General features: G+C 66.5%; 399 protein-coding genes, 5 tRNA genes, 4 pseudogenes and 1 riboswitch (2 of these 409 running past the window's edge). Of the genes and pseudogenes, 241 read left to right on the top strand and 167 right to left on the bottom strand.

The features are described 5' to 3' along the window. From MNQ99_RS14710 to MNQ99_RS14700, 3 genes are all read left to right on the top strand, one after another. On the top strand, window positions 1-643 hold the 3' portion of the coding sequence (locus tag MNQ99_RS14710) for a substrate-binding periplasmic protein (RefSeq protein WP_241913450.1). 89 nt of this gene lie to the left of the window's left edge; 643 of the gene's 732 nt are visible here — the last part of the coding sequence; its start codon lies off the left edge, out of view; the stop codon is at window positions 641-643. Continuing rightward, window positions 640-1,377, top strand: a complete 738-nt coding sequence (locus tag MNQ99_RS14705; RefSeq protein ID WP_241913449.1) for a gamma-glutamyl-gamma-aminobutyrate hydrolase family protein — start codon at window positions 640-642, stop codon at window positions 1,375-1,377. The genes MNQ99_RS14710 and MNQ99_RS14705 overlap by 4 nt, the downstream gene beginning before the upstream one ends. 68 nt (window positions 1,378-1,445) lie before the next feature. After that, window positions 1,446-2,279 carry a gamma-glutamyl-gamma-aminobutyrate hydrolase family protein gene (locus tag MNQ99_RS14700; protein WP_241913448.1) on the top strand — a complete coding sequence of 278 codons (834 nt, stop codon included), beginning with the start codon at window positions 1,446-1,448 and terminating at the stop codon, window positions 2,277-2,279. Between the two features lie 14 nt (window positions 2,280-2,293). On the opposite strand, the gene MNQ99_RS14695 is transcribed toward MNQ99_RS14700, so the two are convergent. Beyond that, window positions 2,294-3,010 (bottom strand): cache domain-containing protein, encoded by a 717-nt coding sequence (locus MNQ99_RS14695; protein WP_241913447.1) that lies wholly within the window; start codon window positions 3,008-3,010, stop codon window positions 2,294-2,296. Then, on the bottom strand, window positions 3,007-3,768 hold the full coding sequence (locus tag MNQ99_RS14690; RefSeq protein ID WP_127512097.1) for a FadR/GntR family transcriptional regulator: 762 nt from the start codon (window positions 3,766-3,768) through the stop codon (window positions 3,007-3,009). Before MNQ99_RS14690 ends, MNQ99_RS14695 begins: the two co-directional genes overlap by 4 nt. A 177-nt stretch (window positions 3,769-3,945) precedes the next feature. Between MNQ99_RS14690 and MNQ99_RS14685 the strand changes: the two genes are divergently transcribed. Continuing rightward, the gene (locus MNQ99_RS14685; RefSeq protein WP_241913446.1) at window positions 3,946-5,322 is read left to right on the top strand and encodes an NAD-dependent succinate-semialdehyde dehydrogenase; all 1,377 of its coding nucleotides are present in this window, start codon (window positions 3,946-3,948) and stop codon (window positions 5,320-5,322) included. 213 nt (window positions 5,323-5,535) lie between these two features. Here the strand turns inward: MNQ99_RS14685 and MNQ99_RS14680 are convergent, their stop codons facing one another. After that, window positions 5,536-6,159: a LysE family translocator gene (locus MNQ99_RS14680; RefSeq protein ID WP_241913445.1), complete on the bottom strand. Its 624-nt coding sequence runs from the start codon at window positions 6,157-6,159 to the stop codon at window positions 5,536-5,538. 116 nt (window positions 6,160-6,275) lie between these two features. On the opposite strand from MNQ99_RS14680, the gene MNQ99_RS14675 reads away from it, so the two are divergent. Then, the gene (locus tag MNQ99_RS14675) at window positions 6,276-6,731 is read left to right on the top strand and encodes an Lrp/AsnC family transcriptional regulator (RefSeq protein ID WP_241913444.1); all 456 of its coding nucleotides are present in this window, start codon (window positions 6,276-6,278) and stop codon (window positions 6,729-6,731) included. Window positions 6,732-6,768: 37 nt separating this feature from the next. Here MNQ99_RS14675 and MNQ99_RS14670 read toward each other — a convergent pair whose 3' ends face one another. Further along, window positions 6,769-7,680 carry a cation diffusion facilitator family transporter gene (locus MNQ99_RS14670; RefSeq protein ID WP_127512093.1) on the bottom strand — a complete coding sequence of 304 codons (912 nt, stop codon included), beginning with the start codon at window positions 7,678-7,680 and terminating at the stop codon, window positions 6,769-6,771. Next, window positions 7,677-8,054, bottom strand: a complete 378-nt coding sequence (locus MNQ99_RS14665; RefSeq protein WP_241913443.1) for an ArsR/SmtB family transcription factor — start codon at window positions 8,052-8,054, stop codon at window positions 7,677-7,679. Before MNQ99_RS14665 ends, MNQ99_RS14670 begins: the two co-directional genes overlap by 4 nt. A gap of 182 nt (window positions 8,055-8,236) precedes the next feature. Here MNQ99_RS14665 and idi point away from each other — a divergent pair, with 182 nt between their 5' ends. Both idi and MNQ99_RS14655 read left to right on the top strand, forming a co-directional pair. Beyond that, window positions 8,237-8,764 (top strand): isopentenyl-diphosphate Delta-isomerase, encoded by a 528-nt coding sequence (gene idi, locus MNQ99_RS14660; RefSeq protein WP_241915388.1) that lies wholly within the window; start codon window positions 8,237-8,239, stop codon window positions 8,762-8,764. A gap of 54 nt (window positions 8,765-8,818) precedes the next feature. Then, a complete protein-coding gene (locus MNQ99_RS14655; RefSeq protein ID WP_241913442.1) occupies window positions 8,819-9,301 on the top strand; it encodes an iron chaperone in 483 nt (160 codons plus the stop codon). 32 nt (window positions 9,302-9,333) lie between these two features. Here the strand turns inward: MNQ99_RS14655 and MNQ99_RS14650 are convergent, their stop codons facing one another. The 5 genes and pseudogenes from MNQ99_RS14650 to MNQ99_RS14630 all read right to left on the bottom strand — a co-directional run bounded on the left by MNQ99_RS14650 (window position 9,334) and on the right by MNQ99_RS14630 (window position 14,205). Then, entirely contained in the window at window positions 9,334-11,646 is a 2,313-nt protein-coding gene (locus MNQ99_RS14650) for a putative bifunctional diguanylate cyclase/phosphodiesterase (RefSeq protein WP_241913441.1), read from the bottom strand. Between the two features lie 505 nt (window positions 11,647-12,151). Next, a pseudogene (locus MNQ99_RS14645) lies at window positions 12,152-12,679 on the bottom strand (hypothetical protein); the annotation flags it as partial. 70 nt (window positions 12,680-12,749) lie between these two features. Then, window positions 12,750-13,238: a pyridoxamine 5'-phosphate oxidase family protein gene (locus tag MNQ99_RS14640; RefSeq protein WP_241913439.1), complete on the bottom strand. Its 489-nt coding sequence runs from the start codon at window positions 13,236-13,238 to the stop codon at window positions 12,750-12,752. A gap of 182 nt (window positions 13,239-13,420) precedes the next feature. Continuing rightward, the gene (locus tag MNQ99_RS14635; protein ID WP_241913438.1) at window positions 13,421-13,906 is read right to left on the bottom strand and encodes an SRPBCC family protein; all 486 of its coding nucleotides are present in this window, start codon (window positions 13,904-13,906) and stop codon (window positions 13,421-13,423) included. Next, a complete protein-coding gene (locus MNQ99_RS14630) occupies window positions 13,903-14,205 on the bottom strand; it encodes an ArsR/SmtB family transcription factor (protein WP_127512170.1) in 303 nt (100 codons plus the stop codon). The genes MNQ99_RS14635 and MNQ99_RS14630 overlap by 4 nt, the downstream gene beginning before the upstream one ends. Before the next feature lie 768 nt (window positions 14,206-14,973). On the opposite strand from MNQ99_RS14630, the gene MNQ99_RS14625 reads away from it, so the two are divergent. Further along, window positions 14,974-16,185, top strand: a complete 1,212-nt coding sequence (locus MNQ99_RS14625; RefSeq protein ID WP_241913437.1) for an FAD-binding oxidoreductase — start codon at window positions 14,974-14,976, stop codon at window positions 16,183-16,185. A 48-nt stretch (window positions 16,186-16,233) separates the two neighbouring features. On the opposite strand, the gene MNQ99_RS14620 is transcribed toward MNQ99_RS14625, so the two are convergent. The 5 genes from MNQ99_RS14620 to MNQ99_RS14600 all read right to left on the bottom strand — a co-directional run bounded on the left by MNQ99_RS14620 (window position 16,234) and on the right by MNQ99_RS14600 (window position 21,787). Beyond that, window positions 16,234-17,871, bottom strand: a complete 1,638-nt coding sequence (locus tag MNQ99_RS14620) for an ABC-F family ATP-binding cassette domain-containing protein (protein WP_241913436.1) — start codon at window positions 17,869-17,871, stop codon at window positions 16,234-16,236. A 95-nt stretch (window positions 17,872-17,966) separates the two neighbouring features. Further along, window positions 17,967-19,673, bottom strand: coding sequence for an alkaline phosphatase D family protein (locus MNQ99_RS14615; RefSeq protein WP_241913435.1), 1,707 nt, complete (start codon window positions 19,671-19,673; stop codon window positions 17,967-17,969). Window positions 19,674-19,773: 100 nt separating this feature from the next. Beyond that, window positions 19,774-20,586, bottom strand: a complete 813-nt coding sequence (locus MNQ99_RS14610) for a hypothetical protein (protein WP_241913434.1) — start codon at window positions 20,584-20,586, stop codon at window positions 19,774-19,776. Further along, window positions 20,583-21,125, bottom strand: a complete 543-nt coding sequence (locus MNQ99_RS14605; RefSeq protein WP_241913433.1) for an RNA polymerase sigma factor — start codon at window positions 21,123-21,125, stop codon at window positions 20,583-20,585. The genes MNQ99_RS14610 and MNQ99_RS14605 overlap by 4 nt, the downstream gene beginning before the upstream one ends. Window positions 21,126-21,208: 83 nt before the next feature. Next, a complete protein-coding gene (locus MNQ99_RS14600) occupies window positions 21,209-21,787 on the bottom strand; it encodes a hypothetical protein (RefSeq protein ID WP_241913432.1) in 579 nt (192 codons plus the stop codon). Between the two features lie 590 nt (window positions 21,788-22,377). On the opposite strand from MNQ99_RS14600, the gene MNQ99_RS14595 reads away from it, so the two are divergent. Then, window positions 22,378-23,991 carry an HNH endonuclease gene (locus MNQ99_RS14595; protein ID WP_241913431.1) on the top strand — a complete coding sequence of 538 codons (1,614 nt, stop codon included), beginning with the start codon at window positions 22,378-22,380 and terminating at the stop codon, window positions 23,989-23,991. An 86-nt stretch (window positions 23,992-24,077) separates the two neighbouring features. Here MNQ99_RS14595 and MNQ99_RS14590 read toward each other — a convergent pair whose 3' ends face one another. Next, entirely contained in the window at window positions 24,078-25,760 is a 1,683-nt protein-coding gene (locus MNQ99_RS14590) for a thiamine pyrophosphate-dependent enzyme (RefSeq protein WP_127512081.1), read from the bottom strand. A gap of 550 nt (window positions 25,761-26,310) precedes the next feature. Continuing rightward, entirely contained in the window at window positions 26,311-26,589 is a 279-nt protein-coding gene (locus tag MNQ99_RS14585) for a DUF3040 domain-containing protein (RefSeq protein WP_241913430.1), read from the bottom strand. A gap of 293 nt (window positions 26,590-26,882) precedes the next feature. Between MNQ99_RS14585 and MNQ99_RS14580 the strand changes: the two genes are divergently transcribed. The 4 genes from MNQ99_RS14580 to MNQ99_RS14565 all read left to right on the top strand — a co-directional run bounded on the left by MNQ99_RS14580 (window position 26,883) and on the right by MNQ99_RS14565 (window position 30,898). After that, entirely contained in the window at window positions 26,883-27,413 is a 531-nt protein-coding gene (locus tag MNQ99_RS14580) for a gluconokinase (protein ID WP_127512079.1), read from the top strand. A 48-nt stretch (window positions 27,414-27,461) separates the two neighbouring features. Continuing rightward, window positions 27,462-28,868 carry a GntP family permease gene (locus MNQ99_RS14575; protein ID WP_127512078.1) on the top strand — a complete coding sequence of 469 codons (1,407 nt, stop codon included), beginning with the start codon at window positions 27,462-27,464 and terminating at the stop codon, window positions 28,866-28,868. A 62-nt stretch (window positions 28,869-28,930) separates the two neighbouring features. Continuing rightward, window positions 28,931-29,704, top strand: coding sequence for an SDR family oxidoreductase (locus MNQ99_RS14570; RefSeq protein WP_127512077.1), 774 nt, complete (start codon window positions 28,931-28,933; stop codon window positions 29,702-29,704). A gap of 138 nt (window positions 29,705-29,842) precedes the next feature. After that, window positions 29,843-30,898 (top strand): L-idonate 5-dehydrogenase, encoded by a 1,056-nt coding sequence (locus tag MNQ99_RS14565; protein WP_241913429.1) that lies wholly within the window; start codon window positions 29,843-29,845, stop codon window positions 30,896-30,898. Between the two features lie 116 nt (window positions 30,899-31,014). Here the strand turns inward: MNQ99_RS14565 and MNQ99_RS14560 are convergent, their stop codons facing one another. From MNQ99_RS14560 to MNQ99_RS14550, 3 genes are all read right to left on the bottom strand, one after another. Beyond that, the gene (locus MNQ99_RS14560) at window positions 31,015-31,740 is read right to left on the bottom strand and encodes a FadR/GntR family transcriptional regulator (RefSeq protein ID WP_241913428.1); all 726 of its coding nucleotides are present in this window, start codon (window positions 31,738-31,740) and stop codon (window positions 31,015-31,017) included. A gap of 129 nt (window positions 31,741-31,869) precedes the next feature. Further along, window positions 31,870-32,061 carry a hypothetical protein gene (locus tag MNQ99_RS14555; RefSeq protein ID WP_127512074.1) on the bottom strand — a complete coding sequence of 64 codons (192 nt, stop codon included), beginning with the start codon at window positions 32,059-32,061 and terminating at the stop codon, window positions 31,870-31,872. 86 nt (window positions 32,062-32,147) lie between these two features. Then, the gene (locus MNQ99_RS14550; RefSeq protein ID WP_241913427.1) at window positions 32,148-33,155 is read right to left on the bottom strand and encodes an NAD-dependent epimerase/dehydratase family protein; all 1,008 of its coding nucleotides are present in this window, start codon (window positions 33,153-33,155) and stop codon (window positions 32,148-32,150) included. A 143-nt stretch (window positions 33,156-33,298) separates the two neighbouring features. Between MNQ99_RS14550 and MNQ99_RS14545 the strand changes: the two genes are divergently transcribed. Together MNQ99_RS14545 and MNQ99_RS14540 are read left to right on the top strand one after the other, a co-directional pair. After that, the gene (locus MNQ99_RS14545) at window positions 33,299-33,958 is read left to right on the top strand and encodes a pentapeptide repeat-containing protein (RefSeq protein WP_241913426.1); all 660 of its coding nucleotides are present in this window, start codon (window positions 33,299-33,301) and stop codon (window positions 33,956-33,958) included. A gap of 113 nt (window positions 33,959-34,071) precedes the next feature. After that, window positions 34,072-34,986, top strand: coding sequence for a phosphodiesterase (locus MNQ99_RS14540; RefSeq protein ID WP_277883634.1), 915 nt, complete (start codon window positions 34,072-34,074; stop codon window positions 34,984-34,986). Here the strand turns inward: MNQ99_RS14540 and MNQ99_RS14535 are convergent. Continuing rightward, complete coding sequence (locus MNQ99_RS14535; RefSeq protein ID WP_241913424.1) at window positions 34,983-36,587, bottom strand: stealth conserved region 3 domain-containing protein; 1,605 nt, start codon at window positions 36,585-36,587, stop codon at window positions 34,983-34,985. The genes MNQ99_RS14540 and MNQ99_RS14535 overlap by 4 nt on opposite strands. A 378-nt stretch (window positions 36,588-36,965) precedes the next feature. Here MNQ99_RS14535 and MNQ99_RS14530 point away from each other — a divergent pair, with 378 nt between their 5' ends. After that, the gene (locus MNQ99_RS14530; RefSeq protein WP_241913423.1) at window positions 36,966-37,202 is read left to right on the top strand and encodes a hypothetical protein; all 237 of its coding nucleotides are present in this window, start codon (window positions 36,966-36,968) and stop codon (window positions 37,200-37,202) included. Window positions 37,203-37,225: 23 nt separating this feature from the next. Here the strand turns inward: MNQ99_RS14530 and MNQ99_RS14525 are convergent, their stop codons facing one another. Further along, the gene (locus MNQ99_RS14525; protein ID WP_241913422.1) at window positions 37,226-38,185 is read right to left on the bottom strand and encodes an NAD-dependent epimerase/dehydratase family protein; all 960 of its coding nucleotides are present in this window, start codon (window positions 38,183-38,185) and stop codon (window positions 37,226-37,228) included. 181 nt (window positions 38,186-38,366) lie between these two features. Between MNQ99_RS14525 and MNQ99_RS14520 the strand changes: the two genes are divergently transcribed. From MNQ99_RS14520 to MNQ99_RS14505, 4 genes are all read left to right on the top strand, one after another. Continuing rightward, window positions 38,367-39,122, top strand: coding sequence for a TetR/AcrR family transcriptional regulator (locus MNQ99_RS14520; protein ID WP_241913421.1), 756 nt, complete (start codon window positions 38,367-38,369; stop codon window positions 39,120-39,122). 186 nt (window positions 39,123-39,308) lie between these two features. Beyond that, entirely contained in the window at window positions 39,309-39,713 is a 405-nt protein-coding gene (locus MNQ99_RS14515) for a hypothetical protein (protein WP_241913420.1), read from the top strand. Between the two features lie 97 nt (window positions 39,714-39,810). Beyond that, complete coding sequence (gene nhaA / locus MNQ99_RS14510; RefSeq protein WP_241913419.1) at window positions 39,811-41,157, top strand: Na+/H+ antiporter NhaA; 1,347 nt, start codon at window positions 39,811-39,813, stop codon at window positions 41,155-41,157. Window positions 41,158-41,258: 101 nt separating this feature from the next. Continuing rightward, window positions 41,259-42,251: a universal stress protein gene (locus MNQ99_RS14505; protein WP_241913418.1), complete on the top strand. Its 993-nt coding sequence runs from the start codon at window positions 41,259-41,261 to the stop codon at window positions 42,249-42,251. On the opposite strand, the gene MNQ99_RS14500 is transcribed toward MNQ99_RS14505, so the two are convergent. Together MNQ99_RS14500 and MNQ99_RS14495 are read right to left on the bottom strand one after the other, a co-directional pair. After that, window positions 42,248-42,586 (bottom strand): GYD domain-containing protein, encoded by a 339-nt coding sequence (locus MNQ99_RS14500; RefSeq protein WP_127512064.1) that lies wholly within the window; start codon window positions 42,584-42,586, stop codon window positions 42,248-42,250. The genes MNQ99_RS14505 and MNQ99_RS14500 overlap by 4 nt on opposite strands. A 42-nt stretch (window positions 42,587-42,628) precedes the next feature. Next, window positions 42,629-44,203 carry an FAD-dependent monooxygenase gene (locus tag MNQ99_RS14495; protein ID WP_241913417.1) on the bottom strand — a complete coding sequence of 525 codons (1,575 nt, stop codon included), beginning with the start codon at window positions 44,201-44,203 and terminating at the stop codon, window positions 42,629-42,631. A 125-nt stretch (window positions 44,204-44,328) separates the two neighbouring features. On the opposite strand from MNQ99_RS14495, the gene MNQ99_RS14490 reads away from it, so the two are divergent. From MNQ99_RS14490 to galK, 5 genes are all read left to right on the top strand, one after another. Next, window positions 44,329-45,840 (top strand): SulP family inorganic anion transporter, encoded by a 1,512-nt coding sequence (locus tag MNQ99_RS14490; RefSeq protein WP_241913416.1) that lies wholly within the window; start codon window positions 44,329-44,331, stop codon window positions 45,838-45,840. Window positions 45,841-45,954: 114 nt separating this feature from the next. After that, window positions 45,955-46,329 (top strand): TraR/DksA family transcriptional regulator, encoded by a 375-nt coding sequence (locus MNQ99_RS14485; RefSeq protein WP_241913415.1) that lies wholly within the window; start codon window positions 45,955-45,957, stop codon window positions 46,327-46,329. Window positions 46,330-46,561: 232 nt separating this feature from the next. Continuing rightward, complete coding sequence (locus MNQ99_RS14480; RefSeq protein ID WP_241913414.1) at window positions 46,562-47,350, top strand: DeoR/GlpR family DNA-binding transcription regulator; 789 nt, start codon at window positions 46,562-46,564, stop codon at window positions 47,348-47,350. Beyond that, entirely contained in the window at window positions 47,347-48,528 is a 1,182-nt protein-coding gene (galT, locus tag MNQ99_RS14475; protein ID WP_241913413.1) for a galactose-1-phosphate uridylyltransferase, read from the top strand. Before MNQ99_RS14480 ends, galT begins: the two co-directional genes overlap by 4 nt. Further along, window positions 48,525-49,697: a galactokinase gene (gene galK, locus MNQ99_RS14470; protein ID WP_241913412.1), complete on the top strand. Its 1,173-nt coding sequence runs from the start codon at window positions 48,525-48,527 to the stop codon at window positions 49,695-49,697. The genes galT and galK overlap by 4 nt, the downstream gene beginning before the upstream one ends. A 176-nt stretch (window positions 49,698-49,873) precedes the next feature. Here the strand turns inward: galK and MNQ99_RS14465 are convergent, their stop codons facing one another. Beyond that, window positions 49,874-50,575: a TetR/AcrR family transcriptional regulator gene (locus tag MNQ99_RS14465; RefSeq protein WP_241913411.1), complete on the bottom strand. Its 702-nt coding sequence runs from the start codon at window positions 50,573-50,575 to the stop codon at window positions 49,874-49,876. Window positions 50,576-50,760: 185 nt separating this feature from the next. On the opposite strand from MNQ99_RS14465, the gene MNQ99_RS14460 reads away from it, so the two are divergent. Together MNQ99_RS14460 and MNQ99_RS14455 are read left to right on the top strand one after the other, a co-directional pair. Then, window positions 50,761-52,155: a flavin monoamine oxidase family protein gene (locus MNQ99_RS14460; protein ID WP_241913410.1), complete on the top strand. Its 1,395-nt coding sequence runs from the start codon at window positions 50,761-50,763 to the stop codon at window positions 52,153-52,155. Window positions 52,156-52,229: 74 nt separating this feature from the next. Next, entirely contained in the window at window positions 52,230-53,135 is a 906-nt protein-coding gene (locus tag MNQ99_RS14455) for a macrolide 2'-phosphotransferase (RefSeq protein ID WP_241913409.1), read from the top strand. 111 nt (window positions 53,136-53,246) lie between these two features. On the opposite strand, the gene MNQ99_RS14450 is transcribed toward MNQ99_RS14455, so the two are convergent. The 3 genes from MNQ99_RS14450 to MNQ99_RS14440 all read right to left on the bottom strand — a co-directional run bounded on the left by MNQ99_RS14450 (window position 53,247) and on the right by MNQ99_RS14440 (window position 55,319). Next, window positions 53,247-53,942, bottom strand: coding sequence for a hypothetical protein (locus MNQ99_RS14450; protein ID WP_241913408.1), 696 nt, complete (start codon window positions 53,940-53,942; stop codon window positions 53,247-53,249). Further along, window positions 53,923-54,444 carry a MarR family winged helix-turn-helix transcriptional regulator gene (locus MNQ99_RS14445; RefSeq protein ID WP_241913407.1) on the bottom strand — a complete coding sequence of 174 codons (522 nt, stop codon included), beginning with the start codon at window positions 54,442-54,444 and terminating at the stop codon, window positions 53,923-53,925. Before MNQ99_RS14445 ends, MNQ99_RS14450 begins: the two co-directional genes overlap by 20 nt. 113 nt (window positions 54,445-54,557) lie before the next feature. After that, complete coding sequence (locus MNQ99_RS14440) at window positions 54,558-55,319, bottom strand: DUF1353 domain-containing protein (protein ID WP_241913406.1); 762 nt, start codon at window positions 55,317-55,319, stop codon at window positions 54,558-54,560. Window positions 55,320-55,443: 124 nt separating this feature from the next. On the opposite strand from MNQ99_RS14440, the gene MNQ99_RS14435 reads away from it, so the two are divergent. Together MNQ99_RS14435 and MNQ99_RS14430 are read left to right on the top strand one after the other, a co-directional pair. Next, on the top strand, window positions 55,444-55,932 hold the full coding sequence (locus tag MNQ99_RS14435) for an NADPH-dependent FMN reductase (RefSeq protein ID WP_241913405.1): 489 nt from the start codon (window positions 55,444-55,446) through the stop codon (window positions 55,930-55,932). A gap of 56 nt (window positions 55,933-55,988) precedes the next feature. Next, on the top strand, window positions 55,989-57,227 hold the full coding sequence (locus tag MNQ99_RS14430; protein WP_241913404.1) for a hypothetical protein: 1,239 nt from the start codon (window positions 55,989-55,991) through the stop codon (window positions 57,225-57,227). 46 nt (window positions 57,228-57,273) lie between these two features. Here the strand turns inward: MNQ99_RS14430 and MNQ99_RS14425 are convergent, their stop codons facing one another. Then, window positions 57,274-57,831, bottom strand: coding sequence for a histidine phosphatase family protein (locus MNQ99_RS14425; protein WP_241913403.1), 558 nt, complete (start codon window positions 57,829-57,831; stop codon window positions 57,274-57,276). A gap of 165 nt (window positions 57,832-57,996) precedes the next feature. Between MNQ99_RS14425 and MNQ99_RS14420 the strand changes: the two genes are divergently transcribed. Beyond that, window positions 57,997-58,137, top strand: coding sequence for a hypothetical protein (locus MNQ99_RS14420; RefSeq protein ID WP_164745385.1), 141 nt, complete (start codon window positions 57,997-57,999; stop codon window positions 58,135-58,137). A gap of 68 nt (window positions 58,138-58,205) precedes the next feature. Here the strand turns inward: MNQ99_RS14420 and MNQ99_RS14415 are convergent, their stop codons facing one another. From MNQ99_RS14415 to MNQ99_RS14400, 4 genes are all read right to left on the bottom strand, one after another. Then, window positions 58,206-61,607 (bottom strand): DEAD/DEAH box helicase, encoded by a 3,402-nt coding sequence (locus MNQ99_RS14415; RefSeq protein WP_241913402.1) that lies wholly within the window; start codon window positions 61,605-61,607, stop codon window positions 58,206-58,208. Window positions 61,608-61,724: 117 nt separating this feature from the next. Next, window positions 61,725-62,153, bottom strand: coding sequence for a DoxX family membrane protein (locus MNQ99_RS14410; protein ID WP_241913401.1), 429 nt, complete (start codon window positions 62,151-62,153; stop codon window positions 61,725-61,727). Window positions 62,154-62,405: 252 nt separating this feature from the next. Next, on the bottom strand, window positions 62,406-62,795 hold the full coding sequence (locus MNQ99_RS14405) for a hypothetical protein (RefSeq protein ID WP_338423097.1): 390 nt from the start codon (window positions 62,793-62,795) through the stop codon (window positions 62,406-62,408). 59 nt (window positions 62,796-62,854) lie between these two features. Then, window positions 62,855-64,024, bottom strand: a complete 1,170-nt coding sequence (locus tag MNQ99_RS14400; RefSeq protein ID WP_241913400.1) for a glycosyltransferase family 4 protein — start codon at window positions 64,022-64,024, stop codon at window positions 62,855-62,857. Between the two features lie 101 nt (window positions 64,025-64,125). Here MNQ99_RS14400 and MNQ99_RS14395 point away from each other — a divergent pair, with 101 nt between their 5' ends. The 4 genes from MNQ99_RS14395 to MNQ99_RS14385 all read left to right on the top strand — a co-directional run bounded on the left by MNQ99_RS14395 (window position 64,126) and on the right by MNQ99_RS14385 (window position 68,286). Further along, a complete protein-coding gene (locus MNQ99_RS14395; protein WP_241915386.1) occupies window positions 64,126-64,872 on the top strand; it encodes a sulfite exporter TauE/SafE family protein in 747 nt (248 codons plus the stop codon). Window positions 64,873-64,979: 107 nt separating this feature from the next. Further along, complete coding sequence (locus tag MNQ99_RS19035) at window positions 64,980-65,108, top strand: hypothetical protein (RefSeq protein ID WP_277883555.1); 129 nt, start codon at window positions 64,980-64,982, stop codon at window positions 65,106-65,108. 395 nt (window positions 65,109-65,503) lie between these two features. Beyond that, window positions 65,504-66,835 (top strand): FAD-binding oxidoreductase, encoded by a 1,332-nt coding sequence (locus MNQ99_RS14390; RefSeq protein ID WP_241913399.1) that lies wholly within the window; start codon window positions 65,504-65,506, stop codon window positions 66,833-66,835. A 149-nt stretch (window positions 66,836-66,984) separates the two neighbouring features. Further along, window positions 66,985-68,286, top strand: a complete 1,302-nt coding sequence (locus MNQ99_RS14385; protein ID WP_241913398.1) for a cell division protein PerM — start codon at window positions 66,985-66,987, stop codon at window positions 68,284-68,286. A gap of 1 nt (window position 68,287) precedes the next feature. Here the strand turns inward: MNQ99_RS14385 and MNQ99_RS14380 are convergent, their stop codons facing one another. Further along, the gene (locus MNQ99_RS14380) at window positions 68,288-68,698 is read right to left on the bottom strand and encodes a hypothetical protein (RefSeq protein ID WP_127512040.1); all 411 of its coding nucleotides are present in this window, start codon (window positions 68,696-68,698) and stop codon (window positions 68,288-68,290) included. A gap of 40 nt (window positions 68,699-68,738) precedes the next feature. On the opposite strand from MNQ99_RS14380, the gene purN reads away from it, so the two are divergent. The 4 genes from purN (at window position 68,739) to MNQ99_RS14360 (ending at window position 71,823) form a co-directional block, all read left to right on the top strand. Then, complete coding sequence (gene purN / locus MNQ99_RS14375) at window positions 68,739-69,296, top strand: phosphoribosylglycinamide formyltransferase (protein WP_241913397.1); 558 nt, start codon at window positions 68,739-68,741, stop codon at window positions 69,294-69,296. Between the two features lie 213 nt (window positions 69,297-69,509). Further along, window positions 69,510-70,175, top strand: a complete 666-nt coding sequence (locus MNQ99_RS14370) for a DUF6318 family protein (protein ID WP_241913396.1) — start codon at window positions 69,510-69,512, stop codon at window positions 70,173-70,175. Between the two features lie 52 nt (window positions 70,176-70,227). Further along, entirely contained in the window at window positions 70,228-71,085 is an 858-nt protein-coding gene (locus MNQ99_RS14365) for a PKD domain-containing protein (protein WP_241913395.1), read from the top strand. A 144-nt stretch (window positions 71,086-71,229) separates the two neighbouring features. Continuing rightward, complete coding sequence (locus MNQ99_RS14360; RefSeq protein WP_241913394.1) at window positions 71,230-71,823, top strand: DUF6318 family protein; 594 nt, start codon at window positions 71,230-71,232, stop codon at window positions 71,821-71,823. Window positions 71,824-71,907: 84 nt separating this feature from the next. Here MNQ99_RS14360 and MNQ99_RS14355 read toward each other — a convergent pair whose 3' ends face one another. Then, the gene (locus MNQ99_RS14355) at window positions 71,908-73,260 is read right to left on the bottom strand and encodes an MFS transporter (protein WP_241913393.1); all 1,353 of its coding nucleotides are present in this window, start codon (window positions 73,258-73,260) and stop codon (window positions 71,908-71,910) included. A 145-nt stretch (window positions 73,261-73,405) separates the two neighbouring features. Here MNQ99_RS14355 and MNQ99_RS14350 point away from each other — a divergent pair, with 145 nt between their 5' ends. After that, entirely contained in the window at window positions 73,406-73,783 is a 378-nt protein-coding gene (locus tag MNQ99_RS14350; protein WP_241913392.1) for a hypothetical protein, read from the top strand. A 105-nt stretch (window positions 73,784-73,888) separates the two neighbouring features. On the opposite strand, the gene MNQ99_RS14345 is transcribed toward MNQ99_RS14350, so the two are convergent. From MNQ99_RS14345 to MNQ99_RS14315, 7 genes are all read right to left on the bottom strand, one after another. Next, entirely contained in the window at window positions 73,889-74,734 is an 846-nt protein-coding gene (locus MNQ99_RS14345) for a ComEA family DNA-binding protein (RefSeq protein WP_241913391.1), read from the bottom strand. Beyond that, window positions 74,734-75,564 carry a ComEA family DNA-binding protein gene (locus MNQ99_RS14340; RefSeq protein ID WP_127512033.1) on the bottom strand — a complete coding sequence of 277 codons (831 nt, stop codon included), beginning with the start codon at window positions 75,562-75,564 and terminating at the stop codon, window positions 74,734-74,736. The genes MNQ99_RS14345 and MNQ99_RS14340 overlap by 1 nt, the downstream gene beginning before the upstream one ends. Further along, complete coding sequence (locus MNQ99_RS14335; protein ID WP_241913390.1) at window positions 75,551-76,033, bottom strand: hypothetical protein; 483 nt, start codon at window positions 76,031-76,033, stop codon at window positions 75,551-75,553. Before MNQ99_RS14335 ends, MNQ99_RS14340 begins: the two co-directional genes overlap by 14 nt. Continuing rightward, a complete protein-coding gene (locus MNQ99_RS14330) occupies window positions 76,030-76,869 on the bottom strand; it encodes a 4Fe-4S single cluster domain-containing protein (protein ID WP_241913389.1) in 840 nt (279 codons plus the stop codon). The genes MNQ99_RS14335 and MNQ99_RS14330 overlap by 4 nt, the downstream gene beginning before the upstream one ends. Continuing rightward, window positions 76,853-77,062 carry a DUF2997 domain-containing protein gene (locus MNQ99_RS14325; protein ID WP_127512030.1) on the bottom strand — a complete coding sequence of 70 codons (210 nt, stop codon included), beginning with the start codon at window positions 77,060-77,062 and terminating at the stop codon, window positions 76,853-76,855. Before MNQ99_RS14325 ends, MNQ99_RS14330 begins: the two co-directional genes overlap by 17 nt. 27 nt (window positions 77,063-77,089) lie before the next feature. Then, complete coding sequence (locus MNQ99_RS14320) at window positions 77,090-78,739, bottom strand: AAA family ATPase (RefSeq protein WP_241913388.1); 1,650 nt, start codon at window positions 78,737-78,739, stop codon at window positions 77,090-77,092. 68 nt (window positions 78,740-78,807) lie between these two features. Next, window positions 78,808-79,674, bottom strand: coding sequence for a hypothetical protein (locus MNQ99_RS14315; protein WP_241913387.1), 867 nt, complete (start codon window positions 79,672-79,674; stop codon window positions 78,808-78,810). Between the two features lie 131 nt (window positions 79,675-79,805). Between MNQ99_RS14315 and purH the strand changes: the two genes are divergently transcribed. From purH to MNQ99_RS14300, 3 genes are all read left to right on the top strand, one after another. Continuing rightward, window positions 79,806-81,494 carry a bifunctional phosphoribosylaminoimidazolecarboxamide formyltransferase/IMP cyclohydrolase gene (purH, locus tag MNQ99_RS14310; RefSeq protein ID WP_241913386.1) on the top strand — a complete coding sequence of 563 codons (1,689 nt, stop codon included), beginning with the start codon at window positions 79,806-79,808 and terminating at the stop codon, window positions 81,492-81,494. 138 nt (window positions 81,495-81,632) lie between these two features. Then, a complete protein-coding gene (locus tag MNQ99_RS14305; RefSeq protein ID WP_241913385.1) occupies window positions 81,633-81,923 on the top strand; it encodes a hypothetical protein in 291 nt (96 codons plus the stop codon). Window positions 81,924-81,955: 32 nt separating this feature from the next. Then, window positions 81,956-84,181, top strand: a complete 2,226-nt coding sequence (locus tag MNQ99_RS14300) for an NADP-dependent isocitrate dehydrogenase (RefSeq protein WP_241913384.1) — start codon at window positions 81,956-81,958, stop codon at window positions 84,179-84,181. 98 nt (window positions 84,182-84,279) lie between these two features. Here the strand turns inward: MNQ99_RS14300 and MNQ99_RS14295 are convergent, their stop codons facing one another. Next, the gene (locus MNQ99_RS14295; protein ID WP_241913383.1) at window positions 84,280-85,371 is read right to left on the bottom strand and encodes a Gfo/Idh/MocA family protein; all 1,092 of its coding nucleotides are present in this window, start codon (window positions 85,369-85,371) and stop codon (window positions 84,280-84,282) included. A 172-nt stretch (window positions 85,372-85,543) separates the two neighbouring features. Here MNQ99_RS14295 and MNQ99_RS14290 point away from each other — a divergent pair, with 172 nt between their 5' ends. Further along, complete coding sequence (locus MNQ99_RS14290; protein ID WP_241913382.1) at window positions 85,544-86,194, top strand: hypothetical protein; 651 nt, start codon at window positions 85,544-85,546, stop codon at window positions 86,192-86,194. Here MNQ99_RS14290 and MNQ99_RS14285 read toward each other — a convergent pair. The 10 genes from MNQ99_RS14285 to MNQ99_RS14240 all read right to left on the bottom strand — a co-directional run bounded on the left by MNQ99_RS14285 (window position 86,191) and on the right by MNQ99_RS14240 (window position 95,750). After that, window positions 86,191-86,412 carry a hypothetical protein gene (locus MNQ99_RS14285; RefSeq protein WP_241913381.1) on the bottom strand — a complete coding sequence of 74 codons (222 nt, stop codon included), beginning with the start codon at window positions 86,410-86,412 and terminating at the stop codon, window positions 86,191-86,193. The genes MNQ99_RS14290 and MNQ99_RS14285 overlap by 4 nt on opposite strands. 45 nt (window positions 86,413-86,457) lie before the next feature. After that, entirely contained in the window at window positions 86,458-87,648 is a 1,191-nt protein-coding gene (locus MNQ99_RS14280; RefSeq protein WP_241913380.1) for a glycoside hydrolase family 26 protein, read from the bottom strand. Between the two features lie 70 nt (window positions 87,649-87,718). After that, complete coding sequence (locus MNQ99_RS14275; protein ID WP_241913379.1) at window positions 87,719-88,603, bottom strand: carbohydrate ABC transporter permease; 885 nt, start codon at window positions 88,601-88,603, stop codon at window positions 87,719-87,721. Continuing rightward, window positions 88,603-89,508, bottom strand: coding sequence for a carbohydrate ABC transporter permease (locus tag MNQ99_RS14270; protein WP_127512021.1), 906 nt, complete (start codon window positions 89,506-89,508; stop codon window positions 88,603-88,605). The genes MNQ99_RS14275 and MNQ99_RS14270 overlap by 1 nt, the downstream gene beginning before the upstream one ends. 94 nt (window positions 89,509-89,602) lie before the next feature. Beyond that, entirely contained in the window at window positions 89,603-90,883 is a 1,281-nt protein-coding gene (locus tag MNQ99_RS14265; RefSeq protein ID WP_241913378.1) for an ABC transporter substrate-binding protein, read from the bottom strand. 147 nt (window positions 90,884-91,030) lie between these two features. Then, a complete protein-coding gene (locus tag MNQ99_RS14260; protein WP_241913377.1) occupies window positions 91,031-92,251 on the bottom strand; it encodes an ROK family transcriptional regulator in 1,221 nt (406 codons plus the stop codon). Window positions 92,252-92,436: 185 nt separating this feature from the next. Next, a complete protein-coding gene (locus MNQ99_RS14255; RefSeq protein ID WP_241913376.1) occupies window positions 92,437-92,970 on the bottom strand; it encodes a gamma carbonic anhydrase family protein in 534 nt (177 codons plus the stop codon). A gap of 71 nt (window positions 92,971-93,041) precedes the next feature. After that, a complete protein-coding gene (locus MNQ99_RS14250) occupies window positions 93,042-93,653 on the bottom strand; it encodes a class I SAM-dependent methyltransferase (protein WP_241913375.1) in 612 nt (203 codons plus the stop codon). Window positions 93,654-93,777: 124 nt separating this feature from the next. Then, window positions 93,778-94,638: a formyltetrahydrofolate deformylase gene (gene purU, locus MNQ99_RS14245; protein WP_241913374.1), complete on the bottom strand. Its 861-nt coding sequence runs from the start codon at window positions 94,636-94,638 to the stop codon at window positions 93,778-93,780. A 5-nt stretch (window positions 94,639-94,643) separates the two neighbouring features. After that, window positions 94,644-95,750, bottom strand: coding sequence for an NAD(P)-binding domain-containing protein (locus tag MNQ99_RS14240; RefSeq protein WP_241913373.1), 1,107 nt, complete (start codon window positions 95,748-95,750; stop codon window positions 94,644-94,646). Between the two features lie 586 nt (window positions 95,751-96,336). Here MNQ99_RS14240 and glyA point away from each other — a divergent pair. From glyA to MNQ99_RS14220, 3 genes are all read left to right on the top strand, one after another. Further along, window positions 96,337-97,617, top strand: coding sequence for a serine hydroxymethyltransferase (glyA, locus tag MNQ99_RS14230; RefSeq protein WP_422387465.1), 1,281 nt, complete (start codon window positions 96,337-96,339; stop codon window positions 97,615-97,617). 1 nt (window position 97,618) lies between these two features. Continuing rightward, window positions 97,619-98,518 carry a bifunctional methylenetetrahydrofolate dehydrogenase/methenyltetrahydrofolate cyclohydrolase gene (locus MNQ99_RS14225; RefSeq protein WP_241913372.1) on the top strand — a complete coding sequence of 300 codons (900 nt, stop codon included), beginning with the start codon at window positions 97,619-97,621 and terminating at the stop codon, window positions 98,516-98,518. 448 nt (window positions 98,519-98,966) lie between these two features. Beyond that, complete coding sequence (locus MNQ99_RS14220; RefSeq protein WP_241913371.1) at window positions 98,967-99,812, top strand: hypothetical protein; 846 nt, start codon at window positions 98,967-98,969, stop codon at window positions 99,810-99,812. A 174-nt stretch (window positions 99,813-99,986) separates the two neighbouring features. On the opposite strand, the gene MNQ99_RS14215 is transcribed toward MNQ99_RS14220, so the two are convergent. Then, a complete protein-coding gene (locus MNQ99_RS14215) occupies window positions 99,987-101,381 on the bottom strand; it encodes an MFS transporter (protein ID WP_241913370.1) in 1,395 nt (464 codons plus the stop codon). Window positions 101,382-101,649: 268 nt separating this feature from the next. Between MNQ99_RS14215 and MNQ99_RS14210 the strand changes: the two genes are divergently transcribed. Beyond that, entirely contained in the window at window positions 101,650-102,561 is a 912-nt protein-coding gene (locus MNQ99_RS14210; protein ID WP_241913369.1) for a LysR family transcriptional regulator, read from the top strand. Window positions 102,562-102,592: 31 nt separating this feature from the next. On the opposite strand, the gene MNQ99_RS14205 is transcribed toward MNQ99_RS14210, so the two are convergent. The 4 genes from MNQ99_RS14205 to MNQ99_RS14190 all read right to left on the bottom strand — a co-directional run bounded on the left by MNQ99_RS14205 (window position 102,593) and on the right by MNQ99_RS14190 (window position 106,020). Continuing rightward, window positions 102,593-103,879: an NAD(P)/FAD-dependent oxidoreductase gene (locus MNQ99_RS14205; RefSeq protein ID WP_241913368.1), complete on the bottom strand. Its 1,287-nt coding sequence runs from the start codon at window positions 103,877-103,879 to the stop codon at window positions 102,593-102,595. Between the two features lie 57 nt (window positions 103,880-103,936). After that, window positions 103,937-104,263: a 2Fe-2S iron-sulfur cluster-binding protein gene (locus MNQ99_RS14200; protein WP_127512010.1), complete on the bottom strand. Its 327-nt coding sequence runs from the start codon at window positions 104,261-104,263 to the stop codon at window positions 103,937-103,939. A 167-nt stretch (window positions 104,264-104,430) separates the two neighbouring features. Continuing rightward, window positions 104,431-104,757, bottom strand: a complete 327-nt coding sequence (locus tag MNQ99_RS14195) for a 2Fe-2S iron-sulfur cluster-binding protein (protein WP_241913367.1) — start codon at window positions 104,755-104,757, stop codon at window positions 104,431-104,433. 69 nt (window positions 104,758-104,826) lie between these two features. Continuing rightward, window positions 104,827-106,020, bottom strand: a complete 1,194-nt coding sequence (locus MNQ99_RS14190) for a cytochrome P450 (protein WP_241913366.1) — start codon at window positions 106,018-106,020, stop codon at window positions 104,827-104,829. A 184-nt stretch (window positions 106,021-106,204) separates the two neighbouring features. Here MNQ99_RS14190 and MNQ99_RS14185 point away from each other — a divergent pair, with 184 nt between their 5' ends. After that, entirely contained in the window at window positions 106,205-107,125 is a 921-nt protein-coding gene (locus MNQ99_RS14185) for a LysR substrate-binding domain-containing protein (protein ID WP_241913365.1), read from the top strand. Here MNQ99_RS14185 and MNQ99_RS14180 read toward each other — a convergent pair. Genes MNQ99_RS14180 through MNQ99_RS14140 form a run of 9 tightly spaced genes read right to left on the bottom strand, consistent with a single transcriptional unit; the run spans window position 107,043 to window position 116,695 of the window. Beyond that, window positions 107,043-108,218, bottom strand: a complete 1,176-nt coding sequence (locus tag MNQ99_RS14180) for an XdhC family protein (RefSeq protein WP_241913364.1) — start codon at window positions 108,216-108,218, stop codon at window positions 107,043-107,045. The two genes, MNQ99_RS14185 and MNQ99_RS14180, sit on opposite strands and share 83 nt — an antisense overlap. Before the next feature lie 2 nt (window positions 108,219-108,220). Then, complete coding sequence (locus tag MNQ99_RS14175; RefSeq protein ID WP_241913363.1) at window positions 108,221-109,066, bottom strand: SRPBCC family protein; 846 nt, start codon at window positions 109,064-109,066, stop codon at window positions 108,221-108,223. Beyond that, on the bottom strand, window positions 109,066-110,349 hold the full coding sequence (locus MNQ99_RS14170) for a vWA domain-containing protein (protein WP_241913362.1): 1,284 nt from the start codon (window positions 110,347-110,349) through the stop codon (window positions 109,066-109,068). Before MNQ99_RS14170 ends, MNQ99_RS14175 begins: the two co-directional genes overlap by 1 nt. Then, window positions 110,342-111,274, bottom strand: coding sequence for an AAA family ATPase (locus MNQ99_RS14165; RefSeq protein ID WP_241913361.1), 933 nt, complete (start codon window positions 111,272-111,274; stop codon window positions 110,342-110,344). Before MNQ99_RS14165 ends, MNQ99_RS14170 begins: the two co-directional genes overlap by 8 nt. Beyond that, window positions 111,271-111,879: a nucleotidyltransferase family protein gene (locus MNQ99_RS14160; protein ID WP_241913360.1), complete on the bottom strand. Its 609-nt coding sequence runs from the start codon at window positions 111,877-111,879 to the stop codon at window positions 111,271-111,273. The genes MNQ99_RS14165 and MNQ99_RS14160 overlap by 4 nt, the downstream gene beginning before the upstream one ends. Further along, window positions 111,863-112,873 carry an XdhC family protein gene (locus MNQ99_RS14155; RefSeq protein ID WP_241913359.1) on the bottom strand — a complete coding sequence of 337 codons (1,011 nt, stop codon included), beginning with the start codon at window positions 112,871-112,873 and terminating at the stop codon, window positions 111,863-111,865. Before MNQ99_RS14155 ends, MNQ99_RS14160 begins: the two co-directional genes overlap by 17 nt. Window position 112,874: 1 nt before the next feature. Further along, on the bottom strand, window positions 112,875-115,298 hold the full coding sequence (locus MNQ99_RS14150) for an aerobic carbon-monoxide dehydrogenase large subunit (RefSeq protein WP_241913358.1): 2,424 nt from the start codon (window positions 115,296-115,298) through the stop codon (window positions 112,875-112,877). Beyond that, on the bottom strand, window positions 115,295-115,813 hold the full coding sequence (locus MNQ99_RS14145; protein ID WP_241913357.1) for a (2Fe-2S)-binding protein: 519 nt from the start codon (window positions 115,811-115,813) through the stop codon (window positions 115,295-115,297). Before MNQ99_RS14145 ends, MNQ99_RS14150 begins: the two co-directional genes overlap by 4 nt. A 3-nt stretch (window positions 115,814-115,816) precedes the next feature. Then, window positions 115,817-116,695 (bottom strand): FAD binding domain-containing protein, encoded by an 879-nt coding sequence (locus MNQ99_RS14140; protein ID WP_127512001.1) that lies wholly within the window; start codon window positions 116,693-116,695, stop codon window positions 115,817-115,819. A gap of 115 nt (window positions 116,696-116,810) precedes the next feature. On the opposite strand from MNQ99_RS14140, the gene MNQ99_RS14135 reads away from it, so the two are divergent. The 9 genes from MNQ99_RS14135 to MNQ99_RS14095 all read left to right on the top strand — a co-directional run bounded on the left by MNQ99_RS14135 (window position 116,811) and on the right by MNQ99_RS14095 (window position 124,997). Continuing rightward, on the top strand, window positions 116,811-117,779 hold the full coding sequence (locus MNQ99_RS14135) for a LysR family transcriptional regulator (RefSeq protein ID WP_241913356.1): 969 nt from the start codon (window positions 116,811-116,813) through the stop codon (window positions 117,777-117,779). A gap of 55 nt (window positions 117,780-117,834) precedes the next feature. Next, on the top strand, window positions 117,835-118,800 hold the full coding sequence (locus MNQ99_RS14130) for an ABC transporter ATP-binding protein (protein ID WP_241913355.1): 966 nt from the start codon (window positions 117,835-117,837) through the stop codon (window positions 118,798-118,800). Between the two features lie 148 nt (window positions 118,801-118,948). Further along, window positions 118,949-119,830, top strand: coding sequence for an ABC transporter permease (locus MNQ99_RS14125; protein WP_422387539.1), 882 nt, complete (start codon window positions 118,949-118,951; stop codon window positions 119,828-119,830). Continuing rightward, window positions 119,827-120,660 carry an ABC transporter permease gene (locus tag MNQ99_RS14120; RefSeq protein ID WP_241913354.1) on the top strand — a complete coding sequence of 278 codons (834 nt, stop codon included), beginning with the start codon at window positions 119,827-119,829 and terminating at the stop codon, window positions 120,658-120,660. The genes MNQ99_RS14125 and MNQ99_RS14120 overlap by 4 nt, the downstream gene beginning before the upstream one ends. 103 nt (window positions 120,661-120,763) lie before the next feature. Continuing rightward, window positions 120,764-121,294, top strand: coding sequence for a hypothetical protein (locus MNQ99_RS14115; protein ID WP_127511997.1), 531 nt, complete (start codon window positions 120,764-120,766; stop codon window positions 121,292-121,294). An 83-nt stretch (window positions 121,295-121,377) separates the two neighbouring features. Next, window positions 121,378-122,202 (top strand): exodeoxyribonuclease III, encoded by an 825-nt coding sequence (locus MNQ99_RS14110; protein WP_241915384.1) that lies wholly within the window; start codon window positions 121,378-121,380, stop codon window positions 122,200-122,202. Between the two features lie 11 nt (window positions 122,203-122,213). Next, window positions 122,214-123,296 (top strand): tryptophan--tRNA ligase, encoded by a 1,083-nt coding sequence (gene trpS / locus MNQ99_RS14105; RefSeq protein ID WP_127511996.1) that lies wholly within the window; start codon window positions 122,214-122,216, stop codon window positions 123,294-123,296. Window positions 123,297-123,298: 2 nt separating this feature from the next. Continuing rightward, a complete protein-coding gene (locus MNQ99_RS14100; protein WP_241913353.1) occupies window positions 123,299-123,898 on the top strand; it encodes a 2'-5' RNA ligase family protein in 600 nt (199 codons plus the stop codon). Beyond that, complete coding sequence (locus MNQ99_RS14095; RefSeq protein WP_241913352.1) at window positions 123,870-124,997, top strand: YihY/virulence factor BrkB family protein; 1,128 nt, start codon at window positions 123,870-123,872, stop codon at window positions 124,995-124,997. The genes MNQ99_RS14100 and MNQ99_RS14095 overlap by 29 nt, the downstream gene beginning before the upstream one ends. 140 nt (window positions 124,998-125,137) lie before the next feature. Here MNQ99_RS14095 and MNQ99_RS14090 read toward each other — a convergent pair whose 3' ends face one another. The 4 genes from MNQ99_RS14090 to sdhC form a co-directional block, all read right to left on the bottom strand. Continuing rightward, entirely contained in the window at window positions 125,138-125,926 is a 789-nt protein-coding gene (locus tag MNQ99_RS14090; protein WP_127511993.1) for a succinate dehydrogenase iron-sulfur subunit, read from the bottom strand. Beyond that, window positions 125,926-127,713 (bottom strand): succinate dehydrogenase flavoprotein subunit, encoded by a 1,788-nt coding sequence (gene sdhA / locus MNQ99_RS14085; protein ID WP_241913351.1) that lies wholly within the window; start codon window positions 127,711-127,713, stop codon window positions 125,926-125,928. The genes MNQ99_RS14090 and sdhA overlap by 1 nt, the downstream gene beginning before the upstream one ends. An 86-nt stretch (window positions 127,714-127,799) precedes the next feature. Beyond that, a complete protein-coding gene (locus tag MNQ99_RS14080) occupies window positions 127,800-128,270 on the bottom strand; it encodes a succinate dehydrogenase hydrophobic membrane anchor subunit (protein WP_127511991.1) in 471 nt (156 codons plus the stop codon). A gap of 3 nt (window positions 128,271-128,273) precedes the next feature. Beyond that, window positions 128,274-128,669 carry a succinate dehydrogenase, cytochrome b556 subunit gene (gene sdhC / locus MNQ99_RS14075; RefSeq protein ID WP_127511990.1) on the bottom strand — a complete coding sequence of 132 codons (396 nt, stop codon included), beginning with the start codon at window positions 128,667-128,669 and terminating at the stop codon, window positions 128,274-128,276. Between the two features lie 328 nt (window positions 128,670-128,997). Here sdhC and MNQ99_RS14070 point away from each other — a divergent pair, with 328 nt between their 5' ends. From MNQ99_RS14070 to MNQ99_RS13965, 21 genes and pseudogenes are all read left to right on the top strand, one after another. Next, the gene (locus MNQ99_RS14070; protein ID WP_241913350.1) at window positions 128,998-130,140 is read left to right on the top strand and encodes a mannose-1-phosphate guanylyltransferase; all 1,143 of its coding nucleotides are present in this window, start codon (window positions 128,998-129,000) and stop codon (window positions 130,138-130,140) included. A 99-nt stretch (window positions 130,141-130,239) separates the two neighbouring features. Next, window positions 130,240-131,469 (top strand): amidohydrolase, encoded by a 1,230-nt coding sequence (locus tag MNQ99_RS14065; protein WP_127511989.1) that lies wholly within the window; start codon window positions 130,240-130,242, stop codon window positions 131,467-131,469. 193 nt (window positions 131,470-131,662) lie between these two features. Continuing rightward, on the top strand, window positions 131,663-132,778 hold the full coding sequence (locus tag MNQ99_RS14060; protein WP_164745382.1) for a BMP family lipoprotein: 1,116 nt from the start codon (window positions 131,663-131,665) through the stop codon (window positions 132,776-132,778). Window positions 132,779-132,950: 172 nt separating this feature from the next. Then, window positions 132,951-134,516 carry an ABC transporter ATP-binding protein gene (locus MNQ99_RS14055; RefSeq protein WP_338423130.1) on the top strand — a complete coding sequence of 522 codons (1,566 nt, stop codon included), beginning with the start codon at window positions 132,951-132,953 and terminating at the stop codon, window positions 134,514-134,516. Continuing rightward, window positions 134,513-135,877 carry an ABC transporter permease gene (locus tag MNQ99_RS14050; protein ID WP_422387464.1) on the top strand — a complete coding sequence of 455 codons (1,365 nt, stop codon included), beginning with the start codon at window positions 134,513-134,515 and terminating at the stop codon, window positions 135,875-135,877. Before MNQ99_RS14055 ends, MNQ99_RS14050 begins: the two co-directional genes overlap by 4 nt. Continuing rightward, on the top strand, window positions 135,874-137,163 hold the full coding sequence (locus MNQ99_RS14045; RefSeq protein WP_127511987.1) for an ABC transporter permease: 1,290 nt from the start codon (window positions 135,874-135,876) through the stop codon (window positions 137,161-137,163). The genes MNQ99_RS14050 and MNQ99_RS14045 overlap by 4 nt, the downstream gene beginning before the upstream one ends. A gap of 3 nt (window positions 137,164-137,166) precedes the next feature. Beyond that, window positions 137,167-137,571 carry a cytidine deaminase gene (locus tag MNQ99_RS14040; protein ID WP_241913348.1) on the top strand — a complete coding sequence of 135 codons (405 nt, stop codon included), beginning with the start codon at window positions 137,167-137,169 and terminating at the stop codon, window positions 137,569-137,571. A gap of 32 nt (window positions 137,572-137,603) precedes the next feature. Further along, window positions 137,604-138,890 (top strand): thymidine phosphorylase, encoded by a 1,287-nt coding sequence (locus tag MNQ99_RS14035; RefSeq protein ID WP_241913347.1) that lies wholly within the window; start codon window positions 137,604-137,606, stop codon window positions 138,888-138,890. A 254-nt stretch (window positions 138,891-139,144) separates the two neighbouring features. Beyond that, window positions 139,145-139,999: a DedA family protein gene (locus MNQ99_RS14030; RefSeq protein WP_241913346.1), complete on the top strand. Its 855-nt coding sequence runs from the start codon at window positions 139,145-139,147 to the stop codon at window positions 139,997-139,999. A 131-nt stretch (window positions 140,000-140,130) separates the two neighbouring features. Then, a complete protein-coding gene (locus MNQ99_RS14025) occupies window positions 140,131-141,237 on the top strand; it encodes an adenosine deaminase (RefSeq protein ID WP_241915381.1) in 1,107 nt (368 codons plus the stop codon). 7 nt (window positions 141,238-141,244) lie between these two features. After that, window positions 141,245-142,024 carry a MazG nucleotide pyrophosphohydrolase domain-containing protein gene (locus tag MNQ99_RS14020; RefSeq protein ID WP_241913345.1) on the top strand — a complete coding sequence of 260 codons (780 nt, stop codon included), beginning with the start codon at window positions 141,245-141,247 and terminating at the stop codon, window positions 142,022-142,024. A 90-nt stretch (window positions 142,025-142,114) separates the two neighbouring features. Then, window positions 142,115-143,395, top strand: coding sequence for a phosphopyruvate hydratase (eno, locus tag MNQ99_RS14015; RefSeq protein ID WP_127511983.1), 1,281 nt, complete (start codon window positions 142,115-142,117; stop codon window positions 143,393-143,395). A 432-nt stretch (window positions 143,396-143,827) separates the two neighbouring features. Beyond that, window positions 143,828-144,241 (top strand): FtsB family cell division protein, encoded by a 414-nt coding sequence (locus tag MNQ99_RS19225; protein WP_422387538.1) that lies wholly within the window; start codon window positions 143,828-143,830, stop codon window positions 144,239-144,241. A gap of 74 nt (window positions 144,242-144,315) precedes the next feature. Next, on the top strand, window positions 144,316-145,035 hold the full coding sequence (locus MNQ99_RS14005) for a DUF501 domain-containing protein (RefSeq protein WP_241913344.1): 720 nt from the start codon (window positions 144,316-144,318) through the stop codon (window positions 145,033-145,035). After that, on the top strand, window positions 145,035-146,003 hold the full coding sequence (locus MNQ99_RS14000; protein WP_241913343.1) for a Ppx/GppA phosphatase family protein: 969 nt from the start codon (window positions 145,035-145,037) through the stop codon (window positions 146,001-146,003). The genes MNQ99_RS14005 and MNQ99_RS14000 overlap by 1 nt, the downstream gene beginning before the upstream one ends. 22 nt (window positions 146,004-146,025) lie before the next feature. Beyond that, window positions 146,026-147,450 carry a S8 family serine peptidase gene (locus MNQ99_RS13995; protein WP_241913342.1) on the top strand — a complete coding sequence of 475 codons (1,425 nt, stop codon included), beginning with the start codon at window positions 146,026-146,028 and terminating at the stop codon, window positions 147,448-147,450. Between the two features lie 56 nt (window positions 147,451-147,506). Beyond that, the gene (locus tag MNQ99_RS13990; RefSeq protein ID WP_241913341.1) at window positions 147,507-148,955 is read left to right on the top strand and encodes an NAD(P)/FAD-dependent oxidoreductase; all 1,449 of its coding nucleotides are present in this window, start codon (window positions 147,507-147,509) and stop codon (window positions 148,953-148,955) included. Between the two features lie 123 nt (window positions 148,956-149,078). Continuing rightward, window positions 149,079-149,549: pseudogene (locus MNQ99_RS13985) on the top strand (GNAT family N-acetyltransferase); the annotation flags it as partial. A 47-nt stretch (window positions 149,550-149,596) separates the two neighbouring features. Continuing rightward, window positions 149,597-149,669 (top strand) — tRNA-Leu (locus tag MNQ99_RS13980). A gap of 144 nt (window positions 149,670-149,813) precedes the next feature. Continuing rightward, window positions 149,814-151,205: an ABC transporter substrate-binding protein gene (locus MNQ99_RS13975; protein ID WP_241913339.1), complete on the top strand. Its 1,392-nt coding sequence runs from the start codon at window positions 149,814-149,816 to the stop codon at window positions 151,203-151,205. A 179-nt stretch (window positions 151,206-151,384) separates the two neighbouring features. Continuing rightward, a pseudogene (locus MNQ99_RS13965) lies at window positions 151,385-152,651 on the top strand (IS3 family transposase). A gap of 246 nt (window positions 152,652-152,897) precedes the next feature. Here MNQ99_RS13965 and MNQ99_RS13960 read toward each other — a convergent pair. The 5 genes from MNQ99_RS13960 to MNQ99_RS13940 all read right to left on the bottom strand — a co-directional run bounded on the left by MNQ99_RS13960 (window position 152,898) and on the right by MNQ99_RS13940 (window position 157,607). Beyond that, entirely contained in the window at window positions 152,898-153,668 is a 771-nt protein-coding gene (locus MNQ99_RS13960; RefSeq protein WP_127511975.1) for an ABC transporter ATP-binding protein, read from the bottom strand. Then, complete coding sequence (locus MNQ99_RS13955; protein ID WP_422387463.1) at window positions 153,665-154,735, bottom strand: ABC transporter ATP-binding protein; 1,071 nt, start codon at window positions 154,733-154,735, stop codon at window positions 153,665-153,667. Before MNQ99_RS13955 ends, MNQ99_RS13960 begins: the two co-directional genes overlap by 4 nt. Beyond that, window positions 154,732-155,712 (bottom strand): branched-chain amino acid ABC transporter permease, encoded by a 981-nt coding sequence (locus MNQ99_RS13950; protein ID WP_241913336.1) that lies wholly within the window; start codon window positions 155,710-155,712, stop codon window positions 154,732-154,734. The genes MNQ99_RS13955 and MNQ99_RS13950 overlap by 4 nt, the downstream gene beginning before the upstream one ends. A gap of 11 nt (window positions 155,713-155,723) precedes the next feature. Next, window positions 155,724-157,046, bottom strand: a complete 1,323-nt coding sequence (locus MNQ99_RS13945) for a branched-chain amino acid ABC transporter permease (protein ID WP_241913335.1) — start codon at window positions 157,044-157,046, stop codon at window positions 155,724-155,726. A 264-nt stretch (window positions 157,047-157,310) separates the two neighbouring features. After that, on the bottom strand, window positions 157,311-157,607 hold the full coding sequence (locus tag MNQ99_RS13940) for a GroES family chaperonin (protein WP_127512147.1): 297 nt from the start codon (window positions 157,605-157,607) through the stop codon (window positions 157,311-157,313). 224 nt (window positions 157,608-157,831) lie between these two features. Between MNQ99_RS13940 and MNQ99_RS13935 the strand changes: the two genes are divergently transcribed. The 5 genes from MNQ99_RS13935 to MNQ99_RS13915 all read left to right on the top strand — a co-directional run bounded on the left by MNQ99_RS13935 (window position 157,832) and on the right by MNQ99_RS13915 (window position 162,796). After that, on the top strand, window positions 157,832-158,662 hold the full coding sequence (locus MNQ99_RS13935; protein WP_127511971.1) for a Bax inhibitor-1/YccA family protein: 831 nt from the start codon (window positions 157,832-157,834) through the stop codon (window positions 158,660-158,662). A 78-nt stretch (window positions 158,663-158,740) separates the two neighbouring features. Continuing rightward, window positions 158,741-159,667, top strand: a complete 927-nt coding sequence (locus MNQ99_RS13930; protein WP_241913334.1) for an aldose 1-epimerase family protein — start codon at window positions 158,741-158,743, stop codon at window positions 159,665-159,667. A gap of 37 nt (window positions 159,668-159,704) precedes the next feature. Then, entirely contained in the window at window positions 159,705-160,982 is a 1,278-nt protein-coding gene (locus tag MNQ99_RS13925; protein WP_241913333.1) for an AI-2E family transporter, read from the top strand. Continuing rightward, on the top strand, window positions 160,979-162,217 hold the full coding sequence (gene ilvA, locus MNQ99_RS13920; RefSeq protein ID WP_127511968.1) for a threonine ammonia-lyase: 1,239 nt from the start codon (window positions 160,979-160,981) through the stop codon (window positions 162,215-162,217). The genes MNQ99_RS13925 and ilvA overlap by 4 nt, the downstream gene beginning before the upstream one ends. 3 nt (window positions 162,218-162,220) lie before the next feature. Beyond that, a complete protein-coding gene (locus MNQ99_RS13915) occupies window positions 162,221-162,796 on the top strand; it encodes a rhomboid family intramembrane serine protease (RefSeq protein WP_241913332.1) in 576 nt (191 codons plus the stop codon). 101 nt (window positions 162,797-162,897) lie between these two features. Here the strand turns inward: MNQ99_RS13915 and greA are convergent, their stop codons facing one another. Together greA and MNQ99_RS13905 are read right to left on the bottom strand one after the other, a co-directional pair. After that, the gene (gene greA, locus MNQ99_RS13910) at window positions 162,898-163,389 is read right to left on the bottom strand and encodes a transcription elongation factor GreA (protein WP_127511966.1); all 492 of its coding nucleotides are present in this window, start codon (window positions 163,387-163,389) and stop codon (window positions 162,898-162,900) included. Between the two features lie 303 nt (window positions 163,390-163,692). Next, on the bottom strand, window positions 163,693-164,139 hold the full coding sequence (locus MNQ99_RS13905; RefSeq protein ID WP_241913331.1) for a DUF4307 domain-containing protein: 447 nt from the start codon (window positions 164,137-164,139) through the stop codon (window positions 163,693-163,695). 50 nt (window positions 164,140-164,189) lie between these two features. On the opposite strand from MNQ99_RS13905, the gene mca reads away from it, so the two are divergent. The 3 genes from mca (at window position 164,190) to MNQ99_RS13890 (ending at window position 167,693) form a co-directional block, all read left to right on the top strand. Beyond that, window positions 164,190-165,104 carry a mycothiol conjugate amidase Mca gene (gene mca / locus MNQ99_RS13900; protein WP_241913330.1) on the top strand — a complete coding sequence of 305 codons (915 nt, stop codon included), beginning with the start codon at window positions 164,190-164,192 and terminating at the stop codon, window positions 165,102-165,104. Between the two features lie 61 nt (window positions 165,105-165,165). Beyond that, window positions 165,166-165,519, top strand: a complete 354-nt coding sequence (locus tag MNQ99_RS13895) for a hypothetical protein (protein WP_241913329.1) — start codon at window positions 165,166-165,168, stop codon at window positions 165,517-165,519. Window positions 165,520-165,521: 2 nt separating this feature from the next. Continuing rightward, the gene (locus MNQ99_RS13890; RefSeq protein WP_241913328.1) at window positions 165,522-167,693 is read left to right on the top strand and encodes a thioredoxin domain-containing protein; all 2,172 of its coding nucleotides are present in this window, start codon (window positions 165,522-165,524) and stop codon (window positions 167,691-167,693) included. A 35-nt stretch (window positions 167,694-167,728) separates the two neighbouring features. Here MNQ99_RS13890 and trhA read toward each other — a convergent pair whose 3' ends face one another. Further along, complete coding sequence (gene trhA / locus MNQ99_RS13885) at window positions 167,729-168,490, bottom strand: PAQR family membrane homeostasis protein TrhA (RefSeq protein ID WP_241913327.1); 762 nt, start codon at window positions 168,488-168,490, stop codon at window positions 167,729-167,731. 123 nt (window positions 168,491-168,613) lie between these two features. On the opposite strand from trhA, the gene MNQ99_RS13880 reads away from it, so the two are divergent. Both MNQ99_RS13880 and MNQ99_RS13875 read left to right on the top strand, forming a co-directional pair. Further along, a complete protein-coding gene (locus MNQ99_RS13880; RefSeq protein ID WP_127511962.1) occupies window positions 168,614-169,375 on the top strand; it encodes an isoprenyl transferase in 762 nt (253 codons plus the stop codon). Between the two features lie 267 nt (window positions 169,376-169,642). Then, a complete protein-coding gene (locus MNQ99_RS13875) occupies window positions 169,643-171,040 on the top strand; it encodes a PhoH family protein (RefSeq protein ID WP_241913326.1) in 1,398 nt (465 codons plus the stop codon). Between the two features lie 94 nt (window positions 171,041-171,134). On the opposite strand, the gene MNQ99_RS13870 is transcribed toward MNQ99_RS13875, so the two are convergent. The 4 genes from MNQ99_RS13870 to MNQ99_RS13855 form a co-directional block, all read right to left on the bottom strand. Continuing rightward, window positions 171,135-172,490: a sensor histidine kinase gene (locus tag MNQ99_RS13870; protein WP_127511960.1), complete on the bottom strand. Its 1,356-nt coding sequence runs from the start codon at window positions 172,488-172,490 to the stop codon at window positions 171,135-171,137. Continuing rightward, window positions 172,480-173,145 (bottom strand): response regulator transcription factor, encoded by a 666-nt coding sequence (locus MNQ99_RS13865; RefSeq protein ID WP_241913325.1) that lies wholly within the window; start codon window positions 173,143-173,145, stop codon window positions 172,480-172,482. Before MNQ99_RS13865 ends, MNQ99_RS13870 begins: the two co-directional genes overlap by 11 nt. 97 nt (window positions 173,146-173,242) lie before the next feature. Continuing rightward, a complete protein-coding gene (locus MNQ99_RS13860) occupies window positions 173,243-174,109 on the bottom strand; it encodes an AfsR/SARP family transcriptional regulator (RefSeq protein ID WP_241913324.1) in 867 nt (288 codons plus the stop codon). A gap of 375 nt (window positions 174,110-174,484) precedes the next feature. Beyond that, a complete protein-coding gene (locus MNQ99_RS13855) occupies window positions 174,485-175,273 on the bottom strand; it encodes a hypothetical protein (protein ID WP_241913323.1) in 789 nt (262 codons plus the stop codon). Between the two features lie 58 nt (window positions 175,274-175,331). Between MNQ99_RS13855 and MNQ99_RS13850 the strand changes: the two genes are divergently transcribed. Continuing rightward, window positions 175,332-175,838: a prepilin peptidase gene (locus MNQ99_RS13850; protein ID WP_127511957.1), complete on the top strand. Its 507-nt coding sequence runs from the start codon at window positions 175,332-175,334 to the stop codon at window positions 175,836-175,838. A gap of 17 nt (window positions 175,839-175,855) precedes the next feature. After that, window positions 175,856-176,326, top strand: a complete 471-nt coding sequence (locus MNQ99_RS13845) for an NUDIX hydrolase (RefSeq protein ID WP_241913322.1) — start codon at window positions 175,856-175,858, stop codon at window positions 176,324-176,326. Window positions 176,327-176,328: 2 nt separating this feature from the next. Here MNQ99_RS13845 and MNQ99_RS13840 read toward each other — a convergent pair whose 3' ends face one another. The 7 genes from MNQ99_RS13840 to MNQ99_RS13810 all read right to left on the bottom strand — a co-directional run bounded on the left by MNQ99_RS13840 (window position 176,329) and on the right by MNQ99_RS13810 (window position 183,615). Continuing rightward, window positions 176,329-176,559: a hypothetical protein gene (locus tag MNQ99_RS13840; RefSeq protein WP_127511955.1), complete on the bottom strand. Its 231-nt coding sequence runs from the start codon at window positions 176,557-176,559 to the stop codon at window positions 176,329-176,331. Window positions 176,560-176,601: 42 nt separating this feature from the next. After that, the gene (locus MNQ99_RS13835; RefSeq protein WP_241913321.1) at window positions 176,602-177,912 is read right to left on the bottom strand and encodes a S8 family serine peptidase; all 1,311 of its coding nucleotides are present in this window, start codon (window positions 177,910-177,912) and stop codon (window positions 176,602-176,604) included. 233 nt (window positions 177,913-178,145) lie between these two features. After that, window positions 178,146-179,858 (bottom strand): MDR family MFS transporter, encoded by a 1,713-nt coding sequence (locus MNQ99_RS13830; protein WP_241913320.1) that lies wholly within the window; start codon window positions 179,856-179,858, stop codon window positions 178,146-178,148. A gap of 93 nt (window positions 179,859-179,951) precedes the next feature. Continuing rightward, the gene (locus MNQ99_RS13825) at window positions 179,952-180,632 is read right to left on the bottom strand and encodes a TetR/AcrR family transcriptional regulator (protein ID WP_241913319.1); all 681 of its coding nucleotides are present in this window, start codon (window positions 180,630-180,632) and stop codon (window positions 179,952-179,954) included. Between the two features lie 161 nt (window positions 180,633-180,793). Further along, window positions 180,794-182,221 (bottom strand): class II fumarate hydratase, encoded by a 1,428-nt coding sequence (locus MNQ99_RS13820; RefSeq protein WP_241913318.1) that lies wholly within the window; start codon window positions 182,219-182,221, stop codon window positions 180,794-180,796. A gap of 104 nt (window positions 182,222-182,325) precedes the next feature. Continuing rightward, window positions 182,326-182,940, bottom strand: coding sequence for a carbonic anhydrase (locus tag MNQ99_RS13815; protein ID WP_127511950.1), 615 nt, complete (start codon window positions 182,938-182,940; stop codon window positions 182,326-182,328). 63 nt (window positions 182,941-183,003) lie between these two features. Then, entirely contained in the window at window positions 183,004-183,615 is a 612-nt protein-coding gene (locus MNQ99_RS13810) for a DUF4245 domain-containing protein (RefSeq protein ID WP_241913317.1), read from the bottom strand. 246 nt (window positions 183,616-183,861) lie between these two features. Here MNQ99_RS13810 and glpX point away from each other — a divergent pair, with 246 nt between their 5' ends. Further along, on the top strand, window positions 183,862-184,851 hold the full coding sequence (glpX, locus tag MNQ99_RS13805) for a class II fructose-bisphosphatase (protein ID WP_127512143.1): 990 nt from the start codon (window positions 183,862-183,864) through the stop codon (window positions 184,849-184,851). 125 nt (window positions 184,852-184,976) lie between these two features. Here glpX and MNQ99_RS13800 read toward each other — a convergent pair whose 3' ends face one another. From MNQ99_RS13800 to MNQ99_RS13780, 5 genes are all read right to left on the bottom strand, one after another. Beyond that, window positions 184,977-186,014 carry a lipid II:glycine glycyltransferase FemX gene (locus tag MNQ99_RS13800; RefSeq protein ID WP_241913316.1) on the bottom strand — a complete coding sequence of 346 codons (1,038 nt, stop codon included), beginning with the start codon at window positions 186,012-186,014 and terminating at the stop codon, window positions 184,977-184,979. Next, a complete protein-coding gene (manA, locus tag MNQ99_RS13795) occupies window positions 186,011-187,288 on the bottom strand; it encodes a mannose-6-phosphate isomerase, class I (RefSeq protein WP_241913315.1) in 1,278 nt (425 codons plus the stop codon). Before manA ends, MNQ99_RS13800 begins: the two co-directional genes overlap by 4 nt. Window positions 187,289-187,406: 118 nt before the next feature. Further along, window positions 187,407-188,972 carry an LCP family protein gene (locus tag MNQ99_RS13790; protein ID WP_241915378.1) on the bottom strand — a complete coding sequence of 522 codons (1,566 nt, stop codon included), beginning with the start codon at window positions 188,970-188,972 and terminating at the stop codon, window positions 187,407-187,409. A gap of 51 nt (window positions 188,973-189,023) precedes the next feature. Further along, the gene (gene purE, locus MNQ99_RS13785) at window positions 189,024-189,551 is read right to left on the bottom strand and encodes a 5-(carboxyamino)imidazole ribonucleotide mutase (protein ID WP_241913314.1); all 528 of its coding nucleotides are present in this window, start codon (window positions 189,549-189,551) and stop codon (window positions 189,024-189,026) included. Further along, window positions 189,548-190,672, bottom strand: a complete 1,125-nt coding sequence (locus MNQ99_RS13780; protein ID WP_241915377.1) for a 5-(carboxyamino)imidazole ribonucleotide synthase — start codon at window positions 190,670-190,672, stop codon at window positions 189,548-189,550. Before MNQ99_RS13780 ends, purE begins: the two co-directional genes overlap by 4 nt. 196 nt (window positions 190,673-190,868) lie before the next feature. On the opposite strand from MNQ99_RS13780, the gene MNQ99_RS13775 reads away from it, so the two are divergent. Continuing rightward, window positions 190,869-191,441 carry a GtrA family protein gene (locus MNQ99_RS13775; RefSeq protein WP_127511944.1) on the top strand — a complete coding sequence of 191 codons (573 nt, stop codon included), beginning with the start codon at window positions 190,869-190,871 and terminating at the stop codon, window positions 191,439-191,441. Between the two features lie 85 nt (window positions 191,442-191,526). Here MNQ99_RS13775 and MNQ99_RS13770 read toward each other — a convergent pair whose 3' ends face one another. Next, complete coding sequence (locus MNQ99_RS13770; RefSeq protein WP_127511943.1) at window positions 191,527-192,219, bottom strand: TIGR03089 family protein; 693 nt, start codon at window positions 192,217-192,219, stop codon at window positions 191,527-191,529. Window positions 192,220-192,504: 285 nt separating this feature from the next. On the opposite strand from MNQ99_RS13770, the gene MNQ99_RS13765 reads away from it, so the two are divergent. The 3 genes from MNQ99_RS13765 to MNQ99_RS13755 are packed head-to-tail and all read left to right on the top strand — an operon-like array spanning window position 192,505 to window position 198,508. Continuing rightward, window positions 192,505-193,050, top strand: a complete 546-nt coding sequence (locus MNQ99_RS13765; RefSeq protein ID WP_127511942.1) for a WhiB family transcriptional regulator — start codon at window positions 192,505-192,507, stop codon at window positions 193,048-193,050. Continuing rightward, the gene (locus MNQ99_RS13760; RefSeq protein ID WP_338423129.1) at window positions 192,996-196,463 is read left to right on the top strand and encodes a glycosyltransferase family 2 protein; all 3,468 of its coding nucleotides are present in this window, start codon (window positions 192,996-192,998) and stop codon (window positions 196,461-196,463) included. The genes MNQ99_RS13765 and MNQ99_RS13760 overlap by 55 nt, the downstream gene beginning before the upstream one ends. Then, window positions 196,460-198,508, top strand: coding sequence for a DUF5719 family protein (locus tag MNQ99_RS13755; protein WP_241913313.1), 2,049 nt, complete (start codon window positions 196,460-196,462; stop codon window positions 198,506-198,508). The genes MNQ99_RS13760 and MNQ99_RS13755 overlap by 4 nt, the downstream gene beginning before the upstream one ends. A gap of 15 nt (window positions 198,509-198,523) precedes the next feature. Here MNQ99_RS13755 and MNQ99_RS13750 read toward each other — a convergent pair whose 3' ends face one another. After that, entirely contained in the window at window positions 198,524-199,009 is a 486-nt protein-coding gene (locus MNQ99_RS13750; protein WP_127511939.1) for a metallopeptidase family protein, read from the bottom strand. Window positions 199,010-199,176: 167 nt separating this feature from the next. On the opposite strand from MNQ99_RS13750, the gene MNQ99_RS13745 reads away from it, so the two are divergent. The 4 genes from MNQ99_RS13745 to MNQ99_RS13730 all read left to right on the top strand — a co-directional run bounded on the left by MNQ99_RS13745 (window position 199,177) and on the right by MNQ99_RS13730 (window position 202,826). Next, entirely contained in the window at window positions 199,177-199,566 is a 390-nt protein-coding gene (locus MNQ99_RS13745; RefSeq protein WP_127511938.1) for a DUF3499 domain-containing protein, read from the top strand. Between the two features lie 127 nt (window positions 199,567-199,693). Beyond that, on the top strand, window positions 199,694-199,915 hold the full coding sequence (locus MNQ99_RS13740; protein ID WP_241913312.1) for a Trm112 family protein: 222 nt from the start codon (window positions 199,694-199,696) through the stop codon (window positions 199,913-199,915). A 10-nt stretch (window positions 199,916-199,925) separates the two neighbouring features. Then, window positions 199,926-201,419: an adenosylhomocysteinase gene (gene ahcY, locus MNQ99_RS13735; protein WP_241913311.1), complete on the top strand. Its 1,494-nt coding sequence runs from the start codon at window positions 199,926-199,928 to the stop codon at window positions 201,417-201,419. A 162-nt stretch (window positions 201,420-201,581) separates the two neighbouring features. Then, complete coding sequence (locus tag MNQ99_RS13730; protein ID WP_164745380.1) at window positions 201,582-202,826, top strand: L,D-transpeptidase; 1,245 nt, start codon at window positions 201,582-201,584, stop codon at window positions 202,824-202,826. Between the two features lie 320 nt (window positions 202,827-203,146). On the opposite strand, the gene MNQ99_RS13725 is transcribed toward MNQ99_RS13730, so the two are convergent. Next, the gene (locus MNQ99_RS13725) at window positions 203,147-203,950 is read right to left on the bottom strand and encodes an RDD family protein (protein WP_127511934.1); all 804 of its coding nucleotides are present in this window, start codon (window positions 203,948-203,950) and stop codon (window positions 203,147-203,149) included. A 112-nt stretch (window positions 203,951-204,062) separates the two neighbouring features. On the opposite strand from MNQ99_RS13725, the gene MNQ99_RS13720 reads away from it, so the two are divergent. Together MNQ99_RS13720 and MNQ99_RS13715 are read left to right on the top strand one after the other, a co-directional pair. Next, window positions 204,063-205,055, top strand: coding sequence for a stage II sporulation protein M (locus tag MNQ99_RS13720; protein ID WP_241913310.1), 993 nt, complete (start codon window positions 204,063-204,065; stop codon window positions 205,053-205,055). 250 nt (window positions 205,056-205,305) lie between these two features. Beyond that, entirely contained in the window at window positions 205,306-206,493 is a 1,188-nt protein-coding gene (locus tag MNQ99_RS13715) for a TIGR01906 family membrane protein (RefSeq protein ID WP_127511933.1), read from the top strand. Between the two features lie 26 nt (window positions 206,494-206,519). Here MNQ99_RS13715 and MNQ99_RS13710 read toward each other — a convergent pair whose 3' ends face one another. Next, on the bottom strand, window positions 206,520-208,331 hold the full coding sequence (locus tag MNQ99_RS13710) for an AMP-dependent synthetase/ligase (RefSeq protein ID WP_241913309.1): 1,812 nt from the start codon (window positions 208,329-208,331) through the stop codon (window positions 206,520-206,522). Between the two features lie 49 nt (window positions 208,332-208,380). Beyond that, window positions 208,381-210,024 carry a dolichyl-phosphate-mannose--protein mannosyltransferase gene (locus tag MNQ99_RS13705; RefSeq protein ID WP_241913308.1) on the bottom strand — a complete coding sequence of 548 codons (1,644 nt, stop codon included), beginning with the start codon at window positions 210,022-210,024 and terminating at the stop codon, window positions 208,381-208,383. A 248-nt stretch (window positions 210,025-210,272) separates the two neighbouring features. Here MNQ99_RS13705 and rsmI point away from each other — a divergent pair, with 248 nt between their 5' ends. Together rsmI and MNQ99_RS13695 are read left to right on the top strand one after the other, a co-directional pair. Beyond that, the gene (gene rsmI / locus MNQ99_RS13700; RefSeq protein WP_241913307.1) at window positions 210,273-211,157 is read left to right on the top strand and encodes a 16S rRNA (cytidine(1402)-2'-O)-methyltransferase; all 885 of its coding nucleotides are present in this window, start codon (window positions 210,273-210,275) and stop codon (window positions 211,155-211,157) included. 215 nt (window positions 211,158-211,372) lie between these two features. Then, window positions 211,373-212,854, top strand: a complete 1,482-nt coding sequence (locus MNQ99_RS13695; protein ID WP_241913306.1) for an NAD-dependent succinate-semialdehyde dehydrogenase — start codon at window positions 211,373-211,375, stop codon at window positions 212,852-212,854. On the opposite strand, the gene MNQ99_RS13690 is transcribed toward MNQ99_RS13695, so the two are convergent. From MNQ99_RS13690 to MNQ99_RS13680, 3 genes are read right to left on the bottom strand one after another with little or no spacing between them, the layout of a single operon-like run. Then, a complete protein-coding gene (locus MNQ99_RS13690) occupies window positions 212,842-215,217 on the bottom strand; it encodes a transglutaminase TgpA family protein (RefSeq protein WP_241915375.1) in 2,376 nt (791 codons plus the stop codon). The genes MNQ99_RS13695 and MNQ99_RS13690 overlap by 13 nt on opposite strands. Window positions 215,218-215,222: 5 nt before the next feature. Further along, window positions 215,223-216,596: a DUF58 domain-containing protein gene (locus tag MNQ99_RS13685; RefSeq protein WP_127511928.1), complete on the bottom strand. Its 1,374-nt coding sequence runs from the start codon at window positions 216,594-216,596 to the stop codon at window positions 215,223-215,225. 5 nt (window positions 216,597-216,601) lie between these two features. Further along, entirely contained in the window at window positions 216,602-217,657 is a 1,056-nt protein-coding gene (locus MNQ99_RS13680; RefSeq protein WP_241913305.1) for an AAA family ATPase, read from the bottom strand. Window positions 217,658-217,805: 148 nt separating this feature from the next. Here MNQ99_RS13680 and MNQ99_RS13675 point away from each other — a divergent pair, with 148 nt between their 5' ends. The 5 genes from MNQ99_RS13675 (at window position 217,806) to MNQ99_RS13650 (ending at window position 224,099) form a co-directional block, all read left to right on the top strand. Next, window positions 217,806-218,759 carry a TatD family hydrolase gene (locus tag MNQ99_RS13675; RefSeq protein ID WP_241913304.1) on the top strand — a complete coding sequence of 318 codons (954 nt, stop codon included), beginning with the start codon at window positions 217,806-217,808 and terminating at the stop codon, window positions 218,757-218,759. A 329-nt stretch (window positions 218,760-219,088) separates the two neighbouring features. Beyond that, entirely contained in the window at window positions 219,089-220,201 is a 1,113-nt protein-coding gene (locus tag MNQ99_RS19030) for a resuscitation-promoting factor (protein WP_277883553.1), read from the top strand. A 122-nt stretch (window positions 220,202-220,323) separates the two neighbouring features. After that, window positions 220,324-221,244, top strand: a complete 921-nt coding sequence (gene rsmA, locus MNQ99_RS13660) for a 16S rRNA (adenine(1518)-N(6)/adenine(1519)-N(6))-dimethyltransferase RsmA (RefSeq protein WP_127511926.1) — start codon at window positions 220,324-220,326, stop codon at window positions 221,242-221,244. A 15-nt stretch (window positions 221,245-221,259) separates the two neighbouring features. Continuing rightward, a complete protein-coding gene (locus MNQ99_RS13655) occupies window positions 221,260-222,195 on the top strand; it encodes a 4-(cytidine 5'-diphospho)-2-C-methyl-D-erythritol kinase (RefSeq protein ID WP_127511925.1) in 936 nt (311 codons plus the stop codon). 71 nt (window positions 222,196-222,266) lie between these two features. Next, entirely contained in the window at window positions 222,267-224,099 is a 1,833-nt protein-coding gene (locus tag MNQ99_RS13650; RefSeq protein ID WP_127511924.1) for an ABC-F family ATP-binding cassette domain-containing protein, read from the top strand. A 3-nt stretch (window positions 224,100-224,102) separates the two neighbouring features. Here MNQ99_RS13650 and MNQ99_RS13645 read toward each other — a convergent pair whose 3' ends face one another. After that, a complete protein-coding gene (locus MNQ99_RS13645) occupies window positions 224,103-224,594 on the bottom strand; it encodes a MarR family winged helix-turn-helix transcriptional regulator (protein WP_127511923.1) in 492 nt (163 codons plus the stop codon). A gap of 125 nt (window positions 224,595-224,719) precedes the next feature. Between MNQ99_RS13645 and MNQ99_RS13640 the strand changes: the two genes are divergently transcribed. Then, window positions 224,720-225,295: an NADPH-dependent FMN reductase gene (locus tag MNQ99_RS13640; protein ID WP_127511922.1), complete on the top strand. Its 576-nt coding sequence runs from the start codon at window positions 224,720-224,722 to the stop codon at window positions 225,293-225,295. Between the two features lie 169 nt (window positions 225,296-225,464). Further along, complete coding sequence (gene zapE, locus MNQ99_RS13635; protein ID WP_241913303.1) at window positions 225,465-226,613, top strand: cell division protein ZapE; 1,149 nt, start codon at window positions 225,465-225,467, stop codon at window positions 226,611-226,613. Here the strand turns inward: zapE and MNQ99_RS13630 are convergent. From MNQ99_RS13630 to MNQ99_RS13620, 3 genes are all read right to left on the bottom strand, one after another. Then, the gene (locus MNQ99_RS13630) at window positions 226,533-227,516 is read right to left on the bottom strand and encodes a DMT family transporter (RefSeq protein ID WP_241913302.1); all 984 of its coding nucleotides are present in this window, start codon (window positions 227,514-227,516) and stop codon (window positions 226,533-226,535) included. The two genes, zapE and MNQ99_RS13630, sit on opposite strands and share 81 nt — an antisense overlap. Before the next feature lie 127 nt (window positions 227,517-227,643). Beyond that, window positions 227,644-228,468, bottom strand: coding sequence for an ABC transporter permease (locus MNQ99_RS13625; protein ID WP_241913301.1), 825 nt, complete (start codon window positions 228,466-228,468; stop codon window positions 227,644-227,646). Beyond that, on the bottom strand, window positions 228,468-229,436 hold the full coding sequence (locus tag MNQ99_RS13620) for an ATP-binding cassette domain-containing protein (protein WP_241913300.1): 969 nt from the start codon (window positions 229,434-229,436) through the stop codon (window positions 228,468-228,470). The genes MNQ99_RS13625 and MNQ99_RS13620 overlap by 1 nt, the downstream gene beginning before the upstream one ends. A gap of 277 nt (window positions 229,437-229,713) precedes the next feature. Between MNQ99_RS13620 and MNQ99_RS13615 the strand changes: the two genes are divergently transcribed. Next, a complete protein-coding gene (locus MNQ99_RS13615; protein WP_277883552.1) occupies window positions 229,714-231,441 on the top strand; it encodes an ATP-binding protein in 1,728 nt (575 codons plus the stop codon). An 83-nt stretch (window positions 231,442-231,524) separates the two neighbouring features. On the opposite strand, the gene MNQ99_RS13610 is transcribed toward MNQ99_RS13615, so the two are convergent. Beyond that, the gene (locus tag MNQ99_RS13610; RefSeq protein ID WP_241913298.1) at window positions 231,525-231,689 is read right to left on the bottom strand and encodes a hypothetical protein; all 165 of its coding nucleotides are present in this window, start codon (window positions 231,687-231,689) and stop codon (window positions 231,525-231,527) included. A gap of 206 nt (window positions 231,690-231,895) precedes the next feature. Here MNQ99_RS13610 and MNQ99_RS13605 point away from each other — a divergent pair, with 206 nt between their 5' ends. From MNQ99_RS13605 to MNQ99_RS13505, 21 genes are all read left to right on the top strand, one after another. Further along, on the top strand, window positions 231,896-232,933 hold the full coding sequence (locus MNQ99_RS13605) for a hypothetical protein (RefSeq protein ID WP_241913297.1): 1,038 nt from the start codon (window positions 231,896-231,898) through the stop codon (window positions 232,931-232,933). A gap of 215 nt (window positions 232,934-233,148) precedes the next feature. After that, complete coding sequence (locus tag MNQ99_RS13600; protein ID WP_127511916.1) at window positions 233,149-233,535, top strand: SpoIIAA family protein; 387 nt, start codon at window positions 233,149-233,151, stop codon at window positions 233,533-233,535. Next, complete coding sequence (locus tag MNQ99_RS13595; RefSeq protein WP_127511915.1) at window positions 233,525-235,114, top strand: putative bifunctional diguanylate cyclase/phosphodiesterase; 1,590 nt, start codon at window positions 233,525-233,527, stop codon at window positions 235,112-235,114. The genes MNQ99_RS13600 and MNQ99_RS13595 overlap by 11 nt, the downstream gene beginning before the upstream one ends. A gap of 209 nt (window positions 235,115-235,323) precedes the next feature. Beyond that, window positions 235,324-235,395, top strand: a tRNA-Gln gene (locus tag MNQ99_RS13590). 56 nt (window positions 235,396-235,451) lie between these two features. Beyond that, window positions 235,452-236,990: a bifunctional UDP-N-acetylglucosamine diphosphorylase/glucosamine-1-phosphate N-acetyltransferase GlmU gene (glmU, locus tag MNQ99_RS13585; RefSeq protein ID WP_277883633.1), complete on the top strand. Its 1,539-nt coding sequence runs from the start codon at window positions 235,452-235,454 to the stop codon at window positions 236,988-236,990. Then, window positions 236,987-237,967, top strand: a complete 981-nt coding sequence (locus tag MNQ99_RS13580) for a ribose-phosphate diphosphokinase (protein ID WP_127511914.1) — start codon at window positions 236,987-236,989, stop codon at window positions 237,965-237,967. The genes glmU and MNQ99_RS13580 overlap by 4 nt, the downstream gene beginning before the upstream one ends. A gap of 364 nt (window positions 237,968-238,331) precedes the next feature. Then, the gene (locus MNQ99_RS13575; protein ID WP_127511913.1) at window positions 238,332-238,931 is read left to right on the top strand and encodes a 50S ribosomal protein L25/general stress protein Ctc; all 600 of its coding nucleotides are present in this window, start codon (window positions 238,332-238,334) and stop codon (window positions 238,929-238,931) included. Window positions 238,932-239,040: 109 nt separating this feature from the next. Beyond that, a complete protein-coding gene (gene pth, locus MNQ99_RS13570) occupies window positions 239,041-239,634 on the top strand; it encodes an aminoacyl-tRNA hydrolase (RefSeq protein WP_127511912.1) in 594 nt (197 codons plus the stop codon). Between the two features lie 457 nt (window positions 239,635-240,091). Next, a complete protein-coding gene (locus MNQ99_RS13565; RefSeq protein WP_241913296.1) occupies window positions 240,092-242,737 on the top strand; it encodes a helix-turn-helix domain-containing protein in 2,646 nt (881 codons plus the stop codon). After that, entirely contained in the window at window positions 242,734-245,406 is a 2,673-nt protein-coding gene (locus MNQ99_RS13560; protein WP_241913295.1) for a LuxR C-terminal-related transcriptional regulator, read from the top strand. Before MNQ99_RS13565 ends, MNQ99_RS13560 begins: the two co-directional genes overlap by 4 nt. 543 nt (window positions 245,407-245,949) lie before the next feature. Next, complete coding sequence (locus MNQ99_RS13555) at window positions 245,950-247,452, top strand: sugar transferase (RefSeq protein ID WP_241913294.1); 1,503 nt, start codon at window positions 245,950-245,952, stop codon at window positions 247,450-247,452. A 215-nt stretch (window positions 247,453-247,667) separates the two neighbouring features. After that, on the top strand, window positions 247,668-248,105 hold the full coding sequence (locus tag MNQ99_RS13550; protein ID WP_241913293.1) for a hypothetical protein: 438 nt from the start codon (window positions 247,668-247,670) through the stop codon (window positions 248,103-248,105). Continuing rightward, window positions 248,102-249,379 carry an MATE family efflux transporter gene (locus MNQ99_RS13545; RefSeq protein ID WP_241913292.1) on the top strand — a complete coding sequence of 426 codons (1,278 nt, stop codon included), beginning with the start codon at window positions 248,102-248,104 and terminating at the stop codon, window positions 249,377-249,379. Before MNQ99_RS13550 ends, MNQ99_RS13545 begins: the two co-directional genes overlap by 4 nt. Window positions 249,380-249,701: 322 nt before the next feature. Continuing rightward, window positions 249,702-254,339: a PKD domain-containing protein gene (locus tag MNQ99_RS13540; RefSeq protein WP_241913291.1), complete on the top strand. Its 4,638-nt coding sequence runs from the start codon at window positions 249,702-249,704 to the stop codon at window positions 254,337-254,339. Window positions 254,340-254,494: 155 nt separating this feature from the next. Beyond that, complete coding sequence (locus tag MNQ99_RS13535) at window positions 254,495-255,877, top strand: Wzz/FepE/Etk N-terminal domain-containing protein (protein WP_241913290.1); 1,383 nt, start codon at window positions 254,495-254,497, stop codon at window positions 255,875-255,877. Then, a complete protein-coding gene (locus tag MNQ99_RS13530; RefSeq protein WP_241913289.1) occupies window positions 255,870-257,087 on the top strand; it encodes an O-antigen ligase family protein in 1,218 nt (405 codons plus the stop codon). Before MNQ99_RS13535 ends, MNQ99_RS13530 begins: the two co-directional genes overlap by 8 nt. A gap of 318 nt (window positions 257,088-257,405) precedes the next feature. Beyond that, window positions 257,406-257,870, top strand: coding sequence for an FAD synthase family protein (locus MNQ99_RS13525; RefSeq protein ID WP_241913288.1), 465 nt, complete (start codon window positions 257,406-257,408; stop codon window positions 257,868-257,870). A 113-nt stretch (window positions 257,871-257,983) separates the two neighbouring features. Then, the gene (locus MNQ99_RS13520) at window positions 257,984-259,174 is read left to right on the top strand and encodes a DUF1972 domain-containing protein (RefSeq protein ID WP_241913287.1); all 1,191 of its coding nucleotides are present in this window, start codon (window positions 257,984-257,986) and stop codon (window positions 259,172-259,174) included. Next, window positions 259,171-259,980, top strand: coding sequence for a CDP-alcohol phosphatidyltransferase family protein (locus MNQ99_RS13515; RefSeq protein WP_241913286.1), 810 nt, complete (start codon window positions 259,171-259,173; stop codon window positions 259,978-259,980). The genes MNQ99_RS13520 and MNQ99_RS13515 overlap by 4 nt, the downstream gene beginning before the upstream one ends. Then, window positions 259,973-260,815 carry a hypothetical protein gene (locus MNQ99_RS13510; RefSeq protein ID WP_241913285.1) on the top strand — a complete coding sequence of 281 codons (843 nt, stop codon included), beginning with the start codon at window positions 259,973-259,975 and terminating at the stop codon, window positions 260,813-260,815. The genes MNQ99_RS13515 and MNQ99_RS13510 overlap by 8 nt, the downstream gene beginning before the upstream one ends. A 50-nt stretch (window positions 260,816-260,865) precedes the next feature. Next, window positions 260,866-264,096 (top strand): PKD domain-containing protein, encoded by a 3,231-nt coding sequence (locus MNQ99_RS13505; RefSeq protein ID WP_241913284.1) that lies wholly within the window; start codon window positions 260,866-260,868, stop codon window positions 264,094-264,096. Window positions 264,097-264,222: 126 nt separating this feature from the next. Here the strand turns inward: MNQ99_RS13505 and MNQ99_RS13500 are convergent, their stop codons facing one another. Further along, a complete protein-coding gene (locus tag MNQ99_RS13500) occupies window positions 264,223-266,022 on the bottom strand; it encodes a right-handed parallel beta-helix repeat-containing protein (RefSeq protein WP_241913283.1) in 1,800 nt (599 codons plus the stop codon). Window positions 266,023-266,212: 190 nt separating this feature from the next. On the opposite strand from MNQ99_RS13500, the gene MNQ99_RS13495 reads away from it, so the two are divergent. Further along, on the top strand, window positions 266,213-267,349 hold the full coding sequence (locus tag MNQ99_RS13495; RefSeq protein WP_241913282.1) for a GNAT family N-acetyltransferase: 1,137 nt from the start codon (window positions 266,213-266,215) through the stop codon (window positions 267,347-267,349). Window positions 267,350-267,411: 62 nt separating this feature from the next. Here MNQ99_RS13495 and MNQ99_RS13490 read toward each other — a convergent pair whose 3' ends face one another. The 7 genes from MNQ99_RS13490 to MNQ99_RS13460 form a co-directional block, all read right to left on the bottom strand. After that, window positions 267,412-269,235 carry a calcineurin-like phosphoesterase C-terminal domain-containing protein gene (locus tag MNQ99_RS13490; protein ID WP_241913281.1) on the bottom strand — a complete coding sequence of 608 codons (1,824 nt, stop codon included), beginning with the start codon at window positions 269,233-269,235 and terminating at the stop codon, window positions 267,412-267,414. Between the two features lie 230 nt (window positions 269,236-269,465). Beyond that, window positions 269,466-270,632: a glycosyltransferase gene (locus tag MNQ99_RS13485; protein ID WP_241913280.1), complete on the bottom strand. Its 1,167-nt coding sequence runs from the start codon at window positions 270,630-270,632 to the stop codon at window positions 269,466-269,468. Between the two features lie 49 nt (window positions 270,633-270,681). Beyond that, window positions 270,682-271,473: a PIG-L deacetylase family protein gene (locus MNQ99_RS13480; protein WP_241913279.1), complete on the bottom strand. Its 792-nt coding sequence runs from the start codon at window positions 271,471-271,473 to the stop codon at window positions 270,682-270,684. After that, window positions 271,470-272,927 (bottom strand): sugar nucleotide-binding protein, encoded by a 1,458-nt coding sequence (locus MNQ99_RS13475; protein WP_241913278.1) that lies wholly within the window; start codon window positions 272,925-272,927, stop codon window positions 271,470-271,472. Before MNQ99_RS13475 ends, MNQ99_RS13480 begins: the two co-directional genes overlap by 4 nt. After that, the gene (rfbB, locus tag MNQ99_RS13470; RefSeq protein WP_241913277.1) at window positions 272,924-273,922 is read right to left on the bottom strand and encodes a dTDP-glucose 4,6-dehydratase; all 999 of its coding nucleotides are present in this window, start codon (window positions 273,920-273,922) and stop codon (window positions 272,924-272,926) included. Before rfbB ends, MNQ99_RS13475 begins: the two co-directional genes overlap by 4 nt. 118 nt (window positions 273,923-274,040) lie before the next feature. Further along, a complete protein-coding gene (gene rfbA, locus MNQ99_RS13465) occupies window positions 274,041-274,919 on the bottom strand; it encodes a glucose-1-phosphate thymidylyltransferase RfbA (protein ID WP_241913276.1) in 879 nt (292 codons plus the stop codon). A 114-nt stretch (window positions 274,920-275,033) separates the two neighbouring features. Further along, on the bottom strand, window positions 275,034-276,692 hold the full coding sequence (locus tag MNQ99_RS13460; protein WP_241913275.1) for a RecQ family ATP-dependent DNA helicase: 1,659 nt from the start codon (window positions 276,690-276,692) through the stop codon (window positions 275,034-275,036). A gap of 291 nt (window positions 276,693-276,983) precedes the next feature. Between MNQ99_RS13460 and MNQ99_RS13455 the strand changes: the two genes are divergently transcribed. Beyond that, window positions 276,984-278,300 carry a cysteine desulfurase gene (locus tag MNQ99_RS13455; protein ID WP_277883551.1) on the top strand — a complete coding sequence of 439 codons (1,317 nt, stop codon included), beginning with the start codon at window positions 276,984-276,986 and terminating at the stop codon, window positions 278,298-278,300. Between the two features lies 1 nt (window position 278,301). Continuing rightward, complete coding sequence (sufU, locus tag MNQ99_RS13450) at window positions 278,302-278,763, top strand: Fe-S cluster assembly sulfur transfer protein SufU (RefSeq protein ID WP_241913274.1); 462 nt, start codon at window positions 278,302-278,304, stop codon at window positions 278,761-278,763. 63 nt (window positions 278,764-278,826) lie between these two features. Here sufU and MNQ99_RS13445 read toward each other — a convergent pair whose 3' ends face one another. Both MNQ99_RS13445 and MNQ99_RS13440 read right to left on the bottom strand, forming a co-directional pair. Then, a complete protein-coding gene (locus tag MNQ99_RS13445) occupies window positions 278,827-279,048 on the bottom strand; it encodes an SCO4848 family membrane protein (protein WP_127511889.1) in 222 nt (73 codons plus the stop codon). A gap of 16 nt (window positions 279,049-279,064) precedes the next feature. Continuing rightward, window positions 279,065-279,565, bottom strand: coding sequence for a DUF2505 domain-containing protein (locus tag MNQ99_RS13440; RefSeq protein ID WP_127511888.1), 501 nt, complete (start codon window positions 279,563-279,565; stop codon window positions 279,065-279,067). A 137-nt stretch (window positions 279,566-279,702) separates the two neighbouring features. Between MNQ99_RS13440 and mfd the strand changes: the two genes are divergently transcribed. Next, on the top strand, window positions 279,703-283,410 hold the full coding sequence (gene mfd / locus MNQ99_RS13435) for a transcription-repair coupling factor (protein ID WP_241913273.1): 3,708 nt from the start codon (window positions 279,703-279,705) through the stop codon (window positions 283,408-283,410). Between the two features lie 12 nt (window positions 283,411-283,422). On the opposite strand, the gene MNQ99_RS13430 is transcribed toward mfd, so the two are convergent. Next, on the bottom strand, window positions 283,423-285,204 hold the full coding sequence (locus MNQ99_RS13430) for an ABC transporter ATP-binding protein (RefSeq protein WP_241913272.1): 1,782 nt from the start codon (window positions 285,202-285,204) through the stop codon (window positions 283,423-283,425). A 189-nt stretch (window positions 285,205-285,393) separates the two neighbouring features. Here MNQ99_RS13430 and MNQ99_RS13425 point away from each other — a divergent pair, with 189 nt between their 5' ends. Then, window positions 285,394-285,738, top strand: a complete 345-nt coding sequence (locus MNQ99_RS13425; RefSeq protein ID WP_241913271.1) for a MarR family winged helix-turn-helix transcriptional regulator — start codon at window positions 285,394-285,396, stop codon at window positions 285,736-285,738. Window positions 285,739-285,741: 3 nt separating this feature from the next. On the opposite strand, the gene MNQ99_RS13420 is transcribed toward MNQ99_RS13425, so the two are convergent. Then, window positions 285,742-286,083, bottom strand: coding sequence for a hypothetical protein (locus tag MNQ99_RS13420; RefSeq protein WP_127511884.1), 342 nt, complete (start codon window positions 286,081-286,083; stop codon window positions 285,742-285,744). Window positions 286,084-286,453: 370 nt separating this feature from the next. Between MNQ99_RS13420 and MNQ99_RS13415 the strand changes: the two genes are divergently transcribed. After that, window positions 286,454-286,720 (top strand): SHOCT domain-containing protein, encoded by a 267-nt coding sequence (locus tag MNQ99_RS13415; RefSeq protein WP_127511883.1) that lies wholly within the window; start codon window positions 286,454-286,456, stop codon window positions 286,718-286,720. Between the two features lie 140 nt (window positions 286,721-286,860). Here the strand turns inward: MNQ99_RS13415 and MNQ99_RS13410 are convergent, their stop codons facing one another. The 3 genes from MNQ99_RS13410 to MNQ99_RS13400 all read right to left on the bottom strand — a co-directional run bounded on the left by MNQ99_RS13410 (window position 286,861) and on the right by MNQ99_RS13400 (window position 290,885). Next, window positions 286,861-288,894 carry a M1 family aminopeptidase gene (locus MNQ99_RS13410; RefSeq protein ID WP_241913270.1) on the bottom strand — a complete coding sequence of 678 codons (2,034 nt, stop codon included), beginning with the start codon at window positions 288,892-288,894 and terminating at the stop codon, window positions 286,861-286,863. A 183-nt stretch (window positions 288,895-289,077) separates the two neighbouring features. Beyond that, window positions 289,078-290,391 (bottom strand): UDP-glucose dehydrogenase family protein, encoded by a 1,314-nt coding sequence (locus MNQ99_RS13405; RefSeq protein WP_241913269.1) that lies wholly within the window; start codon window positions 290,389-290,391, stop codon window positions 289,078-289,080. A gap of 41 nt (window positions 290,392-290,432) precedes the next feature. Next, on the bottom strand, window positions 290,433-290,885 hold the full coding sequence (locus tag MNQ99_RS13400; protein ID WP_241913268.1) for a VanZ family protein: 453 nt from the start codon (window positions 290,883-290,885) through the stop codon (window positions 290,433-290,435). Between the two features lie 211 nt (window positions 290,886-291,096). Between MNQ99_RS13400 and MNQ99_RS13395 the strand changes: the two genes are divergently transcribed. Further along, window positions 291,097-292,617: a M20/M25/M40 family metallo-hydrolase gene (locus tag MNQ99_RS13395; RefSeq protein WP_127511879.1), complete on the top strand. Its 1,521-nt coding sequence runs from the start codon at window positions 291,097-291,099 to the stop codon at window positions 292,615-292,617. A 39-nt stretch (window positions 292,618-292,656) separates the two neighbouring features. Here the strand turns inward: MNQ99_RS13395 and MNQ99_RS13390 are convergent, their stop codons facing one another. The 7 genes from MNQ99_RS13390 to MNQ99_RS13360 all read right to left on the bottom strand — a co-directional run bounded on the left by MNQ99_RS13390 (window position 292,657) and on the right by MNQ99_RS13360 (window position 300,031). Beyond that, window positions 292,657-294,372 (bottom strand): sensor histidine kinase, encoded by a 1,716-nt coding sequence (locus tag MNQ99_RS13390; RefSeq protein ID WP_241913267.1) that lies wholly within the window; start codon window positions 294,370-294,372, stop codon window positions 292,657-292,659. Window positions 294,373-294,540: 168 nt separating this feature from the next. Further along, the gene (nhaA, locus tag MNQ99_RS13385; RefSeq protein WP_241913266.1) at window positions 294,541-295,890 is read right to left on the bottom strand and encodes a Na+/H+ antiporter NhaA; all 1,350 of its coding nucleotides are present in this window, start codon (window positions 295,888-295,890) and stop codon (window positions 294,541-294,543) included. A gap of 223 nt (window positions 295,891-296,113) precedes the next feature. Then, window positions 296,114-296,341 (bottom strand): hypothetical protein, encoded by a 228-nt coding sequence (locus tag MNQ99_RS13380; protein ID WP_127511876.1) that lies wholly within the window; start codon window positions 296,339-296,341, stop codon window positions 296,114-296,116. Window positions 296,342-296,373: 32 nt separating this feature from the next. Then, window positions 296,374-297,096 carry a deoxyribose-phosphate aldolase gene (deoC, locus tag MNQ99_RS13375; RefSeq protein ID WP_127511875.1) on the bottom strand — a complete coding sequence of 241 codons (723 nt, stop codon included), beginning with the start codon at window positions 297,094-297,096 and terminating at the stop codon, window positions 296,374-296,376. Between the two features lie 116 nt (window positions 297,097-297,212). Further along, a complete protein-coding gene (locus MNQ99_RS13370; RefSeq protein ID WP_127511874.1) occupies window positions 297,213-297,419 on the bottom strand; it encodes a hypothetical protein in 207 nt (68 codons plus the stop codon). Between the two features lie 39 nt (window positions 297,420-297,458). Continuing rightward, window positions 297,459-299,219 (bottom strand): phospho-sugar mutase, encoded by a 1,761-nt coding sequence (locus tag MNQ99_RS13365; protein ID WP_241913265.1) that lies wholly within the window; start codon window positions 299,217-299,219, stop codon window positions 297,459-297,461. 11 nt (window positions 299,220-299,230) lie between these two features. Beyond that, window positions 299,231-300,031 carry a purine-nucleoside phosphorylase gene (locus MNQ99_RS13360; protein ID WP_241913264.1) on the bottom strand — a complete coding sequence of 267 codons (801 nt, stop codon included), beginning with the start codon at window positions 300,029-300,031 and terminating at the stop codon, window positions 299,231-299,233. Window positions 300,032-300,202: 171 nt separating this feature from the next. Here MNQ99_RS13360 and MNQ99_RS13355 point away from each other — a divergent pair, with 171 nt between their 5' ends. Together MNQ99_RS13355 and MNQ99_RS13350 are read left to right on the top strand one after the other, a co-directional pair. Continuing rightward, the gene (locus MNQ99_RS13355) at window positions 300,203-301,606 is read left to right on the top strand and encodes an NAD(P)H-quinone dehydrogenase (RefSeq protein WP_127511871.1); all 1,404 of its coding nucleotides are present in this window, start codon (window positions 300,203-300,205) and stop codon (window positions 301,604-301,606) included. 121 nt (window positions 301,607-301,727) lie between these two features. Further along, a complete protein-coding gene (locus MNQ99_RS13350) occupies window positions 301,728-302,681 on the top strand; it encodes a response regulator transcription factor (RefSeq protein WP_127511870.1) in 954 nt (317 codons plus the stop codon). Window positions 302,682-302,685: 4 nt separating this feature from the next. Here MNQ99_RS13350 and MNQ99_RS13345 read toward each other — a convergent pair whose 3' ends face one another. The 3 genes from MNQ99_RS13345 to MNQ99_RS13335 form a co-directional block, all read right to left on the bottom strand. Next, a complete protein-coding gene (locus MNQ99_RS13345) occupies window positions 302,686-303,057 on the bottom strand; it encodes a hypothetical protein (protein WP_127511869.1) in 372 nt (123 codons plus the stop codon). Window positions 303,058-303,456: 399 nt separating this feature from the next. Beyond that, complete coding sequence (locus MNQ99_RS13340; RefSeq protein ID WP_241915371.1) at window positions 303,457-305,880, bottom strand: Tex family protein; 2,424 nt, start codon at window positions 305,878-305,880, stop codon at window positions 303,457-303,459. Window positions 305,881-305,955: 75 nt separating this feature from the next. Then, entirely contained in the window at window positions 305,956-306,261 is a 306-nt protein-coding gene (locus MNQ99_RS13335) for a hypothetical protein (protein ID WP_241913263.1), read from the bottom strand. 257 nt (window positions 306,262-306,518) lie between these two features. Here MNQ99_RS13335 and MNQ99_RS13330 point away from each other — a divergent pair, with 257 nt between their 5' ends. Next, window positions 306,519-307,922, top strand: coding sequence for an MFS transporter (locus MNQ99_RS13330; protein WP_127511866.1), 1,404 nt, complete (start codon window positions 306,519-306,521; stop codon window positions 307,920-307,922). Between the two features lie 332 nt (window positions 307,923-308,254). On the opposite strand, the gene MNQ99_RS13325 is transcribed toward MNQ99_RS13330, so the two are convergent. The 4 genes from MNQ99_RS13325 to MNQ99_RS13310 form a co-directional block, all read right to left on the bottom strand. Next, complete coding sequence (locus tag MNQ99_RS13325) at window positions 308,255-308,524, bottom strand: GlsB/YeaQ/YmgE family stress response membrane protein (RefSeq protein WP_127511865.1); 270 nt, start codon at window positions 308,522-308,524, stop codon at window positions 308,255-308,257. Window positions 308,525-308,701: 177 nt separating this feature from the next. Beyond that, the gene (locus tag MNQ99_RS13320; protein ID WP_241913262.1) at window positions 308,702-310,480 is read right to left on the bottom strand and encodes an acetyl/propionyl/methylcrotonyl-CoA carboxylase subunit alpha; all 1,779 of its coding nucleotides are present in this window, start codon (window positions 310,478-310,480) and stop codon (window positions 308,702-308,704) included. A 121-nt stretch (window positions 310,481-310,601) separates the two neighbouring features. Next, window positions 310,602-311,258: a Maf family protein gene (locus tag MNQ99_RS13315; RefSeq protein ID WP_241913261.1), complete on the bottom strand. Its 657-nt coding sequence runs from the start codon at window positions 311,256-311,258 to the stop codon at window positions 310,602-310,604. Window positions 311,259-311,513: 255 nt separating this feature from the next. After that, window positions 311,514-313,241, bottom strand: coding sequence for a DUF885 domain-containing protein (locus tag MNQ99_RS13310; protein ID WP_241913260.1), 1,728 nt, complete (start codon window positions 313,239-313,241; stop codon window positions 311,514-311,516). Window positions 313,242-313,407: 166 nt separating this feature from the next. Between MNQ99_RS13310 and MNQ99_RS13305 the strand changes: the two genes are divergently transcribed. Further along, window positions 313,408-314,667 (top strand): serpin family protein, encoded by a 1,260-nt coding sequence (locus MNQ99_RS13305; RefSeq protein ID WP_241913259.1) that lies wholly within the window; start codon window positions 313,408-313,410, stop codon window positions 314,665-314,667. A 34-nt stretch (window positions 314,668-314,701) separates the two neighbouring features. Beyond that, window positions 314,702-315,085: a VOC family protein gene (locus MNQ99_RS13300; protein ID WP_127511861.1), complete on the top strand. Its 384-nt coding sequence runs from the start codon at window positions 314,702-314,704 to the stop codon at window positions 315,083-315,085. 1 nt (window position 315,086) lies between these two features. Here the strand turns inward: MNQ99_RS13300 and MNQ99_RS13295 are convergent, their stop codons facing one another. Further along, a complete protein-coding gene (locus MNQ99_RS13295; RefSeq protein ID WP_127511860.1) occupies window positions 315,087-315,356 on the bottom strand; it encodes an acyl-CoA carboxylase epsilon subunit in 270 nt (89 codons plus the stop codon). After that, window positions 315,353-316,948, bottom strand: a complete 1,596-nt coding sequence (locus tag MNQ99_RS13290) for an acyl-CoA carboxylase subunit beta (RefSeq protein WP_127511859.1) — start codon at window positions 316,946-316,948, stop codon at window positions 315,353-315,355. The genes MNQ99_RS13295 and MNQ99_RS13290 overlap by 4 nt, the downstream gene beginning before the upstream one ends. Window positions 316,949-317,234: 286 nt before the next feature. Here MNQ99_RS13290 and MNQ99_RS13285 point away from each other — a divergent pair, with 286 nt between their 5' ends. From MNQ99_RS13285 to MNQ99_RS13275, 3 genes are all read left to right on the top strand, one after another. Beyond that, window positions 317,235-318,122: a biotin--[acetyl-CoA-carboxylase] ligase gene (locus MNQ99_RS13285; RefSeq protein ID WP_241913258.1), complete on the top strand. Its 888-nt coding sequence runs from the start codon at window positions 317,235-317,237 to the stop codon at window positions 318,120-318,122. A gap of 42 nt (window positions 318,123-318,164) precedes the next feature. Then, complete coding sequence (locus tag MNQ99_RS13280) at window positions 318,165-318,719, top strand: PH domain-containing protein (protein WP_241913257.1); 555 nt, start codon at window positions 318,165-318,167, stop codon at window positions 318,717-318,719. A gap of 255 nt (window positions 318,720-318,974) precedes the next feature. Beyond that, a complete protein-coding gene (locus tag MNQ99_RS13275) occupies window positions 318,975-320,057 on the top strand; it encodes an adenylate/guanylate cyclase domain-containing protein (protein WP_127512132.1) in 1,083 nt (360 codons plus the stop codon). On the opposite strand, the gene MNQ99_RS13270 is transcribed toward MNQ99_RS13275, so the two are convergent. Then, window positions 320,054-321,706 carry an HNH endonuclease gene (locus tag MNQ99_RS13270; RefSeq protein ID WP_241913256.1) on the bottom strand — a complete coding sequence of 551 codons (1,653 nt, stop codon included), beginning with the start codon at window positions 321,704-321,706 and terminating at the stop codon, window positions 320,054-320,056. The two genes, MNQ99_RS13275 and MNQ99_RS13270, sit on opposite strands and share 4 nt — an antisense overlap. A gap of 866 nt (window positions 321,707-322,572) precedes the next feature. Here MNQ99_RS13270 and MNQ99_RS13265 point away from each other — a divergent pair. The 13 genes from MNQ99_RS13265 (at window position 322,573) to MNQ99_RS13205 (ending at window position 343,846) form a co-directional block, all read left to right on the top strand. Next, a complete protein-coding gene (locus tag MNQ99_RS13265) occupies window positions 322,573-328,662 on the top strand; it encodes an Ig-like domain-containing protein (RefSeq protein WP_241913255.1) in 6,090 nt (2,029 codons plus the stop codon). A 98-nt stretch (window positions 328,663-328,760) separates the two neighbouring features. Continuing rightward, window positions 328,761-329,732 carry an AAA family ATPase gene (locus tag MNQ99_RS13260; protein ID WP_127511854.1) on the top strand — a complete coding sequence of 324 codons (972 nt, stop codon included), beginning with the start codon at window positions 328,761-328,763 and terminating at the stop codon, window positions 329,730-329,732. 39 nt (window positions 329,733-329,771) lie between these two features. After that, window positions 329,772-331,124: a DUF58 domain-containing protein gene (locus MNQ99_RS13255; RefSeq protein WP_241913254.1), complete on the top strand. Its 1,353-nt coding sequence runs from the start codon at window positions 329,772-329,774 to the stop codon at window positions 331,122-331,124. Then, window positions 331,121-333,655: a transglutaminase TgpA family protein gene (locus MNQ99_RS13250; RefSeq protein ID WP_241913253.1), complete on the top strand. Its 2,535-nt coding sequence runs from the start codon at window positions 331,121-331,123 to the stop codon at window positions 333,653-333,655. The genes MNQ99_RS13255 and MNQ99_RS13250 overlap by 4 nt, the downstream gene beginning before the upstream one ends. After that, window positions 333,640-334,881 (top strand): RDD family protein, encoded by a 1,242-nt coding sequence (locus MNQ99_RS13245; protein ID WP_241913252.1) that lies wholly within the window; start codon window positions 333,640-333,642, stop codon window positions 334,879-334,881. Before MNQ99_RS13250 ends, MNQ99_RS13245 begins: the two co-directional genes overlap by 16 nt. Next, a complete protein-coding gene (locus MNQ99_RS13240; protein WP_127511851.1) occupies window positions 334,878-335,717 on the top strand; it encodes a PP2C family protein-serine/threonine phosphatase in 840 nt (279 codons plus the stop codon). The genes MNQ99_RS13245 and MNQ99_RS13240 overlap by 4 nt, the downstream gene beginning before the upstream one ends. Continuing rightward, window positions 335,714-337,285, top strand: coding sequence for an FHA domain-containing protein (locus MNQ99_RS13235; RefSeq protein ID WP_241913251.1), 1,572 nt, complete (start codon window positions 335,714-335,716; stop codon window positions 337,283-337,285). Before MNQ99_RS13240 ends, MNQ99_RS13235 begins: the two co-directional genes overlap by 4 nt. Beyond that, the gene (locus MNQ99_RS13230; RefSeq protein WP_241913250.1) at window positions 337,282-338,796 is read left to right on the top strand and encodes a serine/threonine-protein kinase; all 1,515 of its coding nucleotides are present in this window, start codon (window positions 337,282-337,284) and stop codon (window positions 338,794-338,796) included. The genes MNQ99_RS13235 and MNQ99_RS13230 overlap by 4 nt, the downstream gene beginning before the upstream one ends. A 93-nt stretch (window positions 338,797-338,889) precedes the next feature. Then, a complete protein-coding gene (locus tag MNQ99_RS13225) occupies window positions 338,890-339,591 on the top strand; it encodes a hypothetical protein (protein WP_127511848.1) in 702 nt (233 codons plus the stop codon). A 70-nt stretch (window positions 339,592-339,661) separates the two neighbouring features. Next, complete coding sequence (ligA, locus tag MNQ99_RS13220) at window positions 339,662-341,896, top strand: NAD-dependent DNA ligase LigA (protein ID WP_338423096.1); 2,235 nt, start codon at window positions 339,662-339,664, stop codon at window positions 341,894-341,896. Continuing rightward, window positions 341,893-342,378: a DUF2087 domain-containing protein gene (locus MNQ99_RS13215; RefSeq protein WP_241913249.1), complete on the top strand. Its 486-nt coding sequence runs from the start codon at window positions 341,893-341,895 to the stop codon at window positions 342,376-342,378. The genes ligA and MNQ99_RS13215 overlap by 4 nt, the downstream gene beginning before the upstream one ends. An 86-nt stretch (window positions 342,379-342,464) precedes the next feature. Beyond that, on the top strand, window positions 342,465-343,241 hold the full coding sequence (locus tag MNQ99_RS13210; RefSeq protein WP_241913248.1) for a hypothetical protein: 777 nt from the start codon (window positions 342,465-342,467) through the stop codon (window positions 343,239-343,241). Window positions 343,242-343,348: 107 nt separating this feature from the next. Next, window positions 343,349-343,846, top strand: a complete 498-nt coding sequence (locus MNQ99_RS13205; RefSeq protein ID WP_127512130.1) for a GNAT family N-acetyltransferase — start codon at window positions 343,349-343,351, stop codon at window positions 343,844-343,846. Window positions 343,847-343,899: 53 nt separating this feature from the next. Here MNQ99_RS13205 and MNQ99_RS13200 read toward each other — a convergent pair whose 3' ends face one another. After that, on the bottom strand, window positions 343,900-344,988 hold the full coding sequence (locus tag MNQ99_RS13200) for a metallophosphoesterase (protein ID WP_241913247.1): 1,089 nt from the start codon (window positions 344,986-344,988) through the stop codon (window positions 343,900-343,902). A gap of 167 nt (window positions 344,989-345,155) precedes the next feature. On the opposite strand from MNQ99_RS13200, the gene gatC reads away from it, so the two are divergent. The 5 genes from gatC to MNQ99_RS13175 all read left to right on the top strand — a co-directional run bounded on the left by gatC (window position 345,156) and on the right by MNQ99_RS13175 (window position 350,166). Continuing rightward, window positions 345,156-345,452, top strand: a complete 297-nt coding sequence (gene gatC / locus MNQ99_RS13195) for an Asp-tRNA(Asn)/Glu-tRNA(Gln) amidotransferase subunit GatC (protein ID WP_127511844.1) — start codon at window positions 345,156-345,158, stop codon at window positions 345,450-345,452. A gap of 9 nt (window positions 345,453-345,461) precedes the next feature. Continuing rightward, the gene (gatA, locus tag MNQ99_RS13190; RefSeq protein WP_127511843.1) at window positions 345,462-346,964 is read left to right on the top strand and encodes an Asp-tRNA(Asn)/Glu-tRNA(Gln) amidotransferase subunit GatA; all 1,503 of its coding nucleotides are present in this window, start codon (window positions 345,462-345,464) and stop codon (window positions 346,962-346,964) included. Further along, a complete protein-coding gene (gene gatB / locus MNQ99_RS13185; protein WP_241913246.1) occupies window positions 346,965-348,476 on the top strand; it encodes an Asp-tRNA(Asn)/Glu-tRNA(Gln) amidotransferase subunit GatB in 1,512 nt (503 codons plus the stop codon). 357 nt (window positions 348,477-348,833) lie between these two features. Next, window positions 348,834-349,721, top strand: coding sequence for an aminoglycoside phosphotransferase family protein (locus tag MNQ99_RS13180; RefSeq protein ID WP_241913245.1), 888 nt, complete (start codon window positions 348,834-348,836; stop codon window positions 349,719-349,721). 67 nt (window positions 349,722-349,788) lie between these two features. Continuing rightward, window positions 349,789-350,166: a VOC family protein gene (locus tag MNQ99_RS13175; RefSeq protein WP_241913244.1), complete on the top strand. Its 378-nt coding sequence runs from the start codon at window positions 349,789-349,791 to the stop codon at window positions 350,164-350,166. Between the two features lie 58 nt (window positions 350,167-350,224). On the opposite strand, the gene MNQ99_RS13170 is transcribed toward MNQ99_RS13175, so the two are convergent. From MNQ99_RS13170 to MNQ99_RS13155, 4 genes are all read right to left on the bottom strand, one after another. Further along, a complete protein-coding gene (locus tag MNQ99_RS13170; protein ID WP_127511840.1) occupies window positions 350,225-350,668 on the bottom strand; it encodes a DUF779 domain-containing protein in 444 nt (147 codons plus the stop codon). Window positions 350,669-350,682: 14 nt separating this feature from the next. Beyond that, the gene (gene exaC, locus MNQ99_RS13165) at window positions 350,683-352,206 is read right to left on the bottom strand and encodes an acetaldehyde dehydrogenase ExaC (RefSeq protein WP_127511839.1); all 1,524 of its coding nucleotides are present in this window, start codon (window positions 352,204-352,206) and stop codon (window positions 350,683-350,685) included. 116 nt (window positions 352,207-352,322) lie between these two features. Then, the gene (locus MNQ99_RS13160; RefSeq protein WP_241913243.1) at window positions 352,323-353,579 is read right to left on the bottom strand and encodes a GAF domain-containing protein; all 1,257 of its coding nucleotides are present in this window, start codon (window positions 353,577-353,579) and stop codon (window positions 352,323-352,325) included. A gap of 124 nt (window positions 353,580-353,703) precedes the next feature. Beyond that, window positions 353,704-354,909: a cytochrome P450 gene (locus tag MNQ99_RS13155; protein ID WP_241913242.1), complete on the bottom strand. Its 1,206-nt coding sequence runs from the start codon at window positions 354,907-354,909 to the stop codon at window positions 353,704-353,706. A 189-nt stretch (window positions 354,910-355,098) separates the two neighbouring features. Here MNQ99_RS13155 and tdh point away from each other — a divergent pair, with 189 nt between their 5' ends. The 5 genes and pseudogenes from tdh to MNQ99_RS13130 all read left to right on the top strand — a co-directional run bounded on the left by tdh (window position 355,099) and on the right by MNQ99_RS13130 (window position 359,621). Continuing rightward, complete coding sequence (gene tdh, locus MNQ99_RS13150) at window positions 355,099-356,145, top strand: L-threonine 3-dehydrogenase (RefSeq protein ID WP_241913241.1); 1,047 nt, start codon at window positions 355,099-355,101, stop codon at window positions 356,143-356,145. 11 nt (window positions 356,146-356,156) lie between these two features. Then, complete coding sequence (locus MNQ99_RS13145) at window positions 356,157-357,374, top strand: glycine C-acetyltransferase (protein WP_241913240.1); 1,218 nt, start codon at window positions 356,157-356,159, stop codon at window positions 357,372-357,374. Continuing rightward, window positions 357,371-357,619 (top strand): annotated as a pseudogene (locus tag MNQ99_RS13140) (FAD-dependent oxidoreductase); the annotation flags it as partial. The gene MNQ99_RS13145 and the pseudogene MNQ99_RS13140, both read left to right, overlap by 4 nt. Window positions 357,620-357,971: 352 nt before the next feature. Further along, the gene (locus MNQ99_RS13135) at window positions 357,972-359,120 is read left to right on the top strand and encodes an RNA-guided endonuclease InsQ/TnpB family protein (RefSeq protein ID WP_241913239.1); all 1,149 of its coding nucleotides are present in this window, start codon (window positions 357,972-357,974) and stop codon (window positions 359,118-359,120) included. Between the two features lie 69 nt (window positions 359,121-359,189). Beyond that, window positions 359,190-359,621, top strand: coding sequence for an FAD-dependent oxidoreductase (locus tag MNQ99_RS13130; protein WP_422387537.1), 432 nt, complete (start codon window positions 359,190-359,192; stop codon window positions 359,619-359,621). A 20-nt stretch (window positions 359,622-359,641) separates the two neighbouring features. Here the strand turns inward: MNQ99_RS13130 and MNQ99_RS13125 are convergent, their stop codons facing one another. The 3 genes from MNQ99_RS13125 to MNQ99_RS13115 form a co-directional block, all read right to left on the bottom strand. Then, window positions 359,642-360,679: a sialate O-acetylesterase gene (locus MNQ99_RS13125; protein WP_241913238.1), complete on the bottom strand. Its 1,038-nt coding sequence runs from the start codon at window positions 360,677-360,679 to the stop codon at window positions 359,642-359,644. Window positions 360,680-360,787: 108 nt separating this feature from the next. Next, window positions 360,788-362,368, bottom strand: a complete 1,581-nt coding sequence (hutH, locus tag MNQ99_RS13120; protein WP_241913237.1) for a histidine ammonia-lyase — start codon at window positions 362,366-362,368, stop codon at window positions 360,788-360,790. 46 nt (window positions 362,369-362,414) lie between these two features. Beyond that, window positions 362,415-363,443: an ABC transporter substrate-binding protein gene (locus MNQ99_RS13115; RefSeq protein WP_241913236.1), complete on the bottom strand. Its 1,029-nt coding sequence runs from the start codon at window positions 363,441-363,443 to the stop codon at window positions 362,415-362,417. 182 nt (window positions 363,444-363,625) lie between these two features. Here MNQ99_RS13115 and MNQ99_RS13110 point away from each other — a divergent pair, with 182 nt between their 5' ends. The 5 genes from MNQ99_RS13110 to hutI all read left to right on the top strand — a co-directional run bounded on the left by MNQ99_RS13110 (window position 363,626) and on the right by hutI (window position 370,072). After that, a complete protein-coding gene (locus tag MNQ99_RS13110; protein WP_241913235.1) occupies window positions 363,626-364,294 on the top strand; it encodes an IclR family transcriptional regulator in 669 nt (222 codons plus the stop codon). Window positions 364,295-364,355: 61 nt separating this feature from the next. Continuing rightward, window positions 364,356-366,053: a urocanate hydratase gene (gene hutU, locus MNQ99_RS13105; RefSeq protein WP_241913234.1), complete on the top strand. Its 1,698-nt coding sequence runs from the start codon at window positions 364,356-364,358 to the stop codon at window positions 366,051-366,053. 181 nt (window positions 366,054-366,234) lie between these two features. Beyond that, window positions 366,235-367,434: an allantoate amidohydrolase gene (locus MNQ99_RS13100; protein ID WP_241913233.1), complete on the top strand. Its 1,200-nt coding sequence runs from the start codon at window positions 366,235-366,237 to the stop codon at window positions 367,432-367,434. Beyond that, a complete protein-coding gene (locus tag MNQ99_RS13095; RefSeq protein ID WP_241913232.1) occupies window positions 367,431-368,846 on the top strand; it encodes an amidohydrolase family protein in 1,416 nt (471 codons plus the stop codon). The genes MNQ99_RS13100 and MNQ99_RS13095 overlap by 4 nt, the downstream gene beginning before the upstream one ends. Further along, window positions 368,843-370,072: an imidazolonepropionase gene (gene hutI, locus MNQ99_RS13090; RefSeq protein WP_241913231.1), complete on the top strand. Its 1,230-nt coding sequence runs from the start codon at window positions 368,843-368,845 to the stop codon at window positions 370,070-370,072. The genes MNQ99_RS13095 and hutI overlap by 4 nt, the downstream gene beginning before the upstream one ends. Window positions 370,073-370,101: 29 nt before the next feature. On the opposite strand, the gene MNQ99_RS13085 is transcribed toward hutI, so the two are convergent. Continuing rightward, on the bottom strand, window positions 370,102-370,758 hold the full coding sequence (locus MNQ99_RS13085; protein ID WP_241913230.1) for a GntR family transcriptional regulator: 657 nt from the start codon (window positions 370,756-370,758) through the stop codon (window positions 370,102-370,104). Between the two features lie 154 nt (window positions 370,759-370,912). Here MNQ99_RS13085 and MNQ99_RS13080 point away from each other — a divergent pair, with 154 nt between their 5' ends. From MNQ99_RS13080 to MNQ99_RS13050, 7 genes are all read left to right on the top strand, one after another. After that, window positions 370,913-371,992, top strand: a complete 1,080-nt coding sequence (locus MNQ99_RS13080) for an aromatic ring-hydroxylating dioxygenase subunit alpha (RefSeq protein WP_241913229.1) — start codon at window positions 370,913-370,915, stop codon at window positions 371,990-371,992. 8 nt (window positions 371,993-372,000) lie between these two features. After that, on the top strand, window positions 372,001-372,450 hold the full coding sequence (locus MNQ99_RS13075; protein WP_127511825.1) for a hypothetical protein: 450 nt from the start codon (window positions 372,001-372,003) through the stop codon (window positions 372,448-372,450). Between the two features lie 151 nt (window positions 372,451-372,601). Next, entirely contained in the window at window positions 372,602-373,549 is a 948-nt protein-coding gene (locus MNQ99_RS13070) for an ABC transporter substrate-binding protein (RefSeq protein ID WP_127511824.1), read from the top strand. Window positions 373,550-373,567: 18 nt separating this feature from the next. Then, a complete protein-coding gene (locus MNQ99_RS13065; protein ID WP_241913228.1) occupies window positions 373,568-374,506 on the top strand; it encodes an amino acid ABC transporter permease in 939 nt (312 codons plus the stop codon). Next, a complete protein-coding gene (locus MNQ99_RS13060) occupies window positions 374,503-375,300 on the top strand; it encodes an amino acid ABC transporter ATP-binding protein (RefSeq protein ID WP_422387462.1) in 798 nt (265 codons plus the stop codon). Before MNQ99_RS13065 ends, MNQ99_RS13060 begins: the two co-directional genes overlap by 4 nt. A gap of 18 nt (window positions 375,301-375,318) precedes the next feature. Beyond that, window positions 375,319-376,275 carry a PDR/VanB family oxidoreductase gene (locus tag MNQ99_RS13055; protein ID WP_241913227.1) on the top strand — a complete coding sequence of 319 codons (957 nt, stop codon included), beginning with the start codon at window positions 375,319-375,321 and terminating at the stop codon, window positions 376,273-376,275. Between the two features lie 110 nt (window positions 376,276-376,385). Next, window positions 376,386-377,165, top strand: coding sequence for a CPBP family intramembrane glutamic endopeptidase (locus MNQ99_RS13050; RefSeq protein ID WP_241913226.1), 780 nt, complete (start codon window positions 376,386-376,388; stop codon window positions 377,163-377,165). A gap of 155 nt (window positions 377,166-377,320) precedes the next feature. Here MNQ99_RS13050 and MNQ99_RS13045 read toward each other — a convergent pair whose 3' ends face one another. Continuing rightward, window positions 377,321-377,962, bottom strand: coding sequence for a VOC family protein (locus MNQ99_RS13045; RefSeq protein ID WP_127511820.1), 642 nt, complete (start codon window positions 377,960-377,962; stop codon window positions 377,321-377,323). A 201-nt stretch (window positions 377,963-378,163) separates the two neighbouring features. After that, window positions 378,164-378,278, top strand: a riboswitch (SAM riboswitch). A 67-nt stretch (window positions 378,279-378,345) separates the two neighbouring features. Here MNQ99_RS13045 and MNQ99_RS13040 point away from each other — a divergent pair. The 6 genes from MNQ99_RS13040 to MNQ99_RS13015 all read left to right on the top strand — a co-directional run bounded on the left by MNQ99_RS13040 (window position 378,346) and on the right by MNQ99_RS13015 (window position 387,359). Then, window positions 378,346-379,671: a bifunctional o-acetylhomoserine/o-acetylserine sulfhydrylase gene (locus tag MNQ99_RS13040; RefSeq protein WP_241913225.1), complete on the top strand. Its 1,326-nt coding sequence runs from the start codon at window positions 378,346-378,348 to the stop codon at window positions 379,669-379,671. Window positions 379,672-379,751: 80 nt separating this feature from the next. After that, entirely contained in the window at window positions 379,752-380,822 is a 1,071-nt protein-coding gene (gene metX / locus MNQ99_RS13035; protein WP_241915370.1) for a homoserine O-acetyltransferase MetX, read from the top strand. Between the two features lie 207 nt (window positions 380,823-381,029). Beyond that, window positions 381,030-382,397 carry an extracellular solute-binding protein gene (locus MNQ99_RS13030; protein ID WP_241913224.1) on the top strand — a complete coding sequence of 456 codons (1,368 nt, stop codon included), beginning with the start codon at window positions 381,030-381,032 and terminating at the stop codon, window positions 382,395-382,397. A gap of 5 nt (window positions 382,398-382,402) precedes the next feature. Next, a complete protein-coding gene (locus MNQ99_RS13025; protein WP_422387461.1) occupies window positions 382,403-383,344 on the top strand; it encodes a carbohydrate ABC transporter permease in 942 nt (313 codons plus the stop codon). 4 nt (window positions 383,345-383,348) lie between these two features. Then, window positions 383,349-384,203, top strand: coding sequence for a carbohydrate ABC transporter permease (locus tag MNQ99_RS13020; protein ID WP_241913223.1), 855 nt, complete (start codon window positions 383,349-383,351; stop codon window positions 384,201-384,203). A 30-nt stretch (window positions 384,204-384,233) separates the two neighbouring features. Continuing rightward, the gene (locus MNQ99_RS13015) at window positions 384,234-387,359 is read left to right on the top strand and encodes an alpha-mannosidase (protein ID WP_241913222.1); all 3,126 of its coding nucleotides are present in this window, start codon (window positions 384,234-384,236) and stop codon (window positions 387,357-387,359) included. A 10-nt stretch (window positions 387,360-387,369) separates the two neighbouring features. On the opposite strand, the gene MNQ99_RS13010 is transcribed toward MNQ99_RS13015, so the two are convergent. Next, complete coding sequence (locus MNQ99_RS13010) at window positions 387,370-388,533, bottom strand: winged helix DNA-binding domain-containing protein (RefSeq protein ID WP_241913221.1); 1,164 nt, start codon at window positions 388,531-388,533, stop codon at window positions 387,370-387,372. Between the two features lie 11 nt (window positions 388,534-388,544). Continuing rightward, window positions 388,545-389,387 carry an SGNH/GDSL hydrolase family protein gene (locus tag MNQ99_RS13005; RefSeq protein ID WP_241913220.1) on the bottom strand — a complete coding sequence of 281 codons (843 nt, stop codon included), beginning with the start codon at window positions 389,385-389,387 and terminating at the stop codon, window positions 388,545-388,547. A 155-nt stretch (window positions 389,388-389,542) separates the two neighbouring features. Between MNQ99_RS13005 and MNQ99_RS13000 the strand changes: the two genes are divergently transcribed. Both MNQ99_RS13000 and MNQ99_RS12995 read left to right on the top strand, forming a co-directional pair. Beyond that, window positions 389,543-390,604: an alpha/beta fold hydrolase gene (locus MNQ99_RS13000; RefSeq protein WP_241913219.1), complete on the top strand. Its 1,062-nt coding sequence runs from the start codon at window positions 389,543-389,545 to the stop codon at window positions 390,602-390,604. A gap of 89 nt (window positions 390,605-390,693) precedes the next feature. Continuing rightward, window positions 390,694-391,344 (top strand): alpha/beta hydrolase, encoded by a 651-nt coding sequence (locus MNQ99_RS12995; protein WP_241913218.1) that lies wholly within the window; start codon window positions 390,694-390,696, stop codon window positions 391,342-391,344. 20 nt (window positions 391,345-391,364) lie between these two features. On the opposite strand, the gene MNQ99_RS12990 is transcribed toward MNQ99_RS12995, so the two are convergent. Continuing rightward, on the bottom strand, window positions 391,365-391,592 hold the full coding sequence (locus MNQ99_RS12990) for an RNA-binding S4 domain-containing protein (protein ID WP_127511794.1): 228 nt from the start codon (window positions 391,590-391,592) through the stop codon (window positions 391,365-391,367). A gap of 33 nt (window positions 391,593-391,625) precedes the next feature. Here MNQ99_RS12990 and MNQ99_RS12985 point away from each other — a divergent pair, with 33 nt between their 5' ends. The 10 genes from MNQ99_RS12985 (at window position 391,626) to MNQ99_RS12940 (ending at window position 402,135) form a co-directional block, all read left to right on the top strand. Continuing rightward, window positions 391,626-392,645 (top strand): DMT family transporter, encoded by a 1,020-nt coding sequence (locus MNQ99_RS12985; RefSeq protein WP_422387536.1) that lies wholly within the window; start codon window positions 391,626-391,628, stop codon window positions 392,643-392,645. Between the two features lie 10 nt (window positions 392,646-392,655). Next, a complete protein-coding gene (locus tag MNQ99_RS12980; RefSeq protein ID WP_241913216.1) occupies window positions 392,656-393,624 on the top strand; it encodes a DMT family transporter in 969 nt (322 codons plus the stop codon). 173 nt (window positions 393,625-393,797) lie between these two features. Next, the gene (locus MNQ99_RS12975; protein ID WP_127511791.1) at window positions 393,798-395,186 is read left to right on the top strand and encodes a glycine--tRNA ligase; all 1,389 of its coding nucleotides are present in this window, start codon (window positions 393,798-393,800) and stop codon (window positions 395,184-395,186) included. 78 nt (window positions 395,187-395,264) lie between these two features. Beyond that, the gene (locus MNQ99_RS12970) at window positions 395,265-396,173 is read left to right on the top strand and encodes a GNAT family N-acetyltransferase (RefSeq protein ID WP_127511790.1); all 909 of its coding nucleotides are present in this window, start codon (window positions 395,265-395,267) and stop codon (window positions 396,171-396,173) included. 22 nt (window positions 396,174-396,195) lie between these two features. Beyond that, complete coding sequence (locus MNQ99_RS12965; protein WP_241913215.1) at window positions 396,196-396,864, top strand: HAD family hydrolase; 669 nt, start codon at window positions 396,196-396,198, stop codon at window positions 396,862-396,864. 111 nt (window positions 396,865-396,975) lie between these two features. Further along, entirely contained in the window at window positions 396,976-398,157 is a 1,182-nt protein-coding gene (gene dusB, locus MNQ99_RS12960) for a tRNA dihydrouridine synthase DusB (protein ID WP_127511788.1), read from the top strand. Continuing rightward, window positions 398,141-399,445 (top strand): deoxyguanosinetriphosphate triphosphohydrolase, encoded by a 1,305-nt coding sequence (locus tag MNQ99_RS12955; RefSeq protein WP_241913214.1) that lies wholly within the window; start codon window positions 398,141-398,143, stop codon window positions 399,443-399,445. Before dusB ends, MNQ99_RS12955 begins: the two co-directional genes overlap by 17 nt. Window positions 399,446-399,553: 108 nt before the next feature. Then, window positions 399,554-401,665 (top strand): DNA primase, encoded by a 2,112-nt coding sequence (dnaG, locus tag MNQ99_RS12950; protein ID WP_241913213.1) that lies wholly within the window; start codon window positions 399,554-399,556, stop codon window positions 401,663-401,665. Between the two features lie 142 nt (window positions 401,666-401,807). Continuing rightward, a tRNA-Asn gene (locus tag MNQ99_RS12945) sits at window positions 401,808-401,880 on the top strand. Window positions 401,881-402,062: 182 nt separating this feature from the next. Then, a tRNA-Asn gene (locus tag MNQ99_RS12940) sits at window positions 402,063-402,135 on the top strand. Window positions 402,136-402,181: 46 nt separating this feature from the next. Here MNQ99_RS12940 and MNQ99_RS12935 read toward each other — a convergent pair. Further along, on the bottom strand, window positions 402,182-403,603 hold the full coding sequence (locus MNQ99_RS12935; RefSeq protein ID WP_241913212.1) for a GH1 family beta-glucosidase: 1,422 nt from the start codon (window positions 403,601-403,603) through the stop codon (window positions 402,182-402,184). Window positions 403,604-403,808: 205 nt separating this feature from the next. On the opposite strand from MNQ99_RS12935, the gene MNQ99_RS12930 reads away from it, so the two are divergent. The 6 genes from MNQ99_RS12930 to MNQ99_RS12905 all read left to right on the top strand — a co-directional run bounded on the left by MNQ99_RS12930 (window position 403,809) and on the right by MNQ99_RS12905 (window position 409,894). Beyond that, window positions 403,809-404,591, top strand: a complete 783-nt coding sequence (locus MNQ99_RS12930; RefSeq protein WP_241913211.1) for a phage holin family protein — start codon at window positions 403,809-403,811, stop codon at window positions 404,589-404,591. A gap of 91 nt (window positions 404,592-404,682) precedes the next feature. After that, window positions 404,683-405,312 (top strand): CDP-alcohol phosphatidyltransferase family protein, encoded by a 630-nt coding sequence (locus MNQ99_RS12925; protein WP_241913210.1) that lies wholly within the window; start codon window positions 404,683-404,685, stop codon window positions 405,310-405,312. A gap of 42 nt (window positions 405,313-405,354) precedes the next feature. Further along, complete coding sequence (locus MNQ99_RS12920) at window positions 405,355-406,269, top strand: DMT family transporter (RefSeq protein ID WP_127511783.1); 915 nt, start codon at window positions 405,355-405,357, stop codon at window positions 406,267-406,269. A gap of 55 nt (window positions 406,270-406,324) precedes the next feature. Further along, window positions 406,325-407,521, top strand: a complete 1,197-nt coding sequence (locus MNQ99_RS12915) for a glycosyltransferase (RefSeq protein WP_241913209.1) — start codon at window positions 406,325-406,327, stop codon at window positions 407,519-407,521. 64 nt (window positions 407,522-407,585) lie between these two features. Continuing rightward, window positions 407,586-407,659 (top strand) — tRNA-Ile (locus MNQ99_RS12910). 1,044 nt (window positions 407,660-408,703) lie between these two features. Then, window positions 408,704-409,894 (top strand): acyl-CoA dehydrogenase family protein, encoded by a 1,191-nt coding sequence (locus MNQ99_RS12905; RefSeq protein WP_241913208.1) that lies wholly within the window; start codon window positions 408,704-408,706, stop codon window positions 409,892-409,894. Here MNQ99_RS12905 and MNQ99_RS12900 read toward each other — a convergent pair. Continuing rightward, window positions 409,891-410,400: a M23 family metallopeptidase gene (locus MNQ99_RS12900; protein ID WP_422387460.1), complete on the bottom strand. Its 510-nt coding sequence runs from the start codon at window positions 410,398-410,400 to the stop codon at window positions 409,891-409,893. The genes MNQ99_RS12905 and MNQ99_RS12900 overlap by 4 nt on opposite strands. A gap of 377 nt (window positions 410,401-410,777) precedes the next feature. Between MNQ99_RS12900 and rpsB the strand changes: the two genes are divergently transcribed. From rpsB to MNQ99_RS12870, 6 genes are all read left to right on the top strand, one after another. Beyond that, entirely contained in the window at window positions 410,778-411,695 is a 918-nt protein-coding gene (gene rpsB / locus MNQ99_RS12895) for a 30S ribosomal protein S2 (RefSeq protein ID WP_241913207.1), read from the top strand. Between the two features lie 118 nt (window positions 411,696-411,813). After that, window positions 411,814-412,653 carry a translation elongation factor Ts gene (gene tsf, locus MNQ99_RS12890; protein WP_241913206.1) on the top strand — a complete coding sequence of 280 codons (840 nt, stop codon included), beginning with the start codon at window positions 411,814-411,816 and terminating at the stop codon, window positions 412,651-412,653. A gap of 168 nt (window positions 412,654-412,821) precedes the next feature. Then, window positions 412,822-413,562, top strand: a complete 741-nt coding sequence (pyrH, locus tag MNQ99_RS12885) for a UMP kinase (RefSeq protein WP_127511776.1) — start codon at window positions 412,822-412,824, stop codon at window positions 413,560-413,562. 94 nt (window positions 413,563-413,656) lie between these two features. Next, on the top strand, window positions 413,657-414,214 hold the full coding sequence (frr, locus tag MNQ99_RS12880; RefSeq protein WP_127511775.1) for a ribosome recycling factor: 558 nt from the start codon (window positions 413,657-413,659) through the stop codon (window positions 414,212-414,214). After that, complete coding sequence (locus MNQ99_RS12875; protein WP_127511774.1) at window positions 414,214-415,140, top strand: phosphatidate cytidylyltransferase; 927 nt, start codon at window positions 414,214-414,216, stop codon at window positions 415,138-415,140. Before frr ends, MNQ99_RS12875 begins: the two co-directional genes overlap by 1 nt. 96 nt (window positions 415,141-415,236) lie before the next feature. After that, complete coding sequence (locus MNQ99_RS12870) at window positions 415,237-415,827, top strand: DivIVA domain-containing protein (protein WP_241913204.1); 591 nt, start codon at window positions 415,237-415,239, stop codon at window positions 415,825-415,827. 35 nt (window positions 415,828-415,862) lie between these two features. On the opposite strand, the gene MNQ99_RS12865 is transcribed toward MNQ99_RS12870, so the two are convergent. From MNQ99_RS12865 to MNQ99_RS12850, 4 genes are read right to left on the bottom strand one after another with little or no spacing between them, the layout of a single operon-like run. Continuing rightward, entirely contained in the window at window positions 415,863-417,377 is a 1,515-nt protein-coding gene (locus MNQ99_RS12865; protein WP_127511772.1) for a sodium/solute symporter, read from the bottom strand. After that, entirely contained in the window at window positions 417,374-417,853 is a 480-nt protein-coding gene (locus tag MNQ99_RS12860; protein WP_338423095.1) for a hypothetical protein, read from the bottom strand. Before MNQ99_RS12860 ends, MNQ99_RS12865 begins: the two co-directional genes overlap by 4 nt. After that, the gene (locus MNQ99_RS12855; protein ID WP_127511771.1) at window positions 417,850-418,572 is read right to left on the bottom strand and encodes a LytR/AlgR family response regulator transcription factor; all 723 of its coding nucleotides are present in this window, start codon (window positions 418,570-418,572) and stop codon (window positions 417,850-417,852) included. Before MNQ99_RS12855 ends, MNQ99_RS12860 begins: the two co-directional genes overlap by 4 nt. Window positions 418,573-418,625: 53 nt before the next feature. Beyond that, entirely contained in the window at window positions 418,626-419,840 is a 1,215-nt protein-coding gene (locus tag MNQ99_RS12850; protein WP_241913203.1) for a sensor histidine kinase, read from the bottom strand. Window positions 419,841-420,019: 179 nt separating this feature from the next. Here MNQ99_RS12850 and MNQ99_RS12845 point away from each other — a divergent pair, with 179 nt between their 5' ends. Beyond that, a complete protein-coding gene (locus MNQ99_RS12845) occupies window positions 420,020-420,388 on the top strand; it encodes a DUF485 domain-containing protein (RefSeq protein ID WP_241913202.1) in 369 nt (122 codons plus the stop codon). Continuing rightward, complete coding sequence (locus tag MNQ99_RS12840; protein ID WP_241913201.1) at window positions 420,385-422,010, top strand: solute symporter family protein; 1,626 nt, start codon at window positions 420,385-420,387, stop codon at window positions 422,008-422,010. Before MNQ99_RS12845 ends, MNQ99_RS12840 begins: the two co-directional genes overlap by 4 nt. 95 nt (window positions 422,011-422,105) lie before the next feature. Here MNQ99_RS12840 and ald read toward each other — a convergent pair whose 3' ends face one another. Together ald and MNQ99_RS12830 are read right to left on the bottom strand one after the other, a co-directional pair. After that, entirely contained in the window at window positions 422,106-423,191 is a 1,086-nt protein-coding gene (gene ald / locus MNQ99_RS12835; RefSeq protein ID WP_241913200.1) for an alanine dehydrogenase, read from the bottom strand. A 113-nt stretch (window positions 423,192-423,304) separates the two neighbouring features. Continuing rightward, window positions 423,305-423,781, bottom strand: a complete 477-nt coding sequence (locus tag MNQ99_RS12830) for an Lrp/AsnC family transcriptional regulator (protein WP_241913199.1) — start codon at window positions 423,779-423,781, stop codon at window positions 423,305-423,307. Window positions 423,782-423,972: 191 nt separating this feature from the next. Here MNQ99_RS12830 and pdhA point away from each other — a divergent pair, with 191 nt between their 5' ends. The 4 genes from pdhA to mgtA all read left to right on the top strand — a co-directional run bounded on the left by pdhA (window position 423,973) and on the right by mgtA (window position 430,302). After that, complete coding sequence (gene pdhA, locus MNQ99_RS12825; RefSeq protein ID WP_338423094.1) at window positions 423,973-425,094, top strand: pyruvate dehydrogenase (acetyl-transferring) E1 component subunit alpha; 1,122 nt, start codon at window positions 423,973-423,975, stop codon at window positions 425,092-425,094. Continuing rightward, complete coding sequence (locus MNQ99_RS12820; protein WP_127511764.1) at window positions 425,094-426,101, top strand: alpha-ketoacid dehydrogenase subunit beta; 1,008 nt, start codon at window positions 425,094-425,096, stop codon at window positions 426,099-426,101. Before pdhA ends, MNQ99_RS12820 begins: the two co-directional genes overlap by 1 nt. Window positions 426,102-426,105: 4 nt before the next feature. Beyond that, complete coding sequence (locus MNQ99_RS12815) at window positions 426,106-427,521, top strand: dihydrolipoamide acetyltransferase family protein (RefSeq protein WP_241913197.1); 1,416 nt, start codon at window positions 426,106-426,108, stop codon at window positions 427,519-427,521. Window positions 427,522-427,641: 120 nt separating this feature from the next. Further along, window positions 427,642-430,302 carry a magnesium-translocating P-type ATPase gene (gene mgtA, locus MNQ99_RS12810; protein WP_241913196.1) on the top strand — a complete coding sequence of 887 codons (2,661 nt, stop codon included), beginning with the start codon at window positions 427,642-427,644 and terminating at the stop codon, window positions 430,300-430,302. Window positions 430,303-430,334: 32 nt separating this feature from the next. On the opposite strand, the gene MNQ99_RS12805 is transcribed toward mgtA, so the two are convergent. Both MNQ99_RS12805 and MNQ99_RS12800 read right to left on the bottom strand, forming a co-directional pair. Further along, the gene (locus tag MNQ99_RS12805) at window positions 430,335-430,802 is read right to left on the bottom strand and encodes a GNAT family N-acetyltransferase (RefSeq protein WP_241913195.1); all 468 of its coding nucleotides are present in this window, start codon (window positions 430,800-430,802) and stop codon (window positions 430,335-430,337) included. A gap of 35 nt (window positions 430,803-430,837) precedes the next feature. Beyond that, window positions 430,838-431,458, bottom strand: a complete 621-nt coding sequence (locus MNQ99_RS12800) for an SACE_7040 family transcriptional regulator (RefSeq protein WP_241913194.1) — start codon at window positions 431,456-431,458, stop codon at window positions 430,838-430,840. A gap of 165 nt (window positions 431,459-431,623) precedes the next feature. Here MNQ99_RS12800 and MNQ99_RS12795 point away from each other — a divergent pair, with 165 nt between their 5' ends. The 7 genes from MNQ99_RS12795 (at window position 431,624) to MNQ99_RS12765 (ending at window position 439,420) form a co-directional block, all read left to right on the top strand. Further along, entirely contained in the window at window positions 431,624-433,228 is a 1,605-nt protein-coding gene (locus tag MNQ99_RS12795; RefSeq protein WP_241913193.1) for a carboxyl transferase domain-containing protein, read from the top strand. Next, complete coding sequence (locus MNQ99_RS12790; protein WP_241913192.1) at window positions 433,225-435,294, top strand: acetyl/propionyl/methylcrotonyl-CoA carboxylase subunit alpha; 2,070 nt, start codon at window positions 433,225-433,227, stop codon at window positions 435,292-435,294. The genes MNQ99_RS12795 and MNQ99_RS12790 overlap by 4 nt, the downstream gene beginning before the upstream one ends. Window positions 435,295-435,296: 2 nt before the next feature. Continuing rightward, window positions 435,297-436,460: an acyl-CoA dehydrogenase family protein gene (locus tag MNQ99_RS12785; protein ID WP_241913191.1), complete on the top strand. Its 1,164-nt coding sequence runs from the start codon at window positions 435,297-435,299 to the stop codon at window positions 436,458-436,460. A gap of 111 nt (window positions 436,461-436,571) precedes the next feature. Beyond that, complete coding sequence (locus MNQ99_RS12780) at window positions 436,572-437,351, top strand: CoA transferase subunit A (RefSeq protein ID WP_127511756.1); 780 nt, start codon at window positions 436,572-436,574, stop codon at window positions 437,349-437,351. Window positions 437,352-437,361: 10 nt separating this feature from the next. Next, entirely contained in the window at window positions 437,362-438,015 is a 654-nt protein-coding gene (locus tag MNQ99_RS12775; protein WP_241913190.1) for a CoA transferase subunit B, read from the top strand. Beyond that, window positions 438,012-438,605 carry a MaoC family dehydratase gene (locus tag MNQ99_RS12770; RefSeq protein WP_127511754.1) on the top strand — a complete coding sequence of 198 codons (594 nt, stop codon included), beginning with the start codon at window positions 438,012-438,014 and terminating at the stop codon, window positions 438,603-438,605. Before MNQ99_RS12775 ends, MNQ99_RS12770 begins: the two co-directional genes overlap by 4 nt. Before the next feature lie 11 nt (window positions 438,606-438,616). Beyond that, on the top strand, window positions 438,617-439,420 hold the full coding sequence (locus tag MNQ99_RS12765; RefSeq protein ID WP_241915366.1) for an HpcH/HpaI aldolase/citrate lyase family protein: 804 nt from the start codon (window positions 438,617-438,619) through the stop codon (window positions 439,418-439,420). Here the strand turns inward: MNQ99_RS12765 and MNQ99_RS12760 are convergent. Next, on the bottom strand, window positions 439,417-440,133 hold the full coding sequence (locus tag MNQ99_RS12760) for a response regulator (protein ID WP_241913189.1): 717 nt from the start codon (window positions 440,131-440,133) through the stop codon (window positions 439,417-439,419). The two genes, MNQ99_RS12765 and MNQ99_RS12760, sit on opposite strands and share 4 nt — an antisense overlap. Continuing rightward, the gene (locus MNQ99_RS12755; RefSeq protein WP_241913188.1) at window positions 440,130-441,725 is read right to left on the bottom strand and encodes an ATP-binding protein; all 1,596 of its coding nucleotides are present in this window, start codon (window positions 441,723-441,725) and stop codon (window positions 440,130-440,132) included. Before MNQ99_RS12755 ends, MNQ99_RS12760 begins: the two co-directional genes overlap by 4 nt. Before the next feature lie 168 nt (window positions 441,726-441,893). On the opposite strand from MNQ99_RS12755, the gene MNQ99_RS12750 reads away from it, so the two are divergent. From MNQ99_RS12750 to MNQ99_RS12695, 12 genes are all read left to right on the top strand, one after another. Continuing rightward, entirely contained in the window at window positions 441,894-442,907 is a 1,014-nt protein-coding gene (locus MNQ99_RS12750; protein ID WP_127511751.1) for a Bug family tripartite tricarboxylate transporter substrate binding protein, read from the top strand. A 2-nt stretch (window positions 442,908-442,909) separates the two neighbouring features. After that, window positions 442,910-443,452: a tripartite tricarboxylate transporter TctB family protein gene (locus MNQ99_RS12745; protein ID WP_241913187.1), complete on the top strand. Its 543-nt coding sequence runs from the start codon at window positions 442,910-442,912 to the stop codon at window positions 443,450-443,452. Then, the gene (locus tag MNQ99_RS12740) at window positions 443,445-444,995 is read left to right on the top strand and encodes a tripartite tricarboxylate transporter permease (RefSeq protein WP_241913186.1); all 1,551 of its coding nucleotides are present in this window, start codon (window positions 443,445-443,447) and stop codon (window positions 444,993-444,995) included. The genes MNQ99_RS12745 and MNQ99_RS12740 overlap by 8 nt, the downstream gene beginning before the upstream one ends. Continuing rightward, window positions 444,992-445,387 (top strand): universal stress protein, encoded by a 396-nt coding sequence (locus MNQ99_RS12735; RefSeq protein ID WP_127511748.1) that lies wholly within the window; start codon window positions 444,992-444,994, stop codon window positions 445,385-445,387. The genes MNQ99_RS12740 and MNQ99_RS12735 overlap by 4 nt, the downstream gene beginning before the upstream one ends. 514 nt (window positions 445,388-445,901) lie before the next feature. After that, on the top strand, window positions 445,902-447,116 hold the full coding sequence (dxr, locus tag MNQ99_RS12730) for a 1-deoxy-D-xylulose-5-phosphate reductoisomerase (RefSeq protein WP_241913185.1): 1,215 nt from the start codon (window positions 445,902-445,904) through the stop codon (window positions 447,114-447,116). Next, complete coding sequence (locus MNQ99_RS12725; protein ID WP_241913184.1) at window positions 447,113-448,462, top strand: M50 family metallopeptidase; 1,350 nt, start codon at window positions 447,113-447,115, stop codon at window positions 448,460-448,462. The genes dxr and MNQ99_RS12725 overlap by 4 nt, the downstream gene beginning before the upstream one ends. A gap of 207 nt (window positions 448,463-448,669) precedes the next feature. After that, window positions 448,670-450,394, top strand: a complete 1,725-nt coding sequence (locus tag MNQ99_RS12720; RefSeq protein ID WP_241913183.1) for a hypothetical protein — start codon at window positions 448,670-448,672, stop codon at window positions 450,392-450,394. A 34-nt stretch (window positions 450,395-450,428) separates the two neighbouring features. Next, window positions 450,429-450,719 carry a YciI family protein gene (locus MNQ99_RS12715; protein WP_127511744.1) on the top strand — a complete coding sequence of 97 codons (291 nt, stop codon included), beginning with the start codon at window positions 450,429-450,431 and terminating at the stop codon, window positions 450,717-450,719. Between the two features lie 93 nt (window positions 450,720-450,812). After that, window positions 450,813-451,979: a flavodoxin-dependent (E)-4-hydroxy-3-methylbut-2-enyl-diphosphate synthase gene (gene ispG, locus MNQ99_RS12710; RefSeq protein ID WP_127511743.1), complete on the top strand. Its 1,167-nt coding sequence runs from the start codon at window positions 450,813-450,815 to the stop codon at window positions 451,977-451,979. Between the two features lie 28 nt (window positions 451,980-452,007). Then, window positions 452,008-452,856 carry a GNAT family N-acetyltransferase gene (locus MNQ99_RS12705; protein ID WP_338423093.1) on the top strand — a complete coding sequence of 283 codons (849 nt, stop codon included), beginning with the start codon at window positions 452,008-452,010 and terminating at the stop codon, window positions 452,854-452,856. A gap of 153 nt (window positions 452,857-453,009) precedes the next feature. Then, window positions 453,010-454,809 (top strand): proline--tRNA ligase, encoded by a 1,800-nt coding sequence (locus MNQ99_RS12700; RefSeq protein ID WP_241913182.1) that lies wholly within the window; start codon window positions 453,010-453,012, stop codon window positions 454,807-454,809. Further along, entirely contained in the window at window positions 454,806-455,606 is an 801-nt protein-coding gene (locus MNQ99_RS12695) for a sulfite exporter TauE/SafE family protein (RefSeq protein ID WP_241913181.1), read from the top strand. The genes MNQ99_RS12700 and MNQ99_RS12695 overlap by 4 nt, the downstream gene beginning before the upstream one ends. 18 nt (window positions 455,607-455,624) lie before the next feature. On the opposite strand, the gene MNQ99_RS12690 is transcribed toward MNQ99_RS12695, so the two are convergent. Further along, on the bottom strand, window positions 455,625-456,602 hold the full coding sequence (locus tag MNQ99_RS12690; protein WP_241913180.1) for an aminoglycoside phosphotransferase family protein: 978 nt from the start codon (window positions 456,600-456,602) through the stop codon (window positions 455,625-455,627). Beyond that, window positions 456,599-457,648: a DUF4439 domain-containing protein gene (locus MNQ99_RS12685; RefSeq protein WP_241913179.1), complete on the bottom strand. Its 1,050-nt coding sequence runs from the start codon at window positions 457,646-457,648 to the stop codon at window positions 456,599-456,601. The genes MNQ99_RS12690 and MNQ99_RS12685 overlap by 4 nt, the downstream gene beginning before the upstream one ends. A 128-nt stretch (window positions 457,649-457,776) precedes the next feature. Between MNQ99_RS12685 and rimP the strand changes: the two genes are divergently transcribed. The 4 genes from rimP to infB all read left to right on the top strand — a co-directional run. Beyond that, window positions 457,777-458,391, top strand: a complete 615-nt coding sequence (gene rimP, locus MNQ99_RS12680; protein WP_277883550.1) for a ribosome maturation factor RimP — start codon at window positions 457,777-457,779, stop codon at window positions 458,389-458,391. 1 nt (window position 458,392) lies between these two features. Then, complete coding sequence (gene nusA, locus MNQ99_RS12675; protein WP_241913178.1) at window positions 458,393-459,376, top strand: transcription termination factor NusA; 984 nt, start codon at window positions 458,393-458,395, stop codon at window positions 459,374-459,376. Between the two features lie 106 nt (window positions 459,377-459,482). Next, window positions 459,483-459,809, top strand: coding sequence for a YlxR family protein (locus MNQ99_RS12670; RefSeq protein ID WP_241913177.1), 327 nt, complete (start codon window positions 459,483-459,485; stop codon window positions 459,807-459,809). A 162-nt stretch (window positions 459,810-459,971) separates the two neighbouring features. Then, on the top strand, window positions 459,972-461,373 hold the 5' portion of the coding sequence (gene infB, locus MNQ99_RS12665) for a translation initiation factor IF-2 (protein ID WP_241913176.1). It continues 1,445 nt past the right edge of the window; only the first 1,402 of its 2,847 coding nucleotides appear in the window; its start codon is at window positions 459,972-459,974; its stop codon lies beyond the right edge, outside the window.

Raw genomic sequence — 461,373 nt, 5'->3', positions numbered from 1 at the left:
AGGCGGCACGCGCCGCGGATACGAACCGGCCGCCGCGGAACTGGTCGCCTCCGAGATGGGCCTGCGCGTCGAGTGGGCCTGCATGCCCTGGGACGACATGCTCCCGTCTGTGCGTGACCACAAGGTTGACGCCGTGTGGTGCGGGCAGGGCATCATCCCCGAGCGCCAGGCGGTGGTGGACTTCACCGAGCCGTACGCGGTGTTCGACGAGACCGTCCTGGTCCGGAAGGGAGACCCGGCGCGCTCGCCGAACGACCTGTCCGGCTATCGGGTCGCGGCCATCGAAGGAAGTGCCAATATGCGCCTGGCCTCCACTTTCCCCGGGATCGTCCCGGTGGCGTTTGGCGCCAGCGACGACGTCTTCGCTGACATGCTGGCGGCGCTGCGCAACGGCGAGGTTGATGCGATGGTGGACGACGACGTCGTGTGCGTCCCGTTGGGTGAGGATCCGGCCTACGATGTGGCCTTTACCGCCCGGACAGGCAACCGCTGGGGCATCGGCGTGGCGAAGGACAACCCGCAGTTGCTGGCCGAGCTCAACCTCGCTCTGGGCACTGTCGTCTCGGACGGCCGGCTGGAGTCCGTCTGGACCGAGTGGATGCCGCAGCTGCCGTTCCCGTTGACCACGGAGATCCCGGCATGACACGACCCCTGATCGGAGTGCCTGGCATGTGGTCCAGCTCGGTCCACGGCCTGCGCTACGACGGCGTCGCCGCGGCCGCCGCCGTGCTGCGCTGCATCGTCCGCGCCGGGGGTGAACCGGTGATTATGTTTCCGGGCACCGGCGGGAGCGCAGCGGAACAGCTCGCCCGGCTGGACGGCGTCGTGCTCCCGGGCGGGGCCGACGTATCGCCGTCGTTGTACGGAGCCGAGCCCGACGAGCACTATTGGCCCACCGATTATGACGGCCAGGACGCCTACGAGACTGCGATCATCGAAGGCTCCATTGCGGCCGACGTTCCGCTGCTGGCCATCTGCCGCGGGCTCCAGCTATTGAATGTCGGTCGCGGCGGAACCCTGATCCAGCACCTCGGACCCGGGGACGTGCAGCACAAGGGGACAATCCATCCGGTCGCGGTCACCGCGGGCTCGCTGCTGGCCGAGGTCATCGGCGGCGAGACGGCGGACGTCTCCTCCTACCACCATCAGGCGATCGGCGACCTGGGCGAGGGCCTGACCGTCACCGCTACGGCCGCGGACGGCGTAATGGAAGCGGTGGAAGTGCCGGGGGCGCCGCTGCTGGCTGTCCAGTGGCATCCGGAGGACACCGCGGAGACCAATCCCAGTGACCACGCCTTGTTCCGGTGGGTGGTCGAGGCGGCTGTAAGGCGCCGCGCCGTCACCGGTAGCGGTATGGCCGGGGCGGTTGCGCGGTGAGCGGCCGGTCGGGACGCTCCCGCAGTGTCGGCTCCGCCGCCACGGCGGGGCCCTCGCGTCCCGCCCTTATGCGGGTAGAGCCCGCGCGGGTGCTGCCGGCCGGTTTTGCCGAACTGCCGACGGAGGCCGCGCGCATCGCCGTCGTTGTTTCCCTGACGTTTCCGGGGATGACTGACCAGACGCTTGAACTCATGGAGCGGTTTACCCGCACGGCACTTGAGACGCTGTTGGCGTGCGGAGCCCGCGCCGAATTAGTGGACAGTGCGGCCACTGAACTGCTGCCGGCAGCGGAACTGGCCGGCTATGACGGTGTGCTCTTCCTGGGCGGCGGCGACGTGGATGGCGCGCTGTACGGCCATCACGATCCTGTGCCGAACTCCTACGGCGTGGACCGCCGGGCGGACGAGTACTGCCTGGGGCTGATCCAAGGGGTGCTGGACCGGGACCAACCGCTGTTGGCCATTTGCCGCGGCTCGCAGTTGCTGAATGTGGCCTGCGGCGGCAGCCTGATACCGGATCTGGACCCCTGGGACCTGCATCGCGGGGGACCGGGAAAGCCGATGTTCCTCGATGAGTCCATTCGGCTGCTGCCCGGCTCGAAGGTGGCCGCGATCATGGGCTGCGAACGGATTATCGTGCGGTCGGGCCATCATCAGGCAGTGAGGACGGTGGGCGCCGATTTAACGGTGACGGCGGTGGCCGATGATGGTGTTGTCGAGGGGACCGAACATCCGGGCAAGACCTGGGTGGTCGGCGTCCAGTGGCATCCGGAGGATTCGGACGGGAACGAGGCTGACAGGATGGCATTGTTTGCCGAGTTCGTCCGCTTCAGCCGAAGGCAACAGAGCAGGACAGGAGGCGCCTCCGACACGGTCCAACTGGCAGATTCCGTGCACGCCTGAGGGTCTGCCCGCGTCTACTCGGTCGGGCAGATCAACCGCAGGTTCAGGTTCGGCACGTCCAGCGGCAGGAAGGAGAACCCTTCGGGCTCGGACTTGATCCGTTCACCCACGATGAAGCGGCCCGAATTCCCCAGGATCACGCGGTTCTGGTCGTTCAGGATGGCGGCATCGCCCGGGATCCGTCGGACGATCGGGATCAACTTGTTCTCTAGGTCCTTTATCCGGATATCGCAGCCTGTGACGCCGATGAACGTGCCATGGACATAGGTGGGAACGGCACAGGTGACGATGTATTCGTCGAAGCCCAGGTAATCCACATACGGGCCGGCGATCGATTGCTGTCCCGTTTTCGCTGCTATGGAGAACCAGGGAAGCTTCTCATAATCGTAGAACCGGTCACCTTCCGGGGCTAAATCGAAACCGAACTTTTCGATATCGCCGAAATCATTCCGGATCCACCATTCCAAGACTCCTTCGGCATCCTTTATGGCGGAGAGCGAGAATATTTCACCGGCGCCAACGGCAGTGTCGTGGGAGTTCAAGAATGATTCAGCCATTTCGCCAATTCCCACAATGTCTGTGGGGGATATTTTGCTGCCTTGCGAAATTCTTTCTTCCAGCTGTTTTCCCACCTCCTTCGATGACGCGTGGAGGTCCTGGTACAGCCCATTGAGCCATGCCTCGATGGCGGCGGCGCTATCGGCGGCCGGTGAAGTTGCTGGCGCGGTCATGAAATCTCCTGTTCTTCGCCGGCATGCGTGAGAGTCAGCTTGGTATCGATCAAGTGATAAGTGTTGCGACGGATATGTTCCAGGACCAAGCGCTGCGCCCGGTCGGGGTCGTCCTCCCGTACAGCGGCCACGATGCCCAGGTGCTCACGCGCCGCGACCTGCTCGTCGAATACACCTGCCATCGGAGTCCACAGGAGTTGCCCGACTTCGGCTTGCAGCCTGATTTCCTGGCTGGTCAGCCGGGGCGATTGGGCGACCACCGCCAGTTCAATGTGGAAGCGGCTGTCGGCACGCGCTTGGGTCTCCGGCGTCGTGGCTTGTTCAAGCCCGCGGGCCAGTCGTTCCAGCCGGTCCAGGTCCTTGGGGTCAGCGCGGTCGCAGGCTAGACGGGCGGCGGCAGCGGCCACGGCTGTCTGTTCGTCGCCCAGATCGCGAAGGTCGGCAATCGATGTCTCGCGTAAGTACTGGCGCAGGTTCTCTTCCTGCGTCGGCGGGAACTTGACCACGAACGTGCCGCCGTTTCGCCCCCGGCGGGTCTCAACCACACCTTGGTCCCGCAGGGAGGCCAGGGCATCCCGAAGGGTCGCGCCGGCGACCCCAAACATCTCGGACAGCTCGGCCTCCACGGGGAGCCGTTCCCCGACCCTGAGCATCCCCAAAGAGATCGCCGTAGAAATCCGGCGGACGATGGCTTCCGAGCGTTCCATCTCAGGCAGCGATCGATAAATTTGGGACTGCAGCGCCAGCGGTGAAGCCACGAGTTGCTCTCCTAAGGATCCGGTCAAGATGCTAGGGTCCTTGGTCCTATCTCGACCACGGATATTCTACTCGCACGACTCTGGAAAACCATCAGTCCAAGCCAGTATTTGTGAACATTTGATGGCGCCGTCAGGATCGCTGGAAAACTGAACGGCTTGCTAGGTATCCTCAAACCTATGAGCTACTACAAGACCATTAATCCCGCTACGGACGAGACGTTATTCGAAATGCCGGCTGCCAGTGATGAGGATATTGCCGAGGCAGTAAAAAGGGCCCACACGGCCTCTGAATCATGGCGTCATACGGCCGTGCAGGAACGGGTCGGCGTCCTGAACCGCGTTGCGGAACTGTACCGGGAGCGCAAGGACGAGCTCGCACGGATTATCAGCCAGGAGATGGGTAAGCCGGTCAGCCAAGCACTCGGCGAAGTCGGCCTCGTTGCAGACATCTACGAGTACTACGCCACCGAAGGTCCCGGCTTCATGGCCGACGAACTGCTATCGGTCAAGGGCGGTGGCGAGGCTGTCGTTCGCTCCGCACCGATCGGCGCGCTGCTTGGCATCATGCCGTGGAACTACCCGTACTACCAAGTGGCCCGCTTTGCCGCCCCGAACCTGATGCTCGGCAACACCATCCTGCTTAAGCATGCCCGGCAATGCCCCCAGTCTGCACTGGCGATGGAACAGATCTTCCAGGACGCGGGACTGCTGGACGGCGGCTACGTGAACATCTTTGCCACCAATGAGCAGATCGCCGAGGTCATCGCAGATCCCCGCGTGCAGGGCGTCTCCCTCACCGGCAGCGAACGCGCCGGTGCCGCCGTAGCCGAAGTCGCCGGCCGAAACCTGAAGAAATACGTCCTTGAGCTGGGCGGAAGCGACCCCTTCATCGTCCTCGACGGCGATGATCTGGACGTGACGGTCAAAGCGGCCGTCGCCGGCCGGATGAGCAATGCCGGGCAGGCCTGCACAGCATCCAAGCGGTTCTTCATAGTAGAGGACCTTTACGACGACTTTGTGGAGAAATTTACCGCCCGCATGGCTCGGATCAAGCCCGGGGACCCGCTGCAGCCCGAGACCCGATTCGGACCCATGTCCTCCCAAGCTGCTGCCGACGAACTCATTGAGCAGGTCAAGGACGCGGTCTCCAAGGGAGCTACATTGCACCTCGGGGGCAAGCGTGTGGATGGGCCGGGTGCGTTCGTGGAGCCCACAGTCCTGACCGACGTGAAACCCGGCATGCGTGCCTATGTGGAGGAGCTCTTCGGCCCCGTGGCCGTCATCTACAAGGTCGCCGACGCCGAAGAAGCCATCGAACTGGCCAACAGCTCGCCCTACGGGCTCGGAGGCGCCGTCTTCAGCACGGACGTGGAGAAGGCAAAAGCAGTCGCCGACCGGCTGGACACCGGCATGGTGTTCATCAACTCGACACCCGATTCACAGGCCGACTTGCCTTTCGGCGGGGTAAAGCGCTCCGGCGTCGGCCGAGAGCTCGCCCGCTTCGGCATGGACGAATTCGTGAATAAGAAACTGATCCGGACACCACTTCAGTAGACGCGGGCCCCAGCGGTCCGGCCATTGGCTGCTGGCCGTAGGCGCACTGCGCGTACCCAGGCTAGTTGGGCTCCAGTTGGAAATTGGGATTCTCAACGCTGACCACAAAGTGCCCGGCAACTTCGGTGCTTGATTGCGGAAGGCGGGTAGCACCGCCGTCGTCCGTTGCCGCGCGAGGAGCCGCCTCCAGGCCGCCCCTTGGCTGAGCGGCCCTCAGAGCAGCTCGGCTGCCTTTTCCACCAAGATGCCCAGCCCGATCAGCACCATGATCACGCCGGAGGCCCGGGCGACGACGGCGCTGGCGCGGGGCTGGGAACGCAGGATGCGCCGGGCCAGCAGCGCGACGGCGAAGTAGATGTAGAGGCAGTTGACCACATGCAGTCCGCCCAGGAAGAGCATCTGCGCTGCCGACGGCCAACCGGCGGTCGAGGTGAACTGCGGCAGCAGCGCCAGCAGCAGGAGTAGTCCCTTGGGGTTGATCCCGCTGACGCCGGCGCCGCGGAAAAACTGGGCTGCCGGAGCATGCCCGAGGGGAGCGTCGCTGGCTGAAACCTGGCCGGCCTTGCTGACGAGAGTGTTCACGCCCAAATAGATCAAGTAGGCCGAGCCGGCGATAGTCAGCACAGTGAGCGACATCGGGTACTGGGTGACCAAGGCGCCTGCTCCAACGGCGATGATGCAGACTACCACCGCATAGCCGAATGCCATTCCCAGAACCGACGGGGCCACCGAGGGTGCGCGCAGGCCAGCACCAATGGCGTACGCCCAGTCCGCCCCCGGTGTGAGCGCTAACAGCAGCGCCACCACCCAGAACTGGAGGACCAGTGACATATCCATGGAGCTACTTCTTTCCGTGCGACCTTTCCTGACAGCCGTAAATGCTACGCCGAAACAGGTGAAATGTTCTGCGCTTCTCCTGCCGAATTGCCGGTTGCTGTGGAACAATTACCGGCGTGGATGCATTAAGCCGGGAGATTCTTTCACTGCTCCAAGAGGACGGGCGGATGAGTGCCACCGACCTCGCCAACCGGGTGGGGCTCAGCCTCTCCTCGTGCCATCGGAGACTGAAAGACCTTGAGCAGTCGGGAGCGATCGAACGCTACCGCGCCGTCGTTTCTCCGGAAGCCGTTGGGCTCCACTTTGAGGCGATTCTCTTCGTGACCTTGGGACGGACCGATCTGGAGACCATCGCCGCCTTCGAGGCGGCCGTCACCGCGGTGCCGAACATCGTCGATGCCCAACGGCTGTTCGGAGAGATCGACTACATGCTGAGGGTCCTGACCCGCGATCTGGCCGCCTACCAAGTGCTATACGACACCGCGCTCGGCGGCCTCCCTGGCGTCCAGCGGCTCACTTCGACCATGGTGATGAAGCGCTTCGGCCCGATCGGCACGGTGCCCATCCCGTAACCGGTAGTTGCGGGCGGTGCCTGGCAGCCGCGGGCTATCAGTCGTGGGCCGGGTGCTCATGCTCCAGATGCCCGGCAGGCTCCAGTTGGAACGTGGAGTGTTCCACGCTGACCACAAAGTGCTCGGCGACGCACTGCTGCAGTTGGTCCAGGACCTGAGGGGCGTGGCCGTCTACGAAACAGGAATCCTCGATCACCACATGGGCGCTGAGTACCGGGATGTTGGAGGAGATCCGCGACGCGTGCAGGTCATGCACGGCCAGCACGTGCGGCACTTCCAGGATGTGCTGGCGGACGTCCTCCAGATCGAGTCCCTTCGGCGCGGTTTCCAGCAGGATGCTGCCGGCTTCCCGCAGGATCTTGATGGTCCGGGGCACAATCAGCAGCGCAATCAGCATGGCGGCCAAGGCATCCGCCTGGGTCCACCCGGTGGCGGCGATGACGACGGCGCTGGCGATCACGGCCACCGAGCCGAGGGCATCATTTACCACTTCGAGGAACGCCGCCCGCAGGTTGAGATTGGCATTCCGGCCGGCGCTCAGTACCAGCATGGACGCGATGTTTCCCAGCAGGCCGATGATGCCGAAAATCAGCAGGCCTTCCGCGTTGACTTCGGGCGGAGCGAACAGCCGCTGGACTCCCTCGACCAGCGCGTAGATTCCCACCGCCAGCAGGATCGCGGCCTGCGCCCCAGCTGCCAGCACTTCCATCCGCAGGTAGCCCCAGGTCCGGCGCGGCGTGTGCGGCCGCATCATGAGCGACGCCGCCATCAAGGCAATCAGGAGGCCGCCGGCGTCGGTCAGCATGTGTCCGGCGTCCACCAGCAGTGCAAGGCTGCCGGTGACGAAGGCGCCGATCACTTCGGCAATCAGGATGGCAGCGGTGATGGCGAAGGCTATGGCCAGCCGGCCCCGGTGGGTCGGTCCGGCATGATGGTGATGACCGCTCATGCAGATGCCTCCGTGGCGGCCCGGCTTCCGCTGACCGTGGGGCACAGTTCGACGGCGTAGCCCGTCGCTTCAAGCAAACGCTCCGCCGCGGACAGCGCTGCCAGCAGTTCGGGCTCGGTGGTGAGCGAGTACAGCGAAGCCCGTCCCACCGGGCGCGAGGTGACCAGGCCGCAGTCGTTCAGGCACGCAAGATGTGCGCTGACCGTGGACTGGGCCAGGCCCAGATGCTCGGTCAGGTCGCGGACCCTGTGCTCACCGGTGGTCAGGTGCTGCAGGATGGTCAGCCGGGTGGGGTCCGAAAGGCTGTGGAACAGAACAGCCGCCGGCGCCAAGTCACCAGTCCGGCCGACAGTACGTTCCCGTTGCATCGTCATGTGACGATGATATCGGTCAACGACTGCTTTGTCTTGCGGGCGCTACGCGCAGCCAGGCACTGAGCGGCTGTTGTCATTGCTCTTTCGAGTATGTTGAATCTGCTCCGTAAGATGGCTGGTATGACGATGACTGACCGCTGTGCGCGCTCAAGGCAGCGGCCCGGATCCGGCGGGCCCGCATGATGGCTAATCAGACCGAACAGGTGGTACTGCTGGACGAGCACCTGAAGCCGTCCGGCGTGGCCGACAAGGCCGCAATCCACACGGGGGAGACGCCACTGCACCTGGCGTTCTCCTGCCACATTTCCGACGCCGAAGGCCGAGTGCTGGTCACCCGACGCGCCTTGAACAAATTGACCTGGCCGGGCGTGTGGACCAACTCCGCCTGCGGCCACCCGGCACCGGGGGAGGAGATGGCCGACGCCGTGCGGCGCCGCGTGCGCTACGAGCTGGGATTGGAGCTCGAAGACCTGAAGCTGGTGCTGCCGGACTTCCGCTACCGGGCCGTGGACGCTTCCGGAATCGTGGAAAACGAGTTCTGCCCGGTCTACACCGCGCTGGCGGTGGGTGAACCCGATCCGAAGGATGACGAAGTGGCCGAGTACCGCTGGGTTCGCCCGTCCGACCTGCAAGCCGCCGCGACTGCCGCGCCTTGGGCGTTCAGCCCGTGGATCGTGCTGCAACTCCAGGCCTTGGAGCAGCTGAGTTAAGCCCGTTCGCAACATGGCGTCCGCGCCTTAACAATTGGAAGAGGAAGCAACACGATGAGCCCTGATCCGACAGCCAGCGAAAAGAAGAACGACAGCGCGTCCTCTGCAGAGGGCTTCTCGCCAGAGGAACGCGCCGCCATGAAGGAGCGCGCCGCAGAGCTGAAAGCAGCCTCACGCCGCGGCAGTGGATCGAAAAAAGCCGCAGCTGATGAGGCGGCCGTGCTGGCGAAGATCGCGGAGATGCCGCTGCCGGACCGCGATATCGCGGAGCGCCTCCACAACATCGTGACCGCTGCAGCTCCAGAGCTGCTGCCCAAGCTGTGGTACGGCCAGCCCGCCTACGCCAGGTCCGGGAAAGTGGTGTGCTTCTTCCGGAGCGGGCAGGCGGACAAAGTCCGCTACTCGACCTTCGGCTTCAATGAGGAGGCCAATCTCGACGAGAACGATGGTCTGTGGCCGACGTCCTTCGCGCTGACGCATCTGAATGAGGCGGGAGCGGCGAGGGTTGCGGAGCTGGTCAAGCAGGCTGTGAGCTGAGCCGCAACAGCGGGAGGTGAGCTCCGCCGTCGTTATTCCGCCATGGCGGGGCTGGCATCCAGTACCGACGCCGGACGCGCTGCCTTGCCGGAGGTTTCCAGCCGGGCGATGAGCTCGTCCGGCCACATGGGCCGGCCGAAGTAGAAGCCCTGTACGTTCAGGTCCGGGCAGCCGGCCAGCCATTCCACGGCCTCTTCGGTCTCGATGCCCTCGATCACCACGTCCGCCTTCAGCGCGGTGAACATGGCGATCAGGTGGCTGACCACGATGTTCCGGGCACTGCCGTCCTGGCCGCTGACCAGCGAGCGGTCCACCTTGACGATGTCGAAGGCGAACTCGGTCAGCGAGTTCATGGACGAGTAGCCGGAGCCGAAGTCGTCCACGGCGATCTTAAAGCCCTCGCTGCGCAGCTGGGCCAGCATGAACCGGCACTCCTCGGTCAAGGTGTCCAGTGAGTTCTCGGTTAGCTCAATGATGATGTTCAGCTCCGGCCCTTCGGCGCGCATCCGGCGCAGCCGATCCACCACGGTGGAACCGGGGGTGAGCTGGCCCAGCTCCACGTTGACGGAGATGGAGCGCAGGTCGCTGATCTGGCACACGCGCTCCATCGCGGCGGCCGCACCGTCGATGACCTGAATGGTCAGCTCGTTGAGCAAGCCCAGCCGGTTCGCTTCCTCCACCAATTGGTCCGGCGGAATGTTGCCCAGTTCCTCGTCTTCGTAGCGGGCCAGCGTCTCGAAGCCCACGATCGCGTCCAGATCAAGGGCGATGATGGGTTGCAGCGCCACCCGCAGCCGGTGCCGCCGGATGCCGCGCTCCACGGCCACAGCCAGGCTGGTTCCGGAACCGGAGCGCCCGCTCTCACGCAGCCGCTGCTGCAGCCGCTTGGCCCCGTACATGCCGGCGTCAGCGTTCCGCAGCAGCTCCTCGATGTCCTTCGCCGGACGGCCGGAGTAGGCCACGCCGACGCTGGCTTGGACCTGCAGTGTGCTGCCGCGGGCGGTGAGCGGCCGGGCGATCGTTGCAGCAATGCGCTCGGCGGCCGCGCGGGCGTCCGCCTCGGTGCCAACGTCGCGGAGCACGACGACGAATTCGTCGCCGCCGATGCGCGCGGCCACGTCTTCCTCTCGGATCTCCGAGCGGATGCGCTGCGCGGTGGCGGTCAGCAGCAGGTCACCCACGTCGTGGCCGTGCTGGTCGTTGACGGCCTTGAACTCGTCCAGATCGAGATAGACCACGGCGATGGCCTCGCCGGGCCCGCGGCCGGTATTGATCTCGGCCAGCCGGTGCCAGAGCGTGCGCCGGTTGCCGAGGCCAGTCAAGGCGTCCGTGTCCGCCTGAAGCCGCAGCTCGTGCACCAGTTCATCGTGCCGGACCATAATGCTGCCCACGTGAGCCAGCGCGTCGAGCACCTGCTCGTCTTCTTCCGTGAACTGGGCGCCGCCGTTCCGGGTGGCAACCAGATAGTTGTCGCCGTCGTCCCAGCGCCGCATCCGAACGCCAATCTCCTTGTCCGACGGAGCCTCGGGCTGCAGCGCCACCTTGTCCGCCCGCACAGAGGCGCTGGCGGCGGCAAGCAGGGTCTTGTCGAGCCCATCCGGATTCCAGGGCAGCTCCAGCGAGGCGTCCACCAGGCCGGTGAGCCGGCGGCGCAGGTCCCGGTTGCGCAGCCAGCCGGTCACGGCCAGCGCCAAGACGGAAGCAAGGACCAGGAAGAACGCTTGGACGCCTTCGCGGTGGAACTGCATCGCGGCGTGCTGCCCGGCCAGGCAGAGGAGAAGGTTGATCGCCAGCGTGCCGAGCGCCGGCGGCCAGCCGATGCCGTTGCGGAACGTGCTGCGCCGTTTCGACGACGTGGTGAAGGCGCCCTCGACCGCAATCGCGGTGAGGAAGAAGGCAAGCCAGCCGGCCAGCAGCGCGACCGGCCAGAAAATGCCCGCAGCCTGGGCATCCTGAAACACCGCCACCAGGATGGCGGCGGCAAGCAGGCGGCTGATGAACCAATACAGGTCGGCCCACCGGAACCGCCGGAACACCACGCGGGTGGCCAGCAGTCCTACTCCCACCACCGCCACTGTCTGGTGCAGTGGCGCGGTGAGGTCGTTGCAGACGATGACGACGGCGGTCATCGCCGCAGTGGTCTGGCGCCGCATCAGGGGCGTATCCACGCGGAGGTGCCAGGCCAAGACCAGGACCCCCACGGAAACAGCGGTCACCAGGCTGAGGCGGGGCGGCGCGACGAACGAGGCGGCAACGACCTGCACCAGTACCAGCAGCCCCGCGGCGGAAATGCCGGCGATGGCCGTCCACGACAAAGCGACCGCCGCTTTGGTGGCGGCCGTCATGATACTGCCGGCATGCCGTTCCCCCACTTCTGCCGTCTGATACTTTCGTTTCACCAATGGTAGCTGTGATATGCGAGCTATCCGCGCTGACTCTCCGCGCTACGCTGATGATCGCGGGCCGTCCGGCGTGGCCGGCTCGCGAGCCAAACGTGTTGACCATCCACTGGCTGAAAATGGCTGTCACCCGGCCCCGGAAGCAGCCACTTTTCTCCACTCGATGCCCGGTGAAGATTATCTGCCGCCGCGTTGGGTTTCAGCAATGAAGGGCCGGCCGGGCCAGCAGGCGTGCCTAACTCAGCCGGATGTCGTGGCGGGTGAATCCTGCGCGGGGTGCACGCCGTCGTTGTCAACGACGGGCATGTTTTCCGACAGCACCAGGAACGATTCGCAGTGCCGCCGCTGCACCAGCGTGGCACAAATGGCGCCGAACCCCGAGTCCGGAGCCTAGGACGCCGGACCGGGAGCCAGTTCTGCTGCCTCGGGAGCCAGCCAGTTGGTGGTTCAGCATGCCCTCGATGAAGTTGGTGGGCCGCTGCATCTCACCGTGCTTGGCGCCCAGGACGATGACGGCGCCGGCGAAGGCGGGGATGGTCCACTGCAGGGCCTTGAGCTGCACCTGCGCGGATTTCAGCTCCGGCGACGCCGAGGGGGAGGGCTCGGTGGCGCCCTGGGCTCCCTCCTCGGACAGCCGTTCCACCTTCTTGCCCAGTACGCCTGCGTATAGGGTGACGGCCGCACCCGCCAAGGTAACGGCGCTCTTGATGACGGTGTACCGCATGACCCCTTCCTGCTTGAGCATCCTGCCCTTATTGCCCATCAGCAAGGGCACGCCGGAAGCAAGGTGTGCCGCGAAAGCAGCGGTCTGGACCGGCGCCCATTTCATCCATCCGGCGCTGGACAGTCGGGTGCGTTCGCGCGGGTCCTTGGCGGCAGCGGCCGCTCCGTTCAAGCCCACAGCTCCCATCAGTGAACCGCCGAACCAGGCGGCGGCAGTAAGGTCGTGCACAGAACGGGCCAAGAGATTTCCGGACATTGATGACTCCTCTAGTGTGTGTGCGTGGTGCGTGGTGCGTGGTGCGTGGTGCCGTGCGGCCGGAGCCGCACTAAAGGTCGACGACGTCGTTCTTGCCGATATCGCGGGCGTGCTTCCCGGTGACCATCCCCTTCGCGAGCTTGAACAGTGTGACCACCTTGGGGGAATCCGGCTTCCAGTATTCAGCGGTGTGCGCCTCGACCCGGATCAGGGCCACGGTCGGGTCGTCCTTGCCGTTTTCGAACCAGGGTTCCAGCATGGGGCCCCACAGATCGTCAATTTTCGCCTTGTCGCGGACGATCTGGGCCGTGCCCGAGATGGACAAATAACCGTCCGAGCCGCTGACCGAAACATTGACGTGCGGGTTGCCGCGGATTTCGTCGGCTTTGGGCGAGGGATCCTGCGTCACGAACCACAGGTCGCCGTCGAACTCGGCTTCCTGCAGCGCCAGCGGGCGGCTGAACAACTGGCCGCTGGCATTGACCGTGGTGAGGACGCAGATATCCGCGTCCTTCAGGATCTTGGCCACTTCCATGCGTCCTTCATCATCGTTGGCCATGGAACCACCTTCCGTCTCGGCTGCAGGGAATCCTCAGCATACTTTCTAATCTCGGGGACGCCAACGGCGGGGGCGGAAGACTGTCCGGCCGAAGGGCACGGTGTAGGGGGCGGCGAAGGGCGCGACAAGGGGGCCGGAGCCCGTGGCTCCGGCCCCTTCGCCGAATTGATTTTGTCGTGCTTTTACGCGGTTCGGACGCCGGCGAGCAGTTCGTCCAGCCGCTCGTAGCCCTCGCTCATGCCGCCTTCCATCCCGGATTGGGCCATGCCGTCGCGTGCCTCGAGCGTGGGGTAGACGGAGTGGCCGATCAGCTTGCAGCGCCCGTTGCCGAGGTCCTCGAACGTCATGAATTCGATGCTGACAACGTCCGGATATCCGCCAAACTCGAACGTCTGGATGGCGAACTCGTTTTCGCGGACTGTATGGAAGACGCCGGTGAAGGCGTATTGAACGCCGTCGGGGCCGGTGTGCAGGTAGCGATAGCTGCCGCCGGAGCGGAAATCGTAGTGGTCGATGTCCATCTTCATGCCGCGCGGGCCCAGCCATTGCTTGATTAGCTCGGGGTCCTTGTGCGCGCGGAAGACCTCGGCGACCGGATAGTCGAACTCTCGTTCGGTCTCGATGAACGGGACGCCGTCCGGGACGGTGACTTTGAGTGCGTTGCTCATGTTTTGTCCTTGGATAGGTGGTTGAGCACGGCATCCAGCCCGCGGTACTGCGCCTCGCGGACCAATCTGTACTGGTCGATCCACGCCGTGAGCGCTTCGAGCCGTGCGGCGTTCAGGTGGACGGGCCGGCGCTGGGCATCCCGGGTGCGGGTGACCAGTTCCGCCTGCTCGAGGACCTGGATGTGCTTCGAGACCGCCTGCTTGGTGATTTCGAAGGGCTCGGCCAGCTCGTTGACCGTTGCCGGTCCGCGGCTGAGCCGGGCGATGATGCGGCGGCGGGCCGGGTCGGCCAGGGCCATGAAGGCCCGGTCCAGGAGTGCCTCGTCGCTGCGATCTGTCACGGTATTCAACTCTTCCCTTGATCAACCTTTCGGTTGATTACAAATTACTCTTGGGTTGCCGGCGCGGTCAAGGGCGCCGGTCGCTACCGATCCGGCAAGAGAGGGTCCTAGCCGCACAGCCGAGGACCGGGCGCGACCTAGTTGCGAACGGCTGGAGCAAAATCGGCGGCGATCCTGCCCACCCGGCATCCCGAGGGCCTCAGCGCGGTCCCCGGGAATGACGTTTGGGAGCCCGGTGGGGCCTCGGTCCAGTGGGCCGCCGGGCTGCCCGCAGTCTCATCGGAGTTCCGGTTCCTGCACCGACACCCGGAGAAGGCGGAAGGAGTGAAACCCCCGCTATTTCCGGGGCTACCTTCTTTCTGGCCCGTCGGTAAGCTGCTAAGCCGGAAGTGTGGCGGCGGCGCGGTGCAATGGGTCTGTCGATCCGCCGCTTGGGGCCGAACACCAGCACCACAAAGGGGACGAAGGCGAGTACGACGTCGGTAACAAAAAGGGTGACTTCCATGGCCAGCTCCTACCCTTGGCATCAGGGTAGGCGCCGATTTGTCGGCACGCAATGGGGAATTTTCAGGGGCGGGAAGCCATCCGAAGGAGTACAGTCAGCCGGGCTGGTCAAGGGGTGGACGCCGCAAATTTCAGTAGGTGCAGAGGCCGCCGGGGGTGGCATTTTCTCCGCAGTCCGAGAAAGGTGGGACTTGTCGGGGACAACCGGAAGGAGCAGCGACGATGCTGTCAGATACGTCCACACCCATCGTCAAGGCAACCCTCCCTGTGGTAGGGGAGAACATTCAGGAGATTGCTCAGCGGTTCTACCGGCACATGTTTGAGGAACGGCCGGAACTGCTGGACGGCCTTTTCAACCGGGGCAACCAAGCCGACGGGAAGCAGCAGCAAGCGCTGGCCGGTTCCATCGCCGCATTCGCCACCACTCTGATTGAAAAGCCGGACGACCTGCCGGACCACCTGCTGTCGCGCATCGCGCATAAACACGTCTCGCTGGGCCTGCGGCCGGACCAGTACCAAATTGTTCACGATAATCTGATGTGGGCCATCGGCGACGTTCTGGGGGAGGCGGTGACTCCGCCGGTCGCGGCAGCCTGGGATGAAGTCTACTGGCTGATGGCGAACTTGCTGATCAACAAGGAACGCGGACTCTACGACGCCGTGCATCTGGGACCAGACGAAGTCTGGCGCACCTGGCGGGTGGCGGAACGGATCCAGGAAACGCCGGACGTGGTGACCTTTGTGGTGGCGCGGACCGACGCGCGGGACGTCAAGCCGTCGTTGCCGGGCCAGTACGTCACGCTGAAAGCAAGAATGTCCGACGGCGTTCACCAGCCCCGGCAGTACTCTCTGACGCGGGCCGATGATGGCCAGCATCGGCAGTTCTCGGTCAAACGCGTGCACGACGACAGCGGCAAGCCGGACGGGGAGGTCTCGACCTGGCTGCACCGCGACGCGCAGGTAGGAGACGAAGTAGTCCTTTCTGCTCCCTTCGGCGACGTGGTGTTGGAGTACTCGGACCGTCCGATCGTGTTCGCCAGTGCCGGCATCGGCATCACTCCCATGGCCGGAATGCTGTCGCACCTGGTCCAGTCCGAATCGCAGCGCACGGTGGTCCTGCTGCACGCGGACCACTCCGAAGAGACGTTTGCGCTGCGCGAACAGGTCAGGGCGGATTTGGCGAAACTGCCCTATGCCTCGATCGGCACCTGGTACGAGCAGCCTGGCGAACGGACCCAGCAGGTGGAAGGTGTACAGGTGGGTTTTATGGACCTGACCAACACCGAGCTGCCCACCGACGCCGAATTCTATCTCTGCGGCCCGCTGGTCTTCATGAAAGCCGTGCGGAGCGCCCTTATTGCCCGAGGGATTCCCGCCAAGGACATCCAGTACGAAGTGTTCGGCCCGGACCTCTGGCTGGCCGACTTCGAATAGCCGACAGCCCAAAACTGGGAATGCGCAGCGCTGCAAGGCCCCCGCCGGTCAGCTGATCGAAACCTGGCCGGCGTCGACGTCCCAGCGGGTGTCCAGCCGGACATTCTCCAGCAGGCGGCGGTCGTGGGAGACCAGCAGGAGGGTGCCGTCGTAGCCGTCCAGCGCCTGCTCCAGCTGTTCGATGGCGGGCAGGTCCAGGTGGTTGGTGGGTTCGTCGAGGACCAGCAGGTTCACACCCCGGGCCTGCAGCAGGGCGAGCGCCGCACGGGTACGCTCGCCGGGGGAGAGGGCGCCGACGGTGCTGGATACCTGGTCCGCCTTGAGACCGAACTTCGCGAGCAGGGTGCGGACCTCGGCCTGGCTGTAGTCCGGCACCAGCGCCTCGAAGGCGGTGCCCAGCGGCTGGTCCTCCGCGAGCTGGCCGCGCGCCTGGTCGATCTCGCCGATGGCGACGCTGGCACCCAAGGCGGCAGCGCCGTCGTCGGGCTCCTGATGTTCCAGCAGCAGGCGCAGCAGGGTGGACTTGCCCGCGCCGTTGGGGCCGGTGATGCCGATGCGCTCGCCGGCGTTGACCTGCAGCGAGACCGGGCCGAGCGTGAAACCGTCGCGGCGGACGGTGGCCTGGTTCAGGGTGGCGACCACGGAACTGGAACGCGGGGCGGCGCCGATGCTGAACTGCAGCTGCCACTCCTTGCGCGGCTCCTCTACCTCGTCCAGCCGGGCAATCCGGGACTCCATCTGGCGGACCTTCTGCGCCTGCTTCTCGGACGATTCCGTGCTGGCCCTGCGGCGGATCTTGTCATTGTCCGGGTTCTTCTTCATGGCGTTGCGGACGCCCTGCGAACTCCATTCGCGCTGGGTGCGCGCCCGCGCCACGAGGTCAGCCTTCTTGTCCGAGAACTCGTCGTAGGCCTCGCGGGCGTGCCGGCGGGCCACGGCACGCTCCTCCAGAAAGGCGTCGTAGCCGCCGTCGTACACCGCCACCTTATTCTGCGCCAGGTCCAGCTCCACCACGGTGGTCACGCAGCGGGCCAGGAATTCACGGTCGTGCGACACCAGCACCACGCCGCCGCGCAGGCCTTGCACGAAGGACTCCAGCCGGGCCAGCCCGGCCAGGTCCAGGTCATTGGTGGGCTCGTCCAGCAGCACCACGTCGAACCGGCTCAGCAGCAAGGCCGCCAGCGCGGCCCGCGCGGCCTGGCCGCCGGAGAGGCTGGTCATGGCCGCGTCCGGGCCTACATCCAGGCCAAGTTCGGCGAGCACGGGCGGAATCCGGTCCTCCAGATCCGCGGCGCCGCTGGCCATCCAATGGTCCAAGGCGGCGGCGTAGGCGTCGTCGGCGTGCTTGGAGCCCGAGCCCAGCGCTTCGGCGGCGGACTCCATGGCTTCGGTGGCCTCGGCCGCACCGGTGCGTCGGCCGATGTACGCGGCGATGGTCTCGCCGGGAATCCGCTCGTGTTCCTGCGGCAGCCAGCCGATAAACGCATCCGACGGCGCGGTGCTCACCGATCCGGCCAGCGGCGCATCCACGCCGGCCAGGATGCGCAGCAGCGTGGTTTTGCCGGCGCCATTGGCGCCGACCACACCCACCACGTCGCCGGGGGCGACGGTCAGGTTCAGGTTGGCGAACAGGGCGCGGTGGCCGTGGCCGCCCGAGAGGTCTTTGGCCACCAGCGTTGAAGTCATGCCTACCAGTCTAAGGAGCGACGGCGGTGGGTCGGGTTCGGCTGTGGGCTGCGTCGCTACGGGCTTCGGCGGCGGGTCAGTCGCTGCGGGGCCGGTCAACGCGTGGTGGTGCTGCGCGGGACGGTGCTTCGCGGGGCGATGGTCAGCGCAGCGACCTCTTTCAGCCGCGGGTGCAGATGGTCGCCGTCGTCCACCACACCCGTTTCCCACCGGATCCTCAGGCCATCGCCGGAATCCTCGAGGCTGGCCAGGTTGTTGTCGAACCAGGGCCGTTTGAGGCCCTTCCAATCGAACGGCGGTTTCGGGACTTTGGCGCCCCGGGCCACCAGGGCGCCGACCGGGGCGGCGACGCCGTAGGACATGACCGCGGTGAAGTAGCGCAGGAACCTCGGCAGCGGGTTGCGGACGGGGGAGCAGACGGCTTGGACGATCCGGCTGCCCGAGGACCGCTGGACCTCGGACACGTAGGAGAAGTGGACGTCGCCCGAGAGGAAGGTGACGGTCTCCGGCGCAGGCCCGCGTCCGCCGTCGGCCACCTCCTCAACGATTCCCGCCACCTTGCGGAAGCTCTGCTGGAAGGCCGCCCAATGCTCCAGGTCCACGGCCTGCCGCAGCCGTTCGCCGATGGCCGCCGGGAACTTGCCCCAGGCTCCCTCGCTCAGCGCCTCGTTCCAGGACTCAATATGGTGCAGGCCCTGGGGGAGCAGGAACGGCAGCGAAGTACCGATCAGCAGGTGCTTGAAACCGCCCTGCAGCTGGCCGTCCAGCCAGGCCATCTCGTCCTGGTCCAGCAACGAGCGCCGCTCCGGCTCCAGTTCCCGGGCCGCGCGCGAGTCCACGACCACCAGCCGGGTGCCGCCGATATCGCGCGTGAAGCTCCACCGGTAGGTTTCCGGGTCCTGGTCCGCGCGCTCGGCGAACGCCTCCAGCGCGTCGGTCAGGTCCAGCTCGCCGTCGCCGGAGTGGCTGGCCACCTGCTGCCACAGTTCGTCCTGGGCGCGCTGCTCCGGGGACAGGTTGCCCAGGTGCTGGTAGACCCAATAGGACGTCAGGCCGGAAACAATCCGGCCGTGCCACCAAGACGTTGCCTCCATCTGCCGCCGCCAGGCCAGCGAGGCGTTCCAGTCGTCGCGGATGTCATGGTCGTCGAAGATCATGGCGCTGGGCACGGTGGACAGCAGCCAGCGGTTGGCGCCGTCCGACCACGCGAGCATGTACAGGTGGGCGTACTCCTGATAGTCCTTGAGCTCCTCGCCCGGCGGTTCCTTGATATCGCGCCGGGACCGGATGAAATCCTGCATCGCCTCGGTGGTGGAGTCCGCATAGACCTGGTCGCCGAGGAAGAGGACCAGGTCCGGCCAGCCGGAGTTGTCCCCCGGGCCATTCGCGGCGCCGGAGGCCGCACGATGCAGTGCATACGCCCGCAGCGCGTCCACGCCATGCTTCCTGTTGCCCGCCGCGTCATGCTCTGTGCTGGTGCGGCAGGATCCGAACGCCAGACTGAGCGGGCGCCCCGGTGCGAGGGTGCGGATCATCGGAGCCGGGTACGGCGAATCCGGCTCCGGCCAGGCCTGCACGCCGTCGATCTCAAGCCGGTACGGCACGGCGCTCCCGGGCTCCAGCCCGTCGACCTCGACCAGCGCGTAGTGGTGGCCGTGGACGGCAAAGGTTCGTGCCTGCCAGGAATTGCCTGCAACAACGACGGCGATGCGGGCGGCTTCGACGGTTTCCACCCAGATGCTGGCCGTGGTCTGATCCACATAACGCAGCATCGGGCCGAGTACCAGCGGCTTTGAAGCCATGAGTCCTCCTGCCTGCTCCGACAGAAACGGTGTCCCCTTGGGCGACACTCTGCCATTATCCGCGGTGTGCCGGAAGAGCAGACCGCGGACGGCCGCCCGGTTAGCGTTGCGGTTCCGGCGCCACCGGCAGTTCGGGGATCCGGCCCGGATCGGGCGAGGGCAGGCTGCCGTCCTCCAGGGGCAAGCCCTTGCCGGGTTTGTCCTCTGGCGGGTCCGGCGTGGTCGGATCGGGCAGCGTGCCGTCAAGCGGCGGCGCACCCGGCAGGAGACCGCGGAACGGCGTGGCCGGATCGCGGTCCGCCCCGTTCGGATCACTCTTGACGGACCGGTTGCCGCCCGGCGTTTCGGGTTGCTGCCCGGGAGCCAGGGAATGTCCCGGGGGAGCCGGATGGGCTGCGTCCGTGGCGGGATCTGCTGCTGGGTCAACTGGACGGTCTGAATCCGAGCCGGTGCCGGTTTCGGGGCCGGAATCGTCGTTCGGCTGAATCCGGTCCGGCGCGGCGGGGATGCCGCCGGGAACGCCGTGCTCGGCTTGCTCGGCGCGCTCGGCTTTACCGGCCGCGGACGGCGCGAAAAAGCCGACGACGTTTTGAACGGCCTGGTCTGCGGCCGTCCGGAAATCGGGGTTGGCCGCGGCCACTCCGGAGACTCCAAGGCCGGTCCCGGCCAGTGCGGCCGCGACCATCAAGGCACCGCGAACGTTGCGGTGCCGCCGCAGCGGGACCACCGGCGCAGGTGCCGGCGTCGTCGTCATGAAGGCCATCAGCTCTCCAGACGGTTCGGGCGCCGAACTGGCTTTGCCGGCGGACCGGAGTGCCAGCAGGGAGGATTCAAGCTGTTCAGAAGGGGCCACTTCAGCTTCATCCAGCAACCGGCGGACCGCATCGTCGTCGGATATCTCAAGGTGTTTCACAGTAGGGCCTCCTTCCTTTCCACAACGGATTTCAGTTTCAACAGGGCACGCCGCTGCAATTGCTTGATAGAGCCGATGCTCCGGCCCATGATTTCGGCGACCTGTTCCAGCGTCAGATCCGCCACCACGCGAAGCAGCAGCACTTCCTGTTGATCGGGTTTCAGCTCTTTGAGGTGGCGGCCGATATCGCTCTCGCCCAGCGTCTCCAGCAGGGCGGTCTCGGCCGATGCCACCGCCCGCCGATCGGCGTCGGGATCATAGGGCGAGAGTTGCGGTTGTCTGGCACGGCGCCGGACGTCGTCCACATAGCGGGCGTGGGCGATGGAAAAGGCCAGCGTGCGCAGTCCTGTGAAGCCTCCCCGCACAGATCCGATCCGTGAGAAGAGGGCGAGGAAGACTTCCTGCACCGCGCCTTCGTGGTCCTCCAGGCCGCGCACTTTCAGGTACCCGTTGACCCCGGGCGCCAGCGCGGCGTAGATCTCGCTGAAGGCCTCGGCCTTTCCTGACCGCGCTGCAGAAACAACGTCGTCGGAGAGCATGCGAAGCAAACTAAGGTCCTTCAAACTGCGGGCGTCGGGTGCGGCGGCTTCAGTGTAGCCACCGCACCCGACACCGTGCGAAATTACTGTCCGGCGTCGATCTTGACCGTAGCTGCACCGCGGAGTTCGGTGCGGGCTTCTGCCGCCTCGGTGCGGGCGTCGATCTTGGCCTGGGCCTCGGCGTTGGCGGTTTCCGGCAGCTCCGGAACGGCCGGCACGGCGGGAACGGCCGGGATGGCGGGCTCGCCGTCGACTCCCGGAACGGCCGGGGTTGCCGGGACAGCCGGGGTCACCACGGCACCGGAGCGGAGCTCGGCGGCGGCGCCAGCCTCTTCGGTTCCGGCCTCGGCCTCCGCACTGGCCTCCGCATCAGCCTCGGTGCCATCTGCGCTCACGCCCGCGTCGGCGCCCGCCTCAACGTCTGCACCGGACTTGGCGCCCGGCACGGCGGGGGTGGCCGGGATAGCCGGCACGGCCTGCTCTGCGTCAACGGCGGGAACAGCGGGGGTGGCCGGCACGGCGGGAGTGGTGATGGCGCTCGCGGTATCCCCGGCAGTCAGCGCGGGTGCGGCAACGGCAGCGCCGGCTCCGCCAACGGCGATGATGGCGGCCAAAGCGGCTCCCTTGGCGGGCAGGCTCAGGGTACGGAAACGATTCGTCATGGATCTCCTCGATTGGTGCTTGGCGCACGGCTGGCGAAAGCCCGCCGCGCGCCCGTACACCTGTCTAATCGAACCAGGGAGGTGAAAGGTTACGGTTCCGTGATTATTTTTTGACGGGTTTCGCCGCGGTCTCGGCATGATGACGACGGCGGTGCCCACCTTTAGCACTGAGTCCGGCTCTGTTGGGGCGTCTCGCGGCGCAGGATCACGCGTCGGCCTCCGTGCGCCTGCCGCAGGCGCAGGACCGCGCGCCTGCCACAGGTACAGGACCGCGCGCCTGCCACAGGTGTCGAACTCAGCCCACGCCAACGCTATCCAGTCCTCCACAACCTGGGTAGAAGGGTGGTTTGGCCACATGCGAGAGCTCGCTTCGGTAACTAGCCGAAGCAATCCATAGGCTGTTGTTAATAGGAGTTCCGCTGGCTCCGAGACTGTCAGTGCCGGCGGATAGCCTGTTCTTAGTAGTAGTTCAGCACCATACGGTGGCCACCGGTTTTCGTGTTTCCTGGTGGCGTCTGTGGACTCGTGTTCCACGACCGCTCGTGTTCAATGTCGTGCCCTGTGGGCATGCTGACGAATGAGACGCTGAGATGTTGGATCCCGCAGCAACCGGAGTGTTTGAAGGGCCGCCCGCTGTTGGTGCGGCTGCGATCAATGCGTTTGCCGGTTTGCTGGCCGGCCCGGATGCTGATGCTGACGTATCGGATGCGGAACGGATTGACCGGATCACGGCCTTGGAGAACCTCAAGGACGCAGCTGCCGCCGCGCAAGCAAAGGCCTCGGCCGCGCTGGATGCCTCTATTCGTGTAGGGCGGGCCGCAGCCGGTGTGCCGAAAGACCGGTGCGGCCGCGGGATTGCGAAGCAGATCGGGTTGGCCAGGCGGCAATCTCCGCACCGCGGCGGGCTCCTGTTGGGCGTAGCCAAGGCCCTAGTCAACGAGATGCCGCACACGCTCAAAGCCTTGGAAACGGGACGTTTGAATGAGCGGCGCGCCTCGATCCTTGTCAGCGAAACCTTGTGCCTGAGGCGTGAGGACCGGGCACGAGTGGATGAAGAATTGGCAGGGAACCAGACACGCCTGAACGGACTGGGCGATAAAGCCCTGACGGCGGAGGCGAAGCGGATGGCGTACCGCCTGGACCCGCACTCGGTAGTTAATCGTGCCGCGAAGGCCGAAGCCGACCGACACGTTTCCGCTCGTCCCGAACCCGACACCATGGTCTCGGTTCGCACCTTGTTGCCCGTGGTCCAAGGGGTTGCCGTCATGGCGGCATTAAACCGGGAAGCGGACCGACTGCGAAACGCCGGGGATCCTAGGTCCCGAGGCCAGGCGATGGCGGACACGGTGTTTGAACGCCTCACCGGAGCCTCCACTGCAGATCCGGCGCGCACAGAAATACAGCTGGTGATGACAGACCGGGCGCTGCTGCAGGGCGACAGCGAACCAGTCTGGCTGACCGGGTACGGCATCGTCCCGGCCCAGTATGCCCGCGACCTCATCCGACTCCCGTACACCCCGCCGGCGAAAACCGGGCCGCCGGGCGCCGAACAGAAGGCGCCGCCAGCGGGAACTGAGCCGGGCTGGAAGACTGCGCGCGACGAAGCCCGTCAGGCGAGAATGAAAACACTCAGGGTCGGCGGAGTGGAGGATGTGTGGATTCGGCGCCTCTTCACGGCCCCGGGGACTGGACAGTTGCTGGGGATGGATTCGAAGGCGCGGAAGTTCCCGGATGGGCTGCGCCGGATGATCATGGCCCGGGATGCTTCCTGCACCGGCCCGTGGTGCGATGCGCCGATCCGGCATATTGACCACATCGTTGCGTGGTCGGAAGGCGGGGAGACCACGCTGAGCAATGGGCGCGGTCTCTGTGAAGAATGCAACTACGCCCATGAAGCCGAAGGCTGGTCCGCCAGAACCGTCGGGGGTCCCGCGCACAGCGTAGCGACTACCACCCCTACCGGCCACGTCTACACCTCCACCGCACCGCCCCTGCCCGGCGCATCCACTCCCGAGCCGGAATGGCATGAACGGACGCCATCGGATCAGCCCGAGCGCCAGACGCGGGAGGCTTGGGAAACGGGGGAGGCGGGAGTCGGGCACGTCGCCGGCCGCCTCACGGGCAAGATGGAAAGGCGAAGAGCCCAACGCCGCCGCCGGGCCCGACTGATGAGCCGGCCGCACACTTTGCAAGCCAGTGGATAACCTGAGCGAAACTGACCGGGGACAAAAAAGTGCCGGTGGCCGGGACAAAATGTCCCAGCCACCGGCTTGCGGTTATCCGCTCAGACTCAGTAGGCCTTGACCCGCTGCTCCACCACAAGGTGGATCAGTGCGAAGGTTTTGTCCTCATCAATGGCTTTCAGTGCAGCTTCGAGGGCGGCGGGCACGTCGGCATCGCGTTCCACCTTCACGCCGAAGCCGCCGAAGGCCTGTGCCATCAGGGCGAAGTCGGGGTTCTTCAGCTGGGTGCCGGAGATGCGCTCGGGGTACCAGCGTTCCTGGTGGGTGCGGATGGTGCCGTATTCCTGGTTGTCCATGACGATGACCAATGGGGTGGCGCCGTACTGGGCGGCGGTCGCCAGTTCCTGGCCGTTCATGAGGAACTCGCCGTCGCCGGCGATGGTCACTACGCGGCGTCCGGGATAGGCCAGCGATGCAGCGATGGCGGAGGGAACCGAGTAGCCCATCGACCCGTTCCGTGCGGAGAGCATGGAGGCGTAGTCATGGGTGGGGAAGTAGCGGTGCGCCCAGTTGGTGTGCTCGCCGGCGCCCAAGGTGATCATGGCGTCGCGCGGCAGGCCGCTGACCAGGTTGGCCATCATGGTGTCCATCCGGGCCGGCCCGTCGGTGGGCTCGGACGGCGGGAGGGCAGCGAACTTTTCCTGCTCGCCGCGCATGCGCTGGGTGAAGTCTTTCCACTCTTCCTTCAGCGGCAGGTCCATCATGACTAGGTCGCGGACAAAGACGTCGGGCTTGGCCACGATCTGGTAGGAGACGGGGCCCGAGCGTCCGCGCAGCGACGGGTCGATGGTGACCAGGAAGTTCTTCTTGGACCAGTCCTGGCGGACCAGGAAACCATCGGTGATGACGTCGCCCGGCACGGTGCCGACGAAGACCAGCAGGTCCGTTTCCTCGAGCAGGTCATAGGTGGGCTTCGGCCGGCCGTAACCGATCGGGCCGACGTAGGAGGGGGAATCGAAGGGGATGGTGCCCTCGCAGCGCCACTCGACGGCAGCCGCAATGTTGTGCTCTTCGAGCCAGGTGGTCAGCGCGCTGGAGCCTTCTTGGGTCCAGTCATTGCCGCCGACGACGAACAGGGGCTTTTCGGCTTCCTTCAGGGCAGCCTGCAGCGCCTTCCAGTCGGTGACCGTCATGCCGCCCTGGGCAACGGGAATGACCGGGTGCAGTGTGGCGTCAGTTTCTTCGCGGATGACATCTTCCGGAAGGCCGACGACGACGGGGCCCGGGCGGCCGCTGGTGGCCGCGAACATCGCTTCGGCGACGATTTCGGAGGCCCGTTCGGGGTGGTCCAGGACCATGACGCGCTTGGCGCCGGTGTCGAACCAGGACTTGATGTCGAATTCCTGGAACGCTTCACGGTCGCGGTGCTCGAAGGGGATCAGGCCCACGAACAGCACCATCGGGGTGGAATCCTGCCATGCGGTGTGCAGGCCGACGTGGGCGTTGGCGGCACCGGGCCCGCGGGTGACCATCGCGATGCCGGGCCGCTGGTTCATCTTTCCGTCCGCCTCGGCCATGTAGGCCGCGCCGCCTTCGTGGCGGCAGACGATGGTGTCGATGGTGGAATGGTGGAGGCCGTCCAACACTTCCAGGTAGCTCTCGCCGGGAACGACGTAGGTTCGTTCGACGCCGTGCGCAATCAGCGAATCGACAATGACATGTCCTGCCGACTTGCGGCCGGGCTGCTGCTCAGCTGCGACTGCGACCGCTTCCTTTTGAACCTGTGTCACAGGGAGACCTCTTTCACCTTTGAATCGAACTCAACCGCTGCATTCTTCTCGTGCGGGTGCACGGTCCACGACGAATGCGCTTGAGCAAAAGTACATGATGAAGTGTGTTATGCCACCGTCCCTGTGACACGGCGAGGTAACGAACGTGACGTGGTTCGCATTGGTGAATTCAGGTTTCCTGCTGGAAAGCTGGGCCCGCGCGTTGTGCCGGGGGACGGTGGGCGAGGGATGCGGCGCGGAAAGACGCGGGTCCAGCCCGTTTCAGCAGCGGTGAGTCACCATCAGATTGCGCTGTCACGGCCGATCCGCCAGATCCGGCCAGTGCCCGGCGCGCACCATGTGCAAGCTAAGCGGAACAACGAAGGCGTCCTGGGTGAGCTCATTGAAATAGCGACGGCGGCCTCGTCGCGCTCATCGGATTAGCGACGGCAGGCGTCCACGCTTGTCGGAACACCGAAGGCGTGCAGGGAACGCAGAGGCATGAGGTTCAGCCGTCGTACGGCGGACAGATTCTGACCCGGCGGGGACCTGGATGTAGATTCCGACCGTGTTAAAGGCGGCGGTGGCGGGACAGGAAGCCGGCGCCGCCGCGGATGGCGCCCGCCGCGAGGGCGATGAGTCCCAGCATGGCCAGCACCAGTGAATTTCCCGCGATGCCGATAAACAACAGGAGGGCGCCGGCAACGGCCCACAGGGTTCCGGCGCTAATGACGTGGCCGAAAACCATGACACCGCGAGCAGACAGGGAGCGGGCGAGGCGGGGATCGTCGTTCTCTAGTTGATGCCCCAGCTTGTCCAGGCGCTGCTGTTCTTCATCCGATAAGGACATTCCGACCTCCTCGGGCTCGGCGGCGCCGCAGATGGTGCCGCCGGAAACCACGTATAGACCAATCTAGTCCGGGTAGGGCTTCGGCGATATGGGGTCGCAGCAAGCGAGGGCTGATTTGTTATTGTCCGCCTGGTCCGAAGGGCAAGGCACGGCGCACTCCCGCCGTCGTCAGTGCTTTCTTGTTTTGCCGGACTCTGTCAGCCAGTGATACCTTGTGTCGGATAAATCTGATTTATTGGCGAGAGATTAGTCACCAAATCAGATGTAATGGTGCGTCTGAGGAGTTCTGTCCCATGTCTCTGCAATATCCCCCGCTGGTGGTCATGGGTGTCCAAGGATGCGGAAAATCCACGGTGGGCGCCGCCGTCGCACAGCATCTTGGTCTGGAATTCATCGACGGCGATGATCTGCACAGCGCCGCCAACAAGGAAAAGATGGCCTCCGGGCACCCCCTTACCGACGCCGACCGGCACCCGTGGCTGTCAGCAATCGGCCAGGTCATGGCCGACAAGCTGGCCGAAGGAACCACTGCAGTTGTTGCGTGCTCCTCCTTGAAGCGCAGCTACCGCGACCTCATCCGCTCCTTCGCACCCGGGACCAGGTTCATCCACCTCACCGGCAGCCGCGAGCTGATCGCCGCTCGGATCAGCGGGCGTGACCACGAATACATGCCGCCGACCTTGCTGGATTCGCAGTTCCAGACCCTGGAACCGCTCGGCGACGACGAGGCAGGGCTGGCTGTGCCTGTCACCGACTCGCCCGACGAGATCGCCGTGCGGGTGGAGAACTACCTGCAGGAAACAGCCGGCTCCACCGGCGCCTAAAGCTCAACCCACATCTAAACGGATAACCATCCGATACAACGAAGGACAATGATGACCGAACTCGAGCTCAACTGGACGTTGAGCACGCCCGGCCTCTTGCTTGTCGCCGTGGCAGCCATCGCGCTGCTGCTGGTGCTGATCATGCGGTTCCGGGTGCATGCTTTCCTGTCGCTGATTATTGTCAGCCTGCTCACTGCCGTGGCCACCGGCATTCCGGCCGGCGATATTATGCCGACGCTCTTGGGCGGTTTCGGCGGAACGCTGGCCAGCGTGGCCCTGCTGGTCGGCCTGGGCGCCATGCTCGGCCGCATGCTGGAGGTCTCGGGCGGCGCGGATGTGATGACCAAGGCGTTGATCAACAAGTTCGGCGAGAAGCGTGCGCCGCTGGCGCTGTCCGTGGCGTCGCTGCTGTTCGGCTTCCCGATCTTCTTCGACGCCGGCCTGGTAGTCATGCTGCCGATCATCTTCACCGTGGCACGCCGCCTTGGTGGATCGCTGCTGACCTATGCGTTCCCCGCAGCAACCGCCTTCTCGGTCATGCACATCTTTGTGCCGCCGCACCCGGGTCCCGTGGCCGCCACCGGCCTGCTGGGCGCCGACGTCGGACTGGTCCTTATCCTGGGCCTCGTCATCGCGATTCCCACCTGGTACGTGGTGGGCTACCTGTTCGGCCACTACCTGGGCCGCAAGTTCAACATTGCCGTGCCGGACATCCTCGACGCGCCGAAGGGCTCGGTCGAATCCGAATTCCGTTCCGCACCGAAGCTGGGCACCATCTTCTTCCTGCTGCTGCTGCCGTTGGTGCTGATCTTCATGAACACCGGCCTGAACATGCTGGCCACGGCTGAAGTTGTTTCGCTGGAGGACACCTGGGTGCAGATCCTGCGCATGCTGGGCGAGACCCCGGTGGCGCTGCTGATCACCGTTCTCATGGCGATGTGGCTGCTGGGCGAACGCCAGGGCAAGGAACGCAGCCTGGTTGAAACTGTTGTGGACAGCGCGCTGGGCCCGGTCTGCTCGATCATCCTGATCACCGGCGCCGGCGGCATGTTCGGCGGCGTGCTGCGTGCCAGTGGCATCGGCAATGCGATCGCCGAATCGCTGGACGCGATCGGCCTGCCGATCATTGTGGCCGGCTTCGTCATCGCAGCCGTGGTCCGCGTTGCACAGGGCTCCGCCACGGTGGCGCTGACCACTGCTGCCGCGCTGGTCCAGCCGGTAGTGATGGGCAACCCGGAATACAACCCGGTGGAACTGGCCGCCATTGTGCTGGCGCTGGCCGCCGGTTCGGTCTTCGCCGGCCATGTGAACGACTCGGGCTTCTGGCTGGTCAGCCGGTTCTTCCAGATGGACACTAAGACCACGCTGAAGACCTGGACCGTGGGCCAGGCACTGGTGGGCGTTGTCGGCTTCGTGCTGGCACTGGCCATCTTCCTGATCGCCTCGTCGTTCTAGCACTAACCTGATCACCATGGACGGGGCGGCTGCGGCCGTCCCGTCCGCATTTGGAGAGATAAATGACTGTGAACCTGTTCGACATTTCCTCCCGCGTAGCCCTGGTGACGGGCTCCAGCCGCGGCATCGGCAAGGCCATTGCCCGGGGACTGGCAGCGGCCGGCGCCGTCGTGGTGCTCAACGGGCTGGATGAGGAACGGCTGGAAGGCACCCGGGCGGAACTGGCGGCGGAGTTCGGGGCGGAGAAGATCTTCGCCCGCGCCTTTGACGTCACTGACGCGCAGGCAGCGGCCGACGGCGTGGCCTGGGTCGAGCGCGAAGTGGGACCTCTGTGGGTGCTGGTCAACAATGCCGGCGTCCAGCATCGGGTGCCGATGCTGGACCTGGCGGTGGAGGACTGGGAACGCGTGCTGCGCACCAACCTGACCAGCGCGTTCCTGGTGGGCCGCGAGGCAGCCCGGCACATGATCAAACGCGGCGCGGGCAAGATCATCAACATCGCTTCCGTGCAGACCGACTTGGCCCGTCCGACGATCGCTCCGTACACCGCTTCCAAGGGCGGCATCCGCAACCTGACCCGGGCGATGACCGCCGAGTGGGCGGCCGAGGGGCTGCAGATCAACGCGATCGCCCCGGGTTACATTCACACCGAGATGACGCAGAATCTGGTGGACGACGAGGCGTTCAACAGCTGGATCCTGGGCCGGACCCCCGCACACCGCTGGGGCACGGTGGAGGACATCGTGGGACCGGCCATCTGGCTGGCGTCCGACGCGTCCAACTTCGTGAACGGCCAGGTGGTCTTTATCGACGGCGGTATGACCACCGTCGTCTGAGCCGGAACGGTCCGGGCCGGTCCGGCGCGGGCCGGTCGAACCGGCCCGCGCCTGGAACGCGGCACCGAGGCCCGCAGGGCCCGGGCACCCAAGGCGGCGCACCGCCGTCGTACTTTTTCAGATTGAAAGGCAGTTCCCATGACAACCCTTCCCACGCAGTCCCTTGGCGTTGTGGCCCACGCGGCCGGAGACCTGCGGGTTGAACCGGTGGCGCTGGCGCCCGCCCGGCCGGACGAGGCAGTGGTGGAAATTGCGTACGGCGGGATCTGCGGCTCCGACCTGCACTACTGGCAGCACGGCGCAGCCGGCGAATCCATCCTGAAAGCGCCGATGCTTTTGGGCCATGAGGTGGTGGGCACCGTGGCGGCAGCCGCGGCCGACGGCAGCGGCCCGGCAGCGGGCACCGCGGTGGCCGTGCACCCGGCAACGCCCGGTCCGGGGGACGGCTCCAAGTACCCGTCCGACCGCCCCAACCTGTCCCCGGGCTGCACCTACCTGGGCAGCGCCGCGCGTTTCCCGCACACCGAGGGAGCGTTCGCGCGCTACATCAATTTGCCCACCCGGATGCTGCGCGAGCTGCCGGAAAGCCTGACGCTGCGCCGGGCCGCCTTGGTGGAGCCTGCCAGCGTGGCCTGGCATGCGGTCTCGCGGGCCGGAGACGTGGCCGGCAAGCGGGTGCTGGTGATCGGCTCCGGCCCGATCGGCGCGCTGATCATCGCCGTGCTGAAGCGGGCCGGTGCGGCCGAGATTGTTGCCGTCGACATGCACGAGAAGCCGCTGGAGATCGCCCGCGACGTCGGCGCGAGCCGGACGCTGATGGCCACCGACGCCGAGGCGATCGCCGCGGTCGAGGCGGACGTCTGCCTGGAGTCTTCCGGCAACCACTACGGACTGGCGTCGGCAGTGCGCGGCGCTGCCCGCGGCGGCCGTGTGGTGATGGTGGGGCTGCTGCCATCGGGGGAGCAGCCGGCGCTGATTTCGCTGGCCATCACCCGCGAGCTGGAGCTGGTGGGCTCCTTCCGCTTCAACGACGAGATCGACGAGGTCATCGCGGCACTGGCCGACGGGTCGCTCTATGCGGATCCGGTGATGACCCATGAATACGCCGCGGCCGACGCGCTGGAGGCGTTCGGGATGGCGCGCGATTCGTCGCAGAGCGGCAAGGTGCTGCTGCGCTTCAACGACGCAGAGTAGCCGCCGCGCCGGCCGGGAAACTGTGGCCGGATCCTGCCCGGGATCACTATTGAACAGGCGCCCTTTTCGCACGCGAGAAGGGCGCCTGTTGAATATTCGATGCAGGGAATGGAAGCCTACGCGTCGGCCTCTTCGAACAGCCGGGGCTCGTCCTCCCAGACGCTGCGGACCTCCTCGATGGTCCGGCGCATGATCTGGTCCATCGCCTGCCGGGCAGCTTCGGGCCGGCCGGACTGGATGGCGTTCGCGACGTCCACGTGCAGCTGCAGCGCTTCTTCGTGAGGGTGCGTGGGCATCAGCCCGTAATCGGTCCGGCCGCGCAGTACTTCGGCGATCATCGAGTGCATCTGCGCGAACATCTCGTTGCCGGAGGCCGCCAAGACCAGCGCGTGGTACTGGATGTCCAGCTCCAGGAAGTGCTGCAGATCGCCGGCCCGGCCCACCGCGCGCATCTTTGCGGCGATGGCCATGAGCTCTGCGGACATCTCCTCCGGGGAATGCTGTGCTGCGAGTTCGGCGGCAGCGGGTTCGACGGCGGAGCGCAGTTCCGTGAGCGAGCGCAACTGGACGCCCTTACCGTCGGCGGCCAGCCGCCAGCGGATGACCGACGGGTCGAACTTGTTCCACCGTTCGGGCGGCAGCACGCGGATTCCGATCCGCTTGACCGACTCCACCAAGCCCAGCGATTGTAGTACGCGCACGGCCTCGCGCATCACAGAGCGCGAGACCCCGAGCTCGGACTCGAAGTGCTCGGAATGCGTGGTGGCACCGGCCGTCAGTTCCCCCGAGACAATACGCTTGCCGAGCGTCTCGATGACGAGGCTGTGCAGGCGCGAACTCATGCGGCCCGAAAGGTAGCGGTCACCCGCTCATTCTATGGCGGTCCGCCGTTTGCGTCCCCGCTGTGTTGCCAGATGTCGCCGCGGGCAAGCAGCGCGGAGCCGGGGTTCTTCGGCGCGGCTGACCAAAGCCTAGGGCCCGCGCGGCGGAACCATCGGCCCGGGATCGGGGAAAGGGCCCGGCCCGGGGTCCGGCGGCGCAAAGGGATCCGGATTCGGCTCCGGCGGCGCCATCGGATCCGGGTTCGGTTCTGGCGGGAACGGCGGGTTGGGCCGGGGCTCGTTCGGGTCGGGCGTGGGATCCGGCGGCGGGGGAATCGTCACGGCAGCCTCCTTGGAAGCGGCGGGCCTGTCGGCCTGCTGTCCTGTCACGCTACAACCGCCGGCGCGACGTCTCAAGGGTCAGTCCCTCACGCGCGAGGGTGCGCGATGGTCAGCAGTCGGCGCTCCTCATCCGATGTCAGTCCGGCGTTGCGCGGGCGGTCGGGTCCGGTCGCCAGTTCCCAGGCCAGCGTGTCGGCCAGCGTCTCTGCCAGCGGACGCAGGGCCAAGCCGGCCGCTTTGGCGGCGGCGTTGCTGCGGGACATGAAGCCGGCGAAGTCGGGCAGCGGCAGCCAGAGCGGCAGGGACCGCTCGCCGGCCCAGGGGTTGACGTCGGCAGCGGCCAATTCTTGCTGGTCCAGCACGAAGACCGGACCGGTATGCCCCGCAACGCCGCGGGCGATCTCCAGATGCTCGGCCAACGCCAGTACGGCGCCCACGGCATTGAACTCGCCCGTCAGCCGCTGTTCCGCTGAGGTGATCAGCCAGGCAGCGAGGTCGCGGGCGTCGACGACCTGGGCGGCCAAGCCCGGGGCCTCGGGGACGAGGACGGCGCCGTCGTCGGCCGCGGGCCGGGCGAAACGCAGCGGCCAGTAGCCGGTGCGGTCGGTGCTGTCGCCGGGGCCGGCGATCAGGCCCGGCCGGACAATCAGGCAGCGGTCGGGTCCGAACGTGTTCCGGGCCGCGTTCTCGCACGCGACCTTGGCCGCGCCGTACACGTCCGGGGAGGTCATCACGTCGGACTCCAGGGGCGGCAGCAACCCGGCGGTTTCGTCCGCGCCCGGGCTTCCATGGTCGGCGTAGACGCTGCAGGAGGACACGAAGGTGAAATGCTCCGCCGTGCCGGCCAATGCAGCCACGGCCCGGCGGACCTGGCCTGGCTGACGGGAGACATCGAGCACGGCGTCCCAGTGCTGTTCCGCGACGGCACCCAGGCCGTCCGGGGTATCGCGGTCGGCACGGACCAGCCGCGCGCCGGCCGGAACCGACCCGGAGGTCCCGCGGGCCAGGCAGGTGACCTGGTGGCCGCGGCGCAGTGCTTCGGCGGCGATTTCATGTCCTAACCAGGCGGTACCGCCCAGGATGAGAATCTGCATGGTGCCCATCGAACACGGGTTTGGCGGTGAGCGCACCTGTTCTTCACCCAGCGCAGAGAAGAAGGGCGTGAATGCCGGCCGGCCGCCTCCGCCAATGTCCCGGCCAGCCTCCGGGTCAGCGGCTTCTCCGATATGCTCCGAAGATGGCTAGGCCCGCCGATTTCACACCGCGTATCGATGCCCCGGACCTGGGGCAGATGACCGACGGCGATGCGTCGGGCTTGGTGCCGGAGGGGCGAGTGGCAGGCCTGCGGTTTGTCGGCGATGAGCTGGACGGCCGGCGCCTGGCCGGTGTCTCGTTCAGGGAATGCACCTTCCACGATGTCTCGGTCGACGGAGCCGACCTGCGGTCCGCCGGCTTCGTGGACGTCGCCATCGAGCGGCTGAATGCCCCGGTGTTCAGTGCGCCCCGCTCGCAGTTCCGCCGGGTGGTGGTTGACGGGTCACGGTTCGGTTCAGCCGAGGTGTACGAGTCGGAGTGGGAATCGGTAGAGTTCCGCAACTGCAAACTGGGCTACGTGAACCTGCGCGGTGCCGAACTGCAGGACGTGCTTTTTACCGGCTGCATCCTGGACGAACTGGATCTCGGCGGCGCTGCTGCCCACCGGTTGGCCTTTGCCGACAGCCGGGTGCGTCGGCTGGACCTGACCGCGGCGAAGCTGAAGCATGTTGACCTGCGGGGCTTGGAGATGCGGGAACTGGCCGGGTTGGAAGGCCTGCGCGGGGCGGCCATGACGCCGTTCCAGATCGGCGAACTCGCTCCCTTGTTCGCGGCCCATTTTGGCATCGTGGAAAAAACTTAGCTCGAATATACGTAATTGCCGCGCCAAATTCACCCACAGTTCAGCGTTTTTCTGTTTGTATGGTTTGTAGTGGACCGGACAGCACACGTCCGGCGAGCAGCAGAAGGTAGATGATGGACCTCCGTCAGGCCGAGCATCCACGGCCCAACCACTTCCTACTCCACATCAGCGACACCCATTTGGTGGGCGGCGACGGCCGGCTCTACGGGGCGGTGGACAGCGAAGCAAGACTGGGGAAGATCTTCGAGGATCTGCAAGACTCCGGTTCCCGGCCCGAAGCCTTGGTATTTACCGGCGATCTGGCGGACAAGGGCGAGCCGGAGGCGTACGCCAGGCTGCGGAGAATCGTCGAACCGGCGGCGGTCAGCCTCGGCGCTCAAGTGATCTGGGCGATGGGCAACCACGACGACCGCTCGGGGCTGAAAACCATGCTGCTGGACGAGCCCGCCAGCACCGAACCGCTGGACCGGGTGTACGACGTCAACGGCCTGCGCGTGATGACGCTGGACTCGACCGTTCCGGGTGCCCATTACGGCCGGCTGGAGGACGAACAGCTACAGTGGCTGGCCAACGAACTGGCCGAACCCGCGCCGCACGGAACCATCCTGGCAATGCACCACCCGCCGGTGCCCAGCGTGCAGGACCTATCGGTGCTGGTGGAGCTGCGCGGCCAAGCCGAACTGGCCGAGGTGCTGCGCGGCAGCGACGTTAACGGGATCATCGCCGGCCACCTGCACTATTCCACCACCGCCACGTTCGCCGGCATCCCGGTGTCCGTCGCCTCGGCGACGTGTTACACCCAGGACCTGGCCGCCGACGCCGGCAGCACCCGCGGCCGCGATGCAGCGCAGGCCTACAACATGGTCCACGTCTACGAGGACACGGTGGTCCATTCCGTCGTTCCGGCCCGCGGAGGGCTGCCGGTCGGACGGCAGGTCACCGCAGCCCAGACCCGGCAGCGGTTGGAGGACGCCGGCGTCGTCATTCCCGACGCCGTGCGGCCGGGTAGGACCCCCGCCCACCTCTAGGCCGCCGGCGTTTTCTCCCACGGTGCGCGGAACGGGAAGTAGCGGGCCAGGAAGTCGGTGACCACGCGCTGGCGCTCCTCGGCGGGGACCTCCGGGAAGCTGCCGTCGTTGAGGCAGAAGAAGTCCCGGTTGCGCTTCTGCAGCAGCTTCTCCAGTTTCTTCAAGCCGGAGTACATGGTGGTGTCCACGTACAAGACCTCGGCTCCGGGATTCGTCACCGCCCGGCCGGTCAGCAGCGCGTAGTAGTGGTACAGCGAGTTGGTCACGGAGATGTTGTCTTTGGCGCGGAACCGGCTTGCCGCGGTGGACTTGAACTCGTCCGCGAATTCTTCTTCCATTTCCAGCAGCACGGATTTGCGCAGCGGCGCCGCGCAGTGCTCCAAGTGCCGGGTGGTGATCCGGCCGAAGCGGTCGTGCAGCAGCTTGCGGTTCACCCGGGCCGCGTTCTCGAAACCGGAGCGGTCCAGGTGGTTGTCGCCGAGACCAATTCGGGTGTCGGCCTCCACGAACTTGGTGATCCCGCCGGGGGAGAAGAACATGTCCGGGCCCACCGGCCGGCCAAAGAACATATCGTCGTTGGAGTAGAGGAAGTGCTCGCCCAGCCCCTCGATGTGCTGCAGCTGCGCCTCGATCGCCTGCGAGTTGAAGACCGGCAGCACGGCGGAGTCGCGGAAGTGCTCCTCGCTGCGCACCACCCGAATGTCCGGGTGCTCGGCGTCCAGCCAGTCCGGCAGCGGCGAGTCGGTGCAAATGAAGATGCGCCGGATCCACGGCGCGAACATGTAGACCGAGCGCAGCGCGTACCGCAGCTCGTCGATCTGGCGGAAGCGCGCATCGGCGTCGTCGCCCTCGCCCACCACCGCGTTCTCCATGAAGCTGTTCCGGTACTGCTGGTACTCGCGGTTGTTCCCGTCCACCCAGGAAAAGACAATGTCGATCTCGAAATCGATGTCCGTGGCATGGTCGGCGAACATGTTCTCGATGGTCGGCCAGCGGTGCCCGTAGCGCTCCACCTCGCCGCGGACGGCCTCCGCGGCCGGCAGCGTGCGCCGGGTCAGCGAGTTTTCGATCGGCAGGTGGATCAGCCCCTTGTCCCAGCGCCACAGCTCCACCTGGACACCGGTGCCCTGGCCGTACCGCAGCCCGCCGGTGGGCTCGATCCGCGGGCGGTACAGCCGGATCGCGCGCGTCTGGTCGCCGTCGGCGAGTTCACCGTCGGCCACCAGCCGGGCGGTCTTCTTCTTCGCGTCCATGGTCAGCGAATAGAACGGTTCGTCCGCGCAGGCTGCCACGAGGGCCGCCCGCAACTCGTCGCGCTGTTCCCAGTTCACCGCCATCACCGGCCGGGCGTCGTTGCCGCGCACCAGCAGGTAGGGAATCTTTGCTTGGTCAAGGACCCTGCGGACAAACAGCAGGTCCTCCACCATCGCCTGATGCGGCGTGAGCGAGGTGTTGACCAGTGCGTAAACGCCCTTGACCCTGGCCACATCGGGGCGCTCGGTGAGGCGCACGACGGCGGCGGGAGAGTTGATCTCGACGGCCGCCTCGGGTGCGAGGTCGGGCTCGGGCTCGGCGTAGAACGCGTCCTGTGGTGCAGGCATGCTGGTCATTTAACCTCCGGAAGGGGGCGGCGCCAGCCGGCTGTGGGGCTGGTGCCACCCGTGGTGGGACGTGGGTGGGCGGGCGTACAGGCGGTGCCGTGCGACGGCGGCGCCGCACTAGGAATCAGTAGGGGACCATACTGCGACGGTACAACGAGTTGCGCCTGCCCGCGGCATGGGATTGGCCCGATGCCGGCTGGCCGGACCGGGCCTCGCCGGGCAGCGGCAAAGTTCCGGTGAGGTCACGGCTCACGGGGGCGGAAACGGTGGGCATGGAATCACTTTCTCACCGGCATCGGCTGGCCACAAGGACCCATCCCGCCGTGATGGGGGTCTGCGGGCGGCCGGTGCGGAGCGGTAGATTTCCCGGAGGAAAAGGTGGAAGCGGTCAAGCAGCGGATGCATCGGCTCGGCACGGACCTGATGAGCGCTGCCGGAAGCAAGCACCCAAAGTCACGCAAGGCCGGCCGCGAGGTGCTGGTCACCGCCCAGACGATTGCCCTGAATGCCGCCCGTCAGGAAGTAGTGGCTGCCCGCAGCGAACCGGACATGGATCCCGAAGTCGTTGACCGGGTGCTGCGGCAACTGGACCTGCGGACCATCTCCATCCGCTGAAACCACGACGGCGGAGGGCCGGCTCAGGCGGCAGATTCGGCTTCCTGCCGGGACGCCAAGCGGTCCCGCCACCAGCTCACGGTCTCCGCTGCGGCCTTGTCCAGCGGAGTCGGCCGGAGCCCCAGCAGTTCTTCGCTCTGCGCCGAGGACATCACGAACGGTCGCTCGAACTGGTACGTCATCTCCGCCAGTTCGCGCATCCCCGCGGCGAAAGTGCCCAGGCCGCGCAGCAGCCAGCCCGGGATGATGCCAACCTTGGGAACCGGTGTCCCAGCGGCCCGGGCATAGGCCTCGACGATGCCGCGCTGCGTGGCGGCCGGAAGGGTGGGGGCATGCAGCACCGTATTCCATAACTTCCGGTTGCCGGCGGCGGCAATCATCGCCGCGGCCAGGTCCGGGACGTAGGTGAAGGAGTGCGGCAGGTCCGGCTTGCCCAGCACCCGGATGGTCTTGCCGGACAGCACCATCGGCACCATGCGCTCGCCGGCGTGCGCGTTGAGCACATGCGGGCCGAAGAAATCCGAGGCCACCACGCTCACGGTAGGCGTGGCCGACGCAGCCCGGCCGGCCAGCAGCGCCGTGCGCACGCCCCGCTTGCCGCCGTCGGCCCGGCGCGGGCTGTCTTCGGTCATCACCTGATCGGGCCGGTCATAGGAGTAGAGGCTCTCCGGGAAGACCACAACCGCTCCGGCCCGTCCGGCCGCGGCCAGGACATTCTGCTCGGCTGTCGGCAGTTCGGCCTCCCACGCGGCGGTACTGTAGGCGCTGCCGTGGATGCAGTGGAAGATCGCTGCGGCGCCGACGAAGAGCCCGTCCAGCTCCTCCGGCTGGGAAACATCCACGGACCGGCGCTCCACCAGCGGGTGGTCCGGCCCGCTGCCGGAACGGGTCAGGATCCGCACTCGGTGGCCCTGCCCGGCCAGTTGCTCGGCGATGGTGGTGCCAACCGGGCCGGCTCCGGTGACGATGTAGAGGTTGCTCATGGTGATCTTCCTGTTCAAATCCAAAGGTCGGGTTCGCCGCGGCGTCGAGGGGCAACTCCGCCGCTTCGCCGCTTCGAGAGCAGTGCTCTCGGCAACTACTGTGGACCTCGGGGTATCCATTTGTCAAGAGCGGTGCTCTCGAAAGTTGACACTGCTCTCTCCGGTGCGGCAGGATCGGGGCATGGCAGGCACCCCGCGCGAACGCGCCCGTGAGCAAACCATCAACGACATTGTCCGGATTGGCCGGGAACAGTTGAGCCAGGTCGGTGCCGCGGCGTTATCGCTGCGCGCCGTGGCCCGCGAACTTGGCGTGGTGTCCTCTGCGGTCTATCGCTACGTGGGCAGCCGGGACGAGTTGCTGACCCTGCTGGTGGTGGAGGCTTACAACGAACTGGGCGAGGCCGTGGAGCAAGCGGTCGCGGCTGCGGGAGACCGCAACCCCGGGGCCAGGTTCCGGGCCCTGTGCAGGGCGGTGCGGGAGTGGGGCCTGCGCGAACCGGCCCGCTACGCCCTGTTGTTCGGGTCGCCGGTACCCGGTTACCAGGCGCCGGCCGAGCGCACCACCGGTCCCGGCATCCGGGTGGTCTTCGCGCTGGTGAGGATTATCGACGACGCCTACCGGGCCGGTGCGCTCACGGCGGATCCGGAGGGTACCGGACAACAGCTGGTGCGGCAGGAGCCGCGGCCGCAAGGCTCCGCGCAGCATGGGGCAGCCCTGCCCGGACCGCTTCACCATGACCTCGCCGCCATTCGCACCGAGTTGGGTCTGGCGGCTCCGGACGCTCTGGTGGCCCGCGGCACGTTGGTCTGGACAGCGCTCTTCGGCGCGGTGAACTTCGAGGTGTTCGGCCAATACGGGCGGGAAACCTTCACCGATCCCGGGTCGCTGTTCGAGCACCATCTGGACGTGTTCGCCGGCATCCTCGGTTTGCCCTAGCGCACGCGGTGGTCGACCAAGCGAGCGCCAGCGTGTCCGGTGGTCGACCAAGCGAGCGCCAGCGAGCGCGTGGAGACCGGAGTGAAGACCGGGCGGCAGCACCGCCGTCGTTACTGCGGCTGAACGCCGTGCAATGTTCAGCAAAATTTTCCCCGGAGAATCCGCAGGGTGGCATACGATCTGTCCATGCCAGATCTTGCCACGTCCATCGGATTGGTGACCGAAGTGCTGACGTGGGCTGCCCTGGTTCCGGGCGTGCTGCTGCTGTTGGTGGCCGCGGTGTTGCGGTTGGCGGGGATCCGGTGGCACAGTGCCGACGGCGTGGCGTTCGACGACGGACGCCGCCGGGGCGTGCGCTGGTTCGACACCCGGCACGGGTTCCTGGAAGGTGTTTTTCCGGCCGGAACAAGCGCCGATGTGGCGGCCGGCTCGGACGTGCTGGTCTATTACGACGCTCGCCGGCCCGACCGGTGGCAGGTATCCGAACCGGAGCCGCCGGGCCGGATTGTGCTGCTGCTGGGCAAGATCCTTACTTCGGTTGGCGTGTTGTCGGCCGTGGTCGGGCTGCTCGCCATGGTGATGGCCGGTTAGCGTGCGGCTGGAGGTGTCTGACGGGTAGGGTGGTAAATCGGTGCGCCGGGAAGTCTGGTCGGCAAGTTCTGTTGTCGACCCGTTGTGAGGAGCCGTTATGGCGGCCAAGAGTCCTGAATCGTCCGCCTGGCCCAAGGTGTTGGGACGCGGAAGCTACGCCGAAGCGCTGCGAATTGGCGAAATCCTGCGAAAGGAAACGGTTGGTGGCGCCCTGTTGGTGGCTGCCGCCGTCGTGGCGCTGATCTGGGCCAACTCGCCCGCGGCGGACAGTTACTTCGCCCTGCGCGACTTCACCATCGGATACGAGCCCTGGCACTTGGAATTAAGCCTGGGAGCCTGGGCGGCCGACGGGTTGCTGGCGGTGTTCTTCTTCCTGGTGGGGTTGGAGCTCAAACGCGAATTCGTTACAGGGGATCTCCGCAGCCCTCGCAAGGCCATGGTGCCGGTTGCAGCCGCCGTCGGCGGAGTGGTTGTTCCCGCGCTCATCTACGCCGCCATCAACTGGGGCAGCCCCGAAACCCTGCGCGGCTGGGCCATTCCGACGGCAACGGACATCGCCTTCGCCGTGGCGGTCCTGGCAGTCATCGGCTCGCATCTGCCCAGCGCGCTACGCATCTTCCTGCTCACGCTCGCGGTGGTGGACGATCTGATCGCGATTGCCATTATCGCCTTCGTCTACACCGAGGAAATCCATACCACTGCGCTGCTGCTGGCGCTGATTCCGATCGCCCTCTACGCATTCCTGGTGCAGCGGTTCCGCCGCTTCTTCGGTCAGCACCATGTTGCCCTGTGGGTGGTTCTGTTGCCGATCGGGATCGTGGCTTGGGCGCTGGTCCATGCCTCCGGCATCCACGCCACCGTCGCCGGTGTGGTGCTCGGCTTCACCGTTCCGGTGGTGCGCAGCCAGGCCAGCGGTGGGCCGGAGGCGGGCCCGGGGCTCGCCGAGATTTTCGAACACCGAATCCGGCCGGTGTCCGCCGGTTTCGCGGTTCCGGTCTTCGCCTTCTTCTCCGCCGGCGTCGCTATCGGCGGGGTTGACGGTTTTGTGTCGGCCCTCGGAGATCCGGCGGCGGTCGGCATCATTGCCGGCTTGGTGCTCGGAAAACCTATCGGCATCGTCGGGACCACCTGGCTGATGAGCAAGCTGACGCGCGCGGAGCTCGACCGATCGATGAAGTGGGTGGACCTGTTGGGTATCTCCATCCTGGCCGGCATCGGCTTCACTGTCTCCCTGCTGGTGGCGGAGCTGAGCTTCGGACTGGGTACGCCGGAGAACGACCATGCCAAGGTCGCGATTCTCGCGGCGTCGCTGCTGGCAGCGTTGCTGGCCACCGTGGTGCTGCGCGCGCGCAACCGGCACTACCGGCGCATCGAGGCCGAAGAGAAGGTCGACGCCGACGGCGACGGCATTCCCGACGTCTACCAAGGGGAAGACACAGCTTAGGCACACGGGCTTCCTGCCGTCTACGTTGAGAACCGCCTCTCACCGTAGGCGCGGGTTTGCTGCACCTACTCATGGCTGTCGGCTTCCCCTAAGGTGGGGGCATGGAAGAGGTCGTCCTGGTGGGGTTCGACGGCTCGGAAACCAGTGGCCGGGCGCTTGACTGGGCGCTGTCCGAGGCACGTTCCCGGGGATGGTCGGTGCGGCTGGTCACCGTGATCTCGTCCGCCGGTGTTGACGATCCGCAGGTGGATCACCAGTACCTGGCGTCCGCTCGGCGCGGCGGGGAAGGCGTGCTGCAGACCGCGCTGGACCGCGCGGGAGCGTTGGGGCTGCGGGCGGAAGGGCACGTGGTCTCCGGCGATCCGAGCGAGGTGCTGGTGGACGAAACTGCATCGGCAGGGCTGGCCGTGGTGGGCAAACGCGGCCGCGGCGGTTTCGCAGGCCGGCTGTTGGGCAGTGTCTCCTCGGGGCTGGCGGCGCATGGGGAGTGTCCCACGGTGGTGGTGCCGGAGCGGTGGACGCCCGGGACGACGGCGGCTGAAGTCTCCGACGACGCCGCTGCGGCGCTGCCCGGCGGCCCGGTGCCGTGGCTGGTCCCGTCGCCGCAGGGCGGAACGGACCAGGGGTTGCATCCGCCGGACCCCTGCGAAAAGTTCAGCTACGCCGGACAGGTGGTGGTGGGCGTTGATGCTGCGGGCAGTTCCAATCCGGCCTTGTGGGCGGCCGCCGAAATAGCCGGCCGGCACGCCATCCCGCTGCGGATGCTGTCCGCCCGGGCACCGTTCTACCGCGATTCGCTCTGGCTGGACAATGTGGCAGGGGCGCAGCGGTTCCGCGAGGAAGTCACCGCCGAACTGGACGCTGCGCTGGGCGAGGTCCGGGGCCGGTTTCCGGAGCTGGATGCCAGCTGGAATTTTTATCTGGATAAACCTGCCCTGGTCCTGATCCACGCCACCCGCACCGCCGAATTGATGGTGCTGGGCACGCGCGGCCACGGCGGCTTTCCGGGCCTGTTGCTCGGCTCGGTGAGCCAGGCCGTGCTGCACCACGGAGTGTGCCCGATGATGGTGGTTCCCAAAGGCGTGGAGGTCTAGCCGGTGCCTCCGGTGCCGGGAGCCCGGTACCGGACTTCTCCGGCCATGCGTAAGGCATCGATGGTGTCGTCGACGGTCAGCAGCAGTGTGGTTTCGAAGGAGCTCATGGCGCCGCCTCCGCTGATGGCCAGCGCCACTGCGGCCATGGACACGTTGTTTGGGGCCTCCCAGACGGTGTAGCCGTCGTGCGCGCCGAAGGCGTACCAGAAGCCGTGAAGCTTCCCTCCGACGGATTCGATGTAGGCCTTGGCGGCCTTCCGCCGGTCCTCGGGGTTGTTGACCATTCTGGCCCAGGCCTCCGGGGTGTAGCTGAACTTCGATAGATAGAGCGCCATCTTCATTCCTTTCGACTGTTCGGCCCGCGGCGGGACTACGGATCAGACTTTGGCAGACCGGCGCCCGCGCCGCAGCGCCTGGGCGAACGTCGACACGGCGTAGCTGGGCGCCGCCTGGGCCGCAACAAATCCGTCCGGCCGCACCAAGTACAGTTGCTCCGGATCCAGCGTGGTGTTCCCGGCGCGAGGCAGCACGTGCATGGCCAGCCCCAGCGCTGACTGGACATGATTGACGACGGCGGGGCCCGGCTCACCGTATGAGTGCACCTGCCACTGCAGGCTGCGCAGCGTATCGAAGTTGCTGCCCGCGTATGGCAGCCGCCGCCCGACGACCTTGCCGCGCCGGCCTCCGGCCGCTTCCTTCGCGTCCGCGTCCATCCAGTAGTGGATCCGGGTCTGCGACACGTAGCCGAACATGCGGGAGGCACCCGAGGTCCGCGGCACTACGCGTGTGGCCACCGGGATGAGGAACTGCAGCACCCACTTCCGGGCGGCGATGGCCCAGGGCGCGGTTGACGTGACGAACCCGAACACCCGGTCCGTGGTCTGCAGCAGCCGCACCGCGACCGGCCGCCGTTCGGCCTGGTAGCGGTCCAGATAGGAGTCCGCGGCCCGGCCGCTCAGCACATCGGCGAACTTGAACGCCAGGTTGTGGGCGTCCTGCAGCCCGGTGTTCATGCCCTGCGCGCCCACGGGGGAGTGGACGTGCGCGGCGTCCCCGGCGAGGAATACCGGGCCGTCGCGGAACTGCCCGGCGATCCGGTGATGCACACGGTAGGTGGAGAACCAGTTCGAGCCGCCGTAGCCGACGTCGAATTTCCGGGCCAGACGCTCCCTTATGGCCTCCTCCGAAACGTCCGCACCGCCGTCGTTGTTCTGTCCCTGAATGGCGGCCGAGGCGTCGCTGACCACGCCGATGAGCCGCTCGTGGCCGGAACCCGTCATGGGGAAACCCAACAGGAATTCGTCGATGCCGGCGCGGATATTGACCGAGTCATGGGACAGGCCGTGGACGTCGGTGGCGTCGCAGACGAAGAAGGTGTGCGGGCTGGTGGAGCCTTCGAAGGCGATGCCGCGGCCGGCGCGCACGGTCGACGAGGCTCCGTCCGCCCCGACGCAGTAGCGGGCGCGGACCGAGGCCTCGCCGGCCGGGCCCGCCAGTTTGGCCCGGACGGGATGGTCCGGGTGCGCGCCGCCGTCCACCAGGTCCAGTTCGGCCAGCCGGCATTCCCAGAGCACTTCGCCGCCGAGTGCGTTCAGATTCCGCAGCAGCAACTGTTCGTTCTTGCTCTGTTCGTAGAACATGATGCCCGGGAACGGCGTGATGCCGCGGCCCATTCGGCCCAGCGGGATCCGGCCCCGGGGCCTCGGCCCGAATCCGATGATGATGGCCTCCGCCAGGTTTCCTTCGGCCACAACGGTCCCGGCGAGGTCCAGTTGGTCGTAGATTTCCATGCTGCGCGCTTGCACGCCCAAGGCCCGCGATTCCCGGGTGGGGCCCGATTTGCCGTCGGCGATGATGTGCTTGATGTCCAGCTTGGCCAGCCAATTGGCGAGCATGAGGCCGGTGGGGCCGGCCCCGATGATCAGCACGTCGGTCTGGAGTTCGGCTGCCATGGCGGTACCTCCTGCACCGAGCGTACCGCTGGCGGTGCGGCAGCGGCAGGGGGATGCATGCCCTGACCGCCGGGGGCCGCCGGTAGGATTGATCGGTCCCCCCGCAAGAAGATCGGAGCCCACTGGTGCCCACCACGACCGCCCAGCCGGAGTTGACGCCCGAGGAGCGACAGTCCGTCCTGCGGACGCTCAAATCGCCGCGGCTGCTGAAGACCGAAGTGCTCGGCGGACTGGTGGTTGCGCTGGCCCTGATCCCGGAGGCCATTGCGTTCTCCGTCATCGCCGGCGTGGACCCGCGCATCGGGTTGTTTGCCTCCTTCACCATGGCGGTGTCGATTGCCTTCCTGGGCGGCCGGCCGGCGATGATCTCCGCGGCCACCGGCGCGGTGGCGTTGGTGATCGCTCCGCTGGTGGACAGCCACGGCCTGGACTATCTGGTGGCCGCCGTGATCCTGGCCGGCGTGTTTCAGGTGTTGCTGGCGCTGCTCGGCGTGGCCAGGTTGATGCGGTTCATTCCACGGCAGGTGATGGTGGGTTTCGTCAATGCGCTGGCCATCCTGGTTTTCCTGGCGCAGGTGCCCGAGCTTTTGGGGGTTCCGTGGCTGGTGTACCCGCTGACCGCATTGGCGCTGGTGATTGTTTTCGGGCTGCCGAAATTGACCAGCGTGGTGCCCGCGCCTCTGGTGGCGATCGTGGTGCTGACGCTGATCACGGTGTTTGCGTCCGTCACCGTGCCCACGGTGGGGGACAAGGGCGAGCTGCCGGACAGCCTGCCCGCGCTGTTCTTTCCGCAGGTGCCGCTGACCTGGGACACCTTCGGGGTCATCTTCCCTTACGCCTTGGCGATGGCCTTCGTGGGGCTGCTCGAATCGCTGATGACGGCGAAGCTGGTGGACGACATCACCGACACCCGTTCGTCCAAGACCCGCGAGTCGTGGGGGCAGGGCGCGGCGAACATCATCACCGGCTTCTTCGGCGGCATGGGCGGCTGCGCCATGATCGGCCAGACCATGATCAACGTGCGGGCGTCGGGGAGCCGGACCCGAATCTCCACTTTCCTAGCCGGCGTGTTCCTGCTGATCCTGGTCGTGGCCCTGGGCGACGTGGTGGCGCTGATCCCGATGGCCGCGCTGGTGGCCGTGATGATCTTCGTGTGCTGGGCGACGTTCGACTGGCACAGCATCAAGCCCTCGACCTTGAAGATGATGCCCAAGAGCGAGACCGCCGTCATGCTCGTCACCGTCGTCGCAACGGTAGCGACCAACAACCTGGCCGTCGGCGTGGGTCTCGGCGTGCTGACCGCCACGGTGCTCTTCGCCAACCGGGTCTCGCATTTGGTGACGGTGGAGCGGACGGTGCTGGAGCTGAACGGCGAAGAAACGGCTACTTATGTGGTCGACGGCGAGCTGTTCTTCGCGTCCTCGAACGACCTGTACACCCAGTTCGACTACGCGCTGGACCCGGACCGGGTGGTCATCGACATGCACGCCTCCCACCTGTGGGACGCTTCCACCGTGGCAGCGCTCGATGCGATCACGGAGAAGTATCGCCAGCACGGCAAGAACGTGCAGATCATCGGGCTGAACTCCGCCAGCGTGGCCATGCGCGAGCGGATGGCCGGCAAACTGAACGGCTGAGCCCTTGCAGCGGGCCGATCTCCGCATCGATCATCCACACGACTGCGGGAACGGCGTATTCTAGGGGCATTCCGGTCCGGATACCGCCGGACTGCGCGACGACGGGAGGCCCGCATGAGCGGCCAGCTAACCCAGGACGATGTGGCGCACTTCGCTGCCCTGCTGGATGCGCGGGAGGCATCCGACCGCGCGCAAGCGGAACGCCTTACCGTGGACATCGCCGAAGTCACCGCCGCGGCCCGTGACATCCCGGCCGACGACGAGCACGACCCCGAAGGTTCGACGGCCACGCTGGAACGGGCCCGCGAAGTAGCGCTGCTGGTCAGCACGGAAAAGGCGCTGGCCAACATTGCCGCTGCACGCGAACGGCTGCAGGCCGGAACCTATGGCCGGTGTACTTCGTGCGGCAACCCGATTCCGCGCGAACGGCTGGAGATCAGGCCGGAAGCGCCGTACTGCGTCAGCTGCGCCGCGAAACACAGCAGCTGAACGGGGTGGCATCATTTAGCGGCTGAGGCGCTGCGGCCGCGGCACGCGATGCGGTGGCCCGGGCGCCCAGGATCCAGCGGACCGCCTAACCCGCCCGACCTGGCGCCATCACCCAGGACAGCACGACGCCGGTGCCCCGCCTTCGGCAGGCGGGCACCGGCGTCGTTGTGCTTTCCTGTGCTACTTTGAGGAGAGAAAGTGCGGATTTGATCGATCTGTTGGAGGCCCGTTCATGTTGGCACCGGAACGGCGGCGCTATCTGCTGCAGGAACTCAGCGTCCGCGAAACCGTGCGCGTCTCCGAAGTGGCGCACACGCTGATGGTTTCCGAGATGACGGTTCGCCGGGACATCGACGCGCTCGACGGCGAAGGAGTGCTGCGCAAGGTCCACGGCGGCGCCGCCAGGCTGCGCGGCACGCAGGAGGCGGAGCCGGGGTTCAGCGTGAATCTGGGCAGGCAGCGGCAGGCGAAGCTGGCCATCGGCCGGGCCGCCCGGGAACTGCTGCGGCCCGGGGCCACGATTGCCATTTCGGCCGGCACCACCACGTATTGCCTGGCCGGCCTGCTCACCGGGCTGGAGGGGCTGACGGTGGTCACGAACTCCCTCACCGGGGCGGACGTGGCCCGGCGCTCCACCGGCGGCGAGGCGACGGTGATCCTGACCGGTGGCGAGCGCACACCGTCGGAAGCGCTGGTGGGTCCCGTGGCCACCGCGGCGATCCGTTCGCTGCACGTGGACATCTGCTTCCTGGGCGTGCACGGCATCCACCCCGACGGCGGCCTGAGCACACCCAACCTGGCCGAGGCGGATACGAACGCCGCGCTCGCGGAGTCGGCCGACCGTTTGGTGGTGCTGGCCGACCACACCAAGTTCGGCATCCGCGCCTTGGCCCCGATCGTCCCGCTGGCCGCCGTGGACACGCTGATCACCGACGCGGGCATCCCGGATGAGGTCCGCTCAAGCTATGCCGAACTCGGCGTCAACCTGCTGGTGGCCTCCGGAACGGGGGAGCCGGCGTGACGGAACAAGACACGCCCACGGCGGGCACCGCCGTCGTTGTTCCCGAAGGTGCGCCGGTCACCGCGGTGACCAGTACCCGGCTGGCGGACGGCCGGGAACTGCTGTATTTCGACGACGGCGCGCAGCCGGTTCCGCGGGCTGCGCAGGACTCCCGGGACTTACCCGGGCGGCCCCCGGCCGGGGAATTGCGGTACGACGTGCTGACCGGGGAGTGGGTGGCGCTGGCCGCGCACCGGCAGACCCGCACCTATCTGCCGCCGGCCGACGCCTGCCCGCTGTGCCCGAGCACGCCCGAGTACGCCTCCGAGATCCCGGCTGCGGATTACCACGTGGCTGTGTTCGAAAACAGGTTCCCCTCGCTCGGTCCGGACCTGCTGGCGGTGCCGGAACACCCGGAGTGGGGCCGGGCCTACGCCGCCGGCGGGCGCTGCGAGGTGGTCTCCTTCACCTCGGCGCACACCGGCTCGTTCACCGAGCTGGAGTTCCGCCGCGTGCGGACGGTGATCGACGCGTGGGCGCATCGGACCGCGGCGCTGAGCACGCTGGACGGGACGGCGCAGGTGTTCTGCTTCGAGAACCGGGGCGCCCAAATCGGCGTGACGCTGCACCACCCGCACGGACAGATTTATGCCTATTCCTACCTGCCGCCGCGCGGGGCGGTGATGGCGGCAGCCGCGCAGCAGCACTTTACGGCTTCAGGCGGACGGGAGACATTGACCGGATCGGTGCTGGCCCAGGAGCGTTCCGACGGCTCGCGGATGGTGCTGGAGGGCGGGCACTTCAGCGCCTACGTGCCGTTCGCCGCGCGCTGGCCGTTGGAGGTGCACCTGGTGCCGCACCGGCAGGTGGCGGATCTGGCCGGGCTCACCGGGGTCGAGCGGGACGAGCTGGCGGAACTGTACCCGCAGCTGCTGGGGCGCTTCGACGCGCTCTACGACAGCCCCACTCCCTACATCGCCGCGTGGCACCAGGCGCCCGTGGATCCGGCGCTGCGCGATTCCGGCTACCTGCACCTGCAGCTGACCTCACCGCGCCGGGCGGCCGACAAGCTCAAGTACCTGGCCGGCTCCGAGGCCGCGATGGGTGCCTTCATCAACGACACGCTGCCCGAACAGGTCGCCGCGGCACTGCGCGATGCGGGCAGCGGGACTGGTGCCCCCGCCTGGAGCGGGCAATGAGCGCCGACGCCCTGGCCGCCCGCACCGCCGACGCCTTCGCCGCCCGCTTCGGCCGCACGCCCGCCGGCGTGTGGGCGGGACCCGGACGGGTGAACCTGATCGGCGAGCACACCGACTACAACGGCGGCTTTGTGTTGCCGTTTGCCATCGACAAAACAACGACGGCGGCGCTCGCTGTCCGTGGCGACCGCACGGTTCGGGTTGCCTCCGCCCTGGCCGGGACCGAGGCTGTGGAAGTGGACGTGGACGGCTTGCGCCCGGGCAGCGTGACCGGCTGGGCGGCCTATCCGCTGGGCGTGGCCTGGGCGCTGGAGCAGGCCGGAGTGCGGCTGCCCGGATTCGACCTGCTGGTGGACTCCGAGGTGCCGGTGGGCGCCGGATTGTCGTCGTCCGCCGCGCTGGAGTGCGCCGTGGCGGTGGGCCTGGCCGAACTGGCAGCGCTGGATGGCAGGGCCGGGCTGGACAGGCGCGCGCTGGCCGCCGTCGGACGCCGGGCCGAGAATGACATGGTCGGCGCCCCCACCGGCATCATGGACCAGTACGCCTCGCTGTTCGGTTCCGCCGGATCGGCCGTCTTCCTGGATTGCCGCAGCAAAGAGGTGCAACTGGTACCGCTGGTCCTGGACGCCGCCGGCCTGGTCTGCCTGGTCATGGATACCAAGGTGTCGCACGCCCACGCCACCGGCGACTATGCCAGACGCCGCGACTCCTGCACCCGGGCCGCGGAAGCCTTGGGTGTGCCGCTGCTGCGCGACGTGCCGCATGATCGGCTGGCGGAAGCGCAGCAGTTGCTCGACGATGAGACCTTCCGCCGCGCCCGGCATATCGTCACCGAGAACCAGCGGGTGGTGGATGCCGTCAGGACGCTCCGGATCGAGGGGCCCGCGGCCATCGGCCGGTTGCTCGACGCCAGCCACGTTTCCATGCGCGATGACTTCGAGATCTCCTGTCCCGAGCTGGACCTGGCCGTGGATGCCGCCCGGGAGGGCGGCGCCCTGGGTGCCCGGATGACCGGCGGGGGATTCGGCGGCTCAGCCATCGCCCTGGTCCCGGCGGCCGGCGTGGATGCGGTGCGGGACGCGGTCTGGCGGGCATTCGCTTCCCGCGGCTTCCGGCAGCCGGAGTTGTTCACCGTGCGTCCGGCCGACGGCGCCCGCCGGCTGCTGTAAGCCGCCGCGCCACCCACCAAGATCGACTATGCGGATAACGCCCCTTTTCGGGCCTGAAAAGGGCGTTATCCGCGTAGTAGATAAGACGAGGCAGGCGAAACGGGAGGTTTCCTGCGCCGGGGCGCGGGGGCAGGCCAGCCGCGCAGGGGCGCGGGGTCAGGCCTGCCGCGCAGGGGTCAGGCGGACTGGACGGCCTTGAGCCGTGCCTGCAAGCCGGCGATCAGAGCCTCGAGCCCCAGCTGGAAAGCGGCGTCGGCGGCCGATCCTGTGTCGGTCAGATCCTGCGACCTCACGGCGGAGGTGAAGACCGGGTTCGCCGCGGCGAGCTCGCCGGATTCGAAGATGTCGGCGGGCGCGGTCACATCGAAGGCCGAGCCGAAAATAAATGACTCCAGGGCCACGATCGCCGGCACCACCTGCGGCTCCGGCCAGCCCGCCCGCAGGAAGCCCGCCGCGACAGCCTCGTACATGGCCAGCGTGTGCGGAGCACCGGTCACGGGCAGCACCGCAATGACCGGAATCAGCGGGGCGTGATGGGTGAAGACGTCCCGGTATGACCAGGCCCAGCGGCGCACCGCGTCCGGCCACGGAAGTTCGGAGAAAGCAGCCACGTCGACGCGGGCCATCAGGTGGTCCTGGAGCAGCAGCAGCACGTCGTGCTTGGAGGCCACGTGGTTGTACAGCGCCGAGGGGGCAACGCCCAAGCTCCGGGCCAGGCCGGACATGGTGAGTCCCTCATAGCCGCGCGCTTCGATCAAGCCGAGAGCCGCCGTCGTCATGAGTTCCTTGGACAGCAGCTTCTCGGTGGGACGGCCGGCCGGCCTGTGTCCGTTCGGGGGAGGGGCAGGGGCGTCGTCGCGCGCCGAGCGTGTTGTCACGACAAACTCCTTCTTCCTTGTCCGCCCGGGGCTGCGGCGGTACAACCCGTGTAACCATCCTACGCAGCCCTTTCAGAATCCTGTGGCGCCGGTTACAGTTGTGAGTAAATGAATCCAGTTCATTTACTCGGAGGCCGGAACCAAGCCGGCAGTTCCATAGCAGTCCGAACGGGAGTTGAACGACAGTGAGCAAGTTGAAGCGGGACGTAGTGGTGATCGGCGCCGGACCTTCCGGACTGACCGCGGCACGGGATCTGAAGCGGGCAGGCTTGTCCGTAGCGGTGCTGGAGGCACGGGACCGCGTGGGCGGCCGCACCTGGACCGATGTGGTGGACGGCGCCATGCTCGAAATCGGCGGCCAATGGGTGTCGCCGGACCAGTCGGCCCTGCTGGAACTGCTCGGGGAGCTGGGCCTGGAGACCTACAGCCGCTACCGCGAGGGCCAGAGCATCTACCTGGATCCCGCCGGCGAGACAAAGCGCTACACCGGCGCCATCTTCCCGGTCAGCTCCGCCACCGAAACGGAAATGAACCGGCTGATCGGCCTGCTGGACGCACTGGCGGCCGAGGTCGGGGCGGAGGAGCCGTGGGCGCATCCGCGGGCGCGCGAGCTGGACACCATCTCCTTCCAGCACTGGCTGCGCCAGCAGTCTGCCGATGAGGAAGCATGCAACAACATCGGCCTGTTCGTGGCCGGCGGCATGCTGACCAAGCCCGCGCATTCGTTCTCCGTGCTGCAGGCGGTGCTGATGGCGGCGTCGGCGGGCTCGTTCAGCAACCTGGTGGACGACGACTTCATTCTGGACAAGCGCGTGGTGGGCGGCATGCAGGAAGTCTCCGTCCGGATGGCCGCCGAGCTGGGCGAGGATGTACGGCTGGGCGCCCCGGTGCGCACGCTGCGCTGGAACGACGACGGCGTGACCGCCGTCGCGGAGGACGTCACCGTTGAGGCGCGGTACGCCGTGATGGCGGTGCCGCCGAACCTATACTCCCGGGTATCCTTCGAGCCGCCGTTGCCGCGCCGGCAGCACCAGATGCACCAGCACCAGTCGCTGGGCCTGGTGATCAAGGTCCATGCGGTGTACAAGACCCCGTTCTGGCGGGCCGACGGCCTCTCCGGCACCTGCTTCGGTGCGGGCTCGGTAGTGCAGGAGGTCTACGACAACACCAACCACGGGGATTCCCGCGGCACCCTGGTCGGCTTCGTCAGCGATGAAAAAGCCGACGCCATGTTCGAGCTCAGCCCCCAGGAGCGCAAGGCCGCGATCCTCTCCGCCATCGCCGACTACCTCGGCCCGGCGGCACTGGATCCGGTGGTGTACAACGAGTCCGACTGGGGATCCGAAGAGTGGACCCGCGGCGCCTATGCCGCCAGCTACGATCTGGGCGGGCTCTCGCGTTACGGCAAGGACCAGCTGACGCCGGTGGGGACGATCTACTGGTCCAGCTCCGACCTGGCCGGTGCCGGCTACCAGCATGTGGACGGCGCCGTTCGGATGGGGCACGCAACGGCGGCCCGCATCCTTAGCGCTGCGTCGGGCCAGGGTGAGCTGGCCGGCGTCGCCGCTGGGAAGGGATAGGGCTAACCGGCCCAGGCCATGGCTCCGGCGTGGGCTCTTGGCTACAGTGGCACCAAGGCTCAAGGAAGGTGCCCATGATCACTGCGGACGAATTCACGCCGGACTACGTGGCCGATCTTGCTTCCCAGAACGGGATGACGATCCAGCCGAAGTCCGTGCGGTTCAACGAAGCCGGGCTGGACTACCTGGTCGCCTTCGCCACGGCCAAGGACGGCAAGAAGTGGGTGCTGCGGATTCCGCGGCGGCCCGACGTATCGGCCAAGATCTCGGATGAAGCCAAAATCCTGGACCTGGTCAAGAACAAGATCTCCCCCGCAGTACCCGACTGGCGGATCCGGAACCGCTCGTTGATTGCCTATCCCGAACTGCCCGGCGAGCTGGGCCTCACCGTGGAAGACGGCGAACCGCTCTGGCATTTCGACCGCGAGTCTCCCGCGTACTGCGCCTCGCTGGGGCGGCTGATCGCCCAGTTGCAACGGATCAGTGCGGCTGAAGCGCGAGCCAAGGGAGTGCCCGTATTGACCCCCGCCGAAGTGCGCGAAGAATGGCGCACGAACGTGGCCACGGTCAGCGAAGAGTTCCGGATTGCCGACGAGCTCATGGACCGCTGGAAGGCCTGGCTCGCCGACAACAGCTACTGGCCCGACTTCACGGCGTTTACCCACGGAGAGCTCTACCCCGCCCATTTGCTGCTGGACGACGAGAATGAAATCCGGTCGGTGCTGGATTGGACGACGGCGAGGGTAGGCGATCCGTCTGCGGATTTCAGCCTCCACCACATGATGTCCACGGCCGAGGCGTTCGACCAAACGATCAGGGCGTTTCGGGACGCGGGCGGACGCGTACCGCCCCGGCTCGAAGAGCACTGTGTGGAATTGGTAGCCGCCGGCCCCGTGGTCTACGCAATGTATGCCCTGCAAACAGGCCATCCCGATCACCAGGCCACGGCGGCCGCCCTGCTGGATCCGTCCGGCGCCTGACCCCGCGCGAAGAAGGCCCGGCGCACGGCGAAGGGCTCAGCCGGCGGGGCCGGGCAAGAAAATGACCGGCGCCCGTTCGCTGGCGCCGGTCATTGGTCTAGTGGGGGCTTGTTACTTCTTGCGGCCCTTGGCCTTCTGGAGGGGATTGGCCTTGGTGAGCGGCCGGGCCGGAGCATCCTCTACGCTGACTTCCGCTACGGAAGCCTCGGCTAGGAAAGGTTCCTCCACGATCGCCGTACTGGCCGGGGCTCCCGGTTCCGCAACGGTAGCGGGAGAAGACGTAGCCAGCGGGGCTGGTGCGGCGACGGCGAAAGCCGGCCGCGCGCCGTCGTCGTTCGGTGCCGCCTCCAGCTGGAGCCGGGCCGGAGCTGCGGGCAAGGCCGCAAAAATGAAGTCGGCTACCGGCGCCGGGGCAGCGGCAGTCTGGACCAGGCTACCGGCGGTGGACGGAACGGGGCCAATGTCATCGGAATGCTCGAAAAGAGCACCGGTGAACCTGTCCGCGTAGCCCAGCCGCTTGGCAATCAGCCAGAGGGACGCGCCAACAATGACCATGGTGGCTATCACCGCGATGCCGGTGCCGTAGATCCGCAGCAGCGCGTTGACCGGGGAGAGGGCGTGGACCGGCGTGGTGTCCAGCAGCCAGACGATGGACCAGAACGCCGCGGTGGCGGCCAGGGTCAGCAGGGGGAACAGCAGACCGGCGGTACGCACTTTCCTGGCCAGCATCTGCCGGGTGGCGGACAGCCGTGAAGAAAGCGAAAGCAGATCGTGTTTGCCACCTTGCTCAAGAGCCTTTGATGACATCGCCTGTCGTGTTCCTTTCCGAGTCGGTTCGTTGTGAGGGCTCGCCGCGCATGAGCTGCTCGGCGAAACGGGTAAAGAGTTGGGCAAAAGCTTCGCGGTCGTCGTCGGTCCAATCCGCGAGGATCTCATCGACAACGGCGGCACCGGCCTTGCCGATGTTCCGGTGCATCCGCCGGCCGGCCGTGGAGGCCGTCAGCAGGGTGGCCCGGCCGTCGTCCGGATCCGCCTGCTTGTCCACCAGCCCTTTGTCCTCAAGGCGGCGGACCTGCGGGGTCATGGTGGACTTGTCCACCCCTTGCTGCGTGGCCAGCTCCGAAACGCGGACCGGGCCCTTGTCATCGATGTACTCCAGCAGGGCGACATCGGTAGGCGTCAGCCCGGCTTCGCGCGGATCGAACAGCTGTTTCCGCGTGTCGGCATGGGAGGCCCAGCGCACCACCTGAGCCACGGCGTCACGGATCATGACGCCCGGATCGGGCTGCTTGCGGGGGTTGGGGGGCATGCCTCAATCATAGTCGATTCCGTTTGGTTGTGCCAATCAAACCAAATTGCCTTTTCGGGGGTGCGTTCCGGAGGGTCGATTCCGGCATTGCCGGGCCGGAAATGTGAGATGTATCATGGGTGGGGCGTCTCCGTTAAGGGGCCGACGACGGGTGGTGGGCTGGGGTGTTTGGTGAAGGGTTTGGTAACGGCCCACCAGCCGGTCTCGCAGAGCCACAGCAGCAGTGACCCGGCGGCCGCTGCCGCGAGCACTGGGGAGAACAGGGCGAAGGCCGGAACCAGGGCGGCGACCACCGGCCAGTCCCGGGTCCAGGCCAGGCACAGCACGGCGGTCAGCAGCACTGCTCCCGCCAGGGGCAACTGGCCGGCGCCGGTTGCGGCCAGCCAGATGGCGGCAACGAGCGCGAGCGCCGCCACCCCGACGGACGCCGCCAACAGCAGGCCGCGACCCCTCGAATGTTCAAGGTAGGCCTGGACCGACACGCCGGCCCACATCAGCCGGGCACGCAACGCGGCGACTCCGGTATCCAGCAGCGCGCGGCGGAACTCCTCGTCATAGATGCGGCGCCGCCGCAGCGCCTCCTCGGGCGGCAGCTCGGCGCACGTTGCCATGCGCAGGTCATGCAGCAGGGCCGGGGCCGTCTGCCGTCCGTAGCTGGCAATGAGCCCCCACATCCAGGTGGGCACCGAAGCCAGGTCGGTGGAGTTGTTCTTGAGCCCGGCGGAGAGATCGTGTGCTGCAATCCGGACGACGGCGGAAGCCGGATCCGCCTGGTAGTAGATCGGCTGCGCCAACTGGAAGCATCTCTTGGTGCGCTGGACCAGATGGATGGCCGCCAGGGGTTCGGTGGCGGCGGCGTCCTGGTAAAACGGCATGCGGCCAGTGTGACATCCGGGGCAGACGTTTCCTATGGGCAACATGGGGTAACACCGCGCCACGGGCCGCAATGACTGGGCCGGTGCTGGCGATCCGGCCTTCCGGCGCGGTAGCGTCCGAACCATGACCGTGACAGTTGTGGCAGGAAACCCCAAACCCGGCTCCCGGACGCTGGCCGCCGCCGGACAGTTGGCCGAACAGATTATCGGTGCGCCCGCGGACCATCTGGTGGATGTGGTGACGTTGGGCCCGGGCCTGCTGGGGTGGGGTGATGAGGGCGTGGCCGCTGCCGTCAAGACCGTGCAGGGCAGCGAACTGGTGATCGTGGCGTCGCCCACCTTCAAGGCCACCTACTCCGGCGTGCTGAAGCTGTTCCTCGACCAGTTCGCCACCGGTGACGGGCTGGCCGGTGTGGTGGCGGTGCCGCTGATGCTCGGCGCCGGACCGGCCCACGCGCTGGCGCCGGAGTTGCTGCTCAAACCTGTGCTGGTGGAACTGGGCGCCACTGTCCCGGTCCAGGGCCTGTACCTGAACCAGGAGTCCTGGCAGGACCCGGAAAGCAGCGCCGCCTGGCTGGAGAAATGGCGGCTGGTGATCCAGTCCCTGCGCTGACCGCCGGGCCCACCCCGACGGTTACCTTCGCGGCGAGGCCATGGCAGACTCGTTGCATGAGTCCTGTGAGTCGCAAGCGCAAGCCGAAAAAGATGAAGAACCGGCAGCCCGGCTCCGGCAGGCAGGCCGGGCCGGTCAGCGACCCGCTGCTGGAGCTGTACGTCGAGCTGGAACGTCCGTTTGCCGACACCTTGGAGACGGCCAGCCCGATCGAAGCCCATTCGCTGGGCGGCTACCTGCTGGATCTGTGGGATACACAGGACGACACCGGCCGGCAGCGCCGCAACGAACTGTTCTATGCGTTCTTGGACCTGGCCGAGGACCGCAACGGCCCCGGCGCGGTGCCGATGCTGCGCGCGCTGGCGTTCCTGATCGGCCGTCCGGATATGCGGCGCGACGCCGAAACGCTCGCGGACCGGATGGTGGCCGACGGCTTCACCGAGCCGGAGTGGGCCAAGCACCCGGTGACGGTGACGGCCCTGCACCGCTATGCGGACGCTTTCGGCGACGAAGCCAACATGCTCTTCGAGTTTACGGCCGGCAATGACAAAGTAGGCCTGCTGGTGCTGCTGGACGGCAACATTTTCGGCGGGACGGTGATGGAAACCGGGCTGGTGGACGACCCGGCCGCGGCGCTCAGGGACCTGAATCAAGACGCCCAGGAAGAAGGGCTGGTGCTCGACGCCGACGCCGACCTGACCGGCGCCGCGCTGGACGCGTGGGAAGGGCTGGACGCCTCGCTGGATTTGCCCGAACACATGGTGGATGAAGATTTCGGCGCCCGCCGCTGGGTGGCCCAGGCCTGGCTGCGCACCATCATCGAGTTGGCGGACGAGACGGAGGAGGAGAGTGAAGACTGGCTCTCCGACGAGGACTACGCAGAGCTTGATGACGCCGAGGCCGGTGCCACGCCCGGCGGAGCGCGGCGGGGCGGTGACACGGAAACGGCGGCCGGCAGCCTGGATGAGGAAATCGAGGCGCTCCGGCAGGAGGAAATCGACGAGCTGGCCACCCGCTATCTGCGGGAGACCGGACGCGAATCGGCCTCGGAACGCGGCATGGTGAACCTGATCCTTGGCTACAGCTGGGATTACGACGGCGGACGGCTCACCCGGGTGAGCCCGGTCAAGTTGGATTTGATCAGCGAGACGCTGATGGCAGAAGGCGGCATGGAGCCGGTTGACCCCGCCGAACTCACCGCGTTCCTGCACCGCTGGGTGGACTGGTGCGCCCCGCGCGAAGAACTGTCCGAGCACGCCGTGGCAACCCTGCATCAGCGTTTGGAGGGCGAGTAGCGCGAGGTCGGCCGGACCGTCCCGGGAACCGCACGCCCCGCCGTCGTCAGGAGCGGGTGGCAGCCAACTGGTCCGGATCCGGGCGGTAGCCGAGCACCACGTTAGGGTCCAGTTCCACTGCTTCACCATTGAGGATGTAGTCCCGCGGCGTTCCGTGCAGCGTATTCAGCGTGAGCCGCAGGATCGTCCCGTGTGCCACCGCGATGATGTTTTGTTCCGGGTAGGTGCGGAGCAATGCCTGCAGCCCGGCGATACCGCGGACGGCCACGTCCACCTCCGGTTCCGCCTGCCGCATCAGTTCGTCAATGTGCGGCCGGTCCATGCCGCGCAGCACGGTGCCTTCGATCCCGCCGTAATCGCGCTCAAGGAGCTCCGGAAGCGTTTCCGCCAGCTCCAGGCCCACCTGGCTGCCGATGATCTGCGCGGTTTCCACGGCGCGCACCAAAGGTGAGGACACCAAAACGTCCCAGCCGCCCGCGGATAGCGAGGCGCCGGCGTCGTACGCCTGCTGCCTGCCCAAGCTGTTGAGCGGCACATCGGTGTGTCCCTGCAGCCGGCCCGCTGCATTCCAATCGGTCTGTCCGTGGCGTACCAGTGCCAGCACCCTGCCCCCTTCGTCCGGTGGACGGGATGGCCCGCGGAGACGGACGATCCCGTCTATCACCTTAGCCCGGCGGCGGTCGGCGCTGGCCGTTCGCCCGGGCGGACGTGACCGGAACCATGGTCAAGGATGCCGCGGACTCGGCCGGGTCGGGGATACCTTTAGTCCGTGGTCAAAGTTGTGGGAATCATCCAGCCGGTCGAAACCAAGGAATTGTCGGCTGAAGGGGAGTCCTATGCCGACGCCCGGGCCGCCATCGAAGCGCAGGTCCCGGACGGCTGGCGCCTGCTGCAGGTCACCGTGCAGTAACACGCCGCCAGCCACCGGGCCCGCGCACCCGGCCGCATGTCGGGCGTAGGCCGTTCCCCAGGCGCAGGCTAGTCGCCGAACAGGCCGCGGATGTCGGTAGCGGTGAGCTTGGACGAGAACATGGCATCGTCTTCGAGCACCGACGAGATCAGCTTGGCCTTCCGCTCCTTCAAGGCCATCACCTTCTCTTCGATCGTCCCGCGGGCCACCATCCGGTAAACCATGACGTTCTTGGTCTGGCCGATCCGGTGCGTGCGGTCCACGGCCTGGGCCTCGGTCGCCGGATTCCACCAGGGATCCAGCAGGAAGCAGTAATCGGCCTCGGTCAGGTTGAGGCCGAAGCCGCCGGCCTTGAGGCTGATCAGGAACACCGGGGCATTGCCGCTCTTGAACTTCTCGATCACCTCGGCGCGGCGGCGGGTGGAACCGTCCAGGTAGCAGTACTCAATGCCGGCCGCGTCCAACTGCTGGGCGGCCATCTTCAGGTAGCTGGTGAACTGGCTGAAAATCAGCGCCCGGTGCCCCTCGCCGATGACGTCTTCAAGTTGCTCGAACAGGACGCCGAGCTTGCTGGACGGCACGGAGGCGTACTTTGGATCCACCAGCGAGGGATCCAGGCTCAACATCCGCAGCAGGGTCAGCGACTGGAAGATGGTGAACCGGTTCTTGTCCATGTCCTCGACCAGTCGCAGGACCTTTTGCCGCTCGCGCTGCAGGTGCGTGTCGTAGATCCGCCGGTGCTTGGGCGTCAGTTCCACCTCCAGGACCTGCTCCTGTTTCTCCGGCAAGTCCCGGGCCACCGCTTCCTTGCTGCGGCGCATCATCAGCGGCTTGATCCGACGGCGCAGTTTCTGCAGCAGTTCGGAGTCCTGGTTGCGTTCGATCGGCCGCTGGTACTGGTCAACAAACCGCACGGCGGACGGGAACAGCCCGGGCGCCACGATGGAGAAGATGGACCACAGCTCCATCAGGTTGTTTTCCATCGGCGTGCCGGTGATCGCAATCTTGAAGGGCGCACGCAGATCGCGGGCACACTGATGGACCTTGGTGGCGCGGTTCTTTACGAACTGCGCCTCGTCCAAGATCAGCCCGGCCCAGTCCGTCTCCTGGTACGTCTCGAAATCCAGCCGGAACAGCGTGTAGGAGGTGACCACGACGTCGGCTTCCGCAACGATCTCCGACAGCGGGCGGCGGCCGCGCACCTGCGTGTCGGTGATGCCCTCGATCTTCAGATCCGGGGCGAAGCGCTGGCTCTCCTGGACCCAGTTCGACACCACCGAGGTGGGCGCCACCACCAGGAACGGGCGGGCGAACGCCGGTTCGCCATGCTGCTTGGCATGCAGCAGCAGGGCCAAAGCCTGCAGCGTCTTGCCCAGCCCCATGTCGTCCGCCAGCACCCCGCCCAGCCGGTGCCGCCAGAGGAAGGCGAGCCAGTTGAAACCTTCGGCCTGGTACGGGCGGAGCTCGGCATCCAAACCGGCCGGCAGGGGAGTCTGTTCCACCGCCTCCAGCGCCAGCAGGCCCTGGACCGATTCGCGCCAGCTGCGGGCCTGGACGGTTTCGGTGGCGACTTCCTCCAGGTCTTCCCAGAGCGAGGCCTGGTAGCGGCTGATCTGCAGTTCGCCGGATTCCCGGTCCTGCATCTGCCGGGCTTCGTCCACCAGCTGGCGGAGACGGTCAAACACCGGCTGCTCCAGCGACAGGTAGGACTTGTCCACCAGCAGCAGCCGGGTCTGGCCGCGGGCCAGCGCCTTGAAGATGTTTCCGAACGGCACGGTGCGGCCGGCCACGCGGACCATGACGCCGAGGTCGAACCAGTCGCTCTCGTCCGTCTCCACCGTGCTGATGGTCAGTTCGGGTGCTTCGGTCAGCTCCTGATAGTCGGGCTTTTCGCCCACAATGTCCACGCGCACGCCGTCCAGCTGCTCCAGCGCTGGCATCGCGTAGCGGGTGAAATCCACGGTGGCCATGTCCCGCAAGGTGCGCGCCGCCGTCGTGCCCACGCCCGGCACGGCCGCGGCAGCCTCCAACAGGTCTTGCTCGGCGGGCAGGTCGCGGTAGTGGCCGGTGTCCGCATCGTCGTCGACGGGAAGCCGCAGCGGCTTGTCTCCGTGGCGGTACTCGATGTGCCAGCCGAGCTGCAGCACGTTGCCCTTGCGGTAGGAAGCGGTCAGGACCAGCGCCGGCGGAACGATCTCCGGGAAGCTGACTGATTCGTCGCTGCTGGCCACCGCGATGCGCTGGCTGAGCGCCGGGTAGTAGCGCTCCATGAACTGCTCGACGTCGGCGGCCGGAACCGTCAGCGGTGTGCCGGAGAGCAGCAGGTTCGCTTCCTGATCGGTGACGGTATGTGCGGTGGGGGCCAGGGTGATGACGGTCTGGCCTGCGACGCTGTAGTGGTAGACGCCGTGGGTGCCGACGATACCCGCAGTCTCCGTGGGGAGTTCCTGGCCGTCGATCCGCAGCGACGGTGTCAGGACCAGGTCGGCAGTGTCCGGGTGGCCTTCGGCGGCACCGTCGCGCGTTTCGGCGGCCGCCGGCGCTACGCCGTCGAGATGGGCGTCCAGGCCGATCACGGCTTGGTCCCGGATGTCGACGACCGTGTCCGCCTTGGTGCCGATCAGCGCAATGCCCAGCCGCTTGGCTTCGGCGAAGAGTTCCCAGAGCAGCGGGCTGCTGAATTCGTCCAGGAAGAGCCAGTCGTTGTCTTCGCCGAAGTAGGTCAGCCCGGTGGCCCGGTGCAGCGGCGCAAACTGGCTGAACCAGCGGTGCTGTTCGGTGTCCAGCGGCAGGCCGTAGGTCTTGTAGCTGATGGTGTTCCAGCGCAGTTTGCTGCGGATCCACCGGCCGGTCTCGTTTTGCAGCACCGGGCGGACGCCGACCCGCATCCGGTTTCCGGCCTTGCGGGTCCAGTTCGGGCCTGCTGCGGAGTTCTCCGGCAGGGAGAGGCCCGAAGGGCGGTACTGGCGGTCGTTCCGGCGGCCCGGCTCCGTCAGCTCGAACTGCAGTCCCAGCCCGGAGGTGCTTTTCACCTTGGTCTTCGCCGGTTTGGCTGCGCCGCCCTTGGCGCCGTCCGGTGTGCCACCGATCAGTCCTGCCAACGAATCCTGCCAGCCGGCCTGCACCGGTTCCGGCTCGCGCGCGAAGGCCTGGTTGGTGATCAGGTGCTTGCCGTTGCTGTTCAGGAGCACGGCGGCTACGTGCTTACAGTCGGAGCCCACCGGGCAGCTGCAGGACGCCGAAGCCGGACGCCACTGACCGCTCGTACCGGTTTCCAGGTAGATCCGGCAGCGGTACGGCAGTGCGGCGGTGCCGATGACTTTAGCGGTCAGGAGGCGGACGGACGGGTCCCAGTCGAGCTCGGCCACTGATCCGTCGGAGGCATAGATCTTGCCGCGGGCAAAGGCGGCGCCGCCCACCAGCCTGATGATTTCGCTGACGTCAACCAGCGGAAAAGTGTGTGCGGCCATGACCTCCATCATCTCACGGTGGAAGCGGCCGCCGGCACGGGCGGCTGAGGCTGTGGACGCGGGAGGACGACCGCCTGGTGAGGCCCCGGCGCCGCCGTCGTGCTCCGCTGGTTAGCGTCAGGTGGTGGGGATCGCCGTCGGTTTCTTGTTCTTGGGATCCAGGATCAGGGCCAGGGCGATGCCGAGCATCCAGACGTCCTTGGCGTAGGGGGTGCCCTCGGGGCTGGGGCGGACGTTGTCCTCGGCGGTCATGTGCGGCGTCTTGAAGTACATGGCCAGCAGCGAACCGGAGAACGCGGCGAGGCCCAGGCCGGCCAGCCTGCTGGGCACGAACGGCAGCAGCAGTGCAGCGCCCAAGGCGGTTTCGCCGTAGGCCAGCAGTTTGCCGAATTTCTCCGGATCCATCTGCCTCAATGAGGGAAACGCGCGGCTGCCCATCTCCTGCATGGCGGCAGCGGTGTCCTTATCCAGCTTCTGTTTGCCCAGCCCGGAATTGAGGATGAACGCGCCGGTGGAGAGGCGCAACGGAATATGGCTCAGTTTCATCGGGAGTCCTCGAATCTGTGTTGTCCGCTGTTACTTTTGAGCCTACGGTTCCGCCGTAACCTCCGCTAGTGCCCGCCGGTGATCGGCCAAGTGCCCGTCGGCGGTCGACCAAGTGAGCGCCAGTATCCGTGGGTGGTCGACCAAGTGAGCGCCAGTATCCGTGGGTGGTCGACCAAGTGAGCGCCAGTATCCGCCGGTGGTCGACCAAGTGAGCGCCAGCGAACGCGTGGAGGCCCCGGGTCCGCGAGCCGCCTATTTCTTGGCGGCGCGGACAACCCGGGCCACGGCCCGACCGGCGGTCCAGACCAGGGGAATCAGCACGGCCAGCAGCGCAACGGTGTTGGGCCGGAACGTTGCGGGCCCGTCGCCGCGCCCGGTGTAGGCGCCGAGCGGCAGGGCCAAACCGCCGCCACCACCGCCGGCGGCTCCATCGGCATCGCCGCCGCCGCCGAAACCGTACTGGACCAAGGCCACCGGAACCACGGTATCTCCGCCCACCTGCAGCGGTTCTCCAAAGGTCCGGGCAACGCCCAGCGACTTGAGCTGTTCGGCCAGCCGTTCCGGTACGGATGGGCCGGCCGACGGCCCCGGCCGGGATGAGGGAGCAGATTCGGGCGAGACGGATCCGGTTTCTGTGGGCATGGCCACATCCTAGTGGAACGAGACAAGGCGCTGAATAGCCGGAGTTCCGGCTGAAGCATTCACCCGGCCAGGAAACCCAGCACGCCCCTGGCTTCCAGGTTCAGCTCCCGGCGCTTGACCCTGACGGCAAGCCGGTAATAGTCCACCAGTTGTTCGCAGAGTACCGGCCACGTCCGGCCTTGTACCGAGCGATGAGCCGCCTCGCCCAGCGCCCGGCGCTTGGTGTCGTCGCCGGTTAGGTCCCGGACGTAGTCGCGCAGTTCATCCAGGTTCCCGGGCCGGTAGATCCAGCCGGTCCTCGAAGGGTCAACCAGGTCCAGCGGGCCGCCGCGGCCCACGGCCACGACGGGCACGCCGCTGGCCATGGCCTCCTGAATGGTCTGGCAGAAGGTTTCCGATTCGCCCGGGTGCACAAAGAGGTCGAACGAGGCGACACACCGTGCCAGTTCTTCGCCGGTCTGGAAGCCGGCAAAGTGCGCTCCGGGCAATTTGGCCTGCAGCTCCTCCTTCAGCGGACCGGAGCCCACTACCACCAGCCGGGTGCCGGGGAGATCTGCCAGCACGGCCAGATCCGCCACTTGCTTTTCCGCCGCCAGGCGGCCCACGTAGCCGATGATCCGTTCCCCGTTGGGTGCTACGGATGCCCGCCAATCGGCGTCGTACTTGTCCGGATGGAAGCGGCTGGTGTCCACTCCGCGGCGCCACAGGTGGACGCGGATGCCGCGGCTGCGCAGCTGTTCCATGGCGAACGACGACGGCGCCAGGGTCAGTGTGGACGCTTTGTGGATGCTCTCCACCCGCTGCCAGAGCAGTTCCTGCAGCCAGGGCGCACCGTAGCGGGCAGCATAGGCGGGCACTTCGGTCTGGTAAACGGAGACGGTGGGCAGGCCGAGTTGCTGGGCGGCCTGCACCGCGCGCCAGCCCAGGATGAAGGGGGAGGCCACATGGACCACGTCCGCCCGGAAGCTGGCCAGCACCCGCCGGATCCGTGCCACGGTTCCGGCCGCCACGCGCACATTCGGGTAGCCGCGCAGCGGGATGGACGGCAGCCGGTAGACCGGGTAGCCCTCCACCGTTGCCGGTGCGGTGTCCTCCAGCCACGACGACGTCGGTGCCACGACCAGCACGTCGTCTCCGCGGCGCCGCAGGTGGGCGATGACTTGCAGCAGTGAATGGGTGACCCCGTTCATGTGCGGCAGGAACGATTCGGCGACGATAGCTATCCTCACGCCACCCAGCCTGCCTGCGGCCGGCAACGAGCAGGCGAGCAGACGTGATCGTGTCGGTGAACGGCGGCCTAACTCCGCTCTGGCAGGGTGGTCGGGTGACCATGGGACTCCTGGCGCTGATCACCGGCGCGATCTTTTTCGGTTCGGTGGCCCAGCGCATCGCGGGCATCGGGTTCGCCCTGCTGGTGGCGCCGATCCTGGCCATCTTGCTGGGGCCGCATGAGGGCATCATGATGATCAACATCTGCGCAGTGGTCTCCTGCGGGCTGATTGTGCCCCGCGTGTGGCGGGAGATCGACTGGACCCTGCTGCTGTGGCTGTCCGCTCCCGCCGTCGTCGGTACGGTTGTCGGCTCCTGGCTTGCGGTCCAGGTCCCGCCCGCCGTGCTGTCCACCGTGGTGGGCGCGGTGGTGATGGCCGGACTGGCCGTCGCGGTGGTGCTGGGCCGTGCGCAGGTCACCGTGTCCGGGCAGCTGCCCAAGGCACTCGCCGGGCTCGGGTCGGGACTGACCAACGCGCTCGCCGGGGTGGGCGGTCCGACGGTGAGCGCCTACGCCATCCTGTCCCGCTGGCCGCCGCGACCGTTCGCAGCGACGCTGCAGCCGTTCTTCCTGCAACTGTGCCTCATCACCGTGGGTGTGAAGCTGGCGGTGGACCCGGGCAGCGTGCCGCACCTGAAATGGTGGATGTGGGCGGTCATTGCGCTGGCGATCATCGGGGGCATCTTCGCCGGCGAACGGCTCGGCCGGCGGCTGCGGGACGAACACGCCAGGGCCGCCGTGGTGGTGCTGGCCTTTCTGGGGGCGGCCGGTGCGTTGGCCAAAGGACTGGTGGATCTACTGGCCTGAGTGCCGCGCCTTTCCGTTTATTTAGGTCCACTAACGAGGGCTGGCTTTATTTTCTAAAGCAGGTATGGTCTGTAGCAAGACATCCCGCTTGAGAATGAGGAGCAAGAATGTCCGGAAAAACTCCTGCGCGCGAAAGCGCAAAGAAGCAAGGCCGAAGCATTAAAGAAAAGCGTGCCGAAAAGCGCGAAAAGGCGACCTTGGAGAGCGAAACCATTCCCAAGCGCCGGAAGCGTTAGCGCGCCGGAACCATTGCTGACCGTGGAAACGGCGGCCCAGTTGCGGGGCTGACGCGTCGAGGGGGCACGGAGGTATGGTGCCGGCGGAATCGTGGTCACGCGGTTCTTGCTGACTGGCGGAGCCACGGAAAGAGTCCGCGGAATTAGTTTTCCTGCGTTGACTTTCCGTTGAGCGAATATCCGCCTGCGGGGCGGCCGGATGATTTCAACATCATCCGGCCGCCCATTCCATGTATTGATTGGTGGTGTTCCTGCGGCGTACAGGAACGCGTTGCAGCTTTCGGAACGTGAATATCAACTGTTCCGTCTCAGGGGTCCAAACGTCTAGCGTGTCGCCGGCGAGCGGCGTACCGTTTTGCTTGCTGGGGGTCCGACACACGGGGAGGACCAACGCCATGGAATGGATCCGGCCGGACGACACCGGTTACGACGAGGCTCGGAAACTCTTTAACGCGATGATTGACCGGCGGCCGGCCGTCATTGCTCAGTGCGGCAACCCGAATGATGTGGGGGAGGCACTGCGCTACGCCCATGAGCACCGTCTAGACGTGGCAGTGCGGTCCGGAGGCCATTCAGTAGCGGGCATGTCCATGAACGATGGCGGACTGGTCATCGACGTCCGTCCGATGAAGACCGTGACGGTGGATGCCGCAGCCCAGACCGCGACAGTGGGCGGCGGCGTGACCTGGGGCGAGTTCGACCGAGCGGCCCAGCCCTACGGGCTTGCGGTCACCGGCGGCCGAGTCAGCACCACAGGCGTCGCCGGCTTCACGCTCGGCGGCGGCTCCGGGTGGATGGAACGGAGCTGGGGTCTGGCTTGCGACAACTTGGTCTCGGTGGATCTGGTCACGGCGGCCGGCGAACTGGTCACCGCGAGCGAACAAGAAAACCCGGACTTGTTCTGGGCACTGCACGGCGCCGGCGGAAATTTTGGTGTTGCGGTCTCCCTGACCTTTCGGATGTATCAGGTCGGTGAGCAGAGCTTGGCCGGCCTGATGTTGTGGCCTGCCGACGCTGCGCCCGATGTGGCCCGTGCGTACCGCGACTTTGCACCGGATGCACCCGCGGGCGTGGGAACCGCCTTGGCATCCGTGATCGCCCCTCCGGAGGAGTTCGTCCCGGCTGACCTGCAGAACAAACCCGCGCTCGGCGTGGTTTTTGTCCACGCCGGAGAGCCCGGAACCGGCGAGGCGGCGCTCGAGACCGTGCGCAGCTGGGGGCCCGCTGCTGACGTGGTGGCGCCGCGGCCGTATGCGGAGTTCCAATCAATGCTCGACGATCAACCGGACCAGTTTAATTATTGGTCCGCCGAATACCATGACGAGTTTCCGGACCCGGCGCTTGACGTTTTCCTCCGTTCCGGCGCCAAGTTGCCGCATCCGTCCTCACAGTTGCTGCTGATCCCGTGGGGTGGCGCTGTGGCCGAGGTCTACGGCACCAGCACGCCGATGGCCCGGCGCGACGCCACCTGGGTGAGCCACCCCTTCGCGCTGTGGCAGGATCCTGCCCAGACAGAGGCGGCCATCGCTTGGGCGAAGGGGTTCCGCCGGGATATTTCCGACTTCGCCACCGGCGGGGTGTATTTGAACTTCATCGGCCACGAGGGGCAGGACCGGATTAAGGCAGCGTTCGGGGAAGAGAACTACAACAGGCTGGCCCGGATCAAGCACCAGTACGATCCATTGAATGTCTTCCGAGGCAACCAGAACATCGAACCCGCTGCCTGAGACCCGATTACCGGACCCTAGAGCGTGAGCCGAGCCCCGCCGTCGTGCGCTGGGAAAGTACGACGACGGTGCGCGCCCGCCATGTGCCGATGGCCACGGCGCCGAGTCGCTAAGCGGGCGGGGGCAACCTGACTGGCACCATAGAAGCAATGAAACTCACGTCGCGACCGGGCGGTCAGGCCGGACTGCCGATGCCCCTCTGGCTGCAGGGTGCCTTCGAGTTCTTCCAGTGCGCCCTGCTCTCGGCCATCGTGGTGCTGCTGCCGCTGGTGGGCGTTTGGTTTGCCGACGGTTTTGACGACCGCAGCTTCGATTCGCTGGCCCGTCTCGGCGGCCAGGCCTGGCTGCTCATCCACGGCGTCCCGCTGGAACTGGCCATCCAAACCGGCGCCAGTTCGGCCGAAACACTGCGCGGAACGTTGTCGCTGGTGCCGCTGGGACTCACGCTCATCCCGTTCTTCCTGTCCTGGCGCGCCGGACGGCGGCTGGCCCGGGCCTCCTATACGGACCAGCTGTGGCAGGCACTGGCCGGCGCGCTCGGAACCTATGCTGCCGTGGGCGCAGCGACCGCATATCTGGTGAAGACCGATGAAGTGGAGATTTCCACTCTGGCCGGGGCTCTCATTCCGCTGCTGCCGGCTGGGGCTGGACTGATTGTGGGCGCGTACCGGGAGGCCGGGTCCTGGGCGCGGTTGATCGGCGTCGACGCGGCCGCATGGGTGGCCCGCACCAGCCAGCATTCTCGCTGGGCCGGATCCTACGTGTGGGCCGGCGTTCGTGCCGGGCTGCTGGCGGTGACCGCCGCCATGGCGCTCTCGGCCCTGCTGCTGGCAGTGGACCTGGGCCTGCACTGGGCCGAGGTCGTGGAAATCTATGAACAGCTCAGCCCCGGCATCATCGGCGGCGTCGTACTAACGGTGGCGCAGTTGGGGCTGGTACCCAACTTCGTCGTGTGGGCGCTGTCGTGGAGTTCGGGGGCCGGATTCGCCCTCGGCTCCGGCAGTTCCATTGGGCCGCTCGCCACCACAGTGGGACCCATGCCCGCCTTGCCCGTGTTGGGCGCCCTGCCGTCCGGCGAGCTGACCTACGGGCTGGCCGCCTTGGCCGTGCCGGTGGTCGCCGGCGTGCTGGCCGGCTGGTGGTTTCTGCGCGAGGGTGAGAATCATTTCGACGAGTGGCTCTCCATCAAGATCCGGGCCCGCTGGTTCACGGCCTCGGCGTCCACGCTGCTCCTGGGGCTGTTTATTGGTACCGTCGCCGGGGCAGCGGCCGCCGCGCTGGTGTGGCTGTCCAACGGTTCGCTGGGTATCGGCCGGCTGACGGAGATCGGGCCGGATCCGTTGTGGACCGCGCTGTGGGTCGCCGGCGAAGTAGCGCTCGGCACCATGATCGGCCACGCCGTCGCACCCTGGCTGGAGCGCGAACCGGCCCGGGCCCGCAGCCGGACGTGACCTACGGGTTCAACAGGTCGGTGAAGTTCAGCAGCTTGTCCTCGTAGTTGCCCAGGCATGCTTCGCGGGCCGACTGCGTGACTGCCAACTGATTGCAGTCCTCGAAGGCAGCGGTCAGGGGCCAGAACAGCACCTGCGCCAGCGTGGTCAGCAGGAAGAACGCACCGGCACCGACGCCCAGTACATAGGTGATCCGCAGCGAGCCCGGCAGCCCCGCGCGCACCGCTTTTACCAGGCCTATGACGGCCACCACGATGCTCGCCACGGCCAGCGCCGGAGCCACCGCCTTCCAAGGGAGCGGGAGGGCTGTTGCTAGGAAGGTGGAAGCCAACAACAGCAGCAGCACACGGACAAAGAGCCCCGCCGACTTGGTCTGTTCCTCGGTCGGCTCCGGGCGCGTGGTCTGCTGCATGGATTAAGCCTAGGCGAGAGGGACGCATAAAGTTGATTCCATGCGCATAGTGGTTCTCGTATCCGGCTCCGGCACCAACCTGCAGGCCGTCATCGACGCCGTCCGTGACGGCGGGCTTGATGCCGAGATCGCCGCGGTGGGCAGCGACGTTCCCGGCTGCCGCGGGCTGGAACGCGCCGTCGAGGCGGGTATCCGGACCTTTACGGTGGCCCCCGCCGACTTCGCCTCACGGCCCGAATGGAACCGTGCCCTGGAAGAAGCCGTGGCGGCCAACAGTCCGGACGTGGTGCTGCTGGCAGGCTTCATGCGCATCCTTGACGCCGAATTCGTCGCCCGCTTCGAGGGGCGCCTGGTCAACACCCACCCGGCCCTGCTGCCGTCCTTCCCGGGCGCCCACGGCGTGCGCGATGCCATGGACCACGGCGTCAAGGTCACCGGCGTGACCGTGCACCTGGTGGATTCCGGCGTCGACACCGGCCCGATCCTTGCCCAGGCGGCAGTTCCCGTGCTGGACGACGACACCGAAGAGTCGCTGCACGAACGGATCAAGGTCGAGGAACGCCGCCTCCTCGTGGAGACACTCGCCAAGCTCGCCTAGGTCCACTCGAACAACGACGCCGGTGCTCGCCAATCGGTGTAAGCGCGGTTCTCCCGCGCCAAGACACGCGATATTTACGTGCTGCTGTCAAGGGCGGCGCTTGCTTTCAACCCGCTGCAGACCAAACCTGTGGAAAACCTCCGCACCTGTCGATTCGTCTGGTTAGACTGGCTCGCACCAAGCGTCCAGCCCGTCCAGCACCCGGGGGTCTGAGTGAGCCAGCAGCCAACACTCATAGCTACAACGCGCGTCCGCATCACCATTTTCCTCATCTCCGCGGCAGCCCTTGCCCTCTCCGCCTGCACAGGACCAGCCGGCGCCGAGCCATCAGCCTCGCCCGCCCCCGTTGCATCGGAGTTGGCCATTGGGTCACCAACGCCAAGTCCAACGTCGTCAGCCACAGCAACATACAAGCCGGCATCCGAGGACGGACCAGCAGAGAACGTTCCCGTCCCTGAGCTCCCAGAAGCAGCAACAGAAAAGACTGAAGAAGGCCTAACGGAGTTCTCGGCATACTGGTTGGAAACGATGACTTATGCCTATGCAACAGGTGATCTTGAGCCAATGAAGGCCATCAGCGGCGCCAACTGCACAGCTTGTATTAACGCAGCGCAGACCATTGAAACTTCCTACAGTGATGGCGGATGGATGGTGGGAGGAGGACTCACGCCGGCCTCAAGTAAAACTAACTTTAAGCAGACGCCGGAAGGCGAGTATCAAATTGTTTTCCAGCACCGGCAAGAGGCACTGGATGTCTATCTGATGGACGGAACACACGAAATCAAATCTGATCCTGTTGATTCCTCAGTCATGATCATGATCGCCGCCTACGACGGCGGCCATTGGGTGGCGAAGAACGTTGAGACGATCGGAAAGTGAAGCTGGCAGTTCTGTTCGGTGGAAGCGATGCTGGCGAACGGTCTCATGCTGCTTGCTAATTTCCATTGGGTTTGTTTTCACGTCATCAATTTCCTTTGCAGCCCGTCAGGACGACATATCACTCGGTCAGGATGGAGTTCGTTCTGAAGCTTGGGTTCAGGATCCCGATACCGGGATGTGGCATCGAACGCTGGGGCGCCTTCCTCTGGATCCGAATGGATATCGGTTCGAGCCACTCTGTCTGGAGGACAAGAGCCACCAAAGCGCGCCTTGTGTGCAACAGATTGATCGCTGCACCGAAGGGGAAGGCGCGCGACTGGTGCAGTGGTATACAGGTCTCTCCGGGACGGATCGCTCGACTTGGGCGGCACTCGGGAATCCCGTGTGCATCTATTCCGAGGAGCCTGGCGATGTTCTAGATGAGATCGCCGGACAAATCCAACATCAATTTGAGCAGCGACCCGTAGCGGCTGGCGAGGTCTTACTTCAGCCGAACGAACATACTCTGAGAGGAGCTCACACCAACGTCTTTGCTGTGGCACAAGAGCAGGTTTTCGAACTCATTATGCTCGAGCAAGAAGTCGTTATCCGAGCGGAACCCGTGGGCTATGCATGGACTTATGGTGACGGGCATAGCTTTGGTCCAGTGACGGATCCGGGGGGTCCGGTGCCGCAGGACCGTTGGGGTGAGCAGACTGCGACAAGTCACATTTATCAAGAAACCGGCGACTATCGGATCGTTTTGACGACTACTTTTAAGGGTTACTACTCCGTCAATGGGGGCCAGGAGATTCCGATCCCCAACACTGCAGACTTTAGTTCCGCTCCGGTGGAGATCAGCGTCTGGCGGTCGGTGGTGAACAACTATGCAGACAATTGCCTCGAGAATCCGGAGGGCGCGGGGTGCTGAAGCGGAGGGGTGGTGATCTGCCACACCTGAAGCACTCTTTTCAGAGTTTCGCGTTCGTCCCGGCGATAGGGTATGTGACGGTGCTGACGCCGCCCAGATGCGAAGACGTCGGCTCCCTCTCATTCCGTTATCCCAGGGGAGACCATGAAGAAGTTGATGATGTCCGGCGCCGTGGTGACTGTGGCAGCTGTTGCGCTTGTGGGCTGTGGCAGTGAGGCCGGGCAGGACAAGGCTGCAGTAAGCAACAAGCCGGTGGCGGCTAGCACTGAAGCGCCGGCGCAGAACGTCCGGACGCCGGAGAAGAACGACCGGATGTCCGAAGACACAGACCAGGGCTTGGCGTCCTTCACGTACTACTACTTTGAAGCCAAGAATTATGCGATCCAGACCGGCGATGCAGACCTGATGCGCGAAGTCGCCGCTGACTGCAGCGGTTGCATGACCGAGGCGGACGCCATTGAGGCTGTATACGCCGACGGCGGCTGGATTGTCGGCGGACAGCCCAAGGCCCTGAACGTGGTGGCGTTGGATGAAGCCAAGGACGAGGAGGGTAACCTCAGCGCCATGGTTCCGTACATGGAAGACGCCCGCACCACCCTGGACAAGGACGGCAAGACCGTCGAGGCCAAGGAGTGGGATTCGGACGGAACCACGCTGACGGTAACTGCCAACTACGCCGACGGCGCGTGGGCGATGGTGTCGGTCGACGAGACGCCGAATGCCGGGTTGCCGGAGTAAACACAGATCCGCTAAACGTGCGCCCTTCCCCTGTTGGTGGAAGGGCGCATTTGGGTTCGGGAGCCGTGCAGGTGACTGCCCGAATTAGAGAAGTTCGGCGCCCTTGGTCTCGGGAGAGAAGCGCGCCATCCACAGCACCGCGATCAGCACCAGGACGCCGGCAATGGCGAACGACCATGCAAGGCCCAGATACGGCCACATGACTGACGCGAAGATGAGCGGGCCGAAGCCGGCTCCAACGCGGGAGAACGTCGAGGCCCAGCCGAAGCCGGACCCGCGCAGCTCGGTGGGGTAGAGCTCGGAGACATAGGTATACAGCACGGGAATAGCGATCTGCACAACCATCCCGTAGACCAGCAGCAGGGCCACCACAGCCCCGGGAACGTCGATGAGGAGTGCGACGACGACGAGCGCCAGCGCCGACAATGGACCGGTAATGGCGAGAATCCACTTCCGCCCGGTCTTCTCGACGAAGTACGCGGCGATGATGACGCCCACCAGACCGACGGCGGCCATGCCTGCCGTGGTGAGGAAGGCACGAGCTGCGGCGAATCCGGCGTCGATGAGGATGATCGGCATCCAGGTCAGGGCCAGGTAATAGACCAGCAGGATGCTGAAGAACAGGGCCCAGGCCGCCGTCGTAATCTTCCAGTTGAATTTCCAGACGGCTTTGAACTGCACCAGGACGTTTACGGCGGACAGGCGCGGTGCTTCGCTTGGGTCGGGCAGCCGCCATTCGCGGACGGTTCCGCCGGTCCGCTCAATCATGCCGTTGATGACTTGTTCGGCCTCCGCCGTGCGGCCGCGGCTGACCAGGTAGAGCGGGGATTCGGGCACCGACCTGCGGACCCAGAAGACCAGCAGGGCGGGCAGGACCATGATCAGCATGGTGAAGCGCCAGTCGGCCACGGTGGCCATGATGATGGCCGAGACAAAACCGCAGAGCGCGGCGCCGACCGGCCACCAGCCGTCCATCGCGGTCAGGACGCGGCCGCGCAGCCGGCGCGGGGTGAATTCGCCGACCAGCGCGTAGTCAACGGGGACGCAGCCGCCCAGGCCGAAACCGGCGATGAACCGGAAGACGCAGAACCAGACAATGTCCGGTGCGAAGGCCCCGCAGACAGTGAAGACCGAGAAGACCAGCAGCGTGGCGGTGAACGCCGTCTTGCGGCCGATGAGGTCGGCGATTGAGCCCCAGATGAAGGCACCGAGTGCCATGCCGATCAGATTCGCCGTCCCGATCCAAGCAGCTTGCGCCGGAACAAGGTCCCAATGATCGGACAGCAGCGGGATCAGGACGCCGTTGAGCGTGACGTCCCAGGCATCGAACATGAAGCCGAGTCCGCCGAGCAGAAAAATCTTGCCTTGGACCCGCCAGCGCCAGGGAAGTTCCTGCACGATCTGGTCGCCGGTGGGCAGGGAAGCGGTCTGCGTCATTCATGGCCTTCCAAAGGAGCATCTAGTCTCACTTTAGCCGCGTGGGGCAGATGAGAGGCTTCTCATTGAGTTCTCCTCAACGTCTCACGTTCGGTGTGCATTCTTGAGTCATCAGCACCTCGCAAAGCACCGTGAAAGGCAGAACATGAACAAGCGCACTCTGTGGATCGCAACCGGAACTCTCGGCGTGATGGCAATCGGCGCCGGATCCGCTGTCGCGGATTCGGCCTTCGAAAACGAGGATCTGGGACAGAGCATCGTCCAGGCAACGGAAGCACCGGCCCTCAGCCCGGTCATGGAAACCAGTGTGTCCCCGGCTGCGGTGAATCTGGACCAGCACGACGTGAAGACAGCTGTGTCGGCGGTGACTGCCCAGTCGGCGGCCAGCCCGGCCTCCGCCCAGAGCGCCCCGTCTCCGGTCTCGGCCCAGTCGGCGGCCAGCCCGGCCTCCGCCCAGAGCGCCCCGTCGCCGGTATCTGCCCAGTCCGCTGCTTCCGCCCCGAGTGCACAGAGCGCTGACTGACCGGCAGTCCAGAAAGCCCGCCAGGTCCCGGATGTCCCCCCATCGCATCGGGACCTGGCGTATTTAAGCCTCGAGGGCCGCACTGGGCGGGTGGGGAGGCACGCGTTAGTAGTCCACGATCCGCCCGAACGACGGCGGTGACTGCGGCGTGCGTCGGCAGACGATGCGGCCGCGCAGTCGCTGGAAGATGTGCGGCGCCAGATCCAGGGCCGCGGCGAAATCCTGTTCCGAGGTGAAGCCGCCGCGCTTCTCCCTGGTTTCGACCGCTTTCTTGGCGAGTGCCCGGGAGAATCCCGGCAGGGCTTCGAGCTCGCTGGCGGAGGCTGCATTAACGTCCACGGCTTCGGCCGCTGTGGCGGCCGAAGAGGGAACACTCGGATCGGTATGCAGCGCGGATGGGCTGCCGGCCGCGGCCCCGGCGCTGGCGGAGGTGGCCGGGAGGCGCTGCATCGCATGGGATGTTCCGGACGCTCCCGGTCTTGGTGCCTTGGCACCATTGCGGGAGCCGGCACGGCTACGCCGCGCGGGCTTGCCGTTCGCTCCGCGGGCCCGGTCACGCGGCTGGCGCCGGCTGTTTAGTTGGCTGCCGGAGCGCGCCCGGACGGTGCGCCCCGTGGTGCGGGACGGCTGGGCAGCGGCGCGGTCGCGGTCCCACTTGAAGCGCAGGTACTCGGGGTTGATGGCGACGGCGAAACTGCTGCCCGCCAGCCAGCAGGTCATGAGCAGCCAGGTGGCGATCTCCTCCTGAAAGCCGTCACCCTCGAGCAGGGCCATGGCAACACCGCTGAGCATGAGGTGGACCAGGCCGAGGATCCACCACAAGGGGCGCTTCGCCCGTGTACCAACCACCAGCAAGGCAGTAAAGCCAAGGAATCCAAAGGTCCCCACCGGCACCAGCAGCCAGAGGCTCTGGCGGACCTTCCATCCCAGCGTGGGCTGCGGGGCTGCCATCAGTAATCCACCGACCTTCCGAAGGACACCGGCTGGGCCGGCGGGAGCTTGCAGGCCAGGTGCGGACGCAACACCACCAGGTCGGGTTGGGAGATCCCAAGTGCGGTGCCGAAGTCTTCTACCGAGCGGAACGGTCCGCGTTCGTTGCGCAGCCGGACGGCCTTGCGTGCCTTGTGCCTGCTGATTCCGTTCAGTTTCTGCAACGCTGCCGCAGACGCGCTGTTGACGTCCACCGGATCGGCCGCAGGCCGCGAAGACCCGGCGGCTGGGGAAACGGTGGCGCGGGCGTAGTAGTTGCTGGCATCGAGCCCGGGATCGTTGAGGAACTCGGCCGTCCTGCCTGTCGGGCGCGGGGCCGGGGCTGTGCCGGAAGGGAACGCGGCAGCAGTGCGGGAACCGCGGCCGAAGATCGCCCGGGCGGTGGGACGCGCCGTCGTTGTTTCTGTCCCAACGTCCGCTGGTGTGCGGCGGATGAGGGCGGACCATGCAGTACCGGAGGAACGGGAGGCCAGCTCCCAGCGGTTGCGCAGCCAAGCCGGATTGATGCCCAGCGCATGCAGGGAGCTGATGGTCCACAGCAGGATGCGGGCGGTGCCGCCGGCTTCCGGGTTCATGGTCAGCGAGACCAGCAGCACCACCAGATACAGACCGGCGGCGGAGAGCCAGGCGGCACGGCGGGCCAACAGGCCGATGACCAGGAAGCCAGCCCAGCCCAAGAACCCGGCGCCGAGCAGCGCCAGCAGCAACCACAGGCTGCCGGCCACCAGCCAGAGGACCGGCGGCCTGCCTGTCCGGCCGGTGGTGGCGGGGTAGTGGTCAGCGGCGGACATTCAGGACCATGGTGACGCTTTGGTCTTCTTCAACGGTTTCCGATGCGAGTTCCAGACCAGCGGTGTGCGCCCGTTCGCGCAGCCTCCGGACCACCGCTTGCTGGACCCTCCGGGCGTAGGCGTCGTCGATGGCCTGGACGATTTCCGCCGCGCGCTGCCGGTCAACATCCTCACCGCTGAAGTGGACCTGCCAGATGCCTTCGGCGTCGCGATCGAACACGGCCGTCGCATCCGTCCAGGCGGCCTCGATGGAGTTTTCCGCGGCCTGGGTGACCTCCGCCTGCGTGTCCGCCAGGGCAGCCTGCAGCAGATCCAGGTCCTTCATGCGCGTCCGCACCTGGACCTGCGGCACCGATTCAACTTCATCGGCCTTATTCGTTTCGTGGTTCTTGGCCTTGTTGTCGATGGCGGCATTGACGGCGGCAACTGCGGCGATGGCGGCCGGGATGAGCAGCACGGAAACACTCATGGGGTTTCTCCTGATCGGGTGCCGGCCGGGACCGGGCGGGGTATGAATGTGGGGTCAAGAGCGTGGCGGGTGGCGGAGGCAACCGCGCCGGGGGCTTTAGGCCTGGCGCCGGGCCGGTCGGCACGGGTCCCCAAGTCGGCCAACAGGGCGTCCAATTGGTCATCGGAAGCCCAGCCGTTCAGCCCGACGGTGCCGTCGGTTGCAATCCGGATTTCGATCCGGTCCGGCTGCGCGCCGATGTCCTCCAACAGCTTCCGGTACCGGCCGGTCAGCGCGGTCAGGCCCTGATTGGTGGAGCCGATCCACGGCCGTTGCAGGTCGGGCCGGTCCTGAAGGTAGGGTCCGTCCGCCAGCAGGTCGGTGGCAGCGAGCAGGCCGGCGATGTCCTCCCGGTCCGCCGCCCAGCGCTGCAGGTCCTGATGCCGGTAGCCGGTGAAGGTCATCACCGACAGCCCGGCGTCCCGGAAGGAACGCGCGACGACGGCGCTGGCCGCCGCCTGCTCGAAGGGTTCGCCGCCCAGCAGGGTAAGTCCCTGGGACCCTGCAGTCACGGCCTGCTCAACCATGTCGGCAGCGAGTTCCGCGGTCGAAACGAGGTCTGCGCCGCGGTCCGCCCAGAGGTGGGGGTTGAAGCAGCCGGGGCACCGGATGGAGCAGCCTTGCAGCCAGAGCGCAGCCCGCCGGCCGGGTCCCTCCGCGTCGGTGGCCGGAAGGAACCGCGCATACCTGATGGATCCGGCGTCGGTCCGCGCCGGAACGGAGCCGTTGTTGATCCGGGATTCCGGTACCCGTCCGGCTAGCTGATCGGGCGCTCCGAGGCTAGTCTGCCGACTCATTGTGTACGTAGTCGCTGGCGGTGACCGCGGTGCGGGCGTAGTCCTCGGTGTAGGAGCTGGAGACGGTTTCCGCTTCCAGCAGGTCTTCCAGCACGGTGATGTAGTCCAGGCAGTCGGCGCCGAAGATGTTGCGGGTTTCGGCAGCCACGGCGCCGTCCGGTCCGACCGTGACAATGAGTTGTTGCTGGTCCATCGCTTCTCCTTCGGAGTCGGGTGCTGTCTAGAAGTCCACGGTGCGGCCGCCGCGGACCGGTTGGCCCGCCGCTACGGCCGGCCCGGTACCGGCGGCGGGTTGCTGCGGATCAGCCGCGCGCGGGGTACCGGTGTCAAGGTCCTCGCTGCCGGTGGCGCCGACAGCCCGTAACGCCGCCCATTGCCGGATGGCGCTGACTTCCTCCGCCTGGGTGATGGCCAGCGGGATCATGTTGGACACGGCGCGCTGCAGGTCGGCCAGCAGCACGTGGCGGTGTTCCGCGTACGCGTCGAAGAGCGCGGCGATCACGGCCTGCTCGATCTCCGCACCGGAGTAGTTCTCGGAAGCGCCGGCGAGGAGTTCGACGGCGGCTGGATCGTCGGCGATGGCGCCCAGTTGGTTGGCCGGCGTGCTCTGGCCAGCCATCTGGATCTGCCAGATCACCCGGCGTTCGGCGTCGCTGGGCAGGTCGACGAAGAAGATTTCGTCGAACCGGCCCTTGCGCATGAACTCCGGCGGCAGCCGGTCGATGTTGTTGGCGGTGGCGACGACGAACACCGGATGGCGTTTCTCCTGCATCCAGGTCAGGAAGGATGCGAAGACCCGGGCGGAGGTGCCCGAATCTCCTTCGCCGTTGGTGCCGGCGAAGCCCTTCTCAATCTCGTCGATCCACAGGATGGCGGGGGAAATGGCTTCGGCGGTGGCGATGGCGTTCCGCATGTTCTGCTCGCTGGAGCCGACCAGCCCGGAGAACACCCGGCCGATGTCCATGCGCAGCAGCGGCAGCCCCCAGCCCGAAGCCATTGCCTTGGCGGTCAGGGACTTCCCGCAGCCGGGGACGCCGGTGATCAGCACGCCCTTGGGGGAGGGGAGGCCGAAGTCCGCGGCGGCATCCAGCCAGGATCCCTGGCGCTTGGCCAGCCACCGCTTGAGGTTATTCAGGCCGCCGACCTCGTCCAGGCTGATCTTGACGTCCACATAATCCAGCAGCCCGGACTTACGGATGGTCTGGCGCTTTTCGTCCAGCACCACCTGGACGTCGTCGGCGGTCAACTCGCCGTCGTCGACCATGGCGCGGGCAAAGGCGTTCTCTGCTTCCGCCATGGTCAGGCCGAGCGCCGCCTGGACCATGTTCTCTTGGTCGGCTTCGCTGAGCGCGACCTTGATCCGTCCGCCGTCGGAATTTTGGCTGATCATGTGGGTGAGCATCGCCTGGATCTCGGCATGGCTGGGCAGTGGAAAGTCCACCAGCGTGACGGCTTTGTCCAGCTCGGGCGGAATCCGTAGCAGCGGGGCCACGATGATCAGCACCCGCCCGGCGTTGCCCTGCCGGAAGGCGGCGGAGACTTCGCGGACTTTTCGGACCACTTCGGGATCCGCCGGACGCTGGTCGGTGCCGAAGTAGGCGTGCAGGTCGAAGAAGATGAAAACGCCTGGGTCATGCGTGCCGAGCACCCGGTCCAGGGCCCGCGCCGGGGCGGTGGTGTTGGACTGCTGGCCGTCGCTGGGGGAGATCAGCCCGCTGCTGGCATTCCAGGTCCACACCGGCCGCGGCGTGCGCAGGGCGGCGGCGCACTTGAGCACTTCGGCGTGCACCCGTGACTCTTCGTGGCTCTCCACGTACAGCACGGGGATGCGGGCCTTGAACGCCTGGTCAAGCGTTTCGGCAAACGACATGGGTATCTCCCCTTGAAGGAACTGAATCGGGATCTGGCTCTACTTTAGGCACAGTTCAGGCGCAGCCCTCAGCGTCCCACGCGGAAGCTCCATTGGCCGTCGGTGGTGTCAACCAGGAAATACGTCACCGGGTACGGCTGCCAGGAAAACCTGGTCGAGCTGCTGCCGATCTTGTTGACCACCAAGTTCCGGCGTGATTCCTGCCAGGTGTAGACGGCGATGTTGGATTCCCCCTTGTAGGTGAATTCGGCCAGCACTTCCTCGCCCTCATAGCGCACCAGTGCCGGGCCGTAGCCGGAGACCGTGCCGCCTTCCAGCTCGGCGTAGGGGACCGGCCGGACCTCCAACTGCCAGTCGCCTTCAGCGTCGATGGTGAGGGTGAACTCGTCCCGGGCCGGGGCCAGCAGCGCGGTGGCTGGTTCGTTCCGGTCGGCAGAGTTGTAAAGGAAGTGGACCGGCCACTTCGGGTTGTCCGGGTCGTCCACCGCCACGCTGACATCGACGCCGCTGGTGACGACGACCTCGAACGGGCCGTCGTAGTCGGCCCGCCGCTGGTAGTCGATGGTGGCATCTCGGGAGCCCGAATAGCTGCCCGCCCCGTCGGACTTCACCGGGGTTTCGCCCTCCGACGCTGCCCCGGGGCTGCCGGCGCTCCCGGCAGCCCCGCCGCCCCCGGCCGCCCCGCCGTCCCCGTTGTCCCCGCTGGCCCCTTCGCCACCGGAGACGGGCGCGGAACCTGGGCCGGCCTCTGCCGCTGGTTCTGCCGCGGAATGTGCGGCGGAATCTTGGTTCCAGTCGGCGCTGAACAGATGCGGCAGCAGCCGTGGCGCGGCAAAGGCCAATGTTCCGCCGAGGATCAGCAGCCCGACCAGCCACACCGCCAGTGAAAAGCGGCCGATCCGCAGTGCCGCGTCCTCCGCCGCCGGTGCTGACATGTTCTTCTGTTCTCCTTCTGCTGCCTTCATGAGGTTACCCACACCGCGGACCGGCTTCACACTCGGGGCCGGGGAGGGGCCCGGCGCTAGACTTGAAGAATCCCCGAAGCCATCCATCCTTGGAGATTTGCGTGAGCTTGAAGCAGCTTGACCGTGTTCCCATCCGCCGTGCGTTGATCTCGGTGTACGACAAGACTGGGCTGGAGGAGCTGGCGCAGGGCCTGCACGCCGCCGGGGTCAGCATAGTGTCCACCGGCTCGACGGCGAAGAAGATTGCCGCCGCGGGCGTTCCGGTCACCGAGGTCTCCGAGGTCACCGGCTTCCCGGAATGCCTGGACGGCCGGGTCAAGACCCTGCACCCGCGCGTCCACGCCGGCATCCTGGCCGACCGCCGGCTGGACGACCACGTCCGGCAGCTCAAGGAGCTCGACGTCGAGCCGTTCGACCTGGTGGTGGTCAACCTCTACCCGTTCGTGCAGACCGTGAAATCCGGTGCCAGCCAGGACGACGTCGTCGAACAGATCGACATTGGCGGACCCACGATGGTGCGCGCCGCGGCGAAGAACCATCCGAGTGTGGCGGTGGTCGTTGATCCGGCCGGCTACGGTGACGTGGTGGAGGCTGCCGCGTCCGGTGGTTTCGACCTGAAGACCCGCCGCCGGCTGGCGTCCCTGGCGTTTGCGCACACCGCCGCGTATGACACCGCCGTGGCCAAGTGGACCGCCGAGCAGTTCGGCGACGACGCCGAGGCTGCCGAATCCGGCTCGGCCGAAGCGCCGAAGTTCCCGCCGTACGCGGGCCTGGCGCTGGAGCGTTCCGAGTCGCTGCGCTACGGCGAAAACCCGCACCAGGCCGCCGCACTGTATGTTGAGGCCGGCGCGGAGCCCGGCATCGCCCAGGCTGTGCAGCTGCACGGCAAGGCGATGAGCTTCAACAACTACGTCGACGCCGATGCCGCCGTGCGGGCAGCGTTCGATTTCGCCCAGCCGGCCGTTGCCGTGGTCAAGCACGCCAACCCGTGCGGCATCGCCGTTACCTCCCCGGGCGCCGCAGATCCGATCGCCGATGCGCATGCCAAAGCGCACGCGACCGACCCGGTGTCCGCGTTCGGCGGCGTCATCGCAGCAAACCGGACGGTGACCGCCGGCATGGCCAACACCGTCAAGGACATTTTCACCGAGGTGGTTGTGGCCCCGGGCTTCGAACCGGAAGCCGTGGAGATCCTGTCGAAGAAGAAAAACATCCGGCTGCTGGTCCTGCCCGAGGGCTTCGCCCGGGACACGGTCGAGTACAAGCAGGTCTCCGGCGGCATGCTGCTGCAGGCCTCGGACCGGATCGATGCCGACGGCGACGATCCCGCCACCTGGACGCTGGCCGCCGGCGCGGCCGCCGACGAGGCAACGCTGGCGGACCTGGCCTTCGCCTGGCACGCGGTGCGCGCGGCCAAGTCCAACGCCATTCTGGTCGCAGCCAATGGAGCGGCCGTGGGCATTGGGATGGGCCAGGTCAACCGGCTGGATTCCTGCCGGCTGGCCGTGGAACGGGCCAACACCCTTGGCGTGGCGGTCGGCGGCGGGGCCGACGCCGCCGGCGGAGCGGCCAATGTCCAGGACGCCGGAGCACCCGAGCGGGCCCGCGGCGCCGTAGCCGCTTCCGACGCCTTCTTCCCGTTCGCCGACGGACTGCAGATCCTCATCGACGCCGGCGTCCGCGCCGTGGTGCAGCCGGGCGGTTCCGTCCGCGACGAGGAAGTAGTGGCGGCGGCCCAGGCGGCCGGCATCACCATGTACTTCACCGGAGCACGCCACTTTTTCCACTAGCAGGCGCCGTCTCCGGCGGCTTTTGCTCAGGGAAAGTATCCGGGACCAGTAGGCGAAATGCTTACTGGTCCCAGTGCCGGGCACAGAGGTTCACGAGGAACCGGTGTGCCCGGCACCGGCTGTTAAGGGAGGCACGCCGTGCTGGCGTTGCAAACCACGGCGGTGGCGGGAACGGGCGACATCTGGCTGGGCGTGGTGATCGTGGCGGTGGCACCGGCCTATGAGGTAGGCCGCCTCCGGGAAGGCGGGGCGCCGCCGTCGTGCCGGGCGCCGTCGCCGTGCTGGGGGCGCGGCGGGGGAGCGGCCCTCAGCCGGGTGACGTGGACCGCACTGCGCCTGCCCGCGGCCGTTCTGCATGAAGGGTGCGCGTCTTCGACCGGGACCGATGCGGCCTCCTCGGGTAAATTGGAGGAGTTGAGTAAACACTGAAGACCCACTTTTTGCAGGGAGACGCCTCACCCATGGCCAAGATTATCTATACCCACACCGACGAAGCGCCGATGCTGGCCACGTATTCGTTCTTGCCGATCGTTGAGGCCTACGCCTCCACGGCGGGTGTGGAAGTGGAGACCCGCGACATCTCGCTCGCCGGCCGGATCATCGCCGTTTTCGGCGACTACCTCACCGCGGAGCAGCGGATCGGCGACGCCTTGGCCGAACTGGGCGAACTGGCCAAGCAGCCGGAAGCCAACATCATCAAGCTGCCGAACATCAGTGCCTCCGTGCCGCAGCTGAAGGCGGCCATCAAGGAACTGCAGGGCCACGGCTTCGCGTTGCCGGACTACCCGGACGATCCGTCCTCCGACGAGGAGAAGGATATCCGCGCCCGCTACGACAAGATCAAGGGCTCCGCGGTCAACCCGGTGCTGCGCGAGGGCAACTCGGACCGCCGAGCGCCGCTGTCGGTGAAGAACTACGCCCGCCAGAACCCGCACAGCATGGGTGCCTGGAGCGCGGATTCCAAGACCAACGTGGCCACCATGGACGCCGACGACTTCCGCGCCAACGAGAAGTCCGTGGTGATTCCGGCGGACGGCAAGATCAAGATCCAGCTGGTGGCCGAGGACGGCACCGTCACGGTGCTGAAGGACTCCTTCCCGGTGCTGGCCGGCGAGGTCATCGACGGCACCGTGATGCGCGCCGCCGCCCTGGACGAGTTCCTGGCCGCCCAGGTTGCCCGCGCCAAGGAAGAAGGCGTGCTCTTCTCCGCGCACCTGAAGGCCACCATGATGAAGGTCTCCGACCCGATCATCTTCGGCCACGTGGTCAAAGCCTACTTCTCCGAGCTGTTCGAGACCTACGGCGGCAAGCTGGCGGCGGCCGGCCTGAGCCCGAACAACGGCCTGGCCTCCATCCTGAACGGGCTGGATGCGCTGGATCCCGAGGATCGCAAGGGTGTCCAGGAGCTGATCAACAAGGGTCTGGACCAGGGCCCGGCCATCGCCATGGTGGACTCGGACAAGGGCATCACCAACCTGCACGTCCCCTCCGACGTGATTGTGGACGCGTCGATGCCGGCCATGATCCGCACCTCCGGCCACATGTGGGGACCGGACGGCCAGGAAGCCGACACGCTGGCCGTGCTGCCGGACAGCTCCTACGCCGGAATCTACCAAGTGGTGATCGACGACTGCCGCGCCAACGGCGCCTACGATCCCACCACCATGGGCACCGTTCCCAACGTGGGCCTGATGGCGCAGGCCGCCGAAGAATACGGCAGCCATGACAAGACGTTCGAGATCCAGGCCGCCGGCACCGTGCAGATTGTGGACGGGACCGGAACCGTGCTGATCGAGCACCAGGTGTCCGCGGGCGATATCTGGCGCGCCTGCCAGACCAAGGACCTGCCCATCCGCGACTGGGTGAAGCTGGCCGTGACCCGCGCCCGCGCCAGCCAGACTCCTGCCGTGTTCTGGCTGGACGAGACCCGTGCGCACGACGCCAACCTGATCGCCAAGGTGACCGAGTACCTCAAGGAGTACGACACCGAGGGCCTGCAGATCGAGATCATGTCCCCGGTGGATGCCACCGCCTTCACCGTGGAGCGCATCCGCAAGGGCGAGGACACCATCTCGGTCTCCGGCAACGTGCTCCGCGACTACCTGACCGACCTGTTCCCGATCCTGGAACTGGGCACCAGCGCCAAGATGCTCTCCATCGTGCCGCTGATCAACGGCGGCGGCCTGTTCGAGACCGGTGCCGGCGGCTCCGCTCCGAAGCACGTCCAGCAGCTGCTCTCCGAGAACCACCTGCGCTGGGATTCGCTGGGCGAATTCCTGGCCCTGGCGGTGTCCTTCGAGCACCTGGCCACCAGCACGGACAACGCCCGTGCCCAGATCCTGGCCGACACGCTGGACGCAGCCACCGGGACGTTCCTGCTGGAGAACAAGTCGCCCAAGCGCAAGGCCGGCGAGCTGGACAACCGCGGCAGCCACTTCTACCTGGCCCTGTACTGGGCACAGGAGCTGGCCAAGCAGACCGCCGACACTGAGCTGGCGGCGGCCTTCTCCGGCATTGCAGCCGAAATGGCCCAGAACGAAGAGGCCATCGTCGGCGAACTCAACGCCGTGCAGGGTTCCCCGGTGGACCTGGCCGGCTACTACCGGCCGGACGCGGCCAAGGCCGCCGAGGTCATGCGCCCGTCCGCCACGCTGAACCGCATTGTGGCCACGCTGACCGAAGCGTAGCCACCGGCGGATCCGCCCGGCTTCAGGCCCTGAATAACGACGGCGGCCGGCGCACCTTCACGCGGAAGGTGCGCCGGCCGCCGTCGTGCTTCCGCAGCTCAGTCCGTGACCGGGACGGCACGGTCGTTGGCGTAGCTCACGCCCAGTTGGGCGCGCACGCCGTCGAAGAGCCGCATGGTGTCCACGGTGTCGGCCCACGGCATGGTCGGGCTCTGCTGCAGGCCGGCCTGGATGCAGCGGGTCACTTCCCGCAGTTCAAAAACGTAGCCGTGGCCGACCGTCGGGAAGGTTTCCACCCGCGCCTCGCCCAAATGCGGCTCAACGGTCAGCTCGGTGGGGTGGTGCAGCGGCGCGTTGCTCCTCAGCCAGCCGCCGGTGCAGGCCACCGTTGCCGTGCGCGGCGAGGCCGCCTGCAGCGAACAGGCCAGCTGCGCCTGCGCGCCCGAGCCATAGCTGAGCGTCATGGCGTTCTGGGCGTCCACACCGTCATCGTTGACCAGGCCGGTGGCGGAAACCGTCTGCGGGAAGCCCAGCGTTCCCAGGGCCCAGGTCAGCGGATAGACGCCCAGGTCCAGCAGCGCACCGCCGCCGGCGGCGGGGTTCCAGAGCCGGGCTGCCGGATCGTAGACGGCAGGAAAACCGAGGTCGGCCTGCACCCAGCGGACCTCGCCGAGCTCGCCGGAGGCCAGGATCTCCCACGCGCGGTTGATGATGGGCAGGAACCGCGTCCAGACCGCTTCCATCAGGAACAGCCCGCGGTCGGCCGCCAGCTCGGTCAGCTCCAGCGCTTCCCGCGCATTGATGGTCAGCGACTTTTCACACAACACGTGCTTGCCGGCTTCCAAGGCACGCCGCGCGATCCCGTAATGCTGGCCGTGCGGTGTGGCCACATAGACCACGTCCACCTCCGGGTCGGCGAAGAGCTGGTCGTAGCCGGCACCGGCATCGCCGTCGAAATAGGCAGTGGCGAAGCCGAAGCGCCGCTGGAAGGCCACGGCGTTGGCATGGTTGCGCGAGCTGACCGCCTGCAGCACGGCATCCGCCAACCGGGCGAGGTCTTCGCTGACCAAGGTGGCGATGGCCCCTGTGGACACCACGCCCCAGCGCAGCGGCCGGCCGGTGGCCTGGAGCGGGCCGGGCGAACCGGGCGCGAGACAGGGCGGCGGCGCGATGCGGGGCAATGGTGTCATGGCTCCATCTTGGCCGCCTACCGGTTGGGACGTCCATGGGGACGGTCAACCTTTGTCCCATCGCTCCCGCGCGGAAGCTGTGCCCTACCGGTGCAGACCTATGGATGGTACAAAGTAAGCAGGCTCAGTATTTCCGACACTACGAGTCCGACACTACGAGGAGGAGCAGCACATGGATACCGGAATGATTGTCGGCATCATCGTCGCGATAGTTGTACTCCTGATCATCATCGGAGTCATCGTCTTCTTTGCTCGGAAGCGGAGCACGCAGCGCAAGCTCGAAGAGCAGGAAGAGCACCGCCGGCAGGCGGCGGAGATGCGGCAGGGCGCACAGGCGTCGTCGGTGGAGGCGCGGGAGCGTGAGGCAGACGCGATGCAGGCGCAGGCCGAGGCCCAGCGCGCGGACGCCGAGGCGGAGCGGGCCAAAATTGAAGCCGAGCGACTGCGCCAGGACGCCGAGCGGCGGCAGCAGGACGCGCAGGGAATCCGGCGCGAGAGTGAGGAGACGCTGCGCAAGGCCGATGACCTGGACCCGGACGTTAACACCAAGGACCGTGATAGCAGGTCAGACCGCAAACACGACGGCGGCGCCCAGCGCGGCGACGCCGGTACCGACCGTCGGGAAGACACTGATACCGGCCGCCCGGCCGACACGGATACGACCCGTGGCACGGGCCCGGGAGCGGACACCGCCCGCGAGGGCGATGCTGCTGCAGCACAAGGCGACGAGGCCGGCCGCCACATCGACGACACGCGGCAGGCCGACGACCCTCGGTATACCGATGACCCGCGCCGCGGCGAAGGCGGCAGTCACAGCATTTAGGCGGAAGCCGGCCCGTCCGCCGTCCGCCGGCCCGCCTTGCTGAGCATCGGCAGGATACTCAGCAGGCAGCAGGCAGCAGGCAGCAGGCAGCCGGCCGCGGCCGTCAGGATCAACAGCCGGCAGTCCACGAATCCGATCAGCGCGGCCGCGGCCAGTGCCGCCATCACCTGCGGCAGGTTCAACAAAAGGTTGGCTGCCGCGCCGGTCCGGCCCTGCAAGATTCCTTTAGCAATACCCGGGTTGCGGTTGGAGCGTCGACGCGTTCACGACCCGGGAGCACAGGGCTGCGGCTGGTCGGCGAATCGGAACCACTCCGGAAGGTCCGCGGTGAAAGCCTCGGCAATGGGGGACGTGCCGGCGGCGCGCCAGTCCACCACCGCGTCGACCTCTACCTCGTTCTTGTTCCATTCGAACCAATTGACCATCTTCAGCTGCGGGTAATCCTCCGGGATGCGCGGATCGAACAGCTGCTGCCACCAAGCCTGCTTGATCGCCAGCTCCTCGGCCCCGGCCCGGCCGGGGATGCTCAATGCCGCCGTTTCCGGAACGGCCACCGGCTTGCCGCGTTCGTTGCCGAACTCGGCATAAAAATCCGGGACGGCTAGATCATTGCCGCCGTCGCCGTTGTACGTGCCGGTCAACTGCTGCAGGAATTTCCCCTCTTCCGGCACAACGTTGGCACCCCAGGGGTAGGTGTTGCCCCAGTGATAGAGCGACATGCCCACCCAGTCGACGGCCTCGTCGCCCGGGTAGTACGGCGCGTAGGGATCGTCATCGCCGGTGATCCTCCCGTCCTTGTTCGTGTCCAGGTCCAGGAAATCCTGGGTTTGCGGCCTGGCCTGGTGCTGGCCGCCCGCTAACGGGTAGCCGCCACCATAGTTGGGCGCCCACATGGTGGCGCTGCCCGGGGCAATACGGTGGATCGACTCCGCCACCCGACGGAACGCCTTCTTGTACGCTGCCGGCTGCTGGCCCCATTCGTACCAAGAGCCGTTCATCTCGTGGGCGAAGCGTACGATGACGGGCACGCCGGCGCGGTTGTAACGGTCAAGAGTGGTTGCGAGATCATCCGAGACTCGGGAGGTCACCGCTGCCAGTCCTGCCCGCGGTTCGAGGGTCAGGAGCAGGATTCCGCCCTCCGTCCTGACCTGTTCAAACGCTGCTTCCAGGTTCGCCGCAGCATCGCTGCTCAACGGGAAGGAAGCGAAGCTGACGACCACAGCCGGCCTGCGGCCCAGGGCCTTGCCGTATTCCTGCAGGGTCTCCTGCTCCCAGTCCAGATTCACGCCGGAGAGAACTCCGGACGGCGGGGCCAGCGAGGACCCGTCCCGGGGAACGCACACGGCACCGGACGGTGCTGCGGAAGATGGTGCCGGATCCGCGGCGCAGGCGGAAAGCCCCAGAACCAGCACCACCGAAGAAACAACCGTCCGCCACACCCGATTTGCAGTCACGTCCCCCATTCTTCAGCAAGCACCGCCGCGGACCGTTTAGCCGCGGGCACGCGAGTCTGGGCCACTAAGGTCAGCCCTTCACCGAGCCGCTCATCAGTCCGCCGACGAAGTACTTGCCCAGGATGATGTAGACCAGCAGCGTGGGAAGGGAGGCGATCAGCGCGCCGGCCATCGATGCGGCGTAGTCGGTCAGCTGCCCGCCGGCCAGGAAGCTCAGCGCGATGGTGACCGGGCCGTTGGAACCGGAGGAGAAGAACGCCGCGAACAGGTAGTCGTTCCACGCCGAGGTGAACTGCCAGATCAGCACCACCACGAAGCCCGGGGTGGAGATCGGCAGGATCACCGAGGCGTAGGTGCGCAGCAGGCCCGCGCCGTCCATCCGCGCGGCCTCGATCAGCTCGCCCGGAACGGACTCGTAGTAGTTGCGGAAGATCAGCGTGCAGATGGGCAGGCCGTAGACGATGTGCAGCACCAGCAGCGAGGGGATGCCGTTGGGCACCCCGAGGCCCTGCATCAACTGGGTCAGCGGGATCATCACGGCCTGGTAAGGAATGAACATGCCGAACAGGATCAGCGTGAAGACGACGTTGGCGTACGGGAAGCGCCAGCGCGAGAGCACGAAGCCGTTCATCGAGCCAAGGAAAGCGGAGATTATCGACGCCGGAATGACCATCGCGAAGGTGCGGCCCAGCGCTGGGGCAAGGGTCTCCCAGGCCTTGGCCCAGCCTGCGGTTTCCCACGTGGTGGGCAAGAGCCAGGCGGTGGAGGGATCGGCGTCGGACGGGCCCTTGAAGCTGGTGATAAACAGGACGTACGCCGGAATCAGCACCACGAACACGAACAGCAGCAGGAGGGCGTATTTGAGCGTCCGGTTCATTTTCTGCCGGCCGGTGCGCGGTGCCGGCGGACGGGGCCTGGCGACCTCGACGGGCGGCGGGACGGTTGCGGTGGTCATCAGCGTTTCTCCTGCCGCGAGGTGTAGACGAGGTACGGCACAACCACCAGCGCCACGAGCACCAGCATGATGGTGCCGATGGCCGCCGAGTCGGCGTAGTCGCTGCCGATGTACTTGACCCACATCATGGTGGCCGGGACCTGGATGTCGTACGTGTTGGCATCCGGAACGATGGCGCGGATCAGGTCGAACAACTTCAACGACATGTGGCCGATGATGATCACAGCCGAGAGCATCACGGGGCTCAGCTGCGGGAAGATCACGTACCGGTAGAGCTTCCATTCGCTGCAGCCGTCGATCCGCGCCGCTTCGCGCAGTTCTTCCGGGATGCCGCGGAAGCCGGCCAGGAACAGGGCCATCACGTAGCCGGAGAGCTGCCAGATGGCCGGCACGGCGATGGCGGCAATGCCCCAGTTGGGGTCCGACCACCAGCTGTTCTGCAGGAAACCGAGCCCCACGCTGTCCAGCAGACGGTTCAGGCCGGTGGTGCGCTCACCGCCGGACTGGTCGGTCTGCAGGCTGGAGAGCAGCCAGCGCCACACCACGCCGGAGGCGATGAAGGAGACGGCCATCGGAAAGAGGTAGACCGAGCGGAAGAACCCCTCGCCAAAAGCGGGCCGCTCCAGGATCCAAGCCCAGAGGAAACCGAAGATCAGCGTGCCGGCCAGGAACACCACGGTGAGCAGGAGCAGGTTGCGCAGCGCGTGCTGGAAATCTGCGTCCCCGAACAGCCGGAAGTAGTTCTCCATGCCGACGAAGTCCGACGACGGCCGGGCGGTGTGCTGGTTGGTCATCGAGATGCGGACGTTCTCCGCAATCAGTGCATAGACGAAAACGGCCAGCAGGACGAGGGTGGGGGAGATCAGGGCCAGCGCCGGGCCCCAGGTCTTGACTTTCTTGAACATGGAATTCTCCTTGTGCCGCCGCCGGCACACCGGGTGGGACGTGGAAGGGCGGGCGCGGTGGTTCTGCCGCGCCCGCCCGTCCGGGGGTGTCCTGTTACTGCTGGAACTTCTCGGCGATGGACGCCGCGGAGTCCTGCAGCGCCGCCACGTCCTGCGGGCCGCCGAACTTGCTCACCGCGGTGCTCAGTTCGTTCAGCCAGGCCACGGGGACTGCGGCACCGTGGGCCAGCGAGGACACGATGGTGTCGGATGAGAAGTCCTCGATGGCGCTCTTCTGGTACTCGCCGAACTTGTCGGCAGGCACGTCCGTGCGGGCCGGGATGGAGCCCTTCGCCGCGTTGAAGGCCTGCTGGCCGTCAACACTGGAGATGGTGGTCAGCCAAGCCTTCGAACCGTCGGGGTTCGGAGCGCCCTTGGGCAGCGTGAACGAATCTGCCAGGAAGTCGAAGACGCCGTCGGTCCCGGGGGTCGGGAAGTAGACATAGTCCTCGCCGGGCTTCTTGCCGTCCTGGGAGAACTTGGCTTCGGCCCAGTCGCCCATCACGTTGTAGGCGGCTGCGCCGTCCTCCACCAGCTGCGTGGCCGGACCCCAGTCGCTGAGGGTGTCACGGTCGGAGTTGGTGTAGCTGAGCGCCTTCTTGTAGTTCTCGATGGCTTTGGTGACGTCCGCGCCGGCCCAATCGGTGGTGCCGTCCCAGAGTCCGTTGTAGCCTTCGGCGCCAAGGGTAGCCAGCAGGATGTTCTCGAACAGCTGTACCTGGGTCCACGTGCCGGCCACGGCCAGCGGGGTGGTCCCGGACTCCTTGATCTTGTCCATGTCCGCGAACCAGGCGTCCAGGTCGGCCGCCGGCTTGGCCGGGTCCAGGCCGGCTTTCTTGAGCACGTCCACGTTGGCCCACACCACGTTGGCCCGGTGGATGTTCGACGGAACGGAGTAGATCTTGCCGTCAACGGTCAGGCGGTCCAACAAGTCCTTCGGGAAGGCCTCGTTCAGCTTGGCATCCTCGTAGAACGAGGTGAGGTCCTCGAGCTGGTCGGCGGCGATGTAGTCCTGCAGCTCGGCGCCTGCGTGGGCCTGGAACGAGTCCGGTGGATTGCCCGACTTCAGGTTGGCGGCCAGGACGCTCTTGGCTTGGCTGCCGGCGCCGCCGGCGACGGCAAGGTTGTCGAACTTCAGGTCCGGGTACTGCTCGGAGAAGATGTCCACCAGTGCATCCAGCCCGACCTTCTCGGAACCGTCCGCCCACCAGGTGAAGACTCCCACCGAACCCGACGCCTCTGAGGGATTGGCATCCTCAACCGCGCTTCCACCGCCGCAAGCGGACAGGAGCAAACCTGCAGCCGCAACGCTGGCGAGCATAGCTATGCGTCGCATAACGCCTCCATCAATCAACAGTCTGTGGCCACGGGGTCTGCATGACCCGCACACGGATGTGTGGCTTGAAGGAAGTTAACTCCGTCACACACCTTGTCGTCAAGAGTTGAACGCAAAGCGTTACCCAACTGTCAGCCGGCGGCGTGCCTAGACGAACGGCAGTTCCGCCTGCTGGAGCACCAGCGTGGCGGCCCCCAACGCCTCTGCACGGCTGCCCAAGGTGGATATCGCCAGGTCGGTCGATTCGCCGACGACCGGAACCACATGGCGCAGCAGTCCGCGCCGCACCGGGTCCAACAGGATGCCGCCGAGGCCGGTGAGCGGGCCGCCGACCACGATGAATTCGGGGTTGAGCAGGTTGCAGACGTTGGCCAGAGCGCGCCCCACCGCCAGGCCCGCATCGTCGATCACCCGGAGGGCGGCGGGGTCGCCATCCAGGGCGATCCGGACAATATCCTCCGTGCCGATCGGGGCGTTGCGGCCGTGGCTGAGCAAATCGATCATGGTGGACGTGGACGCTACGGTCTCCAGACAGCCGCGGTTGCCGCAGCGGCAAATGACTCCGTGTTCGGCCACGGTGGCGTGGCCGATCTCGCCCGTGACCCCGATATGGCCGTAATACAGTTCGCCGTTGAGAACCAGGCCTGCACCGATGCCCGATCCAATTTTCAGAAACACCAGGTTCTGGGCGTGTTGGTATGGGCCCCAGCTCACTTGCGCGAGCGCGCCCAGGTTCGCGTCATTGTCCACGAACACGTCGGCACCGAACCGTTCCTGCAGCCGGGCCAGCAGATTGATGCCCACCCATTCGGGCAGAATGGCGCCGTGGATCACGGTGCCGGTCCGGCGATCAATCGGCCCGGGGATTCCGGCACCGACGCCGAGCACCGCACCGGGGGAGACCGATTGTTCATCCAGGAGCCGCTGGACCAGCCGAGCGGCGGTGTCGATGCCTTGCTCGGCGTCGTGGCCGAGGGGCAATTCGACGGCGTCCGCTGCGAGCACTCGGTGATCCAGGCTCACCAGCACCACCTGCACGTGCCTCCGGCCGAAATCCACTCCGACGGCGACGGCGCCGCGGCCGTCGATCCGGACCGACAGTGCCCGCCGGCCCGAACTGGTGGTCGGTGCGGTACTGATCAACCCGTCTTCGGCCATGGCCTTGACGATGTTGGACACGGTAGCCGTGGATAGCCCGGTCTGCCGGGACAACTCGGCCTGCGTCAGTGGACCGCGGGCCATTAGTGCCTGCAGGATCCGTTGGCTGTTCCGCCGCCGCAAGGCACCCTGGGAGCCGGGCCGGTGCTGGGTGCCCCGCGGAATGGACCGCGACGAGGCAGCGAGCGTGGACGGCGGATCGGCTGACATACTCAAAAGAGTGCGTCAGGCGCGGCTTGTAGTCAAGAAGTTAACGCAATCTCGTCCTGAATGCGACGCCGGGGGCCGGCCGGCCAAGGCCGGGCGCTGCCTTGGAGCCGGTGGGCCAGCGGGCCTGCCAGCAGCAGGCCACCGCCGCCGGCGAGCACTTCGGGGTAGCGACCGGGCGGGGGCTGCTACTGCTCGGTGGCGTCGTCGATCGCGTCGCGGTGCAGGGCAGCCAGCTCCACGTAGCGGGAGGCGTTGTCGAGGACGGATTGGTATTCTTCCTCGGTCAGCTCGCGGCGGACCTTCGCGGGGACGCCCGCAACGAGCGAGCGCGGCGGAATCTGCATGCCCTCCAGCACGACGGCGCCGGCTGCCACCAGCGAACCTTCGCCCACGACGGCACCGTTCATGATGGTGGCGCTCATGCCGATCAGGCAGTTGTCCTCGACGGTGCACCCGTGAATCACTGCGGCGTGGCCGACGCTGACGCCGGCGCCGACCGTGCAGGGGAAACCGGGGTCGGCGTGCAAGACCACGTTGTCCTGCAGGTTGCTGCGTTCGCCGACCCGGATCGGAGCGGTGTCACCGCGGACGCTCGCGCCATAGAATGCGCTGGAGTCGGCGGCCAGGGCCACGTCTCCGCAGAGCGTGGCCGTGGGGGCAACAAAAACAGACAGGTCGACGGCCGGCAGCATGCCGGCGATGGTGATGATGTGGGCCATGGCACCAGCCTAGCCAGTCGGCGGAGCTTCGGCGGGTTCGTGACGACCGTGCCGTCCTGGTATCTGTCGCGTCAGGGCTTGGTCACGATGAAGAACTGGTAGTGCCGACCAGTCCCCGGCCGGTCCCAGGTGGTGAAGCCGGAGACCAGTCCGTGTTCACCGAAGAGCCGGCGCACCGTTTCGTCGTGGCGGCGGCTGAAGAAGCGGTTCTGTTGGATCTCGTCGTCGACAACGATGACCTCCTCGTCGTCGCCGGACCAGAGCCCAACCGCCAGGGGAGCGCCCTCGGCCAGGACGCGCATCGTCTCGGCCAGGACATCCGGCAGGTCCCGATCGGGAATATGGAGCAGCGTGCTCATCGTCCAGCCGGCCGAAAACGTGCCGCTGGCGAACGGCAACTCGCGCACCGAGCCGACCACCGCGTCCAAATTCTTGGCACGGGTGATCCGGACGTTTTCCTCGGACAGGTCGATGCCGGTGTAGTGGATGCCCGCGGCCTTGAACGCTAGCCCGTCCGCGCCGGTGCCGCAGCCGATGTCCAACACGCTGTGCCGATGCGCGGCGACGAGCGAGCCGATGAACGCCTGCCTGGCCCCGTCCCTCTTCGGATCCCGCGGGCGCCGGTCGCGGGCGGGGGCTTGGCGGTCATAAAACGCCTTCAGCTCGGGCTCATGGTTGCCCATCCGTCGAGAGTACGCCTCGGGCGGGCCGCGGCACAGAGCCGGGCACCGCCGTCGTGATCAGGGGGTGTCGCCTCAGTGACCCTCCGCCCCGGCTGCAAGCGACCGGCCGCCCCCGGGGCAAAGGCTAATCGAAGACGACGGTGCGGTTTCCGTCCAGCAGCACACGGTGTTCGGCATGCCACTGCACCGCGCGGGCCAGCGCACGGGCTTCGACGTCGCGGCCCAGCGCCACGAACTGTTCGGCGGTGTGGGAGTGGCGGACCGGGATGACTTCCTGGTCAATGATCGGGCCCTCGTCCAGGTCCGCGGTGACATAGTGCGCTGTGGCGCCAATCAGCTTCACGCCGCGGGCATGCGCCTGGTGGTACGGTTTGGCGCCCTTGAAGCTGGGCAGGAAAGAATGGTGGATGTTGATCGCCTTGCCGGCCAGTTCGGTGCACAGTTCGTTGCTGAGCACCTGCATGTAGCGGGCCAGGACCACCAGTTCCACATCGTGCTCGGCGGCCAGGTCCAGCAGCGCCTGCTCGGCCTGCGGCTTGGTGTCCGGCGTGACGGGAATGTGGTGGAACAGGATCCCGTAGAACGAAGCGAGATCGGCCAGATCCGTGTGGTTGGAGACGATGGCGGGGATCTCGATCGGCAGGGTGCCGGAGCGCTGCAGGAACAACAGGTGGTTCAGGCAGTGTCCCGACTTCGACGCCATCAGCAGCGTGCGCATCTTGACGCCCTCGCGGCGCAGCTTCCAAGTCATGCCGAATTCCTGCGCCACCGGTTGCAACCGTTCGTGGAGCTCCGTGTAGGACTGGCCGGTGGCCACCGCTACCCGCATGAAGAAGCGTCCCGACTGGGGGCTCTCATACTGCTGCGATTCGGTGATGTTCCCTCCGGCCTGCACCAGGGCACCCGCAACGGCATGCACTATGCCGGGGCGGTCGGGGCAGGAGAGCGTGAGGGTGTAGGCGGTGGGAGCGGCAGCGTCAGTCACGAGTCCTAGGCTACCGGCTGGCGTTCGGCTTCGGCGGCAAGACGCTTGGTGGCCGAGATGGCGGCGGCGCGGCCGGCGCGGGTGGCACCGACCGTGGATGCGGACGCCCCGTATCCGACCAGGAAAAGGCGCGGTTCCTTCACCACGGAGACGCCGTCCTCGGCCATCATGATGCCGCCGCCGGGCTCGCGCAGCCGCAGCGGCACCAGATGGTCCAGCGACGGCCGGAAACCGGTGGCCCAGAGGATCACATCGACGTCTTCGGTGGACCCGTCGGCGAATTCGACGCCACGTTCCGTGACGCGGGCCAGCTTGCCCCGCGAGACAAGGACGCCGGCGTCAATGCCCTGTTGGTAGGTCTCGGTCAGCGGCAGGCCGGTGGCGGCAACCACACTGAGGGTGGGCAGCCCGGCACGGGTGCGCTCGTTGACTCTGCGTTCCACGTCGACGCCCCACTCCTTGTCGAACGGGGTGGCGGTGAAGTCGGGTGTGCGTCGGGTGGACCAGAGGGTGTCAGCCCCGGCGGCATCCAGTTGCAGCAGGAACTGTAGCGCCGAGGTGCCGCCGCCGACCACCAGTACGCGCTGCCCGCGGAACTCGTCGGCCGACCAGAAATCCCGGGTGTGCAACTGGCGGCCGCGGAAGGTTTCCTGCCCGGGGTAGTGCGGCCAGTACGGCTTGTCCCAAGTTCCGGTGCCACTGATCACCGTGCGTGCCAGCCACTCGCCGCCGGTGTCGCTGCGCACCCGCAGGAGGGCACCGTCGTCGTCGATTGAGGTGACGCGGACGGGGCGGTGCACGGGCAGCTGGAACAGCTGCTCATAGGCACCGTAGTAACGGCGGACGACGGCGGAGGACGGCTCATGCGGATCCGGAGTCCCCAGCGGCAGGCCGGGGAGGTCATGCAGTCCGTGCGCGGCGTCGAAGGTCAGCGAGGGCCAGCGGTGGCGCCAGGCGCCCCCCGGGCCGTCGTTGGCATCGAGTACCACGAAGTCGCGTTCCGGAACCAGTCCGCGGCGGGTCAGCTGGTAGGCGGCGCTCAACCCAGCTTGGCCTGCGCCGATCACCACGGTCTGCAGCTGATGGCCGCTGCCTGTTGCCTGGTCCGCCACGATGCTCCGTTCGATTTGTTGACACTTCAACTTCTATGGGCTGTAACGGCGCCGGGCGTCGGGGTATTCCGGGGCGGGCCGGGCGGGCGGGCCGCGATCAGCCCCGGCAACTCGGGCGGCGCCGTCGTCAATGCACAGGGCCAGCTGGTGGGCATTAGCGAGGCGTATATTCCGCCGGAGGCAGGCGCCGTGTCGCTGGGCTTCGCCATTCCCTCCGGTCGAGGACCTGCTGGCCGTCCTGAGGAAACATGATCCGGGCGATGTGGTCACCGTGGAAATCCGCCGCGGCAGCGACACCGGCCAGGTGAAGGTCACGCTTTCGGACCGGCCGACGGGGTGAGTGGCTGTTAGGATTGGCTCGCCGCGACTGGCGTTAGGTGGGACACCACCAGGAAGCGGCAGCAGGGACGGAGATCCTCGATTGCCGCTCCTGTAGATGCAGACCACGGATCGCACGCCTGGGACGTAAGGTCACGTTTGGGCCGGAGTGTGTCCGGGGCTGGTCATGCGTCATGCGTGCGGTACCTGCACCCGGTAATCTGGCCTGTAGCAGTGAGATAAACCCACCACCCAGGAGATTCTCCCCGTGACTTCCACGCCCTCTGTGACCGATCTGCCGTTGTCCCAGGTTGATCCCGAAATCGCCGCTGTGATCGACGCCGAACTCAGCCGCCAGCGCGACACCCTTGAAATGATCGCCTCTGAGAACTTCGCGCCGCGTTCGGTGCTCGAAGTCCAGGGCTCGGTCCTGACCAACAAATACGCCGAGGGTTACCCGGGACGCCGCTATTACGGAGGCTGCGAGCACGTAGACGTCGCGGAAAACTTGGCGATCGAGCGGGCCAAATCGCTCTTCGGCGCGGAATTCGCCAACGTCCAGCCGCACGCCGGCGCCCAGGCCAACGCTGCCGCCCTCTCCGCCCTCATCCAGCCGGGCGACAAGATGATGGGGTTGTCGCTGGCGCACGGCGGACACCTGACGCACGGCATGAAGCTGAACTTCTCCGGCAAGCTCTACCAGGTGGCCGCCTACGAAGTGGACCCGCAGACGTTCCGGGTGGACATGGACAAGGTCCGCGAGCAGGCACTGGCCGAGCGCCCGAACGTGATCGTGGCCGGCTGGTCCGCCTACCCTCGGCAGCTGGACTTCGAAGCCTTCCGGTCCATTGCCGATGAGGTCGGAGCCTACTTCTGGACCGACATGGCGCACTTCGCCGGGCTGGTCGCGGCCGGGCTGCATCCGAACCCGGTGCCGCACTCGGACCTCGTCACCTCCACCGTCCACAAGACCTTGGCCGGTCCGCGCTCCGGCGTGATCCTGGGCAAGGAAGCCTTCGCCAAGAAGGTCAACTCCGCGGTGTTCCCGGGCCAGCAGGGCGGCCCGCTGATGCATGTGGTAGCGGCCAAGGCCGTGGCTTTCAAGATTGCCGCCGGCGAGGAATTCAAGGTGCGCCAGGAACGCGTGCTGGAAGGCGCCCGGATCCTGGCCGAACGCCTGACCGCTGCCGATGTGGCCGAGGCCGGCGTCTCGGTGCTGACCGGCGGCACCGACGTGCACCTGGTCCTGGTGGACCTGCGCAACTCCGACTTGGACGGCAAGCAGGCCGAAGACCTGCTGCACGAGGCCGGCATCACGGTCAACCGCAACGCCGTGCCGTTCGATCCGCGCCCGCCGATGGTCACCTCCGGCCTGCGGATCGGTACCCCGGCGCTGGCCACCCGCGGCTTCGGCTCTACCGAATTCACCGAGGTCGCCGACATCATCGCCACCGCGCTCAAGGGCGGGGCAGACGTTGCCGCGCTGCGCGCCCGGGTAAAGAAACTGGCCGACGACTTCCCGCTCTACCCGGGCCACGAGGAGTGGTGATATGAACCTGTACTCAACCCCGCCGACGTCGCGCGTGCTGGACGGCAAAGCCACCGCTGCGCAGATCAAGAGCGAACTCACCGAGCGCGTCTCGGTACTCAAGGCCAAGGGCATCGTGCCCGGTCTGGGCACCGTGCTGGTCGGCGACGACCCGGGCAGCAAGTGGTATGTGGGTGGCAAGCACAAGGACTGCGCCGAAGTGGGCATCGAGTCCATCCGCCGCGACCTGCCGGACACCATCTCGCAGGAGGAATTGGAGGCGGTCCTCGACGAGCTGAACGCGGATCCGGCCTGCACCGGCTACATCGTGCAGCTGCCGCTGCCCAAGCACATCGATACCAACCGCATCCTGGAGAAGATCGATCCGGCCAAGGACGCCGACGGCCTGCACCCGATGAACCTGGGCCGGTTGGTGCTCAACGTGGGCGGGCCGCTGGACTCGCCGCTGCCGTGCACCCCGCACGGCTGCGTGGAGTTGCTGCTCCGTCACGACATCGAACTGGCCGGCAAGCGCGTGCTGGTGGTGGGCCGCGGCGTCACCGTGGGCCGTCCGCTGGGGCTGCTGCTGACCCGTAAGACGATCAACGCCACGGTGGTCCTGGCCCATACGGGAACGCTGGATCTGGCCGCGGAGCTGCGGGAGGCCGATGTCGTCATTGCCGCCGCAGGAATGCCGCACATGATCAAGGCAGCCGACCTCAAGCCCGGCGCCGTGGTGCTGGACGTGGGAGTGAGCCGGGTCGAGGACGAAGACGGCAAGGCCAGGGTGACCGGCGATGTGGAGCCCGAGGCCCGCAACGTGGCCAGCTGGCTCTCGCCCAACCCCGGCGGCGTCGGCCCGATGACCCGCGCCATGCTGCTGGCCAACGTGGTGGAAGCCGCCGAGCGCCAGGCGGGCTAAACAGCGCGCAGTCTCAGCACCAAGAAGGGCCGTACCCGCCAGAACTCGCGGGTGCGGCCCTTCTGCATGGCTGCCCGGCGCGTCCAGAGCCAGCGCTTTCGGATCGCCTACCATCCGCTGGAGAGAAAAGCGGATAAAAGGCTGTCGGTTATCTCGTTTTCTCTCCACTGGATGCCATCTGGATGCCATCTGGATGCCACCTGTGGAGAACGCCTGCGCCTCAAACATCCGTTGCAGATAATGCGGTATGTCCTACGAATCCAAAAGCCTCGGCCAAGAAGACCCGCCGATAGCCAGCGGAGCTGACGGAGATCAGGTCCGGAGAGCTGGTGAGACAACCCGGAAACTGCGCGGGCGGCCTCCTCGACTTCCATTACACCTGCAGCACTCAGCCTTCACCTTCGAGGACGCCTTCACAGCGGGGCTGACCCGGACTCAGCTTGACAGTATGACGCTGGTCCGGGTCAGCCGCGGTGTACGAATGCACCGGGAGGCAGAGCCCGATTTAGCGGCGCATGTCAGGCCCCTGACCCGGATTAGCGGCAGCTGCGCCGCATCCCATGACACGGCCGCGCGTCTCTGGAATTTCCCGGAACCTGAGCGCCGTCCGTTTGATCGGCGCATCCACATTTCGCGTCCAAGCGGCGGCGCGCGGATGCAGCGCCCCGGCGTGGTGGGTCACCGATCCCGGCTCTTGCCAGATGAAGTCGCTTATGTGGATGGGCTGTGCGTCACCACCCGCACGCGGACATGGTTGGACTTGGCGGAGGCGCTGGAGATAGATGATCTGGTGGTAATAGCGGACTATCTCCTCCGAATTCCACGGCCGGAGTTCGAAGGGCGGGCGGAGCCGTACGCCACCCGGGAAGAGCTTCTGGCAATGCTGCGACGCCACCCCGGTAAGCGGGGGCTTCTGAAGGCCAGAGAAGCCTTAGCCTTGGCCCGCCTCGGAGCCGACTCCCCGCCGGAGACCAGACTTCGGCTGGCCATGCTCAGCGCGGGGTTGCCCGAACCTGAGGTGAACAAGCCCATCAGGAACGACGACGGCGATACCCTGCACGCCCCGGACCTGTCGCTGCCTGAATACCGCATCGCAATTGAGTACGAGGGCGAAAGCCACGGCAACGCCGACCAAATCGTCCGTGACATTGAGCGGGAAGAACGTGCGCGGGCAGCTGACTGGGATGAAGTGCGGATCTCCAAGCGGCATATGGCCAACGGCGCCAGACGGGCGGTTGAGAAAATCGCGGTGGCGCTTCGTGCACGCGGATGGCGCCAGGAGGACGCCGCCTGACCTCGCACCAGATAACGGGGCGCTGATAACGGGCGCGCTGAGGGCAGCGCACAGACAAATGCAGACGCGGACAACAGGACGGACAGAAAAGCGGGTGCCTTGCCGGAATTGCTTCCGGCAGGGCACCCGCCTCATTCGTTGACTAGCAGCGCTGGGTCAGCGCAGCTCGTCTGCTCAGACGCCCACCTTGACGGCGTCGTCGGTGGAGATGCCGCGGCGCTTGTCGAAGACGGTGGCGCCGACTTCCTGCTCCGCCTGGTTGTTGATCGACAGGTCGATCCCCGGGCGGTCGCGCAGGATCAGCACGGCAATGATGGAGATGATGGTCATGCCGAACAGGTACATCGAGACCGAGCTGCTGGCGCCGGTGGAATTGATCAGTGCCTGCGCGATGGTCGGAGCGAACGCGCCGCCGAGAATCGCACCCAGGGCGTAGGCGATCGAGACGCCGGAGTAGCGTACCGAGGCCGGGAAGATCTCGCTGTACCAGGCAGCCTGCGGGCCGTAGCCCAGGCCGAGGCCAACACTGAACATGCCCAGCGCCAGGTAGAGCATGCCGAGTGAGCCGGTGTCGATCAGCATGAACAGCGGGAAGACGGTTAGCAACTGCGCACTGAATCCGATGAGGTAGGTGCGTTTGCGGCCGATTTTGTCCGACAGGATTCCGGCGATGGCGGTGAAGATGAACCACATGGCCGAGGCGAACGTGATGGCCAGCAGCACGTCGGTGCGCTCCATGCCCACGGCGTCGCTGGTGGCGTAGCTGGGGATGAACCCGCCGGTGGCCATGTAGCCAGCGGCGTTGTTGCCAGCGAAAACGAGGGCAGCCAGAATGACCAGCAGCCAGTGCTTGCGGAACAGTTCGACGACGGGAACCTTGGTCTGCTGCTTCTTCTCGGCGATCTCCTTGAACACCGGGGACTCGTCCACAGAGCGGCGGACCAGGTAGCCGACCAGGATCAGCACGACGCTCAGCAGGAACGGAATGCGCCAGCCCCATTCGAGGAAGGCATCGCCGGGAGCGATGACACCGGTCATCAGAGTGGTGACGCCGGAGGCCAGCAGCATGCCCAGCGGGACACCCAGCTGCGGGAAGGAACCGGCGCGGCCGCGGCGGTCGCGGGGGGAGTGCTCCACGGCCATCAGGACGGCGCCGCCCCATTCACCGCCGGCGGAGATGCCCTGCAGGATACGCAGCGACAGCAGCAGGACCGGTGCGAGGACGCCAACGGTCTCATAGGTGGGCAGCACGCCGATCAAGGTCGTGGAAATGCCCATCAGGATCAGGGTGATCACCAGCATGGCGCGGCGGCCGAGCTTGTCGCCATAGTGGCCGGCCAGGAAGGCGCCGAGCGGCCGGAACAGGAAGCTGATGCCGACGGACGCGAACGCGAGCAGAAGGCCGATGGATTCACCGGCCGGCTCGAAGAACAGGTGCGCGAAGACCAGTCCGGCGGCGGTGGCGTAGATGAAGAAGTCGTACCACTCGATGGTGGTGCCGATGATCGTGGCAAACGCGACGCGACGCTGATTCGCGGCAGTCGAGTGCCCTGATACTGCAGTGCTCATGGTTTCCTTCAGGAACGGTCACGCCGAGGAGTTCGGCATGGTGATGATGGTGCGAAGGCGGACAGGAACGACGACGCCGGTGGCTCGCCGCCGATCGTTTCCGTGCCCGGAACCGATCGTGAACGGTTTGGGTTGCGCCGGCGTAGACGGGATCCTCCATCTGTGACGAGCGCAACTATTGAACTTATCACTTATTGTGACACGCCTTACTTCTATCGGTAAACTTCAGAGAACAGGTGAACATCTTTGATTGGACTGAAGAAAAGTGGTGGACTTCACGCTGCGCCAACTGGAGCTCTTTGCGGCCCTGCCCGATCATTCGACGTTGAGCTCCGCGGCAGCGAGCTTGCACATCTCCGAATCCGCGCTGTCCCAGGCCATCACGGCGCTGGAGCGGGCTGCCGGCGAACAGCTATGTGTGCGGCGGAAAGCGCGTGGCCTGCAGCTGACCCCCTCGGGGCAGTTCTTTGCCCAGCGTGCCCGCCAGCTGCTGCGCGATGCCGACGCGCTCATCAACGACCTGAGCGGTGCCGCCGGCGAGCTCAAGGGGCCCGTACGGCTGGGCTGCTTCGCGAGCTTTGCCAGCACGGTCCTGCCCTCGGTGCTCGACCATCTGCCCGAGAAATATCCGGGGATCAGCGTGGACGTCACTGTCGGTTCCCATGACGAACTGCTCCCTGCGCTGGATGCCGGCCAGTTGGATTTGGCCATGGTCTACGACATGGAGCTTCCGGCCGGTTACCACCAGCGCACGATTTACCAGACCGAACTGCAGGCGGTTCTGCACCCTGAGCATCCGCTGGCCGCTCAGCCCACGGTGGATCTGGCAGATCTGGCCGACGAGCCACTGATCATGTACGAATCGAGCCCGAGTACCGCCAACACTTACCGGGTCTTCGCCGATCGAGGGCTCCGTCCACGCATCGTGTCGTCAATGCCGCAAGTGGTGCTGGTCCAGGCGCTGGTCGGCCGGGGGCTGGGCTATGCGCTGCTGATGTCACGGCCGGAAGCTCCGGCCGTGACCGTCGAAGGCAGGAGCGTGGCGGTCCGCCCGCTGTCGCCTCCGGTATCCCGAACCACGATGTGCGCCATTTGGCCAGACACCATGGTCCTCAGTCCGCGGGCGGAGGCGGTGCTGGGCCATACGGTGAGGGCGCTCGGTGGAAGTGCCGCCGGTTAAAGCACTCCCGCGTTACGCTCCCACGGCCGCGCTAGACCGTGGCGGGTTGTTGTTTGGAGTAGGCCTTGAGGTCGAAGTCTGGGTCGGCGGCCTGTTCGGGAGTGAGGGTGCGGCCGGCGGAGAGCAGGCGGCGGGCGGCCATGTGGTCGGCGGGCTGGTTGACGGATTCGACGGCGGTGAGGGTGTTGTTGCGGAAGCAGAATACGGAGAACTTCTCCTCCGCCGGGTTCCCGCGGAGCACGGTCTGGTCGCCGGGGGCTGACAGGCCGGCGATCTGCAGGCGCAGGTGGCCTTGGTTGGACCAGAACCAGGGCAGGTCGGCGTAGCCGCCGGTCTCGCCGCCGGGGCCGGAGCCGGGGCCGGCGCCGGGGCCGGCGCCGAGCATCGCGGCGGCGGCGTGGCGGGCCTGGTCGGTGGCGTTCTGCACTGATTCCAGGCGGGTGCGGGCTCCGGCGTGGACGTTGGGGAAGGACGCGCAGTCGCCCAGGGCGTAAATATCCGGGTCAGACGTGCGCAGGCTGCCGTCCACCACGATGCCGTTATCCACCTCCAGGCCGGCTGCCTGGGCGAGTTCGGTGCGCGGGGTGACGCCGACCCCGACGAGCACCAGGTCCGCCGGGTAGCGTTCCCCGGTGGTGCTGACCGCGGCGGTGACGTGCCCGGCGTCGTTGCCGTCGAAGGAGGCGATGCCTTCACCCAGGCGCAGGGTGACGCCGAGGCGTTGGTGGGCGTCGGCGAAGAAGCCGCTCGTCACCGGGGTCAGGGCGCGTCCCATCGGCCGGTCGGCGTATTCGAGCACGGTGACGTCCAGGCCGCGGGCGCGGGCGGCGGCGGCGAACTCCAGGCCGATGAAGCCGGCGCCGATGACGACGACGGAGCGCACCGCATCGAGGCGGGCGTGCAGGGCCTGGGCGTCGGTGAGGGTGCGCAGGCCGTGGATGCCGCCCAGATCGGCGCCGGGCACGGTGAGTTCGCGGTTGGCGGCGCCGGTGGCCAGCACCAGCTTCGTATAGGCCAGGGTGGTGCCGTCGTCGAGGGCGACGGTCTTGGCGTCGCGGTCGATGGAGGTGGCGTGCACGCCGAGGCGGGCATCGACGTCGTTGGTGGTGAAGAACTTTTCCGGCCGCAGCGGCAGCGGGACCGGGTCCTTGCCGGCTGCGAGGTAGTCCTTGGACAGCGGCGGGCGCTGGTACGGGTGGTGCGGCTCTTCGCCGAGCAGCGTGATGGGCCCGGTGTAGCCTTCCTTGCGCAGCGAATCCACCAGCTGGATGCCGGCCTGGCCGTTGCCAATAACAACCACGTTTTCGGGATCAGTCATCGCGTTCATGGAGGGCCTTTCGGTAGGGGACGGGCCGGCCGGCCGAGGGCGGCCGGTTCAGTCCTGTTCGTCGGGAAGGTCCACTTCGATGTCATCGAAGTGGTCTCCGGCCGTGAGCTGGCAGCCAAGACGGCTGCGGGCCGGATCGCGGGGAGAGGCGGTAGTTTCGAGCATTTCTTCTTCGGCGGCGCTGATGGCGGGCAGACCGTCGAGGTATTCGTCTCGGACGTAGACATGGCAGGTGGCGCAGATGGCCTGGCCGCCGCATTCGCCGATAATGCCGTCAACACCGTTGAGCACTGCGGTCATCATGAGCGTCATCCCGGCCTCGGCATCCAGGCTGTCGACGTTCCCGTCGGCGTGGTGGTAGGTGATTTTCGCCAAGATTCTTCTCCTTGTTCGGGCCTGAACCTTGATCGTAGGCCCGCACTACGGCACCCTGGCCGGGAGGAGCGGCGGCAGCTTCGGTCAGCTTAGATTGCGGTTCGCTCACGCTGGCCGCAGCCCATGCCCGCACTCCGTTGCCCGGGCCGCCGCCTCTCCGGGAAGGCTCAGATCTGGTCGTCGGGGACGTCCACTTCAATCTGTTCCAGGTCGGTGCCGACCGTGATCTGGCAGCCGAGCCGGCTGCGGGTCTCGTCCCGCGGGCCCGCGGTGCACTCGAGCATCTCTTCTTCGTCGTCGCCGATTTCCGGCAGCCCGTCGAGGTATTCGGGCCGCACGTAGACGTGGCAGGTGGCGCACATGGCCTGGCCGCCGCATTCGCCGACGATGCCGTCGACGCCGTTGGTGACGGCGGCCCGCATCAGCGAGGTGCCGGGGTCGACGTCCAGAACGTCAACGTTGCCGTCGGAGTGGTGGAAGCTGATCTTTGCCATGGGGAGCTGTCCTTGCTGTAGGCGTGGAGGTGGGGGAACGTGGGGAAGTAGGAGAGGGAGGCCCAGGGCTTAGCCCCAGAGCACCGGCATCTTGGTCATGCCGCGGAAGACCCAACCGGCGTCTACCGGCGCGTTGTCCGGGTCCAGACGGAGGTTCGGCAGTTCGCGGAAGACCTGCGGCATGGCGATCTGCGCCACCGAAGCCCGGGCCACCCAGGCGCCGGCACAGAAGTGGTTGCCACCGCCGAAGGCCAGATGCGGCTTCTTCTCCCGGTTGATGTTGAACGACTCCGGATCCTCGAAGACCGCCGGGTCGCGGTTCGCGGCGCCCACCACAATGCCCAGCCGGGCACCGGCCGGCAGTTGCACGCCTTCCAGTACGGTGTCGCCTGTAACCTCCCGCGGGTACATGCCGATGGGGGCCACCCAGCGCACGGATTCTTCGAACGCCCGGGCGTACAGCGCCTCGTCGGCCAGCACCTGGGCCAGCTGATCCGGGTTGTCCAGCAGCGCCCACACCGTGGTGCCCAGGACATCGCGCGGTTCGTTCAGCCCTCCGCCGATGGTCATCTTCATGTTCGCGCGGATGGCTTCGAGCGGGATCGGCATCGAGGTCATGCCGGAGAGAAGGCTGGAATCGGGGTTCTTGCGCAGGTAGGGCAGGATCTCGTCGATCGCATCGTCGACTTCGTTGTAGGACTGTTCCGACTTGGCCCAGACCTCGGGATCGTCGGCATAGTTGCCGGTGCCGTCGATCATGGTCTGCGACCAACGCTGCATGTCTTCCTGGCTGGCGTTGTGAAAGCCCATGATCAGGCGCAGGTTCTCCGCGGCGTAGGGAGCGGCATAATCCCAGACGAAGTCGGCGCCGGATCCGGCTGCCTTCAACTGCGCCAGGTACTTGTCGCTGTTGGCCTGGAAGATGGCGTTCCAATGTTCCTTGATCGCTTTGGGCCGCAGCACGTTGCCGTAGGACTTCCGGTCCACGTCGTGTTCCGGGTCGTCCTTGCGGAGCATCGAGTGTCCCATGGCCCGCTTCATCAGCGAGTTGGTCTCGTCGGCGGAAAAGCGCTCCTGGTCCTGTTCGATCACGTGGCAGGCCTGGTAGCTGGTGACCATGTACCGGTTGACGGCGGGCACCCAGTGCACGGGGGACTCGGCGCGCAGTTTTTGGTAGATCGGATACGGGTTCCGGTAGAGATCCGGGATGGTGACCCAATCCGCGGTGGGAACCGGGTGGGCTTCGGTAGCTGCGGTGGTCATGACTCGGTCTCCTGGGGGCGTAGCGGCCGGGACCTGCCATCCCGGTTTCGGCTTACCTCTCACCGTGCCGGCGTGAGGTGTGTCTCGAATGAGTGTGACAGCAGACATATCCGCCGGTAAAGTTCATATTTTGTGGAAATATCCACCGAAAAACTTTGGTTAGCTCTTGCATCAGGAGGTTTGCGTGGTCCGGTACACCCTGCGGCAGCTGGCGTACTTCGTCGCGGTGGCCGACGCCGGTACCATTGCCGCCGCTGCGGACGAACTGCATGTCTCGCAGACCGCCGTGGCTGCGGCGGTGAAAGAGCTGGAGCGGATCTTCGGCACGCAGTTGACCGTCCGGCGCAAGGCGCACGGAGTCAGCCTGACCCCGGCGGGGCGGCAGCTGCATGCGCGGGCGGCCGCTTTCCTGCGTGAAGCGGAGGAACTGGAGCTCAGCACCAGCAGTGGCGGGGGAGAGTTGGCGGGTCCGCTGGTGGTGGGCTGCTACCTGACCTTGGCGCCGACCATTCTGCCCGGGCTGCTTGAATTCTTCGCCGCCGAGCACCCGAAAGTGCAGCTGGATTTCGTCGAAGGCACACAGGACGCCGTCCAGGACAAGCTGGTGGCCGGCGAACTGGACCTGGCCATCGTGTATGACATGGACCTGCGGCCCGGACTGGAGTCGGTGCAGCTGGACACCATGCAGGCCTACGCGCTGTTGCCCGCAGGCCACCGGTTGGCCGGCAAGGATGCCGTGGCGCTGGCGGAGCTGGCCGAGGAGCCGATGATCCTGCTGGACGCCCCGCCCAGCAGCCATCACACCATGTCCGTGTTCCGCGACGCTTCGGTAGTGCCCAAAATCCGGTACCGGACCACGGACTTCGAACTGACCCGTTCGCTGGTGGGGCGCGGCATCGGTTACTCGGTGCTGGTACAGCGCCCGGCCGGTGACGCCACGTATGAGGGCAGGCCCTTCACGGCCCTGCCGATCGAGCCCGCGGTCCGCCCGGTGAACGTGAAGATCGTCTGGCCGGAAGGGATCAGGCTGACCGACCGGGCTGCAGAGATGGTCCGGTTTGCGGTTGAGGCTCATGCGCCTCGTCATGGTGGATCCGGTCGCTGAGTTCGCCCAGCGGTTGGCCGCCGCCGCCCCATTGCCGGGCGATGATTTCGGCCGCGATGGACACCGCGGTTTCCTCCGGGGTGCGTGCGCCCAGGTCCAGCCCCACCGGGCTGTGCAGGCGGGACAGTTCCTCGTTGGTGAGGCCCGCTTCGCGCAGCCGCTGCAGGCGGTCGTCGTGCGTGCGCCGTGAGCCCATCGCCCCGACGTAGGCGGTCTTGCTCCCGCGCAGGGCCACCTCCAGCAGCGGGACGTCGAACTTTGGGTCGTGGGTCAGCACGCAAATGACCGTCCGCTCATCCAGCAGGTCCTGTTGCAGTTGCTCGGTCAGGTACTGGTGCGGCCACTGCACCACCACCTCGTCCGCCTCCGGAAAGCGCGCGCGGGTGGCGAAGACCGGCCGGGCATCACAGACGGTGACCTGGTACCCCAGGAAGGTTCCCATTCGGGCCAAGGCCGCCGCGAAGTCGATGGCGCCGAAAACCAACATCCGGGGCCGCGGCGCGAAGCTGCCGAAAAAGATCCGCATCCCCTCGCCGCGCCGATGCCCGTCGGGCCCATAGGTCAGCGTGGAGTTCCGGCCCGCGGCCAGCAGGCCCAAGGTGTCGTCCGCGACGGCGTGGTTGACGCGCTCGGTTCCCAGGTCGCCGTCGAAGCCGTCCGGACGGACTACCAGATGCCGCCCCAGCCACGCCGGATCCGGGTGCTCAATCACCGTGGCGATGCCCACCGGACGGGAAGCGGCAATATCCGCGGCGACATCGTCGAGTCCCGGAAAGGTCCCACGGGAGAGCGGCTCCACGAAAACGTCGAGGATTCCGCCACAGGTCAGTCCCACCGAGAACGCCTCGTCGTCGCTGATGCCGTAGCGCACCAGCGCGGGCCGGCCGCTCGCGGTCACGTCGGTGGCCAGCTCGTACACCGCGCCTTCCACACAGCCGCCCGACACCGAGCCGATGGCCTCCCCGCCGGCGGTGACCGCCATGGACGCGCCCGGCGGACGCGGCGCGGACTTGAAGGTGCGGACCACCGTGGCCAGGCCCGCCGTTTCTCCTGCCTGCCAGCCGGGCAGCAACTTTGCCAAAACGTCCCGCACGGTTACACGCCTCCTGGCCGCAGCAATGCCACCGCTTGCCGGCGTCCCGACCGGCGGCCGGCCAGGTGTGCCAAGGCGGCCGCAACCAACACCAGGCACAGCACCTTGCCCGGACTGCGCAGCTGGTCGGCGAGCACTTGCCTGGCCACGGCGAGACCGTCAAGGCTGCTTTCGCCCTGCGGTCCAGCCGGCGCCGAAGGGGCAGGGGAGGAGGACGACGGCGGTGCGGCCGGCTGCGTATAGGCCGCGGACCCGGGCTGTGCCCCGGCAGCGGACGACGGCGGCGCCGGCGCCGAGGGCGCAGAGGCCGTAGGCGACGCCGTGGCGGATGCCGGTGCGGCGGACGCCTGGACGGCTGAAGCGGGCGCTGCGTCGGCACCGTTGTGGGGCCCCTTGGCGTCCGGCGCCTTGATCATTTCCTGCAGGTTCTTGGTGAACACGGCAAGCATTTGGTCGGTGACGCTGCCGATCACGCTCTTGCCCATGGCCGCCGCCTTGCCGGACAACGTCAGGTCGGCGTTGACGCTGGCCTCGGTGGCAGCTCCGGATTCGGACAGCTGCATGGTCACCGTCGCCTCTGCGGCGCCCTGTCCCCGTGTTTCGCGCGCCTTCCCCCGCAGCGTTGCCCGCCGGGCGCCGGCGTCGCGCTCCTCCACATGCAACGTGCCCTTGTACTGCATGGTCACCGGCCCCAGCTTCACCTTCATGGCGACCTGATACTCGTCCTCGGAGGTCTTTTCCAGGATCTGCGCTCCCGGGATGCATCCGGCCACCCGTTCGAAATCCATCAGGGTTTCCCAAACTGTCCCGATCGGTGCGGTGACGGAGAACGTGCGTTCAAGCTGCATTACCGTGTCCTTTGCCTGGTGAACTGGTTGGTGGTCCGCGGGCCGGAGCCCTGGCTGCGGTCGGAGCGGATGGCCGCGGCCACCTCCGACAAGGCGGCGTAGCTGTGGCCGCTGACAAACGCGTCGCAGTAAGGCAGGGCGGCCGCCATGCCGCCCGCCAGCGGTTGGTAATCTACCGCCACCTTACGGGGATTGATCCAGATGATTCGATACGCCAGCCGCCGCAGCCGCTGCATCTGCGCGGCGACCTCGGCTGGATCGTCTTGCGCCCAGCCGTCGGACATGACCACCACCACGGCGCCGCGGGCCATGCCCTGGCGGCCGTAGTCGTCGATGAACCGGTGCAGGCTTTCGGCTAGACGCGTGCCGCCGGCCCAGTCCCGCACCTCGGCGGCGGCACGGGCCAGCGCGGTGTCCGGGTCGCGGACGGCCAGCTGCCGGGTGAGCCGGGTGAGGCGGGTGGAAAAGACGAAGGCTTCCGCCCGGGCTCCCGCGGCCGCACCCTGCAGCAGCGAGAGGAACACCCGCGTGTAGGACTCCATGGAACCGGAGACATCGCACAGCAGCACCAGCCGGCGGGGCTTGGGCCGCCGTTGGGCAAAGACCAGGCGGATGGCATCGGGGCCGTTGCGGCGCGCGGTCCGGGCGGTGCGGCGGATATCCAGCCGGGAGCTGCTGCGGGCCGATCGGCGGGTCCGCCGGCTGTCCCGGACAGGAGTGGAGAGCACGATCCGGCGGACCAGTTGCCGAACGACGGCGGTCTCAGCATCGGTCATTTCCGCAAACGATGTTTGGTGCAGCCGCTCCTGCCCCGAAGCCATCAACAGCACCGATTCGCGCGGCGGCCCCTCGCCAGCGCCGGCCCCGTCCCGGCCCGGGAACATGCCGGGCGGCAGGGCCGCCTCGGGCGCCGGGCGGTGGTCGGACGGGCTGCTGGCGCCGGTGGGCCGCTCCGCGGCGCCTTGACCCGACCACGGCGGGTGGTTCGGATCGCCGCGGTGATCGGCCGGATCAGGTATCAGGCCGGCGGCGCCGCCGAAGACCGCCGCGAACACGGCGTCGAAAACCGGCAACTGCTCGCGGTCGGAGACCAGCACCACGCGGCAGGCCCAGTACAAGGTGGTCCGGTCGGCCGGCGGCAGCAGACGCAGCGCTTCGGCCAGTCGGCCGGCGCGGTCCGGTGAGGCGGGCACCCCGGCGCGGCGCAGCGCCGTCGTTAGGCCGGCACTAAGGGCCGCCGTGTCCGCGGGTCGCGCCGCGCCGCGGATGCCACGCTCAGTCATGGCTGCCCACCAACCACGCGCCGCCGCGGGCGGCGATGAGCTCAAGGTCATCCCGGTTCTTGAGCACCGAGCCCCAGGTCCGTTCGGCGCTCGCCGCGTCCAGCCGATCCGCCCCCAGCAGGCTGAGCGCGGACACCCAGTCGATGGCCTCGGCAATCCCCGGGGGCTTGACCATGTCCACGGTGCGCAGCCGGGCGATGGCGGCCGCCGCCTGCAACGCGATGGATCCGGTGCTGGACGGGACCCGGCGCCGCACAATCTCGGCGATCCTCTCCGGGGCCGGGTAATCGATCCAGTGATACAGGCAGCGGCGGGTGAGCGCGTCATGCAGGTCGCGGGTCCGGTTGGAGGTCAGGACGATGATCGGCGGATGCACTGCGCGGATGGTCCCCAGCTCGGGGACGCTCACGGCCGCTTCGGCGAGCAGTTCGAAAGTGAAGGCTTCGAACTCTGCATCCGCGCGGTCGATCTCGTCCAACAGCAGCACGGCCGGCCGGGGTCCCGGGTGCTCGATGGCCTGCAGCAGCGGGCGGCGCAGCAGGTATTTCTCGGCAAAGAGGTCTGTTTCAACCAGTTCGCTGTGCTGTACCTCGGCCAACCGGATGCCCAGCAGTTGGCGCTGGTGGTTCCACTCGTACAACGCCTCGCCGGCGTCGATGCCCTCGTAGCACTGCAGCCGGTACAGGGGAGTGTCCAGCACCTGGGCCAGCGCCTTGGCGGCTTCGGTCTTGCCCACCCCGGCTTCGCCTTCGAGCAGGATCGGCTGCGGGAGCCGCAGGGCCAGGAACAATGCGGTGGCCAGGCCCGTATCGGCGACGTAGTCCACCGCGTCCAGCGACGCGATCAGCGATTCCACGTCAGGAACGCGGTTCCGGACGTCCGCCTGGCTGCCGTCCTGCGCGTCCTTCCGCGCCGGCGTGGTCATGGTGTGCCCCGCAGTGCTGCCAGGACCTGCCGGTAATCGTCCTCGGTGTCCACGTCCAACGGGACGGGACCCGGGATGGCGACCTCGACGACGTCGGCGGCGCGTTGCTCCAGCAGTTTCCACACCGCCTTGTCGCCGTGCAGCTGGGCCAGCAGCGGGAAGAGCGAGCGGTGGAACGCGAACGGATGGCCCACGCCGTCGTCGTATTGGCACACCGCCAGCGACGAGTCGCCCCGTCCGGCGAGCAGTGCGTGCACCGAGGCCGGTGTTACTCCGGGCTGGTCGCCGAGCAACAGCACCAGGGCTTCGGTCTGCGGGTGCAGCGCCGGCATCGCCGCCGCAATCGAAGACGAGCAGCCGTCGGCGTAAGACGGGTTGTCCACCACGTCACAACCGCTGGTATCCACGGACCGACGCACCGCATCGCCGGCCCCGCCCAGGGCCAGGACGATCTGGTCAAACCCGGCCTCGCGGGCGGTGCCGAGCACGGCATCGAGCAGCACGCCGCTGCCGTATGGCAGCAGCTGCTTGGGCCTGCCGAGCCTGCGGGATCCTCCGGCGGCGAGCACCAGGGCGGCGATCCGGTGTTCAGGAGATGACGGCATAGTGCTCCGGATCCTTGAGGAACGCGGCCCGGCAGCCGGCGGAGCAGAAGTAAACGGTCCTGCCGGCGTGTTCCACATGCAGCGTGGCAGGTATGGCCGGAACGGTCATGCCGCAGACCGGGTCCAAGGCGGTGGCGGGCTCCGCCGTCCCTGATTCCGCCGTGGATTCGAAGCCGTCCGCCGCGGCCGCCGGGCCGACGCCGTCCGTGGATTCGACGCCGTCCGCCGCGGCCGCCGGAAGGGCGGCGCCTGCCGCCGCCGGAGGGGCGGCCGTTGCGGAGCGTTCCGAGACCAGCTCCGCCAGGATGGCCAGGGCTGTTTCTTCCGGTGTGCGGGCCCCCAGCGCCAGTCCGGCCGGGCAGTGCACCCGGGACCGAAGTTCCTCGTCCACGTCCAGCGAGGCGAGCACCTCGTTGCCGCGGCGTTCGCTGGCAACCAGCGCCACGTAGGGAACGGAGGCCTGCAGCGCCGCGGTGAGGGCAGCTTCCTCCTCCCGCCCGTGCGAGGCGACGATGAGTGCGGCATCATCCGGCCGGGGTTGTGCCGCGCTGCCGGCCACCAGTTCCGGTTCGAATCCCAGCACCGATCCCAGCGCGGCCAGTGCCTGCGCTATCGGGCTGGCGCCGACCACCACTATCCGTGGTGCCGGCAGCTGCGGCTGCAGGAAGATTTCCACCGAGCCGCCGCTGAGGCACGGATTCGCCACGGTGACAGCACCCTCCTCCTGGTTCCGGACCGGCTCGCCCGGCATGACCCGAAGCAGCAGAGGCTCGCCGGAGGCCAAGGTGCGCAGGCCGTAGTCACGCACGGAAGCTTCCACGCAGTTCCCGCCCACGAACCCTTCGATGGTGCCGCCGGCCAGTACCAGAGCGGTGTCGCCCGCGCGGGCGCTGGTCGGATGCTGGGCCCGGACCACGGTGGCACGGACAAAAGGTTCCCGCCGCCTGCTCAGTTCATCCGCCCTGGCGGCCAGGGCCATCTCGCGCTGCGGCATGTCACACCGGTGGCCTCGGCCGGCCCTGCATGGCCTCCCAGACGCGGGCGGGGGTGCACGGCATGTCCATATGCGTGATCCCAAACGGCGCCAGCGCGTCGACGACGGCATTGACGATGGCCGGCGGAGACCCAACCGTGGCGGATTCGCCGATGCCCTTCGCACCGATCGGATGATGCGGCGACGGCGTGACCGTGAAACCGGTCTCCCAATCCGGAACCTCCATCGCCGTCGGGATCAGGTAGTCCATGAAGGACCCGCCCAGGCAGTTGCCGTCCTCGTCGAATTCGATGATCTCCATCAGCGCCATCCCGACGCCGTCGGTCAGGCCGCCGTGGACCTGGCCCTCGATGATCATCGGATTGATCCTGGTGCCGCAGTCGTCCACCGCGATGAAGCGGCGGACTTTCACGCGGCCGGTGCCGGGATCGACGTCGACCACACAGATGTAGGCGCCGAACGGGAACGTCAGATTGGGCGGGTCGTAGGTGACCTCGGCGTCGAGGTTGCCATCGATTCCGTCGGGCAACGCGACGGTGCCGTGGGCGCCGAGGGCGATCTCCGCCATCGTCTTGCCCGCGCCGGGGTCGCCCTTCACGAACCAGCGGCCTTTCTCCCATTCCAGGTCCTCGGGACGGGTTTCGAGCATCGCGGCCGCGATGAACTTCGCCTTGTCCCGGACTTTGCGGGCCACCAGGGCCACCGCGCCGCCGCTCACAGGCGTGGAGCGGCTGCCGTAGGTGCCCAGGCCAAACGGCGTCTGGTCGGTGTCGCCGTGCACCACATCGATGTCTTCCGGCGGGATGCCCAGTTCCTCGGCCACGATCTGCGCGAAGGTGGTCTCGTGGCCTTGCCCCTGCGATTGCACCGAGAGCCGGACCACCGCCTTGCCGGTCGGGTGGACCCGCAGTTCGGCGCCGTCGGCCATGCCCAGGCCCACGATGTCGAAGTGTTTGCGCGGGCCGGCACCGACGGTCTCGGTGAAGAAGGAGACCCCGATGCCCATCAGCTCGCCGCGCTCGCGCTTCTCGGCCTGCTCGCGGCGCAACTCCTCGTAGCCGGCCATCTTCATGGACAGCCGCATGGCCGGTTCGTAATTTCCCGAGTCGTACTCCCAACCGGTCTTGTTCGCGTAAGGGAACTGCTCGGGCCGGATGAAGTTCTTCAGCCGCAATTCGGCGGGATCCATCTCCAGTTTGCGCGCCAGCACGTCCACCATGCGTTCCACCAAATACACGGCCTCGGTGACCCGGAAGGAACACGCGTAGGCGACGCCGCCTGGCGCCTTGTTGGTGTACACACCGGTGACCTTGCAGTACGCCGCCTGCAGGTCATAGCTGCCGGTGAAGATGCTGAAGAAGCCGGCCGGGTTCTTGGTGGGCTGGGCGGTGGCGTTGAACGCGCCGTGGTCGGCCAGCACATTGGTCCGCACCGCCAGGATCTTGCCGTCCTTGGTGGCGGCGATTTCCCCACGCATCAGGTAATCCCGCGCGAAGGAGGTGGACATCAGGTTCTCCGAACGGTCCTCCACCCACTTGACCGGTTTGCCGGTGACGATGGACCCGACGACGGCCAGGACGTAGCCCGGGTAGATGCCCACCTTGTTCCCGAAGCCGCCGCCGATGTCCGGAGACACCACACGGATCTTGTGCTCGGGAATGCCGGCCACCATTGCATACAGGGTGCGGTGGGCATGGGGCGCCTGCGTCGTCTCGTACAGGGTCAGGCCACCGTCGATCGGATCGAAATCCGCCACCGCCCCGCAGGTTTCCATCGGGGCCGGATGAACCCTCGGGTAGACCATGTCCTGGGCGACGACGACGTCGGCCGCCGCGAACACTGCCTCGGTCTCGTCCGCGTCGCCAATCTCCCAATCGAAAATGCGGTTGTCGGTGCGACCCGCCAGATCGTCGCGGATAACGGGAGCATCGGCATCGAGCGCCTTCCGCGCGTCGATGACCGGCGGCAGGATGTCGTATTCCACATCGATCAGTTCCAGCGCGTCGCGGGCGGCGTAGCGGTCCTCCGCTACGACGAACGCGACTTCCTGGCCTTGGAACCGGACCTTGTCCGTCACCAGCACGGCCTGCACGTCCGCGGACAGCGTTGGCGCCCAGGCAAGGTTCAATCCTTCCAAGTCCTTGCCGGTGATGACTGCCTTGACCTTCGGGTGTGCCAGCGCCTCGGACGTGTCGATCGAGACCAGTCTGGCGTGCGCCACGGGGGCACGCAGGATGGCGCCGTGCAGCATGCCCGGCAGCACAATGTCGTCAACGTAGCGACCCTTGCCGCGGATGAACCGCGGGTCTTCCTTGCGCTGGATCCGGCCGTAACCGATCGGCCGGTCCTTGTCTCCCGCGGCCGGATTGCCCGGACGGGCGCCTTCTCCCGGTCCCGACGCCGGACGCTCCTGGGTGGTGGTCATGCCGTCACCTCTTCAGCTTCACTTGGATCGGCGGCGTCCCCCGTAGCAGCGCTGCTGACGGGGTGGTTCGCCGCCCATTGGACCGAGCGGACAATGGTGGCGTAGCCGGTGCAGCGGCAGATCTGGCCGGAGATCGCCTGCCGGATCTCGCCGTCGTCCGGATGCGGGTTCTTATCCAGCAGGGCCCGGGCGGTGAGCATCATTCCGGGGGTGCAGAAACCGCACTGCAGCCCGTGCTCCTCCATGAAGCCTTGCTGGACAGGATCCAGCGCGCCGTTGCTGGCCAGTCCTTCGACGGTACGGATCTCGTGCCCGTCCGCCATCGCCGCCAGCACGGTGCAGGACTTCACCGGCTGCCCGTCCATCAGCACCACGCAGGTGCCGCAGTTGCTGGTGTCGCAGCCCCAATGGGTTCCGGTCAGGCCCAGTTCTTCGCGGATGAAATGGACCAGCAGCACGCGCGGTTCGATGTCGCGGGTCACTTCATTGCCGTTGACGCTCATGCTGATCTGCATGGTTCAGCCTTCCTGTTCTTCCGAGGCGCGTGCGCAGGCGCGGCGCAGTACCCGGCGGGTCAGTTCGTCGGCCAGATGCCGTTTGTAGTCGATGCCGCCGCGCTGGTCGGCGACCGGCTCGCACGCGGCGGCGGCAATCCGGCCCGCCTCGGCGAAGAGGTCTTCGTCCGGCCGCCGGCCGCCCAACAGGTCGCCGATCCCGGCAACCGTGCCGTCCAGCCCCACCGCGGTGAGCCCCACCGATGACTCTTCGATGGTGCCGTCGGCTGCCAGCGAGACAGCCGCCCCGGCGGCCGCGACAGCCCAGTCGCCCACCCGGCGCTCCACCTTTTCGTAGGCGCTGCTTGATCTGGGGCGGATGGGGAAACGGAGCTCGGACATCAGTTCGTTCTGCCCGACGGCGGTCTCGTACGGGCCGCGGTGGAACTCATCCATGGCGACGACGCGCTCGCCGGCCGGACCTCGGATCACGGCCTCGGCGCGGAGCACATCGCAGACGGTGGAGAGATCTTCGGCCGGGTCCGCCTGACAGAGCGAGCCGCCGATCGTGCCGCGGTTCCGCACCACCGGATCGGCAATCACTTGCTCGGCATCGGTCACGATCGGGAACAACCGTGCGACCTCGGGCGACTCAAGGAGCGTGGTGTGGCGGGTCAGCGCGCCGATCCTGAACACGTTCCCTTCGCGCACCATGAAGTCGAGTTCGGCCAGGCCATTGATGTCGATCAGCCACTCCGGCCGCGCCAGCCGGAGTTTCATCATCGGCAGCAGGCTGTGCCCGCCGGCCACCAGCCGGGACTCCGGCCCGTGGCGTTCGAGCAGGGCCAGCGCGTTGTCCACGTCGCTGGCGCGCACATAGTCGAATGGAGCAGGAATCTGCATGGTCTACCCCTCAAAGACACGTCACCCTCACCGTTGAGGGCCCCCCATGAGGCACATGTTGCTCCTTGCCCCAAGGGGTGTCAAGATCCTCATAAGCGAAAGGTTATGACCTGCGATGTCCATGACTTTGAACCAGCTCAAGGCCTTTGCCTTGGTGGCACGTCTGGGTTCGCTGCGGGCCGCTGCGGCGGAGTTGGCGGTCAGCGAGCCGGCGGTCTCAGCCGCATTGGCCGCGCTGCGCCAGGATCTGGGCGATCCGCTGTTCGTCCGGGCCGGCGGCGGCATTGCCCTGACTCCGGGTGGCCGCGCGCTGGCGGCCCATGCCCAGGAAATCGTGGGGCTGGCCGATCACGTGCGCCGCGAGGTGGCCCAGGCCGAGGCCGCGTCCGGCAGCTTGCGGGTGCTGGCCACCGCGGATTTTGCCGAACACGCCGCCGGCCGGCTGGTGGATTACTACACCAGGCGGGTGCCCGGGGCCACCGTGGACGTGGTGGTGGAACCGGCCGCGGACATGGCGGCCCTGCTGGCCAACCACGCCTACGACATAGCCCTGGGATCCCGGCCGCAGCCGCCGCAGCACCCTGCGCTGGAGGCGGTCCCGTTCCTGCGCTACCAGCGCGTGCTGGTGGCCTCGCCCGGGCACCCGTTGGCCCGGCTGGAGGGAGCGGCCCTGGCCGGGCAGCTGCCGGACCATCGCTGGTTCACCGGCCCGGCCGGACTGGATGGACTGGATCTGCAACGCTGGCTGGGACCCCTGCCCGGCCCGCCGGAGACCATCGAAATGTCCAGCGAGACCAGCGCCCTGGCCGCCGTCCGGTCCGGCGAGGGCATCATGCTGGCGCTCGAACACATCGTCCGGTCGGAGTTGGTCGACGGCTTGCTGGCACGGCTGCCCGCAGCCGGCACCCCGTTGCCCGGACTGTGGTGGGCCAGCACCTTGGACCATGGCCGGGCCACGGCCGCTGCCCGGACGCTGCAGCGTATTGCCGGCACGGCCCAGGCCACCGCGGCCATGGTGGCGCCGGGAGGGCCCCGGGGCCTGGCCCGGCGCGGCTCCAAAGTGCACGTGGCCCTGTGGAGCTGAGCAGCCATGACCCGATTGACTTTCCTCAATCAGTGATGTGATCTAGGCTATAGCAGTGCCTCAAACATCTCTTTCACATCGGCTGCCGCAGCAGGCGCCCGCCGCCGTTATTACCGCCCGAAATGTGGTGAAGACCTACGGCGATTTCAACGCCGTCGACGGAATCTCTTTCGACGTCCAGCCGGGGGAGTCCTTCGGGCTGCTCGGTCCGAATGGTGCAGGCAAGTCCACCACTATGCGGATGATTGGCGGCGTCTCGCAGCGGACCTCCGGCGAGCTGAGCATCATGGGCCTCGACCCGGACCAGCACGGACCGGAAGTGCGGGCGCACCTGGGCGTGGTGCCGCAGCAGGACAACCTGGATGAGGAACTGAAGGTCCGCGACAACCTGATTGTCTACGGCCGTTACTTCGGGCTGCCGTATTCCTACCTGCGGCCCAAGGCCGACGAGCTGCTGGAATTCGCGCAGCTGACGGACAAAGCCAAGGCGAAGGTGGACGCCCTCTCCGGCGGCATGAAGCGGCGCCTGACCATTGCCCGTTCACTGATGAACGATCCGAAGGTGCTGCTGCTCGACGAGCCCACCACCGGGCTCGATCCGCAGGCCCGCCACATCCTCTGGGACCGGCTCTTCCGGCTCAAGGAAGCCGGTGTCACCCTGATCCTGACCACTCACTATATGGATGAGGCGGAACAGCTGTGCGACCGTCTGATCGTGGTCGACAAAGGCAAGATCATGGCGGAAGGTTCACCGTCGGCGCTGATCCGCGAGCATTCCACCCGGGAGGTGCTGGAACTTCGGTTCGGTTCCGAGCGGAATACCACCGTGGCGCCGGAGCTGGGAGGCATCGGGGAGCGGCTTGAAACGCTGCCCGACCGGATCCTCATCTATGCCGACGACGGCGAGGCGGCACTTGAGCAGGTGTCGAACCGCGGGCTTCGTCCCATCACCTCGCTGGTGCGGCGCTCCAGCCTGGAGGATGTTTTCCTCCGGCTGACCGGCAGGAGCCTCATTGACTGAGCAACAGCCTTCGCAGGTGCCCGGCGGGCAGGAGGCGGAAGCCGCCTCGCGAGCCTCGGCTGAGTCTGCTGCTGCCGGCAAAACCCCGGCGCCCGAACCTGATGCAGCTGCCGCCGCCGGTTCGGTGGAAGCCTGTGTCCCGGCGCAGCTGACCCTGCGCGAGGTCGACGCGCTCACCCGGCCCGTGACCGGTCTGCGCTCGCCGCTTTCACCGCTGCAGTCGGCCGAACGAGCCCGCAACTTCGGCTCCTTCTACTACATGGAGCATTGGCTGCGGCAGTTGCGCGGTTACGGCTGGACGGTGCTGATGACGGCCGTCGGCACGCCGTTGGTGTACCTCTTCGCGATGGGCGTGGGGCTGGCTACGCTCGTGGACGCCAACACCAACGTGTCGCTGGACGCCGGCAATGGCCAGGCCGTGCCGTACCTGGTGTTCGTGGCCCCGGCGCTGCTCGCCACCGCCGCGATCATGGTGGCCAGCGAAGAGAACACCTACTCGGTCATCTCCGGTTTCAAATGGCGCAAGACCTACTACGGTCCGAACGCCTCTCCGCTGCAGAGCCAGCAACTGGTCAACGGGCACTCCATGGGTGTGCTGGCCCGGTTGCTGCTGACCACCGGGCTCTACTTTCTGTGCCTGGTCCTGTTTGGTGCGGTGGTTGAACCGACCGGCTGGGTGATGATCTTTACCGCGGCGCTGGCCGGGATGTCCTTCGGGCTGCCGCTGATGGCTTACTCGGCCAGCATCGAAGAGGATCGCGGCCAGTTCGCCCTGGTGCAGCGGTTCATTGTGATGCCGCTGTTCCTGTTCTCCGGCACCTTCTTCCCGCTGGATGCTATGCCGCTGCTGGTCCGCTGGATCGGCTGGATTTCCCCGTTGTGGCATTCCACCGAGCTGGGCCGGGTGCTCAGCTACGGCTACGCGGAACCCGTCTGGCTGACGGTTCTGCACGTGGCCTACCTGGCGGTCCTCTGCGTGGTGGGCTGGATCTTCGCGCGCCGCGTCTACATCAGGAGGCTGGGAAAATGAGCCAGCACATTGTTTCCCAGCAGTTGCGGCTGGAACCGTCCCGCCGCCCGCTCGGTTCGCTCTACGCCGGCAATGTCCGCGCGGTCTTCTCCCGTGGTGTGAAGGCTACCTGGGGCACCAACTGGGCGATCATGGTCAGCGGATTCGTGGAGCCGGTCCTCTATCTGGTGGCCATGGGTATTGGCCTGGGCTCGCTGATCGGCACCGTCACCGGCCCCGGCGGGGCGGAAATTGGCTACGCGAACTACATCGCCCCGGCGCTGCTGGCCGTCTCTGCGATGAACGGTGCCGTGTACGACTCCACCTGGAACGTCTTCTTCAAGCTGCATTTCGCCAAGCTCTACGAGGGGATGTTGTACACGTCGCTGGGGCCGCTGGACGTGGCGCTGGGCGAGATCCTGCTGGCACTGTTGCGCGGTGCGCTCTACGCCACGGGGTTCACCGCGGTGATGGGTGCGATGGGCCTGATCACCTCCCCGTGGGCGCTGTTGATGATTCCCGCCGCCGTGGTGGTGGCTTTCGGCTTCGCGTCCTTCGGCATGGCGATCACCAGCTATATGAAGACCTTCCAGCAAATGGACTGGATCAACTTCATCATGCTGCCGATGTTCCTGTTCTCCGCGACGTTCTATCCGCTCAGCGTCTACCCCGAACCGATCCAGTGGCTGATCCAGACCCTGCCCCTCTGGCACGGAGTGGAAATGCTGCGCCAGCTCAGTGCCGGCATCTTCACCGGCGCCATCCTGGTCCATCTGCTGTACTTCCTGGTCATGATCGTGCTGGGGCTGATCCTGAGTACCGGCCGGCTGCGCAAGCTCTTCCTGAACTGAGATGGAGGCGGGAGCGGGCACCCGATCGGCCCGTGGCGTCCGGCGCGTCACGCTGTGGGCGGAGTCGGCGCACGCGGGCGCGCGGATTTGAGAGAATAGGCCCATGCGATCTCTTGGCCCCGAGTCTTCTTCCGTTTCGTCCGCAGCCCGGCAGATGCCGCTCAAAGCCGGCAACATCAGCCTGGCCGTGCTGGTGCTGGTCTTCCTGGTGGCAGTCATCTTCGCCGCCAACGAAAACGACGTCATCGGCTGGATCGTCGTCGCGGTCTCGCTGGCCTGGCTGGTCCTGGCCGCGTTTGTGGTCTTCAGCGTCCGCGGGGCCACCCGCAAGGCCAAAGAGAAGCTGGCCAGCGTGCAGGCCGACTACGCCGGGCGCACTAACCCTGCTCCCGGCGGCGGCACCGCCGTCATCGATGAACAAGTCTCGCGCGCCAACGCCGTGCGGGACGAAAAGCTGGACCACAGCTTCAAGATCATCCAGGTCCAGGCCAAGGTGATCCGCGACTACCGCGGCAAGGATGAAGGCATGGTGGATCGGGCGCTGGAAACGGTGGAGATCACCGCCCACAACGGCAGAGGCATGATCCACAAGGAAGAGGACGGCGGAACGGTCAGCGGCACGGTTGTCAGCTGAACGGAAGGGTTGGGTAAGGTAGTCGGGTGACTTTGGCAACCGTTTCCACCGCATCGACCACCTCTCGCGACGCAGCAGCCGGACTGATTCAAGCAGGCAAGACGCTGCGGATCGCCAGCGTCAACGTCAACGGCATCCGCGCCGCCTACAAGCGCGGCATGGCCGATTGGCTGGCCGCCCGGGACGTGGACATCCTGTGCCTGCAGGAAGTGCGGGCGCCCGACGCCGTCGTGCATGAGTTGCTGGGCAGCGACTGGCACATCCTGCACGCCGAAGCGGAGGCCAAGGGCCGGGCCGGGGTCGCCATTGCCTCCCGTGTTGCGCCGACGGCTACCCGCAGCCATATTGGCGACGAATACTTCCTGTCCTCCGGCCGCTGGGTGGAGGCCGACTTCGCCGTCGAGGGCATCGACGGCGACAAGACCCTGACCGTGGTCAGCGCCTACGTCCATTCGGGCGAGGTGGACACCCCCAAGCAGGTGGACAAGTACCGCTTCCTGGACACCATGACCCACCGGCTGCCGCAGCTGAAGGCCGAGCGGGACTACGCCCTGGTGGTCGGCGACCTGAACGTGGGCCACACCGAACTGGACATCAAGAACTGGAAGGGCAACGTCAAGCGGGCCGGATTCCTGCCCGAGGAACGGGCCTACTTCGACCGGTTCTTCGGTGACGAGATCGGCTGGCGCGACGTGCACCGCTCGCTGGCCGGCGACGTCAGCGGTCCCTACACCTGGTGGTCCTGGCGCGGCCAGGCCTTCGACAACGATTCAGGCTGGCGGATCGACTACCAGGTAGCCACCCCCTCGCTGGCCAACCTGGCAACCGCGGCCGTGGTCGACCGTGCCGCCACCTACGACGCCCGCTTCAGCGACCATGCCCCCCTGGTCGTTGACTACCAGTTCTAGAAAGCATCCCCATGAGCACAGGAACCACAGAACCGACCCATACCGCCATGGCGGACAACGGGCAGGCGGTGCCGCCGCAGGCTGCGCGCCCCCGGTTGCTCTCCGGCATGCAGCCGTCGGCCGACTCGCTGCATCTGGGCAACTACCTGGGTGCGCTGGTCAACTGGGTGAGGCTGCAAGACGAGTACGAAACCTTCTTCTTCATCCCGGACCTTCACGCCATCACCGTGGACTACGACCCGAAGGACCTGGCCCAGCGCACCCGGGTCACCTGCGCGCAGTACATTGCCGGCGGCATCGACATTGAGCGCACCGCGCTGTTCGTCCAGTCGCATGTGCCCGAGCATGCCGAGCTGGCCTGGGTGCTCAACTGTGTGACCGGTTTCGGCGAAGCGTCCCGGATGACCCAGTTCAAGGACAAGACCCAGAAGAGCGGCACCGACGCCGCCACCGTGGGCCTGTTCGCCTACCCGGTGCTGATGGCAGCGGACATCCTGCTTTACCGCCCGTACGGGGTTCCGGTGGGGGAGGACCAGCGCCAGCACCTGGAACTGGCGCGGAACCTGGCCCAGCGGTTCAACCACCGTTTCGGTGAGACGTTCGTGGTGCCGGAAGCCGTCATCCCCAAGGAGGGGGCGAAGATCTACGATCTGCAGCACCCCACCGCGAAGATGTCCAAGTCGGCGGAATCGCCCGCCGGCTTGATCAACATCCTGGACAACCCCAAGCAGGCTGCCAAGAAGATCAAGTCGGCAGTTACCGACGACGGCACCGAGATCCGCTTCGACCGCGAGGCCAAGCCGGGCATCTCCAACCTGCTCACCATCTACTCCACGCTCTCCGGCAAGAGCATCGCCCAGCTGGAGCAGGAGTACCAGGGCAAGATGTACGGGCACCTGAAAGTGGATCTGGCCGAAGTCGTCGTCGAGACGCTGGCTCCGGTGCAGGCCCGGGCCCAGGAACTGCTGGACGACCCGGCCGAACTTGACCGGCTGCTGGCCCGCGGGGCCCAGAAAGCCCGTTCAATCGCATCGGCTACACTCGCTGATGTGTACAGCAAAGTAGGTTTCCTGCCCGCCGGAGGCGGACGCTGACCATGAGCCAGCAGGACCAGGACAGCATCGCCCGCGTGGAGCACGACGGCGGTTCTGACCCGGGTGCCCGGCCTGCGGTCGGAAGCGTCGGAGTGGTCATCGGGATCCCCGAGCCCATGGCCAGCGAGCTGCGCGACTGGCGCGCGTCTTTCGGGGACCCCCTGGCCGCGGTGATACCGCCGCACATCACGCTAGTCACCACCACCCCGGTGCATGACTGGGACGAAGCCACCGACCACGTCCGCTCGGTTGCCCGCAAGCAGGCTCCGTTCACGCTGGCCATGTGCGGAACGGGCAGCTTCCGTCCGGTCTCGCCCGTGGTCTACCTGGGCGTCCGGGACGGATTCGACGATTGCGTTGAGCTGCACCGGAAGCTGCAGTCGGGTCCGCTGGAACACGATCTCGAATTCGACTTCCACCCGCATGTAACGGTGGCCCACGATGTCAGCGAAGCCAGCATGGATTCGGCCGAGAGCAAGCTCGCCGGCTATGACGCCGCCTTCCTCGTCAGTAGCATGGGCCTCTACGAGCACGATGCGACGGGTGTGTGGAAACTACGGGAAGAGTTGACCTTTGGCGCCGAAACCGGAGGAGAAGGCTGAGGGCAGGCCGGATCCGCTGCAACGGCAGCAAATGGTCCTTGCCGCGTTAAGGCTGCGGCGGGACGCTGGCAGGGCCAAGCGCGAAGGCGGCAGGTGGAAGGGCCTGCTGGCCAGCGCCCAGTACCGGCTGGCGCAGCTCAACTCCTGGCGCCTGATGCGGGTCTTCAATCTCTACGGACTGAGGCATGGGCCGCTGTTGGCCGCCGGCTGCGCCTACAACTTGTTCTTCTCCGTGGCAGCGATGCTGCTTGCCGGGTTTTCCATTTTCGGCCTAGTGGTCTCCGGCAACCGTGAATTGCAACTGGCCATCATTCGGGTAGTGGACGAGACCACGCCGGGACTGATCAACACCACCGGTGAACCCGGTGGGGGCCTGGTCACACCGCAGCAGCTGTTCTCGCAGGGCAGGGCATTCGGCGTCAGCTTGGTCATTTCCACGGTGGTGATGATCTGGACCTCGCTGGGTTGGATCGCCGGGCTGCGCACGGGAATGCGCGGCATCTTTGACCTGCCGCCGCTGAAGCGAAACATCGTCCTGGTCAAGCTCAAGGACTTGGGGACGCTGCTGATCCTGGCCGTGGCCTTAATCGTGACGACGGCCCTCGCCGTCGTTGCCAATACGGCCCTGGACCTGATCGTTGATTGGCTTCAATTCGACGGCGGTGCGGCAGTGCCGCTGACACGCATTGGCGGAATCGTGATCATGCTGCTGCTGGACATGGCGGTGGCAGTGGTCCTGTTCCGCGTCGCGTCAGGCATCCGGATGCCGCGAACCGTCATGTTTCAGTGCGCCCTGATCGCCGGCGCCGGAAGTACCGTGCTCAGGTACTTCTCCTCGGTCCTCTTGGGCAACGTAGGCAATAACCGGCTGCTGGCGCCTTTCGCCGTCGTCCTTGGCCTGTTCGTATGGTTCTACCTGCTCAGCCAGCTCTACATGGTCGCCACCGCATGGGGGGCCATCGGTAAGGCGGACGCGGTGGCCAGGCATGCGCTGGCGGGTGGCCGGGGCAACCGGTCGTTGCGGCGGCGGGCGTGGCTCCTTCGCCGACCTAAGCCCGGGAAGGGGAACCGGCGGAACAACGGCGCCGCCATTCTTTGACTTTGGCCCCCGATACCAGGCGGCGTTGACCGCATCGGGACGCGCTAGGCGGAGCCTTAAACGCCGGTGGCGCCGACTCCTTGGCGGAATCGGCGCCACCTGGCGGCAGTCCCGGGGAATCCCGCGACTGCTGTACGAGGCTAGATGGAGCGGCTCAGAACGGCCTGCTTGACCTCGGCGATGGCCTTGGTCACCTGGATGCCGCGGGGGCATGCCTCGGTGCAGTTGAAGGTGGTGCGGCAGCGCCACACGCCTTCCTTGTCGTTGAGGATCTCCAGGCGCATGTCGCCGGCATCATCGCGCGAGTCGAAGATGAAACGGTGCGCGTTCACGATGGCGGCCGGACCGAAGTACTGGCCGTCAGTCCAGAACACCGGGCACGAGGAGGTGCAGGCTGCGCAGAGGATGCACTTGGTGGTGTCATCGAACCGCTCGCGGTCCTCCTGCGACTGCAGCCGCTCGCGGGTCGGCGCATGGCCGCTGTTGATCAGGAACGGCATGATCTCGCGGTAGGACTGGAAGAACGGCTCCATGTCCACGATCAGGTCCTTCTCCACCGGCAGGCCCTTGATCGGCTCCACCAGGATGGGCTTGGAGGTATCCAGATCCTTCAGCAGGGTCTTGCAGGCCAGCCGGTTGCGGCCGTTGATGCGCATCGCATCGGAACCGCAGACGCCGTGCGCGCAGGAGCGGCGGAAGGAAACGGAACCGTCATGCTCCCACTTGACCTTGTGCAGGGCGTCGAGGACACGGTCGGTGCCGTACATGGTGAGTTTGAATTCGTCCCAGCGGGCTTCCTCGGAAACCTCGGGATCGTAGCGGCGAACCTTCAGGGTGATGTCGAAACTGGGGATTTCGCCGCCGCCGCCGACACCGGGAGCCAGCTCGACCTTTGACGGTCCTTCAGGAATTTCGGTCGGGGTGGTCATTAGTACTTCCTCACCATCGGTTCGTAGCGCGTGAATACCACGGGCTTGGTATCCATGCGGATGCCGGCCGTCTGATCGGTGACAGCTTCGGGATCCAGGTAGGACATCGAGTGCAGCATGAAGTTCTCATCGTCGCGCTCCGGGAAGTCCTCACGGAAGTGGCCGCCGCGGGACTCCTTACGGTGCAGCGCTGCCACGGTCATGACCTGGGCCATGTCCAGCAGGAAGCCGAGCTCTACGGCCTCCAGCAGGTCCAGGTTGAAGCGCTTGCCCTTGTCCTGGACGCTGATGTTCTTGTAGCGCTCGCGCAGCGAGGCAATCACGTTCAGCGCCTCGGTCAGCGACCTCTCGTCGCGGAACACCTGCACGTTGGCGTCCATGGTGTCCTGCAGTTCCTTGCGGATCTGGGCCACCCGCTCCGTGCCGTCGGCGGTGCGCACCGTCTCGATCATGTCGATCGTGTACGCTTCCGCGTTTTCCGGCAGCTCGACGAAGTCGGTGGTCTTGGCGTACTCGGCGGCGTAGATGCCGGAGCGCTTGCCAAAGACGTTGATGTCCAGCAGGGAGTTGGTGCCCAAGCGGTTGGAGCCGTGCACGGAGACGCAGGCAACCTCGCCGGCGGCGTACAGGCCGGGAACAACGGTGTCGTTGTCCTGCAGGACTTCGCCCTTGATATTGGTCGGAATGCCGCCCATGGCGTAGTGCGCCGTGGGGAATACCGGCACCGGTTCGGTGTAGGGCTCGACGCCGAGGTACGTGCGGGCAAACTCGGTGATGTCCGGCAGTTTGGCGTCGATGTGTGCCGGCTCAAGGTGGGTCAGGTCCAGCAGCACGTAGTCCTTGTTCGGACCGCAGCCGCGGCCTTCGCGGACCTCAAGGGCCATGGAACGGGCCACGATGTCACGAGGTGCCAGGTCCTTGATGGTGGGGGCGTAGCGCTCCATGAAGCGTTCGCCATCCGCGTTGCGGAGGATCCCGCCTTCGCCGCGTGCGGCCTCGGAGAGCAGGATGCCCAGGCCGGCCAGGCCGGTCGGGTGGAACTGGACGAACTCCATGTCCTCCAGCGGCAGGCCGCGGCGGAAGGCGATGCCCATGCCGTCACCGGTGAGGGTGTGGGCGTTGGACGTGGTCTTGAAGACCTTGCCCACGCCGCCGGAGGCGAAGACGATCGACTTAGCCTGGAAGACGTGGATCTCGCCGGAGGCCAGGTCATAGCTGACGACGCCGGCGGCGCGCTTCTGCTTGTACGGCGTGCCGTCCTCACGGACGGCGTCTTCCTCCACCATCAGCAGGTCCAGCACGTAGTACTCGTTGTAGAACTCCACGTTGTGCTTGACGCAGTTTTGGTACAGGGTCTGCAGGATCATGTGGCCGGTACGGTCCGCGGCGTAGCAGGCGCGGCGCACAGGCGCCTTGCCGTGGTCGCGGGTATGCCCGCCGAAGCGGCGCTGATCAATCTTGCCTTCGGGGGTGCGGTTGAACGGCAGGCCCATCTTTTCCAGGTCCAGCACGGCGTCGATGGCTTCCTTGGCCATGACTTCGGCGGCGTCCTGGTCCACCAGATAGTCGCCGCCCTTGACGGTGTCAAAGGTGTGCCACTCCCAGTTGTCCTCTTCGACGTTGGCCAGTGCGGCACACATACCGCCCTGGGCCGCGCCGGTGTGGGAACGCGTGGGGTACAGCTTGGTCAGTACTGCCGTGTGCGCGCGCTGTCCGGATTCGATGGCCGCGCGCATTCCGGCGCCACCTGCACCGACAATGACGACGTCGTACTTATGGACCTGCATACTGGATGCTCTTTCTGTTGAACTGAAGTTTGTCGCCGCTTCAAACCCGCGGCGAGGCAGCGGGACCGCGTTCTACGCGGGCCCGGTTACGGTGCCGGGCAGAACGACGGCAGCAGCTCGGCGCTGGCGTTGGCCGGGCACGGATCAAAGGTGAAGATCACCAGGGTGCCGAGCACGATGATGACGGCAGAGGCCACGTACAGGACCATCTTGAACCAGAAGCGGGTGCTGTCCTTCTCCGCGTAGTCCTCAATGATGGTGCGGACGCCATTGGTGCCGTGCAGCATGGCCAGCCACAGCATGGCCAGGTCCCAGACCTGCCAGAACGGGTCGGCCCACTTGCCGGCCACGAAGCCGAAGTTAATGGCGTGGACGCCGTCGCCCAGCATCAGGTTGACGAACAAGTGGCCGAAGACGAGCACAACCAAGATGAGGCCGGAGAGCCGCATGAACAGCCAGGCGTACATCTCGAAGTTGCCCTTGCGCCCCTTGTTGCGGGTGTACTCGGGAGCAATGCGGGCGCTGCGGGGGGTCTGGATTTCAGAGTTGACCGACATGAGTTACTGACCCCCGTTGAAGGCGAACGTGAAAGCGAGCGTGAGGTGGCGGATGAGGAACGGAATCATGACGATGACCGCGAGACCGACGACGCCCCACAGAAGCTTGGCCTGGTTCTTCGGGCCCTTCTTCCAGAAGTCAATAAGGATGATCCGCAGCCCGTTGAAGGCATGGAAGACGATGGCTGCCACGAGCCCGGCTTCCAAGACGGCCATGATCGGGTTCTTGTACGTGGCCATGACAGCGTCATAGGCGCCGGGCGACACCCGGACCAACGCGGTGTCGAGTACGTGTACCAAGAGAAAGAAAAAGATGGAGACGCCCGTGATGCGGTGTCCTACCCAAGACCACATGCCTTCACGGCCGCGGTATAAGGTCCCTGCTGGTGTCTTCGACACTGAATTACCCTCCCTGCATCGCAGAGGCGCAGCGTGGCTTCCACGCAAGAGTTGACGCCGGTGCGAGAGCGCTCTGTAGCTCAACACTAATCTAGGCTTCGCTGAGGGCTTATTCAATTTAGGAACCAGCCGGTGTGACCTTTTTAACAGCAAAAGGGGAAACGGCGGCCTCGCCGCGGCAATCCGCGGAATTTCGACGGTATACGCAACTAAACCATGCCCTAATTGGGGATTTCCGATCTTCCCGGTGTCGATCCACCGCCCACCGCGCCCGAAATCAGCCCCGGGATGGAGGCGTCCACCATTTCGGGGGATTACCGTGGAGAGAGTGAAGACTCAAATATCAGGCCAGGCCGCGGCCGACGATGCCGTGCTGGATCGTTTCTATGCGGTGATCCCGGCCGGCGGTACCGGGACGCGGCTGTGGCCACTGTCGCGGGCGGCCGCCCCGAAATTCCTGCATGATCTGACCGGTTCCGGGTCAACACTGATCCGTGCCACGTACGCACGGCTGGAACCTTTGTGTTACGGACGGACGCTGGTAGTCACCGGCAAGCTGCACCGTCAGGCGGTCTGCGCGCAGTTGCCGGAGCTCGAGGATGCCAATCTCGTGCTGGAGCCGGAACCGAAGGACTCGGCGGCGGCCATCGGCCTGGCCGCCGCGATCCTGCACCGCCGCGATCCGCGGATCATCATGGGCTCGTTCGCCGCCGACCAGGTGATTACCCCTGCGGAAGATTTCCAGCAGGCGGTGCGCGAGGCAGTGCATACCGCGGCCGAAGGCTACATCGTCACGATCGGGATCACGCCGACCCACCCGGCCACCGGGTTCGGTTATATCCGCTCCGCCGGGGCGCTGCAGGTGCCTGGTGCTCCTAACGCGCATGCGGTGGCCGAGTTCGTGGAGAAGCCCGACGAGCAGGTGGCACGCGGCTACCTGGCGACCGGGGAGTACTCGTGGAACGCGGGCATGTTCGTGGCGCCGGTGGACCTGCTGCTCAAGCATCTGGAAACCAATGAACCCGAACTCTTTGCCGGCTTGACGGAGATCGCCGAGGCCTGGGACACGCCGGAGCGCGGCGCGGTGATGCGCCGGGTCTGGCCCGGCCTACCCAAGACAGCCATCGACTACGCGGTGGCCGAACCCGCGGCGGCCGCAGGCGACGTGGCGATGATCCCCGGATCCTTCTCCTGGGACGACGTGGGCGACTTCGCCGCCATCGGGCGCCTGAACACCGCCAGCGAAACGTCCGGGCTGACGGTGCTCGGCGATGGGGCGAGGGTCTTCGCGGAGTCCGCCACCGGCGTCGTGGTTTCCGATACCAAGCGGGTGATTGCGCTGATCGGCATCGACGACGTCGTGGTGGTGGATACCCCGGATGCGCTGCTGGTGACCACCAAGGAACACGCGCAGAAGGTGAAGTCGGCCGTGGAGCACCTCAGAGCCAGCGGCGACACCGACGTGCTGTAGCGGAGCGGGGTGCGGGGCGGCCGGCGAAAGTTACGAAGAAACGCCAGTGTCCGGTGCACGCCCTCAGTGTGCGGGCGCGCAAGTCGCTAGAGTGCAAGTGTGCAGAAGATTTCAGAAACTCCGACGGCCAATCTCAACATCGGCGTCTGGGCATCGCCACTGCTGGATGAACTGAGGCACTTCCGGCGGGACCTGCACCAGCATCCCGAGCTGTCGCACAAGGAATTCCTTACCACGGAGAAGCTCGCGGCGCGATTGACTGCCGCAGGACTGGAACCGCAACGGTTGGACGGCACCGGGCTCTTTGTGGACGTCGGCGAAGGTCCGCTGGCCATCGGCCTGCGCGCGGACATTGATGCGCTGCCGATCCTTGAGGAGACCGGCCTGGAGTACGCCTCGGTCAATACCGGCATCAGCCATGCCTGCGGGCACGATATCCACACCACGGTGATGCTCGGGGTGGCGCTGGTCCTGCGCAAACTGGACGTGGAAGGCGAGCTGCCTGCCCGCGTCCGGGTGATTTTCCAGCCGGCCGAGGAAACCATGCCCGGCGGGGCGCTGGCCGTCATTGAGCAGGGCGTCCTGAACGGGCTGCCGCGCATCCTCGCGCTGCACTGCGACCCGCGGATCGACGTCGGACTGGTCGGCACCCGGATTGGCGCCATCACCTCCGCCTCCGACACCATTCGGATTCAGCTCAACGGCCGAGGCGGGCATACCTCGCGCCCCCACCTCACCGAGGACCTGGTGTTCGCGCTGGCCGAGATTGCCGTCAGCGTTCCGGCCGTCATCAACCGGCGGATCGACGTTCGCAGCGCGGTCTCGCTGGTCTGGGGCCAGATCCAGGCCGGCGCGGCCCCCAACGCCATTCCGGCTGTTGGCTACATGGCCGGAACCATGCGCTGCCTGGACGGCGAAGCATGGCAAGCCGCCGGGGAACTGGTGGACGAGGTGGTGAACCAGGTGGCGGCCCCGTTCGGTGTGGACGTGAAGCTGGAACACATCCGCGGCGTCCCTCCGGTCATCAACACCGAGCGGGAGACAACGCTGATCGAAGCCGCGGCCCGGAGCGAGTTGGGTGAGGACGCGGTGACCCTGACCCCGCAGTCGATGGGCGGCGAGGACTTCGCCTGGATGACGCAGGAAGTGTCCGGCGCCATGATGCGGCTGGGGACCCGGACCCCCGGAGGCGAAACCTTTGATCTGCATCGCGGCGACTACATTCCGGACGAGCATGCCATTGGCGTGGGCGTCCGGGTCATGGCGAAGGCGGCAACCCTGGCTGCGAGGCGCCACCGGGACGTCGCCGCGGGAGCTACCCAAAAGTAACAACTTTTGAACAATCCCGGCGAGCCCATCCCTATTTCGTCGCCCGTGGCCCGTCGGCGCACTACTGTAGGTTCATCAACTGTGCACCTGCAGGCCAGGTGCTGTGCCACGCGGAGTACAAGGCATGCGCCGCACTTCTTGTGAAGCGACCATTGAACTGTGGCGTGGGCAGACTTTCTTTTATGGAGGATAATTGAAGACTTCACTGCGCAACATTAAGCGCGGCACCGGCCTCTCCGCCGCAGTGCTCGGCGCGTCCGCCCTGGTCCTGACCGCCTGCGGTGCCCCGCCGGCCGAGGAGGGCGGCAGCGGCAGCCCGGCAGCGGAAGCCACCGACTACCGGGGCTGCATCGTCTCCGACTCCGGTGGATTCGACGACCGTTCGTTCAACCAGTCCAGCTACGAAGGCCTGAAGATGGCCGAGCAGGACCTGGGCATCAAGATCAGCGAGGCGGAATCCCAGGCTGAGACCGACTTCGGCCCGAACGTGGACGCCATGGTGCAGGCCGACTGCAACATGATCCTCACGGTGGGTTTCCTGCTGGGCGACGTGACCAAGGAAGCAGCGGCAGACAACCCCGAGACCAATTTCGCGATCGTCGACTACAGCGATCCGGAGTTCACCGACAACGTTAAGCCGATCATCTACGACACGGCGCAGGCGGCCTTCCTGGCGGGCTACGCTGCGGCGGCAACCAGCGAAACCGGCAAGGTGGCCACCTACGGCGGAATGAACATCCCCACCGTCACCATCTTCATGGACGGGTTCGCCGACGGCGTAGACTACTACAACAAGCAGAAGGACGCCAACGTAGAACTGCTGGGCTGGGACAAGAAGTCCCAGAACGGTACCTTCGTGGGCAACTTCGAGGATCAGGGCAAGGGCAAGACCAACACCCTGAACTTCATCAACGAAGGCGCCGACATCATCATGCCGGTGGCCGGTCCGGTAGGCCTGGGCACCCTGGACGCCGTAATCGAGGCCAACGCGGATGGCAAGGATGCCAAGGTGGTCTGGGTCGACTCGGACGGCTACGAGACCGCCGGCAAGGCAGAGGAATTCATCCTCACGTCCGTGATGAAGCTGATGGGCAACGCCGTCGAGGACGTCATCAAGACCGACACCGAGGGTAAGTTCGACAGCACCCCCTATGTCGGAACCCTGGAAAACGGCGGCGTGGCGCTGGCCCCGTTCCACGATCTTGACGCTGCCGTTTCCGACGACACCAAGTCGGAACTGGAAACCATCAAGAAGGCGATCATCTCCGGCGATATCAAGGTCGAATCGAAGGCCAGCCCGCAGCAGTAAGCATGAGACGGACCGCCGTTCTCCGCGCCGGACATCGGTGCCGAGAGCGGCGGTTCGTGCTGTCAGCGGCCGAATCGGTTTAGGCTAGGCACAGCTTAAGTGCGGCCAGCGCTCGAAACCGTGCCGGATGAGGACCGTCGTACCTACGGACAAAGAACAGGTGGGTTGGGGTTTGAAGCTCGAGCTCAAAGGAATCACCAAACGGTTCGGTTCCCTAGTCGCCAACGATCACATTGACCTTGTGGTCCAGCCGGGACAGGTGCACAGCCTGCTCGGTGAAAACGGGGCCGGGAAATCGACGCTGATGAACGTCCTCTATGGACTCTACGAGCCGTCCGAGGGCCAGATCCTGGTGGATGACAAGCCGGTGACCTTCGACGGCCCCGGCGATGCCATGGCGGCCGGTATCGGCATGGTGCACCAGCACTTCATGCTGGTCCCGGTGTTCACCGTCGCGGAAAACGTGGCGCTGGGCAACGAAGCCACGAAGGCCGGCGGCATGCTGAACCTTGACGATACCCGGGCCCGGATCCGGGAGATTTCGGACCAGTACGGTTTCGAGGTGGACCCGGATGCCGTGATCGAGGACCTGCCCGTCGGCGTGCAGCAGCGCGTGGAAATCATCAAGGCCTTGCTCCGCGACGCCGAGGTGCTGATCCTGGATGAGCCGACCGCTGTCCTCACGCCCAAGGAAACCGACGAACTGCTGGGCATCATGGGCCAGCTCAAGGCCGACGGCAAAGCGATCGTCTTCATTTCGCACAAGCTGCGCGAGGTCAAAGCCGTTTCCGACATCATCACGGTGATCCGCCGCGGCAAGGTGGTCGGCGACGCCCCGGCGTCGGCCTCCACCACGGAATTGGCGGAGATGATGGTGGGCCGGGCGGTCAGCCTGACGCTGAACAAGGAAGCGGCGCAGCCGGGAGAAGAAACGTTCACCGTCTCCGACCTCACGGTGCTTTCGCCCACCGGCCAGCGCGTGGTGGACGGCATCAGCTTTGGGATTGCCCGCGGCGAAATCATGGCGGTGGCCGGCGTGCAGGGCAACGGGCAGACCGAACTGACCGAGGCCATCCTGGGCCTGCAAGACCATGTGTCCGGCTCCATCCGGCTTGAGGGCCGCGAGCTCGTGGGGAAACGGGTCAAGGACATCATCGGAGCCGGGGTCGGCTTTGTGCCGGAAGACCGCAGCGTCGAAGGCCTGGTCGGCACCTTCTCGGTGGCGGAAAACCTCATCCTCAACCGTTATGACCGGCCGCCCTTTGCCCGCGGCCTGGCGATGAAGCCGGGCTTGATCGCCAAGAACGCCGAACAATACATCGCCGAGTTCGACGTCCGCACGCAGTCGGCGGAAGCCGCAGCGGGCACGCTGTCCGGTGGAAACCAGCAGAAGGTGGTGATGGCACGGGAGCTGTCCAGGCCCTTGAAACTCTTCATCGCCTCGCAGCCGACCCGTGGCGTCGATGTGGGCTCGATCGAGTTCCTGCACAAGCGGATCGTGGCCGAGCGCGACGTCGGCACGCCGGTGCTGATCGTGTCCACCGAGTTGGACGAAGTGCTGGAGTTGGCCGACAGAATCGCCGTGCTTTACCAGGGACGGCTGATGGGGATCGTTCCGGCGGGCACTTCGCGCGGCGAGCTGGGCCTGATGATGGCCGGGATGAACGCAGAAGAAGCGCAAGCACAGCAGGCACAGGCCGAAGCACAGCAGACAGACGTCGAAGGAGGCGAGGAATGAGCGCGGATGAGCCCGGCAGGCAGACCAGAAAGCGGCACGAACGCGGTAGCAAGTCAGCGGTCGACGGCGACGAGCAGCGGCTCGTAGCGGCCGCCGAGCTCGGCGACGGCACTCAGCCGCCGCCTGCGGTTCCGGCCACGGGGGAGAGCCTGCATCCGGAGTTGCGCGAGCAGCAGAGCGTGATGCAGCGGATCGTCACGGGCAATGCCCTGGTGTCGGTCCTCGCCGTCGTGCTGGCCTTGATCGCCGGCGGCATCCTGATCGCGCTAACCAACGAAGAAGTGGCCAGGACTTCCAGCTACTTCTTTGCCAGGCCGCAGGACATGTTGGGCGCTGCCTGGACGGCTGCGTCGGAGGCCTACATCGCCCTCTTCCAAGGGTCGGTTTTCAATTCCGACGGCTCCACCTTTGCCCGGATGATCTACCCGCTGACCCAGACGCTGACCGTGGCCACGCCGCTGATCTGCGCCGCCCTGGGCGTAGCGCTGGCCTTCCGCGCGGGACTGTTCAACATTGGCGCGCAGGGCCAGATCATCATCGGCGCCACCCTGGCCGCTTGGGTCGGCTTCAGCTGGCACCTGCCCGTGGGCTTGCACTTGCTGTTGGTCATTCTGGCCGGCATCGTGGGCGGCGCACTCTGGGGCGGCCTCGTTGGCTTGTTGAAGGCCAAGACGGGAGCCCATGAGGTGATCGTCTCTATCATGCTCAACTATGTGGCCATCAACCTGGTGCTGTACCTGCTGACCATTCCGGCATTCCAGCGCCCGGGCTCCACCAATCCGATCAGCCCCCAACTCGACGAGACCGCCATGTACCCGCCGCTCTTCGGCGACACCTTTCGGCTGCACTGGGGCTTCATCGTCGCCATCCTCGCCACATTCTTTGCCTGGTGGCTGCTCAACCGCTCGACCATCGGCTTCGAGTTGCGCGCCGTGGGCTCCAACCCGCATGCTGCCCGCACGGCCGGGATCAGCGTAACCAAGGGCTACGTCATTGTCATGGTGCTCGCCGGCGCCCTTGCTGGACTGGCCGGCACAGCCCAGGTCGCGGGCACGGAACAGGTGTTGACTGCCGGTGTGGCGGCCAGCTTCGGCTTCGATGCGATCACCGTGGCACTGCTGGGGCGTTCGACGCCGTGGGGAACGTTTGCGGCCGGTGTGCTGTTCGGCGCCTTCCGCGCCGGCGGCGTCACCATGCAGACCAACACCGGCACCGCGATCGACATTGTGCTGGTGGTCCAGTCCCTGATCGTCCTGTTCATCGCCGCTCCGCCGCTGGTCCGAACAATCTTCCGACTGCCTGAGCCGGGCCAGTTGACGGCGAAACCCCGAAAGACCGCAACCACCGGAGGTGCAGCATGAGCACGGCTACTGCCACCGAACCGCAACAAAGCTCGGCCCCCACGGATATCGTGCGGAACTGGAAGACCCCGGTCATCCTGGCCGTGCTCTCCGTCCTGGCACTCCTAGTCTTCGCCATCGGCGCGCCGGACAACTCCGTCACCTTCCGGCTGTCGGCTCCCAACGACGCCTTGGTATTGCCCGATATTGTCCTTTCGGCGGTTGTCACCGGCTGGGTCACCGCCGTCCTGATGCTGGCCGCCGCCATTTGGTCTTTCCGGTTGGTCCGGTCCGGCCGCAAGGTCCCCGGCTGGCTGGTGGCCGTTTTTGCCATACTCTTCATCGTCGGCTTCCTGACCTGGGTGGTGGGCAGCGCCCGCACACCGAACGTGGCGCTCTACGGGCTGCTGGCCGGTTCCTTCACGTTGGCCGTGCCGCTGATCTTCGGGTCCCTCTCCGGCGTGCTGTGCGAACGATCCGGCGTGGTCAACATCGCCATCGAGGGGCAGTTGCTCTTCGGTGCCTTCTCCGCTGCCGTTGCCGGATCGCTCTCCGGCAACGCCTTCGTCGGCCTGGCCGCAGCCGCTATCGGCGGCGTCATGGTGTCGGCGGTGCTGGCGGTGTTCAGCATCAAGTACATCGTCAACCAGGTGATTGTCGGCGTGGTGCTCAACGTGCTGGTCTCCGGCCTGACCGGATTCCTGTTCTCCACCGTCCTTTCCTCGGATCCGGCCAGATGGAACTCGCCGCCGCGGCTACCGATCATCAGCATCCCGGTGCTGTCCGACATCCCGGTCATCGGCCCCATTCTGTTTGAGCAGTCGGTGGTCGGCTACCTGATGTACATCGCGTTGGCCATCATCTATGTGGGCCTGTTCCACACCAAGTGGGGCCTGCGGACCCGGGCGGTCGGCGAGCACCCCAAGGCCGCCGACACGCTGGGCGTGAAGGTCAATCGGATGCGGTTCATGAACGTTTTGCTGGCCGGCGTCGTCGCCGGTTTTGGCGGCGCCTTCTTTACCCTGGTCCTTGTTTCCAGTTTCGGCCGGGACATGACGGCCGGGCAGGGCTACATCGCCCTGGCGGCGCTTATTTTCGGCCGCTGGAATCCGCTCGGGGCATTCTTCGCCGCCCTGCTGTTCGGGTTTGCCACCAATCTGCAGTACGTGCTCAGTGCCCTCGGCTCCACGGTGCCGAACCAGTTCCTGGCCATGCTGCCGTACGTCGTGACGATCTTCGCGGTCGCCGGGTTGGTGGGCCGTGCCCGGCCGCCGGCCGCCAGCGGCGTGCCGTACATCAAGGGGTGAGGGATGGAACCGACGACGGATCAACCCGTTGACTGGGACGCACTCCAGCGGGCCGCGGCGGACGCCATGCAGCGGGCCTACGTGCCGTATTCGGGGTTTCCCGTTGGTGCGGCCGCGCTGACCGACGACGGGCGGATGGTCTCCGGCTGCAACGTGGAAAACGCCTCCTATGGGCTGACCTTGTGCGCCGAATGTTCGCTGGTCAGCCAGCTGAACATGACGGGCGGCGGAAAACTGGCGGCCTTCAGCTGCGTGGACCGGGACGGCAATCCGCTGATGCCGTGCGGCCGGTGCCGGCAGCTGTTGTATGAATTTCGGGCGCCCGGCATGCTGCTGATGACGCCGGCCGGAGTCAAGACCATGGACGACGTGCTGCCGGACGCCTTCGGCCCGCAGCATCTGGCCTGATAAGCCGGAACGGATCAAGGGAGGAACAGGGTATGACCGAAACTTTCGACGCGGTGGACATCATCCGGACCAAGCGAGACAAGGGAACGCTGAGCCCGGAGCAGATCGCCTGGACCATCGATGCTTACACCCGCGGGGCCATCGCCGACGAGCAAATGTCCGCCCTGAACATGGCCATCCTGCTCAACGGCATGGACCGGGAGGAGATCTCGCATTGGACGACGGCGATGATCGCCTCCGGCGAGCGGATGGACTTCGCATCCCTCGGCAAGGCGACAGCGGATAAACACTCGACCGGTGGAGTCGGGGACAAGATCACCCTCCCGCTGGCCCCCCTGGTGGCCGTTTTCGGTGTCGCCGTTCCGCAGCTGTCCGGGCGCGGGCTCGGCCACACCGGCGGCACCTTGGACAAGCTTGAATCGATCCCGGGCTGGCGCGCGCTGCTGACCAATGACGAAATGCTGAAACAGTTGGCGGACGTCGGCGCGGTGATCTGCGCGGCCGGTTCCGGGCTTGCCCCCGCGGACAAGAAGCTCTATGCGCTGCGGGATGTCACCGGCACGGTGGAAGCGATCCCGCTGATTGCCTCCTCGATCATGAGCAAGAAGATCGCCGAAGGCACCGGCGCACTGGTGCTGGATGTGAAGGTCGGCAGCGGCGCCTTCATGAAGGATGAGCGCAACGCCCGCGAACTGGCCGAAACCATGGTGGCCCTGGGCAAGGACGCCGGCGTGAACACCGTGGCCCTGCTCACGGACATGAGCACCCCGCTGGGGCTCACCGCGGGCAACGCCATTGAAGTCGAAGAGTCGGTTGAAGTACTCGCCGGTGGCGGCCCCGAGGACGTGGTGGAGCTGACGGTAAAGCTGGCCGAGGAGATGCTGCAGGCAGCCGGCGTGGCCGATGCCGACCCGGCCGCAGCGCTGCGGGACGGCCGTGCCATGGACGTTTGGAAGTCCATGATCCGCGCCCAGGGCGGGGACCCCGATGCCCCCTTGCCGGTGGCCCGGGAATCCGAGGTTGTCTACGCGCCGGCAGACGGCGTGCTGGTCCAGTTGGACGCCCTGTCGGTGGGAGTGGCGGCCTGGCGGCTTGGTGCTGGACGTGCCCGCAAGGAGGACGCCGTGCAGGCCGGTGCCGGAGTGCGGATGCATGCCAAGCCCGGAGCCACGGTCCGCGCAGGCGAACCGCTGATGACGCTGCTGACCGACACCCCCGAGAGGTTCGACCGGGCCAAGGAAGCGCTGCGCGACGCCGTCGTTATTGCTCCCGAAGGAAGCCGGCCGGACCGCCGGCTGATCATTGACCGGATTGCCTAACCGCGCCGCTTGTTGGCTGCCCCCAGCTGAAAACAACTGGGGATAGCCGTTTATAGATTCGCTGGATAAACCTCTTCCCGGCCCTACGGCGCCCGGCTACGATGATGTGTGCGGCCGGAGCTCGGGGGAAGCTCCGGCGCACTGCAGGGTCTGCGGCGTTGACCGATGGGGGCCCGGTCAGGGATTTACCCGATAGCGGCACAAAATGCAGCATGGCATCGTTGGACTAGACATCCGGCGGACAGGAACACCTCGTGCAGACTTTCATGGACGCGCTCAGCGTCTTCATCATCGACGCGGCAGCACAATGGTGGATCTACCCACTGCTTTTGGCGCTCTGCCTGATCGACGGAATCTTTCCGCCGGTTCCCAGCGAATCGGTCGTCGTCGCGCTGGCCGCGATCGCCGTATCCGCCGGGGCGCCCAACATCTGGCTGGTTGTTGCCGTCGCAGCGGCGGGCGCCATCGCCGGCGACAACATCGCTTATCTGATCGGCCGCAGCATCGGCGCGGACCGCTTCCGCTGGATGCAGCGCCCACGCGTTGCCGCGGCCTTCGCCTGGGCCCGCCGGGAACTGGATCGGCGCGGGGCCCTGCTGATCCTAGGCGCCCGCTACATCCCGGTGGGTCGCGTCGCGGTCAACATGACCGCCGGGGCTACCGGATACAACCACCGCAAGTTCGTCCTGTTCTCCGTGGTGGCCGGCATCTCATGGGCCCTGTACTCGGTGGGCATCGGGGCCCTGGCCGGCCAGTGGTTCCACGACCACACGCTGCTGGCCGCGGGACTGGCCGTCGTGCTGGCACTGTTGCTGGGCCTGGCGCTGGACCATGGCCTGAAGCTTGCCGGCCGCCGCCACGCCGCGCGGCTGCGGGCGGCAGCCCAGGCCACGCACAGCAGCACGTACGGCAGTGCGGAGCCGGCGGGAGCCGGGCAGCAGGCCACCCATGACGCCGGCCCAGCCGGGAGTGCAGGTGCCTCAGTGCAGGGGCGGCGCCATCCCGGCGACCAGCCGCCGGGAACCGGTTCGCGCACCGTGCGCTTCGAGCCGCATCAGCCCGTCGCCGTGCCCTCGCGCAACCGCTCCACGGCCGCACTGGACGACTGACGCACTGGACGACTAATGCACTGGACGATTGAGCCGGCCGGCAGAAGCCGGGCCGGTTCAGGCTGGCGGCGTGCTCGCGTAAGGTGGTGCGTGTGACTGAGCCTGATTACTCCGAAGACACCGCAGCCGACATGGACATCGACATCCGCAGCCTGCCGAAGGTATCGCTACATGACCATCTGGACGGCGGCCTGCGCCCGGCCACGATCATCGAGCTGGCCGCCGCCGTGGGCCACGAACTGCCCTCCACCGACCCGGTGGCACTGGGCGAGTGGTTCCGGGAATCGGCAGACTCCGGCTCGCTGGTGCGCTATCTGGAAACCTTCGATCACACCGTCGCCGTGATGCAGACCAAGGAAGGCCTGTTCCGCGTGGCACAGGAATTCGTCGAAGACCTGGCCGACGACGGCGTGGTCTACGGAGAGGTCCGCTGGGCGCCGGAGCAGCACCTGGCCAAGGGCCTGACCTTGGACGAAGCCGTCGAAGCCGTCCAGGCCGGACTGGAGGCGGGCGTGGACGCCGTCGAGGCCAGCGGACGGCCCATCCAGGTGGGCCAGCTGATCACCGCGATGCGGCACGCCGACCGCTCACAGGAGATCGCCGAACTTGCCGTCCGCCACCGGGACCGGGGCGCCGTCGGATTCGACATTGCCGGCGCCGAGGACGGTTTCCCGGCCTCGCGCTTCAAGGACGCGTTCACCTACCTGGCCGAACACCAGTTCCCGGTCACCGTCCACGCCGGCGAGGCGGCCGGTGTGGACAGCATCGCCGATGCGCTGGTCAGCGGCCGTGCACTGCGGTTGGGCCACGGCGTACGGATCGCCGAGGACATCCAGGTGGACTTCGGCCCGGACGACGAAGACGGCGAAGAGGTCGGGATGGTCACCCTGGGCCGGGTCGCCGCATGGGTCCGCGACCGCGGCATCCCGCTGGAGTGCAGCCCGTCGTCCAACCTGCAGACGGGTGCCATCGCCGTGTTCGGGGAAGGCATTGAAGCCCATCCGTTCGACCTGCTCTACCAGACCGGGTTCAAGGTCACGATCAACACGGACAACCGGCTGATGAGCGGGGTCACGCTTTCGGACGAGTACGAGTTGCTGGTGGAAACCTTCGATTACGACCTGGACGACTTGCTGGAGATCACGCTCAACGCCGCGGAAGCCGCCTTCCTGCCGCTGGAAGAGCGTGAGGCGCTCGTCGAGTACATCGGCGAGGGCTTCCGCAGCCAGCTGGACTGACGGGACCATGCCGCACGCCGGTCAGCCGCCAGCGCCGGGACGGCGCCGGGAAAGCACGACGGCGGGCCCCGGCCCCGGTTGGGCGGTTCCCCGGCTGCTCGAGGTCGTGGCGCAGCTGCGCGAACACTGCCTGTGGACGGCCGCGCTGACCCACGAATCCCTCGTTGAGTACCTGGTCGAGGAGGCCCACGAACTGGCCGAGGCGATCGAAACAGGCCACACCGGCCAGGCCGACGTGGCCGAGCTCAGGGGCGAGCTGGCCGACGTGCTGTTCCAGGTGCTGCTGCATGCGCGGTTGCAGGAAGAACGCGGGCACTTCGATTTCGACGCCGTGGCCGCCGGCCTGACTGCCAAACTCGTTCGGCGGAACCGGCACGTGTTCCGTCCGGACGGATCCCTGCAGGAGACGTTCCCGGACACCATCGCCGAGATCGTGGCCAGCTATGACGCGGTGAAAGCGGCGGAGAAGCCGGAGCGGACCACGCCGTTCGACGGCGTTCCGACGTCGCTGCCGGCCCTGACCCTGGCGGCGAAATCCCTGGATCGGGCGCGCCGGGCCGGTTCCGCGGAACGGGCTGAGCCCGGCGGAGACGGCCGCGCTGCCGCGCCGCAGCACGGCAGATGGCGGTCGGAAGGCGGGCAGGGCATGACGGAAGCCGAGGTCGGCGAGGCGCTGTTCGCCGTCGTCCGCCGCGCCGCAGAAGCCGGCGTGGACCCAGAGCAGGCACTCCGGGCCGCCGTCCGGCGATTCCAGCAGCGCGTAACGGAAGAAAACGACACGGGCTGATCTCGATTAGTCTTAAGCCGGACCTTGCGGCCGGCTGGTGCCGGGCCTGCAGACATTCCATCTTTCGTTCCAACGAACAGGAGCTACTCCATGGCGCTGATCGATGCCATCCACGCGCGCGAAATCCTAGATTCCCGCGGCAACCCCACCGTTGAAGTTGAGGTGCTGCTGTCCGACGGCTCGATGGGCCGCGCCGCGGTTCCGTCCGGCGCCTCCACCGGTGCGTTCGAGGCCGTCGAACGCCGCGATGGCGAGAAGGGCCGCTATCTGGGCAAGGGCGTCAGCCAGGCCGTGGCCGCGGTGCTGGACACCATCCAGCCGGCGCTGGTGGGCTTCGACGCCACTGACCAGCGGCTGATCGACCAGACCATGTTGGATCTGGACGGCACGTCCAACAAGTCCGACCTGGGCGCCAACTCCATCCTGGGCGTCTCGCTGGCCGTGGCATCGGCAGCCGCCGAATCCGCCAACCTTCCGCTGTACAAGTACCTCGGCGGACCGAACGCCCACGTGCTGCCGGTGCCGCTGATGAACATCCTCAATGGCGGTTCGCACGCCGACTCCGACGTCGACATCCAGGAGTTCATGGTGGTGCCGCTGGGCGCCGCAACGTTCTCCGAAGGCCTGCGCTGGGGCGTGGAGGTCTACCACAGCCTCAAGGCCGTGCTGAAGGAGAAGGGCCTCTCCACCGGGCTGGGCGACGAGGGCGGATTCGCCCCGAACCTGCCCAGCAACCGGGCCGCCCTGGACCTGATCACCGAGGCGATCACCCGGGCCGGCTACACGCCGGGCAAGGACATTGCGCTGGCCCTGGACGTGGCGTCCTCCGAGTTCTACCGGGACGGCGCGTACCAGTTCGAGGGCAAGTCCCTGACGGCAGCGGAAATGAGTGCCTACTACGGTCAGCTGGTGGCGGACTTCCCGCTGGTGTCCATCGAGGATCCGCTGGACGAATCCGATTGGGACGGCTGGGCAACCTTGACGGCCGAGCTCGGCGACAAGGTGCAATTGGTGGGCGACGACCTGTTCGTTACCAACCCGGAGCGCCTGCAGCAAGGCATCGACGCCAAGACCGCCAACTCGCTGCTGGTCAAGGTCAACCAGATCGGGTCGCTGACCGAGACACTGGAGGCCGTGGCCCTGGCCCAGCGCAATGGCTACACCACCATCACCTCGCACCGCTCCGGCGAAACCGAGGACACCACCATCGCCGACATCGCCGTGGCCACCAACGCCGGCCAGATCAAGACCGGTGCCCCGGCCCGTTCGGAGCGTGTGGCGAAGTACAACCAGCTGCTGCGGATCGAGGAAGAGCTCGACGACGCGGCGCGCTACGCCGGTCGCAGTGCTTTCCCGCGTTTCACGGCGTAGTTCGGCCCAACCCTCGGTAATGTCTTAAGCGGGGCCCGGCCGTCAGCCGACGCCGGCCCCGCACGACAACCACGGTGAGGAGCCTCAATGTCCACCCGACGCCCCAACATGCCACGGGCCGGCCGTCCGGCCGGCGGTGGGCCTGCGCAGGGCAGCGGACAGGGGGACGGCAAGGACACTGACCGCCCGGAACCGGAAACCGGGAAAGTGATTCGGGCCGACTTCGGCCGAACGGCGCCGGCAGCCGTGGCCCGGCCTGGGGCCGGCTCCCCGAGCACACCGGAGGCGGGCCACCGCCGGAAGCCGAAACCACCGGCAAAGCCCAAGCCGGCGCCGTCGGAAGCCCGCGCCGCCGAACGCCGGCAGCTGTCCGAGGGAATCAGGCAGCCGGACTCGCCTGCGCACCGGCAACGCAGGGAACAGGCCCGGGAAGTGCCTGCCGATGCGGTCCCGGTCCCAGCCAAAGCATTCTCCGGCCGGCTGCTGGCGCTGGCGGTGGTCTTGGTGTCCATCACGGTGCTGCTGGCGCCGTCGGTGCGGATTTTCATTGAGCAGCGGGCAGAATTGGCCGCCCTGCAGGCGGACATCGCCGCCAAGAAAGACTCCCATCAGCAGCTGACCAAGGAGCTGGCCCGCTGGGATGACCCCGCCTACATCAAGCAGCAGGCACGGGATCGCATATTCTATGTAATGCCGGGGGAGAAGCGGTACATGGTCACCGGCGCGGAAGGACTGGGCGAGTCGGACGAACACGCATCCGCGACCGCGCCGGAGGACTTGCCGTGGGTCGACGCACTGTGGAATTCGATGACCCGGGCCGCCACGGACACGCCCGCCGCTGACTAACAACCCGGCAGCCGCGGCTACCGGATCATACGGCACGCTGCCAGACCAACCGCAGCGGCAGGAAGGACTGAGCCATGAACACCGCTCAGCGCACACCCACCCCCGAAGACCTCGACACGCTGAGCCGCCAGCTCGGCAGACCGGTCCGCGACGTCGTGGAAATCGGCGCGAGATGCGTCTGCGGAAACCCGCTCGTCGCCACGACCGCGCCGCGGCTGGGCAACGGCATCCCGTTCCCCACCACGTACTACCTGACCCACCCGGTGATTACCGCCGCCGTGTCCCGGCTGGAAGCGGCCGGGGTGATGACGGAAATGACCGCGCGGCTGGAGAGCGATCCTGAACTGGCCGCAGCGTACCGGCGCGCCCATGAGGAGTATCTGGCCGCACGCAACGAGGTGGGCCGCCGCTCCGGCATCGGGGAGGTGCCCGAGATCGCGGGCGTCTCGGCCGGCGGTATGCCCACCCGAGTCAAGTGTCTGCACGTCCTGGTCGGCCATTCGCTGGCTGCGGGTCCGGGCGTGAATCCGCTGGGCGACGAAGCGCTTGAGGGCATCGCCGAGTGGTGGACCGCGGACCGCTGCTATTGCGCCGGCGCCTGGGACGTTGCAGGGGCCGCGCCCGCCCGTGACCTGAGCCGCCATACTCGCACCCAAGGCCTGCCGGCCGACGAGCTGGCCGCGAAGAAGGCCAGGCGGTCCGGCGGCAAGGAATCCTCCGACGCCGCCGACGCCGACGCCGCCGACGCCGTCGATCCTCGAACGCCCGGCGCAGCCGGGGGAGTGGAGTCCTAGTGGCACGTGTCGGAGCCATCGATTGCGGAACCAACTCGATCCGCCTGCTGATTGCCGACGTGCAGGACGGCGGGCTGAGCGACGTGGTCCGGGAGATGAAAATCGTGCGGCTGGGGCAGGGCGTCGACGCTACCGGGGCGCTGGCGCCCGAAGCGCTGGAGCGGACGTTCGCGGCGGCGGAAGACTATGCCGTGCAACTGCGCAGCCAGCGGGTCGAAAGCCTGCGTTTTGTTGCCACCTCCGCCACCCGCGACGCGGCCAACCGGCAGGTTTTTGTTGACGGCATCCGCGACCGGCTCGGGGCGGAACCGGAGGTGATCAGCGGCCGCGAAGAGGCCGAGCTGTCCTTCACCGGTGCCGCCAGTGTCCTGGCCCCGACGCCGGGAGAGAGGGTGCTGGTGGTGGACCTCGGCGGTGGCAGCACGGAGTTCGTGCTGGGCACTGCCGACGGGGTGCTGGCCGCGCTCAGCACGGATATGGGCTGTGTCCGTTTCACCGAGCGGTACCTGCGCTCGGACCCGCCCACCGCGGCGGAGATCGCCGAAGCCGTGGCCGACGCCGAGCAGCATCTGGCTCGCGCGCTGGATGAGGTGCCGCTGGCCGACGTCGACCGGTTGGTAGGAGTGGCCGGGTCCGTCACCACCATCACCGCACACGCCTTGCAGCTGGACCAGTACCGTCCCGAAGCGATCCACGGGGCACGCCTAGAGGGGGACCGGCTGGATGCTGCCTGCACTTCCTTGCTGGAGATGACCCGGCAACAGCGTGCGGCGCTGCCCTACATGCATCCCGGACGCGTGGACGTCATTGGCGCCGGCGCGCTCATCTGGCGCACCGTGTCACGGCGGCTGGCGGCACTGACCGCTGGACGCGTGGACGGCGCGACGGCCAGCGAACACGATATTCTGGATGGAATCGCCCTGAGCGCCGCCACCCGGCTGCCCACCCACCGAGCCCCAGGGACCTAGACTGCTTACCGAAGGGACACCGATGCGCCACCGCGAAAGTGAACGGCCCAGCAGGCGCTCGTCCGCCGCGAAGGCCATTTCGCTCGGCTCGGCCATTGCGGTGCTTGGCTCGCTGATGCTGGCAGGACCCGCCCATGCCGACTCCACCCGGGACAAGGAATACTGGCTGGATTCCTACGGGATCCGCGCCGCCTGGGACGAATCGCAGGGCGAGGGCGTGAAAGTCGCAGTGATCGACAGCGGCGTTGACGGCACCCATCCGGACCTCAAGGGTGTCGTGGTGGGCGGAACGGACGCCTCCGGATCGGGCGATCCCGACGGCCAGCGCGGGATCGGACAAACGCCCGAGCACGGCACCTTGGTGGCGACCTTGCTGGCCGGTCGTGGGCATGCCCCGGACAAAGACAAGAAGGACGACAAGAAGAAGGACGACGAGTCCAAGCCCAAGGACGAGGGAATCGGTGCCGGCACCGATGGCGTGATCGGGGTGGCTCCCAAGGCGCAGATCCTGACGGCCTCCACGTGGCTCGGGACGCCGAACCCTTCCGGTGTCGGAGTTGACGAGCAGATCCCTGCGGCCGTTCGCTGGGCGGTGGACAACGGCGCACAGGTCATCAATATGTCGTTGACCAGTTCCAGCACCTCCTGGCCGGAGAGCTGGGACGCCGCGTTCCTGTACGCCGAACAGCACGACGTCGTGGTGGTTGCCGCCGCCGGAAACCGCGCCGGAGGGACCGAACAGTCCGGTGCTCCCGCCACCATTCCCGGGGTCCTGACCGTGGCCGGACTGAACCGCGACGGCGAAGCCAGCCAGGAGGCCTCGGCCCAGAGCATCGTCATTGGCGTTGCGGCGCCGGCCGAAGACCTGGTGGGTGGACTGCCCGGCGGCCTCTATGCCGACTGGTCGGGTACATCCGGGGCCACCCCGCTGGTCTCCGGCGTAGCCGCGCTGATCCGCTCCAAATACCCGGACATGAGCGCGGCCCAGGTCGTCAACCGCATCATCAGCACGGCCAAGGACTCCGGCGTTCCCGGACATGATCCGATCTACGGCTACGGCGTACTGAACGCCGAAGCGGCACTGAACGCCGAAGTTCCGGAGGTATCAGCCAACCCGCTCGGCTCGATTGCCCAGTGGATCACCGTGCACCGCCGCGGCGTGGTCGCTGCGCCGGAATCGCAGTCTCCGGTGCAGTCGAAGGCCGTGGCCCCGGACATTCCGGAACCGACCACCCCGGTGGCGGTCCCACCGCGTACCGAGAACTCGGTACTGCCGGCCATCCTGGTCTTCTCGTTCGGCGCGCTGATCGCCGGTGTCCTGACGTTGGGCGCTGTCCAGACAGTCCGGGCGCGCCGCGCCGCGGCGGGAAAACAGGCCGTCGAAGACGCGGATACGGGCTTCATCCCGCCGATTCGGGGCGGGAGCCACAAGCCGGTCAAACGCTGATTCTGCCCTCCCGGCCACTTCGTGAAAACTTTCACAAAAGACGCTACACTTAATGCATGGCACTCACTCCTGCTCTGTCCGATCGCCCGCGCGTCCTTGTGGTCGGCGGCGGCTACGTTGGTCTCTACGTTGCGCTGAAGCTCCAGAAAAAGGTCAAGCGGCACGGCGGCATCGTCACCTTGGTGGATCCGCTGCCCTACATGACCTACCAGCCGTTCCTGCCCGAAGTGGCCTCCGGCAGCATCGAAGCCCGGCATGCCGTGGTCAACCACCGCCAGCATCTGCAGGACACCGAACTCATCACCGGCAGGGTCACCTCCATCGACCATGCTGCCAAGAAGGCCGTGATCACCCCCGCAGCGGGCGAGGCTTTCGAACTGGACTACCGCGACGTCGTCGTTGCCGCCGGTGCCATTACCCGCACCTTCCCGATCCCGGGGCTGGCCGAAGCCGGCATTGGCCTGAAGACCATCGAAGAAGCCGTGGAGTTGCGGAACAAGGTGCTCGAGCGGATCGAGACCGCCTCCCAACTGCCGGCGGGGGCGGAGCGGACCCGCGCGCTGACGTTTGTTGGCGTCGGCGGCGGCTTCGCGGGCATTGAGGCCATGACCGAAATCGAGGACCTTGGCCGCGCTGCCGTCAGGAAGAACGGACGGCTGCGCCAGGAAGACCTGCGTTTCGTGCTGGTCGAGGCAATGGGCAGGATCATGCCCGAGGTCACCGAAGAGCAGGCCAAGTGGGTCGTCGAGCACATGCGCTCACGCGGCATCGAGGTCATGCTCAACACCTCCCTGGCCAAGGCAGAGGGCGGCGTGCTGGAACTGATCAACATGCCGGACAAGACTCCGGCCGAAACCTTCGAGGCCGACACCCTGCTGTGGACTGCGGGCGTGCAGGCGAATCCGGTTGCGCGCAGCTTCGGCTTCCCGCAGGACGAGCGCGGCCGGATCAAGGCCGATGCCACGCTGCAGATCATCGGCGAGAACGGCCCGATTGACGGCGCCTGGACCGCTGGCGACGTCGCAGCAGTGCCGGACCTGACCGGCGGCGGGGTGGGCGGCTTCTGCGTCCCGAATGCCCAGCACGCCATCCGCCAGGCCAAGCGGCTTGCCAAAAACATCTACGCGGCCCGCTGGGGCGTGGGCAGCGTCAAGCAGTACAAGCACAAGAACCTCGGCGCCGTCGCCGGCTTCGGCCTCAACAAGGGCGTCGCCAAGATCATGGGCATCAAGCTCAAGGGTTGGCCGGCCTGGATGGCCCACCGCGGCTACCACGGACTGGCCATGCCGACCGTCGAGCGCAAGATCCGCGTGATCTCGAACTGGTTCTGGACCATCTTCCTGGGCCGCGATACCACGCGCCTCGCCGATCTGCAGACTCCGTACCGCCAGTTCCGGGAGGCTGCTTCACCCCAGCCGCGCCCGCAGGCCGCCGCCGCTCCCAAGCCGGCAACGGACGCCCCGGCCGCCGGGTCGGAGAAGGAACTCGCGTCCACCGGCCGTTAACCACACCAACGCAGCAGGCCCGGGTACCGCATCGCGGTACCCGGGCCTGCTGCGTTTGTCGAGGCGCTGCAACATAGAATGTCTTGATGCTGATCAGGACAGAACAACCGGGGGGACCGGCCCGCCGTCCTCAGGCTGGTGGCCCGGGCCTTCGCCGCGGATGACGGCACCGAGCCCGTTGAACGCCGGCTGCTGGCCGAACTGTACAACTGCGACGGCTTCCTGCCGGAGTTCTCCCTCGTCGCCGAGGACCACGGAACCGTCGTCGGGCACGTGATCAGTACCCGCGGGTGGATTGACGGTGCACCGGCCCTGGGGCTGGGGCCGATCGCGGTAGAGCCGGACCGTCAGCGCTCGGGCATCGGAGCTGCCCTGCTGGCCGAAACGCGCCAGCGGGCCGAGTCCGCGGGGGAGAGCGTCATCCTGCTGCTCGGAAGCACAGATTACTATCCACGTTTCGGGTATCGGCCGGCTAGCGAATCCGGCATCAAAGCTCCGGATCCGGCGTGGGGCGCTCACTTCATGGCCCTGCCGCTGAACGAGCTCCCGCCAACGGGTACCTTTACCTACGCTGGGCCTTTCGGGCGTCTGTAGGGCGACAACAGGCTATCCAGTACCCTAGATAGGTGAAGGAACACCCGGCCCCCGTAGTCCAATGGCAGAGACAACCGACTTAAAATCGGTCCAGTGTGGGTTCGAGTCCCACCGGGGGTACCGAATCAGTGTGATGAGCGTTACAAGGATGTAACCCAAAACGCTTATTTTCAACAACAATTTGGACTAGTTTTCCTAGTAATCAGGAATACCTGGTAATCGCATCAAAGGTTCACATACCTTTCGATCGAGGGGAAAACATACATGTCTGCAACACGTAACGCAGTGCTTTTCGGCACCGGCGGCAACTCCGCGCGGGCGGGGAAGCTGGCCGCGCTCGGATTGGGGATCGCTTTGTTTGCCTCGGCGTGCGGCGGGGGGTCTTCCACACCGTCGGAGCCTGGAGGGGGAGCGTCATCGGCACCGGCAGGCGCATCAGGCCTGACCTGTCCCGGACCAGGCGAGGATGGGGGACCCACCGGGGGTGCGACCGGAAACCCGGCGGACGTCCCCGAGTCCAAAGGCTCCACCGAGCAAGCGCTGAAAATCGGCACGCTGCTGCCGACCACCGGAACCTTGGCCTTCCTGGGCCCGCCGGAAATTGCAGGTGTCGAGCTTGCCGTGAACAAGATCAACGAAGCCGGCGGCGTGCTCGGCAAAGACGTGGAAACTGTCCAACGCGACTCCGGTGACACCACCACCGACATTGCAACGCAGTCGGTAACGGACCTGCTCAGCGAAAAGGTCAGCGCGATCGTGGGAGCGGCGTCCTCGGGCGTTTCCTTCACCGTGATCAACCAGATCACCGGCGCGGGCGTTCTGCAGATCTCCCCGGCGAATACCTCGCCGGACTTCACCACATGGGATGACAAGGGCCTGTACTGGCGAACAGCTCCTTCCGACGTTCTGCAGGGCCGCACTCTCGGCAGCTACATGGTCACCTGCGGCGCCCAGACGCTCGGCATGATCGTGCTGAACGACGCCTATGGCACCGGTCTGGCGGACAACGTCAAGCAGGCCTTCGAAGGCGCCGGTGGCCAGATTGTGGCAACCGAGATGTTCAACGAGGGCGATTCGCAGTTCAGCTCGCAGGTTGATGCCGTAGTCAACGCCAAACCTGACGCCTACGCGCTGATTACTTTCGACCAGATCAAGTCGATTGCACCGTTGCTGCTGTCCAAGGGCGTCAAACCCGACCAGATATTCTTGGTGGACGGCAACACCTCGGACCTGAGCAAGGAGCTTGACCCGGGCGCCATGGCAGGGGCACAGGGCACCATTCCCGGCACCTTCGCCAAGGATGAATTCCAGGCGGAACTGGCGAAGGTCGACGACAAGCTCAACTCCTACTCTTACGCAGGCGAATCCTACGACGCGGTGAACCTCGTGGCGCTGGCCTCCGAGGCGGCCGGCAGCACCAAGGGCGAGGACATCGCGAAGGAAATGCAGGCTGTGTCCATGGACGGTGAGAAGTGCTACGACTTCGCCGGTTGTGTGACGCTGCTGCGCAACGGCGAGGATATCGATTACGACGGCATCTCCGGACCGATCTCCTTCGACGAGAACGGTGACCCGACCGAGGCCTACATCGGAATCTACCAGTACGACGAAACCAACGTACCGCAGCCGAAGCTTGAGGAGTTCGGCCAGCTGTAGGCGGCTCCACACCACTCGCACCGATGCAGAGGGTCCCAGCCACCGGTGAACTGCTCCCCGGAAGTTGGACTGAGAAATTCAGTTCCGACTCCCGGGGAGCAGTTTTATGCATGCATGTAGTTCGTTATCCGAGGATCAGCGCGAGTCCGCTGTAGCGTGGTTCGAGCAGGGCATCGCTTATAGGGCGACGGCCAGATTGCTGGGAGTGCCTCACTCGCCGGTCAAGCGGCTTTATCGGCGATGGAGGATTCATGGCCGAGGAGCGTTGATGACCAAGCAGACAAAACAGTCGTATTCGTTCGAGTTCAAGCTCGCTTTGGTTGAGCGGTTCCTCGCTGGTGAGACTGCCCCTGATCTCGCAGCAGAAGTCAGCTTGTCGTCGCCTCGCCTGCTCGAAACCTGGGTACGGGCATATCGCCGTGAGGGTGTGGACGCGTTGCGCCCGAAGCCTAGAGGCAGACCCAGAAAACCCGATGCCCCGGCACCCGCGGAGTTGTCCGAAGTGGAGCGGCTGCGGCTCGAGAACGAACGGTTGCGGGCGGAAGTGGCCTATCTGGGAAAATTGCGGGCCTTGAGGGCGCAGGAACGACGGTGAAGGTTCAGGCCATCATCGCTCTCAAGGCTGACTTTCCTCTCCCGGTTCTGCTGCAGGTCGCCGGCCTCGCCCGGTCGACGTTCTTCTATCACCAGGCCCGCCTTCAGGCCCCGGATCCGCAGGAGGCACTCAAGGCCGCGGTCGCGGAGATCTTCATGAAGAACCATGGCCGGTACGGGCACCGCCGCATCCATACCGAGCTGGTCAAGCAGGGGTGGTCGGTCGCGAAGAAGACCGTGCTGAAGCTGATGCGTTCCCTGCGGCTGGTCTGCAAAGTCCGGCGAAGGAAGCGCTACAACTCCTACCAGGGCGGGCAGGGCGCCGTGGCACCCAACCTGCTGAACCGGGAGTTCGACGCCGATGCCCCGAACCAAAAGTGGGTGACGGATGTGACCGAGTTCAGCGTCGGAGATCGGAAACTCTACCTCTCACCGGTCATGGACCTCTTCGACCGGCAGATCATCTCCTACGCCGTCGGCACGTCGCCGAATCTGCAGCTCACCAACACCTCACTGCGTGAAGCTCTGACAACCCTCGCATGCGGACAGAAACCGCTCGTGCATTCCGACCAGGGCTTCCAGTACCAGCACCTCTCATGGCGGCATCTTCTGAAGAACGCCGGCGCCGTCCAGTCGATGTCCCGCAAAGGTAACTGCTTCGACAACGCGGTGATGGAGAACTTCTTCGGACACCTCAAGGAAGAACTCTTCCACCACGTCCAATTCCTCAACATCGAGGCGCTGCAGTCCGCACTGCATGAGTACATGCACTGGTACAACACCGAAAGGATCTCAACAAAGCTCAAGGGCCTGAGCCCGGTGCAATACCGTGCTCAGGCCCTCGCAGCCTAGGCTCTTATTTAGCCGGTCCAACTTTCGGGGCCCAGTTCACCGGCTGGGGCCCTCTGCCGTGCTGGAGGTACGGGCGCCCTGCCCGGAGCTTCCGGAGCCCCCAGGGGCTAACCAGGCAGCGCCCCGACACAGGGGAGCAGGCACCAACGACGGCGGCGCCCTGGCACAGGGGAGGAGGGAGCAACGACGGCGGCGCCCGCCCCGCGAAGGGCAGGCGCCGCCGTCGTTGTATCCGGTGCGAGGTGCTCAGGCAGTGTCCGCCAGTGTTCCCAGGTAGAGCTGGATGACCTTTGGATCCTTGAGCAGTTCGCGGCCGGTACCGGTGTATGCGTCCTTGCCTTGGTCCAAGACGTAGCCACGGTCGCAGATCTGCAGGCAGCGGCGTGCGTTCTGTTCCACCATGATGACCGAGACACCGGCCCGGTTGATCTCGTGCACCCGCAGGAACGTCTCGTCCTGCTTCACCGGGGAGAGGCCGGCCGAGGGCTCGTCCAGGAGCAGCACCGCCGGGTTCATCATCAACGCCCTGCCCATGGCCACCATCTGGCGTTCGCCACCGGAGAGCGACCCGGCCCGCTGGGCGCGCCGTTTGGCCAGGTCGGGGAAGATGCCGGCGACGAAGTCGAAACGCTCCTTGAAGTCCTTGGGCCGCTGGAACATGCCCATTTCCATGTTCTCTTCGATGGTCAACGTGGAAAAGACGTTGTTGGTCTGGGGGACGAACCCGATGCCGCGGCTGACCAGCTTATTGGCTTTCAGCCCGGTCAGGTCCTGACCGCGGACCACAACGGTGCCGGAATGCACTTTGACCAACCCGAACATTGCTTTGAGCAGTGTTGACTTTCCGGCGCCGTTCGGCCCGATGATGCCGATCAATTCGCCTTGGCGGGCTTCGATGCTGCAGCCGTTGAGGATGTTGACGCCGGGCAGATAGCCGGCCACCAGGTCCTGCACGACGACCACGGCTTCCCCCGCCGCCATGTTGGTCGGGCTTGTATCTGCCCGGTGCGCATTCATGCCTGGTCCTTCCTGTTGGGGTCCTGATCGGCTTCGCGCGACTCATCCCGGCTGGAATCGTGTTCGCTGATGTGGCTGCGGAGGACTCCCTCGTCATCGGTGCCCACCACCGACTCGGCGTCCTGGGCGAGTTCCTCCGCCAGCGCCTCGACCCCTTCCGCGTCGCCGAGGTCGACGTCGTGGTGGGCACCGAGATAGGCATCAATCACGGCGGGGTCCTTCATGACGACGCCGGGTGGGCCCTCTGCCACGATCCTGCCTTCGGCCATGACCACTACCCAATCCGCAATGTGGCGGACCATATGCATGTCGTGTTCGACGAACAACACGGTCATGCCCTCGGCCTTGAGATTCTTGACGTGCTCGAGGAGAGACTGGGTCAGGGCCGGGTTCACGCCGGCCATCGGCTCGTCGAGCATGACCAGCTTGGGCCGGACCATCAGGGCCCGGGCCATTTCCAGCAGTTTGCGCTGGCCGCCGGAGAGCGAGGCTGCGTAGTCGTCGCGTTTGGCGTCCAACTTGAATTTGACCAGCAGATCCTCTGCCTGCTCGGTGATTTCTTGTTCCCGTGGCCCCCAGATTTTCTTGAAGAGGGCTTTGAACAGGTTCTCGCCGGACTGCTCCGTGGCCCCCAGCCGCATGTTTTCAATGACGGTCAGCTTGCCCATGACTTTGGTCAGCTGGAAGGTGCGGACCATGCCCATCCGGGCCACCTTGTAGGATGCCACTCCGGCCAGCGAGTGGCCTTCGAAGGACCACTCACCGGTCTGCGGGATGTCGAATCCGGTGAGCAGATTGAACAGAGTGGTCTTGCCGGCTCCGTTCGGCCCGATCAGCGCCGTAATCTGGTGCCGGGGGATCTCCAAATACTCCACGTCCACGGCGTTGACACCGCCGAATAGGCGCGTGACGTTCTTGGCCACCAGGATGGGATCGCGCTTGCGGCAGCCGGGACCCGGTTCGTCGGCAGCGATGGGTCGCGCGTCGGTCATGTACTCGTTCGGCACGGATGCCGGGTCCGGGGCGGCGGTGCCGCCTCCGGCCGGGATGCGGTCTTGTTCGCTCATGCGAATACCAGCTCTTTCTTGTTGCCCAGCACGCCTTGGGGCCGGAATATCATCAACAGCATCAGAGCGACGCCGACCAAGATGTACCGCAACTGCCCGGCCTGGGTGGTGGTCAGGAAGGTGATGTAGCCCGCTTCGATGGCCCCGTAGAGCAGTCCCTGGGTCAGCGAGAGCACCACCCAAAAGATCATGGCGCCGACGACCGGGCCGAGAACAGTGGCCATGCCGCCCAGCAGCAAGCAGGTCCAGAGGAAGAACGTCAGCTCCGTCTGATAGTTGGCCGGCTGGACCGCTCCGCGGGGGAGTGTGAAGATCATGCCTGCAAAGGTGCCCAGCAGGCCGCCGAAAATCAGCGACTGCATCTTGTAAGAGTAGACGTTCTTGCCCAAAGAACGCACTGCGTTCTCGTCTTCGCGGATGCCCTTCAGGATCCGGCCCCAGGGGCTTCGCATCAGCAGGAACACCAGCAGGCAGCAGAGAGCAACCAGGGTCCAGGCAACCACCCGGATCCAGAGGTCCCGCTCGTTCATGCTCGTCAGGCCGAAGTTGTATGTGCCCTGCGGGAACGGGTTCATGGCGTAGAACCCGCCTTCGAACGCGGCCAGGCCGTTGGCAGAACCGGTGATGTCGGTCAGTTCATTGGTGGTGACTACGTAGCGGATGATCTCCGCGGCGGCAATCGTGACAATGGCCAGGTAATCGGCACGCAACCTCAGGGTAGGGATGCCCAAGAGCAGCGCAAAGATCACCGATCCGACGACCGCTATCAAGACGCCGACAACGAACGGGACGTCCCACAACAGGGTGGGAATGGCGAACCCGTAGGCGCCAATGGCCATAAAGCCGGCCTGTCCGAAGTTCAGCAGCCCGGTAAAGCCGAAGTGGACTGCCAGACCGAGGGAAGCCAGGGCGTAGGCGGCCGTTGTCGGGCTGACGATCTCGCCGAGTGCGTTGGCGAATATATTGAGGAAATCCATGGTGTTGCCTCCTAACCCACGCGCTCTCGACGGCCAAGGATCCCCTGTGGCCGGAACAGCAGGACGACGATCATAATCAGCAGGGCGCCGACGTACTTAAGGTCAGCCACCAGCCAGAGCGTCGACAGTTCGACGAACAGGCCGACGAGGACCGAGCCAACCAAGGCTCCGAACACGGTGCCCAATCCGCCCAGAATGACGCCGGCAAAGACGAGCAGCAGGATTTGCTGCCCCATATTGAAGGTGACACCGGGGCGGTAATAGGCCCAAAGGATGCCGCCGAGGGCAGCCAGCACGCCGCCCACTGTCCAGACAATCCTGATGACTCGGTCAACATCGATGCCGGAGGCTGCCGCCAGCGCGGGATTGTCGGCAACAGCGCGCGTAGCCTTACCCAGGCGGGTCTTAAGCAGCAGCATGGCGATCAGGACGATCACCACCAGGCTGACAACCAGCGAGATCAGCGTGTTGCGGCTGATGGAGATGGTGCCAAGTTCCAGGATGGGGCTGCTGGCCCCGGGGAGCTGTTGCGTGGCGCCACCGAAATTGAACAAAATCGTATAGCGCACCGCCAGAGCCAGTCCGATGCTGATGATCATCATCGGGATCAGCGCGGTACCGCGGCGCCGCAGCGGCTTCCAGAGCCAACCATCCTGGATCCAGCCGAAGGCACCGCCCAAGGCGACACCTAACACCATCGCCAACCAGATCGGAAAGCCCGCAACGGAGAAACCGAACATCAGGACGGCCCCGAGCGTGACCATCTCGCCATGGGCGAAGTTGGTCAGGCCGGTGGTGCCGTAGATCAGCGACAAGCCCACCGAAGCCAAAGCCAGCAGCAGGCCAAAGCTCAAGCCTGCAATCAGCCGTTCGACGAAAATCTCGCCGAAACTGGCGCTCTGGACCACAATGCCTTCGCCAAGCGGAAAGACAGCAGCGGCATTGGACGTGTTGGTGAAAGTGACTTCCCGCGGATTTGGCGTTCCCGGGGCGAGCTTCACGCCCTCCGGGAAGGTGGAGACGTCCACCTCGACTTGGTAAGTCCCCTGGACCGGAACACCGATGGACCAGGTTCCGTTCTCTCCGGTGGTCGCCTCGCCGCTGAATCCTTCCCCTGTCGCGGTGATCCGCACTCCAGCGACCGGACCGTCGACATTCCGCAAGACACCGCTGATCTTGTAGCGGGAGGGTTCCGCAGGCGCCGACGACGTTGCACCGGGTGTTGGTTCTGGTGAGGTGGTCGAAGCCAGTGAGGGGGGAGCGGACAAGATGATCCCCGTGATGATCGCCAGTAAGGCGAGTAGCGTCCCCAATGGCCGAACAAGCTTCGGCATCGCTATCAAAATATGAACCTCCACAGTGTGGGGTGGTCCGCCGGATCACCGGCAGGCACTGACCGCGTCTGTGACAGGAATCACTGACGTGTCGTTTATGTTACCTGCGCCACAGGTGGTGGGGAGGGTGGTTCTATCGCGATCAGGTAACAACTGTGAAGCAGTTGTTAAGCGAAGGTAAAACGTTGGGGCATCACACGGCAGGCTGGCTACAGAGAGGGGAGGCATGCCAGCAGGGAACCACCTGTCCCGCCCGGACTGGGGCTAGAGGTAGAGGCCGGTACTGCTGTCCGCTTCCTCCGGCTGGGAAACGGCGTGGATGTCACGCTCGCGGAGCAGGGTGTAGTCGGCAGCGTTGACCTCCACTTCCGCACGGTCTTCCGGATCGAAGAGCACCCGGTCGCCGACCGCGACCTGGCGGACCTGCGGGCCGGCGGCAACGACCTCGGCCCACGCCAGTCGCTTGCCCATCACTGCGGTGGCCGGAATGACGATCCCGGAGGATGAACGGCGCTCGCTGCTGTCCTGGTCCGGGGCGACCAGAATGCGGTCATGGAGCATCCGCAGGGGCAGTCTGTCCTGCGCGGAAGAGCGGGGCTTGTCGGAAGGACTGGGGGAAGTCACCGCAGCAGTCTACCTGCGGCGGGCCGGCAGGAGGCAGCGGCAGGGCCGCAGCGCTGCGTGCGGAGGAGTTCATCGGCACGTTATGGAATTTTCTGCCGTGGGGTTCGTTGGGATTGGTAGTGTAATCAATAGCTCGCCCCCTGACGATGGAGGACAACAAGATGGCAATCGGAGGAAATCCGGTTTTCAACAACCCGAAGGCGTTCCGCGGTTCACCCGCGGGATCTGCCGCAGTCGGTTCGACCGTGCTGGCCGGCCAGACGCAGCTGTCCAGCCAGCAGTTGCAGGACCTGTACAACCAGCCGTCCGCTGGCCCCGCCCAGACCGGCCGGATGACGTACGACGACGTCATCATGAAGACGCTGGCTTGCCTGGCCCTGGTGGTCGTCGGCGGTGCCATCGGCTGGATGTACCCGATCCTGATGATCCCCGGCATGATCGTTGGCCTGGTGCTCGGCCTGGTCAATGCCTTTAAGAAGGAACCGTCCAAGGGCCTGATCCTGGCCTACGCAGGCGCCGAGGGTCTGTTTGTCGGCGGGCTGTCCATGGTCATCGACAGGATGTACCCGGGCGTTGCCCCGCAGGCCGTGCTCGGCACCGTGTGCGTCTTCGCCGTTACCCTGCTCCTGTTCAAGAGCGGCAAGGTCCGCGCCACACCAAAGGCAATGCGCTTCTTCATGATCGCGCTGATCGGCTACGCGCTCTTCTCGCTGGTGAACCTGGGCCTGATGTGGTTCGGCGTGCTGGACAACCAGTGGGGCGTGCGCGGGGTTGAGTTCATGGGCATCCCGCTGGGTGTCATCATCGGCCTGTTCGCCATCGGGCTGGCCGCCTTCTCGCTGATCGTTGACTTCACCTCGATCGAGCAAGGCGTCAAGCAGGGCGTGGACCGCAAGTACTCCTGGACGGCGGCCTTCGGTCTGACCGTGACCTTGATTTGGCTGTACGTGGAGATCCTCCGCCTGCTCGCCATCCTGCGCGGCGACGAATAGACCCGCCGTTTTATCCACACCGACCCCGGCCCAGTGCCGGGGTCGGTTGTTTAACGGACACCCGGTACGGTGGACCCTATGACGCGCGAGCGCAGCCAAGCAGCGACCGGTGAACAATTTGAACTACGGCGCGCCGGATCGCGAGCCGTGATCACCGAGCTGGCAGCCGGCCTGCGGCTCTTCGAGAAGCACGGTGTGCCGCTGACCGAGACGTTCGATGAAGATCGGATCCCGCCCTCGGCCTGCGGCATCCTGCTGGCGCCGTGGCCCAATCGGGTGGCCGCAGGCCAATGGACGCTTGACGGCGCCGTCCAGCAATTGGACATCACGGAGCCTGGCCGCGGCCATGCCATCCACGGGCTGCTCCGAAATACCGGCTACCGGGTCGTTGAGCGAAGCGAGTCCAGGCTGATGCTGCGGGCCGAGATCTTCCCGCAGCACGGGTATCCCTTCCGGCTCACCCATAGTGCCGAGTACTCCCTGGATCAGGCAGGCGATCTCACCGTGCGGCAGGAGCTGCTGAACCGGTCCGGTGCGGCGGCGCCGGTCGCTCTGGGCGCCCATCCGTTCCTTCGCTTGGGAGACGAACCTGCCGACCGGTTGACGCTGACCGTACCCGCCGCTCGGTTCTTTCCGGCGGATCCGCAGACCATGATTCCGACGGCGGATGTTCCGGTGAGTGGGCAAACCGATCTCCGTCGGGGAGCCCGGCTGGCGGACCTGGCGATGGACTGCGCCTATACCGGGCTGTCCTTCGGCCCCGGCGGACGGGTGGTGAGCACCCTCGCTTCGGATAACGGGTCGACGGTCGGGCTGTGGCAGGCGGATCCATTCCATTACGTGCATATTTTTGTCACGCTCAAGTATCCGGGCAGGGAGCGCGCGGTGGCGGTAGAGCCCATGACGGCTCCGGCGAACAGCCTCAATTCCGGCTCCGGGCTGGCCTGGCTGCAACCCGGCGGTTCTTTCGGCGGCAGCTGGGGGATTACGGCGCGGCTTCACTGAACACATGTCTGGGTGACAATATGAAACTATTGGGTTTATGAACCGGTCCTTCCCCGAAAACCGTCCCCTGCCGGCGGGACGATCGGCCGGCACCGACAGCCGGCACCACGTTCGCGAGGACGTGCCCTATGCGCTGCGGATCAGTGCGGCGTGGGCATGGCGGGTTGGCCTGATCCTGGTGGTCGGCGGACTGTTGGTCTGGCTGCTCAGCTTCGTCTCGCTGCTGGTCATCCCGCTGATGGTCGCGGCCCTGATCACCGCCCTGATTTCGCCCGTGGTCCGGTTCCTGCGCAAGGCCAAGGTGCCCAAGAGCCTGGCCGTGGCCATTACCATCCTCGGCTTCCTCGGGCTGATCGGCGGCGCTCTCTCCCTGGTCGGCCGGCAGCTCTACATCGGCTTCAGCGAGCTGTGGGACCAGGTCCTGAAAGGAATTGGCCAGGTCCAAGGCTGGCTGACCGATGGGCCGCTGCGGCTGACCAACGAACAACTCAACTCCTACTTGAACGAAGCCTTGCAGCAGCTGCAGAGCAACAGCAGCGCGATCTTTTCCAGCGCCCTCAGTGTGGGGTCCACCGCCGGACACCTGTTCACCGGCCTGCTGCTGACCATCTTCGCGCTGATCTTCTTCCTTTACGACGGCGACCGGATCTGGCGTTTCGTGGTTGGCCTGTTGCCCAAGAAGGCCCGGGCGGCGAGCAACGGTGCGGGCCGCAAGGGCTGGACCTCCATGGTCCAGTACATCCGGGTCCAGATGTTCGTTGCCTTCGTCGACGCGGTCGGTATTGGCGCCGGCGCGGCCATCATCGGTGTACCGCTGGCGCTGCCGCTCGGCGTTCTGGTATTCCTCGGCTCGTTCATCCCGATCATCGGTGCGCTGGTGACCGGGTTCGTCGCCGTTCTGCTGGCACTGGTGGCCAACGGCTGGGTCAATGCACTCATCATGCTCGCCATTGTGCTTGGCGTGCAGCAGCTTGAGGGGCATGTGCTGCAGCCACTGGTCATGGGCAAAGCCGTGTCGCTGCATCCGTTGGCAGTCGTGCTGGCCGTGGCAGGCGGTTCAATGGTCGCCGGCATAGCCGGGGCACTGTTTGCCGTGCCCCTGCTCGCGATCCTCAATTCCGTTGTCAAGTACATTGCCGCCCGGGGATGGGAAACAGACCCGGCACTGGGGGCGCCTCCACCGGTGGAAGAGCCCTATCTGGCACCTGAACCGGCGTTGGCTTCGTCCGGTCCAGGCAACCCGCCAGAGACCTCAGAACAGGAACCCGTCCGCCGACGCCGCGTCCAGCTGCGCAGAAAAGAGTCCGACAAGTGACAGCCACCACCCAACTACCCGTCACACTTGACGACGTCCAGGCAGCCCGGAAAATCCTTGATGGGGTCATCGCGAAGACTCCGATTGAGCAATCCCGCGCCCTGGGCCGGATGGTCGGTTCCGATGTCTTCTTCAAATGTGAGAACCTGCAGCGCGCCGGTTCCTTCAAAGTCCGCGGTGCCTATGTGCGCATGGCCGGGCTGACGGACGAGGAGAAGGCTCGCGGCGTCGTTGCCGCTTCTGCGGGAAACCACGCCCAGGGCGTGGCGGTGGCTGCGGCCCGGCTGGGCATCAAGGCGCGCATCTTTATGCCGCTGGGTGTTGCCCTGCCCAAGCTGGCGGCCACCCGAGGCCATGGCGCCGAAGTGGTCCTGCATGGTCACAACGTGGACGAAGCACTCGCCGAAGCCGAACGCTACGCGGAGGAGACCGGCGCGGTGTTCGTCCACCCGTTCGATAGCCCGGACATTATTGCTGGCCAGGGCACGCTCGGCCTGGAGATTCTGGAACAGGTCCCCAACGTTGACACCATCGTCATGGGTGTTGGCGGCGGCGGACTGCTGGCCGGGGTTGCCACTGCCGTCAAGGCAAGGGCCAAGGAGTTGGGCCGCGAGATCAAAGTTATCGGGGTGCAGGCGGAAAATGCGGCCGCCTATCCGCCTTCGCTGGCCGCGGACGCGCTGGTGCCGCTGCAGAAGGTATCCACCATGGCCGACGGTATCGCCGTGGGCCGTCCAGGGCAGCTGCCGTTTTCGATCATCAGGGAACTGGTCGACGACGTGGTCACCGTCAGCGAAGACGCTTTGGCGCGCGCACTGATCTTCTTGATCGAGCGGTCCAAGCTGGTGGTCGAACCCGCGGGCGCCGTCGGCGTGGCCGCGCTGATGGAAGGCGTCATCCCGAACCCGGGAACCACGGCGGTCATCCTCTCCGGCGGAAATATCGATCCCATGCTGATGCTGAAGGTCATCCAGCGAGGCCTGTATGCCTCCGGCCGTTTCATGTCCGTCCGCATCATGCTCGATGACCGTCCCGGCTCGCTGGCCCAGATTTCGCGGATCATCGCTGAATCGGACGCCAACGTCACCCGCGTGGACCATACACGGATCGGCGGCTCCATCAGCATGGGTGACGTTGCCATCACCATCGACATCGAGACCAAGGGCCACGAGCACTGCGAGCTGGTGCTCGGCAGCCTCCGCGCCGAGGGCTTCCAGCCCGTCGTCGTCCACTGACCCATGGCCCGCAGCCGTGCACTGCGCCCCGCCCAGGCCTTGGCAGGAGCCGGGGCGTTTGCGGTGCTGCTCTGGGTGGCCTTCCTGGTCAACCTGATCGCCGGCGGCTACTTCAGCCTGTTGTTGGGGATTGCGCCCCGGCGGCTGGATGGGCTCGACGGGGTGCTCTTCGGCCCGCTGCTGCATGCCGATACCAGCCACCTGTTGAGCAACACGCTCCCGCTACTGGTGCTCGGTTTCCTGACGCTGCTGGAAGGGATCCGGCGGTTCTTGGTGGTGCTCGCGTGCAGCTGGCTGGCCTCCGGGCTGGGTGTCTGGCTGACGGGTGCAGGCGTGACGATCGGGGCATCGGGGCTGGTCTTCGGGCTGTTGGCCTACTTGTTGGTGCGCGGCTTCTATAACCGCAGCTGGCGGCAGATGCTGCTGGCCGTGGTCATCTTCATTTTCTACGGTTCGGTGCTCTGGGGCGTCCTGCCGACGGCGATGCCCGGCGTTTCCTGGCAGGCGCACCTTTTCGGGGCAGCCGGTGGAGTGGTCGCCGCCGTGCTGCTGCGCCGCCGCAGGCCCCATCTCGGCTGACGCTTCCGGTTGCCACGCCGACGCAGGCAGCCGGCCTCGAACACAGACGAAAAGGCGGGTTCCCACAGGAACCCGCCTTCGACGTCTGTCAGTGCGCTCGGTTAGCCGGCGTAAGGAGTGGCCGAGATGATGTCCACCGAGATCTCTTTGCCGTTCGGGGCGGTGTAGGTGACGGACTCGCCGGCCCGCTTGCCGTGGATGGCCGCGCCAAGCGGGGACTTTTCGCTGTACACGTCCAAACCGGTTTCACCGGCAACCTCGCGGCTGCCGAGCAGGAAGCGCTCGGAGTCGCCGGCGACTTTTGCCTCGATGATCATGCCGGGCTCCACGATTCCGTCATCTGCCGGCGCTTCGCCCACGTGGGCGTTCCGCAGCAGGTCGGTGAGCTGGCGGATCCGGGCTTCGGCCTTGCCCTGCTCTTCCTTGGCAGCGTGGTAGCCGCCGTTCTCCTTGAGATCCCCCTCGGAGCGGGCCTGTTCGATGCGGTCGACGATCTCTGCCCGGCCGGGGCCCGAAAGGTGATCCAGTTCAGCCTTCAGGCGGTCGTAGGCTTCCTGAGTGAGCCAGGCGACAGGTGCGCTGGAAGTGGACACGTAGTTCTCCTTAGTTGCTGCCGGAGCCGCTGGACGCGGACCGGGCACGGTGGCACTTTGCACAAAAGGCCGCCATGCCGGCGGCCACTTGATGCAAAGACCCCGCCATGTTGGTGAACCATTTCGTTCTGGGATGTTCCCAGTTCACCAGGTAGGCGGGGCGGAATGTATTTGCTCAATTGTAGTCAGCCGCAGCCGGTTTTCCCAATAACAAGGTGGTAAAGGGTGTTTCCCTCGGTTCCTTGGGAAGCCGCAGCCCCGGGCAGATGACTGGATGGGCTCGGTTACGCGGTGACCGGTTCGTCAGCTGTTGGCGTCGGCGGCCCAGCAGCTGTCCACGCCGCCGGAGACGGCCAAGGATTCAGTTCTGAGCTGGACACGGTGCGCTGTGGTCCCGGCGGTCGTTTCACCGGCGGGGCCGATCGTGGCCACTTTCCAGCCGACGACGGCGTAGTTGTCGCTCAGGGCCTTGATGGCGCACTGGACGGTGGCCTCCGGATCCTTGGTGACCTGGAAATCCACGGTCATGTGTCCGGCGTCGGCCACGGCAAAGCCAACGTCCTTGGTGTCAATCTGCGGCCCGTTCTGGCCCAGGGCGAAAAAGCCCGCGCCGACAACGGCAACTCCGAGGGCGCCTCCGGCCAGCGCGAGTTTGGCGCGGCGGGACAGCGACCGCCGCGGTGTGCCGTAACGGTTGGAAACAGTTAAGCTGGAAGAAGTCTGAGGAGTACGGGGGCCTGCGGTGCTCACGCCCTCAAGTTTATCCTCCCGCCCACGCCAGATTTCCCAGGAGTAGCCACGTGAGCTTCGATCCAGCCCAGCCAGCGCAGGGTGACGGCCTGCGCCTGCTGGCGGTCCATGCCCATCCGGATGACGAATCCAGCAAGGGCGCGGCGTCCATGGCGCGTTATGCCGCCGAGGGTGTCCAAGTGATGGTAGCTACCTGCACCGGCGGTGAACGCGGTGACATTCTCAATGCCGAGGCTGCCACGGATCCGCAGGCGCACCGGGACCTTGCCGGGATCCGGCGGCGGGAGATGGCACAGGCCGCGGCCGAGCTGGGCATCCAGCAGCGCTGGTTGGGGTTCGCAGATTCCGGCCTGCCGGAGGGGGAGCCGCTGCCGCCGCTGCCGTTCGGCAGCTTCGCGACGCTGCCGCTGGAGCGGGCCGCAGCCCCGCTGGTCAAACTGGTGCGTGAGTTCCGGCCCCATGTAGTGATCAGTTACGACGAGAACGGCGGCTACCCGCACCCGGACCACATCATGGCCCACAAGGTGGCGGTGGAGGCGTATCACGCCGCCGGTGACCCCGAGCGCTACCCGGAGGCGGGCACGGCATGGGAGCCGCTGAAGCTCTACTATGACCGCGCCTTCAATCCGGAGCGGTTCCGCGCACTCCACTATGCCTTGGAGGAAGCAGGGCTGCAGTCGCCCTACGCCGCGCGGCTCGCAGCCTGGCTGGAGGCCGACGCCGAAGGCCACCAACCGCCGATGCCCAACCACCGCACCACCACACAGATCGACTGCGGCGACTTTTTCCGCCACCGCGACCGCGCGCTGCTCTCGCACCGGACCCAGGTGGAGCCCGCCGGATTCTTCTTCGCCGTCTCCGAGGAGATGCAGCGGACGGTCTGGCCGTGGGAGGACTTCTCCCTGATCCACGCACGGGTGGAAACCAGCGTGCCCGAAACGGATTTCTTTGCGGGCATAAGATAGAGCCTGCAGCCAACCAGCGCCGGAACCTCGTGTCCCGGATGCACCCAGAAAGAGACTGAATTTGCCCCTGATCCAGATCCTTGCCGCCGTCGCCGCCGGTGCCGGCGAGCCCACTCTCCGGCCCGGACTCGACGCGGACCAGGTTTCGCCCGGGCCGTGGGGCTTCTTCTTCACCTTTGCTCTGGCGGCCGTGGTGGTGGTCCTGGTTTGGGACATGACCCGGCGCATCCGGCGGGTCCGCTACCGCTCGCAACTGGAAGAGAACGTTAAGGCCGGCGCACAGCAAACCGGTCCCGGATCATCCGGTCAAGCAGGCCCCGCAGGCGGCGGGGCGGATCACCATGCAGCGGGCGAGGCGCCGGCGACCGGCGGAATGGACGAACCAGGCTCGGGCCGCCCGGACCGCGGCGACTGACCGTGGCCGGCCGACTGCGCTCCGAGGCCTCGGCCTACCTGCGCCAGCACGCCGGAAACCCCGTGGACTGGTGGCCGTTCGGCGACCAGGCGTTCGAACAGGCACGTCTGCGCGACGTGCCTGTTTTTGTTTCGGTGGGATATGCGGCGTGCCATTGGTGCCACGTGATGGCGGGGGAATCCTTCGAGGACCAGGCCACCGCGGAGTACCTGAACGAGCACTTCATCCCGGTCAAGGTGGACCGAGAAGAACGTCCGGACGTGGACAGCATCTACATGTCCGCCACCCAGCTGATGACCGGACAGGGCGGCTGGCCGATGAGCGTGTTCGCGCTGCCGGATGGCAGGGCCTTTTACGCCGGCACGTACTTCCCGCCGCGGCCGCAGCCGGGCCAGCCGTCGTTCCGCCAGGTGCTTCAAGCTGTGCACGAAGCTTGGGAGCAGCGCCGCGAGGCCGTCGAGACCACCGCCGCGTCGGTGGCACAGGCGTTGGCACAAGCCGGGGAAGCGAACCGCGGGCTTCTCGGCGACCTCTCCGTGGAGCCGGACGGGGGTCAACCACTACCCCCCGGCGGTCCCGCGGCGGAGTGGGGGCCGGTACAGGTACCGTCCGGCGAAGCAGGGGGAACGGACCATCGAGCTGTCCTCGAAGAAGCCGTCGAGGTGCTGTCGGGCCAGGAAGACACGGTCTTCGGCGGTTTTGGCGGCGCGCCCAAATTCCCGCCGTCGGCTGTGCTGCACTTCCTGCTCCGGCATGCCGGGGCGTCCCGCTCCGATTCAGCGCAGCGTGCCGCCGGACTGTCCGCCCGGACGTTGCTGGCCATGGCCGGGTCGGCGTTGTACGACCAGCTCGAGGGCGGCTTTGCCCGTTACACGGTGGACCGCCGGTGGTCGGTGCCGCACTTCGAGAAAATGCTCTACGACAACGTCCAGTTGCTGCGCGTTTATGCCCAATGGGCCGTGCAGTCGCCGGCGGGGGCGGAGCGGGATCTGGGATGCTCGGTCGCGGCAGGGACCGCAGGGTGGTTGGTGGAACGGCTGCAGCTGTCCCACGGCGGAATCGCTTCCTCACTGGACGCGGACACCGTCGTCGACGGCGTCCACCACGAAGGTGCAACCTACTTGTGGTCGCCCGCGGAGCTGCGACGGGTGCTCGGAGCCGACGACGGCGACTGGGTGGTGTCCGTGATGTGTGTGGGGGAGCGGGGCAACGTCACTGCCAACCGGTCGACGCTGCATCCTGGGCGGCCGTTGGACCCGGACGAACGGCTACGCTGGGAGGGGCTGCGTCCCGCGCTGCTCGCGGTCCGGCAGCAGCGGGCGCAGCCGGCACGGGACGAAAAGGTTGTGGCCGGCTGGAACGGGCTGGCAGTGGCAGGGCTGGCCGAAGCGGGAGAGCTGTTGGGCCGGCCCGACCTCACCGCTGCCGCCGCGGCCGCTGCCGACTACCTGCTGTCCGTGCATCTAGATGACAGCGGCCGGCTGGCCCGCGTCTCGCACGATGGTGCAGCGCAGCACTTCGAAGGGCTGCTGGAGGACTACGCCGGCTGTGCAGAGGGATTGTTCTCACTGTATGCAGCCACCGGGGAAGGCCGCTGGTACCGTGCCGCGGAAGGGCTGGTGCTGCGGGCGGAGGCAGTGTTCCTGCGGGATGGAACGCTCAGGGATCAGGCGGTCCCTGCCGCACAGGTGTCTGCTGCCGCCGGTGCCGTTCCGCCGGCCGACCCGCTGGAGAGCGCCACGCCCAGCGGCACCAGTCTGTTTGCCGGGGTGCTGGCAACATATGCGGCCTACAGCGGTTCCGTACGGCACCGCGAGTTGGCTGGCCGGTTGCTCGGTTATCTGAACCGGATCGCCGCCAGGGCGCCACGGGCCGCCGGGTGGGGGCTGGCCGCTGCGCAGGCACTCGCGGCGGGTCCGGTCGAACTGGCGGTCACCGGACAATCTGCGGCAGCCACGGCGCTGATCGCCGCGGCACGCGCCAGCGGCAGCCCGGGCATCGTCGTCGCCCGTCACACAGCGGACCCGAGACGGGAAGAGACAGCCCCGCTGCTGGCGGACAAGCCGGTCCCGGCGGACGGAGCGCTGGCCTATGTCTGCCGCGGGATGGTGTGCCGCCGCCCGGTGGCAACGGCCGCTGCCCTGCTGGAAGAGCTCGGCGCGGCAGGAAACTAAAGCGGGGGATGCCCTCGAACGCCCGCGGCGGCGCGTCAGCCGGCGGAGCCAAGCACCGCGATCATGATGGCGATGTAGTGACACACGAACGCCACCACGGTGAAGGCGTGGAAGAGCTCGTGGAAACCGAACCAGGTGGCCGAGAAGTTCGGCCGTTTGATCCCGTAAATCACGGCGCCGGTAATGTAGAAAGCGCCGCCCGCGCAGATCAGTACAGCGGCAGGGACGCTGGCAGCGAAGAAGTCTGGCAAGTAGAACAACGCCGCGAGTCCCAGCGCGCAGTAGATCGGGACATAGAGCCACCGCGGGGCGTGCGGCCAGAGCACCCGGAAGCCGACGCCGGCGATGGCGCCGGCCCAGATCAGCCAGAGCAGCAGCGTGGCCTTCGACGGTTCCAGCAGCGCCCAGGCCAGCGGCGTGTAGGTGCCGGCGATGACCAGCATGATGTTGGTATGGTCCAGGCGCTTGAGCAGCAGCTTGACCGGCGGGCTCCAGTTGCCGCGGTGGTAGACGGCGCTGACGCCGAAGAGCAACAGCCCGGTCACCGCGTAGACCGTGCACGCCCATTTTCCGGCGGCGGTTGGGGCGAGCGCTAAGAGGACGATCCCGGCAGCCAGAGCCAGGGGAGTGGCGCCGGCATGTAGCCAGCCGCGGAACTTTGGTTTGATATTGAGTGCGTCGGCAACCTGCTCCACGGCCCGTTCGATCGGTCCGTCCGTCGCCTCTATCCGCGCGGTTGAGCCGATGGTATCGCGCCGGTATCCCGACGGCCCGGGCACAACACGGTGTTCACTCATGCGCATATTCTAGCGGCAGTGCAGCTTTTGTTACTCGTCGGTAACAAGGGGTGTGTAAGTGACCGGCCGAGCGGGAGGATAGAATTCGAAGTCGTGAATGGGCGATCAGGAAGGCAGGGTGCGGTGTCTCTTCCCGGCGTCCTCTACCGCCTCTATGAGCGTCGCCTGCAGCGTTCACTGGTTCCTGGCCGCATCCCGGGCCACATCGGCGTGGTGGTGGATGGCAACCGGCGTTGGGCCAAACTGGCCGGAGCGCCGACGAGGGAAGGGCATCAGGCCGGGGCAGATAAGATCCTGGAGTTTCTCGGCTGGTGCGGCGATCTGGGCATCAAAGTGGTCACGCTCTACATGTTGTCCACCGACAATATGGGCCGCTCGGACGACGAATTGCGCGAGTTGCTCGGTGTGATCGGCAATACGTTGGACCGGTTGGGCGAGGGTAAGAATGTGCGCGTGCACCCCGTCGGTGCGCTGGAGACGCTCCCGGCCGACCTCGCCGCCAAACTCCGCGGCTTGGAGGAACAGACCGCTGCGGTGGAGGGGGTCCATGTCAATGTGGCGGTGGGCTATGGCGGCCGCCGGGAAATTGTTGACGCGGTCAAGGGCCTGTTGCGCCACGCCGAGGCCGATGGCAAGAGCCTGGCGGAGGTCGCCGGGACACTGACCGTTGACGATATTTCCCAATACCTTTACACCAGCGGCCAACCGGACCCGGACCTGGTCATCAGGACCTCCGGCGAACAGCGCCTCTCCGGCTTCCTGATGTGGCAGAGCGCCTATAGCGAGTATTACTTTTGCGAAGCGCTGTGGCCGGACTTCCGGCGCCTCGATTTCCTGCGCGCGTTGCGCGACTATGCCAGCCGGCAGCGCCGCTTCGGCGCCTAAACCGGGCCGGACGGAGCAGGCGGCGCATCGGCGTCGTTCGGTTCATCCAAAATTCGCTCAAAAGCCTTTGCCCCGGCTATTGTGCTGGCGAATTACATCAGCGTAATTTGGAACCATCAGTCAGCAATCCGCAGGTTGATCGGGAGGCCACCAGTTTGATGCGCACAGCGAAAGCTGCATCGGGGGAGGCCGGTACCGGCCTGGTGGCCACCGTCCGCGCCCCGCAACAGAAAAGTCGGAGCCGCCGTGCTCCGGACGGGAGCCAGCATGACAGCCACTCAGAACCAGCGACTCGCCGCCACTACCGGACCCGGGGAGCAGCCCGCCGCTGCCACCGCGTCCGGTCGCGCTGTTTCCGCCGGGGAACCGGAAACAGCACGTGTCTCGTACGTCCTGGACACATCCGTGCTGCTGTCCGATCCTCGGGCACTGCTGCGGTTCGCCGAACACGAAGTGATCCTGCCGGTGGTGGTGATCACCGAGCTGGAAGGCAAACGGCACGATCCGGAGTTGGGCTACTTTGCCCGCAAGGCACTGCGGCTGCTGGACGACCTGCGGGTCGAGCACCGTGGGCTGAACCACGCCATCCCGCTGGGCGCGGAGGGCGGCACGCTGCGAGTGGAACTTAACCACATCTCGCCCGACGTGCTGCCGGCCGGGTTCCGCGGCGGGGACAACGACAGCCGGATCCTGGCGGTGGCCAAGAACCTGGCCGACGAGGGCCGCAACGTCACGGTTGTCTCCAAGGACCTGCCGATGCGGGTGAAGGCGTCCGCCATGGGGCTCGAAGCCGATGAGTACCGCAATGAGCTGGTCAAGGATTCGGGCTGGACCGGCGTGGCCGAATTGGACGTGGCCGACGACGACGTCAACACGCTGTACGGGCATGAGCCGGTTTTCATTCCGGCAGCGGCGGAGATGCCCGCCAACACCGGTCTGGTGCTGCTGTCCAGCCGCGGGTCGGCGCTCGGCCGCGTCGGCGCGGACAAACAGGTACGGCTGGTCAAGGGCGACCGTGACGTGTTCGGCCTGCACGGGCGTTCCGCAGAGCAACGGCTGGCGATCGACCTGCTGATGGACCCGGAGGTCGGGATCGTCTCACTGGGCGGCCGGGCCGGAACCGGAAAATCCGCCCTGGCGCTCTGCGCCGGACTGGAAGCTGTGCTGGAGCGTCGCGAGCACCGAAAGGTCGTGGTGTTCCGGCCGCTGTATGCCGTCGGCGGCCAGGAACTGGGGTACCTGCCGGGTTCCGAATCGGACAAGATGAATCCCTGGGCGCAGGCGGTGTTCGACACCCTCGGCGCGCTGGTCTCCACGGAGGTGGTCGAGGAGGTCATGGACCGCGGCATGCTGGAGGTGCTGCCGCTGACGCATATCCGGGGCCGCTCGCTGCACGACTCCTTCGTCATCGTGGACGAGGCACAGTCCCTGGAGAAAAACGTCCTGCTCACGGTGATGAGCCGGATCGGCCAGAACTCCAAAATTGTCCTGACCCACGATGTGGCGCAGCGGGACAACCTCCGGGTGGGCCGGCACGACGGCATCGCCGCTGTGGTGGAAACGCTCAAGGGACATCCGCTCTTTGGCCACGTGACGCTGACACGTTCCGAGCGCTCGCCCATCGCAGCACTCGTGACCGAGTTGTTGGAGGGTGCGGAGATCTAAGCAGCCGCTGTGTCCATCCCGAGGAAGCGGGCTGCCGAACGGTGGCCCGCTTCTTTGACTGCCCCGGTCCGCAGCGGGGCGCGCCCCGATGGGGCTATGCAGCGCCGACGGACGGGAGAGTCACCGCGACTCGGGTTCCGGCACCCGGGGCGGATTCGATCAGCAAGGTGCCGCCGGCATCGTGCACCGTATCGCGCAGGATGCGGAGGCCCAGGTGGCCGTCGCGCTGCGCATCGGCCGGACTGAAACCGTCGCCGTCGTCGACAATTTCCAGTAACACTGCATCGCCCCAGTCCGTCAGCGATACCCGGACCAGCGGCGCGCGGGCATGCTTGACGGCGTTGGTGACTGCCTCCCGTGCAACGCGGTAGAGCAGCGCAGGTTGGACGATGGCCGCCGGGGCGGAGGCATCGATCTCCAGTTGCCAGTCCGACCCGCGTTTCCGGACCAGGTCGCCCAATCCGTCCAGGGCCACCGGCAGTCCCACGGCCGAGAGGTCGGGCGGATAGAGTGCCACGGTGATCCGGCGCAAACTGCGGATGCTGCCCTGAACGATGTTCTTCGCCAGTCTCTGGAAGTCGTGGTCTGGCTTTGCCTGCTGCTGTTCGCGAGCTTCCAAGCTGTAGGCCAGTGCGGCCAGGTCCTGGATGACATCGTCATGCAGGGCGCGGGCCAACCTCTGGCGCTCATGATCCGAGGCGGCGATCGATTGCTGGAGCAACCGCCGGCGGACTTCACCGTCCTTTTGCATGCGGCGCGCCATCCGGATAGCCGGGGCCAGCGCAAGCAGTTGCAGCAGCGCCAGCGCTACCAGAACGACGGGCAGGAGGCCGAGCATCTCGTCCTGCACGCGATTAAGCTCATCCGGCGGGTAGTACAACTCGAAGATGTACTCGCTGCCGCTGGCCCCCGTCGCCTGGACGTAGACTTCGACGAACTCATCATGGTCCAACTCAAAGATGTTCTCGGCCCCGGCCGAGTTTCCCAACACTGCGACGGGAGCGCCGCCCTGCAGTTGGGCCACGAGGCCATCCGGAAAGGCGAACTGCGCTCCGACCAGCTCATCAAGATCCGAGTAGAGAATAGACCCGTCGGGGTCCCAGACCTTGACCCGGAAAATGTGGCCGTCGCGGATCAGCGGGTCGACTTCGTCGTCCAGCTCGCTCACAGCAGCTGCATCACCGGCCAGCATCGCATCCGTCACCTTAGGCGCGAATTCATGCTCCACGATCTGCTTGGTACGCTCGGCAACGTGTGCCAGTGCTTGGTCGACCGCCAAGGAACGGGCAACCACGACCACGGGAACCGCGACGATGACCAGCGCCGCCACCCCGGAGAGCGCGAAGCGCCGCAGGGCCGCCTGCATTTCCGAGCCTTTCCGCCTGCCGGCTTCCGTCCGAGCGTCGGGGAGGATCCTGCGCCGGATCCGGGCGGTCAGGTCAACGCTCATGGCCTGCACCCAGCAGTTCCAGCCGTTGCGCCGTGGCTACGGCTTCAAGCTGGGAATGGGCGCCGAGCTTGGCCAAGATCGACTTCACATAGCCTCGGCAGGTGTGCTGGGAGATACCCAGAGTCCGCGAATTGGTGCGCACGTCGTAGCCGGCCGCCATCAGGGCCAGCACCTGGCGCTCACGTTGGGTTAACGCCGGGGAACCCGGTGGTTTGGCAGCCTGCGCACGGCGGTTCTGGCTGAGAATGGCGGGGTAGACTACCATGCTGCCGCTCTTGGCATGCCGGATGGTCTCCAGCAGGGTGGATAACGACCCGTCTTTGGGCAAAAATCCGCACAGGCCCGATCCCGCGGCGCGGGCGAGCACATCGGGCGACGGATTGCCGGTCAGCAGAATGATCCGCGTATCCGGGGCAGTCGTCAGGATCTGTTCGGCGGCGTCCAGCCCATCGCCGTCGGGCAGGTGGTAGTCCATGATCACCACATCGGGCCTGGCACGCCGGCACAAGGCAACCGCTTCGTCTACGCCGGCGGCATGGCCGACGTTGATCAGGTCCGGTTCCCTGCCCAGCGCATCAGACAACAGCTCCGCGAACGTGGTGTGGTCATCCACCACGGCAACGCGGAGTTCATGCTCAATCCCCAAAGAGCTCATTTTTCCCCAACTCAAGACACTAAGGACTTGACCCCACTATGAGTATGCATCGCCCGTGAAAGGTTGTACATACTTCACGGGCCATGCCTCGTGAGCCTCAGCCCGCCATGAGCGCCTTGGTCAGGAAAGTTTTGACGATGTCACCAGCCGCCACATAATGCGATTCGATGGGAACGGAAGCCATTCGATGCGCCATCTGCCTACGGGTGGCCGCTGGTGCCAGCCGTTCGTTGAGCACCAGCAGCGCTGCCAGTACCTCGGAGAGGCCGGACTCGGCCGTGGCATGCAGCAGCCGGCCGTACACTTCCTGCAGGGCAGGACCCGGGGAACACCCGAGTTCGTCATTGAACAGGCGTCGGCACCGGTCATAGGCCTGCAGCCCATCGGCGTGGCGGTCGCATTGTTCCAGCCCGACAATGAGGGCCGCCCAGGCGGCTTCATTGAGCGGAGCGGCAGCAACGCAGCGCTGCGCCCAGAGCACCGCCTCCTCGGGCCGCCGCAAAGCCAGCGCAGCCTCCGCCGCCAACAGCTGCGCGTGCAAGACCATCTCGGCGTGATCAACCCGTGCCTCCTCTGCCCAATCCGGAGTCAGCTCATCGCCGAGCAATGGCCCGGAAGCAAGCGAGAGCGCGTCGGTCAATAATGGATAAGCATTGGCCGGAGCGGCGAATTCGGCGGCCCTAAGCAGGCGTTGGAACCGGTACAAATCGACGTCGACCAACTCCCGGGCGATCATGTAACCGCCGTTGGCGGTGCGCAGCGGCCCGGACTTGGCACAACCAGGCTGCAAATTGCGGCGCAGAATGCTGACGTAGCTTTCCAAGGTGGCCAAAGCTTCGCCTGGTGCCCGGCCGCCCCACAACATGTCCACCAGCCGGTCTTTGGACATCGGCGATCCGACATTCAACAGCAGGATTTCCAGTACTTGGCGCGGCTTTGGTCCGCCGAGCTTCTCTGCCGTCAAGACTGTATTTCCGCGCGAGATGCGCAAATTTCCGATCATTTGGACTGAAATGGGCATGGCCCGTCCACTCAATTGCTCCACGATTCCCCCTCGTTGGATGCACCCCCCCAATGAGTGCACAACCATATTGTGCTGGCATCGTGTCGGCGGGACAGCCCCCGGTGGGGGAGTGCACACCCCCAATTTGCGGGGGTGGCTAACAGCACCGGGTTTTCCCAAGGACTCGCGGCGATTCTGTAACCGTGACCCTGAGGCCTGCGGCGCGGCGCACGCAGGCCCTGCGCGGCAGCCGCAGACCGGCCGGGGCTCACGCCGCCGGGCCCTGGCCCTCATCCCCCCAAAGCCAGGGCCCGGTCCGGCACTGTGGCAGAGCAGTCAGGCAGGATGAGGTCGGACCGGCCAGGGAATGTGCTCGCGCACATCGGTCAGGTTCATGCTGACCTCCAGGAACAGGTCATCAAGCATGTACTCATCCACGCCCAGGATGGAGAGCGAATGCCCGCGTCCTTGCTGCGGCCCGTCCAAGCCGACAGCGGAAACACAAATGCCCGTGCGCCAGTCGATCCGCACTTGGTTGCGGCCTTCCAAAAGCAGCGGGTGGCCGGTGTCGTACGGGCGATACGTGAGGTTGGGCGAGACGGTGGCCTCCAACGTATGGCGGCCGCCGTGTTCGGTTTCGGTCAGTTCATGGATCTCAACCGGGTTGGCGAAGGGAGCTTCATAAGCCACCGGAGCGCTGCCGGCCAGCTCCACCGGATCCAGCATTGCCGACCAGCGTCCGTTGCCGAAGACTGGTTCTCCGTAAGCGGCCTCGGGCCGGCGGCGGACCAGATCGATGCCATTGAATACGGGCGTGACCAGATGTGGCGGCAGCAGCCAGGACTTGCGTGTCGCACTGACGTAGAAGCCGTCGCGTGAGTCGTTGATACCCGTAGTGCTGTAGAGCAGCTGGCCGTCGGCCGATTCGACCCGAAGGGCGCCCGGGCGGCGGGTCCAGGCCCGCAGCATGCCGGCAGCAGGGTCCCCCTCGGGTGCGCCGGGGTTGACGGCGCGGAGTTCGAAGCGCAGCGAGTCCCACCTCCACGGAGAGGACCGGCAAAGGCACCTGAAGATTTCCGCATTGCCGGCGGCGTCGCCGGTTGTCAGCACGCTCCCGCCGTTCATATCCACAGTGTAGCCGCCGGGTCGCGCTGGCCGGCCCGGCGTGCAGTAGGTTGGGTCCATGGTCGAGGAATTGGTGCTGCTGTGGCCCGACCATACGCTGGCATTCTGGATGCTGCTGGCCGCCGCCGGGTATCTGTTGGTCGTCGGGACCGGGTTGAGCTGGATCGATCTGCGCACGCACCGGTTGCCGAACCGCATCGTGTTTCCGACCTACGCCGTCTCCTCGGTGCTGCTGCTCGCAGCAGCGCTGGCTGGGCATGACGGCGGTGTCTTCTGGCGCGTGCTGGCCGGTGGTGCATTGCTCTGGGCCTTCTACTTCACGGTCCGGTTCGCCTATCCGGCGGGCATGGGCTTCGGCGACGTCAAACTGGCCGGTGTGCTGGGAATGTACCTAGGATATCTCGGCTTTGAATACCTGCTGTGGGGAACCTTCGCCGCGTTCCTGCTGGGCGGTGTGTACGGACTGCTGCTGGTGCTGCTGCGGCGCGGCACCTTGAGCAGCCACATTCCGTTCGGGCCGTTCATGGTTGCCGGAACGTGGGTGGCGCTGCTGATGCCGACGTAGCAACGTAGGCTGGGATGATGCCAACTCCCGATTTCATCCTGCGGCTGCGCGAGAAGATTGGCCACGACTTGCTCTGGCTGCCGGGGGTCACAGCAGTGGTGCTGGATGACCGAAACCGGGTGCTGCTGGGCCGCCGTGCGGATAACGGGCGCTGGACGCTGATTACCGGAATTCTTGACCCGGGGGAGCAACCCGCTGTGGGCGTCGTGCGCGAGGTCCTGGAGGAGACCGGCATCGAGGCCGAAGTCGAACAGTTGGCCGAGGTCTACGCGGGCGGTCCGATGGAGTTCGTCAACGGAGACCGGGCCCAGTTCCTCACACTGAACTTCCGGTGCCGGCACGTCAGCGGCCACGCCCGGGTCAACGACGACGAGTCCGCCGAGGTCGGCTGGTTCGGACTGGACGAACTGCCGGAGCTGACCGACTACCATCGGGACAGGCTGGAGGCAGCGCTGCGGGCCACGGGCGTCCCGGAGTTTGTCCGCTGACGCTATTGGATGTCCGAGTCGGGCGGCGGTAGGACTACTTGCCGGTCTTCGTCGACGGATTCAACGCCCTCGATCCCGGCAAGGGCAGCGCGCTGTCCTTCCGGGAGCGAACCGGTGATCATGCCCAACGTGGAGAGCACGTTCTCCACGTGCATGCCTCCGGCCGTCAACTGTTCGGCGATCCGAACGGTATCGGAGAGGTAGTCATGGCGCACCGTAACGGTGATCTGCATACCACCCATGATATGTCTACGGCGACCCGCGAGGGGAAGAGATTATTGAGGGGCAAGCACCATCCCTGCGCCGACATCGACCGAAAGCAGGGGCAAACGCTCGGCTTCCTGGACCAGGGTGGCCCATAGTTCCAAGCCTCGCCGGCCGGTAGCCTGCGCCCACAACGCCGCCACGCCGGCAGCATGGGGCGTTGCCATACTGGTTCCGCTGATGGTGTTGTATCGCTTCGGCATGGGCCATGATGAGTACACATGGACGCCGGGACCGGCACAGTCCACCTGCCCGCCGCGCAGGGGAAGGCTGCGGGCCGAAAAGAATGCGATGTCGAGGGCTTGGTCCAGCGCTGCCACGGCCATGATGAACGGACTATTGGCCGGGGAACCCACGAATCCGAATTCGCCTTTCCGCCGGTCCGCATTATTGCCCGCCGCGGCGACGATCAAGGATCCTTGTTCCAGCGCCCGGCTTCCGGCGGCTGTGTAGGGCGGGTGGATCTGTGCCACATCGGCACCCAGTGACAAAGAAATCACGGCGCAGCCGTTGCCCACCGCCCAGTCGATCCCCGCCAGGATGCCTGCATCGGTGCCGGAACCGGCATTGCTCAGCACCTTTCCGGCAAAGATCTCCGCTTCGTGGGCAACACCGTAGCGGGGACCAGTACCGGGAACTTTCGGGCCGCAGGCGATCCCGATGCAGTGCGTGCCGTGTCCGTGCCCGTCCTGCGGCGGCTCGCCGGCGACGAAGGAAGCTTTGGTGATGCCGCGACCGGCAAAATCCGGATGCGAGCCATCGACGCCAGTGTCCAGCACAGCGACCCGCACGCCCTGTCCCGAATAGGGAGACGAGACGGCCCTGGTCGCTTGTAGCCCCCAGGTGAAGTTGTTATTGTCGGCGAAATCCGCCGGTGTGGACGCTGCGTCCCGCCCGGTGTGAGGGCCGGCCGCGAGGCGTCCAGCCAGGTCAGCCACGCCGTCGCGGTAGCCGGCAACGTAGTCGTCGGCCGAACCCAGCACATCGTGGATGAGTTCGGGCGAGACCGAAAGGACCCGGTGCTTGTCCGCGGAGCTCACTTGAAGCGCACCGATTTGGTCCGGAGCCGCGTCGACGACGGCGATGCCCAGATTCGCGAACAGGGTTGCCTCCGCGCCGGAGGCCGTGTCCGGGTCCACTCCGCGGGTGCCGAAGTCCCGGCTGTCCGTCACACGGGTGAGGCCTGCTGCCTCGGCTAAGATCCCGGCGCAATCATCTGAGCGGTCGGCGAAGACGACGATAAATCGTCCAGTGGTTTTCGGTTGGTCCGGTAGTGGGTAGTCGGCCGTCCTCAGGGACGGGGTCTGCGAATCGCCAATCATGGAGACCTCCTGGACATTCCTCGGCATGCTCCCAGAAGGACCAGGCGGCGGCCGCAGATCCGGCCTCCACCGGCCGCCCAAGGGGCACGTGTGCGCCTCATCCTAATACCAGCCACCCACAGCACAAGCTGTTTTCAATCGTTTCAGCCCGGCAGGGGCCAAAATAGCAGGAGGGCCTCGTCCTGACGGACGAAGCCCTCCGAAAACCGCACCGCGGAATCGATGCCGGAAGCTTAGTTTCGGGCCTCCGGTTGCGGTTCAGCTGCCGCACTGGCGGTAGCCGGCACCTGATCCGCCGGCACAGGTTCGCCGCCGGATCCTGACTCCGATTGGACACTCTGCCGCCGGTCGTGGTGTTCAGCTTCCAGCCGTTCTGCCTCTTCGCCGCCGATCGCTTCCCCGCGGGCAACCATGCCGGCCACGTCGGAGAGCGGTACTTGCTTGAGGAACAGAGCCAGCAGGAATGCGGCAGCGATGAACGGCACGAGGTACCAGAACACGGGAGCCAGCGAGTCGGCGTACGCGGTCACGATGCCGTCGCGGACTGGCTCCGGCAGAGCTTCCATGGCCTGGGGGTCCAAGGTGGCGGTTGCGTTGCCCGCGTCGGCGGGGGAGGCGCCGGCATCGGTAAACACTGCAGTTAGTTTCCCGGAGAGGTTGTTGGTGAAGATCGTTCCGAAAATCGCCACACCCAGTGCGGCACCGACCTCGCGGAAGTAGTTGTTGGTGCTGGTTGCGGTCCCCACCAGGTCAGGCGCCACCGCATTCTGGACCACGAGCACAACCACCTGCATGATCAGGCCCAGGCCGGCGCCGAAGACGAAGAGATAGGCGCAGATCAGCCAGATCGGCGTGTCGGCGGCCAGAGTGGTCAGCGCCAGCAGGGCGACCGCGGTGGTGACAGAACCCGCGATCGGGAACGCCTTGTACTTGCCGCTCTTGGTGATGGCCAGTCCCGACCAGATCGATGTGCCCATCATGCCCACCATCATGGGCAGCATCAGCAGACCGGATGCCGCGGCCGAGGTGCCGGAGGACATCTGCAGGAACGTGGGTACGAAAGCGATCGCCGCGAACATGCCGATGCCCAGCGTGAAGCCGATGGCTGTGGCATTGACGAAGACCGGATTACGGAAGAGCGACAGCGGAATGATGGGGTCGTCGGCACGTGCCTCAACCCGGATGAAGGCTGCGGCGGACAGCAGCAGGGCGGCGCCGAATGCCCAGGTTTCCGGAGCGGTCCAGCCGTGTTCGGTGTCGCCGCCGAAATCGGTGAAGAAGATCAGGCAGGTGGTGGCGATGGACAGCAGCACGACACCGGCAAGATCGATCTTCCGGGTGGCCTTCTTGGACGGCAAGGTCAGGGCGAACCAAGCGATGGCGAAGGCGGCCAGGCCAATCGGGATGTTGATGTAAAAGGCCCACTGCCAGGTCATGTGGTCCACGAAGAAGCCGCCGAGCAGCGGGCCCGCGACGGCGGAGAGTCCGAAGATCGCACCCAGCGGCCCCATGTACTTGCCGCGTTCGTTGGCGGGCACGATGTCGGCGATAATCGCCTGCGAAAGGATCATCAAGCCGCCGCCGCCCAAGCCCTGGAAGGCACGGAAGAGGACAAAGCCCCAAAAATCAGTGGCCAGCGCACAGCCGATCGAGGCCAAGGTAAACAGCGCGATCGCAATAAGGAAGAGGTTGCGGCGGCCCAGCACGTCGCCGAATTTGCCGTAGATCGGCATGACAATTGTGGTGGCCAGCAAGTAGGCGGTGGTGATCCAGGCCTGGTGCTCCACTCCGCCAAGCTGGCCCACAATGGTCGGCATCGCGGTGGAGACGATGGTCTGGTCGAGGCTGGCAAGCATCATGCCGGCAATCAGCGCCGAGAAAATGATCCAGATGCGCCTCTGGGTCAGCAGCAGCGGCTCGGAAGCCCGCGCGGCAGTAGTGGTCATGGCAGTGTCCTTCGGGACGGTAACGGACGGCGGATTGAGGGATCGGGCCACTCGGAGCGGCTGGTGGTGGCGGCCGGTGGTGGCGCCTGACGGTCAGGCGGACGGGGGACCGGTCGCCTGGTCACCTGCCGCGGTGGACCCAGGCAACGGCGCGACGGCCGCCAGCGCCTCGATGGCGGAGGTGAGGATGTCGCGGTAGCTGCGCGTGTTGTCCGGCGCAAAGAACAGCGTCCCGGCGTATTTGGCCACGCTGGCCATGGCGCCGATGGCCATCTGCAGCCTCGGGTCATCCGCCGGCAAGGATTCCCGCTCCGCCAGCATTGCCACGTAGTGCTGCTCGGCGGCGCTGGAGCCATGCATGGCTTTTTCCATCAGCCGGGGCTCGGCCGTGATGGCCTCCTTCAGGGCAACGACTTCCGAGCGGGTCATGGCCATTGACTCCATCATGCCGACGGCTAGTTCAATGAAGTCCGGCCAGAGGGATGCGGAGACGGCGCCGGCCGCTGTGCCCCTGCCGCCGGCGACAAACGCCTCCGCCAGCGCCTCGGGAATGTCATCGCCAGGATGGCCGAGGATGGCATCTTCCTTGGCCGGGAAGTAATTGAAGAAGGTGCGCCGGGAGATGCCCGCACGTTCGCAGACCTCCTCGACGGTGAACCCGTTGATGCCGCTGCGTGCGGTCAGCAACCGGGCCGAGGCGGTGATGGCCGAGCGGGTGGCGGCGCGTTTGCGCTCGCGCAAGCCACCGCCGTCGTTGTTTGCATCATCTCGCACGGAGTGTACTTTTGCACTTTTTAGCAGATAGTGCAAAAGCAGTGGTCCGCACCACAGCTCTCCGGCGACGGTACGCTGCGCGGCGTGGGGTGACCCGCACAGCGAAGGGCGTCCCGGCCGAAGCCGGAACGCCCTCTGAGGCCCGCGGGGGGAGCCGTTTACTACTTCGCCTGCGGCGGCAGGGTCATGGACAGCACGTCCAAGGCAGAATCCAGCTGCTCTTCGGTCAGTTCGCCGCGCTCCAGGAAGCCCAGGGCAACAACGGACTCGCGCACGGTCAGGCCTTCCTTGACCGAGTGCTTGGCGATCTTGGCGGCGTTTTCGTAGCCGATGTACTTGTTCAGCGGGGTCACGATCGAGGGGGAGGCTTCGGCCAGGAAGCGCGCACGCTCCACGTTCGCGGTCAGCCCGTCGATCATCTTGTCCGCCATGACCCGTGAGGTGTTGGCCAGCAGGCGGATGGACTCCAGCAGGTTGGCGGCCATCACCGGGATGCCCACGTTCAGTTCGAAGGCGCCGTTGGTGGAGGACAAGGCGATGGTGGTGTCATTGCCCACCACCTGGGCGGCCACCATGATGGCTGCCTCGCAGATGACCGGATTGACCTTGCCCGGCATGATCGAGGAGCCCGGCTGCAGATCCGGGATAGCGATCTCGCCCAGGCCGGTGTTGGGGCCGGAGCCCATCCAGCGCAGGTCGTTGTTGATCTTCATGAACGCGTAGGCGATGTTGCGCAGCTGGCCGGATGCCTCGATCAAGCCGTCGCGGTTGGCCTGCGCCTCGAAGTGGTTGCGGGCTTCGGTCAGCGGCAGGCCGGTGTCGGCGGCCAGCAGTTCGATCACGCGCTGCGGGAAGCCCGCCGGAGTGTTGATGCCGGTGCCGACGGCGGTGCCGCCCAGCGGGACCTCGGCCACGCGCGGCAGCGAGGCTTCAATGCGTTCGATGCCGTAGCGAACCTGGGCGGCGTACCCGCCGAACTCCTGGCCCAAGGTGACCGGGGTGGCATCCATCAGGTGGGTGCGGCCGGACTTCACCACGTCCTTGAACTCCTCGGCCTTGCGCTCCAGCGAAGCGGCCAGGTAGTCCAGCGCCGGGATCAGCTCGTTGATCAGCGCGGAAGTGGCTGCCACATGCACCGAGGTCGGGAAGACGTCGTTGGAGGACTGCGAGGCGTTGACGTGGTCGTTCGGGTGCACCGTCTTGTCGCTGCCGGCGGCCTTCAGCGCGCGGGTGGCGAGCTCGGCCAGAACCTCGTTGGTGTTCATGTTCGAGGAGGTGCCGGAGCCGGTCTGGAAGACGTCGATCGGGAAGTCGCCGTCGTACTGTCCGGTGGCTACCTGATCGGCGGCCGCGGCGATGGCCTTGGCCAGCTCGCCGTCCAGCACGCCCAGTTCGGCGTTGGCGGTGGCGGCTGCCTTCTTGATCCGGGCCAGGGCCTCGATGTGGGCGCGCTCCAGCGTCTTGCCGGAGATCGGGAAGTTCTCGACGGCGCGCTGGGTCTGCGCACGGTAGAGGGCGTTGGCCGGAACCCGGACCTCACCCATGGTGTCGTGTTCGATGCGGTATTCAGCAGAATCGGCAGAAGTCATGGCTCCAAGCTTAGGCCCGCTGTGGCGCCGGTTCCGAATCGTGTTGCGCCGCTGTCGGCGGTGCGACGTCGGCGCGTGCCACCCGGCAAGCGGCCGGCGTCGGGCTAGAGTGCGCCGTGTCCGGCGACCAAATCGGCGCGGCCGTCCGCCAGCCGGTAGGCAACTCCGACGACGGCCGTGCGGCCGGCGTCGACGGCCTCCGAAATGGCGCGCGAACTGTCGAGCAGGCGTTCGGAGGATTGGCGCACGTTTTCGATCACCATGTCGTTGATGTCGTCGAGTCCGGCACGCCGGGCAGCCAGCACCGACGGAGTAATCCGCTCCACCAGGTCGCGCAGGCCGCCGCGAGGCATCACGCCGGTATCTATGGTGTTCTTGGCGGCGGTCACCGCGCCGCAGCTGTCATGGCCCAAGATGACGATGAGCGGGACGTTGAGCACGTCCACGCCGTATTCCAGCGAGCCGATCACCGCGTCGCCGAGGACGTGCCCCGCTGTGCGGACCACGAAGGCATCGCCCAGCCCCAGGTCGAAAATGATTTCTGCCGCCAGCCGGGAGTCGGAACAGCCGAAGATGATGGCGAAAGGATTCTGTTCGTTGACCAACGAACTGCGCCGTGCGGCGTCTTGATTGGGGTGGACCGACGTCCCCGCCACAAAGCGGGCGTTGCCGTCGAGAAGTTTTTGCCAGGCCTGGGCGGGAGTCATTGAGGTGGGCACGAAGCAACCTTACGGCTTGGTGGTGCCCTGGCCGCGCATTCGCGACGCGCGGGGGACGTTTGGTTACTTGCCGTCCAGCGATTTGACGACGGCGGTGGCGAGCACGTCGAATTCGTCCAGTTCAGCCGTGCCGCTGAGGATGACCGTGACGTCGTCGCGCTCCAGCACCAGGCTGCGCTCGCCTTGGCCGGCATCGCGCAGTTCCCAGCTGGCGCCGGCCTTGCGGTCGCCGGTCACCGGTGCGTTATCGGTGACTTGGCCAATCCAGGTGGGATTCGCCTTGTCGGTCTGGACTAGCCCGATGTACTGCTGGCCGGGCGTGAGATAGCCGACCTCCCATGCTGGTACCTGGGCCGTGCCCCCGGTGTTCCACCGGGCGTAATTGGATGTCCAGCCCTGAGGAAGATTCACGGCGAGCGGCAGGTAGCCCGCGGTGGATTCGGCCTGGAGCGCGACGCCGGGGACGTCAATATTACGTTTGTAGACATCGGGCTTGCTGCCCGGGTTCAGGAACATCACCGGCAGCAGCACGGCAAGCGTGAGACCCACGGCCAGCAACATGCCGACTACCGGCGCTTTCGCCCGGTTGGCCTGCTTGGCCGTCAGGACAGGCTTGGCAGGCAATTCAGCCGATCCAGCCGATTCGATCGATTCCTCGGGACGCACTTCACTCACCGTTCCATGATCTCAGATACCCGCGTCCCGCGCGCACACGGGCAGCAGTCCCACGGCCGGGCGCCGATCCCGGCGCGCTGGATCCCCGGGTGCTGGCGACTATGATCGAAAGCAATGGAAGATGTCCGCAGTGCAGATTCATCCATCACGGCACCACAGCCGGTGTTGTCTGAAGAGCTACTCGAAGATGAGGTCGAAGTGTCCCACGAAGCCCAGGCTGATCCCTTTTCCAACTTCCCGCCGTCGATGCGTGTCGGTGACAATGAGCCGGACCGCAACCTGGCCCTGGAACTGGTGCGCGTCACCGAAGCCGCGGCGATCGCCGGCGGCCACTGGGTGGGCTATGGCGACAAGAACGCGGCAGACGGCGCGGCCGTGGACGCCATGCGGGCGTTCCTGTCCACCGTCAGCTTCAACGGGGTGGTGGTCATCGGCGAGGGCGAAAAGGACGAAGCCCCGATGCTGTTCAACGGTGAAAAGGTCGGCGATGGCACCGGCGCCGAGTGCGACGTCGCCGTGGACCCGATCGACGGCACCCGGCTGACGGCGCTGGGCATCAACAACGCGCTGTCCGTACTGGCTGTCTCCGAGCGCGGCACCATGTTTGATCCCTCGGCCGTGTTCTACATGGAGAAGCTGGTCACCGGCCCTGAAGCGGCCGATTTGGTGGACCTGCGCCTGCCCATCAAGCAGAACCTGCACCTGATCGCCAAGGCCAAGAACAAGAAGATCAACCAGATCAACGTGATGATCCTGGACCGCGACCGGCACAAGCCGTACGTGGAGGAGATCCGCGCCGCGGGTGCGCGCACCAAGTTCATCATGGACGGCGACGTTGCCGGCGGCATCGCAGCCGCCCGTGAAGGCACCGACGTGGACGTCCTGATGGGCATCGGCGGTACCCCGGAGGGCATCGTCACGGCCTGCGCCATCAAGTCTTTGGGCGGCGTGATCCAAGGCCGGCTCTGGCCCACCAGCGACGAGGAAAAGCAGAAGGCCATCGACGCCGGCCACGATCTGGACCGTGTGCTGACCACCGATGACCTGGTCACCAGCGACAATTGCTTCTTCGTGGCCACCGGCATCACCGACGGCGACCTGCTGCGCGGCGTCCGCTACAAGAACCACAAGGTCCTGACGCAGTCGATCGTGATGCGGTCCAAGTCCGGCACCATCCGGTTTGTCGAGGGCGAGCACCAGGAATACAAGTGGGACCGCTTCGAGCGGAAGCTCTAACGGACCGCCTCAGCGCAACGCTGAGGGTCTGAGCACAACGAAACCCCGCACCGGCCCAGGCTGGTGCGGGGTTTTCGCTGTGCCTTTCCCCGCCGGCGTGCCAGGCCGGGAAAGGCCGTGCCGACTCAGCGCGGGAGCTTGGCTCGCAGCTTCCGAAGGGACGGCACGACGGCGTTGCGCGCCTTGTGCGCCGCCGGCAGCACGGTGGTGCGCGCCTTGTGTACGGCGGGGCCAGCCGCCTCGCGGGCCCGCCGGGTGAGCAGATAGGCCCGGTACATCAGCTGGTTGACCGGCAGGTCCCAGCTGCCCGGGTAGCTGACCTCGTAGCCGCCGAAGGAACGTTTGAACCGTGAGAACCCGGCCCATTGGTGCTCGGGCTCGTCTTCCGGGCTGACGCCCCACATATCGAAGCGGTCGATGCCGGCGGCGCGGGCATCCATCATCATGGTGACCACCAGCGGAATCCCGGCATTGAGCTTGCGGTGGGCGTCGTCAGCCGCGGCGTGCGCGTAGACCCGGGTCGATTCCGTGTCGTAGGAGAGCGCTGCCGCGATCGGCTTCCCGTCCAAGCGTGCGGTGAAGATTTTGGCCGCACCGGCCGGCACCAGGTTCCGGGCAGCCTGCCGCAAGTAGTCATCGGACTGGGCCTTGAACTCTGCACGCTCGGAGACGTCGTGCAGGAATCCCAAGAGGATGCCGATGTCTTCGGGGTCGGAGGAGACGTCGAAGGTGACGCCCTTCTTGTGGATGTTGCGGTAGAGGTTCCGGCTGGTGCTGCGCATGCCGGCCAGCAACTCCTCTTCCGGCTGCTTGAGGTCCAGCATCCAGGTCAGCTTCGGCTGGACATCCACCGGGGCCTTGACCAGGCCCAGTGACTGCAACGCCGCCTGCGGCCGTTGCCCGAGGTCGGTGCCCACCGGTTCGATCCGCACGTAGTGGGCGTGCTGCTTGGCCGCCAGGGAACGCAGGGCTGCCAGGGCGCGGACCAGGGCCGCGTGGTCTGCTGCCGCGGGGCCATACGGGACGTACAGGAAGCGCCCCAACGGCGTCTTTTCCATGATGGCCAGGAAGGCCCAGCCGTCTCCGCTGCGTTCGAATACTTCTTTGCCCAGGCTCCGCTGGAAGCGGGCCCACGGCTCGGACTGCAGGATCGAAGCGGTCAAAGTGTTGCTCCCGTTCGTTGTTCGTCGAATTCATGTGTGCTGCCCGAAGTGGTGACCGCAAATAGCACGGCACCGGCTTCCGTTCCGCCTGCCGGATGGACGTTCACCGGCTGCTCGGCAGCGGGAATGAAGGCGGCCTCGCCGCGGCTGATCGTCAGGTCGGACCTCGGCGAGTCCAGCAGCACGCTCCCGGAGACCGCCAGCACGATGGTGGGACCGTGCTGGGCGAGCGGAACGGGGCTGCCGCCGTCGGACAATTCAATGCGCTGGAGCTGGAACTCGGCAAACGGAGGGCAATACAGTTCCTGGCCCGCATCGGTGGTGGTCCGTGCCACGAACGGTGGCGTGATCGGGCGGAAGTCGGTGATTTTCACCAGCTCCGGCACATTGATGTACTTCGGCGTGAGGCCGCCGCGCAGCACGTTGTCCGATGTCGCCATGACCTCCACGCCGAGGCCCTGCAGATAGGCGTGGATGTTGCCGGCCGGCAGGCACAGCGCCTGGCCGGGGGAGAGGTCGACCAGGTTGAGCAGCAACGAGATCAAGGAACCGGGATCGCCCGGATAGAGTTCTCCCAGACGGGCGGCCGCTGCGTATTCGCTGCCCAGGCTTCCGGCCGGTGCGGCCGCCAGCACGCGGGCCGTGTCCGTGGCCAGCCCGGTGGAACGGTCCCCGCCGTCGAGCAGGGCCACGAAGGCGCCGCGCAGGGCCGCTTCCTCGTCGGCGGTGTCCAGCAGTTGGAGCACATCGTCCAGGAGGTCCAGGCTGGCGCCGACCTCGGCCAGCTTCGGCCTCAGGCCGGCCAGCAGACGGGCCGCGTCGCGCGGGGGACGGAAACCGCACAGCGCCTGGAAGTTGCTGAGCGCAAAGATCATCTCCGGCTTGTGGTTGTCGTCCCGGTAGCTGCGCTGTGCGTCGTTAAAGGAGATGCCGGCGGCGTTCTCCGCGGCGAATCCGGACTTTGCCTGCTCCAGTGTGGGGTGGACCTGGAGCGAGAGGGCCGAATCGGCGGCCAGGACCTTTGTCAGGAACGGCAGGGTGGCGCCAAACAGGCCCAGCACCGGTTCACCGAGTGTGGCGCCCGGATTCTCCTTGATGAATTCGTCCAGCGGTTGGTCGCCGTCGGCCAGCTGCACCATGGATGGGGAGTCGGGATGTGCCCCGATCCAGAGTTCGGCTTCCGGGCCGCCGGACGGTTCCCGGCCGAACAGCTCGGCGATCGCCGTCGTCGAACCCCACGCGTAGGGCCGCAGTACATTGGTCAACCGGTACATCTTGAAGCCTCTTCCTCGTCCTTGTCTGAATAATGATCCTGCCGGAACACCGGGCCCGGCCCCGTCCGCCAGAACCCTCACCCGTCCCGGCAGGACCCGGCCTCACCGGAACGCAAGATCAGGGGAGCGAGCACTTGCCGTTGTCGGCCAGGAGGGATCCGATCGTAGCGGTATCGCCAATCTCGGCCAGCTGCTGGAGATACTCCTCGGTGATCTGGGGATCCGTCGCCTCCGGCGTGTCCGCCGGTTTCGGCGTGGACTTCTTCGGCTGCTTGTCACCGCCGCCGGAGGAATCCCCGCCGCCGGAGCCGCCGCCGTCGTTCTTGGAGGCCTTCTTTTCAGTCTCCGTTTCCTGGCTGAACAACTGCTGAACCCGCGGGTGGATCTGGGTGAAGTCCGGGTACGTGACGAAGTTGTCCGCCGCCGTGCCGAAGTCCGGCGGACCAATGGTCAGCCGCTCCGTCTTCTGGTCCTTGGCCTTGAGCGCCAGTGAGACGAAACTGCCCAGCTGGGAACTGGGAATGTCCGTTTCCACGACCTGCTCGCCGGCCTCGGCCAGCTGCTGGAAGCGGGTCAGCACCGTGGCCGGATCCAACTGGTTGACCATAGCCGACATCACGCACTGCTGGCGCTGGACGCGGTCGTAGTCAGTGGCGAACTCGCGGGAGCGGGCGTACCAGAGCGCGTGAAAGCCGTCGAGCTTCTGGACGCCCGGGGCGATCCAGCCCTTGGGCGGGTAATGCTGGTTGGTACCCGGAATGGTCTTGTTGGAGATGGGCACCCAGCCACCGGCATCCACGGTGATGCCGCCCATCGCGTCCACCAGGGCCTCGAAGCCGCCCATGTCCACCAGCGCGTAGGCCTGGATTTCGATCCCCAAAATGCCGCTGACGGCGTCCTTCATGGCTTCCGCACCGGGATTCTTGGCGTCCGGGTAGCGGTCGGCATGGTTTTGCTCCACGTCCACGTACAGGGCGTTGATGATGCACTCGTCGCCGCAGTTGAAGCCTTCGGGGTAGACCTCGTGCATCGGCGAGTCGGCCGGGAACGGAGCGTTTTGGAAGTTGCGCGGAATGCCGAACATGACGGTGTGGCCGGTCTCCGCGTTCACGCTGACCACCTGGATGCTGTCCGGGCGCAGCCCGACCCGTCCCGCGCCGGCATCGCCGCCCATCAGCAGGAAGTTGTAGCGGCCGTCGACCGGGTCGAACGCCGGCCGGGTTTCGAAAATGGTGCCGAAGGCATTGCGGCTCACATTGAGCAGATAGGCGGCGTAGCCCAGGCTGCCGCTGGTCACCAGCATCAGTGCGGCCAGTGCCACAGCCACAACGGGCTTGGCGCCCGGGGCCAGCAGGTTGGGCCTGATGATGCGCAGCGTGTTCAGGAACAGGAAGGCCCAGAACAGCGCCAGCGCTGCCAGCACCACCACCAGTACCAGCGAGCTGAAGCGTCCGGTGGCCAGGTTTACCAGCAGCGGCCAGTTCACCAAGGCCACGACGCCTGCTGCCAGGATGGCCGCCCAGACCAGGAGCGTTACGGCCAGCGCGCGCCGGCCCAGCGCGCGGTCCCCGGCCACCAGTTGCGCACTGCCGGGGATGAGCAGGGTCAGCAGCAGCAGGACGAAGGCACGTTTGGTCCGCACGGGGGCAGAGGCGTGCTGCGGGTAACGGACTGGATCCGTCATTCCGCGGGCCGACGCGCCGGAGGGCCGGGTGGTCGGCTGGGGACTCACCGGCTAGGCCTCGCCGGAGCCGGCGACGCGTTGGCGCAGGACAGCTCCCTTGTCGTAGGCGGCCTGCCGCAGGCTGGAGGCGAACTCCAGTAGGGCGGGCTGCAGCTGTTCGGCCAGCGCATCGCCGCCGGCGGCCAGCATGCGCACGGCCAACAGCCCCGCGTTGCGGGCTCCGCCGACGGACACGGTTGCCACCGGAACGCCGGCGGGCATCTGCACGATGGAGAGCAGGGAGTCCATGCCGTCCAAGTACTTCAACGGCACCGGCACCCCGATCACCGGAAGCGGAGTCACCGAGGCGAGCATGCCGGGCAGATGCGCGGCTCCGCCGGCGCCGGCGATGATGATGCGCAGGCCGCGGGTATGTGCTTCCCTGCCGTAGCTGATCATGTCTTCCGGCATGCGGTGGGCGGAGACGACGTCCGCCTCGTAGGGAATGCCGAATTCTTCCAGCGCCTGGGCGGCGGCTTCCATCACGGGCCAGTCGGAATCCGAACCCATCACGACGCCGACTATCGGCTTTTGGCTCATGGCTTGCCTTCCTGGGGATCCACGCCGTCTCGGATGATCGAGGCAACTCGGTCCGCGCGCCGGCGCAAATCCTCCACCTGGGACGCGTCCCGGCCCACCACGTTAACATGGCCGATCTTTCGGCCCGGGCGGACCGACTTGCCGTAGCCATGGACCTTGACGGCCGGCTCGGCCGCCAGCGCGCGGGGGTATGCCGAGAACAAATCCGTATTTGCGCCACCCAGATAGTTCTTCATCACGACGACGCTGCCGAGCACCGCGGTATCGCCCAGCGGCAGGTCCAAGACCGCCCGCAGATGCTGCTCGAACTGGCTGGTGACGGAGCCGTCCTGGGTCCAATGGCCGGTGTTGTGCGGGCGCATGGCCAGTTCGTTGATCACGAAGCCGGAACCGCGGCCGGGCGTGGCGAACAATTCGGCGGCCATGACGCCGGTTACGCCGAGCTCGTCGGCCAGTTGCAGCGCGGCCTGCTGGGCAGCTTCGGCGACTTCTTCGGGCAGATCCAGCGCGGGGGCGATCACTTCGTCGCAGACCCCGTCCACTTGAATCGTGTGGACCACCGGCCAGGCCCGGGCTTCGCCGGACGGCGTCCTGGCCACCAATGCCGAGAGTTCACGGCTGAAGTCGACCTTCTCTTCGACCAGCAGCGTGCCGCCGGTAAACCAGTCGGCTGCGTCGGCGGCCGCGGCGGCATCCTGGATGATCCGCACGCCCTTGCCGTCGTAACCTCCCCGCGGCGTCTTGAGTACCACCGGCCAGCCGGTCTTCGCCCCGAAGGCCACCAGCTCCTCGACTCTGGAGACGGAATCCCAGGCCGGGTTCGGCAGCCCTAGCTTGTCCACCACCTCGCGCATGACCAGCTTGTCCTGCGCGTGGATCAGGGCGTCCGGATGCGGCTGCACGTTCACGCCCTCGGCAATCAGGGCCTGAAGGTGTTCAGTCGGAACATGCTCGTGGTCGAACGTCAGCACGTCCAGGCCCTGGGCGAAGTCGCGCAGCGCCTCCAGGTCCCGGTAGTCGCCGACGGGTGCCTTGGCGACGGCGGAGACCGCCGAGACATCCTCGGCTTCGGCCAGAACTCGCAGTTCAAAGCCGAGTTCTACCGCACAGGGGGCCATCATTCGGGCGAGTTGGCCGCCGCCCACTACACCGATTACTGGAAAACTCACCTTGTCAGGTTACCGAACCGACTCTGGCAGGACTGCATTGCGCACGCCCGCGCCGGGATGTCCTAGGTAACGTCCAGTCTGGGGCAATACAATGATGCGTTGGCCGGCACGATTCCGGCGCCAGAACGAAAGGGCTCTTCCTTCGATCATGAATCGAACTATTTCCGAGCGCATCAGCGGCCTAGTTTCCCTTTTTTGGCGGGAAGTAGCGAAGTTCGGCACGGTCGGCGGGATCGCCTTCATCGTGGACAACGGCGTGTACTGGTGGCTGATCAACGGCCCGATGGACGACAGCGTGGTGAAGGCGCGGTTTGTTTCAGCTTCCGTGGCGACGCTGTTCTCCTGGGTTGCCAATCGCTACTGGACGTTCCGCCACCGCCGGCAAGCGAACGCGTTGCGCGAACTCGTCCTGTTCGTCGTGATCAACGTCATCGGCATGGTCATTTCCGCAGGCTGCGTGTGGATCGCCCGGTACCCGCTGGAGATCACCGAACCCACCATGCTGCTGTTCGCCGGCATCTTCGGTACGGTCCTGGCTACTGTCATGCGGTTTTTCGCCTACCGCTTCCTGGTGTTCAACGCTGAGCTGGACGCCGAGCCGGAGTTCGCCAATGACCGGGAAATCTTCGAAAGCCACCACGGCCAGCACGTGGCGACCAATCTGCCGGCGGACTCTCCCGAAGTTGACGGACCGCAGGCATCTGGCACCACCAGGAGCTAGGCGGCACGGGACCAGCGGCACGGGGCCAGCGGCACGGGGCCAGGCGCGCGCCCGGATCCCGGGCGGCAGCCGCCGAGCGGTTCGTTCAGAGCCGGGCGCTGACCCGCTCACTGTCCAACAACCGCTGGGACACTTCCACGTCCGCGTGCACCAGGACCACGGTGCCGCCGCCCTGCCACGTCGCCAGGGCCTCGCGCAGCACCTCGGGCCAGGCGGTCTGTGCGGGCACCAGCAGGATCCGGGCCGGCGCCGGCTGGCCGAGCAGCTGGCCGAAGGTGAGGTCTCCGCCGTCGTACTCCAAGGCCATGCCGTCGGCCGCCAAGGTGTCCAACCCCAGGTAGACGTCCGCATAGGACCGGACTTCCGCCGCGTAGTCCAGGACGCCGTCCGGCACTTCCCCGGGCCAGCGCAACTGGAGTGCGCCCGGGGCCACCAGTACCTGGTGCGTGCTGTCTCCGGCCAACTGCTCGGGATCGGCGGAGACCAGCACGTCTGGGGCGGGTCCTGCCGTGTCCAGCCGGACGGTAGCGCCGGCCTGCCACGCTGCCAGCACCCAGACCAGCGACCGCCAGTGTGGCTCCATGCGAAGGCCCACGGTTGTTCCTTCGCCGGTGTCCAGTTCCTCGGCCAGCAGGTTGGCGGTCTTGGCCACCCAGTTGTCCATGACGCGGCCGGACAACTCGATGCGTTCTCCCTCCGGTCCGTACCAGACCAGGCAGGGGGAGGAGTCGGGGCGCAGCCGGGCAAGCAGGTCGGTAATGCTGGCTGAAGGGTTCACGGAGTTCCTTTGGTGCGGGTGGCGGACACCTGTCGCGCTGTGGCGGTGGCCGGGGTTTCGTTAGCTGTTGGGGAGTGTGGTGTGTGTCACGACGGCAAGATCTTCGCGTGGCGTGCCCGGTCTTGGGCCCGCCTGTCTCTAAGATTCCCGCCGGCACTTGACTGGACCGGATTACACCCGTGTAATTAGTATTAAACGTGTAACAGCATTCTCGTTTTCGGCGCTGAGATCCAGCACTGGAGTCGAACTTAGCACCATGCTGGGACAGCAACACCGGGAGGGCTGATGGGGCAGGCAGAACGTATTGCGCACCGGCGAGAGCTAGAGGCACAGGCTTCGGCATCGCAGGGATCGCGCGGCGTACCGGCAGATTGGTATGTGGATCCGGCTGATCCGGCGGCGGCAGAGCGCTTCCGCGAATCCAGCCAACAGACACTTGAGGACGCGGCTACCGCGTTCCTGGCGGCACACGAAGCGTTGGCGGAGGAGCCCGAAGCCGATGTGCTGGAGCTGTCCGCTCCGCGCTTGCTGCGGGAACCGGAGGCCGAACCCGCGCAAAAGCCGCTGTGGATCGGATTGCCGGGCTTCGGCACCGGCTACGAGGATGAAGGCGAACTCGGCTGGCAGGCCGATGCCCTCTGTGCACAGACGGATCCGGAGGCATTCTTCCCTGAGAAGGGCGGCTCTACCCGCGACGCGAAGAAGGTTTGCGGCGCGTGCACGGTGCGTTCGCAGTGCCTGGAATACGCGCTGGCCAATGACGAGCGTTTCGGCATCTGGGGAGGGCTGTCGGAGCGCGAGCGCCGCCGGCTACGGAAAAGAGCGCTCTAATTCAGCAGCAAGTTCGCGTCACCGCCGTTGTTGTTGCCCATAACGGCGCTTCCTACCTACCGCAGACCCTGGCCGCGCTGACTCAGCAGACGCGGCCAGCCGATGTCTATCTTGGCGTCGACACCGGATCGTCCGACGCGTCCGCGGAGTTGCTGCGCACGCAGCTGCCCGCCGGGACACCGGTAACCTCTGCTTCCGGCCGCGCTGGCTTCGGTGCTGCCGTGCGGGTGGGGTTGGCCGAGCTGCCCCAGCACGCCGAAGAAGGCGCTGCGGTGCAGGAGTGGCTGTGGCTGCTGCACGACGATTCCGCGCCGGCACCGGACGCCCTGGAAGAACTGCTGCTCGCCGTGGAAACGGCGCCGTCCGTGACCATCGCCGGCTGCAAGCAGGTGGACTGGGACAACCCGCGCCGGCTGGTCGACGTCGGCCTGACCGTGAGCCGCTGGGCTGAACGGCTGACCATGATCGACCTGGATGAGCTGGACCAGGGCCAGTACAACGGGCGCAGCGACTTCTTCGCCGTCAACTCCGCCGGAATGCTGGTGCGCCGCGACGTCTTTGACCAGCTGGGCGGGTTTGACGCCGCCCTGCCCGGGACCGGCGACGACCTGGACTTGTGCTGGCGGAACCGGCTGGCCGGGCACCGGGTCGTGGTAGTGCCCACCGCGACGGTCCGCCACGCCACCCGGGCCAGTGACCACACCACCGCCAAGGCAGCCCGCAAGGCACAAATCCACCTGCGGTTGAAGCACGCAGCGTGGTGGAAGGTGCCGTTCTTGTGGCTGGGTGCCCTGCTGGGCGGGCTGTACAGCTTCCTAGCGTCCGTGGTGGCCAAGGACCCGATGCACGGCCTGCGTCAGCTCGGCGCCACGCTGGTGGCCCTCTTCCGTCCGGTCGGCTACTTTGCCTCCCGGCGGCAGGCGGCCAAGACCCGCAGGACCTCGCGGGCGATAGTGCGCCCGCTGATGGTGCCGCAGCGCGAGGTCTGGGCCTACCGCCGTTCGCTGGCTGAGTCCCTCCGCCCCGAACTCGCCGCCGGCGTGGTGGGGGACGGCTCCGGCACGGATGCCGGCAGCAGCGACCAGCCCACCGGCGGGTCCGATGACTTCGCCGCGCTGGCGGCTCCCGCGCGGACCTGGGTCGGTACGGGACTGGTGGTTGCCGCCCTCTCGCTGGCCATTGTGTCCGCGGTGGGCATGTTCGACTTCTTCGGTGCACCGGCGCTCATCGGCGGCGGACTGTTGCCGTTATCCGCGACCGTCGCCGAGATCTGGCACAACGCTTCCAGCTGGTGGGTCTCGCTCGGTTCGGGCATGTCCGGGCACGGTGACCCTTTCGGCTACGTCCTGGCAGTCCTGGCCTTGCTCGGGCTGGGGAACGGATCTGCCGCCGTCGTCACCTTGGTCATGCTGGCCATGCCGCTGGCCGCTGCCGGGGCCTGGTTTGCTGCCGGCGCCCTCACGCAGCGGCGCGGCCTGCGCTTCTGGGCCGCAATTTTCTGGGCGAGCGTGCCCGCGTTCCAAGTTGCTTTGGGCACCGGACGCCTCGGCGCGCTGATTGCCCATTTGCTGATCCCGTGGGCCGTGCTCGGCCTGTTGCGGGCCACCGGCTCGGCCGTCCAGCGCGTCGATGCCAACCGCCCGCTGCTGGCGCACGAGAGAGTGCACAAGCCGGGCATCAACGGGAATCCCTCCTGGACCGCGGCGGCAGCGGCCGGGCTCTGCCTGGCCGGCATCACGGCGTCGGCGCCGGCGTTGCTGCCGGTGGCCGTTGTCTTCATTGTCATCCTGGTGCTCTCGTTGGGCCGCCGGGCCAAGACCGTCTGGTGGTCGCTGGTCCCGCCGTTGGCGCTTGCCCTGCCCATGGGCATTGCCGCACTGAACGAGCCGCGCGCGCTATTGAGTGACCCCGGCCTGCCGCTGGCCTTCAACGCGGCCCCGCTCTGGCAGCAACTGATGGGTTTCCCGCTGGCCTTCGGACCCGCCGACGGACTCGCCGGAGCCGCGCTGCTGGAAGACCTTGCCCACGGGCCGTGGGCGCTGGTTTACGCACTGGTCGCGGCCGTGCCGATGCTCGTACTGGCCGTAGCCGGCGCGATTGGGGGCGACGGAGCCGCCCGCGCACGACTGCTCTGGCTCGGCGCCTTCCTGACGCTGGCGGCTTCGTATGCCTCGTCCATGCTGGCCACCGCGGTGGCGCCCGGAGCCGTGGTCACACCGTTTACCGGTCCCTTTGTCTCCGTGGCAATGTTCCTGCTGTTGGGCGCGGCATTGATCGCCGGAAACCGAATGCAGCTGGGCATGGCCTCGTGGGGCCGGTCGCGCAGCGGTCTGCGACGCACGGTGGCGGTGGCCGCCGTCGTGCTCCTGGGCCTGGGCCCGGTGGTGGGTCTGGCGCACTGGCTGGTGCCCCAGTTCACCGGCTACACGGCCTCCACCGAGGCTCGTACGCTGACCGATTTCGGCACGCAGATGTCCGTAGCGCCCGGCGCCGATCGCACGCTCCCGGCCACGGCCGCTGATCGAGGAACCGGGCCGGAACAGGCGCGCGCGCTCGTGTTGACCGCCGGGACCGGCGGCACCGTGACCGCGGCAGTGATGCACGGCAGCGGGACCACCCTCGACCAGCTCTCGACCATCTATGCGGCACGCTCGCTGAACGGTCCGCTGACCGAGGCCGAAGTGGGTGCCGATGACGATGCCGACGCCGAACTGCGCAACACGGTGGCCGTCATCGTGGCGGGCACCGGTGTGGACCCGCGGGCCTCGCTGGTCCGCCTTGGCGTTGACTTCGTGGTGCTGCAGGAATCCGACACGGCGGCCGAACTGCTGGCCGGCCGCATCGACGCCGTTCCCGGGCTGACCTCCGTGGGACGAACCGATGCCGGGTGGCTCTGGCGAGTTGTCGGTAAAACGGCCGACGACGGCACGGAGGCCGGGGCACAGACGGCGCGGGTGCGTTTGGTGGATGCCAACGGCACGCTGCTTCAGTCCGTTCCGTCCGAGTGGACCGCGGCGGGAGGCGAGATTCCCGCCGGTGAGTCCGGACGACGGCTGATCCTGGCCGAACGGAAGGATCCGGGCTGGACGGCGACGCTGAACGGCCAGCGGCTGGAGGCATCGGCGGACGGCTGGGCGCAGGCTTTCGAGGTCCCCGCCGCCGCAGGCACGGTGAAGATCGGTTATGCCAGCCCGTGGTCGCCGTGGACCGGTATCCTGCAGGTACTCGCTATCGGACTGACCGTGCTGCTGGCCATCCCGATTCCGGCCCGCCGGCGGTTCACCCCGCGCCGGATCGACCACATCAAAACCACCGGGGCCGATGCCAGCACCGCCGAACTGCAACGTGCAGCTTTCGAAGACCCGGACGACGGCGCCACGGCAGCCTTGGCCGGAAAAGGACAGCAACGATGACCGAGACAGGCGGCCGCGGTGACCAGCCGGAGCCGACAGAAGCAGGGACCGGGGCGGCAGCCTCGGCCGGGGCAGCCGACGACGGCATGACACCGCACCAGGAAACGGCTGCCGCGCCTGCTCAGCCGGCCGACGCCGCGCCTGCTCAGCCGGCCGACGTCGCGCCTGCTGAAACGGCCGCTGCCGAGCCAGCCAAGCCGGCCGCTGCCGAGCCAGCCAAGCCGGCCGCTGCCGAGCCAGCCAAAACGGCTGACGCCGAGCCAGCCAAGCCGGCCGCTGCCGAGCCAGCCAAAACGGCTGACGCCGAGCCAGCCAAGCCGGCCGCTGCCGAGCCAGCCAAGCCGGCCGAGGCCATGCTCCCGGTCGAAGCGGAGCAGCCGGTCGATCGCAAGGCCGCCCGGCGGGCCGCGCGGCGGGACCGCACCCGTGATGCCGCTGCCGGCCAACCGCAGGTGCGGTCGAACGGTGCCGCCGGACCCGGTGCACGGCAGGGCGGCGGGCGGCGGACCTTGGGCGCCATCGCCGGAGCCGGCATAGTGCTGCTGACCGGCGCGGCAGTTGCCGCAGGCAGTTTGGCGGACACGCCGAGTGCCGCCACCGAGCTTCCACCTGTTTCCGCCGCCGTCCCGGCCGGCGACTACACCGCAGTCTGCCCGGAGCCGCTCCGGCTACTGGACTCGGCCGCCGAGGCCACAGACCCGCAATTCAGCCCGGTCTCCACCACGGCGCAGACCAGGGCACGGGCCTTGGTGCTCAGCGACCTGAGCGGCAACGTCCCGGGCAGCGAGCTGGCTGAACTCGGCGAGGACACTCCGCTCAAGCGCATCGCCGAACCGACGGCAGAGTCCTCCGGCGAGACCAAGGTGGTCGCATCAGTGGTGTCCGGGCAGGAGCTGTCCGCTCCCACGGTGCTGCGGGCCGACCCGGTGGGGGAGACCACCGCGCTGGCCGGTGCCGCGATGACCTATCGGGCTTCCGACGGCGACCTGCGCGGCCTGGCCGCGGCCAACTGCATGGCACCGTCAAACGATTTCTGGTTGCTCGGCGCCTCCACCACCGTGGGCGCCACATCTGTACTGAAGCTGCACAACAGTTCGCAGACTCCGTCCTCGGTCAACCTGGAACTGATCTCCGGCGAGGGACAGATCCAGGCTGCCGGCACCCGCGGACTGCTGGTAGCACCGGGAGAATCCCGCTCCATCGTGCTGGCAGGCCTGGCCGCCAACCAGGAATCACTGGCCGTGCGGGTCCAGTCCTCCGGCGGCCCCGTCACCGGCTTCATCCAACAGAGCATCCTGCGCCAGCTGACGCCCGGCGGGGTCGAACTGCTGCAGGCATCGGCTCCCGCCGGAACGCGCCAACTGGTCACCGGGATCACCGTGCAGGATGACAAGCTCGCGCGGAAGATCCGCCAACAGGACGGCTACCAGAACGCCGCGCCGGCGTTGGAGGTGGCGGTACCGGGTGTGAGCGACGCCGTCCTTGAAGTGCGGGTCATCGGCTCGGACGGACCGGTCAGCATCCCGGGCGGCGGCGTCATCACGGCGGCCGCCGGCAGCATCACCAGAGTTCCGCTTGATTCACTGCCGGGCGGCACCTATTCCGTCGAAGTCAGCTCCGATGTCTCCATCGTGGCCGCCGCACGCGTCAGCAGGGCAACCGAGGAAGGAGCGCCGGTGGACTTCGGCTGGGCACCCGCCACCGGCCGGCTCGGCAGCAACCACCTGGCAGTCGTTCCCGGTGGCGTCAGCTCCCGGATGGCCTTCAGCGCGCCGTCCGGCGACGCCCAGCTGGAAATTACCCCGGTGGACGTGGACGGCGGACTGGGGAAGAAGCAGACGGTCAACGTTCCCGCCGGAATCACCGTGACGCTGAACCCCAAGGCCGACGACGCCGATCCTGCGGCGTGGTTGATCAGCGCGTCGGGCGAGGCCGTCTACGGTGCGCAGACGCTGACCAACGGCGGCTCAGCCGACATTGCGGTCCTGCCGGTGCCCGCCGGGACGCAGGCGCAGAACGCCGTACCGGTCAATATCGGGTACTGACCCCGGGCCTCTAGTTCAGGGGCGGGTCCGGCCGTAGCCGGGGTCGACGGCTTCGGGCGCCATGTTCAGCAGCTGCGCCGTCTGCTCCACCACCACATCGTGAATGATCTCCGGCAGTTCCGCCCGCAGCCGGGCTGCCATCTGCACCGGATGCCGGAAAACGGTCACCACCGCCGGACGGCCCGGAGCGGCCGGCGTGAAGCTGCCCAGCGGCGCCGCTTGCCCGCGGGCCAAGAGTTCCTCGAGATGCGGCGGGATGTCCTCGACCACGAATTGGGCCGCTTCAATCCGCTCGCCCCAGAAGTACTCCAGCCGCTCGGCAGACTCGGAAACCCACTGCTCGAATTGCTCCGGCCGGGTCAGATGGCCCGGCAGGTGGGCGGGCAGCAGATCGCCGCGCAGCCCGCGGCCGCGGCGGTTCCGGCGTCGGGCGCTAAACGGACGGCGCCAGCCACCGCCGTCGCCACCCAGCGACACAGTCAGTGATGGTCCGTTCTCCATATACCGACTTTAAGCCCGGCAGCGCGAATTCGGCACTGGCCAGCAGCGGTGCGCCGGGAGCGCCGGGAGCAGCGGCGCCGCGTGAGGCCTGATTGTGACCTAATCTTTCCGCACCTGCCCGCGCCGGTGGCCCGGAAGAAGAGCGGCCCGGAGTAGGATTCTTTCTCGTGGGATCCATTCGTCAATGTTCACGCTCGGCCTGTCAGCGGTCGGCCATCGCTACTTTGACGTACGTGTATGCAGATTCCACCGCCGTGCTTGGCCCGCTGGCAACCTACGCTGAGCCGCACTGCTACGACCTGTGCGCCGACCACGCTGAGCGGCTGACCGTCCCGCGCGGCTGGGAAGTCATGCGGCTGGCGCTGCCCACGCAAGCGCCGGCCCCCAATACTGACGATCTGCTGGCCTTGGCCGACGCAGTCCGCGAAGCCGCCCGCACTCCGGAGATCCCCGATGAGTTGCCCCAACCGCGCGGGCAGCGTGAGCCGCTGGAGCCGCCGGCCGGTGCCGCAGGCACCCGACGCGGGCATCTTCGCATTCTGCGCGGACAACCGTAGACCGATACGCTGGGAAGCGGGCAACCCGCCTTTCGGGCAACACGCTGTCCGCCGCGAGGCCCGGCCCCGCCGTCCACCGGACGCCGGCGCAGCCGAAGCCGCATACAGACCGAAGGACAACATTCGCATGGCACATCTGACATCCGAGCTGCTGGCGGTCTTGCGCTGCCCGGCGACCGGTTCATCCCTGGTCCAGGAGGGTGACGAGCTGGTATCCACCGGCCGCACCGCGGCGGGTGGACGGCTGCGCTACCCGATCGAAGACGGCATCCCGGTGCTGTTGCCGCAGGCCGCCCCCGGCACCGATGCCTCCAACTCCACCCCCGACGGCCCCGCTGACAACGCTTAGGAGCATGACTGTGACGATCGATTACAAGGTCAAGGACCTCTCGCTGGCTGCCGCCGGCCGGCACCAGATCCGCCTGGCGGAGCACGAAATGCCGGGCCTGATGGCGCTGCGCGAAGAGTTTGGCGAAAGCCAGCCACTGGCCGGCGCCAGGATCGCCGGTTCGCTGCACATGACCGTGCAGACTGCAGTCTTGATCGAAACCCTGACCGCACTGGGCGCCGAGGTCCGCTGGGCATCCTGCAACATCTTCTCCACCCAGGACGAGGCCGCCGCCGCCATCGTCGTGGGCAAGGGCACGCCGGAAGACCCGCAGGGTGTGCCGGTCTTCGCATGGAAAGGCGAAACGCTCGAAGAATACTGGTGGACGGCCGAGCAGATCCTGACCTGGCCCGGTGCTGCTGAAAACCCCGCGCTGGGGCCCAACATGATCTTGGACGACGGCGGCGATGCCACCCTGCTGCTGCACAAGGGCGTGGAATTCGAGGCCGCAGGCGCGGTGCCGTCGGCGTCCGCCGACGACCCGCACGAGTTCACCATCATCCTGGATGTGCTGCGCGCTTCGCTGGCAAAGGACCCGCAGAAGTTCACCCGGGTGGCCGGCGGCATCCGCGGCGTCACCGAAGAAACCACCACCGGTGTGCACCGACTCTACCAGCTGGCCGAGCAGGGCCAGCTGCTGTTCCCGGCGATCAACGTCAACGACGCGGTCACCAAGTCCAAGTTCGACAACAAGTACGGCATCCGCCACTCGCTGCCGGACGGGATCAACCGCGCCACGGACGTGCTGATGGGCGGCAAGACGGCCGTTGTGTGCGGCTACGGCGACGTCGGTAAAGGTGCAGCCGAGGCGCTGCGCGGCCAGGGCGCCCGCGTTGTGGTCACCGAGATTGACCCGATCTGTGCCCTGCAGGCAGCGATGGACGGCTACCAGGTCACCACCTTGGACAAGGTGGTGGGCGAGGGCCACATCTTCATCACCACCACCGGCAACAAGGACGTCATCATGGCGTCCGACATGGTGAGGATGCGGGACAAGGCCATCGTCGGCAACATCGGCCACTTCGACAACGAAATCGATATGGCCGGACTGGCCAAGGTCGCGGGCGTGCAGAAGGTGGAGATCAAGCCGCAGGTCCACGAATGGGTCTTCGAAGCCGGCTCCGACGCCGAACGCTCCATCATCGTGCTGTCCGAGGGCCGGCTGCTGAACCTGGGCAACGCCACCGGCCACCCGTCGTTTGTGATGAGCAACTCCTTCGCGAACCAGACCATTGCGCAGATTGAACTGTTCACGAAGCACGGCAAGCCGGCCGCGGGTTCGGCCACCGGCGAGCCCGAGTACGCCAAGCAGGTCTACGTGCTGCCGAAGGTGCTGGACGAGAAGGTCGCCCGGCTGCACCTGGACGCGCTCGGCGTCGAACTCTCCGAACTGACCAAGGAACAGGCCGAGTATCTGGGCGTGGACGTGGCCGGACCGTACAAGCCGGACCACTACCGCTACTGATCCCGAAATAAACAACACGTCCCCGGGATGGTTACCGGATTGTTGGACGGCCGCGCCGCGCCATGGCCCGGCGCAAGCCGCCGGGCGACCTACCATGGAAGCAGGGCCATGCTGTGCCCGGGCGGCGCGCAACATGCCGTGAGGTCTCGAGTTTGGGTTGGGATGACTGAGGAAAAAAAGAAGCGCAAGGGCCTGAAGATTGCGCTGCTGTGCATCATCGGCGTGCTGGTGGCTGCCGCGGCAGCCGTCACCGCAGCCACCGTGGCGTCGCCTACCTTTGCCGCGCAACTCGGACGCATGCTGGCCGTCGCACCCGCCGAGCGCCCGGGCTTCTCGGAGCCGATCGCCAAGGCGATGTCGGTCGGTGTCAACCCGAAGGATAAGGCCGTGGAGGTCAACCCGGCCACCGTCCCCACCATCACCGCCAAGAACGCCTCCATCAAAGATGTGGTGCTGGCCCCGGCGGAGGGCGGCGAACCTGTTGCCGGCGAACTGTCCGCGGACGGCAGCGTCTGGAAAGCCACTCAACGGCTGGACTTCTTGACCAAGTACGACTTCAGCTACACGCTGGTGGACAGCGCCGGAGCCGAAACCGCCAAGCAGCAGAGCTTCACCACGGTGCTGGCGCCCAACCAGGCCGACGGTTGGATGTACCCGCTGGACGGCCAGCACGTGGGCATCGCGCAGCCGCTGGAGTTCAACTTCAGCGAGCCCGTGCTGAACAAAAAGAAGGTGGAGGAGGCCATCAAGATCACCACCTCCGCCGGACAAAAGGGCGAGTTCTACTGGTACTCGGACACCAAGGCCCGCTTCCGGGCGGCCAAGTACTGGGCGCCTAACAGCACGGTCACCGTGGACATGAAACTCTTCGGCGTGGAGTTCGGCAACAAGATGATCGGAATGAACGACGAGAAGATCACCGTCAACATTCTTGATGACCGCCGGGCCATCGTCGACAACAAGACCAAGACCATGAAGATCTACGTGGGCGGCCAGCTGGCGCAGACCTTCCCGGTCACTCTGGGCGACGCCAACTGGCCGTCCAGCAAGGGAATCCACCCGATCATGGACATGCACAAGTCGCTGCCGTTCAACCCGCGCAGCATCGGGCTCAAGCCCGGCGATCCCGACTGGTACGAGCCGTTCAACGCCAAGTACGCCAGCAGGCTCAGCAACAGCGGCGAATTCGTCCACACCGCGCTGGACCCCTCGGCGCTGGGCGTGCGCAACATTTCGCACGGCTGCGTGGGCATGTCCGAGGCCGGTGCACGGTACTTCTACGAGACGATGCGCACCGGCGACATTGTGGATATCCGCAACACCGATGGCGGTTTCCTGGACCCGACGGACGGTTACGGCGACTGGAACGTGGACTGGAAGACCTGGACCTCGCAAGACAAGGGCTAGGCGGAACTTCCGGAGGGACTCTCTGCGCGCAGGATTCGGCGGGTGGAACAAAACACTCCGCGCGGGACTCTGCGAGCAGGATCGATGCGGATCTCGCGTGCGTTATACGCCACAGTGCCTCAGGAAACCGCGCCGTAAGTCCGCGGCTACGGCAGAAGTGGCACCTAATAGGCTCAGTTGCGGTGGCAGGCTCCCTTGGCCGGCTCCAATGTGGCGCCGAGCGTTCGCGCACAGCTCATCCATGACTGGTGCCGGGCGCTACCCGGGCGGCCAAGCCGCCGTACTTCAGCTACCGGTCCGGCGTTCCTGGTCTTGGAGCGCTAGTCCTGGAACGGCAGGGAATGCAGCCGGGCGCCGCGCTGGACGGCGCGGTCGTGCTGCCGGGACAGCCGGGAAAAGTCGCGTTCGCGCCGCTCGGCCATCACCGCCAGCAAGTACATTTCCGGTGGAGTTCCCGCGGGCGGCGGGGGAGAGACATAGCCGGAGGCCTCATTGGCCAGGGCCGTGGCCAGCTTGGCCCGCGAGGCCGGGATCATCTTGGGCGCTTGGGACAGGAACTGCACAGTCCTGCGCGCCAGCGGTTCCGGCAGCCGGCCCATATCCGCCAGCTTCACCCACGGCGCCAGCTGCGGGGGTATGTCCGGCAGGACCTTCGGCATGACCCCGACGCGCTCCCGCATGCTGTAGGTGCCGGCCAGGAGATCGCCCAGCCGCTTGGACCGGTCATTGAACAGGGCCGCCATGAAGGCCACCGAACCCAGCAGCAAGTACAGTTCGAAGACCGCCAGCAGCCCACGGATGAACGCATGCCGGAACCGGATGGCACCGCCGTCGTCACGAACAATGCGCAGCCCCATGATCCAGCGGCCGAGCGACTTGCCGCGGGTCAGCGTTTCGACGGCAACGGGCACAATCACCAGGAAAAACAACACCACCGTGATGGCCAGCGCCCTGGCGGCGGCGGCGTCGAAGCCGACATCCAGGGTTTCTGCCAGCAGCACGAAGGTGGCAATCAACAGGGCCACGTTGGTCAGCACATCGATCATCGAGCTGAGCGCGCGGACCCCGAATGACGCCGGCCGCAGCTCCAGGACTACAGCCTCGCCGGTGATGACGTTGCTCATCGGACCCCTTTCCAGGGCGGCCCGTGCCGCCTGGTTCCACTCTATCGATCCGGGCGCCGGTCGGCCGCCGTCCGGACCCTTGCCCAGGTCCCGCTCCGGATAGGCTATGGGTGTGGATATCGATGCCTTCACCGCTGTGCACCAGCACGATTGGAAGCGGCTGGACGAACTGAGCGCCAAGCGCAGGCTCACCGGCGCCGAGGCGGATGAACTGCTGGTGCTCTACCGGCGCACCTCGACCCACCTGTCGATGATCCGCTCGGTGGCGGCCGAAGGCCAGCTGTCGGCGGCCCTCTCCACCCGGCTGTCCCGCGCCCGCACCCGCTTCACCGGCGCCCGCTCCAATTTCGCCCGCGACGTTGCCGAATTCTTTGTGCTGTCTTTGCCCGCCGCGTTCTACCGGCTGCGGTGGCTGACCGTCATCATCGGTGCCGTGTTCATCCTGGTCGCGTGGCTGTTCGGCGCCTGGGTTGCGGGGAACCCCGACGTCATCAAGGCGATAGGTTCGGACGAGGAAATCCGGAAGTACGTGGAGGAAGACTTCGTCAACTACTACTCGGAAAACCCCAATGCCTCGTTCGCCGGCATGGTCTGGACGAACAACGCCTGGATCGCCGCGCAGGCAGTGGCCTTCGGCGTCACCGGGCTGTGGGTGCCGTACATCCTGTTCATGAACGCCCAAGGCGTCGGCATGGCCGGCGGAATGATGGCGGCCTACGACCAGCTGGACGTTTTCTTCCTCTACATCCTGCCGCACGGGCTGATGGAAATAACCGCGATCTTCATCGCCAGCGCGGCCGGCCTGCGGATCTTCTGGTCCTGGGTCTCGCCCGGACGGCTGACCCGCACGGCATCGCTGGCCCGGGAAGGCCGGTCGCTGATCACCGTGGCCCTGGGGCTGGTCCTGGTGCTCTTCATCTCCGGCCTGGTGGAGGGCTTCGTGACGCCCAGCCCATTGCCGGACTGGCTGCGGCTGGGCATCGGTGCCCTGGTGCTGGCGGCGTACTGGGCCTACACACTGGTGCTGGGCCGGCGGGCCTACCTGGCGGGGGAGCGCGGCGACTTGGGCCGGTTCGACGCCGGGGAGACCGCCGTTACCGTCTAGAAGCCGGGCGGCCGCGCCCGGGGTGGCAACCGCGAAGCGTCGCCGGCCAGCGGTAGTCTCATAACCAGAGAGGCCAGCGGTACAGAAAGAGGCGACGGACGTGGCAGTCGAACAGACAAACCCCGGCGGAGACGGACGCAGAGCCCGGACAGTGCCCGGAGAGGCCACCGGCGTTGAGCCAGAGCGGGCTCCCGCACCCCCGGTACCTGCCGCCAACGGCCGCTTTCGGGACGGAGCCAACCCCCTTCCCATGCGGCGTCCCAGCCGGCTGCCGGATCTGAGCGCCGTGCGGCAGGGCGGCGGGACGGCGGCCGACGGCGGTGCCCCGGATGGTGCCGGAACCGAACCAACACCTTTGGCTGCTGCGCCCAGCCCCGACCGGCCCCAGCCGGCCGCTGCCCATACCGGTGCGGCGTCTGGCGAAGGGATCGCGAGGGACGGCACCGGTGCGCGCACAGCCCCGGCCGGCTTAGGCACCGCCAGCCTCGGCCCTGCCGGCAGCAGCTCCGCCGGCACGGACCGCGCGGAGCAGCCCGTCCGGAAACCGGTGCCAGCCGCACCACCGGCGCCGCCCGCCGGGTCGGCCACGCCCGCCGACGGCGGCGACGCGAACCCGGCGACCAGCGCGCTCTCGGTCCGTCCGCCCCGCTCGGAGGTGGTGCGCCGCACCACAGCGCGCGAGGAGGCAGTAAATGCCAAGCCGTTGGCCGGTCGCATCCTGCAAGTGGTGCTGGCCGCGCTGTTCCCGCTGCTGCTGATCATCGGGGCCATCCGGCTGGTGGCCACGCCGCTGTTTCTGTGGGTCGAATACCACCGCCCCGGTTTCCCGGCGGACAGCTTCGGCTTCAGCACAGATGACCGGATGACATACGGTTCCTATGCGGTGGACTACCTGCTCAATTTCGCTGGCCCGCGATATCTGGGCGACCTCACCGGCCCGAATGGCGGCAGCCTTTTCCTGGACTCTGAAGTCAGCCACATGGCCGACGTGAAGGGCGTATTCCTCGCGACCATGATTGCCGGAGCGGCCATGCTGATCCTGGCCGTGGTTTGTGTGGTCTACCTGGCCCGCCGCTACCACGGCGGTGTCCGGCGCGGCTTGTTCGCCGGTTCGGCGGCGACGCTGATCCTGGTCCTCGTGCTGGGCGTCCTGGGCGCGCTCAACTGGCAACAATTCTTCACTGACTTCCACCGGATCTTTTTTGCCGACGGCACCTGGACCTTCTACGTGGACGATACGTTGATCCGGCTATTCCCGGCGCAGTTCTGGATGGACTCCGGAATTGTCATTGCCCTGCTGGTACTGATGGTTTCCTCGCTGGTGCTGGCACTGACCTGGCCGACGCGCGGACGGCGGAACCGCAGCGCGGCCGCCGCGGAAGAACAGCGCCGCAGGCACGAACTGCTGCTCGCCCGGGAGAAGGACCAGACAGCGTAACGCTGCGGCCGCCCGGCACCCGTCGGCTAGCTGTAGAGTCCGTCGATCTGCCCGGCGAAGTCCTCCAGCACGGTCATGCGCTTGAGCTTCAGCGACGGCGTCAGGTGTCCGGAAGCTTCCGTCAGGTCCTGCCGCAGCACGTGGAACTTCCGAATCTGCTCTGCCCGCGAGACCAGCCGATTTGCATGGTCCACGGCTTGCTGCAGCTCGGCCCGCACCGCCGGATCTTCCGCCGCGGCGGCAAGGTCCATCGGGCTGCGGCCGGCCGCGGCGAGCCAGCCGGCGAGTCCCTCTTCATCCAGCGAGACCAGCGCGCCGATGAAGGGGCGGCCTTCGCCGACCACCACCGCCTGGGAGACCAGCCGGTGCTCGCGCAACGCGTCCTCCAGCGGGCCGGGTGCCACATTCTTGCCGCCTGCCGTCACCAGCAGATCCTTCTTCCGCCCGGTGATGGTGAGGTAGCCGTCGTCGTCCAATGTGCCGACGTCGCCGGTGCAGAAGTAACCGTCCCGGAAGAATTCGGCATTGGCAGCCTCGTTGTTGTGGTATCCGGGGGTGATTCCGACCCCCTTGATCAGGACTTCACCGTCGTCCGCGATCCTGATGCTGGTGCCAGGCAGCGGCAGGCCAACGGTGCCGATCCGGTTGGCCCCCGGCAGGTTGACCGCCGCAGGAGCGGTGGACTCGGTCAGCCCGTAGCCTTCCAGCACCGGCACACCGATGCCGGTGAAGAAATGCGCCAGCATTGGATTCAGCGCCGATGCACCTGAGACGGTGTACTCCACTTGCCCGCCGAAGGCCGCCCGGAGCTTGCCGTACACCAGCTTGTTGAACAGGGCACGCCTGGCCTTCAACGCCAGGCCGGGCCCGGAGCCGGTGCCGCGGGCCTGCGCATCGCGTGCCTGCGAGTAGGCGACCGCCGCCTGCGCTGCCGCATCGAAGATCCTGCCTTTGCCGCCCTCGTGAGCCTTCTGGCGGGCGGTGGCGTAGACCTTCTCGAAGACGCGCGGAACCACCAGCAAGAAGGTGGGCTGGTAGCTGGCCAGGTCCTCGATCAGCTCGGCCATGCTGGAGGTGTGGCCCATCTTCACTCCGCCGGCCAGACAGATCACCTGCACCGCCCGGGCCAGAACGTGGGCCAGCGGCAGGAACATCAGCGACTTGGCATCCGGACGCTTCAAAATGTCCGGCAGGAACTCCACCACGTTGACCGCCAGTTCCGCGAAGTTGCCGTGGCTGATGATGCAGCCCCGCGGCCGTCCGGTGGTGCCCGAGGTGTAGACCAAGGAGGCCGCGTCCTGCATGCCGCGGGAAGTGCGGCGCAGTTCGAGTTCTTCGTCGGTGACTGCGGATCCGGCCGCCTTCAGCCGGGCCAGTCCGTCGGCGGTCCCATCCAGCTGGTAGACAGGAAGCTCGGCCGGCAGCCCGGACATGGCCTGGCGCACCACGACCGCCTTGGCCGCATCCTCCACGAACACCATGGTGGCCGCGGAGTCCTGCAGTATCCACTGCACCTGAAGCGGGGAGGACGTCTCATAGATGGGGACTACGACGGCGCCGGCGAACCAGCCCGCCAGATCCACCACCGTCCACTCGAAACGGGTCTTGGACATCACCGCGATGGTGTCTCCGGCGTCGACGCCCGAAGCCATGAGGCCCTTGGCAAGCGCCGTGACCTCGCCCAGCAGCTCGGCTGCCGAGACATCGGACCACGCGCCGTTGCGCTTGACGGCGTACAGCGCCTGTTGCGGATCGCGCTGGTGCTGGGCCACCAGGATGTCCGTGATGTTCGACCCGGCCGGCATGGCTGCCAGGAGTTCTGTTACCGCTTCGCGCACTTCGTGCCCACTTTCTGCTGCCCCGATAATTCGTGCTGTCTTGCCTGCGTCAAATCCAGCTCGGCATCCACATCCGCCAGCGCCACTGGTTGTAGTCGATCAGCTCTGCGGTCCAGACCGGCAGGAAGAACGCCGAGACCAAGAGTGCTGCCGCCACAAACAGCCCGACCACCAGCACGCCCTGGCGTCGACGCCACGGCGGGTCAGTCGGCCGGCCCAGCGCCAGCCCGAGTGTGTAGGTCAGCGCCAGCACCAGGAACGGCTGGAAGGAGATGGCGTAGAAGAAGAACGTGGTCCGCTCCGGGTAGAGGAACCAGGGCAGGTAGCCGGCTGCGACTCCCGCCAGTAGGGCGCCCGCTCGCCAGTCCCGCCGGCCGGCCCAGCAGAAGAGCAGCACCAGCAACGACGCCGCCGCGGCCCACCAGATCAGCGGATTACCGACGGCCGTGACTGCTTCCGAACAGCTGTTGACCGCATGGCAAGCGCCCTGGCCGGCTTCTTCGGAATGGTAGTAGAACGACGTGGGGCGGCCCATGAACAGCCAGGTCCAGGCGTTGGATTCGTACGGGTGCTCCGAATGCAACCCATTGTGGAAGGCGTAGGCGCTGCGGTGGTACTCGGCCAGGGAGCGCAGCCAGTCCGGCAACCAGCCCCAGCTGTCGGAGGGGTTCGACGCCGCCCAGTTCCGGTCGTAGGCATTGTCGGAGCGCAGCCAGCCGGTCCACGATGCCAAATACGTCAACGCGGCAACAGGAATCATGGTGAAGAACGCGGGGACACCGTCGCGGAGCACGCCGGCCGAGACCCACTCCGTGATGCCCGCGGCCCGGCGCGCGCTGAGATCCCAGAGCACGCACATGAGACCGAACGCCGCGACGAATGCCAGCGCGGACCACTTGGTTCCCACCGCGAGGCCCAGGCAGACGCCGGCGGCCAGCCGCCACGGCCGCCAGAGTACCCACGGGCCGTACAGCAGCCGCGATGGGTGGGGCACCCCGGACGAGCCGGTGAGCCGAGCGATTTTCGCGGCCAGCCGGCGTCGTCCGTCGCTGCGGTCCAGCAGCAGGCAGCCGAACGCAGCGACAACCCAGAACATCAGGAAGATGTCCAAGAGCGATGTCCGGGAGTGGACCAGATGATGGCCGTCGATGGCGGTCAACAAACCGGCGATGCCGCCCAGCGCCGTCGACTTAAACAGTGCCTGTGCGATCAGGGCGATGATCAGGATCGACAGGGTGCCGGTCAGTGCGGCGCCGAACCTCCAGCCGAAGGCGTTGTCGGACCCAAAGAGCCACATCCCGGCAGCGATCATCCACTTGCCGACGGGCGGGTGCACCACATACTCGGGGGTATCCAGCAGCACGTCCGGATGGCCGGCGTTGAAGGAGTCGTTGGCGGTGTCTGGCCAATCACGTTCATAGCCGGACTGCAGGTAGGAGTAGGCGTCCTTGACGTAATAGGTTTCGTCGAACACCAGTGAACCCGGTTCGCCCAAGCGGTAGAAGCGGAGCACTCCGCCAAGGACGGCGATGAGCAGGGGGAGCAGCCAGGCCCAGATGCCGAACTGCACCGGGACACCCAGCAGGCGGCGCCGCAGCGCTGCCTCGCTGAAGGCCAGACCCGGCGATTCCAGCCAACGTCCGCGGAGGGCTTCCGCGGCAGGAGCGGGCGTGGTGTGGGTCACGGCCCTCATGTTACCGGCCAGTAGGTCGATGGGTGTGCCGCGCCGCCTTGTGGCTTGCAGGCCGCCCCGGAGCGGCCCTCGCTGCGGTGGGGCACATACCGACTCTATATAAGGTGCCGGCGAAACAGGTTATGAAACAGCTGATGAGGCGCCGGCGCAAGAGGCCGAACGGAGCGGGCGGCACGGTCGAACCGACCGATCCACCGTGCGCGCCCTTCTGGATTGCCGGCCGCTGGGCTGCGGGTAGGGTTGAGCATGTGAATGAGCGGGAGGCTGGCGGTCCGGCATCGGGGCAGCCAGGGCAGATTGTGTTGGCGGGGACGCCGATCGGCAATGTTCGTGACGCCTCGCCGCGGCTGGTCGAATTGCTCCAGACTGCCGACGTGGTCGCAGCCGAAGACACCCGCAGGCTGCACAAGCTGCTGCAGCTACTGGGCATCACCACCAGCGGCAAAATCATCAGCTACCACGAACACAATGAGGCAAGCCGCACCGCCGACCTGCTGGACCTGGTCCTGGCCGGCAGCACCCTGGTGATGGTGACCGACGCCGGCATGCCGGCGGTCTCCGATCCTGGCTTCCGCTTGGTCGAGGCTGCCGTGGCAGCGGGAGTGCTGGTGACCGCCGTGCCCGGTCCCTCGGCCGTGCTCACGGCGCTGGCGTTGTCCGGGCTTCCCACCGACCGCTTCACCTTCGAAGGATTCCTGCCCCGCAAACAGGGGGAGCGCGCGGCGCGGCTGGCGGAGCTGGCAGCCGAGCGGCGGACCATGGTGTTCTTCGAGGCACCGCACCGGCTGGCGGCAATGCTGCGCGCCCTCGATGCCGGGTTCGGTCCGGACCGACGGGCAGCCGTGTGCCGGGAACTGACCAAGCTGCATGAAGAAGTGCTGCGGGGCCCGGTCCGCGAACTGCTGGAGTGGGCCGAAGCAGGGGATGTGCGCGGCGAGATCGCGGTGGTGGTGGCCGGTGCTCCGGAGGCGGCTCCTGAACGGCCCGAAGACCACGTGCAAGACGTCAACGCCTTGGTTGCCCAAGGCGCCCGGCTCAAAGAAGCGGTGGCCGCGGTGGCAGCCGATGCGCGGATCAGCAAGCGGGAACTGTACTCGGCGGTGCTGGCTGCCCGCTCCGATACCGTCAGCTGAGCGCCCGCGGCAGCGATACCGCCGTCGTCACATAACGCCTTTGCACCCGTTCGATGCAGGTGGTGCGGGGCAGCCGTTGATATTGTCGATCTGCACAGTAGGGACCGTGGAACGTAGTGCACCTTCGCATTTACACCCGTGAAGCGGAAACCTACTGTGAAGGAAACCGGGCACTGCGCCCACGGACTCAATCCTGAACACTTGGAGGCACCGCCATGGCTGAAACCGCAGCCCGCGAAGCAGAACTGCTCGCCAAAGTACCCACCGGCCTGCTGATCAACGGCGAATGGCGCGACGCCTCCGACGGCGGCACCTTCGAAGTGGCGGATCCTGCCACCGGCAAGGTGCTGGCCACCTTGGCGTCCGCCACCAGCGAGGACGCGCTCGCCGCGCTCGACGCCGCCGACAAGGTGCAGGCATCCTGGGCCCGCACCGCTCCGCGTGAACGCGCCGAAATCCTGCGCCGGGGCTTCGAACTGGTGACCGAGCGGGCCGAGGACTTCGCCCTGCTGATGACCATGGAAATGGGCAAGCCGCTGGCCGAATCCCGCGGCGAAGTAGTTTACGGCGCCGAATTCCTCCGCTGGTTCTCCGAAGAAGCCGTCCGCGACTACGGCCGCTACCTGACCACTCCCGAGGGCAAGAACAAGATCCTGGTCCAGCGCAAGCCGGTCGGCCCGTGCCTGCTGATCACGCCGTGGAACTTCCCGCTGGCCATGGCCACGCGCAAGGTCGGACCCGCCATCGCCGCCGGCTGCACGATGGTACTGAAGCCGGCCAAGCTCACCCCGCTGACCAGCCAGCTCTTCGCCCAGACCATGATGGAAGCAGGCCTTCCGGCCGGCGTGCTGAACGTGGTCTCGTCCAAGAGCGCATCCGGGATCTCCGGGCCGCTGATGAAGGACTCCCGCCTCCGCAAGGTTTCCTTCACTGGTTCCACCCCGGTCGGCAAGCAGCTGCTCAAGGACGCGGCGAACAACGTGCTGCGCACCTCGATGGAGCTTGGCGGAAATGCCCCGTTCATCGTGTTCGAGGATGCAGACCTGGATAAGGCCGTCGAGGGAGCCATGGCTGCCAAGATGCGCAATATGGGCGAGGCCTGCACTGCGGCCAACCGCTTCCTGGTCCAGGCTTCAGTGGCGGAGGAATTCACCACCAAGTTTGCCGACGCCATGAAGGCGCTCAAGACCGGACGCGGCACCGAGGCAGACACCACGGTGGGCCCGCTGATCGACGGCGGCGCGCGTGACGATGTGCACGCCCTGGTCACCGCAGCAGTGGAGGCCGGCGCGTCCGTCAGCACCGGCGGCGCACCCGTGGATGGAGACGGTTACTTCTACCAGCCGACCGTGCTGGCCAATGTTCCGAACGACGCCGACATCCTGCGCAGCGAGATTTTCGGCCCGGTCGCACCGGTGACCACGTTCGAAACCGAGGAGCAGGCCATCGCCCTGGCCAACGCCAGCGAGTACGGCCTGGCCTCCTACATCTACTCGCGCGATGTGAACCGCATGTTCCGCGTCTCCGAGCAGATCGAATTCGGCCTGGTGGGCTATAACGCCGGCGTGATCTCCAATGCCGCCGCTCCGTTCGGCGGAGTGAAGCAGTCCGGCATGGGCCGCGAAGGTGGCGCAGAAGGACTGGACGAGTACACCACCGTCCAGTACATCGGCATCGCGGATCCCTACGCCAAGTAGCTCGGATCGTCCCGCCGGCCGTCCGCTCCGGACGGCCGGCGGCTGAACAGCGAGGCCGGCCAGAACAGCCCCGCCAGGCGCCGCCGCCAGCCGGCCCGCTCCTGGAGCCTGTCCTTGACCGTTTCCACGTCCGTCCACCGGGCGGCGTTGTCGCCGTCCGGTGCCGGCGTCTCCGGAGCCGCATACGCCGCCCGCTCGTAGCCGGCCCGCAGCCGGGACAAAGCGGCGGCAGAGCGGCCGGCGACCACCCCGGCGTCGTCAAGGCGCTGCTGGAAAGCCCGCGGGGTCTCCGTTGCTGCGGCCGCCCAGCCGAGGTCCTCTGCGGTATCCACTGCTTCAACCCACGCGGCGACGGCGGCCCTGCGCCCGGTTCCGCCGGCCGCCAGCGCCGTCCGGCGCCGATTCGTCCGACGGCCGCGCAGCACCAGCGGCGTCAGCAAGAGGCACAGCACGACGGCCGCGGCCGCCGTCGACCACAGCTGGCGTGAAAGCACGGCGTCCTCCGCCGGAGCCGGCGAGCCCGATTCCGCTGACTCTGCCGCCGCGCCGGTGGCCGGCCGGGGCTGGCCGGTGGGCCTCAGGACGTCCTCCGGCTGCGTGGGGGATCCGGGGGTGGTTTGGGCCTGCGCGTAGGCCGGCAGCACGCCGCGTGACGGGGTCGGCTCGAAGGCGACCCAGCCCACGCCGCTGAAGAAGAGTTCGGGCCAGGCATGGGCGTCCCGGGAGTCGACCTCGAACTCCTTCAGGTCCCCGCCCGGGCCATCATCGAAAACGCTCCCGGTGGGACGCCCCGGCGCGTAGCCCACCGCCATCCGGCTGGGAATGCCCGCGATCCGGGCCATGATGGCCATGGTTGCGGCGTAGTGGATGCAGTAGCCGGACTTCTCCTCCAAGAAGGCCGCCACTACTTCGAAGCCGCTCTGGTCGTAGCCGCCCTCAACGGGCGCCTGTTCGGAGTACACGAAGCCGGGCGCCCGCAGATACGTCTGGATGGCCATCGCCTGCTCGTACGGGCTGTCCAGTCCGTTAATCACCGTTGCGGCCGTATCGGTGACGATGGCGGGCATGTTGTCCGGAAGCTCGGAGAAGACCGGATCAACCACCGCATTGTTGGTCGGCTCGGCGGCCCGCAGCACGTCCCGGGTCAGCTGCGGTTTGACGCTGCGCACCTCATAGTCCTGGTTGGCGGTGGTAGTGCCGGATTCTCCGCGGATGTTAAGCGTGCTCGGATCCCAGCTCCACTGGCCGCGGGCGCCGGAGACCTGCGCCGGGGCGTACGGTGCCAGCAGCCACGGGCTGGTGAAGGATGCCGTGCTGATCCGCGTGGTGGTCACCTCGCCGGCTGCCAGCAAGTTCTGCACGCCGGGCACGTCCAGTTCGTCGATTCCCGTGCGTTTGTTGCCCCCGAACGCGCTGGGGCTCCAGCGCGCACCGGTCAGGTTCTCCAGGGTGACTGAGCGCAGGTAAAGCGGCTCCTCCGCATCGGTGGCATAGGTCATCCGCCCAAAGGCACCGGGCCGCCGGAGGTTGTCGCCCAGGCTGACCACCGGATTCAGTCCGGTCGGCGAACCCCAATTGAGCCGCGAACCCTCCGGGAACAATCCGGACGAGAAGCCCGGGATGGCCTGTGGGAGCACCAGCGCGGCCGCCAGTCCGGCTGCCGCGATGCCCGACGCGCGGCGGAGCTGCTCGGCCGACGCCAAGCGGCCCCTGCCTCCGCCGTCGGAGGCCAACCAGTGGGCGCATCCCAGCAACAGCAGATAACCGGCGGCGGCCGCCAGGAAGCCTGCCGCGCCGATGCTGTTCGGTTTGATCATGGCCGGAACAGAGGCCAAACCGAACAGGCCCAGGCCGCTGATCGCAGGCATCTGCAGCGGAACGGCGAGGGTGTCCACCAGGAGGGCGATCAGCCCGACTCCCACGCAGGCCGCCAGCGCAATGCCGTTGTTGACCAGCACCGGAGCCACCTGCGAGATCACGGTGTCCCGGGCGTCCTCCAACATGGGATCCAGGGCCGCGAAGGTGCCGGGTCCGGGGATGATGCCCAGGAAACTGGTCGGCGCCAGGAACATTGCGTTCACCGACATCACCAAGGCGGCGAGGCCCAGCAGCGCCCCGGTCAGCGGGGGCCAGTCCAACCGGCGGGCCAAGCCGGTGGCAGCCTCGATGGAGCACACGGTCACGGCGACCTGGAACAGCCAGCTCCAGCCCTCGAGGACACCGTGCAGGTTGGCGGCGGTGAGCAGGACTGCAACGGCGACGGCGGTGCTCATCAGCCACGGCGCGAAGCCGGGGGAGGGGGGCCGGCCGCCGCCGCGACCGGATGCTCCGGGCGTGCGGCGGCCGGTGGGCCGTTCCAGCATGACGGTCACGGCGCCGCCCCTGTTCCCACCGGTTCGATCCGGTCGCGCAGGTCGAAGTGCGCCCAGGCGGCCGCCACCGAGGCTTTGGGGCTGACCGCAACGGTCCGCCAGCCACCGGCGCGCAGCAGGTCCATCGACGCCCGCGCGAGCTGTGGCCGGTCGGTAACGATCAGGGCGAAGGCATGCGAGCCGAATTCGGCGGCAGGGGCCAGCAGGCGCGCTTCGTCGCTGCTGATCTGGCCCAGCACCGCGACGAGCGGCCCCTTGTATTTGTGCGCGGCAAGCTTGTCCATCAGCCGGTCCCCGAAGGCGGGCGCCGCGGGATGCCGGTCGGACTTGCGGTGGTCGTCGGCCAGGCCCAGCGCGGCCAGCCCTTCGGCCAGATCCTGATAGCCGGCGGGCCCGTCGAATTGCTCCTGGCCGGGCGACGGCGCCGACGGGGACTCCAGGACGGCTGCCGCGGCGTGGATGTCGAGGAGCCGGACCGTGTAGTTGCGCTGGAGGAAGTCGTTGGCGGCCGAGGCCACGGCCGTGATTGCCCACTCAAAGGCGGGCGAGGTGTGCAGCAGGTCGCCGTGATGGCTGCCGCCGTCGCCGAAGGTCGGCAGGAGACCGGTGCCGAAGGCAGAAGCGCGCCGGTCCAGCACGATCGTCGCCTGCGGGGTGGTCACCGATTCTTCCTGACGGACCATGAGCTCGCCGTGCCGGGCCGTCGCCGCCCAGTGGACCCGGCGCATCGGATCGCCGTAGCGGTATTCTCGGGTCATCACGTCGTCGTCGCTGGGATTGGCTTGCCGCCGGGTGCTTGCCGTGCCGTCGGAGCCGCGTGCTCCGGTCAGCGAGGTGGCGGGCAGTTGCACCGGGGACGGCGTCACCACCAAGGGACTGGTTTCGCCCAGATGGTGCCGGTGATTGGCCAGCCCAAACGGGTCGGTGAAATCGGCTGTGACCGGGCCGATGGCAAACAACCCGCGCTGGTTGGAGCGGAGCTTGTATCCGTAGATGCTCGCTCCGGAGCGGGACGGGTGCCGCGCCGGGAACCGGAACGACGGAGCCTTGCCGAAACGCGGCGGCAGTTGCTCCTCCATGTACACGAGTCCCGACAGGCCCCCGCTGCGCCGCACCGTCAACTCGACCTGGGCCACCACGCCGGTTTCGACGGCGGCGGGCCGGAACTTCCGCTCCACGATGAACTGCGGTTTGAGCAGGACCATCGACGCCGCGGCCAGCAGCGGCAGCCCGACCAGGAACACACCCAGCGTCAGCAGGTCGCGGCGGCCCAGTACCTGCGCCAGCAGCAGCGCCAGCGTGCCGGCCGCCAGAATTCCCCAGCCGCGCAGCGTGATGTACCGGGTGGGCAGCCAGCCGAACGCGTCCATGGCCGTCAGGGGGAAACGCGGCGGGACTCGCCGCCGACCGGGACCTTGGCCACCACCGACGCCACCACGCTGGACGCGTCTTCGCCGGCCGTCACGGCTTTTCGGTCGAGGATCAACCGGTGGGCGAGCACGGCCTCGGCAACGCTGGCCACGTCGTCGGGAAGGACGAAGTCGCGGCCGTTCAGGGCCGCCGTCGCCTTGGCCGCCCGCAGCAACTGGAGCATGGCGCGCGGGCTTGCTCCCAGCCGCAGATGCGGATGGTCTCGGGTGGCCCGGCCGATGTTAACCGTGTATTCCTTCACCGCGGGCGAGACATAGACATCGCGGACCGTGGCGACCATCCTGCGTACCTCGTCCACGGTGACGACGGGACGGACTGCCACCAGCGGCGAGACGGACTGATGGGTCTCCAACATCTCCATTTCCGCACGCAGGTCCGGGTAGCCCATGGAGATCCGGGCCATGAAACGGTCGCGCTGGGCTTCCGGCAGCGGGTAGGTGCCTTCCATTTCAATCGGGTTCTGCGTGGCGATCACCATGAATGGAGTGTCCAGCGAGTAGGAGGTGCCGTCCACCGTGACTTGGTGTTCCTCCATGCATTCGAGCAGTGCCGACTGTGTCTTGGCCGAGGCGCGGTTGATCTCGTCGCCAATGACGATGTTGGCGAACACCGGGCCCGGCCGGAACTCGAACCGGTGCTTGTCCTGGTTATAGATGGAAACGCCGGTGACGTCGGAAGGCAGCAGGTCCGGCGTGAACTGGATCCGGTGCACGCTGCAGTCGATGGTCTTCGCCAGCGTCTTCGCCAGCATGGTTTTGCCGACGCCGGGCACGTCCTCCAAGAGCAGATGCCCCTGGGCCAGCAGCACTGTCAACGCCAGTCGGGCCGCCTCCGACTTGCCGTCGATGACGGTCTCGATCGCAGCCCTGATCCGTCCGCAGGCGTCGTGGAATTCGGCCAGAGCGAGCCCTTCGCCCTGGCCCAGCTCAGCGCCCTGTCCCAGCTCAGCGCTGTTGGAGCGGATAGTCCCGGCCTCTGCCATGTCCTGCTGCGTATCCATGAAAGTACCTTCCGGTATGCCTTCCCCGAGGGCCGGTTGTCTCAACCCTACTTGTTGCCTGTGTGATGCGGTAGACACATGAAACGTTTGTTTGATACGTCCGATGGGGGCCGCGGGACCGCGGGCAGTGCTTCAGTAGGCTGGAAGCATGGCCACTTTTCCAGCCGCCGTTGCCGGCGAAACGCCCCCCGCTTACGCAGCTGACAGCACGGCGGCCCAGACATCTGCGGTGCGCAGACCCACCGAGGGCGACGGCCGGCGTCGCAATTTGAGCTATCCGCCGGCGCCCGAGCCGCTGCCGGTGCCGGTGATGGACAACCACACCCATCTGGACTTTCGCGACGGGCTGGTGTCGGTCACGGTCAGCCAGGCGATGGACGCTGCCGAGGCGGTCGGCGTCGCGGGCGCGGTCCAGGTCGGCTGCGACCTGGAGTCCTCGCGCTTCACGCTCCAGGCTGTGCAGGCCGAGCCCCGGCTGCTGGGCGCGGTGGCCATCCATCCCAATGACGCGCCCCCGCTGGCCGAAGCCGGCGCGTTGGAGCAGGCCCTGGCGGAGATCGAGGCCATTGCCAGGCATCCGCGCATTCGGGCTATCGGGGAGACCGGCCTGGACTACTACCGGACGGAAGCCGGAGGCCGCGGCGCCCAGCAGGATTCGTTCCGCCGCCACATCGACATGGCCAAGCGGCTGGGCTTGGCGCTGCAGATCCATGACCGCGACGCCCACGAGGACGTGGTTCGGGTGCTGCGCGAGGAGGGCGCGCCGGAGAAGGTGGTGTTCCACTGCTTTTCCGGCGATGCCGCGCTGGCCAGGATCTGCAACGACAATGGCTGGCATATGTCCTTCGCCGGCACCGTCAGCTTCAAGAACGCCGCCGACCTTCGCGAGGCGCTGGCCATCGCCGAATCGGCATTGGTGCTGGCCGAAACCGATGCGCCGTTCCTGACCCCGCACCCGTACCGGGGGCGTCCCAACGCCAGCTACCTAGTGCCCTACACCATGCGTTCGATGGCGCAGGTGCTGGACAAGGACCTGGCCACGTTATGCACAGAGGTGGCGCAAAACACGCAACGTGTTTACGGCTCGTGGCAGGACGAATAACACAACGGTATTTTTCCTAGCCAGCCCCGGGAATCAGGAAAGAGTGGGCCCCGTAGACAGGGGCCGCGCGGCCAGGCCAGGGCTACCCGCGGGTAGCTCGGCTTGTCGCCATGTCACGTTTCGATTACGGTAGGTAGCTAATGGCCGGGGTCGGGGAAGGCATCCGGACATTGCCACACCGGTAGCGGTTGCAGTTGGACGTTCCGTTCGTACGCCCAAACAGCCGCTGCAGGTGCTGCCTGCACTCGCATCGTGCCGTGGAAATCGGCGCGCTCTTGGCGTGTGCCTTTATGTCCCCGTGCCCGGAAGCTGCAACAGATTCGGGAACCGTGACAAACGCGCTGAAGAACCGCTGGGTGAAGATCGCCGGCCAGGTCGTCGTCATGACCGCACTTGTCCTTGGACTGGTTGCCTTCGTGGGCAACAACAAGTCCGTGACGCTGACCGTTGACGGGCAGGCGAGCACTGTTTCCACGTTCGGCTCCACGGTGGCGGATGTCCTCGCCGAATCCGAGGTCGAGGTGGGCGAACGCGACGACGTGACCCCGGCGGTCGGCGAGGAAATCTCCAACGGCGCCAAGATCGAGGTGGTCACTGCCAAGCCGGTGAACGTGAACGTGGACGGCGACAGTTCCACGGTCCACACCACTGCCGCAACCGTCCAGGAACTGCTGGACGAGCTGGAAGTCACCGACAAGTCCGCCCTGTCGGCGCCGCTGACCGCCGAACTGGCCTCGGTGGGCGGGGTGACCATCTCGACGCCGAAGAATGTCACGATCGCCGCCGACGGCAAGACCCGCAAGGAAGTCTCGACCGCGACGACCATCGGCGACCTGCTGAAGGAACACGACATCAAGGTCCGCAAGGACGACAAGCTCTCCGTTGCCGCCAAGGAGCCGGTCGAGGAGGGCACCAAGGTCAAGGTGACCCGGATCGACCGCGAGCAGGTCGAAGAGACCGAGTCCATCGCGTTTGGTACGGACGAGACGACCAACTCCTCCATGTTCAACGACGAAGAAAAGGTCACCCGTGCCGGCGAGGCCGGCGAACGGGTCAAGGTCTACGAGATCGTGCTGACCGACGGCAAGGAAACCAGCCGGAAACTGGTCAGGGAAAAGGTCACCCGCGAACCGGTCAGCCAGAAGATCACCATTGGCACGAAGAAGCGCCCGGCCAAGGTCAACAACGCCAACGTAGGCGGTGCCTGGCAGGCGCTCGCAGAATGCGAGTCCGGCGGCAACTGGTCCATCAACACGGGCAACGGCTACTCCGGAGGCCTGCAGTTCAGCGCCAGCTCCTGGCTGGGCGCCGGCGGCGGCAAGTACGCCCCCTACGCCTACATGGCCACCCCGTCGGAGCAGATCGCGACCGCCGAAGTGCTGCGCGGCAACGGCGGATGGGGCCACTGGCCCGCCTGCGCCTCCAAGCTGGGATTGCTCTAAGCATCCGGCGTCAGTTACTCCGCCCACCTCGGGCCCGGGCATCACGGCCCGGGCCCGAGGTGCGTTAAGCGGGTGGGGCGGGGCCGCCGCGGCAGCGGGCGCCGGCCCGATACGATGGCACAGTGACAGAACCACATTCCACTCCCGGTACCGGATCCCGGCAGAACAACGGGGAAGCCGCGGCCGCACCCGTCAAGCCGTTGCTCGGAGCAGCCGACATCCGCAGGCTCGCGGCCGAACTGGACGTGCGTCCGACCAAGACCCTCGGCCAAAACTTCGTGATCGACGGCAACACCATCCGTAGGATCGTGGCCACCGCCGACGTTGTTCCCGGCGAGACGGTACTGGAGGTTGGTCCCGGCCTCGGCTCGCTCACGCTTGGGCTGCTGGATGCCGCCGGGCATGTCGTCGCCGTCGAAATCGACCCCAAGCTTGCCGCCCGCCTGGAGCAGACGGCATCCGAATGGCGTCCGGATGCCGCCGGCCGGCTGGACGTGGTGCTGGCGGACGCGCTGCAGGTCACCGAGCTGCCGAAGGCGCCGGACGCGCTGGTCGCGAACCTGCCCTACAACGTTGCCGTGCCCGTGGTCCTGCACCTGTTGGAGCACTTCCCGTCGCTGCGCCACGGCTTGGTCATGGTCCAGGACGAGGTGGCCGACCGGCTTGCGGCCAAGCCCGGTTCCAAGATCTACGGCGTGCCCAGCGTCAAGGCCGCGTGGTACGGAAGCATGCGCAAGGCTGGGGTGATCGGCATGAACGTGTTTTGGCCGGCACCGAAGATCGCCTCCGGCCTGGTGGAGTTCACTCGCGGCGAGCCGCCGGTGACCCGCGCCCCGCGCCGCGAGGTGTTCGCCGTCATCGACGCGGCCTTCGCGCAGCGCCGCAAGACGCTGCGGGCTGCCCTGGCCGGTTGGGCCGGCAGCGCGGCACGGGCGGAGGAAGCGCTGCGCCAGGCCAATGTGGATCCCAGCGCCCGAGGGGAAGTGCTGGACATTGCTGCCTTTGCCCGGATCGCGGAATTCAACCATCCGCTGGTCGGCTAGGAAGGTGGAGCGCTGATGAGCAGAGCACGGCCGGTCCGCGTGATGGCGCCGGGAAAAATCAACGTCTCCTTCCGCGTGGGCGGGCCCCGGCCGGATGGCTATCACTCGGTGGCAAGCGTTTACCTGGCCCTCTCGCTGTACGAGGAGGTCACCGCCACGGCCCGCGACGACGAGGCCATCACGGTGAGTGTGCGCAATGGGGCCGGACTGGACTTCGACCTCGACGGCATTCCGCTGGATGCCTCCAACCTGGCGGTGCAGGCAGCGGAACTGATCCGCGAAACGTCCGGCCACCCGCAGGGTGTGCACTTGGACATCACCAAGCGGGTCCCCATTGCGGGCGGGATGGGTGGCGGTTCGGCCGACGCCGCTGCCGCCCTGGTGGCCTGCAGTGCGCTCTGGAACACCGGCTACTCGCGCGACGAACTGATTGGGCTGGCCGGCGGACTCGGCGCGGACGTGCCGTTCGCGCTGCACGGCGGAGTCGCCGTCGGGCTCGGGGTCGGGGACCGGTTGACGCCGGCGCTGGCGCGCAGCGAAATGCACTGGGTGCTGGTCCCGGCCTCGTTCGGCCTGTCGACGCCGAAGGTCTATGCCGTGGCCGACGATCTGCGGGCCCGCCGTGGCCACGTGCCGGACGAGCCCGAGCAGGTGGAGCCGGCGATCCTGCAGGCCATGCAGTCCGGCGACGTCCACCAGTTGGCGGGCTGTTTGCACAATGATCTGCAGGAGGCTGCCATCGAACTGGCACCCGAGCTTGCCGATATCCTTGAACTGGGCCGGGCCGAAGGCGCACTGGCCGGCCTGGTGTCCGGGTCCGGCCCAACCGTGGCGTTCCTGACCGCAGGGCGGCAGGAAGCCGCAGAACTAGGGCAGCGGCTCTCGGACGTCGCCGGCGTGGTTGCCCTGCCGGTCCGCGGACCGGTCCACGGCGCCCGCATCATGGCCTGACGGCCGGTTCCCCACGAGGGCCAGCCAATGGTCCGCCCCGCACTACCTCAAAGCAACAGAAAGCAGCACCCTTGGTCCACTTGCTCGGCGCAGAAAACGTCAGCGTCTCCTTTGCCACCCGCACCATCCTGGATTCGGTGTCCCTCGGCCTGAACGAGGGCGACCGGATCGGCATGGTGGGGCGCAACGGCGACGGCAAGTCCACCTTGATGCGGCTGCTGTCGCAGCGCAGCACGCCCGACGACGGCCGGGTCACCAAGCGCGGCGACGTCAACGTGGGCTATCTGGACCAGCAGGACGTGCTCAACGGAGACCTGCCGGTCGGCGTCGCGATCGTGGGCGAGGCAGCCGAGCACGAGTGGGCCTCCAACCCGCGGATCCGCGAGATCATGGAGGGCCTGGTGGGCGACGTCGATTGGCATGCCACGGTGTCGTCGTTGTCCGGCGGGCAGCGCCGCAGGGTTGCCCTCGCCAAGCTGCTGATCGAGCCGCATGACGTGATCATGCTCGACGAGCCGACCAACCACCTCGACGTCGAGGGCGTGGCCTGGCTGGCCCGGCACCTCAAGACCCGGTGGCGCCCGAATGAGGGAGCCTTCCTGGTGATCACCCACGACCGCTGGTTCCTGGACGAAGTGTGTACCCGGACCTGGGAAGTCCACGACGGTGTCGTGGACCCCTTCGACGGTGGCTATGCCGCCTACGTCCTGGCCCGCGCCGAACGCAACCGCACGGCCGCCGTCGTCGAAGGAAAAAGGCAGCAGCTGGTCAAGAAGGAGCTGGCCTGGCTGCGCCGCGGGGCCCCGGCCCGGACCGCGAAGCCGAAGTTCAGGATCGAAGCTGCCAATGAACTGATCGCCGATGTGCCCGAGCCCCGGGATGCGGTGGCGTTGAACAAGATGGCCACCGCTCGGCTCGGAAAGGACGTGCTGGACCTCGAGCATGTCTCCTACACCCCGCCGCCGCGGCCAACGGACGGCGCCGGCGGACCCGGCCCGCTCTTCGACAACATCACCTTGCGGCTGGCGCCGGGTGAACGGCTCGGCTTGGTAGGCGTTAATGGTGCGGGCAAGACCACGTTGCTGCGGCTGCTGAATGGCGAGATCCAGCCCACGGTCGGCAAGGTCAAGCGGGGCAAGACGGTGCAGACCGCCATGCTGACCCAGGAGGTGCGCGAACTCGATGACGTCTTGGATCTGCGGGTAGTGGAAGTGATCCAGCGCGAACGCCAGGTCTTCAACATCGGCGGACGCGAGGTTTCAGCCAGCCAGCTGGTGGAACAGCTCGGCTTTTCCAAAGAGAAACAGTGGACGCCGGTGCGTGACCTCTCCGGCGGTGAGCGGCGGCGGCTGCAGTTGCTGCGGCTGTTGGTCGGAGAGCCAAACGTGCTGATGCTGGACGAGCCCACCAACGACCTGGATACGGACACGCTGGCCGCGGTGGAGGACGTGCTGGACGGATGGCCGGGCACGCTGGTGGTGGTCTCGCACGACCGCTACCTGCTGGAGCGGGTGACCGACCACCAGATGGCCCTGCTGGGCGACGGCAAGCTCCGCGGCCTGCCCGGGGGAGTGGACCAGTACCTCGAGCTGCGCGAAGCATCGCTCGCCGGCAAGTCCTCGCAGGCTTCGGCAAGTGGCGGCGCCGCCGAGACGGCTCCCGGCACCGTCCATAGCGAGGCCGACAAGCGCCAGGCCAAGAAGGATCTCAACCGGATTGAACGCCAGCTGGGCAAGCTGGGCCAGCAGGAGGACAAGCTCAAGGAGCAGATGCACACGGCCGGCGCCAAGGCCGACGTCGATTTTTCCGGGCTGGCGGAGCTGAACCGGAAGCTCCAGGAGATCGCCGAGGAGAAGGAAGGCCTGGAGCTGGAGTGGCTGGAGGTCTCCGAAATCCTCGAATGAGCCCTAGGCAGACCTGCCGGTGTTCCCCCAGAGGCCGGCATTGCGGATGGATTGCTGCATCTTGGTAGTGGCAGACAGCAGCGCCTCGCGTTCGGCCTCAGACAGCGGGTCGAAGACGTTCTCCCGCACAAAGGTCACGTGGCCGGGCGCAGCCTGCCTGATGGCATCCCAGCCGGCGGAGGTCATAGAGATGTTGAAACCGCGTGCGTCGGTGGCGCACGTGACCCGCTCCACCAGTCCGCGGGCCTCCATCCGCTTGAGCAGATGGGAGAGCCGGCTGCGTTCCCAGTCCAGTTGCTGCGCAATGTCCCGGGCACGCATGACGCCATCGTCAGCCTCCGAAAGGGAGGCCAGAACCGAATACTCCACGCCGGAAAGGTCGGAGTCCCGCAAGAGTTGGCGGTCCATCGCCGACTCGAATCCCCACAGCAGTTCGCGGAAGGCGCGCCAGACCTCCTGCTCATGATCGTTCAGCCAACGGGTGTCGGAGTTCACGGAGAGCCTTCCTCTTCTTTGGTTGACATATCAAGTTTCCCTGTTGCATGATTGACGTGTCAACAAAACGATGACGTGTCAACAGTAAGGGCGCGTCGGGACCAGACCTCGAAGGGGTTCATTACATGACCAAGATCGCTATCGTCACCGGCAGCACCCGTCCGGGTCGAGTCAACAAGCAGGTTGCCGACTGGGTTCTCGCCCAGGCCGCCGCCCGCACCGACGCCGAGTTCGAGGTTGTCGACATTGCCGACTTCAACCTGCCCCTGCTGGACGAAGCCTACCCGGCCGCCTACCAGAACTACCAGAACGACCACACCAAGACCTGGTCGGCCAAGATCGGTGAGTTCGACGGCTTCATCTTCGTCACCGGCGAGTACAACCACACCGTTACCCCGGCCCTCACCAACGCACTGTCCTACCTGAACGTCGAGTTCAACAACAAGGCTGCCGGCATCGTTTCCTACGGTTCCATGGGTGGCGCCCGCGCCGCCGAGCACCTGCGCAACATCCTGTCCGAACTGCAGATCGCCCACGTGCGCAACCAGGTCATGTTCTCGCTGTTCACCGATTTCGAGAACTTCGCCGATTTCAAGCCGACCGAGCAGAACGCCGGCACCCTGGCCCCGATGATCGACCAGCTCGTCCCGTGGACCAAGGCCATGGAGTCTGTCCGCGCCGCCGCTGTCGCAGCCAACTAAACTGCGGATTCCGCGGACTCTGGCCGCCTAACGTTTCGCACAGCAGGGCGCTCTGTGCTTCCCGGGAGGGAAGCCGGGGGCGCCCTGCCGCTGTTAAGCTGGTTCCTGGCCTCAGCGGACTGACTGCCAGGGGCAAGGCGTCGTCGGGTTCGGGAGAAGGAGGGCGTGCGTGGACGCAGGAAACGTTGCGGCCGGCCGACCGGGCAAAGCTCGCGCGCGCCAGCGCCTGCTCGACCAGTTCGACCAGGCAGCCTCCGCCGCCGGCTTCCGGCTGGACAGCAACCAGCAGGACGCAGCGCGGCTGCTGGCCGACGCCGGCGCCAGACTGATGGCGAGTGCAGTGCCGCTTCCGGGCAAGCGCCGCGGTCTCTATCTGTGGGGTCCGGTGGGACGGGGCAAGAGCTGGCTGGCCCAACGATTCTTCGACGCCCTGGACCTGCCGGATAAGAAGCGCTGGCATTTCCACGACCTGTTCCGCCAGCTGCACGCCCATCGGCGCGATGCGCAGGACCCGGCCACCCGGCCGCCGGGTACCAGCGCCGTCGATATGGCCATTGACGCGCTGCTGCGGGACTGCACCCTGCTGGTCGTGGACGAATTCCATGTACACGATCCCGGTGACGGCCAATTGCTGGCGCGGCTGCTGCGCGAGATCCACCGCCGCGGCATCACGCTGGTGGCAACGTCCAACTATCCGCCCGAGCAGTTGATGCCCAGCGAAGACTTCCACGCCCTGTTCGAGCCGACCATTGCGTTGATCCGCCGCACCATGCGTGTTGCCTCCATCTCCGGCCCCGTGGATTACCGCACGCTGTCTATCGGTCGGCCCCGCGGGCAGGACGACGACGGCGGTGCCCGCCTTGGGCGGTTCAGCGACGGTGCCATGGTGCTCGCCCCGGGTGGACCCAACGACCCGCGGGTCGCCGAGGCGGGTCTTGAATGGCCGTCCGCGGCCGAGGCCCAGGAGCTGCGCCCGGGGAGCCAGCCGATCCCAGTCCTCCGGTGCACCGCGCATGAAGTGTGGTTTGACTTCCAGGACCTGTGCGAAGGTCCCACCGCCACCACCGACTATCTGGCCCTGCTGCCGCGCTCCGCACACTGGGTCATTTCAGGAGTGCCGCGCCGCGGGGACATCAGCATTAACGGCTGGCAACGCTTGAGCAATATCGTGGACATCCTCTATGACGCCGATGTGCCGCTGACCCTCATCAGTGCTGAGCCGCTGGACCTGGGACCGTCAGCCAGCCGGTCCGCGGTGGACGTCTCCCGCATTGCCAGCCGGCTGCGCACCCTCGGCAGCGTGGGCGTCGGCGGCTGACTGCTTCGCCTGCCGGCTGCGCCGGCGGGAGAGTGCCACGCCCAGCAGGCAGACCGTGCCGCCGGCAACGGCCAGTAGCGTAGGCGTTTCGCCCAGGAACAGCCACCCCAGCAGGATGGCGACCGGCGGAACCAGGTAGGACGAAACACTCAATTGCCCGGCCGGCATCCGGGCCAAGGCGAACGCCCAGGTGCTGAAGGCCAGCGCCGTGGGGACAATGCCCAGATACACGACTCCCATGATCGCCGCGGCCGGAGCGCTGCGCAGATCGGCCATGAGCTCGCCGACGAAGGGCAGCGATGAAAGGGCCCCAATGGTGCAGGCCAGCCAAGTGACTTGGCCCGCGGGCACGCTGCCCAGGGCAGGCTTCTGCAGCAAAACACCGGCCGAGTATGTCAACGCCGCCGCCAGCGCCCACAGCAGGCCGGTCCCGCTGGCGGCGCCGCCGCCGGTGCCGAGGCCAATCAGCACAACGCCCAAAAAGGCAACGCCGGCACCGATCGCCAGCCAGGTGGGGATGCCTTCCCGCAGGAACAGTCCGGCACCCAAAGCAGTCAGGATGGGCGCGAAATTGACGATCATGGCGGTGGTGCCGCCGTCGAGCGTCTGTTCGGCGGTATTGAGGGCGAAGTTGTAGACGCCGAACCACATGAGTCCGCAACCGATGATCAGCAGCCATGCGCGGCGGTCCGGCTTCACCCATGGCCGCCCAATCAGCAGCAAGGCCAGCGCGGCGGAGCCGATGGCCAGCCGCAGCAGGCTGAGCGGGCCAGGTCCGAAATGCGGCAGAACGCCGCGGATCACGATGAAGGCGCTGGCCCAGGCCAGGACCGTCACCGCAATGGCCGCGAGGACCAAGGGCGGGACGGCAACGATCTGCCGCACGGAGGTTGGGTTGCTCATGGTCGCCACGCTAGACCACGTAGACCGGCCTCAGGCGGCGTTGCGCCAGACTGGCTTTTTGTTGCCACAAGTTGACTGGATCTTCTCCACGACGGTTGCTCTGCGGCCTTTCCAAGCCGGTCGGGCGTCACAGCGTCTGTTTTTTGGTGGTGCGGATCCCGACGGCCAGCCCGACCGCGGCGGTCAGCACCGCAGCAACCAGACCCCACAACGTATCCGCACCGACGGTGCCGGCGAAGAGCTCCCGCTCGGCATTGACCAGATAGGTGAGTGGGTTGTACCGGCTGAGCGCCTGCATCCAGCCGGGCCCGGCCTCGATCGGCAGCATGATTCCGGACAGAATCATCAGCGGGAAGAGCAGGGTTTGCTGCACGCCCCAGAACACCCACTCGGTTCCTTGGGTGATGAGGGCCAAGGTGTAGGAGAGCGCGCCGATCCCGATCCCGAAGATGCCGAGGATCAGCAGGCCCAGGAGAACATGGAGCGGGTAGAAAACGAATCCGAAAGGGATGCAGACCAAGGCTATGAGCAGCCCCTGCGCCACCAGCGGCGCCCATTCCTTCAGAGCCCGCCCGATCATGAGCGAGGACCGGGACAGCGGTGTGGCTAGAATCCGTTCGTAGGAGCCGGTCATCAATTCGTACTGCAGATTTGAGCCGGTCATGGTGGTGCCGAACAGGGAGATCATGACGACGACGCCGGGCAGGAACCATTGCAGCGAGCTCTCCCCGCCGAACGCTTCCGTGCCCACAGCAGCTCCGAGCAGGGGACCGAACAGTGCCAGGAAAATCAGCGGCTGCAGCAGCGAAAACACTAGCGAGAACGGATCCCGCAGAACCAGCAGCAACTCCCGCCAGAACACAAACTTGGTGTCCCGGACGATTTTTCCCAGGCCCGGCTTGGTGACCGCCGCGCCGTCGGGGTGGGTTAGATTCGTCGATAGTGGTTGCATCAAACATCGACTCCTTCCCGTAGGCTGCGGCCTGTCAGTTCCAGGAACACGTCGTCAAGGGTGGGCGGGTTCAGCTCCAGCGACGTCACGGGAGCTCCGGCAGCATCGAGCGCCTTAAGTAGTCCCGGCGCCAGTCGCGCGCCGTCGGGAAGCCGTACGCGGAAACGGGCGGTGCCGTTCTGCATGCTTTCATCCAAGTCCCCGTCGGCGGCGGCTCGGCCGAGGACCGCACGCGCGGCTTGGGCGGAATCTAAGGGGACCTCCACCGCCAGTAGGTCACCGGCCAGGTTGGATTTCAGCCGGGCGGCCGTGTCGTCGGCGATGATCTCGCCGTGGTCGATCACGATCACCCGCTCGGACATGGAATCCGCCTCGTCCAGATAGTGGGTGGTCATCACGATGGTGGTTCCATGCTCAACGCGCATCCGCATGATGTGGTCCCACAGATTCGCACGGTTCTGCGGGTCCATGCCGGTCGACGGCTCGTCAAGGAACAGCAGTTGGGGCGAGTGCATCAGTCCCAGAGCCACGTCCATGCGGCGGCGTTGGCCCCCGGACAGCTTAACGACCGTCCGCTTTTCCAATTCCTGCAGGTCCATCGTGATCAGAAGTTCGCGGGCGCGGTCATGAGCCTCGGCGCCGTTCATGCCGTAGAAACGGCCCTGCATCACGAGCTCGTCCATGACCCGGTAGCTGTGGCCGCCACCATTTCCCTGGCCGATATAACCAATGCGGGAGCGCACCCCGGCAGGATCTGCCACCACATCCACGCCAGCGACCCTCGCACTGCCCGAAGTAGGCGAAAGCAGTGTGGTCAGCATCCGAAGCGTTGTGGACTTGCCGGCGCCATTGGGGCCGAGGAAGGCCACCAGTTCGCCGGGCGAGATATCGATGTCGACGCCTTTGACCGCCTCTACCGTTTCCTTCTTGTTCTTGAAGTGCTTCGTGAGCTTATTCGTATGGATCACTGGAGTTCCCCGGTCGGTGCCATGCCAAAACGCTACGCCCGGGGCAGTGGGGAGTCTATGGATGGCGGATGTTTTCAGGACAGGAACTGTCCTCGAATTCTCGGGGAATGCCCGTGCCCCAGCGGGTGTCCACCGGTCCACGTCCGGTGTCTTCGCGGCGGCTCGGGAACTCCTGCCGTAATCTGCCATTTCCCTTCCGAGGGCACTGCTAGTCTTCATTCATAATGTCAGGGGGCCGGGACAACGCCGGGCCGCATTTAACGCAGGAGGAATTGACGTGCCGACCGTTGCAGGTGAGCTCGGGACTGAAGTTCGCCCAACGGTACTGGTCGGCGCATCCGACGCCATAAGCCGGGACTTCCTTTGCACAGCCCTCCAAGGTGCCGGAATGACCGTAACCGCCTTCGGCACCGCTGCAGAGGTGTTGGACGAGCTGCAGCGAAATCCGCCGGATATCCTCCTGGTGGACGCCGGCGATATGTCGCTGGCAGGGATGGAAGCCGTGCGTCGGCTTTCCGACCGCCAGAGCGGGGCCCAATGGCGGGTGATGCTGATGGCTACCGAAGACGAACTGCCGCTGGTTGAGCGCGGTTATGAAATGGGTGTCTCGGACTATCTGATCAAGCCGCTATCGGCATCCAACGTGGTCAACCGCGTGCGCGTGACCCTCGCCAGGTCGGAACACCGGCGCCGTGAGCGCAAGGGCGTGGCTGTCCTCCGAGACCAGATCCGCCGCGTCTCCGAGGGCATCCGCAGCACCAACGACCCGAACGAGATGATCACCCTCGCGCTGCGCGGGATCGGGGCGGCCTTCGAAGCCGACCAGGTCTGGATCCGCACGTTGGACGACGAAAGAGTCCCGCACACCGACGCCCAGTGGGCCAGCGAATCCGCCCAAACCACCATGGCCATGCCGCACCGTACCGAGGAGGAGGTGCTGCAACTGGCCTCCGCTCTCTGGACCAAGGGCAGCGTCCTTACTTCCGCCGACAATGGCAGGATCAACCTCACAGAGCACCCCGGTGTAATCGAGTGGTTTGCCACCGCGCGGGGGAAGGCATCAATGCTGGCCCCTCTGGGTCAGGGGTCGAAAGCGTTCGGACTGATTTGTCTCATCCGCCATGGGCAGCCACGGTCGTGGTCCCCGGCCGAAATTTCGCTGCTCCAACATGTGGCCGGGAACCTGGCCCACGGGCTCATCCAGGGGCACTTGATCACGGCGCAGCAAGAAGTCGTCGAAAAGCTCCGCGAACTGGACCAAGCAAAGTCGAATTTCGTGGCAACCGTCAACCACGAGCTCCGGACGCCGCTGACGTCAATCACCGGCTACTTGGAGCTGGTGCTGGACGGGGACGCCGGCGAAATCCCGGAGTCCGTCGCCCGGATGCTCAAAGTCGTGGGGCGGAATGCCACTCGCCTGCGTGAGCTGATCGAAGACATGCTGACGCTGTCCAGGATGGATTTCCAGAGCAGCGGATTAAAGACCGAACCGGTGGACCTGCCGCAGCTGCTGCGCATGGTGGCCACCGCACTGGAGCCGGCGGCCCAGGCCAAGAACGTCCAGCTGGTGAGCGAGGGACTGGACACCCGGCTTGCCGCGGACGGCGATGCCAAGATGCTTGAGCAGGTCTTTGCCAACATCATGTCCAACGCCGTCAAGTTCACCCCGCAAGATGGGGCAGTCCGTGTCACCGTTGGATCCGGCACTAAGAGCGACGACGGTGTTCCCTGCGCCATCGTGACGGTCGCCGACAGCGGGATCGGCATCCCGGATGATGACTTGCCGCAACTGTTTTCCCGTTTCTACCGCGCGTCCAACGCGCACGCCATTCAAGGCACCGGCCTGGGCCTGGCAATCGTCAAGGGAATGGTGGACCAGCACCGCGGCAGCGTTTCCGTCGAGTCCACCGTCGGAGTCGGCACCACATTCACCATCACCCTGCCGCTGTCAGCCGACGGTCAGCACCACACGGCCGAATCCACCGGCGCTGTCACCGTTTCTTAAAAGCAGAAAGGCCGTGACACGCATCCGAAGATGCATGCCACGGCCTCAGCCGGTGAGCGGAACGCATTCCGCCCCTCAATAACTTAGTGCGGCCAGTTGCCTGCATTGGTGGAGAAACCACCATTAAAGGTGCTGGTCTGCACAATGGCGCTGGACAAATTGGAGGAATCTGCTGCTGCGGCGGGCGCCGCCGCACCGACCACTGCAAGGACGGCTGCAACCAGAATGGTTGCGGAAAACTTCTTCATAGAGACTCCCTCATTCACTTGTTATGCACGGATCTGCAAATCCATGCAGGATGTGCCCGACATCGTAAGTGTACAGAGTGACGGGCTACGGAGCTAGGGGTGAAACGACACATTTCGATCCTCCCGGATAAGGGCCGTCGAGCGAATATGATCGATTCGAGAGTCGCCTGATTTGCTGGGATGGCAATACATTGAGAGGAGCGCACATGGTGATAGCAACTGGTGCAGGCGATGGCGTTTTGCTGGAGCTGAGGGCGCGGGATGCGTTTGCCAAGCGTGACTATGTGGAGGCTCGGAAGATCGCCAGAGAACGCGCTGAGCGGGCTACTGGTGACGGTGATCAAGGAACTTGGTGGCACATGACTTTCCTGGAAGCTGAATGCTTCCGAGAGTTGGGTCGCTATTATGACTGCATTAGCACCGCCGAGACGCTAAAGGCCCACGCGCTGACAGTTGCCTCACCTGAGCTCCTTTGCCGGGTGTTGACGATTAGATCAGTCGCTGCTCAAGGGGCGGGTGAACTGGCTGACGCGCTTGAGTTCGCGACCTCGGCTGTGGCACTGAGCGAATCCGCTGAATTGCGCAGCGAGATCAGAGTCGCAGCCCTGACGGCGCTTGTCGCGGCATTGGCAGAAAACGACCGAATGGATGAAGCGTGGCAGCAATGCCAGTGTCTCATCAAGCTGCTGCACACTTTGAACGACGCTCAAATGGCGGGAAAGGGATACTGGGCGGTTGGGAACGTGGCCTTCCTCCGACAGGACCCGAGCGAAGGTGTGCGTTACCACCAACTTGCTGCGGAACACCTATCCCCGTCGAACGATCTATCGCTTTGGGCTTGGTTCAATAGGGCTTCGGCAGCCATGAGGTTCGCTGCCGGAATTGCCGACACCGAAGCGGAAGATTGCATGGACCGTGCAGAATTGGCAGCTTCGATCATCGGCTTGACGGATGATGTCCGCCGAATGAATCAATTGAACCGGGCCCACTGGCACTTTCATCGGGGCGAAGTTGATGAAGCTGCTCAGCTCCTGGTGCCGATCTGTGTGGAGTCGCCGTCAATGGCTCATCAAACGGCAGGTGAGGCCAACTTGCTTCTCAGCAAGACGCTTCGAGTAAAAGGCGATTGTGATGCAGCCCTGCGCCACTTGAAAGACAGCCGGGCCTATTTCGACCAGTCGGGCGCGAAGGATCGTGCTGAACAGGTTGCGGCCGAAATCGCAGGTTTTCCTCAAGCCTCATGAATGTATTATTCGTCGTGTCCTTTGGCGTGTCGTGAACATCGTTCGTTTACGCTATGAACAAAAGACGGAAGCCGTTGCGGTGTTGAAGCAGTAGTTCTGAATTTGTTGGATGGGAGCGTATGCTCCCTTCGAATCGTTGGGGAGCGGATGCACGTGTTAGGTCATGACTGGCCCGAAAGGGTTGTGGGAGCGGTATCTAACGACGACGCGGCTGCATGGGCCGCGTAGTCGACGCGGTCCACGCCGCTGCTGCCGACATCAGTCGTTCTGGAGACGGCATCATCAGCGTCGACCTTCCGAGGGGTGCTGCTTTCACCGACGAAGTTGCCGTCAGTACGTCCACACGGCTTCAGGTGCTTTCCGGCGGCAAGCCCTGCCGCGTACTCATGCGGTTAAAGGGCGTGGCTTCGATCTCGCGGATGGCACGGTCCATGCTCGGCCGGCAGACGAATGCGTCCGCGATTGCCTTGGTCGGCGAGTCGCCCGTGGACCGGGTGATAGCTAATTTTGTGCTGGGAGCCGAACCCTCAGAATGCCCCGTCCGCTATTTCGACTCCGAACCGCAGGCCCTTGAATGGCTGGAACGGGATAATGCCGCATAATCCCGACCCGCGGCTCCAGCGACTGGTCGACGGCATGGTTAGCTTGGCCGGCGGCGACCTGACCACACGGGTTGAGCCCTCGGCAGCACGGGACGAGATTGACGCAGTGATCACCGGTGTTAATCTCCTAGCTGAGGAACTGGAGCTTAGCTACTCAGAGCTGGAGCGGCGCGTTGAAACCCGCACTGCGGAGCTGCGGCAGGCTCATCGGGACATGAGCCGAATGGCACTGACCGATGCCCTGACTGGGCTGGCCAACCGTACCGCCCTGGCCAATGAGATGGCCGCCGCCCTCGAGGACGCACGGTCCGGCCAGAGGACTCCGGCGCTGCTGCTGCTGGATCTGGATTCCTTCAAACAGGTCAACGACAGTTTTGGCCACGACGCCGGAGACCGCGTGCTGACGGTGGTGGGGAACAGGCTCCGGTCAATTGTGCGCGACATAGACACAGTGGCGCGGTTGGGCGGAGACGAATTCGCCATCCTGTTGCCGCGGGCCACAACGGATCTCGCGCTTCAGGTTGCCCACCGGATTCTGGGGGTCCTGAACGACGACATTCGGCTCGACGAACTGACAGTGTGGCCGCAAGCCAGCATTGGCGTACGGGTGGCCGATACAGGGCAGAGCGCGCAAAGTTTGTTGCTCGACGCGGATACAGCCATGTATGAGGCGAAGAAGGATCCGCAGAACCGCATCAAGATCTTCCAGTCCCACATGCTGCAAGCGCGGCAGTTGCACAACCAAATTGCGTCAGAACTCCGCGGGGCCATAGCCACGGGGGGCTTTGAGCTGGAGTACCAGCCGGTGGTGGATCTGAGCACTGGGCGCCCCCTCGGAGTAGAAGCACTGGTCAGGTGGAACCACCCGGTACGGGGCCGCGTCATGCCCAGCGACTTTATTCCGATGGCCGAGCAGACCGGCCTGATTATTGATCTGGGCCGTTGGACTCTTTCTGCCGCTGCGCATCAGTTTGCCGAGTGGTCGGCCGAATTGGAATTGGACCCTGGCTTCCAAATCCGAGTCAACCTCTCCGTCGCCGAGCTGCAGCGCATCGACCTTGTGGACCATGTCCGCGGTGTCTTGAGGGATTCCGGAATAGCCGCCGAGTCATTGGTCCTGGAAATCACCGAAACCGGCTTGGTCACCGGCGGCGAAGTTGAGACTTACTCGTTGCTGGCCCTGCGCAAGCTCGGCATCGGTATTGAAATCGATGACTTCGGCACCGGCTACTCTTCGATCAGCTACCTGCGCGAGCTGCCGGTCGACCTGGTCAAAGTCGACCGTTCCATCATTGCTACGCATTCGGCCGACGGGTCGCAGCAGGAATTCATCGCCGCGGTCCTCCAGCTCATTCGTGCAGCAGGCCTCGATGCGATTTTCGAGGGAATCGAGACGCAGGAGCAGGCCGAACAATTGCGCGATCTGGGCTGCACCGGCGGCCAGGGGTTCTACTTCAGCAAACCCGTGTCACCGAAGCGGATCGCCCAACTCCTGCACAGCGGATCACGACTCCCCGCTGCGGCAGATGAAGTGGACGTCGACCTCACCAGCATGGCGTCTTCGGGGCATCCCGACTAAGTCACCTCTGAGTAGTGGCCTGACGCCGAATGGCCGTTGGAAGGCCAGTGGCACGTGGACCCGCCTAACGGGTGGCAACCGCTCGCGGCCCGCCGACAGCCGCAGGCGGACTCACCCAAACGACACCGGTCCGACGCCAAGTCGCATCGAGGTCGGAAATCGTGGCAAAATGGACACTTGTGCCGAGGAGGCAATCCTGCGCGGCACATTCCGCCCTGGTGTAATGGCAGCACCCCAGCCTTTGGAGCTGTGGAGTATAGGTTCGAATCCTATGGGCGGAACGATCACCGGCCGGTGAACGTGCGGTGTTGTGGCAGATAAGATGCCGTTAACCCCAATGCTCCGGCTACACCGGAATCAGCGCAGCGAGGAGTGCCACTTAGTGAGCCCCCAGGACGTCCACGAAAAAAACGTCAAAACAGCTTTATCGCCGGCAGCGGTCATTGTCCTGGCCGCGGGGGCGGGCACCCGAATGAAGTCCAAGAAGCCGAAGATCCTGCACGAGATCGGCGGTATTTCCATGGTGGGCCATGCGCTCGCCGCAGCCCGCGGCCTGGCACCCACGGTGCTGGCCGCCGTCGTACGCCACGAGCGTGACCGTGTAGCAGAACACATAGCCGCACTGGACCCGGACGTACTGATTGTTGATCAGGACGAAATCCCCGGAACAGGCCGGGCGGTGGAGGCGGCGCTGGAGGCCCTCCCGGCCGGGCTGGACGGAACCGTAGTGGTCACGTACGGGGACGTTCCGCTCCTGACCAGCGATTTGCTCCGGAATCTGGTCGCCGAGCATGCCTCCAGCGGCAACGCCGTCACCGTGCTGACCGCGGTCCTTGACGATGCGGGCGGGTACGGCCGGATTGTCCGGGCCTCAGACGGCAGCGTCCAGGGGATCGTGGAACACAAGGACGCGGCCGAGGATCAGCGGGCCATCCGCGAAGTCAATTCAGGCATCTACGCCTTCGACGCGACGGTGCTTCGCGGTGCCCTGTCCAAAATCACCACCGACAACGCCCAGGGCGAGAAGTACCTCACCGACGTGCTGTCGCTGGCGCGGGCCGACGGCGGGCGGGTGGCCGCCGTCGTCACCACCGACCGGTGGCAGGTGGAGGGCGCCAACGACCGCGTTCAGCTGGCGGCTCTGGGCGCAGAGCACAACCGGCGAACCCTGGAGGCTGCCATGCGCTCCGGCGTCAGCATCGTGGATCCGGCGTCCACATGGATCGATTCGACCGTGACGTTCGGGACCGATGTGACGCTGCTGCCCGGAACACAACTGCACGGGACCACGCATGTTGCCTCGGATGCGGTGGTGGGGCCGGACACGACGCTGAAGAACGTGACCGTGGGCGAGGGAGCCTCCGTGGTCAGGACGCACGGCTCCGACTCCGAGATCGGGCCCGGCGCCACGGTTGGCCCGTTTACCTACCTGCGTCCCGGCACCGTGCTGGGTGAGAAGGGTAAGATCGGCGCGTTCTATGAAACCAAGAACGTGACCATCGGCAAGGGCGCCAAACTGTCCCATCTTGGCTACGCCGGGGATGCAGAAATCGGTGAGAACGCGAACATCGGCTGCGGCAACATCACTGCCAATTACGACGGCGAAAAGAAGCACCGCACCGTCATCGGCTCCAACGTCCGCACCGGCTCCAACACGGTTTTTGTAGCCCCCGTGCAGGTTGGTGACGGTGCGTATTCGGGCGCAGGTGCCGTCATCCGCAAGGATGTCCCGGCCGGTGCGCTCGCCGTCAACGTTGCGCCACAGCGGAACCTGGAAGGGTGGGTTCAGAAGAACCGCCCCGGCAGTCCCTCCGCGGAAGCCGCCTCACAAACCTCCTCCACGCAATCTCCAACTGTAGAAAGTGATCCTTCATGAGCGGAATCAAGGCACAGGGCGAAAAGAGGCTGGTACTGGCTTCTGGACGTGCACATCCTGAACTGGCGCAGCAGATCGCCAAAGAACTGGACATCGAACTGCTGCCCACGTCCGCCTACGACTTCGCAAACGGCGAGATCTACGTGCGGTTCGAGGAAAGCGTTCGCGGTACCGACGCCTTCGTCCTGCAGGCGCACCCGGCCCCGATTAACGAGTGGCTGATGGAGCACCTGATCATGGTGGACACCCTTAAGCGGGCCTCGGCGAAGCGGATCACCGTGGTGGCTCCGTTTTACCCGTATGCCCGGCAGGATAAGAAGCACCGCGGCCGCGAGCCGATCTCGGCACGCCTGGTGGCGGACATGTACAAAACAGCCGGCGCTGACCGGCTGATCTCCGTGGACCTGCACACCGCACAGATCCAGGGATTCTTCAACGGCCCCGTCGACCACCTGATGGCCATTCCGCTGCTGGCCGACTATGTCCGCACCCGGGTGGATCTGGACAACGTGACGGTGGTTTCCCCCGATACCGGCCGAGTGCGCGTCGCCGAGCAATGGGCCGAACGCCTTGGCGGGGCACCCCTGGCCTTCGTGCACAAGTCCCGCGACGTCACCGTGCCCAACCAGGCGGTGTCCAAGCAGGTCGTTGGCCTGGTTGAGAACCGCACCTGCGTTCTGATCGACGACATGATTGACACCGGCGGAACCATTTCCGGTGCCGTCCAGGTCCTGAAGAACGCCGGTGCCAAGGATGTCATCATCGCGGCCACTCACGCAGTGTTCTCCGATCCTGCGGCCCGCAGGCTGTCCGAAAGCGGAGCCAGGGAAGTGGTGGTCACCAATACGTTGCCGATCCCGCCGGAGAAGAACTTCAAGGAGCTGACGGTCCTGTCTATCGCCCCGTTGATCGCCCGCGCTATCCGGGAGGTCTTCGAAGACGGCTCGGTCACCAGCCTGTTCGACGGCAAGGCCTGACAACGGACGCTGTGGCCAGCTGAGCTCCATCCGGCCGGCAAGGCTCTTTGCGAGGGGCCGACGATCGGAAGCCTGAAGAGATTCGGGCCAGCCCGTGCCATCGTCGGCCCCTTTGCTATGTCTCGGCTTCGCCCAGAGCCGGCAGGTGGCCGGATCCTACCCCGGATGCACTCAGGTCGCCGCTGTGATTTTTTGATGCGAGAACCCGACTGGTAAAGTTGAAGCATTGCCTAGGCGAGGGAGAGCCGGAACCGACTCTCCGTTATCGACGGTGGCTAGCAGCTTCGCTTCTCTGCACTGGCTTCGGTGCGGCGGGTCGGTCTCTAGGCACCCGCCCTGAACCATCCAGCACAAGGAGAACACCATGTCCGAGCAGAAGCTCGCAGCTGAAGTCCGCAACGAATTCGGGAAGGGTGCAGCACGACGCGCCCGCCGCAACGCACAGATCCCCGCCGTTATCTACGGCCACGGCGCAGAGCCGCTGCACGTCCTGCTGCCGCAGAAGGCCACCACGCTGGCGCTGCGGACCTCCAACGCCCTGCTCACCCTGGATGTTGACGGAGCAGAGCACCTGGCCCTGGCCAAGGACATCCAGCGCGATCCGATCGCCCAGATCATCGAGCACGTCGACCTGCTGACCGTCCGCAAGGGCGAAAAGGTGCACGTGGACGTCAACATCCATGTTGCCGGCGAAGTTGCAGCCGGTGCTGTCTTCGATCTGGAAGAGTTCACCGTTCTGGTCGAAGCCGATGCGACCGCCCTGCCGGAGACGCTGACCATCAACGTGGAGGGCCGTGAAATCGGCGAGCACGTGCACGCCACCGACATCGAACTGCCTTCTGGCGTCAGCCTGCTGATTCCTGAAGACACCGTGATTGCTACGGTTTCCGCGCCGGCAGTAGCCGAGCCGGAAGCCGAGACCGCCGAAGCCGCAGCACCGTCCGCCGAAACTCCGGCCGAGTAACAACGCTTCGTCGAAGCCCCCGGTGACTGCTTTCCGCATTCGCCGGGGGCTTTGGTCTATCCCAAGGAAAATCGTTAATCTCCTCCACCGACCAAGGAGCACCTTCCCCGTGAGCAGCGACACCTGGCTGATAATCGGTCTGGGAAACCCCGGCCCTGGATACAGCGGCAATCGGCACAACGTCGGCCAGATGGCCCTCGATGAGTTGGCCGCTCGGATCGGCGGTTCGTTCAAGTCGCACAAGACCCACGCCCAGATTTTGGAAGGACGCATGGGTATCGGAGGGCCCCGGGTGGTGCTGGCGAAGCCGCTGACGTTCATGAACCTTTCAGGAGGACCGACGGCGGCGCTGTGCAAATTCTTCTCCATCGCACCAGACCATGTGGTTGCCTTGCACGACGAGATCGACATTCCCTTCAACACGATCAAACTCAAGATCGGCGGGGGAGAAGGCGGGCACAACGGCCTTCGCGACATGTCCAAGGCACTGGGCACCAAGGACTACTACAGGGTCCGCATTGGTGTGGGGCGCCCGCCTGGGCGGATGGATACGGCCGACCATGTGCTGCGCGACTTTTCGACTGCGGAAAAGAAAGATCTGCCGTTCCTCGTGGACGACGCCGCAGACGCTGCCGAACTTCTGCTCCGTGAGGGGCTGCTGGGGGCGCAGCAAAAATACCATGGCACCGCCAAGCAGGAGTGAGCCCACCGACGTCACAAAACCGTCGATTGGCTCGTCCTAGCGCGGTTGCCTAGAATCGAGGTAGCCATAATGGCTCCTTGAACGGGGGTCGACGATGGGCGGCCTCTGAGACTGGGCCACCCCCCATCCCATCGTCGGCCCCTTTCCAATGCCTGCGACCTGCCGGCAACACCGCTTCGCAAGTGACGCCGCGGTTACGGGATCTGCCACGACCACCATGCCTGCCTTGTGCGGTATCCGCTGAGACATGATGCAGCCTGCAGGCCAGTTTCGTGGCGTCAATGTACCTCCGTAGCCCCGAAATATTGGCCCTGTTGGGATTGGCGTTTTGCAGGTACGCTAAGCAACAGCCAGCAGGGATGCTCATCGAGCGGGGGGCCTGCGGCTGTGTCTAAACATTGTTGATCCGAACTTGGGGGTTCGGGTTGAGCATTAACGGTTTCTTGGGGGGACCGGAATGACCCAGCTTACTTTGTCGTGGCCTTTCTCCGGCCGCACAGTTCAGGTCGAGGCTCTTGAGTCGCTGTTGTCGGGTCCTGGCCGCCGAGGCGTCGTTGTAGTCGGCGAAGCTGGAGTGGGGAAGACTGCACTGATCCAGCATGTCCTGCGGCGCTCTGGAGGCCAGGCGCATGTGGTGCATCTGCGCGGTTCTGCTTCACTCGAAGGCACGTCCTACAGTGCCTTTAACGTTATCCTCAGCCGGCATCATGCGGAGTTGGCACATCCGTTGCGGATCCTCGCCGGCATCTCCGATGCGATCCGGACCGAGGCAGCAGGCCTGCCCGTCATCATGTTCGTAGATAATGCGGAATCTCTGGACAGCCGTTCCGCCCTGACCGTTGCCCAGTTGGCCGCAGCGGGCATCGTGACTCCGGTGGCCGCGGTACGCGATCTGACCCTAGCCCCGGAGCTGATGCGCATGTGGACTGACGGCGCACTGGAGCGGCTTGATCTGGAAGGGCTCTCGCTCGAGGAATCCCGGGACATGCTCGGCGAAGCCCTCGAGGGCCCTATGTCTGAGACCGCTGTCCTGCAACTATGGGGAACGTCACATGGAAATCCGATGCTCCTTCAAGCGCTGGCAGGGGAGCAGCGAGACGCTGGCCATCTGTTGCAACGCGATGGCGTGTGGGTTTGCCGCGATGACCTGATCGAATATGGGGGGCGTGTTGCCGAAGCCGTTGATCTTAGTCTGGGATTTCTCACGGCTGCCCAGCGCTCCCTGCTGGAAGTATGCGCTCTGGTAGAGGAACTGCCGCTATGGGTGGCTACTGGATTAGCGGGACGGGATGAAGTGGACCAACTGGAGTCCCACCGGCTGGTCAAAATCAGCTTGGCCGACGGGCCTGTTCTGACTTTGAGTAGCCGGTTCCTCAGCGAGGTCATCCGCGACAATGTACCTCCCGGCCGGGCTAACAGGCTGCGTGAGCGGCTCGAGGCACTCGCCGAGGCCACCGACTTAACGCCGAACGGCAGGATCGCTCACACCCTGTGGCGGATTGAATGCCGGATGGAGACGGACCACGGGCACGCCTTCGAGAGCGCCCGATTGGCGAACCAAGCAGGTAGTTACGAGACATGCCTGCGGATCCTCGACTCCTTGGGGAACAGACGTCGTGATCCGGAAGTAGCCCTGGTTCAGCTAGTTGCGCTGGTAGGTTCGGGACAACAGAGCCGGGCCCGTCAGTTGCTTGCGTCGCTTGACGCCGTGGACTTCGACCTCAGCTCACAGGTGGAACTAGACCTTGCCACGGCGCAACTGGCCAGTAACAGCGGCGATCATGAATCAGCCCAGCGGGCAATTGCTGCTGCGCGAGCCAGGATAACTAGCGACCAGGCCGGCGCCGTCAACGCGGAGCTACGCCTTCGGATCGAACTGGCAGCAGCTGAGCTGTTGGCCCGTGATGGTCAACATGCGTCATCGATTCCGGGATTGGAGCAGGTTCGACAGGATCTGACAAGCAACGGAGGGGAACAGTCACTACGTGCGGGCTGCCTCCTTGCCGAAGCCATGGCAGTAGCCGGCAGAAACGAGGACGGGTTACAGCTCGCCCAGACGCTGGTGGAGCGACTCATGCGGGAGGGACATCCCGCCGACCTGCTGGAATCCGCCGCCAGGGGCCTGTCCGTCGTCCGCCTTACTGCCCGGGAGTGGCATCGCCGCGACACCGTTTCCGCTGTCGGCCAGTCTCCTGAGGCTGCGCAGAGGCAAACCCCAAGTGCAACTCCAAGCGTGGCGGAAGGAGTCATGGACGTCCATTGCGGCCGCGCGGCTCAGGCTTTGAAGACGCTCCGCCCCCTGGTCAGCCAGCTACGGCAGTATGATCCTGACGGTCTCGTCGGTATCGCTTCGGCGGCGGCCGCTTACGCGAGTTGCTTGTGCGGCGACCTAGAAGAGGGTCGTCATTATCTTCGCCAGGCTCAGGAATGCCGGACCATCCACAGCAGGGCTGCCTGGATCTTCGACTGCGATAGGGACTACTTCCTGGCCATGGCAGCTGCCTCCTTCTCATCCAAAGATTTGGCCGCGGCGAAGCTGCTCGAACAGGCCGACCATCACCGTGTACGAGGAGCGCTGACCGCTGAACTGTTTGCCATCAGCGGTGCCGTCCGCCTCGGAGACTCCGCTGCCGCGGAAGAACTGGCCATTAAGGCCTCTGTTGTCCAAGGCACATTCGCCCGGCTCTGCGAGCACTACGGCAAAGGGCTCGCAGGCGGAGATCCTGAACAACTCCTGTTGGCTGCCGAGCATGCGCACCTGATCGGCAATGACCTCTTTGCCCTCGATGCTGCCCTGGCTGCGGTCTCGCTGGCGGAGGACGCTAACGATGTGGCGAGAACCTCAGCGGCAAGGGCGCGCACCCAGCAGTATCGTGCCCTCTTGGGCCCGGTCGGCGTGCAGGGTGAATCACACACCCCGCTCACCGCGAAGGAAACGGATATCGCCTTGCGCGCGGTCGGCGGACTGACGAACCGACAGATCGCAGATGAACTAGTCGTGTCCGTCCGGACCATTGAGAGCCATCTGTACCAGATTTACGCCAAGCTTCACGTCAGTGGCAGGTCGGAGCTCTCAGATGTGCTTGAGGTGTACTCGAAATGACCCCCTTCGGCGCGGGGGACGATGCATTTATCGGCCGCGCTGTTTTACGGGAGGATGTCAGGGGGAGTCTGGTCTCGGACGTGGTGGATGGCGCAGTGGTCGTGGCCGATGCCGGGATGGGGAAGTCCGCGCTTGTCCGCCTCGTTCTCAAGAACCCGGTGGACAGATCTCTGCCCCTCTGGATCCAAGGGTCCCCGGTTCTTAAGTCTGTCCCGTTCGGTGCGATGGCGCCGCACTTATTCCTCGAGGCCTCTGCGGACACCCTGTCCGCGCTCACGGTCCTGCGCGGCTTCCGGGAGTTTCTGGAGGCCGTCCAAACGGATTATGGGGTCCGGCCGGTAGTGGTTGTTGATGACGCGCAGTATCTCGACGAGGACTCCGCATTGCTCCTTGCCCAGCTGACCGCAGCCAAAGAAGTGCGGCTGGTGGTGCTCACGCGGTCGATTACAGGGCTACCGCATGACCTGCTTGCGTTGAGCAAAGACGGACTGCTGCGTCGAGTCGATCTTCCGCCGTTGACGGCTGCAGAGGCACACAGGTTGTGCGCCGCTCATCTGGGAGGCGATGTGCTGCCGTCCGCAAGCCGTTATTTCCACGCCGCGGCGCGGGGCAATCCCATGCTCGTGAAACTGCTTGTTAACCGTAGTCGAGGCGTTGGCCACTTGCTGCAACGCAACGGGGTCTGGGTGCTGTCGGGAGCACCGCCCAAGCCAGGTCGTCTGATTGGTGATCTGGTGCAGGCACAGCTGTCCAGCCGGACCGTATCGGAACGGATGCTGCTGGAAACCGTTGGACTGGGTGAACCTGTGCCGCTGTCGGCTCTGCTAGCCATCGGGGACCCGTCGGCAGTGGACGCCCTGGAAAATGACGGTCTGATTACGCATGAAGACTGCTCGACTGGCCTCACCCGGTTAACGCAGCCGATGGTCGGCGCGGTTATCCGCGAAACCGTACCCATTGGACGCCGCATGGCTCTGCGGAACGCACTGATGCAAGTTTATGACCCGGAGGATGAACCGGCCGGAAGCACGCTCCGCTGGGTAGAGTGGTCGCTTGACTGCGGTAGCCCCGTGTCCCCCAGCGGCCTGCTGCGCGCGGCAGCGGAGGCGAACCAGCGGTGCGATCCGGACTTTGCCATTCGGGCTGTCACAAATATAACGGACCCGGAGCTGACGGTGGAGGCGGGAGTTGAACTTGCCTGCGCAAAGATGCTCCGAAATGAACTTGATGCTTCGGAGGAACTCCTTGGCGGCCTCATATCTGCTGCGACGAGCCTGACAGCGGCCGAAGCTGCGGCATGGACGTCTGCGCAATTTCTCTACGCGGCCAAAAAACCGGGATCATGGGTAGGCAATTACGCCGTGGAATGGCGCACAGTCATTGAACGCATAGCCGGGGAGTCGGATTCAGATGCCAGCGCCGAGCACCTGAATGATGCTCGGCTCAGTAACAAGTTGCTGGAGTGCTACGCCCTGAACTGCGAAGGCCTCTACTCGAACTCGCTGGCGCAATTGGCTGCCGTGGTCGAGCAGAATGACATAGCACCGGTCAATCGAATGTTGGCGCTGGCCTTGGTGGGCGAGGCTCTGGGTCTCTCCGGGAACATAGAATCAGGGATTCAGGCCAGTATCGAAGCCATGCAATTGCTAGCCGCAGGCGGACGCGCCACGGAGGTTCATACGGGACTGGTACTTTGCCGGCACCTCGAACTGCTGATCTTGGGGGGCAGATGGGAACAGATCGAAGACGTCTTCGCCTCATATCCGTTCACCGAACCCTGGGCATGGAATCACTTTGGCGGGATAATCGGTCTGACTCAGGCAAGGGTATTGTGCCGGCAAGGCCGGTTTGACCTGGCTTTACCTCAGATCAGCATGAGTATCGAAGCGCTGCACCAAAATGACATGGAACAGCTGCTGCCGCTGGCCCTGGGCATGGGCGCCTATGCCGCGGCGGTCTGCGGCGAGAGGGAACTGGCAGAACAGTACAGTGCCGAACTCGAGGGGACTCGTGCCGCCGGTCATGCCCATACCTTGATGCTCGGCCGCTGTTACGGAGTGGCCGCGCGGGCCGCCATGGACGAAAAATCCGCGGAACTCATGGAACTGGCGGACCGGGTGGCAGACCAGGGCATGGTCGCCGTAGAAATGCACGCACTGGAGCTGGGGCTGCATCTAGGATTTCCCCACATACTGCGCCGCCTTGTCGGCACTGAGCTTGATGATGAGGGGATGGACCGCCGGATTCTGGCCCAGATAGCGAAAGCCCATGTCGAAGGAGACCTTGAAGCCCTGGCATCCGCTGCAGCCAATGCCAAGGACGCCGGCTTCACGCTGATAGCAGCCGCTTGTCTGGAAAATGCGCTCGTGTGTGCCCAGGACCTGCCCCGCCATCCGAAGCTCGCCAAGCTGCGCCGGGAAATCATTGCTGCCCGAGAGCAACTGTCGGAGGTCGCGAAGCCGGTGCCGGCCAAGGCGGCAGGAGCGCTGCCGGAACTGACCCGCCGAGAGTCGGCCATTGCAGCACTGGTGCGAAGCGGCGCTTCGAACAAGGAAATCGCCAGCGAGCTCGCCGTCTCCACTCGCACGGTGGAAGGCCATCTCTATCGCATGTTTTCGAAGCTGGGAATCAGCCGACGCGAAGAACTCCCGAAACTGATCGGCAGGTAATAGCAGTGCTGCGGCGGCTGCTCAGCGCCCGGCTGCCCTGACGGCCTGCTGGGTATTTGGTGAATCGTACTTTCGAGTACCCGTCCGCGGGTACTGAGTGGGCGCCCCCAGCTGGCTAAAAGACTTCGGGAAAAACCCAGTGGTCAGTACTCGTGAGTGCCCATGACCGGATCCGTAGGCTTCAGGACACGAAGAACTTCTCAAACGGTTTTGCCGTTTGTTGGGGTTTAGCTGGGGGTTCAGTTGGGGTTCGAAATGATAGATCGTCTTTCCGTGGGAAAAGTGCGGCCTGCCCGCTCTCCCATCGGTAATCGCGCGTGTTCTGCCGGCCGGCGGGGAAATCCCGCCGCAGGGAGCACGCGGATCGCCCTGCCCGCTGCTGCACAGACGCAGTCGCGCCGAGCCAGGGCCCCTATACGGAGCCGGCGGCGCATGGGCTTGAGTTTGGAGCCCTGCCCCCAGCCGCCGCCGGCTCCTTCCACGTCCAGACCGGGATGCCGCCCCGGTTCCAGATCTCGATGCTCAGGCTGAGGGAGAATCGTCGTGCATAGTCCTACGACCCTGACCCGCGAATTTGGCTTTCGAATAGCCGTCCCCCGACCGCAGAAAAACGCTGCGGTTCACTCAGGAGTCTCGTGGCGCCGGCGCTACCTGCTGATGCTCCGGCTCACTGACGGTTTACTGATCGCCGCGACGATGGTCGCTTCGACTATCTGGCTGGACGCGGCCTCGCAGGAGCCAACGACCAGAACCCTCCTTGGCCATCCTGCGGCTGCGGTGTTCGTCGCCGTGGTTTGGTTCGGCATGACCAGCTTGATGCGAACCAGGGACCCCAGATTGATAGGTTTCGGCGCAGGGGAGTACAAGCGTGTCGTCGACGCCAGCGCCGTGACCTTTGGACTGGTGGCCGTTTGTTATGTGTTTCTGGACTCTCCCGGCCCGCGGGGATTCTTCTTCCTGACTTGGCCCGCGGGGCTGATCTTGCTGCTGGCGGGGCGATGGGCCTGGCGCAACTGGCTCAATTACCAGAGCCGTTTCGGGCACTACCTATCCAAGGTCATCGTGATGGGCAACCGCCAGGACGTACGGTACGTCGTGGCGCAGATCGCCCGGAAATCGGGTGCTGCCTACGACGTCGTCGGTGTGGCTTTGGAAGGAAAGGTGAAGTTCCCGGCCCTGCAGGTCGGAAAGAACGCCGTGCCCGTCGTAGGGAATTTGGATTCGATACAGGACGCCGTGGCTGCCAGTGGCGCTGACGCGGTCATAGTCGCCGGACAGCTGCACCGAGGGAATGGGTACATCCAGCGGCTCAGCTGGGAACTGGAGAAGACTTCCACGGAACTTGTGGTCGCCTCCGCCCTGACCAACGTTGCCGGTCCGCGCATCCGCGTTCGGCCCGTTGAGGGCCTGCCTTTGATGCATGTTGAACTTCCTTCATTCACAGGAGGCCGGCACGTTATCAAGCGCTGTCTCGACGTGCTCGGCTCCCTCAGCGCCCTGATCATCCTTGCCCCGGTCATAGCCATTCTCGTGGTCGCCGTGAAGTTGGACAGCCGCGGCCCGGGCTTTTTCGTCCAAGACCGCGTGGGTAAGGGTGGGCAGACATTCCGGATGTACAAGCTGCGCTCGATGGTGGACAGCGCAGAAGACGAACTCGCACAGCTTCAGCATTTGAACGAAGGCAACTCAGTCCTCTTCAAGCTTCGGGATGACCCCCGGGTTACCCGGGTTGGCCGCTGGATTCGGAAGTATTCGCTGGACGAGTTGCCGCAGCTTTACAACGTCCTGCGTGGAGACATGTCCCTGGTGGGCCCGCGCCCGCCTTTGCACGATGAAGTCAGCAAATACGAGACCCATACCCATCGGCGCCTCTTCATCAAACCTGGATGCACAGGACTGTGGCAGATTAACGGCCGCTCTGATCTGGACTGGGAGGAGAGTGTCCGGCTCGACCTCTATTACGTGGAGAACTGGTCGGTCTTGGGGGACCTCATCATCATGTGGCGGACAGTGAAAGTCATGCTGAATCCAGTGGGGGCCTACTGATGAAAAGAAGCCGGGGAATCGTGGCCGCCGCGGCACTGATTGCCGCGCTGACCTCGTGCTCCAACACCGGTGCCGGGGCAGGCCAGCAAGCTGCACCTGAAGCCGCGGGCGCTTCGGCGGCGCCATTCGATGACCCCAAGCCAAGTCCGGAAGCAGGGGAGCCTGAGGGCCCCATCGGGGGTCCGGCGTACGAGGCAAAGGAGCCCGGGTTCGTCATGGTTGATCGCCGGGGTGGCGGGAAGCAGAAGCGCATAGCGGTGTCGGCCGCCCGTTTCAACGACGCAGCGAAGTACGACGACGGGGTTACCGTCTCGACCGGCGGCTTCAGCGAGGGGGTGGTCACCGAAGAGGGCACCGGCGCGATGACAGGAGCAACGTACGTCCTCTTCACGGTGAAGGTCCGCAACGGTTCGGAGCACACGCTGGATCTATCGGCTGTAGTACCCACCATGGTTTACGGGCCCGATCAGGTACCGGCCGCGCCGCTTTACACTGGCGTCCAGGTGGCGGATCTGGTGGGCAAGGTGGCGGCCGGCGCTTCGGCGGAAGGAACGTACGCCTTCATGGTCCCGGAGGATGCAACGAAGACGGCGCTGTACCTAGACCTCAACGGCACACATGCTCCGGTCACCTTCACGGGTGACCTGCCGTGATCTCGAGGCGGATTCCGGTTTCCCTCACCGGAGCCCTATGGGCGCTCGCCGCGCAGGCCAGCCAGGCCGTCGGCAGCTTCCTCATCATGGCCCTCGCGGCCAGGACGCTGGAGATCGAAGAGCTGGGCAAATTGGGCGTCTTATACGGTGTGTTGGTGCTCTGCGCGGCGACGACCAGCGGCTTTGTTGGAGACTCCCTCACGGTGCTGGACCGCTCGGGCAGAAGACTCCGGGCCGGCATGCAGCTGTGGCTGCTGACTTTGAGCTGTGCCTGCGGAGTCCTCGTGCCGACCATTAGCTTTGCCATCGGCTTCGTGTCCGGGGTTGAAGCGCTCCTGCTCGGGCTGGCCGTTGCTGCCTATCTTGTCGAGGACGTGCTGCGCCGGCTGCTGATGGCACATCTAGGCTTCGCCCGGATCGTCGTGATGGATCTGTCGGTCACCTGCGTCGCGCTGTCTATGGTGTGGCTGCAGAATGTGAACGGGCACCCGTCGCTGACCGGATACCTGGCCGCGATCGCCTGCGGCCAGTCAGCGGGAATAGTTGTCGGAGCGGCACTGGTACCTAGGCCCGACCGCTACCTGGTGCGGTTCAGGGGGGCGGATTGGAACGCCGTTGCCGCGTACGGATCCTGGCGAGCGGCCCAGCAGATGCTTCGACCGGGCCTGATGACGGCCATGCGGCTGGCGCTGATGATCCTGGTGACGCTCGCTGCGACCGGCCAGCTGGAGATTGCGCGCATTTATGCGGCCCCCGCCATGCTTTTTGTCGGCGGGATTTCTTCCTACCTTTTCGCTGCCTACGCTAAAAACAGGGCATCCACGGTTGCTGCGCTCCTGGCTCAAGCAGACCGTGCCTTACTCATCGTGCTGGGCATTACTGCCACAGGCGCGGCAGTTGCATTGTGGGCGCTGCCCGTTGCCGGGCCGCTGGCAACCGGCCAGACCCCCGACTTCCTCGCAGTCGCCGGCTGGCTGGCCTATGCCGCCTCGGTGGCCATCGTCTCTCCTTACGGAGCATTGGCTGCCATTAAAGGGAGCGCCAAGCGTGTTTTTGCTCTGCGGTTGGCTGACACACTCGTGTCGCTGGCCTGCGTTGTCCTTATTTTGCACCTAACCGGGGACTTCGCACTGGCACCGTGGGCGGCAGCGCTGGGTTCAGCCCTCGGCGGTACTGCCATTCGACTTCTTTTGCTGGTTCCCCTGAAGCGGGATGAGATGCAGAAGGCCCACATCAGTCCGCCGTACGAAAGGCAGTCGGGTACGCATGTTTGAATCCACACGGAATTTGCACGCACACCAAGGCGCATCCGCGGTGCGGGGAGGTATCCGGCGGAGCCAGGGGCTCCTGATCGCCGCAGCCATGCTGGCCAGCTTGTTTGCTGCGGCACCAGCCCACGCGGCGGAGCCACCAACGGAGGGCATCACGCTGCCACAGACGGTGAGCGCGGACGTTTTGCCTACCCCCCAAATCAACGGAGTGGTCTGGAGCACGGCGGTCAACGGGAACACAGCCTACGCAGTAGGGAGCTTTACCCGGGCCCGGCCCTCCGGAGTTGCAGCCGGAGGCGCGGGCGAAGTAGTCCGGAACAACGCCATGGCGTTTGAGATCACGACGGGGAAGATCCTGCCCTGGAACCCGAACCTCAATGCCCAGGGGAAGGACGTGGAAATTAGCCCGGACAAGACACAGATTTTTGTCGGTGGCGACTTCAGCGCCGTAGGCGGCCAGCCGCGCAGCAAGATTGCAGCATTCGATCTTGGCACCGGGACCGTGCAAAGCTTCAGCACAAGCGTCGGCGGTCAGGTGGAGACCATCTCCATCACCGCGAGCACCGTCTACATCGGCGGCTCCTTCCGCAGCGCGGGAGGCCAATCCCGGCTAAATGTGGCTGCCCTCAACCGTTCGAACGGTGCGCTCCTTCCGTGGGCGCCTGTCGTTGACAGCATCGTCCACGGTGTCATCGCCGCGGCTGACAACAGCAGAGTCGTCATCGGAGGTAGGTTTCAACAGCTCAATGGTGAGCGCAAAATCGGAATCGGGGCTGTGCACGGGATCACTGGTGCGTCACTGCCCTGGACCAGCACTCCGATCCCGCAAACCCGAGGGGTTGATACTTCTTGGGTGACCCAGATGATCGAAAAAGACGGCGTCGTCTATGCCGGGGCCAATGGAATGGGAGGGCACTGGTTCGACGGCCGGTTCGCGGCCGACTTCAAGACCGGCGACCTGATCTGGATGGACAATTGCTACGGCTCCACCTCTGATATCGCGGTGATGGACCAGGTCATGTACAGCGTCTCGCACGCACATGACTGTTCCTCCCTGGGTGAGTTTCCGGAGGAGGATCCGCAGGTTTGGAAGCGGGCACTAGCGGAAACCACCTTTGCTACCGGAACGGACCAGGCACCGCCGGGCAGCAACAGCACGTACTCCGGCCAGCCTGTTCCCACGTTGCTGCACTGGTACCCCGCACTTAACACCGGCTTCTTCACCGGCCAATACCAGGGCGGGTGGGCACTAGCCAATAACGACACCTATCTCGTTGCCGGCGGGGAATTCACGTCGGTGAACGGAGTTGCACAACAGGGGCTGGCCGTATTTGCTTCCCGCACTATCGCACCGAACAAGATGCGGCCGGAGTACACCGCCGAACTCAAACCGTCGACCGTTTCGCTCTCGGCTGGATCCGTGCGAGTCGCCTGGCCCACCACCTGGGACTATGACGACGCAACACTCACTTATGAAGTCCTCCGGGACAACAGCCTGACGGCCATCGCCGTCCTCAACGAACCCTCAATCTGGTGGAAGAAGAAGTCGGTCGGCTTCGTCGACACCGGACGCACGCCGGGTGCCACGCACACGTATCGGATCAGGGTCAAGGACCCCTCCGGCAACGAGTACATCGGTCCGCGGTCCGCACCGGTGACAGTGACCGCCACGGCACCGAACGCATACGGCGACGCCATCAAAGCGGATGGCGCCTCGACCTACTATCCATTGAACGAGGCCTCGGGCACCGTTGCCTTCGACCACGCCGGGTTTAACGACGGCGATGCCGGCGCCGGGGTGGACCGCTCCGTGGATGGGGCGGTCCCAGGCAACACCGCCTCGAGCTTCAGCGGCGCGGCCACGGCATCGATTGCCACCCGGAACTTTGCCGAGGCACCGGACACGTTCTCGGTGGAAACGTGGTTCCAGACCACTTCAACCAGCGGCGGCAAGATCGTCGGCTACGGCAATGCGCGAACCGGTGACTCGGGCAGCTATGACCGTCACGTCTGGATGGATAATTCCGGCCGACTCTGGTTCGGAACATGGCTGGGTTATGCCGCCACGGTCAACTCGTCGAAGAGCTACAACGACGGCCAGTGGCATCAGCTGACTGCCACCTTGGGTTCCAAAGGCATGGTTCTCTATGTCGATGGTGTGCGCGTCGCCGAGCGCTCCGACGTGACATCGGGACAAAAATACGGTGGCTACTGGCGGGTCGGCGGCGACAATCTTAATGGTTGGCCGAACCAGCCGAGCTCTACTCGATTCACCGGCAATCTCGACGAAGTTGCGATCTACCCGACCGCGCTTGACCGCCTAACCGTTGCCGACCATTATCGGGCCAGTGGACGTACACCGGATATCGCACCGGTGCCAACAGACGGCTACGGGGCGGCGGTCTTCCGGGACGATCCTGCACTGTATTGGCGGCTGGAAGACGCCGGCGGGCCGACCGCTTCAGACACGAGCCTGTCCGCGAACCCCGCCAACGTTCTGGGCGGAGTGACGGCGGGAGCGCCGGGTGCCATGACCGGTCCGGGCGGCAAAGCCTTCACCTTCGACGGCTCCAGCGGGATGGCCGCCGCCAGCAACTCTGTCAGCAACCCCCGGGTCTACTCCACTGAGGCGTGGTTCAAGACGAGCACCGTCAGCGGCGGCAAGATCATTGGCTTCGGCAACTCGAACAGCGGGCTCTCTAATAGCTACGACCGTCACGTCTATATGCGCGATGACGGAAAACTGACCTTCGGCACCTATACCGGGGTGCTCAACACCACCACAACCTCCCTGCCGTACAACGACAACAAGTGGCACCACGTGGTGGCGACCCAGTCCGAGGCGGGAATGAAGCTATATGTGGACGGCATGCTAGCCGGCACGCATCCGCAGACCGCAGCCGAACCTTACACGGGATACTGGCGCATCGGCGGGGACCGCGTCTGGGACGGGGCCTCCAGCGGCTATTTCGCGGGCACCATTGATGAAGCCGCCGTATATACGACTGCCCTGACGCTGGAGCAGGTCCAGGCGCACTACGCGTTCGGCGGGACCCTGAACAAGGCCCCGGTCGCGGACTTCAGCACCGTCGTCGACGGCAAGAATGTCGTTTTCGACGGGCGGGACTCGGCCGATGAAGACGGCCGGATCGTCACCTACCGATGGGACTTCGGCGACGGTACGACGGGCGAAGGTGCAGGCATCCAACACCTCTACACCGAGGTGGGAACCTACACTGTCACCCTGACCGTCACGGACGACGGCGGCGCCACTGCGAGCAAGCAGTTGGCAGTGACCACGGCCCGGCCGAACGAGGCTCCGACGGCGTCCCTGACCAGCACTGCCACCGGGCTGCGGGTCACCTTCGACGCCGCCGGATCGGCGGATACCGACGGCACGATAGCGAGCTATGCGTGGGATTTCGGTGACGGCGGTACGGGCACGGGCGTGAATCCCTCCCACCGATACACCGCAGATGGCCAGTACCAGGTCACCCTGACTGTCACAGACAACGACGGCGGTTCGGCTGCTGCCACCGTTGAGCTGGCCGTGGTTAATGCAGCGCCGTCCGCTGCGTTCAGTTTCAGCACCGATGGGCTGGACGCTGCTTTCGACGCGGGCGCATCGGAGGATCCCGACGGCGAGGTCTCCGGGTATGCCTGGGACTTCGGCGACGGCAACGCCGGCAGCGGCAATACCGTGTCGCACCGCTATGCGAAGGCCGGCACTTATGATGCCGTGCTAACCGTGACCGACGACCTGGGAGCCAGGAGCACACTGACCCAGAGCCTGACGGTCAACGCGCCCGAGGGGCCGGGAGCCATCTTCAGCAAGGAGGTCACCGGCAGGAACATCCGGCTGGATGCATCCGGCTCCAGCTCGCCCAACGGCACGGTGACCAGCTACGTGTGGGACTTCGGCGACGGCAAGAGCGCCGAGGGAGCCACGATCAGCCACGCCTTCGCCGCCGACGGCACCTACACGGTCACCCTCGTGGTGACCGACAGCAACGGCGGCACCGGGAGCTATACCGAGGACATCACCGTGGCCAATGCTGCTCCGGTAGCCGTCTTCACGTCCACGGTGGACGGGCTGGAGGTCAGCTTTGACGCCGCCGATTCCAACGATCCGGATGGCACGGTGGAATCCTACGCCTGGGACTTCGGTGACGGCAGCCAAGGAACGGGGGCCTCGGTCAAGCACCAGTATGCCGCCGCAGGCGACTACGAGGTGTCGCTGACCGTCAGCGACAACGCCGGAGCCAAAGCACCGGTATCCCGGACGATTTCAGTGGAAGCCAGCCAGGAACCACTCGCATACGCGCAGGACACGTTCGGCCGCAGTGTCACCGGCGGCTGGGGCCAGGCAGACGCAGGGGGATCCTGGCAGCGCGTCGGGTCGGCGGCCAACTTGAGCGTGGTGGACGGCCAAGGTCGGCTCCGAATGGGCAGTCCCGGTGCGGGCCCGAGGGTCACGCTGCCGGGAGTCGAGGCCAGCAACACGGAAATCGCCGTCCAACTCGGCAACGATAAGGCGGCCACGGGCGGCGGCGTTTACAATCACATCGTCGTCCGCGAGGTGCCGGATGTGGGCAGGTACGAGGCAGCAGTCCGGTTCCGTGCCAGCGGCCAGGTGGCGGTGAGCCTGTACCGCGTGCTCAACGGCGTCGAGACGGTCATCGCCAACGAGACGGTCATTTCGGGGCTGGCGGTCCAGCCAGGGGAGTTGCTTAACGCCAGGGTGCAGGCCACCGGGACCTCGCCCACCCAGATAAAGTTCAAGATTTGGGGCCAGGCCTCCTCGGAACCCGCGCAGTGGCAGTTGACGGCTTCCGACTCGTCCCCGGGCCTGCAGGTGCCGGGGCGGATCGGAGTGGGAGCCTACCTGTCAGGCTCGGCTACCAACGCACCGGTCCACTCCCTCTGGGACAATCTCTGGGTGGGCCAGGCTCGGGCTGAGTGATACCACCCCACGCACCCCTCCGGCCGGACGTGGATGGCACGACCGGCCGGCGGTACAACGGGAGCGTAACGGTGCGGGAACGCAGGCCGCCGCCGGGGTGAAGCGGGTGCTATGTTGTGTACACCTCCGGTTGGGGCACTGGAAAGGTGGGGGCAATGGAATTGCGCGACTACGGCCGGGCATTTGTCAGCCGCTGGGTCATCATCCTTGTTCTAACGCTGGCAGGGATCGGCGGCGCCTTGGCAGCCAGCAGCGCGATGCCCAGGGTCTATGAAGCCCATGCCACCCTTTTCGTGAAGGTCGAAACAGGCTCCGGGTCAGCCTATGAAAGATCCCAGTTCAGCCTGCAGCGGGTCAAGTCCTATCCGAGCTTGGTCAAGAGCCCGGAAGTCCTGGAACCGGTGATCCGCGAACTTGACCTTGAGCTCAGCCTGAGCGAGCTCAGGACAAGCATCGAGGCAGACAACCCGCTGGAGACCGTGTTCCTCAATGTCACCGCCCAGTCAGCCGAACCGCAGATGGCGGCCAATATTGCCAATGCGGTGGCCGAACACCTTGGGCGGCACATTCGGCGGCTGGAAACCACCTCCGGAGACAGCAGGGTTACGGTGGCCCCGGAGCTCACAGTCCCTGCGTCGCCGCCGGCCGGTCCTACCTCGCCGCGGACCATCCTCAATGTGGCGGTCGGAGCCTTGATCGGGTTGTCGGCCGGATTGCTCTTCGCCATAGCGGCCTTCCGGTTGGACTCCCGACTGCGCACAAGCCGTGACGTCCAGTCGGCAGTCGGGATGGCGGTAGTGGGACATCTGCCCCGCTACCGGAGCCGGGCCGGCCAGCCGGGTGGGTGGGCCAGTAACAGCAAGCATTGGATGGCGCACCGCGAACTTCTCACCAACCTGCTGTTGGCAGGACACACGGAACTGCCACCGCTGGTGCTGCTGGTCCCAGCTTCGCCCGGGGCCGGCGCCAGTTTCCAGCGCGGGAATTTCGCGCTGATGGTGGCGGGCATGGGTAAGAACATCTGCGTCTTGGAAACCGACTCGGCACTGTCTCCGGCCTTCGGGCAGGAGCCGGACGGCGCTGGTCTGGCCGAAGTCCTCAGCGGGAGGGCGGACCTTGCCGCCGCCATACGGACCGACGAGGCCGGACCGGTCTCGTATATCTTGGCGGGCAAACCTGAGGAAGGGATAGGCCGCAGCCTCGACAGGGCGCGTCAAGCTGTGCCCGTCCTGGACGAACTCAAGGCGCGTTTCGATATGACGCTGGCCGAAAGCGCTGTAACCTCCAGTCCGTTGAACGCGCAGCAGTTGGTTCCCTCCGCGGATCACACGTTGGTCATCTGCCGCTACGGTAAGACCAAAAGGGACGATCTGCGACGGACCTTTGCGGAACTGGCCGCGGCAGGGAATCCGCCCCAAGGGGTGGTCATGACGGGGGTACCATTGCGCAGGCGGCCATCTGCGGTGCCGCTCATCCATCGGGCGGAGGCAGCGGCCGGCCGGCATTCGCGGATCCGCGACGCTGATGTGAATGCCTAGATCCGGCGCCAAGCCAGCCATCCCGTTCGTGATCTGGCTGCTGGTCGTCGTCAGCCTGGTCCGCTGGCGGCAGGGCAGCATCTATAGCGGCGGCGCCGATCCGGTGGTCGTGATCAAGGCACTGATCCAGTGCGTTGCGCTGCTGGTGGCCGTGGTTGTGCTCATCCGCACCCGGGAGCGACAACCGCTGGGTGGGCGCTCGCTGGGCCTGCTGCTGTTGATCGTGGCGGTTTCAGCCATCGGTGCTTACGCGCAGGGGAACACGGAGGCCTCTGCCGTACTGGCCATCCGTGTTGTGCTGTTGGCGGCCACGGTCATCGTTGTGCTGTTGTCGTTCCCGGCCCGGCTGGCCGTGACATCACTGCTAGCAGCCATGGCGGTGGTGGGAGCGTTCAGCGCCATCACCGGCCTCGGTCTGATGCTCTCCGGTGGAAGGCTGGGCGGGGGCATCCCGCCGTTGTCGCCCAACGACATCGCCTCGCTGTGCGGCCTTCCCGCCCTGGGCGTGCTGCACGAGATTGTCCATGGCCGTGCCTCGGGCAGGCTGCTGGTGATTTTCGCGGGACTTTCGGGGCTGGTCCTGGCCACCGGATCCAGGACGGCAATCTTCGCACTGGTCGCCGCGATGCTGGTGGTCCTGCTGCAGGTGCGCAGGCCACCCATCGCCGTCGCCGCCATGGTGCTGGTGGCGGTGCCCGCCATTTTCGCGATCATCGCGTACACACCCACCCTGGCAAATATCGTGAATCGAGGGGACAGTGCCTCGCTGGTCACGCTGAATTCGCGCACCATCAGCTGGGAAGCGGTGTTGGAGATTCCCTTCGACACCTGGGAAAGGTGGGTGGGCAGCGGGCTCTCGGTGAAGCAGATTGCCGTGCTCGGCCAGTATTGGGACGAGCAGGTTTTCGATTCCAGTTGGATTTCGGCGCTGGCCCAGGCAGGACTGGTCGGAGCTGCGCTGCTGGCACTGTGGGTGGCCCGCACCAGCTGGGACAGCCTGCGCACGCCGCAGCTGGGGACCTTCACGAATGGGGCGCTGCTGTTCATCCTGTTCCGTAGCGTGACCGAGAACGGCCTGGTGGATGCCAGCGTCGACTTCGTGGTCTTCTTCACCTTGTCCGTGCTGCTGGAAAAGGCCAGCGCCCGGCCCTTTCACCCAGCAGACCACGGGCCCGTTGGACCGAAGGATCACCTCGCGAAAGCACCATGAGAGCGTGAACCTCGGTGGCCGAGGCTCCGCACGGGTGCAGGGAATCGCCCATCCGGCGGCAGATAGCCCGCACGCTGTGGGCAGCCGCCCTGCTGCGAGTACAGGCGGGGCCGGGCGTCAGTATTGCGCGACGTGCAGTGAGTAATCTGTCCGGCTGACTTACGTACCACCCACTCATGTGTGCACAGCTGTTTCTTCCTAGGCTGTGCCTTGAGGTAACGGAGCGGTAAACGATCCGTGAATCCGGTTGTGGCCAAGCAGACGCTGAGCAAGGCGTTGATGGCAACAACGTTGGGGATACATTCTGGGGGATTGGGCATGACTGTAGTTGGCTACGCCGCGGGAGCGTTCGACTTGTTCCACGTCGGGCATCTGAATATTCTTCGCCAGGCGCGCTCGCGGTGCGACTATCTCATTGCCGGCGCCGTGTCCGACGAAATCTGTTTCGCGACCAAGGGGCGCTACCCGCTAGTGCCGCTGCAGGAGCGCCTGGAAATCGTCCGCCACATCACTTACGTGGACCGGGCAGTGGCCGAAGTCTCGCCGGACCGCCTGCAGACGTGGGCTGATGTCGGCTTTGACGTTTTCTTCAAGGGCGACGACTGGAAGGACACCGAGAAGGGCCGCCGGCTAGAGCGGGATTTCGCCACCGTTGGCGTCTCGGTGATCTATTTTCCGTACACAGTGCACACCTCGAGTACTGCGCTGCGACAGGCGCTGGCGACACTCAACGGCACCACGTCTGCCAGAGGCAGACCAGCCGGCGCGGCGGTGAATGATTAGCCCGCTGGCCGGCTGAGCCGCCGCGGCGGTGAATGATTAGCCCGCTGGCCGGCTGAGCCGCCGCGAAGCAACAGCACAGCTAACTAAGACACAACCATGCTGGGGATGGGGATATGTCAACATCGAGGGAAGCACGACGGCCGCTGCGCATTGCCCTATTGGGAACGCGGGGAGTACCTGCGCGTTACGGTGGTTTCGAGACCTGCGTGGACGAGGTGGGCCGGCGGCTAGCCGCCCGAGGCCACGAGGTGGTGGTCTACTGTCGGACCACCACAGGTGCCGACGCCACACAACGTGAGTACGCCGGCATGCGGCTCGTACACCTGCCGGCGCTGCGCCGCCGCAGCCTGGAGACGCTGAGTCATTCCGGGCTGTCGGCCGTTCACCTCGCGGCGCACCGCGTGGACGCGGCAGTCGTGTTCAACGCGGCGAACGCCCCGTGGCTGCCGCTGCTGCGCGCCGCGCGGATCCCGGTAGCCACGCACGTGGACGGGCTGGAGTGGAAGCGGGGCAAGTGGGGGCCGGCCGGAAGGAAGTACTATCGGCTGGCTGAATCCATGGCAGTGCGCTGGTCCGACGCCCTGATCGCGGACGCCGCCGGCATCCAGGACTACTACACGGAGCAATTCGGTGCGGCCTCCCGGCTGATCACCTACGGCGCACCCATTATCGGCTCAGGACCGCAGGAGCGGCTGGCCGAACTCGGGCTGGAAGCGGGCCGGTACCACCTCGTGGTGGCCCGCTTCGAGCCGGAGAACCATGTCCACCTGATCGTGGAAGGTTACACGGCCAGCGAAGCGCAGTTGCCGCTGGTAGTAGTCGGCGGCAGTCCCTACGGCGACGAGTACACCCGCCGCGTCAGGGACCGAGCGGACGAGCGGGTCAGGTTCCTCGGCGGTGTGTGGGACCAGGAACTGCTGGACCAGCTCTATGCCAACGCGCTGATCTACTGGCATGGGCACTCGGTCGGCGGCACCAATCCCTCGCTGCTACGGGCCATCGGCGCGGCGGCACCCACCAACGCCTTCGATGTGAACTTCAACCGCGAGGTCCTGGCCGAGGCTGGCAGCTACTTTTCCACTGCCGCGGCGGCAGCCGCGTTGGCTGTGGCCGCTGAAGCGCAGCCGGAGGCCACCAAGACCCGGGGCCTGCTGGGACAGCAGCGCGCCGTCAACTACGACTGGGATGTGGTCACCGACGGCTATGAACAGCTCTGCCACGATCTGCACACAGGCAGGGCGCGGCAGTCCGGCGGCCGCCGACGTCCAACCGCAGCGGACCGGACTCCGGCAGGTGTGGCATGACCGGCCAGCTGCTCGGGCGGGATCGGCCGGGCTATCTTCAGACAGTCAGGATCCTGGCCAAGGCGCAGAAGACGGTGGCTCCCGGGGCCCCGGCGTATTCCGTTCTTGTCAACCGGCGTGCCGGCAGGTTGCTCGCTGCTGCAGCCTACCGGGCCGGTCTGACGCCAAACATGGTCAGCGCGGTCAGCGCGCTGTTCACCTTGTCCGCCATCGTCTGTCTGGCATTCACGCCGGCGGAAGGCCCGGCGGGGCCCGAGGTTTGGGTCGGACTCGTGGTGTGGGGTGGCCTGGCCGTTGGCTATGCCTTTGACTCCGCGGACGGCCAAGTGGCGCGGTTGCGCGGAGGAGGTTCGCTCAGCGGCGAGTGGCTGGACCATGTGCTGGACAGCCTGAAGAACTCAAGCCTGCATCTTGCGGTCCTGGTGTGTGCCTACCGCACGTTCGGATTAGAGGACCCGGTCTGGCTGCTCATCCCGATCGGCTACTGCCTGGTGGACGGGGTGGGCTTCTTCACGATGATCCTCACCGAACAGCTCCGGAAGACTCATTTCCTGAAAGCCGGCGCCGCTGCCACGCCGCGGAGCGGGTCCAGACTGAAATCGCTTGCCCTGTTGCCGACGGACTACGGGATCTTCTGCTTCGTGTTCCTCGTCGTGGGCGCACCTGCGCTATTCATGGGGCTGTACACCCTGTTCTTCGCGGCGAACCTGGCCTACCTGATGCTTGCCTGCGTGAAGTGGTTCCGGGAACTGGGCCGGCTCGATCCGGCGGTCCGTCCTGCCGACGGAGGTGGACGGAATGCTTAATGGCAGCGATGAAACCGAGGCGGGCCCGTCCGAAACCGCCAGCACGGCACGTGGACGGAGCAGAGGGCGCTGGATCGTTGCGCCCCTGGTAGCTGCCTCGGTAGTGATTGCCGTTGCCGCGGTTTGGTCCGACTGGGCCGGCCAAAGTACGACGGCGGCGCCGCGTTCGGTTGGCGCGGTGGCTTCCGCGGCGGCAGACCGAGACGCGGCCCCCGACAATTCTGGCCAGGCCGGCGCGACAGGGGGTGCTTCCGACGACAACGCGGACAGGTCCGCGTCCGGGAAGAAGCCGGACGAGGCGAAGTCCGACAAGGCCGGGACAAAGCCGAGTAAGGCGGCAAAGGAATCCGGGCCTGATACAGCGGCCAAGGAACGCGCCGGTTCGCTGGCCGTGGCTAAGGACGCCGAACGGGCGGCCACGCCCAAGCCCGTCGCCAGGGCCGTCCAGCTACAGGAGACCGCCGACGTCGCAGGCGGCGTCGCCACGATTTCCAAGCTAGAGGCCATTGAAGCCAAGGCGGAGGGCATTGGGCAGATCGCCGGGCCGGCCATCCGCTTTGTGGTGGAAGTACGGAACACATCGGCTAAAGATCTGAAACTGGATACCGCCGAGATCACCGTGGAGGCAGGCGCGCAAAAGCTCCCCGCCATCCGGCTTGACGGTTCCGGCACCAAGCTCTTCCCGCTGGAAGTCGCGGCGGGCAAGAGCGCCTCCGGCACCTTTGTTTTCCTAGTACCCGAGGACCAGCGGGGTCAGGTACGCATTTACCTGAACTACGCTGCGTCCGAGTCTGTGGTTGCGTTCGAAGGCGCAGCTCCAAGAAAGGCAGGATAGCTATGCATACACGCTGGCGCAGGAGCGCCGTCTTCCTATCCTCAGCCGCATTGGCAGCCTCCATAGCCATCGTGGGTGTCCCGTCCGCGACCGCGGACTCACTGCCGGAGAACCCAGCGGATCCGCTGACTCCGGCCACAGTCACTGCCGACCGGCTGCCGACGGCACAGATTAACGGCGTCGTCTGGTCGCAGGTGATTATCGGCAACACCGTGTATGTCGGCGGAAAGTTCACTTCCGCCCGGCCGGCCGGCTCTGCGGTCGGAACCAACGAGGTGGCCAGGTCGAACATCATGGCTTACAACCTCACCACCGGCGCGCTGATCGGTTCCTTCGCCCCGCGCTTCAATGCCCAGGTGCTCACGCTGGCGGCCTCACCGGATGGTTCGCGACTGTACGTGGGCGGGGATTTCACGCAGTTCAACGGAACCACTGCGGTCTCGCGCATCGTGGCGCTGAACCCGTCGACGGGTGCGTTGATCCAAGGCTTCCAGCCGCAGGCGTCCTCGTCAGTTCACGGAATTGTCGCCACGAGCAACACAGTCTATTTCGGTGGCGATTTCAACTTCGTGGGTAGCGTGGCGCGGGGGAAGCTGGCGGCCGTTCGGGCTTCGGACGCCGCACTGCTGAACTGGGCGCCGCAGGCGGCGGGCGGCCAGGTCAACGGACTGGCGCTGTCGCCGGACGCCACCAAGATCGCCGTCGGCGGCGCCTTCACCAGCTTGAACGGCTCGGACCGGCCCGGCTACGGGCTCGGCGTCCTGGACACGACGACCGGAACCCAGTTCCCGCTGCCTGCCAGCACATACATCCGCAACGGCAGCACGAACGGTTCCATCACCAGCCTGACTTCGGACAGCACCCACTTCTATGCCAGCGGCTACACCTTCGGCCGGATCAGTACTCTGGAGGGCGTAGTGTCCATCAAATGGTCCGATCTGGAAACCGAATGGGTCAATGACTGCCATGGTGATACCTACTCGGTCTTTGCGGGCCAGAGCGACCTGATCTATCTGGCCGGGCATCCGCACAACTGTGCCAATGTGGGCGGCTTTCCGCAGGAAATCGATTGGGAATGGCGCCGCGGTATGTCGTTCAGCAAGGCTGTGGGCGGCACAATTAAGCGGGAGCTGTACGACTACACCAACTTCGAGGGCCTGCCGCGGCCCGAGTTGCAGAATTGGTTCCCTGATATGAACTCCGGCACGTTCACCGGCCAGTTTCAGGGACCATGGTCGGTCACCGGAACCGACAAGTATGTGGTGATGGGCGGCGAGTTCACTAGGGTGAACGGCGTGGCACAGCAGGGACTGGTGCGCTATACGGTGCGCCAGGATGCGCCCAACCAGCGGGGGCCGGAAGTCAGCGGGGCTAATTTCACCCCTACGCTTAGCTCGCCGAAGAAGGGGACTGTGCGGGTGCGCTGGCAGGCCAACTGGGACATGGACAACAAGAAACTGACCTACAAGGTGATCCGTGACGGCAACATTGCCAATCCGGTCTACACGACCAGCGCCGCATCGACGTTCTGGGACCGGCCGGGCCTGGCCTTCCTGGACACCGGGCTGGTCCCGGGACGGCAGTACTCTTACCGAATCTTTGCCACGGATCCTACCGGAGTAGAGGTTCGCGGCAATACGGTCACGGTCACCGCAGCGGCGGAAGACCCGGCGGCCAGCGCCTACGCCGCTACGATTAAGGCAGACCAGCCGGCCAACTACTGGCGGTTCGGTGAAACAGCAGGCGCTGTTGGTATCGACCAGACCGGCAAAGACGATCTGCGACTTAGCGCCGGCGTAGCCCTGGGCACCTCTGGAGCCGTGGCTGGCGATGGGGATACCGCCGGCACCTTCACGGGTGCATCAACCGGCTTTGCCTCCACGACCTCCCGCGTGCAGCCGGCGGACACCTTCAGCACCGAAGTGTGGTTCCGCACCACCACCACCCGCGGCGGGAAGCTGATTGGCTACGCCAACTCGACCACCGTCAACTCGGACCTGATGGACCGCCACTTGTACATGGCCAACACCGGACAGCTGTACTTCGGCGTCATGCAAAACGGTGCGCGGCAGACGGTCAATAGCACGGGCAGATACAACGACGGCCAATGGCACCATGCGGTGACAACGCTCGGTGCGAACGGCATGCAGTTGTTCGTCGACGGACAGGTGGTGGCCCAGCGGGCGGACGTGACCAAGGGCCAGGATGTCATGGGCTATTGGCGGATCGGCGGGGACAGCCTGAGCCGGTGGACCCCGCGGCCCACCAGCGCGTATTTTGCCGGCGACCTCGACGAAGTAGCCATCTACCCGAACGTGCTCAGTGCCGCCCAAGTCCAGAACCACTTCATAGCCGGCAGCACCGGCACGCCTGCCAATGCGGCCCCGACGGCCTCCTTTACTGCCACAACTAACGGCCTTGGCGTGGCAGTGGACGGGTCCGGATCTTCGGATCCCGACGGCACCATTGCCGGTTACGCCTGGGAGTTCGGCGACGGTGCAACGGGCAGTGGAGCGACGGCGTCGCACACGTACGCGACGGCCGGCGCCTACACGGTGAAACTCACCGTGACTGACGACGACGGCGAGTCGCGCAGCACCAGCCAAGCGGTTACGGTCGATGACGGCCCGCCGCCGGCGGCAAACATCGCGGCGGACGCGTTCGGACGCACCCTGGCGTCCGGCTGGGGGAATGCTGACACCGGCGGGGCCTGGAGCCTGCGGGGAACGTCCACGCACTTCACCGTCGCGGACGGGGTCGGGCGGATCCGGATGAATACCCCGGGGCACGGTCCGGGCACGTCCCTGAACGCGGTCTCCGCGGCCAGCACGGACACCAGCGTGCGGTTCTCGCTGGATAAGCCCGCCACCGGCGGCGGTATCTATGTAGATGTCGTCGGGCGGCAGGTCGGCACTACCGGGCAGTACATGGCCACAGTCAGGGTGGCCTCCAACGGAGCGGTGACCCTGCAGGCCCTGCGGGCGGTCGGCGCCACAGAAACCGTACTGCGGCAAGCCACGGTTGCCGGACTGACCTACCAAGCCGGACAGCAATTGCAGCTGCGTCTGCAGGTCACGGGAACCTCACCGACCACCGCTCAGGCCAAGCTGTGGCCTGCCGGGACGGAGGAGCCACTGGACTGGCAGGTGACCGCCACGGACTCGACGGCGGAACTGCAGGTTTCAGGCGCTGTCGGGCTGGGCGTCTACGTCTCCGGCTCCGCCACCAACACGCCGGTTCTCGCTTCGTTCGATGACCTAACGGTGACAGCGGGCAACTGACACCACCGGCGGCAGCACAAAGCGGGGCGGGACCGAAAGGTTTCGCCCCGCTTCCTGTCCACCACACACCAGGATTCGGCGGTACAGTGCCCAGGCCGCGGACGGACCGCCTACCGGGGAGCGGGACTACCTGGCGAAGGCGCCGAGCGAGCGCGTACCGGCCGGTTGACCGGCCAGCTGCGCGATCTCCCCGGGCAAGGGCTGGGCCAACGTGGAATTCCTGCTCGAGATGATGTCGCCCGGCCGGTAGCTGGAGAGCAATGGATCAGAGCCTTCGAGGTACAGGTGCTGTAGTTCCTGGCCGGTGGCTGAACTGAAGTCTTCCGGTCTCGCGAACAAAGCGGGTTTGCCGGAGTCCATCGCCCAGATCACGGCTGAGTCGGGAGAAGCCGGCAAGGCGCGATGGTAGACGTCGCCCAGGGCCGTGACCTCGAGTTCCTTGGCACTGTAGGTCCCGGAATAGTCCTCTACGCAGAGCAGGCAGTCGGCAGTGGAGCCCGGGATGGAGATGACGTTGTTGCGGATAACGACCGGGCCGTTGATCCAAGTCATGGCCGGGTCCGGGAAAGGCTGCCGCGGATCATGTCCGGGCGTATCCGGGTCGCTGGCCCGCCTGCCGTCCTGGACAATATTAATGGCGCGGCCCTCGGCCTTGATGGTGTTGTTCCAGATTCGTACATCGCTGGTGTTGTTGACCTTCAGCCCGTGCCCGGAATTGCCGGCGATCACGTTGTTGACGACGTCGGCCTTGGCCGAAAGTTCAAGGGACAGTCCATGACCGGAGTTGTCCAGCATGTCGTTCCCGTGGATAGCCGCTTCAAAGACCGATTCGTCCAGCCACAGGCCCGGCCCCTCATTGTCCCGGAAGACCGAGTCGCTGATATCAATACCGCGGGAGCGGCCCACCTTGACCCCACCCGACACCGGGGAGGTGTTGAAATGCTCGGTGTTGTTTCGCGCTGCCAACAGCCCGGACACCTGCAGCCCATCGGCATAGGTGGCGGCTGCCCCCAGCATCCCGTTGTCCACCAAGGTGACGTTCCGCAGGGATGCGCCGCCAGCCCCGACAAACAGGCCGGTGGTTGCATTGGCGGTAATGACCACATCCTCCAGCACTGCATTCGGAGCCTCCACGGTCACCGCCCCCATCTGCGGAACCGAGGTCGCGTACCGGCGGATCCCGACGCCGTGCAGCTCGGATCCGGCTCCCTGGATGCTCAGCGCCCTACCTAGCGTGCTGGCTCGGACGGTGCGGTCTTGGGGACTGGAACCGAGGTAAAGGCGGTCGCCGGCATAGTCCACGTAGAAGGTGCCCGCCACGACCTCGGACCGGCTCCCTACCTGCCGCTGGGGGACACCGTTGATCCAGATCTGGTCCGGATGCGCCGCCATGGGGTGTTTGTCGCTGACGAACTGCCAACCCTGCGACGTCCCGTCGGGGGCGCCGCGCTTGTAGGTGGGGCTGGCGTCGAACTCGGTTGCCCAACCGTCGACCACATAGACGCTGCCATGCCGGGCGAAGCCAGTCACCGGCACGCTGCCGTCCAGCCATACCTCTTCCCCCGGGTAGGACTGAAGGATGAGTCTCTTGCCTGGCGGTATGGTCACGAATTCGTTGTAGTTTCCGGCGCGCAGCACGATGGTTTGGCCGGAGGCGGCCCTGGCCACGGCGGCCCCGACGGTGCCCAGCGGCGCCGCGAGTGTTCCGGCCGCATCGTCCGAACCCTCCGGTGAAACCACCAAAGGTTTGGCCGCTGCCGCGGTGGCAGCGGACGCAGCGGAAACTGATGTCGGGTCTTCCCTGTCGGCCGGGGACGGAGCGGACAACGTCGGGGGCAGGCACAGCAGGCCCAGAGCCGTCACCGCACCGGCGGCCAGATACTTCACTGACGGCCGACGGCGCAGGGAGGTGGATCCATCCGTCATCGCAGATCTCCCCGCTCTGGTGGAGGCGGAAGTTGCACAACTTTATGGCCGTTGGCCCCAAGCCGCAACCCTGTCGGCTAGACTGGCGCGCACCGGCTGACCCTCAACGGGTCGGCCCGCTCGAGCGCATCGACGGCGGTACGCAGGTCCCCTGGGGCGGGCGCGTCCGCCCGAACCGAAAGGGCTGACTATGTCCGGCTTCACCGTGCAGCGCGAGGACGACTTCGACTTCCTCAGCAGCGAGTATGACGACCTTTATGCGCTATCCGATGCCACGCCGTTCCAGCACGGTATCTGGCTGGACCGCCTGTACAACGTGCTGGCGCCCGCCCGGGAGGCGGAGAAGGTCATCGTGACTGCCCGGCGCGACGGCGGTGAACTGGTCCTCGTCCTGCCGTTTGTCCGCCGTCGCTTGGGTCCGATCCGTCTCGTGGAGTACGCCGACTTGGGCGTGGCCGACTACGCGGCGCCAGTAAGCGACGGAACCGCTGGCCTCGAAGCTGATCCCTCGATGGCCCGCCGAATCCGCGAGGCCCTGGGTCGGTTCGACCTGCTTCGGATCGAGCGCGTCGCCGACTCGCCCGATCCGCTCACGGTACTGCTGGCCGGGGCCACGAGTGCCAGGCATCTCTACGATACGCACCTGATGACGCTCGCATCCTCCGTAGAAGAGTGGCGCGGCGCCTTGGACGCCGGTTTCGTCCGCCACCTCGACCGCAAGCACAAACGCCTGCGGCCCAAGGGCGAGAAGCGCCTGCTCGAGATCACCGACGTCACCGCCGTCGAGGACCTCATGCGACGCATGCAGGAGTTCCGTGCCGCCCGCTTTGCGGAACGCCGGGGGATCGACCTAGTGCAGGACCCGGACTGCTTTGAGTTCTACTGCGCCGTGGTGAGGGACAGCGTCAAGACCGGCGCGCCGGGGACGCTGTCCGTGCTCGAGGTGGGCGGCGAGCCGGTTGCGATAGCCTTCGACCTGATCGCCCCGGACCGCGACCTGTTCCTTTTAGTGGGCTACGACATGCAACGGCTGCGCAACTACTCGCTTGGCCTGCTGATTGTAGAGGAGCTCGCCAAGGACGCGATCGGCCGCGGGCAACAGTTCTTCGACCTCACCGTCGGGGACGAATCCTACAAGGCCGACTTTGGCGCCCGGCGTCGTCCGGTCTACGAAGTGCGAGTGATCGCCACGCTTCGCGGCCGCACCTATGTGCTGGGCCGAACCGCCTATCTCCGGACGAGACGCTTGGCCAAGAAAACTCTGGAAGCATGGGCGCGGCGCCGTGCGGCCCTGGCCGCGAAGAAGAATTCCTCACCCGCGACGTGATTAAGGCCGGCATGGGCCCGGCGGAGCGAACCGCCGGGCCCATGCCGGCCGAGGAGACCGGGTTACTCCACGACGTTGAAGGTCAGCGTCTCGGTGAACTCCCGTCCGTGGACGTCGGTGGCGGAGACCTCGGCGGTGTGCTCGCCGACGGCGAGGTCAGCAGGCAGTTCAAGCCGCCAGAGGTGCATCGAGCGGTCGGCCAAGCCGCCGCCGTGGACGAACTGCTCCTGGATGGCCGCCGGGTCTGACCACTCGGCGCCGATGAGCGGGGTCTCGCCCTGCATTTGCTGGGTGCGGACGGCCTCGGTGGCGGCGCCGCCGTCCAGAGTGACCTTGACGGTGGACCCGGTGCTGCCCATCCAGAAGTTGGTGGTCAGCCAGGTCTGGCCGGCCAGATCGGTGCGCGAGACCTGCATCGGATTCTCAAGAGCTGGAGCCGTACCGCGGGGCTTGGTGACGTTCTCGGCGTACCAGGTGCGGTAGGCCGGGGTGTTAAGGCCCAAGGCCATCTGCTCGGTTTCGTCGCCGCCGCGGATGCTGAAGCGTTCCTTAACCTCGGTGTTCTTGATATCCAGGGTCAGGACGCCGGGCGGGGTGCCGTCCCGCTGTACCGAGGTGGGGTAGCCCTCCTCCAGGACGCGTCCGCCGTACCAGTGGCCCGATACGGCCGGGACCGTCAGGTGCGTGAACGGCAGGCCCGCGTCGCCGACCTCGTCGCGCCAGCCGGCCATGAGGTCTCCTTCGCGCAGGTTCTCCGACATGTGGGTGTGCCCGCCGAGGGAGACGACTTCGCGGCTCTCGAGGATCCGGTAGACCTCCTGCAGCTGCTTCATGGTGTGGGAGTCGCTGTAAAAGAACTCAAGCAGCGGGCTGTGGCCGGCCAGGACTATCACCTGGTCCTTGGGCACCTTAGCGATGTCCGCGCGAAGCCACGCGAGCTGGCGCTCGCCGAGGGAATAGGTGTAGCTGCTCTTCTTCGCGGGGATCGTCGTCGGGTATTCGATGTTGCTCAGGGCGACGACGTGGGCCTTCCCGGCGTCGTACGAGTAGTACTCCGGGCCGAACTGGCTGCGGTAGGTGTCGAACTCGTGCTCGCCGTCGAGAGCGTCGAAATCAAGGTCATGGTTGCCTGGGAGGAAACGGGCCGGACCGTTGAGCATGGCCGTCAGTTCCCGGGTCTGCCCGAAGAGGGACAGATCGTCGCCCACAATGTCACCGATGAACAGGGCGCCGCAGCCGGCATAATCGGTGCGTGCGGCCAGGTCGGTGAAGACGCCGTTGCGCGCGAACTCCACCTCCTTCTGGTTGTAGGTCTGGACGTCGGCGCCGAAGGCGCAGTGCTGCTCCGGCGACTGGGTGAGCTGACTCTTGACCAGCGGGAAGTTCACCTGGTCAGGCAGCGCTCCGGTCGGGGCGATCCCGCCGTACTTCAGCTCCGGCGAGCCTTCGGGCAAGTGGTTGTAGAAGAACTGGGCGACGTTGTCATCGTCCACCGGCACCTGATAGCCGCGCGGCTGGGTGACGAAGACGGTCATGTTATCGAAGGCCGGCAACTGGTAGCGGCCGTGGCTGTCCGTGGTCACGACGTCGCTGCCGTTGGAGACGGTGACGCCGCGCAGGCCGGGTTCGTTGACGTCCTGCTTGGAGTTCTTGTTCTTGTCATTGAAGACGGTGCCATCGAGGGTCTGCTGGTCTGCATCCGGACCATCAACGACGTCGACTCCTCCTCGGTAGGCGGCGGCGGCCCAGTCGTTTTCGGCGGGGCCGGGCGCAGCGGTGGCGGCGGGACCAACCATGGTGCCGGCGGCCAGCAGGGCCAAGGTGCCGACGGTCAGGCGCAGCGGCCGGGACAGCCGGGTTGCTTGTGGAGTGGGGGACGGGTGCATGAATCGAACCTCCGGTCGAGTGAGTGCCGATCCGTTCAGAAGTGGCCGGCATCGCCTACTGTTGCCCATGCCAATGAACGGGCAACGACGGGGGAGCGATGTCCGCGCCGCCTGCCGGTAACTCGGCTTCGCCGGGAGTTAACAGTGCGGGTGCCATGGGCCTTGCCGTCGATAACTCGCGGGGCGGCTGTGGCACGTGAAGGTTGGAGCGCGTGCTCTGTCTCCCTGCGTCAGCGTCTGCGGCGCGGGCCGGCCGTCCCGGCTATGACTTCCGCGATGCTGTGCCGATACCGGTGCGGAGCGTGGCGTTCGAGGGCGGCGTCGGCGTCGGCAACGGCGGCGGCCCGGAAATGCTCCCAGTCCACGGCCACCCGTTCCAGCGCATTTGCCAGTGCCGCGGCGTCATCCGGCGCCGTAAATTGGGCGCTGGCATAGTGACCGGCGGCCTCGCGAAGCCCGGGGACCGAGCTGGCTACCAGCGGCCGGCAGGCAAGCACCGCTTCCACTGCCGTGTTGCCGAACGACTCGTCCAGCCGGGACGGAACAACCGCGGCGTCGGCGTCAGCCAAGATGTCCCACGGGTTGGGTTGGAAGCCGTGGAAAAGGACTTCGCCACCCAGGCCCAGCTCGCGGACCCGGCTCCGCAGCGCGTGCTCGTAGTCCTCATAGCCGGGGACCGCGGCGCCGACAATAGCCAGAGTGGCGGCCACGCCGCGCTCTCGAAGCCGCGCCACCGCCTCCACGGCCAGGTCCGGCCCCTTGCGGTGCGAGAGGCGGCCCACGTAGGCCACGCGCAGGCCGCCGTCGAGCGCTGTGCGAGCCTGCCGAGGCCCAGCCGGTCCGGGCACGCCGTTGTACACCACACGGGCTTGGCCGCGCAGCGCCGGCAGCACATGCGCCAAGGTGTCGGCGGTGAAGCGGCTGTTGGCCACGATCCGGTCTGCAAGCAGCAGCGGCAGCGCCGTGGCAAGCTGCAGCCTGCGCGGCGTATGGCGCTCGGCTTCGTGGACGTGGGTCACTGTGGGGACGCGGCTTAGCCGGCCCAGCAGCGGCCATAACGGGACGGCCACGGTGTTCACGTACAGCACGTCGGGACGGTAGCGGCGTATCACCCGCATGCCCGCCCAGAACCCGTAGACGCCCTCGCCTGCCAGACGCAGCAACCCGGACAGCGAGAGCAGGGACCGGCGCAGCACCAAGGTAGGACAGAACTCCACCAGGGCTCCCCGTCTGATCAGTTCATCCACCAGCGGACCTGGCCGGGGAAGGGCCACCGCCACCCGGTGTCCGCGCTCCAGCAGGGCCTGGACCGTCTCAAGCAGCACCCGGTCCGAGCCGTACAGGTCCGCGGACGGATGAGCCACGAGTACATGCAACGGATGATCGATTGACGTCATAGCATTCCCCTCAGTGCCGGCGCAGGGCGCCTCACGTCGACTGCGCTGGTCATAGCGGCGCGAAATACGATTCCCGCGCCGCCGGGATCCGGCCGTCGGGGAACAATGCATCGGCTTGTGTGCCGTATTGGCGGATCCAGTGTTCCTTGGCCTCGATTCCCTCGTCCCAATGCCAGGGTTCCAACAGGTGTTCGGAGAGGAAGGCGGCCTCCGGTTCGGCGGACTGGTTGTAGGGAAAGTCGGAGTAGTAGACCACACGCTCGGGAAAGGCCGTGCCCAGAGTCCTGGCCACTACGTGGTCCACATGCCTGCCGACACCGAGGGGGCAGAAAATGAGTTCGGCCCGCGTTTGCTCCATCAGCCGCTCCACCGTGCTGCGCAACTGGGCCATGAGTCGGCGGTCGCCGCGTGAAATCCGTCCCCGCACAATATTGAAGCGGTAGGTGGGGTAGGCGTGCACCAGTTCCGGCAGGAAGCGGGCCAACTGGCCCAGCGGGCCAGCCGTGGGCGTCCGTCGGCGGTAGATGGCATCGGTGGCGCCGAGGTGAAGATGCTTGACGCCCAGGTTCCGCAGCACTGCAAGGTCTTCGGCACGGCGGGCCTCGAAGAGCGCCGCGGCGTCCTCGATGTGGGCCAAACGCATAAAGGTGCGCGCCGACCGGGTGTGTGGCGGCGGGGCCGATTCGGTGAAAATGGTCGCTACCGTCACCTCGCGGCGCCCCGCCTCGGCTTCAATGAGGGCGCCACAGGACAAGATGGCGTCATCCAGATGGGGCGAAAGGAAGAGCCAGGGCTTGCCGGCGGACCTCGACTCGTGGATGCGCTGCGGGACTGGTGTCACTGGGCCGGCCCTCCGGAAACGGTGAGCGGATGCATGCCTGCCGCCAGCGGGCCGCACACGGGATCCGTAGCCAGATAGTCCCGCAATGCCGCGAAAGCCTTCGGAGGGCTGAAACCGGCGGCTTCGATTTTCGCCAGATCCAGCGCGCTCCGGGCCGGCCGCGGCGCGGCCGGACGGGAGGCGAGATAGTCAGCGGTACTGACGGGGGTCACCTGCTGCGGATCCTTGCCCAGCAAGCGGTAGATTTCCGCAGCGACGTCCGCCCAGCTGGTGACAGGTCCGGAGTTAGTCACGTTGTAGGTGCCGTACGGGGCGCCGCTCTCCAGCAGGTGCAGGATTCCGGCGGCAAGGTCGCGGGTGAAGGTGAGGTGCCCGCGCTGGTCGTCGACAACTGAAGGGGCGACATTGCGTGCCGCCAGCCCCGCCATGGTGCGGACGAAGTTGGCGCCATCCCCGACCACCCAGCTGGTGCGAACGATGTAATGCTTCGGGGCGGTCGCGGCGGCGGCGTCGCCGGCGGCCTTGGACTGCCCGTAGACGCCCAGGGGCGACGGCGTTTCCGCTTCCGTGTGCGGCTCCTGGGAACCATCGAACACATAGTCCGAGGAGAGATGGATGAGCGTGAGCCGGTGTGTGGCCGCGGTGGACGCCAGCCGCGATACGGCGGTGGCATTCAACTGCCAGGCCAGGCGCCGCCCTTCGCTGGACTCCGCGCCGTCCACGTCGGTGTAGGCGGCGGCGTTGATGATGGCGCGGTAGCCGCTCCAGTCCCGCGAGCGATAGGACTCCTCAGCTGTCAGGTCGAAATCCACCCGGGCCGCGAATTCCGCGTCCGGCAGAGCCTGGCGTAGGGCCCGGCCTAATTGGCCGTCCGCACCCAGAACCAGGATGCGCTGCGGCTTCATCGGCACTACGGACGGCAGGCGCGGATGGTGCAGGTCCTTCTCGGACAGTTCGGCCTCGGCCAGCGGAATCGGCCACGGGATGGCGGCGGACTCGTCGCCTGCATTCAGGTACACATACTGCTCCTGGGCCCGGGCGTTCCAGTGCTCGTTGACCAGATAGTTGTACACCGTGTCCGGCTCCAGCGTTTGAAAGCCGTTGCCGACGCCGCGCGGCACGAAGACCGCCTTGTCCGGTCCCAGTTCCAGGCAGAACGTTTGGCCGAAAGTAGGGCCGTCGCGCAGGTCCACCCAGGCTCCGAAGATCCTGCCGGCCGCGACGGAGACATATTTGTCCCACGGTTCGGCGTGGATGCCGCGGGTGGTTCCGGTCTTGACGTTGAAGGAGATGTTGTTCTGCACAGGGCCGAAGTCCGGCAGCCCCAGGGACATGAGCTTCTCGCGCTGCCAGTTCTCCTTGAACCAGCCCCGGTTGTCGCCATGGACGGGCAGGGAAACTACCAGCAGCCCAGGGATCGGCGTCTGCTCGATGCCGTGCTCCGCGGCGCTCACTGGCCGCGGCCCGCGTAGAACAGCTCAGTGGATTCTTTCGCAGCGGACCAGAAGCCGGGATTGTCCCGGTACCATTCCACGGTATCCGCCAAGCCGGCCTCCAGGCTGAGGAACTTCGGCTCCCAACCGAGTTCCCCGCGAAGCTTGCTGGAGTCGATGGCGTAGCGCAGGTCATGGCCGGCCCGGTCCACCACCAGGTCGAAGTCGTCGGGGCCGTGGCCCAGGAGGTCCAGCAGGATACCGAGCACCTCACGGTTGCTGCGCTCGCTGTCGGCGCCGATGAGATAGGTTTCGCCCGGCCGTCCGTCGTCGAGAATCCGCAGTACGGCGGAGGAATGATCCTCCACGTGGATCCAGTCGCGCACATTGCGGCCGTCCCCGTACAGCTTGGGCCGGCGTCCGGTCAGGATATTGGTGATCTGCCGGGGGATGAACTTCTCCACATGCTGGTAAGGACCGTAGTTGTTGGAGCAGTTGCTCAGCGTCGCGTTGACGCCGAAGGAACGTACCCAGGCCCGAACCAGCAGGTCGGACCCGGCCTTGGTGGACGAATACGGGCTGGACGGATTGTACGGCGTGTGTTCGGTGAACCGCTCCGTCCCGTCCAGCGGAAGGTCGCCGTAGACCTCGTCCGTGGAGATGTGGTGGAACCGCGTACCGTGCCGGCGCGCCGCCTCCAGCAGGGTGTACGTCCCGATGATGTTGCTGTGCAGGAACGGCTCCGGATCCGCCAGCGAGTTGTCGTTGTGGGTCTCCGCCGCGAAGTGCACCACCGCGTCATGGTCGGCCAGCAGTCGGTCCACCAGCGCCGGATCGGCCACGTCGCCGCGCACCAGGCGGCAGCGGCCCACCGGCAGGCCATCGAGGGAAGCGGCGTTGGCCGCATAGTTCATCTTGTCCACTACGGTTACCTGGTCATCGGTGTGGGCCAGAACGTGGCGCACAAAATTCGATCCGATGAAACCGGCACCCCCAGTTACCAGTAGCTGTCGCATAGCCCCCAATGTAACCACCGTTGCACTGTCCGACCAGAGCTTCAGCAACATTGACGCAAAGCTAAGCATGCTCGACGCGGTCCGCATCGGTTCCGACGTGCCGTGCAATGGTTCCTTGTCAGGCCCCGTAGCGGCTGCTCTCGAGCAGGTCCAGGAGGTAGGTGCCGTAGCCGCTCTTGGCCAGCGACTGGCCGTGGTCGTGGAGTTGCTCGTCGTCGATGTACTTCATCCGCCACGCGACTTCCTCGGGTGAGCCGATGGGCATGCCTTGTCGGTTCGCAATGGTTCGGATGAAGTTGGAGGCATCGTTGAGCGAATCGAAGGTTCCGGTGTCCAGCCACGCAGTCCCGCGCGGGAGGATCTTCACGGTCAGGCGGCCCTGGTCCATGTACAGCCGGTTCAGGTCGGTGATCTCCAATTCACCGCGGGCAGAGGGCCGCAAGGTCCGGGACATCTCGACGACGTCGTTGTCGTAGAAATACAGCCCCGGAACCGCGTAATTGCTTTTGGGCCTCTGCGGTTTCTCTTCGATCGAAACCGCCGTGCCGTTGGCATCGAATTCGACCACGCCGTAGGCGCTCGGGTCCGCCACCCAATAACCAAAGATGGTGCCACCGTCGACTTTGGCAATGTCCTCGAGCTGCGTGCCCAGCCCGGGACCATAAAACAAGTTGTCGCCCAGCACCAAGGCACACCCATCGGTTCCAATGTGGTCGGCCCCGATGATGAAAGCTTCGGCCAAGCCATTGGGTGCCGCCTGCTGCCGGTAGGTCAGCGAGATGCCGAACTGGGACCCATCACCCAGCAACGCCTGGAATTGAGGTGCGTCTACCGGCGTCGTGATGATCAGAATGTCCCGGATTCCTGCCAGCATGAGCGTGGACAGCGGATAATAGATCATCGGCTTGTCGTAGACAGGTACTAGTTGTTTGCTGATGCCACGGGTGATCGGATGCAACCGCGATCCTGTTCCCCCAGCCAGAATTATCCCCCGCATAGCGTCATGTCTAGCGTGGCGGCACCACTTTGTATAGAGGCCGGCCGGTTTCTCTGTCGACGGCTTCCACCCACGCCATGGTTCGCGCCGCAGGCGGTGCCGGCATGAGCCTCGCTACCGATCCGTGATGGATTCCAGCAACCCGGCGTCCTCCCGGACAGCTGACAGCGCGATGTCCTTGTAGCCGACCGACTCGAAAAGGACCGTGATCCGGTCGGGCTGGGTCCCCATCACGATGCCCGGTCCCCATTCTCGGTGTTTCACCGGCCGCTGGATCTCGTAGCCCTCCGGCATGTCGGCTTCCCACGCCTCGGCCACGGCCTCCGACCCGGCCTCGCAGTTATCGCAATTGCCGCAGTAGCCGTCGGTCTCTTCGCCGAAGTAGTTCAGCAGCCAGTCGCGGCGGCAATGGTCCGTCTCGGCGTAGCCGCGGGCCATTTCGATCCGTGACTCGTCGATCCGGTGCCGCGAAGCGGCTTCCGCCAGTGCCTTGTCCGCGGCCGACGAGGGGTCCGCCCCGCCGACTGCCCGGTAGCCGTTGCGGTTCACGGCGATGCTGCCGCTGTGTTCCAAGAGGTTGAGCAGGCGGGACTGTTTCCGCTGCGAGAGGCCGGTCTGTTCGCGCAGCGCGGCCGGGCGGAGCGGACCGTGCTCCCGGATGGCGCCGAAGACCGCGGCGAGCTCGTCCGGATCGGGGGCACCGCCGGCGAAGAAGCGCTGCAGGCCCAGGTCCTCGGACCGGTAGTGCAAGACCACCTGCGCCGGTGCACCGTCCCGGCCGGCGCGGCCGATCTCCTGGTAGTAGCTGTCCAGCGAGTCGGGGATGTCCGCGTGCACCACAAACCGGACGTCCGGCTTGTCGATGCCCATGCCGAACGCGGAGGTCGCCACCACCACGTCCACCTTGCCATCGAGGAACCGTTCGTGGATCGCCACCCTGTCGGCGGCCCGCCGCCCCGCGTGATAGGCGTCCGTCCGCAGGCCGCGCTCGGCCAGCTCGGCGGCGTAGCGCTCGGTGTCCTTGCGGGTGGCCGTGTACAGCAGCCCCGGCCCGCCCAATCCGGCCACCTGCTCCACCACGGCTTGCCGCTTGCCGCGGTCCTCGTGGTGCCGCAGCACCCGGAGGTGGAGGTTCGGCCGGTCGAAGCTCTGCACGGTGATGAAGGGCTCCCGCATGCCCAAGCGGTCGATGATCTCCGTTCGGGTATGCGGCGACGCGGTTGCCGTCAGGGCCACAACGGGCGGGTGCTTCAGCCGCTTCACCACCGGGGTGAGCGTCAAGTAGTCGGGCCGGAAATCGTGCCCCCAGGAGGAGATGCAGTGCGCCTCGTCCACCACGAACAGCGAGATGTCCAGCGCCGCCAGCCGCTGCAGGGTTTCTTCACGGGCCAGCTGTTCCGGGGCCAGGAACAGGAACTTCGCCGCGCCGCTGGCCGCGGCGTCCCACGCGGCACGGTCGGCCGCGGCCCGCTGCTGCGAATTCACGGCGAAGGCCCGGCCGGCGCCCAGATCGTCGTTGATGGCATCCACCTGGTCGTACTGCAGCGCAATCAGCGGAGAGATAACGACGGCGGTGCCCGGCAAGGCGACGGCCGGCACCTGGTAGACGGCGGACTTTCCATGTCCCGAGGGCATCACGGCCAGCACGTCCTCGCCGCGGGCGGCTGCGGCCATCGCGTCCAGTTGCCCCTCGCGGAGGACGTTCAAGCCGAACGATTCTTCGGCGACCCGGCGCAGTACGTCGCGGTCGGGTGGCATGGGGTGAGTCGGCATGAGGCTCCTGCAGATCGGTTCCTGACGATGGTGCTTAGTTTCGTTCTAACCAGCCGGCGGGGCTTTGTATAGGGCAGGTCAACGCCACGGAGAGCGGTTCCGGCCGCCGTTCCCTCGGAAAACCGGGCGCCCAGAGCAGATCGGTGCTCTCGGGTAAGGCAGGACTCACGTGACCGGCGGCCGGCGAAGTGGGATGATTAGCGCAGACTTGTCTTGCGTATTGTCGGCTGATGGCACGCGCCGCGTGCGGGACAAACCGGTTCCAACCATCGATCCAAGGAGCACCCCAAGGTGTCTGTGGTATCCACACCCGCAACGCTCAAACATGCCGCCGGCATGATCGACGACGCCGAGGCCCGGCGCATCCGCAACGACTTCCCGATCCTGAACCAGCAGGTGAACGGCTCGTCGCTGGTCTATCTGGATTCCGGCGCCACCTCGCAGAACCCGCTGTGCGTGCTGGAGGCCGAGCAGGAGTTCTACGAACAGCGCAACGCCGCGGTGCACCGCGGCGCCCACATGCTGGCGGTCTCGGCCACGGATGCCTTCGAAAATGCGCGCGAAACCGTCGCCGGCTTCATCAATGCCGGCATGGACGAAGTGGTCTGGACATCCAACGCCACCGAGGCCATCAACCTGGTCGCCTATGCCTTCTCCAACGCCAGCGCCGGACGCGGCGGGGACGCGGCATCGCGGTTCGTCTTGGGGCCGGGCGACGAGCTGGTGGTCACCGAGATGGAGCACCATGCCAACCTGATTCCGTGGCAGGAGCTCGCCTTCCGCACCGGTGCCACCCTGCGCTACATCCCCGTGGACGACGCCGGTGCGCTGCGCCTGGACGAGGCCGAACAGATCATTGGACCGCGCACCAAGGTAGTGGCGTTCACCCACGCCTCCAACGTGCTCGGAACCATCAACCCGGTGGACACCCTGGTGCGGCTGGCGCGGGAGGCGGGCGCCGCCGTCGTGCTTGATGCCTGCCAATCCGTTCCGCACATGGCCGTGGACGTGAAGGCGCTGGACGTGGACTTCGCCGCCTTCTCCGGGCACAAGATGCTCGGTCCCACCGGCATCGGTGTGCTGTACGGGAAGGCGGAGCTGCTCAACGCGATGCCGCCGTTCCTGACCGGTGGCTCCATGATCACCACCGTGACCATGGAAAAGGCCGACTATCTGCCGTCTCCGCAGCGGTTCGAAGCCGGGACGCAGCGGATTTCGCAGGCGGTGGCGCTGGCCGCGGCCGTGGACTATCTGCGGGAGACGGGGATGGACCGGATCCACGCGTGGGAAGCGGAGCTGGGGCAGCGGTTGGTAGCCGGCCTGGAGGCCATCGACGGTGTCCGGGTGCTCGGCCCCGCCGCCGGCGCCGAGCGAATTGGGTTGGCAGCGTTCGATGTTGACGGCGTCCATGCCCACGATGTGGGGCAGTTCCTGGATGACAAGGGCATTGCCGTGCGCGTAGGCCATCATTGCGCCCAGCCGCTGCACCGGCGGCTCGGACTGGTGGCGACCACCCGGGCCAGCACCTACCTGTACAACACCACGGACGATGTCGACGCGTTCCTGGACGCCGTCGCCGGGGTCCGCCCGTTCTTTGGAGCCAACTGACGTGAGTGCGGAACTGCAGCAGCTATACCAGCAGATCATCCTGGAGCATGCCAAAAAACGGAACGGGTCGCCGCTGGTCGATCCGCCGCAGGGCGACAAGTCCGGCGAGTCGCACATGCTTAATCCCACCTGCGGGGACGAAATCACGCTTCGGGCAGCCGTGCACGACGACGGCGCCGGCATCACCCTCTCCGCCATCAGCTGGGACGGCCAGGGCTGCTCCATTTCGATGGCCTCCGCGTCGGTGCTCAGCGACCTGGTGCAGGGCATGGACCGGGAGGAACTGCTGAAAGTAGTGGACACCTTCCGCGAGCTGATGCGCTCCCGGGGCAGCATCGAGGCCGATGAAGAAATCCTCGGCGACGCCGCCGCGCTCTCCGGCGTCTCCCGCTACCCGGCCCGGGTCAAATGCGCCATGCTGGCGTGGGTGGCTCTGGAAGAAGCCCTGCTGGCGGCGAACTGACCGCAACTTAAGCAAAGGGCCGGGCAGCGCACGTGCTGCCCGGCCCTCCTATGTCCTCGTTGCTTACCCGGCGAGTCCGCGAACGCCGATCACCAAGGTGGCAATGCCCAGGATCATGGAGGTGCTGGCCTTCATGAACTCCATGGTGAAGTAGCGGGTCATTGCACCCTTCTCGTCTTTGGAACGGGGATCCTTCGACACCCGGACAAGGTGCGGAGCCCAGACAAGCAGGGCCCACACGCCGGCCAGAATCAGTACCCAGGCCAGGGCGGCTGGAATGTTCATTTCTGCGGCTCCCGGATCAGGAGCGGCCGGACAGCCAGGCCTCGGCCTGCTGCGCCTGGATGTTCAGGGCCTTGCCCAGCATGGGTTCGGCGGCGGCGGCGATCTTCCCGCCCAGGAACGGGATGGAGGATTTCACGTCGCCGGTCAGATCCACGCGGGTGGAGCCCCCGTCGACAACCAGCTGCTGGACGGCGTTGACGTCCACCGGTGCGCCGGCCACCTTCATGGTCACGTCGGCAGTTCGCGAGCCGTCCGCTGCGGGTGCCTGCCACCGTTCCGTCTGGGTGACGGTGAGTGAGTCGCCCAGCATCTTCTTGGCGATCTCCGGCAGCCGCGCGCTGGGAACCTTGCGGACCACGGTCAGGGTGAAGGCGCCGGACACATCGCCGTCGCGCTGGACCGACTCCAAAGAGCCGCCGACCAACTCGCTGATGTGGCGCAGGAACGCCTCGTCGGTGAAGGTTTCGGTGATCTTGGCTGCGGGGTAGGGCAGGGTGGTGGAAGCGCTGAGCGCCATAAAGACTCCCGGAATTTCTCGGAACTGGTTGGGCCAACAACCATCCTACTGTGCGCGGTAAAGTTGGACTTCTGACCCTCAGTTCCGCCGAACTGGAGGGTATTCGTGTTGCGCCCCGACCGGAAGAAGATGGAAAAATGAGCCTGAACGGACTGCGCACAGCCCTCGCCCAGGACGATTCGTTCGCCAAGGTGCGGCTGCAGTCGGCCCGGCCCGTGGCAGAGCGCAGCGAGGACCTGCAGATCGGTGCGCCGCCGGGGTTGCGGGCGGCGTTGCTGGCCGAGATGGTGCAGGGGCTGGAAACGGATCTCCACGCGGCCGCGGACGGCCTTGGTCGATCACCGGAGGGGGCCGCGGACGGCCTTGGTCGATCACCGGAGGGGGCCGCGGACGGCCTTGGTCGATCACCGAGGGCGGACACGCCGCCGTCGACCACCGGCGGAGTGGTGCTGGCCGTGACGGCCACCGGGCGGGAGACCGAAGACCTGGCCGCGGCGCTGCGGAGCTACCTGCCGGATGAGTCCATCGAGGAGTTCCCCAGTTGGGAGACGTTGCCGCACGAGCGGCTGTCGCCGCGATCGGACACCGTGGGGCGCCGGCTCTCGGTGTTGCGCCGGCTGAAGCACGACGACGGCGCGGCGCCGCTGCGCGTGGTCATCGCGCCGGTGCGTGCGGTGCTTCAGCCGCTGGTCCAGGGGCTGGGCGAGCTGCAGTCGGTTGCGCTGGCGGTCGGCGACGAGGTGGCCTTCACCGATGTGGTCCGCCGCTTGTCCGAAGCCGCCTACGCCCGGGTGGACATGGTCAGCCGGCGCGGCGAGTTTGCCGTGCGCGGCGGAATTTTGGATGTCTTTTCGCCCACCGATGACCACCCGGTGCGGATTGAATTCTTCGGCGACGAAGTCGAATCAATGCGCTGGTTCGCCGTGGCAGACCAGCGGTCCTTGGCCGGCGAGCACGTCAAGCACCCCACCCGGCTGTACGCCCCGCCGTGCCGGGAACTGCTGATCACCCCGTCGGTGATGAGTCGTGCGGCGAAGCTCAAGGACCAGATGCCTGCCGCGGCGGACATGCTGGAAAAGATCGCCGGGGGTATCGCGGTCGAGGGCATGGAATCACTCTCGCCGGTGCTGGTGGATGCCATGGTGCCCTTCATCGGCGAACTGCCGGCCGGATCCATCGCCGTGGTGATTGAACCGGAAAAGGTGCGGAGCCGGGCCCACGATCTGGAGACCACGAACGACGAGTTCCTCGCCGCCGCCTGGGCCACGGCGTCCGAGGGCGGGGACGCGCCGCTGGACCTGGCACTGCAGGGGGATCTGGAGCAGGCCGGCTTCCGCTCCCTGGGCGACACACGCACGGCGGCCGGAGAGCATCAGGTGTCCTGGTGGTCCATCACGTCGTTCAATCCCGACGACGAAACCGTACTGGACATCGACACCTTGACCATCGCGGCCCGCGAGCCCAGGGGCTACCAGGGCGATGTGGCCGAGATGATGGAGTTCATTGGTTCCCGCGTGCGCGACCAATGGCGCGTGGTGGTGGCCACCGAAGGTCCCGGCCCCGCCTCGCGCATGGCCGAACTCTTCCACGACGCGCAGATCCCGGCCACGCGGGTGGAATCGCTGGAAAACGAGCCGCAGCCGGGGATCATCGAAATCACCACGGCCAGCACCGGCAAGGGGTTCGTCTTCGACGGCCTGAAACTCGGCCTGCTGACCGAAGCCGACCTGCTGGGCCGTGCCTCCGCACGCTCCACCCGGGACATGCGGAAGATGCCGTCGCGGCGGCGCAACGCCGTGGATCCGCTGCAGCTGACCGAAGGCGACTACGTGGTGCACGAGCAGCACGGCGTGGGCAGGTTCGTTGAACTGGTTCAGCGCTCCACCGGCGCCGGACCCACCAAGGCCATGCGCGAGTATCTGGTGCTGGAATATGCCGCGTCGAAGCGGGGCGCCCCCGGGGACCGGCTGTTTGTACCGACGGACCAGTTGGACCAGGTCACCCGGTACGTGGGTGGCGAGACGCCCGTCCTGTCCAAGATGGGCGGCTCCGATTGGGCGAAGACCAAGAGCCAGGCCCGCAAGGCGGTCAAGGAGATCGCGGGCGAGCTGATCCGGCTGTATTCGGCCCGGATGGCGTCCCGCGGGCACGCCTTCGGGCCGGACACCCCGTGGCAGCGGGAGCTGGAAGAAGCGTTCCCGTACATCGAGACCCCCGACCAGCTGACCACAATCAACGAGGTCAAGGCGGACATGGAGCGTGAAGTTCCGATGGACCGCCTGGTCTCCGGTGATGTGGGCTACGGCAAGACCGAGATCGCGGTGCGCGCCGCCTTCAAGGCGGTCCAGGACGGCAAGCAGGCGGCGGTCCTGGTGCCGACCACGCTGCTGTCCCAGCAGCACTTCGAGACCTTCAGCGAACGCTTCTCCGGGTTCCCGGTCAGGGTCAAGGCGTTGTCCCGCTTCCAAACGTCCAAGGAAGCCAAGGACACCATGGAAGGCATCAAGAACGGCAGCATCGACGTGGTCATCGGGACGCACCGGCTGCTCTCCAAAGAGGTCCAGTTCAAGGACCTGGGCCTGGTTATTGTGGACGAGGAACAGCGGTTCGGCGTCGAGCACAAAGAATCGCTGAAGAAGATGCGCACCAACGTGGACGTGCTGGCCATGTCCGCGACTCCGATCCCGCGGACCCTGGAGATGTCGCTGACCGGCATCCGCGAGACGTCCACGCTGGCGACGCCGCCGGAGGAACGCCACCCGGTGCTGACGTACGTTGGCCCGTACACGGACCAGCAGACGACGGCGGCGATCCGGCGCGAGCTGATGCGCGAAGGACAGGTCTTTTTCGTGCACAACCGCGTCTCGTCCATCGAGCGGCAGGCGGCGCGGATACGGGAACTGGTTCCCGAGGCGCGGGTGGAAGTGGCGCACGGGCAAATGAGCGAGTCGCGGCTGGAACAGATCATCGTCGATTTCTGGGAAAAGCGATTCGACGTCCTGGTCTGCACCACCATCATCGAAACCGGGCTGGACATCTCCAACGCAAACACGCTGATCGTTGACCGGGCGGACCGGTACGGGCTATCCCAGCTGCACCAGCTGCGCGGCCGGGTGGGCCGCGGCCGGGAGCGGGCGTACGCGTACTTCCTGTTCGACGCCGAGAAACCCCTCGGCGAAGTGGCGCTGGAGCGGCTCAAGGCGGTGGCGGCGCACAACGAACTGGGTGCCGGTATGCAGCTGGCGCTGAAGGACTTGGAAATCCGCGGCGCAGGAAACCTGCTCGGCGGGGAACAGTCCGGGCACATTGCCGGCGTCGGCTTTGATCTATACATCCGGCTGGTCGGCGAGGCCGTGGCGGACTTCCGCGGCGAAACCGAGCAGAAGGTGGCCGACATGAAAATCGAGCTGCCGGTTAACGCCCACCTGCCACACGACTACGTGCCGGGGGAGCGCCTGCGGCTGGAGGCCTACCGGAAGCTGGCGCAGGCGGCCACCGATGCAGCCATCGACGAAGTGGTTGCCGAGCTCACCGACCGTTACGGCGAGCTGCCGGAGCCGGTGCAGAATCTCGTCGCCGTGGCACGTTTCCGCGTCCGCGCCCGTGCGGCCGGTCTGACGGATGTGGCGGTGCAGGGCAACTTCATCAAGTTCGCGCCGGCGGCACTGCCGGAGTCCAAGGTGATGCGGCTGACCCGGATGTACCCGGGGTCGCAGGTGAAACCCGCGCTGGACTTTATCCTGATCCCCAAGCCCAAGACCGCGAGGATCGGCGGCAGGGACTTGGCCGACCGACAGATCCTGGAGTGGGCGCAGGGGGTCATCGACGCGGTGTTCACCGAGTAGCGCCGCCGCCTGCTAGGCAGCCAGAGCCGCGTAGCGCCCGTCAGCGTCCAGCAGCGTTTCGTGGGTGCCGCGTTCGACGATGCACCCCGCTTCCAGGACGGCGATCTGATCCGCATTCCGGACGGTGGAGAGCCGGTGGGCGATGGTGATGGTGGTCCGCCCGGCAGCCAGCCGGTCGAACGCCTGCTGCACGGCATGCTCGGTCTGCGTGTCCAATGCACTGGTTGCTTCGTCCAGCACCAGCACCGGCGGGTTGCGCAACAGGGTGCGGGCAATGGCAATGCGTTGCTTCTCACCGCCGGAGAACCGGTGCCCGCGCGAGCCGACGATGGTGTCATACCCGTCCGGCAGCGCCACGATGTGGTCGTGGATCTGGGCGTCCCGCGCGGCCTGCTCGATGTCGGCATCGCTGGCATCGGGCTTGGCGTAGCGCAGGTTCCCGCGCACCGTGGTGTGCAGCAGGTAGGTGTCCTGGCTGACCACTCCCACGATGCGTGCCAGATCGGCCAGGCGCATGGAGCGGAGGTCCACGCCGTCGATGGTGATGCGCCCCGCCGTCGGATCATGCAGCCGGGCCACCAGGGCGGCCAGGCTGCTCTTTCCCGAACCGGTCGGGCCAACCAGGGCCAGGGTGGAACCTGCAGGGACGGCCAGGTTCACGTGCCGGAGGGCCGATGTTTCGCTGTCCGGGTAGCTGAAGCTGACGTCCTCAAAGCGAACATGCCCCGCTATCTGGGCGGCGTCCACCGGAGTCGGCGAGGCCGGCTCGGTGATCTCCACCGGCAGGTCCAGATACTCGAAAATCCGCGCGAAGAGCGCCAGCGAACTGGTGACGGTGATGGTGACGTTCAACAGTCCCAGCAACGGGCGGAAAAGTCCGCCTTGCAGTGCGCTGAAGGCCACCACGGTGCCGATGCTGATGTTCCCCGCGGCACCGGGCAGGCCGGCGGCGAAGTAGATGACTGCCGGTACTGCGGCGAAAATGATGCTCATGGTGGCCATGCGCCAGCGTCCGGCCAACTCCGAACGCAGTTCCAGATCGGTCAGCCGCTCGGAGGAGGCCGAGAACCGGGCCGCGAGATCGTTTCCGGTGCCCAGCGTCTTGCTCAGCTGGATTCCACTGACCGAGAGCGACTCTTCGATGGTCACATTCATGTCCGCCAGTTCCCGCTGGCGGCGCGCGGTCAGTTCCCGCCGCACCTTGGCTACCCTGCGGGTCAGCACCACTGCCGGCGGCATCACCAACAGCGAGATCAGCGACAACTGCCAGGACAGGGCCGCCATGGCGACGGCGGTGGCGACGACGGTGGTCAGGTTGGTGGCAATGCCGGTGGCGGTGGACGTGACCACGGACTGCATGCCGCCAATATCCTGGGTGATGCGGGATTGGATTTCGCCGCTGCGGGTCCGGGTGAAGAAGCCAACGGACTGGCGCTGCAAGTGGGAGAAGACGTCGGTCCGGAGGCTGTGCATCACGTGTAGGCCCACCTTGGTGGCGATCCAGGTCTGCAGGACACCAAACAGGGCGGTGACGGCAGCCACGGCCAGCATGCCTGCGGTCAGCAGGGCCAGCAGCGGCAGCTGCTGCTGGGGCAGGGCCGTGTCGATGACGGCACGCAGCAGGAACGGGGAGGCCATGGCGGCGGCCGAGGAAGCAACGATGATGGCCGTGACCAAAGCCAACTGTCTCCGGTAGGGACGGAAAAGGGCCACAATCCGATTTAGCGGAACGTGCCGTGCTTGTTCTTTTTCTGCGGCCGTTGGTTCCTTCACGGGACCGCGGCCGGGGTTCATTCCGAATGTTTCCGTCGGAACCACCTCGTTTCATGATGGTGGGCTGCGAACACGGCCCGTATTGCTGAGGTTACCTCACTATGAGGCTACAACAGGGAAACTTGATAGCCTATTCCCGTGGCTGATGAGAACTTACTAGACCTATTCTGGGCCGTTTCGCGCCAGCTCAGGAAGGGTGCCTCGCGGGGAATGTCCCCGTTGGGCGTGGCGCCGTCGCAGGCCCGTGCGCTGCGCATGCTCCGCCATCATGGCTCGTTGCGCTTGGGTGAACTCTCCGAGCGGCTGCGGATAGCACCGCGATCGGCCACCGATATTGTCGATGGTTTGCAGGAACGCGGCTGGTGCGTGCGTGAGCCCGATCCGACCGACCGCCGGGCCACGGTGGTTGTCCTCACCGAGGCCGGGCGGGAGATTGGACAGGCCATCCGGAAGGTCCAGGTGCAGCATGCCGAAGAATACTTTGCCGCCCTGTCCGCAGCGGAGCGCTCCGAGCTCTCCTCGCTCCTGGGCAAGCTGATAGCGGCGGAAGGCTGACGCCTAGCGGACGAACATCAACCAAAATGCGGCGGCAGCAGCGGCAAGCACGACGACGGTGCAGACCGCCCACGCGGCTCCACGGCCTTTGCGCCGCTTGGCACTCGGTGCGGGCTGAGCTTCCGTGCGGACATAGCGGGTTGTGCCACCGGCTTGGCCGGCGGCCGGCGGGACCACCTGGATGAGGCCGGTGCGCAGTTCGCGGCGGGCAGGCAAGGGGGTTCCGGACGGCGCGGAGACCAGCGGGACCACCGGGATCATTCCGGTGGGCGCGGCTGGTTCAGCGGCGCCGGAGCGGACGTCGCGGCGGCGCGGGAACGGCGTGCCGTCGGCAGTGGGACTCATCAACTCGACTTTCAACCGGGCAACCGGAGGTCAGGAAAGGTTGGACAGCACAACGGCCCGGTAATCTACACGGGAGGGTGCCTACAGCCATCCTATGTCCGCAGCGGACGGAATCCGGGGAAGCCATAGGTGCGGAACATCTCAATGCCGCATCATTTGCCGCCGACGGCCCTTGCATGGCATGGCCAGGACCCGTGTCCACGGCGCGAGTCCGGCGGGGAGACCGGGATCTTCGCCCGGGCGGATGGCGCCGACGGAATCCTATTGTGATGGATTTGCCCTGTTTGTTCCCGGGGCCGACGCGTATCCTGACGCTAAGGGAACGGACTATAGAGCCATCGTTCCGTCGTGATCGAAGGGGTGCTTCATCATGGTAGATATGGGCTTGGCGTGGCTGTTCGGCCTCCTGCTCTTGGCCATCGTGGCAATGTTGGCCATCCTCGTAGTCAGGGCGTTTATGGGGCTGCGCCCGGGGAGCGTGGAAGATGCGGTTGCGGTGGCTTCTGCCGCCGGCAGGATGGACAGGCCGCACGGGCGCAGCACGGCACGGCAGATTCTGGACCAGCGCTTTGCCAGGGGCGAGCTGACCGCTGACGCCTACCGCGAGGGCCTGCGGGTCCTGGGCGAGGACCGGTAACCGCCTACAATCGGCGCCTGCACCTGCGTCTTCGGATGTACCCGGCGCCTGCAGTGGGAAGAGTGAACACTTTGATGCCGTCTGCCCGCAGATAGCGAAGGTCCAGAGCTAGACCTGGGATACCCGCCGCCGCCAGTTCGTCAGAGAGCTCCTGGCTTGCCCGGCGTCGATACAAAGGCCTTGAAGATGCCGGACAAGTCCTTCCCCGAGACCTTCTCCGCGCGCTTCCGAAAATCTTTGGGGGAGCCCGAACCGTCCTTGACCCACTGCCTGACAAGCTTGTGGAAGTCCTTGTCGCCGATCTCGGTCCGCACCGCGTGCAGGGCCATGGCCGAGCGGGTCTGCAGGCTGCTGGAGAACAGGTTTTCCGGCCCCGGGTCGGCCAATTTGAACTTCCAAAAGGGGTCTGCGGCGTCGATGCCCGCGTAAAAATCGAAACTGTCCTGGGCGCTGCCGGGTTCCTTCTCTTCCGCCCAGAGCCATTGGGAGTACGTTGCCAGACCCTGGTTGAGCCAGCTGTCCTGCCACCGATGGACGGGCAACTGGCTGCCGAGCCACTGGAGCGCGAGTTGCCGGACAATAAATGAGTCGCCGCTGGCCTCGCTGTAGAAGTAATCCATCGGGTAGACCGGCCTGGCCTGGGTCTCCAGAGCGAAACCGAGGTCCTCGACGTTGTCGACGATGCCGCCGGCACTGGCCAGCGGATAGGTGCCGAACACGGAGGAGAGGAACTTGATCATCTTCGGCTGCTTGTCCAGCGATTGCTGGATCTTATGACCCTGGGACGGTGGAGTGCTGCTGCCGGCGGTCCACTCGTTGTCATTAGGCCGGCTTCCCTTAGGCGCGCCCTGCGGACTCCAACCGTCCCACCGGTCACCGTCGCTGTCGAACGAGGTGCTGCCGGGTGCCCCGGCAACCTTGATGTCCTCGACGAAGACGCCGTCGTTCTGTCCGGTGATGTCGCTGGCATAGGTGATGGAGAGCTCCACGTCTTCGCCGGCGTAGTCCGCCAGATCGAACTCCCAGTGCTCCCAGCCGTCGCTCGTTCCGGTGGCCGCCCACCACTGCCCGCTGGACCCCTTTGCGGAACAGGAGCCGCCGCCGTCGTCGTTTTGATAATGCTTGAGGAAGGGATGCACCTGATGCCACGCAGGGCAGGAGTTTCCGGTGCCGTTCTGCGCGAAACCGGTGCCGTCCTTCAAGGTGGTCCAGTTGTCCCCGCCGGGCGTGCGGGCCTCGACGAACGCGTAGTCCCAGCCGGGCTCCGTGTCGCGCAGCATCCAAAAAGAGAAATCCGCGCCGGCATCTGGCACACTGACCGTTCGGGTGAGGCGCTTGTAGCTGGCGTCATCGCTTTGCGACCAGGCCAGGCCATCCCCGTTGCGCGGAATGACCGTCTTCTTCAACGCCGGATCCATGGCGTCCACGTAACTAACGCCGCCCTTGGTGTATTCGGCCAGGTTGAAATGCCCGACGGCGATGGTCGCCAAATGCGGCGAGAGCGGCTCTTCGGCCTCCCACTTGTACACAGTGCGGCCGGGCGTACGACTGGTTCCGTCCGGCAAGCCGTTGGCTACAGCTTGCCATCCGTCCGGAACCGAGATGTTGAATCCGAAGCTGGCAGGGTCACCGGGGTAGTTGTTGACCGGAAACCAGGTCGGGGCGCTCCTCGGATGGCCCGTGACGATTGCTCCGTCGTCGGTGTGGATAAATCCTGCAGGACCGGGCAGTGACAGGGCGCGGGGAACACCGGAGTACTCCACCACCGCCGTGAAGATCCGTCCGTCCGGTACGCCACGGACAGGAGTGATGACTAGCTTGGTTCCTTCATGCTCGAAGCGTGCGCCCAGCCCGTCGACGCTGACGGAATGGACCGTCAGCCCGCCCAGGTCCAGGCTGAAGCTGGCGAGGTCCTGGGTGGCGCGCGCCGTCATCGTGGCGTTGGCACTGAGCTGTTCGGTGGGCGGGTCATAGAGCAGATCCAGCTGATAATGCTTCGCGTCGTAACCCGTGTTTCCGGCGTCCGGAAAGTAGGGGTCGCCGATGCTGGCGGCGCCGGGTTCGAAGTAGGGCTGGCCGGGATCCGGCGCAGCCGCGGCCGGAGCAGCGGGCAGCAGCAGGCAGGTGACACCGAGGGCTACACCCGCGGCCAGAAGCCTACTGCGCCGAGACATCTTGATTTCCCCCCATCGGCCGGCGCATCTGGACCGGACCCGCACTTGGCTAGGGTCGGCGGTGTCGGCGCTGGCCATCCACCTAACATGCTCCTGTTTGGGCCCACTGTCAACGGATGCGGCAATGGACCCGTACAGCCTGGCTGCACGGGTCCATTGTGGACGGCGGAACTTGGAAAAACGCTACGGGCGTCCGATGCCCTTGAAGGTCCAACCGGCCTCGCGCCAGGCAACGGGGTCCAGCACATTACGTCCGTCAAGGATCCTTTTCTCCGTCACTTGGTTTGCGACGGTGGCCGGGTCCAGTTCGCGGTATTCCTTCCACTCGGTCAGGAGCACCAAGACGTGGGCGCGGCCAATCGCGGTCTTCGAATCCGGTTCGTAGCTGAGTTCCGGGAAGCGCTGCTTGGCATTCGCCAGTGCCTCTGGATCAGTGACCGTGACGGTGGCGCCCTGCAACTGCAGCTGTGCGGCCACGGACAAGGCAGGGGAGTCCCTGACGTCGTCGGACTCCGGCTTGAACGCCGCACCCAGCACGGTAATGCGTTTGCCGATCAGTGAGCCTCCGGCCAGCTCGCGGGTCAGTTCGACGACGCGGGTGCGGCGCCGCATGTTGATGGCATCCACCTCGCGCAGGAATGTCAGGGCTTGATCGGCCCCGAGCTCACCGGCCCGAGCCATGAACGCCCGGATGTCTTTGGGCAGGCAGCCGCCGCCAAAGCCGACCCCGGCGTTGAGGAACTTGCGGCCGATGCGCTCGTCCATGCCGATTGCGTCGGCGAGGGCCGTGACGTCGGCACCGGCGGCATCGCACACCTCGGCCATGGCATTGATGAAGGAGATCTTGGTGGCCAGGAAGGAGTTCGCGGCCGCCTTGACCAGTTCCGCCGTTGCATAGTCCATCACCAGCCGGGGGGTCCCTTGCGCGAGCGGCACCGCATAAACCTCGTCCAGGGCGGCAGTGGCTGCTTCGCCGGCGGGTCCCGAAGGCACGCCGTACACGAACCGGTCAGGTGTGAGCGTATCCTTCACGGCATGGCCCTCACGGAGAAACTCCGGGTTCCATGCAAGCACTGCCTCCGGAGTGATCTCCCGGACTTCATCAGCCAACCGCGAGGCCGTGCCCACCGGAACGGTGGATTTGCCGACCACGACGTCGCCGGGATTCAGGTGTTCAGCCAGCGAGCTGAAGGCGGCGTCGACGTAGCGCAGGTCGGCGGCGTTCTCGCCCTTGCGCTGGGGCGTGCCCACACAGACGAAGTGCACGACGGCGCTCGCGGCCTCCGCCAGGTCCGTACTGAAGGCTAGACGTCCGGTTTGCTGCGCTTCGGTCAGCAACTCCGGCAGCCCGGGCTCAAAAAACGGTGCCCGTCCCGCCTGCAGCTCGCTGATTCTGCGCGCATCCACATCGATTCCGATGACGTCGTGCCCGAGTTTGGCCATGGCCGCCGCGTGTACTGCGCCGAGGTAGCCGCACCCGATGACGGAAATACGCATACTGGTCCTTTGTCCGTGCGGTGAGAGAGACTAGTTCGACTTTATCGCGTTACCGGGCGCCGGTTGCGCCGGTGCTCCAGCCAGGCGTACGCCAGCACCGTGCCGATCGCGGCACCGAGCGTGTTCACCCAAACGTCCTGCAGGGACGCATGGCGACCGGGCAGGAACGCCTGCTGGCACCATTCGATGGCCGCGGAGAACACCAACGCTCCTGCCGGCGTGAGCCAGCGCCATCCGGCCGGCAGCAACAGGGCAGTGAGGAAACCGAGCGGGACGAACATCACAACGTTGGCCCCGGACTCGATCAGGTTGTAATCGAACCAGACCGGGGCGCCTGCGCGATGCAGCGCCGACAGGACGTGCTGTACCAAGCCGTTCGCCACCGCGTCCATCGGCGTGGGCCACAACACGACCAGGGCGAGCGCCAAGATGTAGACGGCCAGCAAAGTGGCAGCGGTGAGGCGGCCGCGTTCCGGCGGTGTGCCACGCTGCATGGGGGTCCTTTCGTGCAGGTTCACCGTGCTGAAACAGGACTGGCAGCAGGCCACCATGCTATCGGTGAAGCCCTTTTGTTCATTTTTTGTTCGTTTCAGCACCGAATCAGTTGCCGACTCTGTTGCAACCGCGTCGGATCGGGTAGCTTCCGGGCAGGATCCTGCTACGGGGATAGCGGGGTCCATCATCGCACCCTACGGAGGAACCAGTATGAAAACCCACCGTTTCAGGCGCGGAGCGGCCATCACCGCCGCTACCGCTTTGGCATTCGGTATTGGGCTGCCAGCCCAGGCCGACAACGGGACGAATACCAGCGCCCTGCGAGACGCTGTCACCGCCGAGAACATCTTTAGCCATCTGCAGGCCCTGCAGGACGTGGCCGATGCCAATGGCGGCAACCGAGCCGCGGGTACCCCCGGGTACGAGGCATCGGCCCAGTACATCGAAGCCCAGTTGGTGGCAGCCGGATACACCCCGGTTCGCCAGACGTTCTCCTATGAACGCTTCGTGCTCAACAGCGCGGACTTCGAGCAGGTGGCCCCGACGCCCACCGTATATGCGGCGGCAGAGGACTTCCTGGGCATGGATTACTCAGGATCCGGCGACGTCACCGCGCCGGTGACAGCCGTGGACATCAATCTGGCGGGGGACAGGGCGTCCACCAGCGGTTGTGAGGCCGCCGACTTTGCCGGCTTCCCCACCGGAAACATCGCGTTGATCCAGCGCGGCACCTGCGACTTTGCCCTGAAGGTGTCGAATGCCGCGGCGGCGGGAGCCGTGGGCGTGGTGCTTTTCAACCAAGGAAACGGGGGCACCCCGGACCGGCTCGATCTGTTCGGCGGCACGCTGGGCACGCCTCAGGCCATTCCTGCGGTCACCACCAGCTTCGATCTGGGGGCCGAACTGGCAGGCACGGTCGGTCTGGAAGTGCGGATCGCGGTGGACGCCGAAATCGTCCAGACGGAGACATTCAACATTCTGGCCGACACGGCTGGACGTGCGGACCGCACCGTTGTGGTCGGCGCCCACCTGGATTCGGTATCCGAAGGCCCGGGCATCAATGACAATGGCTCGGGAAGCGCGGCGATTCTGGAAACTGCGCTGCAGATCGCAGCCAGCGGCGACGAGCCACGAAACCGGGTGCGGTTCGCCTTCTGGGGCGGGGAAGAAGACGGTTTGCTCGGTTCCGAGTACTACGTTTCCCAGCTGACAAAGAAGGACATCAAACAGCATGCGCTGAACCTGAACTTCGACATGGTCGGCTCGCCCAACGCTGTCCGCTTCGTCTACGACGGCGACGGCGATGCGTTCGGGCTGACCGGGCCCAACGGGTCGGCGAACGTTGAGCACGTCTTCGAGGACTACTTCGCCTCGCAGGGACTGGCCACGGAGCCGACGGCCTTCGACGGCCGCTCGGACTACTTCGCGTTCATCAACAACGGCATTCCCGCCGGAGGTTTGTTCACCGGTGCAGAGGAGATCAAGACCGAAGAACAAGCAGCCATCTACGGAGGCACGGCGGGCGAGGCCTATGATCCCTGCTACCACCAGGCCTGCGACACGGTGGACAATGTTGACCCCGTTGTTCTCGAACAGATGGCCGATGCGATTGCGCACACCACGCTGACTTTCGCGGAGACCACCTCGGCGATCAACGGCACCGCCAAGGGCAACGGCAAGGGAACCGATAACAGCAAGATGCTGTTCAAGGGCCACCAGGCCATTCGTTAAGGGTTAGGCATCATCCGGCCAGATGCCGGTACCAGCGGTTTACGCCGGCATCTGGCTCAGGGAGGCCGTCTGAGGACGGCCTCCCTTTTCGCCTGGCTGCGGGATGGAAACCCGGAACGTGGTGCCGGCTCCGAGCACGCTGGTAAAGGTCAGCGTGCCGCCGTGCGCCTCGGCAATCGACTTGCTGATCGCCAATCCCAGACCCAGCCCGGGGATGGCAGCTTGCCGGACCGAACTGGTCCGGAAGAACTTGGTGAAGACTTCTGCCTGGTCGGCTTCGGACATGCCCATCCCGGTGTCGCTGACCTCCAGCACGGCTGCGTCGTCGGATTCCAGCGTCCGCACGGTGACCCGGCCGCCCCCGGGCGAGTACTTGATGGCATTGGAGAGCAGGTTGTCCATCACTTGGCCCATCCTGGTGGGATCGATCTCGGCGACCAGCCCCTCGGCGGCGTCGATCACCAGTTCCACGCCTGCGTGTTCGGCCCTGGGCATGGCCGAAGCCACGCTGCCTGCCACGACGTCTGCCAGAGCGGTGCTGCGCGGTTCTATGCTCAGCGTCCCCGCCGCCGTGAAAAGGAGGTCTTCCACAAGTTGGAGCAGTCGCTCGGAGTTGCGCATGGCAATGGTGAGCGAATGGCTGACGTGCTGCGGCAGTTGGTCGGCGTCCTCGAGGGCGAGATCCAAATAGCCCATGATCGAGGTCAGGGGCGTGCGAAGCTCGTGCGTGACGCTGGAGACGAACTCTTCCTTGACCGTCAGCGCGTTGACCAGGTCGGTGACGTCGCTGAACGCCATGACGGTCCCGTCGAACCGGCCGGCATCGTCCTGCATGGGCCGCGCCGTACACAGCATGGCCCGCTGGTTCTCACCGGCACCAATCCACACTAAAACGTCCGAAAATGCTTCCCCGCGCACGGCACGGTGGATGGGCCGGTCTTTCAGGGCGAAGGGTGTGACCCGGTCGGCTTCGAAGACCAGCAGGTCGGCCTCGTCCGGATTCTCGATCCCCTGAGGCATGGCCACCGAGCGGTCCCGCTGCTGTTGCACGTTGCTCAAGATGTCCTGTCCCTCGGCGTTGGTGACGAGGACGCCCACGGCAACGGCGTTCAAGACGGTGTCCAGCCGGCGCACATGAACTTTGCTGTCTTCCAGCAAGGCCCGAAGCTCGCGGTCTTTGTGGGCCAGCGTTTGTTGTTGGGCCGTTGAGCTCAAGGCGAAAACGGACGCGGTGATGGACACCGTCAGGGTCACAATCGGGATCAGAGCGGGACCGACCAAAGCTTCAGCCGTCACCGGATCCGGCCCGGCGAAAACCGGGATCCAGATGATCAGCAGCGGCGCAACGAAACTAATGGCACGGGCGGCGGCGGGAGCGATCTCCGACCAGGCCATCCAGAAAACCGGGAAGACGGCCAGCAGGCTGATACCGGAGAGCTCCGTCCCGCTGCCCTGGCGGAGGAACCCGATGGCGACGAAGTCCAGCAACGGGATAACCCAGTAGGAGGGATAGGGCAGCCGATCCCACGGGACGGCGGCACTCAGGACCCACAAGAGGCCGATGCCGACCAGTCCGCCGATGAAGTGCGGGTTGGACAGCAGATCCGGGAAGAACACCGCGGCAAGCAACGCGGTCAGCGCCACGGACAGGCACAACGGCAGATGGCTCAGCAGCACGCGTGCGCGCAGGGATAGCTCGTGGAACTGCTGGCGTCCGATCAGCAATGACAACAGCGGGCTTGGTGCGGCAGACATGCTCGAAGATCCCCTACTCCGGCAGCCCACCTGCCGGCTACTCTGCGGGGCCCGGGCTGGCCATAACTGGTTCAGTATGGCACGGGCACGGCAGCGTACAGCGGAACCGTACGGTGTGTGACGCGGGTCGCAAAGGCGGCGCCGAAGCGAGCCGAAGCCAACCCCGGATCAGCTGGTCGCGCGCGGCTCCTGCTGATACACATCCGGCACGCCGTCCTGATCGGCATCGGCGGTTTCCAGCTCCTCGACCTGGCGGTAATGCCGGTTGCGCGCGCGCAACAGAACGGCAGCCAGCAGGGCCGAGACCAGGGAGCCGGCCAGGACGGCCACCTTGGCGTGGTCGTGGTGTTCGGAGCCGAGCGTGAAGCTCAGGTCGTTGACCAGCAGGGACACCGTGAAGCCCACGCCGGCCAGCACGGCAACGCCAAGCACATCGATCCACTTCAGCGAGGGATCCAAGGTGGCCTTGGTGGACTTTGTCAGCACCCAGGTGGTGAGCATGATGCCCAGCGGTTTGCCGATCACCAGTGCTGCGGCAATGCCGATCGCCACCGAGTCGGTAAAGGTGCGGCTGATGCCTTCCCAGCCGCCGAGCGCCACCCCGGCGGCGAAGAACGCGAAAACCGGCACCGCGAACCCGGTGGAGAGCGGCCGGAAGCGGTGTTCCAGTTGCTCGGCCAGCCCAGGGCCGGCGTCCGGACCGCCGTTCTTCTTGCTGCGCAGCACCGGGACCATGAAGCCGAGCAGCACGCCGGCGACTGTCGCGTGCACGCCGGACGAGTGCATCAGCGCCCAGGTGACGATGCCGAGCGGGAGCAGGATGACCCACGCGGCCAGATGGTGTTGGGCGAAGAACTTGGGGAATCTATGTGACAGGAACGCGAAGGCGCCCAGCGGGAGCAACATCCACAGCAGGTAGGGCACCTGCACGTCGGACGAGTAGAAGAACGCAATGATGGCGATGGCGATCAGATCGTCCATCACCGCCAAGGTCAGGATGAAGATCCGCAGTGCGCTGGGCAGGTGCGAGCTGATCACGGCAAGGACAGCGACGGCGAAGGCGATGTCTGTTGCCGTCGGGATGGCCCAGCCGCGCAGGGCTTCAGGGCCGGCGCTCAGGTTCACGATCACGAAGATCAGGGCGGGCACCGCGACGCCGCCGAAAGCCGCGGCGATGGGGACGATGGCGCGGGCGGGGGAACGCAGGTCGCCCGCGACGAACTCGCGCTTGAGTTCCAGGCCGATCAGGAAGAAGAAGATCGCCAGCAAGCCGTCTGAAGCCCAGTGGCCGATGCTGAGGTTCAGGTGCAGGGCCTCGATGCCGATCTGGAAGTCGCGGATGGCGAAATAGCTGTCGGCTGCGGGCGAGTTGGCCCAGACCAGTGCCGCGACGGTGGCGACCAGCAGCAGGATCCCGCCGACCGTCTCCTTGCGCAGCAGCTCGTTGATCCGGAGGAACTCGGGATAGCTGCCGCGGCCGAGGATGGTCTTCTGGCCGGGAGATGGGGGAGTGGCCATGCATGGCTCCTGACGGTCGGTCGCTCTGAGGGCTCGTTCGATGACTCGACGACCAGACTTCCCGTCACACCGTGTGCCAGTTTACACGCCGGCGTGCCGGTCAAGCGGTGGCAACCCGCGGGACCGCGAGGAGGCACCGCCGTCGTGATTAAAAACGCCGGGCGCGCAGCCAAGGGGCAGATTCTGCCCCTCGGCTGCGCGCCCGGAAAGCCTGAGTGTTAGCTCAGGCGTTGTGGTGGGTGTCGGAGCGCCCGAGGATTTGCTTGGGAATGAAGAACGCCAGAGTGAACAGGCCTATTCCGATGGCGAACGCCGGGATGGCGCCGATGACCGGTTCCAGGCTGAAGGCGTACAGGCAACCGAAAAAGATCAGCATGATGACCACGAACGTGATGAGATTGCTGACCAAGTGTCCCTCGCCCGAATGGGTGCGCTGCTTGGGATGGGCCATGGGGTGTTTCTCCTCGATAGTGCGATGCGACATCAGTAGCCGCCGGCGGCTTGCTCACCATTAACAATAGCCACTGATGAGCTGGCGCCAATTCGTGTTGCGCCGGCCCGGAGCATGGCGCGCGCGTCATCGATGGAGCGCACGCCGCCGGAAGCCTTGACACCGAGCTGCGGCCCGACGGCATCGCGCATCAGCGCGATGTCTTCAGCGGTGGCGCCGCCGCCGCTGAAACCGGTGGAGGTCTTGACGAAGTCAGCGCCGGCCTCTGCCGCGGCTTCGCACACCATGCGCTTTTGCTCGTCGGAGAGCAGATGGGTTTCCAGAATGACCTTGAGGATGGCGCCGCCGGCGTGGACGGCTTCGGCCACGGCCGCTATGTCCGCGAAGACGGTGTCGCGGTCATTCGCGCGGGCGGCGGCGATGTCGATCACCATGTCGATCTCGTCGGCACCGTCCAAGTTGGCGCCGCGGGCCTCGTACACCTTCACATCGGTAGGCGTGGCACCGAACGGGAAGCCGATGACCGAACAGGTCTTGACGCCGGAACCTTTGAGCGTGCTGTGCACCAAGGCGGTCCACAAGGGGTTCACGCAGACGGCGGCAAAGCGGTATTTCACCGCCTCCTCGCAGACTTTGAGGATGTCCTCGCGGGAAGCCTCGGGCTTCAGCAGGGTGTGGTCGATGACCGAAGCGATCGACGTCGGGTCGTGATAGGTCTCGCTCGGCGCGGATCCGGGTGTGCTGTCTTCAGACATGGCCATCCCTTTCATCTGCTGGGTCCAGGAACATCCATCCTTGCATATCGTGGACATCGGCTGGGGGAGCCCAGCGCACAGCCCCGCCCGGGCAGGCGACGCAGGGCCGATACCTGTCAGTGCCTGCCGCCCGTCGGATGGCCGTGTTGTTCGGCCTCACGCCGGTGTTCCTCGAGTTTGTCCTCGGCGTCCTTCCGCCGGCGAGCGATGGCACGCTCGTCGTCCGCCGGGACGTGTTCTTCCGACGCCCTGTGTTCCGGCTTGTCGTCGGGGCTCTGGTGCCTGTCCCGCGAGGATGGCGAGTAGTCCTCTTCGATGGCCATGGCAGCATCGTCCCACAGTCGTGCGTGGCGCAAAAGGCGTTATTCCACCAGTCCAAGGGCTGCGCGGATGTCCGCCTTGATCGCTTGCAGTGCCTGTGCGGCCTCGGCGCGCACGGCGGGCAGCTGCTCCGCCGATCCGACCGGCCGGATGACCTCCAGATAGCACTTGAGCTTGGGCTCGGTACCGCTGGGCCGGATGATCACCCGTGTCTCGTCCTGGCTGAGGAACAGCATCCCGTCAGTGGGCGGCAGTGCTCCGCTGCCCAGGGACAAGTCCGTGCAGTCCGTCACCGGAGACCCAGCGAATGACGACGGCGGCTGCTCACGGAGCCGGTCCATCATGGCTGGAATCAGGGCAAGGTTCTCCACCCGGACGCTGAGCTGGTCGGTGGCGTGCAGCCCATGCCGCAGGGCCAACTCGTCGAGCGTGTCAAAGAGGGTGCGGCCGGAGGCCTGAACATCGGCGGCCAGCTCCGCGAGCAGCAGGGCAGCGGACATGCCGTCCTTGTCGCGGACCAGATGCGGTGCCACGCAGTAGCCCAGGGCCTCTTCATAGCCATAGACCAAACCGGGGACGCGGGAAATCCACTTGAAGCCGGTGAGGGTCTCCACGTGCTGGGTGCCTGCGTCGGCCGCGATCTTGCCCAGCAGCCGGGAAGAGACGATGGAGTTGGCGAAGACCCGGCTTTGGCCGGGCGCGTCGTTTTCCGGGGTCAGCTGGTCCTGGCCGGCCAAACGCGCGGCCATGTGCGCGCCGAGCAGGGCGCCGACCTCGTCGCCTCGAAGCATCCGCCAGGCGCCGGTCGAGGGATCTTTGGCCGCCAGGGCCGCGCGGTCGGCATCGGGGTCATTGGCAATGACCAGATCGGCATCGACTTCCGCCGCGGTCTCCAAGGCCAGGTCGATGGCTCCGGCTTCCTCCGGATTGGGGAACGCCACGGTCGGGAAATCAGGATCCGGATCCGCCTGCGCGGCCACCATCGTGACGTCAGTGAAACCAGCCTGCTCAAAGACGGCCCGCATGGTGGCCCCGCCTACCCCGTGCATGGGGGTGAGCACGATCTTCAGGTCCCGCTCGGGGAACAGCCGGGGATCGGCCAGCGCGGTCACGGCCGCCGCGTAGTCGGCGGCGATCGCGTCGGGCAGGACCGTCCAGCCTTCCTCGGCCAGGCGGATCGATTCCAAGGCCGGGACGTAGTCGATCCGGGCGGCAATTTCGGCGTCGTAAGGTGCCACGATCTGGGCGCCGCGTCCGCCTTCGTCCACGGCGCGTCCGCCCAGATAGACCTTGTAGCCGTTGTCGTTGGCGGGGTTGTGGCTGGCGGTGACCATCACGCCTGTTTCACAGCCCAGCGCCCGGACCGCGTACGCCAGCACCGGGGTGGGCAGGGCCGACGGCATGAGGAAGGTTTCGATGCCGGCGGCAGTGAAGATGGCGGCCGATTCGGCGGCAAAAACATCAGAGTTCCGGCGCGCGTCGAAGCCGACCACGGCGCGCGGAGCGTACTCGCCGGCGGCGGAATCCAGCAGGAACCGGGCCAGGCCGGCCGCGGTCTGGCGCACCACCACCCGGTTCATCCGGAACGGACCCGCACCCAAGGCGGCCCGCAACCCGGCCGTACCGAAGGCCAGCGTGCCGGAAAACCTGTCTGCCAGTTCGGCCCGGGCCGTTGCGGCCTCCGGACCATCGCCGTCCGCAACTGCAATCAGGTCCTGCAACTCCTGGCGGGTCTGCGGGTCCGGGTCAGTCCCCAGCCAGGCCGCGGCAGCGGCCATGAGCTCGTCGGTTGTTGCGGTCATCTCGCTCCCGTTCACAGCTTGGCGACGATGCCGGCCAGCAGCCGAGAGATCCGCGGTCCTGCAGCGTGTCCCGCCTCGATGACTTCGGCGTGGCTGAGCGGGGTGTCGCTGATACCGGCGGCCAGGTTGGTCACCAGTGAAATACCGAATACTTCCATGCCCGCGTGGCGGGCGGCGATGGACTCCAGCGCCGTGGACATGCCGACCAGATCCGCACCGATTCGCTTGGCATACTGCACTTCCGCCGGCGTCTCGTAGTGGGGGCCGGTGAACTGTGCGTACACCCCTTCGTCCAGACTGGGGTCGACCTCCCGGGCCACAGCGCGGAGCCGCTCCGAGTAGAGGTCCGTCAGGTCAACGAAGGTAGCCCCTTCCAGCGGTGACGCGGCGGTGAGATTGATGTGATCGCTGATCAGCACCGGCGTACCGGGCGCCCAGGCCGGGTTAAGTCCGCCGCAGCCGTTGGTCAGGACCAAGGTTTTGCAGCCGGCCGCCGCGGCGGTGCGGACACCGTGGACGACGGCGCGCACGCCCTTGCCTTCGTAATAGTGGGTGCGGGCTCCGAGCACCAGAACACGTTTGCCGTCCGGGGTCAGGACAGACCCGATGGTGCCCACGTGGCCCTCCACTGCGGGGGCGGAGAACCCGGGGATGTCCGCGGCCGGAATCGTGTGTGTGGTCTCGCCGATGAGGCCGGCGGCTTCGCCCCAGCCTGAGCCGAGCACCAAGGCCACATCATGGGCGGGAACACCGGTCTGCTGGGCGAGGAAAGCGGCTGCCTCGGCGGCCAGTTCAAAGGGATCTGTAGTCACAGCACCTAACCTACCCGCTGCCCAACTGCTGCTGAAAGCTAAAAGGGCCGGCACCGCCGTCGTCGGTCTGGTCTTTCCGGAAGTCCGCTGCCGGCCCCGATGTCGCTGCCGCCCGGCTGCCGACCGCGGTGCAGGTTGAGGCCGTGGTGGGCATGCGACACAATGAAGTCCGTGACTAGCCAAATAGATTTCAGTGCCCCGCGTCTAGTGATCCTGGGCGGGGGCCCCGGCGGGTATGAGGCGGCCATGGTGGCCAATTCACTCGGCGCCAAGGTGACCATCATCGAGCGGCAAGGACTCGGCGGCTCGGCCGTCTTGACCGACGTGGTGCCGTCCAAGACCCTGATCGCCACGGCGGATGCCATGCGGCGGGTGGCCAGCGCCCATGACTTGGGTGTCCGTTTTGATGAGCATTCGAAGGCTGCCTACGCCGACCTCCGTACCGTGAACGACCGGCTGCTCAAGCTGGCCGAGAGCCAGTCGGCGGACATCCACCACGGTCTGGAGCGAGCCGGCGTGCGGGTCATCCTGGGCGAGGGCAAGCTGTCCGGGCCGAACGCGATTGTTGTCACGACCGATGCCGGGACCGAGACCGTGGAAGCGGATGCCATCCTGCTGGCCACCGGCGCCACGCCGCGGGAACTGCCCACCGCCAAGCCCGACGGCGAGCGGATCTTCAACTGGGCCCAGGTCTATAACCTGACCGAGATTCCCGAACACCTGATCGTGGTCGGATCGGGCGTGACCGGAGCGGAGTTCGCCTCCGCCTACCGGATGCTGGGCACCAGGGTCACCCTGGTTTCCTCGCGTGACCGGGTGTTGCCGGGCGAGGACGCGGACGCTGCCGCTGTGCTCGAGGACGTCTTCGCGCGCAGCGGGATGACGGTGCTGTCCAAGTCGCGCGCCGCGGGTGTGGAACGAACGGACGACGGCGTGTTGGTCACCCTGGCCGACGGGCGCGTGGTTGAGGGATCGCATTGCCTGCTGGCCGTCGGCGGTGTGCCGAATACCGCCGGGATCGGGCTGGAAGAGGCTGGCGTGGCTCTGGCGGAGAGCGGCCACATCAAGGTGGACGGCGTCTCCCGCACCACGGCACCGAACATCTACGCGGCCGGCGACTGCACCGGCGTCTTGGCCTTGGCCTCCGTGGCCGCCATGCAGGGTCGGATCGCGGTGGCGCACCTGCTGGGCGACTACGTCAAGCCGCTGAAGCTCACCCAGGTGGCGTCCAACATCTTCACCAGTCCGGAGATCGCCACCGTCGGTGTCACGGAGGAAGATGTCGCCTCCGGCCGGTACCAGGGCGACATCATCAAGCTCTCGCTGAACACCAACCCGCGGGCCAAGATGATGAATGTCTCCGACGGCTTCGTCAAGATCATCGCCCGCCGCGGTTCCGGCACCGTGATCGGGGGAGTGGTGGTGGCCCCGCGGGCCTCCGAATTGATCTTCCCGATCGCCCTGGCCGTCACACAGAAGCTGCATGTGGACGACGTTGCGAACACCTTCACGGTGTACCCGTCGCTGACCGGCTCGATTTCCGAGGCCGCACGGCGTCTGCACGTACATCTCTAGGCGGCAGACTCCGCCGTCATTCCGGCATAAAGTGCGCCAAATTGTCCGACTTTGCGACTACAATCACCAATAAGTAGTGATTGAAACGATGAACCAAAGTAGATCAGTTGGGGGACAAGGAATGAGCGAGCAGCGAACTGCCGTCATTGTGGAGGACGACCTGGACATCAGGGAGCTGATCTCGACGGTGCTGTCCAGCTCCGGATTCACGGTTCATACTGCGTCCTCCGGAATGGAAGGCGTTGCCGCGATCAAACGCCACAATCCGGATGTTGTCACCCTTGATCTCGGCCTGCCGGACATCGATGGCTTCGAGGTGGCCCGCCAGGTGCGGCGCTTCAGCGACACGTACATCATCATGTTGACGGCGCGCGCCGAAGAGTTGGACACGTTGTTGGGCCTGGAAACCGGTGCCGATGACTACCTGACCAAGCCGTTCCGCCCCCGCGAACTGCGCGCCCGGATCACCGCCATGCTGCGGCGTCCGCGCGCCACCAAGGACAACGACGGCGGTGCCGCCGTGGGCGCCTCAACGCCGTCGGGTGGCGTGGCCGTAACGACCGATGCCCCCGTGCCGGAACCCGTTCTGCAGGGTGCAGGAGTGGGCGGCGGCGGACAGGCCGGCCTGCAGCTGTCGCCGTCCGGCGGCGCCGCGGTTCCGGCCGTCGCCGGAGGCGGCACGGCGCTTGCGGTGGCTGCAGAGGCCGGCGTCGAGCCAAGCCTTGCCGCGCCGGTCCCGGCCGCTGACGGCGTGCTTGAGCACAACGGGATCGTAGTGGACAACCGTGCCCGTACGGTCATCCGTTCGGGACGCGAACTTGACCTGACCCGCAGCGAATTCGACCTGCTGTACGCCTTGATGGAAAGCGGACGCGTGGTGCGGACCAAGGCTGATTTGGTTCGCCGCCTGCGGAACGAGCCGTACAACACCGGTGGCTATATCTCAGACTCCGACGAGCGAACCATTGAGGTGCACATGGCGAACCTGCGGCGCAAGCTTGGCGACGACACTAAGGCCCCGCGCTGGATCAAGACGGTCCGCGGTGTGGGCTATAGCCTGGCACCGAAGCGGTAACCAGCTACGCCAGGTGGTAGCTGCGCAGCTTTGCCGTCGTCGACATCCCGCAGGCGCGCAGTTCATCCAGCAGAGTGGCAGCCGCATCGAACAGTTGCCCGTGGACCAGCCCTTCGAGATGCTCTGCCATCCGGCCAAGCCGTCCGGCCCCGACCATGCTGCTGGAGATCTTCAAGCTGAGGATGGCATCCATGGCGTCGTCGGCATCCCGTGCCAACACCGCACCGGAGACCCTGCCGTAGCGGTGATCCCACAGCTCCACATAATTGTTAATGAAGCGCCGGCGCATACTGCCGTCGTGGTCGCCGAGATCCGTCGCTAGTTTCTCCAGCACCGAGTCCAGCACCAGCGGAACCTCGGCTGCAACGGCGGTCATGCCGTCACCTCGGAGCCGGAAGCGGAGGCGCGCCCAGAAGTGAGCATGGGGCGGTACTCCTTTCCAGTTGGTTGCGGTGTCGAACTACCTCTTATCGTAAGCGACAGTCGTGTCCAGCCTGCGCGAGCGCGCCCAACCTTGGTAACTCTTGAGCACCAATTGTGGCTGCCGTTGGCGTGCGGCGCATCGCGCGACGCCCGGCAAAAACTGAGCGAGTTTTTCGGAAACCCCATGCGGACCTTAAGCGACGTCCGCCATTCTCTTGTCAGAGGTCACAGGTGAGCCAGGCTTGGACCCAGTCTCCGCAAGTCCACCATCCGCTGGGAACGGCAGCCCAGCACCTTGTGCATCGTCCGGAGGGAGTGCTCCGGCGGCGGGAGGTGCTGGGCTGTTGGTTCTCTATTTTCCGAGGCCTGCCCGCCGCAGGGCCTCGGCCATTGCCGTGTTCGCGGAAGCTCCGTCGCCGGCCTGACGGTCATCATTTCTGCCGGGCTTTTTGCCGTCGCGGCGGCCGGGCTTGCCCCCACCCGAGCCGGGACGTGAGCCTTCCTTGCGCGCATCTCCGGGACGGCCCGTCTGGCCAACACCCTGCCGGCGCGCCTCCCCGGTGGGAACTTCGTCATCAAGCCGGAGAGTCAGCGAAATGCGCTTCCGCTCCGGGTCGGCCTCCAAGACCTTGACCTTCACCACCTGCCCGGACTTGACCACGTCGTGCGGATTCGAGACGAACTTGTCCGACATCGCGGAAATATGGACCAGCCCGTCCTGATGGACGCCTACATCCACGAACGCGCCGAAAGCGGCCACGTTGGTCACGGTGCCTTCCAGTACCATGCCCGGGGTAAGGTCTGAAATCTTCTCCACGCCGTCGGTGAAGGTCGCGGTGGTGAAGTGCGGGCGTGGATCGCGTCCCGGCTTTTCCAACTCGGAGATGATGTCCACCACCGTCGGAAGGCCGAAGCTTTCGTCGACGAACTGCTGGGGGTCCAGCACGGCCAGGGACTGGCCGCCTCGTGCCGCCTCCGTGGCGGTGGTGCCGGCCGCGGCAAGGACCTTCCGGGCGATGCCGTACGCTTCCGGGTGCACGCTGGAAGCGTCCAATGGCTCGGTCCCGCCGGTGATGCGGAGGAAGCCGGCGCACTGCTCGAAGGCCTTCTCACCCAGCCGCGGGACCTTTTTGAGTTCGGCGCGCTTGGCAAACGGCCCATTGGCATTGCGGTAGGCGACGATGTTTTCGCTCAATTGCGAGCCGAGACCCGCCACCCGGGACAACAGGGACGGCGACGCGGTGTTCAGGTCCACGCCCACCGCATTCACACAGTCTTCGACCACTGCATTAAGGGACCGCTCCAGCTTGGTGGCGGTGACATCGTGCTGGTACTGCCCGACGCCTATGGACTTGGGGTCGATCTTGACCAGCTCGGCCAGCGGGTCCTGCAGACGGCGCGCGATCGAGACGGCACCGCGCAGTGACACATCCAGTTCCGGCAGTTCCGCCGAGGCCAAAGCCGATGCCGAATATACCGATGCACCGGCTTCCGAAACCACAAGCTTCTGCAGCTTGCGGGTGGGCCCCATCAGCTTGATCAGTTCGGTGGCCAGCTTGTCCGTCTCCCGTGAGGCGGTGCCGTTGCCGATGGCGACGAGCTCGACGGCATGCTTGTCGGCCAGCCGTGCCAGCGAGGCCAAAGACTCATCCCACTTCTTGGCCGGAGCATGCGGGTAGATGGTGTCGGTGGCCACCACTTTGCCGGTTCCGTCGACGACGGCGACCTTCACACCGGTGCGCAGTCCGGGATCCAATCCCAGGGTGGACCGGTTCCCGGCCGGTGCCGCCAGCAGCACGTCCCGGAGGTTGGCGGCGAAGACCCGGACAGCCTCGTCCTCGGCCGCGGTAAACAGCCGCACGCGAAGGTCGATCGCCAGCTTGACCAGGATCCGGCGCCACCCCAGCTGGGCGGTCTGCATCAGCCAACGGTCTGCCGGCCGACCATGGTCGGCCACGCCCATCCGCGATGCCACCGCGTTCTCAAACCGTCCGCGCGCCTGCGCGTAGTCCTCGGCATCTGCGGGGTTGCCCTCGCTGATGTCCAGGTTCAGCACACCTTCCTTCTCGCCGCGAAGCAGGGCCAGCACGCGGTGCGACGGGAGGCCGGCGGGGTCCTGGGCGAAGTCGAAGTAGTCGGCAAACTTTTGCCCGGTTTCCGCCTGGCCCTCGCGGACCTCGGCCCGCACCAGGCCCTGCTTCCACAGCCGTTCCCGCAGTTCCGATACCAGATCGGCGTCTTGGCTGACCTGCTCCACCAGGATGGCACGGGCGCCGGCCAGGGCGTCCGCCGGCTCATTGATGGCGTGTTCGGGATTGAGGAAGGGTGCCGCGGCTGCCAGCGGATCCTGGGACGGATCCGCCAGCAGGCCAACGGCAAGCGGCTCCAGCCCTGCCTCGAAGGCGATCTGGGCCTTCGTCCGCCGCTTGGACTTGTAGGGCAGGTAAATATCCTCGAGCCGGGCTTTGGTATCCGCTGCGTTGACGGCCGCTTCCAGCTCTTCGGTGAGTTTGCCTTGGCCGGCAATGGCCTCCAGCACAGCGCGACGGCGGTCTTCCAGCTCCCGCAGGTAGCGCAGGCGTTCTTCGAGATCGCGCAGCTGGGCGTCGTCCAACGTCCCGGTGGCTTCCTTGCGGTAGCGGGCGATGAACGGGACGGTGGCACCGCCGTCGAGCATTTCCACTGCTGCCTTGACCTGCCAAGTATTGACTCCCAGCTCCCGGGCGAGCTGAGCATAGATCCGGGCGCTGAGCGCGGCAGGATCTTCAGGAGGCAGAGTCGTGGGGAGGGTGGGCTGGGCAAGCGCGGATGTTTCGGTCACCGATCCATTGTGCCGTATGGGCCGCCTCCCTTACCTGTCGGGATAGTAGAAGGCGTAGTCATCGTAGGGGTCGCGCCAGCTGGATTCGTCGCGGTGGATGCGCCGAACCTTGGCGGCCGGAACCCAGGCCGTCCGTGAAGAACCCTGCGCATCGATCCACTTCACCTGCACGCTGGTTTGGTCCCAGGAAATCGCCTTCGCATCGAGCGTGCCGCCGTCCAGCTGCACCCGGACATAGGGCTCACGGCAGTAGGGCTCGCGAGCAGTGCGGGTATGCCGTGCCCCGGCGGGCGTGCGCGGTTCGCCGCGGTTCTTCGCGTAACTGCTGGCAGTCACAACATCCACTTTAGTCACGTCCGAAGGATGCCAGCCGCTACCGACAAAGACTCGTTCCACGGCCCGTTCGGAAGTGGCCCGCATAACAGCAGAGTGCGCTCGTCGCGTTGGAACGTTATTTCAGCCCCCTGGCACGCTTCAGATATGAGCTGCATCTCTATTACCACAGGTGTCCACATAATGAAATGAATGTCCGGAGTTCGGACTCTTCGGCTTAGAATCTATCCGATATTCATCCGAGCGAAAGCCGTTATTCAATGTCCACACCAGCACCAGTCACCAAGGGGGCGCCGGCCGCGCCGGTGAACTCCCGCGGCCGCGTGATAGTCGCCAGCCTCGTCGGCACCTCCATCGAGTTCTATGACTTCTATGTATATGCCACCGCAGCCGTGCTCGTCTTCCCCGCGCTGTTCTTCCCGAATGCCAGCGGCGCCGTCGCACTGTTGAGCTCGTTTGCGGTCTTCGGCGTGGCCTTCATTGCCCGCCCGCTGGGATCGATTGTCTTCGGACACTTCGGCGACAAGTACGGCCGCAAGGGCACCTTGGTAGCCTCGCTGCTCACCATGGGCATCGCCACCTTCCTGATTGGCTGCCTGCCCACCGCCCAGGTGGACGGCTGGTCCTTCTGGGCCCCGGCCCTGCTGGTGGTCATGCGCTTCGCCCAGGGCCTGGCCCTTGGCGGCGAATGGAGCGGCGCCGCGCTGCTGGCCACCGAGAACGCGCCGGCCAACAAGCGGGCCATCTACGGCACGTTCCCGCAGCTGGGAGCGCCGATCGGCTTCATCATCGCTAACTCGCTGTTCCTGTTGTTGAGCATCAACCTGACCAACGACCAGTTCATGGACTGGGGCTGGCGCATTCCCTTCCTGGCCAGCGCCGTGATGGTGATCATCGGCCTGTGGGTCCGGCTGAAACTGGTGGAGACTCCGGCCTTCCAGAAGGTAGTGGACAAGGGCGAGGTCACCAAGCTGCCGCTGGGTCGGGTATTCAAGACCAGCTGGCGCCAGCTGATCCTGGGCACGTTCATCATGCTGGCGACGTACGTGCTGTTCTATCTGATGACCACCTTCACGCTCTCCTACGGCACTGCTGCAACCAACGCCGAGGACGCCGCAGCCGCGGCCGAGGCGGCCGGAAAGCCGTTCGATCCGGACACCTTTGCCGCCGGTCTGGGTTATGCCCGCAATGACTTCCTGCTGATGCTGATCATCGGCGTGGTGTTCTTCGGAATCTTCACGCTGGTGGCTGGTCCGCTCGCCGAGAAGTACGGCCGGAGGAAGACCCTGATCTGGGTGTCACTGGGCATTGTGGCCTTCGGATTCCTGTGGGTTCCGCTGTTCGGCGGCGGCTTCGCCGGCACCATGGCGCACCTGATCATCGGCTTCACCCTGATGGGGCTGACCTTCGGGCCGATGGGAGCGATTCTGCCGGAGCTGTTCCCGACCAATGTGCGCTACACCGGCTCCGCCATCGCCTACAACTTCTCGTCGATCCTCGGCGCTTCCGTGGCTCCGTTCATCGCCGTGGCGCTGTGGCAGGCCGCGGACGGGAGCACCTTCCTGGTGGGCCTGTACCTGAGTGCAGCTGCGGTGCTGACCCTGATCGCCCTGCTGCTGAGCAAGGAGACCAAGGACATGGACTACGAGAACCAGTCCAGCTGACTGGTCCGCTGGACAAACAGGAGGGCCCGCGGCTGTTTGCCGCGGGCCCTCCTTTCGTAGTGGATGATGACCTCCTATAGGGCCCGCCTCAGGGGTCCGGCTCTTGGGCGCCGGACCCGCAAGGCTATGGCCGCTGCCGCCGGAATCGTGCTAGGCCGGCGGGGCCACTGGTGTGGAGATTGTCATGGCCACCCTTAAGAAAACCTGCAAGAACCGGGGCGGTGGAGGGCCGGCAGCTTCGCTTGCGCGGGCAGGCACAGCAAAGGCCCGCCGCCCCCATTCCGGGGACGGCGGGCCAGATGCCGCTGAAGGAGCAGTTTAAGCGGCCACAATCAGACCGTGCTGCTCCTCCTGTTCGTGATGAAGCCCCAGATCACCAGTACGACCAGAGAACCAATGATGGCCCAGATCCACGATGCGAGGCTGAAGAATTCGTTCATGTTGACACTCGCGACCATGCCGCCGATCCAGCCGCCCAGGAGTGCGCCGATGACGCCCAAGATCAGGGTGGCGATCCAGCCGCCGCCCTGCCGCCCGGGGAGGATCAGCTTGGCGATGGCACCGGCAATCAGTCCGAGCAAGAGGAATGCTAGAAAACCCATGACGTGCATCTCCTTTACTTAGGTGATACTTCATTTTCTCCCGGCCAAGCCGGGTCCTGCTCCTTGTAAGCCACACGCTACATCATGGACAGCGTGCTTAGTAAGTTCCCGCGCCCACTTGGCACCTAAAACGTGACCGAACTACAACCGCTGATACAGTCAGGCTGAAAAGCTGCCCTAGTCTGCGATGGTAGCCAGCACCGCGCCGGCGGAAACGGTGTCTCCGGGCTTGGCGGAAAGCCCCGAGATCGTCCCGGCCTTGTGAGCGGTGAGCGGCTGCTCCATCTTCATTGCCTCAAGTACGACGACGAGATCGCCTTCCGCTACCGTGTCGCCTTCGGCTACGGCAACTTTCACAATCGTGCCCTGCATGGGCGAGGCCAAACCGTCACCGCTTGCCGCGGCACCGGCGGCCGCGCCGGAACGCCCGCGGGCGCGCTTGGGCTTGCCATTGGACTTGGCAGCGGATCCCGTGCCCGAGCCGAGGCCAGCCGGGAGCACAACTTCCAGCCGCTTGCCCCCGACCTCGACGGTCACGCGCTGGCGCTCACCGTCCTCGTCGGCTGAGGCGGCCGGAACGGACTGGAAAGCAGGAATGTCGTTGTGGAACTCGGTTTCGATCCAGCGGGTGTGGATGCTGAAGGCCCCTTCCTCGGGGGCAAACGCCGGGTCGGCCACCACGGCGCGGTGGAACGGCAGCACGGTAGGCATGCCGCCGATTTCCATCTCATCCAGTGCCCGCCGGGCCCGCTCCAAGGCCTGGGTGCGGGTGCTGCCGGTGATGATCAGCTTGGCCAGCATGGAGTCAAAGTTTCCGCCGACCACTTCGCCTGCTTCAATGCCTGAGTCCACCCGGACGCCGGGACCGGTGGGAAGCCGCAGCGTCTCGACCGCGCCCGGGGCGGGCATGAAGTTGCGGCCGGCATCTTCGCCGTTGATGCGGAATTCGAACGAGTGGCCGCGCACTTCGGGGTCCTCGTAGCCCAGCTCTTCGCCGCGGGCCAGGCGGAACTGTTCGCGGACCAGGTCAATGCCGGTGACTTCTTCCGAGACCGGGTGCTCAACCTGCAGCCGGGTGTTGACCTCCAGGAAGGAGATGGTGCCGTCCTGGCCGACCAGGAACTCACAGGTGCCGGCGCCCTGGTACTTGGCTTCGCGCAAGATCGCCTTGGAGGCTGCGTAGAGCCGTTCGTTTTGCTCGGGGGACAGGAAGGGCGCAGGCGCTTCCTCCACGAGTTTCTGGTTGCGCCGCTGCAGCGAGCAGTCGCGGGTGGACACCACCACCACATTGCCGTGCGCATCGGCAAGGCACTGGGTTTCCACGTGGCGCGGAGCGTCCAGGAAACGTTCCACGAAGCACTCGCCGCGGCCAAACGCCGCCGTGGCTTCGCGGACCGCCGATTCGTACGACTCGGCGATGGCCTGGCGGTCGCGGACCACCTTGATGCCGCGGCCGCCGCCGCCGTAAGCGGCCTTGATGGCCAGCGGCAAGCCATGCGTATCTGCGAAATCGAGCACTTCCTGCACACTCGACACAGGATCGGGTGTGCCGGGCACCAGGGGAGCGCCGACCCGTTCGGCGATGTGCCGTGCTTGGACCTTGTCGCCCAGCTGGGAGATGGCGTCGGGGGAGGGGCCGATCCAGATTAGGCCGGCGTCGAGGACCCGCTGGGCAAACTCGGCGTTTTCGGACAGGAAGCCGTAGCCGGGGTGGATCGCGTCGGCGCCGGCGGCCTGAGCCACCTGCAGGAGCTTCTCCATCACCAGATAGGACTCGGCGGCGGTGTTGCCGCCGAGTGCGTAGGCTTCGTCCGCCAGCCGGACATGCAGGGCATCCCGGTCCGGTTCGGCGTAGACAGCGACCGAGGCAATGCCTTCGTCGCGTGCCGCGCGGATGATACGGACGGCAATTTCACCACGGTTGGCGATCAGTACCTTGGTGATGCGCTGGGTCATTCAAAGCTCCTTCTATCCTTGAGGAGCCTAGCCTGCTTTTGCGGTAATCGCTCATGAATAATGCCGTTTGTGCGTGTGCAAGGGCTGTTCTTTGTAGGAGTCCTACAAAACTGCGGGTGGGTCAGTTCCAGAGGTCGGTGATCTGCACGTTGGCGTTGGCCAGCAGCCGGCGCAAGGTGGAGACGGACAGCCCGACGACAGCATGCGGGTCGCCGTCCACTCGCTCGATGAAGGCCCCGCCCAGCGAGTCGATGGTGAAGGAACCGGCAACGTGGAGGGGTTCGCCGGTGGCCACGTAGGCCTCGATCTCGGCGTCGGAGAGCTGGGCGAAATGCACCGCGGCGGAGGCGACCGCGCCCACGGTGGCACCCGATCCGGCGTCGTTGTTTTCCGGGTCTTCGGTGTCAAAGGCAGTGGCCCGGCAATCCACCAGCCAGTGGCCGGTGTGCAGCACGCCGTGCCGGCCGCTCATCCTGCGCAGGCGTTCGCGGGCGATCTGCGGCTCATGGGGTTTGCCGTACGGCTCGCCGTCGAGTTCAAACACCGAGTCGCAGCCGAGCACCAGCGTGCCGTCGGCCTCGGGAAGGGCGGCCACCGCTTCGGCCTTGGCCCGGGCCAGCAGCAGTGCGGTGTCGTGCGGGTCCGTAACCCCATAGCTGGCCGTGACGGCGTCCTCGTCCACCTCCGAAACCAAGACCTGGTGCGCGATACCGGCTTCGGCAAGGAGCTTGGTGCGGGCGGGGGATGCGGAGGCGAGAATCAGGCGAAGGTCGGTCACCCGACCAAGCCTATCCGCTGCCGGAAAGCCAACCTTGCTTAGCGTGTTTCCGCCTCGTGACCTGAGCGTAAAGAACTGCAGCAGTTGGCCGCTGAACCGGTTGCCTGACCGTACGATTTCTGGCGGGAGCTTTCTCCCGCCGGAGAGTACGCCCCGCCCGGGGCTGAAGGGAGCCGGCACAGGTAAGGGCCGGTGCACCGTTGGGGGATGCATCGGCCCTCCTGTTTGTCCCGGCCTGCCCGGGCAGGGGCAAAATCAGGCGGCCTGAACCGGATCCTCGCCCAGCAGCGCGCGCCGCAGGGTATCCAGCCCGACGGAGCCGATGTTCAGCGCCTGGCTGTGGAAAGCCTTGATGTCGAACGCGGCGCCCTCACGGCGCCGCCGCTCGTCGCGGATTTCCTCCCAGAGCTTCTGGCCCAGCTTGTAGGACGGGGCCTGGCCCGGCCAGCCAAGGTAGCGGGTGAACTCAAAGTCCAATTGCCCCTTGCTGATCGCAATGTTCCGGCGCAGGAACTCGTAGCCCTTCTCTGGAGTCCAGGATCCGGATCCCCAGCGTTCGGGGACTTCAAGCTCCAGGTGGACTCCGATGTCGAACACCACGCGGGCCGCCCGCATCCGCTGCGCGTCGAGCATTCCCATCCGGTCGCCCGGGTCGGCCAAGTAGCCCAGCTCGTCCATGAGACGTTCGGCATACAGAGCCCAGCCTTCGCCGTGGCCGGAGACCCAGCAGATATTCCGCCGCCAGTTGTTCAACAGCTCGCGGCGGTAGGTCGCCGTCGCAACCTGGAGGTGGTGGCCGGGAACGCCCTCATGGTAGACCGTGGTGGTTTCTTTCCAGGTGGTGAAGCTGTCCTCGCCTTCCGGCACGGACCACCACATGCGGCCCGGTCGGGCAAAGTCGTCGCTGGGGCCGGTGTAGTAGATGCCGCCTTCATGGGTCGGCGCGATCATGCACTCCAGCCGGCGCATCGGCTCGTAGATGTCGAAGTGTCCGGACAGCTCGTCCACGGCCTTGTCGGACAGGTCCTGCATCCAGGCCTGCAGTTCATCCGTGCCGTGCAGCTGCCGCTTCGGGTCTGCATCCAGCAGTTCCATCGCTTCTTCGATCCTGGCACCCGGCTGGATCTGCTCGGCGACGGCTTCCTGCTCGGCGATGATCCGGTCCAGCTCCGCCACGCCCCAGGTGTAGGTGGCCTCCAGGTCCACCGCGGAACCCAGGAACCGGCGCGACATCAGCGCGTAGCGTTCGCGGCCGACGGCGTCCTTCTCCGGCGCGGCCGGCAACACCTCGGTTTCCAGCACGGAGGCAAGCTGGCCGTAGGCAGCTGCCGCGGCTTCGGCGGCCGCCGCCAGCCTGTCGCGCAGGTCCTGGGACAGCTCGCCCTCTTCGACTGCAGCGTGCCCGGCCAGCGACCGAAAGAAACCGTCCTCGGCCGCATACGCTCCGGTCTGCTCCATCACAATGCGCACCTGCCGCTTGGCAGCGACCAGCCCGCGGTCTTTGGCCTCGCGGAGGGAGGACACATAGCCGGCGATTGCATCGGGGACGTTGGCCATCCGGCCGGCAATGTTGTTCCAGTCTTCGACGCTGCTGGTGGGCATCAGGTCGAAGATGGCGCGGATGTCCTGGGGCGGCGAGGCGATGTTGTTCAGGTCAGCCAGATCCCAGCCGGTCTCGTGGATCTCCAGCTCGAGGCCCAGCCGCTCATGCATCGCGTCCAGCGTGACCCGGTCCACGTCGTCGGTGGGTTCCAGATCTTCCAGCCTCCGCAGGGCTTCCCGGGTGGCCTCGGCGAAGGCCTCCGCGCCGGCCGGCGAGAAGTCGGGATACTCGGTCTCGTGCCCGGGGATTCCTAGCGAGGTTGCCAGCGATGGATCCAGCTCCAGCAGGGCTGCCGTGTAGGCGTCCGCTACGGCGTCGATGGCGGAGGGGATACGCCCGGGCTCCGGGGTCTTGGTCAGTTCAGATGTCTGCTCAGTCACACCGAGAGCCTACCGGCAACCAGTTGCCTTGGGCCACGTAACGCTCCGGCTGTGGCCATTTGGCGCCTCGAATCACGGTCGCCTGCAGTTGTCATCGGATCGTAGCCGGCCGCATCTGGTCCCCAACCTCGCCAACGCCTAGGTTGGGGTCAACGGTGAGGAGAACATGGTGCGAAGAAGGACGACGGCGGCGCTGGCCGCATTGGGGCTGGCGCCGGTAGTCATGCTCGGCGGCTGCGCGGCGCCGCCCGAACTGCTGAGAGCGGACGGTGTTGCCAGGGCTGACGCGGCAGCGGGCGGGTTCCCGGCAGAAATCGACGCCTTGCGGCGATCTGCCTTGACGCTGGGGGCAGCCATGCTCGCGGCGGCACCGGAGAAGAACCAGGTCACCGGCCCGGTGAGTCTGCTCTACGCCGTAGCGATGCTCCGTGCCGGCGCCGGAAGCACCACCGCGGACGAGATTGACAGGGTGCTGGGCCTGCCGGAGCAGAACCTGGACGCTGCCTTGAACTCCTTGCTGGCCCAGTGGGAGGAATTCGACGGCGACCCGGGCTCGGTCGATGAGGATGAGCCGCCCGCCAGGCCGCTGATGCATCTGGCGAACGGCGTCTTCGTGGACGCAGAGACGCCGACCGGCGAGGGCTACCTGCGCATTCTGGCGGAGCATTATGGCTCCGGCGTCTACCCGTTGGACTACTCGGATCCGTCGACCAAGGGGGCCATGGATGCCTGGGTGGACCACCACACCGGCGGCCGGATCACCGAGGCGCCACGCGGCTATCACCCCGACAACACGCTGACGCTGCTGAACGCGGTGTACTTCGCGGCTGCCTGGGAGCAGCCGTTTGACCCATCGGCTACGGAGGATGCGGATTTCACCACCGCATCGGGGGAGCGGGTTTCCGTACCCATGATGGGAAACCTGGTCCAGGCGCCGTACGCACGCGGGAAGGGCTGGCAAGGCGTGGACCTGCCGTACGGGGACGGGTTCGCGATGCGGCTCATCCTGCCCGACGGCGGCACCCCCGTCATGGACCAGACCGGACTGTTGGACGTGGCAAACGTCATGGACAGCGCCGACGACGCCATGGTCGTTCTTGAGCTGCCCCGCTGGAACCACACGCACCAGCAGGACCTGCTGCCGATCCTGCTCCGACTCGGACTCGAAGAGACCTTCGGCCCGGCGCCGGACCTGGCGGCCATTCAGCAGGACGCCTCGGTGACCGGTGCGGCCCAGCAGGCCAACATCACGGTCGGGGAAAAGGGAACGATCGCCGCGGCCGTGACCCAAATGGATGTGATGGCCGGTTCGCTGCCGCCACAGCCCGACGTCCAGCTTTCGTTCGACCGGCCCTTCCTCTACCAGATCATCCACCTGCCCACGGGCTTTCCGCTCTTCCTCGGCACGGTGATGGATCCGCGCTGAACAGTTGCACTAGCAGTCAAACACAGGGGACACCATGGCCGTGACGGAAGTGAAGCCGTATCTGTACTACGAGGGTGCCGACGCTGCCCTGGACTGGATGGAGCAGGTGCTCGGTTTCGGTCCGGCCACGCGCTGGCGCAACGCCGACGGGGTCACCGAGGAAGCCGAGATTGTGGCAGGAGGCAGCCGGATCGCCGTCTGCGGGCGCGCCGCAGACCCGGGCAACGGCGGCGGACTGCTGCTCATCGTGCACGTGGACGACGTCGATGCCCAGTACCAGCGCGTGCGGGCCGCGGTGGACATTGACGTGGAACCGCCGGCAGACCAGCCCTACGGGCCGCGGACCTTCACTGTCACCGATCCTTGGGGCTATCAATGGAATTTCTGGCAGGGCGAAGCCACGCCGCCGCCGGAGTGACCTAGCGGAAGGTGTGCCGCCAGGCTCCGGGGCCATGCGAGACGAACGGCCTCAGCAGCGGCCGGCGGGGGCGCCGGGACCGGCGCGACGGAGTACCGGCCTGCCCGGAGGACTGGAGGGCGGCAACGACGGCGGTCAGGGCTGCGAGTTCCTCAGGTGTCGGGTTGCCTTTGGCCACCGTCAGCAGGGGCTGCTGCCGTACGGCAGCGTCGCCGTGCTGGAATCCATCGGGTGTTTCCGCCGTGTTCACGGCTTCTGACCAGTTGCTCATAGCGGAATGTTTCCGTGCTTCTTATGCGGCATGGTCGCCCGTTTGTCGCGCAGCGCGCGCAAGCCGCGGACCACTTGGAGTCGGGTTTCCGACGGCGCAATCACGGCGTCGAGATAACCGAGTTCGGCGGCCTGGTAGGGGTTGAGCAGCTCTTCCTCGTACTGCGAAATGATCTCCTGCCGGCGGGCCTCGACGTCGCCGCCATCCGCGGCCACGGCCGCAAGGTCACGGCGGTAGAGGATGTTGACGGCGCCTTGGGCACCCATCACCCCGATCTGCGCCGTGGGCCAGGCCAGGTTCAGGTCGGCACCGAGCTTCTTGGAACCCATCACGATGTAGGCCCCGCCGTAGGCCTTGCGGGTGATGACGGTCAGCTTCGGCACGGTGGCCTCGGCGTAGGCGTAGAGCAGTTTGGCCCCACGCCGGATGATGCCGTTGAACTCCTGGTCCTTGCCGGGCAGGAAGCCGGGCACATCCACCAGGGTGAGGATGGGGACATTGAAGGCGTCGCAGTGACGGACGAATCGGGCGGCCTTTTCCGAGGCGTTGATGTCCAACGTGCCGGCAAACTGCATGGGCTGGTTGGCCACGATGCCGACGGTGTGCCCTTCGACGCGGCCGTAGCCGATGATCACGTTGGGCGCGTATAGGGACTGCATCTCCAGGAAGTTGCCGTCGTCGACGACGTGTTCAATTACGGTCCGCATATCGTAGGGCTGGTTGGCCGAATCCGGAATCAGCTCATCCAGGCTCAGGTCGTCATCGGTGATCTCGAGTTCTTCATCGAACTCAAGCGGAGGAGCCTCGGCCAGATTGTTCGAGGGAAGGAACTCAAGCAGTTCGCGGACGAATTCGATGGCATCCGACTCGTCAGCGGCCAGATAGGCGGAGGTGCCGGTGGTGGCATTGTGCTGGCGCGCCCCGCCCAGCGTCTCCATGTCCACCTCTTCGCCGGTGACGGTCTTGATCACGTCAGGTCCGGTGATGAACATGTGGCTGGTCTTGTCCACCATCACCACAAAGTCCGTCAGGGCCGGGGAGTAGGCGGCGCCACCCGCGCACGGACCCATGATCAGCGAAATCTGGGGCACGACGCCGGACGCGGCCACATTGTTGCGGAAGATGTCCGCAAACATCGCCAGGGATGCCACGCCTTCCTGGATGCGGGCGCCGCCGCCGTCGTTGATGCCGATCACGGGGCATCCGTTGCGCAGGGCGAATTCCTGCACCTTGACGATTTTCTCGCCGTTGACCTGGGAGAGCGAACCACCATAAACGGAGAAGTCCTGGCTGTACAACCCCACCATTCGTCCATCCACGGTGCCGTAACCGGAGACGACGCCGTCGCCGAGCGGCTTCTTTTTCTCCATTCCGAAGGCCGTAGACCTGTGCGTTGCCAAGGCATCGAACTCGACGAAGGATCCTTCGTCCACCAACATCTCGATCCGTTCCCGGGCGGTGTTCTTGCCACGGGCATGTTGCTTCTCGATCGCCTCGGCGCCGGAGGGCTGCAGGGACTCTGCCTGGCGGCGGCGGAAGTCCGCAATCTTGCCTGCAGTGGTGTGCAGGTCAAGGTCTTGATCGAGGCTCATGAAATCTCCGGATTCTGCCGAGGGTGTCGGACGCTGGCGGCCTGCAGGCTGTTAAGTAGGTTTCGTACAAAACAGCGGAGCACAGGCGCGTCGCTGAACCAAGTCTAGTGAGCAGCGGCGGGGCGCCTACTGTAGGAACCCTACAATTTCGCCGCCGCTGCTTTTGGCCACCACCCGCGTTCAACGGCGGCCGACGGCCGCGCTCAAAGGTCGCCAGTCGGAGGCCGAAGGGATCGCGGCCCGCCCCACGGCCCCTCAGCTGCCTGCGATCAGTAGGATGGAACACATGAGCCAGAGTTTTTCCGACGTCGACCGCCCCGCCCTGGACTTGGACGGTCTCAGCGACGCTCTCTGTGCCCCCTTGGGTCCTTACCGGAAGCTTGAAGTGGTGGAATCCACCGGCTCCACCAATACCGATCTGGCCGCTTGGGCGGTGGCGGACAAGGTGGGCTGGTCGGACCTGAGCATTCTGGCCGCCGAGGAGCAAACGGCAGGCCGCGGCCGGCTGGACCGCCAATGGACCGCCCCGGCCCGCTCGTCGGTGATCGTGAGCATCCTGCTGCGGCCCTTCAACCGCGCCGGCAACCCCGTGCCTACCCAGAGCTATGCCTGGTTCTCGCTGCTGGCGGCCGCGGCACTGGCGGAGGCGCTGGGCGAGTATGCCCAGCTCAAGGCAGAGGTCAAATGGCCCAACGACGTGCTGGTCTCCGGGCGAAAGATCGCCGGAATCCTGGCTCAAGTCGTCAACTACCCGGACGGGTCGCCCCCCGCCGTCGTTCTCGGCACTGGCCTGAACGTGACGCTCTCCCGGGATGAGCTTCCCGTGCCCACCGCCACCAGCGTGTCGATCGAAAAGGGCCGGACAACGGACCGGAACATTCTGCTGATGTCCTACGTGCGGGTCTTCGCCAAGCGATACCGGCAATTCTGTAATGTCAACGGTGATCCGGCAGCTGAATGGAACGACGGATCCAGCTTGCTCTCGCGGATGCGCGACGTGATGGTCACGTTGGGCCAGCAGGTGCGGGCCGAACTGCCGGACGGAAAGCAGATCATCGGCGAGGCGTTCGGCCTGGACGCCTACGGCGCCGTCAAGATCCGTGATGCTGAAGGCACCGAGCACGTCGTGGCGGCCGGCGACGTGGTACACCTCCGGCCGCACGAAGGCCCGTAAGTTGACCTGGACCCCCTGCCGGATCCGGGAGCCGCGTTGCGGTTGAAACTGGATCCGGGGGAACGCGTGATTGTCATGACGCGGCCGCAGGCCCGGAAGCTGACCTGGCCGGTGGTGGCCGCGCTGCTGGTGCTTGGTGCAGGCTCCTACGTGTTGGGAAACCTGAGCCGATCCAACCCGCCGGACTGGATCGTCGAGTGGCACCCGCTGCTGCTCGCAGGACTGGCCGTGGTGGTAGCGGCGCTGCTGTCACGTCTGTTCCTCTTGCCGCTGCTGCGCTGGATCAGTACCCGGTATCTGCTCACCAGCAAGAGGCTCATCGTCCGTCGGGGCATGGGCCGGCGGCATGAGCGCCAGCTGCTGCTGGTGAACATTGCCGAGTTGCACACCGAGCAATCGATCATCCAGCGGACGCTGCGCAGCGGCAACCTCACGGTTGACCTGGGGCACGGGCGGACCAGCCGGATCGTAGACGTACCCGAGGTCTTCCGGTTCAGGACTTTGGTGGTGGAGGCCATTGAGCAGCTGCCGCGCACCGCCATGTTCGATGGTGTAGACATGGAAACAGAAACCGAATGGAACAGCTGGGACAGCTGACAGAGGAGGATGCACAGGATGGACATCAGCAGCGCGCAGGATGAACCGCGCCGGCCACCGGTGCCGCGTGATCCCGAGCTGCCCCAACTGCTGCGCCGCGAAGTACCGCTGCCGGCCGCCGACGAGCCGGCCGAGGAGGTGGAAGAGTCCCGGCCGGAGGATCCGGAACCCATCCTGGAAGCCGATCCGGTCCCGGAAGACGTGCGGACCACCGGGGGACACCCGGCTGGCGAACCCGAGCCGCTGACGTTGTCCATGCCCCGCGTGCCCTTGCCCGCCCAGACCGCTCCCGCCGGCGCGTCCAACGGCAAGGTGGACCGGCAGGCGATTAAGGACCTTGAAGTCCGGCTGCTCGGATCCGAACGGACCATGAAGCGCCGCGAAGTGGCCGCCGGCGCCGGGGTGTCGCTGTTGTCGGCCCGAAAGATCTGGCGCGCCCTCGGGTTCGCCAACCTCGGGGACGAGGATCTGGCGTTCACCCAGGCAGACCTGGACGCGCTGACCACCATCATCGACTTGGTCCGCGAGGAGCGCCTGACCGAGGAAGCGGCCATTTCGATCACCCGGTCCGTCGGACAGATGACCGACCGCATGGTTGTTTGGCAGGTTGAGGCGCTGGTGGAAGAGATGGTGCACCAGCGGGGCCTCACCGATGCCCAGGCGCGCCAGCGGCTGGTTCATGAGCTGCCTAACCTGATCGACTCCTTGGAGAAGGTGCTGGTCTACTCCTACCGCCGCCAGCTCAATGCCGGGGTGGCCCGCCTGACGGTCCGGGCCGAAGCCGGTCTGGGAGCCGGAACCGGCGCGGACGATGAGGACTCGCTGCCCCTATTGCGGGCCGTGGGCTTCGCGGACCTGGTGTCCTACACCAGCCTCTCGCGCCAGATGAACGAGAAGACCCTCGCCCAGCTGGTCCAGCGCTTTGAAAACCGTTGCGCCGAAATCATTTCGGTAGGCGGCGGCCGGCTGGTGAAAACCATCGGCGACGAAGTCCTCTACATCGCGTCGTCACCGCAGGCCGGGGCGGAAATCTCGTTGGCGTTGGCGAAGGCGATTGGCGACGACGATCTGCTGCCCTCCGCGCGAGTGGCCATGGTGTGGGGAAGGGTACTTTCCCGGCTTGGCGATATCTATGGCCCCACGGTCAATCTGGCCGCGCGGTTGACCACCCTCGCCGAACCCGGAACCGTGCTGGTCGACGCCACCACCGCGTCGACACTCGCCGGCGACGAGCGGTTTGTGCTGATCCCTCAGAAGGTCCGCACCGTCCGCGGATTCGGCGAGGTGAACCCGGTCACCGTTGCACACGGCACCGGCAAGGGCCTGGTCGTCGACTAGTCTCGGCTCGCCGATCGAGTACGCCGACTGACGCGATCGCGGTCCGGCTGTGCCCTGCGCGGGCGGACCAATACCTTCTTGACCTTAGGGGCCGCTGGCTCGGTTTGGCGTGCGGACTCGAGGAATGGCGTGCCGGGTAGGGGCGGTGCGGTGGAGGTGTAGGTGTGGCCGGTGGGGGTGGTGGTTTCCACGCTGTGCCGGGGTGCGTCGACGGGTTTGGTGGACCAGCCGTCGGCTTCCTTGGCGTGGTTGCAGCGCTCACACAGCCCCTGCCCGTTGGCCAGGGTGGTGGGACCGCCCTCGGACCACGCGACGATGTGGTCGATGTGCCGGATCGGCGCGTCGCACCAGGGACCGCCGCAGAACGCGTCCCGGGCCATGACCATCCGCCGGATCCCGTCCGGGAACTTCCGCGCCTTCGAGTCCATGCCCAGCAACTGCCCCGTCCCCGGCGCGGTATACAGCCGCCGGATCCAGACATCCTCCACGCCGCCGACCTTCAGGTTCCGCAGCCAGACCTGTTTGGCCTGCTCGCGGGCGGTCTTCCAGCCCGGCTCCGTCCCGGCCGGCGGTGCCTTCTGCCCGGTTCCCGCACCAGGCGGAGCCTTCTGTCCGAATCCGCTGCCCGGTGGACCGGACGGGTTCCGAGGCGGTGGGCTTTGGCCGGCTTGATTCCCACCGGTAGCGGCAGTGGCCAGCTCCTGCGGGTCCTGGGGCAGCCGGATCAGGTCCCGGGCGTACTGCGCCGGGACGATGCCGTACCCGGTGAGCCAGGCCGGTTCCCTCTCGCCCTGCAGCAGCGCCCGGTCGGTCATCACCAGCTGCAGTTCCAGGGCGGCGGGGTCGGCGGTGGAACGGCCGGTGACGCGTTCAAACACGGTATCGGCCATCACCTGGCCCCGGGTCCGCGGGTCCCCGGCGTTGGCCAGCCGGTCCGCTTCCTGCTGCAGCGCGGCCATCACCGCGACCCCCTGCACCACCGGCAACAGGGTCCGGACCGACACCATCACATCCGGTTCGGGCCGGGAGGAGACATACCGGTCCGCTTCGGCCTTCGCGGCCCGCTTCACCACCGCGTGCGGGTCCAACCGGTAGGCGGCGCGTTTGGCTTCGGCCTCCAACTGCCGGTTCCCGAGCCCGTGCAGGCGGTCCGGGTTCCCGGCCAGTTCCTCATCCACCACCGCCCGGTGCTCCAGGTTCAGGCAGTCGGTTTCCCTGACCAGAATCGCCGCCCGATGCTCGTTCAGTCTCCCCGCCCCGAGCGCCTGGAGCGTGTGCGGCATCTGGTTGACCAGCACCTTGGCCCGGCCCAGCAGCAAAGCGCCGTAGTTCGGCGACTCCCGGCGCGCCAACCCGACCTGCTTGGCGATCCCTTCACCCTGCCGGGCGGCGGGCACGCCCTTGGCGGCCCGCTCGGCCCGGATCCGCTGATCCAGGGCGACCATCAGCCTGGCCTGCTCCGCGGCGATCGCGTCCTTCGCGTTCTCCCTGGCGGCGATCTGGTCCACCAACCCGGCCGCAGGCGCCTCCAGATCGACCGGCGGCAACGCGATCGCCGAGCCGGTGACTACGGGCACCTCACCGCCGGCGAACGGCACCGCGGCAGCCGCAGCCGCGGCGGGTGGTTCAGGTGCTGCCGGATCAACCATCAGTGCGTCTCAATCTTCAGCGCGCCCTTAAGAGGCGCGGCATCGACTACGAACGGTCGCGGAGCAAAGCCCGCCAACGCCACCAGGAAAACCCCACCCCGATAGCCAACGATTGGTACTGAACTGCTTTGAAACCAGCCTATGGGCTGCTTCGGACAGTTTCGGAGGGTCTTTTACGGTTGTGGCTAACTATCGCTCTGCGCAGGCTGTGGAGGACGGGAGGACGGGGACGTTGGAGCGTACGGGAGACGGGAGGACGGGGCTGGCGTGTACTGGAGGACGGGACGACGGGGCTGGCGTGTACGGGAGGACGGGAGACGGGAGGACGGGGATGTTGGCGCGTACGGGAGACGGGAGGACGGGGATGGCGTGTACTGGAGGACGGGACGACGGGAGGACGGGGCTGGCGTGTACTGGAGGACGGGACGACGGGAGGACGGGAGGACGGGGACGCTGGCGTGTACGGGAGGATGTTGCGAACGGGATGAGTGCCCGGAGCACATCGGCGGAGCGACGTGTGGCCGCCAGCCAAAGTTGCTGCGGTTGAGCAGGAAAATATCAAGGGAACAATAAGGGAAGATCAGGCGGCGCTCAAACGGCAAGCCCCGCCGTCGTGCATGGATATCGGTTCTGGAGGGGGAGTTCTCCCCATGCGGCAGGTTTACGCCCGCTGGTTATACGTGTAATAGTCGGTAAGGGTCCTTGGCACGCCAAGGGCCGTCTTTCGGTGCCTGCCGGGCGGGGTCGTTGCCTGCGGCGGGGCACAACGAAGGGCGTGGGCGGATAAGGGCAGAATGACATTGCGGGGGAAAATGTTGGGGCGGACGCGGCGGCGAAAGACGCTGGCATCGACGACAACTTTCTCCGTGGCTGCGGCCCTTGTGGTCGGCGGCGCCATCTATTACCAAGGTTTCCCCACGGCTGACGTGGATTTGAACGACGGCGGTGTGTGGGTCACCAACAATGGACAGGGCATGGTGGGCCACCTGAACTACCAGTCCCAGGTGCTGGACGGCGGTTTCCGTGCCAACAGCGACGGCTTCGATGTCATGCAGAGCGCCGGCACGGTGTTCATGGAAAACCAGGACCAGGCCATGTTGAGCCCGGTGGACGTGGCGCAGATGGAACGCGGATCGGAGCAGCAACTGCCGGGCACCGCGCAGGTGGCCTTCGGCGATCAGCTGCTGTCCATCACGGACACCGTCAAGGGTCAGGTCTGGATCAGCCCGGCCAACGAGCTTGGCTCCTTCAATGAGGAGACGGCGGAGCCGCTGCTGGCCGATGCCAAGGGCAGCGTGGCCACGGTATCGAAGCAGGACACCGTCTTCATCGCCAATCCGGACGCCGGCGAGGTAGTCCGCTTCGAAGTCAATGAAGACGGCATCGCCGAACGCACGGGCGCCGATCGGGTGGACGCGTTGGCCGATGTCGGGGATCTGCAAATAGCCGCTGTGGGCGAGAAATCTGTGGTGTTCGACGCCGAGGCCGGCCTGCTGGTCCTGCCGGGCGGCCGCGAGGTCACGTTGCCGGACACCCGCGGCGGAGCGTTGCAGCAAAGTGGCGACGAGAGCCCGTTTGTGGCGGTGGCCACCGATTCCGCGTTGATCAAGCAGCCGTTGAACGGTTCGGACGCCGAAATCCTGCCGATGGAAGGCACCGGAACGCCGGCGGCCCCGGTACAGCTGGCGGGTTGCCTGCATGCGGCGTGGGCAGGGATCAACCACTACCTGCGCGACTGCGGCAACGACGCCGATGATCTCGCCCAGCCGATCCAGGGGATAGGCGCTAACGCGTCGCTGGTGTTCCGGGTGAACCGGGATGTGGTGGTGCTCAATGACGTGAACGCCGGCAACGTCTGGCTGGTGCTCGAAAACATGCAGTTGGTGGACAACTGGAGCGATTTGATCCCGCCGGAGCAGGAGAACGAAGAAGACGAAGAGGACTCGGCGGACGAAAACCCGGTCAACACGCTGCCCGACCGGACCGAAGAGAATCAGCCGCCGGTGGCGCAGGATGACACGTTCGGCGTCCGCGCGGGCCGCACCACCACCCTGACCATTCTGGACAATGATTCAGATCCCGACGGCGACGTGCTCACCGCACGCCTGAGCGGCGACGGTCCCGGCATCGGCGAGGTGCAGGGAATCTACGACAGCACCGGCCTGCAGATCCTGGTCAACGGGGACGCGTCTCCCGGCCGGCACACCTTTGGCTATGAAGTCGACGACGGCCGCGGCGGCAGTGATACCGCCCGGGTGGCCATCGACGTTCGCGCCGAGGGCAGCAACCTGCCGCCGGAACCGAAGCGGAAGACCACCATCCTGGTGGAACAGGGCCGCGAAATCAGCCAGAACATCCTCAGCGACTGGATCGACCCGGATGGCGACGACTTGTTCCTGGAGGGAGCGGACAACAGTGATGACGGCGACCTGGTCCGCACCCGGCCCGACGGGCTGCTGACGTTCCAGGACGTGGGCAAGACCTTCGGCAAGAAGGAGGTGACGGTCAGGGTGTCGGATGGTTCCGAAACCACCGAAAGAGTGGTGGTCTTCGACGTCCGGCCGCCCGGCGCGCTGCCGCCGCTGGCCAACGCCGACCATTTTTCCGCGACCGTGGGCCAGGAAATCCAGATCGCCCCGCTGAAGAACGACCAAGACCCGAACGGCGGCGAACTGAGGCTGGCAAAGACCGGCTCCGTCGCCAACGCCGCAATTGTGCCGGACTATGACGCAGGCACGGTCAAGTTCAGGGCGGAGAAGGCGGACACCTACTACTTCACCTATCTGGTCACCAACGGTCCGTCCAGCACCACCGGCCTGATCCGGATCGATGCGACCGAGGACAACGGCGACGGCGCGCCGGTGGCTGTGCGGGACGTGGCCCTGCTGCCGCAGAACGGCCAGGTGCTGGTGGATGTGCTGGCCAACGACGCCGACCCGGCCGGCGGCGTCTTGGTGGTCACCTCGGTGGAAGCGAACGGCGCGTCGGTCGCCGTCGAGGTGCTGGACCACAACATTCTGCGGATCTCGGATGTGAAGGGCCTGCATCAGCAGGCCACCATCGGCTACACCGTCTCCAACGGCACCGCCTCGGCCACGGGCGAGGTCAGCGTGATCTCCGTGGAAAGTTCAAAAAAGCCGCTGCCCCCGCAGGCCGAAGCCGATACCGCCACCGTGCGTGCCGGCGATGTGGTGACCGTGGACGTGCTGTCGAACGACACCCATCCCAACGGCGACACACTCACGCTGGCGGACGAACTTCCGGAGACCCCGGGTCCTGCCGACGGCCGGATCTTTACGGCCGAGAACACCGTGCGCTTCATCGCCGGGCAACAGGCGAAAACCGTGTACGCGGTCTACGAGGTGACCGACGCTGCCGGCCAGAAGGACTCCGCCCAGCTGCGGATCAACATCATCCCGCGCGACGATGAATCCAACTCTCAGCCTGCCCCCAAGAACCAGGAAGCCCGGGCCATCGCCGGTTCCACCGTCAGGATCCCCATCCCGCTCAACGGCATCGATCCCGACGGCGACTCCGTCTACCTGACGGGTATCGACAAAGCACCCGAACAGGGCGCGGCGGTGGCCGGACCCAACTACATCGAGTACACGGCGTCGGCACAGGGCGCCGGGACCGATACGTTCACCTACCGGGTCAAGGACCGGCTGGGCGCCGTCAATACCGCCACCGTCCGGGTGGGCATTGCCCCGGCTCAGGACAGCAACCAGAACCCGGTGGCGCTCGACGACGGGATCGAGATCCGGCCGGGCAAGACCGTCGCCGTGGACGTGCTGAAGAACGACTCGGATCCGGACGGTGACGCGCTCCGGCTGGACCCCAACAAGATCGTCGGCGAGCCGGAGTCGATTGCCGCGAAGGCCGAAGACGGCCGGGTCTACCTGACCGCTCCGGCGGAATCCGGCACGGTCAACGCGCGGTACACCGTGGGCGACGACCGCGGCGGCTCGGCCGTTGGGACCGTGACGGTCCAGGTGGATCCGGACGCGCCGCTGCAGGCGCCGCTGGCCCGCGACGACCGGGTGGAATCGGCCGACATCAAGGGGCGCACCGCCGTCGACGTCCCCGTCTTGGAGAACGACGAGGATCCCGACGGCGTGGCCAAGGACCTTGAAGTGATAGTGGACGGCGACTATCCGACGGCGCGGACGGTTGCCGACGGCCAGGTCAATGTAGAACTGACCGAGGACGTGCAGCTGATCCCGTACACCGTTCGGGACGTGGACGGGCTGCAGGCCACCGCCGTCATCTGGGTGCCGCCGCTGGGCGAGCAGTATCCGGTGTTGCGGGACAATACTCCGCTTAACGTGACAGCGGGCGACGAGCTGCAGCTTGACCTGACCGAACTGGTGGAGGTCCGGCCGGGCCGCACACCGCGCATCACCGAGGCGGACAACATTCGCGCGATCGGCACCAGCGACGACGAGTGGATGGCCGACGAGAGCACGCTCAGTTACAAGGCGGACATCGACTATGCCGGCCGCGGATCGATCACGTTCGAGGTGACCGACGGCTCGGGCCCCGACGACCCGGACGGGCTCAAGTCCACGCTGACCATCATGACCGAGGTGATTCCGGCCGCGGACCGGAATTTCCCGCCGGAGCTGACCACCGGCACGCTGGAAGTCGCCAAGGGCGAAGACGCCGTGAGCTATGACCTGCGGCCGCTGGCCAGCGACCCGAACCCGGAGGACACGGAGAAGCTGGAGTTTGCCGTCGAAGGCGGGACGCCGGAAGGATTCGACGTCCGCCTGGAGGGCAGCGTGCTGCGCGTGGCGGCGGATGCCGAGATCGAAACGGGAGCCACCGGCGTCGTCAATTTCTCCGTCACTGACGGCCGCTCGGACAAGGTGAGCAGCCGCGTGACGGTGGCAGCGACCGCATCCACGCGTCCGCTGCCGGTGGCCAACGACGACGAGGTGCCGGACGCGGTGCAGGGCGAAGCGCTGCCGGTGGACGTGCTGGCCAACGACGTCAATCCGTTCCCGGAAACGCCGCTTGAAATTGTCCGCGCGGTGCCCAACAACGGCGGAACCGCCGACATCGACGGCGAGCGGATCATCGTGACGCCCGCGGCGGACTTCTCCGGCACCATGAACGTTGAATACACGGTGGAGGACAAGACCCGCGAGGGCAGCCGGCAGGCGACGGCGAACATCTCGCTGGTGGTCAAGGGCCGGCCGGAAACGCCCAGCACGCCCCTGGTGGATTCGGTCCGCAACCAAAGCGTGGTGCTGTCCTGGACGGCGCCGAGCGACAACGGCGACCCGATCACCGGATACACCGTGAACGCCGTCGGTGGGGGATTCAGCCAGCAGTGCGCGACCACCACCTGCACGCTGACCGGCTTGAAGAACGACGTCGAATACATCTTCACGGTGACGGCGGAGAACAGTGTGGGCACGTCCGATCCGTCCGCGGAGTCTGCGGTGGCGCGTCCGGACGTGCGGCCCGCAACGCCGGCGGCACCGCAGCTTAAGTTCGGCGACAAGTCCCTGAACGTTTCCTGGACCGCGCCGGAAAACGAGGGCTCGGCGATCGAGAGCTACACGTTGGAGATCTCGCCGGCGCCGCCAAACGGCCAGCTGCAGAAGACCGGCCTGACCGGGACCAGCTACAAGTGGGAGGGGCTGGAGAACGGCCAGGCCTACGAGGTCCGCGTGCAGGCGCACAACCGGGCTCCGGAACCGAGCGAGTTCAGTGCCTACTCCGCGTCGGAGGTGCCCGCCGGGCCACCGGCCGCGCCCACCGCGCCGGCTACCGAGCGGGTCAAGTCCGTGGGCGACCAGAGCCAGCTGAAGGTGAGCTGGGCGGCACCGGCCAACAACGGCGGCGAGATCCTTGACTACACCGTGCGCGAATACCAAGGCGGGAAGCTGAATCGGACCTTCCCGGCGGTGAACGCGACCTCGCAGACGGTGACGGCACCCAATTCGGAGACCGCCTACACCTATTCCGTCACGGCGCGGAACAAGGCCGGCTCAGGCGAGGCCAGCGCACAGTCCAACGCCCGCCGTGCGGTCGGCGCGCCGGACGCGCCGACAGGTGTTGCCCTGAAGGAAACACAGACCGGCGGGGCGGGCCGATCGGTGACGGTGTCCTTCAACGAGCTCACCGCCGCGCAGCGCAACGGCGCCCAGACCGGCGAAGTCAGCTACCGGGCGACCTTCAGCGACGGCCGGACCATGGCCATCACGAACGGCCAGCAGGTGGGCGGCTTCGCCAACGGCAAGGCCGTCAACGTCCGTATCATTACCGTGGCCAACAGCGACGGCGCGAGCTACTCGAGTGCGCCGAGTGCGGCATCCGGCAATGCGACGCCGTACGGCGCTCCCGGCACCCCGAACGTCTCCGGTCAGAACGGCGCCCGGGAGCAGCAAAGCGTCACGTTTAGCTGGAGCCCGCCTGCGGTGGGCAGCCACGACGTGGCCCAGATTCAGATCCGGGTAGACGGAGGTTCCTGGGATAACGTAGCGAATTCGGGCAGTAGGGCGGTCAACACGGGTGCTTACAACAAGCAAGTCAAGTTCGAGGCACGATCGCTGAACTCGCAAGGCACGGCAGGTGCTGTCGCCTCCACCAGTGCCAAGTCCGGCGATGCTCCGCCGCCCCCGCCGCCGCCGAAGACGGAGTGGACGGTCACCGTCGGCGGTGGCGGCACAGACCTCGACAACGGCCACCGGACCTGCATGGAGAATGCCAACGGCAGCAGCGACAACTACGACAACGGCAAATGCGCCGGCGACCACTGGGCCATCTGGGGCAGCGACATCGTAGTCAAGTGCTACGTCGAGTGGAGCAGCGGAAAGTGGTACAAGCAGATCGGCGGCGGCCAACCGCAGAACCACAACATGGTGGTCAAGGGTCTGCATGTTCGTGAGGCGGGAAGCAACGGGCATCTGGCCAATACAGCTCCGGCGGGGATGGGCAGATGCTAACCCGTTCCGACAGCCGTGGCTGGAGTACGTGCGCCCGCTCCGTAAAGTAGCTAGTGCCTTTTGACACCGATGCAAGACGAAGAGAGACCGAGAACAGCATGACGATGACTTCCGAGCAGGCCGAGTGGTTCGCCGAGACGTTCGAGAAGCTGGCCGCCAATGTGGGCCAGGCGGTGCTGGGCAAGAACCAGGTGGTGCGGTTGGTGCTGACCGCCATGCTGGCCGAGGGGCACGTGCTGCTGGAGGATGCTCCGGGCACGGGCAAGACCATGCTGGCCCGGTCGCTGTCCGCCACGGTGCAGGGTTCGAACTCGCGCATTCAGTTCACGCCGGATCTGCTTCCGTCGGACGTCACGGGCATCACGATTTACGACCAGAAGACGCAGAAGTTCGAGTTCCACAAGGGTCCGATCTTCGCCACGGTGGTGCTGGCGGACGAGATCAACCGTGCCTCGCCGAAGACCCAGTCGGCGCTGCTGGAAGTGATGGAAGAGGGCCGGGTGACGGTGGACGGCGTGACCTACGACGCCGGACGGCCCTTCATGGTCATCGCGACGCAGAACCCGATCGAGCAGGCCGGTACCTACCGGCTGCCGGAAGCCCAGCTGGACCGTTTCCTGATCAAAACGTCAATCGGTTACCCTGACCGGGCATCGACGGTGGAACTGCTGGGCGGAGCGAGTACCCGTGACCGGTCCGCGGCGCTGACACCGATCATCACGCCGCAGGCCGTGCGGGATATGGCGGATCTGGCCGCCACCAACCATGTGGACACCTCGGTGCTGGAGTACGTCTCGCATCTGTGCGAGGAAACCCGCAATGCTTCCGAGTCGCGCCTGGGCGTCAGCGTCCGCGGTGCCCTGGCCATGGTCCGTGCGGCCAAGGTCTGGGCCGCTTCCCAGGGCCGCAACTTTGTGCTGCCGGACGACATCAAGGAACTGGCGCCGGTGGTCTGGAACCACAGGTTCGTGATGGACCCCGAGGCGGAGTTTGCCGGCGCCACACCGGAGGCCGTGATGTCCCGTGTGCTGGCCGACGTGCCTGCCCCGCAGCAGCGGGTGACGGTCTAAGGCCGTGCCTGAGAATCGATTCCCGCCGGAGCCGTCTGCATGACGGAGACGGCGACTAAGCGGGACACGGAGCAGACCAGCAGGCTCGGCGGCATCGGCGAAACGATCCGCCGGGTAGCCCCGGACAAGTCCAGCTTGCTGCATCCGGCCTCGCTGGCTGCCGAAGCGGCTTCGCTCACCGAGCAATACCTGCAGCCGGCCTCGCGGCGGGCGAAGAACGTCGCCGGGCGCTACCTGAGGCCGGTACTGGAAACGGTCAGTCCGCTGGGCTGGGTGGTGGCCGGCAGCGCGCTGCTGCTGCTGGTGCTCGGAGCGGCCTTCGGCTGGCAGGAAGCCAAGATCGCGGCGCTGATGGGCTTGTTCCTGCTGCTGCTGGCCATCGGTTTTGTCCTCGGCCGTTCTTCGTACGGGGTCGAATTGGATCTGGCACGCACCAGGGTTGCGGTCGGCGACCGGGCCGTGGGCAGCGTGGCCGTGACGAACACCGCGGACAAGCCGTTGCTGCCGGCCGCGTTGGAGCTGCCGGTGGGAGCGGCCACGGCCGTGTTCCAGTTGCCGCGGATGAAGGCCGGGCAGGTGCATGAAGACCTGTTCACCATCCCCACCCAGCGCCGCGCCGTCATCGTGGTCGGCCCGGTCCGCTCCGTGCGTCAGGATCCGCTGGGCCTGCTGCGCCGCCAAATGATGTGGACGGAACCGACCGATCTGTTCGTGCATCCGCGAACCACGGCCCTGGGCAGTTCGGCCTCCGGCTTCATCCGCGACCTCGAGGGCCTGCCCACCAAGGAACTGGCCAGCGCCGATGTCTCCTTCCATGCACTGCGTGACTACGTCCCCGGCGACGACCGCCGCTACATCCACTGGAAGACAACGGCGCGCACCAACTCGCTGATGGTGCGCCAGTTCGAGGAAACCCGCCGCGCGCACCTGGCCGTTGCGGTATCCACCAATACGGAGGAATACAGTTCGGAGGAAGACTTCGAACTGGCTGTCTCCGTGGCGGCCTCGATCGGGCTGCAGGCCATCCGCGAACAGCGCAACCTGAGCGTGCTGACCCAGCGTGGCCCGCTGCGCAGCGAAACCGGTCGCATTCTGCTGGATGAAATGACCCGGATCGAAGGCAGGCCGCAGCGTTCCACCGCGGTGGAACTGGCCCGCGGTACCGCCGAGGCCGTGCCCAATGCGTCCGTGATGTTCCTGGTCGTCGGAGACCAGGTCTCGGCCACCCAGCTGCGCCAAGCGTCGTCCGCGGTGCCGGCCGGCATCCGGGCCTTCGCCATCCGCTGCGGTGGGGGACTCGAGGCCGCACGGGCGACCATCGGCGATCTGTCCGTGTTGTCGCTGCCCAGCCTGGACGACCTGGCCATCGTGCTCAGGAGGGCCGCCGCATGAACGGCAGCTCAAACGCCCCGCAACCGGGCCGGCAGACTACCCGTGTACGCCGTCGTGCCGCGGATGGGAAGAACGACGCCGGTCTGCCCGCCGCGCGCCGGCGGCTCCCGCCGACCGCCGGGGCACTGGCGGCCTGGTTGCCGCGGCCGGCACGTCAGTTAGCCATCGACGCAGCCGTCCTGGTGCTGCTGCTCGGACTGGGGCTGGCCGGCTTCCACCACGTTTTTGGCGGCAACGGCCGATACCTGACCGCGGGTTTCGGCGGCATCGTCGTCGGACTGCTGCTGTCTCTGGCCTGCGCGCGCTACCGGTTGGGGCTGTTGTCCACGGCCACCGCCGGGCTGGGCGCCTACCTGCTGTTCGGCAGCGCCTTCGCCGCGCCCACCGAGGCCACCGGCGGTGTGCTGCCGTCGCTGGAGTCCCTGCGCACCGTGCTGACCGGCTTCGTCTTCGCGTGGAAGGACATCCTCACCGTGGCCCCGCCGGTGGGAGTCTCCGGCGGCATGCTGGTGGTGCCGTTCCTGGGCGCGTTGGCCTCGGCGCTGCTGGCGGGCACCCTGGCGTGGCGCGTCCACAGACCGTACTGGCCGCTGCTGCCGGTACTGGCGTTTTTCCTGCTCGGCATCGCCTTCGGCACGGACGTCCCGGCGCTGCCGGTGCTGCGTGGCGTGCTGCTGGTCGCGGTATCGGCGGCCTGGCTCGCATGGCACCGCCATCTGGCCCGCGGCGATGCGTCCGCCGGTGTGACGGCCAGCCCGGCGTTGGCCGACACGGCCGCGCACCGGGCCGGGCTGCGGCGCAGGTTCGGCATGGGCGCCGGCATGCTGGCAGGAGCGGTGGTGTTGACGGCGTTGGCCGGCCCCGCACTCACGGCGCGGGGCGAGCGAGAGGTGCTGCGCGACGTCGTCGTACCCCCGGTCAATCTCTATGACTACCCCAGTCCGCTGATGGATTTCCGCGGCTACGTGAAGGACCGGCCCGACGAAACGCTCTTCACCGTGGCTGGGCTGCCGGAGGGCCAGCGGGTGCGGTTGGCCGCGCTGGATACCTTCGACGGCACCGTGTACAACGTCAATCCGGAAAGCGGCGGCAACTTCACACCGGTGGGCGACGCCGGTTCGCTGGGCCAAGTGTCCGGCGACGACGCGCGGCTGAACATCCGGATCGAGGATTACAGCGGCGTCTGGCTGCCGGCCGGCGGGCGCATCAACGGCATGGCGTTCGACGGTGAACGGGCCGGCGAGCTGGGCGGGTCGTTGTTCTACAACGACGAGTCGAAAACCGCGCTGACCACCAGGTACCTGCAAGCCGGCGACGGCTACTCGGTGGAGACCACTTTCCCGGGCCGGTGGGAAGATGCCCAGCTGGCCCAGTACGACTTCGCGTCCGTCCGCCTGCCGGAACCGGCCCGGGTTCCGGACATCATTGCGGCCAAGGCCAACGAGTTCGTGGGCGAAGCGACGGTACCGATCGAACAGGTCCGCCAACTGGAGCGGAACCTGCACGAGAACGGTTTCTTCAGCAACGGCAAGGAAGACGAGGCCCGCAGCCTGTCCGGGCATCACGCCGGGCGGATGATCCAGCTGCTGGATGCCGAGCAGATGATTGGCGACGACGAGCAGTACGCCGTCGCCATGGCGCTGATGTCCCGGCACCTGGGCATCCCGGCGCGGGTGGTGATGGGTTTCTACCCGGATCCGCAGGACGGCCGCTCAGGCTCCGGGCCGGTGGAGATCAAGGGCGAGGACGTGCACGCCTGGGTGGAGGTGGCCTTCGAACATGCCGGTTGGGTCGCGTTCGATCCCACGCCGGACGAGGACAACGAGCCGACTCCGCCGCAGCAGGAGCCCAAATCGACGCCGAAGCCCCAGGTCCTGCAGCCGCCGCCCCCGCCGCAGGAACCGGCCGAACTGCCGCCGGACACCGCTCCGGAACCGCAGGACGCCGAGCAACAGGACAAGTCGTTCTGGGACCAGTGGGGCTGGCTCTTCGCCGCGGTGGGGCTGGCCACCCTTCCGCTGGCGGTGTTGCTGGCGCCGCTGTTGCTGATCGCCTGGCTGAAGCTGCGCCGGCGCAAGCGGCGGGCCAGCGAAGGCCTGCCCAGCCAGCGGGTGGGCGGAGGCTGGCGCGAAGTGATCTCGCTGGCCACCGACATGGGAGCGCGGGCGGCCCCCAATGCCACCCGGCGCGAGCACGCGTCCGCCTTGGCGGAGGAATTCCCGACGACGGCGGCGGGCACCACGCTGCTGGCGCGGCGGGCCGACGCCGCGATCTTCGGGGCCGCCGAGCCCACGGAGGTCCAGGTGCAGCAGTATTGGGATCATGTGGACCAGTCGCTGGCGGACATGAAGGGATCGTTGGGCTTCTGGCAGCGGCAGCGGGCCAAATACACGCCGCGCTCGCTGGTGGCCGACGCCAGGCGGCGGCTCGCCCAGCGCCGGCGCAGCCCGGCCGCCGCCAGATTCCGTACAGTAGACTCACAGACCGGACGGTCGGAACAAGGCGGGAGCAGCACGTGGCAGCAAGACTGAATCTGGTCAGCGCCTCGGCCGGAAAACGGCTCGGGGCGTGGCTGATCGACAAGATTCCGCCGGCCATCCTGATGCTGGCCGCCTACGCCGCCAGCGTTCCCGCCGTGCTGCAGGCCGCGGCCTCAGGCAGCGCCTCCGCAGCCGGCTCGGCGGTGGGCGGACTGTTCCTCTGGCTTGGACTGGCATCGCTGCTCTCGCTGGCCTACACCGTGTGGCTGTGGGGCTGGGAAGCCACCACCGGCAAGACCCCCGGCAACCTTGTGCTGGGCCTGCGCACCGCCAACGAGGACGGCCATGCTGCCGGCTGGGGCGCCATCTTCCTGCGCGGCCTGATCATCGCCGTCGGCGGACTGGTGTTGGCCGTTGGCGCCATCGTGGTGGTGGTCTCCAATGTGTGGGACCGGAACCACAAGCGGCAGGGCTGGCATGACAAGGTGGCCAAGACCCTGGTGCTGGATGTAGCACAGGGCCGCGACCCGCTGACCACCGGCGGCCTGTACGGGCCGGCGGCCTTCGCGCCGGAGGGCACCGACGCTCACGCCGGCTTTGCGGGAGCGGCTTCGCTAGGACAGCATCCGCACGGGGCCTCCCCGGTGGAGGCAGCCCAGCAGCCTTCCGGCGTCATTTCCGCGATCCCGGGATTCGGTGCGGATGCGGTACCGGCACCGGTTGCTGCGCCAGTTGCCCCCGCAGCTGGCGCCATCGCCGTGCCGCCGGCGCCGGTGCCTGGTGACCAGAGCACCCGAGAGGCCGCGCCGTCGTACGCCCTGGCCATGGCTGGACCGGCAGCGGCAGGCACGCCTGCGGCAGGAACCGCTTCGGGAGTCGCCAGCGGGGACGAGCATCCAGATGAAGAGTTCGCCGCTACCCTGGTCCGCGCGTCCGGCACGCAGGCGGGCCCACTCACTCTTACCTTCGACGACGGGCGCGACGTGGTACTTGAAACGACGGCGCTGATCGGGCGCAACCCGGCCGCAGCCGCCGGTGAAGACATCGATCAGCTGATCGACTTCGCGGACATGGGACGCTCGGTGTCCAAGACCCACGTGCTGTTGCGCGTGGACGGCCCTACGGTCTGGGTCACCGACCGGAACTCCACCAATGGCACCGCGGTGACCGGTGCTGACGGCATCCGCCGGCAGCTGGCCCCGGGAGAACCCGTGGCAGCGGCTCCCGGTGCCACCGTGGAGTTCGGCGACCGCAGCTTCACCATCGGAGCGGCATGAGCGCGGCATCGGGCGCCGAGGCCATCCGGCTCAACGTCGGGGCCGGCTCGGACCGCGGACTACGGCGAATGCTTAACGAGGACGCGTATCTGGCCGACGGCACCATGTTCGTGGTGGCCGACGGGATGGGCGGACATGAGGCCGGGGAAGTGGCCAGCCGCATTTGCGTGGAAACGATGCGCGACTACGTGGCCAGCCACGAGCTGGGCGCCCACGAGCTCGAACAGCTGATTGCCCGGGCAGACGCGCGGATCAGGGCCGCGGCAGCATCCCGTGCGGGGACCACCGTGTCCGGCGCGGCGCTGGTCTCCGAACGCGGTGTGCCCTACTGGCTGGTGTTCAATGTGGGCGATTCCCGCACCTACCGGTTGCACAAGGGCCGGCTCGAACAGATCAGTGTGGACCACTCCGAGGTGCAGGAACTGCTGGAGGCGGGACGGATCACGGCCCAGGAAGCGCTGGTGCATCCGCGCCGGCATGTTGTCACCCGGGCACTGGGCACCGGCGAAGACAACCAGCCGGATTTTTGGATGGTGCCGGTGGAACCGGGGGACAGGATCATGATCTGTTCCGACGGGCTGACCTCGGAGGTCAGCAATGACCACATCTACACCATCCTCACCTCGCTGTCCCGGCCGCAGGACGCGGTCGATTCGCTGATCCAGGCGGCTTTGCGTTCGGGCGGACGGGACAATATCACCGTGGTGGTGATTGACGCCGACGGCCTCCAGGACGACCCCGAAGACGCCTCGACCGCGCCACGGCAGGAGGATACGACGACGCTGCCCCGGCTGGCGGCTCCCGGAGAGCCGGCCTCGGAGGAGGATGACCGGTGACGGGCCAGACCTACAGCCCGGGGAGTTGGATCGGCCTGGTCAGCGGCGGCACCGCAGTGCTCCTGGAACCGGGTTCCGACGATGACTTGGTGCAGCAGCTCTGGCAGGCGTTGGAGTCCGGTGCCACCCTCGAGTCTTTGCTGGGCACCGTCGTGTCCGGCTGCGGCGCCAATCTGTCCGCCATGCCTCAGTTCGGCATCGTCTCCACCGCCGACGGCATCCATGCGGTGCTCCGCGGAGACGTGGTGGTGTCCGCGGATTCGGACGGGCAGGAGCTGAGCGGGCACGGAGTCTCCAGCTGGACCGAAGGACGGCTGGCCTCCGACAGCGCCACCATTGCGCTCGGATCCGGCGGAACCGATTCGGCAGTCCAGCCGGGGCCGTGGCTGCCGCTGCGCGCCGGCGCGGTCCAGCTGGGAACCCTTCGGCTGGGCGCGGTAGCCGCCGGGGCGCCGACTGCCGCGGCACCCACCGCCGCGGTACAGGCTGCCTCCGCTGCCCGGCCCGCCGGCGTCCGCGCTGCCGCAGTACCGGCGCGGCAGACCTCCGCCGTCGAACCGGCGCCCCCTTTTGCCGGGCCTGGCTTGTCCGAAAATTTGGACATGACCGGCATCTACGTGCCGGAGGATGAGTCCGACGGCGCTGCCGCCGCGGCCGACCCAGCCTCCGCGGACGGGCAGCCGGCCGGCGGCCAGACGGAACCGGACGCCGAGGCGGCCGTTGACGAGCTGGACCAGACGGTTGTCCATACCGCCGCGCAACGGGCCAATCTGCCCCCAGCACCACAGCAGCAGTCCGCTGACGCAGTCCGGGGGAGCACCGCCGTCGCACCGGATGTCCGGGCTGGCCGCAACGCCGGGAAGCCGGCCCAACCGGCGGACCTGATCGACGCCGTTCCCTGGCTGACGCGTTCCGCTGCCGCGGGTACTGCGGCGTCGGCGGCCCCGGAGCCGCAGCCGGTGGCCTCGGCCAACCGCGGCCCGGGGCCGGCCGCCCAGCCGGCCGGGCTCGACGAGGGCGACCACGACGGGCAGACGCTGATGCGCAGCGACCTGCCCGATGTTCCGTCTGCGCCCGCTGCCGCTGCCCCGGCGTCGGCACCGAGCACCGCACCGATGGTGCTGGCCCGGACGTGCCGGGACGGCCACGCCAACCCGCCGACCAGTTCCGCGTGCGCCCTCTGCGGTGCTCCGCTGGACGAGGACGCGCAGGAGGTGCAACGGCCGGTACTCGGGCGGATGCGGGTCTCCACCGGTGACGTGGTGGAGCTGGACCGGCCGGTGATTGTGGGACGGCAGCCTTCGGCCAACAGGGTCCAGGGCAGCGTGATGCCGCGGCTGGTTCCGGTGCACAGCGCCAGCGGGGATATCTCGCGTTCGCATGTGGAAGTCAGGCTGGAAGGCTGGCACGTGATCCTGGCGGACCTGAAGTCCACCAACGGCACGGTGCTGCTGCGCGGCCGGCAGGCTCCGCGGCGGCTGGGCCACGGGGAAGCGGTCATGCTGCTGGACGGCGACATCGCGGACCTGGGCGACGGCATCTCGCTGCGCTTCGAGGACCTTCCGTGAGCGTGAAGCGTCCGCCCGCGCCGCCGCCGAACATTGACGGTTACCGCTATGTCCGGCTGCTTGGCTCGGGCGGTTTCTCCGACGTGTACCTTTACGAACAGGACCGGCCCAAGCGCCGGGTGGCCGTCAAGGTGCTGCTGTCCGGGCTGAGGACCGAGGACGCCCGCCGCCGCTTCGAATCCGAGGCGAACCTGATGGCGCAGCTGTCCACGCACCCGTTCATCGTCACGATTTACGAGGCCAACCTCACCGCCGACGGACATTCCTACCTGGCCATGGAGTACTGCTCGCGGCCCAGCCTGGAGGCGCGCTACCGCCAAGGGCCGCTGGGTGTGGACGAGGTCCTGACCCTCGGCATCCAGGTGGCCTCCGCCGTGGAAACAGCGCACCGGGCGGGAATCGCGCACCGCGACATCAAACCGGCCAACATTCTGGTCACCGATTACAACCGTCCGGCGCTGACCGACTTCGGCATCTCCTCCAGCACCGACGCCGCGGACAGCGACGCCGGCATGTCCATTCCGTGGTCGCCGCCGGAAGCCTTCAAGGGCGACGCCGGCAACGGCACCCGCAGCGATATCTGGGCCTTGGGCGCCACGGTCTACACGCTGCTGGCCGGACGGTCCCCGTTCATGCAGCCCGGCGGAAGCAACTCGCAGCGCGACCTGATGGACCGCATTGCCCATGCACCGCTGCCGCCGCTGCGCCGGGCAGATGTGCCGGCATCGCTGGAACTGGCCCTGGCCACCGCGATGGCCAAGTCGCCGGGCTCACGGTTCAAATCGGCCCACGCCTTCGCGCTGTCCCTGCAGCGGGTCCAAGCCGAACTGAACCTGTCCGTCACACCGTTCGAAGTGCTGGAGGACGCGCCCTCCGCAGGCGAGGCGGATGCCGACGACGGCGAAGCGACGCGGGTGCGCGGGATCGTCTCGATCGACCCACGCGTGGCACCGCCGGCGGCCGCGTCCGTCTTCCCGGAGCGCACCGAGCGGTTGCCCACGGGACCGGACGGGCGGCGGCTGGAACGGGAGCCGGATGACTCCACCGTCCTGAGGGACTCGGAGCAAGACCAGTGGACGGATTCCGGCGGTGCCCGCCGCCGTCCCTGGGCATGGGCAGCCGGGGCGGTTGCAGCGGCGGCCGTGGCTGCGGGCGTCATCTTTGTGCTCAACGGGGCGGCGCCCGAGGCGGCCGTGCCTGATGCGCCGGTCAGCCGGGCACCGGCCAACGCGTTGGAAGGCCTGTCCGGCAACGTGGTGCCGCCCGAGGACCTGGACGGCCGGGTCCAAGGAAGCGAAGCCGTCTTCAGCTGGACCAATCCGGATCCGCGCGACGACGACCTGTTCATCTGGACGCCCGTCACCGCGCTGGGCCAGGGCGAGCCCGAACGCACCGGCGAACCAAAGGCGGCGCTGCCGCTGGCGGAAAACGACCGGACCTGCATCGAGGTAGTGGTGGTGCGGGCGAACGGCCGGGCCTCGGATCCGGTCCGCGGCTGCGCCGACGAATAGCCGGGTGCCGCCGGAATAGCGTTAGAAGTCGGTTCATGAAACGATCAACTCGCCTCGACACGTTCGGGCAACACAACATACAGGGGGCTACCGGTGGCGGATGTGAGCATTGAGTTCTGCGGGGAGTGGTATGAACCCACGGACGATGACGTGTTCACCATTGGACGCGAAGGCGATCTGGAGATCGACGACAATCCGTACCTGCACCGCAAGTTCCTGCAGATAGCCCACTACGACGACATCTGGTGGCTGGCCAACGTCGGCTCCCTGATCTCGGCCACCGTCGCCGATTCCACCGGCGGCATGCAGGCCTGGCTGGCGCCGGGCGCACGGATCCCGCTGGTCTTCAGCCTGACGAACATCGTCTTCACCGCCGGCCCGACCACCTACGAGTTGTCCGTCCACGTCAAGACGCCGTCCTTCCGGCAGGAACACCGGGACACGGATGCGGTCGGGGAGACCACCATCGGTCCGGTGATCTTCACCGACTCGCAAAAGGCGTTGATCCTGGCCCTGGCCGAACCCATGCTCAAGCGCGACGGCACCGGGCTGAGCTCGATTCCGTCGTCGTCGCAGGCGGCCGCCCGGCTGGGCTGGCCGCTGACCAAGTTCAACCGCAAGTTGGATAACGTCTGCGACAAGCTGGACCGCGTAGGCGTCGCCGGGCTGCGCGGCGGCGGAGGCAAGCTCGCCACCAACCGGCGGGCGCGGCTGGTCGAGCACGCGGTGACCTCCCATCTGGTCACCGCAGCGGACCTGCCGCTGCTCGACGAACAGTTGGATGCCGAAGACTGAACGCAACGTGCCCATCCAACGAGGCACCGCCGTCGTCGCCTGAACCGGGCTCCTGGGGCAAGATAGTCAGGTGAGCACAGTCGAAACATCCGCCAGCGAAATCCCGAGCGACGAGATCCGGGACGAATACGAGCAACTGACCGAGAACGTCCGCAAGTACCGCTACGCGTACTACAACGAGGACGCCCCGCTGATCTCGGACGCCGAATTCGACGCGCTGTACCGGCGGCTGGAAGAAATCGAGGCGCTGCATCCGGAACTGGTGGCCAACGACTCGCCCACCCAGGAAGTCGGCGGCGAGGTCTCGGCCGCCTTTGCCCCGGTGGAGCACCTACAGCGGATGTACTCGTTGGAGGACGTCTTCTCGCTGGACGAGCTGAAGGCCTGGCTGGACCGTGCCACCGCCTCCGTGGCGAATCTGGGTAACGGCAGGAAACTGCGCTGGCTCAGCGAGGTGAAGATCGACGGACTGGCCGTGAACCTGCTCTACCGCAACGGCGAACTGGTCCGTGCCGCCACCCGCGGTGACGGGACCACCGGCGAAGACATCACCCATAATGTGCTGACCATCGGGGACATTCCGCGCAAGCTCACCGGCAGCAACTTTCCGGCCGAGGTGGAGATCCGCGGCGAAATCTTCATCCCCACCAAAGACTTCCTGGCCCTGAACGAACGGATGGTGGAGGCCGGCAAGGCGCCGTTCGCCAACCCGCGCAACTCCGCGGCCGGCTCGCTGCGCCAGAAGGACCCGAAGGTGACGGCGGAGCGGCCGCTGCACATGTTTGTCCACGGGATCGGTGCCCGCGAAGGACTGGACGCGGAGAGCCAATCGGACACCTACCGCCTGCTGAGCGGTTGGGGGCTGCCCACCAGTCCCTACTTCAAGGTGGTGGACAGCTACCAGGACGTGCTTGCCTTCATCGAGCACTACGGCGAGCACCGCCACGACCTGCTGCATGAGATCGACGGCATCGTGGTCAAGGTGGACGACTTCGGCCTGCAGCGCGCGCTCGGCCACACCTCGCGCGTGCCGCGCTGGTCCGTTGCCTACAAGTACCCGCCGGAAGAAGTCCACACCAAGCTGCTGGACATCCGCGTGAATGTGGGCCGCACCGGCCGGGTCACGCCATACGGCGTGATGGAACCGGTGAAGGTGGCCGGCTCCACCGTGGAGATGGCCACGCTACACAACCAGGACGTGGTCAAGGCCAAAGGCGTGAAGATCGGCGACATCGTGGTGCTGCGCAAGGCCGGCGACGTGATCCCGGAGATCGTCGGCCCGGTCATGGCGCTGCGCGAGGCGCAGGATCCGCCGGTCCGCGACTTCGCCATGCCCACCGTCTGCCCCTCCTGCGGCACGCCGCTGGCGCCCGCCAAGGAGGGCGACATTGACATCCGCTGCCCCAATGCGCGCTCGTGTCCCTCCCAACTGCGTGAGCGCGTCTTCCACCTTGCGGGCAGGGGCGCGTTCGACGTCGAGGCGCTGGGCTGGGAGGCCGCCGTCGCCCTCACCACGGGGCCGGGCCCGGACCCGGCGACTATCGGCGGCTACCCGGCGCCGGAGGGTCCCGGAGTCCTGACCGACGAAGCCCGCCTCTTCGAGCTCGCGGAAGGCAACGCCGACCAGACGCTGCGCGAGGCGCTGGCCGAGATCAAAGTCTGGCGCGAGAAGCGCTCCAAGGGGGCCGGCACCGGCCAGTGGGAGTTGGTCCCATACTTCTGGACCAAGCCGACGGCGAAGACCCCGTCCAAGCCCGCCGCCAACACGGAGAAGCTCTTCCGGGAATTGGAAAAGGCCAAGACCCAGCCGCTCTGGCGAGTACTGGTCGCGCTGTCCATCCGGCATGTCGGGCCCACCGCCTCCCGCGCCCTGGCCACCGCGTTCGGGTCGATGGAAAACATCCGGTCGGCCAGCGAGGAACAGTTGGCGCACGTGGACGGCGTCGGCCCCACTATCGCGGCCGCCTTGAAGGAGTGGTTCGCGGTGGACTGGCACGTGGGGATCGTGGAGGCTTGGGAGAAAGCCGGAGTGCGGATGGCCGATGAGGTGGACGAGAGCACGCCGCGCACGCTGGAGGGGCTGACCGTGGTGGTTACGGGCACGTTGCCGAACTTCAGCCGCGACGAGGCCAAGGAAGCGATCATCATCCGCGGCGGCAAGGCGTCCGGATCCGTCTCGAAGAACACCAGCTACGTAGTAGCGGGCGAGAACGCCGGCACCAAACTGGACAAGGCCGAATCGCTCGGCCTGACCGTCCTGGATGAGGACGGATTCCGCCGCTTACTGGAAACCGGCACGGCATGACGGGGGAGCGGCCTGCCGACACCAGCTGGCAGAAAATCCTCTCCACGCTGGCCAGCCATCGGCTGCGTGGACTCTATGCGGCCTTGGTGCTGGGCCAGCAACCCGAGATGACCGCCAAGGAACGGCAGAAGCTGCTCGCCTCCGGCTTGGTGATGGACGACGGCGGCGCCCTCACCGTTGCTCCGGACGTTTTCAAGGCGGCGCTGGCGGCGGCACGGACACCGGAGCCGACCGGACCGGAACGCTTCCTGGCCGGCGGGCTGGTGGTGCTGCCGCACCGAGCGGCCGACCGGCTGGAACTCTTGGGCTACCTCCGCGACCAGGTCATCGCGGGCGGAGAAACAATGGCCGAAAAGGACTTGAACGCCAAGCTGGCCGTGTTCACCGCCGACGTGCCGATGCTCCGGCGCGCCATGGTGGACTACGGCTTCCTGGTCCGCGAGCCGGACGGCAGCGTCTACCGCCGGGCGCCGGCTCAATAGCCCGGCGACTCGCTGCTGGGGTCCAGCCGGAAAGGCAGACGTGACTCGCGTCACCGGCCATGGGAGCATGGACGTGTGGAGCTGCCATGAACGAGTTCTTCGCCGATGGTTTTCCCTGGTGGTTCATCTGGGTTGGCTTCGCCGTGGTCTCCGGCATGGGACAGCACGCCAAGCGCACCAGGCGCCAGCAGGCCAGGAACCGGGCGGGTGGCCAGCGCCGCGAAAGCGCTTGGTCGGAGGCGGCCCGGCGCGAGGCGGACCGGCGGCATGCCGCCGCTGCCGCCCACCAGCAGCGGCTTCGCGATACCGAGAAACTGATGGCTGACCATCACGCGGTCAACGTCCGCTGGCTCGACTACGAGCTGGACGTAGCGAAACTGATCGACTATCCGATGATGTCCGACGTGCGTGAACCGCTCACCGTGGCGTTCCTGCGCGCCAAACGGACTGCCGACGGGCTGCTCCCGGTCACAGCGGCGGAAATCGCCACCGATGAGCGGCTGCGCGAATATCGCGAGGCGGTCCGCGCCTTTGAGGTTGCCTTCGACATCGCCGAACGCGAGGCCCGCCGGATCCGGGATCAACACTTCAGCGGACCAGAACGGCTGCGGCTGAACACCGCCCGCCGGCTGCTGACCATCGCGGTGGACCGGGCGGCCACGCCGGCCGAGCGGCAACTGGCCTACAGCCGGGCGCGCAAGGAGCTGGATGGGCTCTTGGCCCTGCCTGCCGAGGCGCTGGCAGCCCTGCAGCGGCAGGTCAATCCCGAATTGCTGCCGCTGCCTGACCCGCCGGCCGGGCCGAGGCGCGGCGACCGGCCCGAGCAGCGGCCCGGCCACATCTCCGACCCGCAGCCCGGCTGAACCGGGACGGATGACCGCATTGGCGCGCACCGCCCGCGGTGCGCGAAACTGTTAAGGCACGCACCGCCGTCGTGCTTTCCCCTTTCCGCGAGGACCCGCCCCAGCACATGCACATCACCATCCGCCCTGCCACCGCAGCTGATTACGACGACGTAGCGCGCCTGACGCGCGAGGCCTATCTGGCCGCGGGCCATTTTCCGGCCGCCGACCACCCGTATCTGGTTCACGTATCCGACGTGGCACACCGGGCCGCGCGGGCCGAGGTGTGGGTGGCCGAGCGCGGCGGACGAGTTGCCGGCGCGGTGACGCTGGCCCGGGCCGGTGGGGAATATGCGGACATCGCCCAAGAGGGCGAGCTGGAGTTCCGGATGCTGGCGGTCGATCCGGGGTTGCAGCGCTCCGGCGTGGGGCGGGCACTGGTGGAGGCGATCGTGGCCCATGCCCGCACCCTGGAGGGGATTGATTCGGTGAGCCTGACCACCGGCAGCGACTGGACCGCGGCGCACCGGCTGTATGAATCGCTGGGATTCGACCGCGTGCCGGAGCGGGATTGGCCGGTGCCAGGCACGGATATCCGGCTGCTGGTCTTCGTCAAGGGGCTGTAGTCAAGGGGCTGTTGCCTGCGGCAACGCGCGCCCGCAGCCGGAACGGTGCCGGCTCAGGGCCGATGCAGCGTGAAGGAGTCGACGAAATCCCCGCCGTCGGCACGGATGAACTCGGCCCGGAGAGAATCGTCGGTTACCAGGATCTTCAGGAACCCGTGCGTGGGCTCCACGTTCTTCCCTGAGTAGGCAGCGAAGTACGGCGCCTCGGAATCCGAGGCGTTGACGTCGCGCAGCGGCCGCCCGCCGGTGCCGACGGTCGCGAAGACCGTGCCGGCACCGGAGAAGAAGTCGGAGTCGGTGTCGGAAATGCAGGCTCCGGCACTGCGGGCGGGCAGCAGTGACGGACAGCCAGGGCCAAGCGCCAGTTGGTGCGTGCGCTGGTAGAGGTGTTCGTGGCCGTGAAGCACCAGGTCCACCTTTCTGTCCAGCAGCAGATTCGTCACAGCGGGGCCCGGCTCGCATTCGTAACGGCCCACCGTATGGCAGGGCAGGTGCGAGGCAACCACGACCCACGGAATGGCCGCGTCACGGGCGGAGTCTATGGCGGCGGCGGTCCAGTCGTAATGCTCGTTTCCGGGCACATAATCCCAGCGGCCTGAATCGGCAAAATGCAAACCCGGCGAAATCATGATCAGCCGCAGCACGGGATCCCGCTGCGGGAGATCGACGAACCATTGGCGGCCATAGACACCGTTGACGCCGGGCAAACGCGGAGGCAAGCAGCCCGCGAAGGCATCGATGGAACCGTTCCGGCCGTCGCTCTCGTGGTTTCCGGAGAGCAGCTGCAAGGGAATATCCCGCCCCAGGTGGTCGGTGACGAAGCTGCACCACGCCGATTCTTTCCCGGGGCTGCCATAAGACAGGTCTCCGAGCGCAAGGCCGAACTGGGGTTTGCTGCCCGCCATCGCGTCCAGGACATCCGCGGCCGACTCCCCGTCGCCGAAGTCCCCGGCCGCCGCGAATTCCACCGCCCTGGCGGAGGGATCTGCCTGAGTGGCCGGAGCAGAGGCGGTGGCCGGCTGGCCCGCCGTACCGCTGACGGTGGCAGGAGGTGTGGGAGCAGGGAAGCTTGGCGGAAGGCTGCTGCAGGACGAGAGCAGGAGGACGGCCAGGGCTGCTGCCGCCAGTCGAGCCGGATGCATCGGGCCTCCTCGCCGTGGATGGGGCGAAAGTCTAAGCACTGCACAGACGGCAGTCAACGCCATCACACGTCCCCGCCGCCGGATAGCCACCGTCCCCTTGGCGACTGAAGGACCGTCCCGCGCCGGTAGACTGAACAGGAAAAGCAATCCATCCGCGTAGGAGACTCATGTCTGAGATCAATCGTGCGGCGGTGGCGCATCTGGCGCGCCTGGCCCACATTGAGATGACCGCCGAAGAACTGGACAAGATGGCCGGGGAACTCGACGTCATTGTCGATTCGATCAAGTCCGTCCAGGAAGTTGCCCGGCCCGAGGTGCCGGCGACCTCACACCCGATCCCGCTGACCAACGTGTTCCGCGAGGACGTCGTGGGCGAGACCCTGAGCCAGGAACTGGCACTGGCGAACGCACCGGACGCGGCCGACGGCCGGTTCAAGGTTCCGGCGATCCTGGACGAGGAGTAGGACGCACCCATGAGTGAACTGATTACCCACAGCGCCGCGAAGCTGGCGGAACTGCTGGCCGCATCCGAGGTGTCCTCGACCGAGGTCACCCAGGCACACCTGGACCGCATTGCCGCGGTCGACGGCGACGTCAACGCCTTCCTGCACGTGAACACCGACGAGGCGCTCGCCGTCGCAGCGGACGTGGACAAGGCCCGCGCCGCCGGCGAAGAGTTGCACGCCCTGGCCGGTGTCCCGATCGCGATCAAGGACCTGATCGTCACCGTGGGCCAGCCCACCACCGCCGGCTCGAAGATGCTCGAGGGCTGGATGAGCCCGTACGACGCCACCGTGATCAAGAAGATCCGGGCGGCGCGGATGCCGATGCTGGGCAAGACCAACCTGGATGAATTCGCCATGGGCTCCTCCACCGAGCACTCGGCCTTCGGCCCCACCCGCAACCCCTGGGACCTGGAGCGCATCCCGGGCGGCTCCGGCGGCGGTTCCGCGGCTGCGGTATCGGCCTTCGAGGCCCCGCTGGCGCTGGGCACGGACACCGGCGGTTCGATCCGGCAGCCGGCCGCGGTGACCGGTTCGGTGGGCGTTAAGCCGACCTACGGCGGAGTCTCCCGCTACGGCGCCATCGCGATGGCGTCCTCCCTGGACCAGATCGGGCCGGTCACCCGGACCGTGCTGGATGCTGCGCTGCTCCATGAGGTCATCGGCGGGCACGACCCGGCCGACTCCACCTCGCTGACCGATCCGGTGGGTGCCCTGGTCGAGGCCGCCCGGAGCGGCGACGTGCGCGGAATGCGCATCGGCGTGATCAAGGAACTGCAGGGCGAAGGCTACTCCGCCGGCGTGCAGGCGCGCTTCGACGAGGCACTCGAGTTGCTGCGCGGCGCCGGCGCCGACGTGGTGGAAGTGTCCTGCCCGAACTTCAAGTACGCGCTGGGCGCCTACTACCTGGTCATGCCCTCGGAGGCCTCCTCCAACCTGGCCAAGTACGACGGCGTCCGCTACGGACACCGGGTGCTGCCGGAAGACGGCTCGCTGACCATCGAACGCGTGATGGGTGCCACCCGCGCGGCCGGCTTCGGCGACGAGGTCAAGCGCCGCATTATCCTGGGCACCTACGCCCTGTCCGCCGGCTACTACGACGCGTACTACGGTTCGGCGCAGAAGGTCCGCACCCTGGTGCAGCGCGACTTCGCCGCAGCTTTCGAAACCGCGGACGTGCTGATCTCGCCGACCGCTCCGACCACCGCCTTCAAACTGGGCGAAAAGCTGGACGATCCGATGGCCATGTACCTCAACGACGTGGCCACCATTCCGGCGAACCTGGCCGGTGTCCCGGGCATTTCGGTGCCCGGCGGGCTGGCCGACGGACTGCCGGTGGGCATCCAGTTCCTGGCCCCGGCCCGTGAAGATGCCCGCCTGTACCGCGCCGGCGCCGGCCTCGAAAACCTGTTGGAAGCCACATGGGGCGGCCCGCTGCTGGCCCAGGCTCCTGCTCTCGGAGGTGTGAAGTAAATGGCTGCAACACAAGACCTGGTCGCCTTTGACGAGGCGATGGAGAAGTACGATCCGGTCCTCGGCTTTGAGGTCCACGTTGAGCTGAACACGAAGACGAAAATGTTTTCGGCCGCTCCGAACGCGTTCGGCGACGTGCCGAACACGAACGTGTCGCCGGTGGACCTTGGCCTGCCCGGCGTGCTGCCGGTGGTCAACAAGTCGGCGGTGGAATACTCGATCATGATCGGGCTGGCCCTGAACTGCAAGATCGCCGAGTCGTGCTTCTTCGCCCGGAAAAACTACTTCTACCCGGATACCCCGAAGAACTTCCAGACCTCCCAGTACGAGGACCCGATCTGCTACGACGGGTACCTGGACATCGAGCTGGAAGACGGCGAAGTGTTCCGCGTGGAGATCGAACGCGCCCACATGGAAGAGGACGCCGGCAAGCTCACCCACATGGGCGGCGCCACCGGACGCATCCAGGGCGCCGAGTACTCGCTGGTGGACTACAACCGCGCCGGCGTGCCGCTGGTGGAGATCGTCACCAAGCCGATCGTCGGAGCCGGCTCCCGTGCTCCCGAACTGGCCCGCGCCTACGTGGCCGCCGTCCGCGAGATCGTCAAGAACCTGGGCGTCTCCGATGCCCGGATGGAACGCGGCAACGTCCGCTGCGACGCCAACGTGTCCCTGATGCCGAAGGGCGCCACGCAGTTCGGCACCCGGTCCGAGACGAAGAACGTGAACTCGCTGCGTGCGGTCGAACGCGCGGTCTATTTCGAGATCCAGCGCCACGCCGCGGTGCTGGAATCCGGGCAGAAGGTTGTCCAGGAGACCCGTCACTGGCACGAGGACACTCGGTCCACCACCTCGGGCCGGCCGAAGTCGGACGCCGACGATTACCGTTACTTCCCGGAGCCGGACCTGGTGCCCGTCGTTACCACAAAAGCGTGGATCGAGGAACTGCGTGCCCGGCTGCCGGAGCCCCCGGCCGAACGGCGCAAGCGGCTGAAGGCCGACTGGGGCTACGCGGATGCCGAATTCCGCGACGTCGTCAATGCCGGCGTGATGGATTCGATCGAGGAGACCATCGCCGCCGGTGCCTCCGCGGCGGTAGCGCGCAAGTGGTGGATGGGCGAGATTTCCCGCCGTGCCAAGGAAGCCGAAGTTGAACCGTCCGAGTTGGGTGTGAGCCCGCAGACGGTGGTCGAGCTGGACCGCCTGGTGCAGGCCGGAAAGATCAACGACAAACTGGCCCGCCAGGTGCTTGACGGCGTGCTCGCCGGTGAAGGCAGCCCGGAAGAGGTTGTGGAGAAGCGCGGCCTGGCCGTGGTTTCCGACGATTCGGCGCTGCTGGAAGCGATCGACGCGGCGCTGGCGGCCCAGCCGGAGGTGGCGGAGAAGATCCGTGGCGGCAAGGTCCAGGCTGCCGGAGCCATTGTCGGCGGAGTCATGAAGGCGACGCGCGGGCAAGCCGACGCCGGCCGCGTCCGTGAACTCATTTTCGAACGCCTCGGCGTTCAGGGTTAGTCGGGGGAGAACAAGTGCACAGTATTGCTCTAGGCTCGGCCCGCGCCGATATCGGCCCGGTTCCCCGGCTGGTCGTCCTGAAACGTCGGGGCGCGGTCACCGGTACGGATATTGGACCTACGCCACTGGCCTAGCGGCTCTACCGGCCTCGGCCTGATGTTGGCGACGCCCCTGCCCTGACCGGCGGGGGCGTCGTCCGTGTAGTGACCAAGCAAGCAGGCCGGTGGGCAGGCGTGTCCGGTTGGTCCCGAGCGCTCCCGGATGATCTGATGGAAGTCCCCGCATCAGATCAGCACGCAGGCAAGGTCCGCGCCGCTGGCGGGGCCTTGCCTCACGAATTAAGGAAGTACGGACCAGATGGCCTTGATGCCCGCTGCCGAGATCGACGTCACCAACGACCTGGTGCAGCGGTTGCTATCCGACCAGTTTCCGGACCTGGCCCGGCTGCCCTTGGTGCGGGTGGCCAACGGCTGGGACAACGTCACGTTCAAACTCGGCGGCGAGTTGGCCATCCGGCTGCCGTGCCGCGAGGCAGCCGCGGACCTGCTGTTGAACGAGCAGCAGTGGCTGCCGTCGCTGGCGCCGGAACTGCCGGTCGCCGTGCCCGCCCCGGTGCGCTGCGGCAAGCCGTCGTCGTACTATCCCTGGTCCTGGTCTGTGGTGCCGTGGCTCGAAGGCCGGGCAGCCTGGCGCCTCCGCGCGGAGGAACGGCGTTCGCTGGCCCCCGGGTTGGCCGCGTTCGTAGCCTCGCTGCACGTACCCGCGCCGTCCGGAGCGCCCGTGAATCCGGTCCGCGGCGTGCCGCTGGCCTCGCGCAATGCGGCCGTCCTGCAGCGGCTGGATTCCGGTGCGGTGCCGCAGCCGGAGCGCGTCGCCGCGCTGTGGCGCCAGCTCTCGGCGCTGCCGGCATGGGACGGACCGGCGCTGTGGCTGCACGGCGACCTCCACCCAGGCAACCTGGTGGTGGACGGCACCCGGCTGGCAGCCGTGATCGACTTCGGCGACATCACCGCGGGCGATCCGGCCACGGATCTGGCCGCCGCCTGGCTGGTGTTCGATGCCGTGGGACGCCGGGAGTTTATCGCCGCGGTCGAATCGCGCACCGATGTGGCGCCGGAGACCTGGCAGCGCGGCCGCGGCTGGGCGTTGGCCATGGCCACGGCGCTGCTGACCTCCTCCGACGACAACCGGCTGTTGCGCGGTGTCGGGGAGCGTGCGCTGGCCGAGGTACTCTCCGGCAGCTAGCCGCCGGGGCGAAGCCGCAGTAGCATGACCGGACTGCGCAACAGCTTGGCGGAACAGAGGAGGCGCGATGCCCGGAACCGGAGGGCTGCGGCTGCACGCCACCGTTTTGGGTGCCCCTGACCCGCTGGCCCCGGCGGACTTCTACGGCCGGCTGTTGGGCTGGGACATTCGCACCAGGGAGCCGGACTGGGTCACGCTGGCCAATCCGAGTGGTGGTCCCGGCCTGTCCTTCCAGCTGGAAGACGACTACCGCCGGCCGGTCTGGCCCGAAGAACCCGGCGAGCAACAGATACTGATGCACTTGGACATTCTGGTCGATGACTTGGCCGTTGCCTGCGGTCATGCGGAAGCAGCCGGCGCCGAGCTGGCGGCATTTCAACCGCAGGATGAGGTCCGCGTTTACTTCGACCCGGCCGGCCATCCCTTCTGCCTCTTCGAAAACTAGCAACGCCCGGCCGCCCACGCTGAGGGTAGGCGACCGAGCGCCGGGACGCCCGACTGACTCAGCCGTCGAACAGCCGGGAGCGGATCAGGAAGCGCTTGCCTTCGGGCGCCTCCACGGAGAACCCGCTGCCGCGCCCCTCCACCACGTCCACGGTCAGATGCGTGTGCTTCCAGTACGCGAACTGTTCCCGCGACATCCAGAAGTCCAGGCTTCCGCGGTCCGGGAGGTCGAACGTTCCCAGCAGGACGTCCGCGTCTGCCGTGAGGAATTCGCCCGCGGGATAGCACATCGGCGACGACCCGTCGCAGCAGCCGCCGGATTGGTGGAACATTAGCGGCCCGTGGGTCTCCCAAAGTTTCTGCAGCAACCCGACGGCCGGACCGGTGAGCGCTACCCGGGAAAAATCTTCCCCGGGCAGCGCCACCGTGGCCTCGAGCGCCGCCTCGTGTTGCGCAGCGGGCGGGGTGGTTGCACCCTCCGGCTGCGGTGAAGCAGACGCCATGAGCGGACCTGTCTCTAGAAGAAGCCGAGCTTGTTCTCGTTGTAGCTGACCAGCAGGTTCTTGGTCTGCTGGTAGTGGTCCAGCATCATCGAGTGGTTTTCCCGTCCGATGCCGGAGGACTTGTAGCCGCCGAACGCCGCCCCCGCCGGGTAGGCGTGGTAGTTGTTCACCCACACGCGGCCGGCCTGGATTTCGCGGCCCGCACGGTAGGCCACGTTGCCGTTGCGGCTCCACACTCCGGCGCCCAGCCCGTAGAGGGTGTCGTTCGCGATCTCCAGGGCCTCCTCGTAGCCGCCGAACCGGGTGACCGAGACGACCGGTCCGAAGATCTCCTCCTGGAAGATGCGCATGCTGTTGTCGCCCTCGAAGATGGTCGGCTTCACGTAGTAGCCCTCGGCCAGGTCCCCGTCCAGAATGTTGCGGCCGCCGCCGGTCAGGACCTTCGCCCCCTCCTGCTTGCCGATGTCCATGTAGGAGAGGATCTTCTCCAGTTGGTCGTTGGAGGCCTGCGCGCCGATCTGGGTGTCCGTGTCCAGCGGATTGCCCTGGATGATCGCCTCGGTCCGCGCCAGCGCGTCGGCCATGAACGAGTCGTAGATGGAATCCTGCACCAGCGCCCTGGACGGGCAGGTGCAGACTTCGCCCTGGTTGAACGCGAACAGCGTGAAGCCCTCCAGCGCCTTGTCGTAGAACGCATCGTTCTCGGAAGCTACGTCGGAGAAGAAGATGTTCGGGCTCTTCCCGCCCAGCTCCAGGGTGACCGGGATCAGGTTCTGGGACGCATACTGGCTGATCAGCCGGCCGGTGGTGGTCTCGCCGGTGAAGGCGATCTTGCGGATCCGCGGGCTGGAGGCGAGCGGCTTTCCGGCCTCCACGCCGAAACCGTTGACCACGTTGACCACGCCGGCCGGCAGGATGTCCGCGATCAGTTCCATCAGCACAAGGATGGACGCGGGTGTCTGCTCCGCAGGCTTAAGCACGACGGCGTTGCCCGCCGCGAGCGCGGGCGCCAGCTTCCAGGTGGCCATCAGGATGGGGAAATTCCAGGGAATGATCTGGCCGACCACACCCAGCGGCTCGTGGTAGTGGTAGGCGGTGGTGTCGTCGTCGAGCTGGGAGAGCCGGCCCTCCTGGGCGCGGATGGCGGAGGCGAAATAGCGGAAGTGGTCGGCGGCCAGCGGGATATCTGCCGCCAGCGTCTCGCGGACGGCCTTGCCGTTGTCCCAGGTTTCCGCGACGGCCAGCAGTTCGAGGTTCTCCTCGATCCGGTCGGCGATCCGGTTCAGCACGGCCGCCCGGTCCGCCACCGAGGTCTTGCCCCAGGACGGTGCGGCCTTGTGTGCGGCATCCAGGGCCAGATCGATGTCTTCGGCGGTGCCGCGTGCCACCTCGCAGAAAGGCTTGCCGGTCACCGGGGAGATGTTCTCGAAGTACTGGTTCTTCACCGGGGCGACCCATTCGCCGCCGATCCAGTTCTCGTAGCGTTGCTTGAAGCTGACCGGTGATCCCTCGGTTCCGGGCTGGGCGTAAACAGTCATGTCGACTCCTTCGGCTTCGGTTCCGGACCGCGCTGGTCCGGCAGACTGCACTGTCTGTGGTGTTGAGCCTAGGGAAGGCAAGGTTGCATCGAGGTTGCACCGGGCGTTTGGGCCGGTCAGCTGCCCCCGGCCTCCAACTGCGCCAAGCGGGCGACGACGCCGGCCCGCCGCGGTGAGCGCGGCGGCAGGAGGCGGAGCGCCGCGTGCCAGGCATCGCCGTCGTTCTTCGCTTCGGGAAGCTGAAGGTAGCGCATCACCGTTTCCGGCGAGGCGCTGCTGAGCACCGACTCGCGCAGCGTGGCGCTGACGTGGTGGCGGAAATCGACGATGCCCGGCGCCTCGGACCCCGGAATGATCTGGCCCTGGTAAAGATCGAGGGCCTGGCGGTACGAGCCGCGGGCCAGGATCTGCAGGGCCCGCTGCGCGTCGACCGCCAGTGCCTGCCGCAGCCGGTACGGCCGCGAATCGGGGACCGCGGCCGGGCTGATGCCGGCCAACAGTCTGCGCAGCCGGACCATCTCGGCCCGCAGCGTTGCGCCGCGGGCGTGCGGGTTGAGCTGGTCGGCCAGCTGCTCGGCCGTCAGGCCGGCCGGGTGCAGGGCCATCAGGGTGAGGATCTCGGTGTGCCGCTGGGACAGTTCGATCCGCCGGCCGGCCAGCTCCAGCAGGCCATGGTCCCGGCCCGTGATGGTGAGGGTGGCGGGCTGCTGCCTGGCCCGGCCGCTGGGCGCCGCCTGCAGGCGGATGATCCGCAGCTCGGCCTCGGCCGCGGCCACCGCCGCCCGGATCAAGGACAGCGTATGCGGTGCGGCGGCTTCCTCCCCGCCGGTCAGATCCACCACGCCGAGCACGGCGCCGGAGTCAGGATCGTGGATGGGGACGGCGGTACAGCTCCACGAATGGACCGCCCTGCTGAAGTGCTCGGCGCCGGCAATCTGTACTCCGTGGCCCAGGGCGAGGGCGGTGCCGGGGGCGCTGGTGCCCACGGATGCCTCGGACCAGTCGGTGCCCGGCATGAACATCATGCCCTCCGCACGTTCCCTCAGCCGGGTATCGCCATCCACCCAGAGCAGGCGCCCGTGCTGGTCCCCGACGGCCACCAGCATTCCGGCTTCTTGGCTGGGTTCCACCAGCAACCGGCTGAAGACAGGCATGATGGCGGCCAGCGGATGCTCCCGGCGGAATGCGTCCAGTTCGTCCTCAGCCAGGACCAGCCGGGCCAGCGCGCGGTCCGGATCCGTGGCGTGCCGCAAGGATCGTTGCCACGAGTCGCGGACCACCGGGCGCAGGCCCCCGAGGCGCAGGCTCCCCGAACGGCCGGTCAGCCCGGCCGGTTCAAGCCCTTCGTGGGCCTCGTAGGCCAAGTCCTGCACGGGTCGGGACGCTGGCTGGGCAGAGTGCGGCACTGGAGATCCCCCTTGTACCGGATCACTGCCACGGATCTGTGGCAGAAGTCACAGTCTAGCCTGCCGCGGTCGGGGCGATCCAGCTGAGGGCTTAGGCCGGCAGCAGGCGCAGCGGCAGCGAGGTGTAGCCCTTCAGCGTGTTGTGCAGGTACGGGACAGGTTCGCCGGTGAGCTCGATCCGCTCCACGTGATGGGCCAGCCAGGTCAGGACAACGTGCATCTCCAGCCGGGTGATGGGCTGGCCGACGCAGCGGTGGATGCCGTTGCCGAAGGCGATCATGCTGGCGGCGTCGCGTTCAATCCGGAAGGTGTCCGCGTCCGGCCCGAACTGGACCTCGTCCCGGTTGGCCGAGCCCAGGAACAGGGCCAGCTTGCTGCCGGCCGCCAGGCTGACCCCGGCGATCTCGGTGTCGGCGGACGTGGTCCGGTAGAAGGACTGAAACGGGGACTCGAACCGCAGTACCTCGTTGATGGCCAGCGAGACCATCCGCGGGTTCTGCCGCAGGATGCGCCACTGTTCCGGATGCTCGGCAAAGAGCTTGAGGGCGTTGCCGATGCCGATCACGGTGGTGTCCAGACCCGCGGACAGCAGGGCCCTGACCACCAGCGGGGCCATGTCCGCCGGCAGTTCGCCGCGGTCGACGTACTGCCAGAGTTTTTCTCCCATTCCGCCGGGGCTGAGGTTTTCCCGGCGCGTCCGGTCCATCACCCACTCCGGTGTCCCGGCACCTTGTTCGAAGTAGTAGCGGTGGCGTTCGTTTTCCGGGCCGAAGTGGCTGAAATTCATCGCCCCGTGGGTCAGCAGGTTCTCCTCGCGGCCCTCCCGCGGAATGCCCACGGCGTCGCCGAACGCCCGGAGCGGGAACACCTCGGCCAGGTCCTTGACGCCGTCGATCGATCCACGAGCCAGCAGTTCCGGCAGCAGTTGGCCGGCGTAGGCTTCGAAGCCGGCCCGCAGCGCACGCGTCCCCTTGGGCGAGATCACCCCGGCCATCGCGTCCCGCATCACTGTGTGCCGCGGCGGGTCGGACTCGAGGATGCCCTGCGGCCGCCAGTTCGGTTCCTTCAGCAGGTCCTTGGGTCCCACGCCGGCGGCGGAGATGAAGGTCCGGTGGTCGGCGAGAATATCGTGGCACTCGGCGTAGCGCGCGAAGGCATGCACCTGGTACTTGTCCAGCCAGACCGCCGGGCCGGCCGCCCGCATCCGGCCGAAGAGGTTGTACGGGTCGGCCAGCACGTCATCCGCATACGGGTCGTCGGTGATCGCCGGAATCATCTGGTGGGTCCTGGTTGCCACGGGCAGGTCTCGCTCACGTCGAAAGGGAAGGAAGAAGTGCTTGCCAGCCAAACTACAGCGCCGCGCGCCGGACGCGTACTGTGACGCGCTCCACTTCGACGGGGCATTTACGTAGAGTTGGCCTAGTGACCCGGACCACCGTCCGGGCGGCCGCGTGATCCCGGCCGGACCAAGAGATAAGGACAATGCGTGAAGGCGCTCTTCAAGTCCGGCCCACAGGCCGGCTTTGAGCTGGTGGACCGGCCGGAACCGGAACCCGGCTTCGGCGAGGTCAAGATCAAAGTGTTGACCACCGGCATCTGCGGCACGGACCTACACATCCAGGCGTGGGACGACTGGGCCGCGGGCGCGGTGACTAGTCCGCTGATCCCCGGTCACGAGTTCTATGGCGAGGTCGTGGCCACCGGCACCGGAGTGCGGGATGTTCAGATCGGGGACCGTGTCTCCGGCGAGGGACACATCGTCTGCGGCACGTGCCGCAACTGCAGAGCCGGCCGGCGGCAGATGTGCATCCGCACAGTGAGCGTGGGAGTGCAGCGCGACGGCGCCTTCGCCGAGTACGTGGTGATACCGGAAACCAACGTCTGGGTGCACACCGATCCGGCAGTCACGCCGGAACTGGGCGCCATCTTCGATCCGTTCGGCAACGCCGTGCACACCGCCCTGAGCTTTCCGCTGGTCGGCGAAGACGTTTTGATTACCGGCGCCGGGCCCATCGGGCTGATGGCGATTGCCGTGGTACGCCACGCCGGCGCGCGCAAGATCGCCGTCACCGATGTCTCTGCGTCCCGGCTGGAGTTGGCCAAAAAGATGGGCGCGGACATGTGCGTGGATGTCAGCCAGACCGGGGTGGCGGAGGCACAGCGGCAGCTGGATTTGGCCGAAGGCTTCGACATCGGACTGGAGATGTCCGGCCGTGCCTCGGCGCTGCGGGCGATGATCGAGAACATGACCCACGGCGGGCGGATTGCGCTGCTGGGGCTGCCGGCCGAAGAGATCAGCATCGACTGGGCCAAGGTGGTCACGCACATGCTCACGCTCAAGGGCATCTATGGCCGCGAGATGTTCGAAACCTGGTACGCGATGAGCGCCATGCTCTCGTCCAGCCCCGCACTGCACGCGGCGATATCCTCGGTGATCACGGACGTGCTCCCGGCCGCCGAGTGGGAGCGCGGGTTCCAGACCGCCCGGCACGGCGAAGGCGGCAAAGTGGTCCTCGACTGGACCCGAATCTAGGGGAGGCAAGCATGTACGGAACGCTCAAGGACCAATTGGCCGCCGAGCTGGCGGAGATCCGCGACGCCGGACTGTTCAAGGCAGAGCGCCGCATCACCACGCCGCAGTCCAGCCATATTGCAGCCAGCGCGCCGGACGGGTCCGCCCGCGAGGTGTTGAACTTCTGCGCGAACAACTACCTGGGGCTGGCGGACCATCCGGAGATCATCGCCGCGGCGAAGGCCGCGATGGACGAACGCGGGTTCGGCATGGCCAGCGTGCGGTTCATCTGCGGCACGCAGGACCTGCACCTGCAGCTGGAACAGCAGGTGTCCCGCTTCCTCGGAACCGAGGACACCATTCTTTTTTCGTCCTGTTTCGACGCCAACGGCGGGGTCTTCGAGTCCCTGTTTGGCCCTGATGACGCCATTATCTCGGATGCGCTGAACCACGCCTCGATCATCGACGGCATCCGGCTGTCCAAGGCGGTGCGCTTCCGCTACGCGAACCGGGACATGGCCGAACTCGAAACCAGGCTGCGCGAAGCAGCGCAACTGAACGACGGCGCGGGCGCCAGGCGGACGGTCGTCGTCACCGACGGCGTCTTCTCCATGGACGGCTACCTGGCCCCGCTGGAACAAATCTGCGAACTGGCCGGGACATACGGGGCACTGGTAATGGTGGACGACTCGCACGCCGTCGGCTTCATGGGAGCCAGCGGCGCGGGCACGCCGGAACATGCAGGCGTGTCGGACAAGGTGGACATCTACACCGGCACCTTCGGCAAAGCCCTGGGCGGCGCCTCCGGCGGCTACGTCTCCGGACGCCGCGAAATCGTGGCCATGCTCCGGCAGAAGGCCCGGCCGTACCTGTTCTCCAACTCGGTGGCCCCGGCCATCGTCGCAGCCACCCTGAAGGCACTGGAGCTGGTGGGCGGTTCGGCCGAGCTGCGGTCCCGGCTGCAGGGCAACACCGCGCTGTTCCGGCGCCGGATGACGGAGGAAGGCTTCGACCTGTTGGAAGGCGTTCACCCGATTGTCCCGGTGATGTTCCACGACGCCGTCCTCGCCGGACGGATGGCCGAGGCCATGCTGGAGAACGGCGTGTACGTCACCGCCTTCAGCTACCCGGTGGTGCCCAAGGATGCGGCGCGGATCCGCGTGCAGCTGTCGGCGGCCCACACGGATCAGGACATCGAAGCCTGCGTCGCCGCGTTTGTCGCCTCCCGGCGGGCGGTCCAGCCGGCATGAGCCCGATCAGCTGCGACGTCCTGATCATCGGCGGCGGCATCGCCGGGCTGTCGCTGGCCGCCGAGCTCGCCGGACGGGTGCGCGTGGTGCTGGCGGAGGCCGAACCCACGCTGGGCTACCACACCTCCAGCCGGTCGGCGCGGCAGCTGGTGCCCAGCTATGGCCCGCCGGCCATCCAACAGCTCACGGTCCGGACCCTGGACCTGCTGCACCGCCTCGAAAAAGAGGCCGGCCTGCAGATTGTGGTTTCCCCTAATCGGATGCACGCCTTCGCGGGGATCGCCTGCGGCGCCCCGAGTAGTAGGACCTGGACCAGACAAGTCCTTCTTAATGGAACCGGGGCAGGGGTGGCCGGAATGGTCGAGGCATAGGATCCTGGAGGAGACTCATTGAGGGAGTTCACCGACCGTGAAAGCCGGGCCGTGGGGGAAACCCGATCGATAGGCGGACACGGCCTCGTCGTTGCATTCGCGCAGTCGGCAGCAGAAGTCCTCACAGACCTTTTTCATCGCGTTTCATATGCGGCCAGTATTGGGTCCTTGCCGGCCGTTCGCGATTTCGCTGAAACCGTCGGTGGCAGCAGATACTAATTGGAGCGTGTTCAAAAGGTACCGGTACCGGATTTATCCGACTCCGAGCCAGCAGCAGTCGCTGGCCCGACTCTTCGGCTGTGTCCGAGTGGTTTACAACGACGCGGTTGCCGCCTGCGAGACCGCACAGGCAGCCGGTGGCTCCCGCCCAGGACGCAAAGAACTCTCCCGGGCTTTGACCATGGCCAAGACAGCCCCTGAGCGTTCCTGGCTGGCCGAAGTGTCCTCAGTACCGCTGCAACAGGCCCTCAAGGACGCCCATGCTGCGTACCAGAACTTCTTCGCCTCACTCAAAGGCGTCCGGAAGGGCCGGAAGGTCGGAGCCCCACGGTTCAAGTCGCGGCGCGACAGAGCTCAGTCAGCCCGGTTCACCCGCAATGCAGGATACTCAATCCGGACGGTGAACCGGCATAAAGCCCTGCTGCGGTTGCCGAAGATCGGGGAGGTCCGTGTCAACCTGTCCCGTCCGCTTCCGGCTGATGGCCCCTCCAGTGTGACGATCATTCGGGAAGCCGACGGCCGCTACTACGCCTCGTTCGTGGTCGACGCCCCTGCACACCAGGCAGCGAAGCCGGTTCACGACAATGCCGGGATCGACCTAGGGCTGAACCATCTGGCGGTCATCGTCCGCGAGGACGGCACCGCAGAGAAAATTCAGAATCCTCGGCACCTGAAAAGGAAGCTGGCCAAGCTGGCCACCGCGCAGAAGGAGTTGGCCCGCCGGCAAAAGGGCTCCGTTAACCGGCACAAGTCCCGGCGCAGGGTCGCGGTCCTGCATCGCAGGGTGCGGGAGGCACGGGCCGATCATCATCATAAACTGGCCCGCCGGATCGTTGACGATAACCAAGTCATCGGTTTGGAAACGCTGGGCATCGCCGGTTTGGCCCGCACCCGGCTGGCCAAATCCGTGCATGAGGCCGGCTGGGGGATCCTGGTCCGGTTGATCGAAGAAAAAGCGGCCGAATCAGGCAGGACAGTGATCCGGGCGGGAAGGAATTTCCCGTCCACCCGGCTCTGTTCCGCCTGCGGCACCGTCGGGGATAAAAAGCCCCTGCACGTGCGGGTGTGGACCTGTTCGTGCGGTGCTGTCCTTGACCGGGACATCAACGCCGCCGTGAATCTGATGAACGTCGCCGCAGGGCATGCGGAGACCTAAACGCCTGTGGAGGGAAGGTAAGTCCGGCACAAGTGCCGGCACACCCCGACGAAACAGGAACCACCCAGACTGCCATTTACGCGGCGGCCAAAGGGAATCCCCGTCCTTTCAAGCCGGGGAGGATGTCAATACCGGCCGGAGAGCGGCCAGGTGCTGATTTCTCCGTCCGAAACCGAGCGGAGCGAACCCGAGGACGCCCGTCCGCGGGAGGTTGATGTGCAGCGGGCCATCGCCCACATCGGCCGGAGCACCACGCTGACCATCACGGGTGTGGCCAGGGCCTGGACCGGGCTGCGGACGGAACCTGCCGACGGGCATCCGGTGGTGGGGTTCGATCCCGAGGCCGAAGGCTTCTTCTGGCTGGCCGGGCAGGGCGGTTACGGATTCCAGACCTCGGCCGGGATCGCCGAGCTTGCGGCGGGACTGATTCTGGGAGAGCACGACGGCGCCGGCGACGTTCCCGCGGCCCTCAGCCCCCGCCGTCGTACGTTTCCGCTGTAACCGGACGAGCCGGGACGCTGCTAGACGGGCTGTCCGGCGGCCTCGGCTTCGAAGGCGCTGTAGAAGCGCAGCCCCAGTTCCCGGGCGCCGGCGGCGTTGTAGTGGATGTGCCCTTCGTCCTGACCGGCGCCGGAGGGGCCTTCGACGAACGCCGTCCGCGGCCGGAGCGAGGGGATGGCACAGTGGGCGGCAGCGATGCCGCGGCGTCCCGGATCGCCGGGGAGCCACTCCGGCACCATGCCGCCGATCAGGAACGGCGCCGGCCCCAGGGCATCGCGGATCAGGTCGATGATCTGCAGTAGTTTGGCCTGGTACCACGCCTGGGCGGAGCCCAACACGGCGTCCGCCTCGCCCTGGTGCCAGAGGACCGCGGCCAGGCGGTTGTGCGGATTCAGTGCCAGCGCACGGCGGCCGGCATCCAGCGCGCGATGGAACAGATTGGTCCGCGCACCCGTGTTGTCCGGGTCCCAGGAGTAGTCGGCGTTGCCGGTGATCGATGTACCGCCCATGGCCGCGGGCACCAGCAGCACCTTGCGGCCGGCCGGTTGGGCCAGCCACAGCTGGCGGGCGAATTCGAACCCGGGGCCGACGGCGGGCCGACCCTCCACCCACACACTGGCCACGTGGCAGAGCGGTTCGCTGGCGGTGATGACCTGGCCGCTGAGGGGGCCGGACGCGGCCAGTTGGTCGATCCCGTCCAGCTCCACATCGATGGCGGGATCAAAGGGCAGGCCGCAACCCTGCATGTTGGACTGGCCCAGCAGCAGGACCACGTCGTAGCCGGCCTGCCGGGGGTCCACCCGCCCGTTTGGGGCGGTTCGCGCCGCGGCGGTGGCGGTAGGGGCCAGGAGCTGGACCAGCGCTCGGTGCGTGGCCGACGTCGGATCGGCGACCAGCCGCGCGATCTGCTCGTCGCCGGGCACGGCATCCGGCCGCACCGCCGCTGCGGCACCCGCAGTGCCGACGATCCCGGCGCCGATTCCGGCCGCGAGGACAGGGACGGTCCGTTGCAGCAGCTTTCGGCGGCTCGGCCGGGCCTCGGGTATGTCTGCGCCCATGCGGCAGGTCCTTCTCCGGCGCCGGCCCCCACTGTTTCCCGGCGTTGGTTCCGGCCCGGCGATCCGGAACCAACGGTGTTTCCGGGCACCAGTGTAGTGCCGTTCGGGTCAGTTCAGTCCGCTGCCCGCCGCCTGCTCGACGGCGTCCAGCAGTACGCCGCTGTCCACCAGCATGCGGACGGCCTCGATCTCCGGGGAGAGATAGCGGTCCGTGCCCGGGCCTTCCACCACCGTGCGGATTTCCCGGCGCACGGCGGTAACGGCAGGGGCGCTGCGGGAGCTGTCCACGCCGCCGTCGCGCATGTCCAGGGCGCGCGCGCTGGTGAGCAGTTCGATGGCCAGCACCCGGGTCAGGCCGTCCAGTGCCCGGCGCAGCTTCAGCCCGGCGGACCAGCCCATCGAGACGTGGTCTTCCTGCATGGCCGAGGACGGGATCGAGTCCACGGACGCGGGATTCGCCAGCCGCTTGAGCTCGCTGACAATCCCGGCCTGGGTGTACTGGGCGATCATGTGACCGGAGTCCACGCCCGGATCGGCGGCCAGGAAGGCATTGAGCCCGTGGCTGCGGGCGCTGTCAAGGAACCGGTCCGTGCGCCGTTCACTCATCGACGCCAGGTCGGCCACGGCAATGGCCAGGAAATCCAGCGCATAGCCAACGGGAGCGCCATGGAAGTTGCCGTTGGACTCCACCCTGCCGTCCACGGTGACCACCGGATTATCGACGGCGGAGGACAGCTCGTAACCGGCCACCGATTCCACGTGGGCCAGGGTGGCGCGAGCCGCGCCGTGCACCTGCGGGGCGCAGCGCAGCGAATACGCATCCTGGACCCGGGTGAACCGGTGCTGGCCGTGCTTTTGCTCCTCGATCAGGGCGGAGCCAGCCAAGACGGTGCGCATGTTGGCGGCGGCGGTAATCTGGCCGGGGTGCGGCCGAAGCGCGTGCAGGTCCTCGGCCAGCACCGCGTCAGTACCCAGCAGGCCTTCGATGCTCATCGCCGCGGCGAGGTCGGCCGTCTTGAGCAGCCGGTGCAGGTCCGCCGAGGCCATGATCAGCATGCCCAGCATGCCGTCGGTGCCGTTGATCAGCGCCAGGCCTTCCTTCTCCCGCAGTTCCACCGGTTCCAGCCCCGCGGCAGCCAGCGCGTCGGCAGCGGGCACCAGTTCGCCCTGGTTGTTGCGGACCTGGCCTTCGCCCATCAGGGCGAGCGCGCAATGGGCCAGCGGAGCCAGGTCGCCGGAGCAGCCCAGGGAGCCGTATTCGCCGACGACGGGAGTGATGCCGGCATTCAGGATCCCGGCATACGCCTGGGCCACCAGGGGCCGGACGCCGGTGCGGCCGGTGGCCATGGTGGAAAGCCGGTTGAGCATCAGCCCGCGGATCACCTCCCGGTCCACTTCGGCGCCGGAGGACGCGGCGTGGCTGCGGATCAGGCTCCGCTGCAGCTGCGTGCGCAGCTCCACCGGGATCTGCTTGGTGGCCAGGGCGCCGAAGCCGGTGCTGACTCCGTAGTGCGGCACGTCGTCGTCCACCAGCGCCTCGATCACCTTTCGCGACGTGGCCATCGCGGCGAGCGACTCCTCGCTGAGTTCCACGGTGGCGCCGTGACGGGCGACGGCGACGACGTCGGCGGGGGAGAGCGGTCCGACGGAAACGGAGACGGAAACGGTCTGGAGCTGGGACTGGGACATGGTGCCTTTCAAGCTGTAACGGTCTGTACGGGTGCGGGCGCGGGGGCTAGTCGGCGATCAGTGCATCATAGTCGGGGTCGTTCTTCAGGACGCCGTACTTGACGGCGGCCGACCCCAGCTTCTGCAGGCCCTCCCGGTTGATCTCCGGGTACCAGCGGGACATCACTACCGTTTCTGCGAGTTCGGGCGTGATCTTGGCGTAGTCCTGGATGACCGAGCGCACCTCGTCGTCGTTCTCCGCAGCGAACTGGAATGACTTCTCCAGCGCCCGGCGGAACCGCTCCACGAGTTCGGGGTTCTCCTGCATCGTCTGCTCGGAGGTGAAGTAGAAGGCCGAATCGAAGTTTTCAGTGAGGTCGGTCATCGGGCTGGCCACAATCTCGCCGCCGGCTTCAAGGATCTGGGTGCGGAACGGCTCGGTGGTCCAAGCGGCATCGACGTCACCGCGCTCCAGCGCCGCCGGCATGTTGGGGTAGGGCATCTCCACGAAATCGACGTCATCCGGGTTGCCGCCCGCCTGCTCAACGGCATTCCGGATGGTGACATCAGCAAAGTTGTTCAGCGCGTTGACGGCCACCGTCTTGCCCACCAGATCGGCCGCGTTCTCGATTCCGGCTTCCGGCAGGGCGGCGACCTCGGTCACGTCTTTGGCCGGGACGTTGGTGGAGCTGGAGCCATTGGAGACCACGGTGATCGGCAGCCCTTTGTCCCGGGCGATCAGCAGCGAGACGACGTTGGAGTAGCCGAACTGGTATTCGCCGGTCATGACCGCTGGGACGATCGCGGCACCGCCCTGGGCCAGCTGGACTGAGAGTTGGATGCCTTCGTCCTCGAAGTAGCCCTCCTGAATGCCCAGATACACCGGGGCCACGTCCGTGATCGGGATCAGCCCAAGATTCACCTGGTCCAACGAACCGTCCGCCGACGGGGCCGCGGGTTGCGTCCCGTCGCCGGTCGAGGAGGGGCTGCCGGAGCCGCAGCCGGTCAGCAGCAGAGCACCGGCCAGCACCGCTGCCGACGCGGTGGCCAGAAGGGGGCGGCGGGCGGTGGGTACCGCGGACAACAGTTGGCGCATGAAGGTCTCCTTTTATCTGCCGATGAATGGCATGTTCGTTTCGAAGAGTAAAACGAATCGGCTGTTACCCGAAACTACCTAGCCGATGTGTCGCGGGTCAATACTTTATTGAAAATTCTTGCCGCTGGATGAAATTGATGTTTTACTGGCTGCAATACAGCCGATCTCAACGGAGGAGCAGCATGGTGCCAAAAACGGGTGCGGATCCCACCACCAGGGCGGCCGACCGTGCGCTGGCACTGTTGCGCATCGTCTGCGAGAACGACGGCGTCAAGCTCGCAGACGCGGCCAAGGCCGTCGGCTTGTCGGCCTCCACGGCGCTGCGCCTGCTCCGCACGCTGGAAGCCAACGGATTCGCCGCCAAACGCGGTAACGCCTTGTACCGTCCGGGTTTTCGGATGGTGCAGCTGGGCGTGCAGGCGCTCAGCCATGAGTCGCTGGTGGACGCCGGCCGGGATGTCCTGCGTACGCTGGTGGACCGGACCGGCGAATCCGCTTACCTGAGCGTGACCGCGGGCAACGAGCACGGGCTGTACGTGGCCATCGAAGAAGGCACCCACTCGGTGCGGCACGTGAACTGGGTGGGCCGGACCTTCCCGATCGCGGGCAGCGCGGCCGGAGCTGCGCTGAGCGGACAGATGGGCCGCGGCACCTTCACCGTGATGGCGGACAGCGTGGAGGCCGACGTGACCGCCGTCGCGGCTCCCGTCTTCGCCGGAGACAAAGTCGTTGCGGCGCTGAGCGTCGTCGCTCCCAGCTACCGCACCACAACTGAGGCAGCAGAAAAATTCGGACTGCTGTTGGCCGAACAGGCCGGCACACTCTTCACCGAGCCGGCAACAACGTCCTAGCCAGAAACCTCCCAGCCAGAAACCTCGAGCCAGATTCGTCCCAGCCAGAAAGGGCACAACAATGACGTTCACCCAGCACGATCCCTCCCGCAGCATCCGGGCTCCCCGCGGCACCACGCTGACCGCCAAGAGTTGGCAGACCGAGGCGCCGCTTCGGATGCTCATGAACAACCTGGATCCCGAAGTGGCCGAGCGGCCCGAGGACCTGGTGGTCTACGGCGGAACCGGCCGCGCCGCGCGGTCCTGGGAGGCCTATGACGCGATCGTTAAGACGCTGGCGGACCTGGAAGACGATGAGACGCTGCTGGTGCAGTCGGGTAAACCGGTCGGCGTGCTCCGGACCAACCCGTGGGCGCCGCGGGTGTTGCTGGCCAACTCGAACCTGGTGGGGGACTGGGCCAACTGGCCGGAGTTCCGCCGTCTGGAAGCCGAGGGCCTGATGATGTATGGCCAGATGACCGCCGGTTCCTGGATCTACATCGGCACCCAGGGCATCCTGCAGGGCACCTTCGAGACGTTCGCGGCCGTCGGGGCCAAGCTGCACGAGGCTGGCAAGACCGGATCGCCCACGCTGGCCGGAACGCTGACCCTAACCGGCGGCTGCGGCGGCATGGGCGGGGCGCAGCCGCTGGCGGTCACGCTCAACGACGGTGCCTGCCTGATCATTGACGTGGATGAGGCCAGGCTGCGCCGCCGCGTGGGCAAGCGTTACCTGGACGAGGTGGAGACGGATCTGGACACCGCCATCGCCAAGGTCCTGAAGGCCAAGGAAGAAGGCCGCGGCTGGTCCGTGGGCTACGTGGGCAATGCCGCCGAGGTGTTCCCGGAGATCCTGCGCAGGCACCAGGCGGGCGAGCTCACGGTGGACGTGGTCACCGACCAGACCTCCGCCCACGATCCGCTGTCCTACCTGCCCGAAGGGATCTCGGTGGCGGACTGGCAGAACGAAGCCCAAGCAGATCCCGAGGGGTTCACCAAGAAAGCCCAGGCCTCCATGGCCCGGCACGTGCAGGCGATGGTGGAGTTCCAGGATGCCGGCGCCGAGGTCTTCGATTACGGCAACTCGATCCGCGACGAGGCACGCAAGGGCGGCTACGACCGGGCCTTCGAGTTCCCCGGTTTCGTCCCGGCTTACATCCGTCCGCTGTTCTGCGAGGGACTCGGGCCGTTCCGCTGGGTGGCGCTGTCCGGCGATCCGAAGGACATTGAGGTCACCGACGCCGCGCTGAAGGAACTCTTCCCGGAGAACGAACACCTGCACCGCTGGCTGGACGCCGCCGCCGAACGGGTGGAGTTCGAAGGGCTTCCGGCGCGCATCTGCTGGCTGGGCTACGGTGAGCGGCACCAGGCCGGCCTGCTGTTCAACCGACTGGTGGCAGAAGGCAAGGTCTCGGCGCCGATCGTGATCGGCCGCGACCACCTTGACTCCGGTTCCGTGGCCTCGCCCTACCGCGAGACCGAGGCCATGGCCGACGGCTCCGACGCGATCGCCGACTGGCCGCTGCTGAACGCGCTGACGGCCGCGAGCTCCGGGGCCACCTGGGTTTCCATCCACCACGGCGGCGGCGTCGGCATCGGACGTTCCATCCACGCCGGCCAGGTCTCGGTGGCGGACGGCACGGAACTGGCGGCGCAGAAGTTGGAGCGGCTGCTGACCAACGACCCGGGCATGGGTGTGATCCGGCATGTGGATGCGGGCTACGAGCGGGCCGTCGAGGTAGCGGCCGAGCGCGGTGTCCGGATCCCGATGAACGGCTAGTTCTTCTGCCTGCGCCGGAACCGCACGCCGCTTCGACACCTCGCTCGTTCCTCGCTCGGCGAGGCGCGGCTTAGCGGTTCCGGCCTCCGGCATTTCCCGACGACCGTTCGGGCTGCCGGGATGCGCGCTCTATACGAAGGCCGGGCTCTGGCCATTACAGCTAACAAAGGAAAGTTTGATCATGGAATCGGTCACCTCGCTCCTGGAGTCCATTGCCGATGTCGGGCGGGACGGGCAGCGCGGGGGGTATTCGCGCCCGGTGTTCTCCACCGCTGAGCTGGACTTGCGCGGTTGGTTCATCGAACAGGCCGGGCGACGCGGTCTGGACGTGGAGACGGACCGCAACGGTATCATCTGGGCCTGGTGGGGCGAGCCGCAGCGCGGTGCGCTGGTCACCGGCAGCCATCTGGATTCGGTGCCCGGCGGCGGTGCCTTCGACGGTCCGCTGGGCGTGGCCTCCGCGCTCGCCGCCGTCGACGTGCTCAAGGAGCGCGGCGTGCAGCCGAACAGGCCGCTGGCCGTGACGGTCTTTCCGGAAGAGGAGGGTTCGCGGTTCGGTGTGGCGTGCCTCGGCTCCCGGCTGCTGGCCGGGGCCATCGACCCGGACAAAGCGCGGAACCTGCGCGATGAACACGGCACCAGCTTCGCCGATGCCGCCCGAGCCAATGGGCTGGATCCGGCGCACTTCGGGCGCGACGACGAGGCGCTGGCACGGATCGGCGACTTCATTGAGCTGCATGTGGAGCAGGGCCGCGGCTTGGGCGAGGACGGCCCGGCCATCGCCGTCGGCAGTTCCATCCTGGGCCACGGCCGGTGGCGGATCAGCGTGGCCGGCCAGGGCAACCATGCCGGCACCACGCTGATGGCCGACCGTGCGGACCCGATGGTCGCCGCCGCGCAGATCATCCTGGCCGTGCAGCAGATAGCCGCCAAACAGCCCGACGCCCGGGCCACGGTCGGACGGATCCAGCCGGTTCCCGGCGGCACCAACGTGATCGCCTCGCGGGTGGATTTGTGGCTTGACGCCCGGCACCCGGACGACGCCGTGACCGCGCAGCTGGTCGAAACCATCCACGGCAAGGCCCAGAAGATCGCCGCTTTCGAGGGCTGCTCGGTGTCCCTGACGGAAGAGTCCTACAGCGGCACGGTGCACTTCGACCCGGCCCTGCAGCGCCAGCTGGAGAATGCCCTGCCGGGTGCTCCGGTGCTGGCCACCGGAGCCGGGCACGACGCCGGCGTGCTGGCCGCGCGGGTGCCCTCGGGCATGCTGTTCGTGAAGAACCCCTCCGGCATTTCGCACTCGCCGGAGGAATACGTTGAACCGTGGGACGCCGACGCCGGTGCCGCCGCCCTCGCCGATGTGCTGGAGGCCCTGCTGTGAGCAGCATCTGGTGCGAACGCGCCTGGCTGGGGCCGGAGGGCGTGGCGGATAACATCCTCGTGGAAACCGACGACGGCGGTGCCATCACCCATGTGGGCACGGCACCGCGGCCGGATCCCGCGTCCGGCGTGCTGGCGCTGGACGGCGTGGTTTTTCCGGCCGCGGCCAACGCGCATTCGCATGCCTTCCACCGTGCCCTGCGCGGCCGCACGCATGCCGGCAGGGGCGACTTCTGGACCTGGCGCGAGCAGATGTACCGGGCGGCCGGCGCGCTGACTCCCGGCAAGTACGAGCGGCTGGCCACGGCCGTGTTCGCCGAGATGGTGACCGCCGGGTTCAGCAGCGTGGCCGAATTCCACTACGTCCACCACCGTCCGGACGGCGCCGCGTACGGCGGTGGCCTCGGCGCTGACGGGCACGGTCCCGACGGCGCCGGAATCGGCCTCCAGGGCGACGGCGATGACCACGACGGCGAGCACGCGATGGAACTGGCGTTGTGCCGGGCTGCCGCCGCCGCCGGGATCCGCCTGACTCTGCTGGACACCTGCTATCTGGCCGGCGGCATCGGCAAGCCGCTGGCCCCCGAACAACAGCGCTTCGGTGACGGCGACGTGCACGCCTGGCTGGACAGGCTGGACTCGCTCCGTAAGACCGTTGCGGCCCGGTTCGACCCGGCCCGGATCACCGTGGGGGCGGCGCTGCACTCGGTGCGCGGTGTGCCCGAATCCGCGCTGCCGGTCATTGCCGACCGGCTGCCGCCGGAGCTGCCGCTGCACATCCACTTGTCCGAGCAGCCGGCCGAGAACGAGGCCTGCCTAGCGGAGTACGGCGTCACACCGGCCGGACTGCTGGCGCGGCACGGCTTGCTGTCGCCACACCTGAGCGCCGTCCACGCCACCCACCTGACTGCCGAGGACGTCGGCCTGCTGGGCGGCGCGGGCGCCACCGTGGTGATGTGCCCGACGACCGAAGCCGACCTTGCCGATGGGATTGGCCCGGCCCGGGCCTTGGCCGATGCCGGCGCCCTCATCGCACTCGGCACCGACCAGCACGCCGTCGTCGACCCGTGGCTGGAGATGCGGGCGTTGGAGCACGGCGAACGCCTGGCCAGCGGGCAGCGCGGCCGGTTCACCCCGGACGAGCTCCTGCACGCGGCGTCGGCGGGAGCCGCGGCCGCGATGGCGACCCCCACGGCGGGCATCGCCGTCGGCATGGCAGCCGATCTGGCCGTGGTCAACCCAGCCTCGATGCGCACGGTAGGCTCAGATCCCGGCCAGTTGCCGCTGACGGCCACGTCGGCGGATGTCACGGCCGTGGTCGTCGGCGGGGAACTGCTGGCGGTCAACGGCATACACTCGCGGCTGGGCCAGCCGGCCGACCTGCTGGCCGCGGCACTGAAGGAGATCGCGTGAGCACCGTCATCACCCATATCGGCGAACTGCACACGCAGGACCCGGCCCGCGGCGCTGATGCAGTGCTCCACGATGCCGCGGTGATCATCGAGGGGGAGCGCATTGCCTGGCTCGGCTCCTCGACGCAGGCACCTGACGCCGACGAACAGTTCGATGCCGGCGGACGGGCCGTGTTGCCGGGATGGGTGGATTCGCACTCCCACATGGTCTTCGCCGGCGACCGCACCGCCGAGTTTGAAGCCCGGATGGCCGGACAGTCCTATCAGGCCGGCGGGATTGCGGTCACCACCGGCGCCACCCGCGAGGCCAGCGACTATGAACTGACCCGGCTGCTGCTGGCCCGCGTCGCGGAGGCGGCGGCCGGCGGCACCACGTACCTTGAAACGAAGACGGGCTACGGTCTGGACGTGGAGCAGGAGGCCCGTAGCGCCCGCATCGCCTCCACCGTGGTCGACGAGGTGACGTACCTCGGCGCGCATCTGGTCCCGGACGGCATCGACGCGGACGCGTACACCGACCTGGTCTGCGGCGACATGCTGGCCGCGGTCAGGCCGTACGTGCAGTGGGCGGACGTGTTTTGCGAACGCGGCGCCTTCAACGAGGAGCAGTCGCGCCGGGTCCTGACTGCCTGCCGCGACGCCGGCCTGGGGCTGCGCGTGCACGGCAACCAGCTGGGCGAGGGCCCCGGCGTGCGGCTAGCGGTGGAATTCGGGGCGGCCAGCGTTGACCACGTGAACTACCTCTCCGACGACGACGTCGCATCGCTCGCCGGAACCTGGACGGGCTGGGACCGGGCCAGCGGCACGGGGGAGCGCGGCACTGTGGCCACCTGCCTGCCGGCCTGCGATCTGTCCACCCGACAGCCGCTGGCGCCGGGACGGCAGTTGCTGGATGCCGGTGCGGAAATTGCCCTGGCATCCAACTGCAACCCCGGCACCTCCTTCACCAGTTCGATGAACTTTTGTGTAACGACGGCGGTGCTGCAGATGGGATTGAGCGTCCAGGAAGCGGTCCGCGCGGCGACCTACGGCGGTGCCCTGGCGCTGGGCCGCCATGTGGGCCGGGACGCGGACGGGCAGCGGGCGGTGGGTTCGATCGCCGTCGGGCACCGCGCCGACCTGCACTTGCTGAACGCACCCTCGGCCACCCATCTGGCCTATCGCCCCGGCATGCCGCTGACGGCCGCCGTGTGGCGGGCAGGCGTGAGCCTGGCTGGGAGGGGCTGAGTCCTCGCTGCTGGAGCTGGTGCGGTTTTTCAGCCGATGTGTTCGTAGCGGTTGGGGTCTTTGACGTCGTGGCAATGCGCTAGGACCTCGACGGCGCGGGCAGGATCCTGGTCCTTTAGCGCCTGCAAAATGCTGCGGTGATCGTGGATGACCTTGGCCTGGTGATCCGGTCCCTGCCGGTAGGTCAAGGTAATCCTGTGCTGGATGGGATGGTTCCAGATGGAGGTAATGACGCCGCGCAGGTAGTCGTTGGCAGCGGGCTCTACCAAGGCCAGATGGAACGCGCGGCCCAGCCGGAAGAGTTCGTCGCCGTCCTCCGGGTCAACGATCTCCGTCTCGTCGATGAGGCCACCCAGCCGCACCAGCTGTTGGGGTGTGTAGGAGCCGATGGCGTTGCGGACCGCGAGGGATTCCAAGGCGTAGCGGACCTCGAAGACGTTCTCAATCTCGCGCTCGTCAAGCTGATTGACTATGTAGCCCTTGCCCGGCACAAGGGTGGTCAGTCCTTCCAGCGTCAGCTGGGTGAGTGCATCGCGGACCGGTGTGCGGGACACGCCGTACTGCGAAGCGACCCCCTCCTGGGCCAAAGCTGAGCCTGGCTTGATCACCCCGCTAATGATGTCGGCGCTCAGCTGCTCATGGACGCGGACAGACAACGGTCTCACGTCATTCGGTATCGCAGCCATGGGTGGGTCTCCTTTTGTTGTGTGCACTCTAGCGGTCAGCCGGCAGCAGGGCCCGCATCGAGGTGGAAATTGGGTGAAACGGTAACCTACCGAACCTTTTGAGGAAAGTGCTTGACGTCACAATGAAGCTCTGAATACAGTGTATACACACGTGATGGAGGAGAACCGAAAAATGTATGTGCTGAACACTTGGTATGTGGCGGCGTGGTCAACGGAGGTCACCCGCAAGCCGGTGCGCCGCGTCATCTGCGAGCAGCCGATCGTCCTGTTCCGGACCCAGGACAACGAAGCTATTGCCCTGGCGGACCGCTGTGCGCACCGCGCCTTCCCGCTCTCCGAGGGCCGGACCGTCGGCGACTCGGTGGAGTGCGGCTACCACGGCTTCACTTACGGTCCGGACGGCATGTGCACCAAGGTGCCGGCCCAGACGTCGATCCCGGAACGCGCAAAGGTGCGCAAGTACCCGGTGGTGGAGCAGGACGGCTGGATCTGGGTCTGGACCGGCGATCCGGAGCTGGCCGATCCGGCCGACGTCCCGGACACCCACTGGATGGTGGACCCGGAGTGGGCCACCGTCACCCATTCGTACCACTTCAAGTGCCGGGCCGACCTGATCCACGACAACCTGCTGGACCTGACCCATGAGTCCTTCCTGCACCAGACCACCGTGGGCGATGACTACATCTACGAACACGGGATCACCGTCGAGGTCGACGGCAACGTGGTCAGCGTGGACCGCCTCATGCCCTCGGTGGAAGCACCGCCGCTCTACGCCGAAACGATGGACGCCCGCGGACTGTTCGACCGCTTCCACTGCACGGAGTTCTTCGTGCCGAACCTGCATGTGCTCCACTCGGGCATCACCGGCGAGGGCAAGCCGCGCGAAGAAGGCTTCCTGATCAAGGTGCTCAACGGCATCACGCCGATCGACGCGCACAACTCCTGGTACTACTACGCCTTCAGCCGCAACTTCGCCGTCGACAACGAGCAGGCGACCGAAGACCTGCGCGTCGGCCTGGCCACCGTGCTGGACGAAGACGCCACCGCGCTGGAAGCCCAGGAGATCGGCATGCAGACCCGCCCCGATGGCGAGTTCGACGTGCTGATCGCCCAGGACGGCGGCGTGGCCAGGGCCCGGCGCATCCTGAGTGCGCTGCTGAAGCAGGAACAGCAGGCAAAGGCTGCGGCCCAGCCGGCCGCCCGCCGGGAGCCGGTCGCTCCCAGGACGGCCTAGGTCGCGCCATGTGGATGCTGATCAGAGCCAACCCGTTGGGCGGCGAAACCGCCGCCGAAACGGGCGCCAAGATCCTGGCGGCATGTCCGGACTCGGCCGAGCGCGGCGACCCGTGGCGGTGGACGGTGCAGCTGGATGAAACCGGCCCCGAGCCCACCGTGGAACTGGAGGCCGATGCAGACTACATCGCCTCCGAAAGCCACCGCTACACCGGCGGCTACACGGGCACGCTGCAGCGCGGGCCCGGCGAGCAGTTGATCGTGACCGGACTAGGCGGCGAAGCGCTGGTCGCGGCGGCGGACGGCCCGTGGGAACGCTGGTTGCGGGCCGGCGACGTCTTCATCGTCGAGGGCGAAGACGCAGAGGCCATCCGGCTCTCGCTCGCCGCCGGAGAATCCGCCGTCCAGGTCATCACCCTCGCCCCGCGGCAAGCCAAGGTGCTGCGGTGGGTCCCCTGACGGCGGCGCACGCCTTCGGCACTCGCCGCCGGACGCAGCTGACTGCTGCACCCCGAACCTGAAATTTCTTGCTCCGAGGCACTGGTCGTCTCCTGATCAGTGCGGATATCCACAACCGGACAATGCCGTCCGGATTATGAAAGGAAAGTCCATGCGTCATTCCCGTCAACGTGCCACCCGTTCCTATCTCCTGGCCGGATCCGTCCTGCTGGCCGTTTCCCTGACCGCCTGCACCAACGCCTCCGGCGCGGCATCGGGCCCTGCAGACACTGCTGCTCCGGTCGCGTCGGGCGCCGGGGTGGAAACCGTGCAGCTCAACCAAGCCGCCCGGGACCTGCTGCCGGAGGACGTCCTGGCCGCCGGCACGCTGAAAGTCGCTTCCGACCCGACCTACGCCCCGTTCGAGTACTACGACACCGACAACAAGACCATGATCGGCTTCGACGTGGACTTCTCCGACGCCGTCGGCGCGGCCCTGGGGCTGAAAGTGGAGCACGTACCGGCAACGTTCGACACGATCCTGGCGGGCTTGGCCTCCGGCAAGTACGACATGGCGATGTCGGCCTTCTCGGTCACGCCGGAACGCGAGAAGATCGTCGACTTCGTCGAGTACCTCAACACCGGCACGGGCATCGCCGTCGTTCCGGGCAATCCGCTGGGCATCTCCATGGACCCGCTGAGCATGTGCGGAAAGAAGATTGCCGGCCAGAAGGGATCGATCCAGTCGATGGAGTACCTGCCGGAGTTCTCCAAGGAATGCACCGCGGCAGGCAAAGAAGAAATCAAGATCCAGAACTTTCCCGGTCAGACCGACGCCAACCTGGCGCTGGCTTCCGGCCGTGTCGACGGGGTGATCGCCGACAGCGTTCCGCTGGCCTACCAAGGCAAGGAAGCCAACGGCCAGTTCGAACTGGCCGAGGGCGAGGACTACGATGCCGTACCGTTCGGGATTGCCCTGGCCAAGGACACCGGGATGAAGGAAGCCGTCGCGGCAGCAGCGAAGGGCGTCATCGCCGGTGGCCACTATGAGGAGCTCGGCGACAAGTGGGACTTCCCGAAGTCCGTGCTGATCACCGCTGAAGCCCTCGAGGCGAAGTAGCGGAGAGGAAGCAGCCGCATGACTGCCGTGACTACCCGAAGCGAGCAAGCAGCCCCGGCCGACGATGGCTACACCGTCGTCAAGGCTAAGCATCCCGGCCGGTGGCTGGCCGCAGCCGTGATCGTTGTGATCGCCGGACTGCTGGCGCGGTCCGTGATGACAAACCCCAACTTCGGCTGGGACGTCGTCGGACTGTACTTGCGCGATGTGTCCATTGGCCGAGGCATCCTTGTCACGCTTGGCCTGACCGCGATCAGCATGGCCATCGGCATCGTGCTCGGCGTCGTGTTCGCAGTCATGCGGCTCTCCGTCAATCCAGTGGTCCGAAGTGCCGCCTTCGCCTACGTGAACTTCTTCCGCGGCACGCCGGTGTTGGTGCAGTTGCTGTTCTGGTTCAACCTGGCGGCACTGTATCCGGTCATCACGCTCGGTATCGCCGGCGTCGAACTGGACGCAAACCAGCTGATCACCCCGATGACAGCAGCGATCCTCGGCCTTGGGCTGAACCAGGGCGCTTACATGTCCGAGATCGTCCGGGCCGGAATACTGTCCGTTGACCACGGGCAAACCGAGGCAGCCGAGGCCCTGGGCATTACCCGGATGCAGACTATGCGGCGGGTGGTGCTGCCGCAGGCGATGCGCGTGATCATCCCACCCACCGGCAACGAGACCATCGGCATGCTCAAGACCACCGCGTTGGTCAGCGTGATCTCGGTTCCGGAATTGCTGTATTCGGCGCAGATCATCTACGCGCGGACGTTCGAGACCGTGCCCCTGCTGATCGTCGCCAGCCTCTGGTACCTGCTGATCACTTCGATCCTGACCATCGGCCAGTACTACCTGGAGCGGCGCTTCGCCCGCGGCAACCAGCGGAACCTACCGCCGACACCGCTGCAGCAGCTGAAGCGGTTTTTCGCCACGCATGACGCGCTCTCCCTGAAAGGCAGCAAGAAATGACGGTTATGCACGGCGTTGAACCGATGGTTAAAGCCGACGCCATCTGCAAAAATTTCGGCTCCAACCAGGTGCTGAAGGGCATTGACCTGCAGGTGCAGCCGGGGGAAGTCGTCTGCCTGATCGGCCCTTCGGGATCCGGCAAGAGCACCTTCCTGCGCTGCATCAACCACTTGGAAACGGTCGACGGCGGCCGCATGTGGGTGAACGGCAAGATCGTGGGTTACGACCTCAAAGGCAGCAAGCTCTATGAACAGAGCCACAACGACATCTGCCGCGGCCGCACCGAAGTCGGCATGGTCTTCCAACAGTTCAACCTGTTCCCGCACATGACGGTGATGGAAAACCTGATCGAAGCACCCAGACTGGTCCGCAAGGAGAAGAAGGCCACTGCCATGGCCCGGGCCATGGCCCTGCTGGAGAAAGTAGGACTGGCGGAAAAAGCCGAGGCCTATCCGCGCCAGCTCTCCGGCGGCCAGCAACAGCGGGTGGCCATCGCCCGCGCCCTGTGCATGGAGCCGCAGCTGATGCTCTTTGACGAGCCGACCTCCGCCCTGGACCCGGAGTTGGTGGGTGAGGTCCTGAAGGTCATGAAGGACCTGGCCAACTCCGGCATGACAATGGTGGTGGTGACCCACGAGATGCACTTTGCCCGCGACGTCGCGGACCGGGTGGTCTTTATGGCGGACGGCTATGTGGTGGAGCAGGGACCGGCCCGTGAGGTCATCACCAACCCGCAGAACGAACGCACCAAGGCCTTCCTTGCCTCCGTGCTCTCCGAACCGGCCGCGGCCTGACTTGGCAAAGGGTGAATCATGACTGAAGAATTTTTCGACGTCGAGGTCCGCTCGATCCAGCGCGAATCCAGCAACGTTGTCTCGTTGGAGCTCGAGCACCCGCTGGGGGAGGAGCTGCCGGAGTGGGACGCCGGCTCGCATATCGACGTGCTCCTGCCCAATGGGCTCCTGCGCCAGTACTCGCTCTGTTCGGAGCGCGCGGACCGCTCGGCCTGGCGGTTGGGCATCCTGCGCGAGCCGGAGGGCCGCGGCGGCTCGGCGTACGTGCACGACCTGCTGAGGCCGGGGACCAAGATCCAGGTGCGCGGCCCGCGGAATAACTTCGTTCTGGAACCTGCGGCCAGCTATGTCTTCATCGCCGGCGGCATCGGCATCACCCCGGTGCTGCCGATGATCCGCGAGGCCGCAGCGCTTGGAGTGCCCTGGCGCTTGGTTTACTTGGGGCGGAGCCGCACTTCGATGGCGTTCCTCGAGGAGATCCAGGCGCTTGATGGAGATGTTCACATCCACGCAGACGACGAAAGCGGCTTCTATCCGCTGGCCGAACTGCTGGCGGACCCGCCCGCCGGATCCCATGTCTACGCCTGCGGCCCAGGGCCGCTGCTCAATGTCATTCAGGCATTGGCGGATGGCTGGGAGGACCCGGCACGTTTCCACTGTGAGCGCTTCGCCGCCTCCGGCGACGTTCAGGAAAGAACCCAGGGTGAAGATTCGGCCTTCACTGTCGAGCTGACAGACGGGACAGAGATCCCAGTTGGTCCGGATGAAACCATCCTGCAGGCGCTCGAAGCGGTCGGGTTCAACCCGTTGAACTCCTGCCGGGAGGGAATCTGCGGTACCTGTGAAACGTCGGTATTGGGCGGCGAGATAGACCACCGGGACTCGCTGCTGTCCGACGACGAACGTGCGGCCGGAGACACCATGATGATCTGCATCTCCCGGTGCAAGGGCAAGCGTCTGCTGCTGGACTTGTAGGGAGGGAAAGCCGCCAGCCGCAACGGAAGCCGATGCGAAGCCGGGGGAGGGCGGAACACGGATCCCTTCCCGATATCGCTGACCCCGGTTCCCTTGACAAGATGGAGGCTATGGACAAGCAGAAGGTCGTGACCGCGAGCACACCGCGGACGCTGGGGTACTACCGGGCCGAGGTGCTCATTGTGCTCGGGCTCTCGCTGGGACAATCAGCGGTCTACGCGGTGGTGAACCTGCTGGAGAAGATGACGCGTGCTCCGCTGGCCTCGCAAACGACCACGCTGAACCCGGTGCTGAACCAGCGGGAAGTCTTCGATTTTGTGTACCAGATGCTCGGCATCATCTTCGCGCTGGTGCCGGTGGCCCTGGTGCTGTTCCTGCTGACCTCGGCGGGCCAGTCGGCCTTCCGCTCGATCGGGTTCACCTTCTCCCGGCCCCGGGTGGACTTCGGTTTGGGCTTCCTGCTGGCGCTGGCGATGGGTGCGGGCACGCTGGCCGTCTATGCCGCCGGACGGGCGCTGGGGATCACCACCGCGATCGTCCCCGCGGCCTTGGACGAATACTGGTGGACCGTGCCGGTGCTGGTGCTCTCAGCGCTGCGCCACGCCATCCTCGAAGAAGTTGTCATGGTGGGGTACCTGTTCAACCGGTTCGCCAAGTTCGGGTGGGGGATCTGGACCACGATCTTCGTCAGCGCAGCCCTGCGCGGAACCTACCACCTGTACCAGGGGATTGGGCCGGGTATCGGGAACTTCCTCATGGGCCTGGTATTCGGCTATGTCTATACGAAGGTCAAGCGGGTGATGCCGCTGGTGGTTGCGCACGCACTGTTGGATATTGCCGGCTTCGTTGGCTACGCGCTGGTAGGCCCGGCCATCGGCATCGGTACCTAAGCCAGCACTTCGAGCGGGCTGCCAAAGGGCTGCCCCGGACATGCAAAAGGCTCCCGTTCCGCCTCTTGCGCCACCGTGGGTGGGAGCAAGAAGCCGGAACGGGAGCCCCCGCGGAAAACGCGAGCCTTGGTACCGTGCCAGACGAGACCGGGACCTTAGAGTTCGACGATGCCGTTCGCGGTTTCAAAGCGGACCGACATGACGCCCGGTGTGCCGTTCGGTGCGGTCCAAGCGACCTTGACGTCATCGAGAAGGTCATCCACCGGGGTGCCCAGCCAGTCAGCCACGCGTTCCGAGGAACCGGCAATGGTCAGGCCGATCAGCTTGACGGTTGCCGGGCGGGCGTTGGACGGGTGAAGCGCCTCGGTGCCGTCATCCCAGCGCAGCATGTAGGGAACCTGCGGGTCGGCGATCAGGCCCTTGATGCCGATCTGCTGCCAGCTCAATTCCTGCCCGTCCGGGAACTTGCGGTTTCCGGGAACTGCATGACGGCCCAGTCGCTCCTCGAACGGGGTCAGATCGTCCACCTCGACGCACCAGCCCATCCAGCCGCCGCCGGCTTCGGAGCGGGCACGCACGGCCTGGCCGAAGGGGGCTTTGTTGGACGCGGGGTGGTCCAGGACCTCCACCACTTCCAGGTAATGGTGGTCGGTCAGAGGGAAGATCATATTGCGGGTGCCGAAGCGGGGGTGCACCCCGCCCTTGACTGCCTCGATACCCAAAGCTTTGGAGATCCGCTCTGAGGTGGCAGCCAGACCGTCGGGCTCAACAGCATAAGAAACGTGGTCGAAGCGCATAGGCATATCTTGGCACTTTGTGAACCCTCTCTCGACTTAGGGTGACCTAAGTCACTGAGCTTTCGCGGTGGTTGTTCACGGTGACCCTTGACAGCCAAGGACGTATCGGCGTCCCTGCCGAGGCAGGAGTGTGGCCCCGCGGGCGGTCATAAGGTGTCATATTGTTGCGGCCGCGCGGGCTCTCCGCCGAGACTGGACCCAGGTCATGAGTGCCAGCGTGAAACCCCGGTTTGCTGGCCGGCAACCCTCCAACCGCGGTGGGGTGCCCCGGGTGAAGACCAGGCAGCCGCCACCAGGCGGTGCGCAAGCGCGGGTCACACCCGGGATAGACATGCCGGCACGGCCGGATCCCGGATGACCCCTTCCCTTGAAGGAGTTGCACCATGTCCAATGCAGACTGGTCCTTTGAAACCCGTCAGATCCACGCAGGCCAGGAGCCGGATGCCGCCACCGGCGCCCGTGCACTGCCGATCTACCAGACCACCTCGTTTGTGTTCCCCAGCGCCCAGAGCGCCGCGGACCGCTTCGCCCTGTCCGAACTGGCTCCCATTTACACGCGGATCGGCAACCCGACCAGCGAGGCCGTCGAAGCCCGGGTCGCCAGTCTGGAAGGCGGCGTCGGCGCGCTGCTGCTGGCCTCCGGCCAGGCCGCGTCCACGTTCTCCATCCTGAACCTGGCCGAGGCCGGCGACCATATTGTGGCCAGCCCCAGCCTGTATGGCGGCACGTACAACCTGCTGCGCACCACGCTGCCCAAGTTCGGCATCGAAGTGACGTTCGTCGAGGATCCGGACAACCTGCAGCAGTGGCGCGACGCGGTGCAGCCGAACACCAAGGCGTTCTTCGGCGAGGTGGTCTCCAATCCGCGCCAGGACGTGCTGGACCTTGAAGCCGTCAGCAGCATCGCCCATGAGAACGGCGTGCCGCTGATCGTGGACAACACGCTGGCCACCCCGTACCTGATCCGCCCGATCGAGTGGGGCGCAGACATCGTGCTCCATTCGGCCACCAAGTACCTGGGCGGCCACGGAACGGCCATCGGCGGCGTGATCGTGGATGCCGGCACCTTCGACTTCGCTGCCGATCCGGAGAAGTTCCCGGGCTTTAACACGCCGGACGAGACCTACAACGGGCTGGTCTTCGCCCGCGACCTGGGCGTCGGAAGTGCGCTCGGCGCCAATCTGGCCTACATCCTCAAGGCCCGCGTGCAGCTGCTGCGCGACCTGGGGTCGGCCATCTCCCCGTTCAACGCCTTCCTGATCGCCCAAGGGCTGGAGACGCTGAGCCTGCGGGTGGAGCGCCACGTGGCCAACGCGCAGAAGGTGGCGGAGTTCCTCGAAGCGCACGACGACGTTGCTTCCGTTGCGTACCTCGGCCTGCCGTCGAGCCCGTGGTACGACCGCGGCCGCAAGTACGGTCCGAAGGGCACTGGTGCCATCGTGTCGTTCGAGATCAAGGGAGGCATCGAGGCCGGCAAGCGTTTTGTGGACGGCCTCGAACTGCATTCGCATGTGGCCAACCTCGGCGACGTGCGCTCGCTGGTGATCCACCCGGCGTCGACCACCCACGCCCAGCTTTCGGCCGAGGAGCGGCTGACCGCCGGCGTGACCGACGGACTGGTCCGGCTCTCCGTGGGCATCGAGAACGTCAATGACATCATCGCCGATTTGGAGGCCGGTTTCCGGGCCGCCAAGGGCTCGGACCACTAGGCAAGCAGGTAGAACGCAGCGTGACGATCGTGCAACCGCAGGAACTGGTGGATCAGGCGACGGATGGCGTCCTGCGCAGGATGCCTGTTGGTGCGCTGCAGCTGGAAGCCGGCGGCTATCTGCCCGAGGTTGTCCTGGGCTACGAAACCTGGGGCACCCTGAACGCGGATGCATCGAACGCCGTCCTGATCGAGCACGCCCTGACCGGCAGCACGCATGTGGCCCGCGGCGCCTCCGACGAAGACGGCTGGTGGGACGACCTGGTCGGTCCCGGTGCCACCATCGACACGGAGCGCTATTTCGTAGTGGCCGCCAACATGGTTGGCGGCTGCTACGGCTCCACCGGTCCGGCGTCCCCGGCACCGGACGGCTCGCCGTGGGGGTCGCGGTTTCCGTTCGTCACCATCCGGGATTCAGTCCGGGCCGAGGCACGGCTCGCCGATGCGCTGGGCATCCGCCGCTGGCATGCCGTGCTCGGCGGGTCGATGGGCGGGGCTCGCGCGCTCGAGTGGGCAGCAACGTTCCCCGAGCGCACGGCACGGTGCGCTGTGATGGCGTGCGGGGCAGCCAGCACCGCCGAACAGATCGCGTTTGCCCAGGCGCAGGTCGCGGCCATCCGGCTGGATCCCCACTTTGCCGGCGGCGACTACTACGGCGGTCCCGCCCCCGAAGCCGGACTGGGCATCGCCCGGCGGATCGCGCACATCAACTACCGTTCGGAGCCGGAACTGGAGTACCGGTTCGGCCGCTCGGCGCAGGCGGAGGAGCAGCCGTTCGGGGGCATCACGCCGTCGGCCCGAGGCCGCTATGCGGTGGAAAGCTATCTGGACTACCAGGCGGAGAAGCTGGTTTCCCGCTTCGACGCCAACAGCTACATTCTGCTCACCGAGGCCCTGGTCAGCCACGATATTTCCCGCGGCCGCGGCTCGCTGGAGCAGTCCCTGGGCGGCCTCGAGGAGACGGAATTCTTCATCGCGGCGGTGGATTCCGACCGTCTGTACTTCCCGGAACAGTCGCGCCAGTTGGCCGAAGCGCTGCCCGGATCGGTCAAGGTGCACACTATCGAAACGCCGCTGGGCCACGACGGTTTCCTGACCGACGTCCACCAGCTGCACGACGACCTCACCCAGGCGTTTTTCCCGCACGCCTGACCGCAGGCCTGACCGCTGCTACTGCCAGTGCGGGTGTCCGGATCTTGACGAGGGCTGTGGCGACTGAGGCGCGGACGACTGAGCATTGCAGTTTGATCACGGTTGGAACGAATAAATCCATTCGATGGAGCCCCTCGGTAGCATGCCGGTAGGCCCCTGACCACGCCGCCGGCGTTTGGCCCGGAAGCCTCCAGACGAGGGGGAACCATGCTGCGTGATCACCGAATCAAAGTGTCTTTGCTGGCCGTCGGAGCGCTGGCGCTGGCCGGCTGTGGCGGCGGGGGCGGGGGCGGGGAGGGTGAAACCTCCCAAAGTTCCGCACTGCGGATCGTGTATCAGACCACCGAGGCCAACGCCACGATGGATGACGTGATGAAGAAGGCGAAGGCCGACTTTGAGGCTGCGCACGACGGCGTGACAGTCAATTTGGAGCCCATCACCGGCAGCGATGAAGATTACGCGACCAAGCTCGCCTTATCCCAGCGATCGCCGGACACCGCCCCGGACGTGTTCTACGAGGACACCTTCAAGATCCGTTCGGATGTGGATGCCGGCTATCTCTTGAATCTGGATCAGTATTTGGCCGAGTGGGACGACTGGGCGAATTTCAACGACGGAGCCAAAGAAGCCGGCCGCGCGGACGACGGCAGTATCTATGCAGTCCCGCTGGGCACGGATACACGGGCCATTTGGTACAACAAGAACGTCTTGCAGGACGCCGGCGTCGACGTTCCCTGGGCACCGAAGGACTGGAACGCCATCCTGGAGGCGGCCCGGGCCATCAAATCCTCGCAACCGGATGTGGTCCCGTTCAATCTCTACGCCGGCACGGGCACCGGCGAAGGCACCGTCATGCAGAGTTTCTACCAACTGCTGTATGGCACCGGCGACACGCTCTATGACGATTCTGAAGGCAAGTGGGTTGTCGGCTCGCAAGGCTTCATCGACTCGTTGGCCTTCCTGCAGACGCTCTATCAAGAGGACCTGGCCGTCACGCCGGCCGAGGCCTTGGACCCGAACGTGTGGCAGATGGTCTTCGGTCAGCTGTTTCCCGAGGACAAACTGGGCGGAACGGTAGAAGGTTCCTACTCGCCGTCGTTCTGGCAAGAGGGCGGGTTGGTGGACTGGCCCGAGTATGGCGACGTGATGGGCGTGGCACCGTTCCCCACGCAGAACGGACAGGAGCCCGGGGCGGTCAGCATGTCCGGCGGTTGGACACTGGCGGTAGGGGCCAATTCGGCGAATCCCGATCTCGCGTTCGAGTTCCTCACTGAGGTAATGAGCCAGGAGAACTCGCTGGAGTACACCGTGGCCAATTCGCAGATCGCGGTCCGTACCGATGTTGCCAAGGACCCCGCCTACTTGGACGCCAATCCATTCGTGGCCGAGGTCTCGGAACTGGTCTCGGTGACGAATTACCGGCCCGCAACAGCCGACTACCCGCAGATATCAACCGCCGTCCAGGAAGCCACCGAAGCGGTGATGATGGGGAAGAAGACACCCGAGGAGGCCGCGGCCGAGTTCGACGCCGCCGTCACCGACCTTGTCGGCGCAGAAAACACAGTACAGAAGTAGCAACAGTGACAGCCGCCGAGGTGGTGGCCCGCGACGCCGAAACGCGTGGCGGCACTGAGCGGCGCGGCCGGCGCCGCCCGCCGGGGAGGACCGTCCTGCGGCTCCTGCCGCTCAGCCCTGCCGTGGTGCTGCTGGGCGTGTTCCTGGCCGGCCCGATCCTCTGGGCTTTCTACGGGTCCTTGACCAATGCTGCCCTGACCGGCGTCGCCGCCAAGGACCCGCAGTGGGTCGGGTTGGAAAACTACACCGAGCTGCTCAGCGACCCGGACTTCCTACAGTCGCTCTGGCTGACCGTCATCTTCGTCCTTGTCTCCGCCGTGCTCGGCCAGAACCTGCTGGGCCTGGGGATTGCGCTGCTGATGACGAAAGCAAGCAAGGCGGTTTCCGCGGTCGTGGGGGTCTGCGTGGTAGCGGCCTGGGTGCTGCCGGAAATCGTGGCCGGCTTCGTGGCCTATGCCTTCTTCAATCGGGAGGGAACCCTGAACCAGCTCACCGCGCTCTTCGGCATCGAGGGGACCGACTGGCTGTTTACGGTCCCGATGCTCGCGGTGATCCTGGCCAATATCTGGCGGGGAACGGCGTTCTCCATGATGGTGTACCAAGCGGCGCTGAACGATGTGCCGGAGGAGATCACGGAAGCGGCGATGATCGACGGCGCCGGCGGGTCGAAGCGGTTGTGGTACATCACCCTGCCGATGATCCGGCGCAGCATTGCCACCAACTTGATGCTCATCACCCTGCAGACGCTGTCGGTCTTCACCCTGATCTACGTGATGACGGCCGGCGGCCCGGCAGGAGCCAGCACCACGCTGCCGCTCATGGCCTACGAGGAGGCCTTCCGATACAGCGACGTGGGCTACGGCACCGCCATCGCCGTCGTCATGCTGTTGATCGGGGCGGTCTTCTCCGTCATCTACATCCGTGCGCTGCGCGAAAGGAAAGGCTGAGCCGATGAACCGTCCCGCTCCGCTGTCCGTGGCTTCCGGCCGGCGCAATACAGTCGCGGTGCTGGCGAACGTCTCCTTGCTGGTCATTGCAGCTTGCTTCTTGCTGCCGTTGAGTTGGTTGATCCTGGCCTCGCTGGATCCGCAGGCCAGCTATCAGACACAGTTCCCGTCCGAGGTGTCACCGGCCAACTACACGGCGGTGCTCACTCCGGAATTGACGTTCGTGCCACTTCTCAACAGCTTCCTGCTGTCCGGAGGGACCGCGGTGGTCACCGTGCTGGCGGCGGTGTTGGCGGCATATCCGCTCTCGCGGTACCAGATGCGTTTCAACAAGCCGTTCCTGTACGTTGTGCTTTTCGGAACGTGCCTGCCGATAACGGCGATCATGGTCCCGGTCTACAGCCTTTTCGTGCAGCTGAACTTCCTCGACTCGCTGGCGGCCACCACGCTCTTCATGGCGGCCTCTTCGCTGCCGATGGCGATCTGGATGACGAAGAATTTCATGGATTCCGTCCCGGTCAGCTTGGAAGAGGCGGCCTGGGTGGACGGCGCCTCGGCGATGAACGCCTTGGCCAGGATCGTGGTGCCGCTGATGCGTCCGGGACTCGCCGTGGTCTTCATCTTTGTCTTCATCCAGGCGTGGGGGAACTTCTTTGTTCCCTTCATCCTGCTGCTCTCTTCTGCCAAGCAGCCCGCGGCGGTGAGCATTTTCAGCTTCTTCGGCCAGCATGGTGCCATAGCCTACGGGCAGTTGGCGGCATACTCGGTCCTGTACTCGGTCCCGGTGGTGCTGCTCTACATTCTGGTCTCACGCGGGATTGGCGGTTCCTTCGCCATGGCCGGCGCGGTCAAGGGCTGATCCAGCCGCTCTGGCAGAAAGGACGGTGCCATGCACGACGACGGGGCCCACGTCGAGGCGCGGATCCGCCGGTTCATTCTCGAACGGCTGCACCCGGCGGTCTACCCGGCGGCGGTTCCGGTTCGGCTCCAGGCCTGGCATGTTCCCGGCGAACCTGTCCCGTTCCGGGAGGCGGTGGCGGCCGACTTCACCGAGTTCGCGGCGGGCAGTACATGGGGGCCGGCCTGGTCCACCAGTTGGTTTCGGCTCACCGGGCAGATCCCGGCGGAATGGACAGTGGACGGAGGGCACCGGCCGGAGCTGCTGCTGGACCCGGGGTTCACTCCCGGCATCCCGGGCTTCCAGGCAGAAGGGCTGGTCTACACCCCGCAGGGCGGGATCATCAAGGCCATCGAGCCGCGCAACGCCTACGTGCCGCTGGACGCACGGCCGGGCGCCGCCGTCGAGCTATATCTGGAGGCGGCGGCCAACCCGGATCTGCTCGAGAACTTCACTTTTCAGCCCACCCCGTTCGGAGACCCCGCCACCACCGGGCGGAACCCGTGCTACACCTTCCGCCGAGCCGACATCGCGCTGCAAGACGTCGCGGCCTGGGAACTGCTGCAGGACTTCACGGTGCTGGAGCAACTCATGCTCCAGCTCGACCCGGGGCAGCCGCGCCGCGCCCAGATCCTGCGCGCGCTGGAGCACGCACTCAACGCGCTGGATCCCGTGGACATCGCCGGCACCGCAGCGGCCGGCCGGGCCGCCCTGGAGCCCGCGCTCGCCGCCCCGGCAGCCGGCAGCGCGCACCGGATCCACGCGGTCGGCCACGCGCACATCGACAGCGCCTGGCTCTGGCCCGTCCGGGAAACCAAGCGCAAGATTGCCCGGACCTTCGCGAACGTCCTGGCGCTGCTGGAGTCGGACCCGGAGTTCGTCTTCACCGCCTCCTCCGCGCAGCAGTATGCCTGGCTGAAAGAGGCGTACCCGGACCTGTTCGCGCGGGTGGCGGACCAGGTCAGGGCCGGCCGTTTTGTCCCGGCCGGCGGGATGTGGGTCGAAGCGGACACGAACCTGCCCGGCGGAGAGGCGCTGGCCCGCCAGTTCATTGCCGGGAAGAAGTTCTTCCGGACCGAGTTCGGCGTCGATCCGCAGGAGGTCTGGCTCCCGGACTCCTTCGGCTACTCCGCCGCGATGCCGCAGATTGCCCGCGCCGCCGGAGCACGCTGGTTCCTGACCCAGAAACTCTCCTGGAACGAGACCAATACCTTTCCCCACCACACCTTTTGCTGGGAGGGAATCGATGGCACCCGGATTTTCACCCACTTCCCGCCGGCGGATACCTACAACGCCGAGCTGACCGCGGCCGAACTGGCCCGGGCCGAACGGCGCTTCGCGGAGAAGGGAGCCGCCAACACCTCGCTGCTGCCCTTCGGCTACGGCGACGGCGGCGGCGGACCGACGCGCGAGATGCTCGCCGCCGCGCATCGCACAGCCGATCTGGAAGGCTCGCCGCGGGTGCAGCTCTCCAGTCCACAGCGGTTCTTCCGCGCCGCCGAGGAAGAATATGACCGGCCGCCGGTGTGGTCGGGGGAGCTGTATCTGGAATACCACCGGGGCACCTACACGTCGCAGGCGCGCACCAAACGGGGCAACCGGCGCAGCGAGCATCTGCTGCGCGAGGCCGAGCTCTGGGCCGCGACGGCGGCGGTGCGCGGTGCCGCACCCTACCCCTATGATGCGCTGGAGCGGGCGTGGCAGACCGTGCTGCTGCAGCAGTTCCACGACATCCTGCCCGGATCGTCGATCGCCTGGGTACACCGCGAGGCGGAGGCCAACTACGCCAGGCTGGCGGCGGAACTGGCGGGCACGATCGACGGGTCGCTGCGTGCGCTGCTCGGCCGGGGTGCCGGCAGCGCCGTGGCCAATGCCGGCCCGTATCCGGTGGACGGGGTGCCCGCGTTGAGCGTCGTGAGTGCCGCGCAACAATCCGCCCCGGGCGCAGCGTTAAGCGTCGGCATTGAACCCAGCGGCGACGGCTGGCTGCTGGCCAACGACCTGCTCCGGGTGGTGATCGATTCCGAGGGCCTGATCTCCTCACTGGTGGACCTGGACACCGGACGGGAGGTCATTCCCGCCGGCATGCAAGCTAATCTGCTGCAGCTTTTCCGCGACACGCCGACCAGGTGGGATGCCTGGGATCTGGAGGAGCACTACAAGTTTGATTGCCAGGAGCTGCGGGCGGTCGATGCCATCGAGGCGTTTTCCAGCGCCGTGCGCTCGGCCGACGCCCTTCCGAATGAGGAGGGCTCCGATCAGGCTCCTTTCGGCACGACGCCGGCTCCGGTTCCATGCGCCGGGCTCCGCGTCAGCCGCCGGTTCGGCGCCTCGCAGGTTGCGCAGACGGTTTGGCTGGCCGCCGGCTCCCGATCGCTGGAGGTCGAGACGACGGTCGACTGGCACGAGCGGCAGAAACTGCTGAAGCTGGCCTTCCCACTGGACCTCCACACAGACCGGGCGGCATCGGAGATCCAGTTCGGCCATGTCTTCCGGCCCACGCACAGCAATACGTCCTGGGACGCCGCGCGGTTCGAAACCTGCGCCCACCGCTGGGTGCATGTGGGCGAGCCCGGCTTCGGCGTCGCCGTCGCCAATGACTGCACCTACGGGCACGACATCCGACGGACCGATCCGACCGCCATGCCCGCCACCGTGGTGCGGCAGTCGCTGCTGCGGGCGCCGCTGTACCCTGATCCGCAGGCCGACCAAGGCGAGCACACGTTCCGGACGTCGTTGGTGATTGGCGCCGGCATTCCGGAGGCGGTGCGGGCCGGCTACCGGCTCAATCTGCCTCCGGGCCTCGTCCACGGTGTGGGGTCCGGCCCGGTGGAACCGCTGTTCAGCGTGGACAATCCGGCAGTGGTCGTCGAGGCCGTCAAGCTGGCGGAGGACCGAAGCGGCGACGTGATCCTGCGCTGCTACGAGGCCTTCGGCGGCCGGGCGAAGGCCGCGATCAGCGTCGGCTTCGGCTTCGCAGTCGTATCCGCCACGGACCTGTTGGAGCGCGACGTGGACGGTGTCCGGCTGGAGCTGCCGGCGGAGCGCTCGGTCAGGTTCGAACTGCGGCCGTTCCAGTTGCTGACCCTCCGCTTCCGCAGCGCCACCGGCGCGTGACGACGGCGGTTCAGGCCAGTTCCAGCGTGAGGGGCCGGCGCAGGAACACCGCGTATCGTTCCACGGCGCCGTCTACCGCGTGCCGCTCGGCGGCGCTGAACGCGCGCAGCGGCCTGAGCCGCAGCTCGGCGGAGCCGGGCTTGAGCACGTGTTTCCAGTTGCCGGCCATCTTCCCGTCCAGCAGCAGCACATGTTGCGGCACCGTGCTGCTCAGCGCCGCAGGGGCCGACCCGCCCAAATAGCCGCGGGTTTTGGTGTATCCCATGACGTATTCGTCGTAGCACTGGATCAGGTCGGCGCGGGGCGGCTCGTTCTCTGCCGGGGACGTTCCGTCGTTGGTCCCGGCCGCGGTTGAGAACCAGAGTTGCACGTCATCGGCTTCGGTCAGCTCCAGGCCTTCCTGCCCGCCGGCTTCCAGTCCGCGCCTGATGTCGGCCTGCGGCAGCTTGGACCAGTCGGAGCAGTCCTTCACCGAGGCCGGCCCGCGGCTGGCGAAGTACCGCGCGGTGAGCCGCCCCAGTGCCGCGTCCCGGTCATAGTCTGCCGTCAGCAGTGGTACGCGTTCGTCGAAGGACGCATACGTTTGCTGCACGGCGCCGGATTCCGCGGACCGAGGCATTCCGCTGACCAGGATCCGGTCCATCTCGGCGTGGAACACCAGATGCCCCAGCCGCTGGCCGCGCAGCGGCGCACCGTTCAGCTTCACCCCGTCGTCCTCAAGCAGCCCCGCTTCGGTGAGCCGGGAAGCGAGTTCGTCCCGGGTGCGGTGCCGGCCGTCAGTGACCGCCGCGGCCAGCACGTCATTGCTGCGCGCCACCGTCGCCGCATCCAGCCCCAGTTGCCGGTCCCGGCCCTTGTTACCGGCCTTGAGTCGGGGTTCGCAGAGCAGCATCAGCCAGCGCAGATCGTCGCGGTGCACAAAGTGCCAGGTGGGTCGCAGGATGTGCGTGCGCAGGATGGTTCCGGCGGCGATCGCCGCGTCGACGTCCGCCGCGTTGTCCCGGGCCGGGCCGCCGGTCCGTTGCGCCAGCGACCAGCGGGCGTAAGCATATTCCTGCGACTGGAAGGCGAGGAGCCAGCGCAAGGCTGCATCGGCGTCGTCCGCGGGATGGTCCCAGAGCCGCTGTGCCCGCAAACGGTGGCGGCGGATGTCCTGGGGACCCGGCTGCTGCATGGCCGGCTCCGTTACCCGGCCGTGCCGGGAGGCATTCCCGGGCCGAAGAACGGGCCGGCAGCCGGTCGCTTGGGCAGGATCCCGTCGCCGGAGGACTGGTGCCGGAGCCGGCGCAGAACCCAGGGGGCCAGATGCTGGCGCGCCCACACCAGGTCCTCGGTGCGCGCGGTGCGCCAGCGCTTGGGCGGCAGCGGTTTGGGTGCCTCGGGCTGCAGCGAATGCTCGACGTTGAGCGAGTCCAGCACCATGGCGGCAATGGTGTGGTGTCCGAGCGGTGAGAAATGCAGCCTGTCCGGCGCCCACATCTGTGGCGCTTTCAGCTGCCGCAGCGCCCACATGTCGGCAACAACTGCGTCGTGGCGGGCGGCCACTGTGCGCAAGTTCTCGTTGTAGATGGCGGCCTTACCTCGCACACTGCCGATCAGCGGCGTTCCGCCGAAGTCGGGCGCGGTGAACAGCACGATGGTCGCGCCGGAGGCAGCTAAACGGGTGACGGCCCGATCGATCTTCTCCGCCAGCGCATCCGGGTCGGCGCGGGGGCGGATCACGTCATTGCCGCCGGCGCAGATGGAGATCAGGTCGGGCTGCAGGGCCAGGGCCGGTTCGATCTGTTCGTCGATGATTTGCTGCAGCAGCCTGCCGCGGATGGCCAGGTTGGCGTAAGCAAAGTCCTCGTGGCCGCGGGCCAGTTCCTCGGCCACACGATCGGCCCAGCCGCGGTGGCCGCCGGGACTCTCGGGGTCTGGGTCCCCGATTCCTTCGGTGAAGGAATCACCAATGGCCACAAAGCGGCTCCAGGGGTGGCCGGCGGCGGCAGCGTGGGACTGTGCTTCGGGACGGGTCAAGTTACTCACAGGTACATCTTCCCAACAAGCCGCGGCGGATGCACAGATCTGCCCCCAGACAAGACCTGAATCATCTTTCAGGAAAGCATGGTCTGCGGCGGGATCTTTGGCTAGTGTGTGAGCTGAAGCGGCCATCCCGGCTGACTTGATCTCGAGGAGCTGAGATGGAATTGCTGGCGGGAATCACTGCGCGGCGGGTGCCGACCACGCGGCTGACCATGAATGTTTTGGAGCGCGCCGGCGACCGGCCGGACGGCATTCCGGTGGTCCTGGTGCACGGGAATGTCTCCTCCTCGCTGTTCTGGCAGGAGACCATGCAGGCGCTGCCGCAGGAGTACCGCGTGCTGGCGCCGGACCTGCGGGGATTCGGCCAGACGGACACCGCCCCGGTGGACGCCAGCCGCGGGCTGCGTGACTTTGCCGATGACCTCCACGGGTTGCTCGAAGCTCTGCAGCTGGCCCCCGCGCACGTGGTCGGCTGGAGCATGGGCGGGGGTGTGGCGATGCAGTACGCGCTGGAACACCCGGTCCTGAGCCTGGCACTGCAGGCGCCGGTCTCGCCGTACGGCTTCGGCGGGACGGCAGGTCCGGAAGGGCGGCGGCTGACCGAGGATGACGCCGGAACCGGCGGCGGGGGCGCCAACCCGGATTTCGTGGCGCGGCTGGAGGCGGCCGACACGAGCGACGACACACCCGCCTCACCGCTGTCGGTCTACCGCTCCACCTACGTGCATGCCGGTTTCGAGTCCCCGCATGAGCACATCTGGGTTGAGTCGATGCTCAGCACCAAGACCGGCCCCGACAACTATCCCGGGGATTCCGTGCCGTCGCAGAACTGGCCGGGCTTTGCTCCAGGGCGCCGGGGCGTGCTCAACACGATGGCGCCGGGAGTCTTCAATACCAGCGCCCTGGTGGATCTGCCGGAGAAACCGGACATTCTGTGGATCCACGGCGATAGCGACGCAATCGTCTCCGATGCTTCGTTCTTTGACCTGAATTGCCTGGGCAAGGCCGGCGTGCTGCCGGGCTGGCCGGGGGAGGAGGCGGCCCCGCTGCAGCCGATGGTCTCGCAGATCCGGGCGGTGCTGGAAAAGTATGCGGCAAACGGCGGGCGCTTCACCGAGGTCCTGCTGGAAAACTGCGGGCATTCGCCGCATCTGGAATACCCCGAACGGTTCGTTGCCGAATTGACGGCCCACATCGGGCGGAGCGGCAAGACGGCGTAGCCGTCGGACCTCTACGGGTACGACGGCGGCCGAGACTCGGAGAAACTCAAACTTTCAAGTAATGATGGTTCTGTGCGATCATGGACGGCATGACTGAAACTACTTATCAGCCCGTGGTTGCCTGGTCCAAGCCCGAGCAGGAACGGGCGGGCACACCGCTGCTGGTGCTCTTCCATGGCTACGGATCCCACGAGCAGGACCTCATGGGGCTGGTGCCCGGCCTGCCGGAGGAATTCACCGTGGCGGCTGTCCGCGCGCCGGTGGCGATGGGGCCGGGCTTCACCTGGTTCCCGCTGATGCACGAGCCGGACTTTTCCGTGGACAAGGTGACCAAGGCGGTCAGCGATGTAGTGACCTGGCTGGACAGCGTCAAGGGCCAGCACAGCAGCGTTTCGGTGCTGGGCTTCTCGATGGGCATGGCGGTGGCCACGTCGGTGCTGCGCCACCGGCCGGAGGAGATCGCCGCCGTCGTCGGGCTCTCCGGATTCGCCGTGCCCGCCGATGGCAACGGGTTCTTCCGCGATGATGCAGTCAAGGCCATCAAGCCGCCGGTCTTCTGGGGCCGCGACCAGGAGGACCCGGTCATCACCGCCGACAAGATCGAATTCACCCATGAGTGGGCGAACGAGCACGTAGACCTGACCAAGGTTCTCTATTCCGGCATCGGCCACGGCATCAATGCCCAGGAGTTGTCGCACGTGAAGGAATTCCTGACCTACAAGGTGCTGAACGTCCGGTAGGGTCCACGGCGTCAGGGCGGCTAGCCGCGGCTGACGCGCACCGTTTCGCCGTTGCAGCTGACCGTGTCCCCGGCGTGCAGCTGGCGTCCCCGGCGGGTCTCGATCTCACCGTTCACCTTCACCAGCCCGTTCTCGACGAATTCCTTGGCCTGGATCCCGTCCTCGGCCAGGTTGGCCAGCTTGAGCAGCTGGCCCAGCCGGATCATTTCGTCGCGGATCGGCACGTCATGCATTTCGTCGGAAGCCATGCCTCCATCATGCCTGACCCCGCCCGGCATAAGGTGTCCAGTGTGTCCAGTACCTCGCCGCTTCCGCTGATCCTGAGCCTGCCGCTGGCTGTCGGCACCGGCCTGGCCATCCCCGTGCAGGGTCGGATCACCGGCGCGCTCGGAGCGGAGCTCGACGACGGACTGGCGGCCGCCGTCGTCAGTTTCAGTGTGGGACTGGCGGTGATGGTGGTGGTAACCCTGGTGCTGCCCGGCGGCCGCGCCGGAATTCGCCGTATTGCCCCTGCCCTGCGCGAACGGCGGTTTCCGCGCTGGTACCTGCTGGCAGGGTGCCTCGGCGCCTTCATGGTGTTGTCCCAAGGCCTGACCGTCTCGCAGATCGGCATCGCGCTGTTCATCGTGGCCACCGTCGCCGGCACCTCGCTCAGCGGCCTGCTGGTGGACCGGATGGGGCTGGGGCCGGCGGGACGGAAGGCGATCACCGCACGGCGGATCGCCAGCGCGGCGCTCACGTTGGTGGCGGTCGCTTGGGCGGCGTCGCCGAAGTTCTCGGTCGATGCCGGCGGTCTCTGGCTGTTGCTGGTGCTGCTGCCCTTGGCCGCCGGCTTCCTGCGCAGCTTCCAGCAGGCGATGAACGGAACGGCCACCGTGCATTACGGCACCCCGCTGACGGCGACGCTGATCAATTTCGCCGCGGGAAGCCTCGCGCTCTGGATGGCATGGCTGGTGAAGGCGGCGGTGGCGGGCACAGGTAATCCGCTGCCGTCGGAATGGTGGTACTACCTGGCCGGTCCGATGGGCTGCATGTTCGTCATCTTTGCCAACATCCTGGTGCGCTCGCTCGGCGTGCTGCTGGCCGGAATCGGGATGATCGCCGGACAACTGCTCGGATCGCTCGCCCTGGATGCGTGGTTCCCCGTGCCCGGAACCCAGCTGGCTGCCGCCACCGTGCTGGGCACGTTGCTAGCCATGGCCGCGTTGCTGCTGGCCACCGTGCCGGCGCCGCACCGGAGGGCGGGGCTGCGGAGCCCTGCGGCGGAGCCCTCCGGCACAGGGGCCGCGCCCCGGCCCTAAGGTAGATGGTGTGCCCACCCACCATCGTCTGCCGCTGGCCGTTGGCCTGCCGTTGGCCGTCGCGGCAGGCGTCTGCATGCCGATCCAAGGCAGGATCAACGGTGCCCTCGGTGCGCGGCTCGAGGACGGGCTGGCGGCCGCCGTCGTCAGTTTCAGCACCGGCCTGGTGCTGCTGGCGGTGCTATGCCTGCTGCTGCCGACGGCCCGCCGCGGACTGCGCCGCGTGGTTCCGGCGCTGCGGGATCGGAAGTTCCCGCGCTGGTACGTGCTGGCCGGCTGCAGCGGCGCCTTCCTGGTCCTGAGCCAGGCCGAAACCGTTGCCCTGATCGGCATCGCACTGTTCACGGTCGCGGCCGTGACCGGGCAAACCGTGTCGGGTCTGCTGGTGGACCGGCTGGGCTGGGGCCCGGGCGGACGGAGCCCGGTCACCGGCATCCGCGTCATCAGCGCCGTGCTCACTGTGCTGGCGGTGGCCTGGGCCGTGTCGCCCAAGCTCATCCTCGGCGGCCCGGCCGGCGCCTGGCTGCTGCCGGTATTGCTGCCCCTGGCCGCGGGTTTCCTGCAAAGTTTCCAACAGGCCCTGAACGGGGTGCAGACCATGCACTACGGATCGCCGTGGCCCGCCACGCTGATCAACTTCGTGGTGGGCGGTGCGCTGCTCTGGGCGGCATGGGGCATCAAAGTGGCCGTTGCCGGCGTGGGCAATCCGCTGCCGGCCGAGTGGTGGTATTACCTGGGCGGACCCATCGGCTGTGCTTTCATCGCGGTGGCCGCGGTGCTGGTTCGTGCGCTGGGCGTGCTCCAGACCGGCCTGGGCATGATTTCCGGGCAGATCCTGGGTTCACTGCTGCTGGATCTGACGGTTCCGGCGCCGGGCACCGTGATTACGACGGCGACGGTGCTGGGTACGCTGCTGACCCTCCTGGCCGCTGTGCTCGGCACCTTGCCGTGGCAACGGCATCCGTTCAGGAACCGCTAAGGGCACCGCCGCGGTCGCGGTTGCCCCATTCGGGTTCGGGGCAGCGTTTTCGGTAGGCTAACGTTGTAGCTTCGCTATGCGCCGATCCGTACCCGGAACCGCCGGACGGATCTGTGCCATGACAAGCCTCAGACCGCACCCAGCGGCCCTGGAGAGATACGGAGAACCACCTCATGGCAGCAGCCAAATCAGTCCTCGATTCGATCATCTCGCTGGCCAAGCGCCGCGGCTTCGTTTTCCAGGCTGGTGAGATTTACGGTGGATCCCGCTCCGCATGGGACTACGGGCCGCTCGGCGTCGAGCTGAAGGAAAACATCAAGCGCCAGTGGTGGCAGACCATGGTGCGCGGCCGCGACGATGTGGTCGGGCTGGATTCCTCGGTGATCCTGCCGCGCCAGGTTTGGGAAGCATCGGGCCACGTGGACGTCTTTTCCGACCCGCTGGTGGAATGCCTCAACTGCCACAAGCGCTACCGTGCCGACCACCTCGAGGAAGAATACGAGGAGAAGAAGGGCCGGGCGCCGGAAAACGGCCTCAAGGACATCGCCTGCGTCAACTGTGGCACCAAGGGCGAATGGACCGAACCGCAGGAATTTTCCGGCCTGCTCAAGACCTTCCTGGGCCCGGTGGCCCACGAGGAAGGCATGCACTACCTGCGACCCGAGACCGCGCAGGGCATCTTCGTGAACTTCAACAACGTCCTGACCACCTCGCGGAAGAAGCCGCCGTTCGGCATCGGCCAGATCGGCAAGAGCTTCCGCAACGAGATCACCCCGGGCAACTTCATCTTCCGCACCCGTGAATTCGAGCAGATGGAGATGGAGTTCTTCGTGGAGCCGGGCACGGACGAAGAATGGCACCAGTACTGGATCGACGCCCGGTTGCAGTGGTATGTGGACCTGGGCATCAACCGGGACAACTTGCGTCTCTTCGAGCACCCGCTGGAAAAGCTGAGCCACTACTCCAAGGGCACCACCGACGTCGAATACCGCTTCGGTTTCCAGGGCTCGGAATGGGGCGAACTGGAAGGCATCGCCAACCGGACGGACTTCGACCTGTCCACCCATACCAAGCACTCCGGCACCGACCTGAGTTACTTCAACCAGGCCACCAACGAGCGTTACACCCCGTACGTGATCGAGCCGGCCGCGGGCCTGACAAGGTCCTTCATGGCGTTCCTGGTGGACGCCTACACCGAGGACGAGGCGCCGAACGCCAAGGGGGGTGTGGACAAGCGCACGGTGCTGCGGCTGGATCCGCGGTTGGCCCCGGTTAAGGCCGCGGTGCTGCCGCTGTCCCGCAACGAGGACCTCTCGCCCAAGGCCAAGGAACTGGGTGCGGCGCTGCGCAAGAACTGGAACATCGACTTCGACGACGCCGGCGCCATCGGCCGCCGCTACCGCCGCCAGGACGAGATCGGCACCCCGTTCTGCATCACCGTGGACTTCGACACCCTCGAGGACCAGGCGGTGACCATCCGGGAACGCGACTCGATGGCCCAGGAGCGCGTCTCGCTGGACAAGGTCGAAGGCTATCTGGCGGCCCGTCTGATCGGCGCCTAAGCCCAAGGCCCGCTCAAACATCCGCTACCGCCCCAGGAACCGCCCGTTTCAGGGCAGCGCACCCGTTGAAGGAGAACCATGGCCCAGCTGACCTACCGCGACTGGCGCGAGGACGATGACCTGGCCCTGCTGGAAATCTGGGGCGATCCGGAAACCGGCCAGGCCGGCCATTTTCGTGCCATGCTCCGGCCGTCCGCCGACCAGCCCTGGTCGCGGTGCATCGTCGCGGAGGACCAGGGGATAGCGGTTGCCGCGGGCGCGGTCTACGAGACCAGCCTGCATCCGGACCGGTTGTGGGTCTACGTCGAAGTTGCCCGTGGGCACCGCGGCGCCGGCGTTGCCAGCGACCTGCTGGCGAGGCTCCGCGCCGAAGCCGAGCAGGCGCCGTCGGGCGTGCGGAAGCTCCGGGCCAAGGTGGAGCCGGACACGTCCGGTGCCGCGTTTGCCCGGGCCGCCGGCCTGACCCAGATCCAGAGCTCACGCGTGGTGCAGGTTTCGCCCGGGGCGCTCCCGCTGCCGGCCCTGGGCGAGACCGGCCCGCAGTTGGAGGAGGCGGCCACCGGGTCGGTGGAGCTGACCCGCGCGGTGGCGGACTTCTACAACTCGGTCCACGTGTGGGACCGGGCGGACATGACCGTGGGCCGGGCGCAGCAGATGCTGCTCAGCGAGTCCGCGGGAGCCGGCGGCGCGGTGGTGCTCCGCAGCGCGCCGAAGGCCGAGGGCGGCACCATCCAGGCCTTCGCCGTCAGCTACACGCACGAGCGCACCGACGCGCCGGCGGACGTGCTGCTGGGCTACGACACCGCGCTGCCGGCCGAAGAAGCCGAGGCGGCCGTGCGTGCGCTGCTGGCGATGCTGGTGGCCCAGTATCCGGTGCAGCTGGAGGTGGACGATTCGATGACCGCCGTGCTGGCCGTGCTGCAGCCGCTGCTGGACTCCGGCCACGCCCGACAGCTGGGCCCGGCAACCTCCATCGTCAGCGACTGACAGCCGGGCCAAGGGAGCGGTCATGAAGGGTGTGCTGTTCGACGTCGACGGGACGCTGGTGGACTCGAACTACGTGCACGTGCTGGCGTGGTGGCAGGCCTTCCGGCAGGCAGGTGTCGACGTTCCGATGGCTGCCATCCACCGCTGTGTCGGGATGGGCGGAGGCCGGCTCATCGAGGAATTGCTCGACGACGGCCGCGACCGGTCCGGGGACGAGCAGATCAAGGCCGCCCACCGGGCCGTCTTCTCCACCTACTGGCCGGCGCTGCGCCGCTTTGACGGAGCCCGGGAAGTGGTGGACCGCGCGGCCGCGGAGGGCCTCGCCGTCGTGCTGGCATCCTCTGCCGAGGAAGCCGAACTGGCGGTGCTGCGCCGGGTGATCGACGCCGACGGATCGATCACCGCCGCCACCAGCTCGGCGGACGCTGATAACAGCAAACCTGCGCCGGACATCCTGCAAGCCGCGCTGGACGCGGCCGGGCTGCGGGCCGAAGACACCGTTTTTGTTGGCGACGCCGTCTGGGATATCCAAGCGGCGGGAGACCTCGGGATTCCGTGCATCGGCCTCGAGTGCGGCGGAACCTCGGCGGACGTCCTGACACAGGCAGGCGCCGCCGAGGTGTACCGGAACCCGCAGGACCTGCTGGAGCACTTTTCCGAAAGCGCCCTCGGCGGGCTGCTGCGCGCTTAGACCCTGGGGACGCCGGCTCTCTGCCGGCGCCCGGGCCCTTATCGCCCCTGCGGTGGTCCACAGGCGTAGGGCCGGTAACGCGGATTTGCCCGGTTTTGAGAGAATGGACGGGTGACACTTACCGCTGCATCCGAATCGGCCGCCAAGCTTGAGCTCCCGCCGCTCAAACTCGGGCCGATCACCGTCGACACCCCCGTAGTCCTGGCTCCGATGGCCGGCATTACCAACAAGGCGTTCCGCCGGCTCTGCCGCGAGTACGGCGGCGGCCTCTACGTGGCGGAAATGGTCACCTCCCGAGCGCTCGTCGAACGCAACCGCGAGTCGATGCGGATCATCTCGCATGACGAGGATGAGGACGTGCGCTCCGTCCAGCTGTACGGTGTGGATCCCAAGACGGTGGGTGCCGCCGTCCGGCTGCTGGTGCAGGAAGACCGCGCCGACCACATCGATTTGAACTTTGGCTGCCCGGTGCCCAAAGTCACCCGGCGCGGCGGCGGTTCCGCGCTCCCGTGGAAAACCGAGCTGTTCACCGCGATCATCCAGGCCGCTACGCGCGAGGCCGCCAAGGGCAACGTGCCGTTGACCATCAAGATGCGCAAGGGGATCGACGACGACCACCTCACCTTTATCGAGGCCGGGAAGATCGCCCGCGACGCCGGCGTGGCCGCCGTCGCTCTGCACGGCCGCACGGCCAGCCAGTTCTATTCAGGCCAAGCGGACTGGAACGCCATTGCCGAACTGCGCGAGGCGCTGCCGGACGTCCCGGTGCTGGGCAACGGAGACATCTGGAGCGCCGAGGACGCGGTGCGGATGGTAAAGCAGACCGGGGTGGACGGCGTCGTCGTGGGCCGTGGCTGCCAGGGCCGTCCCTGGCTGTTCGGCGATCTGCAGGCGGCCTTCGAGGGCACGGACAATCGTTTCCGCCCGGGGCTGAAGGATGTTGCGGACAGTTTTTACCGGCACGCCGAGCTGCTGGTGGATTATTTCGAGGACGAAGGAAAGGCGCTGCGGGATATCCGCAAGCATGTGGCCTGGTACTTCAAGGGGTACTCGGTGGGCGGCGAACTGCGGGCCGCGCTGGCCCAGGTGCCCACGCTCGAGGTGCTCCGCGAGCTGCTGGCCGAGCTGGACGCCGATGCGCCCTACCCGGGGGCAGATGCCGAGGGGCCCCGGGGCCGCGCCGGTTCGCCCAAGCGCCCGGCGCTGCCGGACGGCTGGCTCTCCAGCCGGGAACTGAACGCGGACCACAAGGCGATGATCGCCGCGGCCGAGCTGGATGTCTCCGGTGGCTGAGGCACGTACCGGCCACCCGGCGCCACCTACGCCGGGATACACGGACTTCGACCAGGAACGCTGGTACGCGGAGGAACCGAAGAGTACCTACCGCACGCAGTTCGAACGGGACCGTGCCCGGGTACTTCACTCGTCGGCGCTGCGCCGCCTGGGCGCCAAGACGCAGGTGGTGTCCCCGGACACGGACGATTTTGTCCGGACCCGGCTGACCCACAGCCTGGAGGTGGCGCAGGTGGGCCGTGAACTGGGCCGCACGCTGGGCTGCGACCCGGACGTGGTGGACGCGGCCTGCCTCTCCCACGACCTTGGTCATCCTCCGTTTGGCCACAACGGGGAGACCGCGCTCAACGCGGCCGCGCATGCCATCGGCGGATTCGAGGGCAACGCACAAACGCTTCGGCTGCTCACCCGGCTGGAGCCGAAGATCCTGCGCCCGGACGGCTCTCCGGCCGGCCTGAACCTGACCCGGGCCAGTCTGGACGCGGCCTGCAAGTACCCGTGGTCTGCGGACGACGCGCCGGTCATCCACGGCAAACGGACCAGCAAATTCGGCGCCTACGAGGACGACCTTCCCGTCTTCAACTGGCTGCGCCAAGGAGCCGCCGAGCGCCGCTCCTGCCTGGAAGCCCAGGTGATGGATCTGGCCGACGACATCTCCTACTCGGTGCACGACGTCGAAGACGCCATCGTGGCCGGGCGTCTCCAGCTCAAGTGGCTGGACAGCGCTGACACCCGCAGCCGGGTGATCGGCTATACCCAGCAGTGGTATCTTCCCACCAGCGACGCGCAGGAAGTGGGCGACGCCCTCACCCGGCTGGAGCAATCCGGTGTCTGGGTGCGCGAGGCGGACGGCAGCCGCAAGGCGATGGCCGCGCTGAAGGACATGACCAGCCAGTTGATCGGCCGTTTCTGCTCCAGCGCGATGGAGGCCACCCGCTCCATCTACGGCCCGCAGCAGTTGACGCGCTACGAGGCTGAGCTGGTGGTGCCGCAGGGGACCGCCACCGAGATCGCGGTGATGAAGGGGCTGGCCACCACGTTCGTGATGACCACGGAGCTGCGCCAGCCGGTCTACGAGCACCAGCAGGAAATCCTGCACGATCTGGTCAGCGAGCTCCACGCTACCGGGGAGAAGCATTTGGAAGAGCCCTTTGCCTCCGATTGGCGGGATGCCGACGACGACGGCGCCCGCCTGCGCGTGGTGATCGATCAGATCGCCTCGCTCACGGATGTATCCGCGCTGGCGCTGCACGAACGCCTGATGGGGGCCCACCGGACGCTGCTCTGATGCTGCGCACTCCCGAGCCGTCCTCCACAGGGGCTCGCCGGAGCTCCGCCGTCACCAGCCTGCGGGGGGAGGAGCCGTCGATTTGGCGCTGCTGCATAACATAGGACTATGGCCGGACTGATTAAACGTGAAGACATCGATGAAGTCCGCCAGCGTACCGACATCAAGGAAGTCGTCGACGGCTACGTCACGCTGAAGTCGGCGGGCATCGGCTCCTTCAAGGGCCTGTGCCCCTTCCACGACGAGCGTTCGCCGTCGTTCCATGTCCGTCCGCAGGTGGGGACCTACCATTGCTTCGGCTGCGGCGAAGGCGGGGACGTCATTTCGTTCCTGCAGAAGATGGACCACACCACGTTCTCCGAGACCGTGGAGAAGCTCGCTCACCGGATCAACTTCACGCTGCGGTACGAAGACGGTGGCACCGGCCCGCGCCGGGAAGACGTCGGCAAGCGGCAGCGGCTGCTGGATGCGCATAAAGTTGCCGCTGAGTTCTTCCGGGAGCAATTGCAGACCCCGGGCGCTGCCGCGGCGCGGGAGTTCCTGTCCGGGCGCGGCTTCGACCAGGCAGCTGCGGAGCATTTTGCCGTGGGCTACGCCCCGCAGGGCTGGGACGGTCTGCTCAAGCACCTGACCGGCCGCGGCTTCACCCAGGACGAACTGCGCCTGACCGGCATGTTCTCCGGCGGGGATGGATCCGATGGCAGGAACAGCCGGATCTACGACCGTTTCCGCGGCCGGCTGATCTGGCCCATCCGCGATCTGACCGGTGCGACCATTGGCTTTGGTGCCCGCAAGCTGTACGAGGACGATCAGGGACCCAAGTACTTGAACACCCCGGAGACGGCGCTCTACAAGAAGTCGCAGGTCCTCTACGGGATTGACCTGGCCAAGCGGGACATCGCCCGCAGCCGCCAGCTGGTGGTCGTGGAGGGATACACGGATGTGATGGCTTGCCACCTCTCCCGAATCCAGACGGCCGTGGCGACGTGCGGTACCTCCTTCGGAACTGAGCACATCAAGATCGCCAGGCGCCTGCTGTCCGATGATGGGACCGGCGGCGAAGTGATCTTCACCTTCGACGGTGACGAGGCCGGCCAGAAGGCCGCGCTGCGGGCTTTCGAAGAAGACCAGCGCTTTGTCGCCCAGACCTATGTTGCGGTGGAGCCCAACGGCGCGGACCCCTGCGACCTGCGCCTCAGCCACGGCGAAGGCGCGGTGCGCGAACTGATCAGTTCCCGCCGCCCGTTGTTCGAGTTCGCCATCAAGGCCACGCTGAAGAAGTTCAACCTGGAGACCGTCGAGGGACGGGTCTCGGCGCTGCGGGCCGCCGCGCCGGTGGTTGCCGACATCAAGGACCCGGCGATGCGGCCGGGCTACTCGCGTGAGCTTGCCGGCTGGCTGGGCATGGACGTTGATGATGTCGCCCGGGCGGTGGCCGGTGCCGTCAAACGTGGTCACTCCGGGGCCGCCGGGAAGACAGGCCGCGAGCGGGACCCACAGGGCCGCGGGCAGGAATCGAACCGCAGCGTGCAGCAATCTCCGGGACGGGACTGGCAGGGCAACAACCGACCGTCAGACCGGGAGGGGGGATGGGGCACGCCCGCTCCTTCCCGGCAGCAACCGAACGGCCGTGCCGGGGCGCCCTATGGCCAGGCAGCGCAACACTCCTACAGCGACGGCGGCCATCACGGCGGCGATCCTTCCTACGGGCCGGAATCCGGCCAGGTTCCCGCACCTGCACCGGCCTACCCGAGACCTGACCTGCGGGACCCCGTCGTCCGGCTGGAACATCAAGCGCTGGAGGTGGCCATCCAGCAACCCGGCCTCCTCGATGCGAACCAATGGGAACAGTTCATGCAGGCCCGCTTCCTGGCACCCATGCACGTGGCCGTTCACGGCGCCGTGCGGGCGGCCGGCGTGTCCGGTGCCACCCCGTCGCAGTGGGTGGAGACCATCCGCCAAGAGGTGCCGGAGGAACTGCGCAGCTTCGTCTCCGAGCTGGCTGTCACGCCGCTGCCGGCACAGAACGACGACGGCCTGCGGCTGTATTGCCGGGGGATCCTCAACCGGCTGCAGGACCTGCAGATCACCCACCTGAAGGCCGACAAGCTGGGCCAATTGCAGCGGATGGATCCATCCGCAGATCCCGCGGACTTCCAGCGGATCAACCGAGAACTCATGGAACTGGAGATGCAGCGCCGGGCGCTCCGCTCGGAATAGGAACGGGGCGGCAGGCCGGCGGCTAGGGCCAGCGGTGTTAGGCGTGCCACAAGTCGCCTTCTCGGCTGCCCACGATTGGCAAGTTCCGGGCTGCATTGAGTATGCTGTTTGAGGTCAAACCGCCGATCGCGGATGACTGCTTTCCCCCGTAGCTCAATTGGCAGAGCATTCGACTGTTAATCGAAGGGTTACTGGTTCGAGTCCAGTCGGGGGAGCGGATACGCCGAATCCCCGTCTTCAGCCGAAGGCGGGGATTCGTTGCCTTCTGGCCCAGCCCTGTGATCATCTGCCGGCCTCCTCGGCGGGTCCTGTGGGGCACGGCCCGCCTGCCGTGCCGAGGGATCAGGTTTCGATTTCTCTCTGTGTCGGCGTACTGCTAGAGTTTTATTCGCTTCATTCCCCCGTAGCTCAATTGGCAGAGCATTCGACTGTTAATCGAAGGGTTACTGGTTCGAGTCCAGTCGGGGGAGCTCAAGGAAAAAGATCCCGCACCGTTGACCGGTTGCGGGATCTTTTTTATGGCGCGGTATGTATTTGGTTGCTGGCCGCGACCTGCGCATACCAGCGCCCGCTGTCCTTGACCGTCCGCTCCAAGGTGTTGTAGTCCACCCGGGTTAGCCCGAAGCGTTTGTCGTAGCCCCAGGCCCACTCGAAGTTATCCATCAGGGACCAGCCGAAGTAGCCCTGAAGATCCACGCCGGCTTGGATCGCGCGATGGCATTGAATGATGTGGGCGCGCAGGAACTCGAGTCGCTGCGGGTCGTGGACTGCGCCGTCGCCGGCGACCTCGTCATCGAAGGCCGCGCCGTTCTCCGTGATGTAGAGCGCGGTCCCGGCCGGTCCGCTGTATTCGTCCTGCAGTCGCAGGAGCAGCCGGTACAGACCCTCGGGTTGGACTTCCCAACCCATCGCCGTCGTCGGAAGGCCGCGGGAAACAGAACTGACATGGTCGGCTGCGGGAAAGGCCGGCGCTACCGGGCGCTCCACCGGGGCGGCATGGGCGTTTTCGGCATCCTCACGCGGATGGCCGGTCACCGCTTCACCGTGGTAGTAGTTGACCCCCAGTGTGTGGATCCGGCTCCGGATCAGGTCCAGGTCTCCGTCCCGGATCTTGGCGTCCAGCCCGTACTTCTCCACATCCGCCAGAAAATCGGGCGGATACGACCCGTGGAAGATCGGGTCGAGGAAAGCGCGGTTGAACTGCCCGTCGATGCGGCGGGCGGCATCGACGTCGAACTCGTCGTCCGGGTCCAGGGGATCCGCCACCGTGAAGTTCAGTGTCAGGCCGAGCTTTGCGTCCGGATCGCGGCGGCGCAGTTCGTCGACCACCAGGCCGTGACCGAGGAGCAGGTGGTGCATGGCGGCCAGAGCCTGGGGCTGGGACTGTATGCCAGGTGCATGGACTCCTGAACCGTAGCCCAGGAAAGCCGAGCACCACGGCTCATTGAGCGTGGTCCAGACCCGCACCCGGTCCCCGAGTGCCTCATGGACGATTAGCGCATACTCCGCGAAGCGGTAGGCCGTGTCCCGGTTGGCCCACCCGCCCTGTTCCTGCAGTGCCTGCGGCAGGTCCCAGTGGTAGAGGGTGAGCCAGGGCTTGATGCCCGCGGCGCACAGTTCATTCACGAGCCTCGAATAAAAATCCAGACCGGCCGGATTCACCGCTGCGTCGTCCGGCTTGATCCGCGGCCATGAGGTGGAGAACCGGTAGGCGCCCAGATTCAGCGAGGACATCAGGGCAACGTCCTCGCGGTACCGGTGGTAGTGGTCGCATGCTGTCCCGCCGGTCTGGCCACCGACTACGGCTCCGGGCATTCTGCAGAAGGCATCCCAGATTGAATCGGTACGGCCGTCCTGGTCCGACGCGCCTTCAACCTGATACGCCGCCGTTGCCGCGCCCCAAAGGAATCTCTTCGGAAACTGCAGGACCTTGCTCATAGGTTGATCTCCCGGCGGGGTGCGGACACGGACTGCCTGCCAGCCTAGAGGGCGCGGCAAACGAACGTAAGCGTTTACTCATATTTTTTGTCCCACGGCACTTCTATGAATGTCCTCCCTACGACTGAGGAGCTGAGCTGGGGCAGAATGATAATTTGATGGTGTGGACACTCGCGCACTACCGACAATGATGGAGGCAGAGCCCATGACCGGTCCGGAAGGCCCTAGGAGCACCGCAACCGGTGCGAAGATGTCGACGGTGGAACTGGCACGGCTTGCAGGCCAACTGACACCCCGCCAGCTCCAGGACGAATTCTCGCTGGCCCTGCTCGAACTCAAAGGCAAGGGCGTCAAGGTCGGCGTTGCCGCCGGGATCCTCCTGGTGGCCGTGGTGTTCATGGTCTCCATGGCCATCTCCATCTTGGTGGCGGCGATCATGGGGCTGGCGCTCGTCATGCCTGCGTGGCTGGCGGCGCTGATCGTGGCGGCGGTGTTCCTGGTCGCGGGAAGCATTCTGGCACTGATCGGATACTCGGCGATGAAGAGGACCATGCCCCTCCTGCCGGCCGAAGCCATCCGTGGCGTCAGGTACGACGTCGGTGTGCTGCGTGAGGGCAGCAGCTTCGATCCGGCGACGTTGGAGGAGAAGCCGGAGAAGGAGGCCAAGCCGGAGAAGGCGGAGCGGGAGGAACCCAAGCCGCCGGCTCCGACGCTGGAGGAACTCCGTGCCCGCACGTCCGAACGCCGCGACCATCTGGCGACCCTCAGGGACGATCTCGGCCGCCGGGTCGACCCCCGTCCCCGGGCGGAGCAGGCCAAGGCCCGCGCGAAGCATGCAGCAGATGCCGCCACCGAGCGGCTGGTGGCCGGTGCGGACTCGGTCGGCGAGGCCGCCCCGGAGTTGAAGGAGCGCTGGAAGCCGCTGGCCGCGCTGGCAGTCTCGCTGACGGCGCTGGGCGTCATGCTCCGGCGGTTGCTGCACAAATAACGAATGCAGTGATGCCGCACAGCGGCATGGCAGCCGGCTGCAGCGTAGCCGGCTGCCAAGCGTGGAACGACGGCTGAGGGGAGGGACAGCGTTGAGGATTATCGGTGCCGGGACGCGGCGCGACTTCGAGTACCGTGAACTGCACACGTTCTGGACCATCCCGAACCTCATCACGGTACTGCGCTTCCTGGCGGTGCCCCTGTTCGTCTGGTACATCGCCCGCGAGGCATACGGTGCTGCCACCATCACACTGGTGGTGCTGGGCTCCACGGACTGGGTTGACGGCTATATCGCGCGGCGCTTCAACCAGGTGTCCTCCGTCGGAAAATGGCTGGACCCGGTCGCCGACCGGTTGGCGCTCATCATCGTGGCCATCACCTTCGTTGCTGCAGGCATTGCACCGTGGTGGCTGTTGCTGTCCATCATCATTCCGGATGCCATCCTGCTGGTGTTCTCGCTGATCCTTTTCCATGGCAGCCCGGATCTTCCCGTCACGAACATCGGCAAGATCCGCACCGCGTTGCTCCTGGTGGGGACTCCACTGCTGCTGCTCCACAGGGTTGAAGGCTTTGGCCACGACTGGCTTTTGGCAGTGGCTTACATCATCCTGGCTGCGGGGTGCGCCGGCCATGTCCTCGCCTGGTTCGGTTATATGCGGGCGGCGTGGCGGAAATACAAGGCCCTGCGGGCCGCCGCCGGGGACGGGCCAAGCCGTGGTTGAGCCGCGATCGGTCCAGCACCAGGCCTCTGCTGATGGGGCCTCATGGTCTGGTTAGCGATCCTCTGCGCCCTGCTCGGTGCCTTCTTCCTCGCGCTCGGAACGCAGCGCCAAGCCAGTGCTGTGCAAGCCAACACGGGCGGCCTGGCCATGAGTGTCTCCGGCTTGCTCCGGATGCTCCGCAACCCGCGCTGGGTTCTGGGCCTGTTGATGTTGGCCGTCGGCATGGGGCTGAACGTCTTCGCCTTGGTCAGCGCACCGCTGACCGTGGTGCAGCCGATCGGCGCCATTGCCTTGGTGATCACCACCATCATCAATTCCAAGGACCAGGGGATCCGGCTCAACCGGATCACCGTGGTGGCGATCTCGGCCTGCGTGGCAGGCAGCGCCGTCTTCGTCCTGCTGGCCGTCAACGTCACCGGCGAAAGCCATCAGGTGCGGCCAGATGAGGAACTCTCGGCCGTGCTGCTGCTGGCGGTTGTCGTTGCCGTCTTTCTCACGCTGGAACTGATGTTCCGGCACCGGCTTAATGCCTTCGCTTACATCCTGGGCGCCGGCATGCTCTTCGGTTTCGTTGCCGTACTGGTGCGGATCATCGGCCTGCGGTTGCTGGAGCCGGGCGGCGGCTTCATCGCCAACGTGCCTATTTACACCGTTATAGCTGTTGCGGCCGCAGGCGGCTTGGGATCCTGGTTTGTGCAGAGTGCCTACGCCAGCGGGCCGCCGGATCTGGTGATCGCCGGGCTGACCGTGATTGATCCGGTGGTGGGCATCTCGATCGGCATTTTCATCCTCGGGGAACTCCGGCCCGACGTCGAGCCGGTCTTCGCGATCGGCATGGTGGGAGCGGGATTGGTTGCTATTGTAGGGGTCATCGCCCTCTCGAGGCACCATCCCGACGTCCTGCAGAAACAAGAAGAAGCCCGGCGCCGGGCCCAAGCCTCGGGCAAGAAACCGTAGGGCCCAAGCGCCGATGAAGAAAACTGTCACAACGAACCAAGGAGTCCTGCCGCAGGTGAGCGACGACATCGGACCTAAACCCCTGAAGATCCTGATTGCTGCCGATACCTATCCGCCGGACGTCAACGGAGCGGCGGTTTTCGGATTCCGTTTGGCCACAGCGATGACTAAACGCGGACACAGCGTGGACATCATCGCCGGGAGAAGCGACAAGGGCCCGACCTTCGTGGAACAGCGTCCGGAGGCCCAGGTGCACCGGCTGCGGTCGCACTCGGTGCCGACGCATGAGACGTGGCGCATCTGCCTGCCTTGGGAAATCAAGCGCGACATCAAGCGGATCTTCGATGAGGTGCAGCCGGATGTGGTGCACATCCAGTGCCATTACATGATTGGACAGGCCACCATCGCCGAAGCGGTGCGCCGCGGCATCCGCACCATTGCCACCAACCACTTCATGCCGGAGAACCTGGAGCCGTTCCTGCCATTCCCGCAGTGGTTCCTGAACATCGTGGCCAAGAATTCGTGGCGCGACATGGGCAAGATCATGGGCAAGGCCGCCGTTGTCACGACGCCGACTCCGCTGGCCGCCAAGGCGATGCGTGACCATGCCTTCTTGCACAAGGTGCTGCCCCTGTCTAACGGTATCGATGCCGCTGCCTATGAATTGGCGCCGGGGGAGAGTATCGACAAACCGGAGCACCCGACGGTGTTGTTCGCGGGTCGGCTTGCCGTGGAGAAAAACGTGGATACGTTGATCGAGTCGCTGGCCATGACGGACCCCGCGCTGAATGTCCAGCTCGAAATAGTCGGCGACGGCGACGAGCGGAAAAACCTCGAAGACAGGGTTGCCGCCATGGGGCTAGGCCGACGGGTTTCCTTCCTGGGCCATGTCGACGACGACGAGCTGCGACGGGCGTACCTGCGCGCTACTGTTTTTTGCCAACCGGGGACCGCGGAACTGCAGTCCCTGGTGTCGCTGGAGGCCATGTCCGCCAGCAAACCGGTGGTGCTGGCCAATGCCATGGCCTTGCCGCACCTCGTGGAGGACGGAGTCAACGGGTACTTGTTTGCTCCCCGCGACCCTGCTGACCTGGCGGCCAAGCTCAATGCGGTCCTCGGGCAGAGTCCGGCGCAGATCGAGGCGATGGGGGAGGCAAGCCATGCGAAGGCGGTGCGGCACGGCATCGACGAGACCATGGACACCTTTGAGCGGCTCTACCGTGGCGGTTCTGCGGACGACTTTCTTAACTAGTCCGGCCTGACGGTCAGTGCCAGTTTCAACATCGTGGCCTGCATTCAGTAACATCGTAGGGCACGGGGCGGTAGCTCAGTCGGTTAGAGCAAACGACTCATAATCGTTCGGTCGTGGGTTCAAGCCCCACCCGCCCTACAGTATGCATACGGACCGGGTCCGGGAGCCAGCGCTCCTGGCCCGGTCCGTTCTCATGGGCAGTCGACGGTCGACGGAAGGCAGCAGGCGCGCTCCACGGCAACGGTGCCCAGTCACAGAAATGTGCGGACCAACGGGTGGCTCCCGCTGTTCCGCACACGTGGTCCAGAGTCTTACTCCGGGTGGCTAGTGCCTGTTGGCCTAATCGTAGTGGTGGCCGTTGTCGCAGTCCCTGTACCAGCCGTGATGCCAGTGATCGTGATGGCGGTACCAGCCATATTCCCAATCGCACCGGTCGTGATGCCGACGGTCTCCGCGGTCTCTGCGATCTCGGTCTCTGCGGTCTCGGTCTCCGCGGTCGCCCCGGTCTCCGCGGTCGCCCCGGTCGCCCCGGTCGCCCCGGTCGGGATTGTAGTTATTGGTCGACACGCTTTGAACCGTGCTCGCCGACGCAGGAGCGGCAGTCATTGCCAAGCCCGTGAAGCCGAATGCAGCAACGAGCAGAGAAGACCCGACAATGCGCAGCTTTGTGTTGTACATGGTGTATCTCTTTTCCAGGTTTTACTTCTACAGCGAAGGGTTCTGCGCTGTAGTTCCGGACAAGAAAAACGCTACTCAGCCCTGTGGTGTGCATAACCCATGCAGGCATTTGTTACGTGGTGAACCGTCGCGACACGCCGGGGATGAAACACTCGGTTAATCGTGCGACCGCGGCCGGGAGAGGCGCTAACAAGCCTGTCGGCATGGTTGCTAAAGCGCACGAAGCCCGTCCGAATATTAACGTTCTATCAGGCAACCTCCGGCACTCATTGGCCTGTGCTCCAAGGACCCCCGGTGCGCGCTCCGCCCGTGTGCCCAAGCCCTCCACTGGAAGAAGAGGGGGGCGGCCGGCCGATGGATGAGAAGAACGCGTACCGCCTCAGGGCAGAAGGGGGTGAAACCGTTGCTTGGGGACTCGTTCTTGCGCTATGTTACTGCTCAGTAACTTCGCGGCGTCCGCGTGCAATCTGCACCGGCGCCTGCCTGACTGAAAAGGAAGCCACTATGGGCCAGCGCGACATCGATCCGAACGACCTTCCCTACGCCGACGGAGACTTCTATGCCTTCGAGTCGCTGCTCTCTGAGGCGGAACGTACACGGCTACGCGATGTACGCGACTGGCTGGCCAAGGAAGTCCGTCCGATCGCCGTCGACTGTTGGAACCGGGCTGAGTTCCCGATGGAAATCATTCCGAAGCTGGCGCAACTGGACATGGTCAGCCCGGTCCGTCGGCAGGGCTACTCGAATCTGTTCGCCGGCCTCATGCACGCGGAATTCACCCGGGCGGACACCTCCATCGCCACATTTATGGGAGTCCATGACGGGCTGTTCACCGGATCAATTGAAGCGCTAGCGTCGAAAGAACAGCAGGACGCTTGGCTGCCGGACATCTATGCCATGAAGAAGATCGGCGCCTTCGGCCTGACGGAACCGCTGGGCGGTTCCGACGTCGCAGGCGGGACCCGCACCACGGCCCAGCGCGACGGCGACAACTGGATCCTGAACGGCGCCAAGCGCTGGATCGGCAACGCGACCTTCTCCGATTGGGTGGTCATCTACGCCCGCGACGTGGCCGACAATCAGGTGAAGGGCTTCCTGGTGGACACCTCTACGCCCGGATACACCGCGACGAAAATCGAGAACAAGATCAGCCTGCGGACGGTGCAAAACGCAGACATCACCCTGAAGAACTTGGTGGTCTCCGATGACTTCCATCTCAAGGGCGCCAACAGCTTCCGGGACACCAACAAGGTTCTGAAGGTAACCCGGCTCGGGGTGGCCTGGCAGGCGGTGGGGCAGCAACTGGCCGCCTTCGATGTGGCGCGGCGCTATGCAGTGGAGCGGTACCAGTTCGGAAAGCCGCTGGCATCGTTCCAACTGGTGCAGGATCAATTGGTCCAGATCCTCGGCAATGCGGTGGCCTCGATGGGCATGATGGTCCGCTTGGCGCAGATGGAGGACGCCGGCCAAGCCAAGGACGAACACTCCGCGCTGGCCAAGGCGTTCACTACCGCGCGGATGCGCGAAAGCGTGGCCCTGGGCCGCGGAATCCTGGGCGGCAACGGCATCGTGGCCGACTATGAGATGGCCAAGATCTTTGCCGACGCCGAAGCCATCTACTCCTACGAAGGGACCCACGAAATCAATTCCCTGGTCACCGGACGAGCTATTACCGGGCTGGCAGCGTTCGTCTAACCGTCCGGGACCGGCAGCAACACCGACGGCCGCAGGTCCATGACGAACTGCAAGGGGTTGATATAGGTCTCGCCGCGTCGCACGCCCCAGTGCAAACAGGCGGACGGGCAATGTCCGCTTTCGGCGACCTGTCCTACCGGATCGCCCGCGGAGACGGCGTCGCCGGCCTGCAGTTCGGACACCACCGCCAGCAAGCTGCTGCGCAGCCCGTTGCCATGGTCCACCGTGATCACCCGGCGGTCCACGACCCAGCCGGAGAAACTGATCCGGCCGTCGGCGGGGGAGAGCACCGTGGTCCCTGCCGGAACGGCCAAATCGACCCCGCGATGGCCGCTCAACCACGGCTCAGGCGGAGGGTCGAAGCTGCGCAGCACGGCGGGTGCCGGCGCGACGGGCCAGTTCCACGGCGGATTGGCTGTGTCGGCGGCCGGGGCGGCTGGACCGGCCACCAGCAGCAACATGGCTAAGGCCGCGGCGGCTGTGCAGCGAGTGAAGGGTGGGTTCATGCCACCCATCGTCACCGCAGGCGCAGGCTCGGTGGCGGCGCCCGCCCGCAGTGTGCGCAAATCCGCTGGGGCTGGCGGCTGTGGAGGACTGGAACGGGCGGGAGCGGGTCGCCTCCTGTAGTACACTGGGCGAAGCAGTTTTCCGTCCGTGACCCATGTCCGGACAGAGGCTGACTACGCGTGTCTGAAATCCACCGTCGCAAATTTGCTGCGATGGAATGTGCCCAGGCGGTCCGGAAACCCGGTCCGGGCGCATGCACCGCCGTCCAGGCGGGGCCGACAGATGCCAGGAGCTTCGCCCGCCGGGCGAGAAGCTAATAACCGTCTATGAGGCAGCAGACCAGGCACAGCCGGATGCTGCCGGAAGGAGTGACGACATGCCAGTCGTTACCATGCGCCAGCTGCTCGACAGCGGCGTGCATTTCGGTCACCAGACCCGCCGTTGGAACCCGAAGATGAAGCGCTTCATCTTCACCGAGCGCAACGGCATCTACATCATCGACCTGCAGCAGTCGCTGTCCTACATCGACCGCGCCTACGAGTTCGTCAAGGCCACTGTTGCCCACGGCGGCACCGTGCTCTTCGTTGGTACCAAGAAGCAGGCTCAGGAAGCCATCGCCGAGCAGGCCACCCGTGTTGGCCAGCCGTACGTCAACCAGCGTTGGCTCGGCGGCATGATGACCAACTTCCAGACCGTCTCCAAGCGCATCCAGCGCCTGAAGGAACTCGAAGAGATCAACTTCGACGACGTCGCCGCCTCCAGCCACACCAAGAAGGAACTGCTCCTGCTGCAGCGCGAGAAGAACAAGCTCGAAACCACGCTGGGCGGCATCCGCAACCTCACCAAGACCCCCTCGGTCATCTGGATTGTGGACACCAAGAAGGAACACCTGGCCGTCGACGAGGCCCAGAAGCTCGGCATTCCCGTTGTGGCCATCCTGGACACCAACTGCGATCCTGACGAAGTCGACTTCCCGATCCCGGGCAACGACGACGCCATCCGCTCCGTCAACCTGCTGACCCGCGTGGTCGCCGACGCCGTTGCCGAGGGCCTCATCGCCCGTAACAACCGCGCCGCCGGCAACGCCGAAGCTCCGGCCGAGCCGATGGCCGAGTGGGAGCGCGAACTGCTCGAGGGCGCGACTGAAGCGCCGGCCGCTGAAGCACCGGCCGCCGAAGCACCGGCAGCCGAAGCGCCGGCAGCCGAGGCACCGGCCGCTGACGATGCCGCCGCCGAAGCACCGGCTGCTGAAGCCCCGGCTGCCGACGCACCCGCCGCGGACACCGAGAAGTAAATCCGACTCAACCGGCGGCGCCTTGTGCGCCGCCGGACTTCCGCTGGCGGCCGGGCCCATTGATGGCCCGCCGCCAGCGGCACCGCACACTACGTATTACGGGAGGACTGGAGTCCAAATGGCGAACTACACCGCTGCTGATATCAAGGCCCTGCGCGAGCGCACCGGCGCCGGCATGATGGATGTCAAGAAGGCCCTGGACGAGGCCAATGGAGATGCCGAGAAGGCCATTGAGCTGATCCGCATCAAGGGTCTGAAGGGCGCCACCAAGCGCGAAGGCCGCTCCACCGCCGAAGGCCTGGTTGCTGCCAAGGTCATCGACGGAACCGTCGGTGTCATGATCGAGGTCAACTGCGAGACCGACTTCGTCGCCAAGTCCGCCAAGTTCATTGAACTCGCTGACAAGGTACTGGCCGTGGCCGTTGAATCAGGTGCCGCCGACATCGAGGCGCTGCTGGCGGCAAACGCCGACGGCAAGCCGCTGGGCGACGTCGTCGTCGAAGAAGGTGCTGTGCTGGGCGAAAAGGTCGTCGTCCGTCGCGTGGCCCGCGTCGAAGGCAAGACCGTCGATGCTTACCTGCACAAGACGTCCAAGGACCTGCCGGCTCAGGTTGGCGTCCTCTTCGCTGTCGACGGCGAAGGTGACTCGGCCTTCGAGGCCGCCCACGACGTTGCCGTGCACAGCGCTGCCTTCGCGCCGACCTACCTGACCCGCGAGGAGGTCCCGGCCGAGACGGTGGAGAACGAACGCCGCATCGCCGAAGAGACCGCACGCGCCGAGGGCAAGCCCGAGGCCGCGCTCACCAAGATCGTCGAAGGCCGGCTGAACGGTTTCTTCAAGGAGATCGTGCTGCTGGACCAGCCGTTTGCCAAGGACCCGAAGAAGTCCGTCGGCAAGGTGCTGGAAGAGGCCGGCGTCAACGCAACCGCCGTTGCCCGCTTCCGCGTTGGAGCGTAACCTCGGTCCAACCGCCACGGCGAACTGACTGATTTCAATGACGAGGGGGTGGTCACCAACCGGTGACCGCCCCTTTTTCATGTCGGATCAGCAGCTGTCCGCACCGCGCGGCAGCCGCTAAGCCTTCACGTTATCTTTCCCCCAGAACCACGCACGCCGGGAGGCACCATGGAATCCCAGACCACCCAGACCACCACCGATACCGTCAAGCGCCGCCGTGTGCTGCTGAAGCTGTCCGGCGAAGTGTTTGGCGGAGGCAAGCTCGGCGTCGACCCTGACACCGTCCGCGGCATCGCCAAGCAAATCGCCGCCACCGTGGAGCAGGTGGAAGTTGCTATCGTCGTTGGCGGCGGCAACTTCTTCCGCGGGGCCGAGCTCTCGACGTCGGGCATGGACCGCTCCCGGGCCGACTACATGGGCATGCTCGGCACCGTGATGAACTGCCTGGCCCTGCAGGACTTCCTCGAGCAGGCCGGCGTTGACACCCGCGTGCAGAGCGCCATCACCATGGGTCAGGTCGCAGAGGCCTACATTCCGCGCCGGGCCATCCGGCACATGGAAAAGGGCCGCGTGGTCATTTTCGGCGCGGGCGCGGGATTGCCCTATTTCTCCACGGACACCGTGGCCGCCCAGCGTGCACTCGAGGTGCACGCCGACGTCGTCCTGATGGCCAAGAACGGCGTGGACGGCGTCTACACGGCGGATCCCAAGAAGGACCCGGCTGCCGAAAAGCTGGACACCTTGACCTACGACGAAGCCATGCGCCGGAACATCCGGGTCATGGACCAGACCGCCTTCAGCCTGTGCCGCGACAACAAGCTCTCCATGGTGGTCTTCGGGATGGAGGGCGAAGGCAACGTGACGCGCGCTATTTTGGGCGAGCAGATCGGCACCTACGTCACCGCCTGACGGTCGCCGGCCCAGCGGCCGGATAGCCTAGGATGGAAAGCAGAGCCAGGACCGCGGACCCCGCGGAGTGAACGAAGGACGTGAAGGAGAGACCGTGATAGACGAGACGCTGCGCGAAGCTGCCGAAAAGATGGACAAAGCAGTCGAAGTGGCCAAGGAAGATTTCGCCACCATTCGCACCGGCCGCGCCAATCCGTCCCTGTTTTCCAAGGTCACGGTGGACTATTACGGTTCGCCGACCCCGCTGCAGCAGCTGGCGTCCTTCCAAAACCCTGAGCCCCGCACGCTGCTGATCACCCCTTACGACAAGGCGGCGCTGAACGATATCGAGAAGGCCCTGCGCGAATCCGACGTGGGCGCCAATCCGGCCAACGACGGCGTGGTGATCCGCGTGGTCCTGCCCGAGCTGACCCAGGAACGCCGCAAGGAGTACGTCAAGGTCGTCCGGGGCAAGGCCGAGGATGCCAAGGTCTCCATCCGCAACATCCGCCGCAAGGCGATGGACACCATCGGCAAGATGGTCAAGGACGGCGACGTCGGCGAAGACGAGGGCAACCGGGCCGAAAAGGACCTGGACGCCAAGACCAAGTCGCACACGGACAACGTGGACGAGCTTCTCAAGCGCAAGGAAGCCGAGCTGCTCGAGGTCTGATGAGTACGGACCAGCCTCAACCCGTGGCTGGCGGTTCGCCGACTCCGGCGGCTGGTCCGGGATCGCCGCCGGGCGGGTCCGGCCGGCGTGCGCTGCGTGCCGCCGCCAAGCCTTCCCGCGCCGGACGCAACCTGCCGGCAGCCATCGCCGTCGGACTCGCGCTGATGGCTGTTGTCCTCGTGGGGCTTTTCCTCCTGCCCAGTACGCTCGTCGTGCTGGTAGCGGGGTTCTCCGCCGTCGGGGTGTGGGAGGTTTCCCGGGCCCTGACGGTGAAGAACATCAAGGTGCCGCTGCCCCCGCTCTTCGCGGGCGCCCTGGCCATGCCGGTGGCCGCCTATTACGGCGGACCGGAAGGGCTGGCCTTCGCGCTGGTGGTGACGTGCGCTGCCCTGATGGTGTGGAAGTGCCTGGACAGTACCGACGGCGCGGTCCGCAGCGTGCTCAGCGGTACCTTCATCCTTTGCTGGGTGCCGTTCTTCATCAGCTTTGCCCTGCTGTTGCTGCTGGAGGAATCTGGGGCCCTGAAGGTTGCCACCATGCTGCTGTTGGTGGTCTCCAACGACACCTTCGGCTACATCGTGGGCGTGCTGTTCGGCAAGCATCCGATGGCGCCCAAGATCAGCCCCAAGAAGTCCTGGGAAGGTTTTGCCGGTTCGGTCAGCGGTGCCATCCTCGTCGGCATTCTGTGCTCGGTCCTCCTGCTGGACTTGCAGTGGTGGTTCGGGCTGGTGCTGGCGGTCGCCACTGTCGCCGCTTCCACCGTGGGCGACCTGGCCGAATCCATGGTCAAGCGCGAACTGGGCATCAAGGACATGAGCAACATCCTGCCGGGCCACGGCGGGGTGATGGACCGGCTGGATTCCATCGTGTTTGCCGCTCCGGTCGCGTACTTGCTGGCTTCGCTGCTGGCGCCTGGAGCTGTGTAGGCGCGGGGGATGCCCCGGAATCCGCATCATTCCGGCATAGACTGGGCAGCGTAGACAAGCGAAACGTTTTGAAGGAACAGGAACTCACAGGACACCATGGCGCGACGAACCATTGAAGCCGACAAGGGCAGTGCCCCGTTCGACCATGTGGACCGACGGGACTTCGGCTACAACGCCCGCCAAGTGGACGACTTCCTCGGGCGTGCCCGGGAGTACTACAACAACCCCGAGCCCGACGACGTCCCAATCACCAGCCGCGATGTGCGGGCCATGACGTTCGATCCGGCCAAGGGCGGTTACGACCCGCGTGCCGTGGATGCCGCGCTCGACCGGTTGGAGGACGTTTTCGCCCAGCGGGAACGCGACGCGCTGATCAGGCGTGAGGGCGAGCAAGCGTGGCTGACGCAGATTGGCCGCACGTCTGCGATGCTGCGCGCCAGGCTGCACCGCGCCCCCGGAGAACGCTTCCGCCGCCCCACGAAGCGGAATGCCGTGAGCTATGACATCGAGGATGTGGACGCACTCTGCGTGGAACTGCTGGGCTACTTTGAGCACGACCAGCCGATGAGCGTGGACGTGGTCCGCCGGGCGGTGTTCCGTGAAGCCAAGGGCAAAGACGGTTACGAGGAAAACCAGGTGGATGCCTTCCTGGACGGCGTGGTCGAACTGATGGCCTCAATCGACTAACCAACCCGGCGGGCCGGGTCTAATCGCGGGCCGGGTCAATTCGCGGGGCCGGACTTCCCGGACCGGAACACCGGATCCCGGACTTCCGTACGTTCGGGGGTGTGCAGCCGCGCCATCACACGGGCAACCGTAGCCGGCCTGCGCCTAGGGGTGGCCCGGGAAACCACCACGGTGACCAAGAAGGCAGCCGGGACGGTCCACGCTGCCGGCTGTCCCAGCGGCTCGGCCCAGCCGCCCAGGGCCGGCCCGGCCACGGTGGCCGCCAGCAGCGAACCGCCACAGAGCACGGCTCCGGACACCATGCCTGCAATGGCCCCGATGTCAGTGAGCCCGCGCCACCAGATGCCCAGCAGCAGCAACGGGCAGATGGTCGACGCGGTGAAGGCAAACACCGCGCCGACGCTGCCGGCCAAGCCCAGCGATTCGGTGCCCATCGCAATGCCCAGCGGGACGATGGCCGACAACACCGCGGCCAGCCGGAACCCCTTGACACTGCCACGGAACAGGTCCTGGCTGACCACCCCGGCCAGCGACACCACCAGCCCGGACGTGGTGGAGAGGAACGCGGCGAAGGCTCCCGCCACCACGCAGGCGCTCAAGAGGTCGCCGGCCAGCCCGTCCACAATCCGCCCCGGCAACAGCAGCACCGTCGCGTCGGACTGGCCTCCGCCCGCAAGCCGGGGCGTATGCAGGCGGCCGAGCACGCCGTAGATGGTGGGGAAGAGGTAGAACAGCGCCAGCAGGCCCAGCACCAGCTGCGTGGTGCGGCGGGCCGCGGCGCCGTCGGGGTTGGTATAGAAGCGAACCAACACATGCGGCAGGCCCAGGGTGCCGAAGAGCAGCGCGACGATCAGCGAGATATTCCGGTACAGCGATGCATCACCGGAGACGTCCAGCGCCGGGTCGAAGGCCGCGCCGCCACCGGTGGGCGATTGGCCCGAACCGGTGAGGACCAGCAGGATGAAGACCACCGGGACGGCCAACGCGGTGAGTTTGAGCCAGTACTGGAAGGCCTGCACAAAGGTGATGGAGCGCATGCCGCCGGTCACCACCGACAGCACCACCACGACGACGACGATGAGGGCGCCGGCCCAGCCCGGCAGGCCGGTTGCGATGCGCATGGTGAGTGCGGCGCCGTGCAGCTGCGGAACTATATAGAGCCAGCCGACCGCTACCACTAAGAGGCTGGTCACGCGCCGGGCAGCGGTGGAATCGAGCCGGGCCGCGGCGAAGTCCGGAATGGTGTAGGCGCCGGAGCGGCGAAGCGGCGCGGACACGAACAGCAGCAGCATCAGATAGCCGGCGGTATAGCCGACGGGGAACCACAGGGCATCGATGCCCGAGATCAGGATCAGGCCGGCCACGCCCAGGAAGCTGGCGGCTGAGATGTATTCACCGCCGATGGCTGAGGCGTTCCACCAAGGCTTGACCGTCCGCGAGGCGACATAAAAGTCACCGGTAGTCCGGGAAATCCGGAGCCCGTAGATGCCAATGAGCACGGTGGCGGCGCACACCGCTGCCACCGCTGCCAGACCGACGGCCGTGTTCACTGCTTGGCCCCCGGCTCGGTCCAGTCTGCCGTCAGGTCGCGGAATTTGCGCTCGTTGCGCGCAGCGGCACGGTTGTACAGCGCGGCGCAGGCCAGAATGACCGGGTAGATCCCGATGCCCAGCAGCAGCCAGGGGAGCGGGATGGTGGCGATTGTCAGGGTGGCCGTGACAGGCACCAGCGCGATCAGGACTGCGACGCCCAGCAGGATCAGACCGAAGCCGGCCGCCACGACGACGGCCAGGCGCAGTTGCGAACGGACCAAGGACCGGACGAAGAGCTCGCCGATTTCGGACTGCTCGGCCAGCTCATGGGAGAAGGTGTAGGCACCCGGCGGCTGGGGTGCGGCCGACCGGGGCGCCACCACCCGGACCCGCTGTCGGAAGCCGCCCGAGGCGAGCCCGGCATCGCCGTCGGGCAGCGGCGCGCCGCCGTCGGGCAGCGGGGCAGCTTCGCCACTGTCCGGGCCACCGCTCATCCTCGGGGCCTGACCCGGGTGGCTTCCAGCTTGTCCCGGACGGCGGGCAGGTGCCGCCGGCTGACCGGCAGTTCGGCTCCGCCAACCAGGACACTGGCCCTGCCGGCGCTCATCCGCATCTGCTGGATCTGGTCCATCGCCACCAGGTAGGACCGATGGATCCGGATGTAGCCGGCGTCGGCCCACTGGCGTTCCAGGTCATTTAGCGGGACGCGGATCAGGTAGCTCGCCTCGGCCGTGTGCAGCCGGGCGTAGTCGCCCTGGGCCTGCACGTACTTGATCTCGTCGCGCCGGATCATCTTGGTGATGCCGCCCTGGTCCACGGTGATGACTTCCGGCTTGGCCGCGGCCCCGTCTTCCATCAGTTCGCAGATCCGGCGCACCGACTCCGCCAGCCGGTCTGCGCGCACCGGCTTGAGCAGATAGTCCACGGCGGCCAGTTCGAACGCCTGCAGCGCCTTGTCCTCGTCGGCGGTCACGAACACGACGGCGGGCGGGCGGCTGAAGCGTGAAATCACCTTGGCGATGTCCAGCCCGGTCAGTGCCGGCATGTGGATGTCGAGGAAGAGCGCATCGACGTCGTGGCGCTCCAGGGCGCGGAGCGCTTCGGCCCCGCTGGTGGCTTTGTGGATTTCCCCGATCCGGGAATCCTGCGCCAGCAAGTATGCCAGGGCCTCGACGGCGGGGGCTTCGTCATCGGCGACAACCACATTGACCATGGGCCACAGTCTATTAGCCTGAGGCGGCCCATGCGGCTCCGCCCCGGGCAGGCTTATTCCACCCGGTTGCCGGGTTGGAACTTCGGCACGCGCAGGGTGACAAGCGTACCGGCGCCGGGGGCCGTGTCGATGACCAGGCCGTGTTCTTCGCCGTAGACCTGCCGCAGCCTCACATCAACGTTGCGCAGGCCCACGTGGTCGCCCTCGGTGTGGCCGGCCAGCACGGCGCGCAGCCGCTCCGGGTCCATGCCCACGCCGTCGTCTTCTATGGTCACCTCGGCGTAGGCGCCCGCGTCTTGGGCGGTGATGGTGATCCGGCCGGGGCCTTCCTTGGCTTCCAGCCCGTGCCGCACCGCGTTCTCCACCAGCGGCTGCAGGGACAGGAACGGGATCACGGTGCTGAGGACCTCCGGACCGATCTGCAGGCTGACCTTGAGCCGGTCGCCGAACCGGGCACGTTCCAGCAGCAGGTAGCGGTCGATTGACTTCAGCTCCTCGGCCAGCGTGGTGAAGTCCCCGTGTCGGCGGAAGGAGTAACGGGTGAAGTCGGCGAACTCGATCACCAGGTCCCGCGCGCGCGCAGGATCGGTGAGGATGTAGGACGCGATGGCATTCAGCGCGTTGTAGATGAAGTGCGGGCTGATCTGGGCCCGGAGTGCCTTGACCTCGGCCTCCATCAACAGGGTTCGCGAGGTGTCCAGCTCGGCGAGCTCGATCTGTGTGGCCACCCAGGCCGCGACTTCGGTGGTTGCCCGCACCAGCGAAGCCGCCACGTGGCCGGTATAGGCGCCGACGGTGCCCACCACGCGGTCCTGGACCCGGATCGGGGCGAAGACTGCCTCTTGCAGCCCGTGCCGGGCGCCGGCATCCGGCGGGACCCGGCCCTCCGGCAGCAACTGGCTGCCGCGGAAGACCTGCGTGCGTCCCGACGTCATTGTTTTGCCGGCCAGCCGCAGGGCCGATTCCGGGGGCTGGCCGGCCCCGTCCCAGCCCAGCACATCGTCCGGGCCGGTCAGGACCAGGACGTCGGAGCCCAGCAAGCCGCGCAGATGCCTGCTGGCCTTGGCCGCGCCGGCCGGCGTCAGCCCGGAGCGCAGGTACTGTCCGGCGAGTCCGGCGGTGTGGAGCGTGGCGTAGGTTGCGCGGTCGGCCTCGGAACCAAGGTCCCGGTACGAACGAGTCAGCTTGAACCCCACCAGCGCAATCACCGCCACGGCCACGACGGCGATGGCGGCGATGATCGCGATGTCCACGGCCGGGCTGAGCATGCTGACAAGCCTAGCGGCAGGCCCGATCTGCGGCCTGCAGTTCGGCGCAGATGAGCGCCATTCACCGCAGCCGTTGAACCGTTGAGCGATGCGCCCCGCACGTCGGCTGGCCTGCGGAACCGCCAGCTAGCAGAGTGATCGCAGTCACACCCCGCGTGTGCCCGAATGAGGAGGAAAAGATGGGTAACGACCCCAACCCGGACGCCGGCACCGCCGCGGCCGTGGACTTCCAGGTGGTCCAGGACAGTCCGGAGTTCACCGAACTCCGCAAGCGCCACCGTTCGTTTGTTTTCCCCATGGCAGTGGCCTTCCTGCTGTGGTATTTCGCCTATGTGCTGTTGGCCGACTATGCGCACGACTTCATGTCCACCAAGCTCTGGGGCAACATCAACGTCGGCCTGGTGCTGGGCCTGCTGCAGTTCGTGAGCACCTTCGCCATCACCACCTGGTACGTCCGCTACGCGAACAAGAAGCTGGACCCGATCGCCACTGACATCCGCCACAGCCTCGAAGACGAGGGTGTCGGCCTACCGGAGGACACCAAATGAGGCACGCCGTGAACATTCCGCTGGCCGTCACGGCGGATGACATCAAGGATTCCACCTGGATCAACATCCTGATCTTCGCCCTGTTTGTGGGCGTGACCCTGGTGGTGGTGCTCCGGGCCAGCCGGAACAACAAGACCGCGGCCGACTACTACGCGGCGGGCCGGTCCTTCAGCGGCGGCCAGAACGGTACCGCCATTGCCGGCGACTACCTCTCGGCGGCGTCGTTCCTGGGCATCTGCGGCGCGATCGCGATCAACGGGTACGACGGCTTCCTGTATTCGATCGGCTTCCTGGTGGCCTGGCTGGTGGCGCTGCTGCTGGTGGCCGAGCTGCTGCGCAACACCGGCAAGTTCACCATGGCCGACGTGCTCTCCTTCCGGCTGCGGCAGCGCCCGGTGCGGATTGCCGCGGCCATCACCACGCTGGCCGTGTGCTTCTTCTACCTGCTGGCGCAGATGGCCGGAGCCGGCGCCCTGGTCTCGCTGCTGATCGGCATTGACTCCAGGCTAGGACAGTCCCTGGTGATCACCGTCGTCGGCGCGTTGATGATCCTCTACGTACTGGTCGGCGGCATGAAGGGCACCACCTGGGTCCAGATCATCAAGGCCTGCCTGCTGATCGCAGGTGCGTTCATCATGACCGTTTGGGTGCTGGCACTGCACGGCTTCAACCTGTCCGAACTGCTGGGTGCCGCCGTGGAAACCGCCGGCAACCCCCAGCTGCTCAACCCGGGCCTGCAGTACGGCGTCTCGGAGGCATCCAAGCTGGACTTCATCTCGCTGGCGCTGGCCCTGGTGCTGGGCACCGCGGCCCTGCCGCACGTGCTGATGCGCTTCTACACCGTGCCCACGGCCAAGGAAGCCCGCAGGTCCGTGGTCTGGGCCATCTGGCTGATCGGCGCGTTCTACCTGTTCACCCTGGTGCTGGGCTACGGCGCCGCGGCGCTGATCGGTCCGGAAGCCATCAAGAGCGCCCCGGGCGGGGTCAACTCCGCCGCACCGCTGCTGGCCTTTGCACTGGGCGGTCCGGTGCTGCTGGGCCTGATCTCGGCAGTCGCCTTCGCCACCATCCTGGCGGTGGTGGCCGGGCTGACCATCACTGCAGCCGCCTCCTTCGCGCACGATATCTACGCGAACGTGGTGCGCAAGGGCCAGGTCGACTCGGCAGGCGAGGTCAAGGTGGCCCGCCGCACCGTGGTGGTCATCGGCGTCGTCTCCATCCTCGGCGGAATCGGCGCACAGGGCCAGAATGTGGCGTTCCTGGTGGCGCTGGCCTTCGCGGTGGCCGCCTCGGCCAACCTGCCCACCATTGTCTACTCGCTGTTCTGGAAGCGCTTCACCACCCAGGGTGCGGTGTGGAGCATGTACGGCGGCCTCGGCGCGGCCATCGTCCTGATCGTGTTCTCCCCGGTGGTCTCCGGGAAGGAGACGTCGATGATCCCCAGCGCGGACTTCGCCATCTTCGGACTGAACAACCCGGGCATCGTCTCCATCCCGCTCGCGTTCTTCCTGGGCTGGCTGGGAACCGTGCTGGACAAGAACCGCGAGGATGCATCCAAGCAGGCCGAGATGGAGGTCCGTTCGCTCACCGGCGTCGGTGCCGAGAAGGCGGTGGACCACTAGAACAACGACGGCGGTGCGCACCGGCCCCGGTGACCCGCCATCCAGCCACGCGGGCCCGGCCGATGACGGACGGGCCCGCGTGGCTTTGCCCCGGATCAGCCCGAGTGCGCCAGCCGCACCGGTTCGGAAACGATCTTGCCGTCCCGGGTGCTGAGCCCGGGCAGCAGCTCCGGCCGCCGCGTGGCCGCGGCATCGAACCCTTCGTCAGCGATCAGTTTTGCGTAGGGGAGCGTGGCGTTGGTCAAGGCATACGTGGAGGTGCGCGGCACGGCCCCGGGCATATTGGCCACGCAGTAAAAGACCGTGTCGTGGACTTTGTACGTAGGATCGGCGTGCGTGGTCGGCCGGGAGTCTTCGAAGCAGCCGCCCTGATCGATCGAAACGTCCACCAGTACCGCTCCCGACCGCATCTGGCTGACCATCTCGTTGGTCACCAGCTTCGGGGCCTTGGCGCCGGGAATCAGCACCGCGCCGATCACCAGGTCAGCGGCCAAGACGGCTTCCCGCAGCTCCAACGCGTTGCTGGCCAGCGTCACCACCCGGCCCTGGTACTGGTCGTCGATCTGCTGCAGCCTGCGGACGTTGGTGTCCAAGACGGTGACGTTGGCGCGCATGCCCACGGCCATGGACACCGCATTGGCTCCCGCCACGCCGGCGCCGATCACCACGACGTCGGCATGCTGCGTGCCGGGGACGCCGCCCATCAGCACGCCGCGGCCACCCAGAGGCTGCATCAGCGAGTACGCACCCACCTGGGCGGCGAGCCTGCCGGCGACTTCGGACATTGGGGCCAGCAGCGGCAGCGACCGGTCAGGCAGCTGGACGGTTTCGTAAGCTATCGCGGTGGTGCCGCGGGAGCACAGCTCTTCGGTGAGTGCGGGGTCGGCTGCAAGATGCAGATAGGTGAACAGCGTCAGGTCGCTGCGGAGCCGGTGGTACTCCTCCGCCACCGGCTCTTTCACCTTCAGCACCAGCTCCGCCTCCTCCCAGACGGCGTCGGCCGAATCGATGATGCTGGCACCGGCCGCGGCGTAGTCCTCGTCCGTAATGGAGGATCCCCGGCCCGCCCCTGCCTCCACCAACACTTGGTGGCCGGCGGAGCTCAGCTCATTGACCCCAGGCGGCGTGATAGCCACCCGGAATTCATTGTTCTTGACCTCGCTTGGCACTCCAATGCGCATGGACGCCGTCCCTTCTGGTCGGGCCGCCGGCGGGTGCGGTGGGCTAAACGACACCGGGCCGGCGGAACAGGGCTTGCTCGATGGACCGAGCTTACAGCCAGCCGCGCTGACAGTTAGCCGGCCGGACGGGCTCCGCGGGAGAGCAGCGGCTCGATCCGGAACGGGATCAGCTCGTGCATGGCCAGCGATGTGTCGGTCCGCTCGACGCCGTCGATGGCCAGGATGGTGCCGTTGATCCGGAACAGGTCCTCGGCGCCCTCCGAGACCACGCGGGCCAGGATGTCCGCCTGCCCGGTGACCCCGAAGGCTTCCAGCACCTCCGGAATGCGGGCCAGTTCGTCGGTGATCTGCTGCAGTTTCGGCTGGTGCACGTGAATGTGGATGAAGGCCGCCAGCGGATAGCCCAGCGCGGCCGGATTGATCCGCCGCTCGAAGGAAAGGAACACCTGCTCCTGCTCCAGGCGGGACATGCGCGCCTGCACCGTGTTGCGGGAGAGGCCGAGCTTCTGCGCCAGGGCCACAACGGTCCGCCGGGGATCCTGCGCCAGGGCTCCGAGCAGCCGCAGATCGGTGCCGTCCAGATTCCGCATAATGCGCAGGCTAGCACTTCCTTTCCTGGCCGGATAGGGCACAATGCTCAATCCTGCTACTGATCATTGCGCTACTTGCGGGACGTGAGTAGTGTCACAAACACCCGCGGGCAAAGGTGCCGGCGGGGCTGTCCGGTGCCGGGGATCCACAAGATCCTCCCGGCCCTGAAGACGCAAAGGGAGTGTCGCAAGTGTCCTTACCAGGCACGGACCCGACCGGTCCGCTCAATGATGAAAGCTATATCCAACTGCTCGCCCCGGACGGTACGCGGACAGCCAGCGAGGAGTTCGACCCTTGGCTGGAGGATATCGACGGCGACCGGCTCGCCGCCCTCTACCAGGACATGGTGGTGGTCCGCCGACTGGACCAGGAAGCCACCGCCCTGCAGCGCCAGGGAGAGCTGGCCCTGTGGCCGCCCCTGCTGGGACAGGAAGCGGCCCAGATCGGTTCCGGCCGAGCCCTGCGCAGGGACGACTTCGTCTTCTCCAGCTACCGCGAGAACGGCGTTGCCTACTGCCGCGGCGTGGACCTGACGGACATGATCCGGGTGTGGCGCGGCAACCGGCCTTCCGGCTGGGATCCGTATGAGATCAACATGGCCACCCCGCAGGTGATCATCGGGGCGCAGACCCTCCACGCCACCGGATACGCCATGGCAGCCAAATTCGACGGCGACGACGTTGTGGCCGTTGCGTATTTCGGCGACGGCGCCACCAGCCAAGGGGACGTGAACGAGGCCATGGTCTTCGCGGCGAGCTTCCAGGCCCCGGTCATCTTCTTCTGCCAGAACAACCAGTGGGCGATCTCCGAACCGGTAGGTCTGCAGGCCCAGGGCAAACTGTCCGACCGCGCCCCGGGATTCGGCATTCCCAGTTACCGGGTGGACGGCAATGACGTCCTCGCCTGTCTGGCCGTGACCCGCAAGGCGCTCGACCATGCCCGCACCGGCGGCGGTCCATCCTTCATCGAGGCCGTCACCTACCGGATGGGACCGCATACGACGGCGGATGATCCCACCCGCTACCGCGACGCCAACGAGCTCGAGGACTGGAAGCGCCGCGATCCGATCGACCGGCTGGCCGCCCTGCTGAGCGCCGAAGGGTTGCTCGACGAAGCGCTGCGGCAGCGGGTCCGGAAGGCCGCGGACGAAGCCGCCGCCGAGATGCGCGCCGGCTGTATCAACATGGCCGAACCTGCCGACCTTGAACTCTTCGACAACGTCTACACCGCGCCGCATCCGGTGCTGGCGCGCCAGCGCCAGCACTATGAGCGCTATCTTGAATCATTTGAAGCTGCCGAAGGGGGCCACTGATGACCATCATGACGTTCGGGCGGGCCATCAACACCGGGCTGCGCAAGGCCATGGAGAACGACCCAAAGGTGGTGATCATCGGCGAGGATATTGGCGCCCTGGGCGGGGTCTTCCGGATCACCGATGAACTGCAGAAGGACTTCGGGGCGCACCGGGTGATCGACGCTCCGCTGGCCGAATCAGCAATCCTGGGCACCGCCGTCGGAATGGCCTACCGCGGCTACCGGCCGGTCTGCGAAATCCAGTTCGACGGGTTCATCTACCCGGCGTTCGACCAGATCGTCAGCCAGGTGGCCAAACTGCACTACCGCACCCGCGGCCGGGTCAGGATGCCGCTCACCATCCGGGTGCCCTTCGGCGGCGGGATCGGCGCGGCCGAGCACCACTCCGAATCGCCGGAAGCGTATTTCACCCATACCTCCGGGCTGCGGGTGGTGGCGGTGTCGAATCCGCAGGACGCCTGCACCATGATCCAGCAGGCCATTGCCTGCGATGATCCGGTGCTCTACTTCGAGCCGAAACGGCGGTACCACACCAAGGGCGAGGTGGACGAGGATGCGCTGGAGGACGCACTGCCGATGGACAGCGCACGGGTGGAAGTCCCCGGAACCGACGTGACGCTGGTGGCCTACGGCGCGCTGGTCCAGACCGCCCGCGAGGCGGCACAGGCAGCCGAAGACGACGGCATATCGGTGGAAGTCATCGACCTGCGCTCGCTGTCGCCGCTGGACTTTCCCACGGTGGAGGCCTCCGTGCGCAAAACGGGCCGTCTGGTGGTGACGCACGAGGCGGCACGGACCGGTGGGCTCGGCGCGGAGATCGCGGCCAGCCTGACCGAACGCTGCTTCTACTATCTGGAACACGCCCCCGTGCGGGTCACCGGCATGGACATCCCCTATCCGCCAGCCAAGATGGAGCGGCACCATCAGCCTGACCTGGACCGCATTCTTGACGGGGTGGACCGGGTGCTCGGCCGGCCCAACTCACTGACCGGACTGGAGGACTGAACCCGTGGGGATCAAGGTATTCAAACTGCCGGATCTGGGCGAAGGGCTCACCGAATCGGAGATCGTCAGCTGGCATGTGGCCGAAGGCGATGCGGTACAGCTGAACCAGATCCTGGGCGAGGTCGAAACAGCCAAGGCCGTGGTGGAGCTGCCCTCGCCGTTCACCGGCGTGGTCCGTACGCTGCATGAAGGTCCCGGGACCACCGTCAGCGTGGGCGAACCGATCGTTTCCATCGAAGTGGAAGAGCCAGGGCAGGAGGACGGCGGCAAGGCCTCGGGGGAGCCGGCGTCGCAGCGCCAACCGAACTTAGTGGGCTACGGCGCTGCCGCCGAGAGGAACGGTCGACCGGCCCGACGGCCGCGCCGCACCGCTGCGGCAGCGGGCGCCACAGCGGTCCCGACTGCTGTCGCAGAGACCGTGCCGCAGCGTGCCAGGGCCGCTGAGCACAACGGAATTGCGGGGACGCCAGTGCCCGGCCAAACCCAGGACGTACCCCAGCTGATGCCGGCCGCCCCGGTTGCGGAGCGGCCTCGCTCCACGCCACCGGTGCGGAAGCTGGCCAAGGATCTCGGCGTCGACCTGGCGCAGGTCGTTGGAACGGGCGACCGGGGGCTGATTACCCGCGGGGATGTGCAGAATTTCCACGACGCCGGTTCGGCTGCCCCGGTGGAGGCCCCGGCCCCTGGGACAGGCGGCGGCTGGCTGGCCGGCGCGGCCGAGGCGGAGACACGCATTCCGGTCAAGGGGGTGCGCAAGCTGACGGCCGCGGCCATGGTGGCCAGCGCGTTCACCGCACCCCATGCGTCGTCGTTCCTGACTATCGACGCTACGGCCAGCATGGAACTGATCCGGCGGCTCAAAGAGCACAAAGCGTTCGCCGGGCTGAAGCTCACACCGCTGACCATCACGGCCAAGGCGGTGTGCCTGGCGTTGGGGCGCCACCCGGAACTGAATGCCCGCTGGGACGAGTCAGCCGGCGAGATCGTGCAGCAGAACTACGTAAACCTGGGCATTGCAGCGGCCACCCCGCGCGGGCTGACAGTCCCGAACATCAAGGGCGCGCACCGGCTGGATCTGCGCCGGCTGGCCGAGGCCCTGGGGGAATTGGCCGAAACCGCCCGGGCCGGCAAGACCGCTCCGTCCGACCTGCGCGGCGGGACCATCTCGATCACCAACATCGGTGTTTTTGGCATCGATGCCGGTACTCCCATTCTTAATCCGGGGGAGTCGGCCATCCTCGCCGTCGGCGCAGTGCGCCGGCAACCCTGGGAGTACCGCGGCGATGTGGCGCTGCGCGAGGTGGTGACGTTGAGCCTGTCCTTCGACCACCGGGTGGTGGACGGTGCACAAGCTGGCCGTTTCCTGGCCGACGTCGGCACCATCCTCTCGGAACCGGCCATGGTGTTGGCGATGGTGTGATCCGGGTGGGGCGCTGGTCCTGCGGCCGCCTGCCGTCCGTACCGCCATGTTCCTGCATTCGCGTCGTATTCTTGTCCGGTAGCTCGATCATTCGTTACTCGCCGTCCGAACGGATCTGGCATGGCCCACGTCAATGTCGGGGAGCGGAGCCTCCTGCAGCTGACCATCGCTGACGCCGCGGGCCTCGGCACCGAGCAGGTCCTCAAGCAACTGGCCTCCAGCGCGGCAGGACTGTCGGACACAGCCTCCGCCGCGCGACTGGCCGAGCTTGGGCCAAATGCCGTCCTGACCCACCGGGCGAACGGCTGGCTGGTGTTGGGTCGGCAGTTTGCCAGCCCCATTCTGATTCTCCTTCTCATCACCGCGGCTGTGTCGCTATTCCTTGGCGATGCCGCGAATTCGATCGTGATCGGCGTGATCTTACTGGTCAGCGTGGGTCTGGGGTTCACCAACGAGTACCGGGCCGAACGCGCCTCGGAGGCCTTGCACAGTCGCGTCGCACACCGGACGGTGGTTCTCCGCGACGGGGCTGCCCAGGAAGTGGCCGTCACCGCCCTGGTACCCGGAGACGTCGTGCATCTGAACCTTGGCGCCATCGTCCCGTCCGACATCCGGCTGCTCAGCACCAACGATCTCCTCTGCGACGAAAGCATCTTGACCGGGGAGCCCCTGCCGGCCGCCAAGGACCCACAGCCGGTGGTGGCGGGTGCTGCCCTGGGGGACCTTACCTCGTGTGCATTCATGGGCACGGTCGTGCACTCCGGCGGCGGCACCGGTGTGGTGGTGGCCACCGGAATCAGCACAGAATTTGGCCGGATTACTCAGGGACTCGGCCAGCGCCAGCCTCAAACCGAATTCCAGCTCGGGCTCAAGCGGTTTTCGTTCCTACTGCTGCAGGTGGCGGTCGTGCTCACCACTTTGATTTTCATCGCCAATCTGGTGTTGCAGCGCCCGCTCATCGAATCTCTTTTGTTCTCCTTGGCGATCGCGGTAGGCATCACGCCGCAACTGCTCCCGGCCATCGTCGGCACCAGCCTGGCCACGGGCACCCGGCAGTTGGCACGGCGGAAGGTGCTGGTCAAACGGCTGGTCTGCATCGAGGACCTTGGGGACATGGACATCTTGGTCACCGACAAGACCGGCACCCTGACGGAGGGGCGGATCAGCTTCACCGGCGCCCTTCCCACAGCCTCAAACATGTCCGGCGACGGCTTGCTCACCCTAGGGCTGCTGGCCACCGAAGCCGATTACGCTGAGGCGAAACGCTCCTCCGCCGGACAAAACCCGTTGGACGCGGCCCTCTGGGACAGTCCCGGAGCCTCCAGCTTTGATCCGGGCCGCTTCGAGCGCCTGGATCTGGTCGGCTTTGACCACCAGCGCCGGCGCACCACCGTCCTGGTCCGCGAGTTGGGCGGACCAACGCTGCTGATAACCAAGGGTGCGCCGGAGGACGTCCTAGCTTTCTGCGGTCTGATCCCGCCAGCAGTCCAAGCCACTCTCGATGCACAGTTTGAGGCCGGTTCGCGCGTCGTCGCAGTTGCCACACGTCGAGCCGAGGGGCTGGCAATCGTCAGCCCGGAGGTGGGGCGTGGCCTCACTTTGGCCGGCTTCCTCATCTTCCTTGACCGGCCCAAGGACAACGTCGGGGCATCCCTGGACCAGCTGGCAGCGCTGGGGATATCGGTAAAGATCGCCACGGGGGATAACGCCAAAGTCGCGGAGCGAGTGTGCGCGGACCTTGGCATGGCGTCCGGTGGGACGCTCACGGGCGTGACCATGGAAGAGCTTTCCGACGCCGAACTTGTCTCCGCTGCGCGGCAGACCACCATCTTTGCCCGCGTCTCACCGGAGCAGAAGGCACGCCTCATCACGCTGCTACGCCAAAGCGGCGGGTCCGTGGGCTTCTTGGGAGACGGAGTCAATGATGCGCTGGCTCTGCACAAAGCGGACATCGGTATCTCGGTAGACAGCGCCACGGACGTCGCCAAGGACGCGGCCGACGTCATCTTGCTGGATAAGGACCTCGGCGTCTTGGCTGACGGCGTCAAAGAGGGCCGGCGGATCTTCGCGAACACCATTAAGTACGTGTTGATGGGAACGTCCAGCAACTTTGGCAACATGTTCAGCGCTGCCACCGCGTCGGTAGTGTTGAGCTTCCTGCCCATGTTGCCGGGCCAGATTCTGCTCAACAACCTGCTCTACGACGCCGGCCAGCTGGCCATCCCGGGGGACCGCGTGGACAAGGAGCAACTCCGCGCCCCCGCACATTGGGACATTGGGTTCATCCGCCGGTTCATGTTCCTCTTCGGGCCGATCAGCTCACTCTTCGACTTCGCCACCTTCGCCCTCATGCTGATCGCATTCGATGCCGCACCGGGGGAGTTCCGGGCAGGCTGGTTTATCGAATCGATCGCCACCCAGACGCTGATCATTTTCGCCATCCGGACCCGGCGTGTCCCTTTCCTGCGCAGCCGCCCCTCGGCAGGCCTGATTGGCGCGTCCTTGGGTGTGGTGGCCCTAGGCATCTTCCTGCCGTTCTCCCCGATGGCCGGAGTGCTGGGCTTTGATCCGATTCCCGCGCCGTTCTTTCTGGTCCTGCTGGGCATGGTGGTGGTGTACCTGGTCCTGGTGGAGTTCGCCAAGCAGTGGTTCTTCTCCCGCGCCGCGCAGCAATTGCCGGAGGGGCTACCCATTCGCCGCCGTCACGCAACCCACCACATCGTCAGGCGGGCCTCACGCTTCAGCGCTCCGGTTGCAGTCCAGCGGGCCCCCCACGGATGAGGCAGGGCGGCCAAGACCGGCGTAGAGCCCTCTCAGGCCAGTTCGAGGATCTCCTCGGTGACCACGGCGCCACGGGCGTTGGCGAAGCCTTGGGCCTCGCCGACGGTCCGGAAGCCCAGCTTGTGCAGGACCTTGACCGAACCCAGGTTGTCCTTGACCACCCGGGCGCGGATGGGGCGGGCGGTGAATTCCTTCAGGAACGCCTCGACGGCCGTGGTGGTGACGCCTTTGCCCCACTGCGACTTGGCCGTCCAGTAACTGAGCTCCGGGTATCCCTCGTTCGGATAGGCCAGCACGCTTCCCACCACTTCGCCGTCGACGGTGACGGTGCGAACGGTGATGGTCTCGTCATCGAGCAGGCTTTGCCAGTGCAGGTTGAAGACGCCACGGTCGGAGGGATTCTTGGCGGCGAATGCGGCCATATGGTTGGCGTCGGGATCCTGCTGGTACTCGAAGAACTCGTCGAGGTCGGCAGGTTCTACAGGACGAAGCTCAATCACAGTAGACCTTTCGGCTAGTTGGTATCTGATACACCCTACTCGGCTTTCAACGCCGCCCATGCCATTTGTTCCAGCAGATTGCGGCGCCAGGCTTCCCGCAGCGGCCGGCTCCGGTGGGTCGAATGCGGGGTCGAGTTGATCAGGCCGAAAGCGGCGTGGGCGCGCACCCGCAACTGTGCCGCGTCGGCCTCGGGCAGCAGCCGCGCCAGCACGGAAACCCACACTTCCACGTAGGTGCGCTGCAGGGTCCGGACGATGGCCGAATCGTCGGCGGGCAGGCTGTCCAGGTCCCGGTCGTGGACGCGGATGACGTCGGGATTTTTCAAGGCAAAGTCCACGTGGAAGGCGACCAGCCCGCGGAGCGCTTCCTCGGCGTTGTTCCGGCTGGCCGCCACTTCCTGACCGCCGTCCAGCAGGTCCTGGCTGACGCCCGTGAGCAGGGCGGCCAGAACGGCATGTTTGCTGTTGAAGTGCCGGTACACGGCAGGGCCGCTGACCCCTACAGCCGAGCCCAGGTCCTCGATCGAGACGCCGTTGAAGCCGCGCTCGGCGAAAAGGCGGGCGGCCGCATCCAGCAGCGCGGCCCGGCGGGTGGCCTTGGCCCGGCTGCGTCCGGTCTGCCGAATCTCTGCGTCGGCATGCGGTGCGCTCGGCATGGATCGGCTCCCTCGGGCAAATGCTGCTGGACAAGACGGTGGGCGGCTACTAGCCTGATTTCAGTTAGTACAGACTAACCAAAATGCGTCTTGCAGGCCAGTTGTTTCTGCCGCGATCGCCGGCAGGCTGCGGGATGCGCAACGGCTTCGGCCAGGAAGGTGTCGATGGAGACACTGGCTTCCCGGGTGGACACTACCAGTGAAAGCTTCCGGACCAACGATGTTGCGCAGCGCAAGCTGGCGGCAGAACTTCATGACCGCTTGGCGGCGGCGGCGCTGGGCGGGCCGGAGAGCGCGCGCGCCCGCCACGTTGGCCGCGGCAAGCTGTTGCCACGGGAGCGGGTGGACACCCTGCTGGATGACGGCAGCCCGTTCCTGGAGATCGCCCCGCTGGCCGCGGAAGGGATGTACGACGGCGATTCGCCCGGCGCCGGGATGATCGCCGGCATCGGCCTGGTCCACGGTCGTCACGTGCTGGTGGTCTGCAACGATGCGACCGTCAAGGGCGGCACGTACTATCCCATAACGGTCAAGAAACATCTGCGTGCCCAGGAAGTGGCGCTGGAGAACAGCCTGCCCTGCATCTACCTGGTGGACTCCGGCGGCGCCTTCCTTCCCAAGCAGGACGACGTCTTCCCGGACCGAGAGCACTTCGGCCGGATTTTCTACAACCAGGCGCGGATGTCGGCGGCAAAGATCCCGCAGATTGCCGCGGTGCTTGGTTCCTGCACCGCCGGTGGCGCGTACGTCCCGGCGATGAGCGACGAGACGGTGATTGTCCGCAATCAGGGAACCATCTTCCTGGGCGGCCCGCCGCTGGTGAAAGCGGCGATCGGCGAAGTGGTCACCGCCGAAGAGCTGGGCGGCGGCGAACTGCATGCCCGGACCTCCGGCGTGACGGACCACCTGGCGGAGAACGACCAACATGCGTTGGAGATCGTGCGCGACATTGTCTCCACGCTCCCGTGCACGGCGCCGGCGTGGGAAACGGCGCCTGTCGAAGCGCCGGAAGCCGACGCGCAGGAGATCTACGGCGCTGTGCCGGTGGACGTTAATGCCAGCTACGACGTCCGGGAAGTCATCGCCCGGCTGGTGGACGGCAGCCGCTTCCATGAGTTCAAGCGGGAGTACGGCAGCACCCTGGTCACGGGCTTCGCCAGGCTCCACGGACACCGGGTGGGAATCGTGGCAAACAACGGCGTGCTCTTTTCCGAATCCGCGCTCAAGGGCGCGCATTTCATTGAACTATGCGACCAGCGCGGCATCCCGCTGGTATTCCTGCAGAACCTCTCCGGCTTCATGGTGGGCCGCGACTACGAGGCCGGTGGCATCGCCAAGCACGGCGCCAAGATGGTCACCGCCGTCGCCACGGCGCGCGTGCCGAAGCTGACCGTGGTGATCGGCGGGTCGTTCGGCGCCGGGAACTATTCCATGTGCGGACGCGCCTACTCGCCGCGATTCCTCTGGATGTGGCCGGCCGCGCGGATCTCGGTGATGGGCGGCAACCAGGCCTCCTCGGTCCTGGCCACCGTCAAGCGCGACCAGATGGAGGTCCGCGGGGAGCAATGGAGCGCCGAGGCCGAGGAAGAGTTCAAGGCCCCCATCCGGGAACAGTACGAGGCCCAGGGGAACCCGTACTATTCCACCGCCCGGCTCTGGGACGACGGCATCATCGACCCGGCGCAGACCCGCACGGTGCTCGGCCTCGCCCTCGATGTCTGCGCCAACAGCCCGCTGCCGGAATCCGCTTTCGGTCTGTTCAGGATGTGAGAAAAGTGTTCGAGACCGTCCTGGTGGCCAATCGCGGCGAAATTGCCTGCCGAGTCATCCGTACGCTGCGCAGCATGGGCATCCGGTCGGCAGCAGTGTATTCAGATGCCGACGCCGGAGCCCGCCACGTGCGCGAGGCCGACCTCGCGGTGCGGATCGGGCCGGCGCCCGCTGCTGAAAGCTATCTGCGCATCGACGCAGTGATCGAAGCGTGCAAGGCCACCGGTGCCGAGGCGGTTCACCCCGGCTATGGCTTCCTCAGCGAAAATGTGAACTTTGCCCAGGCGCTGGAGGCGGCGGGCATTGTCTTCATCGGGCCCAACGTGGGGGCCATCGGGATCATGGGGGACAAGATCCGCTCCAAGAACCATGTGGCCTCGCACGGGGTTCCGGTGGTCCCCGGGATCGATGAACCCGGGCTCGACGACGACCGTCTGGTCCTGGCCGCCGAAAAAGTCGGTTATCCGCTGCTGATCAAGCCGTCGGCCGGCGGCGGCGGCAAGGGGATGGTGGCAGTGCAGCGGCCCGAGGAACTGTCCGCCGCCCTTGCCGCCGCCCGGCGCGTGGCCGCCTCCGCCTTCGGCGACGACACGTTGTTCCTCGAGCGGCTGATCGCCCGGCCCCGGCACATCGAGGTCCAGGTGCTCTGTGACCAGTACGGCAACGCCATCCACCTGGGCGAGCGCGAGTGCTCGTTGCAGCGCCGGCACCAAAAAGTCATCGAGGAGGCGCCGTCGTCGTTGTTGGACGAAGCCACCCGCGCCAGGATCGGCGAGGCGGCCTGCGAGGCCGCCCGTTCGGTGGACTACACCGGGGCCGGCACTGTGGAGTTCCTGGTCTCCGACGACACACCCGACGAGTTCTTTTTCATGGAGATGAACACCCGGCTTCAGGTGGAACACCCGGTCACCGAACTGGTGACCGGACTGGACTTGGTCGAATGGCAGGTGCGGATCGCGGCCGGCGAGGCGCTCCCGATGGCGCAGTCCGACGTCGTGCTCACGGGACACGCGGTGGAAGCCCGCGTCTATGCCGAAGACCCCGCGCAGCAGTTCCTGCCGTCGGCCGGTACGGTGCTGGAACTGGCCGAAGCGGCCGGCGAGGGAGTCCGGGTGGACAGTTCGCTGCTGCCCGGCCTGACGATCCCCTCCGACTACGACCCGTTGCTGTCCAAGGTGATCGCGTGGGGCGCGGACCGGCAGCAGGCCCTCGCGCGGCTGGACGGCGCGCTGGCCGAGACCAGCGTGCTGGGCATCCACACGAACATCGAACACCTTCGCAGCCTGCTGGCCGACGACGACGTGCACGCCGGCCGGCTGGACACCACGCTGATCGACCGGAAGATCGTGCACCAACAGTTCCGGCGCCCCCACGACGCGGAACTGGCCGTGGCCGCCGTGGACTGGTTGTTCCGGGAACGGGAGACGCGGGGCGAGACCGGGGCGGCCGGACGGGCCGGTTCCGCCTGGCGGAGTGACGGCTGGCGGTTGAGCGGACCGCGCCCGCGTACCGTCAGCTTCGATCTGGGCGGCGGCGAGCACCGCGAGGTGTCCGTGGCCTGGGCCGGAGACACGGCAGCGGGACGGCCCGGCGGTGCCGTTGTCAGCACAAGTGGCGGCAGCTACGCCGTCGTGCCGGACCGCGACGGGCAGGCCGTGGAAGTGGACGGGGTCCGCCGGCCGCTGCGTCACGCCTTCGGCGAGGACGGCACCATCTGGCTGGGCGATGCAGGCTGGTCGGCCCGGTTGGTGGCCCGCAGCCGGGAGAGCCGGCTCGCGGACACGCTGGCGGGGATCCAGCAGGCCGAGGGGCAGGTTTCGCCCGACGTGCGCTCGCCGATGCCCGGCACGGTGACCTCCGTGGCTGTGGCCAACGGCGAGCAGGTGTCGGCCGGGCAGCCGCTGCTCACGGTGGAAGCGATGAAGATGGAACACCAGCTGAGCGCCGGGATCGCCGGCGAAGTCAGCATCAACCTTAAACCCGGCGATCTGGTCAAAGCCGACCAGGTTGTCGCCGTCGTGCGGGCAGCAGATCCTGCCCCGGGACCCGAGCAGAAAGGGGCATGACCATGCCTGATTTTTCCCTGAGCGAGGACCACCAGGACCTGGTGGAGACGGTCCGCGACTTTGCCCGCGAGGTGGTGGCCCCGGTCTCCGCCAAGCACGACGAGGAGCACAGCTTCCCGTACAAAGTGGTGGAACAGATGGGCGAGATGGGCCTGTTTGGACTCCCGTTCCCGGAGGAGTACGGCGGAATGGGCGGCGACTATTTCGCGCTCGCCCTGGCGCTGGAACAACTCGGCGCGGTGGACCAATCGGTGGCGATCACCCTGGAGGCAGGGGTCTCGCTGGGCGCGATGCCGATCTACCGGTTCGGCACCGAGGAACAGAAACAGCAATGGCTGCCGATGCTGGCCAGCGGCGAAGCGCTCGCCGGCTTCGGGCTGACCGAACCCGAAGCCGGCTCGGACGCCGGCGGCACGAAGACGCGGGCCGAGCTGGTGAACGGGCAATGGGTGGTCAACGGGCACAAGGAGTTCATCACCAACTCCGGTACCGAGATCTCCAAGCTGGTCACCGTCACCGCCGTCACGGGCACCTCCGAGCGCGCAGACGGCTCTGTCAAGAAGGAAATCTCCACCATCCTGGTCCCCACCGACACCCCGGGTTTCACCGCCGAGAAGGCCTACAACAAGGTGGGCTGGAACGCCTCCGACACGCACCCGCTCACGCTGGACAACGTCCGCGTCCCGGAGGAGAACCTGCTGGGAGCGCGCGGCCGCGGCTATGCCAACTTCCTCCAGATCCTCGACGAGGGCCGGATCGCCATCGCGGCGCTGGCCACCGGGGCGGCGCAGGGCTGCGTGGATGAGGCGGTGCGCTACGCCAAGGAGCGCCAGGCGTTCGGCACCAACATCGGCGCCTTCCAAGCCATCCAGTTCAAGATCGCCCGGATGCAGGCCCGTGCGCACACCGCCCGCTTGGCCTACTACGACGCGGCCGCCCGGATGCTGGCCGGCCAGCACTTCAAAACGCAGTCCGCGATTGCCAAGATGGTGGCAGGCGAGGCCGCCATGGACAATGCCCGCGATGCCACCCAGATTTTCGGCGGCTTCGGTTTCATCAACGAGTTCCGGGTGGCGCGCCACTACCGCGATTCGAAGATCCTGGAGGTCGGGGAAGGGACCACCGAAGTGCAGCTCATGCTGATCGCCCGCGAGCTGGGCCTGTAACCGCCGGTCCCGCGTGGAGATCAGGGGGCAGTCAACCCCCGGTGATCGACCAAGGGCCGCCAGGCCCGCGTGGAGATCAGGGGCCGTTTGCACAAGACCGAGGAGGACTCAGTGATCAACAAGGTAGTAGCAACCGCCGCGGAGGCGGTGGCGGACATCCCCGACGGCGCCTCGCTGGCGGTGGGCGGCTTCGGCCTGTGCGGCATTCCGGTGGCGCTCATCCAGGCGCTGCATGACGCGGGCACCACGGACCTGGAGACCATCAGCAACAACTGCGGCGTGGACGACTGGGGCCTCGGCGTGCTGCTGGCGGATGGCCGGATCCGGCGCACCATCAGCTCCTACGTGGGCGAGAACAAGGAATTCGCCCGGCAGTTCCTGGCCGGCGAGCTGGAAGTGGAGCTGACGCCGCAAGGCACGCTGGCGGAGAAGCTGCGTGCCGGCGGCGCCGGCATCCCTGCTTTTTACACCGCGGCCGGCGTCGGCACGCAGATCAGCGAGGGCGGCCTGCCGCGCAAGTACGACGCCGATGGCTCGGTGGCCATGGCATCGGAACCGAAGGAGGTGCGCAGCTTCGGCGGCGCCGACTACGTGCTGGAGGAATCGCTGCGGCCGGATTTCGGGCTGGTGCACGCGGCCAAGGGCGACCGGCTGGGGAACCTGGTCTTCCACGTCACGGCGATGAACTTCAATCCGCTGTGCGCGATGGCCGGCAAGATCACCATTGCCGAGGTGGAGGAGCTGGTGGAACCGGGCGAACTGGATCCGCAGCAGATCCACACTCCGGGCATCTTCGTCCAGCGCGTGGTGCTGGCGCCGGACGTGGAGAAGCGAATCGAAAAACGCACGGTCCAGCTGGCCGGCCGGGGCGCCGGCGCAACCGGGAAGTAGGAGGAGCACCATGGCACTAACGCGCAACGAGCTGGCCGCACGCGTGGCCCAGGAGCTGGAAAACGGGCAGTACGTCAACCTGGGCATCGGGATGCCCACGCTGATTCCGAACTACATTCCCGACGGTGTGGAAGTCATCCTGCATTCGGAAAACGGCATTCTGGGCGTCGGCCCCTATCCGACCGAAGACAAAATCGATCCGGACCTGATCAATGCGGGCAAAGAAACCGTGACGCTCAACCGCGGGGCGGCGATCTTCGACTCGGCCGCATCCTTCGGCATGGTCCGCGGCGGGCACGTGGATGTGGCCGTCCTCGGCGCCATGCAGGTGGCGCAGAACGGGGACCTGGCCAACTGGATGATCCCGGGCAAGATGGTCAAGGGCATGGGCGGAGCCATGGACCTGGTCTTCGGTGCCAAACAGCTGATCGTCATGATGGAGCACGTGGATAAGAGCGGGAACCCCAAAATCCTCACCGAATGCACGCTGCCGCTCACCGGCAAAGCCTGCGTGGACAAGATCATCACCGACCTTGCCGTCATCGACGTCACCGAGCAGGGCCTAGTGCTCCGCGAGACGGCCCCGGGCGTGGAAGTCCAGGATGTCGTCGCCGCCACCGGCGCCGAACTCCGGCTCGACCAGTTCCAGGCGGGTACCCGGTGAATACCGACGCCGGGGCAGCGGCTACCCCCTCCGAAGCAGCCGGTGCGCAGAAGGTGATCATTCAGCGCGGGCTGTACTTCGAGGAGATCGAGGCGGATGTCATCTACGCCCACCGCCCGGGACGGACCGTCACGGAGGCGGACAACGTATTTTTCACCACCGCCACCATGAACAACCAGGCCCTGCACCTGGACGCGGCCTGGGCAGCCGAACAGCCGTTCGGGCAGCGGCTGATGAACTCCATGTTCACCCTCGCCACGGTGGTGGGCCAGTCGGTCGGCCAGTTGACCCAGGCCACCATCGTGGCGCAGTTGGGCCTCACGGACGTGACCTTTCCGCACCCGCTCTACCATGGGGACACGCTGTATACGGAGACGGTGGTCACCGACAAGCGGCTCTCCAAGTCCCGGCCCGGGACCGGCGTGGTGACCATGCACCACACCGGCCGGAACCAGCACGGCGATGTGGTGGCGACGGTGACGCGCAGCTGCCTGATGTGGACCGAGGACGGTCACGCCGCCGCCATTGCGGGCTCGGAAACCAGCGACGCCGAACTGTGGGACGGCCGGCCCGAAGGCGGGCACCGGTGACCGAGTTCGAGATGGGGCCGGCCATCCTGTTCTGTCCGGCGGACCGGCCGGACCGCTACGGAAAGGCTGCCGAGCGCGCCGACGCGGTGATCCTTGACCTGGAGGATGCGGTGGCCCCGGCGGATCGTGCCGCGGCCCGGGACGCCATCCTCGGCCACCCGCTGGATCCGGCACGCACGATGGTCCGGGTCAACGCGGTCGGCACCGACGACCACGCCCTGGACCTGGCGGCCGTCGGCCGGTCCGGCTACCGGACCATCATGCTGGCGAAGGCGGAGGACCCATCGGCGGTGCAGGGACTGGGGGAGTATGCGGTGGTGGCGCTCTGCGAGACTGCCCTCGGTGTGCTGCATGCCGCCGAACTGGCCGGCTGCGCGAATGTCACGGCGCTGATGTGGGGCGCCGAGGACCTGGTCGCCTCGCTGGGCGGCAGCTCCAGCCGGCTCGCGTCCGGGACCTACCGGGACGTCGCCCGGCAGGCGCGCTCGCAGGTTCTCCTGGCGGCCGGCGCCCACCGCAAGGCGGCGATCGACTCGGTCTACATCGACATACCGGACCTGGACGGGCTGGCGGCGGAAGCGGAGGACGCGGCCGCGTCCGGCTTTGCGGCCAAGGCCATCATCCACCCGAGCCAGTCCGACGTCGTCAGGGGCGCCTACCGGCCGGGCCAGGCCGAGGCGGACTACGCGGCCGCCCTGCTGGCAGCCGCAGCCAACGAACCCGGCGCCTTCCGGTTCCGCGGCAAGATGATCGACGGGCCGCTGCTCAAGCACGCGGAGCTGACCCTGCGGCGGGCCAGGCAGATGAGTTCCTAGCCGCCGGTCAGGAGGTAGAACTTCTCCGGCCGGCCGGCGGCGCCGTACCGCGGCGTGATCCGGGCCTCGCCGCGCGACACCAGGTACTCCAGATAGCGCCGCGCGCTCACGCGTGCCAGCCCCAGCCGTCCGGCGACTTCGGAGGCCGACGATGCGGCGCCGGTAGCGTTCAGGTCGGCGATGACAGCCTCCAAGGTGGGCTGGGACAGGCCCTTGGGCAGCGCGACCGACACCCGGGAAGCCGGGATCGTGGCCAGCGGGGCCCCGGCGGGTGCCAGCAGCCGGTCGATGCCGTCCTGGTCCAGCACGGCCGCTTGGCCGCTGCCGCTGATGTGCCGCCGGCGCTCCACATAGGCGTCCAGCCGGTCCATCAACACCCGGGCCGTGAACGGCTTGACCAGATAGTGGAGCACGCCGCCGGCCATGGCCGCCCGCACGGTGTCCAGTTCCCGTGCGGCGGTGATCGCGATGACGTCGACCGGTTCGCCCGGCAGGTTCCGGACGGCCCTCAGGACCTCGATGCCGCTCAGATCCGGCAAATGGATGTCCAGCAGCACCAGCTCGGGGCGAAGGTCCGCAATCATGGCCAGCGCGTCGGCCCCGGTGTAGGCCTTGCCCGCCGAGTCGAAGGCGCCGTGGGCCAGCAGGAAGCCGGTGTGCACGCCGGCGACTTCCTTGTCATCGTCGACGACGACGGTGCGGATCTGGCTCATGGGACCGGGATTCCTTGCGGGCGGGCGTTCGACGGGGTCGGCGAGAAGCTTACCGTGAACTCGGCGCCGCCGGAGGCCGACGGCGCAACCCGGGCCGTGCCGCCGCGCCGGGCTGCCACCCGGCTGACCAGCGCGAGGCCGAATCCGCGGCTGCCCGGCAGCGCAGCTTCCTTGCTTGAGACGCCCGGTTGGAAGATGCGCCCACGGTCCTCGGCCGGGACGCCGGGACCGTCGTCGGCGACCGTGATGGTGCAACCGTCGGCGCCCTCCGTGATGGACACGGTGATGGTGCCCAGCGGCCCCACGGCCTCCATGGCGTTGTCCACCAGGTTGCCCAGCACCGTGACCGGATCCGTGGTGCCGTCCGGCGCCAGCACGGAGGCCGGATCAATGAGCAACTGGATGCCTTTTTCGTCGCAAATGGTTGTCTTGGCCATCAGCAGGCTGGCTGCATCCGGATCGGTGATCCCCGGAGCCAGTTCGCCTGCCACCACCGAACCGCCGTGCCCGGAACGGGAGATGAAATCCACCGCCTGCTGCGTGCGGCCAAGTTCCAGCAGTCCGGAGACCACGTGCATTTTGTTGGAGAATTCGTGCGCCTGCGCGCGCAGCGCCTGGGTCACGTCCCGCGCGCCGTCGAGATCCTGCAGCAGTTGGTGCAGCTCGGTGCGGTCGCGCAGGATGATCACGCTGCCCACCCGGCGTGAGTCCACGGTGGCAGCGTTGGAGCGGGCCAGCAGCACGCGTTCGCCGGCGAGCACCGTTTCGTCGGCCCCGCCGTTGGCGGCCAGCATCGACGCCAGCCCCGGTTCCAGGATCGTCGTGGCCGGGCGGCCCAGCGCGGCGTCGGAGACATCCAGCAGGCGTTTCGCCTCGTCATTGAGCAGCGCGATGCGCCCGCGGTCGTCGACGGCCACCACGCCTTCGCCGATGCCGTGCAGCATGGCGTCGCGGGTTTCGAGCAGCGCGGCGATCTCTTCCGGCTCAAGCTGGTAGATCCGCCGCCAGACCAAGCGGGAGATATAGATGGCGCCGGCCGAGCCAACCAGGGCGGCCGCGATGAGCCACGCCAGCAGGACCGGCAGGTCGTCGTTCAGGTCCTCGCGCAGCGTCGACTCCAACGTTCCCACCGAGGCGGTGCCAATCACTTCGGCACCCGACCGGTCATAGATCGGTACCTTCACCCGCCACGATTCGCCCAGGGTGCCGGTCTGCCTGCCAATGAACGTCTCGCCAGACAGCGGGATCGACGGATCGGTGGAAACCATCTGCCCGATCAACGCCTGGTTCGGATGCGAGTAGCGGATGCCGCGGTGGTCGGTGACCACCACATACGTCACCCCGGTCGATTGCGCGATCAACTCGGCGATCGGCTGGATTCTCTGGCTGGGGTTGGCGTCGTCGAAGGCCTCCACGATAGACGGCAATTGCGCCACCGAGCGGGCCACGCCGACCATGCGCCCCTCGTAGGCATCGCGGATCTGTTGTTCCTGCATGGAAATGGCGACCGAACCTGCCACCAGCACGACGACGAGCAAGATGAACAACTGGAGCACGAACAGCTGGGAGCGCAGGGACAGGGATCGGAACACCCCGCCATCTTCGCATGCTGTTAGCTGCGCCACAGGGGTGTGTGCCGGTGACCACAATGACCAATACGGCCACAATGACCGCATTCTTCCGCCGGGTCTGGCCGCTCCCTACGCTGGGGCGACGGCGTGGTGATGCCCATCACGCCGGTTGGAGGAGGAAGAACCTACATGAAGCTCGACCGTACGATGAGACGGCGTTCGGCCCTGGTGGCCGCCGCGGCAGCATCCGCCCTGGTGTTGGCAGCCTGCGGCTCCACCGGCTCCACCGGCGCCGGCAACGGCTCGGCAGAAGCCGGCATCGACAAGCTCAACATCATTGTCCCGGCGGATCCGGGCGGCGGCTGGGACCAGACCGGCCGTTCCATGCAGAAGGACCTGCAGGAGAACGACCTGGTCTCCAGCGCCTCGGTAGTCAACATCGGCGGGGCCGGCGGCACCAATGGTCTGGCGAAGCTGGCCACGGAACAGGACCCGAACACCCTGATGGTGATGGGGTACGTGATGGTGGGCGCCGTGGAGACCAACAAGTCCGCAAACCGGATCGAAGACACCACACCGATCGCCCGGCTCACCGAAGAGCCGCTCGTCGTCGTGGTGCCTGCCGATTCGCCCTACCAGACCATCGATGACCTGATCGCCGACGTCAAGGCCAAGGGCAAGGGCGTCTCCATCACCGGCGGCTCCGCCGGCGGAGCCGACCACATCCTGGCCGGCATGATGCTCAAGGAAGCCGGCATCGGTGCCGACAGCCTGAACTACATCCCCTACTCCGGCGGCGGCGAATCCCTGGCAGCGCTGCTGGGCAACAAGGTCTCCGCCGGCATTTCCGGTGTGGGCGAATACGCCGAGCAGGTCAAGGCCGGCAAGCTGCGCGCCCTGGCCGTCTCCGGTCCGGACGCCGCCCCGCAGCTGCCCGAGGTCAAGCCGTTGAAGGAGCAGGGCGTCGATCTGGTGCTGACCAACTGGCGTGGCGTCGTGGCACCCGGGTCCATCGACGAGGCACAGGCAGAGAAGCTCACCGCGCTGGTGACCGAGCTGCACGGCACCGACGCCTGGCAGAAGACCCTGACCACGAACAACTGGGCAGACGCCTTCCTGGCCGGCGAGGAGTTCAACAGCTTCCTGACCGAGGACATCGAGACGGTCACCGCAACGCTGACGGATATCGGTCTGCTGAAGTAACCATGGTTCCTTCCACTACTGGAGCGGTCCGGGGCGGCAGCGATGCCGCCCCGGTCAAGCCGCTCGGAGAAATCATCTTCGCGGCGGTGATCCTGAGCATCGGGATCGTCGGCTTCGTCGCCGGCGACGGGATCCAGACGCCCGACTCGGCCAGCGACATTGGCCCGCGGGCGCTTCCCTACCTTGTCTCCGGCCTGCTGGTGATCGTCGGCGCCGGGCTGATCGTGCAGCTTCTGCGCGGCAAGACCGGCGAGGCGGATGAGGGCGAAGACATTGACCCCGACGTCCGGACCGATTGGCTGACCGTCGCCAAGATGGCGGGCACCGTCGTCGTCCATATTTTCCTGATTATTCCGCTGGGCTGGCCGGTTGCCGCGGCGGTGCTGTTCTTCGGTGCCGCGTGGGCGCTGGGGGCCAAGCCGTTGTGGCGGGCCGCCGTGGTGGGCGTGGTCATGGCGCTGGTGCTGCAGTTCGCCTTCGGTGGGCTGCTTGGCGTTTCGCTGCCGGCCGGTGTGCTCGAAGGGGTGCCGTTCCTGAATGGATAATTTCTACGCCCTCCTCGAGGGCTTCTCCGTGGCGATGCAGCCCATCTACCTGCTCTACGCCTTGGGCGGGGTGCTGGTCGGCACGGCGGTGGGCGTGCTGCCGGGCATCGGTCCGGCCATGACCGTTGCCCTGCTGATGCCGATCACGTACAGCCTGGAGCCGACGGCGGCGATCATCGTCTTCGCGGGCATTTATTACGGTGGCATGTACGGCGGGTCGACCACCTCGATCCTGCTCAATACGCCGGGCGAATCCGCCTCCATTGTCACCGCGCTGGAAGGCAACCGGATGGCGAAAGCCGGCCGGGGTGCCGCGGCGCTGGCGACGGCGGCGATCGGCTCGTTCATCGCCGGCACCGTCGCCACGGTGCTGCTGAGTTTTGTGGCCCCCTACGTGGCAGCGTTCGCCGTGCAGATCGGCCCGGTGGAGTACGTGGCCCTGATGGTGGTGGCGTTCCTGACCGTGGGTGCGCTGCTGGGCGCCTCGGTGTTGCGCGGACTCGCGTCGCTTGGCCTGGGTTTGTTCCTGGCGTTCATGGGCGTGGACCTGATGACCGGGCAGCAGCGCTATACGTTCGGCAGCCCGTTCCTGGCGGACGGCATCGATGTGGTGCTGGTCGCCGTCGGACTCTTCGCGCTGGGCGAGGCGCTGTATGTGGCCTCCCGGCTGCGGCACGGGCCGGTCAAGGTCATCCCGGTGACCGGCGGCTGGACGTCGTGGATGAAGAAGGAGGACTGGAGACGGTCCTGGAAGCCGTGGCTGCGCGGAACCTTCATCGGCTTCCCGATCGGCACCATGCCGGCCGGCGGTGCCGACGTGGCCACCTTCCTGTCCTACGCGGCGGAGAAGAAACTGGCCAAGGGCGCACGCAAGAAGCAGTTCGGCCGCGGCGCCATCGAAGGCGTGGCCGGGCCGGAATCGGCCAACAACGCGGCCGCGGCCGGTGTGCTGGTGCCGCTGCTGACGCTGGGCATTCCGACGACGGCCACGGCGGCGATGATGCTGGTGGCGTTCCAGCGCTATAACATCCAGCCCGGTCCGCTGCTGTTCGAGGTGGAGGGTGCCCTGGTCTGGGCGCTGATTGCCAGCCTGTACGTGGGCAACCTGATGCTGCTGGTGCTGAACCTGCCGCTGGTGGGCATGTGGGTGAAGATCCTGCAGATCCCGCGGCCGTATCTCTACGCCGGCATCCTGGTCTTCGCCGCCTTGGGCGCGTTCTCGGTGAACTTCACGCCGGTGGATGTGTTCGTGCTGCTGGTGATCGGTGTGCTGGGCTTCTTCATGCGCCGCTACGGCTATCCGATCGCCCCGCTGGTGGTGGGCATGATCCTGGGGCCGATTTTCGAGAGCCAGCTGCGGCGTTCGCTGGCCATCTCGCAAGGCGACCCGCTGGCCCTGATATCCACGCCGATCGCGGCCGGGATCTACATCTCTTTGGTTCTCATCTTCGTGCTGTCCTTCTGGATGAAGAAACGCCAACGCGTGATGGAATCGGCAGCGCTCGACGACGAGAGTCCGCAGGGCAAGGAGGTCAGCGCATGACCACGATCGTGGTGGGGTATGTCCCCAACGCCCTGGGCGACGCGGCCCTGGCGGCCGCCATCGACGAGGCAGGACGCCGTGCGGCCAAGCTGCTGGTGGTCAACGCCACCCGGGCAGACCGCTTGGTGGATCCCGGGTACGCGGACGCCGCCGACGTCGCTCGGTTGGAAGCTGTGTTAAGCGGGGCAGGAGTCGGCTTCAGCATCCGGCACGGAATTGCGGATGGGCTGCCCGCCGAGGAGGTGCTGGACGCCGCCGAAGAGTCCGATGCGGAGCTGATCGTCATCGGGGTGCGCAACCGGACACCGGTGGGAAAGTTGCTGCTCGGATCGACCGCGCAGACGATCCTGCTGTCCGCGCCGTGCAACGTGCTGGCGGTCCGGCAGCCGTAACCGAGCGTTCCGCACGGCCGCCGGGGCAGGGAATCGCCGCCGGGGCAGGGTCCACCAACCCTGCCCCGGCGGATTTTCCCTGTACCGGTGCCGGGTGGGCTTGGAGCAGTCCCCGAGGTCAGGGGGTGCCGTCGAGATGACCTGTTGCAGAGGGTCATCTCGCCACGACGGCAGGGGATAGCTTCGACCGCACCCCCTGTACCCGGTGATCTCGAAGCCAGCGGGTGGTCTCGGCACGGGTGGTCTCGGTGCGACCCGGTGATCTCGAAGCCAGCGGGTGGTCTCGGCACGGGTGGTCTCGGTGCGACCCGGTGATCTCGAAGCCAGCGGGTGGTCTCGGCACGGGTGGTCTCGGTGCGACCCGGTGATCTCGAAGCCAGCGGGTGGTCTCGGCACGGGTGGTCTCGGTGCGACCGGGTGATTCAGAAGCCGAGAGGTCTTCGGAACTACCCGCGTCACCGGTGCCAACGGCCGAGCTCGTCCGGAGTAGCACCGGTGCTGGATAATTGACCGCATGGAGTTCCGCGATCCGCCCCACGCCGCCCCGCATCCCGCCCGTCGCAAGGTGGTGTTGCTGGGCTCCACTGGGTCGATCGGCACGCAGGGCATCGATGTGGTGGACGCGGCCCCGGAACGCTTCGAGGTCACGGCGCTCGCCGCCGGCGGCAATCTGGAACTGGCGGCCCGGCAGGCCGTCCACACCCGGGCGCAGGCCGTCGGTGCCGCCGCCGGAACGGTGGATGACCTGGCGACGGCCATCAAGACGGCAGCGGCGGACGCCGGAGTATCCGGCTACTCGCCGGAGCTCTTTGCCGGCCCCGACGCCGCGGCGAGGATCGCCGCCTGGCCGGACGCCGACGTCGTGCTTAATGGCATTACCGGGTCCATCGGGCTGGCGCCGACGCTGGCGGCGCTCGGAGCCGGGCACGTGCTGGCCTTGGCGAACAAAGAGTCCCTGATTGCGGGCGGTCCCCTGGTCAAGGAGGCGGCGCGGCCGGGGCAGATCGTGCCGGTGGATTCGGAGCATTCGGCGCTTGCCCAGGCCCTGCGCTCGGGCACTGCGGGCGAGGTGGACCGGCTGATCGTGACCGCTTCCGGTGGCCCGTTCCGCGGCTTCAGCAAGGAGCAACTGCGCGCCGTCACCCCGGCGCAGGCACTGGCCCACCCCACCTGGGACATGGGCCGGATGGTCACCACCAACTCGGCGACCATGGTCAACAAGGCGCTGGAAGTCATCGAGGCGCACCTGCTCTTCGACGTCCCGCTGGACAGGATCGATGTGGTGGTGCACCCGCAGTCGGTGGTGCACTCGATGGTGCAGTTCATCGACGGATCCACCATCGCGCAGGCCTCGCCGCCGGACATGCGCCTGCCGATCGCGCTCGGCATGGGCTGGCCGGAGCGGGTGCCGGGTGCGGCGCAGCCCTGCGACTGGAGCCAGGCCACCAGTTGGACCTTCGAGCCGCTGGATGAAGAAGTGTTCGGCGCGGTACGGCTGGCCAAGGAAGCGGCAGCCCGCGGCGGCACCTTCATGGCCGTTTACAACGCGGCCAATGAAGAGGCCGTGGATGCCTTCCACGAGGGCCGGATCCGCTTCGACCAGATCGTGGAGACGGTTGCGGCCGTGGTGGAAGAGCATGCGCCGTCCGGCGAACCGACCGTGGCCACGGTACTGGCAGCAGAAGATTGGGCACGCTCGCGGGCCCACGAACGTTTGGCTATGTTGTGACCATTCTGCTTTTCCTTCTCGGCGTCCTCTTCGTGGCCGTTGGCATCGCCGTGTCCATCGCCCTGCACGAGGTGGGCCACCTGCTGCCCGCCAAGCTGTTCAAGGTGCGGGTGACCCAGTACATGGTGGGCTTCGGCAAAACGCTTTTCTCCCGACGGCGGGGCGAGACCGAGTACGGCGTCAAGGCTGTCCCGCTGGGCGGCTATGTCTCGATGATCGGCATGTACCCGCCGGCCAAGGACGGCCACGACGGCGCCGGCATCAGGCGGTCCAGCACCGGGATGTTCCAGCAACTGGCCAACGACGCCCGGCAGGCGGAAGCGGAGCGGCTGCAGCCCGGCGACGAGACCCGGATGTTCTACAGACTGCCGGTCCACAAACGCGTCATCATCATGCTGGGCGGCCCGTTCGTCAATCTGATCATCGGCACGGTGCTGATTGGTATTGTCCTGGTGGGCTTCGGCACCGCGCAGGCCACCACCACTATCTCCACAGTCAACAAATGCGTGGTCCCCGCGGCGCAGGCCGCCGAGACCGGGCAGACCGACTGCCTGCCCAGCGACCCCGAAGCCCCGGCCACAGCGGCCGGCATCCGGCCCGGCGATACCGTCACGGCCTTTGACGGGAAACCGGTCACCGACTGGTCCCAGCTGACCGCCTGGATCCGGGAGGCCGCGGGGGAGAAGACGCCGATCACGCTGCTGCGCGATGGCAAGGAAATCCGCACCAGCATCACGCCGATCCTCACCGAACGCCCGGTCTACGACGACGCCGGACAGCCGGTGCTGGACGGCCAGGGCGAGCCGATGACGGAACAGGCCGGCTTCGTCGGCATGGGTGCCGCAACGGCATTGGTGCCGCGGCCGGCCACCGAGGTGCTGCCGGCGGTGGGGGAGAACCTGCAGGCGATCACCGGTGTTGTGCTGCATCTTCCGCAGCGGCTGGCCGACGTGGCCCAAGCGGCCTTCAGCGATGCTCCGCGCGACCCGAACGGGCCGATGAGCGTGGTGGGTGTGGGCCGGATTGCCGGCGAGATCAGCTCGATGCATGAAATTCCGTTCGAGGCGCGGGCCGCCACGCTGATCGGGCTGGTCGGCTCGGTCAACCTGGCCCTGTTCGTGTTCAACCTGATCCCGCTGCTGCCGCTGGACGGTGGGCACGTTGCCGGCGCGCTCTGGGAAGCGGTGCGCCGTGGCATAGCCAAGCTGTTCCGCCGCCCGGATCCGGGGCCGGTGGACATCGCCAAGCTGCTGCCGCTGACCTATGTGGTGGCGGTGGTGCTGATGGGCATGGGCGCGCTGCTGATCTACGCGGACATCGTCAAACCGGTCAACATTTTCGGTTGACGCCGGCACGGCAACCGCAGGCTTGAACGGGCCCGCCGGATGTTTCCCTGCCGGATGCTGCCCTGCCGGACGTTGCCCCGCCGGACGCTGCCCTTCCGGACGACGACGGCGATTGCCTCCCCGGCCGCGTGACGCGCCGTCATGGGGCTGGGGTGGCCGAGCGGCCGTGGTTAGACTGGCCCGAACCGGCGAAGGGAGCCACACGCCGTGAGCGCAGCACCACGGACAGTCCGTACCGAACCGAGCCTCCATACCGCCATCCGGCCGGCCAAGGCACGCGGCAGAACATGGGCCGGAGCTGGCATCGCCGGAGCGCTGACGGTGGTCCTTGCCCTGGCCGGCTGCACCGTCCCGGGCGAAGCGCCTGGGTCTGGCTCGCCGGCCGCGTCGAGCGCTGCTGCCCCGGGCCGGGTACAGCTGAACACCGGAGCGGCCGAACCCGAGGTTATTGCCGGCTCCGATGCGGAAGCCTCACTGGCCGCCAGCCGAGCGCTGTTCGCTTCCAGCCCGGTGGCGTTCGTGGCTGCGGCGGACGATGCCAAGGCACTGGCGGCAGCGGAAGCGGAGTCGGTGCCGCTGGGCGTGCCGCTGCTGCTGGCCGGTGACGGTCTGGAAAGCGAGTTGGTGCGGCTCGGCGTGCGGCAGGTCAAGGTCTTTGGGCAGCCGCCGGCGGAGCCAGCCGCCAGCCCCAGCAGTGCGCCGGAAGAAGCTTCCAGCGGCACGCCGGACGTTGGTTCCTCCGCCACGGCTTCCGCCTCCGCCTCCGCTGCCGCCGCCTCCGCCGCCGTGGCCGGTACCGGTTCGGACGGCGGCATCACGGGCTGGGCCGTCCTGCTGCCGCGTGTTGAGGTCCTGCCGCCGGACGGAGAACTTGATTTGCCCGACGGCGCGGCGGAGCCGGCGGACGCCTCGATCTTGATCGATCGGGACGGCGAGCAGGATTATCCCGCAACGCTGGCCGTAGCAGAGGCGGCCGGCGCACGCGTCTTCCAGGACCCGAAAGCGGATCCACGGCAGAGCAGCGCGACCATCGATTTCCTGCGCGCAGAGCCGGAGCGCCGGGTGCTCGGCATCGGCAAAGCATTCGGCACCGATGACACGTTTGGCCGTCGGGTGCAGGCTGCGTTGGACGTGCCGGAACTACCCGGCGGGGGCCAACTGGCCTTCCCCTCGCGGCGGATGGTGGCGCTGTACGGACATCCCGCGGGACCCGCGCTCGGCGCCCTCGGCGAACAAGGCATCAAGGAGTCCGTCCGGCGCGCCAAGAAACTGGCCAAAAGCTACCAGCCGCACAGCAAGGAACCGGTGGTTCCGGCGTTCGAAATCATCGCCACGATCGCCTCTGCCTCGGCCGGGAAGGACGGCGACTATTCGGCCGAAACGGACGTGGACGAGCTGCGCCCATGGGTCGATGCCGCCGGCAAAGCAGGGGTGTACGTGGTGCTGGACCTGCAGCCCGGGCGATCGGACTTCCTCGAACAGGCCAAGTTGTATGCGGACCTGCTGAAGGAACCGCATGTGGGACTGGCGCTGGACCCGGAATGGCGGCTGGGCAAGGGGGAGCGGCACATGGAGCAGATCGGGTCGGTCAGCGCCGCCGAGATCAACAAGGTCAGCGACTGGCTGGCGGACCTGACCCGGAAAAACTCGCTGCCGCAGAAGGTGCTGATCCTGCACCAGTTCCAGTACCGGATGATCTCGGACCGGCAGAAGCTGGAGACCGGACACCCAGAGCTGGCCCTGGTGCTGCACGCCGACGGCCATGGCAATCCCGGCCAGAAGTTGGAGACCTGGCGTGCCCTCCGCCAGGACCTGCCGAAGGGGATCCGGATGGGCTGGAAGAACTTCTACGACGAAGACACTCCCACGTTCAGCCCCGAGCGCACCTACACGGAGGTGGATCCGGCGCCTTGGTTCGTTTCCTACCAGTAACGTCCGCCATCCGGCGCCGGGTAAGGTGAATGCCATGAGTGTTTTTGCCGTTGAGTACGTCTATGCCCCCGATTCGGAGGCCGGCCGGGACGAACACCGTCCGGCCCACCGCGCCTGGCTGGGAAGTTTCGTGGACCAGGGCCGCCTGCTGGCATCCGGGCCCTACGCGGATGGCACCGGCGCGCTGCTGATCTTCACCGCCGAGAGCGAAAACAGCCTGCTGGATGAACTGAAGCAGGATCCGTTCAACCTCAACAACTTTGTCTCCGGGCTGAAAACCACCGAATGGGCGCCCGTCACCGGGGCTTTCGCCGACTACGCATGATCCACACCTCTCCCGCTGCATGTGCCATGGCCGTGCCGGGAGGGGGATAATGAAATCTGTTCAGCAACTGCCGACCGGCACATGGAGGACGTTTTGACCTCGGTCAATCTTGGAATGCCAGCTTCACCACCGCCTGTCCTGGCGCCGCGCCGGAAGACCCGGCAGATCAAGGTCGGTTCGGTCGGGGTTGGCTCGGAATCGCCGATCAGCGTGCAGTCAATGACCACCACGCCGACCACTGACATCAATGCCACCCTGCAGCAGATCGCCGAACTGACGGCGTCGGGCTGCGACATCGTCCGGGTCGCGTGCCCCAGCGCCGATGACGCCGAGGCCCTGCCGATCATCGCGAAGAAGTCCCAGATCCCGGTGATCGCGGACATCCACTTCCAGCCCAAGTACGTGTTCGCCGCCATTGACGCCGGCTGCGCAGCGGTCCGCGTGAATCCGGGCAACATCCGCAAGTTCGATGATCAGGTCAAGGAAATCGCCGCCGCCGCCAAGGCCGCCGGCACTTCGATCCGGATCGGCGTCAATGCCGGCTCGCTGGATCCGCGGCTGATGGAAAAGTACGGCAAGGCCACCCCGGAGGCCCTGGTGGAATCCGCCGTCTGGGAAGCCTCGCTGTTCGAAGAACACGACTTCCACGATTTCAAGATCTCGGTCAAGCACAATGACCCGGTGGTCATGGTCCGCGCCTATGAACTGTTGGCCGAACGCGGCGACTGGCCGCTTCACCTGGGCGTCACCGAGGCCGGCCCCGCGTTCCAGGGAACCATCAAGTCCGCCACCGCCTTCGGCGCGCTGCTCTCGCAGGGCATCGGCGACACCATCCGCGTGTCGCTGTCCGCCCCGCCGGTTGAAGAGATCAAGGTGGGCCTGCAGATCCTGCAGTCACTGAACCTGCGCGAGCGCAAACTCGAAATTGTTTCCTGCCCGTCCTGCGGCCGCGCCCAGGTGGACGTGTACAAGCTGGCCGACGAAGTCACCGCCGGTCTCGAGGGCATGGAAGTACCGTTGCGGGTCGCCGTGATGGGCTGTGTGGTCAACGGACCGGGTGAGGCCCGCGAAGCTGACTTGGGCGTAGCTTCCGGAAACGGTAAAGGCCAGATTTTTGTGAAGGGCCAGGTCATCAAGACTGTTCCGGAGGACCAGATTGTTGAGACCCTCATTGAAGAAGCAATGAGGATTGCCGAGGAAATGGGTGACTCCGATGGCGAAAATGCTGTCAAGGGTAGCCCCGTGGTTAACGTCAGCTAGCCGAGAGGCAGCGGGTACGGCCGGTGCCGTGCCCGCCGATCCGTATGCCGGAATCCGGCCGCTGGAACATGCGGACACCGAGCTGCTCTGGGAGCTGGTGCGCGCAGATCCGGTAGCCAACGTTTTTCTGGCTGCCCACTTGGAGTCCGCCGGAACTGCCGGCCCTACACCGTCCGGGGCCCAGATTTTGGGGATGTACGACGGCGGTGCCCTCACCGGAGCCTGCTGGGCCGGGGTCAACGCGGTCCCGGTCGGGCTGGACGCCGAACAAGGCGCGCGGCTGGGCGCCCATCTGGCCGCCGGCAACCGCCGCATGTCCTCGATTTTCGGCCCTGCCGAAGGCGTGCTGGGCATCTGGTCGTCGTTCCGGCACGCGCATCCGCGGGCCTTCGATGTTCGGCCCAATCAGCCGTTGCTGGAGCTGAGGGGCACCCCGGCCGTGGCCGCCGACCCGCAGGTGCGGTATTCCACCGAGGACGATTTTGACGTGCTGGTGCCCGCCTGCGTGGCGATGTTCGAGGAAGAAGTCGGATACTCGCCGCTGACCGGCGGCGGCCAGCACTACCGGCAGCGCGTGGCCACCCTGATCCGGAAGGGCCACTCGCTCATTCGGCGGGACGGCCACGGGCAGGTTGTCTTCAAGGCAGAATTGGGCAACGTCAGCGCCGACGCCGTGCAGATTCAAGGCGTGTGGGTGAACCCCGCCTACCGCGGCCAGGGCCTGGCCGCCGGGTGCATGGCCGCCGTCGTCGAACTGTCGCGGCAATACGCCCCGGTCGCCAGCCTGTACGTCAACGACTACAACCACCGGGCGGTGGCCGCCTACGCATCGGTCGGGTTCCGGCAGGTCGGCACGTTCGCCACCGTGTTGTTCTAGGCCCGTTCCTGCCGCCATACCGGATCAAGGATCCGCCGGCAGATGCTGCGCCGCCGTCGGCTGTCGCAAGCATGCGCGCGGAACCAGTAGATTAGAAGGCAGTTGTTTTCACGGGCCGGTGCTGGCCCAAGCCTTGAGAAACGGATTCCTGCAGTGGTTCTTCGCCTGTCCAGCTTGTTCCTGCGCACCCTGCGCGATGACCCGGTCGACGCCGAGGTGGCCAGCCACAAGCTGCTGGTGCGCGCCGGTTACATCCGCCGTGCTGCCCCCGGTATCTATTCCTGGCTGCCGCTGGGGTTGAAGGTGCTGGCCAAGGTGGAGGCGGTCGTCCGCGAGGAAATGAACGCCATCGGCGCCCAGGAGGTGCACTTCCCGGCGCTGCTGCCGCGCGAACCGTACGAGGCTACCAACCGCTGGACCGAATACGGTGAGGGACTGTTCCGCCTGCAGGACCGCAAGGGCGCCGACTACCTGCTGGCCCCCACGCACGAGGAAATGTTCACCCTGTTGGTCAAGGACCTGTACTCCTCGTACAAGGACTTGCCCGTCACCCTGTACCAAATCCAGAACAAGTACCGCGACGAGGCCCGTCCGCGCGCCGGCCTGCTGCGTGGCCGCGAGTTCATCATGAAGGACTCCTATTCCTTCGATATCGACGACGAGGGCCTGGATATCAGCTATGACGCGCACCGCCGCGCCTACCTGAGAATCTTCGAGCGGCTGGGCCTGGAAGTCGTCACCGTCAAGGCAACGTCCGGCGCCATGGGAGGGTCCAAGAGCGAGGAGTTCCTGCATCCCACCGTTGTTGGCGAGGACACCTTCGTCCGTTCCCCGGGCGGCTATGCAGCGAACGTGGAGGCCGTCGCCACCGTGGCGCCGGAGCCGATTGATTACGCCGACGCACCGGCTGCCGAGGTCAAGGACACCCCGGACACCCCGACCATCGAGACCCTGGTGGCCGCGGCCAACCAGCTGGCCCCGCGCGGGGAGGGGGCGTGGACTGCCGCGGACACGTTGAAAAACGTGGTTTTGGCGGTCAAACTGCCCACGGGCGAGCGGACCATCGTGATCATCGGGGTTCCCGGCGACCGCGCCGTCGATCTCAAGCGCGTCGAGGCGAACATTGGCGCCTTCCTGCCGATGGGCGGCGAAGTCGAGGTTGAGGCTGCCTCCGAGGATGACCTGAAGCAGCACCCCGGCTTGGTCAAGGGCTACATCGGTCCGGGCAACAGCCTGGACGCGGCGGTGCTGGGAACCGAGTCCGCCACCGGGCTGCTGTACCTGGTGGACCCCCGGGTGGTCTCGGGCTCACGCTGGATCACTGGCGCGAACGAAGACGGCAAGCACGTATTCGGGCTGGTCGCCGGCCGCGACTTCGAGTGGGACGGCATCATCGAGTCCGTCGAGGTCCGTGAGGGAGATCCGGCCCCCGACGGTTCCGGTCCGCTGGAAGCGGCCCGCGGTATCGAAATGGGCCACATCTTCCAGCTCGGCCGCAAATACGCGGAGGCGCTGGGGCTGCAGGTGCTGGACCGCAACGGCAAGCTGGCCACGGTCACGATGGGTTCCTACGGCGTCGGCGTCACCCGCGCGGTGGCGGCCCTGGCCGAGGCGAACCACGACGACAAGGGCCTGGTCTGGCCCCGCAACGTGGCCCCGGCACACGTGCACATTGTTGCCACCGGAAAGGGCGAGGACATCTTCGAGGCGGCCAACAAACTGGCCGAGGAGCTGTCCGATGCCGGCGTCGAGGTCATCTACGACGACCGGCCCAAGGTGTCCCCGGGCGTGAAGTTCTCCGATGCCGAACTGATCGGCGTGCCCACCATCGTGGTGGTCGGCCGGGGCTTGGCCGACGGCGTCGTCGAAGTGAAGGACCGGGCCACCGGCCAGGCCGAAAACATTCCGGTGGGCATGGCGGCTGCGCACTTGGCGGCCCTCGCCGGGAAGTGACTTCCGGACTCGAAGAACTGCAGCTGGCCACCCTCGCCCTCGTGGTGGTGGGTGGCTTTGCTGCGGGCTGGGTGGACGCCGTGGTGGGAGGCGGCGGCCTGATCCAGCTGCCGGTCCTGCTGCTGGTCCCCGGGATCAGCCCCGTCCAGGCGTTGGCCACCAACAAAATGGGGTCCATCTTCGGCACCACCACCAGCGCGGTGACCTATTACCGCAGGGCGCATCCCGACCTGAAAACGGCCCTTCCGATGGCCGGCGTAGCGTTGGTGGGCAGTTTCGGCGGCGCCATCGTGGCCACCGTCCTGCCGGCAGAGGTCTTCAAGCCGATCATCGTGCTGGCGCTGATTGCGGTGGCCGTGTTCACCGCGCTGCGGCCGACGGCCGGGACCTTGACGCAGCTGCGGTACAAGGGCGTCCGGCACCTGGGTGCAGCGGCGGGAATCGGCCTGGTCATCGGTTTCTATGACGGCCTGATCGGGCCCGGCACCGGCTCGTTCCTGATCATCGCGATGGTGGCGGTGCTCGGCTACAACTTCCTGGCCTCCAGTGCCAAAGCCAAGATCGTCAACATGGCGACCAACCTTGGCGCCTTGGCCTTTTTCCTGCCCAGCGGCGCGCTGCTGTGGGGGCTCGGACTGGTGCTGGGCCTGGTGAACATGGCCGGGGGCTACGTCGGTGCCCGGATGGCCGTCACGCAGGGCAGCAAGTTCATCCGGGTGGTCTTTTTGTTCGTCGTCGCCGCGTTGATCCTCAAGCTCGGCTACGACGTGCTGCAGGAGAACGTGCTCGGCCGATAAGCAGCGGCGGCCTGCCGCTCAGGCCGGTGCCGGCAACGCGTGCGCCGCCGGCAGATCCGGCAGGGTGCTGCCGGCCAGCGTGGACGCGACCCAGAGCGACCGCACGGCGTCACCGGTCGCCCGGTGCTGCAGGTAGTCCAGGGCATTATCCACTTCACGCGCCACGGCCCAGTCCCGTGCGGTGTCCGGGTCCAGTCCGGCCGCCTCGGCTAAGTCCACGCACCGGCGTCTGAGATGGCGTCCGGCGTCGGCGGCAGACAAATCTGCGATCCGGTTCCAGAGCATCGGCGCGACGGCGAATTCGGGGTCGCCGATCAGCGGCTTGGGGTCAATGGCGACAAAACTCTCCGGGGAGTCGAGGCGGGCCAGGATGTTCCCATCATGCAGGTCGCTGTGCAGGAGCACGTCGCGGTCCTCGCGCCGGCCAACGCTGCCACGGAGCTGGCAGACTTCCAAGGCACACTCCATCAGCCAGGTCGGGAACGGTTTGCCCAGCTCCAGCCAGCGGGCAGGGAGTGTGTCCGTCCATTCTTCCGCCAAGGCCGACACCTTCTCGAAGCTGCCTGCCGGGCCGGGCACTTGCGGCCGCCGCAACTGCCGAACCAGTCCGCCCCAGACGTCGATGGTGTCATCCAATGCCACCGCGGAGAGCGGCCGGCCGGCATCGAGGTGTTCCAACAACAGCACGAAGGGGCCGCGTTCGGCCAGCAGCCGGACGGCCCCGCGTCCGTCCCAGAGCCTGAGCGCGCGGGATTCGCCGTCGGCCTCTGGATGCGGAAAAGTCAGCTTCAGGACAGCGGAAGAGCCGTCGGGCGCCAGCACGGGGAACACTGCCGCCGTCTGGCCGAACCACGGACCGCCGGGCGCGGCCCGCAGCTTCCAGTCCAGCATGGCCTCGGCATGGAGGTTGTTGAAGCCCCGCAGCCACTCCCGGCCGGCAGCGGAACCGGCTGCGCCGCGGCGCAGTCCCGGGGGCAGGTCCACGTCGGCGTTCACGGGGCGGTGGAAGGGGCAGCCAGCAACTCGTCGTCCAGTCCCGGTGCCGGCGGCACCTCGCCGGTTGAGGCCGCCAGTTCGGCGGTGGCCTCGGCGAGTCCTGCGACCGCGTGTTCCCGGACTGTCCCGTCGCTGAGCGAGACCAGATCGGCCAGTGGGGCGAGGGCCGCGCCCTCCGCATCCTGAAGTGTCGGAAGCGGCTCGCTGGCGAACTCGCTGCCCAGGGCGTACACCGGTTCGGGCAGCGGCAGGTCAAGGCACTCGGCCGCCGCCAGCGATCGCCAGTGCTCCGCCGACTCGGTATGGGCGGCCAGCCGGGCGGCGGCAGCCGCACGCTCGGCGCCGGCGAGGCGCGGCAACACCGTCTCGTAGGCGTACTCCAAGCGCTCTTGGCTGAGTACGACGGCGGCAACGGCCTCCGCCGACGTCGGCGCGGCGGGCGTCGCCGGCCCGCTTGCGCCGTCCTCCGGGGCCGCCGCGGGACAACCGGCCGGCTCCAGTGGTATCTCCGGATCCTCCCACGGCTGGGCCACGTCGGTTCCGCCGGGCAGCGTCTGCGCCTGGGCGTAGAGGGCGGAACCGATCGAGGCGAGCAGCCGGGCGAGTCCCGGGTCAGTCTCCCGGGCGTCGGCCAGCAGGCCGCCGGCCAGCTCGGCCAGGTCTTCGGCTCCGGGCGTTTGCGTCGCCGATGGTGCGCCGGAGGCTGCGGGAGAAGGATCCCCGGTGGTTCCAGCGGCTGCCGGGGAACCCGAGGGCCAGGACGTGGTCAGCGTCAGCAGGTCGGCTTGGCTGTGGAGCAGGGCCGCGGTGGGGGAGTCGCCGCCGTCGTGCTCCTCAAAGGCGGACGCCAGGCCGGCAAGCCCTGCCAGCGCGTCGCGGCGTGCCTGCTCGGTGGTGCTCGGCGGTGGCGCGGACGCGGTGATGCTCGCCACCACGGTGCCGGTGCTGACCACGATCGCCGCGGTGAGCACCAGCAGCGGCACCCGCCGCCATCCCCGGGAAGGCGCGGTTGGTCCGCCGTCCCGGCGCCTTGAAGTAGATCCCACAACTGACGATGATGTCACGGGTTTGGCCTCCGCTGCACCGCCGGGAGGCAGCTGCTGGCGGCGGGAGGCCACCAGTCACGGTAAAGTCGCTAGTCTAGAAGTCAGACTCACCAGAACAGGGAGACAGCATGGCCCAGCGGCGCAATCACGGCGGCGTGCCCACTACCGGAGGGAAATCCGGTACCGACACGTTCGCAGAGGCCGCACGCCTGAAAGAGCTGCTGGAACAGACCGTGGCATCCCACGGATTGTTCCTCGAGGACGTGGAGATCCGGGTTGCCGGAGCCCTCCGGACCATCCACGTCATCGTTGACCTGCCTGAGGACCAGACCGGCGGCGTCGGGCTGGACGCTATCGCCGAAGTTTCGCAGACTCTCTCCAAGACCCTGGACGAGGACCCGGAGGACGACGGCCGGCCCTACAGCCTGGAGGTCTCGTCGCCCGGCCTCAGCCGGCCGCTGACGCAGCCACGCCATTGGCGCCGGAACGTGGGCCGGCTGGTCAAGGTCAAGCTGGTGGCCGGTGGGGACATCACCGGCCGCGTGCTGGAAGTTGGCGGCGACGGCGTGACCGTGCGGCCGGAAGAAGCACCGAAAAAGGGCATGAAACCCCGCCCCGGCGAACCGGTCCAGCTGGAATTTGCGAACATTCGCTCCGGCAAGGTGGAAGTGGAGTTTGCACGGTTGGACGAAGAAGTGGCGGCCGAAGCCAACGGCGAGCCGGCGAACGAGGAGGAGGCCTGAGATGGATATCGATATGAGCGCCCTGCGGCTGCTTGAGCGCGAACGCGAAATTCCGCTGGACCTGCTGATCCCCACGATCGAACAGGCCCTGCTGGTGGCTTATCACAAGTCCCCGGGGTCGATCGAGCGGGCCCGCGCAGAGCTGGACCGGAAGAGCGGACACGTCACCATCTGGGCCGCAGAGATAGACGACGACGGCACCGTGGTGGGCGAGTTCGACGACACACCCAGTGGGTTCGGCCGGATCGCCGCGAGCACAGCTCGCCAGATCATCCTGCAACGCCTGCGCGACGCCGAGGACGACAACGTGTTGGGCGCTTTCCGCGGCAAGGAGGGCGAACTGGTCTCGGGTTTGATCCAGCAGGGACACAACCCCCATATGGTCCAGGTGGACCTGGGCACAGTGGAGGCCTTGCTGCCGCCGCCCGAACAGGTGCCGGGGGAGAGCTACGTGCACGGCACCCGCCTGCGTGCCTACGTGGTGGATGTCCACCGCGGCATGAAGGGCCCGTCCATCACGCTGTCCCGTTCGCACCCCGGGTTGGTGCGCAAGCTCTTCGAACTTGAAGTGCCTGAGATCGCGGACAAGAGCGTGGAGATCGTTGCCCTCGCCCGCGAGGCCGGACACCGGACCAAGATCGCCGTCAAGGCCAACGTGCCCGGGCTGAATGCCAAGGGCGCCTGCATCGGCGAAATGGGTTCCCGCGTGCGGGCCGTGATGACCGAGCTGCACGACGAGAAGATCGACATTGTCGACTTCAGCGAGGATCCCGCGACGTTCATCGCCAGCGCGCTGTCGCCGTCGCGCGTCAGCTCCGTGACCATTACGGATGCCGAGAGCCGATCCGCCCGCGTTGTGGTGCCCGATTACCAACTCTCGCTGGCGATCGGCAAGGAAGGGCAGAACGCCCGGCTGGCCGCTAAACTGACGGGTTGGCGGATCGATATCGTGTCGGACGCTGCCACCGCCGAACAGCGGCGGTAGAAGCCAAGACCAACCAGGCCACGCGCCTGAAACACGCCCGGTTCGTTGGCCGGGCACTGGAAGCGGTAGAATATCCATGGCCGGGTTTCCCGACAGTCACAAACCCATGCAGGCGCGTGCCCACGAGGCCGCGCCGCCGAAGCGGACCTGCATAGGCTGCCGGCGCCGGGAAGACCAGGCCGTTCTGCTGCGGCTGGCAGTCGAGGATATCGGTGGTGTTGCCACCGTCGTCGTCGATCCTGTCCGCCGCAGGCCCGGACGCGGTGCCTGGATGCACCGCGAACCGGAATGTGTGGAGTTGGCAGTCAAGCGGCGTGCCTTCGGCAGGGCCTTCCGGGCCAACGTCGACAGCAGTGCCGTTATTGACCAGCTCCGTGCTCACGACGAGGCCGCCACCACGGCGGGCCCTCGTCACCCCAACCGTCCAACCTGAAAGCGGGTCAGAAAACTGATGGAAACCCGATGAGTGCCAAGTGATGAGTACTTCATTGTGCTCCGCCCGCGGTATTTCAGCCGATTCTGCTGAAAGCCGCAGCAAGAAATAGACGGTTCGTACCCGGCAGCCCTGCCTCGTGCGGACCGAGACAGGAGAAATGTGGCCAAGGTCCGCGTACACGAGCTGGCAAAAGAGCTCGGTATTACCTCGAAAGACGCAGTGTCCAAACTGCAGGAACTGGGCGAATTCGTCCGTTCCGCCTCATCCACCATTGAGGCACCCGTCGTGAAGAAGCTTCGCGACGCCTTCCCCGCTGCCGCTCCGAAGAGCGAGCCGGCAGCCGCACCCAAGGCAGCACCCAAGCCTGGCGCGAAGCCCGCTGCGAAGGCAGCACCGGAAGCCCCGGCGGCAGCGCCCGCTCCGGCTCCCGCTCCTGCAGCTCCCGCTCCGGCAGCACCTGCTCCGGCTCCGGCAGCTGAAGCAGCCACGCCGGCACCGGTAGCTGAAGCTGCCGCAGCGGCTGAAGCTTCGGCGCCTGCTGAAGCTCCGGCAGCCAAGCCCGCGTCTGCAGCTCCGCGTCCCGGCGGCCCCGCAGCTGCCCGTCCCGGTGCCCCGCGCCCCGGTGGCCCGCGTCCGGGCAATAATCCGTTTGCCACTTCGCAGGGCATGCCCCGCGGCCGTGGCGGCGACCGCGATGCCGAGCGCGCACCGCGTCCGGGTAACAACCCGTTTGCAACCTCGCAGGGCATGCCTCGTCCGGGTGGGCCGCGTCCTGCTGCAGGCCAGGGCGGTCCGCGTCCGGCTGCACCGCGTCCCGGCGGCGCCGCCCCTCGTCCGGGTGCACCGCGTCCGGGCGCACCCCGCCCGGGTGCCCCGCGTCCCGGTGGTGGCCCCGGTGGTGCCCGTCCGACTCCCGGCATGATGCCTAACCGCACCGAGCGTCCGGCCCCGGCCGGCCGCGGTGGTGCTCCCGGCCGTCCGGGTGCCCCGGGCAGCGCCCCGGGCCGTCCGGGTGCCGGTGGAGCGCCGGCCGGCGGTGGCTTCGGCAAGGGAGGCCGCGGTCGCGGCGGTACCCAGGGTGCCTTCGGCAAGGGAGGCGCCGGTCGCGGCAAGCAGCGCAAGTCGAAGCGCGCCAAGCGCCAGGAACTGGAGCAGATGAGCGCACCGTCGCTGGGCGGTGTCTCGGTACCCCGCGGCGACGGCAACACCGTTGTCCGGTTGCGCCGCGGGTCCTCCATCACCGATTTCGCCGACAAGATCGAGGCGAACCCGGCAGCGCTGGTCACCGTGCTCTTCCACTTGGGCGAGATGGCCACGGCCACCCAGTCCCTGGACGAAGACACCTTCGAACTGCTGGGCGTCGAACTGGGCTACAAGATCCAGGTTGTCTCCCCGGAGGACGAAGAGCGCGAACTGCTTGACTCGTTCGACATCGACCTCGACGCAGAGCTCGAGGCCGAGGGCGAAGACGACCTGGAGAAGCGCCCGGCCGTTGTTACGGTCATGGGCCACGTCGACCACGGTAAGACCCGCCTGCTGGACGCCATCCGCAACACCCAGG

It is taken from the genome of Arthrobacter sulfonylureivorans, assembly GCF_022637435.1.
Taxonomy (GTDB): domain Bacteria; phylum Actinomycetota; class Actinomycetes; order Actinomycetales; family Micrococcaceae; genus Crystallibacter; species Crystallibacter sulfonylureivorans.
Note: the sequence above shows the minus strand (reverse complement) of the source record. Positions and strands in the feature narration are given on the sequence as shown.

What these genes read in the sequence shown, in the direction of transcription:
- MNQ99_RS14705 (WP_241913449.1), top strand. Translation starts at nt 640, where the DNA reads ATGACACGACCCCTGATCGGAGTGCCTGGCATGTGGTCCAGCTCGGTC.
- MNQ99_RS14700 (WP_241913448.1), top strand. Translation starts at nt 1,446, where the DNA reads ATGCGGGTAGAGCCCGCGCGGGTGCTGCCGGCCGGTTTTGCCGAACTG.
- MNQ99_RS14695 (WP_241913447.1), bottom strand. Translation starts at nt 3,010, where the DNA reads ATGACCGCGCCAGCAACTTCACCGGCCGCCGATAGCGCCGCCGCCATC.
- MNQ99_RS14685 (WP_241913446.1), top strand. Translation starts at nt 3,946, where the DNA reads ATGAGCTACTACAAGACCATTAATCCCGCTACGGACGAGACGTTATTC.
- MNQ99_RS14680 (WP_241913445.1), bottom strand. Translation starts at nt 6,159, where the DNA reads ATGGATATGTCACTGGTCCTCCAGTTCTGGGTGGTGGCGCTGCTGTTA.
- MNQ99_RS14670 (WP_127512093.1), bottom strand. Translation starts at nt 7,680, where the DNA reads ATGAGCGGTCATCACCATCATGCCGGACCGACCCACCGGGGCCGGCTG.
- MNQ99_RS14665 (WP_241913443.1), bottom strand. Translation starts at nt 8,054, where the DNA reads ATGACGATGCAACGGGAACGTACTGTCGGCCGGACTGGTGACTTGGCG.
- idi (WP_241915388.1), top strand. Translation starts at nt 8,237, where the DNA reads ATGGCTAATCAGACCGAACAGGTGGTACTGCTGGACGAGCACCTGAAG.
- MNQ99_RS14655 (WP_241913442.1), top strand. Translation starts at nt 8,819, where the DNA reads ATGAGCCCTGATCCGACAGCCAGCGAAAAGAAGAACGACAGCGCGTCC.
- MNQ99_RS14650 (WP_241913441.1), bottom strand. Translation starts at nt 11,646, where the DNA reads ATGACGGCCGCCACCAAAGCGGCGGTCGCTTTGTCGTGGACGGCCATC.
- MNQ99_RS14640 (WP_241913439.1), bottom strand. Translation starts at nt 13,238, where the DNA reads ATGGCCAACGATGATGAAGGACGCATGGAAGTGGCCAAGATCCTGAAG.
- MNQ99_RS14635 (WP_241913438.1), bottom strand. Translation starts at nt 13,906, where the DNA reads ATGAGCAACGCACTCAAAGTCACCGTCCCGGACGGCGTCCCGTTCATC.
- MNQ99_RS14630 (WP_127512170.1), bottom strand. Translation starts at nt 14,205, where the DNA reads ATGGCCCTGGCCGACCCGGCCCGCCGCCGCATCATCGCCCGGCTCAGC.
- MNQ99_RS14625 (WP_241913437.1), top strand. Translation starts at nt 14,974, where the DNA reads ATGCTGTCAGATACGTCCACACCCATCGTCAAGGCAACCCTCCCTGTG.
- MNQ99_RS14620 (WP_241913436.1), bottom strand. Translation starts at nt 17,871, where the DNA reads ATGACTTCAACGCTGGTGGCCAAAGACCTCTCGGGCGGCCACGGCCAC.
- MNQ99_RS14615 (WP_241913435.1), bottom strand. Translation starts at nt 19,673, where the DNA reads ATGGCTTCAAAGCCGCTGGTACTCGGCCCGATGCTGCGTTATGTGGAT.
- MNQ99_RS14605 (WP_241913433.1), bottom strand. Translation starts at nt 21,125, where the DNA reads ATGCTCTCCGACGACGTTGTTTCTGCAGCGCGGTCAGGAAAGGCCGAG.
- MNQ99_RS14600 (WP_241913432.1), bottom strand. Translation starts at nt 21,787, where the DNA reads ATGACGAATCGTTTCCGTACCCTGAGCCTGCCCGCCAAGGGAGCCGCT.
- MNQ99_RS14595 (WP_241913431.1), top strand. Translation starts at nt 22,378, where the DNA reads ATGTTGGATCCCGCAGCAACCGGAGTGTTTGAAGGGCCGCCCGCTGTT.
- MNQ99_RS14585 (WP_241913430.1), bottom strand. Translation starts at nt 26,589, where the DNA reads ATGTCCTTATCGGATGAAGAACAGCAGCGCCTGGACAAGCTGGGGCAT.
- MNQ99_RS14580 (WP_127512079.1), top strand. Translation starts at nt 26,883, where the DNA reads ATGTCTCTGCAATATCCCCCGCTGGTGGTCATGGGTGTCCAAGGATGC.
- MNQ99_RS14575 (WP_127512078.1), top strand. Translation starts at nt 27,462, where the DNA reads ATGATGACCGAACTCGAGCTCAACTGGACGTTGAGCACGCCCGGCCTC.
- MNQ99_RS14570 (WP_127512077.1), top strand. Translation starts at nt 28,931, where the DNA reads ATGACTGTGAACCTGTTCGACATTTCCTCCCGCGTAGCCCTGGTGACG.
- MNQ99_RS14565 (WP_241913429.1), top strand. Translation starts at nt 29,843, where the DNA reads ATGACAACCCTTCCCACGCAGTCCCTTGGCGTTGTGGCCCACGCGGCC.
- MNQ99_RS14560 (WP_241913428.1), bottom strand. Translation starts at nt 31,740, where the DNA reads ATGAGTTCGCGCCTGCACAGCCTCGTCATCGAGACGCTCGGCAAGCGT.
- MNQ99_RS14550 (WP_241913427.1), bottom strand. Translation starts at nt 33,155, where the DNA reads ATGCAGATTCTCATCCTGGGCGGTACCGCCTGGTTAGGACATGAAATC.
- MNQ99_RS14545 (WP_241913426.1), top strand. Translation starts at nt 33,299, where the DNA reads ATGGCTAGGCCCGCCGATTTCACACCGCGTATCGATGCCCCGGACCTG.
- MNQ99_RS14540 (WP_277883634.1), top strand. Translation starts at nt 34,072, where the DNA reads ATGGACCTCCGTCAGGCCGAGCATCCACGGCCCAACCACTTCCTACTC.
- MNQ99_RS14535 (WP_241913424.1), bottom strand. Translation starts at nt 36,587, where the DNA reads ATGCCTGCACCACAGGACGCGTTCTACGCCGAGCCCGAGCCCGACCTC.
- MNQ99_RS14525 (WP_241913422.1), bottom strand. Translation starts at nt 38,185, where the DNA reads ATGAGCAACCTCTACATCGTCACCGGAGCCGGCCCGGTTGGCACCACC.
- MNQ99_RS14520 (WP_241913421.1), top strand. Translation starts at nt 38,367, where the DNA reads ATGGCAGGCACCCCGCGCGAACGCGCCCGTGAGCAAACCATCAACGAC.
- MNQ99_RS14515 (WP_241913420.1), top strand. Translation starts at nt 39,309, where the DNA reads ATGCCAGATCTTGCCACGTCCATCGGATTGGTGACCGAAGTGCTGACG.
- nhaA (WP_241913419.1), top strand. Translation starts at nt 39,811, where the DNA reads ATGGCGGCCAAGAGTCCTGAATCGTCCGCCTGGCCCAAGGTGTTGGGA.
- MNQ99_RS14505 (WP_241913418.1), top strand. Translation starts at nt 41,259, where the DNA reads ATGGAAGAGGTCGTCCTGGTGGGGTTCGACGGCTCGGAAACCAGTGGC.
- MNQ99_RS14500 (WP_127512064.1), bottom strand. Translation starts at nt 42,586, where the DNA reads ATGGCGCTCTATCTATCGAAGTTCAGCTACACCCCGGAGGCCTGGGCC.
- MNQ99_RS14495 (WP_241913417.1), bottom strand. Translation starts at nt 44,203, where the DNA reads ATGGCAGCCGAACTCCAGACCGACGTGCTGATCATCGGGGCCGGCCCC.
- MNQ99_RS14485 (WP_241913415.1), top strand. Translation starts at nt 45,955, where the DNA reads ATGAGCGGCCAGCTAACCCAGGACGATGTGGCGCACTTCGCTGCCCTG.
- MNQ99_RS14480 (WP_241913414.1), top strand. Translation starts at nt 46,562, where the DNA reads ATGTTGGCACCGGAACGGCGGCGCTATCTGCTGCAGGAACTCAGCGTC.
- galK (WP_241913412.1), top strand. Translation starts at nt 48,525, where the DNA reads ATGAGCGCCGACGCCCTGGCCGCCCGCACCGCCGACGCCTTCGCCGCC.
- MNQ99_RS14455 (WP_241913409.1), top strand. Translation starts at nt 52,230, where the DNA reads ATGATCACTGCGGACGAATTCACGCCGGACTACGTGGCCGATCTTGCT.
- MNQ99_RS14450 (WP_241913408.1), bottom strand. Translation starts at nt 53,942, where the DNA reads ATGTCATCAAAGGCTCTTGAGCAAGGTGGCAAACACGATCTGCTTTCG.
- MNQ99_RS14445 (WP_241913407.1), bottom strand. Translation starts at nt 54,444, where the DNA reads ATGCCCCCCAACCCCCGCAAGCAGCCCGATCCGGGCGTCATGATCCGT.
- MNQ99_RS14440 (WP_241913406.1), bottom strand. Translation starts at nt 55,319, where the DNA reads ATGCCGTTTTACCAGGACGCCGCCGCCACCGAACCCCTGGCGGCCATC.
- MNQ99_RS14435 (WP_241913405.1), top strand. Translation starts at nt 55,444, where the DNA reads ATGACCGTGACAGTTGTGGCAGGAAACCCCAAACCCGGCTCCCGGACG.
- MNQ99_RS14430 (WP_241913404.1), top strand. Translation starts at nt 55,989, where the DNA reads ATGAGTCCTGTGAGTCGCAAGCGCAAGCCGAAAAAGATGAAGAACCGG.
- MNQ99_RS14415 (WP_241913402.1), bottom strand. Translation starts at nt 61,607, where the DNA reads ATGGCCGCACACACTTTTCCGCTGGTTGACGTCAGCGAAATCATCAGG.
- MNQ99_RS14410 (WP_241913401.1), bottom strand. Translation starts at nt 62,153, where the DNA reads ATGAAACTGAGCCATATTCCGTTGCGCCTCTCCACCGGCGCGTTCATC.
- MNQ99_RS14405 (WP_338423097.1), bottom strand. Translation starts at nt 62,795, where the DNA reads ATGCCCACAGAAACCGGATCCGTCTCGCCCGAATCTGCTCCCTCATCC.
- MNQ99_RS14395 (WP_241915386.1), top strand. Translation starts at nt 64,126, where the DNA reads ATGGGACTCCTGGCGCTGATCACCGGCGCGATCTTTTTCGGTTCGGTG.
- MNQ99_RS19035 (WP_277883555.1), top strand. Translation starts at nt 64,980, where the DNA reads ATGTCCGGAAAAACTCCTGCGCGCGAAAGCGCAAAGAAGCAAGGCCGA.
- MNQ99_RS14390 (WP_241913399.1), top strand. Translation starts at nt 65,504, where the DNA reads ATGGAATGGATCCGGCCGGACGACACCGGTTACGACGAGGCTCGGAAA.
- MNQ99_RS14385 (WP_241913398.1), top strand. Translation starts at nt 66,985, where the DNA reads ATGAAACTCACGTCGCGACCGGGCGGTCAGGCCGGACTGCCGATGCCC.
- MNQ99_RS14380 (WP_127512040.1), bottom strand. Translation starts at nt 68,698, where the DNA reads ATGCAGCAGACCACGCGCCCGGAGCCGACCGAGGAACAGACCAAGTCG.
- purN (WP_241913397.1), top strand. Translation starts at nt 68,739, where the DNA reads ATGCGCATAGTGGTTCTCGTATCCGGCTCCGGCACCAACCTGCAGGCC.
- MNQ99_RS14360 (WP_241913394.1), top strand. Translation starts at nt 71,230, where the DNA reads ATGAAGAAGTTGATGATGTCCGGCGCCGTGGTGACTGTGGCAGCTGTT.
- MNQ99_RS14355 (WP_241913393.1), bottom strand. Translation starts at nt 73,260, where the DNA reads ATGACGCAGACCGCTTCCCTGCCCACCGGCGACCAGATCGTGCAGGAA.
- MNQ99_RS14350 (WP_241913392.1), top strand. Translation starts at nt 73,406, where the DNA reads ATGAACAAGCGCACTCTGTGGATCGCAACCGGAACTCTCGGCGTGATG.
- MNQ99_RS14345 (WP_241913391.1), bottom strand. Translation starts at nt 74,734, where the DNA reads ATGGCAGCCCCGCAGCCCACGCTGGGATGGAAGGTCCGCCAGAGCCTC.
- MNQ99_RS14340 (WP_127512033.1), bottom strand. Translation starts at nt 75,564, where the DNA reads ATGTCCGCCGCTGACCACTACCCCGCCACCACCGGCCGGACAGGCAGG.
- MNQ99_RS14335 (WP_241913390.1), bottom strand. Translation starts at nt 76,033, where the DNA reads ATGAGTGTTTCCGTGCTGCTCATCCCGGCCGCCATCGCCGCAGTTGCC.
- MNQ99_RS14330 (WP_241913389.1), bottom strand. Translation starts at nt 76,869, where the DNA reads ATGAGTCGGCAGACTAGCCTCGGAGCGCCCGATCAGCTAGCCGGACGG.
- MNQ99_RS14325 (WP_127512030.1), bottom strand. Translation starts at nt 77,062, where the DNA reads ATGGACCAGCAACAACTCATTGTCACGGTCGGACCGGACGGCGCCGTG.
- MNQ99_RS14320 (WP_241913388.1), bottom strand. Translation starts at nt 78,739, where the DNA reads ATGTCGTTTGCCGAAACGCTTGACCAGGCGTTCAAGGCCCGCATCCCC.
- MNQ99_RS14315 (WP_241913387.1), bottom strand. Translation starts at nt 79,674, where the DNA reads ATGTCAGCACCGGCGGCGGAGGACGCGGCACTGCGGATCGGCCGCTTT.
- MNQ99_RS14300 (WP_241913384.1), top strand. Translation starts at nt 81,956, where the DNA reads ATGGCCAAGATTATCTATACCCACACCGACGAAGCGCCGATGCTGGCC.
- MNQ99_RS14295 (WP_241913383.1), bottom strand. Translation starts at nt 85,371, where the DNA reads ATGACACCATTGCCCCGCATCGCGCCGCCGCCCTGTCTCGCGCCCGGT.
- MNQ99_RS14290 (WP_241913382.1), top strand. Translation starts at nt 85,544, where the DNA reads ATGGATACCGGAATGATTGTCGGCATCATCGTCGCGATAGTTGTACTC.
- MNQ99_RS14275 (WP_241913379.1), bottom strand. Translation starts at nt 88,603, where the DNA reads ATGACCACCGCAACCGTCCCGCCGCCCGTCGAGGTCGCCAGGCCCCGT.
- MNQ99_RS14270 (WP_127512021.1), bottom strand. Translation starts at nt 89,508, where the DNA reads ATGTTCAAGAAAGTCAAGACCTGGGGCCCGGCGCTGGCCCTGATCTCC.
- MNQ99_RS14265 (WP_241913378.1), bottom strand. Translation starts at nt 90,883, where the DNA reads ATGCGACGCATAGCTATGCTCGCCAGCGTTGCGGCTGCAGGTTTGCTC.
- MNQ99_RS14260 (WP_241913377.1), bottom strand. Translation starts at nt 92,251, where the DNA reads ATGTCAGCCGATCCGCCGTCCACGCTCGCTGCCTCGTCGCGGTCCATT.
- MNQ99_RS14255 (WP_241913376.1), bottom strand. Translation starts at nt 92,970, where the DNA reads ATGGCCCACATCATCACCATCGCCGGCATGCTGCCGGCCGTCGACCTG.
- MNQ99_RS14250 (WP_241913375.1), bottom strand. Translation starts at nt 93,653, where the DNA reads ATGGGCAACCATGAGCCCGAGCTGAAGGCGTTTTATGACCGCCAAGCC.
- MNQ99_RS14225 (WP_241913372.1), top strand. Translation starts at nt 97,619, where the DNA reads ATGAACCTGTACTCAACCCCGCCGACGTCGCGCGTGCTGGACGGCAAA.
- MNQ99_RS14220 (WP_241913371.1), top strand. Translation starts at nt 98,967, where the DNA reads ATGACGCTGGTCCGGGTCAGCCGCGGTGTACGAATGCACCGGGAGGCA.
- MNQ99_RS14215 (WP_241913370.1), bottom strand. Translation starts at nt 101,381, where the DNA reads ATGAGCACTGCAGTATCAGGGCACTCGACTGCCGCGAATCAGCGTCGC.
- MNQ99_RS14205 (WP_241913368.1), bottom strand. Translation starts at nt 103,879, where the DNA reads ATGACTGATCCCGAAAACGTGGTTGTTATTGGCAACGGCCAGGCCGGC.
- MNQ99_RS14195 (WP_241913367.1), bottom strand. Translation starts at nt 104,757, where the DNA reads ATGGCAAAGATCAGCTTCCACCACTCCGACGGCAACGTTGACGTTCTG.
- MNQ99_RS14190 (WP_241913366.1), bottom strand. Translation starts at nt 106,020, where the DNA reads ATGACCACCGCAGCTACCGAAGCCCACCCGGTTCCCACCGCGGATTGG.
- MNQ99_RS14175 (WP_241913363.1), bottom strand. Translation starts at nt 109,066, where the DNA reads ATGCAGCTTGAACGCACGTTCTCCGTCACCGCACCGATCGGGACAGTT.
- MNQ99_RS14170 (WP_241913362.1), bottom strand. Translation starts at nt 110,349, where the DNA reads ATGACTGAGCGTGGCATCCGCGGCGCGGCGCGACCCGCGGACACGGCG.
- MNQ99_RS14165 (WP_241913361.1), bottom strand. Translation starts at nt 111,274, where the DNA reads ATGACCACGCCGGCGCGGAAGGACGCGCAGGACGGCAGCCAGGCGGAC.
- MNQ99_RS14160 (WP_241913360.1), bottom strand. Translation starts at nt 111,879, where the DNA reads ATGCCGTCATCTCCTGAACACCGGATCGCCGCCCTGGTGCTCGCCGCC.
- MNQ99_RS14155 (WP_241913359.1), bottom strand. Translation starts at nt 112,873, where the DNA reads ATGCCGCAGCGCGAGATGGCCCTGGCCGCCAGGGCGGATGAACTGAGC.
- MNQ99_RS14150 (WP_241913358.1), bottom strand. Translation starts at nt 115,298, where the DNA reads ATGACCACCACCCAGGAGCGTCCGGCGTCGGGACCGGGAGAAGGCGCC.
- MNQ99_RS14145 (WP_241913357.1), bottom strand. Translation starts at nt 115,813, where the DNA reads ATGCAGATCAGCATGAGCGTCAACGGCAATGAAGTGACCCGCGACATC.
- MNQ99_RS14140 (WP_127512001.1), bottom strand. Translation starts at nt 116,695, where the DNA reads ATGCAGATTCCTGCTCCATTCGACTATGTGCGCGCCAGCGACGTGGAC.
- MNQ99_RS14135 (WP_241913356.1), top strand. Translation starts at nt 116,811, where the DNA reads ATGTCCATGACTTTGAACCAGCTCAAGGCCTTTGCCTTGGTGGCACGT.
- MNQ99_RS14120 (WP_241913354.1), top strand. Translation starts at nt 119,827, where the DNA reads ATGAGCCAGCACATTGTTTCCCAGCAGTTGCGGCTGGAACCGTCCCGC.
- MNQ99_RS14115 (WP_127511997.1), top strand. Translation starts at nt 120,764, where the DNA reads ATGCGATCTCTTGGCCCCGAGTCTTCTTCCGTTTCGTCCGCAGCCCGG.
- trpS (WP_127511996.1), top strand. Translation starts at nt 122,214, where the DNA reads ATGAGCACAGGAACCACAGAACCGACCCATACCGCCATGGCGGACAAC.
- MNQ99_RS14100 (WP_241913353.1), top strand. Translation starts at nt 123,299, where the DNA reads ATGAGCCAGCAGGACCAGGACAGCATCGCCCGCGTGGAGCACGACGGC.
- MNQ99_RS14090 (WP_127511993.1), bottom strand. Translation starts at nt 125,926, where the DNA reads ATGACCACCCCGACCGAAATTCCTGAAGGACCGTCAAAGGTCGAGCTG.
- sdhA (WP_241913351.1), bottom strand. Translation starts at nt 127,713, where the DNA reads ATGCAGGTCCATAAGTACGACGTCGTCATTGTCGGTGCAGGTGGCGCC.
- MNQ99_RS14080 (WP_127511991.1), bottom strand. Translation starts at nt 128,270, where the DNA reads ATGTCGGTCAACTCTGAAATCCAGACCCCCCGCAGCGCCCGCATTGCT.
- MNQ99_RS14050 (WP_422387464.1), top strand. Translation starts at nt 134,513, where the DNA reads ATGAGCGCGGATGAGCCCGGCAGGCAGACCAGAAAGCGGCACGAACGC.
- MNQ99_RS14045 (WP_127511987.1), top strand. Translation starts at nt 135,874, where the DNA reads ATGAGCACGGCTACTGCCACCGAACCGCAACAAAGCTCGGCCCCCACG.
- MNQ99_RS14040 (WP_241913348.1), top strand. Translation starts at nt 137,167, where the DNA reads ATGGAACCGACGACGGATCAACCCGTTGACTGGGACGCACTCCAGCGG.
- MNQ99_RS14035 (WP_241913347.1), top strand. Translation starts at nt 137,604, where the DNA reads ATGACCGAAACTTTCGACGCGGTGGACATCATCCGGACCAAGCGAGAC.
- MNQ99_RS14025 (WP_241915381.1), top strand. Translation starts at nt 140,131, where the DNA reads ATGGACATCGACATCCGCAGCCTGCCGAAGGTATCGCTACATGACCAT.
- MNQ99_RS14020 (WP_241913345.1), top strand. Translation starts at nt 141,245, where the DNA reads ATGCCGCACGCCGGTCAGCCGCCAGCGCCGGGACGGCGCCGGGAAAGC.
- eno (WP_127511983.1), top strand. Translation starts at nt 142,115, where the DNA reads ATGGCGCTGATCGATGCCATCCACGCGCGCGAAATCCTAGATTCCCGC.
- MNQ99_RS14005 (WP_241913344.1), top strand. Translation starts at nt 144,316, where the DNA reads ATGAACACCGCTCAGCGCACACCCACCCCCGAAGACCTCGACACGCTG.
- MNQ99_RS13995 (WP_241913342.1), top strand. Translation starts at nt 146,026, where the DNA reads ATGCGCCACCGCGAAAGTGAACGGCCCAGCAGGCGCTCGTCCGCCGCG.
- MNQ99_RS13990 (WP_241913341.1), top strand. Translation starts at nt 147,507, where the DNA reads ATGGCACTCACTCCTGCTCTGTCCGATCGCCCGCGCGTCCTTGTGGTC.
- MNQ99_RS13975 (WP_241913339.1), top strand. Translation starts at nt 149,814, where the DNA reads ATGTCTGCAACACGTAACGCAGTGCTTTTCGGCACCGGCGGCAACTCC.
- MNQ99_RS13960 (WP_127511975.1), bottom strand. Translation starts at nt 153,668, where the DNA reads ATGAATGCGCACCGGGCAGATACAAGCCCGACCAACATGGCGGCGGGG.
- MNQ99_RS13955 (WP_422387463.1), bottom strand. Translation starts at nt 154,735, where the DNA reads ATGAGCGAACAAGACCGCATCCCGGCCGGAGGCGGCACCGCCGCCCCG.
- MNQ99_RS13950 (WP_241913336.1), bottom strand. Translation starts at nt 155,712, where the DNA reads ATGGATTTCCTCAATATATTCGCCAACGCACTCGGCGAGATCGTCAGC.
- MNQ99_RS13945 (WP_241913335.1), bottom strand. Translation starts at nt 157,046, where the DNA reads ATGCCGAAGCTTGTTCGGCCATTGGGGACGCTACTCGCCTTACTGGCG.
- MNQ99_RS13940 (WP_127512147.1), bottom strand. Translation starts at nt 157,607, where the DNA reads ATGCTCCATGACCGCATTCTGGTCGCCCCGGACCAGGACAGCAGCGAG.
- MNQ99_RS13935 (WP_127511971.1), top strand. Translation starts at nt 157,832, where the DNA reads ATGGCAATCGGAGGAAATCCGGTTTTCAACAACCCGAAGGCGTTCCGC.
- MNQ99_RS13930 (WP_241913334.1), top strand. Translation starts at nt 158,741, where the DNA reads ATGACGCGCGAGCGCAGCCAAGCAGCGACCGGTGAACAATTTGAACTA.
- MNQ99_RS13925 (WP_241913333.1), top strand. Translation starts at nt 159,705, where the DNA reads ATGAACCGGTCCTTCCCCGAAAACCGTCCCCTGCCGGCGGGACGATCG.
- MNQ99_RS13915 (WP_241913332.1), top strand. Translation starts at nt 162,221, where the DNA reads ATGGCCCGCAGCCGTGCACTGCGCCCCGCCCAGGCCTTGGCAGGAGCC.
- trhA (WP_241913327.1), bottom strand. Translation starts at nt 168,490, where the DNA reads ATGAGTGAACACCGTGTTGTGCCCGGGCCGTCGGGATACCGGCGCGAT.
- MNQ99_RS13875 (WP_241913326.1), top strand. Translation starts at nt 169,643, where the DNA reads ATGACAGCCACTCAGAACCAGCGACTCGCCGCCACTACCGGACCCGGG.
- MNQ99_RS13870 (WP_127511960.1), bottom strand. Translation starts at nt 172,490, where the DNA reads ATGAGCGTTGACCTGACCGCCCGGATCCGGCGCAGGATCCTCCCCGAC.
- MNQ99_RS13865 (WP_241913325.1), bottom strand. Translation starts at nt 173,145, where the DNA reads ATGAGCTCTTTGGGGATTGAGCATGAACTCCGCGTTGCCGTGGTGGAT.
- MNQ99_RS13855 (WP_241913323.1), bottom strand. Translation starts at nt 175,273, where the DNA reads ATGAACGGCGGGAGCGTGCTGACAACCGGCGACGCCGCCGGCAATGCG.
- MNQ99_RS13850 (WP_127511957.1), top strand. Translation starts at nt 175,332, where the DNA reads ATGGTCGAGGAATTGGTGCTGCTGTGGCCCGACCATACGCTGGCATTC.
- MNQ99_RS13845 (WP_241913322.1), top strand. Translation starts at nt 175,856, where the DNA reads ATGCCAACTCCCGATTTCATCCTGCGGCTGCGCGAGAAGATTGGCCAC.
- MNQ99_RS13840 (WP_127511955.1), bottom strand. Translation starts at nt 176,559, where the DNA reads ATGCAGATCACCGTTACGGTGCGCCATGACTACCTCTCCGATACCGTT.
- MNQ99_RS13835 (WP_241913321.1), bottom strand. Translation starts at nt 177,912, where the DNA reads ATGATTGGCGATTCGCAGACCCCGTCCCTGAGGACGGCCGACTACCCA.
- MNQ99_RS13830 (WP_241913320.1), bottom strand. Translation starts at nt 179,858, where the DNA reads ATGACCACTACTGCCGCGCGGGCTTCCGAGCCGCTGCTGCTGACCCAG.
- MNQ99_RS13820 (WP_241913318.1), bottom strand. Translation starts at nt 182,221, where the DNA reads ATGACTTCTGCCGATTCTGCTGAATACCGCATCGAACACGACACCATG.
- glpX (WP_127512143.1), top strand. Translation starts at nt 183,862, where the DNA reads ATGCGTGTCGGTGACAATGAGCCGGACCGCAACCTGGCCCTGGAACTG.
- manA (WP_241913315.1), bottom strand. Translation starts at nt 187,288, where the DNA reads ATGTACCGGTTGACCAATGTACTGCGGCCCTACGCGTGGGGTTCGACG.
- MNQ99_RS13790 (WP_241915378.1), bottom strand. Translation starts at nt 188,972, where the DNA reads ATGACGGATCCAGTCCGTTACCCGCAGCACGCCTCTGCCCCCGTGCGG.
- purE (WP_241913314.1), bottom strand. Translation starts at nt 189,551, where the DNA reads ATGAGCCAAAAGCCGATAGTCGGCGTCGTGATGGGTTCGGATTCCGAC.
- MNQ99_RS13780 (WP_241915377.1), bottom strand. Translation starts at nt 190,672, where the DNA reads ATGATGGCCCCCTGTGCGGTAGAACTCGGCTTTGAACTGCGAGTTCTG.
- MNQ99_RS13775 (WP_127511944.1), top strand. Translation starts at nt 190,869, where the DNA reads ATGAATCGAACTATTTCCGAGCGCATCAGCGGCCTAGTTTCCCTTTTT.
- MNQ99_RS13765 (WP_127511942.1), top strand. Translation starts at nt 192,505, where the DNA reads ATGGGGCAGGCAGAACGTATTGCGCACCGGCGAGAGCTAGAGGCACAG.
- MNQ99_RS13755 (WP_241913313.1), top strand. Translation starts at nt 196,460, where the DNA reads ATGACCGAGACAGGCGGCCGCGGTGACCAGCCGGAGCCGACAGAAGCA.
- MNQ99_RS13750 (WP_127511939.1), bottom strand. Translation starts at nt 199,009, where the DNA reads ATGGAGAACGGACCATCACTGACTGTGTCGCTGGGTGGCGACGGCGGT.
- MNQ99_RS13740 (WP_241913312.1), top strand. Translation starts at nt 199,694, where the DNA reads ATGGCACATCTGACATCCGAGCTGCTGGCGGTCTTGCGCTGCCCGGCG.
- MNQ99_RS13730 (WP_164745380.1), top strand. Translation starts at nt 201,582, where the DNA reads ATGACTGAGGAAAAAAAGAAGCGCAAGGGCCTGAAGATTGCGCTGCTG.
- MNQ99_RS13725 (WP_127511934.1), bottom strand. Translation starts at nt 203,950, where the DNA reads ATGAGCAACGTCATCACCGGCGAGGCTGTAGTCCTGGAGCTGCGGCCG.
- MNQ99_RS13715 (WP_127511933.1), top strand. Translation starts at nt 205,306, where the DNA reads ATGCGGCGTCCCAGCCGGCTGCCGGATCTGAGCGCCGTGCGGCAGGGC.
- MNQ99_RS13705 (WP_241913308.1), bottom strand. Translation starts at nt 210,024, where the DNA reads ATGAGGGCCGTGACCCACACCACGCCCGCTCCTGCCGCGGAAGCCCTC.
- MNQ99_RS13695 (WP_241913306.1), top strand. Translation starts at nt 211,373, where the DNA reads ATGGCTGAAACCGCAGCCCGCGAAGCAGAACTGCTCGCCAAAGTACCC.
- MNQ99_RS13690 (WP_241915375.1), bottom strand. Translation starts at nt 215,217, where the DNA reads ATGCTGGAACGGCCCACCGGCCGCCGCACGCCCGGAGCATCCGGTCGC.
- MNQ99_RS13685 (WP_127511928.1), bottom strand. Translation starts at nt 216,596, where the DNA reads ATGGACGCGTTCGGCTGGCTGCCCACCCGGTACATCACGCTGCGCGGC.
- MNQ99_RS13680 (WP_241913305.1), bottom strand. Translation starts at nt 217,657, where the DNA reads ATGGATACGCAGCAGGACATGGCAGAGGCCGGGACTATCCGCTCCAAC.
- MNQ99_RS13675 (WP_241913304.1), top strand. Translation starts at nt 217,806, where the DNA reads ATGGCCACTTTTCCAGCCGCCGTTGCCGGCGAAACGCCCCCCGCTTAC.
- MNQ99_RS13655 (WP_127511925.1), top strand. Translation starts at nt 221,260, where the DNA reads ATGAGCAGAGCACGGCCGGTCCGCGTGATGGCGCCGGGAAAAATCAAC.
- MNQ99_RS13640 (WP_127511922.1), top strand. Translation starts at nt 224,720, where the DNA reads ATGACCAAGATCGCTATCGTCACCGGCAGCACCCGTCCGGGTCGAGTC.
- MNQ99_RS13630 (WP_241913302.1), bottom strand. Translation starts at nt 227,516, where the DNA reads ATGAGCAACCCAACCTCCGTGCGGCAGATCGTTGCCGTCCCGCCCTTG.
- MNQ99_RS13625 (WP_241913301.1), bottom strand. Translation starts at nt 228,468, where the DNA reads ATGCAACCACTATCGACGAATCTAACCCACCCCGACGGCGCGGCGGTC.
- MNQ99_RS13610 (WP_241913298.1), bottom strand. Translation starts at nt 231,689, where the DNA reads ATGAAGAAGTTTTCCGCAACCATTCTGGTTGCAGCCGTCCTTGCAGTG.
- MNQ99_RS13605 (WP_241913297.1), top strand. Translation starts at nt 231,896, where the DNA reads ATGGTGATAGCAACTGGTGCAGGCGATGGCGTTTTGCTGGAGCTGAGG.
- MNQ99_RS13600 (WP_127511916.1), top strand. Translation starts at nt 233,149, where the DNA reads ATGGGCCGCGTAGTCGACGCGGTCCACGCCGCTGCTGCCGACATCAGT.
- MNQ99_RS13595 (WP_127511915.1), top strand. Translation starts at nt 233,525, where the DNA reads ATGCCGCATAATCCCGACCCGCGGCTCCAGCGACTGGTCGACGGCATG.
- glmU (WP_277883633.1), top strand. Translation starts at nt 235,452, where the DNA reads ATGCTCCGGCTACACCGGAATCAGCGCAGCGAGGAGTGCCACTTAGTG.
- MNQ99_RS13580 (WP_127511914.1), top strand. Translation starts at nt 236,987, where the DNA reads ATGAGCGGAATCAAGGCACAGGGCGAAAAGAGGCTGGTACTGGCTTCT.
- MNQ99_RS13575 (WP_127511913.1), top strand. Translation starts at nt 238,332, where the DNA reads ATGTCCGAGCAGAAGCTCGCAGCTGAAGTCCGCAACGAATTCGGGAAG.
- MNQ99_RS13565 (WP_241913296.1), top strand. Translation starts at nt 240,092, where the DNA reads ATGACCCAGCTTACTTTGTCGTGGCCTTTCTCCGGCCGCACAGTTCAG.
- MNQ99_RS13560 (WP_241913295.1), top strand. Translation starts at nt 242,734, where the DNA reads ATGACCCCCTTCGGCGCGGGGGACGATGCATTTATCGGCCGCGCTGTT.
- MNQ99_RS13550 (WP_241913293.1), top strand. Translation starts at nt 247,668, where the DNA reads ATGGTTGATCGCCGGGGTGGCGGGAAGCAGAAGCGCATAGCGGTGTCG.
- MNQ99_RS13540 (WP_241913291.1), top strand. Translation starts at nt 249,702, where the DNA reads ATGGCGTTTGAGATCACGACGGGGAAGATCCTGCCCTGGAACCCGAAC.
- MNQ99_RS13535 (WP_241913290.1), top strand. Translation starts at nt 254,495, where the DNA reads ATGGAATTGCGCGACTACGGCCGGGCATTTGTCAGCCGCTGGGTCATC.
- MNQ99_RS13530 (WP_241913289.1), top strand. Translation starts at nt 255,870, where the DNA reads ATGCCTAGATCCGGCGCCAAGCCAGCCATCCCGTTCGTGATCTGGCTG.
- MNQ99_RS13525 (WP_241913288.1), top strand. Translation starts at nt 257,406, where the DNA reads ATGACTGTAGTTGGCTACGCCGCGGGAGCGTTCGACTTGTTCCACGTC.
- MNQ99_RS13520 (WP_241913287.1), top strand. Translation starts at nt 257,984, where the DNA reads ATGTCAACATCGAGGGAAGCACGACGGCCGCTGCGCATTGCCCTATTG.
- MNQ99_RS13515 (WP_241913286.1), top strand. Translation starts at nt 259,171, where the DNA reads ATGACCGGCCAGCTGCTCGGGCGGGATCGGCCGGGCTATCTTCAGACA.
- MNQ99_RS13510 (WP_241913285.1), top strand. Translation starts at nt 259,973, where the DNA reads ATGCTTAATGGCAGCGATGAAACCGAGGCGGGCCCGTCCGAAACCGCC.
- MNQ99_RS13500 (WP_241913283.1), bottom strand. Translation starts at nt 266,022, where the DNA reads ATGACGGATGGATCCACCTCCCTGCGCCGTCGGCCGTCAGTGAAGTAT.
- MNQ99_RS13495 (WP_241913282.1), top strand. Translation starts at nt 266,213, where the DNA reads ATGTCCGGCTTCACCGTGCAGCGCGAGGACGACTTCGACTTCCTCAGC.
- MNQ99_RS13490 (WP_241913281.1), bottom strand. Translation starts at nt 269,235, where the DNA reads ATGCACCCGTCCCCCACTCCACAAGCAACCCGGCTGTCCCGGCCGCTG.
- MNQ99_RS13485 (WP_241913280.1), bottom strand. Translation starts at nt 270,632, where the DNA reads ATGACGTCAATCGATCATCCGTTGCATGTACTCGTGGCTCATCCGTCC.
- rfbB (WP_241913277.1), bottom strand. Translation starts at nt 273,922, where the DNA reads ATGCGACAGCTACTGGTAACTGGGGGTGCCGGTTTCATCGGATCGAAT.
- rfbA (WP_241913276.1), bottom strand. Translation starts at nt 274,919, where the DNA reads ATGCGGGGGATAATTCTGGCTGGGGGAACAGGATCGCGGTTGCATCCG.
- MNQ99_RS13460 (WP_241913275.1), bottom strand. Translation starts at nt 276,692, where the DNA reads ATGCCGACTCACCCCATGCCACCCGACCGCGACGTACTGCGCCGGGTC.
- MNQ99_RS13445 (WP_127511889.1), bottom strand. Translation starts at nt 279,048, where the DNA reads ATGAACATTCCAGCCGCCCTGGCCTGGGTACTGATTCTGGCCGGCGTG.
- MNQ99_RS13440 (WP_127511888.1), bottom strand. Translation starts at nt 279,565, where the DNA reads ATGGCGCTCAGCGCTTCCACCACCCTGCCCTACCCCGCAGCCAAGATC.
- mfd (WP_241913273.1), top strand. Translation starts at nt 279,703, where the DNA reads ATGAGCCTGAACGGACTGCGCACAGCCCTCGCCCAGGACGATTCGTTC.
- MNQ99_RS13430 (WP_241913272.1), bottom strand. Translation starts at nt 285,204, where the DNA reads ATGAACCCCGGCCGCGGTCCCGTGAAGGAACCAACGGCCGCAGAAAAA.
- MNQ99_RS13425 (WP_241913271.1), top strand. Translation starts at nt 285,394, where the DNA reads ATGTCCCCGTTGGGCGTGGCGCCGTCGCAGGCCCGTGCGCTGCGCATG.
- MNQ99_RS13420 (WP_127511884.1), bottom strand. Translation starts at nt 286,083, where the DNA reads ATGAGTCCCACTGCCGACGGCACGCCGTTCCCGCGCCGCCGCGACGTC.
- MNQ99_RS13415 (WP_127511883.1), top strand. Translation starts at nt 286,454, where the DNA reads ATGGTAGATATGGGCTTGGCGTGGCTGTTCGGCCTCCTGCTCTTGGCC.
- MNQ99_RS13410 (WP_241913270.1), bottom strand. Translation starts at nt 288,894, where the DNA reads ATGTCTCGGCGCAGTAGGCTTCTGGCCGCGGGTGTAGCCCTCGGTGTC.
- MNQ99_RS13405 (WP_241913269.1), bottom strand. Translation starts at nt 290,391, where the DNA reads ATGCGTATTTCCGTCATCGGGTGCGGCTACCTCGGCGCAGTACACGCG.
- MNQ99_RS13400 (WP_241913268.1), bottom strand. Translation starts at nt 290,885, where the DNA reads ATGCAGCGTGGCACACCGCCGGAACGCGGCCGCCTCACCGCTGCCACT.
- MNQ99_RS13395 (WP_127511879.1), top strand. Translation starts at nt 291,097, where the DNA reads ATGAAAACCCACCGTTTCAGGCGCGGAGCGGCCATCACCGCCGCTACC.
- MNQ99_RS13390 (WP_241913267.1), bottom strand. Translation starts at nt 294,372, where the DNA reads ATGTCTGCCGCACCAAGCCCGCTGTTGTCATTGCTGATCGGACGCCAG.
- nhaA (WP_241913266.1), bottom strand. Translation starts at nt 295,890, where the DNA reads ATGGCCACTCCCCCATCTCCCGGCCAGAAGACCATCCTCGGCCGCGGC.
- MNQ99_RS13380 (WP_127511876.1), bottom strand. Translation starts at nt 296,341, where the DNA reads ATGGCCCATCCCAAGCAGCGCACCCATTCGGGCGAGGGACACTTGGTC.
- deoC (WP_127511875.1), bottom strand. Translation starts at nt 297,096, where the DNA reads ATGTCTGAAGACAGCACACCCGGATCCGCGCCGAGCGAGACCTATCAC.
- MNQ99_RS13370 (WP_127511874.1), bottom strand. Translation starts at nt 297,419, where the DNA reads ATGGCCATCGAAGAGGACTACTCGCCATCCTCGCGGGACAGGCACCAG.
- MNQ99_RS13365 (WP_241913265.1), bottom strand. Translation starts at nt 299,219, where the DNA reads ATGACCGCAACAACCGACGAGCTCATGGCCGCTGCCGCGGCCTGGCTG.
- MNQ99_RS13350 (WP_127511870.1), top strand. Translation starts at nt 301,728, where the DNA reads ATGAGCGAGCAGCGAACTGCCGTCATTGTGGAGGACGACCTGGACATC.
- MNQ99_RS13345 (WP_127511869.1), bottom strand. Translation starts at nt 303,057, where the DNA reads ATGACCGCCGTTGCAGCCGAGGTTCCGCTGGTGCTGGACTCGGTGCTG.
- MNQ99_RS13330 (WP_127511866.1), top strand. Translation starts at nt 306,519, where the DNA reads ATGTCCACACCAGCACCAGTCACCAAGGGGGCGCCGGCCGCGCCGGTG.
- MNQ99_RS13325 (WP_127511865.1), bottom strand. Translation starts at nt 308,524, where the DNA reads ATGGGTTTTCTAGCATTCCTCTTGCTCGGACTGATTGCCGGTGCCATC.
- MNQ99_RS13320 (WP_241913262.1), bottom strand. Translation starts at nt 310,480, where the DNA reads ATGACCCAGCGCATCACCAAGGTACTGATCGCCAACCGTGGTGAAATT.
- MNQ99_RS13305 (WP_241913259.1), top strand. Translation starts at nt 313,408, where the DNA reads ATGGTGCGAAGAAGGACGACGGCGGCGCTGGCCGCATTGGGGCTGGCG.
- MNQ99_RS13300 (WP_127511861.1), top strand. Translation starts at nt 314,702, where the DNA reads ATGGCCGTGACGGAAGTGAAGCCGTATCTGTACTACGAGGGTGCCGAC.
- MNQ99_RS13295 (WP_127511860.1), bottom strand. Translation starts at nt 315,356, where the DNA reads ATGAGCAACTGGTCAGAAGCCGTGAACACGGCGGAAACACCCGATGGA.
- MNQ99_RS13290 (WP_127511859.1), bottom strand. Translation starts at nt 316,948, where the DNA reads ATGAGCCTCGATCAAGACCTTGACCTGCACACCACTGCAGGCAAGATT.
- MNQ99_RS13285 (WP_241913258.1), top strand. Translation starts at nt 317,235, where the DNA reads ATGAGCCAGAGTTTTTCCGACGTCGACCGCCCCGCCCTGGACTTGGAC.
- MNQ99_RS13275 (WP_127512132.1), top strand. Translation starts at nt 318,975, where the DNA reads ATGCCCCGCGTGCCCTTGCCCGCCCAGACCGCTCCCGCCGGCGCGTCC.
- MNQ99_RS13270 (WP_241913256.1), bottom strand. Translation starts at nt 321,706, where the DNA reads ATGGTTGATCCGGCAGCACCTGAACCACCCGCCGCGGCTGCGGCTGCC.
- MNQ99_RS13260 (WP_127511854.1), top strand. Translation starts at nt 328,761, where the DNA reads ATGACGATGACTTCCGAGCAGGCCGAGTGGTTCGCCGAGACGTTCGAG.
- MNQ99_RS13255 (WP_241913254.1), top strand. Translation starts at nt 329,772, where the DNA reads ATGACGGAGACGGCGACTAAGCGGGACACGGAGCAGACCAGCAGGCTC.
- MNQ99_RS13250 (WP_241913253.1), top strand. Translation starts at nt 331,121, where the DNA reads ATGAACGGCAGCTCAAACGCCCCGCAACCGGGCCGGCAGACTACCCGT.
- MNQ99_RS13240 (WP_127511851.1), top strand. Translation starts at nt 334,878, where the DNA reads ATGAGCGCGGCATCGGGCGCCGAGGCCATCCGGCTCAACGTCGGGGCC.
- MNQ99_RS13215 (WP_241913249.1), top strand. Translation starts at nt 341,893, where the DNA reads ATGACGGGGGAGCGGCCTGCCGACACCAGCTGGCAGAAAATCCTCTCC.
- MNQ99_RS13210 (WP_241913248.1), top strand. Translation starts at nt 342,465, where the DNA reads ATGAACGAGTTCTTCGCCGATGGTTTTCCCTGGTGGTTCATCTGGGTT.
- MNQ99_RS13205 (WP_127512130.1), top strand. Translation starts at nt 343,349, where the DNA reads ATGCACATCACCATCCGCCCTGCCACCGCAGCTGATTACGACGACGTA.
- MNQ99_RS13200 (WP_241913247.1), bottom strand. Translation starts at nt 344,988, where the DNA reads ATGCATCCGGCTCGACTGGCGGCAGCAGCCCTGGCCGTCCTCCTGCTC.
- gatC (WP_127511844.1), top strand. Translation starts at nt 345,156, where the DNA reads ATGTCTGAGATCAATCGTGCGGCGGTGGCGCATCTGGCGCGCCTGGCC.
- gatA (WP_127511843.1), top strand. Translation starts at nt 345,462, where the DNA reads ATGAGTGAACTGATTACCCACAGCGCCGCGAAGCTGGCGGAACTGCTG.
- gatB (WP_241913246.1), top strand. Translation starts at nt 346,965, where the DNA reads ATGGCTGCAACACAAGACCTGGTCGCCTTTGACGAGGCGATGGAGAAG.
- MNQ99_RS13180 (WP_241913245.1), top strand. Translation starts at nt 348,834, where the DNA reads ATGGCCTTGATGCCCGCTGCCGAGATCGACGTCACCAACGACCTGGTG.
- MNQ99_RS13175 (WP_241913244.1), top strand. Translation starts at nt 349,789, where the DNA reads ATGCCCGGAACCGGAGGGCTGCGGCTGCACGCCACCGTTTTGGGTGCC.
- MNQ99_RS13170 (WP_127511840.1), bottom strand. Translation starts at nt 350,668, where the DNA reads ATGGCGTCTGCTTCACCGCAGCCGGAGGGTGCAACCACCCCGCCCGCT.
- exaC (WP_127511839.1), bottom strand. Translation starts at nt 352,206, where the DNA reads ATGACTGTTTACGCCCAGCCCGGAACCGAGGGATCACCGGTCAGCTTC.
- MNQ99_RS13145 (WP_241913240.1), top strand. Translation starts at nt 356,157, where the DNA reads ATGTACGGAACGCTCAAGGACCAATTGGCCGCCGAGCTGGCGGAGATC.
- MNQ99_RS13125 (WP_241913238.1), bottom strand. Translation starts at nt 360,679, where the DNA reads ATGGGCGCAGACATACCCGAGGCCCGGCCGAGCCGCCGAAAGCTGCTG.
- hutH (WP_241913237.1), bottom strand. Translation starts at nt 362,368, where the DNA reads ATGTCCCAGTCCCAGCTCCAGACCGTTTCCGTCTCCGTTTCCGTCGGA.
- MNQ99_RS13115 (WP_241913236.1), bottom strand. Translation starts at nt 363,443, where the DNA reads ATGCGCCAACTGTTGTCCGCGGTACCCACCGCCCGCCGCCCCCTTCTG.
- MNQ99_RS13110 (WP_241913235.1), top strand. Translation starts at nt 363,626, where the DNA reads ATGGTGCCAAAAACGGGTGCGGATCCCACCACCAGGGCGGCCGACCGT.
- hutU (WP_241913234.1), top strand. Translation starts at nt 364,356, where the DNA reads ATGACGTTCACCCAGCACGATCCCTCCCGCAGCATCCGGGCTCCCCGC.
- MNQ99_RS13100 (WP_241913233.1), top strand. Translation starts at nt 366,235, where the DNA reads ATGGAATCGGTCACCTCGCTCCTGGAGTCCATTGCCGATGTCGGGCGG.
- MNQ99_RS13085 (WP_241913230.1), bottom strand. Translation starts at nt 370,758, where the DNA reads ATGGCTGCGATACCGAATGACGTGAGACCGTTGTCTGTCCGCGTCCAT.
- MNQ99_RS13080 (WP_241913229.1), top strand. Translation starts at nt 370,913, where the DNA reads ATGGAGGAGAACCGAAAAATGTATGTGCTGAACACTTGGTATGTGGCG.
- MNQ99_RS13075 (WP_127511825.1), top strand. Translation starts at nt 372,001, where the DNA reads ATGTGGATGCTGATCAGAGCCAACCCGTTGGGCGGCGAAACCGCCGCC.
- MNQ99_RS13070 (WP_127511824.1), top strand. Translation starts at nt 372,602, where the DNA reads ATGCGTCATTCCCGTCAACGTGCCACCCGTTCCTATCTCCTGGCCGGA.
- MNQ99_RS13065 (WP_241913228.1), top strand. Translation starts at nt 373,568, where the DNA reads ATGACTGCCGTGACTACCCGAAGCGAGCAAGCAGCCCCGGCCGACGAT.
- MNQ99_RS13060 (WP_422387462.1), top strand. Translation starts at nt 374,503, where the DNA reads ATGACGGTTATGCACGGCGTTGAACCGATGGTTAAAGCCGACGCCATC.
- MNQ99_RS13055 (WP_241913227.1), top strand. Translation starts at nt 375,319, where the DNA reads ATGACTGAAGAATTTTTCGACGTCGAGGTCCGCTCGATCCAGCGCGAA.
- MNQ99_RS13050 (WP_241913226.1), top strand. Translation starts at nt 376,386, where the DNA reads ATGGACAAGCAGAAGGTCGTGACCGCGAGCACACCGCGGACGCTGGGG.
- MNQ99_RS13045 (WP_127511820.1), bottom strand. Translation starts at nt 377,962, where the DNA reads ATGCGCTTCGACCACGTTTCTTATGCTGTTGAGCCCGACGGTCTGGCT.
- MNQ99_RS13040 (WP_241913225.1), top strand. Translation starts at nt 378,346, where the DNA reads ATGTCCAATGCAGACTGGTCCTTTGAAACCCGTCAGATCCACGCAGGC.
- metX (WP_241915370.1), top strand. Translation starts at nt 379,752, where the DNA reads ATGCCTGTTGGTGCGCTGCAGCTGGAAGCCGGCGGCTATCTGCCCGAG.
- MNQ99_RS13030 (WP_241913224.1), top strand. Translation starts at nt 381,030, where the DNA reads ATGCTGCGTGATCACCGAATCAAAGTGTCTTTGCTGGCCGTCGGAGCG.
- MNQ99_RS13020 (WP_241913223.1), top strand. Translation starts at nt 383,349, where the DNA reads ATGAACCGTCCCGCTCCGCTGTCCGTGGCTTCCGGCCGGCGCAATACA.
- MNQ99_RS13015 (WP_241913222.1), top strand. Translation starts at nt 384,234, where the DNA reads ATGCACGACGACGGGGCCCACGTCGAGGCGCGGATCCGCCGGTTCATT.
- MNQ99_RS13010 (WP_241913221.1), bottom strand. Translation starts at nt 388,533, where the DNA reads ATGCAGCAGCCGGGTCCCCAGGACATCCGCCGCCACCGTTTGCGGGCA.
- MNQ99_RS13000 (WP_241913219.1), top strand. Translation starts at nt 389,543, where the DNA reads ATGGAATTGCTGGCGGGAATCACTGCGCGGCGGGTGCCGACCACGCGG.
- MNQ99_RS12995 (WP_241913218.1), top strand. Translation starts at nt 390,694, where the DNA reads ATGACTGAAACTACTTATCAGCCCGTGGTTGCCTGGTCCAAGCCCGAG.
- MNQ99_RS12990 (WP_127511794.1), bottom strand. Translation starts at nt 391,592, where the DNA reads ATGGCTTCCGACGAAATGCATGACGTGCCGATCCGCGACGAAATGATC.
- MNQ99_RS12975 (WP_127511791.1), top strand. Translation starts at nt 393,798, where the DNA reads ATGGCAGCAGCCAAATCAGTCCTCGATTCGATCATCTCGCTGGCCAAG.
- MNQ99_RS12970 (WP_127511790.1), top strand. Translation starts at nt 395,265, where the DNA reads ATGGCCCAGCTGACCTACCGCGACTGGCGCGAGGACGATGACCTGGCC.
- MNQ99_RS12965 (WP_241913215.1), top strand. Translation starts at nt 396,196, where the DNA reads ATGAAGGGTGTGCTGTTCGACGTCGACGGGACGCTGGTGGACTCGAAC.
- MNQ99_RS12955 (WP_241913214.1), top strand. Translation starts at nt 398,141, where the DNA reads ATGTCTCCGGTGGCTGAGGCACGTACCGGCCACCCGGCGCCACCTACG.
- dnaG (WP_241913213.1), top strand. Translation starts at nt 399,554, where the DNA reads ATGGCCGGACTGATTAAACGTGAAGACATCGATGAAGTCCGCCAGCGT.
- MNQ99_RS12935 (WP_241913212.1), bottom strand. Translation starts at nt 403,603, where the DNA reads ATGAGCAAGGTCCTGCAGTTTCCGAAGAGATTCCTTTGGGGCGCGGCA.
- MNQ99_RS12930 (WP_241913211.1), top strand. Translation starts at nt 403,809, where the DNA reads ATGACCGGTCCGGAAGGCCCTAGGAGCACCGCAACCGGTGCGAAGATG.
- MNQ99_RS12920 (WP_127511783.1), top strand. Translation starts at nt 405,355, where the DNA reads ATGGTCTGGTTAGCGATCCTCTGCGCCCTGCTCGGTGCCTTCTTCCTC.
- MNQ99_RS12905 (WP_241913208.1), top strand. Translation starts at nt 408,704, where the DNA reads ATGGGCCAGCGCGACATCGATCCGAACGACCTTCCCTACGCCGACGGA.
- MNQ99_RS12900 (WP_422387460.1), bottom strand. Translation starts at nt 410,400, where the DNA reads ATGAACCCACCCTTCACTCGCTGCACAGCCGCCGCGGCCTTAGCCATG.
- rpsB (WP_241913207.1), top strand. Translation starts at nt 410,778, where the DNA reads ATGCCAGTCGTTACCATGCGCCAGCTGCTCGACAGCGGCGTGCATTTC.
- tsf (WP_241913206.1), top strand. Translation starts at nt 411,814, where the DNA reads ATGGCGAACTACACCGCTGCTGATATCAAGGCCCTGCGCGAGCGCACC.
- pyrH (WP_127511776.1), top strand. Translation starts at nt 412,822, where the DNA reads ATGGAATCCCAGACCACCCAGACCACCACCGATACCGTCAAGCGCCGC.
- MNQ99_RS12875 (WP_127511774.1), top strand. Translation starts at nt 414,214, where the DNA reads ATGAGTACGGACCAGCCTCAACCCGTGGCTGGCGGTTCGCCGACTCCG.
- MNQ99_RS12870 (WP_241913204.1), top strand. Translation starts at nt 415,237, where the DNA reads ATGGCGCGACGAACCATTGAAGCCGACAAGGGCAGTGCCCCGTTCGAC.
- MNQ99_RS12860 (WP_338423095.1), bottom strand. Translation starts at nt 417,853, where the DNA reads ATGAGCGGTGGCCCGGACAGTGGCGAAGCTGCCCCGCTGCCCGACGGC.
- MNQ99_RS12855 (WP_127511771.1), bottom strand. Translation starts at nt 418,572, where the DNA reads ATGGTCAATGTGGTTGTCGCCGATGACGAAGCCCCCGCCGTCGAGGCC.
- MNQ99_RS12850 (WP_241913203.1), bottom strand. Translation starts at nt 419,840, where the DNA reads ATGCTCAGCCCGGCCGTGGACATCGCGATCATCGCCGCCATCGCCGTC.
- MNQ99_RS12845 (WP_241913202.1), top strand. Translation starts at nt 420,020, where the DNA reads ATGGGTAACGACCCCAACCCGGACGCCGGCACCGCCGCGGCCGTGGAC.
- MNQ99_RS12840 (WP_241913201.1), top strand. Translation starts at nt 420,385, where the DNA reads ATGAGGCACGCCGTGAACATTCCGCTGGCCGTCACGGCGGATGACATC.
- ald (WP_241913200.1), bottom strand. Translation starts at nt 423,191, where the DNA reads ATGCGCATTGGAGTGCCAAGCGAGGTCAAGAACAATGAATTCCGGGTG.
- MNQ99_RS12830 (WP_241913199.1), bottom strand. Translation starts at nt 423,781, where the DNA reads ATGCGGAATCTGGACGGCACCGATCTGCGGCTGCTCGGAGCCCTGGCG.
- MNQ99_RS12820 (WP_127511764.1), top strand. Translation starts at nt 425,094, where the DNA reads ATGACCATCATGACGTTCGGGCGGGCCATCAACACCGGGCTGCGCAAG.
- mgtA (WP_241913196.1), top strand. Translation starts at nt 427,642, where the DNA reads ATGGCCCACGTCAATGTCGGGGAGCGGAGCCTCCTGCAGCTGACCATC.
- MNQ99_RS12800 (WP_241913194.1), bottom strand. Translation starts at nt 431,458, where the DNA reads ATGCCGAGCGCACCGCATGCCGACGCAGAGATTCGGCAGACCGGACGC.
- MNQ99_RS12795 (WP_241913193.1), top strand. Translation starts at nt 431,624, where the DNA reads ATGGAGACACTGGCTTCCCGGGTGGACACTACCAGTGAAAGCTTCCGG.
- MNQ99_RS12785 (WP_241913191.1), top strand. Translation starts at nt 435,297, where the DNA reads ATGCCTGATTTTTCCCTGAGCGAGGACCACCAGGACCTGGTGGAGACG.
- MNQ99_RS12775 (WP_241913190.1), top strand. Translation starts at nt 437,362, where the DNA reads ATGGCACTAACGCGCAACGAGCTGGCCGCACGCGTGGCCCAGGAGCTG.
- MNQ99_RS12765 (WP_241915366.1), top strand. Translation starts at nt 438,617, where the DNA reads ATGGGGCCGGCCATCCTGTTCTGTCCGGCGGACCGGCCGGACCGCTAC.
- MNQ99_RS12760 (WP_241913189.1), bottom strand. Translation starts at nt 440,133, where the DNA reads ATGAGCCAGATCCGCACCGTCGTCGTCGACGATGACAAGGAAGTCGCC.
- MNQ99_RS12750 (WP_127511751.1), top strand. Translation starts at nt 441,894, where the DNA reads ATGAAGCTCGACCGTACGATGAGACGGCGTTCGGCCCTGGTGGCCGCC.
- MNQ99_RS12745 (WP_241913187.1), top strand. Translation starts at nt 442,910, where the DNA reads ATGGTTCCTTCCACTACTGGAGCGGTCCGGGGCGGCAGCGATGCCGCC.
- MNQ99_RS12740 (WP_241913186.1), top strand. Translation starts at nt 443,445, where the DNA reads ATGGATAATTTCTACGCCCTCCTCGAGGGCTTCTCCGTGGCGATGCAG.
- MNQ99_RS12735 (WP_127511748.1), top strand. Translation starts at nt 444,992, where the DNA reads ATGACCACGATCGTGGTGGGGTATGTCCCCAACGCCCTGGGCGACGCG.
- dxr (WP_241913185.1), top strand. Translation starts at nt 445,902, where the DNA reads ATGGAGTTCCGCGATCCGCCCCACGCCGCCCCGCATCCCGCCCGTCGC.
- MNQ99_RS12715 (WP_127511744.1), top strand. Translation starts at nt 450,429, where the DNA reads ATGAGTGTTTTTGCCGTTGAGTACGTCTATGCCCCCGATTCGGAGGCC.
- rimP (WP_277883550.1), top strand. Translation starts at nt 457,777, where the DNA reads ATGGCCCAGCGGCGCAATCACGGCGGCGTGCCCACTACCGGAGGGAAA.
- nusA (WP_241913178.1), top strand. Translation starts at nt 458,393, where the DNA reads ATGGATATCGATATGAGCGCCCTGCGGCTGCTTGAGCGCGAACGCGAA.
- MNQ99_RS12670 (WP_241913177.1), top strand. Translation starts at nt 459,483, where the DNA reads ATGCAGGCGCGTGCCCACGAGGCCGCGCCGCCGAAGCGGACCTGCATA.